This is a genomic window from Paraburkholderia sp. A3BS-1L (assembly GCF_051125215.1).
Classification (GTDB): domain Bacteria; phylum Pseudomonadota; class Gammaproteobacteria; order Burkholderiales; family Burkholderiaceae; genus Paraburkholderia.
In genome coordinates this window covers 1,837,813-2,292,658 of record NZ_CP120442.1, presented here as the reverse complement: position 1 = coordinate 2,292,658, position 454,846 = coordinate 1,837,813, and the positions used below count along the sequence as shown (strand labels likewise).

At 65.4% G+C, this 454,846-nt stretch carries 408 protein-coding genes, 12 tRNA genes and 6 pseudogenes (2 of these 426 running past the window's edge); 264 read left to right on the top strand and 162 right to left on the bottom strand.

Going from position 1 to position 454,846, the window contains the following annotated elements; genetic code table 11:
- From P5W99_RS10385 to P5W99_RS10370, 4 genes are all read right to left on the bottom strand, one after another.
- A protein-coding gene (locus P5W99_RS10385; protein ID WP_434660603.1) for a hypothetical protein crosses the window boundary here: on the bottom strand, positions 1-148 show its 5' end (the start). 1,436 nt of this gene lie to the left of the window's left edge; only the first 148 of its 1,584 coding nucleotides appear in the window; the start codon lies at positions 146-148; its stop codon lies beyond the left edge, outside the window.
- A gap of 25 nt (positions 149-173) precedes the next feature.
- Positions 174-803 carry a hypothetical protein gene (locus tag P5W99_RS10380; protein ID WP_434660600.1) on the bottom strand — a complete coding sequence of 210 codons (630 nt, stop codon included), beginning with the start codon at positions 801-803 and terminating at the stop codon, positions 174-176.
- On the bottom strand, positions 800-1,309 hold the full coding sequence (locus tag P5W99_RS10375) for a hypothetical protein (protein WP_421024413.1): 510 nt from the start codon (positions 1,307-1,309) through the stop codon (positions 800-802). Before P5W99_RS10375 ends, P5W99_RS10380 begins: the two co-directional genes overlap by 4 nt.
- A gap of 116 nt (positions 1,310-1,425) precedes the next feature.
- Positions 1,426-1,953: a hypothetical protein gene (locus tag P5W99_RS10370; RefSeq protein ID WP_434660598.1), complete on the bottom strand. Its 528-nt coding sequence runs from the start codon at positions 1,951-1,953 to the stop codon at positions 1,426-1,428.
- 577 nt (positions 1,954-2,530) lie between these two features.
- Here P5W99_RS10370 and P5W99_RS10365 point away from each other — a divergent pair.
- Both P5W99_RS10365 and P5W99_RS10360 read left to right on the top strand, forming a co-directional pair.
- A complete protein-coding gene (locus P5W99_RS10365; RefSeq protein WP_434660596.1) occupies positions 2,531-3,922 on the top strand; it encodes a sigma 54-interacting transcriptional regulator in 1,392 nt (463 codons plus the stop codon).
- A 610-nt stretch (positions 3,923-4,532) separates the two neighbouring features.
- Positions 4,533-5,504 (top strand): thymidylate synthase, encoded by a 972-nt coding sequence (locus P5W99_RS10360; RefSeq protein WP_434660594.1) that lies wholly within the window; start codon positions 4,533-4,535, stop codon positions 5,502-5,504.
- Positions 5,505-5,618: 114 nt separating this feature from the next.
- On the opposite strand, the gene P5W99_RS10355 is transcribed toward P5W99_RS10360, so the two are convergent.
- A complete protein-coding gene (locus P5W99_RS10355) occupies positions 5,619-8,414 on the bottom strand; it encodes a DUF6600 domain-containing protein (protein ID WP_434660591.1) in 2,796 nt (931 codons plus the stop codon).
- Between the two features lie 195 nt (positions 8,415-8,609).
- Entirely contained in the window at positions 8,610-9,323 is a 714-nt protein-coding gene (locus P5W99_RS10350; RefSeq protein ID WP_434660590.1) for an ArsR/SmtB family transcription factor, read from the bottom strand.
- Between the two features lie 241 nt (positions 9,324-9,564).
- Between P5W99_RS10350 and P5W99_RS10345 the strand changes: the two genes are divergently transcribed.
- The 3 genes from P5W99_RS10345 (at position 9,565) to P5W99_RS10335 (ending at position 11,521) form a co-directional block, all read left to right on the top strand.
- Positions 9,565-9,699 carry a hypothetical protein gene (locus tag P5W99_RS10345; protein WP_421024407.1) on the top strand — a complete coding sequence of 45 codons (135 nt, stop codon included), beginning with the start codon at positions 9,565-9,567 and terminating at the stop codon, positions 9,697-9,699.
- 130 nt (positions 9,700-9,829) lie between these two features.
- Positions 9,830-10,870, top strand: coding sequence for a GlxA family transcriptional regulator (locus P5W99_RS10340; protein WP_434660586.1), 1,041 nt, complete (start codon positions 9,830-9,832; stop codon positions 10,868-10,870).
- Positions 10,871-11,017: 147 nt separating this feature from the next.
- A complete protein-coding gene (locus P5W99_RS10335; RefSeq protein ID WP_421024405.1) occupies positions 11,018-11,521 on the top strand; it encodes an acyl-CoA thioesterase in 504 nt (167 codons plus the stop codon).
- A gap of 10 nt (positions 11,522-11,531) precedes the next feature.
- On the opposite strand, the gene fumC is transcribed toward P5W99_RS10335, so the two are convergent.
- The 5 genes from fumC to P5W99_RS10310 all read right to left on the bottom strand — a co-directional run bounded on the left by fumC (position 11,532) and on the right by P5W99_RS10310 (position 17,946).
- Positions 11,532-12,941, bottom strand: coding sequence for a class II fumarate hydratase (fumC, locus tag P5W99_RS10330; protein WP_434660584.1), 1,410 nt, complete (start codon positions 12,939-12,941; stop codon positions 11,532-11,534).
- Positions 12,942-13,030: 89 nt separating this feature from the next.
- Positions 13,031-14,668, bottom strand: coding sequence for a phospholipase D family protein (locus P5W99_RS10325; protein WP_434662542.1), 1,638 nt, complete (start codon positions 14,666-14,668; stop codon positions 13,031-13,033).
- Positions 14,669-14,996: 328 nt separating this feature from the next.
- On the bottom strand, positions 14,997-15,974 hold the full coding sequence (panS, locus tag P5W99_RS10320) for a ketopantoate/pantoate/pantothenate transporter PanS (protein WP_434660581.1): 978 nt from the start codon (positions 15,972-15,974) through the stop codon (positions 14,997-14,999).
- A gap of 167 nt (positions 15,975-16,141) precedes the next feature.
- Entirely contained in the window at positions 16,142-17,554 is a 1,413-nt protein-coding gene (locus tag P5W99_RS10315) for an MATE family efflux transporter (protein ID WP_434660579.1), read from the bottom strand.
- 170 nt (positions 17,555-17,724) lie between these two features.
- Positions 17,725-17,946: an RNA-binding S4 domain-containing protein gene (locus tag P5W99_RS10310; protein WP_028215955.1), complete on the bottom strand. Its 222-nt coding sequence runs from the start codon at positions 17,944-17,946 to the stop codon at positions 17,725-17,727.
- 176 nt (positions 17,947-18,122) lie between these two features.
- On the opposite strand from P5W99_RS10310, the gene P5W99_RS10305 reads away from it, so the two are divergent.
- Positions 18,123-20,363: an ATP-dependent helicase gene (locus tag P5W99_RS10305; protein ID WP_434660576.1), complete on the top strand. Its 2,241-nt coding sequence runs from the start codon at positions 18,123-18,125 to the stop codon at positions 20,361-20,363.
- A 15-nt stretch (positions 20,364-20,378) separates the two neighbouring features.
- On the opposite strand, the gene P5W99_RS10300 is transcribed toward P5W99_RS10305, so the two are convergent.
- From P5W99_RS10300 to fdxA, 8 genes are all read right to left on the bottom strand, one after another.
- Positions 20,379-21,131, bottom strand: a complete 753-nt coding sequence (locus P5W99_RS10300) for a DUF4088 family protein (RefSeq protein WP_421024401.1) — start codon at positions 21,129-21,131, stop codon at positions 20,379-20,381.
- 125 nt (positions 21,132-21,256) lie between these two features.
- Positions 21,257-21,580 carry an AzlD domain-containing protein gene (locus tag P5W99_RS10295; RefSeq protein WP_421024400.1) on the bottom strand — a complete coding sequence of 108 codons (324 nt, stop codon included), beginning with the start codon at positions 21,578-21,580 and terminating at the stop codon, positions 21,257-21,259.
- On the bottom strand, positions 21,577-22,269 hold the full coding sequence (locus tag P5W99_RS10290) for an AzlC family ABC transporter permease (protein ID WP_421025244.1): 693 nt from the start codon (positions 22,267-22,269) through the stop codon (positions 21,577-21,579). Before P5W99_RS10290 ends, P5W99_RS10295 begins: the two co-directional genes overlap by 4 nt.
- Before the next feature lie 190 nt (positions 22,270-22,459).
- Positions 22,460-23,362, bottom strand: a complete 903-nt coding sequence (locus P5W99_RS10285; RefSeq protein ID WP_434660572.1) for an AraC family transcriptional regulator — start codon at positions 23,360-23,362, stop codon at positions 22,460-22,462.
- A gap of 26 nt (positions 23,363-23,388) precedes the next feature.
- The gene (locus P5W99_RS10280; protein WP_434660570.1) at positions 23,389-23,880 is read right to left on the bottom strand and encodes a CreA family protein; all 492 of its coding nucleotides are present in this window, start codon (positions 23,878-23,880) and stop codon (positions 23,389-23,391) included.
- A gap of 188 nt (positions 23,881-24,068) precedes the next feature.
- Positions 24,069-24,144, bottom strand: a tRNA-Asn gene (locus tag P5W99_RS10275).
- 69 nt (positions 24,145-24,213) lie between these two features.
- Positions 24,214-24,289: transfer RNA gene (locus P5W99_RS10270), tRNA-Asn, on the bottom strand.
- Between the two features lie 134 nt (positions 24,290-24,423).
- Positions 24,424-24,747, bottom strand: coding sequence for a ferredoxin FdxA (gene fdxA, locus P5W99_RS10265; RefSeq protein ID WP_035522616.1), 324 nt, complete (start codon positions 24,745-24,747; stop codon positions 24,424-24,426).
- A 280-nt stretch (positions 24,748-25,027) separates the two neighbouring features.
- Here fdxA and pncB point away from each other — a divergent pair, with 280 nt between their 5' ends.
- The 5 genes from pncB (at position 25,028) to P5W99_RS10240 (ending at position 30,905) form a co-directional block, all read left to right on the top strand.
- Complete coding sequence (gene pncB, locus P5W99_RS10260) at positions 25,028-26,230, top strand: nicotinate phosphoribosyltransferase (RefSeq protein WP_421025243.1); 1,203 nt, start codon at positions 25,028-25,030, stop codon at positions 26,228-26,230.
- 81 nt (positions 26,231-26,311) lie between these two features.
- Positions 26,312-26,986, top strand: a complete 675-nt coding sequence (locus P5W99_RS10255; protein WP_434660568.1) for a LutC/YkgG family protein — start codon at positions 26,312-26,314, stop codon at positions 26,984-26,986.
- A complete protein-coding gene (locus tag P5W99_RS10250) occupies positions 26,983-28,350 on the top strand; it encodes a sodium:proton antiporter (protein ID WP_434660566.1) in 1,368 nt (455 codons plus the stop codon). The genes P5W99_RS10255 and P5W99_RS10250 overlap by 4 nt, the downstream gene beginning before the upstream one ends.
- Positions 28,351-28,413: 63 nt before the next feature.
- Positions 28,414-29,403, top strand: coding sequence for a 2-hydroxyacid dehydrogenase (locus P5W99_RS10245; RefSeq protein WP_434660564.1), 990 nt, complete (start codon positions 28,414-28,416; stop codon positions 29,401-29,403).
- On the top strand, positions 29,400-30,905 hold the full coding sequence (locus P5W99_RS10240; protein ID WP_434660562.1) for a DNA recombination protein RmuC: 1,506 nt from the start codon (positions 29,400-29,402) through the stop codon (positions 30,903-30,905). Before P5W99_RS10245 ends, P5W99_RS10240 begins: the two co-directional genes overlap by 4 nt.
- A 98-nt stretch (positions 30,906-31,003) precedes the next feature.
- On the opposite strand, the gene P5W99_RS10235 is transcribed toward P5W99_RS10240, so the two are convergent.
- The 6 genes from P5W99_RS10235 to P5W99_RS10210 form a co-directional block, all read right to left on the bottom strand.
- Positions 31,004-31,501: a GNAT family N-acetyltransferase gene (locus tag P5W99_RS10235; protein ID WP_421024393.1), complete on the bottom strand. Its 498-nt coding sequence runs from the start codon at positions 31,499-31,501 to the stop codon at positions 31,004-31,006.
- Complete coding sequence (locus P5W99_RS10230) at positions 31,501-31,776, bottom strand: hypothetical protein (protein ID WP_035522630.1); 276 nt, start codon at positions 31,774-31,776, stop codon at positions 31,501-31,503. The genes P5W99_RS10235 and P5W99_RS10230 overlap by 1 nt, the downstream gene beginning before the upstream one ends.
- Before the next feature lie 85 nt (positions 31,777-31,861).
- Positions 31,862-33,220: a molybdopterin molybdotransferase MoeA gene (gene moeA, locus P5W99_RS10225; RefSeq protein ID WP_434660559.1), complete on the bottom strand. Its 1,359-nt coding sequence runs from the start codon at positions 33,218-33,220 to the stop codon at positions 31,862-31,864.
- A 103-nt stretch (positions 33,221-33,323) separates the two neighbouring features.
- Positions 33,324-33,953: a molybdenum cofactor guanylyltransferase MobA gene (gene mobA / locus P5W99_RS10220; RefSeq protein ID WP_434660557.1), complete on the bottom strand. Its 630-nt coding sequence runs from the start codon at positions 33,951-33,953 to the stop codon at positions 33,324-33,326.
- 15 nt (positions 33,954-33,968) lie between these two features.
- Positions 33,969-35,081: a GTP 3',8-cyclase MoaA gene (gene moaA / locus P5W99_RS10215; RefSeq protein WP_434660555.1), complete on the bottom strand. Its 1,113-nt coding sequence runs from the start codon at positions 35,079-35,081 to the stop codon at positions 33,969-33,971.
- Positions 35,082-35,270: 189 nt separating this feature from the next.
- A complete protein-coding gene (locus tag P5W99_RS10210) occupies positions 35,271-38,504 on the bottom strand; it encodes an Rne/Rng family ribonuclease (protein ID WP_434660553.1) in 3,234 nt (1,077 codons plus the stop codon).
- Between the two features lie 930 nt (positions 38,505-39,434).
- On the opposite strand from P5W99_RS10210, the gene P5W99_RS10205 reads away from it, so the two are divergent.
- From P5W99_RS10205 to P5W99_RS10190, 4 genes are all read left to right on the top strand, one after another.
- Positions 39,435-40,472, top strand: coding sequence for an RluA family pseudouridine synthase (locus P5W99_RS10205; protein WP_434660551.1), 1,038 nt, complete (start codon positions 39,435-39,437; stop codon positions 40,470-40,472).
- Positions 40,473-40,552: 80 nt separating this feature from the next.
- A complete protein-coding gene (locus P5W99_RS10200) occupies positions 40,553-41,212 on the top strand; it encodes an HAD-IIIA family hydrolase (protein ID WP_421024387.1) in 660 nt (219 codons plus the stop codon).
- Positions 41,209-41,628 (top strand): Rieske (2Fe-2S) protein, encoded by a 420-nt coding sequence (locus tag P5W99_RS10195; RefSeq protein WP_421024386.1) that lies wholly within the window; start codon positions 41,209-41,211, stop codon positions 41,626-41,628. Before P5W99_RS10200 ends, P5W99_RS10195 begins: the two co-directional genes overlap by 4 nt.
- Positions 41,629-41,641: 13 nt before the next feature.
- Positions 41,642-42,616 carry a S49 family peptidase gene (locus tag P5W99_RS10190; RefSeq protein ID WP_434660548.1) on the top strand — a complete coding sequence of 325 codons (975 nt, stop codon included), beginning with the start codon at positions 41,642-41,644 and terminating at the stop codon, positions 42,614-42,616.
- A gap of 95 nt (positions 42,617-42,711) precedes the next feature.
- Here P5W99_RS10190 and P5W99_RS10185 read toward each other — a convergent pair whose 3' ends face one another.
- On the bottom strand, positions 42,712-43,434 hold the full coding sequence (locus P5W99_RS10185; RefSeq protein ID WP_421024384.1) for an SAM-dependent methyltransferase: 723 nt from the start codon (positions 43,432-43,434) through the stop codon (positions 42,712-42,714).
- Positions 43,431-44,090, bottom strand: a complete 660-nt coding sequence (locus tag P5W99_RS10180) for a Maf-like protein (protein WP_434662538.1) — start codon at positions 44,088-44,090, stop codon at positions 43,431-43,433. Before P5W99_RS10180 ends, P5W99_RS10185 begins: the two co-directional genes overlap by 4 nt.
- A 361-nt stretch (positions 44,091-44,451) precedes the next feature.
- Between P5W99_RS10180 and P5W99_RS10175 the strand changes: the two genes are divergently transcribed.
- From P5W99_RS10175 to nagZ, 22 genes are all read left to right on the top strand, one after another.
- Complete coding sequence (locus P5W99_RS10175) at positions 44,452-45,129, top strand: DUF177 domain-containing protein (protein ID WP_421024382.1); 678 nt, start codon at positions 44,452-44,454, stop codon at positions 45,127-45,129.
- 130 nt (positions 45,130-45,259) lie between these two features.
- Positions 45,260-45,439: a 50S ribosomal protein L32 gene (gene rpmF / locus P5W99_RS10170; protein WP_018441573.1), complete on the top strand. Its 180-nt coding sequence runs from the start codon at positions 45,260-45,262 to the stop codon at positions 45,437-45,439.
- Positions 45,440-45,583: 144 nt separating this feature from the next.
- Positions 45,584-46,741, top strand: a complete 1,158-nt coding sequence (gene plsX / locus P5W99_RS10165; RefSeq protein WP_421043432.1) for a phosphate acyltransferase PlsX — start codon at positions 45,584-45,586, stop codon at positions 46,739-46,741.
- Positions 46,741-47,730, top strand: coding sequence for a beta-ketoacyl-ACP synthase III (locus tag P5W99_RS10160; RefSeq protein WP_421024380.1), 990 nt, complete (start codon positions 46,741-46,743; stop codon positions 47,728-47,730). Before plsX ends, P5W99_RS10160 begins: the two co-directional genes overlap by 1 nt.
- A gap of 110 nt (positions 47,731-47,840) precedes the next feature.
- Positions 47,841-48,779, top strand: coding sequence for an ACP S-malonyltransferase (fabD, locus tag P5W99_RS10155; protein ID WP_434660542.1), 939 nt, complete (start codon positions 47,841-47,843; stop codon positions 48,777-48,779).
- 41 nt (positions 48,780-48,820) lie between these two features.
- On the top strand, positions 48,821-49,570 hold the full coding sequence (fabG, locus tag P5W99_RS10150) for a 3-oxoacyl-ACP reductase FabG (RefSeq protein ID WP_129562453.1): 750 nt from the start codon (positions 48,821-48,823) through the stop codon (positions 49,568-49,570).
- Between the two features lie 168 nt (positions 49,571-49,738).
- On the top strand, positions 49,739-49,978 hold the full coding sequence (gene acpP, locus P5W99_RS10145) for an acyl carrier protein (RefSeq protein WP_004197638.1): 240 nt from the start codon (positions 49,739-49,741) through the stop codon (positions 49,976-49,978).
- 198 nt (positions 49,979-50,176) lie between these two features.
- Positions 50,177-51,418, top strand: a complete 1,242-nt coding sequence (fabF, locus tag P5W99_RS10140) for a beta-ketoacyl-ACP synthase II (protein WP_421024378.1) — start codon at positions 50,177-50,179, stop codon at positions 51,416-51,418.
- Positions 51,419-51,449: 31 nt separating this feature from the next.
- Positions 51,450-51,953 (top strand): protein YgfX, encoded by a 504-nt coding sequence (locus P5W99_RS10135; RefSeq protein ID WP_434660472.1) that lies wholly within the window; start codon positions 51,450-51,452, stop codon positions 51,951-51,953.
- A 236-nt stretch (positions 51,954-52,189) separates the two neighbouring features.
- Positions 52,190-52,789, top strand: coding sequence for an RNA polymerase sigma factor RpoE (gene rpoE, locus P5W99_RS10130; RefSeq protein WP_035522669.1), 600 nt, complete (start codon positions 52,190-52,192; stop codon positions 52,787-52,789).
- Between the two features lie 87 nt (positions 52,790-52,876).
- On the top strand, positions 52,877-53,530 hold the full coding sequence (locus P5W99_RS10125; protein WP_434660469.1) for a sigma-E factor negative regulatory protein: 654 nt from the start codon (positions 52,877-52,879) through the stop codon (positions 53,528-53,530).
- Positions 53,531-53,536: 6 nt separating this feature from the next.
- Positions 53,537-54,607, top strand: coding sequence for a MucB/RseB C-terminal domain-containing protein (locus P5W99_RS10120; protein ID WP_421043436.1), 1,071 nt, complete (start codon positions 53,537-53,539; stop codon positions 54,605-54,607).
- A gap of 20 nt (positions 54,608-54,627) precedes the next feature.
- Positions 54,628-56,139: a DegQ family serine endoprotease gene (locus P5W99_RS10115; protein ID WP_434660466.1), complete on the top strand. Its 1,512-nt coding sequence runs from the start codon at positions 54,628-54,630 to the stop codon at positions 56,137-56,139.
- A gap of 3 nt (positions 56,140-56,142) precedes the next feature.
- Positions 56,143-56,469, top strand: coding sequence for a glutaredoxin family protein (locus P5W99_RS10110; RefSeq protein ID WP_434660465.1), 327 nt, complete (start codon positions 56,143-56,145; stop codon positions 56,467-56,469).
- Between the two features lie 129 nt (positions 56,470-56,598).
- Entirely contained in the window at positions 56,599-58,392 is a 1,794-nt protein-coding gene (gene lepA / locus P5W99_RS10105; protein ID WP_421024372.1) for a translation elongation factor 4, read from the top strand.
- Between the two features lie 33 nt (positions 58,393-58,425).
- Positions 58,426-59,319 (top strand): signal peptidase I, encoded by an 894-nt coding sequence (gene lepB / locus P5W99_RS10100; protein WP_421024371.1) that lies wholly within the window; start codon positions 58,426-58,428, stop codon positions 59,317-59,319.
- Positions 59,320-59,489: 170 nt separating this feature from the next.
- On the top strand, positions 59,490-60,710 hold the full coding sequence (gene rnc, locus P5W99_RS10095) for a ribonuclease III (RefSeq protein WP_434660461.1): 1,221 nt from the start codon (positions 59,490-59,492) through the stop codon (positions 60,708-60,710).
- An 81-nt stretch (positions 60,711-60,791) separates the two neighbouring features.
- Positions 60,792-61,697, top strand: coding sequence for a GTPase Era (gene era, locus P5W99_RS10090; RefSeq protein WP_035523058.1), 906 nt, complete (start codon positions 60,792-60,794; stop codon positions 61,695-61,697).
- A gap of 31 nt (positions 61,698-61,728) precedes the next feature.
- The gene (recO, locus tag P5W99_RS10085) at positions 61,729-62,715 is read left to right on the top strand and encodes a DNA repair protein RecO (protein WP_421024369.1); all 987 of its coding nucleotides are present in this window, start codon (positions 61,729-61,731) and stop codon (positions 62,713-62,715) included.
- Positions 62,712-63,479: a pyridoxine 5'-phosphate synthase gene (gene pdxJ / locus P5W99_RS10080; RefSeq protein ID WP_421024368.1), complete on the top strand. Its 768-nt coding sequence runs from the start codon at positions 62,712-62,714 to the stop codon at positions 63,477-63,479. The genes recO and pdxJ overlap by 4 nt, the downstream gene beginning before the upstream one ends.
- A 49-nt stretch (positions 63,480-63,528) precedes the next feature.
- Positions 63,529-63,948 (top strand): holo-ACP synthase, encoded by a 420-nt coding sequence (gene acpS, locus P5W99_RS10075; protein ID WP_421024367.1) that lies wholly within the window; start codon positions 63,529-63,531, stop codon positions 63,946-63,948.
- A 71-nt stretch (positions 63,949-64,019) separates the two neighbouring features.
- On the top strand, positions 64,020-65,060 hold the full coding sequence (gene nagZ / locus P5W99_RS10070) for a beta-N-acetylhexosaminidase (RefSeq protein ID WP_434660459.1): 1,041 nt from the start codon (positions 64,020-64,022) through the stop codon (positions 65,058-65,060).
- Positions 65,061-65,206: 146 nt separating this feature from the next.
- On the opposite strand, the gene P5W99_RS10065 is transcribed toward nagZ, so the two are convergent.
- The 4 genes from P5W99_RS10065 to earP form a co-directional block, all read right to left on the bottom strand.
- Positions 65,207-66,592 (bottom strand): sigma-54-dependent transcriptional regulator, encoded by a 1,386-nt coding sequence (locus P5W99_RS10065; RefSeq protein ID WP_421024365.1) that lies wholly within the window; start codon positions 66,590-66,592, stop codon positions 65,207-65,209.
- 227 nt (positions 66,593-66,819) lie between these two features.
- Positions 66,820-67,269 carry a hypothetical protein gene (locus tag P5W99_RS10060; RefSeq protein ID WP_434660457.1) on the bottom strand — a complete coding sequence of 150 codons (450 nt, stop codon included), beginning with the start codon at positions 67,267-67,269 and terminating at the stop codon, positions 66,820-66,822.
- Between the two features lie 76 nt (positions 67,270-67,345).
- Positions 67,346-67,903 (bottom strand): elongation factor P, encoded by a 558-nt coding sequence (gene efp, locus P5W99_RS10055; RefSeq protein ID WP_421024363.1) that lies wholly within the window; start codon positions 67,901-67,903, stop codon positions 67,346-67,348.
- 142 nt (positions 67,904-68,045) lie between these two features.
- Positions 68,046-69,350, bottom strand: a complete 1,305-nt coding sequence (gene earP, locus P5W99_RS10050) for an elongation factor P maturation arginine rhamnosyltransferase EarP (RefSeq protein ID WP_421024362.1) — start codon at positions 69,348-69,350, stop codon at positions 68,046-68,048.
- Here earP and P5W99_RS10045 point away from each other — a divergent pair.
- The 8 genes from P5W99_RS10045 to P5W99_RS10010 all read left to right on the top strand — a co-directional run bounded on the left by P5W99_RS10045 (position 69,289) and on the right by P5W99_RS10010 (position 74,165).
- The gene (locus P5W99_RS10045; protein WP_434662626.1) at positions 69,289-69,444 is read left to right on the top strand and encodes a hypothetical protein; all 156 of its coding nucleotides are present in this window, start codon (positions 69,289-69,291) and stop codon (positions 69,442-69,444) included. The genes earP and P5W99_RS10045 overlap by 62 nt on opposite strands.
- A gap of 89 nt (positions 69,445-69,533) precedes the next feature.
- Positions 69,534-71,801 carry an excinuclease ABC subunit UvrC gene (gene uvrC / locus P5W99_RS10040; RefSeq protein ID WP_434660454.1) on the top strand — a complete coding sequence of 756 codons (2,268 nt, stop codon included), beginning with the start codon at positions 69,534-69,536 and terminating at the stop codon, positions 71,799-71,801.
- A gap of 153 nt (positions 71,802-71,954) precedes the next feature.
- The gene (pgsA, locus tag P5W99_RS10035; protein ID WP_421043446.1) at positions 71,955-72,545 is read left to right on the top strand and encodes a CDP-diacylglycerol--glycerol-3-phosphate 3-phosphatidyltransferase; all 591 of its coding nucleotides are present in this window, start codon (positions 71,955-71,957) and stop codon (positions 72,543-72,545) included.
- A gap of 176 nt (positions 72,546-72,721) precedes the next feature.
- A tRNA-Gly gene (locus P5W99_RS10030) sits at positions 72,722-72,797 on the top strand.
- Positions 72,798-72,883: 86 nt separating this feature from the next.
- A tRNA-Gly gene (locus P5W99_RS10025) sits at positions 72,884-72,959 on the top strand.
- Positions 72,960-73,092: 133 nt separating this feature from the next.
- Positions 73,093-73,166, top strand: a tRNA-Cys gene (locus P5W99_RS10020).
- A 132-nt stretch (positions 73,167-73,298) separates the two neighbouring features.
- A complete protein-coding gene (locus P5W99_RS10015; protein ID WP_434660452.1) occupies positions 73,299-73,571 on the top strand; it encodes a DUF2164 domain-containing protein in 273 nt (90 codons plus the stop codon).
- Positions 73,572-73,664: 93 nt separating this feature from the next.
- Positions 73,665-74,165: a GNAT family N-acetyltransferase gene (locus tag P5W99_RS10010; RefSeq protein ID WP_421043448.1), complete on the top strand. Its 501-nt coding sequence runs from the start codon at positions 73,665-73,667 to the stop codon at positions 74,163-74,165.
- Positions 74,166-74,192: 27 nt separating this feature from the next.
- Here P5W99_RS10010 and P5W99_RS10005 read toward each other — a convergent pair whose 3' ends face one another.
- The 3 genes from P5W99_RS10005 to P5W99_RS09995 all read right to left on the bottom strand — a co-directional run bounded on the left by P5W99_RS10005 (position 74,193) and on the right by P5W99_RS09995 (position 76,276).
- Positions 74,193-75,062, bottom strand: a complete 870-nt coding sequence (locus P5W99_RS10005; protein WP_421024357.1) for a cytochrome c oxidase assembly protein — start codon at positions 75,060-75,062, stop codon at positions 74,193-74,195.
- A 45-nt stretch (positions 75,063-75,107) separates the two neighbouring features.
- Complete coding sequence (locus tag P5W99_RS10000; RefSeq protein WP_434662535.1) at positions 75,108-75,566, bottom strand: copper chaperone PCu(A)C; 459 nt, start codon at positions 75,564-75,566, stop codon at positions 75,108-75,110.
- 89 nt (positions 75,567-75,655) lie between these two features.
- Positions 75,656-76,276, bottom strand: coding sequence for an SCO family protein (locus P5W99_RS09995; RefSeq protein WP_434662533.1), 621 nt, complete (start codon positions 76,274-76,276; stop codon positions 75,656-75,658).
- Between the two features lie 455 nt (positions 76,277-76,731).
- Here P5W99_RS09995 and otsB point away from each other — a divergent pair, with 455 nt between their 5' ends.
- Together otsB and otsA are read left to right on the top strand one after the other, a co-directional pair.
- On the top strand, positions 76,732-77,481 hold the full coding sequence (otsB, locus tag P5W99_RS09990) for a trehalose-phosphatase (protein WP_421024356.1): 750 nt from the start codon (positions 76,732-76,734) through the stop codon (positions 77,479-77,481).
- A gap of 77 nt (positions 77,482-77,558) precedes the next feature.
- Positions 77,559-78,992 (top strand): alpha,alpha-trehalose-phosphate synthase (UDP-forming), encoded by a 1,434-nt coding sequence (otsA, locus tag P5W99_RS09985; protein WP_434660449.1) that lies wholly within the window; start codon positions 77,559-77,561, stop codon positions 78,990-78,992.
- Positions 78,993-79,119: 127 nt separating this feature from the next.
- Here otsA and P5W99_RS09980 read toward each other — a convergent pair whose 3' ends face one another.
- Entirely contained in the window at positions 79,120-80,967 is a 1,848-nt protein-coding gene (locus P5W99_RS09980) for an ABC transporter ATP-binding protein (RefSeq protein ID WP_421025240.1), read from the bottom strand.
- A gap of 743 nt (positions 80,968-81,710) precedes the next feature.
- On the opposite strand from P5W99_RS09980, the gene P5W99_RS09975 reads away from it, so the two are divergent.
- The 3 genes from P5W99_RS09975 (at position 81,711) to P5W99_RS09965 (ending at position 84,472) form a co-directional block, all read left to right on the top strand.
- Positions 81,711-82,775: a glycosyltransferase family 4 protein gene (locus P5W99_RS09975; protein ID WP_421024354.1), complete on the top strand. Its 1,065-nt coding sequence runs from the start codon at positions 81,711-81,713 to the stop codon at positions 82,773-82,775.
- A 291-nt stretch (positions 82,776-83,066) separates the two neighbouring features.
- A complete protein-coding gene (locus P5W99_RS09970; protein WP_421024353.1) occupies positions 83,067-83,903 on the top strand; it encodes a hypothetical protein in 837 nt (278 codons plus the stop codon).
- A 104-nt stretch (positions 83,904-84,007) separates the two neighbouring features.
- On the top strand, positions 84,008-84,472 hold the full coding sequence (locus P5W99_RS09965; RefSeq protein WP_421043453.1) for a DUF2214 family protein: 465 nt from the start codon (positions 84,008-84,010) through the stop codon (positions 84,470-84,472).
- A gap of 154 nt (positions 84,473-84,626) precedes the next feature.
- On the opposite strand, the gene P5W99_RS09960 is transcribed toward P5W99_RS09965, so the two are convergent.
- The 4 genes from P5W99_RS09960 to P5W99_RS09945 all read right to left on the bottom strand — a co-directional run bounded on the left by P5W99_RS09960 (position 84,627) and on the right by P5W99_RS09945 (position 86,854).
- A tRNA-Val gene (locus P5W99_RS09960) sits at positions 84,627-84,701 on the bottom strand.
- 49 nt (positions 84,702-84,750) lie between these two features.
- A complete protein-coding gene (gene dnaQ, locus P5W99_RS09955) occupies positions 84,751-85,497 on the bottom strand; it encodes a DNA polymerase III subunit epsilon (protein WP_421024351.1) in 747 nt (248 codons plus the stop codon).
- Positions 85,498-85,574: 77 nt separating this feature from the next.
- A complete protein-coding gene (gene rnhA, locus P5W99_RS09950) occupies positions 85,575-86,024 on the bottom strand; it encodes a ribonuclease HI (RefSeq protein ID WP_129562423.1) in 450 nt (149 codons plus the stop codon).
- On the bottom strand, positions 86,021-86,854 hold the full coding sequence (locus P5W99_RS09945) for a class I SAM-dependent methyltransferase (protein WP_421024350.1): 834 nt from the start codon (positions 86,852-86,854) through the stop codon (positions 86,021-86,023). Before P5W99_RS09945 ends, rnhA begins: the two co-directional genes overlap by 4 nt.
- 19 nt (positions 86,855-86,873) lie before the next feature.
- Here P5W99_RS09945 and gloB point away from each other — a divergent pair, with 19 nt between their 5' ends.
- The 6 genes from gloB (at position 86,874) to P5W99_RS09915 (ending at position 95,887) form a co-directional block, all read left to right on the top strand.
- Positions 86,874-87,719 carry a hydroxyacylglutathione hydrolase gene (gloB, locus tag P5W99_RS09940; RefSeq protein WP_434660445.1) on the top strand — a complete coding sequence of 282 codons (846 nt, stop codon included), beginning with the start codon at positions 86,874-86,876 and terminating at the stop codon, positions 87,717-87,719.
- Between the two features lie 154 nt (positions 87,720-87,873).
- Positions 87,874-89,517 carry a transglycosylase SLT domain-containing protein gene (locus P5W99_RS09935; RefSeq protein WP_421024348.1) on the top strand — a complete coding sequence of 548 codons (1,644 nt, stop codon included), beginning with the start codon at positions 87,874-87,876 and terminating at the stop codon, positions 89,515-89,517.
- A 598-nt stretch (positions 89,518-90,115) separates the two neighbouring features.
- Positions 90,116-91,252 (top strand): glutamine-hydrolyzing carbamoyl-phosphate synthase small subunit, encoded by a 1,137-nt coding sequence (carA, locus tag P5W99_RS09930; protein ID WP_434660443.1) that lies wholly within the window; start codon positions 90,116-90,118, stop codon positions 91,250-91,252.
- Between the two features lie 140 nt (positions 91,253-91,392).
- Positions 91,393-94,647, top strand: a complete 3,255-nt coding sequence (carB, locus tag P5W99_RS09925; RefSeq protein ID WP_421024346.1) for a carbamoyl-phosphate synthase large subunit — start codon at positions 91,393-91,395, stop codon at positions 94,645-94,647.
- Positions 94,648-94,867: 220 nt separating this feature from the next.
- Complete coding sequence (gene greA, locus P5W99_RS09920) at positions 94,868-95,344, top strand: transcription elongation factor GreA (RefSeq protein ID WP_421024345.1); 477 nt, start codon at positions 94,868-94,870, stop codon at positions 95,342-95,344.
- 69 nt (positions 95,345-95,413) lie between these two features.
- Positions 95,414-95,887: a DUF4149 domain-containing protein gene (locus P5W99_RS09915; RefSeq protein ID WP_434662530.1), complete on the top strand. Its 474-nt coding sequence runs from the start codon at positions 95,414-95,416 to the stop codon at positions 95,885-95,887.
- An 86-nt stretch (positions 95,888-95,973) separates the two neighbouring features.
- On the opposite strand, the gene yhbY is transcribed toward P5W99_RS09915, so the two are convergent.
- Positions 95,974-96,516, bottom strand: a complete 543-nt coding sequence (gene yhbY / locus P5W99_RS09910) for a ribosome assembly RNA-binding protein YhbY (RefSeq protein WP_421024344.1) — start codon at positions 96,514-96,516, stop codon at positions 95,974-95,976.
- Between the two features lie 261 nt (positions 96,517-96,777).
- Between yhbY and P5W99_RS09905 the strand changes: the two genes are divergently transcribed.
- From P5W99_RS09905 to phoR, 11 genes are all read left to right on the top strand, one after another.
- On the top strand, positions 96,778-97,440 hold the full coding sequence (locus P5W99_RS09905; RefSeq protein WP_421025238.1) for an RlmE family RNA methyltransferase: 663 nt from the start codon (positions 96,778-96,780) through the stop codon (positions 97,438-97,440).
- Between the two features lie 228 nt (positions 97,441-97,668).
- Positions 97,669-99,558 carry an ATP-dependent zinc metalloprotease FtsH gene (ftsH, locus tag P5W99_RS09900; protein ID WP_421024343.1) on the top strand — a complete coding sequence of 630 codons (1,890 nt, stop codon included), beginning with the start codon at positions 97,669-97,671 and terminating at the stop codon, positions 99,556-99,558.
- A 253-nt stretch (positions 99,559-99,811) separates the two neighbouring features.
- On the top strand, positions 99,812-100,633 hold the full coding sequence (folP, locus tag P5W99_RS09895; protein ID WP_434662527.1) for a dihydropteroate synthase: 822 nt from the start codon (positions 99,812-99,814) through the stop codon (positions 100,631-100,633).
- A gap of 62 nt (positions 100,634-100,695) precedes the next feature.
- Positions 100,696-102,048 (top strand): phosphoglucosamine mutase, encoded by a 1,353-nt coding sequence (gene glmM / locus P5W99_RS09890; RefSeq protein ID WP_421024342.1) that lies wholly within the window; start codon positions 100,696-100,698, stop codon positions 102,046-102,048.
- Between the two features lie 342 nt (positions 102,049-102,390).
- A complete protein-coding gene (pstS, locus tag P5W99_RS09885; protein ID WP_434660439.1) occupies positions 102,391-103,422 on the top strand; it encodes a phosphate ABC transporter substrate-binding protein PstS in 1,032 nt (343 codons plus the stop codon).
- A 267-nt stretch (positions 103,423-103,689) separates the two neighbouring features.
- Positions 103,690-104,676 (top strand): phosphate ABC transporter permease PstC, encoded by a 987-nt coding sequence (gene pstC, locus P5W99_RS09880; protein WP_421024340.1) that lies wholly within the window; start codon positions 103,690-103,692, stop codon positions 104,674-104,676.
- Positions 104,677-104,684: 8 nt separating this feature from the next.
- On the top strand, positions 104,685-105,569 hold the full coding sequence (gene pstA, locus P5W99_RS09875) for a phosphate ABC transporter permease PstA (RefSeq protein WP_434662525.1): 885 nt from the start codon (positions 104,685-104,687) through the stop codon (positions 105,567-105,569).
- Positions 105,570-105,584: 15 nt separating this feature from the next.
- Positions 105,585-106,421: a phosphate ABC transporter ATP-binding protein PstB gene (gene pstB / locus P5W99_RS09870; RefSeq protein WP_421024339.1), complete on the top strand. Its 837-nt coding sequence runs from the start codon at positions 105,585-105,587 to the stop codon at positions 106,419-106,421.
- Between the two features lie 26 nt (positions 106,422-106,447).
- Positions 106,448-107,152: a phosphate signaling complex protein PhoU gene (gene phoU / locus P5W99_RS09865; RefSeq protein ID WP_421024338.1), complete on the top strand. Its 705-nt coding sequence runs from the start codon at positions 106,448-106,450 to the stop codon at positions 107,150-107,152.
- Between the two features lie 72 nt (positions 107,153-107,224).
- Positions 107,225-107,926 (top strand): phosphate regulon transcriptional regulator PhoB, encoded by a 702-nt coding sequence (gene phoB / locus P5W99_RS09860; protein ID WP_035522777.1) that lies wholly within the window; start codon positions 107,225-107,227, stop codon positions 107,924-107,926.
- A gap of 162 nt (positions 107,927-108,088) precedes the next feature.
- The gene (phoR, locus tag P5W99_RS09855; protein ID WP_421024337.1) at positions 108,089-109,402 is read left to right on the top strand and encodes a phosphate regulon sensor histidine kinase PhoR; all 1,314 of its coding nucleotides are present in this window, start codon (positions 108,089-108,091) and stop codon (positions 109,400-109,402) included.
- Between the two features lie 114 nt (positions 109,403-109,516).
- On the opposite strand, the gene ppk1 is transcribed toward phoR, so the two are convergent.
- Positions 109,517-111,580, bottom strand: coding sequence for a polyphosphate kinase 1 (ppk1, locus tag P5W99_RS09850; RefSeq protein ID WP_421024336.1), 2,064 nt, complete (start codon positions 111,578-111,580; stop codon positions 109,517-109,519).
- A 228-nt stretch (positions 111,581-111,808) separates the two neighbouring features.
- Between ppk1 and ppx the strand changes: the two genes are divergently transcribed.
- Positions 111,809-113,398, top strand: coding sequence for an exopolyphosphatase (gene ppx, locus P5W99_RS09845; RefSeq protein ID WP_434660438.1), 1,590 nt, complete (start codon positions 111,809-111,811; stop codon positions 113,396-113,398).
- Positions 113,399-113,527: 129 nt separating this feature from the next.
- Here ppx and P5W99_RS09840 read toward each other — a convergent pair whose 3' ends face one another.
- The gene (locus P5W99_RS09840) at positions 113,528-114,346 is read right to left on the bottom strand and encodes a GNAT family N-acetyltransferase (RefSeq protein ID WP_421024334.1); all 819 of its coding nucleotides are present in this window, start codon (positions 114,344-114,346) and stop codon (positions 113,528-113,530) included.
- A 145-nt stretch (positions 114,347-114,491) separates the two neighbouring features.
- Positions 114,492-114,956 (bottom strand): phosphohistidine phosphatase SixA, encoded by a 465-nt coding sequence (gene sixA, locus P5W99_RS09835; protein ID WP_421024333.1) that lies wholly within the window; start codon positions 114,954-114,956, stop codon positions 114,492-114,494.
- A 155-nt stretch (positions 114,957-115,111) separates the two neighbouring features.
- On the opposite strand from sixA, the gene P5W99_RS09830 reads away from it, so the two are divergent.
- Positions 115,112-115,188: transfer RNA gene (locus P5W99_RS09830), tRNA-Pro, on the top strand.
- 69 nt (positions 115,189-115,257) lie between these two features.
- On the opposite strand, the gene P5W99_RS09825 is transcribed toward P5W99_RS09830, so the two are convergent.
- Positions 115,258-115,647: a response regulator transcription factor gene (locus tag P5W99_RS09825; RefSeq protein ID WP_421024332.1), complete on the bottom strand. Its 390-nt coding sequence runs from the start codon at positions 115,645-115,647 to the stop codon at positions 115,258-115,260.
- A gap of 578 nt (positions 115,648-116,225) precedes the next feature.
- Between P5W99_RS09825 and imuA the strand changes: the two genes are divergently transcribed.
- The 3 genes from imuA to P5W99_RS09810 are packed head-to-tail and all read left to right on the top strand — an operon-like array spanning position 116,226 to position 122,154.
- Positions 116,226-117,080, top strand: a complete 855-nt coding sequence (gene imuA, locus P5W99_RS09820; protein WP_421024331.1) for a translesion DNA synthesis-associated protein ImuA — start codon at positions 116,226-116,228, stop codon at positions 117,078-117,080.
- Positions 116,965-118,602 carry a Y-family DNA polymerase gene (locus P5W99_RS09815; protein ID WP_421024330.1) on the top strand — a complete coding sequence of 546 codons (1,638 nt, stop codon included), beginning with the start codon at positions 116,965-116,967 and terminating at the stop codon, positions 118,600-118,602. The genes imuA and P5W99_RS09815 overlap by 116 nt, the downstream gene beginning before the upstream one ends.
- 21 nt (positions 118,603-118,623) lie before the next feature.
- Positions 118,624-122,154: an error-prone DNA polymerase gene (locus tag P5W99_RS09810; RefSeq protein ID WP_421024329.1), complete on the top strand. Its 3,531-nt coding sequence runs from the start codon at positions 118,624-118,626 to the stop codon at positions 122,152-122,154.
- A gap of 43 nt (positions 122,155-122,197) precedes the next feature.
- On the opposite strand, the gene P5W99_RS09805 is transcribed toward P5W99_RS09810, so the two are convergent.
- Positions 122,198-123,142: a dTDP-4-dehydrorhamnose reductase family protein gene (locus tag P5W99_RS09805; protein ID WP_421024328.1), complete on the bottom strand. Its 945-nt coding sequence runs from the start codon at positions 123,140-123,142 to the stop codon at positions 122,198-122,200.
- 13 nt (positions 123,143-123,155) lie between these two features.
- Positions 123,156-123,362: a heavy-metal-associated domain-containing protein gene (locus P5W99_RS09800; RefSeq protein ID WP_421024327.1), complete on the bottom strand. Its 207-nt coding sequence runs from the start codon at positions 123,360-123,362 to the stop codon at positions 123,156-123,158.
- A 159-nt stretch (positions 123,363-123,521) separates the two neighbouring features.
- Between P5W99_RS09800 and cueR the strand changes: the two genes are divergently transcribed.
- The 3 genes from cueR (at position 123,522) to P5W99_RS09785 (ending at position 124,991) form a co-directional block, all read left to right on the top strand.
- Positions 123,522-123,938, top strand: coding sequence for a Cu(I)-responsive transcriptional regulator (gene cueR, locus P5W99_RS09795; protein WP_421024326.1), 417 nt, complete (start codon positions 123,522-123,524; stop codon positions 123,936-123,938).
- Positions 123,939-124,313: 375 nt separating this feature from the next.
- Positions 124,314-124,460, top strand: a complete 147-nt coding sequence (locus P5W99_RS09790) for a DUF3563 family protein (protein WP_129562385.1) — start codon at positions 124,314-124,316, stop codon at positions 124,458-124,460.
- A gap of 195 nt (positions 124,461-124,655) precedes the next feature.
- Positions 124,656-124,991: a hypothetical protein gene (locus P5W99_RS09785; protein ID WP_434660433.1), complete on the top strand. Its 336-nt coding sequence runs from the start codon at positions 124,656-124,658 to the stop codon at positions 124,989-124,991.
- Positions 124,992-125,021: 30 nt separating this feature from the next.
- On the opposite strand, the gene P5W99_RS09780 is transcribed toward P5W99_RS09785, so the two are convergent.
- The 3 genes from P5W99_RS09780 to P5W99_RS09770 all read right to left on the bottom strand — a co-directional run bounded on the left by P5W99_RS09780 (position 125,022) and on the right by P5W99_RS09770 (position 128,241).
- Entirely contained in the window at positions 125,022-126,059 is a 1,038-nt protein-coding gene (locus P5W99_RS09780) for an IS481 family transposase (RefSeq protein WP_421028684.1), read from the bottom strand.
- A gap of 196 nt (positions 126,060-126,255) precedes the next feature.
- Positions 126,256-127,101, bottom strand: a complete 846-nt coding sequence (locus tag P5W99_RS09775; RefSeq protein ID WP_434660431.1) for a 23S rRNA (adenine(2030)-N(6))-methyltransferase RlmJ — start codon at positions 127,099-127,101, stop codon at positions 126,256-126,258.
- Between the two features lie 168 nt (positions 127,102-127,269).
- Positions 127,270-128,241, bottom strand: a complete 972-nt coding sequence (locus P5W99_RS09770) for a potassium channel beta subunit family protein (RefSeq protein WP_434660429.1) — start codon at positions 128,239-128,241, stop codon at positions 127,270-127,272.
- Positions 128,242-128,478: 237 nt separating this feature from the next.
- Between P5W99_RS09770 and P5W99_RS09765 the strand changes: the two genes are divergently transcribed.
- Positions 128,479-129,282, top strand: coding sequence for a 3-hydroxybutyrate dehydrogenase (locus tag P5W99_RS09765; RefSeq protein WP_129562382.1), 804 nt, complete (start codon positions 128,479-128,481; stop codon positions 129,280-129,282).
- 15 nt (positions 129,283-129,297) lie between these two features.
- Complete coding sequence (locus P5W99_RS09760) at positions 129,298-130,653, top strand: DUF3734 domain-containing protein (RefSeq protein WP_421024323.1); 1,356 nt, start codon at positions 129,298-129,300, stop codon at positions 130,651-130,653.
- A gap of 95 nt (positions 130,654-130,748) precedes the next feature.
- Here P5W99_RS09760 and P5W99_RS09755 read toward each other — a convergent pair whose 3' ends face one another.
- Entirely contained in the window at positions 130,749-131,948 is a 1,200-nt protein-coding gene (locus P5W99_RS09755; protein ID WP_434660426.1) for an amino acid aminotransferase, read from the bottom strand.
- A 268-nt stretch (positions 131,949-132,216) separates the two neighbouring features.
- On the opposite strand from P5W99_RS09755, the gene uvrB reads away from it, so the two are divergent.
- The 6 genes from uvrB to P5W99_RS09725 all read left to right on the top strand — a co-directional run bounded on the left by uvrB (position 132,217) and on the right by P5W99_RS09725 (position 138,416).
- The gene (uvrB, locus tag P5W99_RS09750; RefSeq protein ID WP_421024321.1) at positions 132,217-134,298 is read left to right on the top strand and encodes an excinuclease ABC subunit UvrB; all 2,082 of its coding nucleotides are present in this window, start codon (positions 132,217-132,219) and stop codon (positions 134,296-134,298) included.
- A gap of 248 nt (positions 134,299-134,546) precedes the next feature.
- Complete coding sequence (locus P5W99_RS09745; protein WP_421024320.1) at positions 134,547-135,095, top strand: iron transporter; 549 nt, start codon at positions 134,547-134,549, stop codon at positions 135,093-135,095.
- A 60-nt stretch (positions 135,096-135,155) separates the two neighbouring features.
- The gene (locus tag P5W99_RS09740) at positions 135,156-135,509 is read left to right on the top strand and encodes a cupredoxin domain-containing protein (RefSeq protein ID WP_421024319.1); all 354 of its coding nucleotides are present in this window, start codon (positions 135,156-135,158) and stop codon (positions 135,507-135,509) included.
- 81 nt (positions 135,510-135,590) lie between these two features.
- A complete protein-coding gene (locus tag P5W99_RS09735) occupies positions 135,591-136,436 on the top strand; it encodes an FTR1 family iron permease (RefSeq protein WP_421024318.1) in 846 nt (281 codons plus the stop codon).
- A complete protein-coding gene (locus tag P5W99_RS09730; protein ID WP_421024317.1) occupies positions 136,433-137,863 on the top strand; it encodes a 4Fe-4S binding protein in 1,431 nt (476 codons plus the stop codon). Before P5W99_RS09735 ends, P5W99_RS09730 begins: the two co-directional genes overlap by 4 nt.
- 145 nt (positions 137,864-138,008) lie before the next feature.
- Entirely contained in the window at positions 138,009-138,416 is a 408-nt protein-coding gene (locus tag P5W99_RS09725) for a GlcG/HbpS family heme-binding protein (protein ID WP_421024316.1), read from the top strand.
- Between the two features lie 281 nt (positions 138,417-138,697).
- Here P5W99_RS09725 and hemP read toward each other — a convergent pair whose 3' ends face one another.
- From hemP to P5W99_RS09705, 4 genes are all read right to left on the bottom strand, one after another.
- Positions 138,698-138,952 (bottom strand): hemin uptake protein HemP, encoded by a 255-nt coding sequence (gene hemP, locus P5W99_RS09720; protein ID WP_421024315.1) that lies wholly within the window; start codon positions 138,950-138,952, stop codon positions 138,698-138,700.
- A gap of 228 nt (positions 138,953-139,180) precedes the next feature.
- Entirely contained in the window at positions 139,181-139,666 is a 486-nt protein-coding gene (locus P5W99_RS09715) for an SRPBCC family protein (RefSeq protein ID WP_035523086.1), read from the bottom strand.
- 38 nt (positions 139,667-139,704) lie between these two features.
- Positions 139,705-140,103, bottom strand: a complete 399-nt coding sequence (locus P5W99_RS09710) for an OsmC family protein (protein ID WP_421024314.1) — start codon at positions 140,101-140,103, stop codon at positions 139,705-139,707.
- 156 nt (positions 140,104-140,259) lie between these two features.
- Entirely contained in the window at positions 140,260-141,141 is an 882-nt protein-coding gene (locus tag P5W99_RS09705) for a pirin family protein (protein ID WP_421024313.1), read from the bottom strand.
- 122 nt (positions 141,142-141,263) lie between these two features.
- Between P5W99_RS09705 and P5W99_RS09700 the strand changes: the two genes are divergently transcribed.
- On the top strand, positions 141,264-142,283 hold the full coding sequence (locus P5W99_RS09700; protein WP_421024312.1) for a LysR family transcriptional regulator: 1,020 nt from the start codon (positions 141,264-141,266) through the stop codon (positions 142,281-142,283).
- Positions 142,284-142,764: 481 nt separating this feature from the next.
- Here P5W99_RS09700 and P5W99_RS09695 read toward each other — a convergent pair whose 3' ends face one another.
- The 9 genes from P5W99_RS09695 to P5W99_RS09655 all read right to left on the bottom strand — a co-directional run bounded on the left by P5W99_RS09695 (position 142,765) and on the right by P5W99_RS09655 (position 150,373).
- Positions 142,765-143,184 (bottom strand): ExbD/TolR family protein, encoded by a 420-nt coding sequence (locus P5W99_RS09695; RefSeq protein ID WP_421024311.1) that lies wholly within the window; start codon positions 143,182-143,184, stop codon positions 142,765-142,767.
- Positions 143,185-143,203: 19 nt separating this feature from the next.
- Positions 143,204-143,929: a MotA/TolQ/ExbB proton channel family protein gene (locus P5W99_RS09690; RefSeq protein WP_421024310.1), complete on the bottom strand. Its 726-nt coding sequence runs from the start codon at positions 143,927-143,929 to the stop codon at positions 143,204-143,206.
- A gap of 66 nt (positions 143,930-143,995) precedes the next feature.
- Positions 143,996-144,766 carry a TonB family protein gene (locus P5W99_RS09685; protein WP_434660421.1) on the bottom strand — a complete coding sequence of 257 codons (771 nt, stop codon included), beginning with the start codon at positions 144,764-144,766 and terminating at the stop codon, positions 143,996-143,998.
- 294 nt (positions 144,767-145,060) lie between these two features.
- On the bottom strand, positions 145,061-145,312 hold the full coding sequence (locus P5W99_RS09680; protein ID WP_421024308.1) for a (2Fe-2S)-binding protein: 252 nt from the start codon (positions 145,310-145,312) through the stop codon (positions 145,061-145,063).
- 231 nt (positions 145,313-145,543) lie between these two features.
- Positions 145,544-146,416 (bottom strand): glutamate racemase, encoded by an 873-nt coding sequence (gene murI, locus P5W99_RS09675; RefSeq protein WP_421024307.1) that lies wholly within the window; start codon positions 146,414-146,416, stop codon positions 145,544-145,546.
- A gap of 8 nt (positions 146,417-146,424) precedes the next feature.
- Positions 146,425-146,904, bottom strand: a complete 480-nt coding sequence (gene bfr / locus P5W99_RS09670; protein ID WP_434660419.1) for a bacterioferritin — start codon at positions 146,902-146,904, stop codon at positions 146,425-146,427.
- A 212-nt stretch (positions 146,905-147,116) separates the two neighbouring features.
- Complete coding sequence (locus P5W99_RS09665) at positions 147,117-148,640, bottom strand: fumarate hydratase (RefSeq protein WP_421024305.1); 1,524 nt, start codon at positions 148,638-148,640, stop codon at positions 147,117-147,119.
- Positions 148,641-148,714: 74 nt separating this feature from the next.
- Positions 148,715-149,332: a TIGR00645 family protein gene (locus tag P5W99_RS09660; RefSeq protein ID WP_421024304.1), complete on the bottom strand. Its 618-nt coding sequence runs from the start codon at positions 149,330-149,332 to the stop codon at positions 148,715-148,717.
- Between the two features lie 123 nt (positions 149,333-149,455).
- Positions 149,456-150,373 (bottom strand): DMT family transporter, encoded by a 918-nt coding sequence (locus P5W99_RS09655; protein WP_434660416.1) that lies wholly within the window; start codon positions 150,371-150,373, stop codon positions 149,456-149,458.
- 319 nt (positions 150,374-150,692) lie between these two features.
- On the opposite strand from P5W99_RS09655, the gene acs reads away from it, so the two are divergent.
- From acs to P5W99_RS09640, 3 genes are all read left to right on the top strand, one after another.
- Positions 150,693-152,675 carry an acetate--CoA ligase gene (acs, locus tag P5W99_RS09650; RefSeq protein ID WP_421026650.1) on the top strand — a complete coding sequence of 661 codons (1,983 nt, stop codon included), beginning with the start codon at positions 150,693-150,695 and terminating at the stop codon, positions 152,673-152,675.
- A 103-nt stretch (positions 152,676-152,778) separates the two neighbouring features.
- Positions 152,779-153,144 (top strand): DUF4212 domain-containing protein, encoded by a 366-nt coding sequence (locus tag P5W99_RS09645; RefSeq protein ID WP_434660414.1) that lies wholly within the window; start codon positions 152,779-152,781, stop codon positions 153,142-153,144.
- Positions 153,141-155,159, top strand: coding sequence for a sodium:solute symporter family protein (locus P5W99_RS09640; protein ID WP_434660413.1), 2,019 nt, complete (start codon positions 153,141-153,143; stop codon positions 155,157-155,159). The genes P5W99_RS09645 and P5W99_RS09640 overlap by 4 nt, the downstream gene beginning before the upstream one ends.
- A 98-nt stretch (positions 155,160-155,257) precedes the next feature.
- Here the strand turns inward: P5W99_RS09640 and P5W99_RS09635 are convergent.
- Both P5W99_RS09635 and P5W99_RS09630 read right to left on the bottom strand, forming a co-directional pair.
- Positions 155,258-155,348, bottom strand: a tRNA-Ser gene (locus P5W99_RS09635).
- Positions 155,349-155,424: 76 nt separating this feature from the next.
- The gene (locus P5W99_RS09630) at positions 155,425-155,841 is read right to left on the bottom strand and encodes an HIT family protein (protein ID WP_434660412.1); all 417 of its coding nucleotides are present in this window, start codon (positions 155,839-155,841) and stop codon (positions 155,425-155,427) included.
- Between the two features lie 266 nt (positions 155,842-156,107).
- On the opposite strand from P5W99_RS09630, the gene cfa reads away from it, so the two are divergent.
- Positions 156,108-157,346, top strand: a complete 1,239-nt coding sequence (gene cfa, locus P5W99_RS09625; RefSeq protein WP_434660411.1) for a cyclopropane fatty acyl phospholipid synthase — start codon at positions 156,108-156,110, stop codon at positions 157,344-157,346.
- Between the two features lie 11 nt (positions 157,347-157,357).
- On the opposite strand, the gene crcB is transcribed toward cfa, so the two are convergent.
- The 4 genes from crcB to P5W99_RS09605 form a co-directional block, all read right to left on the bottom strand.
- Positions 157,358-157,738 carry a fluoride efflux transporter CrcB gene (crcB, locus tag P5W99_RS09620; RefSeq protein ID WP_421043496.1) on the bottom strand — a complete coding sequence of 127 codons (381 nt, stop codon included), beginning with the start codon at positions 157,736-157,738 and terminating at the stop codon, positions 157,358-157,360.
- Between the two features lie 181 nt (positions 157,739-157,919).
- Positions 157,920-159,398 carry a phenylacetaldehyde dehydrogenase StyD gene (gene styD, locus P5W99_RS09615; RefSeq protein ID WP_434660409.1) on the bottom strand — a complete coding sequence of 493 codons (1,479 nt, stop codon included), beginning with the start codon at positions 159,396-159,398 and terminating at the stop codon, positions 157,920-157,922.
- A 33-nt stretch (positions 159,399-159,431) separates the two neighbouring features.
- The gene (locus P5W99_RS09610) at positions 159,432-160,496 is read right to left on the bottom strand and encodes a hypothetical protein (RefSeq protein WP_434660407.1); all 1,065 of its coding nucleotides are present in this window, start codon (positions 160,494-160,496) and stop codon (positions 159,432-159,434) included.
- Between the two features lie 31 nt (positions 160,497-160,527).
- A complete protein-coding gene (locus P5W99_RS09605) occupies positions 160,528-162,513 on the bottom strand; it encodes a primary-amine oxidase (protein ID WP_434660405.1) in 1,986 nt (661 codons plus the stop codon).
- A 238-nt stretch (positions 162,514-162,751) separates the two neighbouring features.
- Between P5W99_RS09605 and P5W99_RS09600 the strand changes: the two genes are divergently transcribed.
- The 8 genes and pseudogenes from P5W99_RS09600 to P5W99_RS09565 all read left to right on the top strand — a co-directional run.
- Positions 162,752-163,753: an AraC family transcriptional regulator gene (locus P5W99_RS09600; protein ID WP_434660403.1), complete on the top strand. Its 1,002-nt coding sequence runs from the start codon at positions 162,752-162,754 to the stop codon at positions 163,751-163,753.
- 385 nt (positions 163,754-164,138) lie between these two features.
- Complete coding sequence (locus P5W99_RS09595; RefSeq protein ID WP_434660401.1) at positions 164,139-165,608, top strand: APC family permease; 1,470 nt, start codon at positions 164,139-164,141, stop codon at positions 165,606-165,608.
- Between the two features lie 53 nt (positions 165,609-165,661).
- A complete protein-coding gene (locus P5W99_RS09590; protein ID WP_434660400.1) occupies positions 165,662-166,885 on the top strand; it encodes a porin in 1,224 nt (407 codons plus the stop codon).
- Between the two features lie 80 nt (positions 166,886-166,965).
- A complete protein-coding gene (locus P5W99_RS09585; RefSeq protein WP_421043503.1) occupies positions 166,966-167,709 on the top strand; it encodes a (Fe-S)-binding protein in 744 nt (247 codons plus the stop codon).
- On the top strand, positions 167,706-169,151 hold the full coding sequence (locus P5W99_RS09580; protein ID WP_434660397.1) for a lactate utilization protein B: 1,446 nt from the start codon (positions 167,706-167,708) through the stop codon (positions 169,149-169,151). Before P5W99_RS09585 ends, P5W99_RS09580 begins: the two co-directional genes overlap by 4 nt.
- Positions 169,138-169,737, top strand: a complete 600-nt coding sequence (locus tag P5W99_RS09575) for a LutC/YkgG family protein (RefSeq protein ID WP_434660396.1) — start codon at positions 169,138-169,140, stop codon at positions 169,735-169,737. The genes P5W99_RS09580 and P5W99_RS09575 overlap by 14 nt, the downstream gene beginning before the upstream one ends.
- 37 nt (positions 169,738-169,774) lie before the next feature.
- Positions 169,775-169,918 (top strand): hypothetical protein, encoded by a 144-nt coding sequence (locus P5W99_RS09570; protein ID WP_434660395.1) that lies wholly within the window; start codon positions 169,775-169,777, stop codon positions 169,916-169,918.
- A 38-nt stretch (positions 169,919-169,956) separates the two neighbouring features.
- A pseudogene (locus tag P5W99_RS09565) lies at positions 169,957-170,247 on the top strand (hypothetical protein); the annotation flags it as partial.
- Positions 170,248-170,497: 250 nt separating this feature from the next.
- Here P5W99_RS09565 and P5W99_RS09560 read toward each other — a convergent pair.
- Positions 170,498-172,039 carry an NYN domain-containing protein gene (locus P5W99_RS09560; protein WP_434660394.1) on the bottom strand — a complete coding sequence of 514 codons (1,542 nt, stop codon included), beginning with the start codon at positions 172,037-172,039 and terminating at the stop codon, positions 170,498-170,500.
- A gap of 352 nt (positions 172,040-172,391) precedes the next feature.
- Between P5W99_RS09560 and P5W99_RS09555 the strand changes: the two genes are divergently transcribed.
- The 5 genes from P5W99_RS09555 to P5W99_RS09535 all read left to right on the top strand — a co-directional run bounded on the left by P5W99_RS09555 (position 172,392) and on the right by P5W99_RS09535 (position 180,386).
- The gene (locus P5W99_RS09555) at positions 172,392-173,675 is read left to right on the top strand and encodes an alkaline phosphatase family protein (protein ID WP_434660392.1); all 1,284 of its coding nucleotides are present in this window, start codon (positions 172,392-172,394) and stop codon (positions 173,673-173,675) included.
- Between the two features lie 2 nt (positions 173,676-173,677).
- Positions 173,678-174,964 carry a cytochrome-c peroxidase gene (locus P5W99_RS09550; protein ID WP_434660390.1) on the top strand — a complete coding sequence of 429 codons (1,287 nt, stop codon included), beginning with the start codon at positions 173,678-173,680 and terminating at the stop codon, positions 174,962-174,964.
- Between the two features lie 129 nt (positions 174,965-175,093).
- Entirely contained in the window at positions 175,094-177,412 is a 2,319-nt protein-coding gene (locus tag P5W99_RS09545; protein ID WP_434660388.1) for a cytochrome P450/oxidoreductase, read from the top strand.
- Between the two features lie 208 nt (positions 177,413-177,620).
- A complete protein-coding gene (locus tag P5W99_RS09540) occupies positions 177,621-179,150 on the top strand; it encodes a class I adenylate-forming enzyme family protein (RefSeq protein WP_434662523.1) in 1,530 nt (509 codons plus the stop codon).
- A 78-nt stretch (positions 179,151-179,228) separates the two neighbouring features.
- Positions 179,229-180,386: an acyl-CoA dehydrogenase family protein gene (locus tag P5W99_RS09535; RefSeq protein WP_434660386.1), complete on the top strand. Its 1,158-nt coding sequence runs from the start codon at positions 179,229-179,231 to the stop codon at positions 180,384-180,386.
- A 44-nt stretch (positions 180,387-180,430) separates the two neighbouring features.
- Here P5W99_RS09535 and P5W99_RS09530 read toward each other — a convergent pair whose 3' ends face one another.
- Positions 180,431-181,333 carry a LysR substrate-binding domain-containing protein gene (locus P5W99_RS09530; RefSeq protein ID WP_434660384.1) on the bottom strand — a complete coding sequence of 301 codons (903 nt, stop codon included), beginning with the start codon at positions 181,331-181,333 and terminating at the stop codon, positions 180,431-180,433.
- 358 nt (positions 181,334-181,691) lie between these two features.
- On the opposite strand from P5W99_RS09530, the gene P5W99_RS09525 reads away from it, so the two are divergent.
- The 7 genes from P5W99_RS09525 to P5W99_RS09495 all read left to right on the top strand — a co-directional run bounded on the left by P5W99_RS09525 (position 181,692) and on the right by P5W99_RS09495 (position 189,067).
- Positions 181,692-182,597 carry an SDR family NAD(P)-dependent oxidoreductase gene (locus P5W99_RS09525; RefSeq protein WP_434662521.1) on the top strand — a complete coding sequence of 302 codons (906 nt, stop codon included), beginning with the start codon at positions 181,692-181,694 and terminating at the stop codon, positions 182,595-182,597.
- Between the two features lie 56 nt (positions 182,598-182,653).
- Positions 182,654-183,832, top strand: coding sequence for a phenylacetate--CoA ligase family protein (locus P5W99_RS09520; protein ID WP_434660383.1), 1,179 nt, complete (start codon positions 182,654-182,656; stop codon positions 183,830-183,832).
- On the top strand, positions 183,829-184,983 hold the full coding sequence (locus P5W99_RS09515; RefSeq protein ID WP_434660381.1) for a lipoate--protein ligase family protein: 1,155 nt from the start codon (positions 183,829-183,831) through the stop codon (positions 184,981-184,983). The genes P5W99_RS09520 and P5W99_RS09515 overlap by 4 nt, the downstream gene beginning before the upstream one ends.
- Positions 184,984-184,990: 7 nt before the next feature.
- Positions 184,991-185,860, top strand: a complete 870-nt coding sequence (locus P5W99_RS09510; protein ID WP_434660379.1) for a MaoC/PaaZ C-terminal domain-containing protein — start codon at positions 184,991-184,993, stop codon at positions 185,858-185,860.
- A gap of 65 nt (positions 185,861-185,925) precedes the next feature.
- Positions 185,926-186,714 carry a citryl-CoA lyase gene (locus P5W99_RS09505; protein ID WP_434660377.1) on the top strand — a complete coding sequence of 263 codons (789 nt, stop codon included), beginning with the start codon at positions 185,926-185,928 and terminating at the stop codon, positions 186,712-186,714.
- Positions 186,715-186,744: 30 nt separating this feature from the next.
- Complete coding sequence (locus tag P5W99_RS09500) at positions 186,745-187,605, top strand: FAS1-like dehydratase domain-containing protein (protein WP_434660376.1); 861 nt, start codon at positions 186,745-186,747, stop codon at positions 187,603-187,605.
- A 73-nt stretch (positions 187,606-187,678) separates the two neighbouring features.
- Positions 187,679-189,067 (top strand): MmgE/PrpD family protein, encoded by a 1,389-nt coding sequence (locus P5W99_RS09495; RefSeq protein ID WP_434660375.1) that lies wholly within the window; start codon positions 187,679-187,681, stop codon positions 189,065-189,067.
- Positions 189,068-189,158: 91 nt separating this feature from the next.
- Here the strand turns inward: P5W99_RS09495 and P5W99_RS09490 are convergent, their stop codons facing one another.
- Together P5W99_RS09490 and P5W99_RS09485 are read right to left on the bottom strand one after the other, a co-directional pair.
- On the bottom strand, positions 189,159-190,163 hold the full coding sequence (locus P5W99_RS09490) for a ferritin-like domain-containing protein (RefSeq protein WP_434660373.1): 1,005 nt from the start codon (positions 190,161-190,163) through the stop codon (positions 189,159-189,161).
- A gap of 82 nt (positions 190,164-190,245) precedes the next feature.
- Complete coding sequence (locus P5W99_RS09485) at positions 190,246-191,352, bottom strand: hypothetical protein (RefSeq protein ID WP_434660372.1); 1,107 nt, start codon at positions 191,350-191,352, stop codon at positions 190,246-190,248.
- A gap of 404 nt (positions 191,353-191,756) precedes the next feature.
- Here P5W99_RS09485 and wecB point away from each other — a divergent pair, with 404 nt between their 5' ends.
- The 5 genes from wecB to P5W99_RS09460 all read left to right on the top strand — a co-directional run bounded on the left by wecB (position 191,757) and on the right by P5W99_RS09460 (position 201,166).
- Entirely contained in the window at positions 191,757-192,908 is a 1,152-nt protein-coding gene (wecB, locus tag P5W99_RS09480) for a non-hydrolyzing UDP-N-acetylglucosamine 2-epimerase (RefSeq protein ID WP_434662518.1), read from the top strand.
- A 101-nt stretch (positions 192,909-193,009) separates the two neighbouring features.
- Positions 193,010-195,415, top strand: a complete 2,406-nt coding sequence (locus P5W99_RS09475; RefSeq protein WP_434660370.1) for a cellulose biosynthesis cyclic di-GMP-binding regulatory protein BcsB — start codon at positions 193,010-193,012, stop codon at positions 195,413-195,415.
- Positions 195,416-195,477: 62 nt separating this feature from the next.
- Entirely contained in the window at positions 195,478-197,616 is a 2,139-nt protein-coding gene (locus P5W99_RS09470; protein WP_434662515.1) for a glycosyl transferase family protein, read from the top strand.
- Positions 197,613-200,210 carry an NfrA family protein gene (locus P5W99_RS09465; protein WP_434660368.1) on the top strand — a complete coding sequence of 866 codons (2,598 nt, stop codon included), beginning with the start codon at positions 197,613-197,615 and terminating at the stop codon, positions 200,208-200,210. The genes P5W99_RS09470 and P5W99_RS09465 overlap by 4 nt, the downstream gene beginning before the upstream one ends.
- Positions 200,211-200,272: 62 nt before the next feature.
- Positions 200,273-201,166: a hypothetical protein gene (locus P5W99_RS09460; RefSeq protein ID WP_434660366.1), complete on the top strand. Its 894-nt coding sequence runs from the start codon at positions 200,273-200,275 to the stop codon at positions 201,164-201,166.
- 19 nt (positions 201,167-201,185) lie between these two features.
- Here the strand turns inward: P5W99_RS09460 and P5W99_RS09455 are convergent, their stop codons facing one another.
- The gene (locus P5W99_RS09455; protein WP_421024273.1) at positions 201,186-201,803 is read right to left on the bottom strand and encodes a LysE/ArgO family amino acid transporter; all 618 of its coding nucleotides are present in this window, start codon (positions 201,801-201,803) and stop codon (positions 201,186-201,188) included.
- A 157-nt stretch (positions 201,804-201,960) separates the two neighbouring features.
- On the opposite strand from P5W99_RS09455, the gene P5W99_RS09450 reads away from it, so the two are divergent.
- The gene (locus P5W99_RS09450) at positions 201,961-202,869 is read left to right on the top strand and encodes a LysR family transcriptional regulator ArgP (protein WP_421024272.1); all 909 of its coding nucleotides are present in this window, start codon (positions 201,961-201,963) and stop codon (positions 202,867-202,869) included.
- Positions 202,870-203,626: 757 nt separating this feature from the next.
- Positions 203,627-204,100, top strand: coding sequence for a DUF3331 domain-containing protein (locus P5W99_RS09445; protein WP_413188530.1), 474 nt, complete (start codon positions 203,627-203,629; stop codon positions 204,098-204,100).
- Positions 204,101-204,399: 299 nt separating this feature from the next.
- Here P5W99_RS09445 and P5W99_RS09440 read toward each other — a convergent pair whose 3' ends face one another.
- Both P5W99_RS09440 and P5W99_RS09435 read right to left on the bottom strand, forming a co-directional pair.
- Positions 204,400-205,677 carry an MFS transporter gene (locus P5W99_RS09440; protein WP_421024271.1) on the bottom strand — a complete coding sequence of 426 codons (1,278 nt, stop codon included), beginning with the start codon at positions 205,675-205,677 and terminating at the stop codon, positions 204,400-204,402.
- A complete protein-coding gene (locus P5W99_RS09435) occupies positions 205,674-206,654 on the bottom strand; it encodes a PRC-barrel domain containing protein (RefSeq protein ID WP_434660363.1) in 981 nt (326 codons plus the stop codon). Before P5W99_RS09435 ends, P5W99_RS09440 begins: the two co-directional genes overlap by 4 nt.
- A 519-nt stretch (positions 206,655-207,173) precedes the next feature.
- Between P5W99_RS09435 and P5W99_RS09430 the strand changes: the two genes are divergently transcribed.
- Entirely contained in the window at positions 207,174-208,550 is a 1,377-nt protein-coding gene (locus P5W99_RS09430; protein WP_421025232.1) for an NCS2 family permease, read from the top strand.
- A gap of 175 nt (positions 208,551-208,725) precedes the next feature.
- Here P5W99_RS09430 and P5W99_RS09425 read toward each other — a convergent pair whose 3' ends face one another.
- Positions 208,726-209,139: a hypothetical protein gene (locus P5W99_RS09425; protein WP_421024269.1), complete on the bottom strand. Its 414-nt coding sequence runs from the start codon at positions 209,137-209,139 to the stop codon at positions 208,726-208,728.
- Between the two features lie 123 nt (positions 209,140-209,262).
- Here P5W99_RS09425 and P5W99_RS09420 point away from each other — a divergent pair, with 123 nt between their 5' ends.
- Both P5W99_RS09420 and P5W99_RS09415 read left to right on the top strand, forming a co-directional pair.
- Entirely contained in the window at positions 209,263-209,760 is a 498-nt protein-coding gene (locus P5W99_RS09420; RefSeq protein ID WP_434660361.1) for an ArsR/SmtB family transcription factor, read from the top strand.
- On the top strand, positions 209,691-210,098 hold the full coding sequence (locus P5W99_RS09415) for an SRPBCC family protein (RefSeq protein ID WP_434662512.1): 408 nt from the start codon (positions 209,691-209,693) through the stop codon (positions 210,096-210,098). Before P5W99_RS09420 ends, P5W99_RS09415 begins: the two co-directional genes overlap by 70 nt.
- Positions 210,099-210,209: 111 nt before the next feature.
- On the opposite strand, the gene P5W99_RS09410 is transcribed toward P5W99_RS09415, so the two are convergent.
- Positions 210,210-210,392: a hypothetical protein gene (locus P5W99_RS09410; RefSeq protein ID WP_028221745.1), complete on the bottom strand. Its 183-nt coding sequence runs from the start codon at positions 210,390-210,392 to the stop codon at positions 210,210-210,212.
- Between the two features lie 170 nt (positions 210,393-210,562).
- On the opposite strand from P5W99_RS09410, the gene P5W99_RS09405 reads away from it, so the two are divergent.
- The 4 genes from P5W99_RS09405 (at position 210,563) to P5W99_RS09390 (ending at position 214,767) form a co-directional block, all read left to right on the top strand.
- Entirely contained in the window at positions 210,563-211,498 is a 936-nt protein-coding gene (locus tag P5W99_RS09405; protein ID WP_421024266.1) for a LysR substrate-binding domain-containing protein, read from the top strand.
- A 140-nt stretch (positions 211,499-211,638) separates the two neighbouring features.
- Positions 211,639-213,174 carry a histidine ammonia-lyase gene (gene hutH / locus P5W99_RS09400; RefSeq protein ID WP_421024265.1) on the top strand — a complete coding sequence of 512 codons (1,536 nt, stop codon included), beginning with the start codon at positions 211,639-211,641 and terminating at the stop codon, positions 213,172-213,174.
- Positions 213,175-213,265: 91 nt separating this feature from the next.
- The gene (gene hutC / locus P5W99_RS09395) at positions 213,266-213,961 is read left to right on the top strand and encodes a histidine utilization repressor (RefSeq protein ID WP_421024264.1); all 696 of its coding nucleotides are present in this window, start codon (positions 213,266-213,268) and stop codon (positions 213,959-213,961) included.
- Positions 213,962-214,110: 149 nt separating this feature from the next.
- The gene (locus P5W99_RS09390; protein ID WP_421024263.1) at positions 214,111-214,767 is read left to right on the top strand and encodes a hypothetical protein; all 657 of its coding nucleotides are present in this window, start codon (positions 214,111-214,113) and stop codon (positions 214,765-214,767) included.
- Between the two features lie 87 nt (positions 214,768-214,854).
- Here the strand turns inward: P5W99_RS09390 and P5W99_RS09385 are convergent, their stop codons facing one another.
- Positions 214,855-215,724 carry a LysR substrate-binding domain-containing protein gene (locus tag P5W99_RS09385; RefSeq protein WP_421024262.1) on the bottom strand — a complete coding sequence of 290 codons (870 nt, stop codon included), beginning with the start codon at positions 215,722-215,724 and terminating at the stop codon, positions 214,855-214,857.
- Positions 215,725-215,930: 206 nt separating this feature from the next.
- Between P5W99_RS09385 and P5W99_RS09380 the strand changes: the two genes are divergently transcribed.
- Positions 215,931-217,001, top strand: a complete 1,071-nt coding sequence (locus P5W99_RS09380) for a helix-turn-helix transcriptional regulator (RefSeq protein WP_421024261.1) — start codon at positions 215,931-215,933, stop codon at positions 216,999-217,001.
- On the top strand, positions 216,998-218,956 hold the full coding sequence (locus P5W99_RS09375) for a DUF3857 domain-containing transglutaminase family protein (protein WP_434660359.1): 1,959 nt from the start codon (positions 216,998-217,000) through the stop codon (positions 218,954-218,956). Before P5W99_RS09380 ends, P5W99_RS09375 begins: the two co-directional genes overlap by 4 nt.
- Here the strand turns inward: P5W99_RS09375 and P5W99_RS09370 are convergent.
- The 5 genes from P5W99_RS09370 to glgC form a co-directional block, all read right to left on the bottom strand.
- Complete coding sequence (locus tag P5W99_RS09370; RefSeq protein ID WP_434662509.1) at positions 218,953-220,086, bottom strand: branched-chain amino acid ABC transporter substrate-binding protein; 1,134 nt, start codon at positions 220,084-220,086, stop codon at positions 218,953-218,955. The two genes, P5W99_RS09375 and P5W99_RS09370, sit on opposite strands and share 4 nt — an antisense overlap.
- A 200-nt stretch (positions 220,087-220,286) precedes the next feature.
- Positions 220,287-220,748 carry a hypothetical protein gene (locus P5W99_RS09365; RefSeq protein WP_421043536.1) on the bottom strand — a complete coding sequence of 154 codons (462 nt, stop codon included), beginning with the start codon at positions 220,746-220,748 and terminating at the stop codon, positions 220,287-220,289.
- A 62-nt stretch (positions 220,749-220,810) separates the two neighbouring features.
- The gene (gene pdxY / locus P5W99_RS09360; RefSeq protein WP_434660357.1) at positions 220,811-221,686 is read right to left on the bottom strand and encodes a pyridoxal kinase PdxY; all 876 of its coding nucleotides are present in this window, start codon (positions 221,684-221,686) and stop codon (positions 220,811-220,813) included.
- 159 nt (positions 221,687-221,845) lie between these two features.
- Positions 221,846-223,306, bottom strand: coding sequence for a glycogen synthase GlgA (glgA, locus tag P5W99_RS09355; protein ID WP_434660356.1), 1,461 nt, complete (start codon positions 223,304-223,306; stop codon positions 221,846-221,848).
- 69 nt (positions 223,307-223,375) lie between these two features.
- Positions 223,376-224,647 carry a glucose-1-phosphate adenylyltransferase gene (gene glgC, locus P5W99_RS09350; RefSeq protein ID WP_421024256.1) on the bottom strand — a complete coding sequence of 424 codons (1,272 nt, stop codon included), beginning with the start codon at positions 224,645-224,647 and terminating at the stop codon, positions 223,376-223,378.
- Positions 224,648-224,923: 276 nt separating this feature from the next.
- Between glgC and P5W99_RS09345 the strand changes: the two genes are divergently transcribed.
- A complete protein-coding gene (locus tag P5W99_RS09345; protein WP_434660354.1) occupies positions 224,924-226,018 on the top strand; it encodes an alpha/beta fold hydrolase in 1,095 nt (364 codons plus the stop codon).
- 25 nt (positions 226,019-226,043) lie between these two features.
- Here the strand turns inward: P5W99_RS09345 and P5W99_RS09340 are convergent, their stop codons facing one another.
- Entirely contained in the window at positions 226,044-227,039 is a 996-nt protein-coding gene (locus P5W99_RS09340; protein ID WP_421024255.1) for an LLM class flavin-dependent oxidoreductase, read from the bottom strand.
- A gap of 756 nt (positions 227,040-227,795) precedes the next feature.
- Between P5W99_RS09340 and hpnI the strand changes: the two genes are divergently transcribed.
- The 19 genes and pseudogenes from hpnI to P5W99_RS09245 all read left to right on the top strand — a co-directional run bounded on the left by hpnI (position 227,796) and on the right by P5W99_RS09245 (position 248,735).
- Complete coding sequence (gene hpnI / locus P5W99_RS09335; protein WP_434660351.1) at positions 227,796-229,103, top strand: bacteriohopanetetrol glucosamine biosynthesis glycosyltransferase HpnI; 1,308 nt, start codon at positions 227,796-227,798, stop codon at positions 229,101-229,103.
- A gap of 229 nt (positions 229,104-229,332) precedes the next feature.
- Entirely contained in the window at positions 229,333-230,754 is a 1,422-nt protein-coding gene (gene hpnJ, locus P5W99_RS09330; RefSeq protein ID WP_434660350.1) for a hopanoid biosynthesis associated radical SAM protein HpnJ, read from the top strand.
- Positions 230,754-231,707, top strand: a complete 954-nt coding sequence (gene hpnK, locus P5W99_RS09325) for a hopanoid biosynthesis-associated protein HpnK (protein WP_434662507.1) — start codon at positions 230,754-230,756, stop codon at positions 231,705-231,707. Before hpnJ ends, hpnK begins: the two co-directional genes overlap by 1 nt.
- Positions 231,704-232,846 (top strand): lysylphosphatidylglycerol synthase domain-containing protein, encoded by a 1,143-nt coding sequence (locus tag P5W99_RS09320; protein ID WP_434660348.1) that lies wholly within the window; start codon positions 231,704-231,706, stop codon positions 232,844-232,846. Before hpnK ends, P5W99_RS09320 begins: the two co-directional genes overlap by 4 nt.
- Before the next feature lie 93 nt (positions 232,847-232,939).
- Positions 232,940-233,521: a hypothetical protein gene (locus tag P5W99_RS09315; RefSeq protein ID WP_434660346.1), complete on the top strand. Its 582-nt coding sequence runs from the start codon at positions 232,940-232,942 to the stop codon at positions 233,519-233,521.
- 153 nt (positions 233,522-233,674) lie between these two features.
- Positions 233,675-234,775 (top strand): patatin-like phospholipase family protein, encoded by a 1,101-nt coding sequence (locus tag P5W99_RS09310; RefSeq protein WP_434662504.1) that lies wholly within the window; start codon positions 233,675-233,677, stop codon positions 234,773-234,775.
- A 275-nt stretch (positions 234,776-235,050) separates the two neighbouring features.
- A complete protein-coding gene (locus P5W99_RS09305) occupies positions 235,051-235,740 on the top strand; it encodes an ABC transporter permease (RefSeq protein ID WP_421043546.1) in 690 nt (229 codons plus the stop codon).
- 18 nt (positions 235,741-235,758) lie between these two features.
- The gene (locus P5W99_RS09300; protein ID WP_421024251.1) at positions 235,759-236,472 is read left to right on the top strand and encodes an ABC transporter permease; all 714 of its coding nucleotides are present in this window, start codon (positions 235,759-235,761) and stop codon (positions 236,470-236,472) included.
- Between the two features lie 61 nt (positions 236,473-236,533).
- Positions 236,534-237,328, top strand: coding sequence for an ABC transporter ATP-binding protein (locus tag P5W99_RS09295; RefSeq protein WP_421043547.1), 795 nt, complete (start codon positions 236,534-236,536; stop codon positions 237,326-237,328).
- 75 nt (positions 237,329-237,403) lie between these two features.
- Entirely contained in the window at positions 237,404-238,387 is a 984-nt protein-coding gene (locus P5W99_RS09290; protein WP_421025225.1) for a GlxA family transcriptional regulator, read from the top strand.
- Between the two features lie 188 nt (positions 238,388-238,575).
- Positions 238,576-239,793 (top strand): aspartate aminotransferase family protein, encoded by a 1,218-nt coding sequence (locus P5W99_RS09285; RefSeq protein WP_421024249.1) that lies wholly within the window; start codon positions 238,576-238,578, stop codon positions 239,791-239,793.
- A gap of 35 nt (positions 239,794-239,828) precedes the next feature.
- On the top strand, positions 239,829-240,932 hold the full coding sequence (gene aruF / locus P5W99_RS09280) for an arginine/ornithine succinyltransferase subunit alpha (protein ID WP_434660343.1): 1,104 nt from the start codon (positions 239,829-239,831) through the stop codon (positions 240,930-240,932).
- Complete coding sequence (gene astA, locus P5W99_RS09275) at positions 240,929-241,978, top strand: arginine N-succinyltransferase (RefSeq protein ID WP_421024247.1); 1,050 nt, start codon at positions 240,929-240,931, stop codon at positions 241,976-241,978. Before aruF ends, astA begins: the two co-directional genes overlap by 4 nt.
- Positions 241,979-242,020: 42 nt before the next feature.
- Positions 242,021-243,484: a succinylglutamate-semialdehyde dehydrogenase gene (gene astD / locus P5W99_RS09270; RefSeq protein WP_434660342.1), complete on the top strand. Its 1,464-nt coding sequence runs from the start codon at positions 242,021-242,023 to the stop codon at positions 243,482-243,484.
- Positions 243,485-243,493: 9 nt separating this feature from the next.
- Positions 243,494-244,858 carry an N-succinylarginine dihydrolase gene (gene astB, locus P5W99_RS09265; RefSeq protein WP_434660340.1) on the top strand — a complete coding sequence of 455 codons (1,365 nt, stop codon included), beginning with the start codon at positions 243,494-243,496 and terminating at the stop codon, positions 244,856-244,858.
- A complete protein-coding gene (gene astE, locus P5W99_RS09260) occupies positions 244,842-245,933 on the top strand; it encodes a succinylglutamate desuccinylase (protein ID WP_434660339.1) in 1,092 nt (363 codons plus the stop codon). The genes astB and astE overlap by 17 nt, the downstream gene beginning before the upstream one ends.
- A 208-nt stretch (positions 245,934-246,141) precedes the next feature.
- Positions 246,142-246,936: an ABC transporter substrate-binding protein gene (locus P5W99_RS09255; RefSeq protein WP_421024243.1), complete on the top strand. Its 795-nt coding sequence runs from the start codon at positions 246,142-246,144 to the stop codon at positions 246,934-246,936.
- A gap of 88 nt (positions 246,937-247,024) precedes the next feature.
- Positions 247,025-247,156: pseudogene (locus P5W99_RS09250) on the top strand (helix-turn-helix domain-containing protein); the annotation flags it as partial.
- A gap of 217 nt (positions 247,157-247,373) precedes the next feature.
- Positions 247,374-248,735: an EAL and HDOD domain-containing protein gene (locus P5W99_RS09245; protein WP_421024242.1), complete on the top strand. Its 1,362-nt coding sequence runs from the start codon at positions 247,374-247,376 to the stop codon at positions 248,733-248,735.
- Between the two features lie 40 nt (positions 248,736-248,775).
- Here the strand turns inward: P5W99_RS09245 and P5W99_RS09240 are convergent, their stop codons facing one another.
- Both P5W99_RS09240 and P5W99_RS09235 read right to left on the bottom strand, forming a co-directional pair.
- Positions 248,776-250,218, bottom strand: coding sequence for an HDOD domain-containing protein (locus P5W99_RS09240; protein ID WP_421045007.1), 1,443 nt, complete (start codon positions 250,216-250,218; stop codon positions 248,776-248,778).
- Positions 250,219-250,266: 48 nt separating this feature from the next.
- Entirely contained in the window at positions 250,267-252,213 is a 1,947-nt protein-coding gene (locus P5W99_RS09235; RefSeq protein WP_434660336.1) for a putative bifunctional diguanylate cyclase/phosphodiesterase, read from the bottom strand.
- A gap of 348 nt (positions 252,214-252,561) precedes the next feature.
- Between P5W99_RS09235 and P5W99_RS09230 the strand changes: the two genes are divergently transcribed.
- The 3 genes from P5W99_RS09230 (at position 252,562) to bamE (ending at position 254,394) form a co-directional block, all read left to right on the top strand.
- A complete protein-coding gene (locus P5W99_RS09230; RefSeq protein ID WP_421024240.1) occupies positions 252,562-253,125 on the top strand; it encodes a peroxiredoxin in 564 nt (187 codons plus the stop codon).
- A 196-nt stretch (positions 253,126-253,321) separates the two neighbouring features.
- Complete coding sequence (locus tag P5W99_RS09225) at positions 253,322-253,789, top strand: hypothetical protein (RefSeq protein ID WP_434660334.1); 468 nt, start codon at positions 253,322-253,324, stop codon at positions 253,787-253,789.
- Between the two features lie 50 nt (positions 253,790-253,839).
- Positions 253,840-254,394 carry an outer membrane protein assembly factor BamE domain-containing protein gene (gene bamE, locus P5W99_RS09220; protein WP_434660333.1) on the top strand — a complete coding sequence of 185 codons (555 nt, stop codon included), beginning with the start codon at positions 253,840-253,842 and terminating at the stop codon, positions 254,392-254,394.
- Between the two features lie 66 nt (positions 254,395-254,460).
- Here bamE and P5W99_RS09215 read toward each other — a convergent pair whose 3' ends face one another.
- From P5W99_RS09215 to P5W99_RS09205, 3 genes are read right to left on the bottom strand one after another with little or no spacing between them, the layout of a single operon-like run.
- Positions 254,461-257,781: an efflux RND transporter permease subunit gene (locus tag P5W99_RS09215; protein ID WP_421024237.1), complete on the bottom strand. Its 3,321-nt coding sequence runs from the start codon at positions 257,779-257,781 to the stop codon at positions 254,461-254,463.
- Positions 257,782-257,785: 4 nt separating this feature from the next.
- Positions 257,786-260,926: an MdtB/MuxB family multidrug efflux RND transporter permease subunit gene (locus tag P5W99_RS09210; RefSeq protein ID WP_434660330.1), complete on the bottom strand. Its 3,141-nt coding sequence runs from the start codon at positions 260,924-260,926 to the stop codon at positions 257,786-257,788.
- Between the two features lie 5 nt (positions 260,927-260,931).
- Positions 260,932-262,320, bottom strand: coding sequence for an MdtA/MuxA family multidrug efflux RND transporter periplasmic adaptor subunit (locus P5W99_RS09205; RefSeq protein WP_434660328.1), 1,389 nt, complete (start codon positions 262,318-262,320; stop codon positions 260,932-260,934).
- A gap of 847 nt (positions 262,321-263,167) precedes the next feature.
- Here P5W99_RS09205 and napE point away from each other — a divergent pair.
- From napE to ccmI, 14 genes are all read left to right on the top strand, one after another.
- Entirely contained in the window at positions 263,168-263,323 is a 156-nt protein-coding gene (napE, locus tag P5W99_RS09200) for a periplasmic nitrate reductase, NapE protein (protein WP_035525870.1), read from the top strand.
- A gap of 44 nt (positions 263,324-263,367) precedes the next feature.
- Positions 263,368-263,664, top strand: coding sequence for a chaperone NapD (locus tag P5W99_RS09195; RefSeq protein WP_421024234.1), 297 nt, complete (start codon positions 263,368-263,370; stop codon positions 263,662-263,664).
- A 13-nt stretch (positions 263,665-263,677) separates the two neighbouring features.
- Positions 263,678-266,161, top strand: coding sequence for a periplasmic nitrate reductase subunit alpha (gene napA / locus P5W99_RS09190; RefSeq protein ID WP_434660326.1), 2,484 nt, complete (start codon positions 263,678-263,680; stop codon positions 266,159-266,161).
- A 12-nt stretch (positions 266,162-266,173) separates the two neighbouring features.
- Positions 266,174-266,656: a nitrate reductase cytochrome c-type subunit gene (locus P5W99_RS09185; protein WP_434660324.1), complete on the top strand. Its 483-nt coding sequence runs from the start codon at positions 266,174-266,176 to the stop codon at positions 266,654-266,656.
- A gap of 10 nt (positions 266,657-266,666) precedes the next feature.
- Positions 266,667-267,284: a NapC/NirT family cytochrome c gene (locus tag P5W99_RS09180; RefSeq protein ID WP_421024231.1), complete on the top strand. Its 618-nt coding sequence runs from the start codon at positions 266,667-266,669 to the stop codon at positions 267,282-267,284.
- An 80-nt stretch (positions 267,285-267,364) separates the two neighbouring features.
- The gene (gene ccmA / locus P5W99_RS09175) at positions 267,365-268,033 is read left to right on the top strand and encodes a cytochrome c biogenesis heme-transporting ATPase CcmA (protein ID WP_434660322.1); all 669 of its coding nucleotides are present in this window, start codon (positions 267,365-267,367) and stop codon (positions 268,031-268,033) included.
- Positions 268,021-268,689, top strand: coding sequence for a heme exporter protein CcmB (gene ccmB, locus P5W99_RS09170; protein WP_421043567.1), 669 nt, complete (start codon positions 268,021-268,023; stop codon positions 268,687-268,689). Before ccmA ends, ccmB begins: the two co-directional genes overlap by 13 nt.
- 5 nt (positions 268,690-268,694) lie before the next feature.
- Complete coding sequence (ccmC, locus tag P5W99_RS09165) at positions 268,695-269,438, top strand: heme ABC transporter permease CcmC (RefSeq protein WP_434660320.1); 744 nt, start codon at positions 268,695-268,697, stop codon at positions 269,436-269,438.
- A complete protein-coding gene (locus P5W99_RS09160; RefSeq protein WP_421024227.1) occupies positions 269,435-269,587 on the top strand; it encodes a hypothetical protein in 153 nt (50 codons plus the stop codon). The genes ccmC and P5W99_RS09160 overlap by 4 nt, the downstream gene beginning before the upstream one ends.
- A complete protein-coding gene (gene ccmE, locus P5W99_RS09155; RefSeq protein WP_421024226.1) occupies positions 269,584-270,105 on the top strand; it encodes a cytochrome c maturation protein CcmE in 522 nt (173 codons plus the stop codon). Before P5W99_RS09160 ends, ccmE begins: the two co-directional genes overlap by 4 nt.
- A complete protein-coding gene (locus P5W99_RS09150; protein ID WP_434660318.1) occupies positions 270,102-272,159 on the top strand; it encodes a heme lyase CcmF/NrfE family subunit in 2,058 nt (685 codons plus the stop codon). The genes ccmE and P5W99_RS09150 overlap by 4 nt, the downstream gene beginning before the upstream one ends.
- Entirely contained in the window at positions 272,156-272,692 is a 537-nt protein-coding gene (locus P5W99_RS09145; protein ID WP_421043572.1) for a DsbE family thiol:disulfide interchange protein, read from the top strand. The genes P5W99_RS09150 and P5W99_RS09145 overlap by 4 nt, the downstream gene beginning before the upstream one ends.
- Positions 272,689-273,171 carry a cytochrome c-type biogenesis protein gene (locus P5W99_RS09140; RefSeq protein WP_421024223.1) on the top strand — a complete coding sequence of 161 codons (483 nt, stop codon included), beginning with the start codon at positions 272,689-272,691 and terminating at the stop codon, positions 273,169-273,171. The genes P5W99_RS09145 and P5W99_RS09140 overlap by 4 nt, the downstream gene beginning before the upstream one ends.
- The gene (gene ccmI, locus P5W99_RS09135) at positions 273,168-274,040 is read left to right on the top strand and encodes a c-type cytochrome biogenesis protein CcmI (protein ID WP_421024222.1); all 873 of its coding nucleotides are present in this window, start codon (positions 273,168-273,170) and stop codon (positions 274,038-274,040) included. Before P5W99_RS09140 ends, ccmI begins: the two co-directional genes overlap by 4 nt.
- Before the next feature lie 54 nt (positions 274,041-274,094).
- On the opposite strand, the gene P5W99_RS09130 is transcribed toward ccmI, so the two are convergent.
- Together P5W99_RS09130 and P5W99_RS09125 are read right to left on the bottom strand one after the other, a co-directional pair.
- Positions 274,095-275,327 carry a glycosyltransferase gene (locus tag P5W99_RS09130; RefSeq protein WP_434660316.1) on the bottom strand — a complete coding sequence of 411 codons (1,233 nt, stop codon included), beginning with the start codon at positions 275,325-275,327 and terminating at the stop codon, positions 274,095-274,097.
- 76 nt (positions 275,328-275,403) lie between these two features.
- Positions 275,404-276,606, bottom strand: coding sequence for an ammonium transporter (locus tag P5W99_RS09125; protein ID WP_421043576.1), 1,203 nt, complete (start codon positions 276,604-276,606; stop codon positions 275,404-275,406).
- Positions 276,607-277,037: 431 nt separating this feature from the next.
- On the opposite strand from P5W99_RS09125, the gene P5W99_RS09120 reads away from it, so the two are divergent.
- Positions 277,038-278,831, top strand: coding sequence for a sensor histidine kinase (locus P5W99_RS09120; protein ID WP_434660313.1), 1,794 nt, complete (start codon positions 277,038-277,040; stop codon positions 278,829-278,831).
- A 19-nt stretch (positions 278,832-278,850) separates the two neighbouring features.
- Here P5W99_RS09120 and P5W99_RS09115 read toward each other — a convergent pair whose 3' ends face one another.
- Together P5W99_RS09115 and P5W99_RS09110 are read right to left on the bottom strand one after the other, a co-directional pair.
- The gene (locus P5W99_RS09115; RefSeq protein WP_421024218.1) at positions 278,851-279,174 is read right to left on the bottom strand and encodes a hypothetical protein; all 324 of its coding nucleotides are present in this window, start codon (positions 279,172-279,174) and stop codon (positions 278,851-278,853) included.
- Between the two features lie 196 nt (positions 279,175-279,370).
- Positions 279,371-279,952 (bottom strand): DJ-1/PfpI family protein, encoded by a 582-nt coding sequence (locus tag P5W99_RS09110; protein ID WP_434660311.1) that lies wholly within the window; start codon positions 279,950-279,952, stop codon positions 279,371-279,373.
- A 90-nt stretch (positions 279,953-280,042) separates the two neighbouring features.
- Here P5W99_RS09110 and P5W99_RS09105 point away from each other — a divergent pair, with 90 nt between their 5' ends.
- The 4 genes from P5W99_RS09105 to P5W99_RS09090 all read left to right on the top strand — a co-directional run bounded on the left by P5W99_RS09105 (position 280,043) and on the right by P5W99_RS09090 (position 282,421).
- A complete protein-coding gene (locus tag P5W99_RS09105; RefSeq protein WP_434660309.1) occupies positions 280,043-280,591 on the top strand; it encodes a GNAT family N-acetyltransferase in 549 nt (182 codons plus the stop codon).
- Positions 280,592-280,593: 2 nt separating this feature from the next.
- Positions 280,594-281,112, top strand: a complete 519-nt coding sequence (locus P5W99_RS09100; RefSeq protein ID WP_421024215.1) for a hypothetical protein — start codon at positions 280,594-280,596, stop codon at positions 281,110-281,112.
- Between the two features lie 87 nt (positions 281,113-281,199).
- On the top strand, positions 281,200-281,649 hold the full coding sequence (locus P5W99_RS09095) for an Rrf2 family transcriptional regulator (RefSeq protein ID WP_434660307.1): 450 nt from the start codon (positions 281,200-281,202) through the stop codon (positions 281,647-281,649).
- A 127-nt stretch (positions 281,650-281,776) separates the two neighbouring features.
- Positions 281,777-282,421, top strand: coding sequence for an NAD(P)-dependent oxidoreductase (locus P5W99_RS09090; RefSeq protein WP_434660305.1), 645 nt, complete (start codon positions 281,777-281,779; stop codon positions 282,419-282,421).
- A gap of 64 nt (positions 282,422-282,485) precedes the next feature.
- Here the strand turns inward: P5W99_RS09090 and P5W99_RS09085 are convergent, their stop codons facing one another.
- A complete protein-coding gene (locus P5W99_RS09085; RefSeq protein ID WP_421024212.1) occupies positions 282,486-283,169 on the bottom strand; it encodes a cysteine dioxygenase in 684 nt (227 codons plus the stop codon).
- A gap of 126 nt (positions 283,170-283,295) precedes the next feature.
- Here P5W99_RS09085 and P5W99_RS09080 point away from each other — a divergent pair, with 126 nt between their 5' ends.
- Together P5W99_RS09080 and P5W99_RS09075 are read left to right on the top strand one after the other, a co-directional pair.
- The gene (locus P5W99_RS09080) at positions 283,296-283,754 is read left to right on the top strand and encodes an Lrp/AsnC family transcriptional regulator (RefSeq protein WP_421024211.1); all 459 of its coding nucleotides are present in this window, start codon (positions 283,296-283,298) and stop codon (positions 283,752-283,754) included.
- A 113-nt stretch (positions 283,755-283,867) separates the two neighbouring features.
- Complete coding sequence (locus tag P5W99_RS09075) at positions 283,868-284,062, top strand: hypothetical protein (protein WP_421024210.1); 195 nt, start codon at positions 283,868-283,870, stop codon at positions 284,060-284,062.
- An 82-nt stretch (positions 284,063-284,144) separates the two neighbouring features.
- Here the strand turns inward: P5W99_RS09075 and P5W99_RS09070 are convergent, their stop codons facing one another.
- Positions 284,145-286,658 (bottom strand): FUSC family membrane protein, encoded by a 2,514-nt coding sequence (locus P5W99_RS09070; RefSeq protein ID WP_434660302.1) that lies wholly within the window; start codon positions 286,656-286,658, stop codon positions 284,145-284,147.
- 130 nt (positions 286,659-286,788) lie between these two features.
- Complete coding sequence (locus tag P5W99_RS09065; protein ID WP_421024208.1) at positions 286,789-287,442, bottom strand: VC0807 family protein; 654 nt, start codon at positions 287,440-287,442, stop codon at positions 286,789-286,791.
- A 282-nt stretch (positions 287,443-287,724) separates the two neighbouring features.
- Here P5W99_RS09065 and arfB point away from each other — a divergent pair, with 282 nt between their 5' ends.
- Entirely contained in the window at positions 287,725-288,129 is a 405-nt protein-coding gene (gene arfB / locus P5W99_RS09060; protein WP_421024207.1) for an alternative ribosome rescue aminoacyl-tRNA hydrolase ArfB, read from the top strand.
- A 36-nt stretch (positions 288,130-288,165) separates the two neighbouring features.
- On the opposite strand, the gene P5W99_RS09055 is transcribed toward arfB, so the two are convergent.
- The 4 genes from P5W99_RS09055 to P5W99_RS09040 all read right to left on the bottom strand — a co-directional run bounded on the left by P5W99_RS09055 (position 288,166) and on the right by P5W99_RS09040 (position 291,380).
- Positions 288,166-289,452 (bottom strand): EAL domain-containing protein, encoded by a 1,287-nt coding sequence (locus tag P5W99_RS09055; RefSeq protein ID WP_421024206.1) that lies wholly within the window; start codon positions 289,450-289,452, stop codon positions 288,166-288,168.
- Positions 289,453-289,700: 248 nt separating this feature from the next.
- The gene (locus P5W99_RS09050; RefSeq protein WP_035525906.1) at positions 289,701-289,961 is read right to left on the bottom strand and encodes a hypothetical protein; all 261 of its coding nucleotides are present in this window, start codon (positions 289,959-289,961) and stop codon (positions 289,701-289,703) included.
- Positions 289,962-290,259: 298 nt separating this feature from the next.
- Entirely contained in the window at positions 290,260-290,502 is a 243-nt protein-coding gene (locus P5W99_RS09045) for a hypothetical protein (RefSeq protein WP_421024205.1), read from the bottom strand.
- Positions 290,503-290,681: 179 nt separating this feature from the next.
- On the bottom strand, positions 290,682-291,380 hold the full coding sequence (locus tag P5W99_RS09040; RefSeq protein WP_434660299.1) for a YdcF family protein: 699 nt from the start codon (positions 291,378-291,380) through the stop codon (positions 290,682-290,684).
- A 256-nt stretch (positions 291,381-291,636) separates the two neighbouring features.
- Here P5W99_RS09040 and P5W99_RS09035 point away from each other — a divergent pair, with 256 nt between their 5' ends.
- Complete coding sequence (locus tag P5W99_RS09035) at positions 291,637-291,957, top strand: hypothetical protein (RefSeq protein ID WP_421024203.1); 321 nt, start codon at positions 291,637-291,639, stop codon at positions 291,955-291,957.
- 177 nt (positions 291,958-292,134) lie between these two features.
- Here the strand turns inward: P5W99_RS09035 and P5W99_RS09030 are convergent, their stop codons facing one another.
- Complete coding sequence (locus P5W99_RS09030; protein ID WP_421043587.1) at positions 292,135-292,452, bottom strand: hypothetical protein; 318 nt, start codon at positions 292,450-292,452, stop codon at positions 292,135-292,137.
- 344 nt (positions 292,453-292,796) lie between these two features.
- Positions 292,797-293,192: pseudogene (locus tag P5W99_RS09025) on the bottom strand (transposase); the annotation flags it as partial.
- A gap of 446 nt (positions 293,193-293,638) precedes the next feature.
- Here P5W99_RS09025 and P5W99_RS09020 point away from each other — a divergent pair.
- From P5W99_RS09020 to truB, 9 genes and pseudogenes are all read left to right on the top strand, one after another.
- The gene (locus P5W99_RS09020) at positions 293,639-294,547 is read left to right on the top strand and encodes a LysR family transcriptional regulator (RefSeq protein WP_421043588.1); all 909 of its coding nucleotides are present in this window, start codon (positions 293,639-293,641) and stop codon (positions 294,545-294,547) included.
- 219 nt (positions 294,548-294,766) lie between these two features.
- Positions 294,767-295,933 carry a pyridoxal phosphate-dependent aminotransferase gene (locus tag P5W99_RS09015; RefSeq protein ID WP_434662500.1) on the top strand — a complete coding sequence of 389 codons (1,167 nt, stop codon included), beginning with the start codon at positions 294,767-294,769 and terminating at the stop codon, positions 295,931-295,933.
- A gap of 361 nt (positions 295,934-296,294) precedes the next feature.
- Positions 296,295-296,865: pseudogene (gene scpB / locus P5W99_RS09010) on the top strand (SMC-Scp complex subunit ScpB); the annotation flags it as partial.
- 382 nt (positions 296,866-297,247) lie between these two features.
- Positions 297,248-299,098, top strand: coding sequence for a 23S rRNA pseudouridine(2605) synthase RluB (gene rluB / locus P5W99_RS09005; protein WP_434660296.1), 1,851 nt, complete (start codon positions 297,248-297,250; stop codon positions 299,096-299,098).
- A 394-nt stretch (positions 299,099-299,492) separates the two neighbouring features.
- Positions 299,493-299,951 (top strand): ribosome maturation factor RimP, encoded by a 459-nt coding sequence (gene rimP / locus P5W99_RS09000; protein WP_035525925.1) that lies wholly within the window; start codon positions 299,493-299,495, stop codon positions 299,949-299,951.
- Positions 299,948-301,423: a transcription termination factor NusA gene (gene nusA / locus P5W99_RS08995; RefSeq protein ID WP_421024199.1), complete on the top strand. Its 1,476-nt coding sequence runs from the start codon at positions 299,948-299,950 to the stop codon at positions 301,421-301,423. Before rimP ends, nusA begins: the two co-directional genes overlap by 4 nt.
- A gap of 153 nt (positions 301,424-301,576) precedes the next feature.
- A complete protein-coding gene (infB, locus tag P5W99_RS08990; RefSeq protein ID WP_421024198.1) occupies positions 301,577-304,534 on the top strand; it encodes a translation initiation factor IF-2 in 2,958 nt (985 codons plus the stop codon).
- A 72-nt stretch (positions 304,535-304,606) separates the two neighbouring features.
- A complete protein-coding gene (rbfA, locus tag P5W99_RS08985) occupies positions 304,607-304,972 on the top strand; it encodes a 30S ribosome-binding factor RbfA (RefSeq protein WP_035525933.1) in 366 nt (121 codons plus the stop codon).
- Between the two features lie 11 nt (positions 304,973-304,983).
- Positions 304,984-305,952, top strand: coding sequence for a tRNA pseudouridine(55) synthase TruB (gene truB / locus P5W99_RS08980; protein ID WP_434660293.1), 969 nt, complete (start codon positions 304,984-304,986; stop codon positions 305,950-305,952).
- Positions 305,953-306,091: 139 nt separating this feature from the next.
- On the opposite strand, the gene P5W99_RS08975 is transcribed toward truB, so the two are convergent.
- From P5W99_RS08975 to P5W99_RS08960, 4 genes are all read right to left on the bottom strand, one after another.
- Positions 306,092-307,657 (bottom strand): DHA2 family efflux MFS transporter permease subunit, encoded by a 1,566-nt coding sequence (locus P5W99_RS08975; protein WP_434660291.1) that lies wholly within the window; start codon positions 307,655-307,657, stop codon positions 306,092-306,094.
- A 46-nt stretch (positions 307,658-307,703) separates the two neighbouring features.
- Positions 307,704-308,951, bottom strand: coding sequence for an EmrA/EmrK family multidrug efflux transporter periplasmic adaptor subunit (locus P5W99_RS08970; RefSeq protein ID WP_421024195.1), 1,248 nt, complete (start codon positions 308,949-308,951; stop codon positions 307,704-307,706).
- Positions 308,952-308,998: 47 nt separating this feature from the next.
- On the bottom strand, positions 308,999-310,594 hold the full coding sequence (locus P5W99_RS08965; protein ID WP_421024194.1) for an efflux transporter outer membrane subunit: 1,596 nt from the start codon (positions 310,592-310,594) through the stop codon (positions 308,999-309,001).
- A 92-nt stretch (positions 310,595-310,686) separates the two neighbouring features.
- The gene (locus P5W99_RS08960; protein WP_434660288.1) at positions 310,687-311,193 is read right to left on the bottom strand and encodes a MarR family winged helix-turn-helix transcriptional regulator; all 507 of its coding nucleotides are present in this window, start codon (positions 311,191-311,193) and stop codon (positions 310,687-310,689) included.
- A gap of 328 nt (positions 311,194-311,521) precedes the next feature.
- Between P5W99_RS08960 and typA the strand changes: the two genes are divergently transcribed.
- The 6 genes from typA to P5W99_RS08930 all read left to right on the top strand — a co-directional run bounded on the left by typA (position 311,522) and on the right by P5W99_RS08930 (position 321,315).
- The gene (gene typA, locus P5W99_RS08955) at positions 311,522-313,348 is read left to right on the top strand and encodes a translational GTPase TypA (RefSeq protein WP_421024192.1); all 1,827 of its coding nucleotides are present in this window, start codon (positions 311,522-311,524) and stop codon (positions 313,346-313,348) included.
- Between the two features lie 335 nt (positions 313,349-313,683).
- Complete coding sequence (locus P5W99_RS08950) at positions 313,684-316,548, top strand: 2-oxoglutarate dehydrogenase E1 component (protein WP_421024191.1); 2,865 nt, start codon at positions 313,684-313,686, stop codon at positions 316,546-316,548.
- Positions 316,549-316,672: 124 nt separating this feature from the next.
- Positions 316,673-317,944: a 2-oxoglutarate dehydrogenase complex dihydrolipoyllysine-residue succinyltransferase gene (odhB, locus tag P5W99_RS08945; RefSeq protein ID WP_421024190.1), complete on the top strand. Its 1,272-nt coding sequence runs from the start codon at positions 316,673-316,675 to the stop codon at positions 317,942-317,944.
- 108 nt (positions 317,945-318,052) lie between these two features.
- Complete coding sequence (gene lpdA / locus P5W99_RS08940; protein WP_421024189.1) at positions 318,053-319,483, top strand: dihydrolipoyl dehydrogenase; 1,431 nt, start codon at positions 318,053-318,055, stop codon at positions 319,481-319,483.
- 124 nt (positions 319,484-319,607) lie between these two features.
- The gene (zapE, locus tag P5W99_RS08935) at positions 319,608-320,705 is read left to right on the top strand and encodes a cell division protein ZapE (protein WP_421024188.1); all 1,098 of its coding nucleotides are present in this window, start codon (positions 319,608-319,610) and stop codon (positions 320,703-320,705) included.
- A 148-nt stretch (positions 320,706-320,853) separates the two neighbouring features.
- On the top strand, positions 320,854-321,315 hold the full coding sequence (locus P5W99_RS08930; RefSeq protein ID WP_434660284.1) for a transposase: 462 nt from the start codon (positions 320,854-320,856) through the stop codon (positions 321,313-321,315).
- Between the two features lie 139 nt (positions 321,316-321,454).
- On the opposite strand, the gene P5W99_RS08925 is transcribed toward P5W99_RS08930, so the two are convergent.
- The 4 genes from P5W99_RS08925 to P5W99_RS08910 form a co-directional block, all read right to left on the bottom strand.
- Entirely contained in the window at positions 321,455-321,940 is a 486-nt protein-coding gene (locus P5W99_RS08925) for a DUF2147 domain-containing protein (RefSeq protein ID WP_421024185.1), read from the bottom strand.
- Positions 321,941-322,163: 223 nt separating this feature from the next.
- The gene (locus P5W99_RS08920; protein WP_434660282.1) at positions 322,164-323,879 is read right to left on the bottom strand and encodes a ShlB/FhaC/HecB family hemolysin secretion/activation protein; all 1,716 of its coding nucleotides are present in this window, start codon (positions 323,877-323,879) and stop codon (positions 322,164-322,166) included.
- Positions 323,880-324,113: 234 nt separating this feature from the next.
- Positions 324,114-325,628: a collagen-like triple helix repeat-containing protein gene (locus P5W99_RS08915; protein WP_434660280.1), complete on the bottom strand. Its 1,515-nt coding sequence runs from the start codon at positions 325,626-325,628 to the stop codon at positions 324,114-324,116.
- Positions 325,629-325,694: 66 nt separating this feature from the next.
- Entirely contained in the window at positions 325,695-327,311 is a 1,617-nt protein-coding gene (locus P5W99_RS08910) for a collagen-like triple helix repeat-containing protein (RefSeq protein ID WP_434662498.1), read from the bottom strand.
- Positions 327,312-327,987: 676 nt separating this feature from the next.
- Between P5W99_RS08910 and P5W99_RS08905 the strand changes: the two genes are divergently transcribed.
- From P5W99_RS08905 to P5W99_RS08840, 14 genes are all read left to right on the top strand, one after another.
- On the top strand, positions 327,988-328,170 hold the full coding sequence (locus tag P5W99_RS08905; protein WP_421024182.1) for a Flp family type IVb pilin: 183 nt from the start codon (positions 327,988-327,990) through the stop codon (positions 328,168-328,170).
- A 106-nt stretch (positions 328,171-328,276) separates the two neighbouring features.
- Positions 328,277-328,780, top strand: coding sequence for an A24 family peptidase (locus tag P5W99_RS08900; protein ID WP_421024181.1), 504 nt, complete (start codon positions 328,277-328,279; stop codon positions 328,778-328,780).
- The gene (locus P5W99_RS08895) at positions 328,777-329,280 is read left to right on the top strand and encodes a TadE/TadG family type IV pilus assembly protein (protein ID WP_421024180.1); all 504 of its coding nucleotides are present in this window, start codon (positions 328,777-328,779) and stop codon (positions 329,278-329,280) included. Before P5W99_RS08900 ends, P5W99_RS08895 begins: the two co-directional genes overlap by 4 nt.
- An 89-nt stretch (positions 329,281-329,369) precedes the next feature.
- A complete protein-coding gene (gene cpaB / locus P5W99_RS08890) occupies positions 329,370-330,311 on the top strand; it encodes a Flp pilus assembly protein CpaB (RefSeq protein ID WP_421024179.1) in 942 nt (313 codons plus the stop codon).
- A gap of 96 nt (positions 330,312-330,407) precedes the next feature.
- Positions 330,408-331,901 (top strand): type II and III secretion system protein family protein, encoded by a 1,494-nt coding sequence (locus P5W99_RS08885; RefSeq protein ID WP_421024178.1) that lies wholly within the window; start codon positions 330,408-330,410, stop codon positions 331,899-331,901.
- A 91-nt stretch (positions 331,902-331,992) separates the two neighbouring features.
- Positions 331,993-333,252 carry a fimbrial protein gene (locus tag P5W99_RS08880; protein WP_434660278.1) on the top strand — a complete coding sequence of 420 codons (1,260 nt, stop codon included), beginning with the start codon at positions 331,993-331,995 and terminating at the stop codon, positions 333,250-333,252.
- 3 nt (positions 333,253-333,255) lie between these two features.
- Entirely contained in the window at positions 333,256-334,596 is a 1,341-nt protein-coding gene (locus P5W99_RS08875; RefSeq protein WP_421024176.1) for a CpaF family protein, read from the top strand.
- The gene (locus P5W99_RS08870) at positions 334,589-335,635 is read left to right on the top strand and encodes a type II secretion system F family protein (protein ID WP_421024175.1); all 1,047 of its coding nucleotides are present in this window, start codon (positions 334,589-334,591) and stop codon (positions 335,633-335,635) included. Before P5W99_RS08875 ends, P5W99_RS08870 begins: the two co-directional genes overlap by 8 nt.
- On the top strand, positions 335,632-336,657 hold the full coding sequence (locus P5W99_RS08865; RefSeq protein ID WP_421024174.1) for a type II secretion system F family protein: 1,026 nt from the start codon (positions 335,632-335,634) through the stop codon (positions 336,655-336,657). Before P5W99_RS08870 ends, P5W99_RS08865 begins: the two co-directional genes overlap by 4 nt.
- A gap of 19 nt (positions 336,658-336,676) precedes the next feature.
- Complete coding sequence (locus P5W99_RS08860) at positions 336,677-337,609, top strand: tetratricopeptide repeat protein (RefSeq protein ID WP_421024173.1); 933 nt, start codon at positions 336,677-336,679, stop codon at positions 337,607-337,609.
- A gap of 34 nt (positions 337,610-337,643) precedes the next feature.
- Positions 337,644-338,075, top strand: a complete 432-nt coding sequence (locus P5W99_RS08855; RefSeq protein ID WP_421024172.1) for a DUF3613 domain-containing protein — start codon at positions 337,644-337,646, stop codon at positions 338,073-338,075.
- A 1-nt stretch (position 338,076) separates the two neighbouring features.
- The gene (locus P5W99_RS08850; protein ID WP_421024171.1) at positions 338,077-339,951 is read left to right on the top strand and encodes a TadG family pilus assembly protein; all 1,875 of its coding nucleotides are present in this window, start codon (positions 338,077-338,079) and stop codon (positions 339,949-339,951) included.
- Between the two features lie 12 nt (positions 339,952-339,963).
- Entirely contained in the window at positions 339,964-341,355 is a 1,392-nt protein-coding gene (locus P5W99_RS08845) for a sigma 54-interacting transcriptional regulator (protein WP_421024170.1), read from the top strand.
- 54 nt (positions 341,356-341,409) lie between these two features.
- Entirely contained in the window at positions 341,410-342,195 is a 786-nt protein-coding gene (locus P5W99_RS08840; RefSeq protein WP_421024169.1) for a DUF2968 domain-containing protein, read from the top strand.
- Positions 342,196-342,392: 197 nt separating this feature from the next.
- Here P5W99_RS08840 and P5W99_RS08835 read toward each other — a convergent pair whose 3' ends face one another.
- Together P5W99_RS08835 and hfq are read right to left on the bottom strand one after the other, a co-directional pair.
- Positions 342,393-342,572: a hypothetical protein gene (locus P5W99_RS08835; protein WP_421024168.1), complete on the bottom strand. Its 180-nt coding sequence runs from the start codon at positions 342,570-342,572 to the stop codon at positions 342,393-342,395.
- 139 nt (positions 342,573-342,711) lie between these two features.
- Positions 342,712-343,218, bottom strand: coding sequence for an RNA chaperone Hfq (gene hfq, locus P5W99_RS08830; RefSeq protein WP_434660274.1), 507 nt, complete (start codon positions 343,216-343,218; stop codon positions 342,712-342,714).
- A gap of 477 nt (positions 343,219-343,695) precedes the next feature.
- Between hfq and P5W99_RS08825 the strand changes: the two genes are divergently transcribed.
- The 5 genes from P5W99_RS08825 to P5W99_RS08805 all read left to right on the top strand — a co-directional run bounded on the left by P5W99_RS08825 (position 343,696) and on the right by P5W99_RS08805 (position 347,404).
- Complete coding sequence (locus P5W99_RS08825; RefSeq protein WP_421024166.1) at positions 343,696-343,845, top strand: hypothetical protein; 150 nt, start codon at positions 343,696-343,698, stop codon at positions 343,843-343,845.
- Between the two features lie 35 nt (positions 343,846-343,880).
- On the top strand, positions 343,881-344,432 hold the full coding sequence (locus tag P5W99_RS08820) for a sigma-70 family RNA polymerase sigma factor (RefSeq protein WP_421024165.1): 552 nt from the start codon (positions 343,881-343,883) through the stop codon (positions 344,430-344,432).
- A 116-nt stretch (positions 344,433-344,548) separates the two neighbouring features.
- Complete coding sequence (locus P5W99_RS08815; protein WP_434662496.1) at positions 344,549-345,364, top strand: anti-sigma factor family protein; 816 nt, start codon at positions 344,549-344,551, stop codon at positions 345,362-345,364.
- 10 nt (positions 345,365-345,374) lie between these two features.
- Positions 345,375-346,988: an FAD-binding protein gene (locus P5W99_RS08810; protein WP_434660272.1), complete on the top strand. Its 1,614-nt coding sequence runs from the start codon at positions 345,375-345,377 to the stop codon at positions 346,986-346,988.
- A 56-nt stretch (positions 346,989-347,044) separates the two neighbouring features.
- Positions 347,045-347,404 carry a hypothetical protein gene (locus tag P5W99_RS08805; RefSeq protein WP_421024163.1) on the top strand — a complete coding sequence of 120 codons (360 nt, stop codon included), beginning with the start codon at positions 347,045-347,047 and terminating at the stop codon, positions 347,402-347,404.
- On the opposite strand, the gene P5W99_RS08800 is transcribed toward P5W99_RS08805, so the two are convergent.
- From P5W99_RS08800 to P5W99_RS08790, 3 genes are all read right to left on the bottom strand, one after another.
- Complete coding sequence (locus tag P5W99_RS08800) at positions 347,401-349,179, bottom strand: AMP-binding protein (RefSeq protein WP_434660270.1); 1,779 nt, start codon at positions 349,177-349,179, stop codon at positions 347,401-347,403. The genes P5W99_RS08805 and P5W99_RS08800 overlap by 4 nt on opposite strands.
- A gap of 68 nt (positions 349,180-349,247) precedes the next feature.
- Positions 349,248-350,462: an MFS transporter gene (locus P5W99_RS08795; RefSeq protein ID WP_421024161.1), complete on the bottom strand. Its 1,215-nt coding sequence runs from the start codon at positions 350,460-350,462 to the stop codon at positions 349,248-349,250.
- 308 nt (positions 350,463-350,770) lie between these two features.
- Positions 350,771-352,153, bottom strand: a complete 1,383-nt coding sequence (locus P5W99_RS08790; protein WP_421024160.1) for a glycosyltransferase family 9 protein — start codon at positions 352,151-352,153, stop codon at positions 350,771-350,773.
- A gap of 286 nt (positions 352,154-352,439) precedes the next feature.
- Here P5W99_RS08790 and P5W99_RS08785 point away from each other — a divergent pair, with 286 nt between their 5' ends.
- A complete protein-coding gene (locus P5W99_RS08785; RefSeq protein WP_434660268.1) occupies positions 352,440-353,213 on the top strand; it encodes an SDR family oxidoreductase in 774 nt (257 codons plus the stop codon).
- Positions 353,214-353,342: 129 nt separating this feature from the next.
- On the top strand, positions 353,343-354,965 hold the full coding sequence (locus tag P5W99_RS08780) for a long-chain fatty acid--CoA ligase (protein ID WP_434660266.1): 1,623 nt from the start codon (positions 353,343-353,345) through the stop codon (positions 354,963-354,965).
- Between the two features lie 46 nt (positions 354,966-355,011).
- Here the strand turns inward: P5W99_RS08780 and P5W99_RS08775 are convergent, their stop codons facing one another.
- Positions 355,012-355,395, bottom strand: coding sequence for a hypothetical protein (locus P5W99_RS08775; protein ID WP_421024158.1), 384 nt, complete (start codon positions 355,393-355,395; stop codon positions 355,012-355,014).
- Between the two features lie 241 nt (positions 355,396-355,636).
- On the opposite strand from P5W99_RS08775, the gene P5W99_RS08770 reads away from it, so the two are divergent.
- The 8 genes from P5W99_RS08770 to oxlT all read left to right on the top strand — a co-directional run bounded on the left by P5W99_RS08770 (position 355,637) and on the right by oxlT (position 365,138).
- Positions 355,637-356,356: a GntR family transcriptional regulator gene (locus P5W99_RS08770; RefSeq protein WP_421024157.1), complete on the top strand. Its 720-nt coding sequence runs from the start codon at positions 355,637-355,639 to the stop codon at positions 356,354-356,356.
- 200 nt (positions 356,357-356,556) lie between these two features.
- Positions 356,557-358,302 carry an oxalyl-CoA decarboxylase gene (oxc, locus tag P5W99_RS08765; RefSeq protein WP_421024156.1) on the top strand — a complete coding sequence of 582 codons (1,746 nt, stop codon included), beginning with the start codon at positions 356,557-356,559 and terminating at the stop codon, positions 358,300-358,302.
- A 50-nt stretch (positions 358,303-358,352) separates the two neighbouring features.
- On the top strand, positions 358,353-359,603 hold the full coding sequence (gene frc / locus P5W99_RS08760) for a formyl-CoA transferase (protein ID WP_421024155.1): 1,251 nt from the start codon (positions 358,353-358,355) through the stop codon (positions 359,601-359,603).
- Positions 359,604-359,714: 111 nt separating this feature from the next.
- A complete protein-coding gene (locus P5W99_RS08755) occupies positions 359,715-360,155 on the top strand; it encodes a PAS domain-containing protein (protein ID WP_421024154.1) in 441 nt (146 codons plus the stop codon).
- A 72-nt stretch (positions 360,156-360,227) separates the two neighbouring features.
- On the top strand, positions 360,228-360,488 hold the full coding sequence (locus P5W99_RS08750; RefSeq protein ID WP_421024153.1) for a hypothetical protein: 261 nt from the start codon (positions 360,228-360,230) through the stop codon (positions 360,486-360,488).
- Positions 360,489-360,701: 213 nt separating this feature from the next.
- Complete coding sequence (locus P5W99_RS08745) at positions 360,702-362,291, top strand: Re/Si-specific NAD(P)(+) transhydrogenase subunit alpha (protein ID WP_434660263.1); 1,590 nt, start codon at positions 360,702-360,704, stop codon at positions 362,289-362,291.
- A 12-nt stretch (positions 362,292-362,303) separates the two neighbouring features.
- Entirely contained in the window at positions 362,304-363,698 is a 1,395-nt protein-coding gene (locus P5W99_RS08740; RefSeq protein WP_421024151.1) for an NAD(P)(+) transhydrogenase (Re/Si-specific) subunit beta, read from the top strand.
- A 114-nt stretch (positions 363,699-363,812) separates the two neighbouring features.
- The gene (gene oxlT / locus P5W99_RS08735; protein WP_434660261.1) at positions 363,813-365,138 is read left to right on the top strand and encodes an oxalate/formate MFS antiporter; all 1,326 of its coding nucleotides are present in this window, start codon (positions 363,813-363,815) and stop codon (positions 365,136-365,138) included.
- 8 nt (positions 365,139-365,146) lie between these two features.
- Here the strand turns inward: oxlT and P5W99_RS08730 are convergent, their stop codons facing one another.
- Positions 365,147-365,413 (bottom strand): hypothetical protein, encoded by a 267-nt coding sequence (locus P5W99_RS08730; RefSeq protein ID WP_434660260.1) that lies wholly within the window; start codon positions 365,411-365,413, stop codon positions 365,147-365,149.
- A gap of 286 nt (positions 365,414-365,699) precedes the next feature.
- On the opposite strand from P5W99_RS08730, the gene P5W99_RS08725 reads away from it, so the two are divergent.
- Both P5W99_RS08725 and P5W99_RS08720 read left to right on the top strand, forming a co-directional pair.
- On the top strand, positions 365,700-366,797 hold the full coding sequence (locus P5W99_RS08725) for a type IV toxin-antitoxin system AbiEi family antitoxin (protein WP_434660258.1): 1,098 nt from the start codon (positions 365,700-365,702) through the stop codon (positions 366,795-366,797).
- Positions 366,778-367,641 (top strand): nucleotidyl transferase AbiEii/AbiGii toxin family protein, encoded by an 864-nt coding sequence (locus P5W99_RS08720; protein ID WP_421024147.1) that lies wholly within the window; start codon positions 366,778-366,780, stop codon positions 367,639-367,641. The genes P5W99_RS08725 and P5W99_RS08720 overlap by 20 nt, the downstream gene beginning before the upstream one ends.
- A 113-nt stretch (positions 367,642-367,754) precedes the next feature.
- Here P5W99_RS08720 and P5W99_RS08715 read toward each other — a convergent pair.
- From P5W99_RS08715 to P5W99_RS08705, 3 genes are all read right to left on the bottom strand, one after another.
- Positions 367,755-367,841 (bottom strand) — tRNA-Leu (locus tag P5W99_RS08715).
- 58 nt (positions 367,842-367,899) lie between these two features.
- The gene (locus P5W99_RS08710; RefSeq protein ID WP_421024146.1) at positions 367,900-368,052 is read right to left on the bottom strand and encodes a hypothetical protein; all 153 of its coding nucleotides are present in this window, start codon (positions 368,050-368,052) and stop codon (positions 367,900-367,902) included.
- Positions 368,043-368,129, bottom strand: a tRNA-Leu gene (locus tag P5W99_RS08705). The genes P5W99_RS08710 and P5W99_RS08705 overlap by 10 nt, the downstream gene beginning before the upstream one ends.
- Before the next feature lie 235 nt (positions 368,130-368,364).
- On the opposite strand from P5W99_RS08705, the gene rnr reads away from it, so the two are divergent.
- From rnr to rpiA, 4 genes are all read left to right on the top strand, one after another.
- On the top strand, positions 368,365-370,941 hold the full coding sequence (gene rnr, locus P5W99_RS08700) for a ribonuclease R (RefSeq protein ID WP_434660256.1): 2,577 nt from the start codon (positions 368,365-368,367) through the stop codon (positions 370,939-370,941).
- Positions 370,942-371,213: 272 nt separating this feature from the next.
- Positions 371,214-371,957: a 23S rRNA (guanosine(2251)-2'-O)-methyltransferase RlmB gene (gene rlmB / locus P5W99_RS08695; RefSeq protein ID WP_421024144.1), complete on the top strand. Its 744-nt coding sequence runs from the start codon at positions 371,214-371,216 to the stop codon at positions 371,955-371,957.
- A 12-nt stretch (positions 371,958-371,969) separates the two neighbouring features.
- Positions 371,970-372,887: an N-acetylmuramoyl-L-alanine amidase gene (locus tag P5W99_RS08690; protein ID WP_434660254.1), complete on the top strand. Its 918-nt coding sequence runs from the start codon at positions 371,970-371,972 to the stop codon at positions 372,885-372,887.
- Between the two features lie 137 nt (positions 372,888-373,024).
- The gene (gene rpiA, locus P5W99_RS08685; RefSeq protein WP_421024142.1) at positions 373,025-373,720 is read left to right on the top strand and encodes a ribose-5-phosphate isomerase RpiA; all 696 of its coding nucleotides are present in this window, start codon (positions 373,025-373,027) and stop codon (positions 373,718-373,720) included.
- A 180-nt stretch (positions 373,721-373,900) separates the two neighbouring features.
- Here rpiA and P5W99_RS08680 read toward each other — a convergent pair whose 3' ends face one another.
- Positions 373,901-374,635 (bottom strand): Crp/Fnr family transcriptional regulator, encoded by a 735-nt coding sequence (locus P5W99_RS08680; RefSeq protein WP_421024141.1) that lies wholly within the window; start codon positions 374,633-374,635, stop codon positions 373,901-373,903.
- A gap of 734 nt (positions 374,636-375,369) precedes the next feature.
- Between P5W99_RS08680 and P5W99_RS08675 the strand changes: the two genes are divergently transcribed.
- The 3 genes from P5W99_RS08675 to P5W99_RS08665 all read left to right on the top strand — a co-directional run bounded on the left by P5W99_RS08675 (position 375,370) and on the right by P5W99_RS08665 (position 379,212).
- On the top strand, positions 375,370-376,983 hold the full coding sequence (locus tag P5W99_RS08675; RefSeq protein ID WP_434660251.1) for a mannose-1-phosphate guanylyltransferase/mannose-6-phosphate isomerase: 1,614 nt from the start codon (positions 375,370-375,372) through the stop codon (positions 376,981-376,983).
- Between the two features lie 285 nt (positions 376,984-377,268).
- Positions 377,269-377,988 carry a FadR/GntR family transcriptional regulator gene (locus P5W99_RS08670; RefSeq protein WP_421043637.1) on the top strand — a complete coding sequence of 240 codons (720 nt, stop codon included), beginning with the start codon at positions 377,269-377,271 and terminating at the stop codon, positions 377,986-377,988.
- Positions 377,989-378,198: 210 nt separating this feature from the next.
- Positions 378,199-379,212, top strand: a complete 1,014-nt coding sequence (locus tag P5W99_RS08665) for a Gfo/Idh/MocA family protein (RefSeq protein WP_421024138.1) — start codon at positions 378,199-378,201, stop codon at positions 379,210-379,212.
- 22 nt (positions 379,213-379,234) lie between these two features.
- Here the strand turns inward: P5W99_RS08665 and P5W99_RS08660 are convergent, their stop codons facing one another.
- The 9 genes from P5W99_RS08660 to P5W99_RS08620 all read right to left on the bottom strand — a co-directional run bounded on the left by P5W99_RS08660 (position 379,235) and on the right by P5W99_RS08620 (position 386,496).
- Positions 379,235-379,894 (bottom strand): amino acid ABC transporter permease, encoded by a 660-nt coding sequence (locus tag P5W99_RS08660; protein ID WP_421024137.1) that lies wholly within the window; start codon positions 379,892-379,894, stop codon positions 379,235-379,237.
- An 88-nt stretch (positions 379,895-379,982) separates the two neighbouring features.
- Positions 379,983-380,780: a cystine ABC transporter substrate-binding protein gene (locus P5W99_RS08655; protein ID WP_421024136.1), complete on the bottom strand. Its 798-nt coding sequence runs from the start codon at positions 380,778-380,780 to the stop codon at positions 379,983-379,985.
- A 125-nt stretch (positions 380,781-380,905) separates the two neighbouring features.
- Positions 380,906-381,940: a quinone-dependent dihydroorotate dehydrogenase gene (locus P5W99_RS08650; protein ID WP_421024135.1), complete on the bottom strand. Its 1,035-nt coding sequence runs from the start codon at positions 381,938-381,940 to the stop codon at positions 380,906-380,908.
- Positions 381,941-382,082: 142 nt separating this feature from the next.
- Positions 382,083-382,862: an arginyltransferase gene (locus tag P5W99_RS08645; RefSeq protein WP_421024134.1), complete on the bottom strand. Its 780-nt coding sequence runs from the start codon at positions 382,860-382,862 to the stop codon at positions 382,083-382,085.
- A 159-nt stretch (positions 382,863-383,021) separates the two neighbouring features.
- Entirely contained in the window at positions 383,022-383,786 is a 765-nt protein-coding gene (aat, locus tag P5W99_RS08640) for a leucyl/phenylalanyl-tRNA--protein transferase (protein ID WP_421024133.1), read from the bottom strand.
- Between the two features lie 14 nt (positions 383,787-383,800).
- Positions 383,801-384,346, bottom strand: a complete 546-nt coding sequence (locus P5W99_RS08635) for an NUDIX hydrolase (RefSeq protein WP_421024132.1) — start codon at positions 384,344-384,346, stop codon at positions 383,801-383,803.
- 238 nt (positions 384,347-384,584) lie between these two features.
- The gene (locus P5W99_RS08630; protein ID WP_434660247.1) at positions 384,585-385,772 is read right to left on the bottom strand and encodes a hypothetical protein; all 1,188 of its coding nucleotides are present in this window, start codon (positions 385,770-385,772) and stop codon (positions 384,585-384,587) included.
- Between the two features lie 252 nt (positions 385,773-386,024).
- Positions 386,025-386,306 (bottom strand): hypothetical protein, encoded by a 282-nt coding sequence (locus P5W99_RS08625; protein ID WP_421024130.1) that lies wholly within the window; start codon positions 386,304-386,306, stop codon positions 386,025-386,027.
- A 113-nt stretch (positions 386,307-386,419) separates the two neighbouring features.
- Positions 386,420-386,496: transfer RNA gene (locus tag P5W99_RS08620), tRNA-Met, on the bottom strand.
- Positions 386,497-386,715: 219 nt separating this feature from the next.
- Here P5W99_RS08620 and P5W99_RS08615 point away from each other — a divergent pair.
- Positions 386,716-387,213, top strand: a complete 498-nt coding sequence (locus P5W99_RS08615) for a heme-degrading domain-containing protein (protein WP_421024129.1) — start codon at positions 386,716-386,718, stop codon at positions 387,211-387,213.
- A 10-nt stretch (positions 387,214-387,223) separates the two neighbouring features.
- The gene (locus P5W99_RS08610; protein ID WP_421024128.1) at positions 387,224-387,556 is read left to right on the top strand and encodes a DMT family transporter; all 333 of its coding nucleotides are present in this window, start codon (positions 387,224-387,226) and stop codon (positions 387,554-387,556) included.
- Between the two features lie 28 nt (positions 387,557-387,584).
- Here P5W99_RS08610 and P5W99_RS08605 read toward each other — a convergent pair whose 3' ends face one another.
- The gene (locus tag P5W99_RS08605) at positions 387,585-387,797 is read right to left on the bottom strand and encodes a hypothetical protein (protein WP_421024127.1); all 213 of its coding nucleotides are present in this window, start codon (positions 387,795-387,797) and stop codon (positions 387,585-387,587) included.
- Between the two features lie 307 nt (positions 387,798-388,104).
- Here P5W99_RS08605 and P5W99_RS08600 point away from each other — a divergent pair, with 307 nt between their 5' ends.
- The 3 genes from P5W99_RS08600 (at position 388,105) to P5W99_RS08590 (ending at position 390,446) form a co-directional block, all read left to right on the top strand.
- Positions 388,105-388,389: a DUF1488 domain-containing protein gene (locus P5W99_RS08600; RefSeq protein WP_421025220.1), complete on the top strand. Its 285-nt coding sequence runs from the start codon at positions 388,105-388,107 to the stop codon at positions 388,387-388,389.
- Positions 388,390-388,457: 68 nt separating this feature from the next.
- A complete protein-coding gene (locus tag P5W99_RS08595; protein ID WP_434660244.1) occupies positions 388,458-389,189 on the top strand; it encodes a TetR/AcrR family transcriptional regulator in 732 nt (243 codons plus the stop codon).
- 99 nt (positions 389,190-389,288) lie between these two features.
- Positions 389,289-390,446, top strand: a complete 1,158-nt coding sequence (locus P5W99_RS08590) for an enoyl-CoA hydratase/isomerase family protein (RefSeq protein ID WP_421024125.1) — start codon at positions 389,289-389,291, stop codon at positions 390,444-390,446.
- Positions 390,447-390,506: 60 nt separating this feature from the next.
- On the opposite strand, the gene P5W99_RS08585 is transcribed toward P5W99_RS08590, so the two are convergent.
- A complete protein-coding gene (locus tag P5W99_RS08585; RefSeq protein ID WP_413185749.1) occupies positions 390,507-390,932 on the bottom strand; it encodes a hypothetical protein in 426 nt (141 codons plus the stop codon).
- A gap of 364 nt (positions 390,933-391,296) precedes the next feature.
- Between P5W99_RS08585 and ssuD the strand changes: the two genes are divergently transcribed.
- The 5 genes and pseudogenes from ssuD (at position 391,297) to P5W99_RS08560 (ending at position 394,751) form a co-directional block, all read left to right on the top strand.
- Positions 391,297-392,454, top strand: coding sequence for an FMNH2-dependent alkanesulfonate monooxygenase (gene ssuD / locus P5W99_RS08580; protein WP_421024124.1), 1,158 nt, complete (start codon positions 391,297-391,299; stop codon positions 392,452-392,454).
- A gap of 92 nt (positions 392,455-392,546) precedes the next feature.
- Positions 392,547-393,395 (top strand): aliphatic sulfonate ABC transporter permease SsuC, encoded by an 849-nt coding sequence (ssuC, locus tag P5W99_RS08575; RefSeq protein ID WP_434660242.1) that lies wholly within the window; start codon positions 392,547-392,549, stop codon positions 393,393-393,395.
- Entirely contained in the window at positions 393,392-394,351 is a 960-nt protein-coding gene (locus tag P5W99_RS08570; protein WP_421024122.1) for an ATP-binding cassette domain-containing protein, read from the top strand. Before ssuC ends, P5W99_RS08570 begins: the two co-directional genes overlap by 4 nt.
- A pseudogene (locus tag P5W99_RS08565) lies at positions 394,309-394,410 on the top strand (TOBE domain-containing protein); the annotation flags it as partial. The gene P5W99_RS08570 and the pseudogene P5W99_RS08565, both read left to right, overlap by 43 nt.
- Before the next feature lie 98 nt (positions 394,411-394,508).
- A complete protein-coding gene (locus P5W99_RS08560; protein ID WP_421024121.1) occupies positions 394,509-394,751 on the top strand; it encodes a DUF6566 family protein in 243 nt (80 codons plus the stop codon).
- A 45-nt stretch (positions 394,752-394,796) separates the two neighbouring features.
- Here P5W99_RS08560 and P5W99_RS08555 read toward each other — a convergent pair whose 3' ends face one another.
- The 3 genes from P5W99_RS08555 to dusA form a co-directional block, all read right to left on the bottom strand.
- Positions 394,797-395,168, bottom strand: a complete 372-nt coding sequence (locus tag P5W99_RS08555) for a DUF805 domain-containing protein (protein ID WP_421024120.1) — start codon at positions 395,166-395,168, stop codon at positions 394,797-394,799.
- A gap of 368 nt (positions 395,169-395,536) precedes the next feature.
- A tRNA-His gene (locus P5W99_RS08550) sits at positions 395,537-395,612 on the bottom strand.
- A gap of 94 nt (positions 395,613-395,706) precedes the next feature.
- Positions 395,707-396,732, bottom strand: a complete 1,026-nt coding sequence (dusA, locus tag P5W99_RS08545; protein WP_421079550.1) for a tRNA dihydrouridine(20/20a) synthase DusA — start codon at positions 396,730-396,732, stop codon at positions 395,707-395,709.
- Between the two features lie 450 nt (positions 396,733-397,182).
- Here dusA and P5W99_RS08540 point away from each other — a divergent pair, with 450 nt between their 5' ends.
- The 4 genes from P5W99_RS08540 to P5W99_RS08525 all read left to right on the top strand — a co-directional run bounded on the left by P5W99_RS08540 (position 397,183) and on the right by P5W99_RS08525 (position 400,447).
- Positions 397,183-397,458: a hypothetical protein gene (locus P5W99_RS08540; protein WP_421024118.1), complete on the top strand. Its 276-nt coding sequence runs from the start codon at positions 397,183-397,185 to the stop codon at positions 397,456-397,458.
- Between the two features lie 168 nt (positions 397,459-397,626).
- Positions 397,627-398,679 (top strand): NADP(H)-dependent aldo-keto reductase, encoded by a 1,053-nt coding sequence (locus P5W99_RS08535; protein WP_421024117.1) that lies wholly within the window; start codon positions 397,627-397,629, stop codon positions 398,677-398,679.
- 133 nt (positions 398,680-398,812) lie between these two features.
- A complete protein-coding gene (locus tag P5W99_RS08530; RefSeq protein WP_421024116.1) occupies positions 398,813-399,883 on the top strand; it encodes a permease in 1,071 nt (356 codons plus the stop codon).
- Between the two features lie 141 nt (positions 399,884-400,024).
- Positions 400,025-400,447 carry a hypothetical protein gene (locus P5W99_RS08525; RefSeq protein ID WP_035526100.1) on the top strand — a complete coding sequence of 141 codons (423 nt, stop codon included), beginning with the start codon at positions 400,025-400,027 and terminating at the stop codon, positions 400,445-400,447.
- Between the two features lie 21 nt (positions 400,448-400,468).
- Here P5W99_RS08525 and P5W99_RS08520 read toward each other — a convergent pair whose 3' ends face one another.
- Positions 400,469-401,305 (bottom strand): ABC transporter permease, encoded by an 837-nt coding sequence (locus P5W99_RS08520; protein ID WP_421024115.1) that lies wholly within the window; start codon positions 401,303-401,305, stop codon positions 400,469-400,471.
- 10 nt (positions 401,306-401,315) lie between these two features.
- A pseudogene (gene nodI, locus P5W99_RS08515) lies at positions 401,316-402,222 on the bottom strand (nodulation factor ABC transporter ATP-binding protein NodI).
- A 176-nt stretch (positions 402,223-402,398) separates the two neighbouring features.
- Between nodI and P5W99_RS08510 the strand changes: the two are divergent.
- Complete coding sequence (locus P5W99_RS08510) at positions 402,399-402,872, top strand: universal stress protein (RefSeq protein WP_035526110.1); 474 nt, start codon at positions 402,399-402,401, stop codon at positions 402,870-402,872.
- A 115-nt stretch (positions 402,873-402,987) separates the two neighbouring features.
- Here P5W99_RS08510 and P5W99_RS08505 read toward each other — a convergent pair whose 3' ends face one another.
- The 3 genes from P5W99_RS08505 to lexA all read right to left on the bottom strand — a co-directional run bounded on the left by P5W99_RS08505 (position 402,988) and on the right by lexA (position 404,870).
- Positions 402,988-403,704: a DUF2939 domain-containing protein gene (locus P5W99_RS08505; protein ID WP_421024113.1), complete on the bottom strand. Its 717-nt coding sequence runs from the start codon at positions 403,702-403,704 to the stop codon at positions 402,988-402,990.
- Positions 403,705-403,778: 74 nt separating this feature from the next.
- Positions 403,779-404,165, bottom strand: a complete 387-nt coding sequence (locus P5W99_RS08500; protein ID WP_421024112.1) for a hypothetical protein — start codon at positions 404,163-404,165, stop codon at positions 403,779-403,781.
- A gap of 54 nt (positions 404,166-404,219) precedes the next feature.
- A complete protein-coding gene (gene lexA / locus P5W99_RS08495) occupies positions 404,220-404,870 on the bottom strand; it encodes a transcriptional repressor LexA (protein ID WP_035526115.1) in 651 nt (216 codons plus the stop codon).
- 312 nt (positions 404,871-405,182) lie between these two features.
- Here lexA and P5W99_RS08490 point away from each other — a divergent pair, with 312 nt between their 5' ends.
- From P5W99_RS08490 to P5W99_RS08465, 6 genes are all read left to right on the top strand, one after another.
- Complete coding sequence (locus P5W99_RS08490; RefSeq protein ID WP_421079549.1) at positions 405,183-406,226, top strand: sulfate ABC transporter substrate-binding protein; 1,044 nt, start codon at positions 405,183-405,185, stop codon at positions 406,224-406,226.
- Positions 406,227-406,384: 158 nt separating this feature from the next.
- Entirely contained in the window at positions 406,385-407,293 is a 909-nt protein-coding gene (gene cysT / locus P5W99_RS08485; RefSeq protein ID WP_421024110.1) for a sulfate ABC transporter permease subunit CysT, read from the top strand.
- Positions 407,290-408,300: a sulfate ABC transporter permease subunit CysW gene (gene cysW, locus P5W99_RS08480; protein WP_421024109.1), complete on the top strand. Its 1,011-nt coding sequence runs from the start codon at positions 407,290-407,292 to the stop codon at positions 408,298-408,300. The genes cysT and cysW overlap by 4 nt, the downstream gene beginning before the upstream one ends.
- Before the next feature lie 2 nt (positions 408,301-408,302).
- Positions 408,303-409,358 carry a sulfate/molybdate ABC transporter ATP-binding protein gene (locus tag P5W99_RS08475; RefSeq protein WP_421024108.1) on the top strand — a complete coding sequence of 352 codons (1,056 nt, stop codon included), beginning with the start codon at positions 408,303-408,305 and terminating at the stop codon, positions 409,356-409,358.
- 95 nt (positions 409,359-409,453) lie between these two features.
- On the top strand, positions 409,454-410,380 hold the full coding sequence (locus P5W99_RS08470; RefSeq protein ID WP_421024107.1) for a CysB family HTH-type transcriptional regulator: 927 nt from the start codon (positions 409,454-409,456) through the stop codon (positions 410,378-410,380).
- Positions 410,381-410,471: 91 nt separating this feature from the next.
- Positions 410,472-411,503, top strand: a complete 1,032-nt coding sequence (locus P5W99_RS08465) for an asparaginase (protein WP_421024106.1) — start codon at positions 410,472-410,474, stop codon at positions 411,501-411,503.
- A gap of 83 nt (positions 411,504-411,586) precedes the next feature.
- Here P5W99_RS08465 and lysM read toward each other — a convergent pair whose 3' ends face one another.
- The 4 genes from lysM to gcl form a co-directional block, all read right to left on the bottom strand.
- Positions 411,587-412,087: a peptidoglycan-binding protein LysM gene (gene lysM, locus P5W99_RS08460; protein ID WP_035526137.1), complete on the bottom strand. Its 501-nt coding sequence runs from the start codon at positions 412,085-412,087 to the stop codon at positions 411,587-411,589.
- Positions 412,088-412,718: 631 nt separating this feature from the next.
- A complete protein-coding gene (locus tag P5W99_RS08455) occupies positions 412,719-413,612 on the bottom strand; it encodes a 2-hydroxy-3-oxopropionate reductase (RefSeq protein ID WP_421024105.1) in 894 nt (297 codons plus the stop codon).
- Positions 413,613-413,666: 54 nt separating this feature from the next.
- Positions 413,667-414,464: a hydroxypyruvate isomerase gene (hyi, locus tag P5W99_RS08450; RefSeq protein ID WP_421079546.1), complete on the bottom strand. Its 798-nt coding sequence runs from the start codon at positions 414,462-414,464 to the stop codon at positions 413,667-413,669.
- 106 nt (positions 414,465-414,570) lie between these two features.
- Entirely contained in the window at positions 414,571-416,355 is a 1,785-nt protein-coding gene (gcl, locus tag P5W99_RS08445; protein ID WP_421024103.1) for a glyoxylate carboligase, read from the bottom strand.
- A 200-nt stretch (positions 416,356-416,555) separates the two neighbouring features.
- Between gcl and P5W99_RS08440 the strand changes: the two genes are divergently transcribed.
- The 10 genes from P5W99_RS08440 to P5W99_RS08395 all read left to right on the top strand — a co-directional run bounded on the left by P5W99_RS08440 (position 416,556) and on the right by P5W99_RS08395 (position 424,461).
- Positions 416,556-417,467: a LysR family transcriptional regulator gene (locus P5W99_RS08440; protein ID WP_421024102.1), complete on the top strand. Its 912-nt coding sequence runs from the start codon at positions 416,556-416,558 to the stop codon at positions 417,465-417,467.
- 213 nt (positions 417,468-417,680) lie between these two features.
- Complete coding sequence (locus tag P5W99_RS08435) at positions 417,681-418,469, top strand: RNA polymerase sigma factor (RefSeq protein ID WP_421025219.1); 789 nt, start codon at positions 417,681-417,683, stop codon at positions 418,467-418,469.
- Complete coding sequence (locus P5W99_RS08430; RefSeq protein WP_421024101.1) at positions 418,459-419,385, top strand: anti-sigma factor family protein; 927 nt, start codon at positions 418,459-418,461, stop codon at positions 419,383-419,385. The genes P5W99_RS08435 and P5W99_RS08430 overlap by 11 nt, the downstream gene beginning before the upstream one ends.
- Before the next feature lie 171 nt (positions 419,386-419,556).
- Complete coding sequence (gene rpsF, locus P5W99_RS08425) at positions 419,557-419,928, top strand: 30S ribosomal protein S6 (protein WP_027818337.1); 372 nt, start codon at positions 419,557-419,559, stop codon at positions 419,926-419,928.
- Positions 419,929-419,987: 59 nt separating this feature from the next.
- Entirely contained in the window at positions 419,988-420,287 is a 300-nt protein-coding gene (gene priB / locus P5W99_RS08420; protein ID WP_028216786.1) for a primosomal replication protein N, read from the top strand.
- Positions 420,288-420,289: 2 nt separating this feature from the next.
- A complete protein-coding gene (gene rpsR / locus P5W99_RS08415) occupies positions 420,290-420,565 on the top strand; it encodes a 30S ribosomal protein S18 (RefSeq protein WP_035526157.1) in 276 nt (91 codons plus the stop codon).
- Positions 420,566-420,592: 27 nt separating this feature from the next.
- A complete protein-coding gene (gene rplI, locus P5W99_RS08410; protein WP_421024100.1) occupies positions 420,593-421,045 on the top strand; it encodes a 50S ribosomal protein L9 in 453 nt (150 codons plus the stop codon).
- Positions 421,046-421,248: 203 nt separating this feature from the next.
- The gene (locus tag P5W99_RS08405; protein WP_421024099.1) at positions 421,249-422,631 is read left to right on the top strand and encodes a replicative DNA helicase; all 1,383 of its coding nucleotides are present in this window, start codon (positions 421,249-421,251) and stop codon (positions 422,629-422,631) included.
- Positions 422,632-422,813: 182 nt separating this feature from the next.
- Complete coding sequence (locus tag P5W99_RS08400; protein ID WP_035526166.1) at positions 422,814-423,440, top strand: DUF47 domain-containing protein; 627 nt, start codon at positions 422,814-422,816, stop codon at positions 423,438-423,440.
- A gap of 10 nt (positions 423,441-423,450) precedes the next feature.
- Positions 423,451-424,461 (top strand): inorganic phosphate transporter, encoded by a 1,011-nt coding sequence (locus P5W99_RS08395; RefSeq protein ID WP_213295212.1) that lies wholly within the window; start codon positions 423,451-423,453, stop codon positions 424,459-424,461.
- A 90-nt stretch (positions 424,462-424,551) separates the two neighbouring features.
- Here P5W99_RS08395 and P5W99_RS08390 read toward each other — a convergent pair whose 3' ends face one another.
- The 13 genes from P5W99_RS08390 to P5W99_RS08330 form a co-directional block, all read right to left on the bottom strand.
- The gene (locus P5W99_RS08390) at positions 424,552-425,358 is read right to left on the bottom strand and encodes an SDR family NAD(P)-dependent oxidoreductase (protein WP_421024098.1); all 807 of its coding nucleotides are present in this window, start codon (positions 425,356-425,358) and stop codon (positions 424,552-424,554) included.
- A 169-nt stretch (positions 425,359-425,527) separates the two neighbouring features.
- Positions 425,528-426,688, bottom strand: a complete 1,161-nt coding sequence (locus P5W99_RS08385) for a C40 family peptidase (protein ID WP_434660233.1) — start codon at positions 426,686-426,688, stop codon at positions 425,528-425,530.
- Between the two features lie 255 nt (positions 426,689-426,943).
- Entirely contained in the window at positions 426,944-428,785 is a 1,842-nt protein-coding gene (locus P5W99_RS08380) for a PhoH family protein (protein ID WP_421024096.1), read from the bottom strand.
- A gap of 127 nt (positions 428,786-428,912) precedes the next feature.
- A complete protein-coding gene (locus tag P5W99_RS08375; RefSeq protein WP_421024095.1) occupies positions 428,913-429,110 on the bottom strand; it encodes a hypothetical protein in 198 nt (65 codons plus the stop codon).
- An 84-nt stretch (positions 429,111-429,194) separates the two neighbouring features.
- Positions 429,195-429,656, bottom strand: a complete 462-nt coding sequence (locus tag P5W99_RS08370; protein ID WP_421025218.1) for a peroxiredoxin — start codon at positions 429,654-429,656, stop codon at positions 429,195-429,197.
- A 118-nt stretch (positions 429,657-429,774) separates the two neighbouring features.
- Positions 429,775-430,671 carry a polysaccharide deacetylase family protein gene (locus P5W99_RS08365; protein WP_421024094.1) on the bottom strand — a complete coding sequence of 299 codons (897 nt, stop codon included), beginning with the start codon at positions 430,669-430,671 and terminating at the stop codon, positions 429,775-429,777.
- A gap of 16 nt (positions 430,672-430,687) precedes the next feature.
- Positions 430,688-431,734: a bifunctional UDP-4-keto-pentose/UDP-xylose synthase gene (locus P5W99_RS08360; RefSeq protein WP_213295231.1), complete on the bottom strand. Its 1,047-nt coding sequence runs from the start codon at positions 431,732-431,734 to the stop codon at positions 430,688-430,690.
- Positions 431,731-432,678, bottom strand: coding sequence for a formyltransferase (locus P5W99_RS08355; protein WP_421024093.1), 948 nt, complete (start codon positions 432,676-432,678; stop codon positions 431,731-431,733). Before P5W99_RS08355 ends, P5W99_RS08360 begins: the two co-directional genes overlap by 4 nt.
- Entirely contained in the window at positions 432,675-433,760 is a 1,086-nt protein-coding gene (locus P5W99_RS08350) for a glycosyltransferase (protein WP_421024092.1), read from the bottom strand. Before P5W99_RS08350 ends, P5W99_RS08355 begins: the two co-directional genes overlap by 4 nt.
- 141 nt (positions 433,761-433,901) lie before the next feature.
- Positions 433,902-435,077: a DegT/DnrJ/EryC1/StrS family aminotransferase gene (locus P5W99_RS08345; protein WP_434660229.1), complete on the bottom strand. Its 1,176-nt coding sequence runs from the start codon at positions 435,075-435,077 to the stop codon at positions 433,902-433,904.
- 112 nt (positions 435,078-435,189) lie between these two features.
- Positions 435,190-435,561 (bottom strand): SMR family transporter, encoded by a 372-nt coding sequence (locus P5W99_RS08340; RefSeq protein ID WP_421024090.1) that lies wholly within the window; start codon positions 435,559-435,561, stop codon positions 435,190-435,192.
- Positions 435,562-435,791: 230 nt separating this feature from the next.
- Complete coding sequence (locus P5W99_RS08335) at positions 435,792-437,483, bottom strand: glycosyltransferase family 39 protein (protein ID WP_434660227.1); 1,692 nt, start codon at positions 437,481-437,483, stop codon at positions 435,792-435,794.
- A 183-nt stretch (positions 437,484-437,666) separates the two neighbouring features.
- Positions 437,667-438,041, bottom strand: coding sequence for an Mth938-like domain-containing protein (locus P5W99_RS08330; RefSeq protein ID WP_421024088.1), 375 nt, complete (start codon positions 438,039-438,041; stop codon positions 437,667-437,669).
- Positions 438,042-438,503: 462 nt separating this feature from the next.
- Between P5W99_RS08330 and P5W99_RS08325 the strand changes: the two genes are divergently transcribed.
- The 6 genes from P5W99_RS08325 (at position 438,504) to P5W99_RS08300 (ending at position 444,907) form a co-directional block, all read left to right on the top strand.
- Positions 438,504-439,742: a pyridoxal phosphate-dependent aminotransferase gene (locus P5W99_RS08325; protein WP_421024087.1), complete on the top strand. Its 1,239-nt coding sequence runs from the start codon at positions 438,504-438,506 to the stop codon at positions 439,740-439,742.
- Between the two features lie 97 nt (positions 439,743-439,839).
- Entirely contained in the window at positions 439,840-441,171 is a 1,332-nt protein-coding gene (locus P5W99_RS08320) for a homoserine dehydrogenase (protein WP_421024086.1), read from the top strand.
- Positions 441,172-441,193: 22 nt separating this feature from the next.
- Positions 441,194-442,645, top strand: coding sequence for a threonine synthase (gene thrC, locus P5W99_RS08315; RefSeq protein WP_434660225.1), 1,452 nt, complete (start codon positions 441,194-441,196; stop codon positions 442,643-442,645).
- 228 nt (positions 442,646-442,873) lie between these two features.
- Entirely contained in the window at positions 442,874-444,118 is a 1,245-nt protein-coding gene (locus P5W99_RS08310) for a molybdopterin molybdotransferase MoeA (RefSeq protein ID WP_421024084.1), read from the top strand.
- A 15-nt stretch (positions 444,119-444,133) separates the two neighbouring features.
- Positions 444,134-444,391, top strand: coding sequence for a molybdopterin converting factor subunit 1 (gene moaD / locus P5W99_RS08305; protein WP_421024083.1), 258 nt, complete (start codon positions 444,134-444,136; stop codon positions 444,389-444,391).
- A gap of 36 nt (positions 444,392-444,427) precedes the next feature.
- Positions 444,428-444,907 carry a molybdenum cofactor biosynthesis protein MoaE gene (locus P5W99_RS08300; RefSeq protein WP_421024082.1) on the top strand — a complete coding sequence of 160 codons (480 nt, stop codon included), beginning with the start codon at positions 444,428-444,430 and terminating at the stop codon, positions 444,905-444,907.
- Between the two features lie 51 nt (positions 444,908-444,958).
- Here P5W99_RS08300 and P5W99_RS08295 read toward each other — a convergent pair whose 3' ends face one another.
- Positions 444,959-445,519: a group III truncated hemoglobin gene (locus P5W99_RS08295; RefSeq protein WP_434660223.1), complete on the bottom strand. Its 561-nt coding sequence runs from the start codon at positions 445,517-445,519 to the stop codon at positions 444,959-444,961.
- 161 nt (positions 445,520-445,680) lie between these two features.
- Between P5W99_RS08295 and P5W99_RS08290 the strand changes: the two genes are divergently transcribed.
- Complete coding sequence (locus tag P5W99_RS08290) at positions 445,681-446,181, top strand: Rrf2 family transcriptional regulator (protein ID WP_421024080.1); 501 nt, start codon at positions 445,681-445,683, stop codon at positions 446,179-446,181.
- 285 nt (positions 446,182-446,466) lie between these two features.
- Entirely contained in the window at positions 446,467-449,064 is a 2,598-nt protein-coding gene (clpB, locus tag P5W99_RS08285) for an ATP-dependent chaperone ClpB (RefSeq protein ID WP_421024079.1), read from the top strand.
- Between the two features lie 110 nt (positions 449,065-449,174).
- Here clpB and P5W99_RS08280 read toward each other — a convergent pair whose 3' ends face one another.
- The 3 genes from P5W99_RS08280 to P5W99_RS08270 form a co-directional block, all read right to left on the bottom strand.
- Positions 449,175-449,618, bottom strand: coding sequence for a YidB family protein (locus tag P5W99_RS08280; RefSeq protein ID WP_421024078.1), 444 nt, complete (start codon positions 449,616-449,618; stop codon positions 449,175-449,177).
- Between the two features lie 79 nt (positions 449,619-449,697).
- A complete protein-coding gene (locus P5W99_RS08275; RefSeq protein ID WP_421024077.1) occupies positions 449,698-450,294 on the bottom strand; it encodes a ComEA family DNA-binding protein in 597 nt (198 codons plus the stop codon).
- A 213-nt stretch (positions 450,295-450,507) separates the two neighbouring features.
- Positions 450,508-452,511: a sigma-54-dependent Fis family transcriptional regulator gene (locus P5W99_RS08270; protein ID WP_421024076.1), complete on the bottom strand. Its 2,004-nt coding sequence runs from the start codon at positions 452,509-452,511 to the stop codon at positions 450,508-450,510.
- A gap of 431 nt (positions 452,512-452,942) precedes the next feature.
- Here P5W99_RS08270 and P5W99_RS08265 point away from each other — a divergent pair, with 431 nt between their 5' ends.
- Positions 452,943-454,004: an ATP-NAD kinase family protein gene (locus P5W99_RS08265; protein ID WP_421024075.1), complete on the top strand. Its 1,062-nt coding sequence runs from the start codon at positions 452,943-452,945 to the stop codon at positions 454,002-454,004.
- Between the two features lie 120 nt (positions 454,005-454,124).
- Positions 454,125-454,846, top strand: partial view of a thiamine pyrophosphate-dependent dehydrogenase E1 component subunit alpha gene (locus P5W99_RS08260; RefSeq protein WP_421024074.1) — the 5' portion only. 256 nt of this gene lie beyond the right edge of the window; only the first 722 of its 978 coding nucleotides appear in the window; its start codon is at positions 454,125-454,127; its stop codon lies off the right edge, out of view.

The following is a 454,846-nucleotide window of genomic DNA, read 5'->3' as shown; positions in this document are numbered from 1 at the left end:
CGACGCATCCGAACAGTCCGACAAAGCCTTCGATGCCCACATATTCGGTCACGCCGGTGGCGTTGAATAGGAAAGCGGTCTTGGGGCCTGCGTAAGCGGAACTAGCCGCCGTCGCGAGGACTGCTGCTGCGATGAGGGTGCGCTTCATGTTTCGCTCCGATACTAGTGGTCAGTTAAAAAAGAGTGCCCGCCGGGGGACGGAGCACAAAACTGTTTGCCGTGACGTTACCGGCGCCGGCTGTCTGGTTCACCTGTACGAGGCCCGTTGCATTCCTGAAGGCCGCACCGTCGATGCGTACCTCACGAATGCCGCGTGTCTCGCCTGTCTGGTTGCCCATACCGCCGTTCGTCGCGCTGGCGGCGGACAGTTCGCCGTCCGATACCATCGCGACTCCGAGCACACCAGTGGCGATCTGCGCACTGTTGCGCTGGATGTTGCCCACGCCCGCCGACTGATTCACCATCATGGCGCCGGTCGTGTTGGAGAAAGCGCCCGAGCCGATCAGCGCGGTGGCGTTGCCGAGCCGCGCGCGCGTCGAGGCGCCTTGTTCATCGAGATTCACATTGGCGACCGAGCCGCCGCTGGTGATGGTCAACTGGTTGGCCTGGGCGTTGTCGAGCCCGGCCGCTTCGTTCACGGCGAGCGCGCCGGTGGTCGAGGTCGCCGCGTTCGGCGCGATCACGGCGGTCGCGCCTACGTTGACCTGGGCTTGCGCGGTCGTTGCGAGCGCCGCCAGTGAGGCGGCGAGCGCGACGGCTTCCAATGCTCGCGGAATGTTCCGGGCGGGTGTGTGGCGGCTCATTTCATGCTCCCGATCGCGCCCAGTGCGCTCGTGATCGGCGCGATGGCGCCGGTGACCGTGGAGGAGATCGTGCCGCCCAGCCCGCCGACGGCCTGGGCGCTGCCGCCCGCGCCGAGCGCCGAGTTCGAGCCTGCCGGGTTGCCCACGAGAACGCGGGTGATGGCCTGCACGCCCGCGGCTTCGCCGGCTAGCGCGCCGCTCGTGTTCACGCCGGAATTGCCATGCGCGTTGGTGAGGTCGGTATCGTTCACGAGCGTCGCCATGGTCGGGTCGAAGGTGTTCTTCGGGAAGGTGGTGGCACGCACCCGCACGGGGTCCTGGCTCTTCGGCACGGCGGCGAAGGCGCTGCGCGGGGTGATGTCGCGCTCGACGATGATGTCGCCGGGATTGGTCACCTGCTGTGCGCTGACGCCTGCCGCCAGCGCCGCAGCGAACGCGGCGCTCAGGACGGCGGCGAGCCGGGCGGAGTGCCGGCGCGCAGCTGGCGTCTTCAAGCGAACGATCATGACTGTCTCCGTCTCTGTTTCCGGCGCGGCGCGCATTGGGCGCCACCTTCGAACCACGTTGTGGCCGGCACGGGGCCGGTTCGGCGAAAAGCGCGTTGTCTGCCGCGTTCTTTCCGTTACTTCCGGATGTAGCTGGCGGTGTTTCCCTGTGCCACCTGGCCGGCGTCCACCGGAATCGGCAGCGGAGCGGGCGGGGCGATTTCGTCCCACAGCGTCACGCCATTGCCGCGCATGAGCTGCGGCGTGGCGGCGACCATCACCATGCCCACGGCGCCTCCGTGCTGGCGCGCGAGCGTCTGGTCGTCGATGGCGCCCACGCCCGCGAGCGCCGGATCGTCCCCAGCGGGGCCGGGATCGGCGGCGAGCGTGCGCGTGCTCATGTCGGCGCTCAAGTTCTTGCCGCTGGCGCCGTAATAGGAGTCAGGGGCCATGCTCATATCGAGCGTTGCGCTCACCATGGCCGCGTCTGTTGCAGGAACGACATTGGAGTTCGCCGCGACCACACTCGCCCTCGCCACATCCGCAGCGGTTTGTGCGCGCGCCGACGGCGCGAAGGCGAAGAGCACGGCGGGAATCAGCACGGCGGCCAGCATGCCGCACGGGCCGGCCACACTGCGCCTGATGTTTGAAGAAATGAGTCGCATGGCGTATCTCCTGGTGCGAGACATTTAGCGAAACGTGTGCCATGCCACGCAATCCGTTGATACGTCGCGGGTTGGAATATTTTCTACGGATTTTGAATAGTGGATTTTCGCAAAAACGTTTCAGTGCTGAAACGTCGGGCTGGTTTAAACGCCCAAAATTCGCTGGAACGTTTCAAAGAAAACGTTTGCGCGACTTTTTTTCTATGTGATCCGGGGTGCTCGGAAAACAGTGCGGGAGCAAGAGAATGGAAACATCCGCAATTGATTTTCCTCTTACAATTCAGCGGCCGCGTAATGGAAACCTTTCCATTGCGCCCTTATCAATTCGCGCCGCATATTTTCTATCCAACACCCCGGTGCATATAGTAAGCTTCAGAAAAACAAGTAATACAGATAACAAAGGCCCTGTAAGGGCCAAGTTGACCACACGCCGCAGTTCGGGGATTCACTGTCCGCAAAAGCCCCTATGCTCGCCCGCGTTTAATTGCGCCTGGCGAATGGTTTCTTTTGCGGCGTGTCTGTACATCAGGTGCGTGCCGTCATTTCGCAACGATGTGTTGGCAAGAGGATCTGAATAATGGAATCCGCAACGCGGCAATTGGTTTACGTGACGCGCAGTCCGAATGAAGCGCTGAACGAGCGGTTCCACGAGCGCGGCTGGCAGGTGGAGATCGTTGGCAACGCGCGGGACGCGCGGCGCGCGCTGCGCGCGGGTTCGCCCGCGGGCGGGTTGCTCGATCTATCCAGCGAATTCCATCTCCATGAGATCGGTGCCTTCGAGCCGTGCCTGACGTTGCCTAACGTCGGCTGGGTGGCCGCGACCACCACCGGTCAGTTGCAGGACGCCAATTTGCGCCGTCTCGTGCGCGATTACTGTTTCGATTACGTAACGGTGCCGTGGAGCGGCGAGCGCATCGTCGATTCCGTGGGCCATGCCTATGGCATGGTCACGCTTTGCGAGCGTGCCTCGAACGACCATTCGGGTGGCGCGGAAGGCGAAATGGTGGGCTCGTGCGAGGCCATGCTGGCGCTCTTCCGCTCGATCCGCAAGGTCGCGATGACCGACGCGCCGGTGTTCATTTCGGGCGAGTCGGGCACCGGCAAGGAACTCACCGCGGTTGCCATTCACGAACGTTCGTCCCGGCGCAATGCGCCGTTCGTGCCCATCAATTGCGGCGCCATTCCGCCGCATCTGCTGCAGTCGGAGCTATTCGGCTACGAGCGCGGCGCATTCACGGGTGCGAGCCAGCGCAAGACCGGGCGCGTGGAAGCGGCCAACGGCGGCACGCTTTTTCTCGATGAAATCGGCGACCTGCCGATGGAAAGCCAGGCGAGCCTGTTGCGCTTTCTTCAGGAAGGCAAGATCGAGCGGCTGGGCGGCCATCAGTCGATGCCGGTGGATGTGCGCATCATCTCCGCCACGCACGTGGACATGCGCGCGGCGATGGTCGACGGGCGCTTCCGCCAGGATTTGTATCATCGCCTGTGCGTGCTGCAGATCGACGAGCCGCCGCTGCGCGCGCGCGGCAAGGACATCGAACTGCTCGCGCGGCACATGCTCGAGCGCTTCAAGAAAGACGGCGGGCGGCGCCTGCGAGGCTTTTCTCCCGATGCGATTGCGGCGCTGCATAACTACAGCTGGCCGGGCAACGTGCGCGAGCTCATCAACCGCGTGCGGCGCGCGATCGTCATGTCGGAAGGGCGTGCGATCACGGCGCGTGACCTGGAACTCGGCGATTACGTCGAGGTGGTGCCGGTCTCGCTCGCGCAGGCGCGCGAGGCCGCCGAGCGCCAGGCCATCGAACTCGCGTTGCTGCGCCATCGCGGGCGTCTTGGCGACGCCGCGCAGGAACTGGGTATTTCGCGCGTGACGCTGTACCGGCTGTTGTGCGCGCACGGCATGCGGCATATGGAGAGCGATCCGCTCGCGCCGCATTCTGGCGGGCTGATTTCGGGGGGCGGGGCTTGAAGGTGACCGAAGGTGGTGATCTGCAGCAGGCCTCGCTGAGGGGACCATAAAGCGGCTGCGCAAAAAGCAGCCGGACAAGCGCTGACGAAGCAGGCGACCAAGAGCCGGATACGGCCATGAGGGTGCTGGACGGTTCAGAAGGGTGCAGGGGTGCAAGACGGGTCCGCGCGGGGGCGCGGGTTCGTGCGGCAGGCGGCTCGCGTGCGTGGGCCGCCTTGTCCGCGTGGCTTGCGCCAGCATGCGTTGATTCGTGCGGCCCGGGTTCGCCGATGACGAAATGGTGGATTATTTATGCATCATTTGCTAACGAATTTTCCACACCGCTGTCACGCTATTCTGCGTGTCGATTTTTCTCCGTTTGCTTTTGCCACAATAACGTTTTCTGTGCGGCGCATTAATTTTTTATTTCCCGCTTTGAAGAAATAATGCGAATTGCATAAACATGTTATGCCAATACGGCCGTGGTGTCGTTGCGCGCCTTCCTGCTCGTTCCCCGGTTGTTCTGCGCTGCTGAGCCATTGGGCCCGATCTGCCGTTTGCCCGCTTGCTATAGAATCTCGCTTTTGAATCCGCATCGGGTGCGCTCGCGCGCCCGCTCAGGGAAGCGCGCATGAAACAGTATCTCGAGCTCGTCCGCTCGATCCTCGACACCGGCACCTGGCAGGAAAACCGTACCGGCATCCGCACGATCAGCATGCCGGGCGCAATGCTGCGCTTCGACCTGCAACAGGGCTTCCCCGCTGTCACGACGAAAAAGCTGGCGTTCAAGTCCGCGGTGGGCGAGCTGATCGGCTTCTTGCGCGCCTCGCGCAGCGCGGCGGATTTCCGCGCGCTCGGCTGCAAGGTCTGGGACGCCAATGCGAACGAGAACGCGCAGTGGCTGGCCAATCCGTATCGCCGCGGCACCGACGATCTGGGCGACGTCTACGGGGTGCAGTGGCGCCAGTGGCCCGCCTACAAGGTGCTCGACGCCGACGCGAGCGCGCAGCTTGCCGACGCGCAGTCCCGCGGCTTTGCGCGCGTGAGCGAATTCAGCGAGGACGGCCGCCCAAAGGTGCTGCTCTACAAGGCGGTCGACCAACTGCGCCAGTGTCTCGACACGATCATGAACAATCCCGCCGATCGCCGGATTCTGTTTCATGGCTGGAACCCGGCGGTGCTCGACGAGATCGCGCTACCCGCGTGCCATCTGCTCTACCAATTCCTGCCGAACGTCGCGAAGCGCGAGATCTCGCTGTGCCTGTACATCCGCAGCAACGACGTCGGGCTTGGCACGCCGTTCAATCTGACCGAAGGCGCGGTGCTGCTACATCTCGTCGGCCGCCTGACCGGCTACACGCCGCGCTGGTTCACGTACTTCATCGGCGACGCGCACATCTACGAAAATCAGCTCGGCATGCTCAACGAGCAGTTGCACCGCGAGCCCTATGAGAGCCCACGCCTCGAGATCGCCGCACGCGTGCCCGAGTACGCAAAAACCGGCCTCTACGAGCCCGAGTGGCTCGAAAAAGTCGAGCCGTCGGACTTCTCGCTGGCCGGCTACCGGCACCACGATCCGCTTACCGCGCCAATGGCGGTGTAGCGTGCCGCTGTAGTGCCATCGCGCCGCACCATAAACAAAGCCCGCGAACGGTGACGTTCGCGGGCTTTTGCGTTGAATGGCGCGCGCTGTTCTGCGCGCGCCGGGGCGGTGGGTTTAGCCGCGATGGCGATCGTCGTGGCCGCCGCCGGCTTGCGGATGCGGCTGGGGCTGAGGCTGCGGACGGGGCTCGGGACGCGGCTGGGGCTGCGACTGCGGATGGAACTCGGCGCGCGGCTGCGGTTGCGGCTGCGGTTGCGGATGGAACTCGGCGCGCGGTTGCGGCTGCGGTTGCGGATGGAATTCCGGACGCGGCTGCGGCTGGGGTTGCGGATGGTATTCCGCGCGCGGCTGAGGTTGCGGATGCGGCGCTTCACGCGGCTGTTGCTGCGGTTGCGGATGGAATTCGGCCCGCGGTTGGGGTTGGGGCTGCGGGCGCGGTTGCTCGCGCGGTTGTGGCTGCTGTGGCGGATGAAAATCGGCGCGTTGCGCCGGTTGCGCCGGTTGCGCCTGGGGCTGCGGGCGGGCTTGCGCGCCCGGTTGCGGCCCGTGCGGCGCGTCGCCTGCGGAGGGTTGCGGTATGCGAGCAGGCGCGCCGTCACGCGGCTGCTGCATCGATGCGAAAGCTTGCTGGCGGCTCTCCTGACGCGGCGCTGCGCCGCCGCCGGGCTGTCCACGCTGGGCAATCGGCGCGTGCGGCTGCATCCACGACGGCTGATGCGTCTCGCCCGGCGCGCCTGCCATCGCACGGCCATTCATGTTGCCGGCAGCGCCCGGCGTGCCTGGTGCGTGCGGCTGGCCGCCGGGCAGGGCACCCTGCGGCTGCGCACTTTCCGGCCGTCCGGCGAACTGCGGCGGACGCGGCACGCCATGCGCTTCGCTCGGCTGCCCGGCCGGACCATGGCCGTTCGTCATTGCCGGCGCCATGCCAGGCTGGCCGGGTTGCTGCCCGCGCATGGGCATGGACGCGCTCGGGCCACGCGGGCCGCCTTGGGCGAAGGCGCTCGGACGCGGTGGCTGGCCTGGCGTTTGACCTGGCGTTTGGCCTGGCATTTGACCGCGCATTTGAGCCGGCATTTGACCGTGCATCTGATCGGACGCCAGCCCGGGCGTGCCGTTGGTCCGCCCGGGCTGGCCGATGGGTTGACCACCGAGTTGGCCGCCGGGCTGGCCGTTACCCCGGCCCGTTGCGCCGATCACCGGCGAGTGCGGCGGCACGACGCGCACGTTCTGCTGCGGCCATCCTCCGCGCGAAGCGGGCGAGAAGGATGAGAACGGGGCGTGCGCCGGCGCGGAAACGCGCACGACGGGCGCGCCCGCGCCCGGCACGGCGCCGCCGCCACGGGCGAAGCGCTGCGCGAGGTTGTCATGGAAAGCGGGCGGCGCAACCGGCGCGCGCGTCGCCACCACTTGCCGCTGATTGAGCGACGCTGGCGGGCGGTAATCGGCGCGGCGCATGTTCGGGCCGAAGCTGCCCTTGACCGGCGCGATGCCCGGCGTGCCCGACTGGATGCGCGCGTTCTGCCACTGGCGCGGGTCGACGCGCTGTGCAAAGCGCGAGGTCGGCTGGCCGTGCACGAAGGCCGTGGCGGGCACGGCGGTCACGGCGCCCGGTACGCGGTAGTTCACGAACGTATTGTTGTGCACATTGACGTTCGTGATATTCGTGATGTTCACGTCGTGTCGGTAGTTATTGACGATGACGGTCTGATTCACGCGGTCGTAGTAACGCGGGCTCCAGTCGCCCCAGTGCGGATGCCACGGTTCGCCCGGCCCGAGCGCGAACCACGCGACGCCCGCCGCCGCCGCGCCGCCAATGGCGAGGTTCACGCCCCAGTCGGGGCCGCCGCCCCCACCGCCCACGAAGGCGACGAGCGCGGGCGCGTAGACCGGCGGCTCGGTCTCGACAATCGGGCCCGGCACCCACGCCCACGAATCGTCGACATAGGCCCAGCGGCCGTAGTGATAAGGCGCGAAGCCCCATGGAGCGTCGTCCACCCACGTCCAGCCCCATGGCGCTTGCCAGACCCAGTGGCCGTCGTGATACGGCGCCCAGCCCGAGGGCACGTCGTTCGGCGTCCAGACTTCGCCGTACTGCGGGCTTTCGCGCCACGAACCGTTGGCGTCGAGGTCCTGATAGCCGGGGATATTGCGCGAAACGTAGCGCGCCGAGACCGAACGGTCCTCTGCGGCGTCGCGCGCGAGCGCCCACTGGTCAAAGGCGTCGGGCGGCGGCGCGGCCTCGCTCGCCACCTGCTGCAGGTCGGTGCCGGCAAAGCGGATCTGCTGGCCCGCCGACATCGGCATCTGGCCGTTCTGGCCGTACACCGTAACATTGCCGCTGCGCACCGTGACGGTCGTGGCGCTCCCATCGGGCGCGACATCTACGCGATAGTCACCGGGGCTGGTCACGCCGAGCGCGAGATTGGGCGTGTCGATTTCATACGCGCTACCGGGGGGCAATTGCCGCACGCGCGTCGAAAGCGTGCCTTGTGCGACCTTGAGCTGGGCGTTCGAGTCGTCGAGATTGAGTACGTCGACGCTCGTTTGCGGGCCCATGCGCACTGCCGTCGAGCCGATGTGCATCTGCGAGCGAGCATTGGCGTCGTTCCAGATCTGGTCGCCGGTCGTGAGCGGGCGATTCAATTGCGCATAGGACCAGTCGGTCGCGCCGGCCGGTTCGGTGGTCACGTCGCCCGCCATGTAGTCGAGGCGCGCGACGCGTCCGGGCGGGTCGCCTGCGGCGGGCGCGGCCTGCGCCCACGCACTGGCGCCGCTCAGGCTGAGTGCGAATGCGGCGAGCACGGCGCCGGCGATCAGCGTGCGGCAGAGCGGGCGGCCGTGGGTGCGATATGCAGCCGCGTGCGAATTCGGGTCTTCGTGCGTGGTGAGCGATGGGGTGCGCGTTGTCATGTTGGTTCTCCGGCCCCTGGAGCGAGTATCAGGAAGCTATGTGGGGAACTCTATCCGCCGCGCCTGTTTCCATGCGCGCTCAATTGTTAGGGCTTATGCACCAGATGTAACAGAACGTGTGCCTGTCCCCGGAAAGGGCGCTTTTGATGCGCGTTAAGTGGCGTTGTCGGATATTTGTCAGCTTGATGGATGCGCTCAGGTTCTCACGAAGGCGTCGAATTCGCGTTGGCCGAGTGGCGTGACGCGCAGCACGCGCGGGCGGCTGGCACGCTCGACCCAGCCATTCGCGGTAAAGCGTTCGAGCAGCGCCGCGCCGAGCGCGCCGCCCAGGTGCGGGCGCCGTTCGCTCCAGTCGAGGCAGGTGCAGGCGAAGCGCCGCCGGCGCGCGTGCAGCGCCTTCACGTCGACGCCCCAGTTCGAAAGCCGCGCGACGCCTTGCTCCGTCACTTCGAGATCGTCGTCGTTGCGCACGAGCCATCCGCCTTCGACGAGCCGGTCGAACACGCGCACCGCGACCTCGCCGGCCATGTGGTCATAGCAGGTGCGCGCGTGACGCATTTCCACGGGCACGGTGCGCGCAGGGCGCGTCACGGGCTGGGCCGGCGCGGCGGCGTGCGCGACGTTCATCAGCGCTTCGATGGCGGCGGCGACTTCCGCGCTGGCAATCCGATAGTAGCGATGCCGCCCGCGCACTTCGGGCTCGAGCAAGCCGCCTTCGGCAAGCCGGGCGAGATGCGCGCTTGCGGCGGACGGCGAGAGGCCCGCGATCATCGTGAGCTCGCCCGCCGGGCGTGCGCTACCGTCCATGAGCGCCCATAGCATGGCGGCGCGGCCGGGGTCGGCGAGCAGTGCCGCGACGCGCGCGAGACCGGGGAAGTGGCGGGTTTCATCGGCGGGGGGAAGAGGCATGATGGCTCCCGTACGGAACTGGCGGCTCGAACGGCGCAGTTTGCGCTGGCTGTTCGCTCATGTGCTTACTCATGGGCTTACTCTAGCGAAATCCGTGATTCGACGTTTCAGGCTGCCATGAAATATGGCGTGCAATTGAGGCGCGCGGGCGAGCGACTGAAGCGCGGTGTTGCCGGCTCGCCGGGGAGCGCCGGCTGCGGCGCGCTAGAATGGATTTCTTTCTGGAAGCAAACAGTCAGTCATGAAACGGATTCTTGCCCTTGTAGTGGTTGCACTGCTCTGTACGGCTTGCGCCGGCGGCACCGCGCCGTCGAGCAGCGCGAGCGGCATCACGATGTACGGCACGATCGATCAGGGCATCACCATTCACAACTAACCGGCCGGAAGAGGCGAGTTGGGCGCGGCCAGGCATGGCAGAAATTGACGCAAGATCGACATGTCTGCCAATCGCGCGCGTGCGATGATGGCCGTTTCGCGTCTTCATCGCCCTTTGTTTTTACATGCCTATGTCCGCGTCTTCTTGCGTGCGCCATGTGGTTTTCGCGGTTGCACCCGATCTCGTGCTGCTCGACGCCTGCGGGCCGATCGAGGCTTTCTGGCGGGCCGAACTGGCGATGCGCGCCGCTGCAGCGCCTGCTCGTGCCGCGCCTGCTGATTCCACGCATGCCGCCGATCCCTGCGCCTGGCGCGTCACGCTCGCCTCCATGGCGGGCGGCGTGCTGCCCACGTTCGCGGGCATGCCGGTCGTCACCGAGCGGCTCGACGCGCTCGACACCGCCACCATCGATACGCTGATCGTTCCGGGCGTCCCCATCGACGATTCGACCGTGCTGCAGCCCGCACTCGTCGCATGGATCGCCGCCGCCGCGCCGCATGCGCGGCGTGTCGCCTCGGTTTGCACCGGCGCGTTCTATCTTGCCGCCGCGGGCCTGCTCGATGGCCGCCGCGCCACTACGCACTGGCGCAACGCGGCGCAGCTTGCGCGCCGTTTCCCGCGTGTGAAGGTCGACCCCGAGCCGATCTTCGTGCGCGACGAGCGCGACGGCCGCGTGGTCTGGACCTCGGCGGGCGTGACGGCCGGCATCGATCTCGCGCTCGCGCTGATCGAGGAAGACTGCGGCCACGCGGTCGCCATGCATGCCGCGCGGCGGCTCGTGGTGTTCATGAAGCGCCCGGGCGGCCAGGCGCAGTTCAGCGAGGCGCTGGAGGCGCAAAGCGCGGCGGGCGGCGCGTTCGACGCGCTGCATGGCTGGATGGCCGCGAACCTGCACAGGGAGTTGAGCGTCGAGCGTCTCGCCGAAGCGGCGCGCATGAGCCCGCGCACTTTCGCGCGGCGCTATGTCGAGTCGGTGGGGCGCACGCCTGCGCGCACGGTTTCGGCCATGCGCGTGGAGGCCGCCGCGCACGCGCTCGCGCAGTCGCGACTTCCGGTCAAGCGCATTGCCGCGGACTGCGGCTTCGGCACCGAGCAGAACCTGCGGCGCGCGTTCGAGCGTCGCTATGGCGTGCTGCCGCTCGACTACCGGGCGCGGTTTTCGTCGGCCTGAGCGCCGGGCGCCGGCGGATGACGCACCGGCGGACGACCGGATGAAGGAATGACCGTATGACAGAATGACATGCGGCGCTCGTATAATCGGCGCAACCCTATAACGACGCCTTGTCAGCAAGGCGCAATCCTCACGAGCGGAGCCCCCATGAGTACGCCTTCCCAGCCGCTGGACCGTTCGGAAACGACGTTCCGCTTTCTTGCCGAGCCGACCTCGGTGAACTTCGGCGGCAAAGTCCACGGCGGCGCCCTGATGAAATGGATCGACGAAACCGCCTATGCATGCGCCGCCGTCTGGTCGGGCCGCTACTGCGTGACGGTGAGCGTCGGCAACATCCGCTTTCGCCGGCCGATTCTGGTCGGCAACATGGTCGAGTTGCGCGCGCGCGTGGTGGCCACGGGCCGCACCTCGATGCACATCCACATCACCGTGCACGCGGGCGACCCGAAGAGCGGCCAGCTGCGCCTCACGACCGATTGTCTGATCGTGTTCGTGGCCGTCGACGAAAACGGCAACCCGATTCCCGTGCCGACCTTCGTGCCGGAAACGGAGGAGCAAAAACGTCTCGCGAAATATGCGCTCGACGTGAAGGACGCGCTCGACGCGATCGTCGACCTGAAACCCGAGGAAGTGGCGAAAGGCCGGGTCTGATCGGCCGGGCTCATGGCTTCAGCGTGCCCACCATGTCGGCGGGCTTGACCCACGCGTCGAACTGCTCGCTGCTCACGTGGCCGAGCGCGAGCGCGGCAGCCTTGAGCGTCGTGCCTTCCTTGTGCGCCTTCTTGGCGATCTGCGCGGCCTTGTCGTAGCCGATGTGCGGATTGAGCGCCGTCACCAGCATCAGCGACTCGTTGAGCAGCGTGTCGATGCGCGCGCGGTTGGGCTCGATGCCCACCGCGCAATGATCGTTGAAGGAGAGCGCACCGTCCGCGAGTAGCCGGATCGACTGCAGCACGTTGTGCGCGATCATCGGGCGAAACACGTTCAGTTCGAAGTTGCCGCTCGCGCCGCCCACATTCACGGCCACGTCGTTGCCGAACACCTGGCAGCACAGCATCGTCAATGCTTCGGATTGCGTAGGATTCACCTTGCCCGGCATGATCGAGCTGCCCGGCTCGTTTTCGGGGATCGCGAGTTCGCCGAGTCCGCAGCGCGGGCCGCTCGCGAGCCAGCGGATGTCGTTGGCGATTTTCATGAGGCTCGCCGCCACGGTCTTGAGCGCACCGTGCGCGAACACGAGCGCGTCGGCGGCGGCCATCACCTCGAACTTGTTGGGCGCGGTCACAAACGGCATGCCCGTGAGCTTCGCGATGGTCTCGGCCACTTTCTGCGCGAATTGCGGATGCGCGTTCAAACCCGTGCCCACGGCGGTGCCGCCTTGCGCGAGCTCGTACAGATGGGGCAGCGTCGACTCCACGTGCCGGATGCCCTGGTCGAGTTGCGCGACGTAGCCCGAGAACTCCTGGCCGAGCGTGAGCGGCGTGGCGTCCTGCAAATGTGTGCGGCCGATCTTGACGATGTCGGCGAACTGTTTCGACTTCGCCTGTAGCGTGTCGCGCAGCGTCTTCAGCGCGGGCAGCAGATGCTTGACGATGCCGTACGCGGTGGCCACGTGCATCGCGGTGGGGAATACGTCGTTCGACGACTGGCCGCGATTGACGTCGTCGTTCGGATGCACCTTGCGCGCCTCGCCGCGCTCGCCGCCGAGAATCTCGCTCGCGCGGTTCGCAATCACCTCGTTGAGGTTCATGTTGGTTTGCGTGCCGGAGCCGGTTTGCCAGACCGCGAGCGGGAATTCGCCGGGGTGCTTGCCTTCGATGATCTCGTCGGCGGCCGCGATGATCGCGCGCGCCTTTGTCTCGTCGAGCATGCCGAGCGACAGATTCACTTCGGCGGCGGCGCGCTTGATCGTGGCGAGCGCGGTGATGAGTTCGGGCGACTGCTTCTCGCTCGAGATGCGGAAGTTCTGCAAGGAGCGCTGCGTCTGCGCGCCCCAGAGCTGCGCGGCGGGCACGGCGATCTCGCCGAACGTGTCGCGCTCCATTCTGACGTTCCCGGTACTCGCGGTCATGGTGACACTCCAAGGTGAATGTGGCGCGCGGGAAGCCAGAACGGGGTTCGCTGCAGGGGGCTCACTGCGGGGGGCTCACCACTGGGGACTCACAGCTGGCTGTCGACCGGCAACAGCAAGAATAGTCCGGTTAGCACATTTCTGTAGAAACCCGCACCGGGATCGAGGTTGTAGGTGCGGATCATGCCGTCCTCCTCGTCGGTCCACACGAGCGGCGACGAAATCGCGCTGCCGCGCAGCGCCGCGAGCTGGGCTGGCGTCGCGAGCGAGACGCGATAGCTCACTTTCGGGGAGGTCGCGAACTGGAAGAGCTGGGCCGCTTCGTGCGCGAGTGTGGGGTTTTCCACGGCGAGCGCGAGCTCCGTATTCAGGTTGGCCGAGCGCGGATCGAGATTGAGCGAGCCGATCACCAGCGTGCTCTCGTCGATCACATAGGCTTTCGCGTGCAGGCTCGCGCGCGAACGCGAGCCGATCATGGGCAGGCGCCGTGCCCGCTCGGTCTCGGGCTGCGTGGACTTGAACTCGTATAGCTCGGCGTTGGCTTTCAGCAGCGGCACACGATAGGGGCTGTAGCCGGCTTGCACGGCGATGGCGTCGGTGGCCGCGAGCGAATTGGTGAGGATCGCCACGCGCACGCCGCGCGCGGTGAGCGCGCGGATGGCTTGCACACCGGCGTCGTGCGGCACGAAATACGGCGAGATGATCAGCACGCTGCTGTGCGCCTGATTGACGCGATCGAGCAGGGAGCGCATCGCGTCGCCCATCTGGCCGCGCTCGGCGCCCGAGATTTTTTCCGGTGCGTCGGCCACGAATTCCCACTTCGCCCAGGTGAGCCCGAGCTCGTCGCGCGCGATCTGCTGCGCGAGCGGCGTGGCGTTGAGCGGCTTCGCGTTGTACGGGTCGGCGGTCTCGCGCCAGTGCGCGCGCAGCTCGTCGCGCGCCGCGTCGAGATCCTTCTGCTCGAACTTCTGATGATTGAGCACGCTCAAGGGGTACGACACGGTGCTGTTCCAGTAGTCGTCGAAGCTTGCCGAGACGCTCGCCGCCACGGGGCCGGCAGTGAGCATGTCCAGATCGCGGAACTGCAGCGTTTCGCTCGCGCTGAAGTACTCGTCGCCGAGATTGCGCCCGCCCACGATCGCGAGTTCGTTATCGACGATCGTCGCCTTGTTGTGCATGCGGCGCGTGAACTGGTCGACGTTCGTGAAGAAGTTGCGCGTGCGCCTGAACATGCTCTCGTTCGGGCTGCCGTACGGATTGAATACGCGGATCTGAATGTTCGGATGGCTGTTGAGCGCCGCCATCAGGCGGCCGATGTCGTGGAAGTTCAGGTCGTCGACGAGCATGCGCACGCGCACGCCATGATCGGCCGCGTACAACGCCGAGCCCAGCAGCAGCTTGCCGGTGGTGTCCTCGTTGGCGATGTAGTACTGCATGTCGAGCGTTTTCGTCGCCGCGTGCGCGAGCGCGATGCGCATCTGCAGCGAGTCGGTGCCGGTGGCGAGCAGGCGGAAGCCCGATTCGTCCGGATGGGACGCCACCGGCGCGGCAAGCGCTTCGCCCAGCGGCGTAGCGCGCGCCTCCGGCGCGGACAGCGCCGCCGAGGTAGTGCGCTGGAACGCCGTGGCGGGCGGGCGCGTCGCGCAGGCCGCGAGCAACGTAACGCTCAGGAGCGCAACCAGCCGGAACGAAGCGCGCGAGGAGAGCGAAGAGAACGGCGCGAGCACGCGGGGCCGGGCGCGGCGCGGCGGCGCCGCACGGGCTGCGGGCGGGGCAGCGGGCAGGGTATCGGCGGCCAAGCTCTGAACGGTATGCGCGGACAAGCGGATTCTCCTCTCCTGGCGACCGGCGTTGGCGCAATGCGCGTGGCTCCGGCGGCGTGCGAATTGGTTGGCGCTGCGGCGTTCCCAAGGGTTCGCTTACTTTGGTTCGCTTGCGTCGTGCACCTTTTGCCTTTTGCCTTTTGCCTTTTGCCTTTTGCCTTTTGCCGCCGATTTTATCGGGAAGCCATGTTGCATGGCGCGCACCAAGCGCGACGCGTGTGCGACACCGCGCTTAGCTGCGCCGGCTGGCCGATGCGCCGACGCTCGCGCTGCGCGCTTCGTCGGCATCGCGCTCGCTGCCGCGCGCCGGCTTGCCGGCCCAGTAGCCCGCGAGCAGCGACCCGGAGAGGTTGTGCCACACCGAGAACAGCGCGCCGGGCAGGGCGGCGAGCGGCGAGAAGTAGAGCTTGCCGAGCGTCGCGGCGAGGCCCGAGTTTTGCATGCCCACTTCGATCGCGAGCGTGCGGCACACCGATTCGTCGAAGCCGAGCAGACGTCCGCCCCAATAGCCGCCGAGCAGACCAATACCGTTGTGCAGCACCACGCCGAGCGCCACGAGCGGGCCCACCGTGGCGATGCTTGCGTGCGTGCCGCCCACCACGGCCGCGATGATCGCGAGGATCGAGACCATCGAGACGAGCGGCAGAACGGGCTCCACGCGCCGCACAAGGCTGCCCGCGAGACGGTTCACGACGAGGCCGACGGCAATCGGCAGCGCCACGATCTGCAGGATGCTCATGAGCATGCCGTGCACGTCCACGACGATCGAAGCGTCGACATAAAAGCGCGTGAGGAGCGGCGTCGCGAACACGCCCACGAGCGTCGAGAGCGCGCTGATCGTCACCGAAAGCGCGACGTCGCCGCGCGCGAGATAGATCATCACGTTCGAGGCCGTGCCGCTCGCGACGCTGCCCACCAGCACCATGCCCGCGGTGAGGTCGGGCGGCATGTGCAGCGCGTGGGCGATGACCCATGCGGCCAGCGGCATCACCAGGTAGTGCAGGACGATGCCGGCGAGCACGGGCGCGGGCCGCGTGAAGACGCGCTGGAAGTCGGCGAACGAGAGCGTCACGCCCATGGCGAGCATGATGATCGTCAGGAGCGTCGTGACGTGGGGCGTGACGGGCGCGACGACGCCCGGATTGAAGTAGGCGAAAAGCGAGACGAGGACGGCCCAGAGCGGGAACAGTCGGGTAATCGGGGCAAGCATGAGCGGGGTGTTTATCGGGCGCTATGGGGCGCTATGGGGCGTTATGGGCGGACCGGCGGGCGAACGGCGGGGTGCGCCGGGCCCGCTATTTTAACCATGCGTTTAACGAATCGCGCGGGGCTCTTCGGCGGCGCGCTGGCAACCCGCCCGAGCGGGCGCGTGCTGCCTCAGCCCGCGCGCGCCGCCGCCTCGATTTGCGACCGGCGGCTCATGCGATGAAAGCGCCATGTCATGAGCGCGGCCACGCTCGCGAGTCCGGCCGCGAGCCCCCACCAGAGCCCGAGCGCACCCATTCCGAAGTGGAACGCGAGCACATAGCCGACCGGAAAGCCGATGCCCCAGTAGCCGAGCGTAGCCGCCACCATCGGTATACGGGTGTCCTTCAGGCCGCGCAGGCAGCCGGAGCCCACGGTTTGCATGCCGTCGACGATCTGGAACAGCGCGGCCACGCCGAGCAGCGACGCCGCGAGCGCGACGGTCTGCGCGTTGGCCGGATCGTCGAGGTGCAGGTAGAGCCCGACGATCCAGTGCGGCGCGAGCACCATCACGAGCGCCGACATCGACATGAAGCCCACGCCCAGCGCCAGCGCGACGAAGCCCGCATGGCGCGCCGCGCGCGGCACGCCCGCGCCGATCCAGTAGCCCACCCGCACATTGGCCGCCTGGCCGATCGAGAGCGGCACCATGAACATCACCGAAGCCACGTTCAGCGCGATCTGGTGCGCGGCGAGCGGCGTTGCGCCGAGCAGGCCGGCCAGCAGGCCGGTGGCGAGAAAGAGCATCGATTCAACGGCGTAGGTGATCGCCACGGGCCAGCCGATGGCAAAAAGCTCGCCCATCAGCGGCGCAGTGGGCCGCCGCGCGACCACGAAGTGCTGATGCGAGGGCCGCAGATGCAGCAGCGCCATCAGCACGAGGGTGGTCAGCCAGACGGTGATCGCGGTAGCGACCGCGGAGCCCAGGAAGCCGAGGCGCGGCAGACCCCAAGCGCCGTGAATCAGCCCGTAGTTCAGGAAGCCGTTGAAAAACACGCTGATGATCGACACCCACAGCAGGCGCTTCGCCGCGCCGATGGCGGGCAGGAACGAGCGCATCAGCCCCACGCCGATCAGGCTGGCGGGCGCGCCCCAGCGCAGCACGGCCGCGTACTCGCCCACCTGGTGCGCGAGCACGGGCGGCTCGCCGAGCGCAACCAGCAGCGGCCCCGCGAACGACAGCAGCGCGAACGCCGGCACGGCCAGCAGCAAGGACAGCGCAAAGCCGGTCCAGTAGATGTGCGGCACCCGGTGCAGGTCGTCGGCGCCGCGCGCCTGCGCAACGCTCACGCTCACCGAGGTCAGCACGCCCTGCAGCACCGTCACCACCACGAAGAACAGGTTCGCGCCGAGCCCGCCCGCCGCGAGCGCGCCCGCGCCCAGCGACCCGAGCAGCACGGTATCGGTCACGCTCATGGCCATCTGCGAAAGCTGGGCGATGGCGAGCGGCGCGGCGAGGCGTGCGGTGTCGGCGGCGTGGCGTTTGAGCGAGGGCGGGGCGATGGCGCGGCTCGCCCGGTCGGCGGGGGCAATGGGTCGGGTCATGAAAAGCAAGCGCGGCGCGATAAATCGCGCCGCGCGTTCAGAAAGTGCGTTCGTATCGAGTTGGGAAGCTCAATGCGAGATTACGCTTCTTTCGGACAAAAAGCACCTGGATGGTGCATTCGCTTTCGAATCTATTTCATTTGGGCCATGCAGCCGCTGCGCTGTTTGCCTTACTCCGCTTCGCGCACGGCAATGCGCGTGTCGCCGAGCAGCACCGACTGGCCCGCGCGGATCTTGCACGTCTTGCGCAGCTCGACCTCGCCGTCCACCTTCACGGCGCCGGAGGCGACGATCTGCTTGGCCGAGCCGCCGCTGTCGGCGAGACCGGTGATCTTCAGGAGATTGTGGAGTTCGACGTAGTCGCCGGTGAGGGTGAAATCGAGATTGGGCATGGCGCAAAGGAAATCAGGGGCGTGCCGGGCAGGGCGCGCGAAGGGTGAGCATCATAAGCGATTGCAGCCGAGCGGGGGCGTGACGCCTTTGATTCAGCCGCGTTGCCGTCGCGCCCAAGTTGGACGCTGAATGGCGCCAGATCACGGCAAGATCGGCGCTTGCGGACGAGAGGTGTATGAATATACAGTATGCGTCGCCGTGTCGATGCCCGACCCGGCCCGCACACTGCTCATTTTCACCGGATACTGCCGCGCCTGCCTTGTCCACCGTCTCCACTGCCTCTCTCGCCGATTCCCCCTGCACGAGCGATATTGCGCCCGAGGCGGCGCCGTATCTCGCGAAGCTCAACGACGCCCAGCGCGCCGCCGTCGAGCACGGCGGGCCGCAGGCGTTCGCGCCGGGCGCGGCGCTCCCCGCGCCGCTGCTGGTGATCGCCGGCGCGGGTTCGGGCAAGACCAACACGCTGGCGCACCGCGTCGCGCATCTGGTCGCAAACGGCGCCGATCCGCACCGCATCCTGCTGCTGACCTTCTCGCGCCGCGCGGCGCAGGAGATGACGCGGCGCGTCTCGCGCATCGCGGCCGGGGTGTCGGGCGCGGCGGCGGCCCTGGCTCAGGGGCTCACCTGGGCAGGCACCTTCCACGGCATCGGCGCGCGCCTGCTGCGCGAATACGCCGAGCAGATCAGCCTCTCGCCCGCGTTCACGATCAACGACCGCGAGGACTCCGCCGATCTGATGAACCTCGTGCGCCACGAACTGGGGTTATCGGCGAAGGACAAGCGCTTTCCCGCGAAGTCGACGTGCCTCGCGATCTACTCGCGCGTTGTCAACACCGGCGATTCGCTCGCGAACGTGCTCGCACGCTCGTTCTCGTGGTGCCTCGAATGGGAGCCGCAACTGCGCGCGCTATTCGCGGCCTACGTGGATGCCAAGCAGAAGCAGAACGTGCTCGACTACGACGACTTGCTGCTCTGCTGGGCGCACATGGCGGCGGAGCCGGCCATCGCGGCCGATCTGGCGGGGCGCTTCGACCATATCCTCGTCGACGAGTATCAGGACACCAATCGCCTGCAGGCGTCGATCCTGCTCGCGCTCAAGCCCGACGGGCGAGGCCTCACCGTGGTCGGCGACGACGCTCAGGCGATCTATTCGTTTCGCGGCGCGACGGTGCGCAATATTCTCGATTTCCCCGCTCAGTTCGATCCGCCTGCGCGCCAGGTCACGCTCGAGCGCAACTACCGCTCGACCGAGCCGATTCTGGCCGCTTCGAACGCGGTGATGGACGCCGCCGCCGAGCGCTTCACCAAGAACCTGTGGACCGACCGCGCGTCGCAGCAGCGTCCGCGCCTGGTGACGGTCGCCGACGAGGCCACTCAGGCGCGCTACGTCGTCGAACAGATCCTGGAGGCGCGCGAGGGCGGCATGACGCTCAAGCAGCAGGCGGTCCTGTTTCGCGCCGCGCACCACAGCGCGACGCTCGAAATCGAACTCGCGCGCCGCAACATCCCGTTCGTGAAATTCGGCGGCCTGCGCTTCCTCGACGCCGCGCACGTGAAGGACGTGCTCGCCGTGCTGCGCTGGGCCGAGAATCCGCTCGACCGCGTGGCGGGCTTTCGCGTGACGCAACTGCTGCCGGGCGTCGGGCCCGCGACGGCGGCGCGTCTGCTCGATCAGGTCGCGGCCTGCACGGGCGCGTACCGCGCCGCGCAGGCGCTCGCCGCATTCGCGCCGCCGCCGCGTGCAGCCGAGGAGTGGCCCGCGTTCGCGGCGCTCGTCGATCAGCTCGGTATGCGCGCAACGCCCTGGCCCGCCGAGTTCGAGCGCGTGCGGCGCTGGTACGAGCCGCATCTGGAGCGCAATCACGAAGATGCCCAGGTGCGTCTCGCCGATTTGTTGCAGATGGAGAGCATCGCGAGCACCTACGTGTCGCGCGAGCGCTTCTTGACCGAGCTCACGCTCGACCCGCCCGACGCCACCAGCGCCGAGTCGGCCGATCCGCTTCTCGACGAGGACTACCTGATCCTCTCGACGATCCATTCGGCCAAAGGCCAGGAGTGGCGCAACGTGTTCGTGCTCAATGGCGTGGACGGCTGCATTCCGTCCGATCTCGGCGCGGGCAGCGACGAGGAACTGGAAGAGGAGCGGCGTCTGCTCTACGTGGCGATGACGCGCGCGAAAGAGGATCTGCACATCGTCGTGCCGCAGCGCTTTTATGTGCACAACCAGGCCGCGAGCGGCGACCGCCATGTGTGGGCGTCGCGCACGCGCTTCATCGCTGCAGGGATGCTGCCGCTCTTCGAGTCGCGCGCCTGGCCGCCCGCGCCAGTGGCAAGCGCGCCGAGCGCGGCGGGGCTGGCCGCCGCCGCGCGCGCGAAGGTCGAGATCGGCGCGAAGCTGCGCAAGATGTGGGAGTAGGGCGGGGTTGCGTTTTCAGCTGCGCGGCTGGTTCTTCGGCGGCGGCACGAAAAAGTTGCGCAGCCAGGCGGCCAGGCGCGTGAATACGTCGTCGGGTTCCTCGACGAAAATTTCAGGCTTCAAAAGACGCAGGTATTCCATGATCTGCTGCGCTTCCTGCTTCTGGAACGTGCCGTGCGCGATGGCCAGACGCAGCAGGCCGCGCAGCTCGCCCAGACGCTCGCGCGCGAGGCTCCCGCTTGCCTGCTCGCAGCCGATCTTCGCTTCGTAGACGCGCTGGCGCACCGACTCTGCGAGCCGCCACGCAGGCGTCTGCATGGCCTCTTCGAGTCTCTGGATATCCTGCACGCCGGACTGGATCTGTGCGGCGAGCGGGTCGATCAGCGCCTCCCCGGCGTCCGCCTCGCGGACGATCGCGGCGGCCCACTCGCGGCACTGCTTCGCGCGCTCGTCGGGCGTCCATTCGGGCCGCGACGCAAAGCCAAAGCCGAATTCGCCCGCCTGGCGCAGCAGGATCGACACGACCTCGGGAAACTCCTTGTCGAGCGTGCGCTTGGCCCATGCGTACTGCCCGCCCTGCAAGAGCCGCTGCACGGCCTGCTCGGTGAGCGGCGTCATGTTGTCGAGCAGCTTCGCGCGCAGGAAGTCCTCGAATGACGGCGTGAGGAACTGCGGGTCGAGCTTGAGCGAGACGCGCAGGAACGCATCGAAATCCTTGCGCAGCGACGCAAGCGTTTCATCCTTGATATTGAGGGTGATCTGCCCCATGGTGGTTGCCCCGTGTGTTCCTCGCGATACCTGTCTGTCGCGCCAATGCAGGCCTCGACGGTTTATCGGCGCAGCGGGGCGAAACTTGAGGCGGGGCAGACAGGGATGGACAGGGGCTGGCAGCCTCAGCGCAGCACCACGCCCTGCCAGAGGAAGAACACGCCCAGCCCCACGGCAATGGTGAGGAGCGGCCGTTTGGTGAGCGCGCTCACGGCAATGGCCGCGAGCGCGCCGACGAGCTGCGGATTGCGCCACGTGAGTTCGGCGTGCTGACCGTGGGGCGACACGGCCATCGGCACGATGATCGCGGTGAGCACCGTGACGGGCACGAAGCCGAGCGCGGTGCGCACGATCGGCGGGAACACGAGCCGATCGCCCAGCACGAAGACGGCGGTGCGCACCGCCACGGTAATGACGGCCATGCCGAGAATCAGGATGACGTAGTTCATGGGCGGCCTCCAGCGGTGTGTGCATCCGCGCTTGCCGCGTTCGTGCGCGGCTTGCGCGGCAGCGAGAGCGCGACGCCCACCGCCACGCCCGCGAACACGGCGCCGAGCAAGCCGAGCTTGTACGGCCAGCCTTGCCAGAAGAAGGCGAGCGTGCCTGCCGTGGCGGCGGCGGCCAGATAGCGCACGGCCACGAGCTGCGGCACGACGATGGCGATGAACGTGGCGACCATCGCGAAGTCGAGCCCGAGCGACTGCAGCCCCGGGAACGCCGCGCCGAACAGCAGGCCCGCCGCGGTCCACAACTGCCAGTTCAGGTACATCGACAGGCCCGAGCCAAGGAAATGCCACGGCGAGACATCGCCGGGCGCATGGCGGCGGAAATACGCCCAGGCGACGGCGAACACCTCGTCGGTGAGCAGGCCGCCTAGCACGAGGCGCCAGCGCATCGGCAGATGCGAGACATAGGGCGCGAGCGTGGCGCTGTAGAGCACGTGACGCAGGTTCACGATGAGCGTGGTGGCCCAGATCACGGCGAAGCTCGCGTGCGAGGCGATCAGCCCGAGCGCGATGAATTGCGCGGAGCCGGCGAACACGGCGAGCGACATTAGCTGGCCGTGCCAGAGCGACAGCGGGCCCGAGGTGACGAGCGTGCCGAAAATGACGCCGAAGGGCGCGGAGCCGATCATCATGGGGATCGTGTCGCGCGCGCCGGCGACGAATTCCTTGAAGCGATGGGGGTGACGGGTCAAGCGAGTCTCCAGATGGGGAGGCCAGCATAGCGGCAAGCGACGTGCGCGGCTTGTACGTTCTTGCGGCGCGCCCGCTTCAGGCCGCCCATGCCATTGCCGGTGCGCGGCCTCGTGCGCGACTGATTGGGGACTAATTCGCCTGCCAGCGGCCGGGCGGCACGCCGAACATGCGGCGGAAATGCCGCGTGAAATGGCTCTGGTCCGTGAAGCCGCTCGCGGCGGCGACCTCGGCAACCGAGGCGCCCGCGCGCAACGGCCCGAGCGCGCGCTGCAGCCGCAACTGGGTGCGCCACGCGTGCGGCGGCAGCCCCGTGGCCTGGGTGAACAGGCGCGTCGCGTGAAACGGAGAGAGACCGACCGCCTGTGCGAGATCGGCGACGCGCAGCGGTTCGGTGAGATCGGCGGCCAGCAGCGCCTTCATGATTTCGACGCGCGGCTCGTTCGCGGCGGACTCGAGCCGCGCCTCGCGCGTGCGCGCGTGGCGGGTCAGGAGCGTGGAAAGCGCGTCGAGCAGCGCGCCTTCCACGGCAAGAAGGTCGGGCTGCGGTGCGTCCGGTGCGCTTTGAGTGCCCGGTGCGGCCGGCACCAGCGCGAGTTCGGTACGGCGGCGGTCGGCATCCGCCTCCAGCAATTGGTGCGCGAAAGAGAGTCGGCGCGCGAGATCGGCGTCGCGGATCACCTCGGCGTCGAACCACGGCAGCGGCTGCGCGCGGCCCGCAATTTCCCCCGCGAGCGTGTGCAGATAGTCGACCGGCACATACATGACGCGATAACGCCAGCCTTCGTCCACAGCGCGCGAGCCCGTGTGGACCTCGCCCGGATTGATGACCGGCACGCTGCCCGCTTCCGCGACATGCTGCGCACCGCGGTAACGGTAGCACTCGGCGCCATCCTCGATCACGGGGATCGTGTAGGCCTCGTGCCAGTGCGGCGTGAAGGTGTGATCGTGATATTCGGCCGTGAGCAGGTCCGCGCCGGGCAAAAGCGGCGTGCGCCAATAACGGGCGGAATCGCGAAAACGGGAGTGCGTCATGGGAAGGGGCCGACCAGGCCCTAAGTTTAGCGCACGGGAATGGTCGTGCCCGCCGGCATCGGCACTGCGGTGACGCTGTTCTTCGCGCTGCCGCTCACCACGCGGTCGCTGTACGTCAGGTAGACGAGCGCGTTGCGCTTCGTGTCGACTACGCGGACCACGTGCAGCGTCTTGAAGATCAGCGACATGCGCTCGCTGAAGACATCGGCCTGCTGCTTGAGCGGGGCGGCGAAGCTGATCGGGCCGATCTGGCGGCAGGCGATTGACGCTTCGGTCGGGTCTTCGGCGATGCCGAGCGTGCCTTTCACGCCGCCGGTGCGCGCGCGGGAGACGTAGCACGTGACGCCGCTCACGGCGGGATCGTCGTAGGCCTCGACGACCACCTTGTCGGAGCCGGTCAAGCGGAAATTGGTGTTCACGCTGCCGATCTGCTCGGCCTGGGCGGCGCCCAGCGCGAGCGCGCCGGCGCAGAAGGCGAGCGCCGGACGCAGTCGGGCGGCAAAGCGAGTCGAGTTCATGCGGAGTTCCGAAAATGGCGAAGCGACGACATTATCGGACAGGGCGGGGAGGAGGGGGCGATGATCGTTGGCAACCCTCAGCGGCTACAGATGCTGGGGCAAATCCATCGCATTGCGAAGAGTACGCAAGAGGAGGCTGCAGAAAAGAAAAAAGCCGTTGCGCAGGACACGCAACGGCTTCGATATTTTGGCTCCCCGACCTGGGCTCGAACCAGGGACCTACGGATTAACAGTCCGGCGCTCTACCGACTGAGCTATCGGGGAACAGCAGTACAGCTACAACCTTTTACTTCATGAAAAAGCCCGTTCTGGTTAACGGGCTTTTGCGAATCTTGGCTCCCCGACCTGGGCTCGAACCAGGGACCTACGGATTAACAGTCCGGCGCTCTACCGACTGAGCTATCGGGGATCAACAAAAGCAGAGAACGAGATTCTATGGGGTCTGGCGTAGGCTGTCAATACCTTGTCGTCATCTTGTTATCCATTCCTGCAAAAAAGATGGCAGGACTCCAGGATGACGACACCCCAGGGGCAGAACGATGCTTAGCGCGCGAGCAGCGCGAGCTTGTCCTTAACGTCCTTGAATTCGTCGGCTTCGGGCAGCGGCGCCTTGGTCTTGGTGATGCTCGGCCAGCCCTTTGCCAGTTCGGCGTTCAGCTCAGTGAAGTGTTGCTGGTCGCCAGGCACGTCTTCTTCGGCGTAGATGGCATTCACCGGGCATTCGGCAACGCACACGGCGCAGTCGATGCACTCGTCCGGGTCGATCGCGAGGAAGTTGGGACCTTCGCGAAAGCAGTCCACCGGGCACACATCGACGCAGTCGGTATAGCGGCACTTGATGCAGCTTTCGGTCACAACGTGGGTCATTCAGGCAGCTCCTGCATGCTTGTATCGGGGGACGCGCGCGCGAAATCGGCGGCGCGCGAAAACCAATATTGTAACTGATGCCGATTTTTCTCAGCCAGACGTCCGTTGCAGTTCTTAGATCGTTTCGTGATTAGTTTATGCGTCATGCCGCGTAAGCGCGACTCATCTGCGCGTGCGGACCGATGCGACCTGTGGGGCTGCCGGCGGGGTGAGGGCGCATTCGGGTAACATGCAGGCATCTTCGGCGCATGCCGTTTGCGGCACAGCCGCCTCGCTCATCATGATCATTACTTCGCTGCTCGATACCGACCTGTACAAATTCACGATGATGCAGGTGGTGTTGCATCATTTCCCCGCGGCCCATGTGGAATATCGCTTTCGCTGCCGCACGCCCGACATCGATCTCGTCCCTTACGTCGACGAAATCCGCAGCGAGATTCAGAAGCTTTGCAGGCTGCGCTTTGCCGAGCCCGAACTCGAGTATCTGCGCAAGATGCGCTTCATCAAGGGCGACTTCATCGATTTTCTCGCGCTCTTCCATCTGAACGAGAAGTACATTTCGGTCACGCCCTCGCCCAGGGGCAACGGCGAAATCGACATCGAAATCAAGGGACCGTGGCTGCACACGATTCTCTTCGAGATTCCGGTGCTCGCCATCGTCAACGAGGTTTACTTCCGCAACACGCAGCAGCATCCGCAGTACGAGGAGGGCCGCGAGCGCCTGCGCCACAAGATCGAATTGCTCGGCGCGAAGCCCGAATTCGCCGACTGCAAGATCGCCGATTACGGCACGCGCCGCCGCTTCTCGAAGCGCTGGCACGAGGAGGTGATCCTCACGCTCAAGGCCGATCTCGGCGAGCAGTTCGCGGGCACGAGCAACGTCTACTACGCGATGAAGCACAACCTCACGCCGCTCGGCACCATGGCGCACGAGTATCTGCAGGCGTGCCAGGCGCTCGGCCCGCGCTTGCGCGACTCGCAGATCTACGGCTTCGAGATGTGGGCGAAGGAGTATCGCGGCGACCTCGGCATCGCGCTCTCGGACGTCTACGGCATGCAGGCTTTCCTGCGCGACTTCGACATGTACTTCTGCAAGCTCTTCGACGGCGCGCGCCACGACTCGGGCGACCCGTTCGAGTGGGGCGAGCGCCTGCTCAAGCATTACGAGGACAACCGCTGCGACACGCGCACGAAGACCATGATCTTCTCGGACGCGCTCGACATTCCCAAGGTGCTGCGGCTTTACGAGCGTTTTCGCGGGCGCTGCCGCCTCGCCTTCGGCGTGGGCACCAATCTCACCAACGACCTCGGCTATCAGCCGCTGCAGATCGTCATCAAGATGGTCCGCTGCAATGGTCAGCCAGTCGCCAAGCTCTCCGATTCGCCGGGCAAGAACATGTGCGACGACAAGGCTTATCTCGCCTATCTGCGTCAGGTGTTCGGCATCGAGCAGCCCACGGAAGAAGAGTGCGCGGGCCAATAAGCCCTGTGTTGCGGGTCAGAAGAAAAGCGACGCCCCGGTATAATCGGCGCGTCGCTTTTCTTCATCTGTTCGAGGTCGCGTATGGACTCCAAGGTCGACACCACGGCCGCCCGCCGCAGCATACTCGCGCGCATCCGCGCTGCGCAGGGCCGCGACGCGACGCCCGCCGCGCACGAGCGCGAAGCCGTCGCCGACTATCTCGCGCGTCATCCGCAAGGGCCGCGTCCGCCGCTTGAAGGCGATCTCGTCGCGCGTTTCGTCGGCGAGGCAAAAAAAATGGCGTCGAGCGTCGATGAAGTCGCGCAGCTTGCCGACGTGCCTGCCGCCGCCGCCCGCTATCTCGCCTCGCTCGGGCTTCCGACCGAGGCCGTTGCCTGGAAGGTGCTCGAATCGTTCGACTGGGCCGGCGCGGGATTGAGCGTGGAATTTCGCAAGCCGGAAGACCGCGATCTCGTCGGCCTGACCGGATGTTTTTGCGCGACCGCCGAAACGGGCACGCTCGTCCTGCTGTCCAGCCCGCAGACCTGGGCCTCGGGCGCGCTGCTGCCCGAGACGCACATTGCCATCGTGCCTGCGTCGCGCATCGTGGCCGGCCACGAGGACGCTTTCGCGCTCATGCGTGCCGAACGCGGCGAACTCCCGCGCGCGGTCAACTTCGTTTCGGGACCGTCGCGCACCGGCGACATCGAACAGACCATCGTCCTCGGCGCGCACGGGCCGTATCGCGTGCATGTCATCGTCGTGAAGGGCGCATGACGGTTGAGGCGGCCGTCGTCGACGGCGCAACGCTTTCCGCCGCGTGGGGTTTGCCGTTCGCATGCATGCTGCTGTCGATCGCGCTCTTTCCGATGTTCGCGGCCACGTTCTGGCATCGCCACTTCGGCAAGATCTCGGCGGCCTGGGCGCTCGCGTTCGTGCTGCCGTTCGCGGCGTCGCACGGTTTCGCGGCCACCTGGCCGCTCATGCTGCACGCGTTCTTCGACGAGTACGTGCCGTTCATCGTCCTGCTCGGCGCGCTCTATACGATATCGGGCGGCATCTGCGTGTACGGCAACCTGCGCGGTTCGCCGCGCACGAACACGGCGATACTCGCGCTCGGCACCGTGCTGGCGAGCCTGATGGGCACGACGGGCGCCGCGATGCTGCTGATCAGGCCGCTCCTGCGCGCGAACGACAACCGGCGCCACAATGTTCACGTCGTGGTGTTCTTCATCTTTCTCGCGGCCAATGCGGGCGGCTCGCTCACGCCGCTCGGCGATCCGCCGCTGTTCCTCGGCTTTCTCAACGGCGTGGGTTTCTTCTGGACTACGCAGCATCTTGCGCTGCCGATGCTGTTCGTGTGCGGCGTGTTGCTTGCTGCGTTTCATGCGCTCGATTCGTGGTACTTCCATCGTTCGGGCGAGGCGCGCGCGGCGTTTCTCGATCCGACGCCGGACACGCCGGAGCTTTACGTCGGCGGCAAGCTCAACTTCGTGCTGCTCGCGCTCGCGATCGCGCTCGTGCTGATGAGCGGCGTCTGGAAGCCCGGCATCGACATTGCGTTGCCGGGCGTACATCTCGAGTTGCAGAACCTCGTGCGCGACGTGGGGCTGGTGGTGCTGGCGTGCGTGTCGCTCCTGTTCGTGGCCCGCAAGGCGCGCGCGGACAACGACTTCGACTGGGCGCCCATCGTCGAGGTGGCGAAGCTGTTCGCGGGCATCTTCGTGACGATCGCGCCGGTGATCGCGATGCTGCGCGCGGGCGAGGCGGGCGTGTTCGCTGCGTTGATCCAGTTCGTGAACGACGCGCCCGGCCAGCCCAACGACGCGCTGTACTTCTGGGCCACGGGCCTGCTTTCGTCGTTCCTCGACAATGCACCCACCTATCTCGTGTTCTTCAATCTCGCGGGCGGCGACGCGCAGGCGCTCATGACGGGCGGGGCGAAAACGCTCGCGGCCATCTCGGCCGGCGCCGTCTGGATGGGTGCGATGACCTATATCGGCAACGCGCCGAATTTCATGGTGAAGGCCATCGCGCAGCAGCGCGGCGTGCGCATGCCGGGGTTCTTCGGCTATTTTGGCTGGTCCTGCGCGGTATTGCTGCCGGTGTTCGCCGTGGCGACCTGGCTTTTTTTCGTCTAACGAGCGCGTTCTGCCCGGCTCGATGAGTTGACCTTTATTTGATCTGTAGTGCGGAGAGCACCCATGCAAAAAATTCTCGTGGCGCGCCCGATTTTTCCGGACGTGATCGATCGTCTCAAGCAGTATTTCGACGTCGACTGGAACAACGGCGAGACGCTGTCCGCTGACGCCCTCAAGGCGCGGCTCGCCGACAAGGATGGCGCGCTCACCATGGGCGAGCCGATCGACGCGGCAGTGCTGGCTGCCGCGCCGCGCCTGCGCGTGGTCTCGAACATGGCGGTGGGCTACAACAACTTCGACATGCCGGCCTTCAACGCGGCGAACGTGCTGGGCACCAACACGCCCGACGTGCTCAACGAAACCACGGCCGATTTCGGCTGGGCGCTGATGATGGCAGCCGCGCGGCGCGTGAGCGAATCGGAGCACTTTCTGCGTGCGGGCAAGTGGCAGAAGTGGTCCTTCGACATGTTTCTCGGCGCGGACATTCACGGCTCGACGCTCGGCGTGGTCGGCATGGGCCGCATCGGCCAGGCGCTCGCGCGCCGCGCGCGCGGCTTCAACATGCGCGTGATTTATCACAACCGCTCGCACGTCGCGCCCGAGATCGAGACCGAACTCAACGCGGAATATCGCTCGAAGGAAGCGCTGCTCAAGGAAGCCGATCACGTGGTGCTCGTGCTGCCGTATGTGCCGGCAAATCACCACACGATCGGCGCGGCCGAACTCGCGCTGATGAAGCCCACGGCCACGCTCACGAATATCGCGCGCGGCGGCATCGTCGACGACGCGGCGCTCGCCGAGGCGCTGCGCACGCGCCAGATCGCCGCTGCGGGACTCGATGTGTTCGAGGGCGAGCCGAGCGTGCATCCGGCCTTGCTCACCGTCGACAACGTGGTGCTCACGCCGCACATCGCGAGCGCGAGCGAAGGCACGCGCCGCGCCATGGCCAACCTGGCCGCCGACAACCTGATCGCCGCGCTGGGCGTTGGTCCGCGCGCGGGTCAGCCGCCCAACCCGATCAACCCGGACGTGTTGGGGAAGGCGCGTTCATGAACGCGGAGCCGCTGATGGCGGTGGCGATGCTCGTGCTTGCGGTCGCGCTGGGGATCGCGGTGTTCGCGCTCTTGCGCGCGCGCGGCGGCACGCAGGACGACGCGCAAGCCACGCTCGACGCGCTCGACCAGTTGAGCGACCGCATCGCGGGCTCGACCGACACCCAGGCGCGCGCGGCCGAACGCATCGAGCGCGAGTTGCGCAATGAGATCGCGCGCACCGCGCAGGCCTCGCGCAGCGAATTCGGCGGCGGCTTCGCGCAGGTGCAGCAGGGACTTGCCGCGCATCTCACCAGCATCGCGACCGTGCAGAACGGCCAGCTCGAAAGCTTCGCGCAGCAGCTCGAAGCGGTGCGCCAGAGCCAGCATTTGCAGGCGCAACAGGCGCGCGACGAGCAAGGCCAGGCGCTGCGCCATTTCGGCAACGTGTTGGGTCAGCAGCTTGCGCAGCTGACCGAGGCGAACGATCGCCGCTTCGCCGAGGTGCGCGCGACGCTGGAGCAGCGCCTGAAGGACATCGAAGCCAACAACGCGGCCAAGCTCGAAGAGATGCGCCGCACCGTCGACGAGAAACTGCACGCGACGCTCGAGCAACGCCTGGGCGAATCGTTCAAGCTTGTCTCGGACCGGCTGGAGCAGGTGCATCGCGGGCTGGGCGAAATGCAGACGCTCGCGGCGGGCGTCGGCGACCTGAAGAAAGTGCTCACGAACGTGAAGACGCGCGGCACGTGGGGCGAAGTGCAGCTCGAAGCGCTGCTCGAGCAGATGCTCACGCCCGAGCAGTTCGCAAAAAACGTGGCGACGGTGCCGGGCAGCAGCGAGCGCGTGGAGTTCGCGATCCGGTTGCCGGGGCGCGGCGTGTCGGGCGATACCGCCGCTGGTGCGCCGGACAACGCGCCGGTCTGGCTGCCGGTCGATGCCAAGTTTCCGCGCGAGGACTATGAGCGGCTCATCGACGCGCAGGAGCGCGCCGACGCGGCCGGCATCGAGGAGGCCGGCCGCGCGCTGGAAGCGCGCGTGCGCGCCGAGGCTCGCACCATCGCCGAGAAATACGTCGCGCCGCCCCACACGACCGACTTCGCGCTGCTGTTCCTGCCCACCGAAGGGCTTTACGCCGAGATTCTGCGCCGCCCGGGCCTCACCGATGTGTTGCAGCGCGATTATCGCGTGAGCATCGCGGGCCCGACCACGTTGACGGCGCTGCTCAACAGCCTGCAGATGGGGTTTCGCACGCTCGCGATCGAGAAGCGTTCGAGCGAGGTCTGGCAGGTGCTGGGCGCGGTGAAGACGGAGTTCGGCAAGTTCGGCGAAGTGCTCGCGCGCACCAAGTCGCAGCTGGAGACGGTGACGCGCTCGATCGAAGCCGCCGAAGCGCGCACGCGCGTGATGAACCGCAAGCTGCGCGCAGTCGAGGCCTTGCCTGGCGAGGCCGCGTCGAATCTGCTCGGCGATGCGCTGCGCAACGGCGGTAGCGGCGAGAACGGAGAAAGCGGCGACGAGTGACGCCCGCATCGCGCGAGCCACGCAACGAAGCCTCCCAAAAAAAAACATCGGGCCGTCCGCAGCGATCTGCGGACGGCCCGATGTTCATGCTGCATGCCCTAGCTCGCGACCGGCTCGGCAGGCGCCGCGAGCTGGTCGAGCGCATCGCCCGTCACGCGCACCACGCGCCAGTCAGGCAAGATGGTTGCGCCCATCTTCTCGTAGAAGCGGATGGCCGGCGTGTTCCAGTCGAGCACGGTCCACTCGAAGCGGCCGCACTTGCGCTCCACGGCAATGGCGGCGAGCGCGCGTAGCAGCGCCGTGCCGAGACCCGTGCCACGCTGCGACGGCTGCACGTAAAGGTCTTCGAGATAGAGCCCGCGACGCCCGAGGAAGGTCGAGTAGTTGTGGAAGAACAGCGCATAGCCGACGATGCGGCCCGCGTCCTCGGCCACCAGCGCCTCAGCCGCCGGGTGCGCGCCGAACAGCGCATCGGCGAGTCCTTCGGGCGTGCCCGTGAAGAGGTGCGTGAGCTTTTCGAACTCGGCGAGCTCGTACATCAGCGCATGCATGGCGCTGACGTCGGCGGGCGCCGCTGCGCGGATCGTAGCGGTCATCACGCCTCCTCGGGCACGTCGGAGAGATGGATCTCGATGCCGCCGAAGCGCGCGGCAACCCAGTTGTACAGATGGCAGGCGATCCACAGCAGCACGAAGCCGACGATGGCATTGAGGATCAGCGCGCTGAACACGGTGCCGAGCTCGAAGGTGCCGTAGCGGAAGAACGCGACCACCGCGACGAGCAGCACGACCGGCACGCTGAAGGTCAGGTACACGAGGATGAGGGCCTTCGCAGTCTGCCCGGCGGCGATGAACGAAATCTGTTTTTTCATGTGAATCGGTCCGTAGGTCGAGGGGACGTCTCTGAGGGACGCCGAATCATGTTGAACGATGCAGTGACGGGTCATGGGCGCCGTGCTAGACGAGGCCGTCGAAGAGCATGATGTCGACGGTGTCGCCAGCATCGAGGTCGGCGCTCTCGTGGGCGAGCACGATGAAGCAGTTCGCCTCGCTCATCGTGCTGAGCGCGCCTGAGCTTTGCGAGCCCGTGGGCGCTACGCGCCACTGGCCCTGCGCATCGCGCTCGGCGACGCCGCGCTGGAATTCGGTGCGGCCCGGGCGCTTTTTGATGGGCGCGTCGCAGCGCGCCGGAATGAGCGGCATCGGCTGAGGCGTGGCGCCCGACATCGCGATCAGCGCGGGGCGCACGATCTGGTAGAACGCGACCATCGTGGCGACCGGATTGCCTGGCAACCCGAACAGGAGGGCCGCGCGCCCGGCGCCGGGACGGCCGCCCGACCAGATGCGGCCGAACGCGAGCGGGCGGCCCGGACGCATCGCGAGGCCCCAGAAGGACACATCGCCGAGCGTCTGCAACTGGGTGCGCGTGAAGTCGGCTTCGCCGACCGAGACGCCGCCCGAGGTCAGCACGACGTCGGCGCTTTCGGCGGCGGCCTTGAGCGTGGCTGCGAGCGATTCGGGGTCGTCGCGCACGCGCCCGAGATCGATCGGCTCGGCGTTCAGGCGCTGCAGCATCGCGCCGAGCGTGTAGCGGTTGCTGTCGTAGATGCAGCCGGCGTCGAGCGGTTCGCCGGGCGAGCGCAACTCGTCGCCGGTCGAGAAGAACGCCACGCGCAGACGCCGCTTCACGGCCACGTCGACAATGCCGAGCGAGGCCATCAAGCCGATGTCGCTCGCGCGCAGCACGCGGCCTGCGCGCAGCGCCGCGCTGCCGCGCGCGAGATCTTCGCCCTTGCGGCGGCGGTTTGCGCCGGGTGTCACGGCGTCGGCGCGGAAGGTGACGGCTTCGGAAACGGTGCTGGAAACTGGGCCGGCGGCGGCTTCCGCGCCCACGCCATGCTCCACGCGCTCCTGCGGCACGACGGTGTCGTAGCCGGCGGGCATCGGCGCGCCCGTCATGATGCGCACGCACGCACCCGGCGCGATGGCGCCCGTGTAGGGATGGCCGGCGAACGCCTTGCCCGCCACCTTCAGCGTGAGCGTCGCGCCCGCTGGCGCGGCTTGCGCGAGCAGCGACGCGCCGTCGAAGGCATAGCCGTCCATGGCCGAGTTGTCGTGAGCGGGCACGTCGATCGGCGAGATCACGTCTTTTGCGAGCACGCGTGCCAGCGCGTCGCGCAACGGCACGCGCTCGCTTTGCGCGAGCGGCGTGACCCACTGGAGCACGATGGCCTGGGCGGCACTGACGGGCAAGGCTTGTGGATCGAACTGGCCAAGGCTTCCTGCGCGGCCGGAAATACTGTTAAGCGTGGTCATGGAGTGGAGAAGCGTCGCATCCGCGCGGATGGGTGTGGCGATCGTCCAGGGGGGCGTGCATCAGGCCGGTGGCGGGCGGCGGCGGTCGAGCCGGACGCGCTCGTCAGGCACGGTCGAGCTCGGCAAGTTCCTGTAAGGAATTGACATTGTAAAACGCACGCTCGTCGGCAAAGACCACTTCGGCCGCCGTGTGGCGCGCGTACCACGCACGGACCTTGCGCTCGCCTGCATCCAGAAACGCGGCGAGATCGTCGGCGAGCGAGGTATGGACGAGCGCGAAGACGGGGTGCAGGCTGACTTCACCGGCGGCGTTCACCGTTGTTGCGGTGGCGATGAGCGTGTCTTGCGCGCGCACCGCTTCGGCTAGCCGGGCGCCGAGATCGGCTGGCAGCCATGGCGAATCGCACGGCGCGCTCAGCAGCCATTCGGTGCCGGCGGCGCGCAGGCCGGCAAGCAGTCCCGCGAGCGGGCCGGGGTAGTCGGGCAGCGTATCGGCGATGACCTGCGCGTGCCACGGCGCGCCGAGCTCGGCGTAGACATCGTGGTTGCGGTTCGCGCTGATGGCGAGTGCGCCTGCTTGCGGCGCGAGACGCGCCAGCACATGCGCGGCGAGCGGCTTGCCGTGCAGGCGCTGGAGGCCTTTGTCGACGCCGCCCATGCGCTGGCCGCGGCCGCCCGCGAGCACGAGGCCGGTAAGCGCAGCGGTGGGGATGGCGGGCGAAGCGGAGGGCATCGGCGTATCGCTGTATCAGCCGCCGATATAGGACATTTCGATACGGCGCTCTTCGCCCTCGGCCGGCGCGGCGTCGCTGCCACGCAATTGCGAATAGCGGTCGGCGCGCTGTTCCCAGATCTGGGCAATCGTGGCGGAAATGGCTTCGTCGCTTGCGTCGCCTCGCAGCAACGCGCGCAGGTCGTAGCCCATCGAGGCGAACAGGCACAGATACAGCTTGCCTTCGGTCGAGAGCCGCGCGCGCGTGCAATCGCCGCAGAATGCGCGCGTGACGCTGGAGATCACGCCGATTTCGCCGGCGCCGTCCGCGTAGCCCCAGCGCTGCGCCGTTTCGGCGGCGCTGTGCGGTTCGAGCGCGACGAGCGGAAAGTGCTCGGCGATGCGGGCGACCACGTCGGCGGACGGCAGCACCTCGGCCATGTTCCAGCCGTTCGAAGTGCCCACATCCATGTATTCGATGAAACGCAGGGTCACGCCCGAGCCGCGGAAGTGGCGCGCGAGCGGCACGATCTCGCTGTGGTTGGTGCCGCGCTTGACGACCATGTTGACCTTGATCGGGTCGAGACCGACCGACTGCGCGGCCGCGATGCCGTCGAGCACGTCGGCGACCGAGAAATCGGCGTCGTTCATGCGGCGAAAGAGCGCGTCGTCGAGTGCGTCGAGGCTCACCGTGACGCGCGTGAGGCCCGCGTCGCGCAATGCGCGCGACTTGCGTGCGAGCAGCGATCCATTCGTTGTGAGCGTGAGGTCGAGCGGCTCGCCGTCGGGCGTGCGCAGCTTCGCGAGGCGCTCGATCAGGAATTCGATATTCTTGCGCAGCAGCGGCTCGCCGCCGGTCAGGCGGATCTTGGTGACACCGTGTGCGACGAAAAGCCGCGCGATACGTTCGATTTCTTCGAGCGAAAGAAGCGACGAATGCGGCAGGAACGGGTAGTCCTTGTTGAAAACCGCACGCGGCATGCAGTAGACGCAGCGGAAGTTGCAACGGTCCGTGACCGAGATGCGCAAGTCGCGCAACGGCCGCGCGAAGGCGTCGAACAGCTCGCCAGACGGCGCGCGCACGGTCTGCGCTGCCGGGCTGGGCGGCAGCGAGCGGATGTCGGCAACAGGGATGATGCGTCTGGACATGATGGCTTCATTCTCTCGTTGGTTCGATTCTAGCCGAACCTCACCTTGCGCACCGACAAGGGTGAACGCTGATATATCAAAAAAAAAGCCCGCCGATAGCGGCGGGCTTCGTGTTGCGATGCGGCATTACCGCTGGGTCGGGAGCGGCCCTGAGGTCGACTTCCGGTCCGGCTGACTCGCGCGTGCCGGTTAGGGCTGGCGGGTCGTCTCCACCTGCTGCATCGGTGCGCTGTCGGCCGGCGGCAGGGGTTTGCGCTCGCGCGGCACGCGTGCGGGCTTCACCACCTGGGCGGCGGCGTCCTGCGCGGCACGCAGCTTGGCGGCGTCGGTGTTGACCCACTCGAGGCCTGCAGATTCCAGCATCGGACGCAGCGTGTCGGCCGCGGCCGCAACGCTCGCTGGCGTGTGACGCTGAGTCGCGGGCTCGGCGACCGGCGCTGCGGCTTCGGCTTGTGCCACAACAGCTTCGGCACGCGTCTCGACCGGCGCGGGTTGGGCGACGGCAGCCGGTTCGGCGATCGGCGCGGGCGGAGCTTCGACGCGATCCTCGCGGACCACCGGCGCTGCGGCTGCTGCGGGTTCTTCGGCCTGCACGGCCGGTGTTGCAGCAACAGCAGCCGGTTCCACAACGGCCTGAGCCGGCGTGGCGGCCGCGACCGGTTCGACGGCGGGCGCGACCGGTTCAGCGGGTGCGGCAACCGGCGCTTCGGGTGCAGCAGCAACTGCGGTTTCGGCCGGGGCGGCCGGAACGACTGCCGGTGCTTCAACAGCTGGTGCTTCGGTGGCTTGCGCCGAATGGGCGGCCTCAGCGGCAGCAGCTGCTGCGACCGGCAAGGCCGTCACGACCACCGCTTCGGTAACTGAAGTGTGAACGACAGTTTCGACGCGCTCAGCCTGCTCGACAGCCGGGAACGCAGCGGCCAATTCGTCGGTGCCCTCGTCGGCGCCGGTTGCGCCTTCGAGCCCTTGCGTGCCTTCCGCATCGCGCTCGCGGCGACCACCACGGCGGCCACGGCGGCGGCGGCGGCGCTCCTCACCTTGCGGTGCGCCGTCTTCGTCGGTGCCGGCGTGGGTTACGCCGTCGGTGAGGGCGGCTTGGGCTGCTTCGGCGACCTCGGCTTCGGTGTTAGCGGCGTCGAGTCGCGCCTCTTGTGCCTCGGCGGCTTCGGGCTGCTGCTGACGGCGGCGTTCGCCACGTTCGGCGCGGTCACCACGCTCGCCACGCTCGCCACGCTCCGTGCGTTCACCGCGTTCACGGCGCTCGCCACGTTCCTGACGTTCGCCGCGCGGGGCGGCTTCGGCTGCTTCGTTGCGGTCCTGGCCACGTTCGACGCGTTCGATGCGCTGCTCGCGTTCGGCGCGGGGCTCACGGCCCTCGCGTGCTTCACGCGGTTCGCGTTGCTCGCGCGGCTCGCGCTGTTCACGGGGGGCGCGGCCTTCACGTCCTTCGCGCGGTTCACGCGGTTCGCGCTCCTCACGACGGCCCGAGGGCTGGCCGGCGCGCGCGCCGCCTGCCGCTTCGCCACGGGCTGCTGCGTCGCGGCTACCGCCACGGCGGTTGCGGTTGCGGTCGCCGGAGCCTGCGCCAGCCTTCTCGCCACGCTCGGTGCGGGCTTCGCGCGCCGGACGGCTGGCCTTTTCCTGGTGCTCGACCGGTGCCGGCACGGGAGCCGGTGCCGGCGCGCCGCCGAAGAGACGCTTGATGAAGGCGAAGAAGCCGCCGCCGCTCGCGGGAGCGGCGGCAACCGGTGCGCCAACGGGCATCGGCTCGGCCACGGGCTTGGCCTGTGCCGTGGGGGCAGGGCGCTCGGGCGTGATGCCCTTCACCGCGGCTTCCTGCTTCGGCTTGGTTTCGGCCGTGCGCTTGCTGTAGCCGGTCTCCGACTCGAGCTCGCGCGCAGCTTCCTCGGCCATCTTCCACGAGGCGCGCGGGTCGTCGAGACGCGCATCGTCGTGACGCAGGCGCTCGAGCTTGTAGTGCGGCGTTTCGAGGTGCTTGTTCGGGATCAGCACGACGCCGACCTTGAAGCGCGACTCGATCTTGTTGATTTCCGCGCGCTTCTCGTTGAGCAGGAAGGCGGTCACTTCGACCGGCACCTGGCAATGAATTGCCGCGGTGTTTTCCTTCATCGCCTCTTCCTGGATGATGCGCAGGACCTGAAGCGCCGACGATTCCGTATCGCGGATATGACCCGTGCCGTTGCAGCGCGGGCAGGTGACGTGGCTGCCTTCCGAGAGGGCCGGGCGCAGGCGCTGGCGCGACAGCTCCATCAGGCCGAAGCGCGAGATCTTGCCCATCTGCACGCGGGCGCGGTCGTGGCGCAGCGCGTCTTTCAGGCGCTGCTCGACTTCGCGCTGGCTCTTGGCCGACTCCATGTCGATGAAGTCGATCACGATCAGGCCGCCCAGGTCGCGCAGACGCAGCTGGCGCGCCACTTCGTCGGCGGCTTCGAGATTGGTGCGCGCGGCGGTTTCCTCGATGTCGGCGCCCTTGGTGGCGCGCGCCGAGTTCACGTCGATGGCGACAAGCGCCTCGGTGTGGTCGATCACGATCGCGCCGCCCGAGGGCAGCGGCACCGTGCGCGAGTACGCGGTCTCGATCTGGTGCTCGATCTGGAAGCGCGAGAACAGCGGCACGTCGTCGTGATACCGCTTCACCTTGTTGACATTATCCGGCATCACGATATCCATGAAGGCGCGTGCCTGGTCATAGATCTCGGTGGTGTCGATGAGAATTTCGCCGATATCGGGCTGGAAGTAGTCGCGGATCGCGCGGATCACGAGGCTCGATTCCAGATAGATCAGCATCGGCTGGCCGGACTGGCCGGCTTGCGACGCGGCTTCGATGGCGCGCCACAGTTGCAGCAGGTAGTTCAGGTCCCACTGGAGCTCTTCGGCGGAGCGGCCGATGCCGGCCGTGCGCGCGATAATGCTCATGCCGTCCGGCAGTTGCAGCTGCGCCATGGTTTCGCGCAGTTCCTGACGGTCGTCGCCCTCGATGCGGCGCGACACGCCGCCGCCGCGCGGGTTGTTCGGCATGAGGACGAGGTAGCGGCCGGCGAGCGAGATGAAAGTGGTGAGGGCGGCGCCCTTGTTGCCGCGCTCCTCCTTCTCGACCTGGACGATCAGTTCCTGGCCTTCCTTGAGGGCGTCCTGGATGCGCGCGCCGCGCATGTCGACGCCGTCGCGGAAGTACTGGCGGGCGACTTCCTTGAACGGCAGGAAGCCATGGCGATCTTCGCCGTAGTTGACGAAACACGCTTCGAGCGACGGCTCGATGCGGGTGACGATGCCCTTGTAGATATTGCCTTTGCGCTGTTCGCGGCCGGCAGTTTCGATGTCGATGTCGATCAGCTTCTGTCCATCGACAATGGCGACGCGCAGTTCTTCCTGCTGCGTCGCGTTGAACAGCATTCGTTTCATTGAACGGCTCCAGTGCGGCTTCATGCACGGCCCTCGGTCCCTCGACGGCGCCCGGCGCTTCGCCGGGCTGCATGGGGGGAGAGGGTCGCGGCAAGCCGCGCCTTATTGTGTTTTCACAAGCACGCTGGAGCAGGAAGGATGGCGGGGAGAATTGCCTTGCGGGCAGCCGGTCCGGCGTTGCGTTGCCATGGACGGGCCGCGTGGGCACATGCGAAATACGTCTTCAAGAGCAGCCAGACGCGCGGGGGCACGGTTTTCCTGCGCTTCCGATCCGCCTGTCGCCGCTTGTTGCCCGCTCATAGCCGCTGATTGCCGGCTTGTGGCGGTGCTTGCGTGTGTTGGCGGCAAAAGGCGCCACGCACGATCGCGACAGGACATGGGCCGCAGCCGCGAACTGCGCGCGCTGCTGGCTGGATCTGCTTTGCGGCTTCGGGCATCGAGCCCAGGGCCGCGCACGGGAAGCTTTCAGAAACGCCCGTCTTCCCCCTCGGGGTGTCTCGCCACTTTTGACGTCGCCATATCCCGCACATTGCCGGGACGCATCAGGCGCTCGCCGTATTTTCGCCACCAGCGCGTCGGGCGGCAGTCGCTCGAAAACGTTGCGACCGCGCGGCATGACTCGCCGGATGAATTCTTTATACCAACCTTCCGTTACCGTCGGAGCCTGCCTCGACCGAACGTGCCTGTGGGCGCCGTCCCTGCCGCGCGGACTTCCGTGCGTGCAACTCGTTGCATCTCTAAAACGGGGTGAGCAACCGGCCCCGGGCGCAAGTAAAATATCGGTTTATCGCTTGCCGCCTGCGCATGCCGCGCGGTTCAAGATCCCGGAGAAGCGCCCTTGGGTATTCAGTAGACAACCTTGGGGCGAATCAGGAACTTTTTGGCCTTTTGGCCTGCCGTCGCGTCAGCGCTGGGCAAATTATATTCAGAATGAAAGGGTTAGGCAAAATATCCCAGAATCAGGTCGCGAGCGACCAGGTTTCGTTCGTCGAGATCGACGAAGACGCTGCTGGTCAGCGGATCGACAATTTCTTGCTGCGCGTGTGCAAAGGCGTGCCGAAGAGCCATATCTACAGGATTTTGCGCAGCGGGGAAGTGCGTGTGAATAAGGGGCGAATCGACGCGCAGTACCGGCTCGAGATGGGCGACGTTGTGCGCGTGCCGCCCATGCGCGTCGCCCAGCCGAGCGAGCAGGCAGGCGCGGTGCCCGTGCCGGCGGCGCACTTCAGCGTGTTGTACGAGGACGAGGCGCTGCTCGTGATCGACAAGCCCGCCGGCGTGGCTGTGCATGGCGGCAGCGGTGTGGCTTTCGGCGTGATCGAGCAGTTGCGCGAGGCGCGGCCGCACGGCAAATTCCTCGAACTCGTGCACCGGCTCGACCGCGAGACCTCCGGCGTGCTGATGCTCGCGAAGAAGCGCGCGGCGCTAGTCGGGCTGCACGAGCAGATGCGCGACAACAAAACGGACAAGCGCTATTACGCGTGTGTCCACGGCGAGTGGGCGAGCGACTGGGGGCGCCGGCGCGCCGTGAAGGAGCCGCTACACAAGTACCTGACCCCCGAAGGCGAGCGGCGTGTGCGCGTGCAGCCCGACGGCCAGCCGTCGCATACGGTCTTCAATCTCGTCGAGCGCTGGCCTGGCTACGCGCTCGTCGAGGCCGAGCTCAAGACTGGCCGCACTCACCAGATCCGCGTGCATCTCGCGCATCTGGGCTTGCCGATCGTCGGCGACGCCAAATACGGCGACTTCGCGCTCAACAAGGCGCTCGCGCGCACCGGCGCGAAGCCAGGCGTCAAGCGCATGTTCCTGCATGCGCACCGGTTGAAGCTCACGCACCCGATCACGGGCGCGCCGCTGCAATTCGAGGCGCCGCTGCCGCCCGAGCTGCGCAGCTTTGTCAGCGAGTTGCGCGCGCAGCGCGAAGCAGAGGGCGAGGGCGAGCGCCACGCCGCTGCGCGGCCCGAATAGGGGCGCCGAATGCGCATGACGCCGCGACGAACCGGGGAGCAAGCCGGATTCAAGAATTACAGTGTTTGGAGAAGGACCGCATGGCCCGAGAGCAATTTGACCTGATTGTGTTCGACTGGGACGGTACGCTGATGGACTCGACCGCCCACATCACGCGCAGCATCCAGGCCGCGTGCCGCGACCTGGGCCTGCCGGTGCCCGGCGACGAAGCCGCGAGCTACGTGATCGGCCTTGGCTTGCGCGAGGCATTGCAGATTGCCGCGCCCACGCTCGATCCCGCCGACTATCCGCGCCTCGTGGAGCGCTACCGCGTCCATTACCTGTTGAAAGATCAGCAAATCGAGCTGTTTGCGGGCGTGCGCGAGATGCTCACCGAGCTGCGCGACACGGGCTACCTGCTCGCGGTGGCGACCGGCAAGAGCCGGGTGGGGCTGAACCGCGCGCTGGCCGAGGCCAGCCTCACGAGCTTGTTCGACGGCACGCGCTGCGCCGACGAAACCTTCTCGAAGCCGCATCCGGCCATGCTCCAGGAGCTCACGCGCGAACTGGGGCAGGATCTGGGCCGAACGGTGATGATCGGCGACACGACGCACGACTTGCAGATGGCCGCTAACGCGGGCGCGGCGGGCGTGGGCGTGGCTTACGGCGCGCATTCGTCGGGCGCGCTGGCCGGGCTTGCGCCGCGGTTTATCGCGCCGGACGTGGCAGCGCTGGCCGGCTGGCTGCGGGAGCACGCATGAACGCGCAGCCCGGTGCGGGCGAAGCCCGCGAGACGGGCCACGCGCCCGTGCGCGTGTGCGCCGCCGAGGACCTCGTCGAGGGTGGCGCAGGCCAGCGCATGAGCGCGACCTATGCGGGCGGCGAGGCCGTCGTGTTCTTCGTGCGCTATGGCGGCGAAGTGTACGGCTACCTGAACCGCTGCGCCCACGTGCCGATGGAGCTCGACTGGGTCGAGGGGCAGTTCTTCGAGTCTTCGGGGCTCTATATCATGTGCGCGACGCATGGCGCGATCTACCAGCCCGACACCGGCAAATGCGTGGGCGGACCGTGCCGCGGCGCGCGGTTGCGCGCGGTGCGCGTCGAAGAACGCGACACACCCGAAGGCCGTGCGGTATTCTGGCTTCCGGACGACGATTTGAGTCCGACCCCATCCTGATTCGTTACCACGCATGTCCGATAACCTGAACCCTGATGACGCCAGCGGCGGCAAGCCCGGTTGGGAGCGCGAGGCGCTCGAACGCATCGCCATGGCCGCGATCACCGAGCAACGCTCGGCGCGCCGCTGGAAGATCTTTTTCCGCTTCGCGTTTCTTGCGGTGCTGGTGCTGGTCGCATGGAGCATCCTCGACCTTTCCGGCACGCGCGTGGACAGCGGCGGCCGCCACACGGCGCTCGTCACGCTCAGTGGCGAGATTTCGGCGGACACGTCCGCCAACGCCGACGACATCAATAGCGCACTCGATAGCGCGTTTGACGACGACGGCACCGCCGGCGTGATTCTGCATATCGACAGCCCCGGCGGCTCGCCGGTGCAGGCCGGCATCATCAACGACGAGATCCGCAGGCTGCGCGGGAAATATCCGGCCATTCCGCTCTACGTGGTGGTGGGGGACATGTGCGCTTCGGGCGGCTATTACGTTGCCGCCGCTGCGGACAAGATTTATGTGAACAAGGCCAGCATCGTCGGCTCGATTGGCGTGCTGATGGACGGCTTCGGCTTCACGGGCCTGATGGACAAGCTCGGCGTCCAGCGCCGGCTGCGCACGTCGGGGGAGAATAAGGGTTTTTACGATCCGTTCTCGCCGAATACGCCGAAGATGGACGCGCACGCGCAGGAGATGCTCGACCAGATTCACCAGCAGTTCATCGACGCCGTGAAGGCGGGCCGCGGCAAGCGCCTGAAGGATGAGCCGGACCTCTTCTCGGGCCTTTTCTGGACCGGCCAGAAGAGCATCGAGCTCGGTCTTGCTGACGGCTTCGGCGACAGCGACTATGTGGCGCGCGAAGTCATCAAGGCGCCGGACATCGTTGACTACACGGTCAAGCAGGGCATCACCGACCGCGTCGCGAAGCGCTTTGGCGCAAGCGTTGGTTCGGCGGCCGTGCATTCGCTGATTTCGGGCGGGAAGGTTTCAGTGCGCTGATTCTGCGCAAACGGGGCTCCGATCCCACGTGAAACGGCCGCTGTGCGATGCATGGCGGCCGTTTCATTTAGCGGTGGCGCCTGTGCGAACGGCGCTCAGTTTGCCAGCAGCAGGAAGATCGCGGGCCGCTTATGCAACTCGGGCGCCGGCTTCTTTTTCCACTCGGACACGGCGCGGCTCACGATCGTCTCCCCTGGCAGCGTGAGGTCGGCGGCCACGCACACGAGCGTGGAGGGTGCGCAGGTTGCGAGCAGCGCGTCGAGCAGCGCGCGGTTGCGATAGGGTGTCTCGATGAAGATCTGCGTTTGCTTCGCCTTGCGGGAGGTCTGCTCGAGTTCGCGCAGCTTTTTGGTGCGCTCGTTCGCGTCCACGGGCAGATAGCCATGGAACGCAAAGCTCTGGCCGTTCAGGCCCGACGCCATCAGCGCAAGCAGGATCGAGCTCGGCCCGACGAGCGGCACGACCTTGATGCCGCGCTCGTGCGCGCGTCGCACCAGCAGGGCGCCCGGATCGGCCACGGCGGGCACGCCCGCTTCGGACACCAGCCCCGTGTCGATGCCGGCCAGAAGCGGCGCGAGCAGCTTGTCGATCTCGCTTGCGGGCGTGTTGACGTTGAGCTCGCGAATTTCGATCTCCTGGATCGGCTGCGTGGTTCCGACGCGCTTCAGGAACGCGCGCGTGGTCTTGGCGTTCTCGCCGATGTAGCTGGACAGCGTGCCCGCGCGTTCGCGCACCGGCGTGGGCAGGACGGCGGCGAGCGCGGCGTCGTCGCCGTCACCGAGGGTGTTGGGGATCAGATAGAGCGTGCCCGTGGTCATTGGCGAGCGTCCTGCGGCGCAAGTAGCGGATTCAGCAATGGATAGCCGAAGGCGAGCAGCATGCGCGTGAGCGCGATGAGCGGCAGGCCGATCAGCGCGGTGGGATCGTCGGACTGGATTGCTTCCAGCAGCGCGATGCCAAGCCCTTCCGATTTCGCGCTGCCCGCGCAGTCGTAGGGCTGCTCGGCGCGCAGGTAGGCGTCGAGCGCGGCGTCGGGCAGGTCGCGAAAGCGCACCGTGGTCACGACATCGACGGTATCCGTTTGGCCAGTCGCGGTGTCGAGCAGACTGAGTGCACTATGGAACAACACTTCACGTCCGCGCATGGCGCGCAGTTGCTCGAGTGCACGCTCGTGAGTGCCCGGTTTGCCGATCTGGTGCCCGTCGAAGGTCGCCACCTGGTCGGAGCCAATCACGAGCGCACGCCCGGCGCCGGCCGGCAAGGCGGCGGCTACGGCGCGGGCCTTGGCCTCGGCCAGGCGCAGTGCCGTGGCGGCGGGCGTTTCGCCGGGTTGCGGCGTTTCGTCGATGGCCGGCACAGCGGTCTCGAAAGGGATGTGCAGGCGCTCGAGCAACTCGCGGCGGTAGCGTGAGCTGGAGGCGAGAATCAGCGTGGGTCGGCCCGGTTGCCGGGCGGGTGCAGCGGTATCCTGCATGATGGTCGGATCGTGAATAATGGTCGTGGAGCGGTGCAGGGCGAGTAAGGCATGCGGCAGTCGCATTCAACTGTCGCATTTGCCGGCGAATTTGCCAAAATACCCAAGCCGCGCAGAGGCTTGCGAGCGTGAGCTTAAGTGTTTGACTCGCAAAGATAAAGACGTTATGATTTTGGGCTTTTCATCGGTACGCTCACCTCGTGCGTCTGGCTAATGTGTGTCCGGCGGTGTGTCCGGCGGGCTGGCGCGCATTAAGAAAAGCGCGAGGGAAGCGGGCGGACAAGAATACGGATCGCGGATCGGCAGCAGTGTAGGGCTTTGCGCCGCCTGCGGGCCGCGCGTCTGGAGCAGGAGAGCGCACATGACCGAACATTCTGGCAAGCCTGCGGGCACCGCATCGGGTGCAGGTGCGGATAAAGGCACGCAGGGCGCGCTCAATCCGCGCGATTTCGACATTTTCGAATTTGCGCGTAGCGGGCGCAGTGCATCGGGTGCGGTGCGTCTCCCGCAACTGCCGCGCATGCTAAGCGAAGTCCCGGCCGATGCGCCTGGCCGCGATGCCGCGTTCACATGGCAGGCCGAGGGCTTCACGCAACAGGAATTGCAGGACAACGGCACCGAGGGGCCGCAGCCGTATCTGCGGCTCGCGATTCACGGTGCCGCATGGCTTACGTGTCAGCGTTGCCTCGCTCCCTACGAGCAGGCGTTCAACGCGGACCCGGTCTTCCGGATCGTCCAGACGGAAGATGAGGCGGACGAGTTTTCGCTCGACGACGATGAATTCGATGTGATTGTAGGCTCGCGCCATTTCGATCTCGTCGACTTGATCGAAGAGGAGTTGTTGCTCTCGCTGCCGCTCGTGCCGAAGCACGAAGTTTGTCCGGAAGTTCACGAAAGCCTCGCCTCGGGTGCCGACGGCGCGGATGGCGTGGATTCCGTCGACGACGTGCCGGAGCAGGAAATCGAGCCGGAAGAGCGCGTCAACCCGTTTGCGGCGCTCGAATCGCTCAAGAAGGACGGTCCCGGCAGCAAGCACTAAGGTTTTACCGGGTGGCTGCGGGTGGCGTGCAGTATCAATTCGTGGCCCAGTCCCGGAGTCCGGTCATCCCCCAGGGTGGCGGCGGCCGGATCGGGCTGTGTTAGAATTTGGAAAATTTTCAGGAGTTATCATGGCAGTTCAACAAAACAAGAAGTCGCCGTCGAAGCGCGGCATGCACCGCTCGCACGATTTCCTCACGGGCGCGCCGCTGGCTGTCGAGCCGAGCACTGGTGAAGTGCATCTGCGTCACCACATCAGCCCGAACGGCTACTATCGCGGCAAGAAAGTCGTCAAGACCAAGAACGACTAATCGTCCAGTGTGCGGCGCGACGGCCCGATTCTGGGCTTGCACGGCGCTGCACATGGCGATTCCGTTCGCTTGACAGTTTTTCGGCTCGGCAAAAAAGGCGGCATTCAACTGCCGCTTTTTTGTGCCTGAAATCCGTCGCACTCCATGACCGTTACGCTCACGATAGATTGCATGGGAGGCGACCACGGTCCGTCCGTGACAGTGCCTGCCGCAGTCAATTTCGTCCGCACGCATCCCGATGCGCGACTGCAACTGGTGGGCATCGAGACGGCGATCCGCGCCCAGCTCAAGAAGCTGAAAGCGCTGGACCTCTCCGCACTTTCCGTCGTTCCCGCCACCGAGGTCGTCGAAATGGACGATCCGGTCGAAGTCGCCTTGCGCAAAAAGAAAGACTCGTCGATGCGCGTCGCGCTCAACCGCGTCAAAGAGGGCGAGGCGCAGGCTTGCGTCTCCGCAGGCAACACCGGCGCGCTGATGGCCGTCTCGCGCTATGTGCTCAAGACGCTGCCTGGCATCGAACGGCCGGCCATCGCGTTCGCGCTGCCCAGCGAGCGCGGTTACACGACGATGCTCGACCTCGGCGCGAACGTCGACTGCGAACCGCAGCATCTGCTGCAATTCGCCGAGATGGGGCACGCGCTCGTCGCCGCGCTCGAGGGCAAGGAGCGCCCGACCATCGGGCTCCTGAACATCGGTGAAGAAGTCATCAAGGGCAACGACACGATCAAGCGCGCAGGCGAGTTGCTGCGCGCGAGCACGCTGAATTTCCGCGGCAACGTGGAAGGTAACGACATTTACAAGGGCACCGTCGACGTTGTCGTCTGTGACGGTTTCGTGGGGAATGTCGCGCTCAAGACGTCGGAAGGCCTCGCGCAGATGCTCAACGACATGATCAAGGAAGAGTTTGGTCGCTCGTGGCTCACAAAGCTCATGGCGCTGGCTGCGCTGCCGGTGCTCATGCGTTTCAAGAAACGCGTCGATCACCGCCAGTACAACGGCGCGGCGCTGCTCGGCCTGAAAAGCCTCGTATTCAAGAGCCATGGCTCCGCAGACGCTTATGCGTTTGAGTGGGCGATCAAACGCGGGTATGATGCCGTCAAAAATGGCGTGCTGGAGCGTCTCGCGCGCGCCATGGAAGAAAACGCCAGTTCACTCGAACAGGCTGCCGGTGCGTCCACGGGCGGCCAGAACAGCGCCGCCCCAAAGGCTCCCGAGGAGCCTTCCGCGAGTCCATCAGCGAGCTTACCCGCTCAGACGGCGGGCGAACTGCCGCCCGGCGCCGCATCATCCTCGAAGGCATAATGGCTCAATCGACTCTCTATTCCCGCGTGCTCGGCACGGGCAGTTTTCTTCCGCCTGAGCGCGTCACCAATCAGGATCTGGCCGAACGTCTCGCCGCCCAGGGCGTCGAGACGAGCGACGAGTGGATCGTCGCGCGCACCGGCATCCACGCGCGCCACTTTGCGGCGCCCGATGTCACGACCAGCGATCTCGCCCTGGCCGCTTCGCAGCGCGCGATCGAGGCCGCCGATGTCGACCCGCAATCGATCGACCTCATCATCGTCGCCACCTCAACGCCCGATTTCGTGTTTCCGAGCACCGCCTGCCTGCTGCAGAACAAACTCGGCATCCGCAATCACGGCGCGGCGTTCGACGTGCAGGCCGTGTGCTCGGGCTTTGCTTACGCGGTATCGGTCGCCGACAGCCTGATCCGCAGCGGCCAGCACAAGACGGCGCTCATCGTGGGCGCGGAAACGTTCTCGCGCATTCTCGACTTCAAAGACCGCACGACCTGCGTGCTGTTCGGCGACGGCGCAGGCGCGATCGTGCTGCAGGCGTCCAGCGAGCCGGGTGTGCTCTCGAGCGCGCTCCACGCCGACGGCAGCTATGCGCACATTCTCTGCACGCCGGGCAACGTGAACGGCGGCGTGGTTGCCGGCAACGCGTTCCTCCATATGGATGGACAGGCCGTGTTCAAGCTCGCCGTCAACGTGCTCGAGAAGGTCGCGATCGAGGCGCTCGAAAAAGCGCAACTCACAGCCGACCAGATCGACTGGCTGATCCCCCATCAGGCCAACATCCGCATCATGCAGGGCACTTGCCGCAAGCTCGGTCTGCCCGCCGAGCGCATGGTGGTCACCGTGGGTGAGCACGGCAATACCTCGGCGGCTTCGATTCCGCTTGCATTCGACGTCGCGGTGCGCGACGGCCGCATCAAGCGTGGCCAGAACGTGCTGATCGAAGGCGTCGGCGGCGGCTTTACCTGGGGCGCTTCGGTCATCCGCTTCTGACCAGTCCGAAGCGGGCGCTCCCGCTTGGCCGGGCCTGCGACACGTGCGGCCCCGCATGCGGTTCATCGGAGCGCATCGCCCATCTGTTTTGATCGAATTTTGGGGACGTTATGAAATTTGCGTTCGTTTTTCCAGGACAAGGCTCGCAGGCCGTTGGCATGCTCGACGCCTTCGGTGACAATGCCATCGTGCGCGAGACGCTCAAGGAAGCGTCCGATGCACTCGATCAGGATCTCGGCAAGCTGATCGCCGAAGGCCCTGCCGACGAACTCAATCTCACCACCAACACGCAGCCGGTTATGCTCACCGCCGCTTACGCCGTTTATCGCGCGTGGCAAGCGGCGGGTGGCCCGGCGCCGGCGATCGTCGCGGGCCATAGCCTGGGCGAATACACGGCGCTCGTGGCTGCGGGCGTGCTTGCGTTCCGCGACGCCGTGCCGCTCGTGCGCTTTCGCGCACAGGCGATGCAAAGCGCAGTGCCGGTGGGCGAGGGCGGCATGGCCGCCGTGCTCGGTCTCGACGACGACACCGTGCGCGCGGTTTGCACGGAAGCCGCAGCGGTAAGCGGCGGCGTGGTCGAGGCGGTCAACTTCAATGCGCCGGCGCAGGTCGTGATCGCCGGCCACAAGGGCGCGGTCGAAAAGGCCTGCGAAATCGCCAAGGCCAAGGGCGCCAAGCGTGCATTGCCGCTGCCGGTTTCGGCGCCGTTCCATTCGTCGCTGCTCAAGCCCGCTTCGGACCAGCTGCGCGAATATCTCGCGAACGTCACGCTCAATGCGCCGGCCATCCCGGTCGTGAACAACGTTGACGTGGCCTTCGAAACCGATCCCGCGAAGATTCGCGAGGCGCTCGTGCGCCAGGCCGCCGGTCCGGTGCGCTGGGTCGAGTGCGTCAAGGCGATCGCCGCCCAGGGTGCGACGCATGTGATCGAGTGCGGTCCCGGCAAGGTGCTGGCGGGCCTCACCAAGCGTATCGACGGCAATCTGGCCGGCGCCTCGGTGGCCGATCCGAAGTCGCTCGACGAAGCGCTCGCGCTCCTCAAGGCTTAAGCCGCCGCATCGAAAAGTATCAAACGCAACGGATTCGAACGATGGAAAAAACTCTCGACAATCAGGCCGCGATCGTGACCGGCGCTTCGCGCGGCATCGGCCGGGCCATTGCGCTGGGACTGGCGCGCCAGGGCGCGACGGTGATCGGCACCGCAACGAGCGAAGCCGGCGCGCAGGCCATTACCGCCGCTTTCGAAGCTGCGGGCGTGAAGGGCCGCGGCGTGGTGCTCAACGTCAACGACGCGGCGGCGGCCGAAGCGCTCATCGACGCGACGGTCAAGGAGTTCGGCGGCCTCGCGATTCTCGTCAACAATGCCGGCATCACGCAGGACAACCTGGCGATGCGCATGAAGGACGACGAGTGGGACGCGGTGCTCGACACCAACCTGAAGTCGGTGTTCCGCCTCTCGCGCGCCGTGCTGCGCCCGATGATGAAGGCGCGCGCCGGCCGCATCATCAACATTACGTCGGTGGTCGGCTCGTCGGGCAACCCGGGCCAGGCCAACTACGCGGCGGCCAAGGCCGGCGTCGCGGGCATGACGCGCGCGCTCGCGCGCGAGATCGGCAGCCGCGGCATCACGGTGAACTGCGTGGCGCCGGGCTTCATCGACACCGACATGACCAAGGATCTGCCTGCCGAGCAGCAGGCCGCGCTCCAGCAGCAGATCCCGCTGGGCCGTCTGGGCAGCCCGGAAGACATCGCACATGCGGTGGTCTTTCTCGCATCGCCGCAGGCGGGCTATATCACGGGCACTACATTGCACGTAAATGGCGGGATGTATATGTCTTAACCGGATTCGGGTACTATCCGCGCCTTGATGCGCTTCGGCGAATAACTCGCCTGAGCGCGTGCGCGAATAGCCGTTCCGGAACCGCGAGCGCCGCTTTTCAGCCAGGTCAAACCTGATAAAATGCGCGCACTCGCATTTATGAGCTCACTTTTTTCCCTTGGAGGGGTAATGGACAACATCGAACAGCGCGTCAAGAAGATCGTCGCCGAGCAACTGGGCGTCGCCGAAGCTGAAATCAAGAACGAAGCTTCGTTCGTGAACGATCTGGGTGCAGACTCGCTCGACACCGTGGAACTGGTGATGGCTCTCGAAGACGAATTCGGCATGGAAATCCCCGACGAGGAAGCCGAGAAGATCACGACGGTTCAGCAAGCGATCGACTACGCTCGCGCGAACGTCAAGGCCTAAGCGCCTGTTCCTTGCCCGGGCCGGCGCGCGCACGCGAGTTGCACGCTAGCGGTCCGCGAGGATGCTTGCCCGTGAAACCGCGAACGCCCGTCGCACCTGCTGCGGGGCATCGGCCGGTCAACTAGCCACAGGGCTCACAGGAGCATTTCCTGTGGCCTCTGTGGCTTTTGTTTTGTCATCTATGGAAAAGGGGTTACCGTGAGCCGTCGTCGAGTTGTTGTTACAGGCCTGGGGCTGATTTCGCCTGTTGGCAATAATGTTGCCGACGGGTGGGCCAATCTGGTCGCCGGGAAGTCCGGCATCGCCAACATCACGAAGTTCGACGCTACGAACTTCTCGACCCGTTTTGCCGGCGAAGTGAAAGGCTTCAACGTCGAAGATTACATGCCGGCGAAAGAAGCACGTCACATGGATACGTTTATCCATTACGGCATTGCTGCGGGCGTCCAGGCGATGCAGGACAGCGGCTTCGAGATCACCGAAGAGAATGCCGAGCGCGTAGGCGTGGTGGTGGGCTCGGGCATCGGTGGCCTGCCCATGATCGAAGTGACGCAAACGGAGCTGCTCAACCGCGGCCCGCGCCGTATTTCGCCGTTCTTCGTGCCGGCCTCGATCATCAACATGATCTCCGGCCATCTGTCGATCAGGTACGGCATCAAAGGCCCGAACCTTGCAATGGTCACGGCCTGCACGACCGGCCTGCATTGCATCGGCGAGGCCTCGCGTCTGATCGAGTACGGCGACGCCGACGTGATGATCGCGGGCGGTGCGGAATCGACCGTCTCGCCGCTCGGCATCGGCGGCTTCGCGGCGGCGCGCGCGCTCTCGCAGCGCAACGACGATCCGGCAACGGCGAGCCGCCCGTGGGACAAGGACCGCGACGGCTTCGTGCTGGGCGAAGGCGCCGGCGTGATGATCCTCGAAGAGTACGAGCACGCGAAGAAGCGCGGCGCGAAGATCTATGCAGAAGTCGGCGGCTACGGGATGAGCGGCGATGCGTATCACATGACCGCTCCGCTCGAAGACGGTGACGGCGCGCGCCGCTGCATGCAGTACGCGATGCGTAACGCAGGCGTGAACCCGAACGAAGTGAACTGGGTGAACGCGCACGGCACCTCGACTCCGCTCGGCGACATTGCGGAAACCACCGCGATCAAGCGCGCGTTCGGTGATCACGCGAAAGACATCGTCGTCAACTCGACCAAGTCGATGACCGGCCACCTGCTGGGCGGCGCGGGCGGCCTGGAGTCGGTGTTCTCGGTGCTGGCCGTGCACCACCAGGTGTCGCCGCCGACGATCAACATCTTCAACCAGGATCCGGCATGCGACCTGGACTACTGTGCGAACACCGCGCGGGACATGAAGATCGACGTCGCGCTGAAGAACTCGTTCGGCTTCGGCGGCACGAACGGCACGCTCGTTTTCAAGCGCTTCGCTTGAACTGCTGCCAAAAGCGGCATGTGAGCCCGATGTGATCGCCTCGCGCGACACGGCGGCCGCGCTGGTGCAGTTGCATGCGCCGGCCGGCCGCAACACCTCTTTCGATGCGCGGCGCACGCGTGCGCCGCGCATCGCCTTGCGCCCGTCCCGGGCACTGCAAGCGCTGCTGCTTGCCGGCGTGCTGATTGCAACTACCGCGTTTTTCACGACGCTCGCGCCCTGGCTTGGTGCGTGGCGCGCTTTGCCGCCGGCGTTCGCGCTGGGCGCGGCCGGGATGCTCGCTTTCCAGGCATGGCGCCGTGCGCAGCCAGCCTTCGTTGAAATCGGGGCCGATCGTTTCGCTGCATTTGCGCGCAGCGGGGCGCAGCTCGTCGATGGACGCCTGCTCGGCGCTTCGCAGCGGGGCGCAGCGCTCCTCGCGCTCGTGGTGGAAGAGGGCGGACGCCGCAAGACGCTGCTCCTGGCCGCCGACTCTCTCGATGCCGAGATCTTCCGCATCCTCGCAGTGAGTGCGCGCGGCGCATCCGGCCGTTAATGCCTTCAAGCGCCATCGCGCTTGCGCGGCGGTCGGCGTTTTGACGGTTTCGCGTACCCGCATTTTTCCGCATTGCCTGCATTGTTTTTGGCTGCGCCAGCGCAGCCGGTCTTGTGCTGCGTCTGCCAGAGCGCGGTAACGACTGTAACGGCTGTTACGCGTGTAACGTGGCGGCGTGGCGGTAACGCTACAATGGTGCCCCCGCGTCCACTTCAATGAGCTAACGGATTTTTCAGGTGAGCGAAAAAGAAATAGATCAGTTGCTGGTCGAGCGCGTGCAAAAAGGCGACAAGGCTGCGTTCGAACTGCTGGTCTCCAAGTACCACCGCAAGATCATCCGCCTGATCTCGCGCCTCGTGCGGGATCCCGCCGAGGTCGAAGACGTGGCACAGGACGCCTTTATCAAGGCGTATCGGGCACTGCCGCAGTTTCGTGGCGAATCGGCTTTCTATACGTGGTTGTACCGAATTGCTGTCAACACGGCGAAGAACTACCTTGCGACCCAGGGAAGACGCGCCCCCACATCCACCGAAGCAGATGCAGAAGAAGCGGAAACTTTCTCGGACGCCGATCAACTAAGGGATATCAACACGCCCGAGTCGATGTTGATGAGCAAGCAGATCGCCGAGACGGTCAACGCTGCCATGGCGGTTTTACCGGAAGAACTGCGCACCGCCATTACTCTTCGGGAAATTGAGGGTTTGAGCTACGAGGAAATCGCCGAGATGATGGGCTGCCCGATCGGCACCGTCAGATCGAGAATTTTTCGGGCTCGCGAAGCCATTGCGGCAAAATTGCGTCCGCTGCTGGACACACCGGAAGGCAAGCGCTGGTAGCACGCCAGCACTGCGCCGGGCACGGACGCAATACACTGGATGTGGGTGTGTGTCACTACGGGGCTCTGTAAGAAAATGGGGAGCATCATGGGGTCGGTTTCGATGCAATCGGTGTCAAGCTCGCGCGGCGAGCAACTGTCCGCCTTCGTCGACGGCGAAATGGCCGGCGATGGACAGCATTTGAACGCTATTCTTTCGGGGCTCGATCAAGAAGGCCGCAAGGTCTGGTCGAGCTATCACCTGATCGGCGACGTGCTGCGCTCCGACGACCTGGCGATGAGCCCGGCTGCGAGCCAGTCGTTCATGGCGGGCTTTGCCGCGCGTTTCGAGGCCGAGCCGCACGTACTCGCGCCGGCGGCTTTGCCGACGTCGGCACAATCCGCCGCGCATGCCGGTCGCGTCTCGCGCATTCTCGCGTTGCGCCGCCGCGTCGTGCCTTCGCTGGCCGTGGCCGCCGCGGCCGCCACGCTCACGTGGATCGTCATGCCGCAGATGCGCGGCGTCGGCATGGCCGGCGCGCCGCAGATCGCCTCGGTGCAATCCGCCGGCGACAATGTCCAGCGCGTGGCCATGAATACCGTGCCGGTGCAGACGGCCGCCGCCATGCAGGACGGCAACATCATCCGCGATGCGCGTCTGGACGAATATCTCGAAGCGCACCAGCAGTTCGCGCAGCAACCGGTCATGTCGGATTCCATGCCGTTCATCCGGTCTGCCGCCCTTACCACGCAAGGCCAATAAAGTCTGATGCAGATAGCGCGGTTCAATAAAACGACGATCTCGGGGCGGTTGCCGGCATTGCTGTGCTGTGCAGCCGTAATGTTCACCGCACTGTCTGCCGCCACGCACGCACACGCGCAAGGCGCGTCGGCTGCCTCCACGGCAGATCCGGCCGCGCGCCAGAGCGCCGTGCAGTGGCTCGACCGCATCCAGCAGGCTGCTCAGCAGCTGAACTACACGGGCACCTTCGTCTACCAGCGCGGCGCGTACGTGCAGTCCTCGCGCATCACGCACTACGCCACGAGGAGTGACGGCGAGTACGAGCAGCTCGAGAGCCTCGACGGCAAGCCGCGCAAAATGCTGCGCCACAACGACGATCTCTACACATTCGTGCCCGAGCGCAAGCTGTGTGTCGTCGAAAAACGCCAGAACAAGGAAGCCTTCCCGGCATTGCTTGCTACAAATGGTGAGCAGGTGCTCGCCGTCTATGAGCCGAAAATGCTCGGCAGCGACCGTGTGGCGGGCATCGACAGCAGCGTGATCGAGCTCAGTCCGAAGGACGCCTGGCGCTTTGCCTACAAGCTGTGGGTCGATGCGAAAACGGGCCTGCTGCTGCGCGCGCAGACGCTCGACCCGTCGAATGGCCAGGTGCTCCAGCAGCTTTCCTTTACGCAGGTGAGCATCGGTGTGCCGGTGGACAAGGCGCCGATCGCGTCCGGTATGCGCAATACCGCTGGCTGGACGGTCGTGCGTGCGCCGCTGCAAACGGTTGACATGCAGGCGCAAGGCTGGACCTTCGCGCAGACCGTGCCGGGCTTTCGCATGATTCGCGAAGTGCGTCGCCCGATGGCCGCCCGCGACGCCAACGAGCCCCCCATTCCCGTCGATCAGGCCGTGTTTTCCGATGGGCTTTCGGCCGTCTCCGTGTTTGTCGAACCGGTCGAGCACAACAGTCGCAAGGAAGGCTCGGGTAGCAGCGGCGCGACCCATGTGCTCGTGAAGCGCAGCGGGGACTACTGGATCACTTTGCTTGGCGAGGTGCCCCAGACCACGTTGCAGCAATTCGCGTCTGCCATAGAATACAAGGCTCCCAAGTAACTGCTACGGCCGATTTCGATATGACGATCCTCCCGCTGCGCAAATTCTTCGCGGCCGCGGTGGTGGCGGCGTGCCTGCCGTTCGCCTCGCTTACGGCATCGGCGGCGCCTGCCGCCAATCTGCCGGACTTCACCGATCTCGTGGACAAGGTGGGGCCTTCCGTCGTCAACATTCGCACCACCACGCGCGTGACGCTCTCGCAGCGCGGTCTGCCGCCGGGAATGGACAACGGCGACATGTCGGAATTTTTCCGGCGCTTCTTCGGCATTCCCGTGCCCCAGGGGCCGCAGGGCGGCCAGTCGCCGCGCGGCGGTCAAGGTGGTGGCCAGGGCGGCGGGCAGGACTCCGGACCGGATAGCGGCAACGATACCGAGCAGAGCAGCGGCGTGGGCTCGGGCTTCATCATGACGAACGACGGCTACGTGATGACCAACGCGCACGTCGTCGACGACGCGGACAGCATCTACGTCACGCTCACCGACAAGCGCGAGTTCAAGGCCAAGCTGATCGGCGTGGACGACCGCACCGACGTGGCGGTCGTGAAGATCCAGGCCAGCAATCTGCCGGCCATTACCATCGGCGATTCGAACAAGGTACGCGTGGGCGAGTGGGTGCTCGCGATCGGCTCGCCGTTCGGGCTCGAAAACACCGTGACGGCGGGCATCGTGAGCGCGAAAGGCCGCGATACGGGCGACTATCTGCCGTTCATTCAGACCGACGTGGCCGTGAATCCCGGCAACTCGGGCGGCCCGCTCATCAACATGCAGGGCGAGGTTATCGGCATCAACTCGCAGATCTATAGCCGCACCGGCGGCTTCATGGGTATTTCGTTCGCGATTCCGATCGATGAGGCGATGCGCGTGGCCGATCAGCTCAAGGCCACGGGCAAGGTCACGCGCGGCAGGATTGCGGTAGCGATCGGCGAGGTGACGAAGGACGTGGCCGATTCGCTTGGTCTGCCGAAGGCGCAGGGTGCGCTGGTGTCGAGCGTCGAGCCAGGCGGCCCGGCCGACAAGGCTGGTATCCAGCCGGGCGACATCATCCAGAAGTTCAACGGCCAGACCGTCGAGGCGGCTACCGACCTGCCGCGCATGGTCGGCGATACCAAGCCGGGCACGCGCTCGACCATCACGATCTGGCGCAAGGGCGCGACGCGCGATTTGCCGATCACCGTGGCCGAGTTGCAGCCGGACAAGAGCACGAAGGCTGATCAGCGCAAGACGCCGGAGCCGAAGCCGCGCGCGGCGAATGCGCTGGGTCTTTCCGTGACGGACCTGACCGCCGACCAGATGAGCCAGCTCAAGATCAAGGGCGGCGTGATGGTGGACTCGGTGGATGGTCCGGCCGCGCGTGCGGGCTTGCAGAAGGGCGACATCATCCTGCGCGTGGGTGACACGGATATCACGAGCGCGAAGCAGTTCCTGGAAGTCACGTCGCGGCTCGACTCGCAGAAGATGGTGGCAATCCTCGTGCGTCGCGGCGACAACACGCAGTTCGTGCCGCTGCGCCCGCGCAATCCGGGGCAGAAGTAAGCGATGAGCGCCCCTTTCCGGAACCAGACCGTGACGGGTTCTCGCACGGGGGCGCATCTCGTGCTTTATGGCCGTGCGTGGTGTCATCTATGCGAGGACATGCGTGCGGCACTGGAGCCGCTGGCGGCAGCGGCGGGGGCGCACATCGAGGTGATCGATGTCGATTCCGACCCCGCACTGCAGGCGCGTTACGACGAACTCGTGCCCGTGCTGGTCTGTGACGGCGTCGAACTGTGTCATTACCGGCTCGACGAGGCACGCGTGCGCGCCGCGTTGGGCGTGGGCGCCGCGGCGCCCGATGGCGCGTCACAGGGCGTCGCTGCGCCGTGACACATCGTGACTTACCGCACGGTTCGCCGGGCGGTCCCCTTTTCGGCTAAAATAGATCGTTTTTTCATCTGTTTACAAGGCGTGTCCAGCTTTCGTTGGGGCGCGCCTTTTTCGCTTGATCGGCACTGAATGGATCATATTCGTAACTTCTCGATCATTGCGCACATCGACCATGGCAAGTCGACGCTCGCCGATCGCATCATCCAGTTGTGCGGCGGCTTGTCCGACCGCGAAATGGAATCGCAGGTGCTCGACTCGATGGATCTCGAGCGCGAGCGCGGCATCACGATCAAGGCGCAGACCGCCGCCCTCTCGTACAAGGCGCGTGATGGCAAGGTCTACAACCTGAACCTGATCGACACTCCGGGGCACGTCGACTTCTCGTACGAAGTCAGTCGCTCGCTTTCGGCGTGCGAAGGCGCGCTGCTCGTCGTGGACGCAAGCCAGGGCGTGGAAGCGCAGACCGTGGCGAACTGCTACACGGCGATCGAGCTTGGCGTGGAAGTGGTGCCGGTGCTCAACAAGATCGACCTGCCCGCTGCCAACCCCGAAAACGCCATCGAAGAGATCGAGGACGTGATCGGCATCGACGCTACCGACGCCACGCGTTGCAGCGCGAAGACCGGCATCGGCGTGGATGATGTGCTCGAAGCGCTCATCGCCAAGGTGCCGCCGCCCAAGGGCGATCCCGAGGCGCCGCTGCAGGCGCTCATCATCGACTCGTGGTTCGACAACTACGTGGGCGTGGTGATGCTCGTGCGCATCGTCAACGGCACGCTGCGGCCGAAGGACAAGATCAAGCTCATGGCCACCGGCGCGCAGTACCCGGTCGAGCACGTGGGCGTGTTCTCGCCGAAGTCGCGCAACCTGGAATCGCTCTCGGCGGGGCAGGTGGGCTTCATCATTGCGGGCATCAAGGAGCTCGCCGCCACCAAGGTGGGCGACACAGTCACGCACGCGACCAAGCCGGCCGCCGAGCCGCTGCCGGGCTTCAAGGAAGTGAAGCCGCAGGTGTTCGCGGGCCTCTATCCGGTCGAGGCGAACCAGTACGACGCGCTGCGCGAATCGCTCGAAAAGCTCAAGCTCAACGACGCCTCGCTCCAGTACGAGCCCGAAGTCTCGCAGGCGCTGGGCTTCGGTTTCCGCTGCGGCTTCCTCGGCCTGTTGCACATGGAGATCGTGCAGGAGCGTCTCGAGCGCGAGTTCGACATGGACCTCATCACCACGGCGCCTACCGTGGTGTATGAGGTCGTGCAGGCCGACGGCACGCAGATCATGGTCGAGAACCCGGCGAAGATGCCGGAGCCTTCGAAGATCGCGGAAATCCGCGAGCCGATCGTGACCGTGAATCTGTACATGCCGCAGGACTACGTGGGTTCGGTCATCACGCTCTGTACGCAAAAGCGCGGCAACCAGATCAACATGCAGTACCACGGCCGTCAGGTGCAGCTCACCTACGAAATTCCGATGGCCGAAATTGTGCTCGACTTCTTCGATCGCCTGAAGTCGGTGTCGCGCGGCTATGCGTCGATGGACTACGAGTTCAAGGAGTACCGCAGCTCGGATGTCGTGAAGGTCGACATGCTCATCAACGGCGACAAGGTCGATGCATTGTCGATCATCGTGCACCGCTCGCAGTCGCAGTATCGCGGCCGCGAAGTGGCGGCGAAGATGCGCGAGATCATCCCGCGCCAGATGTACGACGTGGCGATTCAGGCCGCCATTGGCGCGCACATCATCGCGCGCGAGAACATCAAGGCGCTGCGCAAGAATGTGCTGGCCAAGTGCTACGGCGGCGACATCACGCGCAAGAAGAAGCTGCTCGAAAAGCAGAAGGAAGGCAAGAAGCGGATGAAGCAGGTTGGCTCTGTGGAAATTCCGCAGGAGGCGTTCCTCGCGATCCTCCGGGTCGAAGACAAATAAGCTGGGCAGACAAGCAGAACAACGGACCTTTCCATGAATTTTGCGCTGATTCTTTTTGTGCTCGTCGTTTTGACGGGTATCGCGTGGGTTGCAGACAAGCTGGTGTTCATGCCGCGCCGGCGCCTTGCCGCCGATGCGGCGATCGCCGAATTCGACCGGCAGCAGGCACGCATTGGCGAGCGCTTCGCCGACGAGAACGCGCCCGCGACGCGTCAGAACCTGCGCAACGAAAAGCTACGCCAGCCGTGGTGGCTCGAATACACGGCGAGCTTCTTTCCCGTAATTTTGATCGTGTTCTTCGTGCGCTCGTTCGTCGTCGAGCCGTTCAAGATTCCGTCGGGTTCGATGGTGCCCACGCTGCTTGTGGGCGACTTCATCCTCGTGAACAAATTCGATTACGGACTGCGTCTGCCGATCACCAACACGAAGATCACCCAGGGCCGCGCGCTCCAGCGCGGCGACGTGGTGGTGTTCCGCTATCCGAAGGACGAGTCGGTCGACTACATCAAGCGCGTGATCGGTCTGCCGGGCGACGTGGTTGCCTATCAGGACAAGCAGCTCACGATCAACGGCAAGCCGGTGCCTGAAACGCCGCAAGCCGATTACTTCGACGAAGAGCGCATCGGCTACGCGAAGCAGTTCACCGAAGACCTCGGCGGCCGCAAGAACAACATCCTCAATAATCCCGCTGTGCCGCCGTTCATCGTCGGTGCGGAAGATTATCCGTATCGCGACAATTGCCAGTACAACGCACGCGGCGTGATCTGCAAGGTGCCCCCGGGACATTACTTCATGATGGGCGATAACCGCGACAACAGCGCGGACAGCCGCTACTGGGGTTTCGTGCCCGACGCCAACATCGTTGGCCGCGCGTTCTTTATCTGGATGAACTTCAGCAGCTTGAAGCGCATCGGCTCGTTCGAGTAATGCGCGTTTGATGTGCGCTGCGTACGTGCAAAATGCACGCGACTTGCACCTGATTCGCAGCGCATCTTCGTGCGCTACTTGAAGAACCGCCGGTAACGTCGCTTCATCACGGTTTTTCGCCCGCCGGCCGGCGTTTTCGCCGGGGCCGGCGGGCGCGTTATACTCTCCCCATGCCCCTATCTCCGTTGGAAAGCCGTTTGCGCTACGAATTTCGCAATGCGGAATTATTGCGCCAGGCTTTGACCCACCGCAGTCACAGTGCCACGCATAACGAACGCCTCGAATTCCTCGGTGATTCGGTTCTGAATTGCGCGGTGGCGGCCCTATTGTTCCAACGTTTTAGCAAGCTGGACGAAGGCGACCTCTCGCGCGTGCGCGCGAATCTGGTCAAGCAACAATCGCTTTACGAAATTGCTCAGGCCCTCAATATTGCCGACGGCTTGCGTCTCGGCGAGGGCGAACTGCGCAGCGGCGGCTTCCGCCGGCCTTCGATTCTGGCCGATGCGCTTGAAGCCATCTTTGGCGCGATCTTTCTCGACGGCGGCTTCGACGCCGCCCAGACGGTCATCAAGCGTCTCTATATCCCGATCCTCGACCATATCGATCCGCGTACGCTCGGCAAGGATTCCAAGACGCTGCTGCAGGAGTATCTGCAGGGTCATAAGATCGCGCTGCCGACCTATACCGTGGTCGCCACGCATGGTGCGGCGCACAATCAGCAGTTCGAAGTCGAATGCACGGTGCCCAAGCTCGACGTGAAGGTGTCGGGTTCGGGCGCAAGCCGCCGCGCGGCGGAGCAGGCCGCCGCGAAGAAGGCGCTCGACGAGGTGATGGCCGCCGCGCCCGCGCTGGTCGCCAAGCCGCGCCGCTCGAAAGGCGCCCGCGCGCCCAAAGCCGAACTCGAGGTCGTGCCCGGCGTGACGGGCGTGCAGGGCGCGCTCGATCTGCGAACGCCTGAGCGTCGTGCGCGCGGCGAGCGTTCAGGCGCCGCCACCCACCATCCCGCCACGGCGGGCGAGGAGTCGGGCGAACGCACGGCTGCAAGCGCTGCGACGCCGGCCGCGCCGCTCGCGGTGATTCGCGCGGCGCACGTGCAGGAGCGCGGTGCGGAGAAGGGCGAACGCGCCTCCGTGGAGAAGTCGGCCGACAAGCCTGCCGATAAATTCGACGCTGTGCCGTCCGCTAGTTCGATTGCGCCACGCTCGGCGCGCAGCCGCGACGTACAGCCCAGCAACGGCACGACCGGCGCGGGAGACGATCCGTCACCGGGCGCGCCGTCCAGCACATCGAACGGTTCATCAACGGCAGGCTCGACTGGCGGGTCATCTGCGGGCTCCGCCGCCGAACTCGGCGCAGCGGTGCCCGTGCGGGCCGCCGATGCCGGCCACTGATTCAACCCGGGCGCGCGACGTTTGAACCGCGCGCGCCCTGTTCCCGCTCCGCTTTCTTTGCTTCATTACTCCGGTCCGATCATGAACGCACCCACTTCCACTCCTGCCGGTTTCCGCTGCGGCATGGTCGCGATCGTCGGCCGTCCGAATGTCGGCAAGTCCACGCTGATGAACGCGCTGGTCGGCCAGAAGATCAGCATCACGTCGCGCAAGGCGCAGACCACGCGCCATCGCATCACCGGCATCAATACGGTCGAAGACGCGCAGTACGTTTTCGTCGACACACCGGGTTTCCAGACGCGCCACAGCACCGCGCTCAACCGTTCGCTCAACCGCGCCGTCACCTCGACGCTCAGCTCCGTCGATGCGGTGCTATTCGTGATCGAAGCCGGCAAGTTCGGCCCCGACGACCAAAAGGTGCTCGACCTGATTCCGCCGAACGCGCCCACGATCCTGATCGCCAACAAGATCGACCGTGTGACCGACAAGGCCACGCTCTATCCGTTCATCGAGGGCGTGCAGAAGCTGCGCGAGTTCCGCGAGATCGTTCCGCTCTCGGCCAGGAATCCCGACGACATCAAGCGCCTGCTTGAAACGCTCAAGCCGTATCTGCCCGAAGGCGAGCCGATCTATGGCGAAGACGATCTCACCGATCGCAGCGAACGCTTTCTCGCCGCCGAGATCCTGCGCGAAAAAGTATTCCGCTGGACTGGCGACGAACTGCCGTACACAAGCACCGTGCTCATCGACAAGTTCGAGCAGGAAGGGCGCCTGCGCCGCATCTTTGCGACAATCCTCGTCGAGCGTGACACCCAGAAGGCCATGGTGATCGGCCAGAAGGGCAGCAAGCTCAAGCAGATCAGCACCGAGGCGCGTCTCGACATGGAGAAGCTGTTTGACGGTCCGGTCTATCTCGAGACCTTCGTGAAGGTAAAGAGCGGCTGGGCCGACAACGAGGCCGGCCTGCGCGCTTACGGTTACGAGTGACCCGCTGCGAGTGCGAGGCGCAGGTGCCAGGATGAATGACGGCGCAGCCCGAACCCTGAACGACGACTGGCCCGCACCCGAGGCGGGCATGAACGCCGACGACGCCGACTTCGCGTCGTCCGACGGCGATCGCGCGCGCGCGGTGCGCCCGCCCGCGCGTGGCGCGCGCAAGTCGTCGTCCGCGGCGCACGGCGAACTGGCCGAAGGCGCTGATGTCACGCTCGAGCGCGGCCCTTCATCGCGCACCTCGCGCAAGACCAGCGCACGTTCCACCTTGCCGCGCGCGCCGCGCAGCGCGACGCCCGATTACCGCGTCGCCGAGCAACCCGCATTCGTGCTGCACAGCTATCCCTGGCGCGAAACTAGCCTCATCATCGACGTGCTCACGCGCGATCACGGCCGCGTCGCGCTCGTTGCGAAGGGCGCCAAGCGTCCGCACTCGGCGCTGCGCGGCGTGCTGCAAACCTTCCAGCCGCTCACGCTTTCGTGGACCGGCAAGGGCGAAGTGCGCACGCTCACCGGCGCCGAATGGGTGGGCGGCATGCTGCCGCTGGCCGGCGACGCGCTGCTGTGCGGCTTCTACGTCAACGAGCTGCTCGTGAAGTTCTGCGCGCGCGAAGATCCTCATCCGCCGCTGTTTCGCCACTACGTCGTGACGATGACGCGCCTCGCGCACGACGAGCCGCCCGTGCAGGTCCTGCGCTCGTTCGAGCGCGTGCTGCTGCGCGAGACTGGCTATGCGCTCGCGCTCAACCGCACGGTGAACCGCAAGGCCGTGGTGGCCGAGGGGCGCTACGTGTTCGATCCCGAGCGCGGCGTGCGCGAGGCCTCCGACGAATGGCCGGCGCTATGGCCCGTGCTTTCCGGCCAGACGTTGCTCGATATGGAAGAGGACGATTACCATCGACCCCAGACCGTCGCGCAGAGTAAGGCGCTGATGCGTTTCCTGTTGCACACTTACCTTGGCGGCACGCCGCTTGCGACGCGCCAGATCCTGATCGACCTGCAGAATCTATGAGCTTCTTCCTTACTTCGCCTAATGTGATCGACCTCGGCGTCAATATCGATCACGTCGCCACGCTGCGCAACGCTCGCGGCACCGCTTACCCTGACCCGATCCGCGCGGCGCTGCTTGCCGAAGAAGCGGGCGCCGATGTCATCACGCTGCATCTGCGCGAGGATCGCCGGCATATCGTTGATGCCGATGTGCGCAAGCTGCGTCCACTGCTCAAGACGCGCATGAACCTCGAATGCGCGGTCACGGCCGAGATGCTCGACATCGCGTGCGAGATCAAGCCGCAAGATGTCTGCCTCGTGCCCGAGAAGCGCGCCGAATTGACCACTGAAGGCGGCCTCGACGTGGCAGGGCAATTCGATGCTGTGGCCGCTGCTTGCCGGCAACTGGCCGATGCGGGCATCCGCGTGTCGCTCTTCATCGACCCGGACGAGACGCAGATTCGCGCAGCGCACGAAACCGGCGCGCCTGTGATCGAGCTGCACACGGGCCGCTATGCCGAAGCGCACGCGGCCGCCGAGCAGCAGCGCGAGTTCGAGCGCGTGGTGCTGGGCGTGAATTGCGGCATCGGCCTCGGGCTGAAGGTGAACGCGGGTCACGGGCTGCACTACACGAACGTGCAGCAGATCGCCGCCATCGACGGCATTCACGAGCTCAATATCGGTCACGCGATCGTCGCGCAGGCGATCTTCGCGGGCTGGGAGAACGCGGTGCGCGAGATGAAGGCGATCATGGTTGCGGCACGTCTTGCCGCGACGCGTGCGTGACCACGATCTGATTGACCCGCTCATTGGCCCTCCCGGCGACGAGGAATGCATGGCGATTTACGGCATCGGTACCGACATCATCCAGGTGAGCCGCGTTGCGGCCGTCATGGAGCGCACCAACGGGCGCTTTGCGCAGCGCGTGCTCGGCCCCGACGAACTCGCGGTTTATGAAGCGCGCAAGGCGCGTTCGGAAAAGCGCGGGCTCGCCTATTTGTGCACGCGGTTTTCCGCGAAGGAAGCATTCTCGAAAGCCATCGGCCTCGGCATCCACATGCCGATGACCTGGCGCGCCGTGCAGACGCTCAACGCGCCCGGCGGCAAGCCGTACATGGTGGCCTCGGGCGAGCTCGCGCAATGGCTTCAGGCGCGCGGCATCACCACGCAGGTCTCGATTACCGACGAACAGGACTACGCGGTCTCATTCGTGGTCGCTGAAACGGGTCACCCCGCCGATCAGCCGATGCGCTGATTTTCAATCACGCCGCGCCCGGCAGACGCCGCGCGCGGTTATTTCATGCCCATTCAACGCCAGATCGATCGATGAAGAGAATTCCCGGACCGGTCATGCTCGACGTGGTCGGCACGACGCTCAACGACGACGACATCCGTCGTCTCGCGCATCCCTCAACCGGCGGTGTGATCCTGTTCGCGCGCCACTACGAAAACCGCGCGCAGCTCGTCGCGCTCACGGACGCCATCCGCGCGGTGCGCGAGGACCTGCTGATCGCCGTCGACCACGAGGGCGGCCGCGTGCAGCGTTTTCGCACCGATGGCTTCACGGTGCTGCCCGCGATGGGGCGCATCGGCGCGCTGTGGGACAAGGACGTGCTGCTCGCCACCAAGCTGGCCACGTCGGTCGGCTATATCCTGGCGAGCGAGCTGCGCGCCTGCGGCATCGACTTGAGCTTCACGCCCGTGCTCGATCTCGGCTACGGTCAGTCGAAGGTGGTGGGCGACCGCGCGTTCCATCGCGACCCGCGTGTCGTCACGCTGCTCGCCAAGAGCCTTAATCACGGTCTCGCGCTCGCGGGCATGGCGAACTGCGGCAAGCATTTTCCGGGTCACGGCTTCGCGACTGCGGACTCGCACGTCGCGGTGCCGGTGGATGACCGCCCGCTCGAGTCGATTCTCGGCGAGGACGCGCAGCCGTATGACTGGCTCGGCCTCTCGCTCGCGGCTGCCATGCCGGGTCACGTGATCTATCCGAAGGTCGACTCGAAGCCGGCTGGCTTCTCGCGCATCTGGGTGCAGGAGATTCTGCGCGAGCGCCTGCGCTTCACGGGTGCGATCTTCAGCGACGATCTCTCGATGGAGGCCGCGCGCCAGGGCGGCACGCTGACCGAGGGCGCTCGGGCGGCGATCGAGGCGGGCTGCGACATGGTGCTGATCTGCAACCAGCCGCACGAGGCGGAGAAGGTGCTCGACGCGCTGCGCACCGCCGAGCCTACGCGCGAAGCGCAGGCGTCGGCGAAACGCATCAGGCGGCTGCGTCCGCGCGGCAAGGCGCTGCGCTGGAACAAGCTCGTGGCCGATCCGGCCTATCTGTCCGCACAGGCGTTGTTGCGTACCGTGTTGCCTTGAGCGTCGCTCGCGCGGGCGGTCGCATGTCACGCGTTACGTAACACGGCGCGCGCGCACGGCTCCCAAAAACGAAACGGCGGCCCTTCGAATTCGAAGTGAATTCAAAGGGCCGCCGTTCTTTTCGTGCGTCAGAAACGTCGCGGGCGTCAGTTCAGCCGCATGCGCTGAAGCTTGTTGTAAAGCGTTTTCGGGCTGATGCCGAGGAGCGACGCTGCACGATGGCGCGTGCCGCCCACGGCGTCGAGCGTGGCGCGGATCAGCATTTCCTCGACGTCGGCGAGCGGCGTGCCGACCGTGACCTGCACGCGGCCGCCGTTGACTTCGCGCGGCGAGACGCCGCTGGTTTCCTCGGCTTGCAAGGTTTCGAGGATGTCGCCGGATGCATGCCACGCGCGCTCCACGCGCTCGTGTAACTCGCGCACATTGCCGGGCCAGTCGTAGGTAAGGCACTCGCGCAGGAAGGTGGGTGCGACAAGCCGGGTCGTGCCGGTAAGGCCGCGTGCGTGCGCTTCGAGATTGAGTTCGTCGATACGCGCTGCGGCGAGCAGCGCCGCGTCGTCTTCACGCTCGCGCAGCGGTGGCAATTGCACCGACGCCGCATCGAGACGCATCCACAGATCCTCGTGCAGCAGGCCCTGCCGGACTGCGTCGCGCGGCACCGCGCGCGTGGCGGCAATGAGGCGGAAATCGGTGCCCACTTCGCTGTTGCCGCCCACGCGCATGAAGGTCTGCGAATCGAGCGCGCGCAGCAGCACTTGCTGTTCGGCGCGCGGCAACGCGGTAAGTTCGTCGATGAAGAGCGTGCCGCCGCTCGCCTGATCGACGAGACCGGGCTCGCGCTGCTCCGCGCCGTTGAACGCACCGCGCTCGTGGCCGAAGAGCAGGCTCGCGAGCGGGCGCCCGGCGGCGGCTTCGGCCGCTCGCGCATGTGCGTCGCAGACGATGAACGGCCCCTTGCGGCGGCGGCTCAGTTGATGCAGCGTGCGCGCCGCCACTTCCTTGCCGGTACCGGCTTCGCCGTGCACGAGGATCGCCGATTCGGTGGGCGCGAGTTGTTCGAGCGCGTCGTAGACGTGCTGGATCGCGTTGCTGCGGCCCACCATCGGGCCGAAGCGGCCGAGTTCGCGCAGCATTGCACGCAGCGCGCGGACTTCCTCGGTTAGCTCGTATGGGCGCGGAATGCGTGCTAGCAGGCTACGCAGGCGCGGAATATTGACGGGCTTGAGCAGGTAGTCCCAGATGCCGTGGCGCAGCCCTTCGATCGCGCTTTCGACGGTCGCATTGCCGGTCATGACGATCACGGGCAACGCGCCGCCGGGCGGCTGGGCGGGCAGGTGAGGCAGCAGCTCGAGGCCGCCGCCGTCGGGTAGGTTCAGGTCGACGAGCACGACGTCGGGGATGAAGCGTGCCAAAGCCGCGCGCGCATCGGCGAGCGTGGCCGCGGTATCGACGGAAAAGCCGTCGGCGGCCAGGATGGCCGAGAGGCCGGACAGGCTGTTGGGATCGTCTTCGACAATCAGGGCGTGTGGCATGGTGGAAGCGGCTTACGGATGAGCGCGGGTGTGCCGGGCGGGCACGCTTGCGCGCATGCCCGGCTGGCGGCGAGCAGGCGCGACGTGGCGGCGTACTGCAGCGCGGCACGATACAGGTGATTTCACGGAGATCACCGAGATGTCTCGAAGTATGTTGTTCAGTTCCGGTCCTCCCAGATTGACGGCAGGCGCGCGGCGATGCGCGAGCCCGCTGCAACGTGCAACGCTCAAGCCGTACTACCCCCATGCTGCAAGCAAGCTGCCTCGTCGAGCGCCGCAGCGACCGTGCCGCGAGCCGCTTCATCCATCAATCGATCCGTGCCGATCCGTGGTGTGGTCCGTGCGCTTCGCTGTTCGAGCTTCATGAGCGCGTCGTCCACGAGCTTGCTCCGGATGTTCCAGGCCCTGCCTGGCCACGGCTTGCATGCAGCAATGTCGTTATTCATTGTGTGTTTTTCGCGGTCCAGAGAGAGGCGACGTTCGCGGGCTGCGCCATCGCGAGAGCATCTCAAAAAGAACCAGCAGAAACCGTGCCATGAGTGCTGTGCCTTACCGCTGCGAGATGCGCGTGATTTGCGTCCCTGAATAAACCGGTAAGGATTTCCCATGTAGTCACAAACATACACGTTCGTGAAAAAAAGAAAAAGCGCCCCACGGGGCGCTTTTATTTTTTGCATTCGCCATGCGTCGAGATGGCGTTGCGTGCGCTAGCCAAAACGTTGCGGATACACTCGCACGTCGCAGGCGAACGCGTCAGGCGCGGCTGCGGTACTCGTTCGTACGCGTGTCGATTTCGATCTTGTCGCCGATGTTGCAGAAGAGCGGCACTTGCAGTTCGAAACCAGTGTTCAGCTTGGCGTTCTTCAGGACCTTGCCCGACGACGTGTCGCCCTTGACGGCCGGTTCCGTATAGATGATTTCGCGCACGAGCACGGTCGGCAGTTCGACCGAGATGGCCTTCTCGTTGTAGAACACGACTTCGCAAGCCATGCCGTCTTCGAGGTAGTGCAGGGCGTCGCCCATCATCTCGCCTTCGACTTCGTACTGGTTGTAGTCGGCGTCCATGAACACGTACATCGGGTCGGCGAAATACGAGTACGTCACTTCCTTGCGATCGAGCACGACGACGTCGAATTTGTCGTCAGCCTTGTACACGGTTTCCATGCCCGCGCCGGTCAGCAGGTTCTTGAACTTCATCTTCACGACGGCGGCGTTGCGGCCCGATTTGTTGTACTCGGCCTTCTGCACGACCATGGCGTCGTTGCCAATCATCACGACGTTACCGACGCGGAGTTCCTGTGCGGTCTTCATAATAAAAAACAGTCCTGTCCAGATTAAATAGCTTCGAGTGTGCGCGACGGCAAACGTCGCAAGCGGTTCGAATGGTGTGTCCCCTTGATAACTGGGGGAACGAAAATCGAAGCGCTTGAGACGGGTGCCGTCGGGTAACCGCTTATTTTAACTGAGTTTTTGCGAATTCGGCTAGATTTCCGCCGAGATCGCCGGCTTGCGCCAGTTCGCTCGACCATGCCTGCGCCCGGGCCTTGAACTCGGGCAAATATTGCGCAAAATCGCGCCAGTCGGGTGAGGGCAGTGGAATCTGCGGGGGCGCGTCGACGGCGTTGGGCGTCCGGTCCGCGCCACCGACCGCATGGGCGTCGTTGCCGTTCCAGGCGTGCCAGAAGCGCGCGAGCGCGTTGCGCGGCGCTTCGTCGAGCGTGCGCGCATAGTGTTCGAGCGCCGCATCGAGCTTGGGCAGATGGGCGTCGTCCCCCTGCGGGTAGATCTGCCAGACGAACGGCCGGGCGGCCCATTGCGCACGCACGAACGAATCCTCGCCGCGCACGAAATTGAGGTCGCTGACCCATAGCAGCGCGTCGTAGCCGCGCTGCTCTGTGAAGGCGAGGCCATACGCGCGCAGCGACCCGCGCTCGGCGCGTGCGTGGGCGTCGAACGACGCGACGCCGAAAAAACGCGCAAGCGCGCCGGAGATGCGGCCCTGCGGCACGAGCAGTACGATCGACGTCGGACTATTGCACCATTGTTCGAGCAGTGCGTCGACGGCGGGGTTTTCGTAAGCGAAGAGCGAGATCACCGTGGCTTGCGGACCGGGCGGCGGGCCGCCGGTGGCGTTTTGCCACCACGCGGCGCGCGCGTCGTCCGAGCGTTCGAACGCAGCGCGCGCCGCATCCAGGTCGCGCTCCTTGAGCACGCCGCCGGTGCCGGGGCCGAGGCCCGGGAAAAAGAAGTGCTTGAGCAGCGGGTAGCGCGGATGCGGCGAGGGGCGCAGATGGAAATCGGCGACCCAGTCTTCGGCGCTCAGGTATTCGAGATTCAGCCACACGGGCGTGCGCTCGCGCTGCGCCATCGCGGCCATATAGACGCCCGGCAGTTCGCAGGCGAACGCTTCGATCACCACGTCGGCGATCTGGAGCGTCTCGCCGGCGTGCTCGGGCTCGTGCCAGTGTTCGATCACGACATCTTCGACGATCTGCGTCGCCCGCCCGGGATCGAGCGCGGGACACAGCTTCTGGAACGCATGCAGATCGTCGACGAAGATGCGCACTTCCCAGCCGTGCTCGTGCGCAAGCTGGCGCGCGAGGCGCCAGCACACGCCGATGTCGCCGAAATTGTCGATCACGGCGCAAAAGATGTCGCAGGCGATGCGCGCTGTGGCTGCTGATTCTGTAGCTGACTTGGCTGCATCTGCTGCCGCGTCGCGTTGGCTGCTTGCTGCGGGACGTTTGCTGTGTGGCATGACGGAGGTGGGGGCAGGTGCGGGGGCCGCAAGCACGGCCATCGAGGCCATACCGGCCACCGAAGCCGACGGGCTCGGCCCGCGCGCGGAATGATCTAAACTTGCGATTCTAAGACACCCGCATGATGGCGTCGCGCAGGCGGCGCGGCCTGCCGGCCGACGCCACCCCACGCCCCAGACTGGATGACCGCTTCCACCGATCCCGACGTTTTCGACCCGAAAGAGGTCCTGGCACAGCTCCCGCATTTGCCCGGCGTGTATCGCTATTACGACGTGCAGGGCGCGGTGCTCTACGTGGGCAAGGCGCGCGACCTGAAAAAGCGCGTGTCGAGCTACTTCACGAAGACGCAGCTTTCGCCGCGCATCGCCATGATGGTCACGCGCATTGCGCGCATCGAGACCACGGTGACGCGCTCGGAGGCCGAAGCGTTGCTGCTCGAGAACAACCTCATCAAGGCGCTGACGCCGCGCTACAACATCCTCTTTCGCGACGACAAGTCGTATCCGTTTCTCAAGCTCACGGGTCACAAGTTTCCGCGCATGGCGTACTACCGTGGCGCGGTCGATCGTAATAACCAGTACTTCGGGCCGTTTCCGAGTGCTTCGGCGGTGCGCGAGAGCATTCAGATCCTGCAGCGCGTGTTTCAGCTGCGCACCTGTGAAGACTCGGTCTTCAACAACCGCACGCGGCCGTGCCTGCTGCATCAGATCGCGCGTTGCACCGCGCCGTGCGTGGGCGCGATCAGCGCCGACGATTACGCGCGCGACGTGAGCAACGCTTCGCGCTTTCTGCTCGGCCGTCAGAACGAGGTGATGAAGGAGCTGGAGACCAAGATGCATGCGTTCGCAGCCGAGCTGAAGTTCGAGCAGGCGGCGGCGGTGCGCAATCAGATGAGCTCGCTCGCTACGGTGCTGCATCAACAAGTCATCGAAACCGGCGGCGAGAGCGACGTCGATATTCTTGCGGTGGTGGCGCTGGGCGGGCGGGTCTGCGTGAATCTCGCAATGGTGCGCGGCGGCCGGCATCTGGGTGACAAGGCGTATTTCCCGACCCATGTCGAACGTGCGCTGACCGACGAGGAAGGCGGCGTCGCCGAGGAGATCGACGGCGAGACCGTGCTGGCGGCATCGGCGCTGAAGTCGTTGCCGTCGCTCGCGCGCAAGGCCATGGTGTCCGCTGCGGGCGCGCATGCTGGCGAGGATGGCGAGGAAAGCCGTGAAGAAAGCCGCGACGTGCGCGAGCCTGCCTGCGAAGACGCCGAGGCCGATCCGCTCGCGTTCGCGGCGGATTTCGCGAACGAGGCGCAGGAAGGCGAGGCGGGCGCCGATTCCACGGCGTCCACTCGTGCAAGCGCGCGCCGCAAGCGCGAGACGGGCATCGAATCCGAAGTGCTCGACGCGTTCATCGCCCAGCATTACTTCGGCAACCGCGTGCCGTCGGTGCTCGTGGTGAGCCATCCGCCGGCGAACTGCGAACTCGTCGACGTACTCAGCGAGCAGGCCGGCCACAAGGTCACGCTGCTGCGCCAGCCGCAGGGGCAAAAGCGCGCCTGGCTCGCGATGGCCGAGCAGAACGCGCGGCTTGCGCTCGCACGCCTGCTTTCGGAGCAAGGATCGCAGCAGGCGCGCACGCGCACGCTCGCGCAGATGCTCGGGCTCGAACTCGACGACCTCGCGCATCTGCGCATCGAGTGCTTCGACATCAGCCATACGATGGGCGAGGCGACCCAGGCGTCGTGCGTCGTCTATCACCATCACAAGATGCAGTCGGGCGAGTACCGGCGCTACAACATCACCGGCATCACGGGCGGCGACGACTATGCGGCCATGCGCCAGGTGCTCACGCGGCGCTACGAAAAGATGGTTGCGCAATCGGCGCGCAACGAGGCCGATGCGGGTGATGAAGCGCAGGTCTCGTCAATGTCCGGCGCGACCGATGGTACTGAGGATGCCGATGTCAGCATGGCGCAGCCCGAAGGCGCGCAATCACCCGCGCCCGGCGGCACGCTGCCAAACATCGTGCTGATCGATGGCGGCAAAGGCCAGGTCGAGATCGCGCGCCAGGTGTTCGACGAGCTGGGGCTCGACCCCGCGATGCTGGTGGGCGTGGCCAAGGGCGAGGGGCGCAAGGTCGGTCTCGAGACCCTTGTATTCGCCGACGGCCGCGCGCCGCTCGAACTCGGCAAGGAGAGCGCGGCGCTGATGCTGGTCGCGCAGATCCGCGACGAGGCACACCGCTTCGCAATCACCGGCATGCGCGCGAAGCGCGGCAAGACGCGCCAGACCTCGCGGCTCGAAGAGCTCGAGGGGGTGGGCGCGAAACGCCGTCAACGCCTGCTCGCGCGCTTTGGCGGCCTGCGCGGCGTGATGGCCGCGAGCGTGGAGGATCTGGCGAGCGTGGAGGGCATCTCGCACGCGCTTGCCGAACAGATCTATCAGCAGCTTCATTGAGCCCGCGATTGAGCTCACGATTAACCTCGCGGTTGACTTCGCGGCCGCGTCACCCGCCGCGTTGCCTTACGTTTGCTTGTGGCAGGTCCGGTGACGCGGCACAATTGCATCTCCCATCATTGCAATCTCCCCCCTGACAGACTGCGCCACACGATGCCGTTCAATATTCCAATTCTTCTGACATGGCTGCGGATTGTGCTGATTCCGCTCGTGGTTGGCGTGTTTTATCTGCCGGAAACGATGCTGAGCCCGATGCACCAGAATATCGCGGCGATGGTGATCTTCGTGCTCGCGGCGCTCACCGACTGGTTCGACGGCTATCTCGCGCGGAAGTGGAATCAAACCTCGTCGTTCGGCGCGTTCCTCGACCCAGTGGCCGACAAGCTGATGGTGACGGCTGCACTGCTGGTGCTCGTGCGCCTGCAACGTCTTGACGCAGCCATTGCGCTCGTGATCGTGGGCCGCGAGATCGCCATTTCGGCGCTGCGCGAATGGATGGCGCAGATCGGCGCGTCAAAAAGCGTTGCTGTAAACCAGCTCGGCAAGTTCAAGACGGCCTGCCAGATGGTGGCGATCCCCATGCTGCTGTTCTATGCGCCGCTGACGGTCGGCGGCCACACGTTGTTCGACTCGCGCGTGTGGGGCACGTGGCTCGTCTACGTGGCAGCCGTGCTGACGATCTGGTCGATGCTCTATTACATGAAGCTCGCGTGGCCGCAGATACGCGAGCGGGGGAGCCTGTAAGCGGCGCAGCCTGGACTTCCCGCGAATCTTTTTTAAAAAGATCACCCGAGGGGGTTGACACGATTCAGCGGCTTATACATAATCTCACTTCTCCGCTGAACGACAAGCAGCAAACGAAGCAGATGCGGTGGAGATCGCTGAAGTTAAGCGGTAAATCGGCGGCAAAGCAGGAAAATGCGGGAGTAGCTCAGTTGGTAGAGCGCAACCTTGCCAAGGTTGAGGTCGCGAGTTCGAGACTCGTCTCCCGCTCCAGATTTTAGGGGCAGCGTTTTTACGGTAGTGTGGCAGTAACGTAAAGCGAGGCGCCGGAGCAGTAAAAAGTGTTCGGCAGTAAAAATGCGGGAGTAGCTCAGTTGGTAGAGCGCAACCTTGCCAAGGTTGAGGTCGCGAGTTCGAGACTCGTCTCCCGCTCCAGAATTCCGGGGAAGCAGCGCTTCCCCTTTTGTTTGGCAGGCCGTTTTTACGAGGCGGCTGCCGCACAGAATCTGGCCGATGGTTGTGCGCGCAAGCAGTGCAGTGTGCGCGGAACATCGAACAGTCCGCTTTTGGCGCGATAGCAAAGCGGTTATGCAGCGGCCTGCAAAGCCGTGTAGGCCGGTTCGACTCCGGCTCGCGCCTCCAGGTAAGACAAGAAAAGCCACCTTCGGGTGGCTTTTCTTTTTTCTACCGCGCATTCGATGCCTGGTAAAACGGATGATGTGCCGTCCCACGAGCTCGAGCACAATCGATGCATCGCTTCCTCCGGACTTTCCCATGCCCATCGAGCTTCCCGAAGACGCGCGCGCTGCCGCGATTGCGTCGATCCAGCGCTACTTCGACGCCAACATGGACGAGCCGATCGGCAATGTCGCTGCGGGCGGCCTGTTGGGCTTCTTTCTCGATGAGATCGCGCCTGCCGTCTACAACCGCGCGATCGCCGATGCGCAGGACCGCATGCAGGCGCGCATCGTCGAACTCGATATCGATCTCCACGAAGAACCGTTTCAGTACTGGCGCAAGTTCGACTCGCCGCGCCGGCGCAAGTGAGTCGCTGCGGAGCCGGCCGCCGTATGTGCAGTTTGTGCCGTGCGTGCGCCGCAAGGCATAATCGGCGTTTCAGCACGTCCTGACGGAAATCCCATGATTGCGCAGCCTCCCGCATTGCCGACGGCACAACTCGACTGGCAATGGACCGCATTCGATGCGCTTTCTTCGCGCGATGTCTACGAAATGCTCCGGCTGCGTTCGGCTGTGTTCGTGGTCGAGCAAAACTGCGTGTACGGCGATATCGATGGGCTCGACGGCGATGCCTGGCATCTGTTCGCCTGGGGCGAGCGGGGCGGGGCGCGCGAGTTGGCGGGCTATCTGCGGGTGCTGCTGCCCGACGCGCAGGATCCGGACATACGCATCGGCCGCGTGGTGACGTCGCCGAACTTTCGCGGCATCAAGCTCGGCAATGGCTTGCTCGAACGCGCGATCGCGCACATCGCGCGGCAATGGCCGGGCGTGCCGATGCGGCTGCACGCCCAGGCGCATTTGCAGAAGTTCTACGGTGCGTTCGGCTTCGAGCCGGTTTCGGAGATCCACGACGAAGACGGCATCCCGCACGTGTGGATGCGTTCAGAGCAGTGCTCCGAGTAGTATTCCGTATAGACGTTTTGCGCGCGCTCAGGTGTGCTGGGCGCTGTGCGAACGCCGTTCGGGTTCGCGCGCACCTCGCGTGCGCTTAAGCCGCCCGCGCGCCGAAAGCCGCATCCAGTGACGCAGCGCGATCAACGCGCCAACCACGCTCATCATCGATCCCGGGATCCACAGCAGCAGGCCGCCGATCTGCTGGTCGCGCATGGGCGAGAGCCATGTGAACGCGCGTCCGCAAATCGAATAGATCGGATAGAGCTCGTGCGGCGTAAAGAAAATGAACGCGCCGAGCACGATTTGCGGCGGAATGGCCGCGATCACGACCAGCACGCGCTTGCCGGGCGCGAGGCGCGCGGGCGGCGCGGGGCGCGGATCGAGCACGAGCCACCAGAACAGCAGGCCGTCGATCACCATGCTCCAGTTCATCACGCGGTAGAGCCGCCAGTCGAGCATGGCGACGAAGTGGATCGGCGAGAGCAGCCAGAAGTAGATGAGCCCGACGAACAGCGTCACCGCGACCACCGGATGCATGACGACGTCGAGCATCGCTCGCAGCGGCCGCGCGTTCAACGCGGGCCGCACGAAGCGTTGCCGCCACGCGAACGGGATGCCGGCGCGAAGCGCCGCGCCCGGATAAGCGAGCGCGATGAAGAACGGCCCGAGGTGATGGAGCACGAGATGCTGCGCGCGGTGCATGAAGAACTCATGCTCGAAGAAGTAGTCGAGCCGTGTATGCAGCGCGACATAGAGCGCGCCCAGGCCGAACCAGAACGAGATCCGGCGCGGCAGCGAGACCCTCGCATGACGCTGGCCGCGTATGAACAGCGCCGCCGCCAGGGTTACGGCGATAACCACCGTTGGCGACGGCTCCCACGGGTCGAGCCAGTAGAGCAGGTTCATCGCGGTTTTTTACGCTGATTCGTGGCGCGGGTCTTCATCGCCGTATTACTGCTGCGACGGCGGCTTCACCGCGAACGGCGTGTCGAGCGTCGCGCCGTCCGAGAACTGCAGCTTCACGTGCACGGTGTCGCCGGGTGCGATCCTGTGCTTCGCGTGCTCCAGCATCAGGTGATAGCCGCCTGGTGCGATCGCGAGCGTGCCGTGCGCGGGTACCGTGGCCTTGAGCACCATCACCATCTTCTGCGTCGAGCCGTTCGAAACGGTCTGATGCAGCATCACCATGCCGTAGTCGTCGCTCGTCACGTTCACGAGGTCGACCGGCTTGTCGCTGTCGTTCTTCAGCGTGACGTAACCCGCTGCCGGCAGATCGTTGGGCAGCCAGCGGACCCATGGGTTCTGCGCGGTGAGCGCGGCGTCGGCTGCATGCGCCGCAGGGGCGAACGCAGCGAACGTGCAGGCGAGGGCGCAGCCGAGCGCGGCGCTCCAGCGGGTCATGGGGTTCATGCGAGTCACGCTGCGGGACTTCATTTTCATCGTCATGGCAGTTCCTGTTGCGGGTGGTCCGAAAACCGGGTTGAGGGTCGCGCCGGCGCCTACGCCGCCGGGCCGATGACGCGGCGCACGTCGTGTGCGATGGCGTCGGGCGAGTCCTTGTCGGTGGCGAGCAGGCGCGCGCGGCCCTGCGCGTCGAACACGTAGACGGCCGAGCTGTGCGTGACTTCGTAGCTGCCGTCGGTGTCGCGCTGTTCCATCTGATATGCCACGCGATAGCGTTTTGCCAGCGACTCGATTTGCGCATCGGTGCCGGTGAGGCCGAGCGCATGCTGAGCATCGAACGCGTGCACATAGGCGTGCAGCGCTTGCGGCGTGTCGCGTCCAGGATCGACGCTGATGAAGAGTATCCGCACATGCTGTGCGTCGGGTCCGAGTTTCGCTATGACCTGCATCAGGCGTGCCATCGTTTCCGGGCAGACATCCGGACAATGCGTGTAGCCGAAGTACACCAGCGTGGTATTGCCGCGCAGATCGGCACTTGTGATGGGCTTGCCGCTGTCTTCGGTGAGCGCGAAGGTGAGATCGGGCAGATGGCCGCTTACGTCGGTGAGTTGCCACGGCTCGGCTGCGCGCGTGCAGGCGCCAAGGAGTACCGAGCCGGCGGTGAGCGTCAGCAGTACCGCGAGGCGTGTACGGCGCCAGCGGACAAGGTGGGCCAGGGCGCGGGAGGCGAAATGCGACGAATGTGAAGCGTCGAACTCGGGGAACAAAGGCTCTCTCGTTAACTCGATTTACAAGGACGTGGGCGTGACCAGCCCGCGCCGTGTCGCTGGACTGTAGCAAAATTGGGTGCTCGCTGCGGCGCGCGGCTCGGCGCGGTGGCATGGCAGGGTCAATTTGACGCACATACTGTGCCGGCCGAAGCCCATCTACATGGGCAGGCAACTTGCCGCAACAAGGCTCCGGCGTAAAAAGCGTCGGAACACATCGGCGTCGACAGCGCATTCGTCATCGAGTGTCAGGCTGGCGTGACAAGGCCGTCGCAACGGCCGCGCAGGCTTTCCTTTCTCGAAAATCAGGACGATGCGCGGTAAGATGCGCACACTTTCTTTCGGCGGGCGAACGCTCGCCGGATCACCGCCCGGCTCATGCGCCGAGGGACGAAACGAACGTAATGCAAGTACTTCCGGCTGAATTGCCGTTCGACAAGACGGCGTTTTTCTTCGATTTCGACGGCACGCTCGTCGACCTTGCGCCCACGCCCGATGGCGTGCTGGTGCGCCCCGACATGCTGGCGCTGCTCACCGTGCTGCGCCGTGCGACGCACGGCGCGGTGGCCGTCGTGTCCGGGCGCGGCGTCGAAAGCATCGATTCTTTCCTCGGCATGCCCGATTTGCCCGTCGCGGGCCTGCACGGCGCGGAGCGCCGCGACGCGAACGGCGATACGCAGCGCGTCGGCTTCAATGATCAACGTCTTCTGCACATGGAGCAGGTGCTCGCCGAAGTGGTGCGCACGCACGTGGGCATGCTGCTCGAGATCAAAGGCGCGGCGCTGGCGCTCCACTACCGCAATGCGCCCGAGCACGAGAACGTTGCGCGTGTGGCCACTGAAAAGCTCGCGGCCGAATTTGCCGATGCCTACGTGCTGCAACCCGGCAAGATGGTCTACGAGATCAAGCCGAAGGACGTCGACAAGGGCCGCGCACTGCGCGCTTTTCTCGACGAGCCGCCGTTCGCGGGCCGCACGCCGGTGTTCGCCGGCGACGATTTGACCGACGAGAAGGGCTTCGCCGTGGTCAATGCCGAGGGTGGCCTGTCGATCAAGGTCGGCGGCGGCGACACGATCGCGAAAACGCGCGTCGAGTCGGTCGAAGCGCTGCTCGCATGGCTTGACGCACTCGTCGCGACGGCCCGCGGCGTCTGATCGGTGCCTGCTTTGGCGCCTGCTTTGGCGCATAGGCGGCCGTACCTCATTTCTTTTCTGCACGGAACCTGCATCTCATGAGCCGATTGATCATCGTGTCGAACCGGGTCGCGCCGATTTCCGAAGGCGGCCCGGCTGCGGGCGGTCTTGCGGTCGGCGTCTATGACGCGCTCAAGGAAACCGGTGGCATGTGGTTCGGCTGGAGCGGCGAGGTGCTCTCGTCCGGCCAGCCACAGATCCAGCTCGAGGAGCGCGGCCCGGTGACTTTCGCGACCATCGGCCTGCTGCGCCGCGATTACGACCAGTACTACCGCGGCTTCTCGAACGCCACGCTCTGGCCGGCGTTCCACTATCGCGCCGATCTCGTGCAGTACGACCGCAACGAATACGCAGGCTATTGCCGCGTGAACGCATGGCTCGCGCAGCAGCTCGTGCCGCTTCTGCGCGAGGACGACGTCATCTGGGTCCACGACTATCACCTGATTCCGTTCGCGGGGGCGTTGCGCGCGGCGGGCGTGAAAAACCGCATCGGCTTCTTCCTGCATATTCCGTTTCCGACTTCGCAGGTGCTGCTGGCGGTGCCGCCGCACCGTGAGCTGGTTCAGGCGCTGTGCTCGTTCGACCTGCTCGGTTTCCAGACCAAGCCCGACTTGCGCGCATTCTGCGATTACATCGTGAACGAGGCGGGCGGCTCGATCGCGAAGCGCGCCGATGGCCTCACGCAGATCGAGGCGTTCGGCAAGACGCTGTGCGCGAACGATTATCCGATCGGCGTCTATCCCGACGAAGTCGCCGAGCTCGCAAAAGACGGCGAGCGTGGCAAGCCGGTGCGCACGCTCAAGGCCACCCTGCATGGCCGCAAGGTCATCATGAGCGTGGACCGGCTCGATTACTCGAAGGGTCTCGTCGAGCGCTTTCGCGCGTTCGAGCGGCTGCTCGAGCATGCTCCCGGGCAGCGCAACAAGGTGTCGTTCGTGCAGATCGCGCCGCCCACGCGCGCCGACCTGCACGCGTATCAGGACATCCGCCTGCGGCTCGAGGCCGAGTCGGGGCGCATCAACGGCCGCTTTGCCGAGCTCGACTGGACGCCGATCTGGTACATCCACCGCCAGTACGAACGCGCCGTGCTCGCGGCGCTCTTTCGCGCTTCGCACGTGGGCTACGTGACGCCGCTGCGCGATGGCATGAATCTCGTCGCGAAGGAATACGTTTCCGCGCAGGATCCCGAGAATCCGGGCGTGCTGGTGCTCTCGTGCTTCGCGGGCGCTGCACAGGAATTGGGCGGAGCGCTGATCGTGAATCCGCTCGACATCGACGGCATGGCCGATGCGCTAGGCAAGGCGCTCGCGATGCCGCTCGCCGAGCGCCTCGCACGCTATAACGACATGATGGTCCAATTGCGCGAGAACAATGTTTCGGTCTGGCGCGATCGCTTCATGCGCGATTTGACGGGCGTGGGCGCGCGCGCTGGCGTGTCGTTGCCGTCCGTGGAACCCGCGCAACAACCGTAGGGGCAAGGCACGCCCCGATGTGTCCCAAGCACACCGGGCGCCGCCGAAAACGAAAAAGCCGCTTCTTGCAGGAAGCGCCTTTTTCGTTTCGTGCGCACGGCGCGCACGAGGCGCCTGGCGGCTTACATCAGGCCACGTGTTTTTCGTCGGCCTTTTTGCTGCCCAGATGGAGCGTGGACTGCTTGCCATACTGCTTGGCGAGCAGGTCGCGGTACAGGCCCGGGCGATTGCGCAGTTCCTCGGGGCTGCCATCGTCGATCACCTTGCCCGAGCTCATCACGATGATGCGGTCGAAGTTGTGCAGCGTGGAGAGCCGGTGCGCAATGGCGATCACGGTGCGGCCCACCATCAGCCGGTCGAGCGCGTGCTGGATGGCTTCTTCCGAGGCGCTGTCGAGTGCCGAGGTGGCTTCGTCGAGCAGCAGGATCGGCGAATTCTTGAGAATCGCGCGCGCGATCGCGATGCGCTGGCGCTGGCCGCCCGAGAGCTTCACGCCGCGGTCGCCTACGATCGTGTCGTAGCCTTCGGGCATGGCCTCGATGAAATCGGCGCAACGCGCCTCGCGGGCCGCGGCGAGCACTTCCTCGCGGCTGGCGTCAGGGCGGCCATAGGCGATGTTCTCGTAGATCGAGCGGTGCAGCAGGGAAATGTCCTGCGGCACGAGCGCGATGGCGTGGCGCAGGCTGTCCTGCGTAACATGGGCGATGTCCTGGCCGTCGATCTTGATCGAGCCGCTCTGGGTGTCGTAGAAGTGCTGCAGCAGCGCGAGCACGGTGGTCTTGCCCGCGCCCGACTTGCCGATCAGGCCCACGCGCTGGCCTGCCTCGATTTGCAGGTCGAAGTGATCGAGGATCGGCTTGCGGTGCGGGTACGCGAAGGTGACGCCTTCGAAGTCCACGCGCCCGCCTTGGGCCACGAGTTCGGTGGCGTCGTCGCGGTCGGGCATGCCGTGCGGCTCGAGCAGCGTCTGCACGGCTTCGGCCAGACGCGCGACGTGCTGCGTGACGTCCACGAGCGCTACGGCCAGATCGCGCGTGCCGTGCAGGATCGTGAAGCCGAGCGAACTCACCAGCACAATGTCGCCCGACGTGGCCTTGCCCTGGTCCCAGAGCCACAGCGCCCAGCCGAGCAGGCCGGCCGAGAGCATCGCCGTGATGACGGCGTGCAGCAGGCGCAGCTTTTCCAGATAGAGCAGGCTCGAGCGGCGCGCGTCCAGTTCGGATTTCACCGTCGAGCCGAAGCGTTTTTGCTCGCGCAGCGTCATGCCGAAGGCGCGCACGAGCGCCATGTTGCCGATCACGTCGACGAGTTCGCCATCCACGGCGGCCGCCCTGGCGGCGAACGTGTGATGGCGCGCCGAGCCGCGCCCGGCAAGTTTGAAGAGAATGATCGAAAGGATCGCCGAGCACAGCAGCAGGCCCGCCGCCATCAACGGATTGACCGAAGTGATCATGACGATGGCGCCGGCCACGGCGATGCACGGCGGCAGCACGTTCCAGGCGGTGGTGTTCTCGGCCGTGTAGACGGCGTTCGAGGTGGCGGTGATGCGGCTTGCAAGCGTGCCGGGCTGCTTTTCCGCGTAGTAGGTGTTCGAGTGGCCGCTCAGGTACTGAAAGAGGTCGCGCCTCAAGTCGCCCGTGACGGTGACGAAGGTGTGCGCGGCGAACCAGCCGCCTACCCGCCAGAGCAGGTTGTCGGCGGCAATCAGGCCGACGAGGATCGCGAATGCCGTCCACAGCGGACCGGGATGGTGGCGGCCCGCGCCGAGCACGTCGATCAGATGCTTGATCGCATACTGCGAGGCGAGGGCGCAGCCCACGGCTGCGAACACGCTCGTGAGCACGACGGCATGGGCGAACGGATGGCGCTTGATATAGCGGAACAGGAACGCAAGTGGCCGCCGCGCATAGCTCGCGAGCTTTGCGTTGTGGGCGTTACGCTGGGCGATGGTCAGATGTTGTTCCAATTGATCGATGTTCGGTCTGGCGGAGCGTTGTCCGTGCAAGGTAGAAAAAGAGACAAGAAGGCGCGCAACGGCAAACCTGGCGGAATTTCCACATTGTAAACACCCCGGGCGCGAGCCGCACGGCTCGTGCCCGAGGGACGCGAATCTTATCGCGACTATGCCGCAGCGAGGACTCCTTGAGGACATGGTGTCGCGCCGGAGGCTCGGCGGGTTTTTATGGCACTTTTCGAGATACAATTACAGATTCCGTTGTGGCACGCCAAATGTGCTCACATGACGCGCCGTAGCGTAGGCGCGACCCGCCCCGAGCCTCACTATCCAGAAAATCAGGGCCAGATAAAACAGCAATTTAACCCCGATTTCGAAGCTGCGCTGCTCGAAAACGAATCCCAAATCTAGAACGGGCTTAAAAAACAAGGGGTTGCGGAGTGTTTCCGCTTTGTAACAACGTAAAGATTTTGAAATCTCGTAGTCGGCTATGGGTGCAAACCCGGATAATGCCGACTCGAACAGCGTAGGGAATTTGACAGCATGAATGTCAACGACCGCGAACCCTGCGCGTTTACCGCCTGAACCGCCGCTTGTGTCAACACGACACTTCACAACTGCGTCGGTCTGTGTGCCGGCCTGCCGGCGCGGTTAGCGGTACGGAACGCCTGGTGGGGCGAGCGGCAAGGAAGCCGCGGCTCGCGAGGTCGATTGTCAAAATTGCAGTACTTAGCCCGATTATTTCGAGGAAGGAGTTCACCACTATGCGAATCGCTCAAATTGCTCCGTTGCACGAGGCGGTTCCTCCCAAGCTCTACGGCGGCACGGAACGGGTGGTCTCCTACCTGACCGAAGCGCTGGTCGAGCAAGGGCACGACGTCACGCTCTTCGCGAGCGGCGATTCGGTTACCTCGGCAAAGCTCGAAGCATTCTGGCCGCAGGCCCTGCGCCTCGACCCGACGATTCGCGACGTGATGGCTCCGCACATGCTGCTGCTCGAAGAAGTGCGCCGCCGCGCGGACGAATTCGACGTGCTGCACTTCCACATCGACTATTACCCGTTCTCGCTGTTCCAGCGTCAGCCAGTGCCGTTCGTCACGACCATGCACGGTCGTCTCGACCTGCCCGAACTGCAGCCGATCTTCAACGCGTTCAGCGACGTGCCGGTGGTCTCGATCTCGGATAACCAGCGCCTCCCGCTGCAGCAAGCCGCGTGGCAGCAGACCGTCTACCACGGCCTGCCGGAAGACGTGCTCAAGCCGATTCCGAATGTCGAGCCCGGCTACCTCGCTTTCCTCGGCCGTGTCTCGCCGGAGAAGGGTCTCGACAAGGCGATTCGTATCGCCGGTCAGGCGGGCATGAAGCTAAAGGTCGCCGCCAAGATCGACAAGGCCGACCGCGCCTATTATGAAGAAGTCATCAAGCCGCTGATGGCGCTGCCGCACGTCGAGTACATCGGTGAAATCGGCGAGCACGAAAAGCGTGAGTTCCTCGGCAATGCGCATGCGCTGGTGTTCCCGATCGACTGGCCGGAGCCCTTCGGTCTCGTCATGATCGAAGCCATGGCCTGCGGTACGCCGGTCATCGCGTTCAAGCGCGGCTCGGTGCCGGAAGTGATCGAGAATGGTGTGTCGGGCTTCGTCGTCGAAGACGAAATCAGCGCAGTCGCGGCGGTCAAGCGTCTGTCGACGCTGTCGCGCGAGAAAGTGCGTGGCGCGTTCGAGGCACGCTTCTCGTCGAAGGTGATGGCACGCAACTACGTTGCCGTGTACGAAGATCTGCTGCGCCAAAAGCACCGCACGGTGCTGCGCGAAGTCAACGCCGGCTAACTGGCGTCTGCCGGATCTGCGCGTTTGCATGGCAGGCGCGCAGACAACCCCGGGCAAGCCGCCACTCCAACGCCCCGGTGCTGTGCACCGGGGCGTTGTCGCATTTTCACCGCACCCGCGTGCGGAACAATGCAAACGCATCTGCGAGCATGAGGGGTAGCGGCAATGTCCCTATAATGGCCGTTCCGCGAAATTCGCAATTCATTGACGACAGCCGCGCGTGATAACCGCGCAAGACGACGTTGCATGACGACCACAGCGCAACAAAAACGCGACCTCAGGAGAAGTGCCTTGGCGAGATCCCGACCGACGCGCGCCGCCGCCGTTCCCGGTGCCGGGAAGCTGTTCGCGCTGCGCGCAATCGGTGTCGTGATTCTTGCGCGCTGGCTCCACTCGATGGGAGACATGAACTTCCTGGTCGCGCTGCGGGGCATGGCTTCGTCGCCGGTCGCGTGCCTGAATCTCATCTTCCTGTTTCTGCTGATCGTGCTGCCCGGCGGGAAGGCCCGCGCCGAACGACCGTTTCATCCGCTGCCTCAATGGCTGCGCCAGGCGTTGCGCGTCTTCGGCGTGTTGGGCTGTTTGTTCGCGTTGTGGTCGATTGGCATGTTCGTGTGGGCCGACGGCTGGCGGCGCGCGGTGCAAGCGATCGAGGCCACCAACGGTTGGCTCGTCGTGGCGCCGGCGCTTTATGCGGCCGTGGTCTGGATCTGTCGCCCGCGCGCACTGTGGCGCACCAACGTGGCGGCGCGACGCTTCGCGATCGGGCGCTACGCCGTATCGGTCGACGCGGTCACCCGCACCACGGTTGTGTGGCTGGAGAGCCGCAAGGTCGGGCAGTACGATGCCCGGGAGCTGTCGGTGCGCTGGCCGGCGGATAGTCAGCCGGCAGCCGATGCGGCACACTTCGCACCGGTTGCTGAATCGGCCACCCCGAGTGCATTGACGACGCCGGTCTCATCGCCCGGGCGCCGGCCGAAGATCGAATTGCTGTGGGATTCGCCGGCAGCGGCGGGTCACAATCGCCAGACCGTTCTGCGCGTGAGGCTCGCTACGGAAGGCGACCGCGTCGCTGCGCGCGCACTCGACGCCGTTCTGAAACAGGTCCGGCCCGTCGTGGCAGCGTGAAGGCGCGCCGGGCGGACCGCCCGGCAGTGCCGCTTCAGGCAATCCCCGCGCGAAGGGTATCCGCGCAAGCTTGTCGATCCCGTCGTCGTTTCGAAGGAGTCGCGATGCTCATACGCTGGTTGCTTGCCGCCATTCACCTGCTGGCCTTCGGCCTCGCGCTGGCGTCGATTCTGCGGCGCACGCGCGGACTGCGCCGCTGCACCTCCACTGAGGCGCTTCCGCAGATCTTCAGCGCCGACAACGGTTGGGGTATCTCAGCGGTTTTGCTGATCGTGACCGGGGCAATGCGCGCGTTCGGTGGCTTCGAGAAGGGCGCCGACTATTACCTGCATGAGCCGCTCTTTCACGTGAAGATGGGCGCGCTCGTGCTGATCCTGTTGCTCGAGATTGCACCGATGATGGCGCTGCTGCGCTGGCGGCTCGCCGTGCGTCGCGGCGATGTGCCGGATCTCACGGGAGCGCAGAAGTACGCGCGCATCGGGGCATGGCAGACGGTGTTGCTTGTCGTGATGGTGATCGCCGCGACGGGGATGGCGCGCGGGGTTGGTATTGGCATGTTCGGCGAGTAGCGCGACTCGCCATGACCCGGTGGAAGAAGAGGCGAGCGGTTTATATCGGGATCCTGACCATTGCCGGATTTGTGCGGCTGAAATAAAAAAACCCCGTTGCATACGCAACGGGGTTTTGATCTTCGGTGCTTGTCTTTACCAACACCAGGAATTCTGGTGGGTAGTACTGGGATCGAACCAGTGACCCCTGCCGTGTGAAGGCAGTGCTCTACCGCTGAGCTAACCACCCGAAGAGATTGAAATTATGCCGGGTGTTTCTAATCTTGTAAAGCCCTTTTTTAAGTATTTTGCGTAGCACCTGCGTTCTCGTCGGCGGTGGCCGGTTGCGTGCGCCATACCGAGGTTCCCTTCATCGCCTTGTCGAGACCATCGAGCAGCGCTTCGTGCGCGGCGAGCTCCTCTTCGCTTGCAGCGATCACGGGCAGCGCGAGCATCTCGAACTTCACGCGCGGTGTCGCCACAACGCCGGGCGTTTCGGTCGTGCCGGCCATGTCGATGACGAGACTTTCCTGGCCACGCGTCATCGCCAGATAAACCTCGGCGAGCAGCTCCGAGTCGAGCAGCGCGCCGTGCAGCGTGCGGTGCGCGTTGCTGATGCCGAAGCGGTCGCACAACGCGTCGAGTGAATTGCGCTTGCCGGGGAAAATCTGCTTGGCCTGCACCAGCGTGTCGATCACCTCGCCGCAGTGTTCCCTGAACGCTGGCTTGCCGAGCAGCGCGAGCTCTGCGTCGAGAAAGCCGATATCGAACGGCGCGTTGTGGATGATGATGTCGGCGTCGCGCACGAAGTCGAGAATCTCGTTCGCGACCTCGGCGAACTTTGGCTTGTCCGAGAGGAATTCGGTCGTGAGGCCGTGCACGGCCAGTGCGCCCGGATCGCTGTCGCGTTCGGGGTTGACGTAGAAGTGGAGGTTATTGCCCGTCAGCCGGCGATTGACCAGCTCGACGCAGCCGATTTCGATGATGCGGTCGCCTGTGCGAGGGTTCAGGCCGGTGGTTTCGGTATCGAGAATGATCTGTCGCATGTCGTTTGAAGCGTGATGGCGTAGGAGGCGGAGGTGGCGCGTCTGGCGAAGCGCGCCGTACGTGGCGCGTGGGCCGCTCAGAGTTCTGCGAGCGTAGCGACGCCGCGGTTCGCGAGCGCATCGGCGCGCTCGTTTTCCGGATGCCCTGCGTGGCCCTTGACCCAACGCCACTCCACCTCATGTTGCGCGACGAGCGCGTCGAGGCGCTTCCACAGGTCGTCGTTCTTGACGGGTGTTTTCGCAGCCGTCATCCAGTTCTTCTTCTTCCAGCCGTGGATCCACTCGCTGATGCCTTTTTGCACATACTGCGAGTCGGTGTGCACGATCACCTTGCACGGACGCTTGAGGGCGTCGAGCGCGGCGATCACCGCCATTAGCTCCATCCGGTTGTTGGTCGTGCCGGGCTCGCCGCCGAACAGTTCTTTTTCCTGCGCGCCGAAGCGCAGCAGCGCGCCCCAGCCGCCGGGACCGGGGTTGCCCTTGCAGGCGCCGTCCGTGAAGATTTCGACGAAGTCGGGTGAGCTCATGAGTCCTTGTTGCGAGTAGGGGAGGGAGTGGTGGCCGCGGGCGCCAGGCTTGCAGCCAGCGCCGGCTTCTTGACCTTCACCTTGCCGACGAGGCGCATGCCGCGCACACGCTTGATGGCCGAAACCATGTAGATGGCGCCGAAGATCGGCCACCAGCGGTCGCCGGCGGCCTCCATGAAGGTGTAGCGCCCGAGCCATTTCTCGGTGGCGAGCGGCGGACGATAGCAGCCGAAGCGTCCGCGTTCAAGCTCGAAGCCGAGCAGCTTGATCCAGTCTTTCAGACGCGTGAAGGCGATCAGGTCTTCGCGCGCGGGCAGGAACGGATGCCCCGTGAGCTTCGCCGCCGACTGGCGCGCACCCCACAGCGAGAGCGAATTGAAGCCGACGATCAGCAACTGCCCTTCGGGCATCAGCACGCGCTCGGCTTCGCGCAGCAGGCGGTGCGGGTTGCTCGTGAATTCGAGCGTGTGCGGCATTACGATGAGATCGACGCTCTGAGCCTCGAACGGCAGATCGAGATGGTCGCACCAGACCGTGCTGCGCCCGTCCGGCGCATGGAGTGCGCCGGACGTCGCCAGGGCGGGCCGCGGCTCCGTGCCCGGCACGATATATGGCGCGCTCGCGGCGCTGGCTGCATCGAGCACGAGGCCCCGGCACGACATGCGGTTCTCGCGCAGGGCGTCGAGCTGCGGCAGGCCGAGCTGCAGCGCATGGTAGCCGAAGATGTTCGACACCACGCGGTCGAGCTGCTCTTGCTCCCAGCCCAGCACGTACTGGCCTGCGGGCGATTCGGTCCAGGCGGGCCAGTCTATAATTGTTCGGTCAGACATGTGAAAAGTTCGCCGCCCCATGAATAGTCCGCTTGAGCACGCATCCGTGCCAGCCGCCACGCTTGCCGCCAACTTCGAATACGTACCGGTTCCGGCTTTTGAAGATAATTACATCTGGGCCGTGTCGGACGGCCGTCATGCCGTTGTCGTCGATCCGGGCGACGCCGCGCCGGTTCGCGCGTATCTGGCGAAGCGAGGCTGGCAGCTTGCCGCTATTTTACTCACCCATCACCACAACGACCACGTCGGCGGGGTGGCCGACCTGCTTTCGGATGAGCGCGTGCCCGTGTACGGCCCGGCGGGCGAGGCGCTCGGCCCGCTCGACAGGTTCGTCACGCGCGTGAAGGGCGGCAACGCGGTGCATCTGGGCGCGCCGGCGCTCGACTTCAAGGTGATGGACGTGCCGGGGCATACGCGCGGCCATATCGCTTATTTCCAGGCTTCGGATCGGTCGGGCAAGCCGCATCTGTTTTGCGGAGACACGCTGTTCGCCTGTGGCTGCGGGCGCCTCTTCGAGGGCTCGCCCGCGCAGATGCTCGCTTCGCTCGATTCGTTTGCGGCGCTGCCGGGCAGCACGGAAGTGCATTGCGCACACGAGTACACGCTCTCGAATATCCGTTTCGCGCTCGCCTGCGATCCGGACAACACCGATTTGCGCGACTGGAGCCGCGCAGCGGCGGCGCTGCGCGAGCGCGGCGAGCCGACCTTGCCGACCACGATCGCACACGAGCGTGCCGTGAATCCATTCTTGCGCGCTGGCGATCCGGCCGTGCAGGCGACGCTTGCCGAGTCGCTGCACGAGGCGGTGCCGGACCGGCTGGCGGCCTTTACGCTGATGCGGGAATGGAAGAACCGGTTCCGCTGACCTGACCGCGCGCGAGGGCATCCTCATCCCAAAAGTATGGAACATCGTGCAAGCTGCGGATTTACTTGGGATTTCTCCAATTATTCCGATTGACGGAAACGTGTGCGTTCCGTACTATCGGCTGCAAATTCCCGCCATTAGCAAGTAGACGTTCATGCGATTTATCCTAAGCGCGCTGTTGGTTCTCATGCTCGCAGCCTGTGCGAGCGGGGGACCGACTGCGAATTCGCTTTCCCCAGCCGATCCCCAGGCGCGTGCCGACGCCATCCGCAAGACCTCCGCAGCGAAAGAAACGATCAATGTCGACAAGGGTTCGGTCGACCAGCTCACGAGTCCCGACGCCGACCTGTGGGCACGTATTCGCCGCGGCTTCCAGATGCCCGACCTGCAGAGCGACCTGGTCGACATGAACGCGCAGTGGTATGCGCAGCGCCCCGACTACGTCGCGCGCATGACCGAGCGTTCGCAGAAATATCTTTACCACATCGTCGAGGAGCTCGAGGCCCGGCACATGCCGACCGAGCTCGCGCTGCTGCCGTTCATCGAATCCGCGTATAACCCGCAGGCGCTTTCCGTCGCGAAGGCGGCGGGCATGTGGCAGTTCGTGCCCGGCACGGGCCGCACCTACAACCTGAAGCAGAACATGTGGCAGGACGAGCGCCGCGACGTGCTCGCTTCCACCAGTGCGGCGCTCGACTACCTCACGCGCCTGCACGACATGTTCGGCGACTGGTATCTCGCGCTCGCCGCCTACAACTGGGGCGAGGGCAACGTGCAGCGCGCCATCGCGCGCAACCAGGCGGCTGGCCTGCCGACCGACTACGCAAGCCTGCGCATGCCCAATGAGACGCGCAACTACGTGCCCAAGCTGCAGGCAGTCAAGAATATCGTGATGAACCCCCAGCAATACGGGCTTGTGCTGCAGTCCATTCCCAATCACCCGTATTTCGTCACGGTCACCACGTCGCACGACATCGACGTGGACGTCGCGGCCAAGCTTGCAAACATGACGCCCGACGAGTTCCGCTCGCTCAATCCGTCGTTCAAGAAGCCGGTCATTCTCGGATCAAGCGATCCGCAGATCCTCTTGCCGTTCGATAACGCCGGTGCGTTCGAGCGCAACCTGAAGTCGTATTCGGGCCAGCTTTCGTCCTGGACCACCTACACGACCGATTCGCGCGCCACGCCCGCGGCCATTGCGCAGAAGATCGGCGTGGACGCCGATACGCTCATGTCGGTCAACAAGATTCCGGCGGGCATGCGCCTGAAGGCCGGTTCGACGCTCGTGGTGCCGCGCACCGACGATGGCGACGACGAGGACATCAGTGCCGACGTGGCCGAAAGCGCTGTGCTGGCCATGGAGCCGGACGTGCCCGACACGCGCAAGATGCTGATTCGCGTGCGTCGCAAGCAGTCGATGGAAGCGGTGGCGGGACGCTATGGCGTCTCGGTCGGTCAGCTCAAGGCCTGGAACAAGACGCGCCGCGACGCAGTGAGCCCCGGGCAAGTGCTGGTGCTGCACGTGCCGGTCGGCAAGGCGATGCCGAGCGAGCCGGGGCCGGAGCGCCTGGCGACGAATGTTTCCGGCGGTGGCGTGCAGCGCATCGGGACCCGTGTTGCAGACACGGGTTCCAAGTCGCGCTACGATAAGAAACACGGTCGCGCGCGCACCGAGGTCGTCAAGGTTTCCGAGCCGGTCAAGGGGAAAGCCTCCAGCGCAGCGCCCAGCAAGGCGTCGAAGGGTACGGCAAGCCGCCCGAAGGCCGGGACCCACGCGCAGAAGCAAAAATCCAAATAGCGGCTGGCGAAGGATGCTCAGCCGTGCACTGCGGGGGCAGTGCACGGTGTTTCGCTCCGATCACTTTTGCCACTTGGTGCTCGCGCCGTCACCCTGCCGGGTGACGGCGTTTTCATTTGTGGGACAAAAAGGGGGCGACCGTAGGTTCGGCCGGTTGCAAATAAGCGGCGCTGTCCTTGCCGCGTGCTTCTCGACGCCTATAGTGGAAAGGGCGCTGTGCCAGCTTGCAGCGGCGCGCCGCCCGATGGGCGTCATCCCGAAATTTGAAAGAAAGGGCGTTTTCGCGCTATAATTTCAAGGTTTGAGCTTATCAACCCGCACCCTAGCGCCTACCTCCCCCATTCGTTCATCCGCCGCCCGCGCTTTCCGTTTCTACTGGCTGGCTGCCGCCCGATCGAGCGTCACAAACGCACCTTCGCGGCCCGGCGCCCGACACACGGTCAAACACGGACAAGTCGCGTAAGCAGACTGCGGAGCGAGCCGCGCGCGCGTCCTGATCCTCATGATCGGGGCGCCGACGCCGCAGCCGTTCCCGGGTCGCAAGACACGCAACGTCGGATAACAGGTCGGCACAGGGTGCTCCCCCAAGGAGTCTCCCGTGTTGCCGTCATTCTCTCCCGCTCTGCTCGCGCTCGCCGACGGCACGGTCTTTCGTGGTTACTCGATCGGCGCGCCGGGTCATACGATCGGTGAAGTCGTGTTCAACACGGCCATCACCGGTTATCAGGAAATCCTGACCGACCCGAGCTACGCTCGCCAGATCGTCACCCTTACGTATCCGCATATCGGCAACGTCGGCGTCAACGCCGAAGACGTCGAAGCTACGAAAGTCCATGCCGCCGGTCTGATCATTCGCGACCTGCCTGCGCTTGCCTCGAACTTCCGCATGGAGCGCACGCTCGGCGACTATCTGAAGGACGAGGGTGTGGTGGCGATCGCCGGCATCGACACGCGCAAGCTCACGCGCATCCTGCGTGAAAAGGGCGCGCAGAACGGCGCGATCCTCGCGGGTTCCGACGACGAAGCCAAGGCCATCGAACTCGCGCGCTCGTTCCCGGGCCTCGCGGGCATGGACCTCGCCAAGGTCGTCTCGACCGACAAGCCGTATGAGTGGACGACCACCGAATGGCGTCTGGGCGAAGGCTATCGCACGCAGTCCGCACCGAAATACAAGGTCGTGGCGTTCGACTTCGGCGTGAAGCAGAACATCCTGCGCATGCTGGCCGAGCGCGGCTGCCATGTCACGGTGCTGCCGGCGCAGGCCAGCGCGGCCGACGCGCTCGCGCTCAACCCGGACGGCGTGTTCCTCTCGAACGGCCCTGGCGATCCGGAGCCCTGCGACTACGCGATCGAGGCCACGCAGGAATTCATCGCGCGCGGCATCCCGACCTTCGGCATTTGCCTTGGCCACCAGATCATGGGTCTCGCGCTCGGCGCGAAGACCATCAAGATGAAGACGGGCCACCATGGTGCGAATCATCCGGTGAAGGATCTTGGCGACGGCCGCGTCGTCATCACGTCTCAGAACCACGGCTTTGCGGTGGATGCCGACTCGCTGTCGGCGAACACGCGCGTCACGCATGTCTCGCTCTTCGACGGCACGCTGCAAGGCTTCGAACTCACCGACAAGCCCGCGTTCTGCTTCCAGGGCCACCCTGAAGCATCGCCGGGGCCGCACGACATCGGCTATCTGTTCGATCGCTTCACCGCGCTGATGGACAAGGCGAAGGCGTAAGCGCTCATCGAGCGAGCCAGCAGGAATGAGCAGAGCAGGGGTGCGCAGCGAGCCGAAGTCAAAACGGCCCACGCGCGTACCCAGCGGCGAACAGCAAGCCGCAAGACGTAAAAGACACAGGAATATTTAGCGAGAGCGTTATGCCCAAGCGGACAGACATCAAGAGCATTCTCATCATCGGCGCGGGGCCGATCATCATCGGCCAGGCCTGCGAGTTCGACTACTCGGGCGCGCAGGCGTGCAAGGCGCTGCGTGAGGAAGGCTACAAGGTCATTCTCGTCAACAGCAATCCGGCGACGATCATGACGGACCCGAACACGGCCGACGTCACCTACATCGAGCCGATCACGTGGGAAGTGGTGGAGCGCATCATCGAGAAGGAGCGCCCCGACGCGATCCTGCCGACGATGGGCGGCCAGACCGCGCTGAACTGCGCGCTTGACTTGCACCACCACGGCGTGCTCAAGAAGTACAACGTCGAGCTGATCGGTGCATCGCCCGAAGCGATCGACAAGGCCGAAGACCGCCAGAAGTTCAAGGACGCGATGACGAAGATCGGCCTTGGCTCGGCGAAGTCGGGCGTGGCCCACTCGATGGAAGAGGCAATCAAGGTTCACGCCGAGATCGCCGCGTCCACCGGCACGAGCGGCTACCCAATCGTGATTCGCCCGTCCTTCACGCTCGGCGGCTCGGGCGGCGGCATCGCCTACAACCGCGAAGAGTTCGAAGAGATCTGCAAGCGCGGTCTCGACCTTTCGCCCACGCGCGAGCTGCTGATCGAAGAGTCGCTGCTCGGCTGGAAGGAATACGAGATGGAAGTGGTCCGCGACAAGGCGGATAACTGCATCATCGTCTGCTCGATCGAAAACCTCGACCCGATGGGCATCCACACCGGCGACTCGATCACGGTCGCGCCGGCGCAAACGCTCACCGACAAGGAATACCAGATCCTGCGCGACGCCTCGCTCGCGGTGCTGCGCGAGATCGGCGTGGACACGGGCGGCTCGAACGTGCAGTTCTCGATCAACCCGCGCGACGGCCGCATGATCGTGATCGAAATGAACCCGCGCGTGTCGCGTTCGTCGGCGCTGGCCTCGAAGGCCACGGGCTTCCCGATCGCCAAGGTTGCGGCGAAGCTGGCTGTCGGCTACACGCTCGACGAGCTGCGCAACGAAATCACGGGCGGCCAGACGCCGGCCTCGTTCGAGCCGACCATCGACTACGTCGTCACGAAGATTCCGCGTTTCGCGTTCGAGAAGTTCCGCGAAGCCGACCCGCGCCTGACCACCCAGATGAAGTCGGTGGGCGAAGTGATGGCGATCGGCCGCACGTTCCAGGAGTCGTTCCAGAAGGCGCTGCGCGGCCTCGAAGTGGGCGTGGACGGTCTCGACGAGAAGACCACCAGCCGCGACGAAGTCATCCGCGAGATCGGCGAAGCCGGCCCGGACCGCATCTGGTACGTGGGCGACGCATTCCGCGTGGGCATGACGCGTGAAGAGATCTTCGAAGAAACCGCGATCGACCCGTGGTTCCTCGCGCAGATCGAAGAAATCATCAGGAAGGAAGAGGCCGTCAAGGGCCGCACGCTCGCAAGCCTCTCGAAGGACGAGCTGCGCTTCCTCAAGCAAAGCGGCTTCTCGGATCGCCGTCTTGCGAAGCTGCTCGGCGCGACTGCCGCCGACGTGCGCAAGCGCCGTATCGAGCTGAACGTGCGTCCGGTCTACAAGCGCGTGGACACCTGCGCGGCCGAGTTCGCCACCAAGACCGCCTACATGTACTCGACCTATGAGGAAGAGTGCGAAGCCAACCCGACCACCAACAAGAAGATCATGGTGCTGGGCGGCGGCCCGAACCGGATCGGCCAGGGTATCGAGTTCGACTACTGCTGCGTGCATGCCGCGCTCGCGATGCGCGAAGACGGCTACGAAACGATCATGGTCAACTGCAACCCCGAGACCGTTTCGACCGACTACGACACATCTGACCGTCTGTACTTCGAGCCGCTCACCCTCGAAGACGTGCTCGAGGTCGTGGACCTGGAGAAGCCCGTTGGCGTGATCGTGCAGTACGGCGGCCAGACGCCGCTGAAGCTCGCGCTCGATCTCGAAGCGAACGGCGTGCCCATCGTCGGCACCTCGCCGGACATGATCGACGCGGCCGAAGACCGCGAGCGCTTCCAGAAGCTGCTGCAGGACCTGAACCTGCGCCAGCCGCCGAACCGCACCGCGCGCGCCGAAGACGAAGCGCTCAAGCTCGCCGACGAAATCGGTTACCCGCTCGTCGTGCGTCCGTCGTACGTGCTGGGCGGCCGCGCCATGGAAATCGTCCATGAGCCGCGCGACCTCGAGCGCTACATGCGCGAGGCCGTGAAGGTGTCGAACGACTCGCCGGTGCTGCTCGACCGCTTCCTGAACGACGCAATCGAATGCGACGTGGACTGCATCTCCGATGGCGACGCCGTGTTCATTGGCGGCGTGATGGAACACATCGAGCAGGCGGGCGTGCACTCGGGCGACTCGGCGTGCTCGCTGCCGCCGTACTCGCTGTCGCAGGAAACGGTCAACGAACTCAAGCGCCAGACGGCCGCGATGGCCAAGGCGCTCAACGTGGTCGGCCTGATGAACGTGCAGTTCGCGATCCAGCAAGTGCCGCAGGATGACGGTTCGAAGAAGGACATCATCTACGTGCTGGAAGTGAACCCGCGCGCTTCGCGGACCGTGCCGTACGTGTCGAAGGCCACAAGCCTGCCGCTCGCGAAGATCGCGGCGCGTGCGATGGTCGGCCAGAAGCTCGCTCAGCAGGGCGTGACGAAGGAAGTCGTGCCGCCGTACTTCAGCGTGAAGGAAGCGGTGTTCCCGTTCGTGAAGTTCCCGACCGTCGATCCGGTGCTCGGACCCGAAATGCGTTCGACCGGCGAAGTGATGGGCGTGGGCAAGACCTTCGGCGAGGCGCTTTTCAAGTCGCAGCTCGCGGCCGGCTCGCGCCTGCCGGAATCGGGCACGGTTTTCATCACCGTGATGGATGCGGACAAGCCCAAGGCCGTCGAAGTCGCGCGCATGCTGCATGAGCTCGGCTACCCGCTGGTCGCGACGCGCGGCACGGCTGCCGCGATCGAGGCGGCCGGCGTGCCGGTGAAGGTCGTGAACAAGGTGAAGGATGGCCGTCCGCACGTGGTCGACATGATCAAGAACGGCGAAATTTCGCTCGTTTTCACGACCGTCGACGAGACCCGAGCGGCGATTGCCGATTCGCGTTCGATCCGCATGAGCGCCCAGGCGAACAAGGTCACGTACTACACCACGATGTCGGGCGCACGCGCTGCGGTCGAGGGTTTGCGTTACCTGAAGAACCTGGAAGTCTATGATTTACAAGGCCTCCATGCTCGCCTAAACTAAGGCTTCGATTGTCTGTCGAATATTGAACACGGCAGACAACAGGCTGAATACAAGGCTGAATGTGCCGCGGTTAAGCGGCGTCCCAACAGGGTTTTTCAGGCTGCGCCAGTGCGCGCCGCCGCCCTCGCGGGATGCACTTGACCGCGGTGATTTTTTTTATGGCCGCAACGATTGTTGGTGCGGCATCAATACGGCCCCAAATGGCTGAACGAGTTGTTTTATGAGCACGATTCCCTTGACCCGGCGCGGCGCAGACCAGCTTCGCGAAGAACTGCAGCGCCTGAAATCCGTCGAGCGTCCGGCGGTCATCAATGCGATTGCCGAAGCGCGCGCGCAAGGCGATCTGTCGGAAAACGCGGAATACGACGCCGCGAAGGAAAAGCAGGGCTTTATCGAGGGCCGCATCGCGGAAATCGAATCGAAGCTGGCGGCAGCGCAGATCATCGACCCGACGTCGCTAGAAGCCGATGGCCGCGTGGTGTTCGGCTCGACCATCGACCTCGAAGACCTCGACTCGGGCAAAACGGTCACCTATCAAATCGTCGGCGACGACGAAGCCGATCTCGAGCACGGCCTGATCTCCGTGAGCTCGCCCATCGCGCGCGCACTGATCGGCAAGTCCGAAGGCGACGTTGCGGAAGTGCAGGCCCCCAGTGGCGTGCGCGAGTACGAAATCATCGACGTCCGCTATATCTGACGCAACAGGAACGTGAATACCTCGGTGAATACATCGACGAATTCGGCTAACAGCCCGGCTTCGCCGCTCGTGGCGCACCGTGTGTTCGCGCTGCTCGCCATGTTGTGGGTGGGCAGCCAGGTGACGATCGGCTATGCGGTTGCGCCCGTGCTGTTTACTTCGCTCGATCGCACCGTGGCGGGCTCGCTGGCCGCGCAGCTTTTTCGCATCGAGGGCATGGTGGGCGCCGTGAGCGGCGTGTTGCTGCTCGGGCTTGCGAACGTGCTGATCCGTCGGGGCGAGGCCGGCTATCGGCGGCTGCGCTGGCTGCTGATCGGCATGCTGCTGTGCGTGCTGATCGGTTATTACGCGCTGCAGCCGTTCATGAACGCCATGCGCATGAATGCGATGCAGGCGGGTGTCGACATCGCGCATTCGGCCTGGGCGAGCCGCTTTGGCATGCTCCACGGCGTTTCGAGCGCGTTCTATCTGGTCCAGAGTGTGCTGGGCGCGTGGCTCGTCTGGCTGCTGCCGTCCGCGCGCGGTGCGCAGGCGCGGCGCTGAGACCGTTCAATCGGGCACCGCTCGCGTGTTATTCAGCACGCTCCGGTAAGAAGGCAAAAAAGCGCGGCACATTAGCCGCGCTTCACTTACTTCGAGCCTTGATGGGCTCGCTTCGAGCTGGTCTGGCGCTTCTTGGCGCGCTTGACGTTGCCGCCCTGGGTGACGCGCTCATTGCCCTTGACGACGACCTTTTGCGACTTCGGTTTGCGCATCGGGTTGTCCGACGGCTTGACGACCTTCACAGTGCGAGGTGCGCCGTGCTTGCCCGCTTCGCGCGCACTCGGCACGTCGCCGGCTGGGCGCTTGACGGTGCCGCGCGCGCCGGCGCGGGCCGTGGTTGTTTTCGGCTTGTTTTGCTCGGGCTTGTAGATCACGAGCAGCTTGCCGATGTGCTGGATGGGCGCCGAGTTCAGGCGGTCGCAGATTTCTTCGTAGATTGCGATGCGCTCCTCGCGCTCGTCGCCGAACACGCGCACCTTAATGAGCTGGTGCGCGTCCAGATGGACCTCGATTTCCTTGAGGACGGCGTCGGTTAGTCCCTCGGCGCCGATGAGCACGACCGGTTTGAGCGCGTGAGCGGCGGAGCGCAGTTCGGAGCGCTGTTCGGCAGTAAGAGTGAGGGCGGGCATGGGATGTGGCAGACTCGACTAAAATGACGGCGCCCGCCAGTCAGCGTGAAACACCGGCAGGACAGGCCACAGAGGGGCCGCCCGGCGGCGAGCGCGTCGAAACAATGAAAAACCGTGGAGAACGGCGTAGCGCGGGCAGATGCCAGCGAGCGAGGCGGTGGGAACCACGCGCCTGCGAGCAGACGGGCCGCGACGACCGCACGAATTAAACGCGTATTATCCGCTAAAAGCGCGACATCACGCACCAAGAGTTCATCTTTAATGGCAAAAAACCGCTTCAACACGTCGTGGCTGCACGACCATATTAACGATCCGTACGTGAAGCTGGCGCAACGGGAGGGCTATCGCGCCCGCGCTGCGTACAAGCTCAAGGAAATCGACGAGCAGGACAAGCTGATCCGCCCTGGCATGGTGATCGTGGATCTCGGCGCGGCGCCGGGCAGCTGGAGCCAATATGTGCGCAACAAGCTGGTGCAAAGTTCGAAGCGCGACGACCAGCGCCAGGGCGGGATCGACGGCACGATCATTGCGCTCGACATCCTGCCGATGGAGCCGATCGCCGACGTGCAATTTCTGCAGGGCGACTTCCGCGAGGACGCGGTGCTCGCACAATTGGAAGAAGTGGTGGGTGGCCGGCCGGTGGACCTTGTAATTTCCGACATGGCGCCCAATCTGTCAGGGGTGGCGTCAGCCGATGCCGCGCGTATCGAACACGTCTGCGATCTCGCGCTCGAGTTTTCGCAGAATCATTTGAAATCTGATGGTGCCCTTTTAGTAAAATGCTTCCACGGTAGTGGTTACAGCCAGATCGTCGAGAAGTTCAAGCATCAGTTCAAGGTCGTGGCCGCGCGCAAACCGAAGGCTTCGCGCGATAAATCGTCCGAAACGTTTATATTGGGCAAACATCTGAAGCGACCCCGCTAATTTTTCGATCGGCAGGGTAGGCCAAAGATCGGCTCCCGTGCGCAACGCGTGTTGCAGGAACTGTGCAGATCGCCTCGAATCGGCTTCGAGACGCAGTCCCGACAAGGCGCTCAGGCTATTTCCGTCTTAGCGAAACGTTATGGCGAGCCCCTGCGTACTGGATTAGAATGCTTTGGTGGTGTCGCAAGGCAAATGTAGGCGCCCGTCTATGAGTGAAGGAGTGGTGCTTTGAACAACAACATGTTTTCGAAGGCAGCGGTGTGGCTGGTAATCGCACTGGTGCTGTTTACGGTGTTCAAGCAGTTCGACAAGCCCCGTGTCCAGGAAGGCGTTTCGTACTCGCAGTTCATGGACGATGCGAAGGCCGGCAAGGTCAAGAGCGTCGTGGTGCAGGGGCGGAACCTCACGGTCACTCCGGCCGACGGCCAGAAGTATCAGATCGTCTCCCCGGGAGACATCTGGATGGTCGGCGACCTGATGAAATACGGCGTGCAGGTGAGCGGCAAGGCTGACGAAGAGCCCAATGCGCTTGTTTCAGCGTTGTATTACCTTGGACCGACGATTCTGATCATCGTGTTCTGGTTCTACATGATGAGACAGATGCAGGGGGGCGGCAAAGGCGGGGCGTTTTCCTTTGGTAAATCGCGCGCCCGTCTGATCGACGAGAACAACAACGCGGTCAACTTCTCCGACGTCGCGGGCTGCGACGAAGCCAAGGAAGAAGTGTCCGAACTCGTCGACTTCCTGCGCGATCCGCAAAAATTCCAGAAGCTGGGCGGGCGCATCCCGCGTGGCGTGCTGCTGGTCGGCCCTCCGGGCACCGGTAAGACGCTGCTCGCGCGCGCCATCGCCGGCGAGGCGAAGGTGCCGTTCTTCAGCATCTCGGGCTCGGACTTCGTTGAAATGTTCGTCGGCGTGGGCGCGGCCCGCGTGCGCGACATGTTCGAACAGGCCAAGAAGCATGCGCCGTGTATCGTGTTCATCGACGAAATCGACGCGGTCGGCCGCCATCGCGGCGCCGGCATGGGCGGCGGCAACGACGAGCGCGAGCAGACGCTGAACCAGATGCTGGTCGAGATGGACGGCTTCGAGGCGAACTCGGGCGTTATCGTGATCGCGGCAACCAACCGTTCGGACGTGCTCGACAAGGCGCTGCTGCGTCCGGGCCGCTTCGACCGCCAGGTTTATGTCGGCCTGCCCGACATTCGCGGCCGCGAGCAAATCATGAAGGTGCACCTGCGCAAGGTGCCGATCGCCAACGACGTCGACGCAGCGGTCATCGCGCGCGGCACGCCGGGCTTCTCGGGCGCCGATCTCGCGAACCTCGTGAACGAGGCGGCATTGTTCGCTGCGCGCCGTGGCAAGCGCATCGTCGAGATGCAGGACTTCGAGGACGCCAAGGACAAGATCTTCATGGGTCCGGAGCGCAAGTCGGCGGTCATTCGCGAAGAGGCGAAGCGCGCAACGGCGTATCACGAGTCGGGTCACGCGGTGATTGCGAAGCTGCTGCCGAAGGCCGACCCGGTGCACAAGGTCACGATCATTCCGCGTGGCCGTGCCTTGGGTGTGACGTGGCAGTTGCCGGAGCACGACAACGAGACCTATTCGAAGGACTATCTGCTCGACCGCCTGGCGATCCTGTTCGGCGGCCGCGTGGCGGAAGAGCTGTTCATGAATCTGATCAGCACAGGTGCCTCCGACGACTTCAACAAGGCCACCCAGACGGCCCGCGCGATGGTCACGCGCTTCGGCATGACCGACGCGCTCGGACCGATGGTCTACGCCGACGACGACAACGACGGCGGCGCGTTCGGCAAGGGCTTCACGCGCGCGATCTCGGAAGCCACGCAGCAGAAGGTCGACGCGGAAATCCGCCGCGTGCTCGACGAGCAGTACGGCCTCGCGAAGCGCCTGCTCGATGAGAACCGCGACAAGGTGGAAGCCATGACCGCCGCGTTGATGGAGTGGGAAACGATCGACGCCGATCAGATCAACGACATCATGGCAGGCCGTCCGCCGCGCTCGCCGAAGAACACCCCGTCACCGGGTGATGCGCCTTCGTCGGGCGGCAGCACGGGCAGCGAGGTCAAGCCCGGCAACGCCACCGCCCCGGCCTGACCGGACACGGCGCCAAGTCGACTGAAGTTGCGGGCCGGTGTGATGCTCACATCGGCCCGTCTTGCATTTCTGGGTGGTTTGTTGCCGCTTTCAGCGGCCACATTAAGTTACATATCTGACGTTTATTGACGTGCCCAATCTGACCTCGCAGGGTAATCTGCCTAACGCGCTGCTTGATGCGCTCCCCAACGCGGCTGTGCCTGAACCGCTTGTCTGCGGCCGCTTCACACTGACTTTCGAGCGTCCGCTCGTCATGGGAATACTCAACGCCACGCCGGATTCGTTTTCGGACGGTGGCCGGTATCTTGCCTTCGACGATGCATTGCGACGCGCCGAACAAATGTTGTCGGACGGCGTGGACATGATCGACATCGGCGGCGAGTCGACGCGTCCGGGCGCGCCGCCCGTTGCGCTCGACGAAGAGCTCGAACGGGTGATTCCGCTGGTCGAGCGTCTGAAGGACGCGAACGTGCCGCTTTCGATCGACACATACAAGCCTGAAGTGATGCGCCATGCGCTGGCGGCGGGCGCGGATCTGATCAACGACGTCTGGGGCTTCCGCATGCCGGGCGCGATCGATGCGGTGCGGGGGAGCAGTTGCGGGCTGTGCGTGATGCATATGCTCGGCGAGCCGCGGACCATGCAACTCGGCGAGCCCGATTATGTAGATGTCGTGCGCGAGGTGCGCGAGTTTCTGCAGGGGCGCTGCACCAAACTCGAGGCGGCGGGCGTGGCCAAGGCGCGTATTAGCGTCGACCCGGGTTTTGGCTTCGGCAAATCGGTGGTCGAACACAATTACACCCTGCTCGCGTATCTGCGCGAGACGGCGCCCGTTGCGGCTGGCGGCGCGCCGTATCCGATTCTTGCGGGCATGTCGCGCAAGTCGATGCTCGGCGCGCTGGTGAACCGACCCGCACCGGAGCGCGTGGCGGCCAGCGTGGCGGCGGCGGTGTGCGCGGCCCAGCAGGGCGCGGCCATTATCCGCGTGCACGACGTCGCGCCGACGGTCGATGCGCTTAAGGTCTGGGGCGCCATGCGCGACGCCGCGCGTCATCAGGCCTGTTCACGCGAATAACGGGTTCCAGGAACATGGCGCACGAATGCGCCGCAAAACAATGCCAACGTGAGGTTCGAATCATGGGTCGTCGCTATTTTGGAACCGATGGGGTTCGCGGCAAGGTCGGCGAAGTGCCGATCACGCCTGATTTTGTGCTGCGTCTGGGTTACGCGGCGGGCAAGGTGCTGGCTGGCGTGGCGGGGGCGTCGCATTCGCGTCCGTCCGTGCTGATCGGCAAGGACACTCGCATTTCGGGCTACATGCTCGAGGCGTCGCTCGAGGCGGGGCTTTCGGCTGCCGGCATCGACGTGATGCTCGCGGGCCCAATGACGACGCCCGGCATCGCCTATCTCACGCGTGCGCTGCGTCTTTCGGCGGGTGTGGTGATCAGCGCTTCGCACAATCCGTACTACGACAACGGCATCAAGTTCTTTTCCGCCGATGGCAACAAGCTGCCCGACGAAGTCGAAGCGCAGATCGAGGCGCAACTCGAATTGCCGCTCGATTGCGCGCCGTCCGAGCAGCTCGGCCGCGCACGCCGCCTGGACGACGCGGGCGGCCGCTATATCGAGTTCTGCAAGAGCACTTTCCCGCAGGCGTTCAACCTGCGCGGGCTTAAGCTCGTGGTCGACTGCGCGAACGGCGCGGCCTACGACATCGCGCCTCATGTGTTTCATGAGCTGGGCGCGGATGTGATTCCCATCGGCGTCTCGCCGAATGGTTTCAACATCAACGACGGCGTGGGCGCCACCGCGCCCGACGCGCTCGTGCGCGCAGTGCGCGCGAATCATGCCGACCTCGGCATCGCGCTCGATGGCGACGCGGATCGGCTGCAGATCGTGGATGCGCAGGGCCGCCTCTACAACGGGGACGAGCTGCTCTATGTGCTCGTGAAAGACCGCATGGCAACCGATGGCAAGATTGATGGCGCCGTTGGCACCCTGATGACGAACCTCGCGGTCGAGCAGGCGCTCGAGCGCATCGGCGTGCCGTTCGTGCGCGCCAATGTGGGCGACCGCTATGTGCTGGAGCAGCTGCGCGAACGTGGCTGGCTGATCGGCGCGGAGGGGTCGGGGCATATTCTGTCGCTCGACCGCCACACGACTGGCGATGGCATCGTTTCGGCGCTGCTGGTGCTCGCTGCGATGAAGCGCAGCGGCCAGACCCTGGCAGAACTGCTCGACGGCGTGACGCTGTTTCCGCAGAAGCTCATCAACGTGCGCATCGCGCAAGGCGCCGACTGGAAAGGCAACGCCGAGATCCAGAAGGCGATCGCCGACGCGCAAACCCAGCTCAAGGGCAAAGGCCGCGTGCTGATCCGCGCTTCGGGCACGGAGCCTGTGCTGCGCGTGATGGTGGAAGCGCGCGACGAGGTCGATACGGTGCAGTACGCGGAATCGATCGCCGAAACGGTCAAGCGCACCATCGCCTGACGCAGCGAAGCCGGCGCGACCCGGCACTATCACCGCTTTCTGCATGCATTTCGGCTGACGCAAACGTTTCACTTTTGCGTCAGCCTGCTCTTGCCCATGCCTGAGGCATTTTTCGCATCCGACCCCCGGCTGCACGATCGATACCTCCTGCATGTCCGCCGCCCGCGAGCGCCCAGTCGATGGGGCGCGCACGCCTTTCCAGCCGGCGCATCCAGGGCGATGCGCCTGGCTTTCAACCGGTAATCGTCCTGTCACGGCTGCTTCATGAACCGTCACGTTACTGTCACAAAGAGCCCCTATGCTTCGCGGTGTCGTTTATCCGCTCACACACTTGGAGGCCACATGAAACTGATGCAAACCGCGCTCGCTGGCGTTGCTGGCGCGCTTTTCGCGATCGCAGCGCAAGCTGCTGACATCACCGGCGCGGGCAGCACCTTCGCAGCACCGATCTACACGAAGTGGGCGGACGCCTATCAGAAGTCGGGTGGCGGCAAGGTCAACTACCAGGGCATTGGCTCGTCGGGCGGCATCAAGCAGATTCAGGCAAAGACCGTTGACTTCGCGGGCTCGGATGCCCCGCTGAAGGACGATCAACTTGCCAAGGACGGCCTGCTCCAGTTCCCGACGGTGGTGGGCGGCGTCGTGCCGGCGATCAACGTGCCGGGCATCAAGGCAGGCGAAATCACGCTGTCGGGCCTGGTGCTCGGCGACATCTACCTCGGCAAGATCAAGAAGTGGAACGATCCGGCTATCGCTGCGCTGAACCCCAAGGTCAAGCTGCCTGATCTGGACATCGCCGTGGTTCGCCGCGCCGACGGTTCGGGCACCAGCTTCATCTGGACGAACTACCTTTCGAAGGTCAACCCCGAGTGGAAGACCAAGGTCGGCGAAGGCACGACCGTGAACTGGCCGACCGGCACGGGCGGCAAGGGCAACGACGGCGTCGCGGCCTTCGTGCAGCGTCTGCCGGGCGCGATCGGCTACGTCGAGTGGGCGTACGCCAAGCAAAATCACATGGTCTACACTGCCATGAAGAATGAATCGGGCGCGGTCGTTCAGCCGGCCACCGAAACGTTCAAGGCCGCAGCGGCCGGCGCGGACTGGAAGAAGTCGTTCTACCAGATCCTCACGAACGAGCCGGGCAAGGAAGCATGGCCGGTCGTCGGCGCGACCTTCGTGCTGCTGCACACGGCGCAGGACAAGCCGGAGCAGGGCAAGGAAACGCTCAAGTTCTTCCAGTGGGCTTTCAAGAACGGCACGCCGGCTGCCGACAGCCTCGACTACATCTCGCTGCCGCAGTCGGTCGTGAGCGAAATCGAGTCGCAGTTGAAGGAGAAGGTGAAGGACGCCAGCGGTAAGGCGATTGCCGAGTAAGGCGGACTGGCCTCGCTGAAATGGCAGGGCCAAAGCAAGGGCCGCCGCGCACGCCGCGCGCGGCCCATTCTGCTTGCTGGTCGGTGATGCATGCTGGCCGAAGTGGTCATCGCGGCCACGCGGTACGCCATACCGCACGTAATAAACGCAAAGCACGTAATACACCCGCTACGATGTGCCGTCCGATCTGTCACCGGGCGGCCGGCGGTTCCGGAACCGCATCAACGTCGCGAGCCTGATGCTCGCGGCCACTGGAAACAGCTCATCATGTCCGACGTCCCGCTCGTCTCGAACCCGCCTGGCAGCGCCGCGCAGCAGCAAGCGCCCAGCCCGGCAGGGGACATCATTTTCGGCGGCCTCGCACGCGGCGCCGCCATCGTCACGCTGTTGCTGCTCGGCGGCATCATCGTTTCTCTGATCGTCGCTTCGCTGCCGACGATCCACAAGTTCGGTCTTTCATTCCTCTGGACTGCCGAATGGGATCCCCCTAGCGACCAGTTCGGCGCGCTCGTGCCCATTTATGGCACGATCGCCACCTCGCTGATCGCGCTCATCATTGCCGTGCCCGTGAGCTTCGGCATCGCGCTCTTTCTCACCGAGCTCTCGCCCGCGTGGCTGCGCCGCCCGCTCGGCATCGCCATTGAATTGCTCGCCGCGATCCCGTCGATCGTCTACGGTATGTGGGGCCTGCTCGTGTTTGCGCCGATCTTCGCGCAGTACTTCGAGAAGCCGATCGGCAAGGTGCTCGGCGGCATGCCGATCATCGGCGCGCTGTTTCAGGGCGCGCCCATCGGTATCGGCATGCTGTGTGCGGGCGTGATTCTCGCGATCATGATCATCCCGTACATTGCCTCCGTGATGCGCGACGTGTTCGAAGTCACGCCCGTGCTGCTCAAGGAGTCGGCCTATGGCATCGGCTGCACGACCTGGGAAGTCATGTGGAAGATCGTGCTGCCGTTCACCAAGACCGGCGTGATCGGCGGCGTGATGCTCGGCCTTGGCCGCGCGCTCGGCGAGACCATGGCCGTCACGTTCGTGATCGGCAATACTAACCTGCTCGACAACGTGTCGCTGTTTTCTCCGGGCAACAGCATTACCTCGGCGCTCGCCAACGAGTTCGCCGAAGCGAGCCCCGGCCTGCATACCGCCGCGCTAATGGAGCTCGGCCTCATTCTGTTCGTGATCACGTTCATCGTGCTTGCGATCTCGAAGCTGCTGCTGCTGCGCCTCGAAAAGTCGGAGGGCGCACGATGAGCGAGCCGATGATGAAGATTCCCGGCGCGACCTACGGCCCTGAGCTGGAGCGCATGCGCTCGAGGCTGCAAAGCCGCCGCAAAGTGACCAACGCGATTGCCCTGACGCTTTCGCTCGCTGCGATGGCCTTCGGCATTATCTGGCTCGTGTGGATTCTCTACACGACGCTCTCGCTCGGCGTTGGCGGCCTTTCGGTGCAACTGTTCACGCAGTCGACGCCGCCGCCGAACACCGATGGCGGCGGTCTTGCCAACGCGATCGTCGGCAGCCTGATGCTGGTGGGCGTTGCGACGCTCGTGGGCACGCCGATCGGCATTCTCGCGGGCGTGTATCTCGCCGAGTACGGCCAGAAAAGCTGGCTCGCGAGCGTGACGCGCTTCATCAACGACATTTTGCTGTCGGCGCCGTCGATCGTCGTGGGCCTGTTCGTCTATGCGCTCGTGGTCGCGAAGATGGGCCATTTCAGCGGCTGGGCGGGGGCGATTTCGCTCGCACTCCTGCAGATTCCGATCGTGATTCGCACCACCGAAAACATGCTCAAGCTGGTGCCGAACAACCTGCGCGAAGCGGCTTTCGCGCTCGGCACGCCGAAGTGGAAGATGGTGCTCTCGATCACGCTCAAGGCGTCGATCGCCGGCATCGTGACGGGCGTGCTGCTCGCGATCGCGCGCATTGCCGGCGAGACCGCGCCGCTGCTTTTCACGGCGCTGTCCAATCAGTTCTTCAGCGCCGACATGAATCAGCCGATGGCGAACCTGCCGGTCACGATCTACAAGTTTGCGATGAGCCCGTTCGCGCAATGGCAGTCGCTTGCCTGGGCCGGCGTTTTCCTGATCACGCTGGGCGTGCTGGGTCTGAATATCCTCGCGCGCACCATCTTTTCGAAAAAGTAAGGGCGGAGTCATCCGATGAATATGGCAGAGAGTCACCTCAACACTACGGCGCCGTCCGGCTTCGACCCCGCCCAGGGCAACCGCGGCCTCATGTCGGCCAAGCCGAAGATCGAAGTCAAGGACCTGAACTTCTTCTACGGCAAGTATCACGCGCTCAAGAACATCAACCTGCAGATTCCCGAAGGCAAGGTGACCGCGTTCATCGGCCCGTCGGGCTGCGGCAAGTCCACGCTCTTGCGCACGTTCAACAAGATGTACGCGCTCTATCCGGAGCAGCGCGCCGAGGGCGAGATCCTGATGGACGGCGAGAACCTGCTCACCTACAACCGCGATATTTCGCTGCTGCGCGCGCGCGTGGGCATGGTGTTCCAGAAGCCGACGCCGTTCCCGATGTCGATTTACGACAACATCGCGTTCGGCGTGAAGATGTTCGAGAAGCTCTCGCGCCCCGAGATGGACGACCGCGTCGAGTGGGCGCTTACCAAGGCCGCGCTCTGGAACGAGGTGAAGGACAAGCTCGGTCAGAGCGGCTATGGTCTTTCGGGCGGCCAGCAGCAGCGTCTGTGCATCGCGCGCGGCATTGCGATCCGTCCCGAAGTGCTGCTCCTCGACGAGCCGTGCTCGGCGCTCGACCCGATTTCGACAGGCCGCATCGAAGAGTTGATCGCGGAACTGAAGAGCGATTACACGGTGGTGATCGTGACCCATAACATGCAGCAGGCCGCGCGCTGCTCGGACTACACTGCCTACATGTACCTCGGCGAGCTGATCGAATTCGGCGACACCGAGAAGATCTTCATCAAGCCGGTCCGCAAGGAAACGGAAGACTACATCACCGGCCGCTTCGGCTGATCCGGCGAGCCGGGAAGGAGAACAACATGTCCGACAAGCATCTGTCCAGCCAGTTCGATGCCGACCTGAACCTGATTTCATCGAAGGTCCTCGAAATGGGCGGCCTCGTGGAATCGCAGATCATCACCGCGATGCAGGCCCTGAACGAGTTCGACGGCGAAGCCGCCGCGCGCGTGATCGCCGCCGAAGACCGTCTCAACACGATGGAAGTCGAGATCGACGAGGAGTGCAGCAACATCATCGCGCGCCGTCAACCGGCCGCGCGCGACTTGCGCCTCGTGCTCGCGATTTCGAAGACCATCACGAACCTCGAGCGCGCCGGCGACGAGGCCGAGAAGATCGCCAAGCGCACTCGACGCCTGATGGAAGACGGCGCGTCGCGTACGGTCAACATTGCCGAGATCAAGGTCTCGGGCGAGATGGCCGTCTCGATCCTGCGCCGCGCGCTCGATGCGTTCGCGCGTCTGGACACGGTGGCCGCCGCGCAGATCGTGCGCGACGACAAGGCCATCGACGAGGAATTCCGCGCCTTCGTGCGCAAGCTCGTGAGCTACATGATGGAAGACCCGCGCACGATTTCCGTGGGCCTCGACTATCTGTTCATCGCCAAGGCGATCGAGCGCATTGGTGACCACGCGAAGAACATCGCCGAGTTCATCATCTACATCGTGAAGGGCACCGACGTGCGGCACAAGTCGCGCGACGCGCTCGAACGCGAAGCGCTCAGCTAAAAGCGCATTCTGGCGCGTACTCAAGCGCGCGGTTTCAACCGTTTCAACAGGTCCTAAGGTCAAGAGGTGCCGATGCCCAGCAGCATTCTCGTCATCGAAGATGAGCCCGCAATTTCCGAGCTGATTTCCGTGAATCTGCAGCACGCGGGTCATTGCCCGATCCGTGCTTACAACGCGGAGCAGGCGCAGAGCCTGATCAGCGACGTGCTGCCCGATCTCATCCTGCTCGACTGGATGCTGCCGGGCAAGTCGGGTGTGAATTTCGCGCGCGATCTGCGCAACAACGAGCGCACGAAGCATATTCCGATCATCATGCTGACCGCGCGCGGCGACGAGCAGGACAAGGTGCTCGGGCTCGAGATCGGCGCCGACGACTACGTGACGAAGCCGTTCTCGCCGAAGGAGTTGATGGCACGCATCAAGGCAGTTCTGCGCCGCCGCGCGCCGCAGCTCACCGAAGACGTGGTCGCGATCAACGGACTGAAGCTCGATCCGGCCACGCACCGCGTCGCCGCTCATGCGGAAGGCTCCGAGATCAAGCTTGATCTCGGCCCGACCGAATTCCGCCTGCTGCACTTCTTCATGACGCACCCCGAGCGTGTGCACAGCCGCACGCAATTGCTCGATCAGGTGTGGGGCGATCATGTGTTCGTGGAAGAGCGTACCGTGGACGTGCATATCAAGCGTTTGCGTGCGGCGCTCAAGCCGGCGGGGTGCGATGCTATGATCGAAACAGTGCGCGGCAGCGGCTACCGTCTCGCGAAAGGCGCCTGAAGTTTGCGCCTGGCCTGAAATTCACCTGTAGTTGACGGGGGATTCGCATCAAGCCTGCCTGAATCACGGCAGCCGTACGCTGGCGCGGCGTTTCACGCGGCGCCGGTGCTCCGAATCCGCAGCGCCCCGGTCCGGACCGTCATTCTCTTCGAACGCAGGAACATGAACATCATCTGGGCGCGCGCCCTTGTATCGATCCTGCTGCTTGCGCTCGTGTGCGTGGGCCTCGGTGCGCTCTTCGGCGTCAAAGTCGCGCTGGCGGTGGCCGTTGTCGTCCTGATCGGCCAGATGCTCTTCGGCACCTTCCACAAGCAGCGCCTTTGGCGCCTGCTCGACGCGCCCGTCTACGGCGAAGTGCCGAGCGCCCCCGGCGTCTGGGGCGAAATCTATTACCGCCTGCACAAGCTCGCCAAGCGCTGGCACGCCCAGGTGCGCCAGGTGGAACAGCAGCATTCGCGCTTCATTCAGGCGATCCAGGCATCGCCCAACGGCGTGGCCATGCTCGACGACCACGACCAGATCGAATGGTGCAACGCCATCTCCGAGGTGCATTTCGGCCTCGATGCGAAGCGCGATCTGCGCCAGCACATCACTCATCTCGTGCGCCAGCCCGACTTCGTGCGCTATCTCAATTCGCACGAGTACCAGGACATGCTGATCATGCGCGGCATGGGCGCGAAGCGCCAGAACGTGATTTCGGTGCAGGTGTTTCCGTACGGCGAGAATCGCAAGCTCGTGCTGTCGCAGGACATCACCGAGCTCGAACGCACCGATGCCATGCGGCGCGATTTCGTCGCCAACGTTTCGCATGAACTGAAAACGCCGCTCACCGTGCTGTCGGGCTTTCTGGAGACGATGCGCGAACTGCCGCTTTCGGAGGAAGAGCGCGAGCGCTATTTCGATCTGATGGAGCAGCAGGCCTCGCGCATGCGCCATATCGTGACCGACCTGCTGGTGCTGGCGAAGCTCGAAGGCGAGGGGCGCGAGCCCGGCGAGCAGATGATCGACATGCGCGCGGTGCTCGGCCACGTGCGCGAGGACGCGGAAAGCCTCTCGGGCGGACATCATCGGATCACGGCTGAATTCGACGACAGCTTGAGCCTGACTGGATCGGAGACCGAAATATTGAGCGCGCTCGGCAATCTCGCCACGAATGCGGTGCGCTACACGCCGGACGGAGGCTCGGTGCAGTTGTCGTGGCGGGCGGAAGGCGGGCAGGCGGTGTTCTCGGTCACCGATAGCGGCTATGGCATTCCCGCGAGCGACATTCCGCGCCTGACCGAGCGCTTCTATCGCGTGGACCGCAGCCGCTCGCGCGACACGGGCGGTACGGGACTGGGTCTCGCGATCGTCAAGCACGTGCTGCAGCGCCATGATGCAGCGCTCGAAGTGAAGAGCGAGGAAGGGCGGGGCAGCACCTTCACGGTGCGCTTCCCGACCGCGCGCACGGCGCGCCGGCAGCCGGCGCCAGTGTGAGGCGCGCACCCTGCGCGCCAGGCATCTGGCTCAGGCTTGCAGAATAAAAAATGCCGCTTCGTCGAAGCGGCATTTTTGCATCGTGGCTTGCGTGCCGTCACTGCAGCACAGGCGTCAAGAACAAAACTTCGCCAGCAGGCTCATTTGCGCATTGCGCACGGACTTGCCGGCGCGGCGGCGCCGGTAATGGCCATCGCTCTGCATGAGCCACGCGCACTGATTGTCGCCGAGGAACATCGACAGGCCTTCGGCGATCACGCGGCGCTTCATGCGCCGGTCGTGGATCGGGAACGCCACCTCGACGCGGCGGAACAGGTTGCGGTCCATCCAGTCGGCGCTCGACAGATAGACGTGCTCCGCGCCGCCCGCGTAGAAGTAGTAGATGCGGTGATGCTCGAGGAAGCGCCCGACAATCGAGCGCACCGTGATGTTTTCCGAAAGCCCCGGCACGCCCGGCTGCAGCGAGCACACGCCGCGAACGATCAGATCGATCTTCACGCCGGCCTGCGAGGCTTCATAGAGCTCGTCGATCACCGTGGGTTCGAGCAGCGCGTTCATCTTCGCGACAATGCGAGCCTTCTTGCCGGCGCGCGCGGCGTCGGCTTCGGCGCGGATCGACTCGACGAGGCGCGGATGCAGCGTGAACGGCGACTGCCACATCTCGTGCAGTTGCAGCTCGCCGCCGATGCCCGTGAGCTGCTGGAACACGTGGTGGACGTCCTCGCATATTTTCGGCTCGGAGGTCATGAGGCCGAAGTCGGTGTAGAGGCGCGCCGTGCGCGGATGGTAGTTGCCGGTGCCGAGGTGCACGTAGCGGCGCAGCGCCATGCGGCCATTCACGGCCACACGGCGCACGATCAGCATCATCTTGGCGTGGCACTTGTGGCCGACCACGCCGTAGACCACGTGCGCGCCCACGGCCTCGAGCTGCGCGGCCCAGTTGATGTTGGTTTCCTCGTCGAAGCGCGCGAGCAGCTCCACCACGACCGTCACCTCCTTGCCGTTGCGCGCGGCCTGCATGAGCGCATCCATGAGCGGCGAGTCGGTGCCGGTGCGGTAGATGGTCTGCTTGATCGCCATCACGTTCGGATCGTTGGCGGCCTGCAGCAGCAGCTCGAGCACCGGCTGGAAGCTCTCGTACGGGTGATGCAGCAGCACGTCGCCCTGATCGATCACGTCGAACAGATTGGTGTTCGCGGCGATGCGTTGCGGGATCGCGGGTACGTGCGGCACGAACTTCAGATCGGGACGATCGACCTTCTCGGGCAACTGCATCAGGCGCACGAGATTGACGGGGCCATCGACGTAATAGCAGTCCTTCTCATTCAATCCGCTTTCATCGAGCAGACGCTTCACGAGATGCACCGGCGTCTCCGCCGAGACCTCGAGCCGCACCGCGTTGCCCAGATGGCGCGCGGGCAACTCGCCCTGCAACGCCACGCGCAGGTTCGTGATTTCGTCCTCATCGACGAACAGCTCGCTGTTGCGCGTAATGCGGAACTGATTGCAGCTGCGCACGACGAGGCTCGGGAACAACTCGCCCACGAAGCGCTGCAAGAGCGAGCCGAGCAGCACGAAGCCGTGCTGGAAGCCCGAAAGCTCTTGCGGCATGCGCACGAGGCGCGGCAGCGCACGCGGCGCCTGCACGATGCCCATGACCGCCTGGCGGCCGAAGGCGTCCTTGCCTTCGAGCTCGACCACGAAATTCAGGCTTTTGTTGAGCACGCGCGGGAACGGGTGCGCGGGGTCGAGCCCGATCGGCGTGAGCACGGGCAGCAGTTCGTCGATGAAATACTTGCGGGCCCACGTGGTTTGCGCCTCGTTCCAGGCATCGGTGCCGTGGAAGTAGATGCCTTCTTCTTCGAGCGCCGGCAGCACGGTGTCGTGCAGCATGCGGTACTGACGATGCACGAGGCGCTGCGCGCGCTCCACCACGAGCTCATAGACGTGCTGCAGCGACATGCCGTCGGGCGTGAGCGCGCCCGGATTGTCGCGCATCTGCTCCTGAAGCCCGGCCATGCGGACTTCGAAGAATTCGTCGAGATTGCTGCTGGTGATGCAGATGAAGCGCAGGCGCTCCAGCAAGGGAACGGATGGGTCGGCGGCCTGTGCAAGGACACGCTCGTTGAATCCCAGAATGCCCAGTTCGCGATTGAGTAAGGGATAGCGGATGGACATTGGTATCGAAAGCGGAATTCCAGGGGATGATTCGAACGGACGCTCGGAAATTCTCACAGTTTCGTGACGTTATTATGAAATTTGGTGTGTCATAAATTCTACGCTCCATTTTCACGTATTCGACACGTCTCGCGGCAAAGATGCAGGGTGGGTCAGGGCGTCCCTCGCGGGGCGCTGCGGGCCGCAACCGGTGCGAGGGATGACATGGGGAAGTCGGGTACGCTTAAAATGGCATATTTGGACAGTGCGGCGGCCGCCCAGCGAGACCGGATGGCCGTGCTCTCACGCATGGAGCTCGCCCCCTCGATGGTCACCAATCCGCAACTGCTAGCCGCCGTCGATCTCGGCTCGAACAGCTTTCGTCTGATCGTCGGCCGGGTCGAGGAAACCGACGCCGGCAGCCAGATCTATCCCGTCGATGCCCTGCGCGAGCCGGTGCGTCTTGCCGCTGGCCTCTCGAAGGAAAAGATGCTCGACCGCGCCTCGCAGGTACGCGGCTGGGACGCACTCAAGCGTTTTGGCGAGCGTCTGCGCGACTTCCATCCGGACCACGTGCGCGCGGTGGCCACCAACACGCTGCGCGTGGCGAAAAACGCGCGCGAATTTCTCGCCGAGGCGGAAAAAGCGCTGGGCTTCCCGATCGAGGTAATCGCGGGCCGCGAAGAGGCGCGCCTCATCTACGCGGGCGCGGCCCATTCGGTGCCGGCGAGCGCGGGCAAGCGCTTCGTGGTGGACATCGGCGGCGGCTCGACCGAGTTCATCATCGGCGCGCACTACACGCCGATCCGCATGGAAAGCCTCTATATCGGCTGCGTGAGCCATAGCCGCCAGTTCTTCCCGGCCGGCAACGTCGACGAATACACCATGCGCCAGGCCGAACTGGCCGCCACGCGTGAGATCCAGATCATTTCCTCCGACTATCGCAAGACCGGCTGGGACCAGGCGATCGGCTCCTCGGGCACGGCGCGCGCGCTCGCCGAGCTTGTGGAAGCCAACGGCTTCAACGACCCGGGCATCACGCACGGCATCTCGCGCGGCGGCCTCGAGCGCCTCAAGCGTGCGCTCATCAAGGCCGAGAACGTCAACCGCCTGAAGCTCGTCGCGCTCAAGCCCGACCGCATTCCGGTGCTCGCGGGCGGCCTCTCGATCATGATCGCCGTGTTCGACGAACTGGGTATCGATTACGTCGACACCACCGACGGCGCGCTGCGCCTGGGCGTGCTGTACGACCTGCTCGGGCGCTCGCAGCACGAGGACATGCGCACCGTCACCGTGGAAGGCTTCATGCGCCGCTATGGCGTGGACCGCGCGCAGGCGGCTCGCATCGGCGAACTGGCGGTGAGCTTCTACGACCAGTTCGACGAGCCCGACGACGAGCGCCGCGAGGAAAACCGCATGTTCATAGGCTGGGCGGCGTCGCTGCATGAGATCGGGCTGTCGATTTCGCACAGCGCGTATCACAAGCACTCGGCCTATATCGCCAGCAACGCCGACATGCCCGGCTTCTCGCGCACCGACCAGGCGCGCCTCGCCGCGCTCGTGCTCGGCCACGTGGGCAAGCTCGGCAAGCTCTCACAAACGCGCGACGTGGAATGGCCGCTGCTGTTCTGCCTGCGCCTGGCGGGCCTCTTGAGCCGCCGTCGCGCCGATGTCGGCCTGCCGGAGATCAAGGTGATCCAGGAGGGCAACGGCTACGAAGTGCTGCTGCCGAACACGTGGGTGCAGAACAATCCGCTCACCGATTACAACCTCGTTCAGGAAGCGGCCGAGTGGGGCAAGCTCGGGATTCCGTATCGCGTGGTGTACTCGGACGACTGAGGCACGGCGATTCAGACGCTGATGCGCGACGGCGAGTCGCGCCACAAAGCACAACGCCCGGCCTGCGAGCCGGGCGTTGTGCTTTGTGGCGCTGCCTGGCGCTTGTCTGGGCTGGCCTGTTATGGACGCTCAGCGCGCGGCGGCGTCGCCGAGGAAATGGCGCGCGTAGCGCTCGTTGATATCCGAGAGACGGAACAGCGTGAGGAAGTCGGCGCAGTTGAAGTCTGGGTCCCATGCCGGCGCACCGCAGATCTTCGCGCCAAGGCGCAGATAGCCCTTGATGAGCGGCGGCGGCATGGCGGACGCGCCCGTGCGCAGTTCCTCGACGGGCAGCGGCGTGTGCGGGAACGCGCGGTACTCGGGCGCCGTGAGCGCGTTCGCTTCGAGCGAGGTGTAGAGATTGGCGGCGTAGTGGCCGCCGTCGGCCATCGCGACGCTCGCGCAGCCGAGCATCGTCTCATAGCCGTTGTGCGTCATGTAGGCGCCAAGGCCGCCCCACAACGACATGATGACCGAGCCGCTGCGGTAGTCCGGATGCACGCACGAGCGGCCCACCTCGACCATCTTGGGGCGCAGGTGTGCGAGGCGCGACAGATCGAATTCGCTCTCGGCGTAGAGACGCCCGATGCGCGCGGCCTGGTGCGGCGGCAGCACGCGGTAGGTGCCGACGACCTTGAGCGTGTCGAGATCGCGCACGAGCAGGTGATCGCACCAGCTGTCGAAGGCGTCGACGTCGAGGCCCGCCGGGCCCGCGAGGCGCGCGCCCATTTCCTCGGCGAACACGCGGTAGCGCAGGCGCTGCGCTTCGCGCAGCTCTTCGTCGCTGCGCGCCCAGGCCACCTGCAGGCGATGCTGCGCGGTAACCGTTTCCTCGGCGCGCGGCAGGCGCCGATTCGACTCGAAGAGGCTCGCAGCGAACGGCAGGGAAGGCGTCGGCAGATCTCGCATAGGGCGTCCTGGTCGGAAGTAAGAGAACTTTTCCGGCAATTTAGTAAGACGCGGTTACGTTTCCATGAAGACGCAATGACGATTCGATGACGCGCTGTAAGGCCACGCTGGGAAAGGCAGGGGATGACGCCCGTGCCGCACGGCGCTAGACGAGGTCGGGCGTGATGGCGGCGAACAGGACCGCTTCGCCGTCGCCGTTGCGCTCGCGGCTTTTGATCCAGAAGACGCCGGCTTTTTTCATCGCCCAACTGCGGCGGGTGTTTTCGTTCGACAAGAGGCGTGCGGCCACTTCGCCGAGCGTCGGCTGATGGCCGATCACGACGACCGTGGAGGCGATGCCTTCCGGCCAGCCGGCGGCCGCGAGCACGGCGTCGACGCTGGCGTTCGGTGCAATCTCGCGCACGACGCGGTACTGATCGGTGAGCGCTTCGGCGGTTTGTATCGTGCGCGCGGCGGGGCTCGCGAGGATCACCGCGTCATCGGGCAGGCGCGCGCGCAGCCAGCGCGCGACGTTCTGCGCCTGCTTGCGCCCGCGCGTGGTGAGCTGGCGGGCGAGATCGCTCGCGGCGATGTCTTCGGCTTCGGCATGGCGCCAGAGGATGAGGTTCATTTGGCGGTTCCCTTGGAAGAGGGGCGTGTGTAGAGGTCGTTTTCCACGCGGGTTTCCTGCATGGTGCACGCGGGGTGAGGCGGCGGCAAGGTATCTGCCTTGAGCGATGTGGGTTTGACGATCTCTGGAAGAGGGCGATATAATCAGCGATTCGTCGGAGCGTAGCGCAGCCTGGTAGCGCATCTGATTTGGGATCAGAGGGTCGTAGGTTCGAATCCTATCGCTCCGACCACGATATTCAAGGGCTTAGCATGCATGTGCTAAGCCCTTTTTCTTTTTGCGCGGGCGCGGCGCGGGTGTCTCAAGAACTGGTCAGCCCGTGAAGCATTGCGTACTGAATCAGCTCCGCGTTGGAAGTCAGGTGCAGTTTGCGCATCGCCGCCATTTTCTGAGTGCCGATTGTGGAAGTCGTGCGGCCGGAGCGGCGGGCAATTTCGGTGAGTGACATGCCGCGTGCGATTAACTGGACGATTTCGCGTTCCTTGCGCGAAAGCGCAAATTTGTGCTTGATCTCTGCGGGTGGGGCGGATACCGAAAGCCTGCGTGCGACCATATCGGAGACGGCGATTTTGCTGCCGGACTGCGCATACTGACAGACCTTGATGAGTTCGCTCAGCGACTCGTCTTTGGTGACAATGCCGGCGACGCGTGCGTGTATTAGTTCTCTGATTGTGCTGATGCTTGTTGTCATCGTGGAGTATCAACGGGATTTTCGTGATGATTAAAAATTAGCACTCCCTTAATGTTTGCATTTCGGGTTATTTGCGACTTGATCGCGTAAATCTGTGCATCTCTTTTTGTCTTCTGATCACATCGATTTCCTGAAAAAGCGAAATTTCTTCGTTAAATGAAAGCGGCCATGGAGACTCTGTCAAATATCGTGGAATCAATAAATAAGATTATTTCTACGCGGATTTATTTTTATGCCTGGTAAACATTGCTTGTGATTGTGTAATTACTTTTGGGGAGAAATTTTTCGAAAATATCGTCGCTTTCATGAGGCGATGCCGGGCGAGATGCAGGCGGCATCGAACGGAAGGGATTTAATCATGCGGGTTTTGCGAGGGGGTTCCGGCCAACGGTGCGCAACCTGCGCTGCTGCAAGACAGATCGAAGTTTGAGGGGAGGAACGCATCCGCTTCCCCAACCCCGTCAAATACTGTATAAATATACAGGTTCCAACGAGGCTTTCATGCCGTGCCGGCAATCCTGTGATGCCCCGTTTCGGATTGGGCAGGGCGTTCTATTCCCTTTTTCCAGAGCGCAATCATGGCAGCACTCCAGTTTGCGGCAACGCACCTGCCGCCCGGGCTGCAAAGCCGGGTCTGGCAGGGCAATCAGCTCGCGCACGTGGGCGAGCGCACGGTGGCGAGCGGTCATGCCGCGCTCGACGCCCAGTTGCCCGGTGCGGGTTGGCCTGCGGGCAGCCTGACCGAGCTGCTCGTCGAGCAGGGCGGCATCGGCGAGATGCGGCTCGTCGCGCCCGTGCTGCGCACGCTCACTGCTCGGGCGGGACGGTACGTGCTGCTCGTCGCGCCGCCGTGGCGGCCTTACGCGTGCGCACTCAAGGCGTGGGGAATCGCGCTCGAGCGTCTGATCTGGGTGCGCGCGAGCGAGAGCGAGGCGCCGTGGGCCGTCGAGCAGGCGCTCAAGCAGGATGGCATTGGCGCCGTGCTGCTCTGGCAGCCGAAGGCGCGCGCCGATGCCCTGAGGCGTTTGCAGGTCGCCGCGCAGGACTCGCAGTCGCTGGCGTTTCTGATGCGTCCGCCCGCTGCGCGCAGCCAGTCCTCGCCGGCGCCGCTGCGCATGGTCTGCACACCGGTGCCGCCGCCCGAGGATGCGCGCCTGAACCGCCGTGAACGGATGCAGCTCACCGCTGTGTCCGTCGATATTTTCAAGCGCCGCGGGCCGCCGCCCGCCCAGCCACTCGTCATCACTTTGCCGCTGCAGGAGTCGGTGCTGCCCCAGCCGGGCGCATGGCCGGCCGCGCCGTGGCCCGGGATCAATCATGTTGTGGATCGCCGTCACCTTGCCGTTGTTGCCGCTGGAGGCCGTGAGGCCGCCCGTGCCGCTCATGTCACTCACGTCGCCAGCACTGGAGTCACTGCGGGCCAGTCGACCTGACGAGGCTACGGGGCAGCGCTGCTGTGTGCTCGCCGATCACGCGCGCATCCTGATGGCCGATCTCGATGCGTTGCGCCTCGGCGTGCAGCCGGGAAGCACGCGCGCTCATGCGCTTGCGCTCGCGCCGGGGCTCGTGCTGCTCGAGCCCGATGCGGCGCGTGAGACGCGTGCGTTCGAGGCGCTCGCGCTTGCGCTGCTCGTCTACACGCCGAAGGTGTCGCTCGCGCAGTCGCATACGCTCCTGCTCGAAGTCGGGTCCGGATTGCGTCTTTTTGGTGGCGTGCGCGCGTTGCTGACCAAGGTGGCGGCCACGGTGGCCAGTTGCGGCCACGCCGCGCGCATCGCCTGCGCGCCCACCGCCTGGGGCGCGTGGGTGCTCGCACAGGCGCGCGCGAGCGCCGGGGCGCATGCGGCGCGGCGCTTTCGCGTGCTCAAGGAGGCCACGCTCGTGCGCGCGCTCGACGCGTTGCCGGTCGCGCTCGCGCCGTTCGCCGCGCAGCACGAGCAGGCGCTCACGCAGATCGGCTGCGCGACGCTCGGCGATTTGCGACGGCTGCCGCGCGATGGCGTCGTGCGGCGCTTTGGCGACGGCGTGCTCGCCTGGCTCGCGCAGGCGCGCGGCGAGGCGCCCGATCCGCGTGCCTGGTTCGCGGCGCCGCCCTCGTTTCATGCTTCGCTCGAATTGCAGGCGCGCGTGGAGAGCGCCGAGGCGCTGCTGTTTGCCGCGCGTCGTCTCGTGATGCAGCTGGCCGGCTGGCTGGCCGTCCAGCATGGCGCGTTGAGCGGCTTCGAGCTGCGTCTCGAGCACGAGCTGGCGTCGCGCCACGCGCCGCGCACGTCGAGCCTTGCGCTATCGTGGGCCGCGCCTTCGCGCGATGCCGAGCATCTGCTATGGCTGTTGCGCGAGAAGCTCAATCAGACCGCGCTGACCGCGCCCGTGATCGGCCTTGCGCTCGTCGCCGATCAGGTGAGCGCTTATGCACCGCCCACCGACACGCTGTTTCCCTCACCCGAGGCGTCGGACGCGTCGCTCTCGCAACTGTTCGAGCGCATTGGCGCGCGCATCGGCGAGCAGAACGTGCTGCAGTTGTTCGTCGAGGACGATCATCGGCCCGAGCTGGCGATGTCGGCGCGAACCTGGCGGACGAGCCGCGGTGCGCCTGCGCGCCGGACCGCGCGCAAGCCGCGCGATTCACGCAAGTCGGAGGCTCGCTCCGACGCGCAGCAAGAAGCCGTGCCCGTGCAGACGGCCTTCGATCTGCCCGAGGTGCCGCTGCCGTCGCAGCCACGCCCGGCATGGCTGCTCGAAAAGCCGCTCAAGCTCGCGATGCGCGGAGACCGGCCGGTTTATCGGCGCCCGCTCAAGACGCTCACGCGCACCGAGCGCATCGAGGCGGGCTGGTGGAACGGCGAGGGCGTCGGGCGCGACTACTACGTCGCCGCCGACGACCAGGGGCGCATGTTCTGGCTGTACCGCGAGCGCATTGGCGGGCAGTGGTATCTGCAAGGGCTTTTTGGCTAACGCCGTTTCATCTTCCGCATCATGTCGAACCGTGGAGCGGGCGCATCGTTGCCTGCACAACTTTCTTCGCAGGGGCCGGCGCTGCCCGATTATGCGGAGCTGCACTGCCTGAGCAACTTCACGTTCCTGCGCGGCGCGTCGCGCCCGGGCGAACTGGTCGAGCAGGCTATCCGTCACGGCTATCGCGCGCTTGCGATTACCGACGAGTGCTCGTTCGCCGGCATCGTGCGTGCGTATAGCGCGCTCAACGAATACGACGAAGCGCGCAAAAAGGCGCATGACAATGCCGCGGCGGCCGGTGCCGTGCCGGCGCCTGGCCCGTTCGTGCCGTCGCTGCATCTGCTGATCGGCAGCGAGCTGAATCTCGTCGATGAAAACGGCGCGCCGTTCTGCACGCTCGTTGCAATCGCGATGAATCGCGAGGGCTACGGCAACCTGTGCGAGCTGATCACGCTCGCGCGCTCGCGCGCGGAAAAAGGCCACTACCGCGTGCATCCGTCCGACTTCACCGATCCCGAGCCGGACTTCGCGCATCTGAAGCATCTGCGCGACTGCGTGTTGCTGCTCGTGCCGCAGCGAGCGGCCACGCTCGCGCAGACGCTGCGCGCCGCGCACTGGCTCGCGGGCTTCGCGGCCGAGCGCGCATGGCTCGCGCTCGAACTCTGGCAAACGGGGGGCGACGACACGCAGATCGAAGTGCTGCGCCACGTCTCGCAGGAAAGCGGCTTGCCGCTCGTGGCGGCGGGCGGTGTGCTGATGCACGCGCGCTCGCGCAAGCCATTGCAGGACACGCTGAGCGCGGTGCGCATCGGCAAGCCGCTCGCGTCGTGCGGCCGCGCGCTGGAACCGAATGCCGAACGTCATCTGCGCTCGCGCGTGCGGCTCGGCGCGCTGTATCCGCGCGATGCGCTCGATGCGACGCTCGAAGTCGCGCGCCGCTGCACGTTTTGCCTGAGCGAGCTGGCCTACGAGTATCCCGAGGAGCTCGTGCCTGCGGGCGAGACGCCCGCCTCATGGCTCGAAAAGCTCGTGATGAAAGGCGCCGCCGAACGCTGGTCCGACGGTCTGAACGAGAAGCGCAGCAAGCAGATCGGGGAAGAGCTCAAGCTGATTACCGAGCTGAAGTACGAAAAATACTTTCTCACGGTGCACGACATCGTCCGCTTTGCACGCTCGCAGAACATTCTGTGCCAGGGGCGCGGCTCGGCGGCGAACTCGGTGGTCTGCTACTGCCTCGGCATCACGGAGATCGATCCGGTGCGCATGAACATGCTCGTCGCGCGCTTTTTGTCCCGAGCTCGCAACGAGCCGCCCGACATCGACGTCGACTTCGAGCATCAGCGGCGCGAAGAGGTCATTCAGTACATCTATCGCAAGTACGGCACACGCCGCGCCGCGCTGGCCGCAACGCTCATCACGTACCGTTCGCGCAGCGCGCTGCGCGACGTGGGCAGGGCGCTCGGTCTCGACAACGCGCTCCTCGAAAAGCTCTCGGGCGCGCATCAGTGGTGGGACGGGCCCGATTCGATCGCGAGCCATCTGGAGGAAGCGGGCTTCTCGCCCGACTCGCACGTCACGCAGCAACTGATTCGTCTCACGCGCGAGCTGCGCGGCTTTCCGCGCCATCTCTCGCAGCACGTGGGCGGCTTCGTGATCGCGAAGGACAAGCTCTCGCGTCTCGTGCCCATCGAGAACGCGGCGATGAAGGACCGCTATGTGATCGAATGGGACAAGGACGATATCGATGCGCTGCGTCTGCTGAAGGTGGACGTGCTCGCGCTCGGCATGCTTTCGGCGATCCGGCGCTCGCTCGAATGCGTCGCGTTGCGGCGCGGGCTGCCGGAGTTTCGTGTGCAAGACATTCCGTCCGAGGATCGGGCGGTCTACGAGATGTGCTGTCACGCGGACACCGTCGGCGTGTTTCAGATCGAGTCGCGCGCGCAGCAGAGCATGCTGCCGCGTTTGCGGCCGCGCGAGTATTACGACCTCGTGATCCAGGTGGCGATCGTGCGGCCCGGGCCGATACAGGGCGACATGGTGCATCCGTATCTGAAGCGCAGGCATGGCGACGAAAAGGTCGAGTACGCGAAGGAGGATCTGCGCCCGGTGCTCGCGCGCACGCTGGGCGTGCCGATTTTCCAGGAGCAGGTAATGCATCTCGCGATGGTCGCCGCCGGCTACACCGGCGAGGAAGCCGACAAGCTGCGCCGCGCGATGGCCGCGTGGCGGCGCGACGGCGATCTGCGGCCGTATCAGGACGACCTCAAGCGCCGGATGAAGGCGAAGGGCTATACGGAGGAATTTGCCGAGCGCATCTGCAAGCAGATTGAGGGCTTCGGCGACTACGGTTTTCCGGAGAGCCACGCGGCGAGCTTTGCACTGCTCGTCTACACGAGTTCATGGCTCAAACGCTACGAGCCCGCCGCGTTTCTGGTCGGACTGCTGAATAGTCAGCCGCTTGGGTTCTATTCGCCGTCTCAGCTCGTGCAGGATGCGAAGCGTCACGGCGTGCAGGTGCGCGCGCCCGATATTGCGCTGAGCGACTGGGCGTCCGTGCTGGAGGTGCGCGACCAGCCGGGCGTGCGGCTTGGTGCCGATGGTGCATCCGCCCGCTGTGTCGAGGTGGCGCATTATCGCGCGTTGTTGAGTGCCGCCGCGCTCGTGCACAAGGACGCGATGGGCGCGGCAGGCGCAGGCGCGGGAAATGGAGGCGGGCGTGGCCGGGAGCATGACGGTGTGCACGGCCGTGATGGCAGGCGAAAACGGCGCCGCCCGTTCATGCACGGTCTCAGGCGCATCGTGCGCGCGGATCTTGCGCTGCCACCCCGGCATTACGGGCGCAGAGGCCCGGCGGTGCGCCTGGGCTTCAGCCTCATCAAGGGGTTTTCGGAGGATGCCGCGCAGCGCGTGATGGCCGCGCGTGCGCGTGCGCCGTTCGTCGACGTCGACGATCTCGCGCGCCGCGCCGCGCTCACGCGCCGGGAGCTCGAGGCGCTCGCGGCGGCCAATGCGCTTGCGAGCATTGCGGGGCATCGGCGCGAGGCGTGGTGGGCCGTGACCGCGCAGCACGCGGTGCCCGCGCTACTGCGCGATGCGCCCGTGGCCGAAGCGCGGCTCGCCTTGCCGCGCGCTTCGGAGGGTGCGGAGATCGTCGCCGATTACGCGAGCCTGCGCCTCACGCTCAACCGTCATCCGCTCGAACTGCTGCGGCCGGGGCTGGCTAAGCAGCGCTTTCGCAGCGCGGCGCAACTGGCGCAGTGCCGTCACGGCATGCTCGCGCGCGTGTGTGGCATCGTCACGGTGCGGCAGCGGCCCGGCACGGCGAACGGCACGATCTTCGTCTCGCTCGAGGACGAAACCGGCTCGGTCAACGTGATCGTGCACGCGACGCTCGTGGAGTCGCAGCGCAGGGAGCTGCTCGGGGCGTCGTTGCTGGCGGTGGCGGGCGTCGTGCAGCGCGAGGGCGAGGTCGTGCATCTGGTCGCGCACCGGCTGGAGGATCACAGCCGATTGCTCGGGCGGCTCGCCACCCAGAGCCGCGATTTTCATTGAAGGGGAAGAGCGCCGGGCATGACACGGGGTGCCCGCCCGGCGCTTACCGGGCTTGGCCAAGGTCGCGCGCCGGATTGCGCACCGGATTGCGCACGAAAGCGTCGAGCACCGCGCGAATGCCCGCGTCGAAGGGCGTGCGCCGGCCGATCCCCAGCGCTTCGAGCCGCCCCGAGTCGAGGTGGCAGTCGCGCGGACGCGGCGTCGCGTCCATGGCCGCTGTCTGCGCGACGAGCTGCGCCTCGATGCCCAGCGCGCGCGCGATGCGCTGCGCGATGTCGTATTTGGTCATCGGCTCGTCGCCGGACCATTGCGCGATGCCGCGCACCGCGCTGCCGTCCGCGCAGCGCGTGAGCAACTCGCGAATCACGAACGCGACGTCGGGCGTGAAGGTCGGATAGCGAGTGGCCCAGGCGTCCATCACGGCGGGCGCGGCGCCAGCCTGCGCAGAAGCGCGAATCGCCGGTACGAGGCTCGTGACCGCCGATTCCTGCCAGTCGACGATCGGGCCGTACAGCAGCGGCAAACGCAGCACGAGCGCGTCGTCGGCGGTGTCGAGCAGCGCGCGCTCGCCTTCGAGCTTGCTGCGGCCATAGGCGTTGAGCGGATTCGGCTCCGCATCGGGGCGATAGGGCGGGTGTGCCCCGTCGAACACGTAGTCGGTGGAGATCGACAGCACCCACGCGCCGCGCCGCCGCGCGGCCGACGCAATGCTGCGCACGGCATCGACATTGAGTGCGCGCGCTGCCGCCGGATCGTGCTCGCACACATCGGGGCGGCGCTCGGCGGCGGCAATCACGATGGCGTCGGGCGCCTCTTCGGCGACGAATGCGTCGACCGCGCGAGCGTCACGCACGTCGAGCGCCACTTGCCCCGCGCCCACGCGGCTGAATGCGGTGGACACGACCTGCCAGTCCGTCCCCGCTGCAAGCTCGCGCACGAGCGCGCGCCCGAGCAGCCCGGAAGCCCCTGCTACGGCAACCTTGAACATGGCGCGCCTCGCATCACGCGCCGGCCGTGCCCGTGACGGTGTAGCCCGCCTCGTCGATGGCGGCCTTGAGCACCTCGGCGCTTTGCTTCGACTCGACGCTCACACGGCCCGTGGCCAGATCGATCTCGACCTTCGCGGCGGCATCGTGTTCGTGGATCGCGCGCGTGACGGCGCCGACGCAGTGTTGGCAGCTCATGCCTTCGACGTTGAACTGGATCATGATGGTTTCCTTCTTAAAGAGAACGGATAGAGGAGCAAATAGGGCCATGGACGGATTTTGCCAGTGACGGACTTTGCTAGTGACAAGGCTGCGAGGATGCTACACCTTCCCATCGTGGGAAGGTGTAGCATCGAATCATCGAAAATTCAGGGGCGCAGCATGAACATCGGCGAAGCGGCGCGCGCATCGGGCGTCACGGCAAAAATGATCCGCTACTACGAGAGCGTTGGGCTGCTCGCGCCGAAGGGGCGCACTGAGTCTGGCTACCGCGTCTACGGCATGGAAGAGGTGCACGCCCTGCGCTTCATCCGCCAGGCGCGGCGTCTGGGTTTTCTCGTCGAAGATATCCGCCGCCTGCTCGCGCTCTGGCATGACCGCTCGCGCGCGAGCGCCGAGGTCAAGGCAATCGCGCTCGAACATGTGTCCGAACTCGACCAGCGTATTGCCGAACTCACGCAGATGCGCGATACGCTCAAGCATCTGGCGGCCCATTGCCACGGCGACGAGCGGCCGGACTGCCCGATCATCGAGCGGCTTGCCGCCGCGGAACCGGTGGCGCCCGACGCCACGGCTTGAACCTGCCGGCAAGTCGAACGGGGAGCGAATCGAGGCCCGAATCGAGGCCCGAATCGAGGCCCGAATCGAGGCCCGAATCGAGGCCCGAAGGTGCAACCTCGTTGGCAAATTGTCGCAACTTTCGAGATGCATTGCACAATTCGGGTGCATTTCGTCGCATGATGCGCGAGGGTTTGCCGGGGTTGTGGGGAAATTAGTCGATAAAACAGGATGTTGCACAAATTCCCCGGATGCACCATTCCAGAATGGAATGCACCGTATTCGATCAATTCACTAGCAAAGCCGGTTGCAATCGTTATAATGCGGGTTATCCCTTACGAGGGTAATCCCTGATGCAAATCCACCGGGGATACACCGATCCTTGGAGAACACATCATGTTTGCATACCTTCTTGAAAAGCTGAGCAACTGGTTTGAAACTGCAGAGCGCCGTCGCCGCGAAGCGTATCTCTCGACGTCCGCCGACCTCGTGCAACTCGAGCAGCGCATCCGTTTGATCGAAATGCACGGCTACACGCGCTAAGCAGTCAGCAGAATTCCGCACTGCCACAAGCCCCGCATCTGGCGGGGTTTTGTCATTTCTGGACCCGCTTCGGTATCCCCCGGTGCTCACGCGATGCAGACTGAACCTTGCCGCAGTGGCAAGGTAAAGTCTTTTTGCGAAGGGCCGATATAGCGTCTTGTATAGAACCAGCCGCGCATTGATCGGGGGATGTTCATGAAGTCAAATCGTTCTGGTCGCAGGTGGACGAGCCACGCGCTCATGGCGAGCGCCGTTCTGGCGACAGGGCTGATGAGTGCCGGCGCGCTCGCAGCCGGCAAGCCATTGATTCTGGATACGCAGCAAGGCATCAGCGATGGCCAGTCGGGCGTGGTGCTGCAGAACGCGCCGCTTTCGTCTCAGCCGATGGTGCAGACCCCGTCGTTGCCCACACTGAACGGGACGGGGGCGGACGGCTCGCAGGTGCCGATCATCGTCGCGCCCTATGTGGAGGTGCCGGGTGGCGGAGGACGGCCGCCTCGGCTTATGTGTATTAGCCGGGACTCGATCTGACAGGTAGTCGGGCCGATAGAGAGGAAGCGGTCAATGGGGAATGAGTTTCTCCTTGGCGAGTTCCAGCGAATCGAGAAAGGTGCGCATCGGCGTCTTGCCGTAACACCACCGTCCCTGATGTTCCCGTTCATTGTTGTACTGGTCGAGCCACGCATCAAGGTCCGTCTGCAAGGTAGCGATCGATTCGTAGATCTTCTTGCGGAAAGCGATGCGGTAGAACTCGTTGAGCATGGTTTTGTGCAGTCGCTCGACGATCCCGTTGGTTTGCGGCGACTTGGCCTTTGTTCGGGTATGGTCGATGTCTTCCACAGCCAGGTACAGCTCGTATTCGTGATGCTCGGGGTTGCCGCAGTATTCGGTACCGCGGTCTGTCAGCACGCGTAGCAGCGGGATGCCGAAGCCGTCGAAGAACGGGACCACGCGATCGTTGAGCAGGTCCGCCGCCGGCAAGGGCGTCTTGCGATCATAGAGCTTGGCGAATGCAACTTTCGAGTAGGTGTCGACGAAAGTCTGCTGGTAGACACGGCCTACGCCCTTGAGGTTGCCGACATAGAACGTATCCTGCGCGCCGCAGTAGCCTGGACACTCTGACTCGAATTCGCCGTGCACTTCCTTCTCGTGCTTGGCGCGTTCGAGCGCGACGAGCTGCGCCTCGGTCAACACCAAACCCTCCTGGGCGGATTTGGCTTCCAGGGCCTTCAGGCGCTTCGACATGGTCTCGAGATCGTGGCGCAACCAGATGCTACGGACGCCTTGGGGCGAAACGGACAGGGCATGTCGTTTGAGGACTTCGTTGGCGATACGGATCTGGCCGTAGGCTGGCAATTCGAGGGCCAGCTCGACAACGGCGGCCTCGATCTGCGGATCTACGCGGTTCTTGAGCAACGGCCGGTGATGGGAAATCTCCTGCAGCGCAGCCTCACCGCCTCGATCGTACAGTTCCTTAAATCGGTAGAAGCTGTCGCGCGAGTAACCCATCACGCGACACGCCTGGCTGACGTTGCCGAGCTGCCGGGCCAACTCAAGTATGCCGACCTTGGCACGAATTACCTTCTGCTCCTGAGTCATGGCGGACTCCTTGCTGTTCGCGGCGCGCATTGCGCTACGGGCTACGCCCTCCGCGCCAACGCGCGCCAGCATGAGAAACCAACCACTGTCAGATTTAGTCTAGTCCACTGCAGCTTATGCCAAGACCCGCGCCGCAATGATGCCGGCGCGCATCGGGCAGCGCCGCGCAGCCAGTGCCGTGCGGGGCGCGTGAATTTCAGTCGCCGCGCGATTCGATCTTGAATTGCGCATCCTCGTCCATGCCGAGCGCCTTGACCAGCCACGGCATGGTTTCCTTGAGCGTGGCCGCGAGCGTGTAGGGCGGATTCAGGATGAACATGCCGCTGCCGTACAGGCCGAAACCGTCTTCAGGCGGACGGCTGACCGACAGCGTGACGTGCAGCCAGTTCTTTTCCTGGATGCGCTTCAGTTGCTCGGGAAAGCGCTGCGACTCCGGCCGCGTGACCTGTGGATACCAGACCGCGTAAGTGCCGGTGGCAAAGCGTTGAAGCCCTTCCTCCACACACGCGATGGTGCGTGCGTAGTCGCGCTTGTCCTCGAACGACGGGTCGATCAGCACGAGCGCGCGGCGCGGCGGCGGGGGCAGCAGCGCCTTGATGCCGTCGAAGCCATCGCCCGCGTGGATCATCACGCGGCGGCCTGCATCGCGAAAGCGGTGGCGCAGCACGTCGATCTCCGTGCTGTGCAGCTCGAACAGGCGCATGCGGTCCTGTTCGCGCATCAGCCGCCAGGCGAGATAGGGTGAGCCGGGATAGAAGCGCAGTTCGCCGTCGGGATTGAGCGCCGCGACTTCATCGACATACTCGGCCAGCATCGCCGGCAGATCGGTGCGGCCCCAGAGCTTGCCGATACCGGTGTCGAACTCGGCGTTCTTCGTGGCGTAGCCTTCGCGCAGCGCATAGGCGCCCGCGCCCGCATGGGTGTCGATGTACCAGTACGCCTTGTCCTTCTTGCCGAGGTATTGCAGCAGTTGCACGACGACGGCGTGCTTGAGGACATCGGCATGATTGCCGGCGTGGAAGGCGTGACGGTAGCTCAGCATGATGGGGCGGACGCGAGGTCGGTGGGGATCGAAAAAATGCAGGCAAGTGCGCGCGCGGCCCGGTAATGCATGCGGGCGCGCCGACGAGGTCGCGTATTGTACAACCGCGGTACCACGCCGGCGCTTTGGCACGGCGTATCGTGCCGATCGCCATGCGCGCAGCGCGCCTCAATCGTAGCTGTCGCCGACTATCGCTTCGATCTTCTCCTTCACCTCGGGCGTGATCTTCTGCGCCACTTCACGCGCCAGCATGTTTTCGCCGATTTGCTCGACGCGGGACGCACCGGTAATCACCGTACTCACGTGCGGATTCTTGAGAATCCACGCGAGCGCAAGCTGACCCACCGTGCAGTCCAGCTCCTTCGCGAAGCCCGCGAGCCGGCCGACGATCTCGTTCTTGTCGGCGTCGGTGACTTCCTTGCGCAGCCAGTCGTAGCCCTGCAACAGGGCGCGGCTGCCGGCGGGTACGCCGCCCCGGTATTTGCCCGTGAGCATGCCTGAGGCGAGCGGGCTCCACGTGGTGAGGCCGAGGCCGATGTCTTCATAGAGCCGCCGGTATTCGCTTTCCACGCGGCGGCGGTGGAACAGGTTGTACTGCGGCTGCTCCATGACGGGCTTGTGAAGGTGATGCCGGTCCGCGATGTCCCACGCGGCGCGAATTTCGTCGGCGCTCCACTCCGAGGTGCCCCAATAGAGCGCCTTGCCGCGCGAGATCATGTCGCTCATGGCCCAGACGGTTTCCTCGATGGGCGTGTTCGGATCGGGGCGGTGGCAGAACACCAGGTCGACGTAATCGAGCTGCAGCCGCTTGAGCGAGCCGTCGATGGCGTTCATGAGGTACTTGCGGTTGAGCGTGTGATACTGGTTGGGCGCCTCGTTCAAGCCCCAGAAGAACTTGGTGGACATCACGTAGCTCACGCGCGGCCAGGCGAGTTCCTTGAGCGCCTGACCCATGATTTCCTCCGATTTGCCGCCCGCGTAGGCCTCGGCATTGTCGAAGAAGTTGACGCCCGCGTCGCGCGCTGCAGCAAGCGATTCGCGTGCGAGATTGCGATCGACCTGATTGCCGTAGGTGACCCACGAGCCGATGGACAGTTCGCTGACTTGCAGGCCCGAGCGGCCCAGTCGCCGATAGTTCATGAACGCCTCCTTGTAGAGCGGCCAACTTAGCATGATCCGTGCGGGTGTGCTGAGCACTCGCGGCGCGCCGACATTGTCGGGATCGACGTGCGCGGTGCGCGGCTTCATGCACAATAGCGCGGTTGGCTGCGGCGCAACATCCGGCCGAATGGCGTAGGCAAATCCTTAAGCCATTCGACAGGTTTGACGGCATGCGTGCGCTGGAGTCTCATCTCGTCTACTACCTGGAGGTGCTCGATGTCGTCTCTCACTCTGAATACGAAGCTCGATGGCAAGGTTGCGGTGGTTACTGGCGCGGCCAGCGGCATCGGCAAGCAGATTGCGCTCACGCTCGCGCAGGCGGGCGCGGCGGTCGCCATCGCCGACCTCAACCAGAGCGGCGCCGACGCCGTGGCCGAGGAGATCAAGGGCGCGGGCGGCAAGGCCATCGGCGTGGCCATGGACGTCACGAGCGAAGAGGCCGTGAACCAGGGCATCGACCGCGTGGCGGCCGAGCTTGGCCCGGTCGACATCCTCGTTTCGAACGCCGGCATCCAGATCGTGAACCCCATCGAAAACTACGCGTTCTCCGACTGGAAGAAGATGCAGGCCATTCATGTGGATGGCGCGTTCCTTACCACCAAGGCCGTGCTCAAGCACATGTACAAGGACGACCGCGGCGGCGTCGTGATTTATATGGGCTCGGTGCATTCGCACGAGGCTTCTCCGCTCAAGTCGGCGTATGTGGCGGCCAAGCATGCGCTGCTGGGTCTCGCGCGCGTGCTCGCGAAGGAAGGCGGCAAGCACAACGTGCGCTCGCATGTGGTGTGTCCGGGCTTCGTGCGCACGCCGCTGGTGGAAAAGCAGATTCCCGAGCAGGCGAAGGAGCTGGGCATTTCCGAGGAAGAAGTGGTCAAGCGCGTGATGCTGGGCGGCACCGTCGATGGCATCTTCACGACGGTCGAGGACGTGGCGCAAACGGTGTTGTTCCTCTCTGCGTTTCCGAGTGCGGCCTTCACCGGCCAGTCGTTCGTGGTGAGCCACGGCTGGTTCATGCAATAACGCGGAGAGCCGGCCATGGCGCAGCGCAAGAAAGGGCGGATCGAATCGGGCGCAGTTGGAGATGAGGGCGCGCGCAGCGGAACCGGGTTGCGCTCCGATGTGCAATCCGATGTGCGATCCGATAAGGAGCCGGGCTCGCGGGCGCGCGCAAAGCCTGCGCCGTCGTCAGCCGCGTGCCCGCAGCCATTTGCCTCGAAGTGCGCAAGCGCTTGCGCGCAGTGGGAGACCGTTGCGCTTACGCTGCAAGGCGGCGGCGCGCTGGGGGCCTATCAGGCGGGCGTATTCGAAGGTCTCGTCGAGGCCGGCATCACGCCCAACTGGATCGCGGGCATCTCGATCGGCGCGCTCAACACGGCGCTGATCGCGGGCAATGCGCCCGAGCATCGCGTGGCGCGCCTGCGCGAGTTCTGGGAGACGATCTGCCAGCCGGCCTACACGCCGCCGTTGCCGGCCTTCATCGAGCACGCTTTGTTCAACTCGGGCGAGGCCATCCGCAAGACCTTCACGGCCATGCAGGCGGCGAGCGCGGTGGTCGAAGGCCAGAAGGGCTTTTTCGTGCCGCGCGTTCCGCCGCCGCTGCCGCAGGCGTCCGGGCATCCGGAGAAGGCGAGCTATTACGATACGAAGCCGCTCAAGGCCACGCTCGAACGCCTGTGCGACTTCGATCGCATAAATTCACGCGAGACTCGCGTGTCGGTCGGGGCCGTGAACGTGGCGAGCGGCAACTTCGTCTACTTCGACAACACCACCACGAAGCTGCGGTCCGAGCACTTCATCGCCTCGGGGGCGTTGCCGCCGGGTTTCGCGGCGGTGGAGATCGACGGCGAGTATTACTGGGACGGCGGGCTGATGTCGAATACGCCGCTCTACGAGGTGATCCAGACTTCGCCCCGGCGCGACACGCTCGCGTTCCAGGTGGATCTCTGGAGCGCGCGCGGGCCGGTGCCCGACAGCATCGCCGACGTTCAGGGCCGCGTGAAGGACATTCAGTACTCGAGCCGCACGCGTCTCGTGACCGACATGCTCCAGCGTGCACAGCGTTACCGGCACGTGTTGCGCGAGGTGCTCAATCGCGTCGCGCCCGAGCATCGGGACGACGCGTGGGTCAAGCTGGCCGACGAGCTTTCGTGCTCGAAAAAGTACAACGTGATCCACCTGATCTACCGGCAGAAGGAGTACGAAGGCCACTTCAAGGACTTCCAGTTCGGCGTCTCGACGATGCGCGAGCACTGGGCGAGCGGTCTGGAGGACATTCGCGCGTCGCTCTCGCAGCCGGACTGGCTCGACAAGCCCGACAACGACTCCGGCTTTGTCACGCACGACATTCACCGCGACAGCCGCGGGCCCGGCAATGGGGAGCACGGCGGCTAGCAAACGGCGCGCGCCAGAAAACAAAAAGCGCCCGCTCTTTCGAACGGGCGCTTTTCTTTGTGCCTGGGCTGCGCCCGGGTTGTGCCTGTATTGCCTTACTTCAGCACTTGCACGATGGCGTTAGCCACGGCGTCGAGGTTGCGCGTGTTCAGCGCGGCCACGCAGATGCGGCCCGTGCTCACGGCGTAGATGCCGAATTCTTCGCGCAGGCGATCGACTTGCGCCGCGGTCAGGCCCGAGTACGAGAACATGCCGCGCTGCACGTTGATGAAGTTGAAGTCGCGGTCCACGCCCGCTGCCGCGAGGCGCTCGACAAGGCCCGTGCGCATCGCGCGAATGCGGTTGCGCATTTCGCCCAGCTCGGTTTCCCACATCGCGCGCAGTTCGGCCGAGCCGAGCACCGCTGCAACCACCGAGCCGCCGTGCGTCGGCGGGTTCGAATAGTTCGTGCGGATCACGCGCTTGAGTTGCGAGAGCACGCGCGCCGACTCTTCCTTGCTGTTGGTGATGATCGACAGCGCGCCCACGCGCTCGCCATACAGCGAGAACGACTTCGAGAACGACGACGAGACGAACACGTTGAGTTCCGAAGCGGCGAACAGGCGCACGACTTCGCCGTCTTCGGCGATGCCGTCACCGAAACCTTGATAAGCGATGTCGAGGAACGGCACGAGGTTGCGCGCCTTCACGGCCTCGATCACCTGCTTCCACTGGTCGATCGTGAGGTCCACGCCGGTCGGGTTGTGGCAGCACGCGTGCAGCACGACGACGGTGCCCGCGGCGTAGCTGTTGAGCGCGTTCAGCATGCCTTCGAAGTTCACGCCGTTGGTCTGCGCGTCGTAGTACGGGTAGGCGACCACTTCGAAACCGGCGCTTTCGAACAGCGCGCGGTGGTTTTCCCAGCTCGGGTCGCTGATCGCCACCGTGGCGTTCGGGTTCACGCGCTTCAGGAAGTCGGCGCCGATCTTCAGCGCGCCCGTGCCGCCCAGCGCCTGCGCCGTGACGACGCGGCCCGCTGCGATCAGCGGCGAGTCGTCGCCGAGCAGCAGCTTTTGCACGGCTGCGTCATAGGCGGCAATGCCTTCGATGGGCAGGTAGCCGCGCGGCAGACCGGCTTCGACGCGGGCCTTTTCCGCTTCGCGCACTGCGCGCAGCAGCGGAATCTTGCCTTCTTCGTTGGTGTACACGCCCACTCCGAGGTTCACCTTGGTCGCGCGCGTATCGGCGTTATAGGCTTCGTTCAGACCCAGGATCGGGTCGCGGGGGGCGAGTTCGACAGCGGAAAAGAGGGACATGATGGTTCGGCAAAAGTGAGTGAGAAGCTCGGTGGGCCGCGCGCTGCGGGTGTTGCGGGTTGCGTCGGGCAGCCGGCCACGCAACTCGCCATTGTAACGAATCCTCGGGCCGTTTTTTCGCCGACAGCGACATTGGCGGGGCCATTTTTTTCAATGCCGACCGACGCTTGCGCGCCGGATGGCTCGTCGCGGCCGCCCTGACGAGGCCATCGGCAAGAACGCGCAAGACGCTAGAATAGTTGTTTGCTCAGCGCCCAGGATGTCACCCATGTCCGACCACACCGTCGCCGACGCGCCCGCGCTCGACGAGTCGAAGTTCGTTCAGTACGAAGGCTCGCCGTTTCAGCTCTACCAGCCGTATCCGCCGGCCGGCGACCAGCCGACCGCCATCGAAACGCTCGTCGAAGGGGTGGGGGACGGTCTTTCGTTTCAGACCCTGCTTGGCGTGACCGGCTCGGGCAAGACCTTCACGATGGCCAACACCATCGCACGCCTCGGCCGCCCGGCCATCGTGTTTGCGCCCAACAAGACGCTCGCCGCGCAGCTTTACGCGGAGTTCCGGGAGTTCTTTCCGCGCAACGCGGTCGAGTACTTCGTCTCGTACTACGACTACTACCAGCCGGAAGCCTATGTGCCGCAGCGCGATCTCTTCATCGAGAAGGATTCGTCGATCAACGAGCACATCGAGCAGATGCGGCTCTCGGCCACCAAGAGCCTGATGGAGCGCCGCGACGTGGTGATCGTCGCGACCGTCTCGGCGATCTACGGTATCGGCAATCCGTCCGAGTACCACCAGATGATCCTCACGCTGCGCCAAGGCGATCGCATCGGCCAGCGCGACGTCATCGCGCGCCTGATCGCGATGCAGTACTCGCGCAACGAGCAGGATTTCCAGCGCGGCACCTTCCGCGTGCGCGGCGACACCATCGACATCTTCCCGGCCGAGCACGCCGAAATGGCCGTGCGTCTCGAACTCTTCGACGACGAAGTGGAGACGCTGCAGCTGTTCGACCCGCTCACGGGCCGCGTGCGCCAGAAGATTCCGCGCTTCACCGTTTATCCGTCGTCGCACTACGTGACGCCGCGCGAGACCGTGCTGCGCGCGGTCGAGACGATCAAGTCCGAGCTGCGCGAGCGGCTCGAGTTCTTCCACACGGAAGGCAAGCTCGTGGAGGCGCAGCGCCTCGAGCAGCGCACCCGCTTCGATCTGGAAATGCTCCAGGAACTGGGCTTCTGCAAGGGCATCGAGAACTACTCGCGGCATTTTTCGGGCGCGCTGCCCGGCGAGCCGCCGCCCACGCTCGTCGATTACCTGCCCACCGACGCGATGATGTTCCTCGACGAATCGCACGTGCTGATCGGCCAGCTCAACGGCATGTACAACGGCGACCGCGCGCGCAAGGAAAATCTCGTCGACTACGGTTTTCGCCTGCCTTCGGCACTCGATAACCGGCCGCTCAAGTTCAACGAGTTCGAGCGCAAGATGCGCCAGGTCGTGTTCGTCTCGGCCACGCCCGCCGACTACGAGAAAAAAGTCACGGGACAGATCGCCGAGCAGGTGGTGCGCCCGACGGGTCTCGTCGATCCGGTGATCGAAGTGCGCCCGGCCGCCACCCAGGTCGACGATGTGCTCGCCGAGATCAACGAGCGCGTGGCTGCAGGCGAGCGTGTGCTGGTGACCACGCTCACCAAGCGCATGGCCGAGCAGCTCACCGAGTTTCTCGCCGACCACGGCGTGAAGGTGCGCTATCTTCACAGCGACATCGATACGGTCGAGCGCGTGGAGATCATCCGCGACCTGCGTCTGGGCACCTTCGACGTGCTGGTGGGCATCAACCTGTTGCGCGAGGGCCTCGACATTCCCGAGGTCTCGCTCGTGGCGATTCTCGACGCCGACAAGGAAGGCTTCCTGCGCGCCGAGCGCTCGCTCATCCAGACGATCGGCCGCGCGGCGCGCAACGTGAACGGCAAGGCGATTCTCTATGGCGACCGCATCACCGACTCGATGCGCCGTGCCATCGACGAGACCGAGCGCCGCCGCGCCAAGCAGATCGCCTTCAACGAAGAGCACGGCATCGTGCCGCGCGGCGTGGTCAAGCGCATCAAGGACATCATCGACGGCGTCTACAACGTGGACGAGGCGCGCGCCGAGCTGCGCGAGGAGCAGGAGCGCGCGAAGTTCGAGGACATGAATGAAAAGCAGATCGCGAAGGAGATCAAGAAGCTCGAGAAGCAGATGATGGACTACGCGAAGAACCTCGAATTCGAGAAGGCCGCGCAGACGCGCGACCAGCTCGCGGTGCTGCGCCGGCGCGTATTCGGGGCCAATGTGGACGATCATCCGGCCTGAGCATCCCGAGCCGCGCCTTTGCTGCGGGCTGCCGTAAGCCCGCGTGCCGTAAGCCCGCGTTGAGGCAGCATTGAGGCAGCGTTGCGAAAACCCTGTTGCAGTGAAGTTTTCCGCGTGCGGCTCTTTGTTTCACATCAACTTCGGTGTTAAACTCGGCCATTATTGAGAATTGTTCGCATTATCGTTATTACGTACATGTGCGAAACGGTTCGATGGTCATGTCACTCATAAGAACACCAGGAGTTTCGATGCGGATCCATTCTCTCTTGCGCGGCACTGTCGCCATTGCGGCCGCGGGCGCGGCGTTCGCGGCCCAGGCGGCCGAATACCCGATCGGCAAGCAGCAAATCCAGGGCGGCATGGAAATCGGCGCGGTCTATCTGCAGCCGATCACGATGGAGCCGGAGGGCATGATGCGCAAGGCGTCGGAGTCCGATATCCACCTGGAGTCGGATATTCACGCGGTGAAGAACAATCCGACCGGCTTCGCCGAAGGCGACTGGATGCCGTATCTGCAGGTTCACTACGAGTTGACCAAGCCGGGTTCGAGCTACGTGCAAAAGGGCGACCTGATGCCGATGGTCGCGAACGACGGCCCGCATTATGGCGATAACGTCAAGCTCGCGGGCCCGGGCAAGTACCACCTGAAGCTGATCGTGGACGCGCCGATGCAGACGGGCCACATGGCGTTCGGCCGTCACGTCGACAAGGAAACCGGCGTGGGCCCGTGGTTCAAGCCCATCACGCTCGAATACGACTTCCCGTTCGCGGGCATCGGCAAGAAGGGCGGCTATTAATCGTTACGGGTCGCGATTAGTCGCGGCACATCGCTGGACTCGATGGAGCAGGTAACCCCGATGACTGGAATCCGGAATTTTGCGACGCTCGCGCTGTGCGCGTCTTTTGCCGCGCCGCTCGCGGGCGTGGCCAATCTGGCGCACGCCGAGGATATGCCGACGTTCAAGCTGGAAATGACCGACGGCAAGCTCAACCCCGCGCGCATCGAGGTGCCGGCGGGCAAGCGCATCAAGATCGAAGTGCGCAACACCGGCAAGGGCGCGGCGGAGTTCGAGAGCGTCCAGTTGCGCAAGGAGAAGGTGCTTGCGCCAGGCGCGGACTCGTTTGTCGTGATCGCGCCGCTGGATCCGGGCGAGTACAAATTCTTCGACGATTTTCATCAGCAGGCGCAGGGCGTGATTGTCGCCAAATGAGCGTCGTCAGGTGAGTGTTGCGTAGCAGGGAACGTGGCCGGCGCCGCAGTTCAAATGCGGCCGGCGGCAGGAGGTGTATCAATGGGTCAGGTCTTGTTCATCGTCTGGCGGGAGAGCGTCGAAGCGCTGCTCGTCGTCGGCATTCTTTATGCGTGGCTGAGAAACGGCGACGATGATGCGCGTCGCGGTTTGCCGTATTTGTGGGCCGGCGTGGGTCTCGGCGTGCTGGCGGCGGTCGCGCTGGGCGCGGCGCTCGTGGGCTTCACGGAGGTGCTCTCCGGCGACGCGCAGGACTACTTCCAGACCGGCATGGTGCTGGTCGCGTGTGTGCTGATCGTGCAGATGGTGCTGTGGATGAAGCAGCACGGGCGCACGCTCAAGCGCGAGATGGAGCAGTCGCTCGAGCAGACGACGCGCGACGCGAACTGGTGGGGCATCACGGTGCTCGTTGCGCTCGCTATCGCGCGCGAGGGCAGCGAGACGGTGATCTTCCTGTACGGCCTCGGCTTTGGCCAGTCGGGCCACGTGGACGCGGGCCAGTACATGGCCGTGCTGCTGGGCCTCGGCCTCGCGCTCCTCACGTTCTACCTGCTGCAACTGGGCGGCAAGGTGTTCTCGTGGCGCCACTTCTTCCGCGTCACCGAGATCATGCTGCTGTTCCTCGGCGCGGGCCTGTTCCAGACCGGCGTGGACAAGCTCATCGACAAGGAAGTCCTGCCGACGATCGTCGACCAGGTGTGGAATTCGTCGGCGATCCTCGACGATTCGGGCACCTTCGGCTCGCTCGTCGCGACGCTCACGGGCTACCGCGCCCACCCGGCGCTCATGAACCTGATCGCCTATGCGGTGTACTGGCTCGTGGTGTGGTTCCTCGCTCGCCGCGCGGACGGCCGTGCCGCCGCCGTGACCAAGAGGAAGGCAGCATGAGTTGTTCGTTGGGCCAAGGCCCGGCCCAGCGGACGCTGAGGCAGCGCTGGCTCGCTCAGGCGGGCCAATGGATGCAGCGGCACGGTGCGGTCATTCGCGCCGTGCAGTGGGTGGTTGTGGCGGTCTATGCGTTCCTGATTCTCGTGCCCGCCGTCATGCCGCTGCCCGGCGATACGGCGCATCTGTGGAACAACCTCACGCTCGCGGCGCAGTTCGTGTTCTGGGGCATCTGGTGGCCGTTCGTGCTGCTCTCGATGGTGCTGCTCGGGCGCGTGTGGTGCGGCGTGCTGTGCCCCGAGGGCGCGCTCAGCGAGTTCGCGAGCAAGTTCGGGCGCGGCAAGTCCATTCCGCACTGGATGCGCTGGGGCGGTTGGCCGTTCGTGGCGTTTGGCCTCACCACCATCTACGGCCAGATGGTGAGCGTCTATCAGTACCCCAAGGCGGTGTTGCTCGTGCTGGGCGGCTCCACGCTCGGCGCGATGGTGATCGGCTTTCTGTACGGGCGCGAAAAGCGCGTCTGGTGCAAATATCTCTGCCCCGTGAACGGGGTTTTTTCGCTTCTGGCGCGTCTCGCGCCGTTTCACTTCAAGGTCGATGAAGACGCGTGGCGCAACTCGTACACGCACGGCGAGCATGGCGGCAAACGCGTGATTCCCGTGAATTGCGCGCCGCTCGTGCCGTTGCGCAACATGAAGGGCGCCGCGGCGTGCCACATGTGCGGGCGCTGCAGCGGCCACCGCGATGCGATCGCGCTCACGTGGCGCTCGCCTTCGGAAGAAGTGGTGGCGCTCGGCGACAAGCAGGCGAGCGGCTGGGACACCGCACTTATTCTGTACGGACTCCTTGGCATTGCGATCGGCGCGTTTCACTGGACCGCCTCGCGGTGGTTCGTCGACCTCAAGCAGTCGATCGCGGGCTGGCTCATCGACCAGAACATCACCTGGCCGCTCGACACCAATGCGCCGTGGTTCCTGCTCACGCATTACCCCGAGCAAAACGATGTGTTTTCGTGGCTCGACGGCACCATGATCGTCGGCTATATCGTCGTGACGGGGCTCGTTTACGGCACGGTGCTGCTCGCGACTCTCGCGCTCTCGACCGTATTCGTCGGACGTTTCGATATGCGCCGGCTCCATCACTTTGCGCAGGCGCTCATTCCGCTCGCGGGCGCGGGCGTGTTCCTCGGCTTGTCGGCCACGACGCTCTCGTTGTTGCGCGCCGAGCACATGCAACTCGACTGGGCCTCGAGCGTGCGCATTGCAATCCTCGTAATCACCAATGCGTGGAGCGCGTGGCTCGCGTGGCGCGTCACGGGACGCTACAGCACGCGTCTGTGGCAACGTGCGCTGGCGCTGGCGGGCTTCTGCGCGGCGCTTGCCGTGGTCGACAGCGCGTGGTGGCTCATGTTCTGGGGCTGGGCGCATTGAGCCCCGGATGACCCGGGCCGCATAGCTTCGTCGATGGCGAATGACGGGTATACGAAGAAGGGCAGCGCCACGGCGCGAGTGTGCGTGTACTCTCAAAAGCCGGACTGGCGGTGCGCCACCCATTTTTGACTATTCGGAGACACGTATGCGAACCAGAGCAGTACTAACCGACGAAGACGTGATCAAAGTGGCCGATGCGGCTATTGCGCACGCTCGTGCGAACGAGTGGAAGGTGACGATTTCGATCGTCGACGACGGTGGGCATCTGCTGTATTTGCGTCGCCTCGACGGCGCGCCGCCGATCAGCAGCGACGTGGCGCCAGGCAAGGCGCGCACGGCCGCGCTGGGGCGCCGCGAAAGCCGCTTCTTCGAGGAGATGATCCGCGACGGCCGCACGGCGTTCCTGAGCGTGCCGCTCACGGCCATGCTCGAAGGCGGCTTGCCGATCATCGCGAACGGCGACGTGATTGGCGCGGTGGGCGTCTCGGGCGTGAAGGCCGACCAGGACGCGGCCATTGCACTGGCGGGCATCAAGGCGCTGAACCTCACGTAAGCATGGCGATCATCGCGCCATGACGCGTGTGACAGCAAAAGCAGAAAGCCGCGGCAATCGTCCGCGGCTTTCTGCTTTTTTGCTTCGTGCGACAACGCTTCGTGTGCCGCTACGGTTTGAGCATGGGAAAAAAACGGCCTGGCTGGCTGCGACGGCTGCTTGAAGGAGGGATGCACGAACGAAGGGGTCTAGTCTCGCGTGCAAGCCGTCGTTGCTGGCTAATGCCCAACGCCTCTCGGTGGAGGCGGTCCCCACAATACCCGGTACTGAAAACTAAAACATCACTTGGTCAGAATCAGCTTGCCGAGCCGCGTTGCCCGCAACTGGTAAGTCTCGCCGTTATGCACGATGCTCACGTGGCTGCGGCCCTGCAGCAGCGCGGCGCTGGCGAGCGGGCGATCGGCGCCCGTTTGCGGGGCGGCCGTGGCCGCCGAGTGGGTCTTTGCGATGGCCGGGCTGGCGCTCTTTTGCGTGCCGGTGAGGGCGGAGCCAGTGCGGCGCACGCTGAGTGTCGACGAGCGGTTGAATTCGGTCATGAGCGTGACGGGGTTGGATCTCGATTCGATGAGTTCATATTAAATGATAATCGTTCCCATTTGCAATATCGAGAAACTCATCGAAATCCTGTGTCGATAGCTTGGCTCACAAAAGACGACGCCCGGCATCTAGCCGGGCGCGTGGCGAGGAGTGTGCTGCAACTCAGTGCGGCAACTCAGTGCAGCCGCTCGGTACAGCCGCTCGGTACAGCCGCTCAGTGCAGCCGCTCAGTGCAGCGGCGCTTCCGGTTCGCCCAGCCCCTGCACGTACTGACGAATGAGCCGCACGGTGTCGATATCCGACTCGCGATACGCCGACTTCACGATCTCCGAGGTCTGGCGGTCGTCTTCCGTATCGGCGGTCGGCAGCGTCGTGCGGTACTCGAAGCGCAGGAACAACTGCAACTCGTCGGGCTGCTCGATCGTCATCGTGAGCGAGCCGCCCACGTAGTCCGCAGTCGGGAGGATGTCGTAACGCACGTTGTCGTTCGGCGTGAGCGTGACGCGGTCGCGCACCGTGGCCTGGCCGTAATGCAGCTCACGTTCGAGCGTATTGCCTTCGCGCGAAAGGATCGTGCAGTCGTCGAGACCGATCACGAAAAGCTGCGGCTGCTCGGCGCGTAGCACGAGACCTTCCCAAAGCTGCTCGCGCGTCATGGGCAGGACGAGCGGGTTGAGCGGGTCGTTGATCTGGATGAGGTGTTCGAAATTCAAGGCGCGGCCTTCTTGTGGCTGTTTCCGTCCGTCGCCGCTCATGCGGCGACAAGCCCCGAGCGGATCGTGATCGTATTCGTCAGGACCTTGTGGACCGGACATGCGTTGGCGATCTGCAGCAGACGCTCGCGCTGCTCGTTCGAGAGTGCGCCATCGAGCGCGATCTGGCGATCGATCGTGGTGCCTTCGCTGCCGGTTTGCATCGACAGCTTCACGCGCACGCCTTTGAGCGGCCACTCTTTTCTTTGCGCATACATCTTCAGCGTGATCGAAGTGCAGGCGCCGAGGCTCGACAGCAGCAGGGCAAAGGGCGAAGGACCGCTGTCGCCGCCGCCGGCCGATGCCGGTTCGTCGGCGAACCACGTGTGAGTGCCATCGTCGAACTGAACCTTGTAGTTGGTCGAGCCAATCTGTGCGGTGACTGCGGTTTCGGCCATGCGCTCCTCGCGGACGGAACGGTTGAAAGGGAACACGCCGCAGCCCGTCGGGCGCGGCATGGAAAGTCTTATTGTGACGGAAAGCGGCTCAAGTTGCGGAGGTGTCGACCATGCGCGCCGCGCAATTTCGAAACGCCCGGCGCGCTCCCTGTGCACTCAGTGCGCGATGTGCCCCATGCGCCCAGCCTGATAGTCGAGCACTGCCTCGCGGATCTCCTGCTCGGTGTTCATCACGAACGGGCCGTAGCGCACGACCGGTTCGTTAAGCGGCAGGCCGCCGATCAGCAGCACTTCGGCGGGCTCGGCCGCGTCGGCGGGCGTGGAAATCGCGACGGTGTCCCCATCGTCGGCGAACGCCACCATGTGCTGCGCGCCGATCGCCTCGCCATTCGCCCCGTATTGCGCCGTGCCGGAAAGACCGTAGGCGAACACGTTCCAGCCCGCGGGCACGGGCTGCTCGACGCGCGCGCCGGGCGCAAGCGTGAAGTGCAAATACAGGATGGGCGTGCGCGTCTCGATGGCCGCCGTGGCGCCCAGCGACTCGCCGGCAATCACCTTGACCGTGGCGCGGCCATCCGCCGAGCGGCCCTGCGGAATCCGCGCGTGCGGCATCTCCTGATAACGCGGCGCGATCATCTTGTCGCTGGCGGGCAGGTTCACCCACAACTGCAGCCCATGCATGCGGCCGCCCGTGCGGACGAATTCGGGGTCGGGCATTTCGCTGTGGACCACGCCCGCGCCCGCCGTCATCCATTGCACATCGCCGGGCGCGAGCGTGCCCGAATGGCCGGCCGAGTCCTTGTGGCCCGAGCGGCCCTCGAGCATATAGGTGACCGTCTCGAAGCCCCGGTGCGGATGATCGGGCGCGCCCTTCGCCGCACCCGGCGCATAGTCGACCGGGCCCATCTCGTCGAGCAGCAGGAACGGGTCGAAATCCATTAGCTGGCGGGTGGGGAAGGGCCGGTTGACGATGAAGCCACCGCCCTCGGTGGTGCGAACGGCGGGAAAGACGTGGGCGATCGAGCGGACGGCCGACATGGATATCACCTCGAAAAAATGGGAATTACGCGATATGCGAAACAAACCGCTATTATAGGTAGCCGATTTGGCCTGTTTGGCGGCCTGATCGCAATGGATTGTCCCATCGCTGGAACGACGACATGCAAATCGATTCGCACAACCTGAACGACCTGATGTACTTCTCGCAGGTGGTGGAGCACGGCGGATTCTCGGCGGCCGAACGCGTGCTCGGCATTTCGAAGTCGCGCCTGTCGCGGCGGGTGAGCGAACTGGAGGCGTCGCTCGGCGTGCGTCTGTTGCAGCGTTCCACGCGCAAGCTCGCGCTTACCGAGGCCGGCGAGCTGTTCTACCAGCATTGCCGCGCGATGCTCTCGGAGGCGCAGGCCGCGGTGAACGTCGTTCAGTCGCTGCGTTCATCGCCGCGCGGCACGGTGCGCGTGAGCGTGCCGGTCACGCTGTCGCAAACCATCTTTTCGCAAATCATTCCCGAGTTCATGCATCGCTACCCTGAAGTGCGGGTGGTGATGCGCGTGACGAACCGCGTGATCGACCTTTTCGAAGACTCGGTCGATATCGCCTTGCGCGTGCGCTCGGAGCCGCCGGAGAACGCCAATATTGTGGTGCGGCCGCTCTGGCGCACCGAGCAGATGCTGGTGGGCGCGCCCAGCCTGCTCGCGCAGAACGCGCCGCCGCTCGCGCCCGAGGACCTCGCGCGCTTCGAGACCCTCGACACGCCCACGAGCGATGGCCGCCACGTGTACCACCTGATCGCGCCGGACGGCACGCATCACGCGCACGAGCACGAGCCAAGGCTCATTACCGCCGACCTCACGATCATTCGCGAAGCCGTGCTGGCCGGCCTCGGCATCGCGGCGATGCCGGAAATGATGTATGGCGCCGCGCTGCGCACCGGCAAGCTCTCGCCGGTGATGCCGGGCTGGACGCTGCCGGTGCCGCAGCTTTATGCGGTATTTCTCTCGCGCCAGGGCATGGTTCCCGCCGTGCGCGCGTTCGTTGACTATCTGGTCGAAGTGCTCGATTCGGGGCAGGGCCTGCAGCAGGAATGCCCGCTCAGGAGCGACGTGGTCGCGCTGATGGAGCAGGGTAAGGGGAGCAGCGTGGCGCCAGCGAAGGCTGTGCGCAAGAGCGAAACGGTTTGAGATGTGCGCGGCGAGTCGCACGTGAAAGCACGAGCTTTGCGAACATGTACGCGCTTGCGCGTGCGCGAATTTCGAGCCGATGCGCATAGTGCGAAATGGGCTCTTTGTGGCTCGCTGGTGCCTTGCTTGTGCGCCGTTTGTGTTTAGGCATTTAAGCGCCGCCGGCAATCGTTACTTTCAATGGCCGAAGTATTGAACGTGGACGGCGAGAGGAATATATTGAAATCCCTCTCGCCAAGCACCGGTCTTGTGCGGGAATTGATGGCCGCTATCATAGCGAGCCTTCAGGGCTGAAAGCGCAGTCCGTGTCGATCACGGCAAGTCGCATGTGCCGATGTGAACCGAACGATTGTCGGGGATCGTCGCCACCGCCCGAATGCGCCGCGTGCGCACGAAAAAAGGCCCTCATCTGACGATGAGGGCCTTTTACTTTGGACTTCGAAGTCTCCGGTTGCTTCGATTCCGCGCGCTCATCGACCACTTAATGGCGGGCGGGATCGGTGACGAAGCCGAGTTTGGTCAGGCCGCCGCTCTGCGCGGCCGACATCACCTGCGCGACTTTTTCGTAAGCGACCTTGCGGTCCGCGTTCAGGTGCAGCTCGGGCTGCGGCTGCTGTTGCGCCGCTGCGGCGATCTTCGTCTTGAGCGCGTCGGCGTCGACGGCCGCGCCGTCCCACAGCACCGTGCCGTCCGCCTCGATCGCGAGGTTGATCTGCGCGGGCCTCGCGTCTTCCTTCTGGCTGCTCGCATGCGGAAGGTCGATCTTCACGGCGTGGCGGATCACGGGAATCGTCACCATGAAGACGATCAGGAGAACCAACATGACGTCGACGAGCGGCGTCATGTTGATCTCGTTCATCAGGCCGTCGTCATCGTCGCTGGCAAAGGGGCTCATCGCCATGTTGCTGGCCTCCGCTCGATTAGTGGTTGCGCGCGGCGACGCGCAGATTGCCACCCTTCGCCGTCGACGACAGGCGCGCGCCCGTCACGAAGAACGCATGCAGGCCGTGCGCGAAGCGGTTGAGCTTCGTGACGACCGACTTGTTGGCGCGCGTGAGCGCGTTGTAGCCGAGCACGGCGGGAATCGCGACGAACAGGCCGAATGCGGTCATGATCAGCGCTTCGCCCACCGGGCCCGCCACCGCGTCGATCGACGTCTGGCCCGTCGCGCCGATGGTCAGCAGCGCGTGATAGATGCCCCACACCGTGCCGAACAGGCCGACGAACGGCGCCGTGCTGCCGATCGAGGCGAGGATCGCAAGGCCCGATTGCATCTTCGCGATCGAGTCGTCCATGGTGTCCTTCAGGCAGCGCGTGATCCAGTCCGAGACGTCCATGCGATCGTGCAGATGCGGCTGCGTCTGATGATGATGCTCGGCGGCTTCCTGGCCCGAGAGCGCGAGCGCGAGGAACGGGTTGTCTTCGCGCGTGCCGCTACCGAGCTTTTTCACGCCTTCGGCGAGATCGTCCGAATGCCAGAACGAGGTCTCGGCGTTCTTCGTGAGGCGCTTCAGGCGCGCGACGTTCCAGCCCTTCACGACGATCACGCACCACGACAGCACCGACATGATCAGCAGCGCGAGCGCGATGCCGCGCGTCACGAAATCCCCTTGCGCCCAGACGTGGGCGATACCGTAGTTCTGCATGGTTTTTCCTCTATTTCAATTCGTCTAAACGGTGCAATTCGGATGACTGCGCAGATGACTGCGTCGTTAGTTTTGCAGGCTGAAATCGAATGGCTGCGTGTAGGCCGCGCGCACTGGCTGACCGTCTTCCATGTACGGCTTGCAGGTGCTGTTGCGCATCGCGGCTAGCGCGGCGTCGTCGAGGCGGCTGTAGCCGCTGCTCTTCTTTAGTTCGATGTTTTCGAGCTTGCCGGTCAGCCCCACCACGAAGTGCACGTGGGCCACGCCAGTTTCGCCGCGACGCTTCGAGAGCATCGGGTAGTCGGGCTCGACGATGTCGCAGTCGAGATGCGAGACGTTTTTGGGCGCGGCAAGTGCCATCGTCGGCTTGCCTTGCGCGGGGGCGGCGGCCTGCGTTGCGGGCGCCGGAGCGGGCGCGGCGGGTGCAGCGGGTGCAGCGGGCATGGGCGGCGCCGGTTCGGCGGGCACGCTCGTCTCGACCACGTGCTGCGAGGGCGCGTCGGCGACCGGCACCGGTGCGGGAGTCGGCTTGGGTTTGGGCTGGACCTTGGGTTGCTCGCGGCTCACGCGCTGAACCGGCGTGGGGCGCGGCGGCGTGGGCATCGACTGGATCGCGGCTGGCGCGGCGACGGGTTCGGGCCGGAGCAGTTCGGCCGTGATGGTCCGCGATTCGAGCGAAACAGGCGTGATGGCGTTGCGTTGGTACAGCGCGACGGCAATGAGTCCGGCGTGCAGCGCGACGACGATCGCGCACGCGGTCACGACGCGGCGTTGCGTGCCCGAAGGACGCAAAACGGGAAGCATTTGCGCGTTGGCGGAGGTTTGGGAAGCCTGCATGTTAGCGTGGCCATCCGAAAGGCGACGGCGCGCAGGCTGGGCAACGCTTCGCGACGGGCGGCTTTATTTGCGAAAGATCAACAGCGAAATGCATACAGTGGTCACGAATCCAATCAGCAATTCCATCCCGGCACACTCCTCTTCAAAAGGACACGGGGACTAGCTGGCTGGTCGTGAAACTGGCTTGCTGTCGGCGGTAAGGCGGGCAGTAAAGCGCTCTGGCGTGAACGCGTGCGAGCGGTACAGCGAAGGCGCGCGCCCCAGTGGTGAGGGACGAGGCGCGCGGCGCAGCAATCAGGCGGCCTTGCGCTCGTAGAACGTCAGGGGAGCGGCTTGCGGCATGGCTGTTGGGTGCGCATGGCTCACGCCGCAGTGCGTGGCGCAAGCGCCGCTTTGCGCCATCACTTCGCGCACGGATTCCTCGCACTTGCCGCAGCAGGTCGCGACGCCGAGTTCGAACTGCAACTCGTCGAAAGAGTCCATGCCTTCCGCGATGGAGGCGCGGATCGTTCGGTCGGAGACGGACTTGCACACGCAGACAATCATGATGGACCGCAATAAAGAGAGTTAATGCGAATTATTATCATTATGTTTGCCGGCTTTGGCAAGCATGCAGACAGATTTTTTGTAACAGAACCAGACCCTTAGTACGGGTTTTGCGTGCGATCAATATGGACAGGCGCCCGGAGGGTTGCCGGGAAATGGGGCTGGAAGGCAGAAGCCTGGAGTGAGGCGCGCGCGGGGAGCGGGGCCGGGCGCGGGCGGCCCGGAGGGTGTTCAGGCGGCGTTGACTTCGGGTTCGCGCGTGCGCGGCGAGGGGATGCTCACGCATTCGACCTGCGCCTCGATGCCGAGCAAGACCGCCGCAAGCGTGCGCAGATGCGCGCCGTCGCTGGTCGAGCAGAAGCGCGCCGGCGTGCCTGCGGCTGCGCTGGCGCCTGCGTCGTCGGCCGGATGCGCACGCAATCCATGCTGATCGAGCACACGCTCGAGCTGGCGCGCGATCGCCACGCTCGTATCCACGAGCGTCATGCGTTCGCCCACGATCGAGCGGATGGCCGCATCGAGAAAGGGGTAGTGCGTGCAGCCGAGCACGAGCGTGTCCGCGCCCGCGTCGAGCATCGGCTGCACATAGCCGCGCAGCAGCTCGACGAGCGCCGGCGAATTCACGTCGCAGCGTTCGACCGCCTCCACGAGTCCGTGGCCCGGCTGGCACAGCACGCGCAGATCGGCGGCGTGGCGCTCGACCAGCGCCTGAAAGCGCGCGCTGCGCAGCGTCACCGGGGTGGCGAGCACGCCTGCCACGCGCGATTTAGACAGCGCGGCCGCAGGCTTGATGCCGGGCTCCACGCCCACGAGCGGGACCGCGAGCCGCTCGCGCACGAGCGCGATCGACTGTGCGGTGGCGGTATTGCAGGCCACCACGAGCGCCTTGGCGCCCTGCGCGACGAGCCATTCGCAGATGGCGAGCGTGCGGTCGGCGATGAAGTCGTCGTCGCGCTTGCCATAGGGCGCATAGCGCGAGTCGGCCACGTAGATGAGGCGTTCGGCGGGCAATTGCGCGCGCACGGCGCGCAGCACCGAGAGGCCGCCAAGCCCGGAATCGAAGATGCCGATGGGCGCGGCGCAGGAAGAAGCCGGAGCGTTCAAGTGAGTGATCAGGATTGCGCGGAACCCATCGCCGATTGCTGATAGTTCTGGATGCCGACCTTGTCGATGAGATCGAGCTGGGTTTCGAGCCAGTCGATGTGTTCTTCAGTGTCGTTGAGGATCGTCACGAAAATCTCACGCGAGACGAAGTCGCGCACCGATTCGCAGTAGGCGATGGCTTCCTTGCAGGTGGTCTGAGAAATCTGCTCGAGCTTCAGATCGCATTCGAGGACTTCCTTGGTTTCCTCGCCGATCAGCAGCTTGTGCAGGTCTTGCAGATTGGGCAGGCCGTCGAGCATGAAAACGCGCTCGATGAGCAGGTCGGCGTGCTTCATTTCGCCGATCGACTCCTCGTACTCGTGCTTGCCGAGCTTTTCGAGGCCCCAGTGCTTGTACATGCGCGCATGCAGGAAATACTGATTGATGGCGGTCAGCTCGTTCTTGAGCTGCGCGTTCAGGTATTCGATGACTTTTTTATCGCCTTGCATGATGTTCCGTCCTTTTTGGGGCGTGCGGTTTTCAACCACGGGGTTTAGCCACGGGAGTCAAACGCGGGTTTCCAACAATAAACGCTCGATCCGCAAAAGCCAAGGCCGAATCCGCATGGAAATCGGGCGTGAATCAGACCGTTTCACGTCGATCAATAAAAAACCGGGGCGCCAGGCCCCGGTTTTTTTGCATCGGCTGAATCAGCCGTGCATCAAGCCGTCGCGACCGGAATCTTGCCGATCTTCGCTTGCCATTCGGCGGGGCCGGTCTTGTGGACCGAGGTTCCCGACGAGTCCACCGCGACCGTCACCGGCATGTCCTGCACGTCGAATTCGTAGATGGCTTCCATGCCGAGGTCTTCGAACGCGAGGACCTTCGAGCCGCGGATCGCCTTCGAAACGAGGTACGCCGCGCCGCCCACGGCCATCAGGTACGCGGCCTTGTGCTTCTTGATCGCCTCGATCGCCACGGGGCCGCGCTCGGCCTTGCCCACCATCGAGATGAGGCCCGTTTGCGAGAGCATCAGCTCGGTGAACTTGTCCATGCGGGTGGCGGTGGTGGGGCCTGCCGGGCCAACCACTTCGTCGCGCACCGGATCGACCGGGCCCACGTAGTAGATCACGCGGTTCTTGAAGTCCACCGGCAGCTTCTCGCCCTTGGCGAGCATGTCGGCGATGCGCTTGTGCGCCGCGTCGCGGCCCGTGAGCATCTTGCCCGAGAGCAGCAGCGTCTGGCCCGGCTTCCACGAAGCCACTTCTTCGGGCGTGAGCGTGTTCAGATCGACGCGCTTGCTGGTTTCCGTGTTCGGCTCCCAGTTGACCTTCGGCCAGGCGTCGAGCGAGGGCGCTTCGAGCTTCGCGGGACCCGAGCCGTCGAGCACGAAGTGCGCGTGACGCGTGGCGGCGCAGTTCGGGATCATCGCAACGGGCTTCGAAGCCGCGTGCGTGGGCGCTGCGTGAATCTTCACGTCGAGCACGGTGGCGAGACCGCCCAGACCCTGCGCGCCGATGCCGAGCGCGTTGACCTTCTCGTGCAGTTCGACGCGCAGCTCTTCGACCCAGTCCTTCGGGCCGCGCTTGATGATGTCCTGAATGTCGATGGACTCCATCAACGATTCCTTCGCCATCAGCATCGCTTTTTCAGCGGTGCCGCCGATGCCGATGCCGAGCATGCCCGGCGGGCACCAGCCCGCGCCCATCGTCGGCACGGTCTTGAGCACCCAGTCGACGATCGAGTCGGACGGGTTCAGCATCACGAACTTCGACTTGTTCTCCGAGCCGCCGCCCTTGGCCGCAACCTGCACGTCGACCTTGTCGCCCGGCACGATCTCGTAGTGGATCACGGCAGGCGTGTTGTCCTTCGTGTTCTTGCGGCCGCCTTCGGGCGGCGAAACGATCGAGGCGCGCAGCACGTTGTCCGGGTTGAGGTAACCGCGGCGCACGCCTTCGTTGATCATGTCGGTCACGCCCATCGTGGCGCCGTCCCAGCGCACATCCATGCCGACCTTCACGAAGATCGTGACGATGCCGGTGTCCTGGCAGATCGGGCGCTTACCTTCAGCGCACATGCGGCTGTTCGTGAGGATCTGCGCGATCGCGTCCTTCGCGGCCGGGCTCTGTTCGAGCTCGTACGCGCGGCCGAGCGCCTCGATGTAATCCTGCGGATGGTAGTAGCTGATGTATTGCAGCGAATCCGCAATGCTCTGGATCAGGTCTTCCTGTTTGATGACGGTCATGGCTGGCTTCTGTGGGGACAGTGGGGTTTCGAATCGTGTAAATCGTGCAAGCGTGGATGCGGCGCGCCGGGTGGCTATTCCGACGTTGCGGCCTCGCGCACCACGGTGCCTTGCGGCGCCGGATGGCGCGCGGCGAGGTCGTGATAGTGCTCGGGGTGCGTATGCGTGGTGATGCGGTCGATCCACGCCATCACGAGCGCGGAGAGCAGGAAGGCGATGTGAATCGCCACTTGCCAGATCACCGTGCGCTCGGACACCGCATCGGGATTGATGAAGGTTTTCAGCAGATGTATCGACGAAATGCTGATGAGCGCCATCGCGAGCTTCACCTTGAGCACGCCGGCGTTCACGTGGTCGAGCCATTCGGGCTCGTCGGGATGGCCTTCGAGGCCCATGCGCGAAACGAAGGTTTCGTAGCCGCCCACGATCACCATGATCAGCAGGTTCGAGATCATCACCACGTCGATCAGGCCGAGCACGGCGAGCATGATGCTGGTCTCGTCGAGCGACATGGCATGGCTCACGAGGTGCCAGACTTCCTTCACGAACAGCACGCAATAGACGGTTTGTCCGACGATCAGCCCGAGATAGAGCGGCACCTGGAGCCAGCGGCTCATGAAGATGATGCTGGGCAGCAGGCCCATGCGGCGGGGACGAGCGGCGGAAGGCGGCTGATGGCGTGCAGCGGACATGGATGTTTCTGGAGTGGCGAAAATCGGGCGCAAACCTGTGGCCGGGAGGGCCGGGCGGGCGTCATTGTAACGCGTCGGCGCGCCGCTTCGCCGCGATGCCGGCAGGTCGTCCTTACAGAATAATTACGACGCCACGGGCGGCGGCCGGCGGATCTTGAGGCTCGCGAGCGCGATGCCGCCGATCACGCAGGCCAGCGCGATGCCGTGCGCGGGCGTGGGCCGCTCGCCGAGAAAGGCGATGCCGTATAGCGCCGCGGCTACCGGCAGCACAGCGGAAAACACGCCCGCGACGCTGCCCGGCACGTGGCGGATGCCCATCATCCAGAGGCAGAACGAGAACACGCTGGCCGAGAGCCCATACCAGATCACGAGGGCCCAGACGCTCGCGGGCACGCTTGCATGAGCGCTCGACATGACGAACGACACCATGCCCGGCAGCCCGACCGGCAGCATCAGCAAGAAGCCGAACAGGTGGGTGTAGGCGCAGATTTCGAGCGGAGCGAGCGTTTGCGTGAGGCGGCGCGAAAGGATCACGTAGAACGATTCGCAGCACACCGCGCCCAGCACCATCAGGTTGCCCGCGAAGTTGTCATCGAACGATCCGGCGTTTTGCGCGCCGCTGCCCGCATGCGCGAGAGTGATGACGGCAATGCCCGCGATGGCGAGCGCAATCGAAGCGAACGCCCGTGCGTCGGGTCGCTCGCGCAGGAACAGCCACGAGAACAGCGCGACCACCGCAGGGATCGTGCTGGTGATGACACCGGCGGCAACCGCGCTCGTGCGATGCACGCCGCCGAGCATCAACAGCGTAAACCCGAATGTACCGAAGAGGGCCTGAAGGAACAGATTGAGCCATTCGCCGCGCTTCACGCGCCGCATGCGCGCGACGCGCAGCAGGGGCCAGAGCACCGCGAGCGCGATGACGAAGCGCAGCAGCGCGAACATCGGAACAGGCAGAAACGCAACGATTGTTTTGCCGATGCCGACATTGCTGCCCACCAGCAGCATCGCGGCGACGAGGAAAAAGGAATAGCGGTTCAAGCTGGAATCCGGGCACACAGATCAGTTAGCATTCTAAATGTCCGCTTAACTTTTACTGACTGTCATCGCGCGGCGGTGCGCGTAAGTAGCGGGTAAGTTGCCATGTTTAACCTTGCGTGCGTGAGTTCGCGCGCGGACTCATGCAACGCGAGGCGTGCCGGGAAGCCCGGCCGCGGGAATGAAAAATGCCGCATTCACGCCGGTGCATCAGAACATCGGAGCCATGGCGTGGCGGCGCAAGGAGACGGCGCGCGGCAGGTATCGAAGATCCTGCGCGCGTCCACGAGTTTGACGTTTCATCTTCACCAAGGGGTTGTCGATGTCTGCGATTGAATCGGTTCTTCAGGAACATCGCGTGTTTGCGCCGTCCGCGCAAACGGTGGCGGACGCTACGGTGTCCGGCATGGACGCATACAAGGCTTTGTGCGCCGAAGCCGAACGCGATTACGAGGGTTTCTGGGCGCGTCTCGCGCGCGAAACGCTGACGTGGCAAAAGCCCTTCACGAAGGTGCTCGACGAGTCGAAGGCGCCGTTCTACACCTGGTTCGAGGACGGCGAGCTCAACGCCTCGTACAACAGCCTCGACCGCCACGTGGAAGCGGGCAACGGCGAGCGCGTCGCGATCATCTTCGAAGCCGACGACGGCACCGTCACCAACGTGACCTACCAGGACCTGCTCTCGCGCGTCTCGCGCTTCGCCAACGCCTTGAAAAAACGCGGCGTGAAGCAGGGCGACCGCGTGGTCATCTACATGCCGATGTCGGTTGAAGGCGTGGTGGCGATGCAGGCCTGCGCACGCATCGGCGCGACGCACTCGGTGGTGTTCGGCGGCTTCTCGTCGAAGTCGCTCAACGAACGCATGGTGGACGTGGGCGCGGTCGCGCTCATCACCGCCGACGAGCAGATGCGCGGCGGCAAGGCGCTGCCGCTGAAGAACATCGCCGACGAAGCCATCGCCATGGGCGGCTGCGAAGCCGTGCAGAGCGTGATCGTCTACCAGCGCACGGGCGGCAAGGTCGGCTGGACCGAAGGCCGCGACCACTGGATGCACGAGCTTTCGGCTGCCGGGAGCGACACCTGCCCGCCGGTGCCGGTGAGCGCGGAGCACCCGCTCTTCATCCTCTACACCTCGGGCTCGACCGGCAAGCCCAAGGGCGTGCAGCACAGCACGGGCGGCTATCTGCTGTGGGCCGCGCAGACCATGAAGTGGACCTTCGACTCGAAGCCCGCGGACGTGTTCTGGTGCACGGCCGACATCGGCTGGGTCACGGGCCACAGCTATATCGCCTACGGGCCGCTCACGATCGGCGCGACGCAGGTCATGTTCGAGGGCATCCCCACGTACCCGAACGCGGGCCGCTTCTGGGAGATGATCCAGAAGCACAAGGTCACCGTGTTCTACACCGCGCCCACGGCCATCCGCTCGCTGATCAAGTCCGCGGAAGCCGATGCGAAGGTGCACCCGAAGAGCTATGACCTCACATCGCTGCGCATCCTCGGCACGGTGGGAGAGCCGATCAACCCCGAAGCATGGATGTGGTACTACGAGAACGTGGGCGGCAAGCGCTGCCCGATCGTCGACACGTGGTGGCAGACCGAAACCGGTGGCCACATGATCACGCCGCTGCCGGGCGCGACGCCGCTCGTGCCGGGCTCGTGCACGCTGCCGCTGCCGGGCATCATGGCGGCGATCGTCGACGAAACGGGCCAGGACGTGCCCAACGGGCAGGGCGGCATTCTCGTGGTGAAGCGCCCGTGGCCCGCGATGATCCGCAACGTGTGGGGGCAGCCTGAGCGCTACAGGTCGGGCTACTTCCCCGAGGAACTCGGCGGCAAGCTGTACCTCGCGGGCGACGGCAGCGTGCGCGACAAGGAAACCGGCTACTTCACGATCATGGGCCGCATCGACGACGTGCTGAACGTCTCGGGCCACCGCCTGGGCACGATGGAGATCGAGTCGGCGCTGGTGGCGAACCCGCTGGTGGCCGAAGCCGCCGTGGTGGGGCGCCCCGACGACACGACCGGCGAAGCCGTGGTGGCGTTCGTGGTGCTCAAGGCCGCGCGCCCGCACGGCGACGATGCGGTGAAGCTCGCCGCAGAACTGCGCGCGTGGGTGGGCAAGGAGATCGGGCCGATCGCGAAACCGAAGGACATCCGCTTCGGCGAGAACCTGCCGAAGACGCGCTCGGGCAAGATCATGCGGCGCCTCTTGCGCTCGCTCGCGAAGGGCGAGGCGATCACCCAGGACGTCTCCACGCTGGAAAACCCGGCGATTCTCGATCAGCTTGGCGAGGCGCTTTGAGCGTTGCTTGATTGACGGATCGCGTGCTAATGCACTCGATCCGATCCCGGCAAGGCCGGATGTCCCCGATTGCCGGCCACGCGCGTTTTTGCTACACAAGCGCATGGCCGCGCCAGATAATCCTCCAAAAAACAACCTCAACGCCTTGCCCGAGCCGCCGCCGGTGAGCGAGGCGATGGCGCTCGCGCATCGGCGCTACTGGCGCTTCAACCTCGTGCTGATCGTTGTGCTCATGAGCATCGGCTTTGCGGTGTCGTTCGTCGTGCCGCTGTTCGCGCGCGCGCTCGACAGCCTGCGCTTCGCGGGCTTCAGCCTGCCGTTTTATATCGGCGCGCAAGGGGCGATCCTCGTTTATATCGGGCTCGTGGCGCTCTACATCGTGCTGATGCAGCGCGCCGACCGCGAACTGCAGGCCGCGCGTGAAGCCGATGCGGCCATTCGCGAGGCCAGTCAGGCGCAGCAACGATGAGGCTCGCGCACCGGCTGATCCGCTCCTACGCGCTCTATATGCTCGGCTTTCTCGGCTTCATCTTCGTGATGTGGCGCATCGAGCTTGCCACCGGCCCCGGCATGTGGATCGGCTACGTGTTCCTGTTCGTGCCGATTGCGGTCTACGCCGTCATCGGGCTGCTCTCGCGCACCTCGGATCTCGTCGAGTACTACGTCGCGGGACGCCGCGTGCCATCGTTCTTCAACGGCATGGCGACGGCCGCGGACTGGCTCTCGGCAGCCTCGTTCATCGGCCTCGCGGGCTCGCTCTACGCGAGCGGCTACGACGGCCTCGCTTACCTGATGGGGTGGACGGGCGGCTACTGCCTCGTCGCATTCCTGCTCGCGCCCTACGTGCGCAAGCTCGCGCGCTATACCATCGCGGACTTCCTCGGCACGCGCTTCTCCAGCAACCTCGTGCGCGCGCTCGCCGTGCTGGCCACTATCATCTGCTCGTTCGTCTATCTCGTCGCGCAGATCCAGGGCGTGGGGCTGATCGCGGTGCGCTTCATCGGCGTCGACTTCGCCATTGGCATCTTTTGCGGGCTCGCCGGCATTCTCGTGTGCTCATTTCTGGGCGGCATGCGCGCGGTCACGTGGACCCAGGTGGCGCAATACATCATCCTGATCGCGGCGATGCTGATCCCGGTTTCGTTGATCGCGCATCGAAATGGCCTGGGCTGGCTGCCGCAATTCGATTACGGCAAGGTGATGCAGCGCGTGGAGACGCTCGAGCGCGAAGTGCGCGACACCAGCGCGGAGACCAACGTGCGCGACGAGTACGCGCATCGAGCCGCGCTCTGGCAATCGCGGCTCGATGCGCTGCCGCAGTCGTACACGGAAGAGAAGACGCGCCTCGTCGATGCGCTCGCGAACATGCGCCGCCACAATGGCCCGCTGCGCGAGATCGATTCGCTCGAGCGCGAAATCGAGCGTTTCCCGCGCGACCCCGAAGCCGCACGCGTGGCGTGGACGCAGCAGCGCGATGACCTGCTCGCGCGCGCCGCGCCCCCCGTGCCGATGCATGAACCGTTTCCCGCCGATAGCGACGAAGCGCGGCGCATTCACGAACGCAATTTTTTGTCGCTGCTGCTGTGCCTCTCGCTCGGCACGGCGAGCCTGCCTCACATTCTTACGCGCTACAACACGACGACATCGGTGGCGTCGGCGCGGCGCTCGGTGGGATGGACGCTGTTCTTCGTCGCGCTGTTCTATTTGACGGTGCCGGTGCTGGCGGTGCTCATCAAGTTCGAGATCCTTTCGCACCTCACGGGGCTGCATTTCGCCGATTTGCCGCATTGGGTGATGCAATGGCGGCGCATGGAGCCGACCATGATCGGCATTGCCGATATCAATGGCGACGGCATCGTGCATTGGAGCGATATTCAGATGCAGCCGGATATGGTGGTGCTGGCCGCGCCGGAGATTGCGGGGCTGCCGTATGTGATGTCGGGGCTCGTGGCCTCGGGCGCGCTCGCGGCGGCGCTTTCCACGGCGGATGGGCTGCTGCTCACGATCTCGAACGTGCTTTCGCACGATGTGTACTACCACATGGTGGACCCGCATGCGTCGAGCCAGCGGCGCGTGACCATGTCGAAGATTCTGCTGCTGGGCGTGGCCTTGTTTGCTTCGTGGGTGGCTTCGCTCAATGCGGGAAATATTCTATTTCTGGTGGGGGCGGCGTTTTCGCTGGCGGCGTCGAGCCTGTTTCCGGTGCTCGTGCTGGGCGTGTTCTGGAAGCGCACGACACGGCTGGGCGCGGTGGCGGGGATGGTGGCTGGGCTGGCGGTGTGCGTCTATTACATTGTCTCGACGTATCCGTTTTTTACGCAGATCACAGGGTTCGAGGGGGCGCGCTGGTTTGGGATCGAGCCGATTAGCTCGGGGGTGTTTGGGGTACCGGCGGGGTTTCTGGCGACCATCATCGTGAGTTTGGTTGATAAGAAGCCGGATGAGTATTCGGTCGCGCTGGTGGATTATATTCGGCATCCCTAACCCGCTTCATAGCCGCACGCTTCGATAGCGGATTCGTGAGTTGAAAAGCAAAAACCCCATAAGTCGTTGACTTTATGGGGTTTTTTGCCAAATCATTCTGGCGGAGAGAGGGGGATTCGAACCCCCGATAGGCTATTAACCTATACACGCTTTCCAGGCGTGCGACTTAAACCGCTCATCCATCTCTCCGGCGGGAGTCGGATTATAGCAGAGTCTGGGCGTTGCGGGGGAGGCTGTCTGCAAACTTCGCGCCACCCAGTCACCCTCACAGCGCAGCGCGAATCCGCTCCGCCGTCACTTCAAGCTGAGCCTTGTCCGCCATATCGCGCGCATGCAGTCGCAGTTCCTCCCCCCGGCGGCGCGGAATGAGGTGAAAGTGCACGTGCGGCACAGTCTGACCCGCCGCCGCGCCGTTGAACTGGGCGATCATCAGCCCGTCCGGCGCGAGCGACTTGCGCACGGCCGCGGCCACTTTCTGCACCATCGCCATCGAGGCGGCCACCGCTTCGGGCGAGAGCTCGTAAATCTCCTCGGCCGGTTCCTTCGGCAGCACCAGCACGTGGCCCTCGGATTGCGGCATCACATCCATGATCGCGAGCGCCGCGTCGCTCTCGCACAGCTTGATGGAGGGGATTTCGCCGCGCAGGAGTTTCGCGAAGATGTTGTCGTCGTCGTAAGCCATGGGTTCCTCGGTAGTGTCTCGGGCGCGGCGCTTGCGTGCCGCAGCGTCGATTATCGCCCACGCCAGGCCGTCCGTCGGAGTTACTGCAGATTTTTTGAAGTGGGTGCATCATTAGAGGTATCGCAGCGTGCGCGACGAAGAAAAATGTCTTGAAAGCACCCTCTTGCATGGGATCGGAGTCAGGAGCTCTGCATGGGATCGGAATCATTGCCAAAGCAATTCCGGTCGATAGCCAAAGCGCCAACTCCGGTTTACACGGAGAACGTATGGCAACGACTGATCTCGAAGCAGCTCAACCCGCTCAATCTAGCCAATCCACCCGGCCGGCCCAGCCTGTCCAGCCCGCGCAGCACGTCGTGCCGCCGCAGCCCGTCGGTGGAGTCACCGCGTCGGGGGCCTCCCGGTTCGCCGGAGAACTGCTTGCGCGTGCCGACATCAGGCTCAACGGCACGCGCCCGTGGGACATGCGTATCCACAATCCGCAGGTGCTGGAGCGCGTGGTCGCGCTCGGCAACCTCGGCTTGGGCGAGGCGTACATGGACGATCAGTGGGATTGCGATCGGCTCGACGAATTCTTCGCGCACGTGCTGCGTGCGCATCTGGACGAACAGATCGATCCCGCCCGGCTGGTTTTCCACGCGCTTAAGGCGCGCCTCATGAACCGCCAGACGGTGCGCCGCGCGTGGAAGGTGGGGCAGCAGCACTACGATATCGGCAACGCGTTTTATGAGGCCATGCTCGACAAGCGCATGACCTACACCTGCGGCTACTGGTCGGGCGGCGCGAGGACGCTGGACGAAGCGCAGGAAGCCAAGCTCGATTTGATTTGCAGAAAGCTCGGGCTCGAGCCGGGCATGCGTCTGCTCGACATCGGCTGCGGCTGGGGCAGCCTCATGAAGTTTGCCGCCGAACGTTACGGCGTGTCCTGCGTGGGTGTCACGATCTCGAAGGAGCAGGCCGCGCTGGGCGCCGAGCGCTGCGAAGGCCTGCCCGTGGAATTCCGTCTGCAGGACTATCGTCTGCTCGACGAAAAATTCGATCGCATCGCGAGCGTGGGCATGTTCGAGCACGTCGGGCCCAAGAATTACCGCACCTATATGGAAGTGGCGCATCGCTGCCTCGTCGACGACGGCATCTTCTTGCTGCACACGATCGGCAAGAACCGCCGCGACACCACGCCCGATCCGTGGGTCGACAAATACATTTTCCCCAACGGCGAACTGCCCACCATCGGCCAGATCGCGGATGCCTCGGGCGGGCTTTTCGTCGTCGAGGATCTGCACAATTTCGGCGCCGATTACGACCGCACGCTGATGGCGTGGCACGCGAACTTCGAGGCTGCGTGGCCGCGTTTCGCGCCCGAAATGGGGCACCGTTTTTACCGCATGTGGCGCTACTATCTGCTGTCGTGCGCGGGCGCGTTTCGCGCGCGTGACATTCAGCTCTGGCAGTACGTGTTTTCGAAACACGGCCTGCTGGGCGGGTATCGCCGGCCGCAAGCCTGATTCATGCCGCGCTAGCGCATCACCGCGGTGACCGTCGCGATGCCGAGTATCGTCATCAGCACGGACGCGCACACGTGAATCGCGATTTCGCCCGCGGCCCAGCCGAGGCGGCCATGTTGCAGATGCGCGACCACTTCGGCGGAGAAACTCGAGAACGTCGACAGCCCGCCCATGCAGCCGGTGATGACGAACAGGCGCCACTGCGGCGAGACATCAGGCAGGCGCGCGAACACGGCCAGCGCCACGCCGATGATGTAGCCCGCGAGGATGTTGGATGCGAGCGTGCCGAGCGGCAGCGTGGGGAAAGCAGCGTTCAGGCGCAGGCTGAGCACCCAGCGCAGCAGCGAGCCGAGCGCGCCGCCAAGGCCGACGGCGAGAATCGAGAGATACATGGTGTGGAGTCGTTGTAGGCGCAAGGGGCGTCGACACTGGATGGCCAGTTGGCCGGTCGTTGCCTGCTGCAGGACGCGATATTGTCGCGCTTTCGACTCCGGAGTTTAGCACCGCGATAGCGCCGCAAGGCGCGCCCGGTTCGGCTCGCCCGCACGGTGTTGCTGGTGCGGGCGTTGCACGTCAATACGCGATGCAGACCGACTTCGTCTCGGTGTAGGCATCGATGACGGCGCGGCCGTGCTCGCGGCCGATGCCCGAGGCCTTGAAGCCGCCGAAGGGCAGCGCCGGATCCACCGCGTTGTGCGTGTTGACCCAGACGGTGCCGGCCTGCACCGCATCCACCACGCGCAGCGCGCGATCGAGCTGGTTGGTCCACACGCTCGCGCCGAGTCCATATTCGGAGGCGTTGGCGGCAGCGATGGCTTCTTCCACGTCGTCGTAAGGCATTGCTACGAGCACCGGGCCGAACACTTCCTCGCGCACCACTGTGAGCGGCTGGTTGGCGGCGTTCGCAATCACGGTGGGCTCGATGAAGTAGCCTGCACGATTGCCGTTGCCGCCGCCTGCCACGATCTCTGCGCCTTCCGCGCGGCCTTGCGCGATCATGCCGGCCACCTTGTCGCGATGGCGCGAGGAGACGAGCGGCCCCATCTGGGTGGCGGCGTCGAAGCCCGAGCCGAGCACGGTGTTGCGCGCCACTTGCGCGACGCCTTCGACGATTTCCTCGAAGCGCGCGCGCGGCACATAGAGGCGCGAGCCGGCGGTGCAGACCTGGCCGTGGTTGAAGAAGATCGCGCCCGCAGCGCCGTCGACGGCGCGTTGCAGGTCGCAGTCGTCGAGCACGATCACCGGGCTCTTGCCGCCCAGCTCCAGCGAGACGCGCTTGAGATCGTTCGCGCACTGCTTGCCGATGATGCGGCCCACTTCGGTGGAGCCCGTAAAGGTGACTTTGTCCACGCCCGCATGACGCACGAGCGCCGCACCCGCTGTCTCGCCCCGGCCGGTGACGACGTTGAACACGCCCGCCGGAAAGCCTGCTTCGTGCGCGAGTTCGGCCAGGCGGATCGCCGTGAGCGGCGTTTCCTCGGCGGGCTTGAGCACGACGGTGCAGCCGCAGGCGAGCGCGGGCGCGATTTTCCACACGGCCATCAGCAGAGGGAAATTCCACGGAACGATGGCGGCGACCACGCCCGCCGGCACGCGCCGCGTGGAGGCGTTGTAGCGCACGCCGGGCGGGAAGGCGAGAGAAAGGTCGACGGTGCTGCCTTCGATCTTGGTGGCCCAGCCCGCCATATAGCGCAGCCATTGCACGCTGCCGCCCACTTCGAGCATCTTCGAGAAGCCGAGCAGTTTGCCCTGGTTGAGCGTTTCCAGCGCGGCGAGTTCGTCGCCGTTGCGTTCGACGAGGTCGGCGAGCTTCAGGAGCAGGCGCTCGCGTTCGGAGGGCGGCAGGCGGCGCCACGGGCCGGCCTCGAAGGCGCGGCGCGCGGCGGTGACGGCCGCGTCGATGTCGGCATCGGCGGCGTCCGGCACCTGGGCGATTTCAGCGCCTGTGGCCGGATTGAAAACGGCGAACGTGCGGCTGTCGCCGCTGGCGCAAAAGCGGCCGTCGACGAACATCTGCGTGCGGATCGTGTGCGTGAAGTCCTGGCGGTCCATGGGGTTTCCTCGATTGGGTCCTGTGCTTGGGTGTCAACGAATGTCGATTCCGCCGCCCGATGGAAGGGCGTGCGCTGCGGAACGGGATGAGTACTGCGTGGTCGAGTACTGCGTGTGCAAGTACAGCTGTGCGGAATCCGGCGCGTGAACGTGAGGCCTGCGCCTTTGGCGGCGCGCCGCGAGTGTGCATGCGCACACGAGGTTGAGTGTGGCGCCCGCGAGAAAGAGCGTGTGGAAGCCGGGGCCGAAACCCCAGGAAGTCGTGGCCAACGCAGCGCCCGCGAGCATGCCCGCGTGGTGCGCAAAGCCGGGGCAGCCGGCCTGTGACGCGTGGCCGATGCGCAGGAGCGTCGGTAGCGTGAGCGCGTCGAGTACGGTGAACGCTGGCGCGGCGAATGCGGCCCACGGTGCGAGCGTATCGAGTGTGAGCGCGGCAAGCAACGCGCCGCGCAGCGCGAAGAGCGCCAGCAATGCGTAAAGGTGGTCGATACTTTCCGCAAGCAGGCCCAGGCCCGCCGCAGCGCCAAGCGAAACGGCCAACTGCGCGAGCGAGAAAGGTCCGCTGCCGCACACGGCGAAGAGCTGGAAGCGCGCGAGCACGCCGCTGGAAAGCCCAGCCAGCAGTGCGGGCACGAGCAGGGCAGCACTGCCTTGCAGCGCCGCAGTGAACTCTCGTTGTACGAGTTGACACGCAGTCCTATGAATTTGCCGGCGAGGCATGACGGATTCCGTGCGACGCGTCGGCAAGCTCGACCATGCCGCCGCAAACATCACGGGACCCGCCAAAGCAAGCGCGACTGGCATGCCGATCGGCAAAAAGCCTGTGCGTCCCCGCACGGCCGCTGCCGCCAGCGTCGCCATGACGAGGATGAGCGAGGTGGCCACCGGCACGGTGGCCCGCGAGACGAAGCAACGCGTGAGTGCCGCAGGTAGCAACACCATGGCAAAGAGCGCCGCAGCGCCGCCCGCGAATGCGGCAGCATGCGGGCCAATTTGCATCGCACCCAGCATGACGCTCGCCGCGAGCGCCGAGGCGCCGCCCGTCACTGCGCACCAAATCCAGGCGGCGGCGAGGGCATCCCGAATCTTCGGCGTCACGGAGCGGCGCGCGCGCGGCATCATCGCGAACTTACTGCTTGCCGTGACAGCACGACGGCGCGGCGCCCGCATCGGGTGCGCCGTCCTGCACGCTATGCGGGTCGCGCCCGCCCGGCAGATCCATCGCCGGATTGCCGTGGAAGAAGTTGTTCGGCTTGAGCATGAAGCCGGCGTATTCCACGGGCATGACCGGGAAGTCCTCGGGCTTGCATACATGCGTGTGGCCGAAACTGTGCCACAGCACGATGTCTTCGTTTTCCACGTTGCGGTTCGCTTCGATATAGCGCGGCAGGCCGTCGCCGCCCGCATGCTGATTGGGGTAATCGCCGCTCGCGTAGCGTTGCGTCGTGTCGTATGGCGTGACCCAGACATGACGCGTGGCGAAGCCGCCGCGCTGGCGCACCTTCGAGTTCGGGTCGGCGAGCATCAGCGGAGAATCGTTGATGATGAGCTTGTACCCAGGATTCGCGCCCACGCGGTTTTTCACGTTTGGATTCACGACTTTCCAGAAGCGTCCGGTTTGGCCGTTGGCGTTGCGCGCGGCTTCCTGCTCGGTCTTGAGCACGCGCTTCGTGGTATCGAAGACGTTGCCGTAGGGGTTCTGCGCACCCATCGGACGCGGCACGAACTCGTGCTCGGTCACGGAATTCTTCTCGCCGTCCACCATCATGTGCAGACGCGCGTTGAAAAAATGCTGGTGCGTCGGGCCGCCGAGGTTCTCGGTGACCATGCCGCCCCACGGATACGTGTCGCCATCCGCGACAGCCGAGGTCTGAATGATGCCCGTGAGCTTGCATTCGAGCTGGATCGTGCCGTCTTGATAGAAGTACCAGTAGAAGCCGTAGTCGTAATTGCCCACCGTCGCAAAGAACGAAATCACGAGACGGCGCGAGCGGCGCATCTCGAACACGCCGGTGCGGAATTCGTAGTGTTTCCAGAGCGTGCCGTAATCCTCTTCGTGCAGGCATACCGCGTTTTTCATCGTGAAGCTGTTGCCGAAATCGTCGGCGGACGGAATGTCGAAGTAGCGGATCGTGCCAAGGCAGTCACAACCGAGCTCGAGCTGGTTCGCCAGTTTGCCGAGGCCATACTCGCCCGCATCGAAGGCGCTTTTCCAGTAGTGGTTCGTGGTGGGATCGGAGTAGGGCACGCACATTTCCGTCACGCTCGCGCGGTAGACAATGGGGCGCGGCACGCTCTTGCCGTCGTCCCAGGCAATCTGGTGCAGCACCAGGCCTTCGCGCGGCGTGAAGCCCACGCGGAACGTCCAGTTTTGCCAACTGACCTGCCAGCCGTCGATCGCAAAGCTGGGTCCTTCGGGTTGGCTGATCGAAAGCGGTTTGACGGTGTCGCGAGGCTTGCCGATGCTTGGCGTGTCGTAGTTGTGCTTCGCGCGCGGGATTGGAATGATGCGGCCGTCGTCCACGAGCTCGATCACTTTCTGCTCGAGCAGGTCCACCACGGCCACTACGCCTTCGATCGGGTGCGCGTAGCCGTTGTCGGTGACGTTTTCGCGGTAGTAGCTCACGCAGCGCACGAGACGGCGGCCACCTTCGTTCGGGCGATCGAAGGCGCCTGCCGAGAACGGATCGACCTGCACGCGCGCGAGATCGTCTTCTGTGAGGCCGCGCCTCTTGACGGCCTCGCGCCACGCGAGGTCTTCCTTCACGATGCGCTCGGCGTTCATGAAATCTTCGATCATCACGGGCGGCTGGCCGAACGGCGAGTGGTGCAGTGCGAGCGCCTTGCGCGATTCCACTTTCTTTTCGCGCAGATCGACCACCAGTTCCAGTGTCTGGTTGCGCGTCCGATCGATGGCGATCGTGAACGCACGGCGCGAATAGTAGCTGCCGGGCCGGTACGCGAGCACTTCGGCCTTGGGCGGCTCTTGCAACTCGGTGACGGGAAAGCGCGCGTGTTCGTCGAGCTGTTCGGCGGCCTTCACAATGTCACAGGCGAGCTGCATTTCGATAAGGCTCAGCGGATCGAGCGGATGCGAGTTCGAAGTCGTGTTCATAAGCATTTCGTAAGAATGGCGTTGGACCGTAACAGCGCGGGAAGCGCGGCGGGCAGGCCCTGTTTTTTGGGGGCGGAAGGCATTGCCGCAATGGCGATGTCGTGACGTCATCGTAGAAACGCCATATTTTTTTCGCGCTTGCAAACCGCGCCAAAGGGACGATAGAGTGCGCCAAAGACAGAGCGAACAAACCCGGGTGCGTACGCTTATGCGCATCATTGGGTGAACGGAGAGAGACATGAAATCAGGGCCTGTCAGCAACGGGTATCCGATGATTCGCGGCGCTGTGATGGGTCCGATCGTGCGCGCGCTCGATGCAGCAGGCGCCGACTGCGATGCATTGCTGGCCGAGTTCGGCCTGAGCCGCAGGCAACTTTCGGACCCTTATGAAATCCTGCCGCTCGGGCGTTATGTCGGTGCCTTCGAGCGTGCAGCGCAAGTGCTCGATGAACCGTGGCTCGGCCTGCGTCTTGGCAACGAATTGCAGCTCACCGAACTTGGACCCGCCGGGCTCGTGTTCATGTCGTCGCCCACGCTGGGCGCGGCCATCCGCAAGTTCACGGATGCACTCGGTTCATGGCAGAGCGGTACCCTCGTCGATCTGGTGCGCGATAACGCATGGCCCATGTGGAGCTATCGCATTGCGCAGGCCCAGATCTGGCCGCGCCGCCAGGACGCCGAATACAGCGTAAGCGCGATGTGCCACATGATTCGTCTCGTGCGCGGCGCGACGTGGGCGCCGGTCGAGATCCATTTCGAGCATGCCGCGCCCGCGGATCTCAAACCCTATATGCGTATTTTCCGCGTGCCGGTGCGTTTCCAGCAGCCAGCGAGTGGTGTGGTGATGCATCCGCACGATCTCGACGCGCCGCTCAAGAGCGCCGACATGCAACTGGCGCGCATGATGGAGCGCCACGCGACCGATCTTATTTCGCGCGATACGGTGCCGCACGATCTCGTCGATCAGGTACGAGATCTGGTCACGCGGCGGCTCGCACGCGAAAAACTCGTGGTTGCCGATATTGCGCGGGATCTCGGGCTGTCGAACCGTTCGCTGCAGCGCCATCTGAACGAGGCGGGCACTTCCGTGCGCGAGATCATTCGCGAGGAGCGCCAGCGCAGCGTGGCAGTGCTGCGCGAGCAGGAGGGCATGACCAACGCCGCCGTTGCGCGCGCGGTGGGCTATGCCGATGCCACAGTGCTATGGCGCGCGACGCGTAACTGGGGGCGGTCGGAGTAGGCCGGTTTGCATGGATAAAGACGCTTCGATTTGAAAATGTAATGTTGCTGATGGTTTTCGGAAAGAAATGTGTTTGAAGAAAGTCTGTGAAAATTGATTCGTCATCCATATCAATTGTTTCATCGGCAGCCAACCCCCGATCAGGGTGCGATTGAGCGGCAAACACGTTAGGTAAAAACCCCAGACGGGTTGGCGCAATTTATCGAATATTTGGCGCGGTCAGTCAGATCGCGGGAATTTTTAACCGCCTACCATGCGCTCGTATCGAATCTCGCAATAGACCACGCAATAGACCACGCGGGATTCGCTTTCACGAGCGCCAGGCGGACGCGGTTCTTCATCGTGTCGCGGGGCGCAATTCAAAATGACACCAGCAGAGGCAACGATGAACGAACCGCAAATACCCGTCGCGCCATCCGGGCTCGTGGGCAGCGCCATGGCAGACGATGCCGCCGCCGCGCCGCGCAGTCTGCTCGGCTTGTGGCAGATTGTGTTTCTCGTGATCTCCGCGGCTGCACCGCTCACCGGCATGCTTGGCGCGGTGCCGCCCGCCATCAGTCTCGGCAATGGCGCGGGCATTCCTGGCGCCTTTGTAATTGCGGGCGCGGTGCTGCTCGTTTTTAGCGTGGGCTTCGCTTCGATGAGCCGGCATATCGTGCGCGCCGGCGCGTTTTACGCCTACATTACGGCGGGCTTCGGCCGGCCGCTCGGCATGGCGGGTGCGCTCGTCGCGCTGCTTTCGTACACCTGCATCCAGATCGCGCTGTACGGGCTGTTCGGATTCTTCTGCACAGTCGTGCTTGGGCCGCTCCTGCATAGTGCGATGCCGTGGTACGCGTATTCGTTCGCATGCATCGCCGTCGTGCAGGTGACGGGCCTGCGCGGCATCGACCTGAACAGCCGCCTGCTCGGCGTGCTGATGTGCCTCGAAATGGGCATCCTGCTCGTGCTTTCGATCGCCATCGTGATTCACCATGGCGGCCCGAGTGGCCTCACGCTCGCGCCGTTCGCACCGAAGCAGGTGTTCAGCGGCCACATAGGCATTGCCGTGATGTTCGCGTTGGCGTCGTTTATCGGCTTCGAGGCCACGGCGATTTACGGCAAGGAGTGCCGCGATCCGAAGGTTACGGTGCCGCGCGCGACCTATGTGTCGGTCACGCTGATTCTCGTGTTCTTCGCGTTCGTTACGTGGGCCATCGTGTGCGCCTGGGGCCTGAAGGACGTGGTCGAGGCTGCGACGAAGCAGCCCGGAGACTTCTGGTTCATCCAGTCCACCAAGTACCTGGGCGGCGCCATGACCACCGCGATGAGCGTGCTTCTGCTCTCGAGCATCTTCGCGAGCCTGCTCTCGTTTCACAACACGATCGTGCGTTACATTCACGCGCTTTCGGTCGAGGGAATACTGCCCGCGAAGCTCGACCGCCTGCATGCGAAATACGGCTCGCCGTATCGCGCGAGCTATCTGCAAACGCTTACGGTGGCGTTGCCGATGGGACTCTATGTGATCGCAGGCGCGGATCCGTTCAATACCGTGTTCAGTTGTACGTCGGCGCTCGGCACCATCGGCATCGTGATGCTGCAAGCCGTGACGAGTTTCTCGGTGGTCGTATTTTTTCGCGTCACGAAAAAAGACACGCGGCTGTGGCACGCGTTCGTCGCACCGATACTGGGCGGGATGGGCCTGCTGTGGATCGGCTTCGTGCTGACCGGCAACCTCGACGCGCTTTCCGGCTCCGATAGTCCCATCGTGCGGGCGTTCCCGTGGATCGTGTTCGCGGTCGCGCTGTTCGGCATTGTGCTCGGCTTCGTGCTCAAGCGCATACGGCCCGACATCTACGCGCGCTTCGGCCAATAGCACCCGGCGCGCGCGGCGCGTTCACTCCCCTCTCAAACTCCAAAAACATCGATATGGAAAACCCACTCGTCAAGCGTACGGCGCTGACGCTGGCGTCGTGCGCTCTAGCCACCTTCATGCACGGCGCTTGCGCCCAGTCCTCTGTCACACTTTTCGGCACGGTGGACGCCGGCCTCGTCTATTCGACGAATCAGCAGACCACGCGTGCGGATGGCAGCACCGAAGGGCATTCGAACTGGCAATTGGGCGGCGGCAACCTCGTGCCGTCGCGCTGGGGGCTGACCGGCAGCGAAGACATCGGCGGCGGCAGCACGGTGAACTTCACGCTGGAAAACAGCGTCTTTACGCAGAACGGCGCGTTGCTGCAGGGCGGCACGCTCTTTAACCGCAACGCCTGGGCAGGCGTAGCGAACGCGAACTATGGCACGCTCACGCTGGGACGCCAGTACGATCCGTTCTCCGACAACATGGGTGTCTATGCATCGAGCAACAACTGGGCGACGCTTTACGGCTCGCACTTCGGCGATGTCGACAATCTCAACGAAGCGTTCAACTTCAACAATTCGATCAAGTACGTGAGCCCGAGCTTCGGCGGCCTGACCGTGGGCGGTCTGTTCAGCTTTGGCGGCGTGGCGGGCAACTTCTCGCAGAACCGCGGCTGGTCGCTCGCCGCAAACTACACGCGTGGACCGCTTTCGCTATCCGCAGGCTATCTGCAACTGCGCAATCCACTCCAGGCGGCGTTGGGTGGGGAGGTCGGATATATTGGCGATTTCAGTTGCGCGAATGCCGACGCTTCGTATTGCGTACTGCACAATGCGCAGAAGATCGATATCTACGGCGCAGGCGGTTCGTATGCGCTCGATACGGTGACGCTCGCACTGAGCTACACGCATACGCGGCTTTCTCAGAGCCAGTATTTCGCGAGCACGGCGCAGCCACAAGGCGCGGACATCGCGTTCGATATTGCCGAGCTCAACACGACGTGGCAAGTCTCGCCCGCGCTGCAATTCGGCTTTGCCTATATCTTCAACGACGCGCATCCTGATGAGGGTTCCTCCACGCGCATCCATCAGATCAACCTGGGCACGGTGTACAGCCTCTCGAAGCGCACGGCGCTCTATGCCGTGGTGATCGGCCAGAAGTCAACGGGTGCGGGACTCGGTATCGATGCCGCCGGCGGCGGCACGCGCAATCTGGCGCAGATTCCGAATCTGGTGAATTCGGACACCGACAAGCAATTGGCGGTCATTGCGGGCATTCGCCATAACTTTTGAGCAGGCGGGGCGGTTCGCGGGCAAGCGCAGGGCGATCGGCGCTAAAATGAGCCGATCCGCTTTCTCGCGCGAGCTCTCGCATGAAAGTCGCCCTTTTTGTCCCGTGCTTCATCGACGCGTTCTACCCCGAAGTGGGCATCGCCACGCTCGAATTGCTGGAGCGGCTGGGCTGCGAGGTCGACTATCCGCTTGAACAGACCTGTTGCGGCCAGCCCATGGCCAACAGCGGCGCGCAAGCCGAGGCGGCCGGCGCGGAGCGCGTGTTCGCGCGCGCTTTCGAAGGATATGACTTTATCGTCGGGCCTTCGGCCAGCTGCGTGAATCATGTGCGCGATCATCTCACCGCCATCGAGCAAACCGATCCGGTGCGGCGCGTGCGCACGAACACCTTCGAACTCGTGGAGTTCCTGCACGACGTGCTGCGCGTGCGCGAATTCCCGTGGGCCGAGTTCCCCTGGCGCGTGGGCCTGCACAACAGCTGCAGCGCGCTGCGCCATCTGCACGAGGCGTCTATTTCCGAGGTGGCGGGCAAGCCCTTTTCGAAGCCGCTCGCGTTGCTGCAGGGCGTGAAGGGCATCGAGTTCGTACAGCCCCAGCGGCCCGACGAATGCTGCGGCTTCGGCGGCACGTTTGCCGTGACCGAGGAAGCGGTGTCGGTACGCATGGGCCAGGACAAGGTCATCGACCACGTGAGCGCGGGCGCGCAATACATTGTCTCGGGCGACATGTCGTGTCTCATGCATCAGCAGGGCTGTGCGCAGCGCATGCAGTCCGATGTGCGCTTCATTCATATCGCCCAGGTGCTCAACGGAGCACGCGAATGAGCGCCCCGAACGATCGCCCGAAGCGGGTCGAGCACGCGAAGCTCGCCGGCGCATTTCTCGCGCGACCCGAACACGTGGATTTCCACGACAAGCGTCTCTGGGACTTGCGCACGAAGCGCGACGCGCAGGCACATGCCATTCCCGAATGGGAGGCGCTGCGCGAACTCGCGTCGGCCATCAAGGCGCACACGCTTTCGCATCTGGCCGACTATCTCGACCAGTTCTCGCGCACCGCCGAGGCGAACGGCGTGCAGGTGCACTGGGCCGATACCGCGGGCGAGCACAACGAGACGGTCTTTCGCATCCTGAGCGAGCGCGGCATGACCGCGCTCGTGAAGAGCAAGTCGATGCTCACGGACGAGTGCGAGATGCGCCCGTACCTCGAACAGCGTGGCATCGCCGTGATGGAAACCGATCTTGGCGAGCGCATCCAGCAACTCGACGGCCAGCCGCCGAGCCATATCGTCGTGCCCGCCGTACACAAGCTGCGCGATGACGTGGCCCAGGTGTTCGGCCGCACGATCGGCACCGATGCATCGAACAACGACATCCACTATCTTGCCGAGAGCCAGCGCATGAACACGCGCCCGTGGTTCGTGCGCGGGAAGACCGCGGGCATGACGGGCTGCAATTTCGCGGTGGCCGAAACCGGCACGGTGGTGGTCTGCACGAACGAGGGCAACGCCGATCTCTCGGCCAACGTGCCGCCGCTGCATATCGTTTCGATGGGCATCGAGAAGCTGATTCCGCGCATGTCCGATCTCGGTGTGTTTATCCGCATGCTTTCGCGCAGCGCGCTGGGCTCGCCGATCACCCAATACACCTCGCATTTCCGCGCGCCCCGCGAGGGTGCCGAGATGCACTTCATCCTCGTCGACAACGGCCGCAGCGCACGGCTCGCGATGCCCGACTTCTGGTACTCGCTCAAGTGCATCCGCTGCGGCGCGTGCATGAATACCTGTCCGGTTTATCGGCGCAGCGGCGGTCTCTCGTATGGCAGCACCTATGCCGGGCCGATTGGCGCGATCATCAACCCGACCTTCGACTTGAAGCGCTTTAGCGCGTTGCCGTTCGCGTCCACCCTCAACGGCAGTTGCACCAACGTGTGCCCCGTGAAGATCAACATTCACGAGCAGATCTACCAGTGGCGCACGGTGATCGCCGCGCAGCACGAGGTGCCGTTCGTGAAACAGGAAGTGCTCAAGATGGCGGGGCGGTTGCTGGGAAGTCCGACGATGTATCGCGCGGCCGTGTCGTCGCTCGACGGCGCGCTGCGGCTCTTGCCCAATTTTGTGCTCTACAACCCGCTCAATATCTGGGGCCGGCAACGCACGCTGCCGCAGGCTCCGTCCACGACCTTTCATGCCTGGTATCGCAAGCATCGCAAGGGCTCTAAAGGCAGCAAGGGAGACAACGACGGAGGCGACGATGGCGAGCCGTGAAGCGTTCCTCGCCCGCGTGCGCGCGGCGCAGCCCGAGGCCCAGGACTTGCCCGAGGTGCCGTTGTTCGACGCGCCGCCCGGGGAATTGCGCGCGCGCTTTGGCGCAGCGCTCGCGCTGATGGGTGGCAGCGAGGCACAGGCCGATTCGGGCGAGGCCGTGCTCGCGCTGATACGCGAGCGTTTCGGCGCGCAGGTGTCGATCGCGTCGGCGGCGCCCGAGGTGCAGGGCACGCGTGCGCTCGAACCGGCCACGCCGCCCGAGTCGCTCGAGAACGTGGAGGTGGGCGTCGTGCGCGCGCGCTTCGGCGTTGCCGAAACGGGCTCGGTGTGGCTCTCCGAGCGCGAATACGGGGTGAACGCGCTTGGCTATCTCGTGCAACATCTCTACGTGCTGCTCGATCCCGGCGCGCTCGTGGCCGGCCTTCAGGATGCCTACCGGCGCGACGATTTTCGCAGCGCGCGCTATGCGGTGCTGGTGACCGGGCCGTCCGCCACGGCCGATATCGAGGGCGTGCTGATTCGGGGCGCGCAAGGGGTGAGGTCGCTGACGCTGGTATGGCTCGCGGCGCACGGCGCTTGCGCGTGACTCATGGCTGGCTCGTGCCTGACTCAAGCGATCGGCAATGATCATCCACGTTCTATTGCTGAGCGGCTTCCTGCTGGCGAGTATCGCCGTGGTGCGGGCCGTGAGCCTGCACTTCGCGCTGTCCGAATCGGTGCTGCTTGCTGCCTGGAGTTTCGCGCTCGGCGGCCGTGCCATGCGCTAGACTCGCTCACCGGTTCGAGCATGGAAAAGGAGGTGCCGATGTTGCGCAAGACTCTCAACGCATCGCGGCTGCAGGAAGAAGTGAAGCGCCGGATCCACCGGCTCCAGGAAGTCGTCGACGATGGCGTGAAGATCGGCGTGCCGCGACCGCAGTCACAGACGCCCGACCGCACGGGCTGCAACTGGACGATGCGCAATTTAGGCAACGCGGCGGGGTTCGAGGCGAGCATCGCCGGCGTGCTCGCGCAGATGCAGGCGGAGTACAACCTTGCTGCGCAAGAGGGGGAGGAGAGCGAGGCCGCGCGCGCACCAGCAGGCGATCCGTTCGGCGGCACCCATGCGCCGGCGAAAGTCGATCCGTTCGCCGACCCATCGGGCAACCCCGGACCCGCGCCGGCAGCGAATCCGGTTACCGGGGCGCAGCCGGCGGGGGCTTCGAAGGCGAGCGCCGATCCGTTCGGCGGCCCTTCGTCGCCGAAGGACGGCGCCAGCGAGCCGCCACCGCGCAAGCGCCCGGCGAACCCGTTCGGCGGCGATTGACACTGCTTGCTACGCGGCCTTGCCGTTCAGGTCGCGGCGATCAGCTTTCTTCCGCCGTCTTGCGCGGGCGGCGGGCGCGCGCCGGGGATTTCTTCGGCGCTTTGGCTTTTTTGCCGGCCGGTTCGGCGTCGGCGCTCGCTTCGGGCGCGGGAGATTCCGTCACGTCGCGCGGCGGCTCGGCGTGGGCCTCTTGCGCAGCGGGTCCGGAAGTCTTCTTGCGGCCAGTGCTCTTGCGCGATGCGGTCTTGCGCGCGCGCCGCGGTGCCTCGGGCGCTTCGGATGCCGGGTGCTCCCCGGCGGCGGGTGCATCGGCCGCCGCGTGCGCGTGCTCGTGCGCGCCGTGCTGCGGCTGCCCGAAGCGCGGCATGTCGCCCGCGTGGTGCGCTTCGTCGCGAGCCGGTGCATGCACCTCGCGCGATTGCGCCGAGGCGGTCTCGGTGAAGAGGTCGCCGTTCGACATCGCCGCGCTGGCCTCGGACTCGCGCGTTTGCTCGAATTCGAACGAGACACGCGCTTCGGCCGTTTCCTGCGCTTCACGCGTTTCGCTGCTTTCGCTCGCCTCGCGTGCCTGCTCGTGGCCGTTCTCGCCGGCAGCCGCCGCGCCGCGCCCGCCGCGCCGGCCCTTGCGGCGCGAGCGCGTCGAATCTTCCGCGCGTTCTCCGCGCTCCGCACGCTCCGCGCGCGGCGCTGCCTCTTCCGCCGGGCTCGCGGGCGCGGCGCTCGCCGGCTGGCTCGTGCGCGTCACATAGGTGCCGGACTTCTCGTCGCGGCCCACTTCCAGCAGGCCGCGCGCCTGCGCTTCTTCGAGCAGGTTGCCGAACGCGCGGAAGCCGTAGCGCGCCTCGTTGAAGTCGGGGCGGCGCCGCTTGATGGCGCTCTTGAGCACCGATGCCCAGATCTTGCCGCTGTCGCCACGCTCATAGCCGAGCGCGTCGAGCGTCTCGACCACCAGCATGATGGCCTTGGACTTGCGCTCTTCGCCGCGTTCCTCGCCGCGCTCGTCCGCGCTTTCGGCAGCGTTGCGCCGCTCGTCGCCGGACTGGCGCTTCGCGTTCGCGCCGCTTTCGCCGCGCGCCTTGGCGCGCTCCTTTTGCTCGCGCGCGAGCTCGCGCACCAGGTCGTCGTAGAAGATGAACTCATCGCAGTTCGCGACGAGCAGGTCGGAGGTGGAATGCTTCACGCCCACGCCGATCACCTTCTTGGCGTTCTCGCGCAGCTTCGAGACGAGCGGCGAAAAGTCGGAGTCGCCGCTCACGATCACGAAGGTGTCCACGTGCGACTTCGTATAGCAGAGATCGAGCGCGTCCACGACGAGGCGGATATCGGCGGAATTCTTGCCCGACTGGCGCACGTGCGGAATTTCGATGAGCTCGAAGCTCGCCTCGTGCATCGACGCCTTGAAGCCCTTGTAGCGGTCCCAGTCGCAATAGGCCTTCTTCACGACGATGCTGCCTTTGAGCAGGAGCCGCTCGAGCACGGGCTTGATATCGAAACGGTCGATCTTCGCGTCGCGCACGCCGAGCGCGACGTTCTCGAAGTCGCAGAACACCGCCATGCTGACGTTTTCCTGAGGGGAGGCCATGTGATTCGTTCGTTCCATCTGCTGTTCGAACGCACATGATAGCCCCTTGCCGCGGCGCGGACCGAAAACACCGGCATCGCACAGGTGCGTGCCGCGTCTACGAGCATCACGGCGTGCGCAAGCTGTTCATTTCGTGCACGTGCTGGACAAGTCAGCTCGCGATGTGCGCGGCCATAGTTCATATGGACGATGCATGGTTTTTAGCAGGCGATCAGCATCGCTTTTCATGCGTTCGTCACAGAGTCTGCCTGACCTTGTGCGGCTCCGGAGGGCCCGCATGCACGGTGCGGAGCGCATGACCATAAAAACCGACCCGGCATCCCACAATAACTCGACAAAACAGAGGACTTCCATGGCTATACGTTTCAGCGGCAAGCTTTGGGCGTTTTACGCGTCCATCCTTGCCGCGCTTTGCACTGCGCTCTTCGTGAGCGCCTGCGGCTCCTCGCATCCCGCCGTGACCGGCCAGCAGCAGATTCGTCACGTGTTCATCATCACGCTCGAGAACGAGAACTACGCGAGCACCTTCGGCTCCAGCACGAAGGCGCCTTATCTGGCACAGACGCTGGCTTCGCAAGGAGCGCTCGTGCAGAACTACTACGGCACGGGCCATGTGAGCCTCGACAACTACATCTCCATGCTGAGCGGCCAGGCGCCGACACCGCAAACGGATAACGACTGCTCGACTTACGAGGACTACAACCTGACCGGGATGACTTCCGATGGCCAGGCGATCGGCACGGGCTGTGTGTTTCCGGCGAACATCAAGACGCTGCCCGACCAACTGAAGGCGGCCGGCTTCACGTGGAAGGGCTACGAAGAGGACATGGGCAATGACCCGTCGCGCGAAGCCGCCACTTGCGGCCACCCGGCGCTGAACGCCGTGGACCTCACGCAGCGCGCGCAGGCGCCGAGCGCGGCCGTGCCGCTGGGTGACCAGTACGCGACGCGCCACAATCCGTTCGTGTACTTTCACTCGATCATCGATTCGCCCGACTGCGGCACGAACGTCGTGAATCTGGAGAAGCTGCAGGCCGACCTCCAGTCGGTCGCGACCACGGCCAACTTCAACTTCATCACGCCGAACCTGTGCAACGACGGCCATGACTCGCCGTGCGTGAACGGCCAGCCCGGCGGCTTGACGAGTGCGAATGCGTTCCTCGAAAAGTGGGTGCCCATTATTACTTCGTCGGCGGCGTTCAAACAGGACGGACTCCTGATCATCAATTTCGACGAGAGCAGCTACGCGAGCCAGACGCTGGACACGAGCAAGAGCCCGGCCACGCTGACGCTCACCTACGCGGGCAGCACCTGTTGCAGCCAGGCGCCGGGGCCGAACCTCGCCGCGTTCCCGCAGTCGGAGGCATATGGCTCGGTGCCGGCCAGCGCGATTCCGGGGCTGCCGTCGTCGCTCGGCAACATTTCGCTGGTCATGACGAAGTCGAACTTCGGCGGCGACCAGACCGGCGCGGTGATGATCTCTAAGTTCATCAAGCCGGGCACGGTCTCGACAGTGGCGTACAACCATTATTCGATGCTCAAGAGCATCGAGGACATCTTCGGCCTCGCCCATCTCGGCTATGCGGGGCAGGCAGGGCTTGCGGGGTTCGGCAACGATATCTTCACGAACCTGTAAGCATGAAAGCCGGTTTTACGAGCGCGACCCCCGCCACCGTTGCTGCAGCGGTGGTGGCTACTGTTGCGCTGGGCCTGAGCCTGGGGGCGGTCCACGCACAGGTTCAGCGCATTCCGAGTCGGGCGGCTGCCACCTTGCCTGCCACCCCGCCGGCCACCGCGACGCCCGTGGACTTTAGCGACGCCCGCGCGCTCGGCAAGCTGCTGTTCCACGACCCGTCGCTTTCGGCCTCGGGGCGAATGTCGTGCGCGAGCTGCCACAGCCCCGCGCATGCGTATGGGCCGCCGAACGGCCTCGCCGCGCAGTTCGGCGGCGCCGGTCTGCGCACGCAAGGCACGCGCGCCGTGCCGACGCTGCGCTACGTGCTCGACCGCACGCCGCTCTGGACGCATGCGCAGGCGGCGAGCTTCAGCGAGCGCTTCGAGGACGACAACGCGCCGTCCGGCGGCTTCGGCTGGGATGGGCGTTTCAACCGTCTGAGCGACCAGGCCACGTTCCCGCTATTCAACCCCGGCGAGATGGCGAACCGCGACGCCGCTTCGGTCGTTGCGAAGCTCGCGCGCGCCCCGTACGCGGCGCGCTTCAAGCAGGTCTACGGCGAAACGGTGTTCGACTCCCCGCAAGTGGCGCTGCGCCAGGCCATGGCGGCCATCGAGCGTTACGAACTCGAAGAGCCCGATTTCCACCCGTACACGAGCAAGTTCGACTATTACCTCGACGGCAAGGCGCAACTCACCGCGAGCGAGCGGCGCGGCAAGCAGCTCTTCGACGACCCGCACGGCGGCAATTGCGCGTCGTGCCATATCGACCAGCCCGGCGCGAACGGCGCGCATCCGCTCTTCACCGATTTCCAGTTCGAGGCGCTCGGCGTGCCGCGCAACCCCGAACTGCGCGTCAATCGCGATCCCGCGTACCACGACGAGGGGCTATGCGGGCCGCTGCGCCACGATCTGTCCGCAGACCAGGCCCTTTGCGGTTTCTTCAAGACGCCCACGCTGCGCAACGTGGCCACGCGCCAGGTGTTCTTTCACAACGGGCGCTTCCATACGCTGCGCGACGCGCTGCGCTTCTACGTCGAGCGCGACACGAACCCGGAGAAGTGGTATCCGCGCGATCGCCAGGGTCAGGTCGTGAAGTTCGATGATTTGCCGCCTGCGTTGCGCCGCAACGTCGACACCACCGATGCGCCGCTGACTGGCAAACTGGGCGGCAAGCCAGTCTGGAACGCGCGCGACATCGACGATGTGATCGCCTTCCTGAAGACGCTCGACGACGGTTATCGGCCATGACCCCCAAAGTGTCTGGTTTCGCCGATCAGGCGCTTGGAGGTTAACCCCGATCTTTTGCATCGCGCGAGGCGTACTAGAGTTACGCAAATGGATACAAACCAGCGTAACCGCGATGCAGGAGGCGACACCATGGGCGAGGCCCCCCACGAGGCCGCGGGGCGCTGCCCCGTGAGCGCGAACGCGGCAGCGTTCGACCCGTTCAGCGATGGCTACCAGCAGGACCCGCCCGAGTACGTGCGCTGGGCGCGCGAGCAGGAGCCCGTGTTCTACAGCCCGCAACTAGGTTATTGGGTCGTCACGCGCTACGACGACATCAAGGCGATCTTCCGCGACAACCTCACGTTCTCGCCCTCGATCGCGCTCGAAAAGATCACACCCACAGGGCCCGAGGCCAACGCGGTGCTCGAGTCGTATGGCTACGCCATGAACCGCACGCTCGTGAACGAAGACGAGCCCGCGCACATGCCGCGCCGCCGCGTGCTGATGGAGCCGTTCACGCCCGAGCAGCTGAAGCGCCACGAACCGCTGGTGCGGCGCCTCGCGCGCGAGTACGTCGACCGTTTCATCGACACGGGCCGAGCCGATCTCGTCGACCAGATGCTCTGGGAGGTGCCGCTCACGGTGGCGCTGCATTTTCTCGGCGTGCCCGAGGAAGACATGGACATGCTGCGCCGCTACTCGATTGCGCACACGGTCAATACCTGGGGGCGTCCGCGCCCCGAAGAGCAGGTGGCGGTGGCGCACGCGGTAGGCAACTTCTGGCAGTTCGCGGGCAAGGTGCTGGCGAAGATGCGCCAGAACCCCGAGGGCCATGGATGGATGCAATACGGCATCCGCAAGCAGCAGGCGCATCCCGAGATCGTCACCGACTCGTATCTGCATTCGATGATGATGGCGGGCATCGTGGCCGCGCACGAGACTACGGCCAACGCCACGGCCAATGCGATGAAGCTGCTGTTGCAGCACCCGCGCGCGTGGCGCGAGCTCTGCGAAGACCCGAGCCTGATACCGAACGCCGTGGAGGAATGCCTGCGCCACAACGGCTCGATTGCGGCGTGGCGGCGGCTTGCGACGAAGGATGTGCGCATCGGAGGCGTCGACATTGCCGCGGGCTCGAAGCTGCTGATCGTGACCTCGTCGGCGAATCACGACGAGGGGCATTTTGCCGATGCTGATCTGTTCGACATTCGCCGCGACAACGCGAGCGATCACGTTACGTTCGGCTATGGCGCGCACCAGTGCATGGGAAAGAATCTCGCGCGCATGGAGATGCAGATCTTTCTCGACGAGTTCACGCGGCGGTTGCCGCATATGCGGCTCGCGGAGCAGAGGTTCACCTACGTGCCCAATACCTCGTTTCGGGGTCCGGAGCATTTGTGGGTGGAGTGGGACCCGGCGCAAAACCCCGAGCGCACCCGTTCCGCGTCATCTGGCGCGCGGGCGGCCGTACGGATTGGCGAGCCGTCGTCGCATGCGTTGAGCCGCCCCGTGGTGGTCGAGCGTATGGACACCGTGGCGGCTGGCATCGTGCGGCTGCGTCTGGCCGCGCCCGAGGGCGCGACGCTGCCGCGCTGGGCGCCCGGCGCGCATATCGACCTCGAATGCGGCGAGTATGGCAACGGTCGTGAGGGTGTGCTGTCGCGCCAGTATTCGCTGTGCGGCGACCCCGCTGATACGGGCGCGTTCGAAATCGCGGTGCTGCGCGAAACGCAAAGCCGGGGCGGTTCCGCATGGGTACACGACACGCTGCGCGAGGGCATGCGCGTGAGAATTCGCGGACCTCGCAATCATTTCCGGCTCGACGAAACGGTTGAGTCAGGGCATCGGGCCATTTTCATCGCGGGCGGCATCGGCATCACGCCAATCAGCGCGATGGCGCGCCGCGCGCGCGAGCTCGGCATCGACTACGAACTGCACTATAGCGGCCGCTCGCGCGGCAGCATGGCGTTCGTCGCGGAACTCATGCAGTTGCATGGCGAGTGGCTGCGCCTTTACGTCTCCGATGAAGGCACGCGCAACGATTTCGGCGCACTGCGCGTGGAGGGACGCACGCGCGTCTATGCGTGCGGTCCCGCGCGCATGCTCGATGCGCTGGCTGCCGCGAGCGCTGCGTGGCCGGAAGACACGTTGCGCATGGAGCACTTCGTCGCGCGCGCGGGCAAGCTCGACCCGGCGCACGAGCATGCGTTCGAAGTCGAACTCAAGGACTCGGGCGTCGTGCTGGAGGTGGCGGCGGACCAGACCGTGCTCGATGCGCTGCGCGCCGCGAATATCGACGTGCAGAGCGACTGCGAAGAGGGCCTGTGCGGCTCGTGCGAGGTGCGCGTGCTGTCGGGCGAGATCGATCACCGCGACGTGGTGCTCACGCGTGCCGAACGCGAGACCCAGACGCGCATGATGACCTGCTGCTCGCGCGCAAAAGGCAAACGGCTGATACTCGAGCTGTAGAGGTGGAGCGGCGGCGCACAAGCGCATCGGGGCCGGAACAGCCTCCGGCCATCGGGACTAATGCCGACTTCCGGCCAGACGAATGCCGGCTTCTTTGAAAACGAATTGTTGGCCGCGCGCGGCTCCACCACACTGAGCCCTGTCGAGAGGCGGCGCGCGCATACGCGCCGTGCGGGAAACGAACAAGCCAGGATCGGAGGCGAAGGTGGTGACAGGGGCGGCGCGGGCGGCGCGCAAAATCAGCGACATCGCGCGGCATTGGGCACAGGCCGCGCCCGAGGCCACGGCGATTCGTGAAGAGGGCCGTGAAACCAGCTTCGGCGAGCTTTGGCGCAATGTGGAGGCGGCCCAGCGTTTCTTGCGCGCGCAAGGCGTGAGCACCGGCGACCGCGTGATGATCGTGGCCGAGAACTGCCCGGCCGTCATCACGCTGCTGTTCGCGCTTTCGGAAATCGGCGCGTGGCCGGCCATCGTCAACGCGCGGCTCTCGGAGCGCGAGATCGAAACGATCCGCGCGCATTGCGGGCCGCGTCTGATGCTGTTTACACATGGGGCCTCGCCCGATGCGCTGCGCCACGGCGTGCGTCAGCGCGCGAAAGAGATCGCGCCGCAAGGGCTCGGCCCGCTGATGATGGCGGACCCCGAACCGCAAGCCGTGCGCGAGCCCGAATCGCTCGCCCGCGAGGTCGCGCTCCTCATCTATACCTCGGGCACGACAGGTCAGCCCAAGGGCGTGATGGCCACGCATCGCGGGCTGCTGCATTTCGCGCGCGTCTCTGCCATCTCGCGCAACATGACGCCCGCCGACTGCGCCTATGCGGTCATGCCGATGTCGCATATCTTCGGCCTCGCGACGCTGCTGCTCGCCACCTTCGAGGCGGGCGCGAGCCTCTATCTGGCCGCTCGCTTCTCGGCCGAGGAAGTGGTGAGGGCGCTGGGCGCGTCGGAAATCTCGATCCTGCAGGGCGTGCCCACGATGTTCACGCGCATCGTCGCGTGGGTGCGCGAGCACGGCGGGGCGGTTCGGGCGCCGCGTCTGCGCTACCTCTACACGGGCGGCGGCCCGCTCGATCCCACCTTGAAGCACCAGGTGGAAGCGCTCTTCGGCATGCCGCTCCACCATGGCTATGGCATGACCGAATACGCGGGCTCGCTCTTCATCACGCGCATGGACCGGCCGCGCAAGGACACCGCATCGGGCGAGATCGTCGAAGGCGCGGAACTGCGCATCATGGGCCCCGATGGCCAGAGCGTCGCGCGCGGCGAAGCGGGCGAGCTGTGGGTGCGCGGCCCTGGCGTCATGCACGGCTACTATCGCGATCCGGCGCTCACGGCCGAGACGATCGATGCCGATGGATGGCTCAGGACCGGCGATCTCGGGCGGCTCGAAGCGGATGGCGCGCTCTTTATCGTCGGCCGGTCGAAGGACCTCATCATCCGCTCGGGCTTCAACGTCTATCCGATCGAAGTGGAATCGGTCATCAACACGTACGACGCGGTGCGCCTGTCGGCCGTGGTGGGCCGCACCGACGCCGAAGGCAATGAGGAAGTGGTGGCCTTCGTGGAGCCGAAAGAGGGCGCGGCACTCGATGTCGACGCATTGCATCGCTATATCAGCGAGCGCCTCTCGCCGTACAAGCGGCCCGTTCAGATCGTGCCCATCGACATGATTCCCACCACCGCGAGCGGCAAGCTGCAAAAGCAGCCGCTGCGCGAACTCGCCGCGCGCCGCCGCTAGCGCGCCCTGTCAATTCGAAGCGGCATGCTCTGGGTGGAACCGCGCATGCCGGCATGAAACTGATAAGGAATACACATCATGATTCGCGACCAGGAAACGATGAACGTGCTGCTCGACAACGTCTCGCGCTTCGTGCGCGAGCGTCTCGTGCCGAACGAAGAGCGTGTGGCGGAAACCGACGAGATTCCCGCCGACATCGTGAACGACATGAAAGCGATGGGCCTTTTCGGCCTCACGATTCCCGAAGCCTACGGCGGCCTCGATCTCACGATGGAAGAAGAAGTGCTTGTGATGTTCGCGCTCGGCAAAACGTCACCCGCGTTTCGTTCGATCATCGGCACGACGGTGGGCATCGGCTCGCAGGGCATCGTGATCGACGGCACCGAGGAGCAAAAGGCCCGCTGGCTGCCGAAGCTCGCGACCGGCGAAGTCATCGCGAGCTTCGCACTCACAGAACCGGGCTCGGGCTCCGACGCGGCCTCGCTCAAGACGCGCGCCGAGCGCCACGGCGACCACTACGTCGTAAACGGCACCAAGCGCTTCATCACGAACGCGCCGCAGGCGGGCATGTTCACGCTGATGGCGCGCACCAATCCCGACGAGCCGCGTGCGGGCGGCATCACCGCGTTCATCGTCGATGCACGCACGCCCGGCATCAGCTTCGGCAAGCGCGATCGCAAGATGGGCCAGAAGGGGGCGCATACCTGCGACGTGATCTTCGATAACGTGAAAGTGCCGGCCGAAAACATCATCGGCGGCAAGGAGGGCGTGGGCTTCAAAACCGCGATGAAGGTGCTCGACAAGGGCCGCATTCATATTGCGGCGATTTGCGTGGCGGTGGCGCAGCGCATGCTCGACGACGCATTGCGCTACGCGACGGAGCGCGAGCAGTTCGGCCAGCCGATCGGCGAATTCCAGCTCGTGCAGGCCATGCTCGCCGATAGCCAGGCCGAACTCTACGCTGCGCGCTGCATGGTGCTGGATGCCGCGCGCCGCCGCGACGATGGCCGCAACGTGAGCACCGAAGCCGCGTGTGCGAAGCTCTTTGCCTCGGAGATGTGCGGGCGCGTAGCCGACCGCGCGGTGCAGATCTTCGGCGGCGCGGGCTATATGGCCGAATACGGCATCGAGCGTTTCTACCGTGACGTGCGCCTGTTCCGCATATACGAGGGCACGAGCCAGATTCAGCAGATCGTCATTGCACGCAACATGATGCGCGACGCGCAAGCGCTTTAAAGCGCCTCAAGGCCTGCTATCCGTATGCACAGGCCCTGACCGTCTCATTCGAGCCGGCCGATGCCGTCGGCCACCAGCAGATCGACGAGCTTGCGCGCGAACAGCGGCAGCGCCTCGCGATCGGCCACGCAGATCTGCAGCTTGCGCACGGCCCACTCGTCGGTGAGCGGCACGATCTTGAGCGCCATGGTTTTCGCGTGGCGGCGCGCGGTGCCCTCGGGCAGCACGCCAATGCCGATGTTCGCTTCGATCATGCGGCAGGCGGCTTCGAAGTTGCTGACCTGAATGCGCCAGCGGATGGTGCGCTGCAAATTCGAGGACGCGCGCTTGAGGAATGCGTAGATCGCGCTTTCGTCGGGCGGTCCTACGAAGTCGTGGCCCAGCGTGTCGGCAAAGTCGATTTCGCTCGCGTGTGCGAGCGGATGCGAGAGCGCGGTGGCAAGCACGAGGCGGTCGCGCCGGTACGGCATGACCTGCAAGCCCTCGGTGCGCACGTCGCCGGCCACGATGCCGATGTCGACACTGCCGTCCAGCACGGCGCGCACGATGTCGGGACTCAGCCGCTCGTGAATGTCCACATACACATCGGGATGGTTGATGAGATAGGTGCGCAGCACGGCGGGCAGGAATTCGCTCATGGCCGTGGTGTTCGCGAACACGCGCACGTGACCCTTGACGCCCTCCGAGTACTCCTGAAGATCGCCCCGCAATTGCTCGAGTTGCTTGAGCACGCGCCGCGCGTGCGCGAGCAGCGTCTCCCCGGGCGCGGTGAGCGTCACGCCCTGGCTCGTGCGCGAAAGCAGCTTCACGCCGACTTGCTCTTCGAGATTCTTGATGCGCGTGCTCGCAGCGGGCAGCGAGAGATGCGCGCGTTCCGCGCCGCGCGTGAGGCTGCTGGCCTCCGCCACGTGCGTGAAGAGCTTGAGGTCGACAAGATCGAAATGCATGGGTTCGCTCGGTGGTGCTCTAGTCTGCGCGAGAGCGCGCCGCTGATTCAACGTTCGTTTGAACGAGCCTGAACACGTTCGTTTGAACGATAGATGCAAATGGCCAAGGTCTCGCGGATTCTGCGCATTATTGCGCCGCAGCGCAATACGCGCCATTAGCGGAATTACGGGTTAATCGTGGACGAATCGGGCATTCGGCATATTCAAATTGTGTGTGCGCGTGCGTTGCGTCAAGCTGCAAACCGGACAAGCGGCGTGACGAACTGTGGTAAAGCGCGCCGGCATAACGGATTCACCCATTCGAACGGAGGCTCGCACCATGCGGGCAGCGGGAGCACGAACGATGACGACGCAACGGATGCTGGCAGGCAAGGTGGTGGTGGTGACGGGTTCGGGCGGTGGCATTGGCCGTGACATTGCGCTGGCCATGGCGCGTCAGGGCGCGAAGGTGGTGGTCAACGACGTGGGCGCCTCGCTTTCCGGCGAGGGTCACAACGACGGCCCCGCGCAGGCCGTGGTGAACGAGATCGCGGCGCTCGGCGGCGAGGCCACGGCCAACACGGACAGCGTGGCCGAAGCCGCAGGCGCAGCCCGCATCGTGAAGCACGCGCTCGACGTGTTTGGCCGCGTCGACTGCGTGGTGAACAACGCCGGCATTTTGCGCGACCGCTTTTTCCACAAGATGAGCGAGGAGGAATTCGATGCGGTCGTGAAGGTACATTTGTACGGCTCTTATCACGTGTCGCGCGCGGCCGCCGACCATTTCAAGGATCAGCGCAGCGGCGCTTTCGTGCACATGACCTCGACCTCGGGCCTGATCGGCAATCTCGCGCAGGCCAACTACAGCGCCGCGAAGCTCGGTATCGCGGGGCTTTCGAAGTCCATTGCGGTCGACTTGCAGAAGTTCGGGGTGCGATCGAACTGCATCGCGCCGTTCGCATGGAGCCGCATGATCGATTCGATCAAGATCGATTCGCAGGAGCAGCAAGCGCGCGTCGAAAAAATCAAGCAGATGACGCCTGCGAAGATCGCGCCGCTCGCGGTGTTTCTCGCGAGCGAGCAGGCCGCCGATGTCTCGGGGCAGATCTTCGCGGTGCGCAACAACGAGATTTTCCTGATGAGCCAGCCGCGTCCCGTGCGCTCGGTGCATCGCGGCGAAGGCTGGACGGCCGAGACGATCGCGGAGCACGCCATGCCCGCGCTGCGCGGCTCGTTTCATCCGCTCGATGTTTCCGCCGATGTATTTAGCTGGGATCCGGTCTGAACTTGCGCGCGGCGCGGGCGGCCGGCATGGCCGGCAGCCTCAATCACGGAGGAGACATGCACGATCCGATCGATCGGCTCAATGCGCAGCTCGAACGCCTGCACGCGCATCCGTTCCATGCGGGACGCTTGCCGCGCAGCATCGCGAGCGCGGCGGAATTCGCCGAACGCGTGCCGCTCATGTCGCGCGCCCAGATCGTGGCCGAAATGGGCAAGACGGGTTATGGAGCGTTCGCGCCTCACGTGCCGCCCGTGCGCATTCATCTCACGCCGATGGGCCCGGCGCTCGTGCCGATCCTGCACAGCGCCGCCGATCTGCGCGCGATGGAATCGGCGTGCGGCCAGCATCTGGACGCCTGCGGCATCGGCCCCGGCGACGTCTGCATGGTCACATTCGGCTATCACCTGTTCGTCGCGGGGATGTTTTATCAAAGCCAGATGGAGGCGCGCGGCGTCGCGTGCATCCCGCACGGTCCCGGCGAAACGGAGCGCGCGGCTCAGGTGGCGCGCCAGTGCGGCGTAACGGTGCTCGCGGGCAATCCCACGCATGCGCTCAAGCTGATCGAAGCGGGCTGTCCCGTGCCGCGCGTGTTCTTCGCGGGCGGCGAGCCGTTCAGCGGCAACGAGGCGCTTTATGCGTGCGTGCGGGCTGCCATGCCCGGCACGCTGCTCATCGACAGTTATTCGTTATCCGAATGTCTTCCGGTGGCGCGGACGTTTCCGGGCGGCACGGGCGTGCATGTCTTCGACGAACTGCTCCACGCCGAGGTGATCGACCCCGACACCGGCGCGCCATTGCCCGAAGGCGAGCGCGGCGAACTCGTGCTCACGCATTTGCAGAAAGAGTTGCAGCCGCTCGTGCGCTATCGCACCGGCGACCTCGCCGTGCTCGAACGCACGGCGAGCGTGCATGGCCGCACGGTGTCGCTGCCGCGCGTGGTGTTCGGGCGCGTCGATTCGATGGTGAAGGTCAAGGGCGTGAAGGTCTATCCGTCCGAGTTGAAGCGCGTGCTGCAGGGAGTCGCGGGCGCGACGGGCGCTTACCGGATCGTGGTGCGCTCGAAGGCGCTTGGCGGTGACCATCTCACGCTGCTCGTCGAAGGTACACCCGCCGACATGGAGGCCATCGCCGAGCGCTTCAGGCGCCAGACGCTGATTCACGCCGATGCCATCGAGGCAGTCGACACGCTCGAAGGCGCGGCGCTCGTGCAGGACGAACGGAGGCAGACAACATGAACGCAACAGCCGCACCCGCACCGTGGCGCTATGTCGTGGGCCAGCACAACTACGCGGATTTCTCGACCTCGGTTTCGCCCGCCGTCGAGCGCGCCGTGGCCGAGCGGCTCGCGCCGCCTACGGTGCTCCTGAGCATCTTCGACGGCGACAGCATCACCGTGGGGGTGAACGAAGACCCGAACCAGGTACTCGACCTGCCGTTCTGCCGCGCCAACAACGTGCTCGTGCGGCGGCGCGTGAACAGCGGCGGGGCGATCTATGCGGGCCGTGGCTCGGCATTTCTCGCGCTGTATCTGCCGGTCGATTTGCCCGGCGTGCCGGCCACGGCGGCGGCTGCGTTCCCGGCCATTCTCGGCCACGTGGCGCAAGCGTTGCGCGAGGGGTTCGGGCTCGCTGCGGCGTACCGGCCGCTCAATGACGTCGAGATCGATGGCCGCAAGCTGGTCGCCACGTCGATGAAGATCGAGGGCGGCGTGCTCACGTTCCGCATCCTGCTGAACGTGAAGGCCATCGACACGGCGATTGCCGCGCGCGCGATGCCGATGGCGCCGGAGAAGGTCAAGGACAAGAAGCACAAGGATCTCGGTTCGCGCTACACGTATCTGGAGCAGGAGTTGGGCCGCGCGGTGAGCGAGGCCGAATTGCGCGCCTGGGCTCAGGCCTGCGTGCGCAGCGCATTCGGCAACGTCGCGCTCGCGCCCGGCGAGTTGGGCGAAACGGAGCGGGCCTACGCGCAGCAATACGCGAGCGAACTCGTCGACGATGCCTGGTTCCATCAAAAGAGCGAAGCCACGCGCTATGGGCCCATCACGCAGGCCGGCGACCAGGTCGTGCGGGGCCGCGAGAAGGCGCCGGCCGGGCTCATCTGGCTGAGCCTGCTGGTGCGCCGCGGCGTGGTGCAGCGCGCGATCGTGAACGGCGACTGGCATCCCCGGCCGCTGCGCTCGGTGGACTGGCTCGAGGAAGGCTTCGCGGGGCTGGCTGCCACGCGCGAGGCGTGCGGCGCGCATATCGAAGCGTTCCTCGCGCGCGAGGACGTGGAGTTCGCGGGCGTCGAACCGGTGCATCTGCTCGCGGCGCTCGACAAGGCGCTAGATGAACTGGCCCGCGCGCGCAGCGGTGGCATGAGCGCTTCGTCTTTCATCGTTTAGCACAGCCATGACGATCGATTACCACACCTTGCGCAACTGGCCGTTCAAGGACATCGAACAGACCTACACCGCTCGCGATGCGATGTTCTATAGCCTCGCGGTGGGCTATGGCGCCAATTCCTTGGATCCCGATGATCTCGCGTTCGTCTACGGGAAGGAACTGCGCGTGCCGCCGACGTTCGCGGTGGTGCTCGGCTATCCGGGCTTCTGGGCGCGCGACCCGAGGAGCGGCATCGACTGGGTGCGCGTGCTGCACGGCGAGCAGGGCATCGAGATTCACAAGCCGCTGCCGCGCGAAGCGACGGTGATCGGCCGCTCGCGCATCGCGCGCGTGGTCGACAAGGGCGAGGGCAAGGGAGCGCTGCTCGAAATACAACGCAGCATTACCGACAAAGCGAGCGGCGAGCGCTATGCCACGCTCACGCAACTCACGTTTTGCCGTGGCGATGGCGGCTTCAGCGCGGGCGGCGGCCCGAGTGACGAGGCGCCCGCCGTGCCGCCCGCCGTGCCCGGGCGTGCGGCCGATCATGTCTGCACGTTGCCGACGCGGCCGGAGACGGCGCTGCTCTACCGCCTGTGCGGCGACGACAACGCGCTGCACGCGGACCCGCAAGTCGCGCACGCGGCCGGCTTCGCGCGGCCCATCCTGCATGGCCTCGCCACCTGGGCGGTGGCCGCGCACGCGGTGCTCAAGACGCTGTGCGCGAGCGACCCGGCACGGCTCGCGCGATTTCATGCGCGCTTCACCGCGCCGGTCTATCCGGGCGAGACCCTGCGCACGGAAATCTGGCGCGACGGCCAGGCCGTGAGCTTTCGCACGCGCGTGGTCGAGCGCGACGTGGTGGTGCTCGACCACGGCACCGCGAAGCTGCGCTGAACATGGCCCACTTCATCGCCACAACTCAACACGAATTCGAACACGAACAGAAAGGAACTGCAGTCATGGCCCGTCAACCGAAACCGCTGGTGCGCTCCGATATCGCATTCAGCACGCCCGATCGCATCGTCGTGCGCGGCAAAAGCCTGCCCGACGAAGTGCTCGGCCATATGAACCTCGGCGACTTCGCGTTCTTGCAACTGACCGGCAAGACCGCCACGCCGCAGCAATCCGCGATGTTCAACGCCATTGTCATCACGCTCGTCGAACACGGCATGACACCCAGCGCGATCGCCGCGCGCATGACCTATGCCGGCGCGCCCGAGTCGCTCCAGGCGGCCGTGGCGGCAGGACTGTGCGGGCTGGGCTCGGTATTCGTGGGCAGCATGGAGGGTGCATGTCGTATGCTCTCCGAAGCATTGCCGTACGGCACGCCATGCCACGACCTTGAAAGGCTCGCGGTGGACACCGTGGCCGCATGGCGTGCGCGCGGCACGCCCATTCCAGGCCTCGGACACCCGCTGCATAAGCCGATCGATCCGCGCACGCCGCGCCTGTTCGAGCTTGCCGCGCAAAACGGCCTGTCGGGCGAATACGTGAAGCTCATGCAGTTGATCGGCGCAGAGGCCGAGCGCGCCGCGGGCAAGTCGCTGCCGATCAACGCGACGGGCGCCATCGGCGCGATCTGCTGCGAGTTCGGCTTTCCGTGGCGCATCGTGCGCGGCTTTGGCGTGATGGCGCGCGCGATCGGACTGGTCGGCCACCTGCTCGAAGAAGGCGAGCGGCCCATGTCGTTCGAATTGTGGCAACGTGTGGAAGACGAGGCTTCGGCGCACCTGCGCGGCGAGGCTTGATTCGACCTATAGCCACATCGGAGGATTGCCGTGTCCCAATCAGAACAGGAAGTCTCGCCAACCGTGCCGCTCGAAGCGTGGCTCGACAAGACCGAAACGCTCACCGACGAGATCACCTCGTTCCCGCTGCGCGCGCTCGCGGCCACGCTCGACCGCGAAGCACCGGGCGACGCGGTGCCGCCGCTGTGGCACTGGCTCTATTTCCTGCCAGTCGCGCCGCTCGCGCAAGTGGGCGCGGACGGTCACCCGAAGCGCGGCGGTTTCCTTCCGCCCGTCGCGTTGCCGCGCCGCATGTGGGCGGGCGGCCGGCTCACGTTCCACGCGCCGCTGCGTGCAGGCGAGACGGCGCAGCGCACCTCGACGATTGCCAATATCGAAGACAAGACCGGGCGCAGCGGCCGGCTCGTGTTCGTGACAGTCCAGCATCGCTACGAATCGGCGGGCGCGCTGTGCATCGAGGAGGAGCACGACATCGTCTATCGCGACGCGCCGCAGCCCGGCGCGAGCGCGCCGAAACCCATCACTGCGCCTGCGGACAGCACCTGGTCGCGCACGCTCGCAGGCGACCCCGTGATGCTGTTCCGCTATTCGGCGCTCACCTTCAACGGCCATCGCATCCACTACGACTTTCCCTATGTCACGCAGGAGGAGGGCTATCCGGGGCTCATCGTTCACGGGCCGCTCATCGCCACGCTGCTGCTCGATCTCGTGCACCGCGAGCGGCCACACGCAACGGTCGCGAGCTTCGCGTTTCGCGCCGTGCGCCCCACCTTCGGCGGCAATGCGTTCACGCTGTGCGGCAAGCCCGCCGTGGACGGCCGCACCATAGAACTGTGGGCCAAGGACCACGAGGGCTATCTGACGATGCAGGCCACCGCGACGCTTGCCTGATTCGAACCGACCCGTGCCACCCGTGCCACCCGTGCCACCCGTGCATTTCGCCTATGCAGCCATGAATTCCACCATGACCGATCATCCCAGCCGCACGCTCGCGGCCTTTGCCGCCACGCTAGAGTTCGACGCCATTCCCGCGCCGGTGGTCGAGCGTACCGTCAATCTCTACGTGGACTGGCTCGGCTCCGCTCTCGGCGGCAAGGGCGCGCGCCCGGTCGAGACCATTGCGCGTTTCGCGCGCGCGGCGCGCGGCGCGCGGAGCCCCCAGGATCCGTGCGACGTCGTGATCGACCGCAGCCGCAGCACCCCGTACTTCGCGGCGATGACGAATGCCGCCGCCTCGCACTTCGTCGAGCAGGACGACGTTCACAACGGCTCCGTGTTTCATCCCGGGACCGTGGTGTTTCCGGTCACGCTCGCGCTCGCGCAGGCGCTGGGCGCGTCGGGGCGCGAGTTCATCGCGGCTTCGGTGGCAGGCTATGAAGTCGGCATTCGCGTCGGCGAGTTCATGGGTCGTTCGCATTACAAAGTATTCCATACGACCGGCACGGTGGGCACGATTGCGGCGGCTGCGGCGGCCGGGCGGCTTCTGAAACTCACGCCCGCGCAGATGCTCGACGCGTTCGGCTCGGCCGGCACCCAGGCGAGCGGCCTGTGGGAATTCCTGCGCGACGCCGCCGATTCCAAGCAACTGCACACGGCGATGGCCGCCGCCAACGGGCTGATGGCGGCCCAACTGGCCGCCGAGGGATTTCGCGGCGCGCAGCGCGTTCTCGAAGGCGCGCAGGGCATGGCAGCAGGCATGTCGAGCGATGCGGATCCGGCGAAGCTCGTCGACGCGCTCGGTGCGCGCTGGGCCATCGTGGAAACCTCGTTCAAGTATCACGCTGCCTGCCGCCACACGCATCCGGCCGCCGACGCGTTGCTCGCCGCGATGGCCGAGCACCGGCTCGCGCCGGACGACATCGCCGCCGTGACCGCGCACGTGCACCAGGGCGCCATTGACGTGCTGGGCTGCGTGACCACGCCCAGCACGGTCCACCAGGCGAAGTTCAACATTGGCACGGTGCTGGGCCTGTGCGCGTATCGCGGCTATGCAGGCGTGAACGAGTTCGAGCACGGCTACGCGCAAGCGGACATCGCGGCGTTCCGCGAGCGCGTGACGATGGTGCTCGACGAAGAAGTGGACCGCGCGTATCCGGCGCGCTGGATCGGCAAGGTGAGCGTGACCACGCGCGACGGCCGTACGTTGCGCGCGCGCGTGGACGAGCCCAAGGGCGATCCGGGCAACACGCTCTCGCGCGAAGAACTGGCGACGAAGTTCGTGCGCCTCGCGGCTTTTTCGCATGCGGCGAGCGAAGCGGAGGCGAACGCGCTGCTCGAGCAGGCGTGGCGTATAGCCGATGCCGGGAGCGTGGGCGCGCTCTTTGGCACAAGTACGGTTACGAGCGACGCGTAGAAGGCGAGCGCCTGAGCGCGAACAAAATAAACGCAAAAAACGCCGGATTTTCCGGCGTTTTTTGCATCGATATCATCATCGGGGCGGCGCGTCAGCTTTTCTGCGCGGTCGGCTTGCTGCGCACGAACCGCAGCGCGAAGCGCACGAGCTTCGGCATGGTGTCCGGGCGCAGCAGGCGCGTGTCGTAGCCCGAGAAGCGCCGGTCGTTTTCTTCGAGGCACAGGCGCATCAGGTCGGGCACGTTGATGTCCACGTCGGAGACCGACTGCGCGCCGTTCACCGTGAAGTTGTTGTCCTGCCGCTGCTCGTTGCCCTCGGCGTCCATGGTGCGCGCGAGGCCGATGCGCTCCCAGCCCAGAAACATCCACACGCGCGCCACTTTCAGTTCGAAGGCGATGCGCCGCCACCACGAAAGCCGCGCGCGGTGCCACGCCACCCAGTTCGCGAACAGCAGGATATGGCGGCATTCTTCCTGCATCACGGGCTCGAACGTGTCGATGAGCTCGGGCGGGAACAGCCCCGAGCGTTTCGCGACTTCGAACAGGCCGAACGCGAAGAAGCTGTCCACGCATTCGCTGTAGCCCGTCACGAGATAGGCCCACTCCGCATCCTTCGGAAATTCGTACGGCGGCTCGCTCGCGAGCGCGATGCCATAGGCCCGCACCATGCGCGAAAGCACTTCCTTGTGACGGTTTTCTTCCCACGCGTTGAGCGCGAGCGCGGCGCGCATCTCGGGGTCATCGACTGTCGCGGCATAGGCCGCCATGCGCAGGCGCGCCTTGCCCTCGGTCTGCACCGCGATGTCCCAGATCGGCAGCTCGACGATGCGCTTGAGCGCAGCGGGCTCGAGCGACGGCCATGCGAGCACCGAGGGCCGGTACGGGTTGAAGGTTTCGTGGAACATGCGGCAGGCCTCGCGCCGGTGCGCGTCGGAGCCGGGCGTAAGCGGGCCGGGCGCGGCGCTCGTCCAGTGGCGCGTGTTGTGTTCGGCGGCGTCGAGCGTCGCGCGGTCGGGCGGCTCGCTCGGCAGCTGCGGCGCGGTGAAGTCAGGGATCAATTGCGCCGTGTCGAAGGCGTCGAGTACCTGATCGTCCATCTTGAAGCGTCTCGTGTGGTGGGGTCGTGTTATTTAGTGGCTTGCCGCGTCGGCCAGGCGATCAGGCAAGCGATCAATTTTGTCACTGATGCGCGGAATCCGCCGCGGAATCCGCTTGCCCGGCACCAGCATCGCGGTCGTCGGCGTGGGTGACATGCGTGCCGCATTGATTGCAGAACGGGAAGAATGCGAAATTGCGCGCGCCGCAGGAACAGACCTCGAAGAGCCTCAGCCCGCAGTGAATGCAGAACGAGACCTGGTCGCCGCCCAGATGCCACGGCTTGTCGCAAGACGGGCAGAGCTTCTTTTGATACGCGCCTATGGCCTTTTCGTAGACCACGGTGCGGGCGCGCTCGCTCTGGCTTTGCTGCATTTCCGCGCGCTTGCGCTCGACGTAGCGCTGGAACGCGCGCAGCATGTAGAGCCCCGCGAATACCGTGAGCGCAATGCCCACGAGCACGCGCACATAGCCGCCGAAATCGGGCAGATACGGCACGAGTTCGACGAAGAACGCGCACAGCGCAAAGAGCCCGAAGCCATAAATGAACGGCCAGTAGCGGCTTTTGCGGCGCTTCACGAACAGCCAGACGGCCAGCAGCAGGATCGGCAGCGTGAGTGCGAGACGCCAGCCGAACACCGTGAGTTCGTAGCGCCGTTGCGCGGCGGCGTAGCGCGCGTCGGCGCCGGCCTGGGCCCGGGCGAGCTGCGCGCCCAATTGCTCGCCGCGCGCGTCGAGCGCGCGCTGCTGGTCGGCGAGCGCGTCGCGCCGGCGCTGCCAGTCGATCACGCTCGCCTGCAGCAGGTCGAGCTTGCGCGTGCGCGCGAGCAATTCGATGTCGTTGCGGTTGTCGCCCGTCGCCGTGCGCGTGGCGATCCAGTTGCGCAGGCCTTCCTGGGCGTCGCGATAGTCGGTGTTCGCACGGTCGTACGCAATGCGCAGGGTCTGCGCCTTGTCGTCGAGTGCGCTGCGCTGGCGCTCCAGATCGCGCGTTTGCGCTTCGAGCGGCGCGACGGCGGCGCGGTCGACGAATTGCTCGACGCGGGGCGGCCCGCCTTGCGGCGCGAACATGAGGTCGCGCATCACGAGGCTGCCGAGCATGTCGAGGAACAGCGCGAACACGATCGCGATGATCCACGAAGCAATCTGCAACAGGCGGGCGGGTCGCGAATAAGCCTGGCTGGTGTTCATGGGCGGTTCCTGGGAAGCGCAACGAAAGGCCAATGGGCGAGCGCCATTGTAAATGGCGCGGCACGCAGGCTGAGGGCGCGTTGCCACTATTGCAAATCACTCAACGAATCGGTGAATGCGTTTCAATTAATTGAATAATCGCCAGTGTGTCTTTTTTATCGGACAATTTATTGGCGTCGGTTCGCTTGGAGAAGGTAGAGTGTCGCGAATGGGCGATCAGACGAATGGCAGCGCCGGGGTTGCTGCATGGCAGGCTGCCGTCGATGGACGTCCGCACCAGGGGGCTTGTGCGAAACGGCTCATTGCACCCACCGTTTTGCCGCCGCATTTTGACCCGTCATAACCGGAAGCTTGCACACGTGCGCATCCTGTCGATATTCGGAACGCGGCCCGAAGCCATCAAGATGGCGCCGCTCGTGAAATGCCTCGAAGCCGAGCCCGGCGTGCAGTCCCTCGTTTGCGTGACGGGACAGCATCAGAGCATGCTGCAGCAGGTGCTCGATCTTTTCGACATCAAGCCTGATTACAACCTCGCGGCGATGACCGCCAACCAGTCGCTCAACGGGCTCACCTCGCGCCTGTTCGCGGGGCTCGACGAGGTGCTCGCCGAGGTCGCGCCCGATCGCGTGCTCGTGCATGGCGACACGGCCACCAGCATGGTGGCCGCAATCGCCGCGTTTCACCGGCGCATTCCGGTGGGGCATGTGGAGGCGGGGCTGCGCACCGGCAACATGCTCGAGCCTTGGCCCGAGGAGATGAACCGGCGCGTGGTGGACGTCGTCGCCGACCAGCTGTTCGCGCCCACGGCCAGCTCCCAGGCCAATCTCGAGGCGGAGGCGCTCACCGGGCGCATCGTCGTCACGGGCAATACGGTCATCGACGCGCTGCGGCTCATGTGCGCGCGCCTCGATAGCGACGGCGCCATGCGCGCGCGCATCGACGCGCAATTTCCCTTTCTCGAGCCCGAAGGCTCGGGCCGGCCGCTGCTGCTCGTTACGGGCCATCGCCGCGAAAGCTTCGGTGAGGGCTTCCAGCAGATCTGCGCGGCGCTCGCGGCGCTCGCGCAAACCGGCAAGATGCAGATCGTCTACCCCGTGCACTTGAATCCGAACGTGCGCGGCCCGGTGCTCGCGACGCTCGGCAACGCGCCCAACGTCCACCTGACCGATCCGCTCGACTATCCCGAGTTCGTGCGACTGATGCAGCGCGCGGCCATCGTGCTCACCGATTCGGGCGGCGTGCAGGAGGAGGCCCCCGCGCTCGGCAAGCCGGTGCTCGTGATGCGCGACGTGACCGAGCGGCCCGAAGCGCTGGCCGCCGGCACGGTCAAGCTGATCGGCACCGACCGCGATGCGATCTATAACGCGGTGCTCGAACTCGCCGTCGACGAGTCGGCGCGCAGCGCATACGCACGCCGCGTGAATCCCTATGGCGACGGCCACGCTTCGGAGCGGATCGTCGCTGCGCTCATGGGCAAGCCGTTCACGCCGTTCGCGAGCCATGGGCTGCCGGGCTATGCGCATCCGGTGCTGGCCGCGCGCCCGGACGCGCAGTGAGCGAAGGGGGCCGTCGCGGGGCGGCCGCGCACAAATAACAAGTAACAAGTACAAACAAGGCGAGCGCCTGAGCGCATGACGCCCACACCATGAGGCATGACGTGAAATCGAATTCGACCTTGCATCGGAGTCCAGGTGCGGCCGATCCCGCGGGCGTGACGGGCACGCGCCGCCCGCGCGGCAAGCGCATTGCAATGGCGGTTTATGCGCTGTATGCGGCGTCCGCTGCAATGAGCGCGCTGAGCTCCCACGCTCACGCCGCGCCCGCGGACCTCGCCGGCGCGTTCGCGCAGTTCGGCGCGGGGCGTGTGCAGTCGCGCACCGTGTCGCTCGCCGATCTCGGCATGCGCGAGCCGGTTGTGCTGCGCGCGCCCGACGCCGTGCAGGAGCTCTATCTGCCGGTGCCGGCCGACCTGCCTATCCAGAATGCGACGCTGCAACTCGACGCGAACTATATGCGCGGCAATGGCGGGCGCACGACCTTCCTGCTCTCGCTCGACGGCACGCCCGTGCAGTCGCGCAATCTGACCGAGTCGCAAGGCGACGGGTCGATCAGCCTCGGCGTGGATGGTGCGCCGCGCCCCTCGGGCTTCGTGCGCGTGGGGCTGCACTGGTCTTCCGTGCTCAGCGACGCGTATTGCACGGACCAGACTGCGATCGCGAATCTCTGGCGCGTCGCGCCCACGACGCGCTTGAGCTACCAGTTCGACGCCGCGTCGATTCACGACGTTCGCACGGCATGGAGCGCGCTGCCGTCCAAACCCGTGGTCTTGGTGAGCGGCGCAAAACTCGATGCCGCAGCCTACGACGTCGCGTGGCGGCTCGAAGCGCTGCTCATGCGCGGCGGCGCGAGCCCGGTCACGCAGATCATGCCCGCCGTGGGCGACACCGTGCATCTGGGCAGCGTGCAGATGAACGCGGCATTGCAGGCCGTGCCGGCGTTCGCGGCGCTCGCCTCGGGCGGCGACCACAAGATCGCGAACCCCGCCGAGCTCGGCGCGCTCATCGCGCTCGCGCCCGAGGGCGCCTTCGCGCCGAACGTCGTGATCGACGACGCCGCGCTGCGCGCGCATATCGGCGAGGCGCTCGATGCGTTGCGCGCGCAGGTGCAGAGCGTGTCGCCGGAGGCTGCGCAGGCGTTCGACGCATGGCGCAAGCGCGCGGGCGGGCCGTTGCTCGCGGCGTCGTCCGATCCGCTCGTCAAGGGCGAAGTCGCCCTCGCGCATCCGGGCGGCTTGCCGACGGTCGTGGTCGGCGACGACCTCGGCGTGAGCGCGCTTTCGCGCGTGTGGAGCGACGTTGGGGCATCGAACCGTCTGGTGGTGCACGAACTGGCCGCCGCGCCGAACCGCAGCGCGGGCGGCAGCACCGACCAGCTTGCGCTGTCGCTCGTGGGCGGTACGCCGCGCACCTTGAATGTGCTGACGAGCGCCGTCTGGGAAGCAAATTTCGATCTCGCGGCAGTGTCGGGCAACGGCGAGATTCCGCGCCGCGTGGAGCTCGATGTCGCGGCGGCGCCGGCGGCCGAGCGCAGCGGCGAGACCGTATCGGTGTTCTTCAATGGCGTGCTGATCGGCGCGAAGCTGCTTGACACCGACGGCCGCCAGCAACGCGTGAGCGCCGATATTCCGGCCTACGCGCTGGGCACCACCAATGCGCTGCGCGTGCAGTTCCAGCGCCCGCCCCAGGGCGAATGCCGCCCGCGCGAGCAGGGCTATCCCGTGGCGGTGCTGCCGGGCAGCCATCTGGTGCTCGGCCACGGGCCCGTTGCCGAGAACTTCACGGGCATGATCGTGCGCTTCTCGCAGCAGGCCACCGTGCTCGTGCCGCAGTCCTATCTCGCCGATCCGGTGGCGAGCCTGCCGCGCGTCGCGCGTCTGGCCAACGCCACGGGCGTCTCGCCCACGCGCGCGACGCTGCAAGCCGTGCCCGACGGCCAGGCCGCGCAGCCGGCGGGCCCGTTCCTCGCCGCCGATGTCACGCTCGACAAGCCGGACGGCCACGCGAGCTTCGATAACGGCCGTTTGGCGCTCAAGGGGCGCGGAGGCGCGACGCTGATGGACGTGTCGGGGCTCGCGAGGCTCGGCGTGATCGAGGTGGTGCGCTCGGGCAGCACGCCGGGCGTGCTCTATCGCAGCGTGGGTGCGCCGCCCGAGCTGCCCGCGAGCCTCCAGTACCTGCAGGGCGACGTCGCGATCGTCGCAGGCTCGGGCGTGCTCAAGCAGTTCGACACTCAGTACGCAGGCGGCGTGCCGCCTCTCGACGACCAGCGCGCGTGGCTCACGCGCCACTGGGCCGGCTGGGGCGTGCCCACGATTTCGATCGCGGTGCTGCTCGTATTGATTTTTGGCGCGGGCTACGCGCGCAGCCGGGCGCGGGCGCGTTCCGCTGCGGCTGCCGCGGCGGCGAAGGCCGAGGTCAAGGCGAAGGAGAGCGAAAGCGCCGGCCGGGACCGCAGCGGCAATAGCTCCGGCGACTCCGGCAACTCCGATAACAAGCAGGGCTGAGCGTGAGCTGGAACACGATCGACTGGTGGCTGAACTATCTGGCGGGCCGCTACTACCAGGGCATGGAGTATCTGGCGGCGGCCGTGGCGGTGATCATCCTGCTTTCGAGCATCGACGATCTGTTCATCGACGCGTGGTACTGGGTGCGCCGCATCTTCCGCCACTTCACCGTCGAGCGCCGCCATCAGCCGCTGCGCGCCGAGCAGCTCTACGAGCGCGAGCAGCAGTGGCTCGCCATCATGGTGCCGGCCTGGCGCGAGGAGGACGTGATCGCGGCAATGGTCGAGAACGCGGTGAAGGTGCTCGACTACCGCAACTATGTGATCTTCGCCGGCACCTACCAGAACGACGCGGCGACCATCGCCGAAGTCGAGCGCATGCGGCGGCGCTACAAGCAGTTGCACCGCGTGGAGGTGCCGCACGACGGCCCCACCTGCAAGGCCGACTGCCTGAACTGGATCGTGCAGGCGATCTTTCGCAAGGAAGAAGAAGCCGGCATCGAGTTCGCGGGCGTGATCCTGCACGACAGCGAGGACGTGCTGCATCCGCTGGAGCTGCGCTTCTTCAACTACCTGCTGCCGCGCAAGGACATGATCCAGTTGCCGGTCGCGTCGCTCGAGCGCGAATGGTACGAGCTCGTGGCGGGCACCTATATGGACGAGTTCGCGGAGTGGCACGCGAAGGACCTCGTGGTACGCGAGAGCCTCGCGGGCTCGGTGCCTTCTGCGGGTGTCGGCACCTGCTTTTCGCGGCGCGCGCTCGTGGGGCTCGCGAAGGAAACGCAGAACCAGCCTTTCAACACCGAGACGCTCACCGAAGACTACGACGTGGGCGAGCGCCTCGGCCGCATGGGCATGAATTCGATCTTCGCGCGTTTTCCGGTGCAGTTCGCCACGCGCCGCAAGACATGGTTCGGCCTCGGACCGATGCGTGAATTCACGCTCACCATGCCGCTATGCGTGCGTGAGTACTTTCCCGATACGTTTCGGACCGCTTATCGTCAGCGCGCGCGCTGGACGCTCGGCATCGGCTTGCAGGGCTGGGAGCAGGTGGGCTGGGTGGGCTCGCTCGCGAACCGCTATCTGCTCGCGCGCGACCGCAAGGGCACGGTCACGGCGTTCGTGGGCATCCTCGCTTACGCGCTGCTGATCCAGTTCCTGCTCTTCACCTACGCGGACCTGCTCGGGGTGCGCCCGGATCTGGTCGCCTCGCCGTTCTCCAGTTCGCCCTGGTTCACCGCGCTCTTGTGGGCCAACGGCATCGCCTTGATCCTGCGCACGGGGCAGCGCGTGTACTTCGTTTCGCGGCTCTATGGCTGGGAGCACGGGCTGCTCTCGATACCGCGCATGGTGATCGGCAACTTCGTGAACTTTATGGCGGTGTCGCGCGCGTGGAAGATGTACCTCGGCTATCTCATCACCGGCAAGCGGCTCGTGTGGGACAAGACGATGCACGATTTCCCGTCGTCCGATGGCTTCAAGGACCGGCGTCAGCGCCTTGGGGAGTTGCTGGTTTCATGGCACGCGATCGCGCCCGAGCAACTGGAAAAGGCGCTCGCGGCGGGGCAGGCGCAGGAGACGCCGCTGGGCCGCGTGCTGATGGCGCATGGCTGGCTCGACGAAGAGACGCTGGCCGAGGCGATCGCATTCCAGTCCGATTTGCAGCGCGCGCCGCTGGACGCCGCGCGGCTCGCGCGCCACGCGCAGGATCTGCCGCTCGAACTCGTGGTGCGCTACCGCGTGTTGCCGCAAGGCGACGATGGCGCGGGGCACGCGCTCGTGCTGTGCGCGAGCCCGCTCGGCGAAGAGGCGCTGGCGGCGTTGCAGGCGCAGTCCGCGTTGCCGATCGTGCAGCGCATTGCGCGCGAAAGCGAGATCGTCGAGGGCATGCGTTTGCTGCGCGGCGTGCCGGCACACGGTTACACGCAGCGCGACGGTCAGCGTGAAGCGCAACAAGACATGCCGGACCCGCAAGCGGGCGGGCGGCGCATGCTGCCCGTGCCGCTGCTCGGCGATCTGCTCATCGAGCAGGGCGCGGTGAAGCGGGCGGCGTTCGAAGCGGCGCTGCAGCGCTATCGTCCCGCCGATCATGGGCGCATCGGCGATTACATGGTCCAGCAGGGCGTCTTCACGCCGCAGGCGCTGGCAGCGGCGATTGCCGAGCAGGCGCGCAGGCGCGCAACAGTGGCGTCGGCATCATGAAGAAGAAGCGGAATCTGGAGCGATTGGCGATGCGGGAGCGTTGCACGGCATGGGCCGGGGCGGCATCGATGGCGGCTGCTCGCGTGAGCCTGGCGGGCTTCGTGAGCGTTGCGAGCGCCGGGAGTCTGGTGGGCGCGGCGCCCGCATGGGGCGAAACCGCGCCTTCGGCAAGCGTGCCGCTGCCGCTTGCGGGCGCGGCGTACCGGGTTGCGCAGCAGGGCTACGACGCCTACGCGAAGCACGATTATGCAGCGGCGCAGCGCTATGCCCGTGAGGCGATACGCCAGCGGCCCGACGTGGCGTCGCTGCATCTGCTGCTCGCGAATGCCGAGGCGGCGCAGGGCAATTGGCGCGGCGCGAGCAGCACGCTCGCGGATGCGATCGCGCAACTCGGGCCAGATGCGTCGCTGGTCGCGCGCAAGCGCCAGATCGATACGCAGGTGGCGGCGCTTGCCCCGGCGCAAGGTGCGCAAGCGCGTTCGCGGGGGGCGCGCGCGGCGGCCGCGCCGCCGGGCACGGGCTCGCCCGACAATCTCACGGGCCGCGCGTGGGAGCTCGCCGGCGATGCCTACCGCGCGTACGCCGCGAAAGACTACGAACGTGCGCTGCGCCAAGCCAACGAGGCCATCGCGCTGCGGCCCGACGTGCTGCGCCTGTGGCTGCTCGCGATCGATTCGGCCACGGCGGCGGGGCACGATGCGGCCGCGTTGCAGCTTGCTGAGGATGCGCAACGGCGCTTTGGCGACAATGCCCAACTGCGCGCCCAACTGCGCTCGCGCCGCCTGCAAGCGGGGGCGCGACTCGCGCCGAGCGAAGCGGCGGCGGCCCAGACGGCGCAGCAGGGCGGCGATCTGTCCGCAGCGGCAGCGCATGTGCGTGCCGCGATCGCCTATGCGCCGGACAGCATCGGCTACCGTTTGCAACTGTTCGATGTGCTCGCCGCGCAACGCGACATGGCCGGGCTCGACGCGGCCGCGAGCGATGCGTTGGCCGCCGGGGTCAAACCGGCGCTGATGCTTTACGTGGTGCGCGGCTATGCGCGCGCGGCGCAGGGGCAGAGCGCGCAGGCCGACGACGATTTCACACAGGCGCTGCGCATCGCCGATGCGTCGCCGCGCGATCGCCGCGTGGCGCGCGTGATCGTCGCCGATGTCTGGATCGCCGAGGGACAGCCGCAGCGTGCGCTCGATCTGCTCGCGCCGCTCGAGCCGGCTGGCGACGACACCGATGCGCTGATCACCGCGCGCCGCTACGCAGCGCGCACGGCGCTCGCGCAGACGCAAAAACCGGCGCAACCTCAGGAGGGCGAACGCGTGGCGACAGCGGCGCGCCCGGTGTTCGACTGCACCGTCGACGCGAGCGGCACGGCCTGCGATGTCTATGCCGCCGATGCGGGCTTCGCCGCGCACCGCGCCTATATTGTCGCGGCGCAGCGCGGCGACAAAGCCGCTGCGGTCCGCTACGCGCGCGCGGCGGTGGCGGCGGCGCCCAACGATCCCGAGCATCGCATCGAGCTGGTCGATGCGCTGGTGGCGGCCGGCGACACGGACGGCGCGAAGCGCGAGGCGCGCGCGGCGCTCGACGCAGGGCTGCTCGACGGCATGCCGCCGCTTGCGGCGGCTTATATCGCGCAGCGCGCGGGCGCGGACCGGCGTGCCTACGAATATTTCGCCCACGCCGACGAGGCGCACGCGTTGCCGCCGCAGGCCGCGGGCGATGTGGGCTACAGCGCTTACCGCGCGCATTTCGACGAGGCGGCTGCCCGCTATTTCGAACGCGCAATCGACTACGGCGTTTCGCCGCCCGACGGCGTCGCGCCCGCCACGCTGCCGCAGTTGCAGGACTTGCGCAACGCGCACGCGGACGTCACACGCGACTGGGGCTTCTTCACCTCGCTGAACTATCGCGGCGCGGGACTGCAGCCGGGCGTGACAACCGGATCGGTGCCCGGCGCGGACGACTGGCAGACCGGCATCGAAGGCTATTGGCGTCCGTTCGGCTCGCTCGGCGATCGCAACTTCGAGGTCTACGCGCGGGCCTATCAGGACTTCGGCGCGAAGGGCGCTGCGCCCAGCGGCATCTCGACGACGATCGGCGCGGTGGGCGCGCGCGCGAAGCCGTTCGAATCGATCGACGCCATCATCGCGTTCGAGCGCCTCATTCCCATCGGCTCGCATGCGCCTTCCGACTGGCTCCTGCGTCTGGCTTATTCCGGCGGCTTCGGCACCGAGCGCCGTCTCGACGTGCCCTCGTGGTGGACCTTGCAGGGCTACGGCGAGGTCGGCCATTACGTGAGCAACGGCTGGAACTACGGCACCGGCTATCTCGAGCTGGGGCGCACGTGGCGGCTCGACAGCATCAGCCCGAAGCTCACCGTGTTTCCTTATGGCGTGATCGGCATGGACTACGACTCGAGCATCAATCACAGCGTGCCGGTCGGCATGGGCGTGGGCTTTTCGACGCGCTACTGGTTCCGCGACAGCTTCTACAACGCGCCGCGCTCGTATGTGGATGTGTCGGTGCAATACCGCTGGCGCTTGAGCGGCGACGATCGCGCGGGCGGCGTGTTCTTCGGCACTGTGCTTTCGTGGTGAGGAGGGAGGCGACCATGCCGATTCGCTGCTTCTTTTCGCGCCGTTTTCGCGCTCGTTTTCAAGTGCGGGTTCAAGTCCGCTTTGTGCGCGCGGTGGCCGCATCGCTTTGCGCTTTCGCGGCGGCCGGCTGCACGCTGCAAGTGCCGGCCCACGCCGACTCGCTTGCTCAAGGCGTGGTCTGGCAACTCGGCAACGACCAGCTGGATCCGCACGGCAACTGGGACAAGCTCGGCATCAACGAATTGCTCGTGCAATGGATCGCCGTCGACGACGTCGCTTACATGGCTGGCGCGGGGCTGCCCGCGCCGCGCGTGCCGGACTGGGTGCGCATCGCCAACGAGCCGTGGGCGCGCGGCGTGATCGTGGGTCTCGCGGGCTACGCCGATGAGAAGAAGGCGCGCGCGAACGTCGAAGAACTCGTCGAACGCTCGATCAAGCTCGCGGCCGTGCGCCCGCCCGTGCATATCACCGGCTGGTACTTTCCGGTCGAAGTCGATCCGACCTGGACCGATGCGAAGCGTCTCGCCCCCTTGCTGGAACGCTTGCCGCATCCACTGTGGATCAGCGTCTACGACAACAGCAATATCGGTGGCGAAGCGCTGGCGAAGTGGCTCGACGACTGGCTGCCGCACGATGTGGGCGTGATGCTGCAAGACGGCTGCGGGGTGTATGCGCGCGGCCCGGCGGCGGCGCGCGAGTACGCGGATGCGCTCGCGGCGCGTTTGGGCAAGGACCGCGTGCGCATCATCGCGGAGGCGTTCAGGCCGAAGCAGGGCGGCGGTTTCCGCGCGGCCACGGCGGCGGAACTGGCGCCGCAACTGCAGAGGTATCACGGCTATCGCGTCTATATCTTCGACGGCCCGCATTATCTGTCGAACGAACTCGTCGATGGGCTGCTCGCCATTCAGCACCCCGCGCGCAGCGGCGCGCCCAAGGGTGCGGGCGCGGCGCCCTGAACGCTGCGCCCACGCGCAGTCAGCGCAACTGCGCGAACGCGATGAAGAGCACCATCGCGCCGATCGTGCCGTCGAGCACGCGCCACGCCCCGGCGCGCCGGAACAGCGGCGCCAGCACGCGCGCACCGTAACCGAGGCCGATGAACCACACCGCGCTCACGCACATTGCGCCGATCGCGAACGCGAGACGGCTGCCTTGCGGCTCGCGCGCGCCGGCCGTGCCGATCAGCAAGAACGTGTCGAGATAGACGTGCGGGTTGAGCCAGGTGAACGCGAGCGTCATCAGGATGATCGGCCACGCGCGCTGCGCGGGCGCTTCCTGCGCGCCGGCTGCCTCCAGCACGGCATGGGTGGGCTTCATCGCGCGCCGCAGCGCGCCGATGCCGAACCATACGAGCCACGCGAGCCCCACATAAAGCACGAGATGCACGAAGGTGGGATAGCGCTCGACCAGCGCGGAAGCGCCGCCCACGCCCGCGCCGATCAGGATGAAATCGGACAGCGTGCACAGCAGCACGATCTTGCCGACGTGCGAGCGCAGGATGCCCTGACGCAGCACGAAGGCATTCTGCGCGCCGATGGTGACGATGAGCGAGGCGCACAGCGCCGCGCCGTGCGAAAAAGCGAGCCAGTTCATGATGGTTGCGCGGCCGGTGGCCGAAATGGGGCGCAAGGCGCAAGGTGACGAAGCACGTTGCGGCAGGCGCATGGACAGAGGAAGCATTCGGCGTTAGTCTGCGGCCGTGGCTTGCCTAAGCAAAGCTCATTTTCTTAAACTGGATTAAGGAACGTTAATGCTCGACTATGCGTTGCTCGATGCGCTCGCGGCCGTGGTCAGGCACGGCTCGTTCGATCGCGCGGCCGGCGCGCTCAACGTCACGCCTTCGGCGGTCTCGCAGCGCGTGAAGCTGCTGGAGGAGCGCGTGGGTACCGTGCTCGTGAAGCGCGGCCAGCCCTGCGTGGCCACGGCAGCGGGCGCGCTGCTGTGCCGTCACACCGAGCGCGTGCAACTGCTCGAGGCGGAACTGGGCGGCGGCATGCCCACGGTGGCCGGAGCGCTCGACGCATCGCGCCCCACCTTGCGCGTCGCGGTCAATGACGACAGCGTGGGCACCTGGTTCATCGACGCCGTGGCGGGCTTTTGTGTCGAGCGCGGCATCCTGCTCGATCTCGTGATCGACGACCAGGACCATACCGCGCAGCGCATGCGCGACGGCAGCGTGCAGGGCGCCGTGACGACCCAGGCCGAGCCCGTGCAGGGCTGCCGCTCGACGCGGCTTGGGCGCATGCGTTACCTCGCGGTCTGCTCGCCAGCGTTTTTCGAGCGCTATTTTTCCGCCGGCGTGGGACGCGAGGCGCTGCGCCGCGCGCCATGCGTGGAGTTCAATCCAAAGGACCAGCTGCAAAAGCGTTTCGTGCGGCGCATCACGCGTGCGCAGGTGGACGCGCCGCTGCACTGGATTCCGCACGTGGCGGGTTTTCTGCGCTGCTGCGTGAGCGGACTAGGGTGGGGCATGTGCCCGGAACGCATGATCGCGCCGTATCTCGCGCGCGGCGAACTCGTCGAGCTTACGCCGGGACGCACGCTCGACGTCGAGCTCTACTGGCAAAGCTGGCGTTTGTCGATCGGCTGGCTCGACGATTTCGGGGCCATGCTCAGGCACCGCGCGGCCGAGTTCCTCGATCAGGGGCGTGGGGCCTGATCCGCCAGTGAGCGCGGGCCGATTCGTTGTGCGCCCAACCATCGGCCCGGAATTGACGCTCAAATGCCGCGCTCATTGGATGGAATTTGAATTGCCGAATTCGACCGGAATCGCGGTTGCCGCTGTTGCTATTACCCGTGCCTTTGCGATTCGCCGCATAAGGACATGACAAAATCGCTAAAGCACAATTCATTTTCGATTAATGCATCATGAAATAGAGGTGAGTCTCGAATTTCCGTTCTCCGGGGATCCGCATGCTGTGTGCGACAATTCTCCGCGCAGCGCGGTTGTCCTGCCTGATGGGAAACCTCAATATGCCCATGTCATGAAATGGACATGCGTTTCATTGATCGCGCTGCAACGAGTGGCGTGACGGGACGCCACGCGCCGCCGCGCGGCAATAGACAGGAAGCCTGTTGAGGCCGATCCAGCACAGGAACGCTGCATGCGCCCGCAATAGTCTTGTCAATGCTTCGTCGATCCATGCCACCGACACGTATCGGTTATTTTTTCCTGACGCAAATGTTAAAGATCAACAAATCGGCAAAAAAGTTGCGGAAGTAAATGTAAAGAAACGAGTATTGCTGTCTTACAATTGCCGCTGAATGCCGATGGCTGCATTTGCCTGTGTCGGGATTAATGTGTGAATATTCAGTTTTTTCTGTGGCTTGCGAGAATCGCACGCTATAATCCGGACGTGGCAGAGTGCTTATTCGACCGGCATATTTGAATCGTTTCCACGTGCACGAGGTGCATTATGACGAAATTAGATACCGGCAGCGCATGGCAACAAACCATTGATCTTCTGTCCGCCGCCTCGGAGCCTTTGGGCCCGGACGGCGAGCCTGAATGCGTCAGGAGTTGCAAACCGGTACCCATCACGCGCAGCGCATCGGAAGCGGCCAATCGGCGCCGCGCGACCGTGCGTTCGTGGGATGCACAAGGCATTACCTTGATCCGGCGTCATGATCCGGAAAGCATCACCGTCTGCTGGAGCGACGCCACGTATGGGCGTTACTCCGACCAGTTGTGGCGGGTTTGCACCGCGCGTCGCAGCGCGGTGTGCGCGTTGACCGGCGAGAAAATCCGTCGCGGCGACGCAGTGTTCCGCCCCAGCCCCAACCGCCGCCATCGCCCGGCCAATGCCGACGCCATGATTCTTGCCAGCAAGCTGGACGCCTTTCCCAGCGGTGTCGTGGCTGCGCGTCTCGACGAGGCGCTTGCGGCGTAAGCGCTGCGTGGCGCGCGCCTGACCGCCGCATTGCGGTTACATAGCGGTTACATAGCGGTCACATAGCGGTTGCATCGTAGTCGCGTCTCAGTCGGGCCGGCCGCGCCCAGGTTGCAGCGGCAAATCCGCCGCTTGGGTCTGCCTGGGTCTGCTTACGACAGCCCGCATCGAACGTTCGATGCGGGCTGCGGGCGTCTAATCGCCTTCTCCGGCAGCGCCCAGCTTTCCTCCATCCGATGTCTCTTGCTCCGCTGGCCCGTTCGCGGCACGGGCCAGCAGGCTGGGTCTTCACCACACCGTCATGCGGTCTTGTCGCCGACGGTTTCCTCCTCTGACGCGTCGCGCGTCTCCGGCATCACGAACCACACCATCAGTACCGCTGCCGCGCCCGCCGAGGCGAGGCCGAGAAAGCTCACGGTATTGCCCAGATGGTCGGCGACGAACCCCGCGAGCGCGGTGGAGAGCGTGGCGCCAATGCCCGCCGATAACCCGAAGAGCCCGATGCACAGGTTGTAGCGCCCCTTGTCGCCGGCCACGTCGGCGGCGATGAGCGGCAGCATCACGCCGAACACGGCGGCCGAGATGCCGTCGAGCATCTGCACCGGCACGAGGAAGTACGGGTTGCCGACCGCGGCGAACAGCAGCGCGCGCAGCGGCAGGGCGCTGAAGCCGAGAATCAGCACCGGGCGGCGGCCCCAGTGCTGCGCGGTACGGCCCACCCACGGCGACATCAGCGCGACGATCGCTTGCGGCACGATGATGCACGCCGCAATCACGAGCTGCACGTTGTCGCCCATTCCGGCCGTCACTTCGCCCGCCGCAAGGTTCAGCATCGCGGCGTTCGAGAGGTGGAACAGCACCACGCAGGCCGCGAAGGTCAGCATGCGCTTGTCACGCAGCAGATCGAGGATGGTTTCGCGCGGCTCGCCCGGGAGTGCTGCGGTCGCGGCTTTCGCGGGTTTGTCGTCAGGGCGGCTTTTCAGCGGCTTGGGCGCGTGGGCGTGCTTGTCGTACTCGATCATGGCGAGCGCGACGAGCGCGGGCAGCGCGAGCGCCGCCGTGAGCCAGAACACCGCGCGTGGCGAGATGTATTCGCCGCACAGCCCCATCAGGCCCGCCGCGACCGCGCTGCCGATCGAGGCCCAGCGCGCGTTGCGCCCGAGCCGGTCGCCCAGGTTCTGCCGGCCCACCAGCGCGAGCGCGAGCGCCGCCATGGCAGGCACCAGCATGCAGCTCGCAAAGCCGTGGAACACCTCGGCGGCCATCACGGGCACGACGGTCGGGCTCAACGCGAGCAGCACCGCCGAGAGAATGATGGCGATGATCGCCCAGGCGGCGGCGGCCTTCTTGTTGCGCAGGGCGTCCACGGCCGCGCCGCCCGGCACCTGGCTCACCATGGCGCTGATCGTGCCCACCGAGAGCGCCAGGCCGATTTCGCCCTGGGTCCATTTGTGCGAGGCGAGGTAAGAGGCGATGAACGGGCCGAACCCGGTCTGCACGTTCGCGACGAAAAAGTTGAGCCAGTCGAGCGCGCGCACGCTTCGCAGACTGGGGGTGGGATGCGTCGTGCCGGTCATTGGGCACCGCGCGCGGGAGCTGCAGGGGCGGCCGGCGCCGCTGCGGGACTGACGGCGCGAACCGGCAGATCGCTCGCATAGGCGGGCGAAGCGTCGATCTGCTGGTCGCTCATCTCGAGCAGGGCTTCGAGTGCGTTGTTCTTCGTGACGAAACGCAGGGCCGACCAGTCGGCGGCGATCGTGCGGCGCTTCTCCAGCGTGCCGCTCACGTCGAGCACGACCGCGAGCGGGTCGGCGCTGCCGCCGATCAGCACGTCCACCACGCGTCCCACCTTGGCGCCGTTGGCGCGCTCGACGTTGGCGTCGAGCATTGGCAGGCGCGTCGGGTTCGCCTCCGAGGTGCCGGGCTGCGGCGCGCCCGACTTGGGCCGGTCCGGCACCTGCAGCTGGGCGGGCGTGAGCGCGAGCGTGATGGCCGGCGTCTTCGCCGGCGTGTTGATGCGCACGGCGCTCCACGGGAAGTTGGCCTTGCGGTCGCCCACGCCCATGAAGCCTTGCAGGTTCACGACCAGTTCCTGCGGCTTGCCGCCGGGGCCGGCGACCATGTCCACGGCGCGGCCGACGACCTTGCCGTCGGGCTTGCGCACTTCGCTGTCGAGCAGCGTGCGGAAGGTGCCGCGCTCGAGGGTGCGGCTCTGCACGAGCGGGGCGGGCGGCGGGGCGGGGGGCGCGCTCGCGGGCGCGGGCGGCGGCGGCGTGGGCTTGGGCCGCCGCACGGGCGGGATGTGCGGTTTTCTGGGCGCGGGCTTTGCCTCGGCCGGCTGCGGAGCGCTTGCCGCTTCGGGCGCGGAGGCGGCTTCGGGTTCACTCGTGAGCCCCTCCGGCGCGCTCACGCCAATGGGCGCCTCGACGATGGGCGCGGGCGTCTGGTACGGGCTGAACAGGGTGCAGCCCGACAGTGCGGCTAAAGCAAACAGCGCAAGCAGGGCGAGGGCGTGCCGGGGGGACAGAACGGGACGTGCGAAACCGCCTCTCATCAACAGAAACTCCAGAGCGGCCGGCGCGTGGCGCGCGGCGAGGGGAAAACCGGGTCGGGATGCGTGAGAGTTTAACCCGCATGGGGTCCCATTCCGGCCGAAACTGCCGCTAATCTGCTGACAAAACCCGCGTCGCGGGGCCGTTCGGGCGCATTTCAGACGGGCGCGCGAGCGCATCGGAGTGTGGGCGGGGCCCTTGGCGGCCCGGGGTAAACACGAGGCCCGGCGGTGCTTCGCGCCCTGTGTACGGCGATATAAGCGTCGCGGCATGTCGTCAATGTGATTCGCGCGATGGGAGCATGGGACGGGTTCGCCTAATCTTCGAGCCTGTAAAAAGATGTCAAATAAATGAATGGGTATAGCGCGCTGCGAGGCGCGCCTGGCTGGCGTCGACACCACTAGTCAATCCAGACGAGACGAACCTGATGACGGATCCGCACCACATAACGCGGACCGTTTCAGCATGCTGATAAAGGAGGCCTCACCATGATGGAACCCCAGGCACAGCAGGTGGCCGAAATGGCTACCGCTGCGATCCGCAAGGGCGATACCGCCGACGCCGTTGGCTCGACCGGTTTCCTCGACCGTTACTTCGATATTTCCACGCGCGGCAGCTCGGTGCGCCAGGAAAGCGTCGCCGGCATCACCACGTTCCTTGCGATGGTGTATTCCGTGTTCGTCGTGCCGGGCATGCTCGGCAAGGCGGGCTTCGACACCAGCGCGGTGTTTGTCGCCGTATGTCTCACCACGGCGTTCGGCTCGCTGCTGATGGGCTTGTGGGCGCGTCTGCCGATCGCCATCGGCTGCGCGATCTCGCTCACCGCATTCACCGCGTTCGGCCTCGTGCTCGGCAAGGGCCTGAAGCCCGAAGTCGCGCTCGGCGCCGTGTTCCTGATGGGCCTCGTGTTCACCAGCATCTCGGTCACCGGCGTGCGCTCGTGGATCCTGCGCAACCTGCCGCACGGTATCGCGCACGGCACGGGCATCGGCATCGGCCTGTTCCTGCTGCTGATCGCCGCCAACGACGTGGGCCTCGTGATCAAGAACCCGGGCGCCGGCCTGCCGGTTTCGCTCGGTCCGGTCACCTCGCTGCCCGTGATCCTCTCGGTGGTCGGTCTCGCCGCGATCTTCGGCCTCGTGCGCCGCCGCGTGCCGGGCTCGATCCTGATCGTGATCGTCGCAATCTCGGCGCTCGGTCTTGCCATCGACCCGGCCGTGACGTTCCACGGCGTGTTCGCGTGGCCGTCGCTCTCGGCGCCGGGCCATGCCTCGCTGATCGGTGCCATGGACATCAAGGGCGCGCTCTCGCTCGCCGTGCTGCCGAGCGTGCTCGCACTCGTGATGACCGCCGTGTTCGACGCGACCGGCACGATCCGCGCCGTGGCGGGCCAGGCTGGCCAGCTCGACGCCAGCGGCCGCATCATCAACGGCGGCCGCGCACTCACGGCCGACTCGGTCAGCTCGATCTTCTCGGGCTTCTTCGGCGGCGCGCCGGCAGCGGCTTACATCGAATCGACGGTGGGCGTGGCAGCAGGCGCCAAGACTGGCATGGCCGCAGCCGTGGTGGGCGTGCTGTTCCTCGCGGTGATGTTCTTCGCGCCGCTCGCGGGCCTCGTGCCTTCCTACGCCACGGCGCCGGCGCTCATGTATGTGGGCCTGATGATGCTCTCGAGCGTCTCGCGCCTCGACATGGACGACATGGTGGATGCGATGTCGGGCCTCGTGTGCGCCGTGTTCATCGTGCTCACCGCCAACATCGTCACGGGCATCATGCTGGGCTTCGCGACGCTCGTGATCGGCCGCGTGGTGAGCGGCGAGTTCAAGAAGCTCAACGTCGGCACGGTGATCATCGCTGCTGTGCTCGTGGCGTTCTACCTGGGCGGCTGGGCTATCTGATGCGCGGCTAGCGCCCACATAGCCCGGTCTTCGGCAAGACGGACCCGAGGCGGCCCGTCCTGCCGGCTTCACGGCCCGCGTTCGCTTTGTGGCGGCGCGGGCCGTGCGGCATTCGGCGCGCGCAATTGTGCGCGCCCGGCGCGCCTTGGCGGCGTTCGCAAGCGCGGGCGCCTCCTCACTTCGGCAGCACGCTGTTGCCTCGTCGCTTGCCCGATTTGCCGGTCGATTTGCGCGCCGATTTGCGTGGCTTGGGCTCCACGCCCACGCGCGGGTCGCGCGCCAGCACGAGTTCGGTCAGGCGCTGCGCGGCGGTTTCGAATTCCGCATCGTCCTGCGTGACGTGCAGCCACTTGCCCAGCACCGGATGCGGCTGCAACGAAGGTATTTCGTCGATGAGCGCGGCGTGCCGATCGTGCGACGTGCAGACCAGCAGGCCGTTAAAGGGCTTTTCGCGGTCGGCGGCGATGAGGCAGAGCAGGCCATCCATATAGGCGGCGTCGGCGCCGAACATCTGCTTGTGCAGATAGCCGGGGTCACGCTCGAAGGCATCGAAGATCCAGAGCAGGGAATTGCGGATTTTGGACGGCATGGCGCAAAGGTCTCCGGATGGCTTGAGAAGGCGTGCCGGTGTAAAGATATCGAGGCACGACGCCGCGAAAACGCATTTTAAGGGCTGCGCGAATGCTGCCTTGACATCGGCGGCGCCCCTCCTATGCTTAACCGCATGGTTAAGCATGAAGACGACGCGTTGAACCGCATCTTCGCGGCACTGGCGGACCCCACGCGGCGCGCGCTGCTGGCGCGGCTCGCCCAGCAGGACGCGCTCTCGGTGAGCGCGCTCGCGCAGCCGTTCGCGATGTCGCTGCCCGCGGTGATGAAGCATCTGGATGTGCTCGCCGATGCGGGGCTCGTCCTGCGCGCGAAGACCGGGCGCACGGTGGCGTGCCGGCTCGCGGCGGGGCCGATGGAGGACGCGATGCAGTGGCTCGCGCACTACGAACGCTTCTGGAGCAGCGCACTCGATCGTCTCGCCGCTTTTGTGGAGGAGGAGGCATGTCCACCCAGCCCAGCCGTCCGGAGCACCGCGCGGAGCACGGCGCGGGAACAGCCAGCGCCGCCGCCCACGCCGGCCCCAGCCTCATTGTCAGGCGCCGCATCGACGCGAGCGTCGCGAAGGTCTACGCGGCATGGACGCAAGCCGCGCAACTGATGCGCTGGATGCATCCGCTCGACACGATCTGCCTGCATGCCGAGGCCGATGTGCGCGTGGGCGGACGTTTTCGCGTGATCATGCGCTCGCCCGGCGGCGAAGAATACGACGCGAGCGGCACGTATCTGGACGTCGTGCCCGAGGCGAAGCTCGTATTCACATGGGCATGGCGCAGCGAACCCGAGCGCGAATCGCGCGTGACGGTCGTGCTGCGCGCCGATGGCCCGACGACGGAGGTCATGCTGCGCCACGAACGCTTCCTCGACGAAGCCACGCGCGATGCGCATCGCGAAGGATGGTCGAGCGCGCTCGATCGTCTGGTGGAGCTGTTCGAATGACGGTATTCGGTTGAGCCGGTCACGGTCGGATCGACGTGAAGGCGCCCGCCAGGATGACGCGGCGCGCAACTGTTTCGGAGGACGAATAGATGGGATGGAGGCGCTAAAACGCTAGAGCGACATCTCGAAAGCGGGGCGCAGCAATACCTCGATGGCCATCACGATGAGGCCCATCGCGGCGGCCGCGAGGGTCAGCGTGCCATATTCGTCGTAGCGCGAGTCGTACAGACACGCAACCACGAAGAGGATGGCGAGCAGATTGGTCAGCCAGTAGAAGTTCAGCGCGAGAGGCATGGGGTTGCCGGAGTAAAAGACGCGACGGCGGATAGTGCGATTCGGGGCGATTCTATCGAACCGACCTTACGGATACGCAACAGCATGGTGGTCCTGGACACGCATTCAGGCGGCTTTTTAGGCCCGCTCAGCCGTGTTAGTCTCGGATCAATCTTGACTGCGGATCAATAATGAAAACATCGACCGACGAATTGCTCGTATTCGTCACGGTGATCGATGCGGGGTCGATCACCGCCGCCGCCGAAAAACTCGAGCAGACCGTCTCCGGCGTGAGCCGGGCGCTCACGCGGCTCGAAAAGCAGCTGGGCGTGGCGCTGCTCGTGCGCACCACGCGCCGCCTGCAATTGACCGAGGAGGGCGAGCTGTTTCTCGAACGCGCGCGCGCCATTCTCACGGCGATGGAGGACGCGGAAGAGGCCGTCTCGCGCCATCGCGAGCAGCCCTCGGGACGCTTGCGTGTGGATGCGGGCGCGCCTTTCATGCTCCATTGCATCGCGCCGCACATGGCCGCGTTTGCCCAACGCTATCCGCTGATCGAGCTCGAACTGACGAGCCATGAGCGCATCGCCGATCTGCACGAGCAGCGTGTCGATATTGCCATTCGCGTTGGCGCTTTCGAGGATGCCGCGCTGCACGCGCGCACGCTGGGCGCGAGCCGGCGTCATGTGGTGGCGAGCCCGGCCTATCTCGCGGCGCGCGGCACGCCGCGCACGCTCGCGCAATTGCGCGAGCACCGGCTGATCGGCTTCACGGCGCCCACGCAGGCGAACTGCTGGCCGCTTGGCGGGGCGTCGTCCGCGGCGCAGGCATCGCTGCTCGACGACATGCCAGCCACGCCCGGGGGCTTCGTGGCCCATCCGACGCTCGCGGCGTCGAGCGGCGAGACGATACGCCAGCTCGCGCTCGCTGGCGCGGGCGTCGCCTGCCTGTCCGATTTCATGACCGCCGGGGATCGCGCGGCCGGCCGCCTCGTGACCCTGCTCGACGACGTGCTCGTCGCCGAGCAACAGCCGATCCACGCTGTCTATGACCGCAGTGCGACGCTTGCCGCGCGCGTGCAGGGCTTCCTCGCATTTATCGGCGGCAGGCTGGAGGCGCTGGCCTGACGGGCACGCCTGCATCGCCGTGGCGATGCAGGCGCGAACTCATGGATTGTCCCAGGCCGGCGGGGGCTCGCGGAGGTTGTCTATACAGGCTCGCCAGGCTAGACTCCACGTCACTTGACTTGTATAGACAGGATTCGATCATGCTTCTTACGCCCGGCCATCTGACCCTCACGCAACTGCGCCAGATCGCGCGCGCAGCGGACAGCAGTAGCGTCCAGCTCCAGCTCGACCCCGCAAGCTTCGCGGCGATCGACGCGAGCGCGCGCACCGTTGCCGAGATCACGGCCAAGGGCGATCCCGCCTACGGCATCAACACGGGCTTCGGCCGCCTCGCCAGCACGCATATTCCGACCGATCAGCTCGAACTGCTGCAGCGCAATCTGGTGCTCTCGCACGCGGTGGGCGTGGGCGAGCCGATGTCGCTGCCGGTCGTGCGCCTCATGATTGCGCTGAAGCTGTCGAGCCTGGGTCGCGGTCACTCGGGCATCCGCCGCGAAGTGATGGAAACGCTCATCAAGCTGTTCAATGCGGACGTGCTGCCGGTGATCCCCGTGAAGGGCTCGGTGGGTGCTTCAGGCGACCTCGCGCCGCTTTCGCACATGTCGGCGGTGCTGCTGGGCGTGGGCGAAGTGTTCATCCGCGGCAAGCGCGCCAGCGCCGAAGCGGGTCTGGCCGCCGCCGGCCTCAAGCCGATAGCGCTGCAAGCGAAGGAAGGCCTCGCGCTGCTGAACGGCACGCAAGCCTCCACGGCGCTGGCGATCTACAACCTGTTCGCCATCGAAGACCTGTACCGCACCGCGCTGGTCTCGGGCGCGCTGTGCGTGGACGCGGCCGCCGGCTCGGTCAAGCCGTTCGACGCGCGCATTCACGAACTGCGTGGCCATCGCGGCCAGATCGAAGCGGCCTCGGCCTATCGCGCGCTGCTCGACGGCTCGGCGATCAATCTCTCGCACCGCGATTGCAGCAAGGTCCAGGACCCGTACTCGCTGCGCTGCCAGCCGCAGGTGATGGGCGCGTGCCTCGACCAGATGCGCCACGCCGCGCAAGTGCTGCTGATCGAAGCCAATGCGGTCTCGGACAACCCGCTGATCTTCCCGGACACCAAGGAAGTCATCTCGGGCGGCAACTTCCACGCGGAGCCGGTGGCGTTCGCAGCCGACAATCTCGCGCTGGCCGCCGCCGAAATCGGCGCGCTCGCCGAGCGCCGCATCGCGCTGCTGATCGACGCGACGCTCTCGGGCCTGCCGCCGTTCCTCGTGAAGGACGGCGGCGTGAACTCGGGCTTCATGATCGCGCACGTGACGGCGGCGGCATTGGCTTCGGAGAACAAGACGCTCGCGCATCCGGCCTCGGTGGATTCGCTGCCGACTTCGGCGAACCAGGAAGACCACGTGTCGATGGCGACCTTCGCCGCGCGCAAGCTCGCCGACATCGCCGGCAACACGGCCAACATTCTCGCGATCGAGCTGCTGGCCGCGGCCCAGGGCGTGGACCTGCGCGCGCCGCATGCGACCAGCCCGGCGCTGCAGAAGGTGATGGCTGCGGTGCGCAAGGAAGTGCCGCATTACGACCTGGACCGCTACTTCGCACCCGATATCGCGGCCATGGCGGAACTCGTGCAGAACGGCGCCATCGCCGCGCACAGCCCGTTCGCGTTCGAGTCCGAAGCGCACTGAGCGTCGTATTGAAGGCAACGGCGAAGATGCGGCCGGTGGCGCGAAGCGCGCATGACGCGCCGTCGAATCCATCGGCCCCTTCGACCAGGCAATGAACGCACCCGCATACCAGGGCATCAAGGACTTCATTCTTGCGCGCATCCACGCGGGCGAGTGGAGCGAGGGCGACCAGGTGCCCTCGGAGAACGAGCTCGCGCGCGAGTTCAAGGTCGCGCGCATGACGGTGAATCGCGCGCTGCGCGAGCTGACCGCAGAGCAGGTGCTCACGCGCGTGCAGGGTGCGGGCACCTTCGTTGCGCGTCCCAAGTACGAGTCCACGCTGGTGGCGATCCGCAGCATCTCCGACGAAATCCTCGCGCGCGGCCATGGCTATCGCGCCGAGGTGCTGGAGATCGGCGTGCTGCCCGCCGACGAGGCGCTCGCGATAGAGATGGGGCTGCGCACGAACGACCGGGTGTTCTACTCGCGCATGCTGCACTTCGAGAACGACGAGCCCGTGCAACTGGAGGAGCGCTGGGTCAATCCCGATGTCGCGCCCGATTACGTGGAGCAGGACTTCACGGCCACCACGCCTAACCACTACCTCATGCGCGTCGCGCCGCTCCAGGGCGTGGAGTACCGCATCGAGGCGCTTGCCCCGCAGGGCGACACGCGCGCGCGGCTCAAGATGAACGAGGTCGAGCCGTGTCTCGTCCTGCACCGGCGCACCCGCTCGAGCGGGCGCGTGGCTTCGGTGGCGAACCTGTGGCATCCGGGCAGCCGGTATCGCTTCACCGGACACTTCTAGACGGTGCCTCGGCGGCGTGCTTCCCGCCGTCCCCCCCTTTTTTATTCGCGTGCGTTGATGCCGCTTGCGGGTTGCGTCCTGCCTTGCGATGCGGCTAACCTTCAGGCATCGGCCAGGCTTGCACGGCCCACGAGGGAGGACCTCCGCAAATGGAAGATTCCAGCGCAACGCTCATGCCGACGTGGCGCGCGAACCTCGCGCTGCTCACGCGCGAAGTGGGCGCGGTCACGCGGCTCGCGAGGATGATGACGTTTTCGGCGAGCCACATGAAACTGATTGCTTCGGGGCAGCGCGATTTCAGCGCGGAGTTCGTGCGCGGCATCGAGGCCGTCACCGGCTTGCCCGAAGGCTGGATGGACGAGCGGCACGGCGCCGTCGAGGTGCCCCAGGAGGCGCGCGACGCGATCGCCGACGAAACGCCGCGCGCGCGCTTTCGCGGCACCGCGCATCCGGTGCGCAAGGCGCCCGTGCTGCGCACCGAGCCGATCTTCGGCCATGGCGCGGACGCCCGGCGCGCGCAGGGCACGGCTGCCCAGGACGCGCAACGGCGCCTCGCGGGCACGCGCAAGATTCGCGAGTTGGCCGCGCAGGACGTGCGCAAGCTCGAACGGCACCTGAGCATGCTGCCGGTGGAGCCGGAGGCGTTGCGCGCGCGCATCGAAGACGTGATTGCCCATGCCGAGCACGACGAGCGCTCGCGCGCCGATCTCGAAGGCCGGCTCGAACAGATCGAGAAGCACCGCGAGTTGCTTTTGCGCCACATCACGCGACTTCATGCGCTGCTTACGCGCTCGATCGACGACTGACGCCGGCGGCCGCAATCAGGGCCGCTACCGGGGCCGCGACGGGGGCCGCGACGGGGGCCGCGACGCCGCGCCAGGCGGCGCAACGCCTCAGACCCGCAGTTCAGCGAGAATCTGCTCGGCGAGAAAATCGCAGGTAGGCCGGTTCGAGCGGGCGCTGCGCGCGAGCACCACTTCGAGTTCGGGCAAGGCCGGCAGACCATGCTGCCGGCCCAGCGTGAGGAAGGTTTCGGGCACTGCGCAGCGCGCGAGCGGCGCGACCGCGAGGCCCGCCGCGACCATGCTGCACAGCCCCATCAGGCTCGGACTTTCATAGGACGTGCGATAGGCGATGTTTTCGCGTTCGAGCGCGGCAATCGCGTTCGAACGCGCGACGCTGCCCGCGCTGAAGAGCGCGATGGGCAGGGGGCGCTCGCGCCAGACCTCCCGGCCGATGGCCGCGCTCGCCTGAGCAGGCGGCCCGGCCCAGACCATCGGCTCGAAGCGGATGAATTCGCCGGCGAGTTCGCGCGTGCCCGTCACGCAGGCCAGATCGATCTTGTTGTCCTTCACGAGCGGCGCGAGCGCGCTGCTCGGCAGCCCGACCACCTGAATCTCCACTTTCGGCCAGTTCGCCGAGAACTTGCGCAGCACCTGCGGCAGCAGCGACGACGCATAGTCGTCGGGCATGCCGATCGACACTCGGCCCGTGACTTCGGGGTGTGCGAGCGAGGCCCACGCTTCGTCGCGCAGCGCGAGCATGCGCCGAGCGTAGGCGATCAGCGTGTGGCCGTCGGGCGTGGGCGTGACGTTGCGCGGCGCGCGAGTGAAGAGCGGCTTGCCGAGCGTGTCTTCCAGCGCGCGGATCTGCATGGAGAGTGCGGCCTGCGAACGGTGCACGAGCGCCGCGCCGCGCACGAAGCTGCCGGCGTCGGCCACGGCCACCACCATCGCAAGGACATCGAAATCGAGGGTCTTCATGGGTACGGGATGCGCGTCATGGGGCAACGCTGCATCAGTAAAACTGATTGAAACATTCAATATAACGCGTTTGCCTGAACGTTGCGACGCTCGCAGGCAGGGCTGGACGATCCGGGGCCGGCCGTCTTTTCGATGTGCTGCAACCGATGTGCAGCGACCGATGTGCTACAACGAAAGCCGAACTCCATCGTCCAGCTGAGGCCGACATGTCCGTTCTCGCCGCCCGTCTGCAACGCGCCCTCGCGCAACGCACGCGCGAGGGCGCGGCGCGCCCGCCGCTCGTGCGCAGGCTCGCGTCCGGGCCCGGCTGGCAGGCCGACGACGTCGTCTGCACGTTCGGCCCCGCCGACCGGCCCTATGAGGAGCGCCACGCGAGCGCGTGCCTCGCGATCGTCGCGGCCGGGTCGTTCGGCTACCGCTGCGGTGCGGGCAAGGCCGGCCGTGGGCGCGGCCCGGAACTGATGACGCCCGGCGCGATCATGCTGGGCGAGCCGGGCGCGTGCTTCGAATGCGGCCACCGCCATGGCGCGGGCGACCGCTGCATCTCGTTTCATTTCGATCCGGACTGGCTCGAAGAGCAGGCCGCCGCAGCGGGCCTCGTGCCTCGCGCGCGGCGCTGGAGCGCGCTGCGCGTGCCGCCGCTGCGCGCGCTCGCGCCACTGGTTGCGCGCGCCTGCGCGAACGTCGAGGTGCTGGAGCGCGGGGCCGCAGCGCCCGCCGCGTGGGATGAGCTGGCGATTGCGCTGGCGGTGGCGACCTTGCGCGTGAGCGCGGACAGCAAGGACATGCGCGGGCCGGACCCGGTGCAAGCCAGCGCGACGTCGACGACCGGAGCGGGGCCATCGGCGGCCGCGGCCGCACGCGTGGCCGCGACGCTGCGTCTGATTGAAGAGACGCCCGATTCGCCGCACACGCTCGCGAGCCTCGCGGCGGCGGCGGGCGTGAGCGAGTTCTACTTCCTGCGGACCTTTTCGGCGGTGGCGGGCGTGACGCCGCATCAATACCTGCTGCGCTCGCGTTTGCGCGCGGCCGCGCTGCGGCTGTGCGCCGGGGAGGGTGGCGAGAAGATCATCGACATTGCACTGGAGAGCGGCTTCAACGATCTGTCCAACTTCAACGCGGCGTTTCGCGCGGAGTTCGGCGCGAGCCCGCGAGCGTGGCGTGACGCGATGCGCGCCCGCGAACTCGCGGCGACGTCCTGGCCGCGCGCGGCGAGCGCGACGCCCGCACCCAACGCGACGGCCACGACGAACGCAGCGGCGCCGCGCGTGCCATGAGCGCCGCGCGCGCAAGGGCCGGTGCATTCGCGCTTGCATGGGCGCTGGCGTTCGCCTGGCCGCGCGCGCAGGCGCAGGTGCAGCCGCAGCCGCCTTCCGGAGCGCAGACACGAGCGCAGGCGCCCGAGGATTCCCTGGATCTCGCCGATTCGCCGCCCGCCACGCTCGAACGCGATGTCCACGAATTCGTCGTGCAGCGAGACGGCTCGATCGAGGAGCACGACGACTCGACGATGCGCGCCGACACCACGGCCGGCGTCGATGCCGTCGCGCAGCGCTACGTCTGGTTCAATAAGGATATCGAAACGATCACTGCGCTCTCGGCGTACACCATCGACCCCGACGGCACCCTGCGCGAAGTGGCGCCAGGCGCGATCCGCGACGTTCAGGAGCCGCGCTCGGCGGGCGCGCCGACCTTCCAGGACGGCGTGCTGCGCACCGTGATCTTTCCGGGCGTGCAGCCGGGTTCGCGCGTGCGCCTCGTCTGGACCAAGCGCCGCGCCAGGGCGCTGCGAGCCGGCATGTTCTCGTACTTCGCCGAGCCGCCGGGCGAGCCGGTCGAGCTTCAGCGCCTCGTCTTCGATCTGCCGGCGGACTTGCCGCTTCATGTCGATGCACGCGGTTATGAGGCGCTCGCGCCCGTGACCGAGAACGGCCGCACGCGCTACGCCTTCGAGTATCACCATGGCCCTTACGCGCCGCTGGAGCCGGGCGCCGTGGCCCGCGTGAACTGGGGCGCGCGCTTGATGGTGACGACCTTGCCCGACTACGCAGCCTTTGCCGCGCGCTACCGCGATGCAGCTGCCGATCCCACCGCGACCGATCCGTCCATCGCGGCCGTCGCGCGAACGCTCACGGCGGGGCTGGCGGATCCGCGCGAGAGGGCCGCGCGCATCTACGACTGGATGCGCCTGAATATCCGCTACGTGGCGCTTTTTCTGGGCGAGACCGCAGCGGCCCCGCACCGCGCGGTCGACATCCTGCGCGCGCGCTACGGCGACTGCAAGGACCACGTCGCGCTGTTCACCGCATTGCTCGCGGCGGTGGGCATTCGCGCCGAAGCGGCGCTGCTGAACCTCGGCCCCGTCTATGCGCTGCCTTCGGTGCCGGGCTACGGCGTGGAGGCGATCGATCATGTGATCGCGTGGCTGCCCGACCTGGGCGTGTTCGCCGATACCTCGTCGGGCGGCGTGGCGTTCGGCTATTTGCCGGCGGGCGTGCTGGATCGCCCGGCGCTGCTCGTCGACGACGGCGTGCTCGTGCGCACGCCCGCCACGCAGCCACGCGAGCGCACGGCGCGGCTCGAAATCGACGCGGGAGCCGATGGCGGCGCTGCGTACCGCTATCGCGTGGAGGACACGGGCGCGGGTGCGGAACTCGAGCGCAACACGCTGCGCCGCGCGACGCGTCGCCAGGCGCGGGAGATCGCTTTGCAGCGGCTGCGCCAGGCTGGCTTGACGGGCACCGCGCAGGTTTCGACGAGTGCGCTCGGCGCGACGCAGGGGCCGTTCGCCGTCACGGTCGCCGGCACGCTCGACCATGTCGTCTGGCGCGATGGCACGACGGCGCTGCCTGCCTTGAGCAGCTTACCGGGCGGCATCGCCTCGCAGCTCGACGCGTGGCTCGCGGTGCCGCAGCGCACGCAGCCGTGGGCCTGTGTGGGCGGCGATTTCGAGGAGCACGCGCAAATCGTGTTGCCCGCGTTCGCGCGCGTGACCGACTGGCCGCACGACATGTCGGCGAGTGCGGACGCGGATGGCGCCCGGCTCGACTACGCGTCGCACTACGTGTTCGATCCGGCGTCGCGCACGGTGCAGATTTCGCGCAGGCTTGCCGCGCATTTCGGGCGGCAGATGTGCTCGCCGGATCAGTTCGCGCAGATGCACGATGCGCTCGTGCGCATGCAGCGCGATACGCGTGCGCAGATCGTCGTGCGTGCTCGGGGCGAGCGTTAGCCGCCGCGCGTGGTCACCGGCACCCACGCACCTTGCTTCAATCGATAGAGCGTTGCAGCGCCGTTCTTGAGCGCGCCTTGATCGTCGAAGGCGATGTGGCCCGTGACGCCGTCGAAGGACAGGGTCTTGAGCGCGCCGCGCCAGACCTCGGGATTCGCCGATCTGGCGGCCGCCATCGCGTGAATGGCCGCCCACGCCGCGTCGTAGCCGAACGGCGCATAGGCGAGCACATCGACGCCGAAACGGCTCTTGAACCGTTGCGCGAAGTGCGGGCCGTCGGGCAGTTGCGCGAGCGGGCGGCCGTACTCCCACGCGAGCGTGCCTTCGCCCGCCACGCCCGCGAGGCGCACGAAGTCGGGAAGCGCCACGCCGCCGCCGCCCACGAACTGCGCGTTCATGCTGCGCGCCTTCATTTGCCTCACGAGCGCCGCGGCCTCGTGCGCGAGGCCGCCGAAATAGAGCAGGTCGGCGTTGGCGGCCTGGATGCGCGCGAGCTGCGGGCCGAAGTCGACGCTCTCGCCCGGTTTGCCCGATTCGCTCGTCGCGAAGTCGCGCGCGACCACGATGCCGCCGCGCGCTTTCACGGCGCGCTCGAACACGTCGGCTTCGCCCTGGCCGAATGCGCTGCGGTCGTCGAAGATGGCGATGCGCCGCGGCTTGATCTCGTCGACGGCCCATGCGCCCGCCATGCCGGCGGACCGCGCGTCGTTCGCGATCACCGCGAAGGTGTTCGCGAAGCCTTGCGAAGTCAGGGTGGGGTTGGTCGCGGTGGGCGCGATCATGGGGATGCCGGCGCTTTCATAGATGCGCGAGGCCGCGATGGCCGCGCCCGAGTTGAAGTGGCCGATCACCGCCGCCACGTTCTCATTGGCGAGCCGCGCGGCGGCCTGCACGCCGCCGCGCGGGTCGGCGCGATCGTCGATGCTGACGAGCTCGAAGTGCGCGGTTTGATCGCCGATCTTCACGCCTTGAGCGTTGGCGTCGTCGATGGCGAGCTGCGCGCCTTTTTGCAGGTCGCGGCCATAGTCGGCATAGTCGCCGCTCAATGGCGCGGCGAAGCCAATCCGTATGGTGAGCACGGTGGGCGGCCCGGCCGCAGGTGCGGCGCCGCCGGGCGCCGCGGCGAACATGCTCGAGAGCGCGCCGAGCGTGGCTGCGAGCAGTGCGGCGCGCCGCGACGCACGGGGCAGCGCACCGGATGGGCGAGGTGGCGTGTGGCGCGATCTCATCGTGGCTCCTGGCGCAGCGTTGTTGTTCTATGTGGTTCGGTCGTGCCGCGAGCGTGTCGTGCTTGTGCCGCGTGTCGTGCGCGTGTTGCGGTCTTGCGCGCTCAACGCTGCGCTTGCATTGCAAGCAGCGTTTCGCGCAGGCGCACGAGCGGCGCCATGGTGTCTTCGTTGGCCCAGCCTTCGAGATCGTCGAGCGCGCGGTTGCAGCCGTCGAGCACCACGTCCAGATCGACGGGCACGCCGTTGGCCAGCGCAAGGCGCACGATCGTCTCGAAGCGCTCGCAGTCGTCGTCGCCATAGGCAATGTCGAGATTGTCGGCGATGGTCTGTGCGATGTCGCTGCGCTGGCGGTCTTCTTCGTCGACGAAGTCGATGATGCCGCGCGCCACTTCGGGTGCGTGATAAAGCGCGATGTCGAGCCAGACGGCTGCGTCGAAATCGGCTTCATGGCTTTGCTCTTCGAAGTATTCGATGGCTTCCTGCTCGTGCGTTTCGCCGGCGTCGACGGCAAGGCACAATTGCTCGAAATACTCTTCCTGTTCGCTGCGGATGGGGTGGGACATCGATCGATCTCTTGACTAACGGAGGGCTTGCGGCTCGCATTATAGGCCGCGCGGCCCCGCCCTCAACCCATGTCGATGGCCCACGCGTCGAACCATTCGCGCGGGCGCGCGATCTGGTCCTGCGCCGCGACGATTTCCAGTTCGTAGCGCCCCGCGTCGTAGGTGGCCTTCACGACCGCGTTCACGGCGGCGAGCGTATGCTCGAACGCGGGCCGCAGCGCATCGCCGTTCATCAGGCGCGCGACGAAGATCGCACTCGTAATGTCGCCCACGCCCACGGGCTGGCGCGCGAAGTGATAGAGCGGGCGCTGGCCGAGCCACGCCTCGTGCTCGCTCACGACGAGCATGTTGAAGGTGTCAGCGGGGCTGTTGCGGTCGAGCAAATGCTTGACGAGCACGAGCTTCGGGCCGCGCTCCAACAGTTCGCGACAGGCGTCGACAGCCTCTTCGGCGGTCTCGATCTCGCGCCCGACGAGCCGTTGCAGTTCGCTGTGGTTCGGCATCAGCGCGTCGGCCACCTCGGGCATGTGCCGCACCAGAAACTCCTGAATGCCGGGCTCGATCTTGCAGCCGCTGCCGTCGCCGTTGACCGCGCCCATCACCGGGTCGCAGTAGTAGCGTGCGTGCGGGTTGGCGGCCTTCACGGCGCGCACGACGTCGATCACGGCCTGGGCCTGCTCGGGCGTGCCGAGGTAGCCCGAGAGCACCGCGTCGCAACGCGGCAGCACGCCGATCGCGCCGATGCCCTCGGCAAGATCCACCATCTGCCCGGCATCGATCGCGCTGCCGGTCCAGTGGCCGTATTGCGTGTGGTTCGAGAACTGCACGGTATTGAGCGGCCACACGTTCACGCCGAGCCGCAGCATCGGGAACACAGCGGCGCTGTTGCCCGCATGGCCGAACACGACGTGCGACTGGATGCTCAAAACGTTTTTCATGGGCAGTATCTGGGGGCGAGGTGCGAAAAATCGAGCGGTGCGGCAACGATAACCGAATTCGCCGCGCCCAGTCGATGACCGCGTATGTGCAGTGTTGCGCGCAGCCGTCTCGCGGGTTGCGATCTGGTGTGCGAAGTGTTGTGAGAATTGTGCGTCGCTTCAGGCCAACTCGCGATAGAGCGCCATATAGCGTTGCGCCGACGCGGCCCAGCCGAAGTCCTGATGCATGCCGCGCTCGCGCGTCGCGCGCCAGTCATGGCTGCGCGCATAGAGCGCGAAGGCGCGGCGGATCGCGGCGGCGAGCGCGTCGGGCTCGAAGCGCTCGAACACGAAGCCGGTGGCGAGGCCATCGGCGAGATTTTCCAGCGAGGCGTCGGCGACGGTGTCGGCGAGACCGCCCACGCGATGCACGAGCGGCAGCGCGCCGTAGGCGAGCGCGTAAAGCTGCGTGAGCCCGCACGGCTCGAAGCGCGAAGGCACCACCATGACGTCGGCGCCCGCGACGATCGAGTGCGCGAGTGTCTCGTCGAAGCCGAGCTCGACCGACACCGCGTCGGGATGCTGGCGCGCCGCGCGCGCGAAGCCCTGTTCGAGGCTCGCATCGCCGGAGCCGAGCACGGCGAGCTGCCCGCCGCGCGCGACGATCTCAGGCACCGCGCCGAGCAGCAGGTCGAGGCCTTTTTGCTCGGTGAGGCGGCTCACTACGGCGAACACGGGCGCGTCTTGCCGCTGTGCGAGCTTCAGCCGCGCTTGCAGCGCCGTCTTGCAGCGCGGCTTGCCGCTCATGTGCGCAGCCGAGTAATGCGCGGCGATGGCGTCGTCGTGGGCGGGATGCCAGATCGCGTAATCGACGCCGTTCAGGATGCCTACCAGATCGTGCGCGCGGCCCTTGAGCAGCGCTTCGAGCCCGCAGCCCTGAGCGACGGTCTGGATCTCGCGCGCGTAAGTCGGGCTCACCGTGGTGATCTTGTCGGCGAAATAGAGGCCTGCTTTCAGAAATGAAAGTTGACCGTAGAACTCCACGCCGTGCATGTCGAAGAAGTCGGCGGGCAGGCCCAGCATGTCGAACTGCTGCGCGGGAAAAATGCCTTGATAGGCGAGGTTGTGAATCGTGAAGACGGTGCGCGTGCCGGCACGCCGGCGTTCGCGCGCGGCGGCGCGCAGGTAAGCGGGGGCGAGCCCCGCGTGCCAGTCGTGCGCGTGCACGATGGCGGGTGTCCAGTCGGGATCGGCATGCTGGGCGAGCTGCGCGGCGGCCCAGCCGAGCAGCGCGAAGCGCTGGGCGTTGTCGCCGTAGGGCACCTGGGCGGCGTCGAGGTACGGGCTGCCCGGGCGGGCGTAGAGCGCGTCGGCGCGAATCATGTAGACGGGCAGGCCGTTGCCCGGCAGATGGCCGAGTTCGAGCGATGCTTCTGGAGCGCCGAAGGTGCGCGCGAGGCGCGCGACCGGGCGCAGGTCGGCAAGGCCCGCAGCGACGCTCGCGAAGCCCGGCAGCAGCACGCGCGCATCGGCGCCTTGCTCGATCAGCGCGACGGGCAGGGCGGCCGTGACATCGGCGAGACCGCCGGTTTTCAGCAGCGGGTAGAGTTCGCTGGCTACGTGCAGAACGCGGATCGTCATCGGAATGGGGCCCTTGCAGGCGAGTGACTGTCCAGGGTTGAGGGGGCGCGCGCCTCGCTCTTGTATTGATCAGCCGCCGCGCCTGAGCCTCGCCAGCGCTTCGTCCGTGACCAGCACGACGCCGTTCTCGGTCCGGTAGAAGCGCTCGCCGTCGAGCTTGGGGTCTTCTCCGATCACGGTGCCGTCGGCAATCGCGCAGCCGCGGTCCACCACCACCTTGCGCAGCCGGCAGCTCGCGCCGACCGTCACCTCGGGCAACAAGACTGCCTCGGCAATGTTGCAGAACGACTTCACGACCACATTCGACGAGATCACCGAACGCGAGATCTGCGAGCCCGAGATCACGCTGCCGCCGCACACGATCAGGTTGGTGCCGGAGCCTTGCAGTCCATTCAGGTCGCGCACGAACTTGGCGGGCGGCAATTGCTCTTGATAGGTCCAGATGGGCCAGTTGCGGTCGTAGAGATCGAGGGCGGGAATCGTCGAGGCCAGATCGAGATTGGCGGACCAGTAGGCGTCGATAGTGCCCACGTCGCGCCAGTAGGGCTCGGCGTTCGGATCGGAGGAGACGCACGAGAGGCTGAACGGATGCGCGATCGCATGACCATCGGTGACCACGCGCGGAATGATGTCCTTGCCGAAGTCGTGGTCGGTGGCCGTGCGCGCGATGTTCTCTTCGAGCAGCTTGAACAGATAGGCCGTCTCGAACACGTAGATGCCCATGCTTGCGAGCGCGATGTCGGGGTGGCCCGGCATCGCGGGCGGATCGTCGGGTTTCTCGACGAAGCCGGTGACGCGGCGCGCTTCGTCCACGGCCATCACGCCGAACGCGCGCGCGTCCAGGCGCGGCACCTCGATGCAGCCCACCGTGCAGTCGGCGCCGCTCGCGGCATGGTCGGCCACCATGCGCGTGTAATCCATCTTGTAGATGTGGTCGCCGGCCAGCACGATCACATGCTTGGGCGAGATCGAGCGGATGATGTCGAGATTCTGATAGACGGCGTCGGCCGTGCCGCGATACCAGTGTGCGCCTTCCACGCGCTGCTGCGCGGGCCACAGGTCGACGAACTCGTTGAACTCGCCGCGCAGGAAGCCCCAGCCGCGCTGCAGGTGGCGCAGCAGCGAATGCGCCTTGTACTGAGTGACCACGGCGATGCGGCGGATGCCCGAATTCAGGCAGTTGGAGAGGGCGAAATCGATGATGCGGTATTTGCCGCCGAAGTAGACCGCCGGCTTCACGCGCTTGTTGGTGAGCGGACCGAGACGGGTGCCGCGCCCGCCCGCGAGCACGATCGCGAGCGTGGTGCGCTGCAGATCGTTGAGGCTTGCCGGAGTTGCCATGATCGTCTCCTTGTTGTGCCCCGGGGTATGGCCTGATTCGTGCGTCTCGGCTCGTGCGCCGGATGCGTGTTGGGACTTCCCGTCGCCGGCGTCGTTTTTGTGACCGCGCATTGACTGTTCTAGCACTGAAAGCCGTCTTGCGCGAATTCCTTGCACAGGGCGGCAACGCATGGCGGCTAGAATCGGGGCATTTTGCGCCCGCCGTAATGGCCCGCGCCCGCCGGGCGCCGAGGCGACAACCCGCGTGAAGTCACGCCACTCTTGACGACATTGCCCATGCTTTCGATATCGAGGCTATACGCCATCGCCGCCTGTTGTGCCGCCGTTTCCGGTCTTGCTGCGTGCGCTGCCGGAAGCGGCCCGAATGCGTCTTCCGCCGCCGCATCCACGGTTGCCGTGCCGATCGGGGGTTCCGCCGATGGTCCCGTGTATGGCCCCGAGCTTCAGGGCTTCGACTATCCGCATCCGGTGCGCGAGTTCAGCTTCACGTCGCAAGGGCAGATGCTGCACATGGCCTATATGGACGTGCAGCCGTCCAGGCCCAACGGCCGCATCGTGGTCCTGCTGCACGGCAAGAACTTCTGCGCCGCCACATGGGGCGATACGATCACGCGGCTCACCGATGCCGGTTATCGCGTGATCGCGCCGGACCAGATCGGTTTCTGTAAATCGAGCAAGCCGGCGGCTTATCAATTCAGCTTCCAGCAGCTTGCGCGCAATACGCATGCGCTGCTCGAATCGCTGGGCGTGCGGCGCGCGACCGTCATCGGCCATTCGACCGGCGGCATGCTCGCGGTGCGCTACGGGTTGATGTATCCGCGCGAGACGGAGCAACTGGTGCTTGCGAACCCGATCGGGCTCGAGGACTGGAAAGCGAAAGGCGTGCCTTCGCTCTCGGTGGACGACTGGTATGCGCGCGAATTGAAAACGAGCGCCGACGGCATCCGCAACTATGAGCAGTCGACCTATTACGCGGGCCACTGGAGCGCGCGCTACGAGCCGTGGGTGCAGATGCTGGCCGGCATGTACCGGGGGCCGGGCAAGCAGCAGGTTGCGTGGGATTCGGCGCTGCTGTACGACATGATTTACACGCAGCCCGTGATCTACGAATTCGGCCAGTTAAAAGTGCCGACGCTGCTGCTGATTGGCGACAAGGACACGACCGCCATCGGCAAGGATGCCGCGCCGCCCGAAGTGCGTGCTCAGCTCGGGCACTACCCGGCGCTGGCGAGGGCGGCACAGAAGGCCATCCCGAACGCGAAGCTCGTGGAGTTCCCCGAACTCGGCCATGCGCCGCAGATGCAGGACCCCGAGGCGTTTCACGCCGCGCTGCTCAGCGGGCTGGCGGCGCTGCCGGGCCAGCCGCGATAGTCCTTCTCGCCTGGCCCGGCTGGGGTCAACGGGCCTCGGCCATCTCCGCGCGCACCTGCGCGGTGATCTCGAACGAGCGCAGACGTTTTGCGTGATCGTAGATCTGCGCGGTGACGATCAGCTCGTCCGCCTGGGTCTGCTCGATCACCGAGGCGAGTCCCGCACGTACGCTCGCGCGGTCGCCCACCACCGAGCACGCGAGCGAATGTGCGACGCTCGAAAGCTCGAATTCGTTTGCGGCGATTTGTGCCGCCGGTGGCGGAAGCTGCCCCGGCGTGCCGCGCCGCAGATTCACGAATTGCTGCTGTAGCGAGGTGAACAACAAGCGTGCTTCGTCGTCGGTCTCGGCGGCGAACACGTTCACGCCTACCATCGCGTGCGGTTTCGCGAGCGTCGCCGACGCTCGGAACTGCGAGCGATAGACGCGCAGCGCGGCGAGCAGCTGGTCGGGCGCGAAGTGCGAGGCGAACGCGAAGGGCAGGCCCATCGCCGCCGCGAGCTGCGCGCCGAACAGGCTCGAGCCGAGGATATAGAGCGGCACGTGCAGGCCCGCGCCCGGCACGGCGCGCACGCGCTGGCCTTCCACCGGATCGGCGAAGAGCCGCTGCAACTCGGCGACGTCGTCGGGGAAGGCCTCGGCGCTCGCGTGCAGGTCGCGGCGCAGCGCGCGCGCTGTGGTCTGGTCGGTGCCGGGCGCGCGCCCGAGCCCCAGGTCGATGCGCCCCGGATAGAGCGCCTCGAGCGTGCCGAACTGCTCGGCGATCAAGAGCGGCGCGTGATTGGGCAGCATGATGCCGCCCGACCCGACGCGAATCGTGCGCGTGCCGCCCGCAACATGGCCGATCACGACGGAGGTGGCGGCGCTGGCGATGCCGGTCATGTTGTGGTGCTCGGCGAGCCAGTAGCGGTGGTAGCCCCAGCGCTCGGCGTGCTGGGCGAGATCGAGTGTGTTGCGCAGCGCGACGCCGGCATTCGAGCCGGCAGGCACCGGCGAGAGGTCGAGGACGGAGAAGGGGATCATGGGCGAGTGGCGTTCCGATGTTCATGGAGCGTGCCGCAAGCCTGGCCCCGCGAACGCGCCGGGTGGGCGCTGGGGCGGCTGCAAGGCAGACGCAAGGTCGAGGCATTGTGCCAAAGCGCTCCGGATCCTGCTGACGGCCTCGGGGAATCCATGCGCCTCGCGTGGTTTCCGGTGGGGCTGCCCACGCCGGGCAGCGTAGATGGGACCGCGCAGGCTCGGCCTGCAAACGCCTGCAACCCCATTTCTCAATTGAACCAGAATAATTCTTATTTATATCGATATTCGGTTGAGCTCCACTAAAGCGCTATTCAATATCGTTAAGAATTTATTTCAATATGCTTACTGATTATTCTTGGGGCAATGTGGCGCTGGAAGCTCGTTGTGGACCACTTGAAATAATTGCCGTCTTTGCAAATATGAGAAGCATTTTTGCGAGAGCGCGGAAGCGGCGTGAGGACGTTGCTGCTACAATTTTTGCCTTTGAATCAGGGTGCGAGCAAGGGTGCAAAAAAGAGCGCCGCGCGCGCCTTTTTCTGGCAGTGCCCGGTCAATTCATCGGTTGATTGGCACGGCGTTTAAAAAATGTAGCCGTCTGTTACGCAGGTGGCGGCCCATATGTCGCGCGGATACGATGCGCGGGTCAATTTTCGTGATTTCCGGGGTAGGGCAAATGTTAGCAGGCGACACGCTCGAGTTGGCCGGCGCGCCGTGTGATTGCGCCGCGGTGCCGTGGCGCGGCGCGCGAGGCATCGAGGCATGACTGCAGTGCTGGGTTCTCTGTCCCCGGCGTGGTGGCTTGTGATCGCGCTGTGTTGCGCGGCCACTTTCTACGCGATTTGTGCCGTGCTCAGCATGCCGCGCCTTGGTTCCGCCGCACAAGTGCGCGTGGCGGCCCGGCGCGCCCGGGTCCGCACGCCGCTGCCGGTGAGCGTGCTCAAGCCGCTGTGTGGCGCAGAGCCCCGTCTCTATGAAAACCTCGTCACCTTTTGCGAGCAGCACCATCCGCGCTATCAATTGATTTTCGGGGTGTCCTCGTCGAAGGATCCCGCCATTGCGGTCGTGCGGCGGCTGCAGGCCGCGTATCCGGCCCACGACATCGCGCTCGTGATCGACTCGCGCGTGCACGGCAGCAACCTGAAGGTGAGCAATCTCATCAATATGGCGGCCCATGCGCGCCATGAGGTGCTGATCGTCGCCGACAGCGACATCGCGGTGGAGCCCGACTATCTCGAGATCGTCACCGCGCCGCTCGCCGACCCGCAAGTGGGCGTGGTCACCTGTCTTTACAGCGCGCGCAGTATCGGCGGCTTCTGGCCGCGCGTGGGCGCGCTGTTCATCAACGAGTGGTTCGCGCCTTCGGTGCGGGTCGCGCATTCCACGGGCTCGCGCGCGTTCGGCTTCGGTGCGACGCTTGCGCTGTCGCGTGGCACGCTCGAGCGCATCGGCGGTTTCGAGTCGCTCAAGGATTGCCTCGCCGACGACTATCAGCTCGCGCGCTTCGCACGCGATCACGGGCTCGACACGGTGCTCGCGCCGGTGCTGGTCGCCACTGACGTGATCGAGCCGACGTTCCGCACGCTGTGGCTGCGCGAGACGCGCTGGCTGCGCACGATTCGCTCGGTCAATCCGGCGGGGTTTGCGTCGCTCTTCATCACCTTTACCTCGCCGTGGCTCGTGCTGGGCGCGCTCGCATACTGGCAGCTCGCGGCCAGCGCCGCGATGGCATCCGGGGCCGGCGCAGTGGCGAGGGTCGCGTTGGCCGTGCTCGGCGCGAGCACGGTTAGCGGTATCATCGCGCGGTTGGCCTTGCATGTGCGCGGCAGTGCGAGCCTGCAGGCGTTCTGGCGCGATTTGCCGCTGGTGCCGCTGCGCGATGCGCTCTTGCTGCTGCAATGGCTGGCGGCCGTATTCGGCTCGCACGTGATCTGGCGCGGCGTGCGCGTGCCGGTCGCCAACCCCGACGTCGTGGCCGCGGCCGACATCGGTGCCATGCCGGGTGCGGGCGAAGCGCGCGTGAGCGCGGCGCCGCGCCGGGCGGCCGTCGAGGTGTCGGATGGCCGTTGAGGCCGTGGTTGGGCCCAGCGTTGTCAGGTCTGGCGAATCAGGCCTGGCGAAGCAAGCCTGGTGAAGCAGGCCCGAATAAATCAGGTCCAGCGTGCCGGACCGAAGCGCCCCGGGGCATGAGTCCCAGGCGCACCCCAAATTGTGGCGTGCCGCGCCGGCCTCGAGCCAGCGCGCGCGCTTGTCGTTCATTCATGCCCATTAACAAAAGGGTTGGCGGAGCACTCCTCTCATGAAAACGCTGTTTTTGCAGGCCCCGTCCTATGACGGCTTCGACGGTGGCGCAGGCTCGCGCTATCAGGCGAAGCGCGAGATCCGCTCGTTCTGGTATCCGACCTGGCTCGCCCAGCCCGCAGCCCTCGTGCCGGACAGCCGCGTGCTCGACGCGCCCGCCGACGGTATTGGCGTCGAACAAACGCTGAAGATCGCGATGGACTACGACCTCGTGATCATCCACACGAGCACGCCGTCGTTCCCGACCGACGCGCTGTTCGCCGAGGACCTGAAAAAGCGCAAGCCGTCGCTGCTGGTCGGCATGGTGGGCGCGAAGGTGATGGTCGACCCGCACAACTCGCTCACGGCCACCGAGGCGATCGATTTCGTCTGCCGCGAGGAATTCGACTTCACCTGCAAGGAAATCGCCGAAGGCAAGCCGTTCGCCGAGATCAAGGGCTTGAGCTGGCGCGCGAAGGACGGCTCGATCGAGCACAACGAAGCGCGTCCGATCCTCGAGAACATGGACGAGCTGCCCTTTGTGGCGCCCGTCTACAAGCGCGATCTGAAGATCGACAACTACTTCATCGGCTACCTGAACTACCCGTACGTCTCGATCTACACGGGTCGCGGCTGCAAGTCGCGCTGCACGTTCTGCCTGTGGCCGCAGACGGTGAGCGGCCACCGCTACCGCACGCGCTCGGTCGAGAACGTGCTCGCGGAAGCGAAGTGGATTCGCGACAACATGCCGGAAGTGAAGGAGCTCATGTTCGACGACGACACCTTCACCGATGACCTGCCGCGCGCCGAAGCCATCGCGATCGGCCTCGGCAAGCTCGGCATGACGTGGTCGTGCAACGCCAAGGCGAATGTGCCGTACAAGACGCTCAAGGTCATGAAGGAGAACGGCCTGCGCCTGCTGCTCGTGGGCTTCGAAAGCGGCGACGACCAGATCCTCGTGAACATCAAGAAGGGCGTGCGCACCGACTTCGCGCGCCGCTTCAGCGCCGATTGCAAGAAGCTCGGCGTCAAGATTCACGGCACCTTCATTCTCGGCCTGCCGGGCGAGACGCCGGAGACCATCAAGAAGACCATCGAGTACGCGAAGGAAATCAATCCGCACACGATCCAGGTCTCGCTCGCGGCGCCTTATCCGGGCACGACGCTCTACAAGCAGGCCGTCGAGAACGGCTGGATGGAAGAGAACAAGACCATCAATCTCGTGAGCAAGGAAGGCGTGCAGCTTGCGGCGATCGGCTATCCGCATCTGTCGCGCGACGAGATCTATCACCATCTCGAGCAGTTCTATCGCGAGTTCTATTTCCGCCCGTCGAAGATTTGGGAAATCGTGCGCGAAATGCTCACGAGCTGGGACATGATGAAGCGCCGCCTGCGTGAGGGCGTGGAGTTCTTCCGCTTCCTGCGCGCCCACGAGGCATGATGGATGCGTCGCCGCGCGCGGCTGGGGTTGCCGACGTCGCAGGCAATGATGGCCGCGCGCTGATCTTCACCGCCGACGACTTCGGCCTGCACGAGCGGGTCAACGCGGCGGTCGAGCGCGCGCACTGCGATGGCGTGCTCAATGCCGCGAGCCTGATGGTCGCCGCGCCCGCCGCCGCCGATGCGGTGGCGCGCGCGCGGCAATTGCCGAACCTGCGCGTGGGCCTGCACCTCGTGCTCGCCGACGGCGCGGCCATGCTGCCGCACGCGCAAATTCCCGCGCTCGTCGACGCGCAAGGCCGCTTCGGCGACAACATGGTGCTCGACGGCTTTCGCTTCTTTTTCCTGCCTCACGTGCGCGCGCAGCTCGCCCTGGAGATTCGCGCGCAATTCGAGGCGTTCGCGGCGACCGGGCTCGCGCTCGATCACGTGAACACGCACAAGCACTTCCATCTGCATCCCACGGTGCTCTCGCTGATCCTCTCGATCGGCCGCGAGTACGGCTTGCGCGCGATGCGCCTGCCGCTGGAGGCGGGCGCGCCGTTTGCGCTCAGGCCCTGGCTTGCACTCGTGCGCGCGCGTCTTGCGCGTGCGGGCGTGGCGCATAACGATTACGTCGTGGGCATGGCGAACACGGGCGCGATGGACGAGGCAGTGCTGCTCGACGCGCTCGTGCATCTGCCGGCGCAGGGCGTGGGCGAGATCTATTGCCATCCGGCCGAGGCGCCCGCTGCGGGCGAGGGGCCGATCACGCCGTCGATGAGCGCGTATCGGCACGCCGACGAGCTCGACGCGCTGATCTCGCCGCGCGTGGCCGAAGCGCTGAAGCGCGCGGGCGTGCGCCACGGCGGGTTCACCGACGTGTTTTTCGACCGGGGGGCGGCGAAGTCCGCTGCATCGGGCGGCGCACGCGCGCTGGCAAGTCACACCCAGGAGACACAGGCATCGTCATGAAGTGGCTTCAATGGCTGGGCCTGCCGGTCGGGATCGCGATCCTGATCGGGCTGGCCGTGCACGATGGCGCGCGCGACGTGGTGCGCGTGATCGGCGCGGCGGGGCCGGTGCTCCTATGGCTCGTGCCGTTCCATGCGCTGCCGCTGTTGCTCGATGCGCACGCGTGGCGCCTCCTGCTCGACAAGCGCGCGCCGCTTGGTTTCCTCTGGTGGGTCGCGACCGTGCGCGAGGCCGTCAACCGCCTCCTGCCCGTGGTGGGCGTGGGCGGGGAGATCGTCGGGGTGCGCCTCGCGCGCTGGAAGGTGCGCGACCGCGGCGATGGCGACAACGGTGACGATGGGCGCGACCTGAGCCGGATCACGGCCTCGGTGATCGTCGAGGTGTTCGTGACCATTGCCGTGCAATACGCGTTCTCGGCGCTCGGCGTCGTGCTGATCGTGGCGGCAACGGGCGACGGCGGGTCGCTGCGCACCATCGTCACGATCGCGCTCGCGTTGCTCCTCACGGCGCCGCTGCCCGTGCTCGCAGTGGTCCTGCTGCGCCGCGGCGGGGTGTTCCATGCGATCGAGCGCTGGGCCGCGCAGCTGCTCGGCGCGAACAATCCGCTCATGATGGGCATCGACGGCAAGCAGCTCGACGCCGAACTCGACCGGCTCATGTCGCGCACAGGCCTGATGTTCCGCGCGTTCTTCTGGCAGCTCGGCGGCTATATGCTCGGCGCGTTCGAGACATGGTGGGCGCTCAAGCTGCTCGGCCATCCGGTCACGGTGGGCGAGGCGCTCGCCATCGAGGCCATCACCCAGGCCGTGCGCCACGCGGCCTTCATGGTGCCGGCGGGCCTCGGCGTGCAGGAAGTCGCCGTGGTGCTGCTCGCGCAATTGTTCGGCGTGAGCCCGGACGTGGCGCTCTCGCTCGCGCTCGTCAAGCGCATGCGCGAGGTGGTGTTCGGCGTGCTTGCGCTGCTGTCCTGGCAGGCCGCCGAGATCGCGCGCACGCGCCGCTCGCTGCGCGAGCGCAAGCGTGCCGGCGCTGCCGCGAGCGAGGCGCTGCCTGCCGCGGCCGGCGCGCACGCACGGGCGTCCCGGGCGTTGCACGAGCCGCATTCGAACTCGACGGCGCGCCACGACCAGCCGCATTGACGGTACATTGTGGGTTGTAAGCGCACGCTGAGCCGGCGCCCTGGTCCGTCCTCAGATGCGCCGCAAGCGCTGCTTCCGTGATGCCCACACGACATGTCGCCCACCTTTTCATCCACACGCTCGCTCGCGGTGGCGTGCGCCGCCTTGGCGGCGCTCACGCTCACGGGCTGCGACGACCGCCAGATCGACACCATGCTCGACGCCCTCCGGCAGACGTTCAAGACCTTCTTCGATTCGGTGAAGCCCGACGTGCTGCTGCTCAAGGGCATGACGCCTGGCGTCTCGACGCTCGAGCAGGTGCGCGAGCAGATGGGCAAGCCCGAGACCGAGCGTGTGTTCGACGACGGCTCGCGGCGGCTCGAATATCCGCGCGGCCCGGCGGGGCTCAAGACCTATATGGTCGACATCGGCCCGGATGGACGGCTCGTGGCGATCACGCAGGCGCTCACTGCCGAGAATTTCGCGAAGGTGCGCGTCGGCGAGAGCCAGGACGAGGTGCGGCGCTTGCTCGGTAAACCAGGGCAGGTGGCCGCGTACCGGCTCAAGAAGGAGACGGTGTGGAGCTGGAAGTGGCTCGAAGGGGGCGTCACGCAGGAAGCGTATTTCAATGTGCACTTCGGGCCCGACGGACGGGTCTCGACGACCTCGCGCTCCGATGTGATTCGGGGGCGTTGAAGGGCGATGGAGACGAACGAAGACGGGCAGGCGCCGGAAAGTGGACTCAGCAAGCGGACATAGGACATTGAATCTACTCGACAAAGTGTTGAGGAAAGTGAAGCAGAAAGCGAAGCAGGTGAGGAAAACCGGAGGACGCGGGAGGCGCGCATGGTGATGCAACGTCGGCGTCCGCCGCGCGTGGGGCTCGTGCTGGGTGGCGGGGCGGCGCGCGGCTGGGCCCATATTGGCGCGATTCGCGCGCTAGAGGAGGCGGGCATCAAGCCCGACGTGGTGTGCGGCACCTCCATCGGCGCGCTCGTGGGCGCCGTCTACGCGAACGGCGATCTGGACTGGCTCGAAGAGTGGGTCGGCAAGCTCACCTGGCAGACGGTCGTGCGCCTGCTCGACTTGCGCTTTTCCGGCGGGCTGCTGGGCGGGCGCAAGGTGATCGACCTGTTCGCGAAACAGTTCAACGGGCGCACGATCGACGACCTGGCCATACCGTTCGCGGCGGTGGCCACCGAGCTCGATACGGGCCGCGAAGTCTGGCTGCGCGACGGCGGCGTGGTGGACGCGGTGCGCGCCTCCATCGCGATCCCCGGGCTTTTCACGCCGATCTGGCACGACGGCGTATGGCTCGTGGACGGCGGGCTCAGCAACCCGGTGCCGGTCTCGGCGGCGCGCGCGATGCGCGCCGACACGGTGATCGCCATCGACCTTAATCACGACATCCTCAATGGCCGTGACCTGGGCGGCGCAATCGACACCGTGCCGCGCGAAACGCCGGCGGAGGTGGCGGGCGCCGGGACTTCGCCGGCGAGCGGCGAGGAGCTGGAATTGCCGCTCGATGGACTGTCCGACGCGCCCTCCGACGCATCGTCCGATACGCAAGCCGGCTCGCTGCCCAATGCGCCGCCCGGCGCGCGCCGCAGGGAACCCCCGTTGCTGCTGCGCCGCAATGGCAGGCCGTTTCCGAACTGGCTGCAGCCTTCGGGACTGGGCGCGCTGGGCGGCCCGGACGTGCGCGTCGCGCCGCCGCCAAGTGCGCGCGCGCCGTCCTTGCTGAGCTCGATCGCGCAGAGTATCGACATCATGCAGGTGCGCATCACGCGCAGCCGTCTGGCGGGCGAGCCCGCCGACGTGCTGATCCAGCCGCGTCTGGGCGGCATGGGGATTTTCGACTTTCATCGCGCCGGTCCGGCGATCGAGGAAGGGCGCGCGGCCGTGCAGTACATGCTGCCCGCGATCAAGGCGCAGTTGGGGATCGAGTAGGGCGCCGCGGCTTCTATCGAAAAAGCGACTCGAAACTTGTGAAAACGCCCAGCGTGGACCGCTGGGTTTTTTTCGGCTTACAAAATCATCGCGCCCTTGACGGCGCGGCTCAAAACCCCGGCCAGACGTGCGAAGCGCTGCTATGCTGCAATGCAGCATAACGGGCGCGCGCGTTTGAGCAATCCATTTTGCACTGCGACCATCCGCGCACATCTTCAAAACGACGCCCGCGGCCAACACCCGGAGCGTCGATAACGACTTTCACGGAGACGCGCGTGATGCTCTACGGCTTTGGCCCGGTACTGCTCGCCGGCACGATCAAGACGATCGAACTTTCGCTGCTCTCGCTCGGCGTGGCCGTGCTGCTCGGTCTTGCGGGCGCGGCGGCGAAGCTTTCGTTCAACCGGCCGCTCGCGGCCTGCGCGACGGCCTACACCACGCTGATTCGCTCGGTGCCCGATCTCGTGCTGATGCTGCTGCTGTTCTACAGCATTCAGATCGGCGTGAACGAGGTCACCGACGCGCTCGGCATGGCGCAGATCGACATCGATCCATTCGTGGCCGGCGTGCTCACGCTCGGCTTCATCTACGGCGCGTACTTCACGGAGACCTTCCGCGGCGCGTTTCTCGCTGTGCCGCGCGGCCAGCTCGAAGCGGGCCACGCCTACGGCATGAGCGGGGTGCGCGTGTTCGTGCGCATCCTGTTTCCGCAGATGATGCGCTTTGCGCTGCCCGGCATCGGCAACAACTGGCAGGTGCTCGTGAAGGCGACCGCGCTGGTGTCGATCATCGGTCTGGCCGATGTCGTGAAGGCCGCTCAGGACGCGGGCCGCAGCACCTTCAACCTGTTTTTCTTCCTCGTGATCGCGGCGCTCATCTACCTGGCGATCACCACCATTTCGAACTTCGCGCTGATCTGGCTCGAACGCCGCTACTCGGCGGGCGTGCGCCACGCGCAACTGTAATCCGGGGAGAACCAGGCGATGAACGAAATCATTCAACAATTCGGCCGCGCATTCCTCTACTGGGACGGCGAGCACGTCTCGGGCCTCGCGATGACGGCGTGGCTGCTCGTGATCTCGGTGGCGTTCGGCTTTGTCTGCGCGGTGCCGCTCGCGGTCGCGCGCGTGTCGAGCCGGCGCTGGATCTCGCTGCCGGTGCGCTTCTACACCTATGTGTTTCGCGGCACGCCGCTCTATGTGCAACTGCTGCTGATCTACACGGGCGTGTACAGCCTCGCTTTCGTGCGCGCCGAGCCGCTCTTCGACGCGTTTTTCCGCAGCGGCCTGAATTGCGCGATCCTCGCGTTCGCGCTCAATACCTGCGCTTATACGACCGAGATTTTCGCGGGCGCGATTCGCGCGACTTCGCACGGCGAAGTGGAGGCGGCGCGCGCTTATGGCATGAGCCCGTTCACGATGTACTGGCGCGTCGTGCTGCCTTCGGCGCTGCGCCGCGCGCTGCCCCTGTACAGTAACGAAGTGATCCTGATGCTGCACGCAACGACGGTGGCGTTCACGGCGACAGTGCCCGACATCCTCAAGGTCGCGCGCGACGCCAACTCGGCGACTTACCGCTCGTTCGAGTCGTTCGGGCTCGCGGCGCTGATCTACTGTGCGGTATCGTTCGTGCTGGTGGCTGCGTTCCGCCGCGCGGAGAAGCGCTGGCTCGGCCATCTTGCCGTGCGTACGCGATAATTTTTGGGAGACCACCTTGGTTCAGACGATGCAAACGAATCCGCGCACGCCGCAAACCCAAATGAAAACCCCAGCGCAATCTTCATCGGATAGCAAGCTGATTGCCCGCGACATCCACAAGCGCTATGGCGACAACGAAGTGCTCAAGGGCGTCTCGCTCGACGCGAAGAAGGGCGACGTGATCAGCATCATCGGCGCGAGCGGCTCGGGCAAGAGCACGTTCCTGCGCTGCATTAATTTCCTCGAGAAGCCGAACGCCGGCGAGATCGTGGTGGACGGCGAAACCGTGCGCACGAAAGCGGGCCGCAACGGCGACCTCGACGTGGCCGATCACAAGCAGCTCCAGCGCATTCGCACCAAGCTCGCGATGGTGTTTCAGCACTTCAATCTCTGGTCGCACATGAACGTGATCGAGAACGTGATCGAGGCGCCCATGCACGTGCTCGGCGTGCCGCGCAAGGAAGCCGAGGAGCGCGCGCGTGCGTATCTGGAGAAGGTCGGCCTCGCGCCGCGCGTGGAAAAGCAATATCCCTCGCATCTCTCGGGCGGCCAGCAGCAGCGCGTGGCGATTGCGCGCGCGCTCGCGATGAACCCCGACGTGATGCTGTTCGACGAGCCTACGTCCGCGCTCGATCCCGAACTCGTGGGCGAAGTGCTCAAGGTGATGCAGAAGCTCGCCGAGGAAGGCCGCACGATGATCGTCGTGACGCACGAGATGGGTTTTGCGCGCAACGTCTCCAATCATGTGATGTTTCTGCACCAGGGCCGCACCGAGGAAGAGGGCGCGCCCGCCGACGTGCTCGGCAACCCGAGGAGCGAGCGCCTGCGCCAGTTCCTCTCGGGCAGCCTCAAGTAAGCGGAGCGCCAGGACGTGTCGCAAGCGGCGTCCCGCACGACCCAGGTCGCGATCGTCGCGTTGCCGCCGGTCTCGATGTCGAGCGTCGGCCCCATCGTCGATGCCCTGAACCTCGCCAACGAAATCGACGGCCGCGCGCTCTACCGCTGGCAGATGTGCTCGTGGAACGGCCGGCCCGTGCCGCTCGCCGGCGGCGCGCAATGGCCCGCCGACTGCGCGTTCGGCGACGCGGTGGCGTGCGACTGGCTCATCGTCGTGACCGAGCGCTTTCAGCAGTTCGCCGACTATCGCCTGTTTCTCGCGAGCCTCGCGCGCGTGGGGCAGCGCACGCCGATCGTGAGCGGCATCCACCACGGCATCTGGTGGCTCGCGATGGCGGGCCAGCTGCAGGGCTATCGCGTGGCGGTGAACTGGGAGACCTATCAGCAGTTCTCCGAACAGTTCGAGCGCACCATCGTCACGCAGCACATCTACGAAATCGACCGCGGCCGCGCGACCTGCTCGGGCGGCCAGGCGACGCTCGATTTCATGCTCGCAATGATCGGCCGCGAGCACGGCCCCGAACTCGTGGACCGCATCGCCGACGCGCTCGGCGCAAGCACGCTCAGGAGCGGCGACGAGCGCCAGCGCATTCCGTTCGTGACTGCGCCCGGCGAGCGCCATCCGCGCCTGAACGATGCGCTCATGCTGATGGAGGCGAATATCGAGGACCCGCTCACGACCGACGAGATCGCCGGCCACGTGGGCGTCTCGCGCCGTCAGCTGGAGCGCCTGTTCCGCCAGTACCTCAATGCGATGCCGTCGAAGTACTACCTGGGCCTGCGCCTCGCGAAAGCGCGCTCTCAGCTGCAGCGCACCAGCAAGTCGGTGGTGCAGATCAGCCTTGCATGCGGATTTTCATCGGCGGCGCATTTTTCCAATGCCTATCGCGAGCGCTTCGGCGTGACGCCGCGCGAGGATCGCCGCAACTGGATCGAGCGCCAGCACGGCGGCGCGGCCGGGGCAGCGGCGCTGGAGCCGCGCGCGGGCGCGCTCGTGGAGCCGCCGGAGCGCGACTGATTGCAACCGGTCGCGCCTGATTGCACCTGATCCCGCCCGGCGACGACGAAAAAACACGTCGCGGTTACGCAAGACGATTGCGGCATGGTTGCCTACACTGCTTCTGTTACCGAGGCAAAGGGCGTTGCGCTGCAACAGGCGCACGCCGCCCCAGCCTGAAACCCACATTGAGCCCAAGAGGATTCGCCATGAACGACCAGACCGTGAGCCGCAAGACCTTCGACGAAGTGATGGTGCCGTGCTTTTCGCCCGCGCCGTTCGTTCCCGACCGTGGCGAAGGCTCGCGCGTCTGGGACACCGAAGGCCGCGACTATGTCGACTTCGCGTGCGGCATCGCCGTGACCTCGCTCGGCCACGCCAACCCCGAACTGCTGCGCGTGCTGCACCAGCAGGGCGGCAAGCTCTGGCACATCGGCAACGGCTACACCAACGAGCCGGTGCTACGCCTCGCGCGCAAGCTCGAAGCCCTCACGTTCGCCGATCGCGCATTCTTCGCGAACTCGGGCGCCGAGGCCAACGAGGCCGCGCTCAAGCTCGCGCGCCGCGTGGCATTCGACCGTCACGGCGAGCAGAAGGCCGAGATCATCTCGTTCACGCAGTCGTTCCATGGCCGCACCTTCTTCACGGTCAGCGTGGGCGGCCAGCCCAAGTATTCGGAAGGCTTCGGCCCTGTGCCGCAGGGCATCGTGCATCTGCCTTACAACGATATCGAAGCCGCGAAGCGCGCGATCGGCGCGCAAACCTGCGCCGTGATCGTCGAGCCGGTGCAGGGCGAGGGCGGCGTGATTCCCGCCGATCCGGCCTTCCTGCAGGCGCTGCGCGAGGCCTGCGACGCGCACAACGCGCTGCTGATTTTCGACGAAGTGCAAACGGGCGTGGGCCGCACCGGCACTTTCTACGCGTACCAGGACACCGGCGTGACGCCGGACATCCTCACCACGGCGAAGGCGCTCGGCAACGGCTTTCCGATTGGCGCGATGCTCACGACCGAAGCCATTGCGGCGCACTTCAAGGTGGGCGTGCACGGCACGACCTATGGCGGCAACCCGCTCGGCGCGGCGATCGCGGACAAGGTGGTCGAGCTCGTGAGCGACCCGGCGCTGCTCGCCGGCGTGCGCGCGCGCGGCGAAGCGATTCGCGCGAAGCTCGCGCAACTGAACGAACGCTTCGACATGTTCAAGGAAGTGCGCGGCAAGGGTCTGCTGATCGGCGCGGAACTGACCGCGCGCTTCGCGGGCCGCGCGAAGGACTTCAACGCGGCGGCTGCAAACCGCGGCGTGATGATGTTGATCGCCGGCCCCGACGTGCTGCGCTTCGCGCCGTCGCTCATCATTCCCGAGGCGGACCTGAACGAGGGCTTCGCGCGCCTCGAGAAGGCCTTCGAAGATGTGATCGGCGCGCGCTGAGCGCTAGCCGCGCCTCATTGACCACAGGATCGACGATGCTATTCGTTCGCCCCGCAAGGCTCTCCGATCTCGATGCGATCGCCCACATGGCCCGCACCGCGCAGCCCGTGCTGCACTCGCTGCCGCACGACCGCGCGGCGCTGGAAGCGCGCATCGCGCTGTCCGAGGATTCGTTTCGCGCCCAGGTGGATTTCCCCGGCGAGGAGTTCTATCTCTTCGTGCTCGAGGATTCGGCCACGGGCCGGCTCGTCGGCACCTCCAGCATCGTGGCGGCGGCGGGTTATTCGGAGCCGTTCTACGCGTTTCGCAACGACGCGCTGATTCACGCCTCGCGCGAACTGCACGTGAACCGCAAGATTCACGCGCTCACCATGTCGCACGAACTCACGGGCAAGAGCCGGCTCGCGGGCTTCTACATCGAGCCCGCGCTGCGTGGCGATGCCGCCGCGCATCTGATGTCGCGCGCACGCATGATGTACATCGCGATGAACCGGCGCCGCTTCACGCCCGAGGTGTTCTCGCTGCTGCTCGGCGTGACCGACGACGCAGGCGTTTCGCCGTTCTGGGAGGCGGTGGGACGCAAGTTCTTCGGGCGCGATTTCAAGGACATCGAAATGGTTTCGGGCGGCCGCAGCCGCACCTTCATCGCCGAAGTGATGCCCGCTTATCCGCTTTACGTGCCGCTGTTGCCCGAGGCCGCGCAGCGCGTGCTGGGCGAGCCGGATCCGAGCGCCTTGCTCGCCTATGAGATCCATCTGGAAGAGGGCTTCGAGACGGACCGCTATGTCGACATCTTCGACGCGGGCCCGGTGATGACCGCGCAGGTGGACCGCACGTCGTCGGTCGAGGGCAATGAGACGCGCACGGTGCGCGAGAGCGCCGGCGCGGCACGGGGCGCGAAGTATCTGGTTGCGAGCCAGCATGGCGGCGAGTTCCGCTGCGCTTTGGCGACCTTGCCCGAGGCGGCGGAAGTTACGGGGCGCGCGGATCATGGTGCTCACGCGCCGGCGGCCGCGCCGCTCGACGCGGCCACGCGTGCGGCACTCAACGTGCAGGACGGCGAGGCGGTGCGTTGCGCACCGCTGTATCGCCGTAGCGAAGATGACTCGATGGAACAATCGACTGGAGAAGCGCAATGATCGTGGTACGCGTCGTGCAGACGGGCGATGTGGACGCGCTCGTCGCGCTTGCCCAGGAAACCGGCCCCGGCCTCACCACCTTCAAGCCCGACCGCGAAGCGCTCGCGGCGCGCATCGAACGCACGCGTCGCACGCTTGCGGGCGAGGCGGCGCAGAGCGAGGCGGGCTACTTCTTCGTGATGGAAGACACCGCGACCGGCGACGTGGCCGGCGTGTGCGGGATCGAAACTGCGGTGGGCCTGCAGCAGCCGTTCTACAACTATCGCGTGAGCACGGTCGTGCACGCGAGCCAGGACCTCGGCATCTGGACGCGCATGCGCGCGCTCAACATCTCGCACGACCTCACGGGCTATGCCGAGGTGTGCTCGCTGTTCCTCTCGCCGCGCTATCGCACGGGCGGCATGGGCGGCTTGCTCTCGCGCTCGCGCTTCATGTTCATCGCGCAGTTCCGCGAGCGTTTTCCGGAGCGTCTGTGCGCTGAGCTGCGCGGCCACTTCGACGCAGAAGGCACTTCGCCGTTCTGGCGCGCGGTCGGTTCGCACTTCTATCAGATCGATTTCAATGCCGCCGACTACCTGAGTTCGCACGGCCGCAAGGCGTTTCTTGCCGAGCTGATGCCGCGCTTTCCGGTGTACGTCGAGTTGCTGCCCGAGGATGCGCAGGCCTGCGTGGGCCTCACGCACGCGGACACGGTGCCGGCGCGGCGCATGCTCGAAGCCGAAGGGCTGCGTTACGAGAACCACGTCGATATCTTCGACGCGGGCCCGGTGCTCGAATGCCATACCGCCGACTTGCGCACGGTGCGCGAGAGCGTGGTGGTGCCGGTACGCATTGCAGGTACTGCGGGCGCTGCGCAGGAAGCCGAGGAAGGCGTGCGCTCGCTCGTGTCGAACACGTCGCTGACCGACTTTCGCGTGGGCTTTGCTCCGGGTGTCGTGCACGACGGCGCGTTCACGCTGAGCGCGCAGGAAGCCGCGGCGCTGAACGTCGCGCAAGGCGATCCAGTGCGCGTGCTGGGCGCGACGCACAAGCCGAAACAAGGTTGAGGGCGGGGCTTGCAGAAGCCACGCTGAAAGATAAGGATGACCATGAACGAGCTTTTCATCGATGGGCAGTGGTGCGCCGCTAGCGGCCCCGCATTCGTTTCGCGCAATCCGGGCACGGGCGAGACCGTGTGGAGCGGCAACGCCGCGAACGCCGAGGACGTGGACCGCGCCGTGAGCGCCGCGCGCCGCGCATTCGTCGAATGGTCGCAGACGCCGTTCGAGGCGCGCTGCGAGATCGTCAAGCGCTTCGCGGCGCTCGTCACCGAACGCAAGGAGCAGCTCGCGCAGGCCATCGGCCGCGAGACCGGCAAACCGCTGTGGGAAGCGCGCACCGAAGCCGCGTCGATGGCCGCCAAGGTCGCGATCTCGATCACGGCCTATGGCGAGCGCACCGGCGAAAAGCGCAGCGACATGGCCGACGGCGTGGCCGTGCTGCGCCATCGTCCGCACGGCGTCGTGGCCGTGTTCGGCCCGTATAACTTCCCCGGCCATCTGCCCAACGGGCATATCGTGCCGGCGCTGATCGCGGGCAACGCGGTCGTGTTCAAGCCTTCGGAGCTCGCGCCGGATGTTGCGCGCGCAACGGTCGAGATCTGGCATGAAGCGGGGCTGCCCGCGGGCGTGATCAATCTCGTGCAGGGCGAGCGCGACACCGGCATCGCGCTTGCGAACCATCGCCAGATCGACGGGCTGTTCTTCACGGGCAGCTCGGATACGGGCACGCTGCTGCATCGCCAGTTCGGCGGCCGCCCCGAGATCGTGCTCGCGCTGGAGATGGGCGGCAACAACCCGCTCGTCGTCGCGCCCGTGGAAGACATCGACGCCGCCGTGCATCACGCGATCCAGTCGGCGTTTCTCTCGGCGGGGCAGCGCTGCACCTGCGCGCGCCGCATCCTGGTGCCCACCGGCGCGTTCGGCGACCGCTTCATCGAGCGCTTCGTCGAGGTGTCCTCGCGCATCGCGGTGGGCGAATACAACGCCGAGCCGCAGCCGTTCATGGGCGCGGTGATCTCGGCGCGCGCGGCAGCCAGGCTGATCGACGCGCAGGCCCAGCTGCTCGAACGCGGCGCGAAGGCGCTCTTGCGCATGGAGCAGCGCGACCCGGCGCTCGGCTTCGTCACGCCCGGCATTCTCGACGTGACGAATGTGGCCGATCTGCCCGATGAAGAGCACTTCGGGCCGCTCGCGCAGATCATCCGCTACGCCGGTTTCGACGACGCCATCGCACAGGCCAACAACACGGCCTACGGCCTCTCGGCGGGCCTGCTCGCCGATGATGCCGCGCTCTGGCAGCGCTTCTCGCGCGAGATCCGCGCGGGCATCGTGAACTGGAACCGGCCCACCAATGGCGCGTCGAGCGGTGCGCCCTTCGGCGGCCCGGGCCGCTCGGGCAACCACCGGCCGAGCGCGTTCTACGCCGCCGACTACTGCGCCTGGCCGATGGCCTCGGTCGAGAGCGCACAGCTGACCATGCCCGCGAGCGTCTCGCCGGGCCTTCAATTCTGAGGATCGACGATGACTCAAATTTCAACGGCACTCGCGGGGACCCTTGAGGCCAACTTCGACGGGCTCGTCGGTCCCACGCACAACTACGCTGGCCTCTCGTTCGGCAACGTCGCTTCGCAGAACAACGAGAAGTCGGTCGCGAACCCGCGCGCCGCTGCGCAGCAGGGCTTGCGCAAGATGAAGCGCCTCGCCGATCTCGGCTTCGCGCAGGGCGTGCTGCCGCCGCAGGAGCGGCCCTCGATGCGCCTGTTGCGCGAGCTGGGCTTCACGGGCAAGGACGCCGACGCGATCGCGCGTGCCGCGAAGGACGCTCCCGAGCTGCTCGCCGCGGCCAGTTCGGCTTCCGCGATGTGGACCGCGAACGCGGCCACCGTGAGCCCTTCGGCGGACACGCCCGAGCGCCGCGTGCACTTCACGCCCGCGAACCTGTGCAGCAAGCTCCATCGCGCGATCGAGCACGAGTCCACGCGCCGCACGCTCGGCACCATCTTCGCGGATCCGTCGCACTTCGTGGTGCACGACGCGTTGCCGGGCACGCCCGCGCTCGGCGACGAAGGCGCGGCGAATCACACGCGCTTTTGCGCGCAGTACGGCGAGCGCGGCGTGGAGTTCTTTGTCTACGGCCGCAGCGAGTACCGGCGCGGGCCGGAGCCCAAGCGCTTCCCGGCGCGCCAGACCTTCGAGGCGAGCCGCGCGATCGCGCAGCGCCACGGCCTCACCGACGAGACCACGGTGTTCGCGCAGCAGCGCCCCGAGGTGATCGACGCCGGCGTCTTCCATAACGACGTGATTGCGGTGGGCAACCGCAGCACCCTGTTTTGCCACGAGCTTGCATTCGTCGACCAGAAGAACGTCTACGACGAACTGCGCAGGAAGCTCGGAGCGCATGGCGCGCCGTTCGACGTGATCGAAGTGCCCGATGCGCAAGTGAGCGTGGCCGATGCTGTTTCGTCGTATCTCTTCAACAGCCAGCTTTTGAGCCGCGCGGACGGCAAGCAGATTCTCGTCGTGCCGCAGGAATGCCGCGAGAATCCGCGCGTGGCGATCTATCTCGACGAGCTGGCCGCGAAGCGCGGTCCCATCGACGAGGTGCTCGTTTTCGACCTGCGCGAGAGCATGAAGAACGGCGGCGGCCCCGCGTGCCTGCGCCTGCGCGTGGTGCTGAGCGAGGCCGAGCGCGCAGCGGTCGCGCCAGGTGTATGGATGAACGATGCGCTGTTCGCGAGGCTCGACGCCTGGATCGGCAAGCACTATCGCGACCGCCTCGCGCCCCAGGATCTCACCGATCCGGCGCTGCTGGTGGAGTCGCGCACCGCGCTCGATGAGCTCACGCAGATTCTCGGCCTGGGGTCGCTCTATGACTTCCAGCGCTGAGCCGGTTCAGTCGCACGCGGCGAGCACGGCCACGCCCGCTTGCCTCGCCGATTTTCTCGCCACGACGCTGGCAGGCGAGCGGCCGGCCAGCGCCGCGCAAGCGGAAGGCACGTGCGCCTATGGCGCGGTGCGCTGGCAATGGCTCGACGAAGGCGTGCTGCAACTCGAGCCGGTGCATACCGGCGGCGCACGCGGCGAGCCGCTCAAGAGCGTGCTGCTCTCCGCTGGCGTGCACGGCGACGAGACCGCGCCCATCGAGCTGCTTTCGCGGATGGTCGCGGATCTGGCCGCGGGGCATCTCGCGCTCGCGTGCCGTCTGCTGATCGTGCTCGGCAACGTGGCCGCGATGCGCGCCGCCACGCGCTATGAAGACGACGACCTTAACCGGTTGTTCAGCGGGCGCCATGCGCGCGTGCCGCAAAGCCGCGAGGCGCCGCGCGCCGTCGCGCTCGAGACGGCGGCGCAGCGCTTCTTTGCCGAAGCGTCCGATGCCCCGGGCGCGCGCTGGCACCTCGACCTGCACACTGCGATCCGCGCCTCGGCATTCGAGCAGTTCGCGCTGCTGCCTTATACGGGCGACGCGCCCACGCGCGCGATGTTCGACTGGCTCGCCGATGCGAACATCGCCGCTGTCCTGATTCATACGGAGAAGGGCGCAACGTACTCGTCGTTTAGCGCCGATGCTTGCGGCGCCGTCGCATGCACGCTCGAACTCGGCAAGGTGCGGCCGTTCGGCCACAACGATCTCACGCGCTTCGCGCAAGCGGACGCAGCCGTGCGCCGGATCGTGTCGGGCGCGCAGGCGACCCGGGACGCGCCGATGCCGCGCGTGTTCACGGTGATCGGCCAGATCACGAAGCAAAGCGATGCGTTCGCACTGCACGTGGCTGCCGACGTGGCGAACTTCACGCCGTTCGCACGCGGCACGGTGCTCGCGGAAGACGGCGCGTATCGCTACGTCGTCGCACGCGACGAGGAGCGCATCGTGTTTCCGAATCCCACCGTGAAGCCCGGCTTGCGTGCGGGCCTGCTCGTGGTCGACACGACCGCCGAAACCCTCGCATCGCTCACATGAACTACGCGAAAACCCCGCCTGGCGGGGTTTTCCGGCCGGCGGCGCCGGCCACGGTACAATCGCGTCCTCGCGGTTGCTGCGGCGCGTCATAGACGAGGCGCCGGTTTGAACCGCTTTGTTGGCGCAGCGATCCTGCGCCGAAGCGCGCCGCATGACCTTTGAAGCAGCCCCTTGAAGCGCGCTGCAATCCGACTGGAAAGAGACACTGATGAACATGAACTGGAACAAGCTGGCCACTTTCACACTGTGCGCCGCCTTCACCGTGGCCGCGGGCGCGGCCCATGCCGCTGACCTCAAGGAAATCCGCTTCGGCGTCGAGGCGTCGTATGCGCCGTTCGAATCGAAGTCGCCGAGCGGCGAACTGCAGGGCTTCGACATCGACGTGGGCAATGCCGTTTGCGCAAAGCTCAAGGTCAAGTGCATGTGGGTGGAGAACTCGTTCGACGGCCTGATTCCGGCGCTGCAGGCGCGCAAGTTCAACGCCATCAACTCGGACATGACGATCACGGACCAGCGCCGCCAGGCGATCGATTTCACCGATCCGATCTATGCGATTCCCAACCAGATGATCGCGAAGAAGGGCAGCCCGTTGCTGCCCACGCCCGAGTCGCTCAAGGGCAAGCATGTGGGCGTGCTCCAGGGCACGATCCAGGAAACCTACGCGAAGGCCAAGTGGTCGCCCGCCGGCGTCGACGTCGTGCCGTATCAGACCCAGGACCAGATCTACGCCGACCTCGCCTCGGGCCGTCTGGATGCCGCTTTCCAGGACGCCGAAGCGGCGTCGAAGGGCTTCCTGAACAAGCCGCAAGGCGCGGGCTTCGCCTTCGCGGGACCGCAGGTCGTCGACGCGAAGCTGCTCGGCGAGGGCGTGGGCTACGGCGTGCGCAAGAATGACGCGGCGCTGAAGGCCGCGCTCAATGGCGCGCTCAAGGAGCTGAAGGCCGATGGGACGATCGACCGCATCGCCGCGAAGTATTTCGACGTGAAGGTCGTGCTCAAGTAAAACGCGGCTTACGAGCGAGTTTTTGTGGATGCCGGTGAGGCTTTGCCTTGCCGGCATTTTTTATTGATCGAAGCGTCGTCAAGGTGAGGTATTCGCGCTCCACTTGCACACGTCGGCTTCTACCGTGCGCAAGTGGGAACAAGGCCACACCCATCCCACCGGACCGGCGCTCAAACTGCTCAACATCATTGCCGACAAGGGCTTGCAGGCCATCATTTGATCGGTCGCCTGGCCATTCTTCATGAAGCGCGTTGATTTCATGAAGCTTCGCGCTTCGTATGCGCGGTGTATGGGCCAGGCTAAAATCGCATAAGAATGAAAACGCCGCCGCGGCCTTGCCGGCTGTGCGCGGACGGGGCGCAAGAACAAGCAAGAACACATCGCAAGAGACCATACGATCAGACGCCGCGTACAGCGCGGCGCTTCGCGGGGGACCCATGAGTTTCAGTGCCGCAGACCGGCCGCCCATGTCGGGCGTCGAGGATGGCCGTAGAACGACCGGCACGCCGGCGGAACCCACGACCCATTCCAGCCACGCTTATTTCGCACGCAAGCCCGTGCTCGATCGTGACGGCGTGCTCTGCGCGTTCGAATTGCTGCCGCGCGTGGTTGCGCGCGAAGGCGTCGCGCAAGAGCCGTCGCCCGATGGCAACGCAGCGCAAAACAAGGCGCTCATCGAAGCATTCTGCTCACCCACTTTGCGCGCGGCGCTGACCGGCCACCGGGCGTGGCTCGACGTCACGCGCGAGCTGCTGTTCGACGATGTCCTGCTGCGCCTGCCCGCCGATCGCGTGATGCTGGAATTGCCGCCCGGCATCGGCGCCGATCCCGAGCTGATCGCGCGGCTCGCCAAGCTGCACGGCAAGCGCTATCGCTTCGCGCTCGACCACGTTACGCAGGCCGACGAGTCGTTCGCGAAGCTGTTGCCCTATGCGGACGCGGTCAAGCTCGATCCGCGCGGCATCGCGCCCGCGCTGCTGCCGAAGTTCGCTAGCGTGCTCAAGGCGGCGGGCAAGATCCTCGTGGCGCTCGACATCGATACGCCCGCCGAACACGAGCGCGCTCACGCGCTGGGCTTCGACCGCTTCCAGGGCTATTACTTCGCGAAGCCGCAGGGTACCGGGGCGCGGCGGGTGAGCGCGCCTCGCCAGGCCTTGCTGGGTCTGCTGAAACTGCTGGCCTCGGAGCCCACCGTGATGCAGCTCGAAGCGGAACTTAAGCTCAATCCCGTGCTGGTGATGCATCTGATGCGGCTCGCGAATTCGGGCAGCTTCGGTCTCGGGCGCAAGGTGAGCACGCTGCGCGAGGCGATCAACGCGACGGGCACCAATCGCATCGCGCGCTGGACGCAACTGCTGCTGTACGCGGACGGCCGCAAGATCGCGCTGGAGGACGACCCGCTCCTGCAACTGGCCGCCACGCGTGCGCGCTTCATGGAACTCGCCGCCGCGCTGCTGCCCGAAGCCGGGCCCGCCGAGGAAGATGCGGCGTTTCTCGTCGGCGTGTTTTCGTTCGTCGATGCCGTGTTCGGCGGTCCGCTCGACCAGACGCTCGAAGTCCTCAGGCTCGCCAGGCCGATCCGCGCGGCCATTGCGCGCCGCGAAGGCGTGCTGGGCCGGCTGCTCGACGTGAGCGAGGCGCTGGAGCGCGCTGATTGGGCAGCTGTGGATGCCGTGTGCGCCACGCTTGCGCCGCTCGATGTGGGCGCGCTGGCGGCGCTTGCGCTCACGGCGGCGGCGTGGGCCGGCACGGCCGAGCACAACGCCGAGGCCGAGGGGCTGGAGCGGTTCGAGGATTGACGATCGAGATGCCGGCGAGCCCGCCCGCACCTGCCTGCGCCTATGTCTTCACGGGACTCGCCGAGAAAAACCGCGCGAGCTCGTGCGCGAGCTCGTTCAAGGCGCTCATTTCCTTTGGCAAGATTTTCCGCGGCTCCTGGCTCAGCAGCCAGTCGCCGTAGAGCAGCGCCACCGGCGGCTCGCCGGGGTGCGCCACCGGCAGCAGCACGAACGCGCGCGCGTCGTCGAGGCGCGCGCGGTACCACGCGGGCAGACGCGCGAGCATCTTGGGGTCGCGCGCATTCTCGATAAAGATGCCCACCGAGTTCGCAATCGCGAGATGGAACACGTCGGGCTGGAACGCCGCGCTGAACGCGAGCTTGTCGAGATGGCCCTCGACCTGCGGGCCGAAGCCGCGCTGCGCCTCGAACATGTTCGAGCCGTGCCGCACGAACACGATCGTGCGTGCGAAGCCGAGACCGGCCAGCACGGTCTCCGTGGCGAGCGTGAGCGCCGTCTGGAGCGGGCTGCCGGGCGGCAGCGCGCGCAGGTCTTCCACAGCCGCCGAGATGCGCGCCTCGGGGGGGAGCGACTCGCGCGCAATGGCGTCGGCGTTTGCGCGCAGTTCGACGATCTCGCGCATCACGCCATCGTCGGCTTCCTCGCGGGCCAGCGCGAGGCTCATCTGCACCAGCGTTTCGGGGTCGGTGTTGAGCGCGCGGCCATAGTGCTGCGCGAGCTCGGCAATGTGCTCCTCGCGCGCTTCGTCGGTGAGGCCCGCCGTGGTGAGCACGCGCGCCACCTCGGTCGAATAGTTCGTGATGGCGCGCAGCCATTGCACCTGGCGCGGCTCGTTGGCGGCAGGATCGTATTCCTCCATGCCTGAGCGGATGGCCTCGGGCAGGCGCCAGCGCGAGGCCGCGTCCTGGCCGATCTCGGCGAAGGTCACGCCGAGCACGTCGATGCAGGCATCGTCTTCGTCCGTGCCTCGCTCGCATTCGCGGCGGATCTGGTCCCACTCCGGCTCGAGATAGAACACCACCAGCAGCTTGCCCACCTGGCGCATCAGCGTGCAGACCACGGCTTCCTCGCCCGCGCGCAGGTCGCCGCGCTCGGTGAGCTTGCGCGCGACGCAGCCCGAGAGCATCGTGCGGTTCAGTTCGAGCTTGGCGTCGATGCGGCGTGGCGCGCTGTGATGGAAGTGATCGACGATCTTCAGGCCCACCACGAGATGGCCGACCGCGTCCATGCCGAGCACCATCAGCGCGCGCGTGACAGTCGTGATGTTGCCGCCGAAGGCCATGTACATGGCGGAGTTGGCAAGGCGCAGCACCTTCTGCGTGAGCGCGAAGTCGGAGAGCACGACCTTCACGAGCGCGGTGAAGTCGTAGTCGTCGTTGGTCATGGCGGCCACGGTCGAGCGCAGCGATTGCGACAGCATGGGGAAGTCGCCGCGCTCGTTCATACGAGCCCAGAGCCGGTCGAGCAGGACTGCCTTTACCATCTGAACCATGTCATTTTCGCTGATGCCCTGCGTGTACCGGTGCCATGCTCAATGCACGCTGTGAACGTGCAAGGTGCGCGACTCGAAACGCTGCGAGAGTTCCTCCGAAGGCAATGCCTTGCAGACGAGCCATCCCTGAATATGGTCGCAACCCATCTTCGTGAGCAGCTCGCGCTGCGCCTCGGTCTCGACGCCTTCGGCCACGAGTTCGAGTTCGAGCGTGCGCGCGAGGCCCACCACGGCATTGACGATCGCCTGATCGTTGCGTGAGGTTAGCAGGTTCACGACGAAGCTGCGGTCAATCTTCAGCTTCGAAAGCGGAAAGCGCTGCAAATACGCGAGACTCGAATAGCCGGTGCCGAAGTCGTCCACCGCAAAGCGGATGCCGAGCGCCGTGAGCTCCTCGAGCAGCGCGACGGCGTGCTGCGGATCATGCATCAGCACGCTTTCGGTGATCTCGAAGACAAGCCGGCGCGGATCGATGCCAGTGAGCCGGAGCGCTTCTTCGACGCCTTCCTTGAAGCGCGGATTGCGGAACTGCTGCGGCGACACATTGACCGCGATGTACTGCAAGGCAATGCCTTGCTCGTCCCATTGGGTCAGTTGCATGCAGGCCGCTTTCAAAACCCAGTTGCCGAGATAATTAATCAGGCCGACGGACTCTGCAAGCGGGATAAATGTCGATGGCGACACGTCGCCGTGCAAGGGATGCTGCCAGCGCATCAACGCCTCGACCCCGACCACGCCGTGCGTGGCGCTGCTCGTGATGGGCTGGAACGCGAGCGAAAACTCGCCGTTGCGCACGCCGTCGTGGAGATCCGATTCGAGCTTGAGGCGCAGCGTGTCGGTCGGGTCGTGGTCGGCCACGTGCAGCATCAGCGTGTTGCCGCCCGCGGCCTTGGCCTGTTGCAGCGCCTGGTCGGCGCGGCGGATGAGCGAGGGGCTGTCCGCCTGCATGTCGCCGTCGTTGCTCTCGCAGCAGTCCGCGTGCTGCTCGGGATAAAACGCGATGCCGATGCTCGCCGCCAGATGCACCGGCTGGTCGCGAAACGAATACGGTTGCAGGATCGACGTGAGCAGGCGGCGCGCGAGCGTTTCGGCGGCGCTGCGGATATCGGCGGGCGGCGTGATCAGAATCGCGAACTCGTCGCTGCCCGTGCGCGCGATGAACTCGCCTTGCTGGGTCAGGTGCGCGAGGCGGCGCGCGGTTTCGCGCAGCAGCTCGTCGCCGGCGTCGTAGCCGAGCGCGCGGTTCACGCGCTGATAGTCGTCGAGATCGAGCAGCAAAAGGGCGATCGGCGTGCCGCGGCGGTCGGCTTCGGCTAGCGCGCGTTCGAGCTCGGGCTCGAGCGCCGCCTGGTTCGGCAGGTCCGTGAGCGGATCGTGGTGGAGCGCGTGCGTGAGCCGGATCTGCGCGCGCTGCCAGTCCGAGACGTCGAAGCCGGCCACGGAGAAGCCGTCCACGCCCGCATAGGCGGCGCGCTGCACGCGCAGCTCGACGGCGAGCGGGTAGGTGAGCGCTTTCACGAGATCGATCGTGTCTTTTTCGACTGCGCCGCTCGCCAGTGCTCGGGCGAACAGCGCGTCGAGCCGCGCGAGATCGCCCGGCGCGACGAGGTCGTGCAGCGACGCGCCGAGCAGGAACTCGCGGTGATAACCGGCAAAGCGCAGGCTCGCGTCGGAGACGTAGAGAAAGCGCAGGTTGCGGTCCACGTGCACGAGGAAATCCACCGCGGCGGCGGTCTGCTCGAACGCGCGCGAGACCGCGTCGGACCCGGCGGCCTTGCCTGCTGCGGCGTGCGCGGGGTCCCGGCCGTCCGCGGCCGGCGCAGCGGCCGGGTGGCCGGGCGCACCATCCGCTCCATCCGCACAGGCGAGCAGGGCGCCGCAGCGGGCCCCGTCCTGCTCGCCTGTGCGCCCGGCGCGTGGCCGCAGGCGGTCCACGACCGCGCGCAGCCACCCCGGGAGGGGCGCGGTAATCCTGTTCGCTTCCATGTATGTATCGCTGGCAACCTGTGTACGTGTCTGCGGGGCGAGCCGGGCACGCCGCTTGACGTGCCCATCAGACCGAGATATCGACTGCCGCGGCGAAATCTTTAGCTATCGGGGGAAAATCGGCCGCGCAGCCATCTCGCGGTGCGAGGCAATGCACGCGCGCGCCGCACCCTGCGCGTGCCGGCGGAGTGTGTTCCAATAGGGCCGTCGCTGGACGCGGCGGGACCGCGCCGCAGTCCGTGCCGCAGTCGGCGCTGCTGACCATGGCCACGCCTCGCCGCCCGTGTTCCGGGCTGCCGCGCTGGCCCGAACCGGCGACGCATTCGAAGCCATACGAGGACATCCGACATGAAACCGAGGTATTTCGCGGCGGGGGCTGCGGCGCTCGTGTGCGCCGGATTCGCGTTCTTCACCCTGAGCGCGCAGGCGACGCTCAAGCCGGGCGACTCCGCGCCCGATTTCACGACGCAGGCGTCGCTGGGCGGCAAGACCTATACCTACTCGCTGGCCAGCGAACTCAAGAAAGGGCCGGTGGTGCTGTACTTCTATCCGGCGGCGTTCACCAAGGGCTGCACGATCGAGGCGCATGATTTTGCCGAGGCCGTCGACCAGTACAAGCAGTACGGCGCGACCGTGATTGGCGTTTCGCACGACAACATCGATACGCTCACGAAGTTCTCGGTGAGCGAGTGCCGCAGCAAGTTTCCGGTTGCCGCCGACGAGGATTCGAAGATCATCAAGTCTTACGACGCGTCGATGCCGATGCACGAGGCCATGGCCAACCGGGTTTCCTACGTGATCGCCCCGGACGGCAAGATCATCTACGAATACACGAGCCTCTCGCCCGACAAGCACGTGGAGAACACGTTGCGCGCCGTGAAGGAATGGGCCGCGCAGCATCCGCAACAATAATCGCCATGACGGCGGCGCGTAGCACGTCTCGTGCCGCGCGCTGCCGGCCGCGCGTTGCGCTTGCGATGCGGCAAACCCGTGCTATCGCTGCGGGGCCGCGCCTGCCGTGCGCTGGTATCGTGCAGCTTTTCGGTTTTCCGCATTGGTGTCCATCAGGCGCCCGCAGCCCTTGCGCGCCTGCGGATTCCGTCTTCGTATGCCCATTCTCGTTCTTCTTCTCGCATTTGCCGCGCTCGTTTATGGCGCCGTGTGGTCGTTTCAGACGCTGGCCGAGAGGCTGGGCGCGGACGTGGCGATTGGCGCGTCGGCCGTGGTCGTAGCGGCGTTCGCCACGCTGCTTGCGAACTGGTTGCAGCACCGCCGCGAAGTGGCGCCGAACCTGCGCGGCGAGGGCGACTGGACCCATCGCGTCGCGGGCGCGTGGGGCGAGGCGCGGCTCGCGGCCGGCAAGCGGCTGTGCGAAATCAAGCTCGGCGAGACGCGTGGCGCGTACATCTTCGCAGACCTCCAGGGCGCTCAGCCCGCGCGTGACGCGAGCGGCTGGCAGGTCGAGCTTCGCGTGGCCGACGCGGGCCGGCCGCTCTGGTCGCTGCCGATGTCGAGCGAGCGCGAGGCGAAGCGCTGGGCGCGGATTTTTACGCTGGCGATGGCGCAGAAACTTTGAAACGCAGCGCGGGGTCGAACGCTGCTTGCCTGAACTCATCGGAATTGCCTATGCCTCGCAGTTTTTTTCGCAGCTTTTGTGCAGCACTGACGCTCGCGGCCACAAGTGCCGCCTTCTTGACCGCCTGCGACCAGCAGAAAGTCGCCGATGCCGTAAACGCCGTCAAACCCGACTCGATGGCCTTCGGCGGCCTGAAAATCGGCGTTTCGACGGTCGAGGACGTGCGGCGTCAGGCGGGCAAGCCGGAGATGGTGTGGGAGGACGACGACGGCGCGCAGCGCCTCGAATATCCGCGCGGCCCGAACCGCCTGACCACGTGGATGCTCGACTTCGACGCCAACGGCAAGCTGGTCGCGATGACCCAGGCGCTCACGGCGGGCAATATCGCGCAGGTCGTTCCCGGCATGACGCAAGACGAGGTGCGCCGCCTGCTCGGCAAGCCCGCCACGATCGCGAAGTACGCGCTGAGCCACGAGGAAGTGTGGAGCTGGCATTGGGCCGAAGGCGGCGTGGCCGGGGACGGCATGTTCAACGCCCATTTTTCGCCCGATGGGCTCGTGGTCCGTACGTCGCGCTCGGATGCGCCCGGACATGAGCAGCACTGAAGAAGCTTGCTGGCGGCTGAGTCCCGGGAATCGGGCAGCCGCCCCGCCCATCCAGCCTCTACCTCCTCACTCCAGCACCCTCGGCGGCGGCTCCACGCGCCCGCGCTTCGCATCCCACCACACGCGCAGGCGATCCATGTACAGATACACCACCGGCGTCGTATAGAGCGTCAGCGCCTGGCTCAGGATCAGCCCGCCCACGATCGAGATGCCGAGCGGCGCGCGCAGCTCCGCGCCTTCGCCGCGCCCGAACGCGAGCGGCAGTGCGCCCAGCAGCGCCGCGCAGGTCGTCATCATGATCGGCCTGAAGCGCAGCAGGCAGGCCTGATAGATCGCGTCGCGCGAACTCAGGCCCTGGCGCGACGCGTCGATCGCGAAGTCCACCATCATGATCGCGTTCTTCTTCACGATGCCGATCAGCAAGATCACGCCGATCAGCGCAATGATGCTGAACTCGGTCTTGAACAGCAGCAGCGCGAGCAGCGCGCCCACGCCCGCCGAAGGCAGCGTCGAGAGAATCGTGAGCGGGTGGATATAGCTCTCGTAGAGGATGCCCAGCACGATATACACCGCCGCGAGCGCCGCCAGAATCAAGAGCGGCTGGTTGTTCAGCGACTGCTGGAACGCCTGCGCCGTGCCCTGGAAGCTGCCGTGGATGGTCTGCGGCATGCCGATCTCGGCCATCGTGTCGTAGATGACCCGGGTGGCGTCCGAGAGCGACTTGCCCGGCGGCAGGTTGAACGAGATCGTCGAGGCCACGAACTGGCTCTGGTGATTCACCGAGAGCGGCGTCGTGCCCGGTCCGAACGAGGCGATCGCCGAGAGCGGGATCATGGTTTCCTTCGTCGTGGAGACGGCCGCGCCCGAGGACGCGCTCGACTTGCCGCTCGCCGCGATCGAGTTGATCGCGAGATTGCGCGCCGAGTCGGCGGCAATGGCCGCGGCGCTCGCCGCCGAGCTTGTGCCTGATTTTGCGCCCGTGCCGCCCGTCGACGCTTTCGACGTGGCCGGCCCCGTGACCGTGCCCGCCGTTGCGTTGGTGCTCTGCGCGCCGCTCGCGCTGCCGCCTGAGGTGCTCACCCAGATCTGATTGAGCATGTCCGGGCTTTGCCAGTACTTCGGCGCGACTTCCATCACCACGTGGTACTGGTTGAGCGGGTTGTAGATGGTCGAGACCTGACGCTGGCCGAAGGCGTCGTAGAGCGTGTTGTCGATCTGCGCAGGCTTGATGTTCAGGCGCGCGGCGCTCGCGCGGTCGATCGTGACCATCGATTCGAGGCCGCCTTGCTGCTGGTCCGAATTCACGTCGGCGAGTTCGGGGCGCGCCTGCAGCGCTTCGGTGAGCTTCGGCGCCCACTTGTAGAGATCGGCGGTGTTGTCGGCGAGCAGCGTGAACTGATACTGCGCGTTCGACTGCCGCCCGCCCACGCGGATGTCCTGCACGCTCTGCAGGAAGGTGCGCGCGCCCGCCACGTGCGAGAGCGGTCCGCGCAGCTGCGCGATCACTTGATCCGCGGACAGCTTGCGCTCGCTCTTGGGCTTGAGCGAGACGAACATGAAGCCCGAGTTGGTCGCGCGCCCGCCCGTGAAGCCCACCACCTGATCGACAGCCGGATTCTCGCCGACGATCTTCATCATCTCCGCGAACTTCACCTTCATCGCCTGGAACGAGGTCGACTGGTCGGCCTGGATGCCGCCCACGAGGCGCCCCGTGTCCTGCTGCGGGAAGAAGCCCTTGGCGATGTTCACGTAGAGCACGACGTTCAGCGCGATGGTGGAGATGAGCGTCATGAGGATCAGGCGCGGATGCGCAAGCGCCCAGCCGAGCGTGTGCTCGTAGCCGCGGTGCAGGCGCGTGAAGCCGCGCTCCAGCCATTGCCCGAAGCGGCTTTGCTTCCTCTTTTCGTGCGGCTGCTCGAGCAGGCGCGAGCACATCATCGGCGTGAGCGTGAGCGACACCACGAGCGACACGCCGATCGCAAGCGAGAGCGTGAGAGCGAACTCGCGAAAGAGGCGCCCGACGATGCCGCCCATCAGCAGGATGGGCAGGAACACGGCCACCAGCGAGACGCTGATCGAAAGCACCGTGAAGCCCACCTCGCGCGCGCCGAGCAGCGCGGCCCGCCGGCGCGGCACGCCGTTCTCGAGGTGGCGCGAGATGTTCTCCAGCACGACGATGGCGTCGTCGACGACGAAGCCGGTCGCGATGGTGAGCGCCATCAGCGAGAGGTTGTCGAGCGAGAAGCCCATCAGGTACATGGCCGCGAAGGTGCCGATGATCGAGATGGGCACCGCCACGCTCGGAATCAGCGTCGCGCGCCAGTTGCGCAGGAACAGGAACACCACCATCACCACGAGCGCCACGGCGATCATGAGCGTGTGCTCGGTGTCCTTGAGCGAGGCGCGGATCGTGACCGAGCGGTCCGAGGCGGGGGTCACCTCGACATCGGCGGGCAGCGACGCCTTCAGTTGCGGCAGCATCGCGACCACGCGGTCCACCGTCTCGATGATGTTCGCGCCGGGCTGGCGGTAGAGGATCACGAGCACCGAGCGTTTGCCGTTGGCAAGGCCGAGGTTGCGCAGGTCCTCGACCGAATCGACCACTTCGCCCACGTCGGAGAGCTTCACGCCCGCGCCGTTGCGGTAGGCGATCACGAGGTCCTTGTATTGGCTCGCCTTGCTCGCCTGGTCGTTGGTGTAGAGCTGGTAGCGCTTGGGGCCGAACTCGATGTCGCCCTTCGGGCTGTTCGCATTGGCCGAGGCCAGCGCCGCGCGCACGTCTTCCAGGCCGATGCCGTAGTGAAACAGGGCGTGCGGCTCCAGTTCCACGCGCACGGCCGGGTTAGCCGAGCCGCTCACGTCGACTTCGCCCACGCCGTCCACCTGCGAGAGCGATTGCTGGAGCACCGTGGCCGCCGAGTCGTAGAGCTGGCCCGCGCTGAGCGTGGGCGAGGTGAGCGCGAGGATCAGGATGGGCGCGTCGGCGGGGTTGACCTTGTGGTAGGTCGGGTTCTGCCGCAGGCTCGACGGCAGGTCGGCGCGTGCGGCGTTGATGGCGGCCTGCACGTCGCGCGCGGCGCCGTCGATGTCGCGGTTCAGGCCGAATTGCAGCGTGATGCGTGTGCTGCCCACCGAGCTCTGCGAGGTCATCTCGGAGACGTCGGCGATCGAGCCCAGGTGCCGCTCCAGCGGGCTTGCCACGCTGGTGGCCACGGTTTCCGGGCTCGCGCCCGGCAGCGACGCCTGCACGGAGATGGTGGGGAAGTCCACCTGCGGCAAGGGCGCGACCGGCAGCTTCGCGAACGCGAAGAGCCCCGCGAGCGCGATGCCGAGCGCGAGCAGCGTGGTGGCGACGGGGCGGTTGATGAACGGGCGCGAGAGATTCATCGCGTCAGTGCTCCGGCGGGGACGAAGGCGCGGGCGGCGTGGGTGGCGTTGGGCGCGAGCCGCCGCCGAAGCGTTGGCGCATGCGCGTCGCAAGCCGGTCGAACGCCAGGTAGATCACGGGCGTGGTGAATAGCGTGAGCGCCTGGCTCACGATCAGCCCGCCCGCGATGGCGATGCCGAGCGGCCGGCGCAGCTCCGAGCCCGCGCCGGTGCCGAGCACCAGCGGCAGCGCGCCCAGCAATGCGGCCAGCGTGGTCATCATGATCGGCCGGAAGCGCAGCAGGCAGGCCTGATAGATCGCCTCGCGCGGCGGCTTGCCTTCGTTGCGCTCGGCGTCGAGCGCGAAGTCGATCATCATGATCGCGTTCTTCTTCACGATGCCGATCAACAGCACGATACCAATGATGCCGATGATGTCGAGGTCGTGCCCGGTCATGATCAGCGCGAGCAGCGCGCCGATGCCAGCGGACGGCAGCGTCGAGAGAATCGTGATCGGATGCACGAAGCTCTCGTAGAGTACGCCCAGCACGATGTACATCGTCACGATGGCCGCGAGGATCAGGAACAGCTCGTTGGCGAGCGAGGCCTGGAACGCGAGCGCCGCGCCCTGGAAGCGCGTCTGGAACGAGCCCGGCAAGCCGATTTCCTGCTCGGCCTGCTGGATCGCCTTGACCGCCGCGCCCAGCGACGCGCCCGGCGCGAGGTTGAACGAGATGGTGGTGGCCGGGAACTGCGAGAGGTGCGAAACCAGCAGCGGCGCGGGCCGCTCGTGAAACTTCGCGATGGCCGAGAGCGGCACCTGGCCCGCGGTCGAGGTCGAGGAGGGCAGGTAGATCGAGTTCAGCGAATCCGTGTAGTGCTGCATCACGGGATCGGCTTCGAGAATCACGCGGTACTGGTTCGACTGCGTGAAGATCGTCGAGATGATGCGCTGGCCGTAGGCGTCGTAGAGCGCGTTGTCGACGGTCGCGGGCGTGATGCCGTAGCGCGCCGCGCTGGCGCGGTCGATCTCGATGAACACCGACTGGCCCTGGTCCTGCAGGTCGGTCGCCACGTCCGCAAGCTCGGGCAGTTGCCCGAGCCGGTGCGCGAGCTTGGGCACCCAGGTGGTGAAGTCCTGGATGTTGGGCGTCGTGAGCATGAACTGGTACTGCGTCGGGCTCACCGTGGAGTCGATCGTGAGGTCCTGCACCGGCTGCATGTAAAGCGACGCGCCCGTGATGTGCGACACCGACTGCTGGAGGTCGCGAATGATCTGGCTCGCCGTTTCGCTGCGGTCGTCGCGCGGCTTCAGGTTGATGAGCATGCGCCCGCTATTGAGCGTGATGTTGGTGCCGTCCACGCCGATGAACGAGGTGAGGCTCTCCACGTTCTCGTTCTTGAGAATCTCCGCGGCGAGCGCTTGCTGGCGCTCGGCCATCGACGCGTACGAGACCGCCTGCGGGGCCTGGGTGATCGCCTGGATCACGCCGGTGTCCTGCACGGGGAAGAAGCCCTTGGGCACCACCACGTAGAGGATGCCGGTGAGCACGAGCGTGGCGAAGAACACGAGCATCGTGAGCCGCTGGCGCGCGAGCACCCATTCGAGCGCGACGCCGTAGCGCGCGATCACGTGTTCGAAGAACGCATGCATGCGTGCTTCGAAGCAGTGGCTCTCGGGCGGCGGCGTGTGGCGCAGCATCTTCGCGCACATCATCGGCACGAGCGTGAGCGAGACCACGGCCGAGATCACGATGGTCACCGCGAGCGTGATCGCGAATTCGTGAAACAGCCGGCCTACGACATCGCCCATGAAGAGCAGCGGAATCAGCACCGCGATCAGCGAAACCGTGAGCGAGATGATAGTGAAGCCGATCTGCTTCGAACCCTTGAGCGCGGCTTCGAGCGGCGTTTCGCCGTCCTCCACGTAGCGCGCGATGTTCTCGATCATGACGATGGCGTCGTCCACCACGAAACCGGTGGCGATCGTGAGCGCCATCAGCGAGAGGTTGTCGAGCGAGAAGCCACACAGGTACATGACCGCGAGTGTGCCGATCAGCGAGAGCGGCACCGAAAGGCTCGGAATGATGGTCGCGTAGATGTTGGCGAGGAACAGGTACATCACCAGCACTACCAGCACCACCGACATCAGCAGCTCGAACTGCACATCGCGCACCGAGGCGCGGATCGTGGTGGTGCGGTCGGTGACGATCTGCACGTCGAGCGAGGCGGGCAGCGCTTCCTGCAACTGCGGCAGGATCTTCTTGACGCTGTCCACCACCTGGATCACGTTGGCGCCCGGCTGGCGCTGCACGTTCAGGATGATCGCGGGCGTGCTGTCCACCCATGCGCCGAGCTTGGTGTTCTCGGCGCCCTGCACGATGTTCGCGACATCGGTGAGCATCACTGGGCGGCCGTTGCGGTAGGCGATCACGGCGTCTTTATAGGCTTCGGCGTCCGTCAACTGGTCGTTCGCGTCGATCGTGTACGCGCGCGTGGGACCATCGAAGCTGCCCTTGGGCGTGTTGACGTTCAGGTTCGAGATGCTCGTGCGCAGGTCATCGAGATTCAGGCCGTAGGCCGCGAGCGCGCGCGGATTCGCCTGGATGCGCACGGCCGGGCGCTGGCCGCCCGTGACGCTCACGAGGCCCACGCCCGCGACCTGCGAGATCTTTTGTGCGAGGCGCGTGTCGGCGAGGTCCTGGACCTGCGTGAGCGGCAGCGTCTTCGAGGTGATCGCGAGCGTGAGGATCGGCGCGTCGGCGGGATTGACCTTGGCGTAGATCGGCGGTGCGGGCAGGTCCGACGGCAGCAGGTTGCCCGCCGCGTTGATGGCCGCCTGCACTTCCTGCTCGGCGACGTCGAGCGGCAGATCGAGGCTGAACTGCAGGGTGATGACTGAGGAGCCCGCCGAGCTACGCGACGACATCTGGTTGAGCGACGGCATCTGGCCGAACTGGCGCTCGAGCGGCGCGGTGACCGAGGAGGTCATCACTTCCGGGCTCGCGCCCGGATAGAAGGTCTGCACCTGGATGGTCGGGTAATCGACCGTGGGCAGGGCGGAAAGCGGCAGGAAACGCAGCGCGACGAGGCCGACCAGCATGATCGCCGCCATGAGCAGCGCCGTGCCGACCGGACGCAGAATAAAGGCGCGGGATGGATTCATGCGGCTTACTGGCCCTCAGCGCCGGATGCCTGGCGGCGATGGCCGTGGTGGGCACCCGAAGCGCCCGACGCCGCACTGGCCCCCGATGCGCCGCCTTGTGGGCCTGAGGCCCCCGATGCACCCGAAGCGTGTTTGGCCCGCGCAGCGGGAATAGTGATCTTCGAGCCTTCGCGCAGGCGGTCCGAGCCGTCGGTCACGATGCGCTCGCCTACGGCGAGGCCCGAGGCGATGCTGGTGCGCTCGGCGTCCACCGGGCCGACCTTCACGAGCCGCACCGTCACGGTGTTGTCGGGCTTCACCACATAGACATATGCGCCCTGCGAGCCGTTGAGCACCGCGGAGGTGGGCACGATCACCGCGTCGTGGATCGTGTCGACGAGCAGCCGCGCATTGACGAACTGATTCGGGAACAGCGAGCCGTCGCCGTTGGCGAAGCTCGCGCGCAGCTTCACGGTGCCGGTCGTGGTGTCGATCTGGTTGTCGAGGGTTTGCAGGAAGCCGCTTTCGAGCAGCGTGGTGTTGCTGCGGTCGTAGGCCGACACCGACATCTTCGTGCCTGCGCGCAACTGTTTCAGGATGGACGGCAGATTGTCTTCCGAGGTCGTGAAGATCACGCTGATCGGCTGCAACTGCGTGAGCACGACGATGCCATTGGTGTCGCCGGGCGTCACGTAGTTGCCCGGATCGACCTGGCGCAGGCCCACGCGTCCGGAAACCGGCGCGGTGATGCGCGCATAGGCGAGGTCGAGCTTGTAGGTGTCGATGTTGGCCTGATCCGACTTGACTGTGCCCTCGTACTGCTTCACGAGCGAGCTTTGCGTGTCGACCTGCTGGCTCGCGATCGAGTCCTGGGCGAGCAGCGTCTGGTAGCGCTTGAGGTCGAGGCGCGCGGTGGCGAGCAGCGCCTGATCGCGCGCGAGCTGGCCTTGGGCATTGGCGAGCGAGATCTGATAGGGACGCGGGTCGATCTGCGCGAGCACGTCGCCTTTGTTCACCATCTGGCCTTCCTCGAAGTTCACGCTTTGCAGCGTGCCGGAAAGTTGCGTGCGCACCGTGACGGCGGCGAGCGGCGTGACCGTGCCAAGCGCCGTGATGACAATGGGCATGTCGCCGGATTTCGCGGTTGCCACGCTGACCGGCTGCGGTAGATTCGCCATCGCACCGGGACCGCCGTGGCGCATGCGAGCACCGCTTGCAGCAGTGGAGCTGGCCGCGCCGTTCGGGTTCTTGTTCCAGGGCTGCCAGCGCAGCAGCCCGATCGTGGCGACGGCCAGCACGATGGCAAGCGCGATCAGCTTGCCGCGGCGCTTGCGCGGCGCCGGTCCGCCCGATGCGGCAGGGGAGGACGGGGTATCTCGACGAGGGGAATCCGGGCGCTGTTCTTCTTTATCCATCGGTCAGGTCGGTAACAAAATCGGTGACGTGCTTGTCGGTTGAGCGGATTGGTCGGGCGCGCGCCCGTGGTCGTGCATGGATCGCGCGTGGGTCACGCATGGGGCACGCGTGGGTCACGTATGACGCGATGCTACGCGAGACGCGCGTAAGGTCGATGTCAGGTGCTTGTCGGGAAGCAAGCCGATGAGACGCCAGGCAGTTCTGCGCCCCCGGCGCCTTGTTGGCTGACCGATGCAGCCAAAAAGCATGATGCTACGTTGCTGGCTCCGTAACAGTCCAGCACCGTATCTTTCGGTGCATTACGCCGGTTACAGCTCCCCGCGGGCGTGGTGGGAAGCGATCGGCGAAGATCGGCAAATGGGTGCGTGAAAATTGGGGTTATATCAATCCAGCGAGAATTGGACGGAAATGTTTGATTGTTCACGTATTCTGGCGAGATTTTGCTTGACTTAGTCAGCATCTGGATAAAAAATCGACCGCACTTTCGACATGACCGCGAAGGTCCCGAAGCATGCCGAGAACCCTGCAAGTCTTGCGGGGTTTTTAAGTATCTCGGAGTATGCATTTTGCATAAATGCGGCGGCCCGGTCATCGTTCGATTACCGTCTCTCAGGTTCTAGCACGGCCCTCGGAATGGCTAGAACTTTTCAAAGCGTCACGTTCGCACGTGGCGCTTTTTTTTCGCCTGATGGGTTGCTCGCGCCCGCCGCTCGCATCGTTATCAAACAAATCAGGAAGCCAAAATTTATTCTTGACTATCTTGTAATTGTTTAACAAGAATATATCCACGGCTCGTACATCATTTTCTGAATAGTTCGCGCGAGCCACCCCAAGAGGTCATTTCGAATGAGCGATATCGACCCGGTGCGAAAATCAGAGGAGCTGCGCAGCTTCCTGTTCCTGACCGTCGTCATGGTCCCCGTGCTCACGGTAGCGCTCATCGCCGCATACGGATTCGCGGTGTGGTTTTACCAATTGCTGATCGGCGGTCCACCACACTGATTATTAGGTATCCATAACGAATATTATCTGAGGGCGGCACTGCCATGTCCGTCGAAACTCGAAGTGCAACCTGCGAAAAGGCCACCTCCCACGAGTTTCATGTAGCGGGGGTCGTGATATACGCCCAAAGCGATCGGTGCGAGAGCATCTCCCACACCCTCGGCATGCTGCCCGGCGCGCAGGTCCATGCCGCGACGCCGGACGGCCGCATGGTCGTCACGCTCGAGGGCGCGCACTCGCGGGCGATCGAAGAGCAGCTCAGCGCAATCAATGCTTTGCCGGGGGTCCATGCCTCCGCGCTCGTCTATCAGCATCACGAGAGCATCGAATCGCCGGAATAGGGGGAGTTTGTCGATGAAGCTGACCCGTCGCGAATTCATCAAGCAAACCGCGGCAACGGCCGCCGCCGCGGCTGCGGGCGTTACCTTGCCAGGCGGTGCGGTGCTGGCGGCGGACGACGACCTCAAGTGGTCCAAGGCGCCTTGCCGCTTTTGCGGCACCGGCTGCGGCGTGCAGGTCGGCGTGAAGAACGACAAGGTGGTCGCCACGCTGGCCGACCCGCAGGCGGAGGTCAACCGCGGCCTGAACTGCGTGAAGGGCTATTTCCTCTCGAAGATCATGTACGGGCAGGATCGGCTCACGACGCCGCTGCTGCGCATGAAAGACGGCAAGTACGACAAGAATGGCGAGTTCGCGCCGGTCTCCTGGGATCGGGCCTTCGACGAGATGGCCGCGCAATGGAAGCGCGTGCTCAAGGACAAGGGGCCGACGGCGGTGGGCATGTTCGGCTCCGGCCAGTGGACCGTCTGGGAAGGGTATGCAGCGGTCAAGCTGATGAAGGCCGGCTTTCGCAGCAACAACATCGACCCGAATGCGCGGCACTGCATGGCCTCAGCCGTCCAGGGGTTCATGCGCACGTTCGGGATGGACGAGCCGATGGGCTGCTACGACGATATCGAGCAGACCGACGCGTTCGTGCTGTGGGGATCGAACATGGCCGAGATGCACCCGGTGCTGTGGACCCGGGTGACGTCGCGCCGCCTCAGCGCGCCGAAGACCAAGGTGGTGGTGCTTTCGACCTTCGAGCACCGCTCATGCGAGCTCGCTGACGAAACGATCGTGTTCACGCCGCAGGGCGACCTCGCGGTGCTCAACTACATCGCGAACTACATCATCAAGAACGGCAAGGTCAATCGCGACTTCGTCGACAAATACACGGTGTTCAAGCAGGGCAATGCCGACATCGGCTACGGGCTGCGCCCCGACCACCCGCTGCAGAAGGCGGCGCAGAACGCCAAGGATCCGGGCGGGGCCAAGCCGATCACCTACGACGAGTTTGCAAAGTTCGTCTCGAAGTACGACGCCACATATGTGACCAAGATTTCGGGTGTGTCGAAAGCGAAGCTCGACCAGCTCGCGCAGCTTTACGCCGATCCCAACATCAAGGTCGTGTCGTTCTGGACCATGGGTTTCAACCAGCATACGCGCGGGGTGTGGGCCAACAACATGGTCTACAACCTGCACCTGCTGACCGGCAAGATCTCGACGCCCGGCAACAGTCCGTTTTCGCTCACGGGGCAGCCGTCCGCGTGCGGCACCGCGCGCGAGGTGGGCACGTTCTCGCATCGTCTGCCCGCCGACATGGTCGTGACCAACCCGAAGCATCGGGAAACGGCGGAGCGCATCTGGGCGTTGCCTGCGGGCACGATTCCCGAAAAGCCCGGGTATCACGCGGTGCTGCAGAACCGCATGTTGCGCGATGGCAAGCTCAACGTGTACTGGGTGCAAGTCAACAACAACATGCAAGCCGCCGCGAACCTGAACGAGGAGGGGCTGCCGGGCTATCGCAACCCCGCGAACTTCATCGTGGTCTCCGACGCGTATCCCACCGTCACAGCCGTGGCCGCGGACCTGATCCTGCCCACTGCGATGTGGGTCGAGAAGGAGGGGGCGTACGGCAATGCCGAGCGGCGCACGCAGTTCTGGCATCAACTGGTGGCGCCGCCGGGTGAAGCGCGCTCGGACTTGTGGCAACTCGTGGAGTTTTCGAAGCGCTTCAAGGTCGAGGAAGTCTGGCCCGCGGATCTGCTGGCGAAAAAGCCCGAATATAAGGGCAAGACGCTCTACGACATCCTTTACCGCAATGGGCAGGTCGACAAGTTCCCGCTCAAGGACGCCGATGCCGGCTACCGCAACGACGAGGTCAAAGCGTTCGGCTTTTATATCCAGAAGGGGCTGTTCGAGGAATATGCGAGCTTCGGCCGGGGCCACGGCCACGATCTCGCGCCGTTCGACGCCTATCACAAGGCGCGCGGTCTGCGCTGGCCGGTGGTCGACGGCAAGGAAACGCGCTGGCGCTACAAGGAAGGCACGGATCCCTATGTCAAGGCGGGAACCGGATGGCAGTTCTACGGCAATCCCGATGGCCGCGCCGTGATTTTCGCGCTGCCGTACGAACCGGCCGCCGAGTCGCCGGACAAGGAGTTTCCGTTCTGGCTGGTCACCGGGCGCGTGCTCGAGCACTGGCATTCGGGATCGATGACGCGGCGGGTGCCGGAGCTTTATCGCGCGTTTCCCAATGCAGTGTGCTTCATGCATCCGGACGACGCGAAGGCAATGGGCGTGCGCCGCGGCACCGAGGTCAAGGTGATGTCGAGACGGGGCTACATTCTCACGCGCATCGAAACGCGCGGGCGCGACCGGCCACCGCGCGGACTCGTGTTCGTTCCGTGGTTCGACTCGAGCCAGTTGATCAACAAGGTCACGCTCGACGCCACCGATCCGATCTCTTTGCAGACCGACTTCAAGAAGTGCGCGGTCAAGATCGTCAGGGTCTAAACGGAGCCCGCCATGCGAAACTGGATTGCGCTCATCATTGCCTCGGTCGTGGCGCTGGCGGCCTGGGCGCAGCAACCTGCCGTTCCCGGCAAGACGTTTTACGATACGCTGCGCGGCACGACGCCCCTGAATGAAGAGGCGACTCCGCCCATGATGTGGCCGACGGAAAACAAGGACGTCATTCGCGGGCGGGCCTACGCGCAGCAGCCGCCGACAATTCCGCACAAGATCGACGGCTATCAGCTCGACAGGAATGCGAACAAATGCCTGGCCTGTCATGCCGGCAGCCGCGCGGCCGAGAGCGGCGCGGTGCCGGTCGGCATTTCGCACTATACGGACCGTGACGGCGAGACACTCGGGCACCTCGCCCCGCGCCGCTATTTCTGCACGCAATGCCATGTTCCGCAGGCGGACGCCAAGCCGCTGGTCGAGAACACGTTTGCGGGGGTCGAGGACGTCAAGCTGCAGGGCGCACCGCAGAAAGCGAAGAAATAGGGGGGCCCACATGCGCGACTTGTTTCGACGCTACTGGAGGGCGATCACGCGGCCGAGTGCGTTTTTCAGCCTGGGTTTTCTGACGCTGGGCGGCTTCATTGCAGGTGTCGTTTTCTGGGGGGCTTTCAATACGGCGATGGAATGGACCAACACGGAAGCGTTTTGTGTCGGTTGCCATGAGATGCGCGACAACACCTATGCCGAGTTGAAAGCGACGATTCACTACAGCAACCGCACGGGCGTGCATGCGAAGTGCTCCGACTGCCACGTGCCGCACGACTGGACCGACAAGATCGCGCGCAAGATGCAGGCGTCCAAGGAAGTATGGGCGAAGATCTTCGGCGTGGTGAACACGCGCGAAAAGTTCGAGGCCAAGCGGCTCGAACTCGCCGAGCACGAATGGGCGCGTTTCAAGGCGAATAATTCGCTCGAATGCCGCAACTGCCACTCGTTCGAATACATGGATCTCACGCGCCAGAGCCCGCGCGCCCAGGAGGCGCACACGCGTTTCCTCGAAACGGGAGAAAAGACCTGCATCGACTGTCACAAGGGTATTGCGCACCATCTGCCGAACATGGCCGAGGCGGTGCAGGACGGCGCACTGGGAGACAGCGGGAAAAAACAGTGAGCCTTTCTCCTGACGGGTCCGGAGATGGGGGATCCCGGGGTGAATTCGAACGCCAATCCGAACGCCAACGAGTTCTTGTCATGTATTCCATTGAACAGCTTGCCGTCGAGCGCGGTGGCCGGACGATCGTAAGCGGCATCGACCTCAGCATCGAGCCGGGATGGGCGCTGCAGATCCACGGCGCGAACGGCAGCGGCAAGACGACCTTGCTCGGTGCGCTCGCGGGCCTGCTGCCGCTTGCGAGAGGGCGGGTTTGCTGGCGCGGCGACGATGTGCGCCGCGCGCCGCGTCAGTTCCGCAGCGAGCTTGCGTATGTCGGGCATGCCAACGGTGTCAGCGACGACCTCACCGTGCTGGAGAACATCCGCTTCGCGGCGTTGCTCGGCACGGCGGATGCGCCAGGCGGCAACGATGGCCGTGGCGGCGACGATTCCATCTCGCGCGAAGACGAAGTACTCGAGCAGGCCGGGCTGCACGCGCACAGGCATACGCGCCTGAGCCGCCTTTCGCAGGGCCAGCGTCGCCGCGTCGCGCTGGCGCGCCTGATGCTCGGCCGCAAACCGCTGTGGCTGCTCGACGAGCCCGGCGACGCACTCGATGCGTCCGCAACCGATTGGTTCACGACCTGCATCGATACGCATCTGCGCGCGGGCGGCATCGTCGCGCTGACGACGCACCGGCCGCTGCAAAGCGGCGCTGCCCGCACACGTCATCTCTATCTCGAACGGAGCGGCGGATGCTTGAAGTGATGCCCGGCATCATCCGCCGCGAGTTGATGCTGAGCTGGCGCAGACGCAGCGTCACGCTGGGCGCGTTGATGTTCTTCATCGTTGCCTCGAGCCTCTTTCCGCTCGCCATCGGCACCGAAGCGAAAACGCTGCAGCTGATCGCGCCCGGCGTGCTGTGGGTGACGGCGCTATTTGCGGCGATGTTGTCGGCCGGGCAATTGTTCGGCAGCGATTATGCGAGCGGCGCACTCGAGCAGATGCTGCTTTCACCGCTGCCGCTGCCTGCCATCGTGTTCGGCAAGATCGTCGCGCACTGGCTGACGAGCGGGCTGGCGCTCGTGCTGCTGGTGCCAGTCGTCGCGCTCCAGTATGCGCTGGACTGGCGCGCGACGCTTTACCTGATGGGCACCTTGCTGCTCGGCACGCCGCTCCTGAGCCTGATCGGCTCGATGGGGGCGGCGCTGACCCTCGGCGTGCGCGGCGGCGGCGTGGTGCTTGCCCTGCTGGTGTTGCCGCTCTACGTGCCCGTGCTGATCTTCGGCGTGAGCGCGGCGGATCTGGCCGGCGTGCCGGGGCGCATGCAAGCGAGCTTTTCGCTGCTCGGCGCCGCCTTGTGCGTGGGTGCGTGGCTTTGCCCATGGGCAAGCGCGGCGGCATTGCGCATTGCCATGGAGTGACGCAGATGAAGCGTGTGAACTGGTTTCGCTACGCCTCGCCATCCACCTTCGATGGTCTCGCAAGGCGGCTCGTGCCGGGGTTCGGCATAACGGCGGTGCTGCTGGTGTGCGCGGGGCTCGTGATCGGGCTCGCGATCGCCCCCGCCGATGCGCTTCAGGGCGATGTCTACCGCATCATGTTCGTGCATGTTCCCGCAGCGTGGATGTCGATGTTCATCTACCTCGTGATGGCCGCCTGGTGCGCGCTCGACCTGGTCCTGAACGCGCGGCTCCCGGCCATGATGGCGCAGGCGCTCGCGCCCACCGGCGCACTGTTCACGTTCATCGCGCTCGTATCGGGCGCGTTCTGGGGCAAGCCCGCGTGGGGCACGTGGTGGGTCTGGGACGCGCGGCTCACCTCCGAGCTGATCCTGCTTTTTCTCTACGCGGGCTTCATGACGCTGCACTCGGCCATCGACGGCACGCGCCGCGCCGACCGCGCGTGCGCGGTGCTCGCGTTGATCGGCGTGGTGAATATCCCGGTGATCTTTTTTTCGGTGCAGTGGTGGTACACCCTGCATCAGGGGCCGTCGCTCGGCTTTGGCAGCGGCGTGGCGATGAGCGCGTCGATGGTGTGCGGCCTGCTGGTGATGACCGCGGGCTTCTGGTGTTACGCGATCGCCGTCGTGCTCGCGCGCGTGCGCATCATCATGCGTGCGCGTGAGCGCGTGTCGTCGTGGCAGATGCATATCGAGGAGCGTCCGGCATGAATGCCCTGACCAGCGTGATGACGATGCTCGCGCATACGCCGTATCTCGCGGCGGTGCTCGTCGTGACCTTCGGCTTGCTGGGCGTCGAGGCGTGGATCGTGCGCAGCCAGGCGCGCTCGCACGGCGAGCGCGCCGCGGAGGGCCGGTGAAAGCACGATACCGTCGTTTCGGCTTGCTGGCCGCTGGCGTCGTCAGTGCCGGGCTTGCGTGCGCGCTCGTGCTCAATGCCCTGCGCAGCAACATGATGTTCTTCGTGACGCCAAGCCAGGTGGCCTCGCACGAAGCGCCGCTCGCGCACCGCTTCAGGCTCGGCGGGCTGGTCGAGCGTCATTCGCTCAGGCGCGATGCCGATGGGGTGACCGTGCACTTCGTCGTGAGCGATGCTGCGTCGTCGGTGCAGGTGGTGTATCGCGGCGCGCTTCCTGATCTCTTTCGCGAGGGGAGCGGCGTCGTTGCGCAGGGCCGGCTCGGCGACGACGGACGGTTCCACGCCGACGAAGTGCTCGCGAAGCACGACGAAAAGTACATGCCGCCCGAGGTGAGCCGCGCGCTGCGGCAGGCCGCCGATGGCGTACCGCACGGAGCGCAACCCGCCGCGCAAGCCGCGCCGCGTCCGACCGCAGTGCGGGTCGCGGCGGGCCTGTCCGATCCGGGCGTCCAGCGATGATTCCCGAGATCGGCCACTTCGCGCTGATACTCGCGCTGATGCTCGCGTTGATCACGGGCGTGCTGCCTGTGCTCGGCGCGCAGTTGGGCATGGCCGGCTGGATGCGCATTGCGTGGCCCGCCGTGCGCGCGCAGTTCGGGTTCGTCGCGCTCGCTTTCGGCACGCTCATGTGGTCGTTCTGGAGCAACGATTTTTCGGTTGTCTACGTGGTGGAGAACTCGAATTCGACGCTGCCCGCCCTGTATCGGCTGGCCGCGGTCTGGGGCGGGCACGAGGGCTCGCTGCTGCTCTGGGTTCTGCTGCTGACGCTCTGGATGGTCGCGGTGAGCTGTTTCAGCCGTCAACTGCCGATGGAGCAGGTGGCGCGCGTGCTCGGCGTCATGAGCTGGATCGCCGTGGGCTTTCTGTCGTTCCTGCTGCTCACCTCGAATCCGTTTGCGCGTCTGATGCCGCCCGCCATGGACGGCCGCGATCTCAACGCGCTGCTGCAGGATCCCGGCATGGTGATGCATCCGCCGATCCTGTATATGGGCTACGTCGGCTTTTCCGTGGCGTTCGCGTTCGCGATCGCGGCGTTGCTGGCTGGGCGGTTCGATTCGGCCTGGGCGCGCTGGTCGAGGCCATGGACCACAGCCGCATGGATGTTCCTCACGCTCGGCATTGCGCTCGGCAGCGGCTGGTCCTACTACGTGCTCGGCTGGGGCGGATGGTGGGCCTGGGACCCGGTCGAAAACGCGTCGTTCATGCCGTGGCTCGCCGGAACGGCCCTGATGCATTCGCTGGTGGTCACCGAAAAGCGCGGCAGCTTTCGCAGCTGGACCGCGTTGCTGGCGATCTGTGCGTTTTCGCTGAGTCTGCTCGGCACCTTCCTCGTGCGCTCGGGCGTGGTCACGTCCGTGCATGCGTTCGCCTCCGATCCCGCGCGCGGCATCTTCGTCCTGGCGTTGCTGGCGTTGACGACCGGTGGGGCGCTCATGCTGTTCGCGTGGCGCGCGCCGCAAATCGGGCTGGGCGCGGGTTTCGAGCCGGTCTCGCGCGAGGCGCTGCTGCTGTCGAACAATCTGCTCTTGATGGTGGCGGCGGGATCGGTATTGCTCGGCACGCTCTATCCGATGCTGCTCGACGCACTGGGCGCGGACAAGCTCTCGGTGGGCGCGCCGTATTTCGACAGCGTGTTCGTGCCGCTCATGACGCCCGCCATTTTCCTGATGGGCCTCGGTCCGCTCGCGCGCTGGAAGTCCGCGCGCGTGCCGGAGCTTGCCGTGCGGCTGCGCTGGGCGGCGCTCGTGAGCGTGCTCACCGCCATCATCTTGCCGTGGCTGCTGGGAAGCTGGCGCCCGCTCGTGAGTTTCGGCGTGCTGCTGGCCGCGTGGACCCTGACGAGCGTGGCCGTGAGCGTGCGCGAACGCCTGCGCGGCTTGCAAGGGCCGATGGCCGCCCGCTTGCGCAGCGTGCCGCGCGCGACATACGGCATGTGGCTCGCGCATGCGGGCGTGGGTGTCTTCATCGTCGGCGTCACGCTCGTCAAGGGCTACGAGGCCGAACGCGACGTGCTGCTGCGTAACGGAGAAAGCGTCTCGGTGAACGGCTACGACTTTCGCTTCGAGGGCGTGCAGACGGTTTCCGGTCCTAACTATCAGGCCACGCGCGCGACGCTCGTGGCCAGCCGTGGCGGCGAGCCGGTTGCGACGCTCTTTCCCGAGAAGCGGGTGTTCGCGGTGCAGAATACGCCGATCACCGAGGCAGCCATCGACCACGGCGTGCTGCGCGATCTCTACGTGGCGCTCGATCAGCCGGTCGGCGCGAATGCGTGGTCGATTCGCATCCAGATCAAGCCGTTCGTGCGCTGGATCTGGGGCGGCTGTCTGCTGATGGCTCTCGGCGGGCTCCTTGCCGCAACTGACCGGCGCTACCGCCTGGCTTCGCATCGCCGCACGCAGCGGGCGGGGTGGCCCGCCGGCATGGCGGTGCACGATGTGCAGGCGGTCGCGAAGCGCGCGGGAGTAACGGAAACAGTGGGAACCACGGGAACAACGGGCGAGGCCGGCCGATGAAGCGCTTCCTGATTCCGCTATGTGTGCTCGCGGCGTTGCTGGCGCTGCTGACTGCCGGGTTGCGGCACGATCCGCGCCGGCTGCCTTCGGCATTGATCGGCAAGCCCGCGCCGGAATTCGATTTGCCGAGGCTCCATGAACCCGCGCAGCGTCTGTCGACCCAGCACCTGCGCGGGCAGGTGTGGATCATGAACGTATGGGCGTCGTGGTGCGAATCGTGCCGCGACGAACATCCGCTGCTGGTCGATCTGGCGCGCCAGCACATTGCGCCGGTGCTGGGGCTGAATTACAAGGACGAACGGCAAAACGCGCTGCAGTGGCTCGCGGACGCGGGCGATCCCTATACCTCGTCGATTGTCGACCGCACCGGGCAAACCGCGATCGACTATGGCGTGTATGGCGTGCCGGAGACCTTCGTGGTCGACCGCGCCGGGGTCGTGCGCTACCGCGAGGCCGGCCCGCTCACGCGTGCGCGAATCGATGGCGAGATCTTGCCGCTGGTGCGCAAGCTGCAGAACGAGGGCACGCCATGAATCGTCTCGCGCGGGCCTGGGCGGCCCGGCTCGCCATTGGACTGATGCTGGCGCACACGTGCGCCAGCGCGGCAGCGGGAATCTCGGGCGAGACCGGCACCGACGCGCGCTTGCGGCGGCTCGACGAAAGTTTTCGCTGTGTCGTGTGCCAGAACCAGAGCCTCGCCGACTCGAATGCCGAACTCGCCGCCGACCTGCGCGCACAGATTCGCGACCAGGTTCGCAGCGGCGCAACCGACGAGCAGATCAAAGCCTGGATGGTGCGCCGCTATGGCGACTTTGTCCTGTACCGGCCGCCGCTGAAGCCCGTGACCTGGGCGCTCTGGCTGGGGCCGTTCATCGTGCTCGCGGCGGGTGCCTGGACGATGTGGCGCAGTATCGTGCGTCGGCGCGGCCTGAGCGCCGCAGCGCTCGACGCCGGCGAACGCGCGCGCGTCGCGTCCTTGCGCGGGCACGAGGAGGAGGGCGCGGCGTCATGATCCCTTTCTGGCTGATCCTCGCGGCGATGATGGCGGTCGCGCTCGCGTGCGTGCTCGTGCCGCTTTGGCGTGGCGCGGATTCGCGCGCGAACACGCAGGCGATGGCTGTCGCGATCTACCGCTCGGGAATGGCCGAGCTCAGGCACGAATGCGCGGCGGGCCTCGTTCCCGCGGAGCATCAGGCGCAGGCGAAGCGCGAGCTCGAGCGGCAGTTCGTCGATGACACCAGCGACCGGATTGCGCCATCGGCCGGTGAACGGCCGATGAGCAACCTGACGCGCGCTGCGGTGGCGGCGCTGCTCGTGGCGTTGTTGCCGGCGGGAGCGCTGGTGCTGTACATGCGGATCGGCAATCCGGTTGCGGCGGCGATCGAAAGCGTGAGCGGCAAGCAAGCCGATAGCCATATGGGCACGCAAGGTTCGCTCGAATATGTCGTGAGCCGGCTCGCAGTGCGGTTGCGCGAACAACCGGACGACGCCACGGGCTGGGCGATGCTTGCGCGCTCCTACGCGGTGCTGGAGCGGACGGCGGACGCCGTCGCCGCGTATCGCCGCGCGCTCGCCTTGACGCCCGCCGATCCTGGGCTGCTTGCGGACTACGCCGACGAACTGGCGACGCTGCGCGGCGGCGACCTGAACGCAGAGGCGATGCAGAGCATTCAGGCTGCGCTCGCACTGGACCCGGCCAACGCGAAAGCGCTCGCCCTCGCGGGCTCCGCCGCGCTCGACCGGCGCGACTATCGGCAAGCGCTCGCCTATTGGACGCGTTTGAAGGCCGTGGCGAGTCCGCAGATTGCCGCGCAGGCGCAGCACAATATCGACATGATCGAGGAACTGGCGGCGAAAGCGCATGGCGTGCGGGCGCCTTGACGGGGCGCTGTGCGGCCTTGCGAAACGGCGCACTGGCCTCTCGGGGTTTTCGAACTAGCGCGCAAGCAGCCGCTCCACTTCGCTTACCGCGACGTCCAGGCCATTCTCTTGCGCCATGCGGTTGCCGAGCGCGGCGGCTCGCGCCTTGACGTCGTCGCGCTGCGTGAACGCGATGGCCCGTTTCAACGCACGCGCGTGCAAGCGCCTTCCATCGACGGCGGCCGGCGCCACGCCGAGCGCGGCGAGCCGGTGCGCCCAGAAGGCCTGGTCGCCCGCGAACGGCACCACCACCGACGGCACGCCGGCCCGGCAAGCCGAATGCGTGGTGCCCGAGCCGCCGTGATGGACGACAGCGCTCGTGCGGGCGAACAGCCAGTCGTGCGGCGTCTCGCCGATCACGCAAAAATTCTCCGGCAAACGCGTGGCATCCACGCCGCTCCAGCCTAGATAGAACAGCACGCGGCGCCCTTCTGCGGCATCGATCAGAGTCGTCACGAAATGGTCTCGATCGAAGCCGGCCATGCTGCCAAAGCCGATGTAGAGCGGTGCTTCGCCCGCGTCCAGAAAGCGCGCGAGCGCGGCAGGCGGCGTCCAGTCGCCCGACGCGTGGGGCCATTGACCGCAAACCGTGGCGTTCGCAGGCCAGTCGCGCGGGCGCGGCAGCAGATTCGGCGAGACGCCGTAGAGCATCGCATGCTCGGTCCATACGCCGCCGCGCGGCGCGAGAGCGCAGACCTCGGCGCGCGCGGCGTTGGTCGCGCGCCGGAACGCGCGCCACAGCAGGGCGTTCACGAGCCGTTGGCTGGCATGGTTGAGCCAGCGCGGCACTTTGGAAGGCGGCAGGAACGGCGACGCGAAGTCCCTGGTCGGCGTGAGCGGAATGAGACTCGCGCCCAGCACCGGCACGCGCCGGTATTCGGCCACCGAGAGCCCGACGAACGCGGCCAGCCCCGAGACGATGATGGCGTCGCTGCCTGCCGAGGCGTCGGCGACTTCCCGCATCCACGCGCGCGTGCTGGCGTTCGCAATCGAGGCGAGCGCCTTTGCCGTGGCGTCGAAGCTCGTCCGGCCGCTTACCACCGAGCCCAGCGCCGCGCCCGGCATGAGCGCCGCGCGGATATCGCCCGATAGCGCCGAGGCCGGAACGCCGAGCGCTTCGGCCGAGCCAAGCGTCGCGCGGTCGGCGAGCAGGTGCGCTCGATGGCCGGCGTCCATGAGCGCCCGGCAAAGCGCGGCGAGCGGGCGGGTATCGCCTTCGGTTCCGTAGGTAACGACGGTGAGCTTCATGGATGAACTTCCGGAGCGGGATGCCAACCCGCAATGTAGCGTCATCTCATCGTCGCCGGGCCGGGCTGGGCTGGGCTTAGAACACCGTTTCGCGCTCCGGCGTCGCGCTGATCTTGTGGATCGACAGATCGGCGCCGTTATATTCACCCTCCTGATCGACGCGCAGACCCACGAGGGCGCGCAGCGCACCGTAGACCACCACGCCGCCGAGCGAGGCGATCACGATGCCGGCAAGCGTCCCGACGATCTGCGCGCCCAGCGAAATGCCGCCGATTCCGCCCAGCGCGCGCATGCCGAAGATGCCCGCCGCAATGCCGCCCCACGCGCCGCACAGGCCGTGCAGGGGCCACACGCCGAGCACGTCGTCGATGCGCCAGCGGTTCTGCACGCAGGTGAACATATAGACGAACAGCACGCCGGCCACTGCGCCCGTCACGAGCGCGCCGAGCGGATGCATCACGTCCGAACCCGCACACACGGCCACGAGGCCCGCGAGCGGCCCGTTATAGGTGAAACCCGGGTCGTTGCGGCCCGCGAGCCATGCGGCGAGCGTGCCGCCCACCATCGCCATCAGCGAGTTCACGGCCACGAGGCCGCTGATCTTGTCGATGGTCTGCGCGCTCATCACGTTGAAGCCGAACCAGCCCACAGCGAGCACCCACGCGCCGAGCGCGAGAAACGGGATGTTCGAGGGCGGATGCGCGGCGATGCGGCCGTCGCGCGAATAGCGGCCGTGGCGCGGTCCGAGCAGCAGCACGGCGGGCAGTGCGACCCAGCCGCCGAACGCATGCACCACCACCGAGCCGGCAAAATCATGGAACGGCACGCCGAACACATGGGTGATCGCATCCTCGAAGTGCAGGCGGTTGTTCCACACCATGCCTTCGAAGAACGGATAGATGAAGCCGACGATCACGAAGGTCGCGAACAGTTGCGGGTTGAACTTCGAGCGCTCGGCGATGCCCCCCGAAACGATGGCCGGTATGGCCGCCGCGAAGGTGAGCAAGAAGAAAAAGCGCACGAGTTGATAGCCGTTGTGCTCGGCGAGCACGTCGGCGTGCGAGAAGAACTGCACGCCGTAGGCGATGGTGTAGCCGATGAAGAAGTACGCGATCGTGGAGACCGAAAAATCGACGAGGATCTTCACGAGTGCGTTGACCTGGTTCTTCTTGCGCACGGTGCCGAGTTCGAGAAACGCGAAACCCGCATGCATGGCGAGCACCATGGCGGCGCCCAGCAGCAGAAACAGCGTGTCGGTGCCGGTCTTGAGATTGTCCATCGTGAAGTTCTGCCCTTGCCCTGAGTGGGCGCATAAATAGAGACAAAAACAGCAAGATGCGGGCCAGCTTCGCGCCAAACTGGTGAACGTCATGGGAAGGCAGGCCATTTGACGGTGCGCGCGTGCACCGGAGCGGTCTTGCGTGCGCCGTGGTCGCGCGCACGAAATGGGTGCGCACGTTGCGGGTGCGAGCCCGTATGGCATGGAGCGGCACAATTGCAGTGCCGGCGCGCCAAATTGGTGAGACGACGCGCCAATTCGGGGCGAATTATTCGATTTGCCTTTCTTTTAAAGAAAATCGTCGGCGATTCGAAAATATTCGGTGGGCCACACATCGCGCGCATGTCAGGCGCACATCGGCGGGCAAACGCCGACATAATAATGATCCAACCCAAACCTTTAGCCATCCCGACTTCCCGAACCGCCACCCCATGCGCCTCACCACCAAAGGGCTGTTGCTGATCGCGATCCCGGCTGTCTTCGAGTTGACGCTGCTGTCGGCCGTCGTGAAGGCCGAGGCCGATGCGGAAAGCGCCGAGCTTGCCGGGCAGCACAGCCAGGCCGTGCTCGCGCAGGCGGGCCGCGTGCTCGAGCCGGTGCTGGTCGAATCGGTGCAGTTGCGCGGGGCGGTGGCCGCGGGCGACGTGCGGTTCTCGACGCCGGTGGCGTTGTGGATGGACGTCGATCGCCGCATCGACCGGCTCGCGGAACTCGTCGCCGACAACCCCTCGCAGGTCGAGCGCGCCGCGCGGATCCGCCATGCGGTGCAAAACTATCGCCAGTGGTCGGACCGCATTCAGGATCTGCTGCATTCGGGGCGCCGCGCCGACCTGGTCGAGCGCTTTCGCACTTACACGGACTTTGATGCGCTCGACCGCGTGCGCACCCAGGTCACTGCGTTCCAGACCGAGGAGCGCCGCCTCGACGTGATGCGCCTCGCCGACGCCGAGCAGGCGCGCGCGCAGCAGCAGTCGCTCGTGATGACTGCGGTGATCGGCTCGATCATGCTGGTGGCGCTGGCCGTCTGGGTCTTCACGCGCGGCGTGCGCGGGCGGCTCGATGCGCTGTCCGACAACGCGAGCCGGCTCGCGGGCAATGAGCCGCTCGCGCCGCTGGCGACCGGCAACGACGAAATCGCCGAACTGGATCTCACGCTGCATCGGATCAGCCAGCAACTCGTGGAGGCCGAGCGGCTGCGGCTCGGCTTCCAGGCCGACCTTGCGCGCCGCGCCGAGCAACTCGCGCGCATCAACGAAGATCTGCGCCAGCAGACGCAGGAAAACGAGATGTTCATTCACAGCGTGTCGCACGACCTGCGCGCGCCGCTCGTAAACCTGCAGGGTTTTTCGCGCGAGCTCACTCACGCGTGTGAAGACTTGCGCGAGCGCGTGGCGCGCTCGTCGCTTGGCCCCGAGGCGCGGGCGCGCATCGAGCGGATCATCAACGAGGACATCGGCGAAGCGCTGCGCTATCTGCAGACGGCGGTGCTGCGGGCCTCGCATATCATCGACGCGCTCTTGCGGCTGGCACGCGTGGGGCGCGTGGAGTACCGGCGTCAACGCGTCAATGTGCAGGAACTGGTGCAGCGCGTCGTCGACGCGATGCATGCCTCGGTGCGTGCGCGCAACGCCCAGGTGAGCGTGCATGGATTGCCTCCGGTTTGGGGCGACCCGACCGCGCTCGAGCAGGTGTTCGCGAATCTGATCGGCAATGCGCTCAATTATCTCGATCCTGCCCGCGAGGGGCGCGTCGAGATCGGCACGGCGGACGCGCCGCCGGGGGTGGAGTCGCTGCAGATTTTCTATGTGCGCGACAACGGTCTGGGCATTCCCGATGTGGCGCGGCCGCGCCTTTTTCAGGCCTTCCAGCGCATGCACGGCAACGTCGCGCCCGGCGAGGGCATCGGGCTCGCGCTCGTGCGCCGTATGGTTGAGCGGCACGGCGGGCGCATCTGGGTGGAATCGGTCGAAGGCGAGGGCACGACGTTCTATCTTTCGCTGCCCGACGCGCTTGCGGTCGGGCCGCCGGCGCCGGGTGTCGCCGCGGCGCTCGTGGCCGCGCACGAGCGCATGCGCGGGCGGGACGGTGCGGGCGACGGTATGGGCGACGGCGCGGCGCCCGCGGGGGCCGTGCCAGGGCCGGTTTCCGCAAGCGACCCGGGCGTGCCGCGCAGCGTGGCCGTGGCCGGTGCACCGGCCGTGGATGGGCCGCTGGCGGATTTGTAGGTCATGAAGGGCGTGTGGGTCAGCAGGCGAAAATGCGCCGCGGCTTGAGGAGGCTACGGCCGCGAATCGACCAGAGGCAGCCCGCGCCAGCCAGTGCGAGCACGACGGCCAGCGCGGCGTGAGGGTTCAGGTGCGCGGCAGACAAGCTGCCTGGCGAGACCAGCGTGCGCTCGAGCATGAACAGCGCGCCCCATAGCGCGATGGCCGCCTGAATCAGCATGCGCGTGCCGCGCGCATGGCGCGCGCGTTCGGCCGCGGTTCTGCGCCGGCCCGTGCGCGTGCAAAAGAACGCGATTGCCATCAAGGCAATCGCGAGTAACACCACCCAATCCGTCAGATCCATCGCCGTACATTCCTGCAATCAAAGCGATATTGTCGGAAAGGCAGGGATCGGCTGGCATCGGAGTCGTCCGAATCTTCGCGCGATTACGTTAAGGATTGTCAGATATTCGCGTAATCGGTTGCGATTCGGGTCGTTAAAGCAGCTAACGCGGTCAAAGCGGCGCGCCGTCAGCGCACGGCGGCGCACGACTCGCCTGTCAGGGCTCGATGTGCGTACCGAGCAAGGCGAGAAATTGACGCAGCCATTCGGGATGGGCGGGCCAGGCCGGCGCGGTGACGAACGGTGCATCGGTCACGGCGCTGTCGATGGCGATATCGGCATATTCGCCGCCCGCGAGACGCACTTCGGGCGCGCAGGCCGGATAGGCCGAGATGCGCTTGCCGCGGATGACCTCGGCGGCGGCGAGCAGCTGCGCCGCATGGCAGATGGCGGCCACGGGTTTGTTGGCTTGCGCGAAGTGCTGCACGATCGCGATCACCTTCGGGTCCAGGCGCAGATACTCGGGTGCCCGGCCGCCCGCGATGACGAGCGCGTCGTAGCGCTGCGGATCGATTTCGTCGAAGCTGGCGTTCAGCGCGAAGTGATGGCCCGGCTTTTCGGTGTAGGTCTGGTCGCCCTCGAAGTCGTGAATCGCGGTCTTGATACGCTCGCCGGCCTGCTTGCCGGGGCACACGGCATCGACCTTGTGGCCGATGGCTTGCAGCGCCTGGAAGGGCACCATCGTTTCATAGTCTTCGGCAAAATCGCCCGTGAGAAAAAGGATCTTCTTGACTGCCATCGCCAGGCTCCATGAGGGTTGCGGTTGCTGTGGCCCGCTGCGGTGGGGGCATGGCGGAACGCAACGGGTGTCCACACAGTCTATTTCAGCATGCTTGACGATTTTGCGAAGGCCACCGCGGCCGATTCCGATCCCGATGCTCAACGCGACGCCATCGTCTGGCGTGCCTATGTGGCGCGCCACGACGTGGCGCCGCTCGCCGCGCTCTTTCGCGATGCCATCCTGACGCTGACCGCTTCGCACTACGACGCCGCCCAGCGCAAGGCCTGGGCGGCGGCGGCCGACGATCTCGACGCCTTCGATGCGCGTCTCGCGCGTGGTGTGACGCTCGTGGCCGAACACGCGGGCAAGCCGGCCGCATTCGGCCAACTCTTTCCCGCCGACCACGTGGAGATGCTCTATGTCGCGCCGGGCTGGACGCGGCGCGGTCTCGCATCGGGGCTCATCGCGCGCATGGAGGCGCTGGCGCGCGAGGCGCGGGCGAGCACGCTCGACACCGACGCCAGCGCGCTCGCGCGTCCGGTGTTCGAGCGCGCGGGTTTTTCGCTGGTCGCTCAGGAGGTCGTGCGGCGCGGCAGCGTATCATTGCCGCGTTTTCATCTTTGCAAGCCGCTGCGTGCGGTGCTTTTTTCAGGGTGACTATGTCTTCGAAGGTTTTGAAACGACTGGGCATCGTGCCCATGCTGCTGAGCGTGGCGCTCGCTGCTGGCTGCGACAAGCAGAATGCGACGGTGGCCGATCTGAGCAAGAAGTCGGCCGATGCCGCGCAGCAGGCCGCTCAGCTCGCGGCCAGCCAGGCCAGCGCGCAAGCGGCCCAGACGCTGGACAAGGCGGCTAGCTACGTGAACCAGCAGCTCGACGCCGCACAGCGCAAGCTTGGCGAGGCGGCTTCGCAAACGCAGGCGCAGACTCGCGATCAACTGCAGTCGCAGGGCGAGGGCGCGTCCGCATCGATTGCTTCGGGCGCGAGCGCCTCAGCTGACGCGATGGCCTCGCAGGCACGCGGGCAGTGGCAGGCGGCGGCGAGCGCGGCCCACGCGATGCTCGGCAACGCGGCTGCAGCCACCGGCACCGGTCTGTCGATGGCGGGGACCTCGCTGCAACGCTGGGCTTCAAGCAGCGCTGCGGCGACCGGCTCGGCGGCGTCGGGCACGAAATGATGATGGGTGTCCGCGGTTGACGGGCGAAATTAATGTAATTATGATGGTTACACTTTGTCTCGCCGCGTTTCCAGCGGCTGGTTTGTTGTGAATACGAGTAGCCGTTTCGCGTTTGCCGTTCATGTGCTCGCACTGCTGGCATTACAGGAGGGCGCGCCGCTGTCCTCCGAGATCATCGCGGGCAGCGTGAACACGAACCCCGCGCTGATCCGTCGTCTCTTGACGATGCTTGCCAATGCGGGGCTCACTGCATCGCAGCTCGGCGCGGGCGGCGGGGCGCTGCTGGCGCGCGAGCCGCACACGATCTCGCTGCTGGAGATTTACCGCGCGGTCGACGACGCCCAGCTTTTTGCCATGCATCGCGAAGAGCCCAATCCGGCCTGCATGGTGGGGCGGCACATCCAGCAGACGCTGCGCGGCATCATCGACGACGCGCAGCGCGCCATGGAGGCGTCGCTCGCCGCGCGCACGCTCGCCGATGTCGTCGAGGATATGGAGCGCAACGAGCGCAAGCTCGTGCGCGCACGTGGGAAGTGAAGCAGGCGGCGGCGTGAAAACCGCGCGCTAACGCGGGGTGCTTGTCCTGACGGGGCGTTGCCCCGTTTTTTGGATCTTTAACTGTAACTATTATAGTTACATATATGTTTGATAGAGGAGTTGGGAAATGAGCAAGTCACTGAAGATCGCGCTGTTTGGCGCAACGGGCATGGTCGGTTCGCGCATCGCCGCGGAAGCAGCACGGCGCGGCCATCAGGTGAGCGCGCTGGTGCGCCAGCCCGAGCGCGTTGCAGCGGGGCCGAACGTCCACGCCGCGAAAGCCGATTTGCTCGACGCCGCGAACGTGGCGGCGGCGGTGCGCGGCCACGACATGGTCGCGAGCGCCTACGCGCCGCCCATGAGCCAGCTCGATGACCTCCAGAACGCGAGCCGCGCGCTCGTCGAAGGCATGCGGGCCGCCGGTCTGGCGCGTCTCGTGGTGGTGGGCGGCGCGGGCTCGCTGGAAGTCGCGCCGGGTGTGCAACTGGTCGACACCGAAGGTTTCCCCGACGCGTACAAGCCGATCGCGCTGGCGCACCGCGTCGCGCTGAACTACTACCGCACGGTGAAGGATCTGGACTGGACCTTCTTCGCGCCTGCCGCGCTGATCGCGCCGGGCGAGCGCACCGGCACATTCCGCACGGGCGCCAGCACGTTGATTGCCAACGCGCATGGTGAAAGCCGGATCTCTGCCGAGGACTATGCCATCGCGTTCGTCGACGAACTGGAGCAGGGCCGCTTCATTCGCGAGATTGCCACCGTGGCGTATTGATTCATCGAAGAGGCCATCTCGGTCTGAAGGCGGGATTGGGGCCGCTTGCCGCGAGTGTGGACGGCTATACGGTGTGCGCCGGAACTGTGGCGTCTTGCGTGCAGGTTTCGGCGCGCACGAGTGGCACGATGTCGTTCACGTGCGTGGCGAGTTGTTCTCCCGATACACCGTAGACGTGCAGCGAGACGCATGCGCGGCCGCTGCCGTTCGAGAGCCGGTGAATGTTCGTCCGCCCGCATCCGCCGAAGCTGATGGCGCCCGCTGCGCGAGGGTTCGCGCGCACCACGTCCGCACCCTGACGCGCCTCGTCCCAGACGTAGAGCATTTCGGTCAAGGTGCCTTCGAGCACCGCGTAGCCGCACCACGTGTGATGCGCATGGATCGGGCTCGCCTGGCCCGGCTGCCAGACGAGAGTAGCGACCGCATAGCGCCCGAGCGGATCGGCGGTGATCAGATGGCGGCGATACTTCTCGGCGTTGCCTTCGCGCTGCGCTGCCGTAACGAGCGCAGGGTCGGCCAGCGCGCGCGCCAGCGCGGCGCGCACACCGCGCGCGAAGGCGCCGCTGCGCGATGGATCAGACTCTGCGGGCGTGCCGGGTTCGCGCGCATGACCCCAAGCGTCGAAAGCCGCATCGAGCGCCGCGCACAGGCGTGCCACGGCAGCCCCGTGTCCCGCCGCGTCTGCCGCGTTGGCCCTGCCGGAGACGCGCATGGCTTGGAGCAGGAGGGGTTCGGATGGGACGTTCATGGCGGGTCTCTTGTCGTCGTTCTGGATGTGAGAGTTATAGCCCCTGCCGTCTAGAAAGAGTTTTCATTCTTTTCCCTCTCTGCGGCGTAAGATAGAAGAAATTTCTATCCTGCGGGGAGGCGGGGAATGGATATCATCGATAGAAAGCTGGTAGAGCTATTGCAGCAGGATGCGACCACGCCGGTCGCGGAGCTGGCCCAGCGCGTGAATCTTTCGCAGACCCCATGCTGGAAGCGTGTGCAGCGGCTCAAGGAAACCGGCGTCATTCGCGCCCAGGTGGCGCTGTGCGACCCGAAGAAGCTGGGCGTGGGCACGACGGTGTTCGTCGCCGTGCGCACCAACCAGCACACCGAGCAGTGGGCGCAGGCCTTCACGCGCGCGGTGCAGGAGATTCCGGAGATCGTCGAGGCCTATCGCATGAGCGGCGAAACCGATTACCTGTTGCGCGTGGTGGTGTCCGATATCGACGATTACGACCGCGTCTACAAGCAGTTGATTCGCGCCGTAGCGCTGTTCGACGTGAGCTCCAGCTTTGCGATGGAGCAGATCAAGTACTCGACGGCGCTGCCGGTGCGCGGCGTCTGAGTGCCTTCCCTGGCGTTTTCCTGCGCTCGCCGTAATTTCGCCTGCAAGCCCGCTGCAAGGCGTGGCAGCGTAGAATGCGCGTTTCTTTTCATCACCCAGGCAGGGCACGATCCATGAATGAACCGCGCAAGAAGAATCCCACCTTTGGCGTTGGCGTGATGATAGTGGTGGTGGTGCTTATCGTGATCGGTACCGTGCTCTTCAATGCGCTGCGCAGTAAGCACGAGTACGAAGCGAGTGCCGGCGCGCAGGCGGCGAGTGCTGCCTCGAGCGCCGCTGCGCCGCCGGCGGCCAGTGCCGCGCAATGATGCGTTGCCCGGCGTGCTGATGTGACGATGAGCGCCGGTGGTACCCGATGCGGCAGCGACAACCCATGTCGCTGCCGTTTTTTTATTCTTCGGGAAGCCGGATCACGCTTGCGTCCTTGCGAAGAATCCAGGACGCCGCGAGCATCTGCTTGCAGTGGTGCGCAAGCAGCTTCACGTCCTGGGCGAATTCGCTCGCGGGGCCGAGCGAGCGTTCCGTGGCCACCACCATCGTGTCGAGTTCGCGCGTCATGCGCTTCGTGATTTCGGTTTGATCGTCGGGGATCGGCTTGCCAGCTTCGGCGGCCACCAGGTTCTCGTGCACGCAGTTGAGCGCGTGTTCGAGCGCATCGAGCGGGGTGCCCGGCCCGGCCTTCGCCGTGTCGCGCAACAGTGGCGCCGTGGCCGTGATCTGCGAGGCCAGCACGTGGCCGCGCACGAGCAGGTCGTTGAGTTCGGGGACGAACTTCTGCGCCGACTTCGGCTCGAGCATCATGCGCTGGAAGGCCTGGCCGAGATTGGCGAACGCGACGTGCACGTTCTTGCGCGCGAGCCGGTAGCGGAAGTCGCGCGCGAGCGCAGGGACGGCGGCGCCGGCCGGCGTCGAGGGCGGTGCAGTGCCTGCCGGCTCGCTTGCCTGAGCGGAGGCTTTTGCGCTGGCTGTCGCTGTGGCGTGCTGGTCGGGGGCGGGCGGTGACGGCGTTGCCGCTTCGAGCGCGACTTCGGCCGGCTCCACGTCTTGAGGCGTGTCCTGACCTGCTGGGGCCGCCACCGGCATGTCCGCTACCGGCGCACCGCTCGACACCGCCGCGAAGGCCGGCACGCGCGCAGCCGCTCCTGCAGCGGGCGCCGCGCCCGCAAACGCCGGCTGCGTGCCGCGCGTGCGTCCGCTCCACCACCAGCTCGCTTCCAGATAGTTGCGCGTCGCCGCGATCATGTCGTTCACGAGCTTGCCCATCAGCCGGTATTCCCAGTAGGGGAACAGATGGCTCGCGCCGATGGCGATCATGCAGCCCACCACGGTGTCGATCGCACGCTCGCCGATGATGCGCATGTTGCCCGGCGCCAGCAGATGGAACATCAGCAGCACATAGGCCGAGGTGAACACCACGCTCGCCGTGTAATTGAAGAGCAGCAGGCTGTAGCTCATCACCATCGCCGCGAACATCGAGACCAGCAGCACGAGCGGCTCTTTCACGAGCAGGATCAGCGCGATGCTGGCCACGCAGCCGATCAGCGTGCCGACGATACGCTGTGCGTTGCGCTGGCGCGTGAGCGAATAGCCGGGCTTGAGAATGATGATGCTCGTCATCACGATCCAGTAGGCGTTCGTGAGCGGCAACAGGCGGCCGAGCCAGTAGCCCACGGCCACGGCGATCGTCACGCGCAGCGCGTGGCGAAAGCTTGGCGAGGCCATCGTGAGATTCGAGAAGATCTGCAGGAAGGGCACGCGCCGGCTCGTCACGAAGCGCTCGAGCGCCGCGTCGATGCGCACTTCCGTCTCGGTCGGTGGCGTGTCGTTTGCGAGGTCGCGGCGCATCCGGTCGATCAGGCGCGTCGCGCTCCAGATGCGCCGGAACGAGGCCGAGATCGCAGCGTAGGCCTCGGGTTCCGTCGTGGGCAGATCGCGCTTCTTGAGCAGCTCGAGCTCATATTCGATCGCGCGCAACTCGGCCTTCACGTTGATGGTGGCGCGCGGCGCCTCGTTTTGCAGCGTGGCGAGGCCGATGTCCTCGAGATCGGCAGCGGCCTTGCGGATCAGATCGCGGTAGAACGCCAGCAGGTCGGAGCCGCCGAAGGTATTGCGCACGAGCGGGTAGTCGGTATGCGCGCCCACGAACAGCTCGTGCAGGTCGACCGTATTGATGAACAGGTTGAAATGCATCGCGCGGCGCGCGTCGATCTTGCCGCTCTTGAGCTTGGGCAGGTTGCGCAGGACGATGTCGCGCGCGGCGTCCTGGCGTTCGACCGCTGCGATCTGCTTGGCGACGAGGTTGCGGTAGCACTCGTCGAGATCGTTGTCGAGGTCGAAGAACTGCGCGCGCGCGAGCAGATAATCGGCGCATGCGAATACGCTTTCGGCGATCGCCTGCTGCTCGATGCGATCGAGCATCAGACGGCTTACGAGGGTCGACCAGCCCGTGTACCAGAGACCGCCCAGCAGAATCCACGACGCGTTGACGAGCGCCTGATGCGGCGTGAAATGCTCTTCGAGCGTCATCACCATCATGAACAACGTGGCGAAGCTGATCTGCGGCCAACGGTTGCCGTAGACGACGATCAGCGAGAGCACGAAGGTGAGCGGCACGACAGTGGCCCACAGCGCGATCGGGCTGAAGGTGGCGAGTCCGGTTGCATACGCGGCGAGAAAGCCGATCGCGCTGCACGCGAGCATCTCGTTGCGCTTGTATTTGAGCGGCCCCGGCATGTCGACCACGCAGGCGCCGAGCGCGCCGGTCGAGATCGTGAACCCCAGATCGCTCTTGTCGAACACGAACAGGCACAGGATGGCCGGAAGCGAGATGCCGACCGCGATGCGCAGGCCGCCGTAGAAGTACTGGCTGTAAAGGAATTTCCTGATTTCTACGGAGTAGCGCATCGACTGCCGGAGGGGTTCGGGTGCGGACGGTGTGCCGCGGGCTGTGGCGCTGAGTTTAAATGATTTCGGGCGCGATCTGCCCGTCTCTGTATTTCGCGCGGGCCGCCCGAGCGCTCTGCCCGAGTGTCAGTCAGTCCGCGCTCAGCGTGGAGGCGTCGCCGAGCAGCCCGCGCGTGCCGCGGATGCGGAGCATGCGCGTGCGATACCAGAAGGTCCACGCGAGCAGCGCGCCGAATATGCCATAGCCGATCATCGGCGTGACGATCAGGACGCGCTCGATCGGCCACGTAGCAGCGAGCCAAGTGCGCAGGGCGGCGTCGGCCGTGAGCCCTGCGCCCCAGACGACCGTGAGCAGGCGCATCGCGCCAGCAAAGCTGCGGTTCTCGTTCCACAACAGTTCGAGCCGCGCGGCGCCCTCGCGCGTTTCGCGCGCGACCGTGGCGCGCGCCAGATAGAACACCAGTGGGCGCTTTGCCAGCAGCGAGAACAGGAATGCGGCGCCGATCGCGCCCGAGGCGAAGCTTTCGCGCATCAGCAGCATGCGCGTGCTGCCGCCGAACGCCATGGCAACAAGCGAGAGCACGATGCCGAGCAGGATGACCGCCGAGAGCGCGTCGATGCGCCGAAAGCGCACGAGTTCGACGATGCTCCAGGCAAGCGGGGGAATGGCCGAGGCAACGAGTCCGCCGAATTCGCCCCAGTGCGGTTGGGTGAGCCGGTACGCGACCCACGGCAGCAGCAGGTTGACCGCCAGTTCGGCAATGAATGCTGGACGCAGCTTCATGCGAGGTGCGCTCCAGAAAAGGGTGAAAAAAGTATGAGCCGAGGGCCGGCTATCGGCAAACGGCCTTGCGATGGCCCATGATACGCGTCCCGTCATATCGCGTGCCCGAGCTTGTGCGGGTTCGCGCCCATAAGACGGCTTGGCTGTGCTCGGCTGTGGCCTTGCTGCATGTCGAGCGTCGCACGTCGTCGTGCCTCGCCGCGCGCCGCCTTATGCGACACTGCGAGTCGTGGTCCAACCCGGCCCAGGCCGGCCGCCGTGCTCCTGCATTTTCCGTCCATCATGATTGCCCGTTCGCCTGTTCCGTTGCACGAAGTCGAGCTTTCCGCCGTTCGCGCTCAGGGCGCGGGCGGGCAGAACGTCAACAAGGTGTCGAGTGCGATTCATCTGCGCTTCGATATTCGCGCATCGTCGCTGCCCGAAGTGCTCAAGATGCGCTTGCTCGCGCTCACCGACCGGCGCATCTCGCACGAGGGTGTGGTCGTCATCAAGTCCCAGGAACACCGCACGCAGGAGCAGAATCGCGCCGCTGCGCTCGCGCGTCTCGAGGCGCTAATTGATAGCGTGAGCGTGTCGAGAAAGGCGCGCGTGGCTACCCGGCCCACGCGTGCGTCGAAGCTGCGCCGTCTCGATAGCAAGACGCGCAAGGGAGAAGTGAAAGCGGGGCGGCGGCGCGTGCTCGAATGAAGCAACCGAAGTGGCCGATATGACCGCGCCGTGCGCTCAAGCCTGCGCAGGATCCGGCGGCGGCTCGCGCAGGGTCAGTGCCGGCGGAAAATCGGCGCACAACACGTGTGTTGCGCCCGCGTAGTCGAGTGCAATGGCGGCGGTGTAGCACAGTGCGCCGTCATGAAGCGAGTAGTGCGGGCCCATCACGGTCACGCGTCCGGGCGCGGCGAGTGCGCGCCGGAAGTATTCGCGGCGCGACCAGTTGCTGTTGGTGTCGGGATAGAGCGGGGCGAGCCTGGCGGGCGGCCCGACGCCCGGCGCGGCGATCGAGGGCGCATGCTGCTCGCCCCGATCGTTTGCAGCGAAGACGCGCAGCGCATCGGCGTGCTCGAAAATTGCCGTCGCGGCGGCTTCGAGTGCGCCGCCCGCAGTCAGCACGCGCGCCCCGCGCAGCATGACACGCGTGACTTCGCCAAGATCGACCTGTTCGTGCAGCCGGCTGTGGCGCCGATAGTCGGCGAAGCGCCACCACATCGTTTGCGCGAGCGCGGGCGCGGCGGCGCTGGCTTCGCTCACCACGGCATGCGGCTGGCCGAACCAGAAGCCCTGCACGAGATCGACATCCGCTTCCATCAACACCATCAATTCGTTTTCGGTTTCGACACCTTCGGCGAGCACCATCGCGCCCGCATGATGAAGGATCGAAACGAGACTGGCGATGAACGAAATATGGCTCTCGCCGTTGGCTGCGCGCTGCACGAGCGAACGGTCGAGTTTGACGATGTCGGGACGGTAGCGCCAGACGCGATCGAAGTTCGAAAACCCCGAGCCGAAGTCGTCGAGCGCGACAAGAAAATCGCGTCCGCCCGGCGGCGGACGGGCTTCCAGAAACGATGCCGGTTCGTCGCCGGCGCGCTGCTCGAGCACTTCGATCACCACGCGCTCGTGCGGGAACGCGAAGTGGCGGCATAGCCCGTCGATGGCGGCTTGCGTCGGCCAGTCGCCGGGCGTAGGGCGCGGCAGCGAGTTCAGAAAGAGCCAGCCCGTTGCGATGCCCTGCGCGGTGAAGTTGGCGAGATGAAGGCAACGTGCGAGTTCGTCGAGTTCGTGCGCGGCTCCGGGCGTCGCGCGCGCGAATAGCGCGGCGGGTCCGGTGCCGCCGGGCTCGGCGCCGACGACGCGTAACAACGCCTCGTAGCCGACCACGCGTTGATGCGTAATCGAGAGCACCGGCTGGAATGCGCTTTCGAGCAGCGTCGAGCGCCAGCGCGCCCGAAAGCGCCCGTCATGGGGTTCCAGGTGCCTGAGCAGCGTGGCGAGCGATGCCTGCGGGTTCGACATGGCGCTGGAGCGCGCCTCGCGGCGCATGATTGAATTCACTGACCGACGATGAAGCGCAATTCCAGGCAGAGCGGTGTCTGGGCGGCACGCTTTACCGCCAGTGTACGGAGTATCGGCAAATTATGCTTGCCAGGCTGCCGAGCCGTGTCATGGAACTGCGGGAAGGGCGGCCGCGGCTCGAGGGCGGGCTCGCTGCGCGGCTAGGGCGCCGCGCGGTCCTCGCTCAATGAGCACACTTTGATGAGCAATTAGTGAGCCGTGCCGGGCACATCGAGGATCAGGATGATGGTCCAGTCGGCGTCGCCCTCGTGGTGGTACTGGCGTTCGGCGACGATGAACGGCTGTTGCTTGCCCTGCGGGCCCAGGAACAGAACGTCGCCTTCCATCGGCAGGCATTCGATGGGGGGCAGCGCAAGGAAGGCGTCGCCATCTTTGCTGCGCGGCATCAGTTTTTCGATCTTGCGGGATGCCGCTTCAGTCCATTCGATGTCGAGCTGGATGTTACTCATGAATGTTTCTCCGCGCGAGTCGCGCACAAACAGGTGGGGGAATCCGGGGTGCGCGACTTTAGCATACCGCGCGAAGCGACTTGCGGGTGCATGGGCGCCTCGGTGTCAGGCACGGACAAGAAAAAAGCCGATGCCAGGGGACTGGCATCGGCTCGTTCGGCATGGCGCAGTGCAGTTGTCGCTATGCATTACGGCGCCGCAATGTTGAGCAGGCTCCCCGAGGCAGGCCGTGAAAGCGGCGGCGGGGGCATACGCGCTGTGCGCGCCCTGCACGGCCACGAGGGCTGATGTGCGACCTTTACTGTGCAGCCTTGGCCGGAGCCTTGTGGTGGCTGCTCCCTTTTTTGTGATGTTTTGCGGGCATCGGGGCCGGTGCCTCGGCGGCGGCTTGCTGCTTCGCCTGCAGATCTTGCGCACGCTGCTCGACGTCGGCGGCCTTGGCCGGATCAGTGCTCATGGTGACGCCATTTTCCGTTTGCGCATAGGCAGCGCCCGTGAGGGCGGAAAGCGAAATCAGGACTGCGAGGGACACTTTTTTCATCACTAACCTCCGAAGGAGCGGTTTATGGACCCAGCCTGTGCCTGCTCAAGCAGGATTGGCATGCCATTCTAACGATTGAATACTCGTTCCAGATGACATCGCATAAGGCGTGCGCGTGCCTGTTACATATCTTTACATATCCCGGTGGCTCTTGTCGCGTGTTAGCCATCAGGCGTGATCTAGAACCAGCCGAGCATCCTGTACACATGGAACTGCGCAATGCCGATCAATTCGTGCAACGCCGTTTCTGCGTCGCGCAAATTGGCTCGGCGCGGCCACATGCCGGTGCGCACGTGGCGCACGTCGGATACCGCCGGCACGGGACGCATTTCAAAGCGATGGAAGTCCAGCATCGCGCGCGACATGTGGTAAGCCGAGGTTACGACGAAGAGCGTATCCGCGCGCTGGGCGTGCACGATCGGCGCAACGTTGCGCGCGTTCTCCCAGGTCGTGAGGCTGCGGTTCTCCAGCACGAGGTCGCTTTTCGCGACACCTGCTCGCAATAGCAACGGGGCGTAGGTATCGGCTTCGCTGGCAGCGTGATGCTGCGGGTTGCCGCCGCTCACGATCACCTTGCACACGCCACCGGCCGCGAGGCAGCGTGCTTGCAGCGCCGCAGCCATCGCAATGCGCGCGTAGACGTCGTGTTTGGGCACGAGTGTGCCGTCGGCGCGCACGTTCGTGCCGCCGCCTAGCATCACGATCGTCGTGCGTGGACCGAACGCGGAAGCGGGCGTCGTTGCCGGATCATAGGGAGTGCGATAGTTCGGGGGCTGGGCAAGATCGACGAGCGGTTTGGCCAGCCACCCCGATCCGAGCAGCCAGAAAAGGATGACGGCAATGACCGCGATGGGCCGACGGGCGCCACGCCACAACATGAACAGCGCAAAAAATAGCGCAAATATTCCGAATAGAATCAATTTGAATGAGGTACCGTATTGTTTTCGGGATGATTCGTGTCGAGCGCAGCGGCGCCACACTTTTTCGGGGCCCCGAATAACCTGCAGTCCTTGCCACGGCGCTCGGAAACGGCAGGGCGCCTGGCCGCGCATCGTGCAGCCGTTGCAGCCCTCGCCGGCATTGCGCCGCAGCAGGCGGGATGGCCGCAGGACTGCATTTTAAGAAAGAAGTGAGATGACCACGTATTCCAACGAAGCAGTACTCGAAGCGTTGCGGCGGGTGCAGTATCGGCAGGTCCCGTGGGCGCGACGCCCGGAAGTCTTTCAATACCTGCGCAACCTGGGGTTCATGGACACCGTCAGGCAGCGCACCGTTGCCCCCGCTCCTGGCTTTCATGCGCCGGTCGATATTGCTGTACTGACCGAGCGCGGCCGCGCCGAATTCGCGCGCCTCTCCCGTGACGAACGCTCCCTGAACTGGATCGAGCAGCGCATGGCCGATTATGTGGCCGATGCGGTCGTGCAGTCTTCCGACGAAGCAGACCAGACCGACTGATAGCCGCCCCGCAAAAAAAAGCCCGTATCGAAAGATACGGGCTTACCGGAATTACTGCTGCCACGCTGTGCTTAATGGCAATGAGTAGACCGGCTTCGGGCGTGGTGGTTCCCTTCATCTTCACGACGACGCGAGGGCGCACGGCCGCATGATCTTGCGCCTTTATGCGGCGCGCGACTAAGGGTTGCGCGATGTGTCCGTCCGATCCGGGCGAGGTGCTGCGCTGCGGCGCGCGTTATCGGCGATGTCGCCACGCAGATTGCCGCGCGGAACGGCTTGTGCCGCGCCATTGGCGCGAGGCTTCTCGGCAAGTCCCCACGAATGCGTCCCGGCGCGCGCCACGGACACGTGCGGCGCGCCAGCGTGCGGTGGCTTGGCTGTAGCGTCAGGTGCCAGCAAGGACGCGAGCGAGGGCGAAAGTGACAGAAGCGCAAGGAGTGCCAAGGCGCAGAACGAAACCATGAAGCCCTGGTTCAGGAGAGTCATGGATTTCATGGAAACCTCCCGTCAATACGGGTAGTTGACGTTTGTAGACATGCCTCTAAGCTAATGTTCCCTGCGAAAGCACGCTGTAAATATTCGTAAATAGATGTTTCGCACACATCGATCCCAGCGTTGCACGACAAAGAGGTGCAATGGCGAATCAGGGATGAGTGCGTACTACGGTGGGAGCAACACGCGAAAGGCGAATGGGGGGGGGGCGCAGCACTCGCCGGCGTGGGATGTCACGAAAGGGGCCGCGGCGTGTGCCGCGGAGGTCAGGATGCCGGGCGGCGTGGCGCCCGGCGGGAGAAAGTGCTGAAAAAGTGCAGGTTTCGTACTTGTGGGGCAGAGGCTCAGGCCATCTTGACCGGCGCGCGCCACGACTCCGGATTGGTCCAGAATGCGCCGCGCAGGCGGTCGCGGCTCGGCGGTGCAGGCGGTTTCGTGGCCGTCGCGCCAATGCGTCCGCGCAGCGAGATTTCGCGGCCGCTCGTGCTCAGACGCTTCACGATTTCGGCAAGCGTGCCGTCGGCCTGCCATTCGTCGAAGCGGCGCCGGCAGGTGGGCGGCGAGGGGTAGCGGCCCGGCAGCTTGGACCAGCCTTCACCCGTCGAAAGCACCCAAAGCACTGCATTGACCACAGCACGCGCTTCGACGCGAGGCCGTCCGCGCCGCTCGCTCCGTGCGGGTTCCGCACAGAACAACACCTCGACCAGCGCCCACTCGTTGTCTCTCAAATCGTCGAACAGCATCATGTATCACCTCAGCGAAGCTATCTCCGGTGCGCTGCCCCGCGCTGCGCACTCTTCATGTACTTCCGGCCGGCTGGCGGAGTACCAGGCGGAATCGGTTGGACGGACCAATCTCGAAAAGCCGCGGACCGTCCTGCGAACCTGTACGTGCCTTAAAGCGAGAAGCGTGCCAGCGCACACGTTTTTGTCTCGAAGCCGCGTGGTATCAAGCCCGTGCGGGTGCTTGCCAGGGCCGTATGAGACTCGAAAACGCATCATCGGGAAATCGGGACAATCACCAATCTTGTGCAGACAGGCCCGTCCGGCGTGCGTTTGCGCCGGATTGTTGCATTGCGGCGAAATAGTTGCGGAAGACTGTGAGCGTTCGGGACTGGACATTGCCGCTATAACGTGTTGACCTTCCCCCATAAAATTGCATGAAATGGAAAAATTCATGAGGTAATGGGATGAATGTAACTTTGCGGCAATTGCGCGTGTTCATCGAGGTGGCGCGCTTGCAGAGCTTCAGCAGGGCGGGCGATGAAATCGGGCTCACGCAGTCCGCGGTCAGCCGCTGCGTGCGCGAACTCGAAGCGGAGATGGGCGTGAAGCTCGTCGATCGCACCACGCGCGAGGTTCAGCTCACCGACGTCGGCGCCAATCTGATCGCGAGCATTCCGCGTCTGATCGGCGATCTGGACGACGCGCTGCGCGAGATTCGTGAGATCGGCGAGCAGCGGCGTGGCCGTGTCGTCGTAGCGGCGAGCCCGACGGTCGCGTGCCGGCTGATGCCCGAAGTCGTCGCTGCGTGCGGGGAGCAGTTCCCCTATGTGACGCTCGGCCTGCGCGACGATGTGCAGAGCGACGTGCTGCGCAAGGTACGCTCGGGTGAAGTGGATTTCGGGGTGGTCATCGGGCCGTTTGCGGCGGAGGATCTCGAAACCGAGCTGCTGACTACCGACTCGTTCTGCGTGGTGGTGCGCGTCGACCATGCGCTCGCGCGCGAGAAGCAGGTGGCGTGGCGCTCGCTCAACGGCGAAGCGCTCGTGCTGCTGGACCACGCTTCGGGCAGCCGCCCGCTGATCGACGCGGTGCTCAGGGAGCAAGGCGTGAGCGCGCGCGTGGTGCAGGAGCTGGGGCATCCTTCGACGGCATTCGGTCTCGTGGAGGCCGGGGTAGGCGTGAGCGTGCTGCCGAAGTTCGCGCTGCCGGTGCCGGCGGGCTCGTCGCTGGTCGCGCGCTCGCTCGTGCCGCGCGCCGAACGCACCGTCGAGCTTGTGCGCCGGCGCGACCGCTCGCTCTCGCCCGCTGCCGAGGCCGTGTGGGCGCTGATTCGCGAGCGGGACGCGGGCCCCGAGGAGATGCGCGGCGCCTGATGGGTCGGAGCAGCGCTGTGCGGGCCGGGCAGCATCGTCTTCGCCAAGCGGTTGTGCGCGCTACACTGGCGAGCGCAAGCAAACGCGAATTCCCCGATCCACCGATCCCCTGCCTCCCTGGAAGCTTCGATGCGCGATCTCGATCTGTCTTCGTCTGCCATTTCCTTGCCCGATGCCACCGCCGCGCCGATTGCCGAAACCGGCGTCGGCGCTCAAGCCATGGCGCGAGAAGCGGTCAGGGCGCTGCGCTCGTCGCAGATCCGGGAGGTGGCGAACGCGGGCTTCGGTGTCGCCGATGTCATGCCGTTCTGGTTCGGCGAATCGGATCGTGTAACGCCGGCCTTCATCCGCGACGCCGCCGCGGGTGCGCTCGCGCGCGGAGAAACGTTCTACACGCACAATCTCGGCATCGCCCCGCTGCGCGAAGCGCTCGCGCGCTACGTGAGCGAGCTGCACGGCGCGACACCGATGGAAAACGTCGCGGTGACGAGCGCCGGCGTGAATGCGTTGATGCTCGCCGCGCAACTCGTGGTGGGTGCGGGCGACCGTGTGGTTGCGGTGACGCCGCTTTGGCCCAACCTCGTCGAGATTCCGAAGATTCTCGGCGCGAGCGTCGAGACGGTCGCGCTCGGCTATGGCGAGCGGGGCTGGAGGCTCGATCTCGAGGGGCTCCTGAAGGCGCTCACGCCCGGCACGAAGATGCTCATGATCAACTCGCCCAACAATCCGACCGGCTGGGTGATGTCGCGCGACGAGCAGCACGCCGTTCTTGCGCATTGCCGCCGTCACGGCATCTGGATCGTCGCCGATGAAGTCTATGAACGGCTCTATTACGGCGAGGCCGGCGAACGCACGGCGCCGTCGTTCCTCGATCTGGCGTCGCGCGACGAGCGATTGATTTGCGTCAATTCATTCTCGAAAGCCTGGCTCATGACGGGCTGGCGGCTGGGTTGGATGGTTGCGCCGCGCGAGCTCATGGACGACCTCGGCAAGCTGGTCGAGTACAACACGTCGTGCGCGCCGTCGTTCGTGCAGCAGGCGGGCGTGATCGCGCTCGAGCAGGGCGAGGCGTTTACGCGTTCGCTCGTCGCCGATCTGCGCGTGTCGCGCGACCACCTCGCGGCGGCGCTAGCCGGGTTGCCGGGCGTCGACGTGAAAGTCCCGCATGGCGCGATGTACCTGTTTTTCAGGCTAGAGGGTGCGCAAAAGAGCCTTGAATTGTGCAAGGCGCTGGTGCGCGAGGCAGGGCTCGGGCTCGCGCCCGGCAGTGCATTCGGCCCGCAAGGCGAGGGCTTTGTGCGCTGGTGCTACGCGTGCGATCCGGCCCGGCTCGATACTGGCGTAGAGCGCTTGTCGCAATTTCTTGCTAGCCGCCAGGCGCGCTGAACGGCGCGCCGCAACGATGGGGCGAGGCGCGCGCCATGCAAGGCGCATTGCCGGTTGCCGAAGCGGATTCAGGGCGGATTCAAGCAGACGAAAGCAACTCTGAAGCCGTCTTTACGCCCCCGGCGTTTTTGCGTAAGATGGCGTTCAGTCACGCGATTCCCTGCGGGAATTTCGCTGCTCCGTCCGGCTGGGTCTGGCACTTTGACTGTGCATATGTTGTATAACGGCCCCCCGGTGCGTGCTCCCATCAATATGACCGATCAGAATCGGGCGAGCGCGTCTCCAGTTCCATATCGTCTTTCGTCTGTCTGATCCGGTTCCATGAACCTGATTTACCTTACTTAGGGTCTGACCTGGCTGCATGAATACCCAAGAGGCGAAAATCGTCCTCGAGACTGCATTGATCTGCACGCAGGAGCCGCTGAAAATCGGCGATCTGCGCAAACTGTTTGCCGACGACATCTCGGCTGACACTGTCCGTAACCTGCTCGAAGACCTGCGCAGCGAATGGTCCGGGCGCGGCGTGGAACTGGTGGGCCTCGCATCCGGCTGGCGCTTTCAGAGCAAGCCGGCCATGCGCACCTATCTCGACCGCCTGCATCCCGAGAAGCCGCCGCGCTATTCGCGCGCCGTGCTCGAAACGCTCGCGATCATCGCGTACCGGCAACCGGTCACGCGCGGCGATATCGAAGAAATTCGCGGGGTGACGGTCAACACGCAGGTCGTCAAGCAGCTCGAGGACCGCAACTGGATCGAGGTGATCGGCCACCGGGACGTGCCGGGCCGCCCCGCGCTTTACGCCACGACGCGTCAGTTTCTGGACGACCTCGGGCTGAAGTCGCTGGAGGAACTGCCGCCGCTCGACGACCCATCGAGCCAGTTGGGCGAGCAATTGCTGGCTCAGCACGCGATCGAATTCCCGGACAGCGAAGCCGCGCAACTGGTTGCTGCGGGCGTGCCGGAAAGCGCTGAAGCGCCGGCGATGGTCGATGCGGATGCCGGACAGAAAGCGCTCGCGCCTGCGCTGGGCATGGCTGATGCGGGCGCGCAGGATGCCGTGCATGCGGACTGTTCCGGCGAGCAAGTCGGACACGGCGAATCCCGCGCGGACGCGCAGGAAACGGAGTCCGCCCGGCACATGGCCAGCGCGCCTGAAGAAGCACACCAGGGCCGCAGCGACGCGGCACAGGACGATCCCGTCTCGACGACGGACGACGAAGCCGCTCGACGCAGCGTCTGACGCAATAAACATTTTTGACGCGCCCTCCGCAAGTGATTGCGTGCGGGCGCGCAACCTGACATTTCGAGGTTGTTTTGACTGATATCCACGACATCGATTCGACCGACGCGCCCGAATCCGCGCGTCGCGCGTCTTCTGCGCGCGACGACGACACGCGCGCCGACCACGGCGAGGTTGCTCCGGCAGGCGAAGCCGGGGGCGAGGACCGTCCCCGCCGAGGTTTGCGCCGCGGTCCGCGCAGCTTGATCGCGCGCCGCCGCGCGGGCGCGAAGGCCAAGGTCGGCGAAGGCGCGGCAGTGTCGGCCGAGTCCGCGTCGGACGTTGCTGCGCCGGTCGTGACGGATGCGCCGCAAGACGGCGCCGTCGCTGCACAGGCGCGCAAGCCACGCAAGGATGCGGGCGCGAAGAAGGGTGGCCGCGAGGGCGGTCGTGAAGGGCAACGTGAAGGCCGCCGCGACGCCGCTGCCGCCGAGCAGGCAAAGCCCGCGCAAGCCGGCAAGCAGGGCGCGCGCGGTGCAGCCGAAGGCAAGGGCGGCAAGCAGGGCAAGGGCGGCAAGGGCCGCGCGGAGACGCCTGCCGCTGCGACCGGGGACGCGCAGGACGACCTGTTCCTCTATGTGACTTCGCCGGCCTTCGACGCCGATAACGGCGCGGGCAGCGGCGTGCGTGCGCCGATGCTGCGCCGTGGCCGCGTCCAGCCTAAGCGCGTGCTGAGCCCGGACGACGACGCGCCGAAGCTGCACAAGGTGCTGGCGGACGCGGGCATGGGCTCGCGCCGTGACATGGAAGAGTTGATTATTGCCGGGCGCGTATCGGTGAACGGCGAGCCCGCGCACATCGGCCAGCGCATTCTGCCCACCGACCAGGTCCGCATCAACGGCAAGCCGATCAAGCGCAAGCTGCCGAACAAGCCGCCGCGCGTGCTGCTCTATCACAAGCCCACCGGCGAAATCGTGAGCCACGCCGATCCGGAAGGCCGTCCGTCGGTGTTCGATCGCCTGCCGTCGATGAAAACGGCGAAGTGGCTGGCCGTGGGCCGTCTCGACTTCAACACCGAAGGTCTGTTGATGCTCACGACCTCGGGCGATCTCGCAAACCGTTTCATGCACCCGCGCTACAGCGTGGAGCGCGAGTACGCGGTGCGTGTGGTGGGCGAACTCACCGAAGGCAATCGTCAGAAGCTGCTCAAGGGCATCGAACTCGACGACGGCCCGGCAAACTTCCTGCGCATCCGAGACGGTGGCGGGGAGGGCACGAATCACTGGTATCACGTCGCGCTGGCCGAAGGCCGTAACCGCGAGGTGCGCCGCATGTTCGAGGCGGTCGGTCTGATGGTGAGCCGCCTGATCCGCACGCGTCACGGCCCGATCGCGCTGCCCAAGGGCCTCAAGCGCGGCCGCTGGGAAGAGCTCGAGGACAACCAGGTGCGCAGCCTGATGGCGGCGGTCGGCCTGAAGGCGCCGACCGAGGAGAAGGGCGGCCGCGGCAAGGAGCCGGAGCGTCGTCAGCCTGATCCGATGCAAACCTCGATGGGCTTCATCAACCGCGAGCCGGTGTTGAGTTCGCACGGCGCGATGGGCCAACCGCGCCAGTCGCGTCAGGGGCAAGGCCAGGGCCGGCGCGGCGCGGCGCAGGGGGGATTCGGCAGTGCGCTGGGCAACTTCGGCGGCGGTTTTGGCGGAGCAGGAGGAAATCGCGGCGGGAATCGCGGCAATGGCCGCCCCGGCACGCGCGACGTCGACGGTAACCGTGCACCCAGCGCGGCGGGCAAGCGCGCGGGCGCCAATGCGAACAGCAATGGCGGCAGCGGCGGCAATCGCCGTGGGCCCGGCGGCAACGCCAATACGAACGGCAACCGCGCGGCCAGCGGCAATCGCACGGGCGGCCAGCGCGGTGCGCCGCGCAACCGCACGCGCGGGCATTGACGCGGGCGTCGGAACGGGAGTGAGACCCTCGCGTCATGTACAGGTCGCGGGGGGCTCCACGGGTGTGTCCAAGTTTGCGTTAAAGCCATAAAAGGGCTACAATCTCGGAGTCGCTGGGCGTGCGGCTTTTATTTGCGCCCCAGGTGCGACCACCTGGCTAAGTGAGAAGATGGGCGTTTCGCCCATTTTTTTTTGGTCCGCCCGAATTGGATGCTTTAAAAGTTATCCGGATGCTCTAAAAGCATCGTCGGCGCAGGATCCGGCCTTGGGCGGTCGTCATCGTGGGGCAGTGTGCAAGTAGGTGCAAGAGCGCGCGCTCATCTGGCGCGCGGCCCGCGAATCCCGAATCACTGGAAGTTGCCGGCTCGCTGCGCGAACATCTGGAGCAGGCATAGTGCAACTGACGGAACTGATTGAAACCACGGTCACCGGGCTCGGCTACGAGCTGGTCGACCTCGAGCGCACCGGGCGCGGCATGCTGACCATCTACATCGATCAGCCCGCGGGTATCGCGATCGAGGACTGCGAGAAGGTCACGCGTCAGCTGCAGCACGTTCTGACGGTCGAGAACATCGACTACGAGCGCCTCGAAGTCTCGTCGCCCGGCCTCGACCGTCCGCTGAAGAAACTGGCGGACTTCGAACGCTTCGCGGGCTGCGAAGCGGTTATCACGTTGAAAAAGCCATTGGACGGACGGAAAACGTACCGCGGCATCGTGCATGCCCCGGAAGGCGAGACCGTTGGTCTGGAATTCGAAGGGAAGGCGGGTCCCGCGATGCTCGATTTCACGCTCGCGGACATCGACAAGGCACGCCTTATCCCCAAAGTTGACTTTAGGAGCCGCAAACAATGAGTCGCGAAGTGTTGATGCTGGTGGATGCGCTGGCACGCGAGAAGAATGTCGACAAGGACGTGGTGTTCGCCGCCCTTGAAGCGGCGCTTGCGTCGGCCTCCAAGAAACTCTTCGACGAGGATGCGGATATCCGCGTGCATATCGACCGCGAAAGCGGCGAGCACGAAACGTATCGCCGCTGGCGTGTCGTGCCGGACGAGGCGGGCCTGCAGGAGCCGGACCAGGAAATCCTGCTGTTCGAAGCCCGCGAGCAGAACCCCGAAGCGCAGATCGACGAGTTCATCGAGCAGTCCGTGCCTTCGGTCGAGTTCGGCCGCATCGGCGCGCAGGCGGCCAAGCAGGTCATCCTGCAGAAGGTGCGTGACGCCGAGCGCGAACAGATCCTGAACGACTTCCTCGAGCGCGGCGAAAGCATCATGACCGGCACGGTCAAGCGCATGGACAAGGGCAATTTCATCGTCGAGTCGGGCCGTGTCGAAGCGCTGCTGCGCCGCGACCAACTGATTCCGAAGGAAAACCTGCGCGTGGGCGACCGCGTGCGCGCCTGGATCGGCAAGATCGACCGTACCGCGCGCGGCCCGCAGATCGAACTCTCGCGCACCGCACCCGAGTTCCTGATGAAGCTGTTCGAGATGGAAGTGCCGGAAATCGAGCAGGGCCTTCTCGAGATCAAGGCCGCGGCGCGCGACCCTGGCGTGCGCGCCAAGATCGGCGTGGTGGCCTATGACAAGCGCATCGATCCGATCGGCACCTGCGTCGGCATTCGCGGTTCGCGCGTGCAGGCCGTGCGCAACGAGCTCGGTGGCGAAAACGTCGACATCGTGCTATGGTCGGAGGATCCCGCCCAGTTCGTAATCGGCGCGCTCGCGCCGGCAGCCGTGCAGTCGATCGTCGTCGACGAGGAAAAACACTCGATGGACGTCGTGGTCGACGAGAGCGAACTCGCGGTCGCGATCGGCCGCAGCGGCCAGAACGTGCGTCTTGCCAGCGAGCTGACCGGCTGGCAAATCAACATCATGACGCCGGACGAATCCGCGCAGAAGCAGAATCAGGAGCGCACGGTGCTGCGCGACCTGTTCATGGCGCGTCTCGATGTGGACGAGGAAGTCGCCGACATCCTGATCGACGAGGGTTTCACGAGCCTCGAAGAGATCGCCTATGTGCCGCTCAACGAAATGCTGGAAATCGAGGCGTTCGACGAGGACACCGTGCACGAGTTGCGCAACCGCGCGCGCGATGCGCTGCTTACGCAGGCCATCGCGAACGAGGAGAAGGTGGAAAGCGCCGCGCTGGACTTGAAGAGTCTTGACGGCATGGACCCGGACCTGCTCGCGAAGCTCGCGCAGCATGAGGTTCACACCCGCGACGAGCTCGCTGAGCTGGCCGTGGACGAGCTGGTCGAAATGACGGGAATGGAAGAGGACGCCGCCAAGGCGTTGATCATGAAGGCACGTGAGCACTGGTTCCAGTAAGCCTGGCAACAGGCATGGAACCCGGGCGCGACGAGCAGGAAGCGACCATGACCCACTGAACTGATCGCGGCGGGGCCTTGCAAGGCTTGGCACCCAAGGCCGCATGAAACGATGTCAACCGCAAGGAATCGGTCCTTGCATTAAGAGGAATGAATGGCGAGTAACAACGTAGCCCAATTTGCCGCGGAACTGAAAATGCCTGCAGGCGTGCTGCTGGAGCAGCTGCAGGCGGCGGGCGTGCAGAAAGCGAACGAGAGCGATGTCTTGTCGGAGACCGACAAGGCGCGTCTGCTCGACCACTTGCGCAAGTCGCACGGCTCGACCGACGCGGACAAGCGCAAGATCACGCTGACGAAACGGCATACGTCGGAAATCAAGCAGTCCGATGCGACGGGTAAGGCTCGCACCATTCAGGTCGAGGTGCGCAAGAAGCGCACTTTCGTCCGCCGCGACGAATCCGCCGGTGAGGTGGAGGCATCGAATCATGCCGCCGACGCAGCCGCTGCCGCCGAAGAGGCGGAGCTGCAGCGCCGCGAAGAGGAAGCACGCCGCGAGGCCGAGCTGCTCGAGCGTCAGGCTCAGGAGCTCAAGGAGCGCCAGGAGCTTCTCGCACGCGAAGAGGCCGAGCGCCGCGCACGCGAAGAGGCTGCCGAGGCGGAGCGCCGCCGCGCAGAGGAAGAAGCCGCGTCGAAGAAGGCGGCCGCCGATGCCGTCGCGCGCGAGCTGGCCGCGCAGGCCGTGGCTGCGCAACGCACCGCAGAAAGCGAAGCGACCAAGGAAGTGAAGCAGCAACAAGATCAGCAAGACGAGCAGCGCGCCGCAGCCGAGCGCGCAGCGCAGCGCGAAGCGGCCCAGAAGGCCGAGGCCGCCGCACGCGAGGCCGCCGAAAAGGCGCAGAAGGAACAGGACGAGATCGCGCGCCGCCGCGCGGCTGCAGAAGCCGAAGCGCGCGCGATCCGCGAAATGATGAACACGCCGCGCAAGGCGCAGGTGAAGGCGGTCGAGCCGCCCAAGCCCGCCGAGCCGCCCAAGCCCGCCGAGGCCAAGGGTACGCTACACAAGCCGGCGCGTCCGGAAGGCCAGGCACGCCCGGCCGCGGGTGCATCGGCTGGCGCGAAGAAGCCCGCCGCTGCGGCGGCGCCCTCGGCGAACGCGCCGGGCGCCGGCGCGGGCGACCGCAACAAGAAGCCGGGCGCAGGCAAGGGCGGCTGGCAGGACGACGCCGCCAAGCGTCGCGGGATCAAGACGCGCGGCGATTCGTCGGGCGGCGTGGACCGCGGCTGGCGCGGCGGCCCGAAGGGCCGTGGCCGTCACCAGGACAACGCGTCGACGTTCCAGGCGCCGACCGAGCCGATCGTGCGTGAAGTGCACGTGCCGGAAACCATCACGGTTGCCGACCTCGCGCACAAGATGTCCGTGAAGGCATCGGAAGTCATCAAGGTGATGATGAAGATGGGCCAGATGGTCACCATCAACCAGATGCTCGACCAGGAAACGGCGATGATCATCGTCGAGGAACTCGGCCACCGTGCGGTCGCCGCGAAGCTCGACGATCCGGAAGCGCTGCTGGTCGAAGGCCAGGAGGCCACCGACGTCGAGCAACTGCCGCGTCCGCCGGTCGTCACCGTCATGGGTCACGTCGACCATGGCAAGACCTCGCTGCTCGACTACATCCGCCGCGCCAAGGTTGCAGCGGGCGAAGCGGGCGGCATTACGCAGCACATCGGCGCTTACCACGTGGAAACGCCGCGCGGCGTGATCACGTTCCTCGACACGCCGGGTCACGAGGCCTTCACGGCCATGCGTGCACGCGGTGCGAAGGCAACCGACATCGTCATTCTGGTGGTCGCAGCCGACGACGGCGTGATGCCGCAAACGAAGGAAGCGATTTCGCACGCGAAGGCTGCGGGTGTGCCGCTCGTGGTGGCGATCAACAAGATCGACAAGCCCGATGCGAACCCCGAGCGCGTGAAGCAGGAACTCGTGGCCGAAGGCGTCGTGCCGGAAGAGTACGGCGGCGACTCGCCGTTCGTGCCGGTGTCGGCCAAGACCGGCACGGGCATCGACGAGCTGCTCGAAAACGTGCTGCTGCAAGCCGAAGTGCTGGAACTCACGGCGCCGGTCGTGGCGCCCGCCAAGGGTCTCGTGATCGAAGCGAAGCTCGACAAGGGCAAGGGCCCGGTGGCGACCGTGCTCGTGCAGTCGGGTACGCTCAATCGCGGCGACGTGGTGCTCGCAGGCACGGCTTACGGCCGCGTGCGCGCCATGCTCGACGAAACCGGCAAGCCCACGAAGGAAGCGGGTCCGTCGATTCCGGTCGAAATCCAGGGTCTCTCGGAAGTTCCGGGCGCCGGCGAAGAAGTCATCGTGCTGCCCGACGAGCGCAAGGCGCGCGAAATCGCGCTGTTCCGTCAAGGCAAGTTCCGCGACGTCAAGCTCGCGAAGCAGCAGGCCGCGAAGCTCGAGAACATGCTCGAGCAGATGGGCGAAGGCGAAGTGCAGAACCTGCCGCTCATCGTCAAGGCCGACGTGCAGGGCTCGCAGGAAGCGCTGGTTCACGCGCTCCTCAAGCTCTCGACGAGCGAAGTGCGGGTGCAGATCGTGCACGCCGCCGTGGGTGGTATCAGCGAAAGCGACGTCAACCTCGCGACGGCTTCGAAGGCGGTCATCATCGGCTTCAATACGCGTGCTGACGCACTGGCGCGCAAGCTGGCCGAGACCAACGGCGTGGACATCCGCTACTACAACATCATCTATGACGCTGTGGATGAGGTGAAGGCAGCCATGTCGGGCATGCTGGCGCCGGAGAAGCGCGAAGTCATCACCGGCATGGTCGAAGTGCGTCAGGTCTTCAAGGTGCCGAAGGTCGGCGCGGTGGCGGGCTGTATGGTCACGGACGGTATCGTCAAGCGTTCGTCGTCGGTGCGCGTGCTGCGCAACAACGTGGTCATCCACACCGGCGAACTCGACTCGCTCAAGCGCTTCAAGGACGACGTCAAGGAAGTCAAGCAAGGCTTCGAGTGCGGTATGTCGATCAAGAACTTCAACGACATCGTCGAAGGCGACCAGTTCGAAGTGTTCGAGATCACCGAAGTCGCGCGTACGCTGTAATCCAGCGGCGCTAGCCGATAACGGGCGGGGCAGGCGCTGGCCAGCCCCGCCCGTTTTGTTTTTGGAATCATCATGCCGAAAAAACGTACCTCCCCGAATCGCAACGTGCAGATTGCCGACCAGATCCAGCGCGACCTCTCCGAGCTGATGCGCGAAGTGAAGGATCCGCGCGTGGGGCTCGTGACGATCCAGAGCGTGGAGCTCACGCCTGACTATGCTCACGCGAAGGTCTACTTCACGACGCTCACGGGCGATCCGAAGACCACCCAGGAAGCGCTCAATCACGCTGCGGGCCATCTGCATAACCAACTGTTCAAGCGACTGCATATCCACACGGTGCCGACGCTGCATTTCCATTACGACCAGTCGATCGAAAAGGGTGTCGAGATGTCGCGTCTCATCGACGAGGCGAACGCAACGCGCGCGAAGGACGACTGACGCTGCCACGCATGACTGCATCATCCAGGAATTCTCAAGGCGAGCCTCGTCCCAAGGTGCCGCGCCGACTGCTCGATGGCGTGCTTCTGCTGGACAAGCCGATCGGCCTGTCCAGCAACGACGCGCTGATCCGCGCCAAGCGTCTGTTTCGCGTGAAGAAGGCGGGCCATACCGGCACGCTCGATCCGCTCGCTTCGGGCTTGCTGCCGTTGTGTTTTGGCGAAGCGACCAAGTTTTCGCAGGACCTGCTCGACGCCGACAAGACCTACGAGGCCACCATGCGCCTCGGCGTGCGCACGGCGACGGGCGATGCCGAAGGCGAGGCCGTCGAGACGCGCGAGGTGCGTTGCGACGAGGCCGCCGTGCGCGAAGCGATGGCGAAGTTCGCCGGCGACATCGTGCAGGTGCCGCCGATGTACTCGGCGCTCAAGCGTGACGGCAAGCCGCTCTACGAGTACGCGCGTGCCGGCCAGACGGTCGAGCGCGAAGGGCGCCACGTGACGATCCACTCGCTGGAGATGATCGCGTGCGCGCTGCCGGCGGTTCCCAAGGTCACGTTTCGCGTGACGTGCAGCAAGGGCACATATGTGCGCACGCTTGCCGAGGACATCGGCGAGGCGCTCGGCTGCGGCGCGCATCTCGTGATGCTGCGGCGTACTGGCGTGGGTGCACTCACGCTCGAACATGCGGTGACGCTGGATGCGCTCACGGCCGCCGATGAACCCGGGCGCGACGCGTGGCTGCAACCCGTGGACGCGCTGCTTTCCACGTTTCCGGCCGTGACGCTGAGCGCCGAGGCGTCGCGCCGCTTCGCGCATGGCCAGCGCTTGCCGCTCAACGAACTCGTGCTCGACCGCGCGGCGTGCGAAGCGGCCGAGCGCGTGCGCGTGTATGGGGAAGCAGGGGGCTTGCTAGGCGTGGCGAAGGCGGCTAATGGCGTGCTCGCGCCGGAGCGGCTGGTGGTCAGCGGGGCCGCTTGAGTCGAGTCGCGCTGCGCTCGATGCAAAGTGGCGCTGCGGAAATGAAGAAACATGAAGAAGCGGCACGCCGGTGTTGAACCGGACGTGCCGTTTTTGCTGCTGGAGCGCGCGTGCCGGAGTCACCGCACGCGCTACGCGCTCAATGCGCCGCCGAGGCCGCCGCGCCCGCATCGCCGCCGCCGGTGCGCTCGGGACGCGTGATCCAGATCAGCGCGATCAGCACGATGAAGATCGCCGACGAAATCCAGAAAAGGTCGTTCACGCCGAGCTGTGCGGCCTGCTGCGAGACCATGCGGTCGAACAACCCGTGTGCTTGCGCGGGATCGATCCCGGCCGCGTTCTGCATCTGCTGCATCGACTGATTGAAGACCGGGTTGGCCAGCGTGGCCTGCTCGGTGAGGCGCGCGTGGTGGAACGTCGTGCGATGGTCCCACGCGGTCTCGAAGATCGAGGTGCCGATGCCGCCGCACATGATCCGCACGAAGTTCGACAGACCCGACGCCGCCGGAATGCGGTTGCCGGGCAGACCCGAGAGCGTGATCGAGACGAGCGGAATGAAGAGGCCTGCCATGCCGATGCCCTGGATCAAGGTGGGCACCGTGAGCGCCCAGGTGTCCACGCCGGTCGTGTATTGAGAGCGCATCCAGAAGCACAGCGCGAACACCACGAACGCCGCTGTCGCGATATAGCGCGGGTCGGTGCGCGGCAGGAGGCGGCCGGTGATCGGCGAGAGCATGATCGCGAAGAAGCCCACGGGCGCCATGATGATGCCCGCATCGGTTGCGGTGTAGCCCAGCGTGGTTTGCAGCCACAGCGGCAGCAGCACGAGATTGCCGAAATAAAGACCGTAGCCCACCGAAAGCGCAATCGTTGCGCCCGTGAAGTTGCGCCTTGCGAAGAGCGAAAGATCGACCACGGGGTGATCGGCGGTCAGCTCCCAGATCACGAAGAACGCGAAGGCGATCACCGCCGTGAGCGCGAGCGCGACGATCGTGGTGGACGCGAACCAGTCGAGATCCTTGCCCTTGTCGAGCATGATCTGCAGCGAGCCGACCCAGACGACCAGGAGTCCCAGGCCCACGCCGTCGATGGGCGCCTTCTTGATGATCGAATCGCGGTTGCGGAAGATCGCCCACGTGGCGATGGCAGCCATGATGCCCACCGGGATGTTGACGTAGAAGATCCACGGCCACGAGATGTTGTCCGAGATCCAGCCGCCGAGAATCGGGCCGGCCACCGGCGCGATCAGCGTGGTCATCGACCACATCGAGAGCGCGATGGGCGCTTTCGCACGCGGATAGCTCGCGAGCAGCAGCGTTTGCGAGAGCGGGATCATCGGGCCGGCCACGGCGCCTTGCAGCACGCGCGAGGCTAGCAGGAAGGGCAGGTTGGGCGAGAGGCCGCACATCCACGACGAAATCACGAACAGGATGATCGACGCCATGAACAGGCGCACCTGGCCAATGCGGTCGGTGAGCCATCCGGTGAGCGGCACGGAGATCGCGTTGGCGACCGCGAACGAGGTGATGACCCACGTGCCCTGATCCGAGGCGACCCCCAGGTCGCCGGAGATCGTCGGGATCGACACGTTCGCGATCGAGGTGTCCAGCACGTTCATGAACACCGCGAGCGACACCGCGATGGTGCCGATCACGAGTTGCGCGCCCTGCAACGGCGGATGGACTACGGGTTGTTGTGCTGCCATTGAGTGCTTATTCGTTGATGTCGTTGCGGTCGTTGCTGTATCGCGCTTACATCACCCTGGCCGCGGGCTTCGCGGCGCCGTTGCCCGCCGACGAGAGCTGCGCCTTGCCGGCGTTTTGCCCCGCACTCTGGCCTGCGTTTTCCGCGATGATGCGGGCGATTTCGGCATCGGCTTCGTCGCCGTACTTCTCGAACACGCTGGTCTGATAAACCGTGTTCTGCGCGTTGCCGAGCTGGCTGCCCGTGTCGTCCTTGATGTTGACGTCGACCTGCATCGACAGGCCGATGCGCAGCGGGTGCTTCTTGAGCTCTTGCGGATCGAGCGCGACGCGCACCGGCAGGCGCTGAACCACCTTGATCCAGTTGCCCGTGGCGTTCTGCGCGGGCAGCAGCGAGAAGGCCGAGCCCGTGCCCGCCGAGAAGCCCACCACCTTGCCGTGATAGACCACCGACGAACCGTACACGTCCGCCGTCATCTCGACCGGCTGGCCGATGCGCATGTGCTTGAGCTGCACTTCCTTGAAGTTGGCGTCCACCCACACGGCGTTCAGCGGCACCACCGACATGAGCGGCGTGCCCGGCGAGACGCGCTGGCCCACCTGCACCGAGCGCTTCGCCACGTAGCCCGTCACTGGTGCGGGCAGCGTGTTGCGCGCGTTCGCCAGATAGGCGTCGCGCACCTTGGCGGCAGCGGCCATCACGTTCGGGTGGTTGGCGATGGTGGTGTTCGCGGTGAGCGCGCGGTTCGCGGCGAGCTGCTGCTGCGCAGCCTCGAGCGCGGCCTGGGCGCTCTTCACGGTGTCGCGTGCGTGCGAGATTTCTTCCTGCGAGACGGCACCCGTCTGCGCGACCTGCATGCGGCGGCGCAGATCGTCCTGGGCGCGCGAAAGGTCGGCCTGACGCACGGCGACTTGCGCCTGGTATTGGCTGTCGTCGGCGAAGAGGCCGCGCACCTGGCGCACCGTCTGGCCGAGATTCGCCTCGGCCTGTTGCAGCGCGATGCGCGAATCGGCGGGATCGAGCTGCACGAGCGGGTCGCCGCTCTTCACCGTTTGCGTGTCGTCTGCGTTCACGGCGATCACCGTGCCCGTCACCTGCGGCGTGATCTGCACGACGTTGCCGTTCACGTAGGCGTCGTCGGTGCTCTCGGAGAAGCGCGCGACGAGGAAGTAATAGAGGCCGTAGGCAATGGCTGCAATCACGATCACGAGCACAAGCAGCGTCATCATGCGCTTGCGCTTGCCGTTGTTCGCGTTCGGCTGCGGATTGGCCGCCGGTTGCTGGGGGGTGCTCATGGAAGGATCTCCGGGTTCTGGCGTGCTGTTCGTTCAGTTATGGGTGTTCAGTTCGAGGCGGGCGCGCTTGCCGAGGCCGCGGTGTTCTGCGCCGGCACGGACGTGCGGCTCCACGGGCCGCCGTTCACGTCGCTTTGACCACGTTGACTTTTGGCGTCGCTGCCGATCTCGACCGGCGGCACGAGGTCCGCGTCGTGCGCGTCGAAGCCCCCGCCGAGCGCCGTGATGAGCGCCATCTGCTGGTCGCGGCGCTGCATCTTGAGGTTCGAGACGGTTTGTTCCGCTGCGAGGCGGTTCTGGTCGGCGTTGAGCACCTGGAGCTGCTCCGATAGCCCGGCCTTGTAGCGGATCACGGCGAGCTCGTATGCCTTGGACGAGGCGTCGAGCGCGTGCTGCGCGTCGACGAGCTGCTGGTCCGCCGAGCGGATCGACGAAACCTGCGTGGCCACCTGCTGGAGCGCGTTGATGAGCGTCTGGTTGTAGTTCGCCACATCGAGGTCGAAGTCGGCGTAGCGGCTCTTCAACTGTGCGCGCAGCGCGCCCGCGTCGAAGATCGGCAGATGCACGGCCGGGCCGAAGTTCATCGTGCGGCTCGAGAAGGTCAGGAAACGGCCCCAGCCGAACGCGTCGAGGCCGATCGCGGCGCTCAGGTTCACGTCCGGATAGAACTCGGCCTTGGCTTCCTTCACGTCGTGCATGGCGGCTTCGACTTGCCAGCGCGCGGCGACGATGTCCGGGCGGCGCGCCAGCAGATCGGCGGGCAGGTTGCCGGGCAGGGTCATGTCGGCGACCGGGTTGAGCACCGGCTGCGCGATCTGCAGGCCACGGTCCGGGCCCTTGCCGAGCAGCGCGCCCAACTGGTAGCGCACGCTCTGGATCTGGCCGTCGATTTGCGTGAGGTTTGCCTGGCTCGTCGCGATGTTGCCGTTCGCGGTCTGGCGCTCGACGTTGGTGTCGAGGCCCGCCGCCACGCGGCCGTTCGTGATCGTGCCGATGGTCTTGCGGTTGTCGATCTCGCGCGCCGCGATGTCGCGCAGCGCGTAGAGTTGCGCGAGCTGGTTGTAGGTGCGGGCGACCGACGCAGCGAGCGTGATGCGCGCCTGCTGCATGTCGGCCTGGGCGGCGCGCTGGGCGGACACCGCCTGAGCGAGCCGCTGGCGGTTCTTGCCCCACAGATCCAGATCCCACGACGCGCTCGCGAGCGCGTTGTTCTCGTTGTACCAGGTGCCGCCGTAGGGCGGCGGGAAGATCGTGTTCTCCGTGAAGATCTGGCGGGTCCACGAATAACTCGCGTTGGCCTTCGGATAGAGCCCAGCCGTCGACGTCTCGATATACGACGATGCCTTGGCGATGCGGGCCTGCGCCTGTGCGATGGTTGGGCTGCCCTCGAGTGCCTCGGCGATGAGCTTGGGCAACTGCGGGTCGCCGAACTGCTGCGCCCAGTCGAGCGTCGGCCACTGGCCGCCTGCGGCCGGGATGCTCTGCGAGGTCTCGAACTGTTGCGGTTGCGCGATGGTCTTGTCGCTCTTGACGCCGAAGTAGTTCGCGCAGCCCGCCAGCGCGAGCGTCGCCACCGCGGCGGCGATCGCCCCCCGGCAGGAGAGCGCTGACGCAAACTGGGGAAACTGGACACCGGGTTTCATTGCTCGTCTCATGGAGTGAGTCGAAAAAAGTGAGGTAAAGCTGGACATTGCAGCTATTTTTTCGTGCTGCGGCCGCGAATTTACTTGCCCTGTCATGAATTGGGCGGTGAGTTCTGTCCCGTGTTCTGCGTAGCTTCGCAGCTATTGGCAAGAACCCGCCGCAACATGCTCTTGAGGAAACCGATTTCCTCGGGTGTAAAACCTTGCGAGAGCCTGTTCGTCACGCTCGTGAAGATGGCCGGCATGCGCGCCGCGATGGCTTCGCCCTCGGGCGTGAGTGCGAGGCGCACGGCGCGGCGGTCTTCGGAGCTGCGCACGCGCTTGAGGAGGCCGCGCTTTTCGAGCCGGTCGACGAGTCGGGTCACCGCGCTCGCGTCGATGCCGTACTCGCGCGCGAGCTCAGCCGCCAGCACGCACTTGCCGCTCGCCACCATGAACAGCACGCTGGCTTGCTGGCTCGTCACGCCGAGTTCGGCGACGGTGCGCTGGGTGATCAGGTTCGACATCGTCGATTTCACCCGCGAAAGGAGGTAGCCAACGCTTTCGCCGAAGTCGTAATCGCGCACTTCGGGCTGCGGCGTGGGAGTCGGATCCGTCATGTTTCTGCTGCGGCTGCAATGATTGACCAAGCATGGATTATAGGAGCCGTTAGTTGACGCGGCAAGGGTTTATTGTGGCAGGGCAGAGAAACTTTTGCCGGGCAAGGTCTTAATCGGGCGCGATGCGCCCCGGCCGTGCCTTCCAGGGCCTCCTGAGTATGAGCACGATCAATTCATCTGCACGTGCTATAATTTCAGGTTCCCAAAAGTGCGTCATTCACAACGTCTGTTCGCAATGCCCGATCCGAGTGTCGGAGCGCGCGCAGAACCGTTGCGCGAGCCCGCTGTCGAGTTCTTGCGCCGCACCCAACTGAGTACCCAGGTTCCTATGTCCCGCGCCCTTCGCAACATCGCCATCATTGCCCACGTCGACCACGGCAAGACCACGCTCGTCGACCAACTGCTGCGCCAGTCCGGCACTTTCCGTGACAACCAGCAGGTCGCCGAACGTGTCATGGACTCGAACGACATCGAAAAAGAGCGCGGGATCACGATTCTCGCGAAGAACTGCGCGGTCGAGTACGAAGGCACCCACATCAACATCGTCGACACCCCGGGCCACGCCGACTTCGGCGGCGAGGTCGAACGCGTGCTCTCGATGGTCGACTCGGTGCTGCTGCTCGTCGACGCCGTCGAAGGCCCGATGCCGCAAACGCGCTTCGTCACGAAGAAGGCGCTCGCGCTCGGCCTGAAGCCCATCGTCGTCGTCAACAAGATCGACCGCCCGGGCGCGCGTATCGACTGGGTGATCAACCAGACCTTCGATCTGTTCGACAAGCTCGGCGCGACCGAAGAGCAGCTCGACTTCCCGGTGGTCTATGCATCGGGCCTGAACGGCTACGCGTCGCTTTCCGCCGATGCGCGCGAAGGCGACATGCGCCCGCTGTTCGAAGCGATTCTCGAACACGTGCCGGTGCGCGACGCCGATCCGGATGGTCCGCTCCAGCTCCAGATCACCTCGCTCGATTATTCGACCTACGTGGGCCGTATCGGCGTGGGCCGCATCAAGCGCGGCCGCATCAAGCCGGGTCAGCCGGTGGCGCTGCGCTTCGGCCCGGAAGGCGAGGTGATGAACCGCAAGATCAATCAGGTGCTGTCGTTCAGCGGCCTCGAGCGCGTGCAGGTCGAGTCGGCTGAAGCTGGCGACATCGTGCTGATCAACGGCATCGAAGACATCGGCATCGGCGCCACGATCTGCGCGGTCGACAACCCCGAAGCGCTGCCGATGATCACGGTGGACGAGCCCACGCTGACGATGAACTTCCTCGTGAACTCGTCGCCGCTCGCGGGCCGCGAAGGCAAGTTCGTGACGAGCCGCCAGATCCGCGACCGTCTCACGAAGGAGCTGAACCACAACGTCGCGCTGCGCGTGAAGGACACCGGCGACGAAACCACCTTCGAAGTGTCGGGCCGTGGCGAACTGCACCTCACGATCCTGATCGAGAACATGCGCCGTGAGGGCTACGAGCTGGCCGTGTCGCGTCCGCGCGTGGTGCTGCATGAAGTCGACGGCGTGAAGATGGAGCCGTACGAACTGCTGACCGTCGACGTCGAAGACACCCACCAGGGCGGCGTGATGGAAGAGCTGGGCCGCCGCAAGGGCGAAATGCTCGACATGGCTTCGGACAGCCGCGGCCGCACGCGTCTCGAGTACAAGATTCCGGCCCGTGGCCTGATCGGCTTCCAGGGCGAGTTCATGACGCTCACGCGCGGCACGGGCTTGATGAGCCACGTGTTCGACGAATACGGTCCGATTCGCGAAGGCTCGCTCGGCGAGCGCCGCAACGGCGTGCTGATCTCGCAGGACGATGGCGCTGCCGTCGCCTACGCGCTGTGGAAGCTGCAAGACCGCGGCCGCATGTTCGTGAAGCCGGGCGACGCGCTCTATGAAGGCATGATCATCGGCATTCACAGCCGCGACAACGACCTCGTCGTGAACCCGATCAAGGGCAAGCAGCTCACCAACGTGCGCGCCTCGGGCACCGACGAAGCCGTGCGCCTCGTGCCGCCGATCCAGATGTCGCTCGAATACGCAGTCGAATTCATCGACGACGACGAACTCGTGGAAGTCACGCCGCAGTCGATTCGTCTGCGCAAGCGTCATCTGAAAGAGCACGAGCGTCGCCGCGCGAGCCGCGAGGCCGCTGCCGAATAAGCGCAGCTATTGAATTTTGCGCACTGCAATGCAAGCTGGAAGCCAGAAAAGCCGCCTCTTTGTGGGCGGCTTTTTTGCGTCTCGCAACAATTGTGTTGCAGTGCGTAAAGAGTGTGTTGCGAATGCCGCAAAGGCCCGTCTACAAAGGGTTTGCGTGCGCGTTCGTGCCACATTGCAATCTATGGCGGGTATCACTTCTGTGATATCCTCCGCGGATGCATGATTTAGGTCCTTCCAAGCAGACTTGATTCGCAATCCGCTAAACGGTCAGGCCGTGGCGCGGAAGGTTGAGTAACCCGCTATTTCTCGAGAAACTCGAAGAAAGGTGAGCGTAAATGTCGGAAACGATGAAGCAATTCCAGCTGAACTCCTATCTGTTCGGCGGCAATGCTCCGTATGTCGAAGAGCTATACGAAGCATATCTTGATAACCCTGCGTCCGTTCCGGACACCTGGCGCGAGTACTTCGACGCACTGCAAAACGTGCCGTCGTCGAGCGGCACCACGGACAACGACATCGCCCATGGGCCGATCGTCGAGTCGTTTGCCCAGCGCGCCAAGGCCAACGCGTTCATTCCGCGCGGAGGCGGCGAAGACCTCGCCACGGCACGCAAGCAGGTGTACGTCCAGTCCCTCATCGGTGCTTATCGATTCCTTGGCTCGCAATGGGCCAACCTCGATCCGCTGAAGCGCCGCGAGCGTCCGAATATTCCCGAGCTCGAGCCCGCGTTCTACGACTTCACCGAAGCCGACATGGACGAGACGTTCAGCGCCACGAACCTGTACTTCGGGTTCGAGCGTGCGTCGCTGCGCGAGATCGTCAAGGCGCTGCGCGACACGTATTGCGGCACGATCGGCGCCGAGTACATGTACATCAGCGATCCTGAGCAAAAGCGCTGGTGGAAGGAGCGTCTCGAGTCGATCCGCTCGACGCCCAACTTCTCGAACGAGAAGAAAAAGCACATCCTGCAGCGCCTGACGGCGGCCGAAGGCCTCGAGCGCTTCCTGCACACCAAGTACGTCGGCCAGAAGCGCTTCTCGCTCGAAGGCGGCGAGTCCTTCATCGCCGCGATGGACGAAGTCGTCCGTCACGCAGGCGCCAAGGGCGTCCAGGAAATCGTGATCGGCATGGCCCACCGCGGCCGCTTGAACGTGCTCGTGAACACGCTCGGCAAGATGCCGTCGGACCTGTTCGCCGAATTCGAAGGCAAGCACGTCGACGATCTGCCGGCTGGCGACGTGAAGTACCACAAGGGCTTCTCGTCGGACATCGCGACCGAAGGCGGTCCGGTGCACCTGTCGCTCGCGTTCAACCCGTCGCACCTCGAAATCGTCAACCCGGTGGTCGAAGGTTCGGCCAAGGCCCGTATGGACCGCCGCGGCGACGAAAACGGCCTGCAAGTGCTGCCGGTGCAGATCCACGGCGACGCCGCCTTCGCGGGCCAGGGCGTCGTGATGGAAACGCTGAACCTCGCGCAAACGCGCGGTTACGGCACGCACGGCACGCTGCACATCGTCATCAACAACCAGATCGGCTTCACGACTTCGGACCCGCGCGACGCGCGTTCGACGCTCTACTGTACCGACGTGGTCAAGATGATCGAAGCGCCGGTGCTGCACGTGAACGGCGACGATCCGGAAGCGGTCGTGCTGGCGATCCAGCTCGCGGTCGAGTTCCGCATGCAGTTCCACAAGGATGTCGTGGTCGACATCATCTGCTTCCGCAAGCTCGGCCACAACGAGCAGGACACCCCGGCGGTCACGCAGCCGCTCATGTACAAGACGATCGCGAAGCACCCGGGCACCCGTGCGCTGTACGCCGAGAAGCTCGTGCAGCAGGGCGTGATCTCGGCTGAAGATGGCGACAACTACGTCAAGGCCTACCGTGCCGCGATGGACGAAGGCCACCACACGGTCGACCCGGTGCTCTCGAACTACAAGAGCAAGTATGCGGTGGACTGGGTGCCGTTCCTGAACCGCAAGTGGACCGACGCTGCCGATACGGCAGTGCCGCTCGCGGAACTCAAGCGTCTGGCCGAGCGCATCACCACGATCCCCGAGAACTTCAAGGTTCACCCGCTGGTCGAGCGCGTCATCAACGACCGCCGCGCGATGGGCAAGGGCGAAGCGAAGCTCGACTGGGGCATGGGCGAGCACCTCGCATTCGCGTCGCTGGTTGCTTCGGGCTACGCCGTGCGCCTCACGGGCCAGGACTCGGGCCGCGGCACGTTCACGCACCGTCACGCCGTTCTGCACGACCAGAACCGCGAACGCTGGAATGACGGCACGTACATCCCGCTGCAGAACATCGGCGAGAACCAGGCAAGCTTCACGGTGATCGACTCGGTGCTCTCCGAAGAAGCGGTGCTTGGCTTCGAGTACGGCTATTCGACGGCTGAGCCGAACACGCTCGTCGCGTGGGAAGGCCAGTTCGGCGACTTCGTGAACGGCGCGCAAGTCGTGATCGACCAGTTCATCTCGTCGGGCGAAGTGAAGTGGGGCCGCGTTTCGGGTCTTACGATGCTGCTGCCGCACGGCTACGAAGGTCAGGGTCCGGAGCACTCGTCGGCGCGTATCGAGCGCTTCCTGCAACTGTGCGCCGAGCACAACATGCAGGTCGTCCAGCCGACCACGCCCGCGCAGATCTTCCACGTGCTGCGCCGCCAGATGATCCGCCTGTTCCGCAAGCCGCTCATCATCTTCACGCCGAAGTCGCTGCTGCGTCACAAGGAAGCCGTGTCGGACCTGTCCGAACTCGCGAAGGGCACGTTCCAGCCGGTCATCGGCGAAGTGGACGACACCATCGACGCGAAGAAGGTCAAGCGCATCGTCGCTTGCTCGGGTCGCGTGTACTACGACCTCGTCGCGCATCGCCGCGAATCGAAGTCGAACGACGTCGCGATCATCCGTATCGAACAGCTCTATCCGTTCGCGCACAAGCAGTTCGAAGCCGAGCTGAAGAAGTACGACAACGCGACGGAAGTGGTGTGGGTGCAGGACGAGCCGCAGAATCAGGGCCCGTGGTTCTACATCGAGCACCACCTGAAGGAAGGCATGAAGGAAGGCATGAAGCTCGCGTACAGCGGTCGTCCTGCCTCTGCCTCGCCGGCCGTCGGCTACTACGCGAAGCACTACGAGCAGCAAAAGACGCTGATCGAAGGTGCGTTCGGCCGCCTGAAGGGCGCGCAGGTCGCGAAGTAAGCACACATAGAGCGAATCGAACCGGGAAAGCGCGTTTCATTCATCACGCGCTTTCCCGCGCTCAAGTGCGCGACCCGGTTCGTCATACGGGGAAAATCCCCGATACAGTATTCAGGAAAATCACATGGCTATCGTAGAAGTCAAGGTCCCGCAGTTTTCGGAGTCGGTGTCGGAAGGCACGATGCTGCAGTGGAAGAAGAAGCCGGGCGAAGCTGTTGCCCAGGACGAAGTCGTCATCGAAATCGAAACCGATAAGGTCGTGCTCGAAGTGCCCGCGCCGGCTGCCGGCGTGCTGAGCGAAATCATCGTGGGCGATGGCTCGACCGTTACGAGCGAACAGCTGATCGCGAAGATCGACACGGAAGCCAAGGCGGGCGCCGCTGCGGCCCCGGCCGCTGCCGCAGCACCGGCTGCCGCAGCTCCCGCAGCCGCACCGGTTGCCGCCGCTGCCGCATCGACGGCCAGCAGCACCGTGGCCTCGCCCGCAGCGTCGAAGCTGATGGCCGAGCAGGGCCTCTCGGGCGGCGACGTCGCAGGCACCGGCCGTGACGGCCGCATCACGAAGCAGGACGTGCTTGGCGCAGGTGCGCCGAAGGCCGCTCCGGCAGCCGCACCGGCAGCTGCGAAGGCCGTTGCCGCGAAGCCCGTGCTGCCGCAAGTCAATGCGCCGGCATCGGCTGCCAACTGGCTCAACAACCGTCCGGAACAGCGCGTGCCGATGTCGCGTCTGCGTGCGCGTATCGCCGAGCGTCTGCTCGAGTCGCAGCAGACCAACGCCATTCTCACGACGTTCAACGAAGTGAACATGGCGCCGGTCATGGACCTGCGCAACAAGTACAAGGACAAGTTCGAGAAGGAACACGGCGTGAAGCTCGGCTTCATGTCGTTCTTCGTGAAGGCAGCAGTCCACGCGCTGAAGAAGTTCCCGCTCGTGAACGCGTCGATCGACGGCAACGACATCGTCTACCACGGCTACTTCGACATCGGCATCGCGGTCGGCTCGCCGCGCGGTCTGGTGGTGCCCATCCTGCGCAACGCAGACCAGATGAGCCTCGCCGACATCGAGAAGAAGATCGCCGAATTCGGTCAGAAGGCCAAGGACGGCAAGCTCTCGATCGAGGAAATGACGGGCGGCACGTTCTCGATCTCGAACGGCGGCGTGTTCGGCTCGATGCTCTCGACGCCGATCATCAACCCGCCGCAGTCGGCGATTCTCGGCGTGCACGCAACGAAGGAACGCGCTGTGGTCGAGAACGGCCAGATCGTGATCCGTCCGATGAACTACCTCGCGATGTCGTACGACCACCGCATCATCGACGGCCGCGAAGCCGTGCTGTCGCTGGTCGCGATGAAGGACGCGCTGGAAGATCCGGCTCGCCTGCTGCTCGACCTGTAAAACGCGGGCTTCATCAAGAAGAAGCATCAAGTCTCACACTGAGCGCCGTGCGTGCGGATTCCGGAAGCCGGGGTCCGCGCGCCGCGCTCACGTATCGAAAGGATGACCATGTCCAAAGAATTTGACGTCGTCGTGATCGGCGCCGGCCCCGGCGGCTATATCGCGGCGATTCGCGCTGCGCAGCTCGGCAAGTCGGTTGCGTGCATCGAAAAGTGGAAGAACCCGGCCGGCGCGCTGAAGCTCGGCGGCACCTGCCTGAATGTGGGCTGCATTCCGTCGAAGGCGCTGCTCGCGTCGTCGGAAGAGTTTGAAAATGCCCAGCATCATCTCGCCGACCATGGCATCAGCGTGGCCGACGTGAAGATCGACGTCGCGAAAATGCTCGAGCGCAAGGACGGCATCGTCGAGAAGATGACCAAGGGCATCGAGTTCCTGTTCCGCAAGAACAAGATCACGTGGCTCAAGGGTCATGGCAAGTTCACGGGCAAGAATGACGCTGGCGTGCAGATCGAAGTGAGCGGCGAAGGTGAAACCGAAGTCGTCACGGCGAAGAACGTCATCATCGCGACGGGCTCGAAGGCGCGCCATCTGCCGGGCATGCCCGTCGACAACAAGATCATCGCCGACAACGAAGGCGCGCTCACGTTCGACTCCGTGCCGAAGAAGCTGGCCGTGATCGGCGCAGGCGTGATTGGCCTGGAACTCGGCTCGGTGTGGCGCCGTCTCGGCGCCGATGTCACGATCCTCGAAGCGCTGCCGGAATTCCTCGGCGCCGCCGATCAGTCGCTCTCGAAGGAAGCCGCGAAGCTCTTCAAGAAGCAGGGTCTCGACATTCACGTCGGCGTGAAGGTCGGCGAAGTGAAGGCCACCGACAAGAGCGTCACGATCAACTACACGGACAAGGACGGCAACGCACAAGTGCTCGAAGCCGACCGCCTGATCGTGTCGGTTGGCCGCGTGCCGAACACCGACAACCTCGGCCTCGAAGCGATCGGCCTGAAGGCCAACGAGCGCGGCTTCATCGACGTCGACAACCACTGCGCAACGTCGGTGCCGAACGTCTACGCGATCGGCGACGTGGTGCGCGGCCCGATGCTCGCGCACAAGGCCGAAGACGAAGGCGTGCTGGTGGCCGAGATCATCGACGGCCAGAAGCCGCACATCGACTATAACTGCATTCCGTGGGTGATCTACACCGAGCCGGAAATCGCGTGGGTCGGCAAGACGGAGCAGCAGCTCAAAGCCGAAGGCCGCGACATCAAGACGGGCCAGTTCCCGTTTATGGCGAACGGCCGCGCGCTCGGCATCAACAAGGCCGACGGCTTTGTGAAGATGATCGCCGACGCGAAGACCGACGAGTTGCTCGGCGTGCACATCATCTCGGCGAACGCATCGGACCTGATCGCGGAAGCCGTGGTGGCGATGGAGTTCAAGGCTGCCGCCGAAGACATCGGCCGCATCTGCCATCCGCACCCGTCGCTGTCCGAAGTCATGCGCGAAGCGGCGCTCGCCACCGACAAGCGCGCGCTCAACATGTAAGCGCCGAGGGCAGGGTGGCAAGTCTCCTTCGAAGAGACAGGACTCTGCCTCGCAGCACCATGCATTAGTACAGAGGCGGGTGAGCTCAGGCTCTCCCGCCTCTTTTTGTTTGCGGTCCAGAAAAATGAACGTCACCGAATACTACGAAAACGAACTGCAGAAGCGGGGCTATAAACCGGATACGGCCCAGCGTACCGCCATCGACCGGCTGCAGCGGTGCTACGACGAGTGGGTCGCCTACAAGGGCCGCCGCTCGAACGCGTTCTGGAAGCTCATCAATCACCCGGATCTGCCGCGCGGCGTTTATATGTGGGGAGGCGTGGGCCGCGGCAAGAGCTTCCTGATGGACAGTTTCTATGCGGTCGTGCCGCTGCAACGCAAGACGCGCCTGCACTTTCACGAGTTCATGCGCGAAGTGCACCGCGAACTCGAAGAGCTCAAGGGCCAGGCCGATCCGCTCGATGAACTCGCGCGCCGCATCGCGAAGCGCTATCGCCTGATTTGCTTCGACGAATTTCACGTCTCCGACATCGCCGATGCGATGATTCTTTATCGCCTTTTGGATGGTCTGTTCAAGAATGGCGTGCAGTTCGTGATGACGTCCAACTACGATCCCGATCTGCTCTATCCCGACGGCCTGCATCGCGACCGCATGCTGCCGGCCATCGAGCTCATCAAGGAAAAGTTGGATGTCCTGAACGTCGACGCCGGCATCGACTATCGTCAGCGCACGCTCGCGCAGGTCGAGGTCTATCACACGCCGCTTGGCGCGGCTGCGGACAAGGCGTTGCGCCATTCGTTCGCGGAGCTGGCCGCCGTGCCGGACGAAAGCCCGCTGCTGCGCATCGAGAAGCGCGAGCTCAAGGCATTGCGCAAGGCCGATGGCGTCGTGTGGTTCGATTTCGCCACGCTGTGCGGCGGGCCGCGCTCGCAGAACGACTATCTGGAACTCGCGAGCCGCTTCCACGCCGTGATCCTCTCCGATGTGCCGCAGATGACGCCGCGCATGCAGTCGGAAGCGCGCCGCTTCACCTGGCTCATCGACGTGTTCTACGACCACAAGGTGAAACTGCTGATGTCGGCCGCGGTGCCGCCCGAGGAGCTCTATGTGGAGGGACCGATGGCCAACGAGTTCACGCGCACGGTTTCGCGCATCGTCGAGATGCAATCGAAGGAGTATCTGGAAACGCCGCGCCGCATCGTCGATACGACGCTCACGTAAGCAGCGGGCTTATGGCCCCGGAAAAACCATTACTACGTCGAAAAAACGGGCGAGGATCCGCATTTTCAAGATTCGGACTCGTCTGATAGGGGCCGCCGGGTCAAGTCGATATCTTTAGTCAGGACAGGTTCTGACAAAGGAGTAGACCATGACCCCCCATCGCGATATTACCGAGGAAGAATGGCAGCGCGTGATGCCGCTGCTGCCAGAACTGCGCCCGCGCTCGGAAATGCGCGGCCGTCCGCTTGCCAACACCCGTTCGGTGCTCAACGGCGTCTTGTGGGTCATGTATAGCGGCGCTACGTGGTCGGCCATGCCGCGCCGCTACCCGTCTTATCAAACCTGCCATCGCCGCTTCAAAGCCTGGCATGACGAAGGAGCTCTCAAGCGCGTGATGGCCGAGCTTTTCGGCGAAGAGGGCATCGCGTTGTGCGACACAATCGAATCGCGCATGCGCAAGCATCTGAGCCGCGCCGAAAAGGCTGCCGCGCGCGTTCAGGAAGGCTTGCCCGGACTGCCATCCACCACGCGCCATTCGCCGTTCAGCCCCGCCACGTCCGCTGTGCCGCAGCCGTTCAGTTATCGGTCGGTGTATCGGCATACGGCTTGATTGCGCTTCATCGCGCTTCATCGCGTTTGACCGCGCTTGACCAAATAGGGGCGCGTTGTACGCGCGTTAATACTCACGAAGGCCGCCTAGTCACAAGGCAGCCTTCGCGTTTTTTGAGCGCTCGCGCGAGCTTTTTGGATTACTGCTGGCGTACCCAGGTCTGCGATCGTCCCAGCAGCGAAATGCCCAGATAACCGCGCACCACCAGCTTCTGGCCGCCGTCTTCGGTGTGGATCTTGCAGCGGTACACCTTGCCGTTCTCGGGGTCGAGAATGTGCCCACCATCCCATTCGCTGCCGGCCTGCTTCATGCCATCGATGATCGTCATGCCCAGAATCAACTGGTCCTTGCGCGAGTCCGTGCATGACGTGCAGCGGCGGTCCGGCTGATCGTTCGCGCCCAGTCCCTTGATGATCTTGCCGGTGAGGCCGCCGCTGCCATCTTCGCTGATCTGCACGAGCGCTTTGGGCTGCCCGCTGTGATCGTCGATCGTTTGCCAGACACCGACGGGCGAATTCGATTGCGCGTGAGCGGCGATCACGCCGCCAAGCAGCGCCCCGGCCAGCACGATATGACGCGCCGCACGGGCGGCGAACGCGTTGCCGCGGTCGTTGAACGGGAACATGTCTTCCTCCACTGATGTTTATCGGTATGTGTGCGTCAAACCGCTGCGAGCCCGGTTGCGTGGCAGCGAACTGCGGCAAAGGCGCGCGGCGGTCAGCGCAGGATACGCGAAAGCGCTTCGCGCGTTTGCGAGGAGAAACTCTAGTCGACGTGCATGGCGCGTGGAGCACGCACCGTGCCTGGCGGGCTGTCGTCGTGAATCGGCCCGGTTTGCGGCTTTTGCCTCAATTGAGCTGATACGAGAACGTCGCATTCACGCGCGGGCTGCGCGACGCGCTTTCAACGGGCGCATCGGCCAGCGCCTTCGCCACCGAGAGATCGAGGCTGTAGTACTTGCCGTCCGTGATCCGGAACCCCGCCGAAGCCGATGAAAGCCGCGAAGGCGAGGGCGTGCCCGCATGCAGGTACACGCGCGCCATGTCGAACGAAACATACGGCGTGATCGACTGCAGCCATACCTTGCCCAGCCTGAATGGATGATTGAGCTCGAGCACGAAGGCCCAGCCCGAATCACCCGATGCCTCGCCGGGCTGATAGCCCGCCGCGAAGCGCTGCGCGCCGAACGAGATCTGCTCGGAAGTCGGCAGCGTGTTCGGGCTGTATTGCCCGGTTGCGGCGACGGACGTGCCAAAGCCCATCGGCCAGTCGTTGCTCTGCGAATACGAGGCATCGGTGCGCACGAAATTCAGCGACACCGGATTATGCAGCGAGAGACCGGGAATATTCGTTTGGGCCGACTTCGACGTGCCGAGAATGTCGAAGGCCTTCGCCACCACGAGGCTCGCCTTGCGCACCTGGCCCGGCTTCACCTCGGTGTAATCGGCTTGCAGCTGCAGCACGCGCACCTGTGAACTCAGGTCGTATTGCAGTCCGTTGAGGGTGTTGCGGTAGCGGTCCTCGTCGTGTGCTGCGTAGGCGCTCGCGGTGCCGATGAGGCTGCGTGTATTGCCCAGCAGCAGCGGATACGAGAGCGAGCCCGTGAGCTTGTCGCTGATGACGGTGCGCTCCACGTAAGCCGGCAGGCCCGGGTTGTCGACCGGGTTGCCGCGATAGTGCGAGGCGTCGAGCTTCGCGGCGAGGCCGTCGCTCGCGATCGGCACGGCCGCGTGTGCGGCGAGGTACGTGACGTTGTCGCGTCCTTTGGGCAACAGTGCGGAGAAGCTCAACTGCTCGCCAAACGGCGTGAGGCCGTTTTCGGTGAGCGTGAGGAGGCCCTGCACGCCGGGGTGATTGAAGTCGATGCCGGTGCTCACGTCCCAGGGCTTTTGCGTGGCGTCGAGTTCGAGCGTGGTGGCGCCGTCGGTGGTCGTGGGCGGTGGCACGTTCGCCTTCACCTTGAGGCCCGGCAGCATGCCGAGCACGTTGATGTGGCGCTGGAACGTGGCGGTGCGCAGCGGCCGGTCTTCGGCGATGTGCGCAGCGATCGCGCGCATCCTGCCCTCGAGCGCGCCGGGCTTGCCTGTGATCTTCACGTCTTTCACGTAGCCTTCCACGACCGTGATGCGCACCACGCCGCCCGCGAAGTCCTGCGCGGGCACGAATGCGAACGAGAGCGCATAGCCCCGGTCCTGATAGAGCTTCGTCACGCCATTGGCGGTTTCGATGAGCTGGCCGATCGTGATGTCGTGATTCGCGAGCGGCGCGAAGCGGCGGGCGACCTCGTCGAACGGAATCGATTTCACGCCCTCGACCTTGAAGGTGGTGGGCGTGATGTGCGTGGCGAGCAGTTGCTCGAGCGCGGGCGCTTGCTGCTGCACCTGCACCGTCACGCTGGGCGCCTTCTTTGGCGCGTTGATTTGGGGCAGGGCATCCAGGGGATTGCCGCCCTGCAAACCACCCGCCGACACCGGCCGGTTCTGCTGTGCGAGCGCGACTCCCGTCAAGCCCGCGCTCGCGATGATCCCCGCCGTGGCGAGCACGGCCCATGGTGCGCCTTTCATTGAACTACCCTCGACTTGTCGGACAGTGCGCGCCGGTTGCCTGAATGCCCCGGCGCGCCCGTCTCTTTGTGCCGCCTTTTCGGCGGTCTTTATATGACTCCCTGATCGCCTGCGTTTTATTGCTTCGTAATCCATACTACATGCTGCTGTGTTGCCGGACGTTGTGTGACGCGGCATTCCTCTCCAAACGCCGCGTCATGCATTGCCCGTCTTGCATGGCGATGGCTGTGCGCGCTACGGCAGCTTGTGCAGTACGCCACTCAGCAGTCCCCCTGATGCGCCTGCCATGCCAGAACTGCTCGAAGAACCCGTTGCGCCGGCCGTCGTGCCGAGGGCGCCCGTGACCGTGCCGACGAGCGCCGTAACCGGCGTGAGCAGCGTGGCTGTCCCCCCGCCGTTGCCGCTGCCCGCGAGTGCTGCGAGCGGACCCGCCGCCGCAGCAGCGCCCGAGCTGCCGCTGCCTGTGGCGCCGCCCACTGCGTTGGTGGCCGAGGTGGCCGCGGAAGTCACGCCCGAAAGCAGCCCTCCCGCGACGGGCAGGCTGCCGAGGCCGCTGGTGAGCGCGCCCACGCCACCCGCGCCACCCGTAGCGCTGGAAGCCGCGCCCGTCACTGCCGAGAGCGGCGTGCCGCCGAGGCCGAGGCTCGCGGCGGTCGCGTTGAGCACGCCGAGCGGGCCCGCTGCCGCCGCGCCGGTCGGCGGCCCGTTCGCGACGAGTGCGGTGCTCCCGCCCACGACGCTGGTGATGAGGCCAGGGATCGGCGCGGCGCCGTTCGGGCCGTTCGGATTGACGAGGCCGCCCGCGTTTGTGACCGTATTGCCGAGGGCGCCGACCAGCGTGCCGACATCCGCGCCGACCGGTCCGAGCGCGCCGTTTGCCTGTTGTGAGCCTGCGGTCGTCGAGGCGACTTTCGTGCCGGCCGTCTGCAGCGTGCCACCGACTTGTGCGAGCAAGCCCGAAACCGGCGCGCCCAGGCCCGTCGACGTGCCCACTTGCTGAGTGACGAGTCCCGCCGTGGTGACGATCGGCGTGATGGCCGTGCCGACGGGCTGCGTGGCCTGTTGCACCGGAGCTGACGAGAGCACGTTGCCGAGCGTCGTGCCCGTGGCGTTCACGGCGTTGGCTGTCGTGTCGAGAGCGCTGGCAAGCGGCGTCGTGACCGGGGCGAGCGGCGCGAGTTGTCCGCTGCCGAGGCCGTTGACCGCGGTGGCCGCGCCCTCGACGACGCCACTGGTTGCGCTCACCACGTTGCCGAGCCCGGCCGCGGTCGTGCCGACCGGATTGGGCGTCGAGCCGGTTTCGCCGATGCCGTTCGAGACAGCGTTGGCAAGTGCGCCGGCGACCGTGCCGGTGCTCGACACGGCATCGCCGAGACCCTGGCTGACCTGCGGGCTCGTGCCCGGCACCGTGGTTGAACCGACGGCGTTGCCGAGGTCGTTGGCGCTTTTGGCCACCGTGTTGACCACGCCACTCGTGCCGGTCGATGCGGTGGTGGTCCCGCCACCGCTGTTGCTGCCCGAGCCGCCGCCGGTGCCGGCAGTCGAGCTGCCTCCGGCGCCACTGGTGCCGCCGGTGCCGCTCGGGCCCGTTGTGCCGGTCGGAGCCGCAGAAGCGGAAGGCGGCGTGTAGCTGCTGCCGCCGCAGGCGGCGACGCTGCACGCCACGGCAGCGGCGAGCGCGGTGAGGCGCAGGCTGTGCACGAGCGCAACAGCGCGGTGGTGGGGGCTCACGGTGAAGCTGCTGAACATGACGCTGTCTCCTGGACTGGATCTGAAGCTGAAAGAGGCGCTGGAACGCGGAATAGACGAAGCGGATTACTTCTTGGCTCCGAGCAGGCCGCCGACGATCGACGTGAGGCCGGCGAGCGGGCTCCCCGCACTGCCGCTGGAATTGCCGCCCGTCAGCGAGGAGAGCGAGAGCGCGGGAGCCGCGCTGGTGGTGCTGACGGCCGGCGTGCTGGATGTTCCCGAGGTGGCGGCCGGCCTGGGGCCCGCGCCGAGCGCAGCGCCTGCAACGACGGCGCCGCCCGCACCGCCAGCGCCGCTCACGGTGTGGGTGAGCGCGCCAGTGACGGTGTTGAGAGTGCCGGCGACGAGGCCCGTGACCGGTGCGAGCGGGCTGGCGCTGCCGCCCGTGGCGGAGGCGAGCGTGCTGGTGGCGGTGGTGAGCGCACCCGTGACCGGTGCGAGCGGATTGCTGCCGCCCGTGCCTGCGCCAACACCAATGCCAATGCCCGCACCGATGCCTGCCGTGCCACCGCCAGTCGCGCCACCGGTCACGCTGCTCAGGATGGTCGTGACGGGGGCGAGCGGAGTGCCGCCCAGCGGATTGGTGCCGCTGCTCGCTGTGCCGCCCGTCAGCAGGTTGCCAGCCGTGGCGACGGTCTTGCCCGTGTCGGCGACGAGGTTGCCCATGCCCGCCGTGACGGGATTCGTACCGCCGCTTTGAGCGACTAGCGCACCGCCTTTCTGGATGCTGCCGCCGAGCGTCTGCAACAGGCCTGCTACCGGCGTGCCTACGCCCGTGGTGCTGCCGACGGTCTGCGTGGTGGAGGCGAGCACGGAGGTGATCGGCGTGATGGTCGAGCTCAGTTGCTGCGTGACCTGTTGCACCGGGCCTTGCGTCAATGTGCCGGTGAGCTGGTTGCCGACGCTCGTGACCGTGGTGCCGACGGTGCTGACCGTGGCGCCCACCGGCGTCGTGACGGCGGCGAGCGGTGCGAGCGGGCCGCTGCCGAGGCTCGTGACGAGCTGGCCCGTGCTGGTGACGGCCTGGCCCGCGTCGCTCACGACGCCGCCCGTGCTCGACAGCGTGGTGCCTACCGGATTGCTGCTCGCGCCGAGCTGGCCCAGCCCCTGGGACACGCCGTTGCCGAGCGTGGAGACCGCGCCGCCCACGTTCTGGACGAAACCTCCCACGGCCTGGGTGGTTTGCGGGTTGACGCCTGGCAGCGTCTGCGCGGCGATCGTGCCGCCGATGCCCGAAACGGTCGAGCCTGTGTCATCCACGATGTTCCCTGCGGCGTGCGCAACGGCCCCCACGGCATTGGCCGCGACGGGCGTGCCGCCGCTGCTGCCATTGGAGCCGGTGGTCGTGCCGCCCGCGCCGTTTCCTGTGCCGCCTCCCGTGCCGGAGCCATTACCCGTGCCTGAACCGCTGTCGCCGGTGGTGGTGCCGTTGCCGACGCTGCCCGAGCCGCTGCCATTCTCGGCGGAGGTGGTGGAGCCCGCGCCGGAGCCGCTGCCGTTTCCGCTGCCGCCGCCTACGCCGCCACTCGCACCGCCGTCTGTCTGCAGTGCGCCGCCGCTGCCGCCCCCGGTACCGCTGCTGAGAGAGCCCGAGCCGCCGCAGGCGGTCAACGAGAGCAGCGTGGCGATGGTTGCAGCGATAGCCGTCAAGCGCGCTGCATTCGCGATGCGCTGATTGTTCATGATGTTGCCCTCGGTTCGTATGGTGTTTTTGTTGGTGTTGTGTGGCTGGTCCATCGGACCTGCGCTCCTTACACCGCAACAGGCATGCCAATGTGCACGCGCACACACAACGAGGTCTGGAGGGTTTCGTCTAATCAAGACGTATCAAGCACTTGTGAATGCTTTTGTCGAACGAATGACGGAGGCCGAAATGAAGCGTTACGTGATGCCGCGTGTTACGTCACGTAACGCGGAGAGCGCAGTGTTACGGGCGTTGCCGTAACGGGGCAGAAAAGTCACATCGTCGAAATAAGATCGATGACATGGCGGCTGTATGCCGACTGGGAGAAGCGCGCAAACGTTAAATCTGGTTAGATTATCCAGTCCTGAATAGTGGCATCATGGTTTGCCCGGAGTAAACCGCGAATCGCGGATGCCGATAATGCAATTACGACTTCGCGTTTGCGTAACGAGCGATTGCGTTACGCAGAGCGTTACGTTATAAAAACCGCACAGACAAAAAATACAAATAAAGCCTTACGTAGCATGGTTGAGGGGCGTGCTGCGATATGCCTGAAACGTTGGCGGACTGGCATGGGCAGTTCGAGGACCGGATGCATTGGCACAGCTCAGCAGCATTGCACTGCGAGCACCGATGCAGATCAGCGTGAGAACGCAAAGAAGAGAGAGGGCCGAAATGAACAAGCTGATAACGAAATTCGCGAAGTCGGAAGAAGGGGTTACCGCGCTTGAGTATGGGCTTATTGCGGGGGTTGTTGCGCTGGCCGTCCTTGTCAGCGCCACCAATTTGGGAACCGATCTCGGGTTACTTTTCACGGCCATCGCGAACAAGGTAACGGGTATAACCGCCGGGATATAAGTGATTGAGCGTTTAAGCTAACGCTCACCATCGCTCACTAACTAAAAGCTCCAGCGCACACTTGCTTTCGAGTGCGCGCTGGATGGTTGCGCGCGCACCTTTCTCGATGATTCCATTCTATTTATCCAGCCTTGTGTTCGGCGCATGGGCTGTGGCCGTTGCTGTGTGCGACTGCCGCTCGCGCCGCGTGCCGAACACACTCGTGGGCGCAGGGTTCGCCGCCGCTTTGGCGGCAGCGCTGCTGCACGCGGGACCAGCGCATCTCGGCATCGGTCAGGCGCTGGCCGCCGCCGCTGTTGGCCTTGCCGCGCTCATGCCGTTCTTCGTGTTCGGCATGATGGGCGCGGCTGACGCCAAGGTCTTCGCGGTGCTCGGCGCGTGGTGCGGCATGCAACCACTCGTGGGCCTGTGGATTGTCGCGAGTCTGGCCGCATTCGTGCACGCGCTCGCCATGCTCATCACGCTGCGCGCCCGCGCACCGGTCACAGCGGCGCGTCCCGCGCGGCTCGTTGCCATGGGGGCGCGGCGCGGTACGCCATATGCCGCGTGCCTGAGCGTGCCCGCGCTGGTCTGGCTCGTGCTCCAGTTGATGCCCGGGTGGTCGGCATGATTGCGCGCACAACGAACACGCGCGACATTGCCTCGAAAGCAGGTCGTGGCAAGCGGGCGCAACGCGGTGTCGCCGCGATCGAGTTTGCGGTCACATTTCCGCTTTTCTTCGCGATTCTCTATGCGATCGTCATGTACAGCATGATCTTTCTTGTGCAGCAGAGCCTGACCGCGGCTGCCGCGGAAGGCGCGCGCGCGGCGCTCATTTATCAGAACGGCGCCAATTCCGCTTCGGCGCTTGCTAGCCGCGCGCAGGCTGCCTGCACGCGGGCGCTGGCGGTCATGAACTGGCTCACGCATGCGCCTCAATGCACGCAGTCGGTCAACACCGCGCCGGCCGGGTGCACGGAGAACACGGCAATGGATTGCGTTCAAATTACGCTCACCTACGCGTGGGGCGCCAACCCGCTGGTGCCGCCGTTGCCGCTGATGGGGCTGCTCGCGCCGTCATCGCTCGTGGGCCAGGCTACCGTGCAAATCGATCCGGAGAATCTCCTGTGAAGCCCTTTGCGCATGCCTTCGATCCTATTGCCGAGTCGGACTGGGTGGCCATACGACACCCCATTCGCACGCATTGTGGATGACCGCTCATGGCCAATCTGACCAAAGTCACTGCAGGACTCCTGATTGCGGGCGCGCTCGTGCTCGGGCTGCTCGCATGGATGCTCGCGCGTCGTCCGCCGCCGCCATCCATCGCGCCGCCGCCGGCGTCCACGCGCTCGCTCACGCCGGTCGTGGTGGCCACACGCGCATTGCCAGCAGGCCAGCCAATTCCCGCCGATGCGCTGCGCGTCCAGCCGCTGCCGATTCATCCGCAGGGCGCGGTGAGCGATAGCGCTCTGGTTGCGGGCCGCGTGCCGCTCGCCGATATCGCCGCCGATGCGCCCGTGCTCGACCAGCAGCTTTCGTCCAGTATCGCGACGAGCCTGGCGCCGGGCGAGCGCGCTGTGGCCGTGCGCATCGATGAGACCAATGCGGTCGGCAATGTCCTGCACGCGGGCAATTATGTCGACGTGTTCTTTACGCTGCGCCGCGACGGCAGTGGCATGAACGGCGGCGAAGTCGGCCGCACCCAGGCGCGTCTTCTGATTTCGAAGGCGCGCGTGCTGGTGTTCGGTGCGCAGCCCGCAGCGTCGGGCAGCGCAGCGGGCCAGCGCACCACCAACTTCGGCACGCAGACCGGGACGCCACGCACGGCGGTGCTCGCGGTGCCGGTGACCGAAGTCGATCAGCTCGCGCTGGCCCAAAGCCAGGGACAACTGATTCTCGCGCTACGCAACCCAACGGACGACGATCAAGTCGATCCCGCCGCGTTCGGCCCGCAACCGGGCGTGCTCAAGGTGGCCACGCACACGGCGCCCGATGGTTCCACGCGGGCGGCGGCGGGTGTCGCGCTCGACCAGCTCGCGGGCGGCGGCGCGCCGCGCGAAACGCCGCCGATCGCGCAGGCCGCGCCGCGCCGCGCCAGTGCGTCCGCGCACGGTGGGCTCGAAGTGATACGGGGCGGGCGCGCGGAAACGGTCGCTTGGTAAAGGATGCAAAGGGAAGGGCTGTACGGGAGCGCGGTGCTCGAACTGCCTTCGACAAAGTGCGCAGATCTGGCCGTATACAAAAGAAGCAGGAACACGATGACGATAACGAGGACTTTCGCCGTGGTTGCGGCCGCCGCCTGCGCGGGCGGCCTCGCATTCGCTGCCATCCCCGCATGGGCGTCGCCGCCCGCGCAGGCGCAGGACGTCGCGGACGGCGTGCCATCCAGCGTCGATATCGCGGTGGGCGAGCAGCGCACGCTGCCTGTCACGGGTGCGCTCACGCGCATCGCCGTGGGCGACCCATCGGTGGCCGACGTGCTCGTGATCCGCGGCGACCGGCGCGGCGGCGTGCTGCTCGTCGGCAAGGGCGCGGGCACGACCAACGTGATGCTGTGGCAGGGCAGCGGCGCGCCGCGCACGCTCACGGTCAACGTGACGACGGGCGCAGCGCGCGCGCTGCTCGATACCGGCACGCCTGACCTGAAGGTGCTGGGCGACACGGCGCTCATTGCCGGCCGCGCCGCGTCGATGGAGCAGCATCAGCGCGCGGTGGCTGCCGCGCAGGCGTCGGTTCGGGCGAGCGGGAAGGGCGGCAAGGACGCAGACAGCGGAGCGGACGACAGCGGGGGCAGGGGCGCAAAGCGCGGCAAGGGCGCGAACGTGTTCGACACGTCGAGCATCGCGACGCGCTCGGTCGTGCAGGTGGACGTGCGCGTGGTCGAGTTCAGCCGTAGCGTGCTCAAGCAGATCGGCTTCAATTTCGTTCACCAGAACAATGGCTTTGCGTTCGGCTCGTTCACGCCGACCTCGTTTTCCTCGGGGAGCATCAATACGCCGGGGGGATCGGCGGGGGTGGGCTCGGCGTCGAATTCGTCGAGCCTGGCGAGCACCGCGCTGCAGGCCGCCGTGCCGATCGCGTCCGCGTTCAATCTGGTGTTCGCCTCCGCGACGCACGGGCTGTTCGCCGATCTGAGCCTGATGGAGACGAACAACCTCGCGCGCGTGCTCGCCGAGCCCACGCTCGTCGCGCTTTCGGGCCAGAGCGCGAGCTTTCTCGCAGGCGGCGAGATTCCGGTGCCGGTGCCGCAGGCGCTCGGCGCCACGGCGATCGAATACAAGCCCTACGGTATCGGGCTTTCGCTCACGCCCACGGTGCTTTCGCCGCAACGCATCGCGCTCAAGGTCGCGCCCGAGGCGAGCCAGCTCGACTTCGCGAACGCGGTGACGATCAGCGGCGTGTCGGTGCCCGCGATCTCCACGCGCCGCACCGAAACGACCGTGGAGCTCGGCGACGGCGAGAGCTTCGTGATCGGCGGGCTGATCGATCGCGAAACGGCGTCGAACGTGAACAAGGTGCCCGTGCTGGGCGACCTGCCCATCATCGGCACGTTCTTCAAGCAACTGAACTATCAGCAAAACGACAAGGAACTGGTGATCATCGTGACGCCGCATCTGGTGTCGCCGCTCGCCAGGGACGCGAAGCTGCCCGGCACGCCCGGTGAGTTGTCCGAGCAGCGCAATGCGCCGGTGTGGCGCTCGCTGCTGGGCGGCGCGGCATCGCGCGATCCAGTGCCGGGATTTTCGCCGTGATGCGGCGGCAGTCGCTGCGCGAGCAGCAAGGCTTTGCATGGGACCGGAGTAAGGCGTTAAAGCGCGAACTCCGGCCGACAGGAGAGCATTCATGAACGCGAGATCGCACGTGCCGGTTGAACGCACCATGACGGAGTCGTTCGTCTTCGCCACGGCCAATGACGCGAACGCGCGTTGGGTCGCGCAGATGCTCGGCCCGGTGGGCAAAGTGGAGACGGTGGCGCTCGACCCGGCGCTGGTCACGCAGCAGATGTCGCAGAACATGCCTTCGCTGCTGCTGATCGATTTTTCGCGCAGCGGCGCGAATTCCGGACAACCCCAGAGTGGCGCCGCGAGCGCGGCGGCGGCGGCCGCTCATGCCGCGTTTCCGGGGCTGCAGATCATTGCGGTGGGCACGCTCGCCGAGCCTGAAAGCGCGATCTCGGCACTGCGCGCGGGCGTGCGCGATTTCATCGACGCGGGGGCGGCTAGTGAGGATGCCTTACGTATCGTGCGCCAGGTGCTGGACAACCGCGTGGAGCCGGTGAGCCGGCACGGCCGCCTCACGGTGCTGCTGGGCGCGCGCGCCGGTATGGGGGTCACGACGCTTGCGGCGGGTCTCTCCGTGCTGCTCGCGCGCAAGGGCGCCGCGCTGAGCCGGCACGCCGCGCTGCTCGACCTCGGACTGCCGGCCGGCGACGGAGCGCTGCTGCTCAACGCCGGCAATGGTTTCAGTTTCGTCGATGCGGTGCGCAACCTGCGCCGCTTCGATCAGACCTTCGTGCACACGGCGCTCGCGCGTCACGAGAGCGGTCTTGCGCTCACCACGCTGCCCGCTGATCTCGGCGCGCTGCGCGAAATCTCGTATCAGTCGGCGGTCGCGCTGCTCACGCGGCTGCGCGCGTTCTTCGATCACCAGATCGTCGATCTCGGCGGCTTCTCGAACATGGAGTTCGTGCTGGAGGTGGCGCGCGCAGCGGATCAGGCCTGGCTCGTGTGCGACCAGAGCGTCGCGTCGATTGTCGCGGCGTCGCGCGAGCTCGAAGTGCTGCGCGAGGGCGGCGTGGACAACGCCAATCTGCGCCTCGTGATCAACCAGTACGAAGCGGATATCGACCTGTGCGCGGCGCAGATTGCCGAGCGCCTGAACATCGAGCTCGCGGGCGTGCTGCCGGCGCGACGCGTGGCGCTGTGCCAGGCGGCGAACCGTGGGCAGCTGCTGGTCGACAGCGCGCCGCGCGACCCCTGGGTGCGCGCGCTCGACGCGCTCGCCGCGCCGCTCGATGGCCTGCGCACGCCGGTTCCGAAGAAGTTCGACGCATTGCGCCGCCCGCTGCGCGGCCTTTTCCAACACTCATCGAAGCGTTCGTAGACCATGGCGGATAACATCCAGTTTGCCGATGACGCGCCCTTGTTCGCGCACAGCCAACAGTTCCAGGACATCAAGAACGCGGCGCACGAGCACCTGCTCACCCGCATCGAGGAGCTAGGCGCCGAGTTCGGCCGCTGGTCGCGTCAGGCGATCAACCAGTTCGTCGATCTGGAAATGGACAGCTTCGTGCGGCTGCGGCACATCCCGATCAACGAGAGCGAAGTGCGTGCGATCGCCGGGGCGCTCACCAAGGAGCTCGCAGGGTTCGGGCCGATCGAGGACCTGCTCGCGGACCCGGCCGTCGAGGACATTCTCATCAACGGCTTCAGCGACGTTTACGTATCGCGGCACGGCATCCTCTCGAAGATTCCGGTGCGCTTCTCCGACAACGCGCATCTGCTGCGCATCGTGCGGCGCATCCTCGCACCCATCGGCCGGCGTCTGGACGAATCGAATCCGATGGTCGACGCGCGCCTGCCCGATGGCGGGCGCATCAACGTCGTGATCGAGCCGCTCTCGCTCGCGGGGCCCATCGTCTCGATTCGCAAGTTCCGCAAGGATCCGCTGCGCCCCGACGATCTGCTCGGCAACGGTACGTTCGGCGTGGAGATCGGCGCGCTGTTCGAAGCGGCGGTGCAGGCGCGCTGCAATATTCTCGTGTCGGGCGGCACGAGCTCGGGCAAGACATCGCTCCTGAACGCGCTGGCGTTTCATATTCCGGAGGTCGAGCGCGTGGTGACGATCGAAGACACCGCCGAGCTTTCGCTCAATCACCCACACGTGGTGCGGCTCGAAAGCCGCCCCGGTGGCTTCGACGGCACGGGCGTGGTGACCATTCGCGACCTGCTGCGCAATACGCTGCGCATGCGCCCGGACCGCATCATCGTGGGCGAAGTGCGTGGCGGCGAGGTGCTCGAAATGCTCCAGGCGATGAACACGGGCCACGACGGATCGATGGCGACGGTGCACGCGTCGTCGCCGCGCGAGTGTCTGTACCGGCTCGAAATGCTGGCGGGCTTTGCGGGCTTTCAGGGCACCGAAAGCAGCCTGCGCCGGCAGATCGCCAACGCCGTCGACTTCATCGTGCAGATCGGGCGCCTCTCCAGCGGACGCCGCCGGATTCTTTCGGTTACCGAAGTAACGGGGCTCGCGGACAATATCATCGCGACCCAGGAACTGTACCGCTACGAGCCGGTCATGAACGCGGACGGCGAGGAGGTCGACCGCTGGGATTCGCTCGGCATCCATCCGCACTCGCCCAAGCTCGCGCGGTTTCGCCAGGCGCTTGCGGCTTCGTCGAATTTCGGCTTTGGCGGCGGGCGCGACGGGGGTTTCAATGTCTAGCGCGATCGCGCTCATTGCGGCGCTTGCGCTGCTGCTTGCCGCTGCCGGGCTGATGCTCTGGCAGCGCGCGCAGCAGCGCACCTCGCGTGAGCATGTGACGCGCTTTGTCGATAGCCGGATGAGCGCCGCAACCCAGGCGACCCCGGTCGGGGCGATGCCGGGCACGCCCGCCGCATCCAGACCCGCTGCGGCCAGATCCGATGAAGTGCGCGCCGCCTATGTAGGCGGGAACGCCGCCAGGCGCGGCGGGGCGCTGCCCTTGGCGGCGCTGCAGTCGCACGACTGGAGAGGCCGCGCGAGGCTCGCGCTGCAGGGCATGCTGAGCCGTGCCGGCATCGTCGACATGCGCAAGCCGCTGGCATTCGTCGGCCTGATCGCGCTTGCACTGACGCTGTTGGCGCTGGCGGTCGGCGGCGTGCCGGCGGCGCTCGCCGTGGTCGTGCTGGTGGTGGCGCTGGTGGCCTTCGCGCTCTCGGTGCGCATGCAGCGGCGGCGCGCGCGGCTCGTCGCGCAATTGCCTTCGTTTCTCGATGGCATTGTGCGGCTGATCGTGCTCGGCAACAGCGTGCCGGCCGCGTTTCAGGCCGCGCTGCTCACCACCGAAGCACCGCTGCGCGAGTGCCTCGATCACGTTTCGCGCATGCTGCGCGCCGGCGTCGAAATCGATCGGGCGCTCAATCACGTCGCACAGGTCTATGGCGCGCGCGAACTCGAACTCGTGGGCGCGGTGCTGCGCCTTTCGGTGCGCTACGGCGGCCGGGTCGACGTGATGCTCGAACGCATGGCAATGTTCATGCGCGATCTCGAACAGGCGCAGCGCGAACTCGTTGCGATGTCGGCGGAAACGCGTCTCTCCGCATGGGTGCTCGCGCTGTTGCCGCTCGGTATCGCGGGCTTTCTCATTTTGACCAACCCGCGGTATTTCGCGTCGATGTGGAACGATCATTCGGGGCGTCTGCTGGCGTACGGGGCCATGGGCCTGCAGATGCTGGGCGCTTGGCTGCTGTACCGGCTCACGCGGCTCAAGGGGGCGCTGTGAGCGCGCACGGTCTCGGTGTGCTTGCGCTGCTGCTTGGCGCGCTCGGTTTCGCCTTGCTTGGCGCGCTCGCGTGTGCGCGGCTTCTGGCTGCGCGCAAGAGCGGGCGCGTGCTCGATCAAGCGATGATGAACCGCGCGGCGCAGACGGGCCAGCAAGGCGCGGCCGCCCTCGATGCACGCACCGCGGCGTCACGCGGCGCACAGGGGGGCACCACGACCAGCGACGCCTCCATCGGCGTGTCGAAACGCTCCGGACTACCAGGCATGATCGACGCGCTCGGCGCGATGGGCGCGGGCTGGCTCGATACCTCGCTGGGCAAGCTGATCGTCGCCGATGAAGACCGCGGCCTGCTCGATCAATGCGGCTACGTCGACGCGCGCGCAAGGGGCCTGTATTGCACCGTTCGCCTCGTATGCGCATTCGCGATGGCGGCACTGGCTGCGTGGTGCAGCATCGCGCACGGCGTGCGGCCCGTGGCCTGGGCGGGTGGCGGTCTGTTATTCGGTTTTTTCCTGCCGAAGCTCGTGGTGCGTCGCCGCGCGCACGCACGGCTCGACGCCGTGGCCGACGAGTTGCCGATGCTCGTCGATCTGCTGCGCCTGCTGCAGGGCGTCGGGCTCTCGCTCGATCAGAGCCTGCAAGTGATGATCAACGAATTCCGCGTCGTGCTGCCCGTGCTCTCCGGCGAAGTGGAGATCGCACAGCGCCAGTTCGTGGCGGGCCGCACGCGCGAGCAGTCGCTGCAGCGCATGGCGTCGATTTACGAAAACGAGGACCTGCGTGCCGTGATCCGGCTGCTCGTGCAGGTGGACAAGCACGGCGGCGCCGTGCAGGAGCCGCTCAAGCAATTCGGCGACAGGCTGCGCGAGGTGCGCCGCGCGACGTTGCGCGAGCGCATCGGCAAGCTCACCGTGAGGATGACCGGCGTGATGGTGGTGACCCTGCTGCCCGCGCTGCTCATCGTCACGGCGGGGCCTGGCGTAATCGCTGTCCTGCATTCGCTGGCATTGGCCCGTCATTGAGGGGCGGCGCGATCGACCCATGAACACGACTGGAACCATCATGAAGCATTTCATCGTCGACACGGTTGCGCGCCGTGCGCTGGCGGCCATGGCTGGCATGGGGCTCGCGGCGCTGGCCGCGTGCGGGACGCCGCAGGGCTATGGAGTGGGCCCGCAGGCGCAGGCTGAAATGCAGATGCGCGCCAGCACCCACGACCCGGTGCCGGATACGCCGGGCATGTACCTTGGCCTGATTTCCCGGATGCAGGCCGAAGGGCTTTATTACGCATCGCTCGCGCATATCGATGCGTTCGAGCGCCAGTACGGCGCCACCCCCGATTCGATCGTGCTGCGCGCCGACGCGCTGCGCGTGACGGGGCAAGCGGGCGCGAGCGCGGCGGCTTACACGCAGTTGCTCGATACGCCGCTCGCGGCGCGCGGCCATCGCGGGCTTGGTTTGCTTGCGGGCGTAGCGGGCGACTTTCGCAAGGCTGCGCTGGAGCTTGAAGCGGCGTCGCGGCTCGACCCGACCAACGCGACTACGCTCTCCGACCTCGGTTATGCGTTGCTGCGCGATGGCGACGTGGCCGGCGCGCGCGTGCCGCTGCTCGAGGCGCTGGAGCTCGATTCGCACAACGCGAAGATCGTCGCGAACGTGGCGCTGCTATTCGAGGCCGGCGGCAACGACGCCGATGCGCATGCGCTCATGGCACGTCAGGGCTTGCCCGAGCAGACCCGGGCGGCGATAGCACGCGATGCGCAGAAGGTGCGCGAAGTGGAGCGCGCGCGCCAGGGAGCGCAGCAGCGCGAATCGAAGGATCAGCCCGCGCCGCGCATGGCGCAGCGGGCCGCCGCGCCCCCATCGCGCTCGTTCGCGAGCGCCCAGGGCGTCCAGAGCGCCCAAAGCGCGCAGAGCGGCTGGCCCGGCGGCGACGCGCAGCCGCGCCTGGTCGAGCGCTTCGCCCCGCAGTAAGGACTCACGCGAGACCAGGAATATGAGGACTACGATGAAAACCAATCAGCTCATCGACGCGGGCGTTGCCGCGAGCCTGGCCGCTTCGGCGGTTTTTCGGGCGTGCCACCATCGCGCTGCGGTGGCCGTGCTCGTCGCGAGCATGACGATTGCCTTGGTGCTCGCCGCGCCGGCGGCGCATGCCGAGGGCATGGACGCGCAGACGGATGCGCAAACCACCGGCGAGCCGGTTCCGAACAGCGAAATCGGCCACTCGACGAGAGCCTGGCTCGATCTTCAGCGCAGCAACGCCCAGGCGGCGCCCGCGCTGCCGATGCTCGGCGAGGAGGCGGGCTACGCCTGGCGCCGCTACATGAAATCGTTCGATACGGACATCCCGACCAGCTTCGGCTCGACGGTCCAGACCGGCAACGGACAAGGCGGCGGAGTCGGCGGCGCAACCATGGGCGGGGGAGGCGCGTACTGAGATGGTGGCGCGCTCACGCCAGCCGGCTCGTGCCGGCTTTCCCGGCGCTTGCCGCGCGCATGCGCGGCGTCAGCGCGGCTCGCTCGCGGTGATGGCGGTTATCGGGCTCGTGGTGGCCGTGGCGGCGCTGGGCGTGCTCGACGTGGCGAATCTCTATCTTGCGAAGCGCGCGTTGCAGAACGTCGCCGATTTCGCGGCATTGGCCGCGGCGCAACAGATGGACGACCGCTGCGCGCAGCCGCTCGTGACGGCGACCGCCAACGCGGCGAGCAATGGTTTCGTAGTGAACGGCACGACGCGCACGCTGGCCGTCGCCTGCGGGCGCTGGGACTCGAATGGGAATGGCGGGATGACCTTCGTGAGCAACGGCACGCCGCCGCTCAACGGCGTGCAGGTGAGCGTGACGAATACCGTGCCGTATTTCTTCCTCGGGCCGGCGCGCCAGATCACGGCGAACGCCACGGCCAAGGCGTCGGTGATCGGCTCGTTCCAGGTCGGCACGTCACTCGCCCAGGTGAATCTGCTCAACGGCATGCTCGGCGCGCTGCTCGGCGGCACCCAGGTCCAGCTCGACGCGGCCTCGTGGACTGGCCTTGCGAATGCCAATGTGAAGGTCGCCGATCTCGCCGCTGTCGCCACGTCAGCCGGAACATACGATGGCTTGCTCGCCGCGCAAACCTCGGTAGGCGGCCTGGCCAACATCCTGCTCGCGGCCGTCGGCCGCGACGGGGCGCTCACGGCTAATGTCGCGGCGGCGCAAAACGCCCTGAGGGCGGTGGCCGCGCTCGTTCCGCAGGGGACGCTCAACTCCATCCAGCTGGTGTCGCTGTCCGGCTCGCCGGCCTTGCTGCAACTCGGCGTGGCCAACGCCGAATATGCGGCCGACGCGAGCGTCAACGTCCTGCAAATGCTGATCGCCGGCGCTGAGATTGCCGCCGCCGGCAATGCGCCGGTCACGTTCAGCCTGGATACGACCGGATTGAGCGGCGTTCTGCCCGTGAGCGTCGCGCTCACGCTGCAGGTGATTTCGCCGCCTTCGATCGCCGTGGGCGAGCCCGGCTACATCGAGGGAACCAGCACGTGGCGCACCCAGGCCCAGACCGCGCAGATCCTGCTGGGCGCGAACGCCGTGATTTCGACGACGAACACCACGACCTCGTATCTCGGCATCGGCTACGTCCTCGATGTGAGCGTGCAACTGCCGCTCTACGTGGTCGCCGCGCAAGGGCAGGCGTGGCTGCAATCGGCGCAGTGCGCGGCCAGCAAGGCGGCAAGCACGCAGACGATCGGCGTGCAGACCGGGCTCGCCAATATTTGTATCGGCACGCCGCTCGCCAGCGGTGTGCAAGCGAAGGACGTGAGCGGCTTTAGTTGCGCCGGCACGAACGCCCGCTGGAATGTTGCGAGCGTGTCGTTGTTGGGCACGACCATCGCCACCGTGAGCGCGCCTTCGGTGGGCGTGCCCGTCGTCAATCCGTCCAGTGCGGTCCTGATGTTCGACGGCGACGGCAATTCGATCACCGGCAATTCCGTCAATTCGAACGCGATCGGCGCGGTGCTCGACAACTCGCTTCAGTCGACCGTGACGACACTGGGCCAGCTGACCGAAAGCAGCAACGGCTTGCAACTGACGCTGCTGCAAGGGGCGCTCAACTCGCTGCTCGGGCCCATCATCGGAGGCGTCGTCGGCGGACTGGTCGACGGTCTCGCCATGCCGGTGGTGAAGGGCATACTTGGCACCACCCTCGGCCCCGTGCTCCAGGGGCTCGACGACATCATCCTCGGCCCTTTGCTGCAATTGCTCGGCGTTCAGCTCGGCGTCGCGACCGTGACCGACTATCCGCTCACCTGCGGTGTTGCAACACTCGTTCAATAAGACAACCCACCGATGCGAACCACCACCCCCATCGAGGAACTCGACCTCTACGTCTGGGAAGGCAAAGCCGATATTGTCGAGCGCGTCGCGCGCTGCATGGCGAGCCTCGACGTCGAGGTGATCCGCGCCGACGACACGGCGGTCTCGCCGCAACGCATCGCCGTGCGCGCATCGATCGCCATCGTCAGCGTGAGCGTGATCGACACCGGCGCGCTGGTGCTGCGTGACTGGCAGGCCACGCACGGCATGCCGGTGATCTGGGTCGGCGCGGCGCCGCGCGACAACGACCCGGCCATGTATCCCGCCGAGTACTCGCACATTCTGCCGCTCGACTTCACCTGCGCCGAACTGCGCGGGCTCGTGTCGAAGCTCGCGGTCCAGCTGCGCGCGCATTCGGCCCAGACGGCGGGCGCGGACATGCTCGTGGCCGAGTCCGAGAGCATGCGCGCGCTGATGAAGGAGGTGGATACCTTCGCCGACTGCGACACGAGCGTGCTCGTGCACGGCGAAACCGGCACCGGCAAGGAGCGCATCGCCGAGCTGCTGCACCGCAAACACAACCGTTACGGCGCGGGGCCATTCGTGGCCGTCAACTGCGGTGCGATCCCCGATGGCCTGTTCGAGTCACTGTTCTTCGGGCATGCGAAGGGCTCGTTCACGGGCGCGGCGCTCGCGCACAAAGGCTACTTCGAGCAGGCCGACGGCGGCACGCTGTTTCTCGACGAAATCGGCGATCTGCCGCTCTATCAGCAGGTGAAGCTGCTGCGCGTGCTGGAGGATGGCACGGTCACGCGCATCGGCTCGGCCACGCCGCTGAAGGTGGACTTTCGCCTTGTCGCGGCGACCAACCGGCAACTGCCGCAACTGGTGAAAGACGGCAAGTTCCGCGCCGATCTCTATTACCGCCTTGCCGTGATCGAGCTGTTCGTGCCGTCGCTGGAAGAGCGCGGCGCGGTGGACAAGATCGCGCTCTTCAAGGCGTTCGTGGCGTCGGTGGTGGGCAGCGAGCGGCTCGCGGCGCTGCCGGAGCTGCCGTACTGGCTGGCCGACTCCGTGGCGGCGATGCGCTTTCCGGGCAACGTGCGCGAGCTGCGCAACCTGGCCGAACGGGTCGGCGTGACGGTGCGGCAGATGGGCGACTGGGACGCGCCGCGCCTGCGCCGGCTCCTTGCGGGATCGGGCAGCGTTCAGCCGGCGCCGGGGGAGTCGGCGATGGCGCCCGTCGTCGATCGCAGCAAATGGGACATGGCCGAGCGCAGCCGGCTGCTGACGGCACTCGATGCGAACGGCTGGCGCCGCAAGGACACAGCCCAATACCTGGGTATCAGCCGCAAAGTGTTGTGGGAAAAGATCCGCAAATACCAAATTTTCGACGAAGAACCCGCAACCGGCGAAACTGAGTAATAATTGTGCGATTTTGTAAAATCATACAAAAGCACTGTACAAAACAGGGACTTCATGAGCGACAAGTGGAGAGTTCGACAGCTTGCGTTGGCCGCGCTGATGCTGCTCGGGGGACTGGAATCAGGCTGCGCGCAGCCGGTGCAGCAGGGGACGGCGCAATCGGCCCAATCGGCCCAATCGGCGCAATCGGCTGGGCAGTCGACGGTCAACGTGGCCGCGAACATGGCGGCACAGGATCCGGCAACCGCAGCGGTGCAGCCTCAGGCGGCGCCGGGCGCGCAGCCATTGCCGGGGACGCCGGTCGCGCTGACGCAGGAGGAGGCGCAGCAGAACGCGGCAGGCAATGTGGCCGAGCTGCAGCAGATGATCCGCGGCTCCGATCTCAATGAATTGCGCACGACCTACAACGGCACCTATGGTGCGAGTCTCCTGTTCTACGGCAAGGAGATGACCTATTACGTGACGTTGTTCCAGAACAAGACGTTCTGGCGCGTCATCAAGACCAGCGACGAGACGCGCGCCGAGGCGATCTATCGCGATTTCGTGCAGAAGACGCTGCAGTTGTCGGATGTCGAGATCCGCCGCACGCGCCTCGAGGCGCAAAAGGCGTACACGGCCCGCATGATCGCGCTGACGCAGGATCACGCCAATCGCCTGCAGGCCGATCTCGCGATTGCGCGCCAGCAGCAGGCCATTGTCGCGGATCAGCAGAAGCAGGCGCGCACTCAGGCCAATACGCTTCAGGTCGAGAAGGCGGCTGCGCAGGATCAGCTGCGTGCAGCGCAACGCCAGGTGCGGGAACTGCAGCGCGAGGTCGAGGGCGGCTTGCCGGTCCGGTGATCAGATTGCTGGCAGGGCGGATGGGAGACGAAGGCGGGCGTCCGTGACGCGCCGCCTTCGTTGCCTTCGGGGGCGATGTTTCGCGAAAACCTGACGAATTCCTGGTGAAGGGTCGTGGGCGGTGCAAGGGGCCCATACGGACCCGCCCCGATCATGGCGACCCGTTCGGATCGCCCGACGGGCGCCGATGGGCGGCCTCAGTGCTTGCCGTGACGATGATGCTTGGCATGGCCTTTGCCGGTGTCGTCGGCGGGCTCGGGCCTGGAGGGGGGCGGATCGACGGCGATAGGGTCGCTTGCCGGGAAAGTCTCTTCGAGCGCTTCGTCGAGCGCATCTTCCTGCGAGGGCTGAGGAGACTTCGGTTTGGATGAACTCATGGCGTTCTCCGGGCGAAGAGAGTCGTCTTCAGGATAACGCAAAGAGAAAGACCACGAGCGCATGGCCGGATCTTGTGCGCTTGCGCTTCGCGCGATCGGCGGTGGCAGAAAATGCGCGCGCGACCCGCGCGCGCATGGCTCAGCCGTTGTTCGAGCCTTCGCCGCCGTTGCCGCCGTTGCCGCCGTTGTTCACGGCACCGTAGAGCCGGCGGCGGCGTGTGACGACCACCGGGCCATCCTGGGCGGGGCGCTCGGGCGAACCGGGTGAATTGGACGGGCCGGACGAGCCAGACGCCGACCAGGATTCGCGCGGTTCGCGCTCCCGGGGCTCACGCGATTCGCGCGAACCATGGCCGCCGTGGCCGCCATAGTTGCCATGCGGGCCACGGCTCGTATGCTCGCCGTGCGAAGGGCGCGGCGTGCGCGGACCCGGGCGCGTGCCGGTGTCGAGCTGGATGGTGGAGATGGCGCGTTTGTAGATGCCTTGCAGGCCGACAGGCGTGCGCAGCATCACCAGGTACTGATCGAACGACTCGATGCATCCGGTCAGGCGAATGCCGTTGACCAGATAGATTTCAACGCGCTTGCGCTCTTTGCGCGCGGCGTTCATGAAGTCGTTTTGCGGGTGCGATTCTGCGGAAGGCATGGACGAATTTTGACCAGGCGGCTCAATGCCGCAATTCATTTAGAAACGTTTGCTCGCCGGAATTCTACCTTGTGCCGGCAAAGCGCGCGTGCGTTGACATACTTTATTGCAGAACTATACCGGCTAGCGGCCACAATGGCGGAATTGGCGGGCTGGCACCTTGCATGTCCGCAAAGATCCACAAAAGCGGGTCTCGAACCATCGGACGCGCTGCCGGCGCATACGTTCATAGCGTAGTGCAAAGCGTGCGCGAACGTGTCACCGATTTCGCTGTCTTGCGCACGCACGCGTCCGACCGTTCCCGCGCCTTATTGAATGGCGATTTTCCGGGCTTCCGGGCGTGCGTTCCGTGCGGCGACGCACGCGCGCGGCAGGCGCGCGATTGCAAACTGGGAATAACGCGCTGGCCTGCCGCGTTTACCTCTTGTCGACGTCGGCGGTTCAGCGCACGACGTCCACTCTGCACAGGAGATGACCATGAAGCGGTTTCGCAGTGTACTTGCCTGTCTTCTCTGTCTGACGATGGCCGCGGTCTCGGGTTCGGTGACTGCGTGCAGCGACATGAATTCGGGCGGCAGCAGCTCGTCGAGCAGCGCGGGCGGTTCGTCGGGCGGCGGCGGTTACTGACTCGCGGCTAGCCACGCCACCGGGTCCCGCGCGCCATGCTGCGCCGTCCGTCCGCGGAGTTCGAAGCGCAAGTAATCGCGCAACTCGCACCCATGCGCCGTTATGCGCGTGCGCTCACCGGCGACGCCGCCTGGGCCGACGATCTCGTGCAGGACGCCGCGGAGCGGGCGCTCTCGCGCGCCGCGTCGTTCCGGCCGGATAGCAACCTGCGTGCCTGGCTGCTGACGATTCTGCGTCACATCTACATCGACCAGTTGCGCGGGCGGCGCGAGATTGCGGTGGACGATGAAAGCGCGCCGTGGCGCACGCTGGAAGCACCGCACGGAGAAGTCGACGGCCTCGTGCTGCGGGATCTACAGCGCGCGCTCTATCAGCTTCCCGCCGCGCAGCGCGAGGTGCTGTTGCTGGTATGCGTGGAGGAGTTGAGCTATCAGGAGGCGTCGACGGTGCTCGGCGTGCCGGCGGGCACCGTGATGTCGCGGCTTTCGCGTGCGCGCGAGCATCTGCGCGCATTGCTCGACAGGGGACCGGTACAGGATTCGGCGCGGCACGTCGCGCCGCTCAGGGTGGTGGGGACCACGCGATGAACGACGACGAACTCGAACGCGAGCGCGCGAACACAGCACCGGCGGGTTCGTCCGATGGCGGGACGCCGCCTGGCCCGATCCCGCCCCCGGTCCAACCGATTGATTTGGACTCCGATATGGACCTTGCCGTGCTGGGTGCCTGGCTCGACGATGAACTGCCCGCCGACGCGCGCGCAGCCGTGCGGGCGCAACTGGCGGCGGACGAGCACGCCGCGCAGCGCGTCGCGGCCTGGCGCGCGCAGAAGGCCGCGCTGCAAGCGTTGTGCCGTGCCGGCGACGAAGCCGCTGTGCCGGCTTACCTGGTGCTCAGGCGACGTGATCCGTGGTGGCGGCGCGCGGGCCTCGCGGCGGTCTGGGCTGTCGCGGGCGCGGGCTTCGCGCTGGCAGCAGGCGCGCTGATGCCACAGTGGTTTCCAGGCGGCCCGTGGGGCGCGGGAGGGGCGGCAGGCGTGGCGGGCGTGGGCCAGGCCCCCCCATCATTGGCGCGCGACGCGCAAGGTTTCGCACGCAGCGCCGACGTGGCCTATGCCGTGTATTCGCCCGAAGTGCGACATCCCGTGGAAGTGGGCGCGGCGGACGAAACGCACCTCGTCGCGTGGCTTTCGAAGCGGCTAGGCAAACCGCTGGCCATTCCGCCGCTCGGCGAATACGGGTACGCACTCGTGGGCGGCCGTCTCTTGCCGGGCGCGGCCGGCCCGGCAGCGCAGTTCATGTATCAGAACCACGCTGGTACGCGGCTCACGCTCTACGTGAGCGCATCGGGCCGCGATCGCGATGCCGTGCATCTGCTGAGCGACGGCAGCCGTCGTACCTTCTACTGGAGCACCGACGGCACGGGCTATGCGTTGTCCGGCCCGGCCACCGAGGCTCGCTTGCGCACGATCGCCTATGAGGTGTGCGGCGCGCTCGGCGGCACGCCGGCGCAATGGTGACAGGCGCACGATGGCGTCGCACGGATCCGAACCGGCCCGCGTATTGCCGCCGGGCATGAGCGCGGCGCGCTTTGTGCGCGCGCTCGCCGCGTTCGAGGCCATCGTGGGCGCGCCCAACGTCTGCCGTGGGGGCGCGGCGCTCGCGCCGTATTTCGATCCGTTCGCGCCCGTCGAGGATGGGAGCGAACTCGCGTCGCCCTTTGCGCCCTCGGCGGCGCTCCTGCCGGCCAACATCGACGAGATCCGCGCGATCCTGCGCGTGGCCAATGCGGCGCACGTGCCGCTCTGGACCGTCTCCACGGGCCGCAACTTCGCGTATGGCGGCGCGGCCCCGCGTCTCGCGGGATCGGTCGTGCTGGACTTGCAGCGCCTGAACCGCGTGCTCGATGTGGACGAGCGGCTCGCATGGGCGCTCGTCGAGCCCGGCGTGAGCTACTTCGATCTCCATGCGCATTTGCGCGAGCACGGCCTGAAGCTGTGGGTCGATCCGCCGGCGGCGGGCTGGGGCAGCGTGATCGGCAATACGCTCGAGCGCGGCTTCGGCTACACCGCATACGGCGATCACGCAGCGGCGCAGTGCGGCATGGAGATCGTGCTCGCCAATGGCGACATCGTGCGAACCGGCATGGGCGCGATCGGTACAAGCACGGCGTGGCAGCTCTACAAGCCCGGCTACGGGCCGTCGTTCGACGCGCTTTTCATGCAATCGAACTACGGCATTGTTACGAAGATGGGGCTCTGGCTGATGCCGGCGCCGCCCGCTTATGTGATCGGTGAAATCCAGTTTGCGCGCGAGGACGATCTGGGCGCGATCGTCGATACGCTGCGGGCGTTGCAACTGGATGGCACGATTGCGCAGCACGCCGTGATCGAAGGCGCGATCCGCCGCGCGGCCAGCATTGCGCCGCGCTCGCGCTGGTACGAGGGCGACGGACCTGTGCCCGAGGCGGCCGTTGCGGCCATGCAGCGCGACCTCGATATCGGGCGCTGGAATCTGCATTACGCGCTCTACGGCGAGGCCGATGTAATCGAGCTTCAGCGCCGCAAGGTCGAGCGCGCGTTCGCACCCGTGCCGCACGCGCGCGCGTTCGCGAAACGTTATGCGGGCAGCGACGAGCCGCAGGGCGGCGGCGAGCGCAACATGGCCGGCATTCCGTCGATGAGCGCGTTTCGCATGCTCGACTGGCTGGGCGGCGAAGGCGCGCATGTGGACTTTTCGCCCCTTTGTCCCGCCGATGGCCACGACGCGCTGCGCCAGTACGCGCTCGTCAAAGCACGCGCGGCGGAATATGGCTTTGATTACTACGGCGGCTTCACCGCGGCGGGGCGCTGTCTGCATCATGTGTTCGCGGCGATCTTCGTGCGCGAGCGGCGCAACGATGCCGTGCGTGCGGGCGATCTGCTGCGCGCGCTGATGAGCGATGCACGCGCGGCGGGCTATGGCGTGTATCGTTCGCATCTGCTCTACATGGATTACGCGGCGGCGCAGTACGACTTCAACGACGGCGCGCTGCTGCGGCTCGCGCAGACGGTGAAGGATGCCCTCGATCCGCAGGGCGTGCTGGCGCCGGGCAAGCAGGGCGTGTGGCCGGCGGCGTGGCGCGCGATGCGCGGCTATACGTGAGATGGCGTGAGATGGCTTGAGACTGTGTGAGGCTGGCATGGAACGGAGGCGACGCGATGAACCGGCGGACCTTTCTTCATGCAACGAGTGGCGCGTTTGCAGCGGCCTGCGCGGCGACCCCTGTGTGGCGGCCTGGCGCGCCGCCGATGCGCGTGGCGGTCTACGACCCGGCGCTGGAACAGGGCAGGGCGCTCGCGCGCAAAGCCGCGCGGCTCGGCGTGCCCGTGTTCGCAACCGGAGCACAAGGCGCGGACGACATCGGCACGCTGTGGCACGCGCAGCTTGCGCGCCGCCTCGAACCCCGCGCTGAAGCGCCCGCCGTCGTCCTCTGTGCACTACGTGGCTCCGACCGCTTCGTGCTGGAGCGTCTCGCTGCGGCGCGCGGCTGCATCGTGCTCGGTGTGCTCCGGAGTTAGCCCGCGCCCGCCTTGCCGACTTTGGCGATCTCTTCATCGCGCAGCTCGCGCCGCAGAATCTTGCCGATATTGCTTTGCGGCAGCGCCTCGCGAAACTCCACGAGACGCGGCACCTTGTAGCCCGTGAGCTGCTGGCGGCAGAACTGGATCAGCGCGTCCTCGGTGAGCGCGGGGTCGCGGCGCACGACGAATACCTTCACGCGCTCGCCCTGCACGGGGTCCGGCACGCCGATGGCCGCGACTTCGCGCACACCCGGATGCAGCGCGATCACTTCCTCGATTTCGTTCGGGTATACGTTGAAACCCGAGACGAGGATCATGTCCTTCTTGCGGTCGATGAGGTAAATATAGCCGCGCGCATCCATGATGCCGATGTCGCCCGTCGCGAACCATCCGTCATTGACGAAGCTGCGCGCGGTTTCGTCGGGACGCATCCAGTAGCCCTTCATGACCTGCGGGCCTTTTACGCACACCTCGCCCGGCTCGCCGAGGTTCGCCCACGTGCCGTCGTCGCGGCGAAAGCGCACCTGCGTGGAAGGCGCGGGCAGTCCGACCGATCCTTCGAAATCCTGAAGATTGGCGGGATTCATCGCCACGATGGGCGAGCACTCCGTGAGCCCGTAGCCATCGACGATCGGCTTGCCGGTGACTGCCTTGAAACGCTCGGCGATGGCACGCTGCGTGGCCATGCCGCCCCCCATCGCAAGCTTGAGACCCGAAAAATCGCGCTGGCGGAATGTCTCGTTCTCGAGGAACGCGTTGTAGAGCGTGTTGACCGCGCTGATGCAGCTGAACCTCTCATGACGCAGAACCTTCATCACGCGCGTCACGTCGCGCGGATTCGCGATCAGGATGTTGCGCCCGCCGATCGCCATGAAGCACAGCGCGTTCACGGCGAGCGAATAGATGTGATAGAGCGGCAGCGGCGTGAGAATGGCTTCGCGCTCGTTCACGAGTTGCCCGGCGATCCACGCCTTGGCCTGCAGCACATTCGCGATGACCGTGCCATGCGTGAGCATCGCGCCCTTGGCCACGCCCGTGGTGCCGCCCGTGTATTGCAGGAAGGCGAGGTCGTCGCGCTGCAGCGCCACCGGTGCGCGCGGCGCGCGGGCGCCCTCACTGAGCGTGTCGAGCAAGCGCACGGTGCGCACGCTGGACGGCAGCCGGTACACGGGCACGAGCTTCTTCACGTGGCGCAGCATGAAGTTGATGAAGCGGCCCTTGAGGTTGAAGCCTTCGCCCAGCAGGTCGCCCAGTTGCGTGAGCACGACGCGCTCGATGCGCGTGCCGGGCAGCGCGTTTTCCAGCGTCTTCGCAAAGCTTTCGAACACGACGATGGTTTGCGCGCCGCTGTCTTTCAACTGGTGCGCGAGCTCGCGCGCCGTGTAGAGCGGATTGACGTTTACGACGACGGCGCCGGCCTTGAACGCACCAAATAGCGCGACCGGATACTGGAACGTGTTGGGCAGCATGATGGCGACGCGCTCGCCGGACTGCACACCCACGCCCTGCAGCCACGAGCCGAACGCGGTGGCCTTGCGGGCGAGTGCACCATAAGTCATCGGCGAGCCGGCGCTTGTGTAGGCCACGTTGTCGCGAAAGCGCGCGGTGCAGTCGTCGAAGAAGTGGGCGAGCGAGGTGTACTGCGTCACGTCGACTTCGTGCGGCACGCCCGGCGGATACGAGGCGTACCAGACGCCGTCGGTGTCCGGCGGCGCAGGGGCCGCCGGGTCCGGGTGGGGGTGAGCCAGCGGCGGCGGTGGCGTCTCGCTCATTGTCGTTCTCCGGGCGTGGCGTGGTCTCTCGCCATCTTGCACCATCTCGCGCCGGGCCGCGCGCCGCATCAACTGGTCATCTGTTTGGCGGTCTGCGTCATGTCGATGCCGCGCCGCTCTCGGCTGAACGGGATCAGCACGGCGATCACGACGGCCACCGTGCCCGCGACGATCGCCATCGCCATCCCGTAGTTCTGGCCGTGCGTAACGGCGAGCGAGGCTTGCAGCGTGGCATTCACAGAGGCGAGCAGGTTGCCGAGCTGGTAGACGAGGCCCGGGAAGGTCGCGCGCACTTCATCGGGCGAGATCTCGTTGAGATGCACCGGGATTACGCCCCATGCGCCCTGCACGGAAATTTGCATGAGGAACGCGCCGAGCGCGAGCAGCACGGGGCCCGACGAGAACGCCCACAGCGGCAGCACCGGCAGCGCGATCAGCGCCGAGATGAAAATGGCCTTGCGGCGGCCGATTTTTTCCGAAAGCGAGCCGAAGAAAACGCCTCCCACAATCGCGCCGATATTCAGCGTGATGGTGATGAGCGAAACCGTATGCGGATCGAAGTGATGCTGCTCGCGCAGGAAGGTTGGATAGAGATCCTGAGTGCCGTGCGAGAAGAAGTTGAATGCTGTCATCAGCACGATCGCGTAGAGCGAGAGGCCGAGGTTGTGCTTGAGCGTGGACAGCAGGCTCGGGCGTGCGCGCTTTTCCATCTCTTTCCAGGCCGGCGATTCGGGCACGTGGGCGCGCACGTAGAGCACGAGCAGCGCGGGCAGCACGCCAACGAAGAACATGCCGCGCCAGCCGATGTGCTGGTAGAGCACGCCGAACACGATCGAGGCAAGCAGATAGCCGCTCGGGTAACCGGCCTGCAGGAGGCCCGAGACGACGCCGCGCGCCTTTGGCGGAATAGTCTCCATGGTGAGCGCGGAGCCCACGCCCCATTCGCCGCCCATCGCCACGCCAAAGAGCGCGCGCAGCACGATGAACGTCGTGAGGTTGGGCGAGAAGCCGGTGAGCATTTCGAGCAGCGAATAGCACGCGATATTGACCATCAGCGTGGGACGGCGGCCGAATTTGTCGGCAAGCCGGCCGAAGATCAGCGCGCCTAACGGGCGCATGGCCAGCGTGAGCGTAATGGCAAAGGCAACGGCGGGGATTTCAGTGTTGAATTCGGTGGCGATATCTTTCAGAACAAAAACCATCAGAAAGAAATCGAATGCGTCGAGCGTCCAGCCCAAATACGCTGCGATCGTGACGTTCTTCTGCTCTCGCGTCCAGCTCATGGCGTTATTCTCCTTGTGTGGCCGCGCTTGTCCTGTCTCCCGGCAATGCGCGCATGGCTCGCTCAGCCCCGCGTGGCGAACTGCATACGAGTGTACGCTGCGCATTAAACATTTGCAGGAATGTCCGGCGCAACCTGGACAAATCCCTGGAGAATTGCTTTATCGGGACCTGTCAGATGAAAGGTTATTGTTTTTATAGTAATTAAAATGTAATTAATTTGAATTGAAAATTGAATGCCCTGCGAATAACGTGCGCGCGGTTTGATGCAGTCATTGGCGATCCTGACTGAATCGGCGAGCGGGGCGGCTCAGCTTCGCATCAGCCATTCTGCGGTGCGGAAGACGACGTCGTCCCAGTCGCCGGGCGTGGTCTGGCGCAGCACGTGCGCCTCGCGCATCCAGGGAGAACGCGTGCCGGTTGCGCCCCAGCGCCACTCGCCGGCCGGATTGACGAGTACTGCAGTGGGCTTGCCGATCATCGTGGCGAGATTGGCGACGCCCGAGTCAACGCTGATTACGGCGTCCAGTTGTTCGATGCAGGCCGCAGTGTCGCCAAACGACATGATGCCCGGCGCGTAATGGGCGATGTTTCCGCGTGGCGAGCCGCCCGTCATCTCGGCCACAGGGTGATGCAGGCTGATGAACCGAACGCGGCTGTCGAGCGCCGCGTTGGTCGTGAGGCGCTCGAGCGCCGCGAGCGGCAAGGAGCGCAGGGCAGCCCAACTGCGCTCCTTGCTGCGCATGTCGCGGTTGTGGCGTTGCGCGCAATCCCAGAACACGCCAACCAGCGCCTTGCCTGGGTGCTGGGCGCGCAACGTGTACGCCCAGCTTGCTGCCTGGTCGCGCGCGCGTTGCGGTGCGCGTATCCAGGCGGCGAACCAGGGATCGGGGCGCGGCTGCAGGTGGGCTGCGAGCATCGGCAGATGCAGCAGCGTGGCTTGCATCGTGGGTGCGAAAGCCTCGACGGCGGGCAGCGTTGATTCGTCCAATGGCGAGATCGGGGCCATCGGTCTGCGCGCGACGACCACGCGGCAGCCGGCCAGCGATGCCTCGACGACGCTGTGGATCGGCGCGTCGCAGGTCACCATGATCTCCGCGCCGGCCGCGCGCCAATGCGCGATGCTGCCGAGCATCATGAACTGGTCGCCGTAGCCCATCTGGTGCGTGACCAGCACGCGTTCGCCGCGCAGGTCGCATTGCCCGTCCCACATCGGCACTGCGCTGTATCGGTAGTTTCCGCTGTCACTTCGGTTGCGCCAGATCCAGTGCGAAAAGCCGCGCGCGTCTGCCGTGCTGAGCAGCGCCTCGGCGAGCCACTTGCGTGCCCGCAGTTTGTCGGGGTCGTGGTCATCGGCCGGAGCGTTCACCACTTGTTCCAGCAGCGCAATGGCGCGCGTGGTGTCGCCGCTCAGGTAAAGGTCGCGGCCGAGCCGTGCCTGATAGAACAGCGGCGACCAATCGAGCGTCGCGAAGTCGATCCAGGCCTGTGCGGCTTGTGCGTGCTGGCCCAGCAGGCGCAGCGCGCGGGCGCGCGCGTGCACGAAGCTGCGGTTGTGCGGATCGAGCGCCAGGCCCTTTTCGGCCCACGGCAGCATTTGCTCGTCGCGCCTCACACCGACGAGCGCTTCGCAAATCTGCAGCAGTGGCGCGGGTTCGGACGGGCAGCGGGCGTGCGCGACGAATGCTTGCAAGAGTCGCTGTTCCGGATCGAGGGTCATTGCTGGGGAGGGGCATGAGGGGCTATTTGTCGGGGAAATCCTAGTGAAGGGGGCGGCCGACAGATATCGGAGGCTTCTTAAAAGCGCGCCGCTGCACCCCGTCTGCGGATGCTGCTGCATGGGTGCGGGTCTTCGAGCATAATGAACGATCGTGCTTTTCCTGATTCCGGTGATGGGGCAGCGTCACTAGAATCGGTTTGATTCCCCGTGTATTCCGTAATGCGGATCCGGGCCAATAGACATCAAGGAGACTTTAAGCATGCAGGTCAGGGAATTGTTCGAACTGGGTGGGCAGACGGCACTTATTACGGGCGGTTCGCGCGGGCTCGGGCTGCAGATGGCCGAGGCACTCGGCGAAATGGGCTGTCGCGTCGTCATCACCGCGCGCAAGGCCGACGAACTCGCAGCGGCGCAGCAGCATTTGCAGGCGCGCGGCATTGAAGTCACGACGGTCGTGAGCGACCTGCAGCGTGCCGAGGCCGTCAAGCCGCTAGTCGACGAAACGCTGGCGGCATGCGGCCGGATCGATATTCTCGTGAACAATGCGGGCGCGACGTGGGGGGCGCCGGCGGAAGACTATCCCGACGAGGCGTGGCACAAGGTCATGAACCTCAACGTCAACGCGCCGTTTTTCCTCGCGCGCGAAGTGGGCAAGCGCAGCATGATTCCCGCGCAGTGCGGCAAGATCATCAATATTGCGTCGATCGCTGGCCTGAAAGGCTCGCTTGGCGCGATGCAGACCATCGCGTACAACACCTCGAAGGCTGCGGCCATCAACTTCACGCGCGCGCTGGCCGCCGAGTGGGGCAAGTACAACATCAACGTGAACGCGATCTGCCCGGGCTTCTTCCCGTCGAAGATGACGGCGGGTCTGCTCGACAAAGCCGGGCAGGCAGTGATCGATCGCACGCCGCTGCATCGCCTCGGCGACGAAAGCGATCTGAAGGGCGCGGTGGTGTTTCTGGCGAGCGCTGCGTCGCGGCATGTCACCGGCCAGCATCTGGCGATCGATGGCGGCGCGAGCATCGTTTGACGCCGCGCGCATCGCACTATGTGCCCGAATTTCACGAATCCCACGAGCCGACTACCCGCCATGCCCCAATCCACCTCCGCCGCGCCGCGCCCGAGCTCACCGTACTGGCCTGCGCATCTTCCGCCACACATGAGCATTCCCACCACGAACCTCTTCTACAACGCGGAGGTCTCGGCGGCGCGTTATCCGGACAAGCCTTTCATCGTCTTCTATGACACGCCCGTTACCTTCGCGCAGTTCAAGGACGAGGCCGAGCGCGTGGCGGGCTATCTGCAGACCGAGTGCGGCGTGAAGGCGGGCGACCGCGTGCTGCTCTATATGCAGAACAGTCCGCAATGGGTGATCGCCTATTACGGCATCTTGCGCGCGAACGCCGTGGTCATACCCGTCAACCCGATGAACCTCACCGACGAGCTCGCTCACTACGTGGAAGATAGCGGCGCGACCACCGCGTTCGTCGCGCAGGATCTGTATCCGCGCATCGCGTCGCTGGTGGGCGCGGGCGAAGGGCAGGGCCTGCGGCATCTGCTGGTCGCGTCGTACAGCGATTATTTGAAAAACGAACCGTTCTCGCCCCCGCCCGAATTCGTGAGCGCGCCGCGCCACGTGGAGGGCCCGGGCGTTGCGCACTGGGCCGACGTGCTGGCGGCGGGCTGCACACCCGGCGCGCTCACGGCAGGGCCGGACGACCTGTGCGTGATGCCGTACACGTCGGGAACCACGGGCAAGCCCAAAGGCTGCATGCATACGCATCGCAGCGTGATGTCGACGGCCGTGGGTGGTTGCGTCTGGTTCGGCAATACTCAGGATTCCGTACAGCTTTCCGTGCTGCCGCTGTTTCATGTGACCGGCATGCAGGGCGGCATGAACAGCCCGCTCTACAACGGTTCGACGATCGTAATCCTGCCGCGCTGGGACCGCGACGCCGCGGCTCGCGCGATCGAGCATTACCGCATCACGACCTGGCAGTCGATCTCGACGATGGTTGTGGATTTCCTTTCGAATCCGCGCATCGGCGAATACGATCTGTCGAGTCTCGCCGCAATGCGCGGCGGCGGCGCGGCCATGCCCGACGCGGTGGTCAAGAAGCTGCGCGACCTCACGGGTCTCGAATTCGTGGAGGGCTACGGCATGTCGGAGACGATGGCCGCCACCCACATCAATCCTGCGCAACACCCCAAGGCGCAGTGTCTCGGCATTCCGGTCTTCGACGTCGATGCGCGCATCGTCGATCCGATCACGCTCGAAGAGGTGCCCGAAGGAGAGGCGGGCGAGCTCATCATGAGCGCACCGCAAGTGATGCTGGGCTACTGGGGCAACCCGCAGGCAACGCGCGAGGCCTTCATCGAGCGCGACGGCAAGCGTTTTTTGCGCACCGGCGACCTCGTGCGGCGCGACGCCGATGGCTATTACTTCATGACCGACCGCCTCAAGCGCATGATCAACGCGTCCGGCTACAAGGTGTGGCCGGCCGAGGTCGAGGCGCTCATGTACCGGCATCCGGCCATCAAGGAGGTTTGCATCATCGGCGCTCAGGACCCCAAGCGCGGCGAGACGGTGAAGGCCGTTGTCGTGCTCGATCCGAGGCAGGTGGGCAGCGTGAGCGAAGCCGATATCGCCGCGTGGGCGCACGAGAATATGGCTGCGTACAAGGCGCCGCGCGTCGTGCAGTTCGTCGATGCGTTGCCGAAGTCGGGCAGCGGCAAAATTCTCTGGCGCCAGTTGCAGGAAGAGGAGGCTGCCGCGCGCTGAAGTGCATTAAAGCGGCGCACCGAACCTCCTGCCTTCCTCGCGAGCCTCAAGCGCCTGCCAATGCCGGCAGGTGCAACTCGCTCCAGTCCCATTCTCCGTGCGCGGCTTCGGCGGCCGCGCCCTTTGTTCCCGTGTGCTGCGCGGTGTGACCCGGCGACCATTCGCCAGGCGCCTGCGCATTCTTGCGCCCGAGAATCGCCTCGCACAGAAAGTCGATGCTGTACGCCTTCAGCAAATGCGCGTGATGCGTTTCGATATAGGCTGCAAGGCGCGCCGCTTCGCCCTGGATCTCCGCAAGCGAGTAGAGCGTGGTGGGATCCCAGCGAAAGCGCAGTCCGAGTTCGGCAAAAGCGGAATTGAATGCGCTCAACTGGTTGTGCAAGTGCTGATCGTGTTCCGTGGCTTTGCGGCCGGCTGAAGAGTGGCTCATGGCTGGTCTCCGTGTGAGTTCAGATGACGTGAGCCAATCGTAGAAGCGTTGAAGAATAAACGATAGTTAAAGTTTTTTTCGATTTGTATAAATAATTGAATATGGATACGCGTTGCGAGCCGCTGATCATCGACCTACGCGTAAACCCGCTTGGTGAGGCGCTTGCTTCTGATATATTGTATGGCACATATGGAATTTGCTTTTAACGACGGCTAAACACAACGTTGGAGACAAACCACCGATGTCTGCCGAAATCCAGGACGTAGCGGGGGGAGCCCCGCTGAGCTTGACGCTCGAACCCATCCACGCCACGGTTTCCCTGCGCGATCAGGCCTATGCGAAGCTGAAGCAGGCGATCGCAGAGACCGACATCTACCGCTCGCGAGACGAAATCCGCCTCGACGAGAAAGAGTTGACCGAAAAGCTCGGCGTGAGCCGCACGCCGGTGCGCGAGGCCATGACGCTGCTGGAACAGGAAGGATTCCTGCGTACTGTGCCGCGGCGCGGCGTCTATATTCTGCGCAAGACCCGCAAGGAGATCGTCGAAATGATCTATATGTGGGCCGCGCTGGAAAGCATTGCGGCGCGGCTCGCCACGCAGCGCGCTTCCGACGAGGACATCGCGCGTTTGCGCCATATGTTCGCGGATTTCGGCGAGGACAAACCCGCCGAGCACATCGAGGAATACTCGGAAGCGAACATCACGTTTCATCAAGCGCTGGTGGAACTGTCCAAGTCGCCGATTATCGTCGAGACCATCAAGAACATCTTCATGCATGTGCGAGCGATCCGGCGCATGACGATCGCGCAAAGCGATCGCGCGTCACGATCGATCGTGGACCACATGCGGATCATCGAGGCCCTTGAGGCGCGCGACACCGAAAGAGTGGAGCGGCTCGTGCGCCAGCATTCGATCGATCTTGCGTTATTTGTCGAAGCGAACTGCGACTTTCTCGACTGAGCGGCTCGCGCGCACACGTTGCGTGCCGCTGTTGTGCATTTTAAGTGTTGCCGTTGGTCATGAAATTTGGACTCCGTAATAAATAGTGGCGCTTGGCGCTGCTGCACCAACCGGGGATCTCAAAAAAACGCTTGACTAATATTGTGTGTGGAATATTGTATATCACGAGTAACCCAACGCCCCGCCAACGAGGAGACGTCATGGCAGAAGCAGGAATGAACGACGCGCAGAACAGCCCTGCGCAGGAAGCGCAACCGACGACCGACGGGTTTCACCTCGTCATCGATGCGCTGAAGCTCAACGACATCGACACGATTTACGGTCTCGTCGGTATTCCGATCACGGACCTCGCGCGTCTTGCTCAAGCTGAAGGCATGCGTTTCATCGGCTTCCGGCACGAGCAGAACGCGGGCAATGCCGCGGCGATCGCGGGTTACATGACGAAGAAGCCGGGCATCTGCCTCACGGTTTCGGCGCCGGGCTTCCTCAACGGCCTGACCGCGCTCGCCAACGCCACCACCAACTGCTTCCCGATGATCCTCATCAGCGGCTCGAGCGAGCGCGAGATCGTCGACCTGCAGCAGGGCGACTACGAGGAAATGGACCAGCTCAACGCCGCCAAGCCGTATGCCAAGGCCGCTTACCGCGTGCTGCATGCCGAGGACATCGGCGTCGGCATCGCCCGGGCGATCCGCGCAGCGGTCTCGGGCCGCCCCGGCGGCGTTTATCTCGACCTGCCGGCCAAGCTGCTTGCGCAGACCATCGACGCCGTGAAGGGCCAGCAGTCGCTCATCAAGGTCGTGGATGCCGCGCCGCGCCAGCTGCCCGCTCCCGACGCGGTCCAGCGCGCACTCGAAGTCCTCAAGACGGCCAAGCGCCCGCTCATCCTGCTCGGCAAGGGCGCGGCCTATGCTCAGGCCGACGCGCAGATTCGCGAGCTGGTCGAGAAGAGTGGCATTCCCTATCTGCCGATGTCGATGGCCAAGGGCCTGCTGCCCGACACGCACGAGCAGTCCGCGTCCGCCGCGCGCTCGTTCGTGCTCGCCGAATCGGATGCCGTCGTGCTGATCGGCGCGCGTCTGAACTGGCTGCTCTCGCACGGCAAGGGCAAGACCTGGGGGGCGCCGTCGCCCAAGCGTTTCGTGCAGATCGACATCGCGCCCACCGAGATTGACAGCAACGTGGCGATCGAAGCGCCCGTGATCGGCGATATCGGTTCGTGTGTCGAGGCGCTCGTCGCCGGCATGGGCTCGAACTTCCCGCAGCCGAGCGCCGAATGGCTCGGCGCCGTGGCGGAGCGCAAGACCAGGAACCTCGCGAAGATGGCCGCGACGCTCGAGAAGAACCCCACGCCGATGAATTTCCACAGCGCGCTGCGCGCGATTCGCGATGTGCTCAAGACACGTCCTGACATCAACGTGGTGAACGAAGGCGCGAACACGCTCGACTATGCGCGTGCGGTGATCGACATGTACCAGCCGCGCAAGCGTTTCGACTCGGGCACGTGGGGGATCATGGGCATCGGCATGGGCTTCGCGATCGGCGCGGCGGTCACGAGCGGCACGCAAGTCGTGGCCATCGAAGGCGACAGCGCGTTCGGCTTCAGCGGCATGGAGCTGGAAACCATCTGCCGCTACAACCTGCCGGTTTGCACGATCGTCTTCAACAACAACGGCGTGTATCGCGGCACCGACGTGAACCCGACCGGCGGCGCCGACGTCGCGCCCACCGTGTTCGTCAAGGGCGCGCGCTACGACAAGATGATCGAGGCGTTCGGCGGCATCGGCCACCAGGCCACGACTCCGGAGGAACTGACTGCGGCGCTGCTCGAAGCGATCGCGTCGGGCAAGCCCACGCTGATCAACGCAGTGATCGACGAATCGGCCGGCACGGAAAGCGGCCGTCTCACGAATCTCAATCCGCAAAGCGCGGCCATGAAGAAATAAGCTGAGTCTCCCAGGACACATCACAGGACACATTCATCAGGAGCCAAGACATGAGCAAACCCCTCGACGGCATCAAGATCATCGACTTCACGCACGTACAGGCGGGCCCCGCATGCACGCAAATGCTCGCGTGGTTCGGCGCGGACGTGATCAAGGTGGAGCGCCCGGGCGCTGGTGACGTGACGCGCTCGCAGCTGCGCGACATTCCCGAAGCGGACGCGCTGTACTTCACGATGCTCAACAGCAACAAGCGCTCGCTCACGCTCGACACCAAGAAGCCGGAAGGCAAGGAAGTGCTCGAGAAGCTAATTCGCGAGTCGGACGTGATGGTGGAAAACTTCGGCCCGGGCGCGCTCGATCGCATGGGCTTCACGTGGGAGCGCATCAAGGAGCTCAACCCGAAGATGATCGTCGCTTCGGTGAAGGGCTTCAGTGAAGGCCACCACTACGACGACCTCAAGGTCTACGAGAACGTCGCGCAGTGCGCGGGCGGCGCGGCTTCGACCACGGGCTTCTGGGACGGCCCGCCTACGGTCAGCGCAGCGGCGCTCGGCGACAGCAACACGGGCATGCATCTGGCCATCGGCATTCTCACGGCGCTGATCGGCCGTGAAAAGACCGGCAAGGGCCAGAAGGTGGCCGTCTCGATGCAGGACAGCGTGATCAACCTGTGCCGCGTGAAGCTGCGCGACCAGCAGCGTCTGGATCGCGTGGGCTATCTGGAGGAGTATCCGCAGTATCCGCACGGCACTTTCAGCGATGTGGTGCCCCGTGGCGGCAACGCGGGCGGCGGCGGCCAGCCGGGCTGGGTGCTCAAGTGCAAGGGCTGGGAAACCGATCCGAACGCGTATATCTACTTCACGGTGCAAGGCCATGCATGGGAGCCGATCTGCCGCGCGATCGGCAAGCCCGAGTGGATCAGCGATCCGAACTACATGACGGCCCAGGCGCGCCAGCCGCATATCTTCGACATCTTCGCGACGATCGAGGAGTGGCTCGCCGACAAGACCAAGTTCGAGGCCGTCGATATTCTGCGCAAGTTCGATATCCCGTGCGCACCGGTGCTCAGCATGAAGGAAATCGCCAATGACCCGTCGCTGCGCGAGAGCGGTACTATCGTCGAAGTCCCGCACAAAGAGCGCGGCACGTATCTCACCGTGGGCAGCCCGATCAAGTTCTCGGACCTGAAGCCGGAAATCACGGGTTCGCCGCTGCTCGGCGAGCATACGGATGAGGTGCTCGCGGGTCTTGGGTACACGCCGCAGCAGATCGCGGCGCTGCACGAGACGCGCGCGGTCTAAGTACGGGACGCTCCGCAGGCCAGCGGAGCGCGGCGCGCGCATGAGGGTCGTGCGCGCCGCGCTCCGGCGATTCAACCCTTTCCCCACTTAGCTCCTATCAGGTCAAGCACCATGTCAACCGCCATCGATTTCGCCCAGCTTGCCGACGCTATCGGCGACGCCATCGTCATCTCGGACGCCGCCGGCGACATCACGTACTGGAATCCCGCCGCTACGCGCATGTTCGGCTATACGCGCGAGGAGGCGCTTGGCAAGACGCTCGATCTGATCATTCCCGAGCGGCTGCGCGGCCGTCACTGGGACGGTTATCACAAGACGATGGCGTCGGGGCAGACTCGCTACGGCAACGACGTGCTGCGCGTGCCCGCCGTCGACAAGGACGGTCGCGCGCTGTCGATCGCGTTTACCGTCGCGTTGCTGCACGGCCAGCAAGGCGAGATCACGGGCATCGTCGCCGTGATTCGCGACGAGACCGCGCGCTTCCAGGAAGAGCGCAATCTGCGCAAGCGCATTACCGAGCTCGAAGCCCAAGCCCAGGCCCAGGCGCAGTAGTTCTGAGCCAGTTAGCCAGCCTGCGGGCTGGCCGTATATCGCCCGACCTCAAGGTTCGCACGGAGCGCTTCGATGCATACGGAAATACTCGGTCATTACGAGGTCGAACTCTCGGCCCGTCAATTCATACACAACGGTGGCTGGGCGGCGTTCGCCGCTATCCACGATCCGCACGGCGGGCGCGGCGAACAAACGGGGTGCGCCCCCGTGCTCCCCGAGCAGCGAGTCGCCGACGAGACCGTTTTCGCCAGTGAGGCCGCCGCCATAGCAGGCGCCCGCCAGGCGGCGCTCGCAATGCTCGGCTATCTCGAGACAGTCAACCCGCCGCGCTAGCGGTCCCGGCTACACGTGAAGACGCGTAACAACGCATAGGGACGCACAGCGAGGCGGCGCGCCGCGCAGGCAGCGGCGCGCGCCAAGAATTCCAACATCCAGCAGGAGACGTTTCATGATGACATGGCCACGCCCTGGGCGCGCCAGGGGACTTTGCGCGCCGCCGCATCGCCGCGCCGGTATTTGCGCTTCATTCGTGCGCGGAGGTTCGCCATGGCAATGACCATTGCGGTGCCCCGCGAAATATTCGAAAACGAACGCCGCGTGGCGGCCACGCCGGAAAGCGTCGCACAACTGATCAAGCTTGGCTACGAGATCGAGATCGAGGCGGGCGCGGGCGAGCTCGCTTCGTATAGCGACGAAGCGTATCGCGCGGCCGGTGCATGCGTTGTCGACGATCCGCTCGAACTGTGGTCCAACGCCGACATCGTGTTCAAGGTGCGCCCGCCGTCGCTCGAGGAGGCGCAGCGCCTGAAGACCGGCGCGACGCTCATCAGTTTCATCTGGCCCGCGCAGAGCGGGGCGCTGCTCGAGGTGCTCGCCACGCGCGGCGCGACGGTGCTCGCGATGGACTGCGTGCCGCGCATCTCGCGCGCGCAAAAGCTCGACGCGCTGAGCTCGATGGCGAACATGGCCGGTTATCGCGCCGTGATCGAGGCCGCGCAGCATTTCGGGCGCATTTTCACCGGGCAGATCACGGCGGCGGGCAAGATGCCGCCCGCCAAGGTGCTCGTGATCGGCGCGGGTGTGGCCGGTCTCGCGGCCATCGGCGCAGCGCGCGGGCTTGGGGCCGTCGTGCGCGCATTCGATACGCGGCCCGAGGTCGGGCAGCAGATCGAGAGCATGGGCGCCGAGTTCCTGAGCGTCGACGTGGAGGAGGAAGGCGGCGGCGGTGGCGGCTACGCGAAGGTGATGAGCGCGAAGTTCATCGAAGCCGAGATGGCGCTGTTCAAGGCCCAGGCGAGCGAGGTGGACATCATCGTCACGACCGCGCTGATCCCGGGCAAGCCCGCTCCGCGCCTGATCGACGAAGAGATGGTCGCGTGCATGCGCGCGGGCAGCGTGATCGTCGATATGGCTGCGGAGCAGGGCGGCAATTGCGCGCTCACGCGCGCGGGCGAAGTGGTGCATGCGCATGGCGTGACGTTGATCGGCTATACCGATCTGCCGAGCCGCATGGCGAATCAGTCGAGCCAGCTCTATGCGACGAACCTGCGCCATCTGATGACCGATCTCACGCCTCTTAAGGATGGCGAACTAAAGCTCGACATGGACGATGTCGTGCAGCGGGGCACCACGGTCATGGAGCAGGGCAAGCTCTGCTGGCCCGCGCCGCCGGTGCCGACGGCGGCTGTCGCGCCGGCCGCGCAAGCCGCGTCGGCCGCGAGCGGGGCGAAGCCCGTGCAGCAGGCGCACGGTGCGGCTAGATCGGCTGCCGCCGAAACGCGTAGCCGCAGTGCATGGCCGCTGGTCATGCTGGTGCTGGCGGCCGTGGCGTTGCTCGCGCTCGGCGCGGTGGCGCCGAGCGCGTTCGTGGCGCATTTCACGGTGTTCGTGCTGGCCGTTTTCGTGGGCTATCAGGTGGTCTGGAATGTGACGCCGGCGCTGCACACGCCGCTCATGAGTGTGACCAACGCCATCAGCGGGATCATCGTGATCGGCGCGCTGCTGCATCCCAACGGCGCGGATACGGCGATGGTCGTGAAAGTGCTCGCGGGCGTCGCGCTGCTGGTTGCGACGATCAACATTGCAGGCGGGTTCCTCGTGACCCAGCGCATGCTGAAAATGTTTCAACGGACCTGAGGAGGCGACGTCATGCTTAGTGGAATCGGCAATATGGCGTGGCTCGGTTCGGCCACGCTCTTCATTCTCAGCCTGCGCGGGCTGAGTCATCCGGCTAGCGCCCGGCGAGGCAATCTTTTCGGCATCTGCGGGATGGCGATCGCGGTCATTGCGACGCTACTCGTCACGGGCGGGGCGGGGCTCGAAGTAGCGCTCGGCGCGGCGCTGGTGGGCGGCGGCATCGGCGCCGTGCTGGCTAGACGCGTGGAAATGACGCAAATGCCGCAACTCGTGGCCGTGCTGCACAGCTTCGTCGGCCTTGCGGCGACGCTCATCGCGGTCGCGAGCTTTCTCTCGCCGGCCGCCGCCGCGAGCGCCGTCGAGCGAGGAATTCACGACACCGAGATCTATATCGGCGCGTTCATCGGCACCGTAACGTTCAGCGGTTCGATCGTGGCGTTTCTCAAGCTGCAGGGCACGGTGGGCGGCAAGCCGCTCGTGCTGCCTGGCCGGCATCTGATGAACGCCGTGGCGCTCGCGGTTTGCATCGGGCTTGCGCTTGTCTTCGTGGCCGCACCGGATGGCCCGAATGCACTCCCCGCGCTCATCGCGATGTGCGCGATTGCGGCGGTGCTGGGCGTGCATCTCGTGATGGCGATCGGCGGCGCGGACATGCCCGTAGTGGTGTCCATGCTCAACAGCTATTCGGGCTGGGCGGCCGCGGCAACCGGCTTCATGCTCGATAACGACCTGCTGGTGACGACCGGCGCGCTGGTGGGTTCGAGCGGCGCGATCCTCAGCTACATCATGTGCCGCGCGATGAACCGCAGCTTCGTCTCGGTGATTCTCGGCGGTTTTGGCGCCGTGGCCAGCACGTCGAGCGCCGCGCCGCAGGGCGAAGTGGTGGCGACTTCCGTGGACGAAGTGGGCGCGCTGCTGCGCGATGCCGCCGAGGTCGTGATCGTGCCCGGTTATGGCATGGCCGTCGCCCAGGCGCAAAGCACGATCAGCGAAATCACGCGCAGGCTGCGTGCGCAGGGCGTACGGGTGCGTTTTGGCATCCATCCAGTTGCCGGGCGCTTGCCGGGCCATATGAACGTGCTGCTCGCCGAGGCGAAGGTGCCCTACGACATCGTGCTCGAAATGGACGAAATCAACGAGGACTTCACGAATACCGACGTCGTGCTCGTGATCGGCGCGAACGATATCGTCAATCCGGGCGCGCAGGAGGATGCGGGCAGCCCGATCGCGGGGATGCCGGTGCTCGAGGTGTGGAAGGCGCGCACCGTGGTGGTTTCCAAGCGCAGCATGGCGACGGGCTACGCGGGCGTCGACAATCCGCTCTTTTATAAGGAGAACACCCGAATGCTGTTCGGCGACGCAAAGGGTAGTGTCGATGCATTGCTCAGGCAGCTAGAAACGGCCTGATGCAGGAGTAGCGCGCGGCGCGGCGAGACCCGGGTAAACCCGGGAAAGACCGCGCTTCGCGCGAGACCGCCGGATCCGGCGGCTCATCAATGCAATGTACGGAGAGAGACAAACGTGGCACAAACCGATCGCATCGACGCCCCTTATACGGCGCGGCGGCACAACCGCTGGGTGCAACTCGCGGCCGGTGTAGCCTGCATGGGGCTAGTCGCCAATCTGCAGTATGCGTGGACATTGTTCGTAGTGCCGATGGATTCGAAGCACCACTGGGGGCAGGCCGCCATTCAGCTCGCGTTCTCGCTGTTCATCGTGACGGAGACGTGGCTCGTTCCCGTGGAGGGCTGGCTCGTGGACCGCTTCGGCCCGCGCCCGGTCGTGATGGGCGGCGCGTGCTGCGTGGCGCTCGGCTGGATGCTCGACGCGTGGGCGCCGGCGCTGCCGGTGCTCTACGTGGCGGCGGTGATTTCGGGCATCGGTGCGGGATGCGTGTACGGCACGTGCGTGGGCACGGCGCTCAAATGGTTTCCGGACCGGCGCGGGCTCGCTGCGGGCACGACGGCGGCGGGTTTTGGCGCGGGCGCGGCGCTCACCGTCATTCCGATCGCGCGCATGATCCAGCATTCGGGCTACGAGACGGCCTTCGGTTTTTTCGGTTTGCTGCAGGGCGTGTGCATCATGGCGCTCGCGCTCGTGATGGTGCGCCCGAAGCCGCCCGCGCATGCGGCCGGCGTGCAGCGGGTGGTGGCCACGAAGACCGACTACACGACGCGGCAGATGATCCGCGCGCCGCTGTTCTGGGTGATGTACGCGATGTTCATGTGCGTGGCCACGGGCGGCATCATCGCGACCGCGCAGATCGGGCCGATCGCCAAGTCGTACGGTTTCTCCTCGATGCCGGTGGCGTTCATGAGCATGACGCTGCCGCTGCTGACAATGACACTGTCGATCAACAATCTCTGCAACGGCTTCACGCGGCCGCTGTGCGGGCTCATTTCGGACCGGATCGGGCGTGAGAACACGATGTTCATCACTTTCATCGGCGAAGGGCTCGCGTTGCTCGGCCTGCGCTACTTCGGCCACGACCCGTATCTCTTCATCCTGTTTTCGGGGCTCGTGTTCCTGTTTTACGGCGACATCTTCTCGAACTTCCCGGCAACCTGCGCGGACACCTTCGGCGCGCGCTACGCGGCGGGCAACGCCGGCACGCTCTATACGGCCAAGGGGACTGCCGCGCTGATGGTGCCGGTGGCCACGCTGCTCGCGGTGCACGGCGGCTGGAACATGGTGTTCGAATTCGCGGCGTGTATCGCGATGATGGCGGGGGTGTGCGCGAAGGTGGTGTTGCAACCGATGCGGCGGCGCTGGATCTTCCAGTCGGCCAAGCCTGCGGGGCATGTCGAAACGGCGTTCGTCCGCAATCCGCTGGGTACGGGCGAGTAGTTAAATCGTTATCGGGGCGGGCGGCGCGCGCTATCCGGATGAGGGGCTTCGCACCGCTGCGCGCCGCCGCCCGGGTGCGTGCGCAGCCTGCGCATGAGCGCCGCCGCTGGCAGCGCACGTACGCGTGCGCGGCGCACCCGGCGGGCATCGGTGTGTGCCTGCATGCGGGGCAGCTCGGGCGCCTCGTCGGTGTCGTCCGTCGTGGATAACGCCGCGTAGCGTCCTTCGGTCTGGCCGCGCTCGATCCACTCGGCTGGCAATCGGGTCGCGATCAAACACGTCGCTGCGGCGCGAAGCCCACGGCGGCGATCGCGGCGATAACGACGATTTCCATTCCTTCTCCCTGTCGCGGGCGTGATCTCGTGCCGACGATGCGCCTCAGGCATCCCCGGGTTTCTGGTCAATGTATACCATTAAACATAACGAGATGTTTTCAGGGTGACGCGCGTTCGTTCAATCATGGATGTTGTTCATGAAGTATGAACGGAAGAAAAAATTGAACATCTCGTGGTTTCTGTTCATAATGCTGGCGTGTTCATTGTTTTTGAACAAGCGAGATTTATGAACGACGGCAACCAGCATGGTCTCCCGAATTTTGATCGTCCAACCGAGGCGCTGCTCAGGCGGCTCGTCAACGGGGCCACCGGGCGTCTGGGTATTCCGCTGCGGGTAATCGACTTCGGCCCGACAGCCCGCAGCGCTGCGCCGGCCAGAGAGGCGAAGGTTACGCTGGAGGTGAACGGCGCTCCGCGACCCTACATGCTCGCTGCTCGCACCCGGATACGAACGCGGGAGGAGGTGAGGACCGTCGTGGCCCAAAGTGCCACTGCCGATCTTCCGATCCTTCTGGCCACGTCCTGGCTGACGCCTGCATTAGCGGACGAGTGCGTCGAACAAGGCCTGCAGTTCATCGACCTCGTCGGTAATCTTTATGTGCGTGGTCCCGGCCAGTACATTCTCGTCACAGGCCGGCCGGCGAATCCGGACATCAGGCGTTACGTCTCGAGATCAGGAAAACCTGCGATCTCCGCGAGTGCTTCCGCGCTCAAGATGATTTTTGTGTTGCTTTCCGCTCCGGAACTCATCAACCGTCCATACCGGGAAATCGCGTCGTCGGCAGGGGTGGCGCTTGGCACGGTCGGCGGCGTGTTCGATGACCTGCGTGAACGCGGCTTGCTGGCCGGCACGGAGGACCGGCGATTGCTCGATCCTGACGCGCTGAGGGAAGAGTGGACGATCAATTATCCGCTGCGCCTGCTGCCGAAGCTCAGCGTACAACGGTTTGCGGTCGATGATCCTTCGTGGTGGCAGCGCGCGGAACTTCCTGCCGGGCAAGCCTGGTGGAGTGGAGAAGTCGCTGCCGCAAAACTGACCGGGCAGCTTCGGCCGGCCTCGCAGACACTATATGTCGAACCCGCAGCGAGACCGGCTGTCATGATGGCGCTGGCGAAGCAGCACCGCCTGCGTGCCGATCCCGCGGGCAGCCTGGAAATTGTCGATGCCTTCTGGCATCTCGACGACGCACGGACGGCGCAGCTGACGGCGCCGCTTTTGCTCGTGTACGCGGATCTCCTGCGCACGAGAGAGCCCCGTAATGCGGAGGCAGCGGCGTTGATTCGCGATCAATGGAGCGGGGCGAATGACGGTCGTATATCTTAAGGCGCCACTCCCGGCGGGAAAGCAGGCAGTGTTGTCGGCCATGGATCGCGTGGCGCGGCTGTCGAACCTGCAGTACTTCGTTGTCGGTGCGACTGCCAGGGATATTCTGATGTACCACCTGCATGGATTCCCGCTCAACCGCGCCAGTCCCGACATCGATTTCGCAATGGCCATCGAGAGTTGGCCTGCATTCGAAGCGTTGCGAACCGCGCTGCTTGGGGAGCCGGCGTTCCGCCCGGACGGGAAGATTGTGCATCGGCTTCATTATTCGCCTCCGGTTGGCGAAGGCTTTCCGGTGGATCTGGTCCCGTTCGGCGGTGTCGAGATCTCTCCGTCGCAAGTGGCGTGGCCGCCGGACATGGCAATTGTGATGAACGTGGCGGGCTACGCCGAAGCGCTGGATAGCGCGGTGACCGTGCGCATTGCGGACCGATGCGAGATTCGCGTTGCGTCGATACCGGGTCTCGTGATGACGAAGCTGATCGCGTGGCTGGACCGTGGGCAGTCCAATCCGAAAGACGCGGTGGATTTCCGGTATCTGCTCGAAAACTATGCGACTGCCGGCAACGCCGACAGGCTTTATGGGGAGGAGTTGCCGCTACTGGCGGCTTGCGATTATGCGTTCGAGCGCGCTGGTCCGAGATTGCTCGGAATGGATATCGCGTCCATCGCGTCGGCCCGAAGCAGGCAACAGATCGCCCGCATTCTGGCCGCCCCCGAACTGCACGATAGGCTCGTCGTGCATATGCTGCGTGGCGGCGCTCACTCCGGAGATCCGGTAGCGGCGATCGAGAGCCGGCTCGTTGAATTCAGGATCGGGCTGCTGGATTGGCCGGGGCCGTGATTGCATTGCTGTACTGATCGCCGATAGCGGGCGCGTTTCAGTTTCAGTCGCGCAAAAACAAAAAAGCCCGCAATTTGCGGGCTTTTTCGATGAAGCCGTGACTCGAAGAAGCGTGGTGCCCAGGAGAGGACTCGAACCTCCACAGTGTTGCCACCGCCAGGACCTGAACCTGGTGCGTCTACCAATTCCGCCACCTGGGCACGTCTTCAAGCTAGACAGCGATTATAGCGTGTTCGTGGACCCTGTCAATCAATGTTTTCAAAAAATCTTCACATCGCGAAAGATCTGCATCTGCGCGCGGGAAGCCGCGAAACATTCGGCGCAGCATGCTGCGGCTCTCACCGCCAGCGGAGCCGCACGGAAACGAAAAAAGCCGGCATAAAGCCGGCTTTTTTGAATCTTGGTGCCCAAGAGAGGACTCGAACCTCCACAGTGTTGCCACCGCCAGGACCTGAACCTGGTGCGTCTACCAATTCCGCCACCTGGGCAAGGTGTCGCTTACTACTTGCTGCTACGCTTGTCGTGCAGCAGAGAACGAGATTTTAGCGTGTCTGCAGGACCTGTCAAGGCCCTTTTGAGGAAATTCGAGAAAAAAGTGCCGCGTCGGCGCTGGCCGTGAGTCCGGCGCGCGAGGCGCGTGCAGCGGGCGTCCGCAAGCTTCCACGCTGAATTGCCGGGCGCGGCTCGGGTGTTAGAATGCCTCGCAGCAAGACCGGGCGCGGCATGATTTCCCGTGTCCGCGCACTATCCGATGTCCACGCCACGAGAACAACCATCGATAAGCCCTTGAGCAAATATCCCTATCCGATTCCCAGCCGCGAGGAGATTCTCGGCGTGCTGCGGACCAGCGAATCGCCCTGTACCGCGAACGATATCGCCGAGGCTCTCGCCATCAAGCGCCAGGAGCGTGAAGGGTTTTTCAGGCGGCTCGCCGCGATGGAGCGCGACGGGCAGATCCGGCTCGATTCGCGCGGCCATTATCAGCTTGCGCATCCTTCCAACTTCGTTGCGGGCCGTGTTCAGGGCCATCGTGACGGCTACGGCTTCCTCGTGCGCGACGACGGCCAGGACGACCTGTTCCTGCCGCAAGGCGAGATGCAGAAGGTCATGCACAACGACCGCGTGCTCGCGCGCATCGTCGGCTATGACCGCCGCGGGCGTCCGGAAGGGCATATCGTCGAGGTCACGGACCGCGCGAACCGCAGCGTGATCGGGCGGCTGCTCAATGAAAACGGCGCGCTCATCGTCGCGCCCGAAGACAAGCGCATCGGCCACGACATTCTCGTCACGCAAAATGCGAAGAAGGCCAAGGTCGGGCAAGTGGTGGTCGTCGAACTCACCGACTTCCCGAGCCGCCACTCGCAGCCGCTCGGCCGCGTGCTGGAAGTGCTCGGCGACATCGACGATCCCGGCATGGAGATCGAGATCGCCGTGCGCAAGTACGGCGTGCCGCACGAGTTCAGCAAGCCCGCGCTCGATGAGGCCGCGAAGCTGCCCGATGCCGTGCGTCCCGCCGATATCCGCTATCGCATCGATTTGCGCGACGTGCCGCTCGTCACCATCGACGGCGAAGATGCGCGCGACTTCGACGACGCCGTTTACTGCGAACCGATGAAGGTCGGGCGCGGCGACGGCTTCCGCTTGCTCGTGGCCATCGCCGACGTCTCGCACTATGTGCAGCCGGGCGGCGGGCTCGATGTGGACGCCATCGAGCGCAGCACCTCGGTGTACTTCCCGCGCCGCGTGATTCCGATGTTGCCGGAGAAGCTCTCGAATGGCCTTTGCTCGCTCAATCCGCATGTGGACCGCTGCGTGCTCGTGTGCGATATGGTCATCACCGCTCGCGGGGAGATCAAGGCGTATCAGTTCTACCCGGGTGTGATGCATTCGGCGGCGCGCCTCACGTATACCGAGGTCGCCGCGGTGCTCAAGAACACCAAGGGGCCGGAGGCGACGCGGCGCGCCGCGCTGATGCCGCATCTGCAGAACCTCTACGGCGTTTACAAGGCGCTTTTCGCGGCGCGCCAGAAGCGCGGCGCGATCGACTTCGACACGACCGAGACCTATATCGTCTGCAACGCGCAGGGCAAGATCGAGCAGATCGTGCCGCGCCAGCGCAACGACGCGCACAAGCTGATCGAAGAGTGCATGCTTGCGGCCAACGTTTGCGCGGCGGACTTCATGAAGCGCAACAAGCATCCGGGCCTGTACCGGGTGCACGCGGGGCCGAGCGCGGAAAAGCTCGAGAACCTGCGCACCTTCCTGCGCGGCATGGGTCTTTCGCTGGGCGGCGGCGACACGCCTCACGCGAGCGACTATGCGGCGCTGATGGCGCACATCCGCGACCGGCCCGATGCGCAGATGCTGCAAACGATGCTGCTGCGCTCGATGCAGCAGGCCGTCTACAGCCCGGACAACATCGGCCACTTTGGCCTCGCTTACGAGGCCTACGCGCACTTCACGAGCCCGATCCGCCGCTATCCCGACCTGCTCACGCACCGCTCGATCTACGCGATCCTGCAGGGCAAGAAGTATCAGCCGGCGGCGCCCGAAGGCGTCGAGCTCAACACGGCCCTTTCGCCGCGCGCCCGCGCGATGCAGGCCGAGGACGAGGCGAAGCGCGGCAAGCGTGCACGCGGCGCGAATACGGCAATCTGGGAAGAGCTCGGCTTGCACTGCTCGGCCAACGAGCGCCGTGCCGATGAAGCCTCGCGCGACGTCGAGGCGTGGCTCAAGTGCTACTTCATGCGCGACAAGCTCGGCGAGGAATATGGCGGCATGGTGAGCGGCGTGACGTCGTTCGGCATTTTCGTGCAGCTCGATTCGCTGTTCATCGAAGGTCTCGTGCATGTGACGGAACTGGGCTCGGACTATTTCCAGTACGACGACATCAAGAACGAGCTGCGCGGCGAGCGCACCGGCATCCGCTACCGTCTTTCGGACCGCGTGCGCGTGCAGGTGAGCCGCGTCGATCTCGATGCGCGCAAGATCGATTTCCGCCTCGTGCGCGATACGCCGGTCAAGCCCGCTCTGAATCGCGGCGGGCAAGGCCAGCAGGAACGTGGCGGGCCGCAGGAGGGCGGTCCGCGCGTGCGTTCGCTGCCGCAGGGCATGGGCGGTCAAGGCGGCCAGGGTGGCCAGGGTGGCCAGAGCGGCGACGTCCGGCGCAAGAAGGCCGCGCCGGCGCAGAGCGCGGCCGTGAAGGAAGCGCGCGCGGCGCGCAGCGCGGCGAAGACCGCGAAGAAGCGCGCGGCGTCGAAGTCGGCGGCGAAGAAGCCGGTATCGCGCAAGAAGCGCTAAAGCCGGGCTGCGCGCGAGGGCGTGCAGCATCGGCAGCAACCATGCGCCGCGCCGCGAATGCCGCGCGGCGCGCGCACGTTTAACAGTCACGCCGGGCCTTGCACCGAGGCGGCCATCTAGACGGCCATCGACGCAGGCAGGGCGTACCCGGACCGCGCGTCGGCCGGCAGAATCACAGTCGTTCGCGGCACGAGGCTCGCAACGCGAGACTCAAGGCACGAGGCCGCAGGTCCTGTGCGCCGCGAACCGTTCATCAGGGGTTGTATCCAGTCATGTCACGTCTCAAGGTTCTTTACGGGTTTCATGCGGTGACCGCACGCTTGCGGCACGACGCGTCCACGGTCGAGGATGTCTATTACGACACGACGCGGCGTGACCGCCGCATGCAGGATTTCCTGCACGCCGCAAAGGAAGCGGGCGTGCGCATCATCGCCGCGGACGAGACGCGCCTGTGGGGGCTCGCTCGCACGGAGCGCCATCAGGGCGTGGTCGCGCGCGTGCACGATCTGCCGCTCGCGCAGAACCTGGCCGAGCTGCTCGACGGCATCCAGGGCTCGCCGCTGCTGCTCGTGCTCGACGGCGTGACCGATCCGCACAACCTCGGCGCATGTCTGCGCGTGGCCGATGCAGCCGGCGCGCACGCCGTGATCGCGCCGCGCGACCGCGCCGTGGGCCTGAACGCCACCGCTGCGAAGGTTGCGAGCGGCGCGGCCGATACGATTCCGTATATCACCGTCACGAACCTTGCGCGCGCGCTGCGCGAGCTGAAGGACGCCGGCGTATGGGTGGTCGGCACAGCGGGCGACGCGAGCGCGAGCCTGTACCAGACGAAGCTCGACGGCCCTGTCGCGCTTGTGATGGGTGCCGAAGGCGAGGGCATGCGCCGCCTCACGCGCGAAACCTGCGACGAGGTCATGCACATTCCGATGGCGGGCACGGTCGAGAGCCTGAACGTTTCCGTCGCTTCGGGCGTGTGCCTGTTCGAGGCGGTGCGTCAACGTTCGGTCGCGCGCTGACGCGTGCCGCGCATGCGCGTCCTGCGCAAGTCGAGACTCGGCGTGGCGGCGTTCGCGGCGCTTGCGCTCGCCGCGTGCGCGCCCGCCACGATGGTCGATCGCGGCGGCTACGTCGCCGACACGCAATATCACGCGCGCAGCGCGGACTCGCGCATCCGCTTCCTCGTGGAGCACTATACGCAGGGCGATGAACCCACCGCGCTTGAAGAGCTGACGCGCGAGAACGTGAGTGCCCATTACCTCGTTCCCGTGCATCCGCCGCTGCGCGACGGCAAGCCCGTCGTGCTGCAACTCGTGCCCGAAGCACAGCGCGCCTGGCATGCGGGCGCGAGCGAGTGGCAGGGCACGACCGAGCTCAACGCGGCTTCGATCGGCATCGAAAACGTCAATTCGGGGCCGCTCACAGACTCGCAAGCCACGTCGCAAGCCACGCCGGAAGGGTCGCCGCCACGCGAGTGGGCGCCCTGGCCACCCGAGCAGGTCGCGGCGATCATCGCGCTCTCGAAGGACATCGTCGCGCGTTACGGCATTGCACCCACGCGCGTGGTGGGCCATAGCGATATCGCTCCTCAGCGCAAGATCGATCCGGGCCCGCTGTTCCCGTGGAAGCCGCTTTACGAGGCGGGCGTGGGCGCATGGCCCGACGATGCGACCGTGAAGGCCGAGCTCGCGGGCCGCGCCCCCGACGCGCCGGCCGACGTGCTCGGCCTGCAGACAAAGCTTGCGCGCTATGGCTACGAGGTCGCAACCGACGGCGTGCTCGACGCGCGCACGCGGCGCGTGTTCGCGGCCTTCCAGATGCACTTCCGGCCACGCGACTACTCGGGCACGCCCGACGCGGAAACCGATGCGATCGCGCAGGCGCTGCTAGACAAATACGTCGACCGGACGGTACCGGCGCCGGCCGGCGTGAGCGAAACGGCGCCTTGAATGCGCGGCGCGACATGCGTGCGGCGCGCGAGACGTCGTGCATCGGCGCGCAGCGTGCGTGGTCGCCCCAGCGGCGGCACGCAACTCCGGTAAACTATGCGTTTTCCGCGTTTTCCTTCCTCGGGCAGTTCCCCATCATGACTCAAGACGAACTCAAGAAACTGGTCGGCCAGGCCGCCGCAGACTATGTCAACGCGCATGTGCCGGAAGGCGCCGTGATTGGCGTCGGCACCGGCTCGACCGCGAACTGTTTCATCGACGCGCTGGCTGCCAGCAAAGGCCGCTATCGCGGGGCCGTATCGAGCTCGGTCGCGACCACGGCGCGCCTCGAAGCGCACGGCTTCAAGATCTTCGACCTGAACGAGATCGAATCGCTGCCCGTCTATGTGGACGGTGCCGACGAGATCGACGCATCGGGCGCGATGATCAAGGGCGGCGGCGGGGCGCTTACGCGCGAGAAGATTGTCGCGTCGGTGTCGGAGGTGTTCGTGTGTATCGCCGACGCAAGCAAGCGCGTGGACGTGCTCGGCCAGTTCCCGCTGCCCATCGAGGTCGTGCCGATGGCGCGCACGGCTGTCGGGCGCCGCGTGACGGCGCTCGGCGGCGTGCCCGTGCTGCGCGTGCAGACGGACGGCACGCCCTATATCACCGACAACGGCAACGAGATTCTCGACGTGAAGGGCCTGCGCATCGGCGACCCGCGCGCGCTCGAGGCGCAGGTCAACGCATGGCCCGGTGTCGTGACCGTGGGCCTGTTCGCGGCACGCGGCGCCGACCTGTGCCTGCTCGGCGGCGAGTCGGGCGTCGAGCGCATCGACTATCGCAAGGGCTGATCGCCCGAGCGAGCGGCGGCGCGAACACCGCTATGCGGTGCGCGCGCCGTCATGCTCCTGTGCTGCGGGTCCGATAATCGTTCAGGGCTCCTGATGATGTGGCGAGGCGGGCAGGCTGTGCGACCCGAGCCGTCATGACGAGAAAGCGGAGCTGTCTCGTCATGACGTCCAGGGATCGGCTCATTCCACGGTTTCCGCTTGATGAAGGCGCGGCAGCAAGCGGTCGAACTCGCGGCGCACGAGGCCGTAGCACTCGCAGGCGCGGGCTTCGAGGCCCTTGCGGTCGAGCACGCGGATGCGGCCGCGGCTGTGGTGGATCAGGCCTTCGTTGTGCAGCTTGCCGGCCGCTTCGGTGATGCCCTCGCGGCGCACGCCAAGCATGTCGGCGATGAGCTGCTGCGTGACCGTCAAGTCGTTCGACGCTACGCGGTCCACTTCGATCAGGAGCCAGCGGCACAGCTGCCTGCTGAGCGAATGATGGCGGTTGCAGGCCGCGGTTTGCGCCACTTGCGTGAGCAGGGCGTGCATGTAGAGCAGCATGAGGCGGCGCAGGAAGTCCGAGCGCGCGAACTGCTGCCGGAGGCTTTGCGCGCTCATGCGATACGCGAAGCCCGTGCATTGCACCTGCACGCGATTGGGCATGGTTTCGCCGCCCGTGAGCACGGGCACGCCGGTCATGCCTTCGCGGCCCACCGCCGCGATCTCCACGGAGCTGCCGTCTTCCATCGTCGAGAGCATGGAGATGATTGCCGTGGTCGGAAAGTAGACGTGGTGAATGCGCTGGCCGGAGTCGCAGAGCAGTTGTTCGGTGCGCAGATGGACAAGTTCGAGATGCGGTGCGAGTGCTTGCCACTCGTGCGACGGCAGTGCTCCGAGCAAATGGTTGCCGTGCAGATCCGATTGAAGGGTCAACATGATTTGGTCCTCGTGCGAAGCGGCTTTCACCGCCCCTTGTCTTTTCATTCCGGTCGTCGAACCGCTTTTTGTATGCCGCTTCCCGTAGCGGCTATTGGCTCGTAGTGCCGGCCCCATAGTCCCGAGTGCGTGCGCTATATCGGCTGTATGCGTCACGCTGTGTGGCGCATCCCACTAAGCAGGGGATGTGCCAGAGCGGCGCAAACCTCGTATGTGTGCGGCTTTGCGGGCACAACGATGTGAGCGCACCCAGGTAACTCGCCGTTTTTGTTTCAAATCTGTACGACGCTTAGGGCGGCTCCGGCCGCCGCAGGCGCTATTTGTAACTAGATGTAACTTTGCAAGTAATTGAATTTATTGGATTATTCGGCGCACCAGGGGGCGTGTTCAAAAATGACTCCATGCTGAAACACGCGCGATCGAGGGCTGCGCCCGACCGCTCGCAACGCACGCGGAACCGTTCGAATTTGATTCAGTTGTGTTGCGCCGGAGGCGATCCGCGCGGAAATGTTCGCTCCTGAAACATGGATGCCCAGCCGCTCTCGCACAGCACATGCGTGCACAAATGTCTCGTTGCTCGACTGCACGCCAGTCGCGCGGTCAGTGTGGGTATGCGTACAGAATCGCCTGCAGCGCTTTGCTCCAATGGAGTCCAAATACCCAGGGGCGCACGCGAAGCAGTACGCGATGCCGCACCTGCCCTGGACTGGATATCCGAATGGGGAGCTTCCTGCATGAACCAGGTCGTTACGCAGGCCGGCTTGATTGCCGCGGCCAATGAACCCGAAGTCGCACTCGTCGTTCAGCCCGTTGTGCTGGCCGGCGGTTCGGGAACGCGGTTATGGCCGCTTTCGCGCGAACATTGCCCCAAGCAGCTGATCGACCTGCTCGATGGCGAGTCGCTGCTCGAGGCCACCGTGCGCCGCCTCGATGGTGTGTATGCGCGTGGCGGCGCGTCGGTGCGCAAAGCCGCGCCGCTTGTCGTGAGCAGCGAGGATCTGCGCCATATGACCGCCGACCGGCTCGGCCGCAGCGGCACGCCGGCACGCGTCGTGTTCGAGCCGGTCGCGCGCAACACCGCGCCGGCACTCACCGTGGCTGCGCTCGCCGCATGCGCGGAGCAGGCAGCGGCGGAAACCGTATCGGACGCCGCGTCGGCAAAAGCATCGGAAAAACCGCCGCAAAACGATAGCGACCCGATCCTGGTCGCCATGCCCGCGGATCACCTGATTGCCGATCGGGCCGCGTTTGCCGCGGCGCTGGAAGACGCCGTGACCTACGCAGCGCGTGGTGCGATCGTCACGCTCGGGGTGCCGCCGCAACGCGTCGAGACGGGCTATGGCTACATCGGCGCTGGCGCGACGCTTGGCGCGAGCGGTGCGCGCTCCATCGAGCGCTTCGTCGAGAAACCCGATGCCGAGGTTGCCGCGCGGTACGTCGCGTCGGGCGATTACTGGTGGAACAGCGGCATTTTCGTGGTGCGCGCCTCGGTGTGGCTCGCGGCCATCGCGCGCTGCCGGCCCGCCATCGCGGCGCAGTGCGCGCAGGCCTTCGAGCGCGCGAGCGTCGACGCGGACGGCGCGGTTCATCTGGATGCGGCGGCGCTGGACGCGTGCCCCTCCGATTCGATCGACTATGCGGTGATGGAGTCCGTGGGTGCCGACGCGCTGCTCGCCGGCGTGGTCGTGCCGCTCGTGGCGGGCTGGTCCGACGTTGGCGCGTGGGATGCGGTCTGGCAGGTTTCCGACAAGGACGCGAGCGGCAATGTCGCGCGCGGGCGCGTGCTGTTCGAAGACTCGACCGAGAGCTTCGCGCATTCCGATGGCCGGCTCGTGGCCTGCGTGGGCGTGCACGGCGTGGTGGTGGTGGAGACCGCCGATGCCGTGCTCGTCGCGGCCAAGGACCGCGTGCAGAGCGTGAAGGCGATCGTCGGCAAGCTCAAGGCGCAACACGGCGAGGAGGCGCAGCATCATCGCCGCGTCGAGCGGCCGTGGGGCTGTTATGACTCGGTCGACCGCGGGGAGCGCTTCCAGGTCAAGCGCATCGTCGTGAAGCCGGGCGGGCGGCTCTCGTTGCAGATGCATCATCACCGCGCCGAGCATTGGGTCGTCGTGCGCGGCACGGCCCGTGTGACGCGCGGCGACGAAGTGTTCCTGATCTCCGAGAACGAGTCCACCTATATTCCGCTCGGCGTGAAGCACCGGCTCGAAAACCCGGGCAAGACGCCGCTCGAGATCATCGAGGTGCAGTCGGGCGGCTATCTCGGCGAAGACGACATCGTGCGCTTCGACGATCAGTACGGGCGTGCGGGAGAGCACGAAGACGCGCTCGCGTGGCAAAGAAAGTAGCTGGGTAAATCCATACAAACTGCTTACGAATCAACGGCAGGAAACTGCAAATCACAAGAATCGGGAAATCAAAGGGCCTGACGGGATCACCCGGGACACACTCGGGAGAGCCTGGAAAAGCGGGTACGGACAGGGCGTTTGCCGCGCCATCTTTGCGTCAGGAGATATCCTGGCTGGCGGTTCATGCAATTCGCATGGCAACTTACGACTAAGTTCGACGAAGCACGAGGGCCCACGCAGCAACCGTCAAACAGGCGCGCTTACGCGGCATCGGGGGGAAGGGTCATGGAACTGGGGAACAAGGAACGCTCACTCGTGAGCAAGGTCATGGATGGCCTTATTTCGGGCATCGTCGAAGAACGTTACGGCGCGATCCTGCCGCCGCAGGATGTACTGTCCAAAGAGTTTGACGTGAGCCGCACGGTCATGCGCGAAGCGCTGTCCATGCTGCTCGCACGCCACATGCTCGACGTGCGGCCCAAGATCGGCACGCGCATTCGTCCCATGCGCGACTGGCGCATGATCGACGAAGACGTGGTGAGCTGGCGTTTTCGCGCGAAGCCGGACAAGAACTTTCTGCGCGACGTGATCGAGTTCCGCGCGCTGATCGAGCCCGCCGCGTGCGCGCTGGCAGCCGAGCGCGCGAGCGCAGCGGATCTCGCAGGCATTCGCGAAGCCTACGAGGCGCTGCGCCAGACGAGTCCCGGCGAAGCCGGTTGCGAAGCTGCCGACACGCTTCTGCACACGCGCATTCTCGCTGCGAGCGGCAATCAGTTCTATCAGCAGATGGCGGCGATCATTCGCGGCGCGCTCACGCTCGTGGGGCCCATCCTGAGCCAGCGCGAGGACGGCTGGACCAACGTGGTCAACGCGCACGGCAGCGTGGTCGACGCGATCGAGCGACGCGCGCCCGAAGACGCGCGCAAGGCCGCGGCGGCCATGATCGAGCTGACTGCCGACGAGCTTCACAGCTCGCTTTCGCCGGAGGCTGTCGAGCCGCGCTGATGCGCTCGTTCGTTGCCTGGTTGGTTAGCCGGGTGATTAACTGAGCAATTAAACGAGCAATTAACTGAGCGGTTAACTGAGCGGTTAACTGAGCGGTTGCCTGCGCGCGCGCAAGCCCGTATCGTGCGTATCTTTGCTTTGCTGCGGCCGGTGTACGGCGTGCGGCAGGCAGATCACGCAATCGACGCAATCGGCGATACGAGGCAAGGCATGGGCGATTCAGGCAAGCGCAGCGAAATCCGTAATGGTGTCACGTCGGCCACGATAACCTGGGGCATCGTGGGCGCGGGGCGCATTGCGCGGCGTTTCACGCAGGGCGTGGCGCATGTGCAAGGCGCGCGCGTGGGCGCGGTGTGGTCGCGCCGCGTGGCGCCGGCCGAGGCGCTCGCGCAGGAGTGCGGCGCCACTGCGTGCGCGAGTTTTGAGGCGCTGCTCGCGAGCAGCGTCGACGCCGTCTACATTGCCACGCTGCAGGACAGCCACGCGCACTATGCGGTCGCGGCGCTGGACGCGGGCCTGCACGTGCTCTGCGAAAAGCCCGCGACCGTGAACGCCGCGCAACTCGAGCGCGTGCTCGATGCCGCGCGGCGCGCGCAACGTCTCTTCATGGAGGCGATGAAGCCGCCGTTCTACCCGCTCTATCGCGCCTTGCGCGCGCATCTGCAAGCCGATCCCATCGGCCCCGTGGGCCTCGTGCGCGCGGGCTGCTCGGTTGCCAACGTTCCTGCCGGCCATCCGTCGTTCTCGTTCGAGCACGCGGGCGGCGCGCTGCTCGACATCGGCGTGTACGAGATGTTTCTCGCGGTCGACTGGCTAGGCGCGCCGCGCGAGGTGCAGACCTTCGGGCGCCTGGGCGTCACGGGCGTGGATACGTTTGCAAGCCTCAATTGCCAGCATGAAAACGGTATCGCGCAACTCTTTTGCGGGCTCGATCTGCATGGTTTTGGCGATGCGTTGCTGGCGGGACCGAACGGCCACGTGACGATTCATGCGAACTGGTGGAACCCGGTGCGCGCGACGATCCGCTATGTCGACGGCCGCACGGTCGAACTCGACGAGCCCTTCGAAGGCGGTGGCCTGAACTACGAAACCGCGCACTTTTGCGAGTTGCTGCGCGCCGGCGCGCTGGAGAGCCCGGTTATGCCGCACGAGACCTCGCGGCGCATGATCGCGATGGCCGATGCCGCTCGCGCGGCGCTCGGCTTGCGTTTCGACTGCGAGTGACGCTAGTGCCGCTCAATGCCGCTCAATGCCGCGCGGGCAACGCGAGGCGTTTTTCGTACCAGTGCTGGATCCACTCGAGCACCTGGCAGAGCACCCAGTAGACGGCGGCGGCCGCGAGATAGAGCGGCAGCGGCTGATACGTCGAAGCAATGATCTCCTGGGCGCTGCGCAGCAGTTCGGTCACGGTGATGACCGACACGAGCGAAGTGTCCTTGATGAGGCTGATCAGGCTGTTCGAGAGGCTCGGCACCGCAATGCGCAGCGCCTGCGGCGCGATCACGTAGCGCAGCGTCTGACGCCGCGAGAGGCCCAAGCTATAGGCGGCGAGCCACTGGCCGCTGTGGATGCCGAGAATCGCGCCGCGCATGCTCTCGGAGAGATAGGCCGCGACGTTCGCGGAGAGCGCGATTACGCCGGCAGGCGTGGGGTCGAGCGAGATGCCGATGCTCGGCAATCCGTAGTAAATCACGAAGATCTGCACGAGCAGCGGGGTGCCGCGCATGAGGCTCACGTATACGCGCGCAATGAACACGAGCGCACGATTCGAGCTGATACCCATGAGCGCGAGCACCGCGCCGCCGATGAGCCCGAAGATCATCGACAGGACTGCGAACTTGACCGTCAGCACCGCGCCCTGCGCGAGCACGGGCAGCGACTGGATGATGAGCGAGTAGATGGGCATGGGAGGACGCGGATGAGAAGCGCTCGCCGGGCGAGCCGTAAAAACATGGGGCGGCACCCTGCGATGCCGCCCCGCGCGACTGACGCCGTTACTTCGTGATCGGCCTGGTCACGTCGATGCCGAACCACTTGTCCGAGATCTTCGTGAAGGTGCCGTCGGCTTCGAGTTGGGCCATGGCGTCGTCGATGGCTTTGGCGAACTTCGGATTACCCTTCCTGAACGGAATGGCCGACGGGTTGCCGGCGCCGACCATCGCGCCCGTGCGCAGCGGCAGCTGCGAGTTCTTCAGCAGGTAGGCGAGCATCAGGCGGTCGTTGAGCGCCGCGTCCAGACGTCCGGCTGCGAGGTCGCGCAGGTATTCCGGCGCACCAGGATAGGTCTTCACGTCGATGCCCGGCACCGACTTCGCCATGTCCATGTAGTTGGTGCCCAGACCGACGCCGAGCTTCTTGCCTTTCAGTTCTTCGAGCGATGTAAACTGGCGCGTATCGTCCTTGCGCTGAATGAGCTGCGCGGCCGAGTACGTGTAGGCCGGCGAGAAGTCGAGCACGGCCTTGCGCTGGTCGGTGACGCCCACCTGGTTGACGATCACGTCGAATTTGCCGGCCTGCAGACCCGCGATGATGCCGCTCCATTCGGTCGTGACGAATTCGGGCTTCAGGCCCAACTTCGCGGCCACGGCCTTGGCGATGTCGACGTCGTAACCCACCAGTTCGCCGTTAGGCGCCTTCGAGTTGAACGGCGGGAACGTGCCTTCGAGACCGATGCGCAGCGTGCCGCGCGCCTTCGCCTGGTCGAGCAGGTCTTCGGCGTGGGCGCTCGCTGCAACGAACGATGCGCCGGCGAGTGCGAGCGCAAGGAGCTTTTTCAGCAAGGCGACTTTCATTGTTTTCCTCTTGTTTTGCTGCGGTTTTGTAGCGAGCCCGAGGATTCCCCGGGCCGGCCGTCTTCTGGAGCGGAGTGCATGGCCCGATGCGCGCCATGCGCCGCACATGGCCTGAAACTATAGCCTCACGCGCGGCCCGAGGCCAGCGCACGCGCGCATTCGGCAACGAGCGCCGGGCCGCGGTAGATGAAACCCGTGTAGACCTGCACGAGCGATGCCCCTGCAGCGATCTTCGCGCGCGCGTCTTCGCCCGAGAAAATGCCGCCTACGCCGATGATCGGCACCTGCTCGCCGAGTTCGGCGCGCAGTTTGCGGATCACCTCGTTCGAAGCCTCGAACACCGGGCGGCCCGAGAGACCGCCGGTTTCGTTGGCATTGGGCAGGCCCTCGACCGCCGCGCGCGAAAGCGTCGTATTGGTCGCGATCACGCCTTCGATCTGGTGGCGCAGGAGTGTGTCGGCGATCTCCTTGATCTGCTCATCGTCGAGATCCGGCGCGATCTTCAGCGCGAGCGGCACGAGCTTGCCGTGCATGTCGGCGAGACGCTGCTGCTTGTCCTTGAGCGCGGCGAGCAGCGCGTCGAGCTCGCCGCCGCCCTGCAATTGGCGCAGATTCTTCGTGTTCGGCGACGAGATGTTGATCGTCACGTAGCTCGCGAACGGATAGACGCGCTCGAGACAGAACAGGTAGTCGTCGGCTGCGCGCTCAATCGGCGTGTCGGCGTTCTTGCCAATGTTCAGGCCGAGGATGCCGCGATAGCGCGCGGCCTGCACGTTCTTCACGAACTGCTCGACGCCCTGGTTATTGAATCCCATCCGGTTGATGATGCCGCCGGCCTCGGGCAGGCGGAAAATGCGCGGACGCGGGTTGCCCGGCTGCGGACGCGGCGTGACCGTGCCCACTTCGATAAAGCCGAAGCCCAGCGCGGCGAATCCGTCGATGGCGGCGCCTTCCTTGTCGAGGCCCGCGGCGAGACCCACCGGATTGCGGAACGTGAGGCCCATGACGGTGCGCGGCGAGTCGGGCACGCGCGGCGCGAAGAGGCCTGCCATGCCCGTACGGCCCGCAGCGCCGATCATGCGCAGGGAGAGATGGTGGGCGTCTTCGGCGTCCATGCGGAAGAGCCGGTCGCGGACGAGCGGATAAAGGGTGCTGAACACGGGGAAAAGGCGCAGGCGCAGAAAAATGAGAACCCGCTATTTTAGCGATAAAGTTCACCACGCAGTTCACCCCCGCCATTTACCGCAAACGGCGGCGGGCTGCGCGCATGCACGGGAAGATCAACTTGGCGCCGCTCGCGTGCTAGCCTGCAGCAGCTTCGCTCGTGGAGCCGAGCGCGCACCAGACGCCGTCGAAGAGGCCTTCGAGCGGCTGAAAGCGGGCTTTATAGGCCATTTTCGGGCTCTCGCGAATCCAGTACCCGAGATAGACGTAGGGCAGTTGCAGACTGCGCGCCTGCTCGATTTGCCAGAGGATGTTGTAGGTGCCGTAGCTCGTGTGCGGGCTGTCGGGCTCAAAGAAGGTGTAGACCGAGGACAGCCCGTCGCCGAGGATGTCGATCATGCTCACCATGCGCAGCGTGCCGGGCTCGTCGGGGCGCTGCGGATCGGGCTCGCGAAATTCCACGAGGCGCGAGTTGATCCGGCTTTGCAGCAAAAACTGCTCGTACTGGTCGCGGCTGTCGCGGTCCATGCCGCCGCCCGCGTGCCGCGCCGACTGGTAGCGCATGTAGAGCGCGTAATGGGCCTCGTCGTAATGGAGCGGCGCGACCGTCGCCACGAGTTCGCCATGATGCTTCCAGGTGCGGCGCTGGGTGCGGTTCGGCGTGAAGCGCTCGACCGGCACGCGCACCGGCACGCAGGCGCGGCAGCCATCGCAATAGGGCCGGTAGGTGAAGACGCCCGAGCGGCGGAAGCCCGCCTTCACGAGATCGGTGTAGACGTCGGAATTGATGAGATGGCTGGGCGTCGCCACTTGCGAGCGCGCGATGCGCCCCTCCAGATAGCTGCAGGGGTAGGGTGCCGTTGCATAGAATTGCAGCGCGGAAAGCGGTGAAAGCGGCAGCTCGTTCGGATGCGTCACGTTGGCAGCTCTCGTTGCGGTTCGGATCGTCGCGCAGCGCCACGCGCAGCGGATGCGACGTTTTCTCCTTGCATACTAACATCGACGCCAGACGCGCATCCATCGAATTGCGCGCCGCCGGGCATGGGCGACGGGCGTGGGGCTGCCCTGACGCGTGTCCTAGAGCGCGGATACGGCGCTGTTGTCGGCGTGGCCCTGGCCGATCCAATCGGCGAGCACGCTTTTATCGAAACGCCAGCCGAACGCGCCCGCGCCTACCGTCGCGCGCACATGCGCGATGAACGCCTTGCGCCCGATTTCGCGCCCCCCCAGCGAAGCCAGATGCGCGGTGTTCTGCTGGCAGTCGATCAGCCCGACGCCGTTGCGGCGCAGATGCGCGACGAGCGCGGCGAGCGCGATCTTCGAGGCGTCGGTGACGGAGGCGAACATCGATTCGCCGAAAAACATCTTGCCGAGCGAGACGCCATAGAGGCCGCCCACGCGCTGGCCGTCGAGCCACGCTTCGATACTGTGCGCGTCACCGATGCGATGCAGGCTCGAATAGGCGTCGATCACGTCGGAGGTGATCCAGGTGCCGCGCTGGCCACGGCGCGGCGCGTTCGCGCAGGCGCGCATCACGGCGGCGAAATCGTTGTCGACGCGGATTTCCCACGCGGGGTCGCGCAGCACGCGCTTGAGCGTTTTCTTGAACGAGGGCGAGACCTTGAACTCGTCGGGGCGCAGGATCATGCGCGGATCGGGGCTCCACCAGAGCACGGGCTGGCCGTCCGAGTACCACGGAAAAATGCCGTGCCGATAGGCGTCGACGAGGCGCGCGGGCAGCAGGTCGGCGCTTGCGGCAAGCAGGCCCGGCGCGCCGCTCGACGCGCCAAGGGCGCGCTCGACAGGCGGGAACGGGTCGTCGGGCGAAAGCCAGGGCACCATCGCCGTAAAGCAGGTCAGCCGTCGCGCAGGGAGCGCAGGACGTCGCCTGTGTGCAGGCCGTAGCTACCCGATTGGCGGTCGGAAAAGAAGCAGCGCAGGGTCTGGCCGACGGTGGGGAACGCGATGTCGTCCCACGGGATTTCGTGCTCTTCGAAGAGGCGCACTTCGAGGCTCTCTTCGCCGGCTTCGATATCGAGGTCGAGCAGGCGCGCAAGATAGAACAGATGCACCTGATGCACGCGCGGCACATTCAGCAACGAGAACAGGTTCTGCACCTCGACGCGTGCGCCGGCTTCCTCGAGCGTCTCGCGCGCAGCGGCTTCGGAGGTCGTCTCGCCCATCTCCATGAAGCCGGCGGGCAGCGTCCAGTAGCCGTAGCGCGGCTCGATCGCGCGGCGGCACAGCAGCACCTTGTCTTCCCAGACGGGAACGGTGCCGACCACGTTGCGCGGATTCTGGTAGTGGATGGCGCCGCAGTGCGAGCAGACGTAGCGTTCGCGATTGTCGCCGGGCGGAACGAGCAGGCTGACCGCCTGACCACAAGTCGAGCAGAATTTCATGGGCACGATAGGGGGATGGGTGATGCGAGTGTATCACCGCAAGGCGGGGCGACGGGAGCGGGCGCGGATTCCCGGTATTGGAGGAGGGGGCGGGCTGCTGCTCGCTTGTGTGGCGATCGGAAGCGGTTCGATTTCAGCGGGGATCGCGCCGAACACCGCGCCAGGCTTTGGCCCTGGTGCGTGCCAGCAATGCATCCCTCACTTCACTCACGACCTCAACCCAATTTCGTAATTTGCGTTACCGAAACAATTGCATGGTCGGATACCAGGGGCTGTCCGTTCTATGGGTGAGCCATCGCCAATCGCCGTAAGCCGGTATGAGCGTCCACACTGGAGTGCCGCCCGCGCCCGCGAGGTGAGCGACCGATGTATCAACCGAAATAAGCAAATCCAGTTTGTTGAGTATTGATAGCGTATCCGTAAAATCGTGAATTTCCGGGCCAAGCGTGTGCAAATCGAAATGCTTCTCGAGCGCACAATTTTCTCGCTCGCTTTTTCCTTTCTGTAAGGAAAACCACGTCACGTTCGGTAGTGTGAAGAGGGGGATAAATGTATTCAGGCTGATCGACCGGAAACGATCGAGCGAGTGCGCAGGACCTCCTTCCCACACAACGCCGATTTTCATATTCCCTCTGGAAGCTCCATTGGTGGTAAGCGCGTTGATCCTATGATTCCAGTAGTCGTCTTTTTCCGATGATGACGATATGTATCGGGTTGCGTAGGGAAGCATCGAAAGCTCAAGGTTCATGAATTCTGGAACCCTGGTTATATGGCACCAGTATTGATAGGAGCACGGTGGAATTCGAGTATAGGTAGCGCGAATGCTGGCCATGGATTTTGCCAATGGCACTATAGGCTCACACACTAGCGCGTCCACTGTTGCGCCTTCTTCGTTCAACCATTTCGCAAATCTTAAAAATTGAATCTCGTCGCCGCGTCCTTGTTCGCCGACGAGCAAAAATGTGCTTCCAGAGACCGGTTGGCCCGACCACCTGGGAAAGGGGAGCTGAACCATGCTCTCTTCAATTCCGGGCATTTGGTAATACCATTTTTTGCGTTTCCAGCCTTCTTCAAATTCACCGAGGCGTAATAGCGTGTCAGCATAATGACTTTGAAAATAGGGATTCTTGCTGTGAACGCTCACTGCAATCTCGATATGCTGGCGACTTTTCGCGACATCTCCTGTTATGCTGCATGCTCTTGCGGCGTCGTAACGCGATACGGGATGTGCTGGTGAAATTGCAAGCCCTTGCATTGCCACACTCAGAGTTTGCTCGAATCGATCACTTTCGTATAAGGCATAAGCGAGTTCTCTAAGCGCATCGGGATCGTTTGCGATATTGGTTAATAGGTTTAGTAGAGTTTCATCAAATGTGTTTGCCAGCCCGGCGAAATATTTGATTCTCGCCCAATCATTTTTGAACATGATTTAATCTCTCTGGAGCCGATCTTTGGAGGCCAGTAGATTTTTGCCTTACAAATTTGATGCAATTCGGCGGTACCGCAATATCTTATCTAAGATATGGTGATATTTTTCGCCTGTTGCGAATCGGATCTATCCTAATTCGTGCCGAATTGGCGGGCAGGAAGGACAGGTGAAACCGGAAGGTGCCAGAAAAACAAAACCCGGCGCGAGCCGGGTTTTTCGTGTTGGGTGCGTGACCGGAAGGGCGTCCGATTAGCATTCGCCCTTCTTGGCGTGACCGGGCGGGCAGTGCCAGCCCTTGTTGTTGTGGTGGTGCTTGTCCCAGTCGTCGCGGTCCCAGTAACGGCGGCCATCCCAATAGCGGTCGCCATACCAGCCAGGCGTGACGACGATGGCGGCGGGCGGCGGCGCGACCACGACAGGGACAGGGGTCCCCACGTTGATGCCTACGTTGACATCGGTCGCGTATGCTGCGCTGGCCAGACCGACAGAGGCGGCGGCAAGTGCCAGGCGGACGAATGTTTGCTTCTTCATTGATCGGTCCCCAAATATCGCCCCGCGTTCGGGATGGATTTCGCTGGACAACAAAAAACCCGCCGAAGCGGGTTTGATGGCATGACGGTTTTTGTGAAAGTCTCAATGGACTTTGGTTGCGGGGGCAGGATTTGAACCTGCGACCTTCGGGTTATGAGCCCGACGAGCTGCCAGACTGCTCCACCCCGCGTCCGTCAGAGAAAGAAAGTATAGGGTAAATGCCGCTGCGACGCAACAACAATTACCAACATTCTTCTGGGAGATAGCAGAATCATTGCGGACCGGGCGGGCGAGGCTGCGCCCGGTCCGTTCGCATAAGGGGCCAGGCTAGAATCGTGTGCCCGGTTGTCGCAGCAGAAATCGCGAGCCGCCCGACCTTTTCGCCCCTTACTCTGCCTCATAACTTCTCATGGACATCGCCCTCGATCTGCAATCGATAGCCGCGCAGGAACACGCGCTGGTGTTTCCCCGTTTCGACACCGATCGCGCCTGGCAACTCGGCACTTTGCTGCGCGAACTTGCGGTCGCGCGTTCGCACGCGGTCGTCATCGACGTGCGCACCTTTGGCCTGCCGCTGTTCTTCTGCGCGCTTGCCGGCGCGACGCCCGAGAACGTCGAGTGGGCGCGCCGCAAGTCGCGCGTGGTCGAGCATTTCCGGCGTAGTTCGTATGCGATCGGCTTGCGCGTGCAGCAGTCGGGCTCCTCGCTCGCGGAGAAAAACGGCCTGCCCGTAGCTGATTACGCCACGCATGGCGGCGCGTTTCCGTTGGCCGTTGCGGGCGCCGGCGTGATCGGCTCGGTGACGGTTTCGGGGCTGCCGCAGCGTGCCGATCACGAACTCGTGGTCGAGGCGCTGTGCGCGCATCTCGACGCCGACTACAGCAAGCTCGCGCTTGCGAAGGCCTGACGCGATGCGCATGTCTCCCTGGCTCATTCTCACCATCGCCATCGTCGCGGAAGTCATTGCCACGTCCGCGCTGCGCGCTTCGGAGGGTTTTTCGCGGCTCGTGCCATCGGCGGTGGTGGTCGCCGGTTATGGCGTCGCGTTCTACTGTCTCTCGCTCACGCTCAAGAATTTGCCCGTGGGCGTGGTCTATGCCGTTTGGTCCGGCGTGGGCATCGTGCTCATCACGCTCGTCGCGATGGTGCTCTACAAGCAGGTGCCCGATCTGCCCGCGGTGCTCGGTCTCGGACTCATCGTGGCCGGTGTGGTCGTGCTGAATCTGTTTTCAAAAATGCAGGCTCACTGAGGTCGCGCCGAGGCCATACCGAGACCATTCAGTATTCAGGCGGCACGATGCGGATGCCGCTGGTCGCGATGGTCTCGCGGCTACGTTCGCCTTCGGGCGTGGCCGCGTCTTCCCACAGGCTGATCGCGTGCGAGACCTCGATGCCGTGTTCCTGTGCGTAAGTGAACCAGCGGCTCGCGGCCTGCTGCTCGGATATTTCACGGTTTTCTTCGAAGTATTGGCCGTTCAGGTGCGATTCCATAGTTTTCCTGCGTCGGCCGGCGTTAGTGCTTTGGCACTGACTCCGGGCCCGTGCTTCCGGTTGAACCGGGCTGGCGCTGCGCTTCACACAAAGCCGCGCTTGCAATAGTGAAAGGTTTGCATGGCGCGCATTTCTCGCGCGCCGATCATGTTCAGTGTTGCAGCTTCCATACCCATTCGTCTATCGGTTGCACGGTGGCCGATGTCACGTATCGGTCCTGTCGGGGCGTGCAGCGAGTAACATGGGACGCGATCCCGCCGTCCGTCGGTGCGGGTTTTCTTCTGCAGATTTTCCAACGGGGCTGGACATGGATATCCGTTTCCCTTCCGAGGCGCCGTCCTGGCACGATGCAAATCTCACCGTGGGGTTTCCCGCGCTGGTGGACGGTGCGCGCGTGCCCTGCGCGATCTCCGTCGAGGCGCTCGAGGATCATTTCGGTGCGCTGTCCGCGGGGCGCGACGCGTGGATGCAGGCGTTCGATGCCGGCCGAGCGCGCATCGAGGCCGTGGCGCGCGCGCATCTTGAACTCAGCAACGGCACGCCGGTATTGCTAAAAAGCGGCCATTTTCCGCCGGGCACTTTGCTTTCCTGATGAGACTGGGCGAGCCGGTGCCGCACATCCCGGCGCACCGGCTCGATAATCGCGCTCAGGCTGTTCCCATGGACATCGTTGAACCCAAAGACCCCGATGCCACCGCGTTTCGCATGGCACTGCGCGCGCGCATACTGGATGCCGCACGCCGAATCGTGACGCGCGACGGGCTGCATGCACTTTCGATGCGCAAGCTTGCCGAGGCGATCGGCTATTCGCCGGCTTCGCTTTACCTCCATTTCGACAGCCGCGATGAGATTGCCCGCGCGCTGGGACGCGAGAGCTTTGCGCAGTTGCTTGCGCATCTTGAACCGTGCGCGCAGATCGGCGACCCGTGGGAGCGGCTTCATGCGCTGGCGCATGCCTATGTCGCCTTCGGGCGCGCGCATCAGGAGGCTTACCGGCTCATGTTCATGGAGCCGCGGGAGGGCGGCCGTTCCGGGACGCACGTGACGGGCCGTGCGGCAACGCGGCCGGCGCGCGACCCTCCGGCGATTGCCGAATCCGGCGATGCGCTGCCTTGCGAGGACGCTGCGCGCGTGGCGGATCTGTTCGCCGATGCGCTCGAAGCGCTTGTGACCGCGGGGCATTTGCGCAGCGGCGCGCAAGGCGAGCCTGCGCTGCTTGCACGCGCGTTATGGGCGATGCTCCATGGCGTGGTGGTGTTTTCGCTGATCGGGCCGGGGTTCGCACATGAGGCGGCGTTGGCGCCGATCGTCGACGCCGGGCTCGGCGGCTGGCTTGGCAGTCCGCCACCGCCCGCTAGTGCAGTGGAGAAAACGCGAAACGGCCCATCGTGATAGCCTCGCTGGGCGCGGTTAGCTGGGGGCGCGAGCATGGCGCGCGCTGCCGCGGAGCGCAGGTTTTCTTCGTGCTTTCATCCTGATCGATCGATTGTCATGTCACAGGAAGTCACCGCAAACGCCTTTGCCGCCGATGCAGCGCAGTACGTGCTCACGCAGGTTGCGAACCGCATCGGCTTGATCGAGCTCGATCGCCCGCGGGCGCTCAACGTGCTGACCACGGCGATGATTCGCTCGATGCAGGCCGCGCTCGATGCCTGGCGCGACGACCCCGAAGTGCTCGCCGTGATCGTGCACACGCGTCATCCGCGCGCGTTCTGCGCGGGCGGCGACATCCGCTTTCTCCATGAGTCGTACCGCGCTGGCGATCACGCTGCAGTCGATACGTTTTTTATCGAGGAATATCGGCTGAATCATGCAATCTTCAGTTATCCGAAACCTTATATCGCGTTGCTGAATGGCGTCGTGATGGGCGGCGGCATGGGGATTACGCAGGGCGCGCATCGCACCGGCGGACTGCGCGTGGCAGGCACCACGACACGCATGGCGATGCCCGAGACACGCATAGGGTTCTTTCCCGATGTCGGCATGGGCTGGTTCCTCGCGCGCACGCCGGGTGCGCTCGGGCGCTATCTCGCAGTGACCGGGGAGACGATCGACGCCGATAGCGCGCTCTATGCCGGTCTCGCCGATGTGTTCATCGACGAGGCGGCGTGGCCCGCGCTGCTCGATGCACTGCTGACTGAGTCGTTCGCAACGGGCGAAGCGGTCGTCCAACGGATTCGTGCCGTTGCCGCATCGAGCGAGGAGGTGCGGCGCAATGCAGCGTGTTCGGCGCTGGCCGTTGCGCGCGCATGGATCGATCAGCATTTTTCGCGGCCTTCGGTGGCGTCGATTCTTGCGTCGCTGGAGAGCGTGCAGCACGACGCGAAGGATGTGCAAAGCGATTGGGCCGAGCAGATCGTGGGGGTGTTGCGGGAGCGCTCGCCGTTGTCGATGGCGGTGTCGCTCGAAGCGGTGTCGCTGGCGGAGGGCTCGATGGCCGACGTACTGCGCCGCGATCTCGATCTCACGCGATCGAGCTTTGCCCAGGGCGACGCGATGGAGGGCATCCGCGCGCGCATCATCGACAAGGACAATGATCCGCACTGGCGTTTCGCGCGTATCGAGGATGTGCCGCCCGCCGACGTGCAGGCGATGTTCAAGAGCCCCTGGGATGCCGCCGGGCATCCGCTGCGGGCGTTGCCGGATTAGACTCGCCGGCGGGCGCTGCGCGTGGCGCGCCTGCTACTTTCTCCGCGCATGAGCGCCGCTTCAGTCTTCGCTGGTTTCGCTCATGAAGGCGCGCATGAACACGAGTGCGCCCCAACCCCAGACCGCATTCGACGCGAAGCCCATGGCGACGCGAGGCAGCATGTTGCCGCTCGGCCAGATGCCGCGCAGCGGATCGACCACGAACAGCATGGCGGCTGTGAGCACGATGCCGCCGAACACGAACGCCTGCACCCACGGAGCGGGGCGCGACGGCGAGATGCGCAGCAGCCACGTCATCGGGATGGCCCACAGCGCGCTCCAGATCGCGTTGACGAGGAACTCAGGCAGGCCGATGGGAGCGAACGGCTCGGTGGAGAAACCGGCGGCATCGATGACTTGCGCCGCGTGAAGCAGCGCGAGTGTTGCTTCGCGAAAGAACAGCGAGGCCAGAAAGCCGGATACGAACGGCAAAATCAGTTTTTGCATGAGGGTGCGCGAGGATTGCGTGGCGCGGACCGCGCATGCCCGAAATGAAAAGGCGTAAAAGCGCGGCCGGCCGGATTATTGTCGATGTGTGCGCCATTATATCGGCGCGCCGCGCCTGTGATTGCACCTGTGTATGTTAAAGCGTCGCGTAAAGCACGAAAGTGGAAAACCTAAGCTCAAAAAAATCGTTCAAAACGCTTAGGGCGATCCCTAGACTGGGTCTCCATGAAGACGGCGCCGCCGTTGTGGCCCCGCCGATTTAATCGACCCCGCCGGTTTGAGCGGTGTTCCGGTCCTTGCCATCGCATGGGGCCGCGCCTCGAACTTTTCCGTCTCACGGGTCGAACAAAAGCAGGAGCAATGCATGAATGTTTTCTGGTTCATCCCGACCCATGGCGACAGCCGTTATCTGGGTACGGCCGAAGGCGCGCGCGCCGCTGATCTCGCCTATTTCCAGCAAGTGGCCGTCGCGGCCGATACGCTCGGCTATGAAGGCGTTCTGCTGCCGACGGGCCGTTCATGCGAAGACGCTTGGGTCGTGGCATCGAGCCTGATCGCCGCGACGCGGCGCCTGAAGTTTCTCGTTGCGATTCGCCCGGGCCTTTCGTCGCCGGCGCTTTCCGCACGCATGGCCGCGACTTTCGATCGCCTTTCGAATGGACGCTTGCTCATCAACGTAGTGACGGGAGGCGACGCCGCCGAACTCGAAGGCGACGGGGTGTTCGTCGATCACGACACGCGCTACGAAATCACCGACGAATTCCTGCATATCTGGCGCAAGCTGCTTGCCGCTTCGCACACCAGCGAGGCGATCGACTTCGAAGGCAAGCATCTGAGTTCGAAGGGCGGCAGGGCGCTTTATCCGCCGGTGCAGCATCCACATCCGCCGCTGTGGTTCGGCGGCTCGTCGCCGGCTGCTCACGATATGGCGGGCGCGCACATCGATACCTATCTGACGTGGGGCGAACCACCCGAGGCCGTCGCGAAGAAAATCGCCGATATCCGCGCACGGGCCGAGCGGCACGGCCGCAAGATCAGCTTCGGCATTCGCATGCACGTGATCGTGCGCGAGACCGAAGAGCAAGCATGGGCAGCGGCGGAGCGCCTCATCAGCCGTCTCGACGACGACACCATCGCGCGTGCGCAGGCGGCGTTCAACAAGATGGATTCGGAAGGCCAGCGCCGCATGGCCGCGCTGCACGGCGGCAAGCGCGGTACGCGCAAGGAACTGGAGGTGCATCCGAACCTGTGGGCGGGCGTGGGCCTTGTGCGTGGCGGCGCGGGCACGGCGCTGGTCGGCAATCCGGAGCAGGTTGCCGAACGCATGAAGGAATACGCGCAGCTGGGTATCGAGACCTTCATTCTTTCGGGCTACCCTCATCTTGAGGAATCCTACCGCTTCGCAGAGCTCGTGTTTCCGCTGTTGCCGGGACGCCGCACGAAGACGTCTGGTGGTCCGGCCTCGGGTCCGTTCGGCGAGGTGGTCGGTAATCAGTATTTGCCGAAGGTGAGCCAGAGCTGATCCACGATCGACTGGCTTATCGGTTTCCAGATGGAGGCGAACGCGAATTCAATATCGCCAGAACCGCGCAATATGATCAGGATGACATAACGATGAACCAAACCGCTGTAACCGCCGCCGGCGCGGCCATTGATCCACGTGGGGTGCGGCCATTCGCCTTGGTTGGGCGCAAGGCGTTCGCACGCGTCGCGCCCTGGCTCGTGCCGCTCGCGATTCTGGCCGCGTGGGAGCTGGCCGCACGCAGCGGTGTGCTTTCCACTCGCGTGCTGCCCGAACCGCTCGCGGTCGTGAAGGCCGCGTGCTCGCTCGTCGAATCGGGCGAGATGCTGCAGGACGTGCGCGTGAGCACCGGGCGCGCGATTTCGGGTTTCGCGATCGGCGGCGGCATCGGCCTCGTGCTCGGTCTTGCCACCGGGCTCTTCAAGTCCGCCGAGACCGCGCTCGACTCGACCATCCAGATGATCCGCAATATTCCCGCGCTCGCGATGATTCCGCTCGTGATCCTCTGGTTCGGCATCGAGGAGCAGGCGAAGGTGTTTCTCGTCGCGCTCGGCGTGTTTTTCCCGGTGTATGTGAATACTTTTCACGGCATCCGCTCGGTCGACGCGAACCTCATCGAAATGGCGCGCAGCTATGGTCTCAGGGGCTTTGCGCTCTGTCGCGAAGTCATTCTGCCCGGCGCACTGCCGTCGATTCTCGTGGGCGCGCGCTTCGCGCTCGGATTGATGTGGGTGACGCTGATTGTCGCGGAAACGATTTCCGCGCAGTCTGGCATCGGCTACATGACGATGAACGCGCGCGAATTTCTTCAGACCGATGTGGTGGTGGTCGGCGTTCTGCTCTACGCCGCGCTCGGCAAGCTCGCCGACTGGCTCGCCAAATGGCTCGAACGTGCTGCGCTGCGCTGGCACCCCGCTTATCAACAAGGGAGCGATGCATGAACGCAAGCACGTTGGCGGTTCATTTCGGCGGCGTCGCGGGCCGTGATCTCGAAGCTGAGATCGAGTTGCCGCGCACCCAGGAGCGCGAAGCGCACGAGGCGGACGCGCGGCATGGCGCGCAGCGCACTCAAGCCGGCGAACAGGATCGACGCGCGCCGGTAACGACAGAAACGGCGACTGCGCGCAGTGACGCGCGCACGCACCACCCGGCCGTCGAATTGCGCCGCGTGGGCAAGCGCTATGGCGAGCGCGTCGTGCTCGATGGCTTCGACCTCTCGATCGAACGCGGCAGCTTCGTGGCGATCGTGGGACGAAGCGGCTGCGGGAAATCTACGCTGCTGCGCCTCGTTGCCGGGCTCGAAGCACCCGATGCCGGCGAGCTTACGCGGCGCGACGAGCGTGGCGCGTCGCTCGAGACGCGCATGATGTTTCAGGACGCACGGCTGCTGCCGTGGAAAACCGTCCTCCAGAACGTGATGCTCGGGCTTGGGCGCGGTGCGCGCGACGACGCTCGCGCCGTGCTCGATGAAGTCGGGCTGCTTGCACGCGCCGACGAATGGCCCGCACGGCTCTCGGGCGGTCAGCGTCAGCGCGTGGCGCTTGCGCGGGCGCTGGTGCACCGGCCGCACTTGTTGCTGCTCGACGAGCCGTTCGGCGCACTCGATGCGCTCACGCGCATCGAAATGCATGCGCTGATCGAGCGCCTCTGGCGCGAGCATCGCTTTACTGCGCTGTTGGTCACCCACGACGTGCATGAGGCCGTCGCGCTGGGCGACCGCATTCTGCTGGTGGAGCAGGGCTGCATCGCACTCGACCAGCGCGTGCCGCTCGAACGTCCTCGCGCCCGCGCGGACGCGCGCTTTGCCGGGATCGAAGCGCGCGTGCTCCAGCGCGTGCTGGGCAGCGAGACGCCACGTCGGTCATCACGACGCGCTCGATCGACGAACTCGAACTGAAGGTCCGCTCGGAAGTCGTTGCGCTCGTGAAGTCGACGGAGGTGTCGATCGTGCGGTTGTCAATCGCTGGCGGGCGGCTTCGGGGCTTGCGCGCAGAGTTGTGCGCCCGGCGTGGAAGTGGGAGGATGGATCACCTGGCCACGACGGAGAGACGATCATGGAGCCGAAAGGCATCGACATGGGTGACTATGAGGAGCGCTACAAGGACTACGACATCGAAGTGGCGGTTGAGCAGGTGCTCACGGGCGTGAAGGCGCACTTTCGCGTGCTCAAGGACGGCGCTCTGGTAACGGACTGGCAACTGGTCCATATCGACCGCCTGTGGTCGACCGAGCATGCGGCGGCCGAGGCGGGCTTCGAGGCGGCGCGTGCGTGGATCGACGGCAACGCGGTGCAATGAGGTTTATCGCGTTGCCGGTAGGGCGCCGCCTGGTAAGGTGCGTGCTCAGAAGGCACTCGCCTCGCTTTTGCGTGGGTCCGGATAAAAGCGTGTTCCATTGAATTTATCAGGGCCGACAAATAGCAGCAGCACGATGCCGATCTGGCCCAGCGGCATGGCGGCCATCAACCACCACCACCAGCCGCTCATGCCAATATCGTGGAGCCGGCGCACCATTGCGGCAATGGGAACCCAGAGTGCCACGCACGCAATCACCATGCCGAGAATCGTGGCCGCAAGCGTACTGCCGAGCCCGTCTTCGGGCATGAAAACGTCGAGTGCATAAACGAATATCAGGAAGAGCAGCATCGTGATGGCGTACTCGCGGCGCGTGGCGCGGCCAGAAAGCGTGAAGCGTCGTTCGAGCCATTTTTCCATGGTGTCGATATGTCCGTCGTCGGGTGCGTGCTATTGGGATCGTCTTGCTGTGGGAAGCGATTTTACGCACGGGTGGCGATGGGATGTCATCGATTTCATCGATTTCATCGAGTTTATTGATTTGGCATCCTGCATATTATTCGCTATGAATAGATTTGCTGAAACTATTCATTCTGCATACAGTGAAGGCTTGCTTGGGGCATTGAGGCGTCGAGTCGCCAGGCAGTCGCTAATATGATCGAGTCCATAAGGAGTCCATGGAATTGATCATTTTCTGAGTTAATGGCGGGGAGGAGCGGGACGGGTATTCGAAAACCAGAAAGCAAAAAGCCCAGTTCAAAGGAACTGGGCTTTTTGTTTGAATTCTCTGGGGTGGCTGATGGGACTCGAACCCACGACGACAGGAATCACAATCCTGGACTCTACCAACTGAGCTACAGCCACCACTGTTACTGCTTCCTTGTTGGCGCTGCTTTGTGAGCGGCGTCAATCAAGAAGCAAGATTATATACATAGCCGATCGGACTTGCCTAGTCCCTTTATTCAAATATTTCGGAGGAAAGTGCAGGCGACGCTTCCATGGGGCTGCGCAGGTGCGCGCGCGCTTCCTCGAAGATCGCGAGATCGCCCTTGGCGAGCTTGCGGTTGTCCGACAGCACGCGTCGCCATCCGCGCGCGCCGGCTTCGCCGCGGTACAGCCCCAGTGCGTGGCGCGTGATCGCGGCCAGGTGCGTGCCGCGCGCCATTTCGCTCGCGCAGTACTGCATCAGCTTCGCTTCGATGTCATCGCGTGTGGGCGCGGGTTTGCTGGCGCCATAGAAGCGCGCATCGACACCGGCCAGCACGTAGGGGTTGTGGTAAGCCTCACGGCCGAGCATCACGCCGTCGACGTGCTCGAGGTGCAAAGCCACCTCGTCGAGCGTCTTGATGCCGCCGTTAATGATGATCTCGAGCTGCGGAAAATCGCGCTTGAGCTGCCACGCGTACTCGTACTTGAGCGGCGGAATCTCGCGATTTTCCTTCGGGCTCAAGCCTTTAAGAATGGCGTTGCGCGCATGGACGATGAAAACCGTGCATCCCGCCTCCGCGATGGTGCCGACAAAATCGCGCACAAACGCGTAGTCCTCGACCGCATCCACGCCGATGCGGTGCTTCACCGTCACCGGCACCGAGACTGCGTCGCGCATTGCCTTCACGCAGTCGGCCACGAGCTGCGGCTCGTTCATCAGGCATGCGCCGAATGCGCCGCGCTGGACGCGCTCTGACGGACAGCCGCAGTTCAGGTTGATTTCGTCGTAGCCCCATTGCTCGCCAAGCCTGGCCGAGCGGGCGAGGTCGTCCGGCTCGCTGCCGCCCAGTTGCAGCGCGACGGGCGCTTCGTCGGGCGTGAACGCCAGATGGCGCGGAACGTCGCCATGGAGCAGGGCGCCTGTCGTCACCATCTCCGTATACAGCCACGTGTGCCGTGAAATGAAGCGGTGCAGCGAGCGGCAGTGGCGGTCGGTCCAATCCATCATCGGTGCGACGGACACGCGGCGGGGACTGGCGATACGGTGGGTGGACATGGCGAATCGGTGCGCAGGGAGCGCGGCAAGCGTGGATCAACCTTTTATTTTATCGCATCCTGCCCAGTGAGTTCTGGGGCGTTTCCGGCAATTTCGCACTGCGGCAAGGCGGCATGCGTGGGCCGAGCTTTTTGCGCGAGCGCTCGCAGGAGCGCGTACCGCACGCCCGGCCGCGCGAAAGACCCTTTGAACGTTATGTAATCAGTGCTCTGTGTTGTGCATCGCGCCAGAAATTTTTTGCGCTTTTTTAGGACCAGTTCCTCGCTCAGGCCCGCCAGGACTGGCAGAGGCGATTGTTTGCGGCGTTGGAATAGTAAATTCGATATATCGTGATTATTTTTTGATAGTAGGTGGATACACTGAGTTTCACTGACGCAGCTCATGGGGCATCGACCTCCCAGGCGCGGCGCCATCCCCGAACTGCAATCGAAACTGATACTGGAGTCCACCATGAAGACCAAACTGATCGCCGCGCTGCTGGTCGCAGCTTCCGCCTCCATCGCCGCTCCGGCGTTCGCCAGCGGTTATGGCCCCGCGCCGTCTTATCGTCCGGACGTTGGCGCGCCGGCGTCGCAACAAGGGCAGAGCGCCCAGACGGTAGCGGCCGAGCGTGCCCAGCAGCAAGGCGTCGACGCGTCGTACGGCGGTGTCGCGAGCGTGGCGACGCAGTCGGGCAGCCGCCACGATCAAACGCCGCGTTCGCAGCAAGTGTTTTTCGGCCACTAAGTTTCTCGCGGTCCGAAGCGCCGCCCCTGAATCGGGCGGCCTGGGCGCCGGGTGTCCTCAGGACCCCGGCGCTTTGCTTTGTGCGCGCGGATTTCCCGGCTCCTGAAAAAAATCGGCCGGCGTGATAGTTTCGCGGTTCTTCTCAATTAGATGATGGAAAATGCTTCGATGGAATACCGCACTCTCGGCGATACGGACGTCAAGGTGAGCCTGATCGGCCTCGGCACGATGACGTGGGGCGAGCAGAACACCGAGCGCGAAGCGCACGAGCAGATCGATTACGCACTCGATCACGGCGTCACGCTCATCGATGCAGCGGAAATGTACCCGGTGCCGCCGCGCCCCGAAACGCAAGGGCAGACCGAGCGTTTCATCGGCACGTGGCTCGCCCGGCATCGCGCGGCGCGCGATCGCATCGCGCTCGCGACCAAGATAACGGGCCCGGCACGCCAGCCGCACAATCCGCGTCATATCCGCGGCGACGGCAATCAGTTCGACCGCAAGAATCTGACCGAAGCGCTCGATGGCAGCCTCGCGCGCCTGCAGACCGATTACGTCGATCTCTATCAATTGCACTGGCCCGACCGCAGCACGATGACGTTCGGCCGCAACGCGTATCCATGGATCGACGATGCATACACGGTGCCGATCGAGGAGACGCTTGCCGTGCTCGCGGATTTCGTGAGGGCGGGCAAGGTGCGCCATATCGGCGTGTCGAATGAAACGCCCTGGGGCGTTGCGCAATTCCTGCGCGCCGCCGAAAAGCTGGGGCTGCCGCGCATCGTCAGCATCCAGAATCCGTATAGCCTGCTCAATCGCACGTTCGAAAGCGGGTTGTCCGAATTCTCGCATCACGAAGGCATCGGCCTGCTGGCCTATTCGCCGCTGGCGTTCGGCTGGCTCTCGGGCAAATACGAGGGCGGCGCGCGGCCCGAGGGCGCGCGCATCACGCTGTTCGAGCGTTTTCAGCGCTACAGCAAGCCGCAGGCGGTGGCGGCCACGTCGCGCTATGTGGCGCTCGCGAAGGAGCTTGGGCTGTCGCCCTCGCAGCTCGCGCTCGCGTTCGTCAACAGCCGGCCGTTCGTGACCAGCAATCTGATTGGCGCGACTTCGATGGCGCAGCTGAAGGAAAATATCGGCAGCGTCGATATCAGGCTTTCGTCCGAAGCGCTCGCGCAGATCGACGCGCTGCATGAGGTACAGCCCAATCCCGCACCTTGAATTTGGCTTGATCAAGCATTGCGCGTGCTGGCATCATGCGGCGCGCGCTGCCCGGTTCTGCCGGTCGGCGCCTTGCTTGACCCGCTCGCCCCGGATCATCCGACCCCGAGCCCCTTAGCGGAGTATGACTACAATGACCAGCGCACGCGAAGCACAACCCCCACAATCGCCGCCCTCGTGGGGCTGGCCCCTTTTCATTCTGCTGGCCGTTGCCGGCCTGTTCTATGTGAAGTGGTTTCCGTATTACCACCGCGCTTTCACGGCCGAGGCCACGCATTCGATCGGCAAGTCCATCTTGATGGGCGGCGCGGCGAGCGCTCCTGAGCCGTCGTTCGCGGCCGCGCTCGACTATGCCTTGGCCTACGGCAAGGCGATCTGGCAGGCAATGGTGCTGGGCCTGCTGCTCGGCTCGGGTGTGCAGGCGCTGTTGCCGGCGCAATGGATTGCGCGCGTCCTGGGGCGCCATGGTTTCGGCAGCGTCGCGGCGGGCGGTCTGCTCGCGGTGCCCGGCATGATGTGCACGTGCTGCGCCGCGCCTGTCGTGGCGGGGCTGCGCGCGCGCAATGCGTCGCCGGGCGGGGCGATCGCGTTCTGGCTCGGCAACTCGGTGCTCAACCCCGCGACGCTCGTGTTCATGGGCTTCGTGCTGGGCTGGCAGTGGAGTGCGCTGCGCCTCGTGCTGGGCGTGCTGATGGTGTTCGGCCTCGGCTGGCTCGCGAACCGGCTGGTGACGCGCGAGGAGGCGCTCGCCGCCGACGTGCGGCTCGCGATGTTCGCGCAGGAGCAGGCCGAGAGCGGCAATGTGCTCATCCGCTGGCTGCGCCTTTTCGTGCGCATGGCGGTGCGGCTCGTGCCGGAATACATTGTGCTCGTGCTGTTGCTGGGCGCGGCGCGTGCGTGGCTCTTTCCGCACATCGGGCCCGAGGTGGCGAGCAGCCTCGGCTGGATCGTCGTTTTTGCGCTGGCCGGCATGCTGTTCGTGATCCCTACCGCCGGCGAGGTGCCTATCATTCAGGCGATGCTGGCGCTCGGCATGGGCGTGGGGCCGGCGGGCGCGCTGCTGATGACGTTGCCGCCCGTGAGTCTGCCGTCGTTCGCGATGCTGGCCGGCTCGTTCCGGGTGCGTACGCTGGCGCTGGTGGGCTCGGTGGTCGTGCTGTTCGGCGTGGTGGCAGGGCTGGCGACAGTCGCGCTGGGCTTTTAGCGCGCTTCATTAAGGCCTGTTCGCACGTATTGGTGCGCAACGGCGTGAACAGGCCCTAAGATAAGAGACACGCATCAACTTCGGATTGCCGGCCAGCCGGCTGGAGTCCGCACAGAACAGGGCTCGCGCCCGGGAACCGCCATGGCAAAGCAAAAAACGAATCCGAAACTCGAACAGGCCCTGACGCGGGGCGACCTCGCCATCCGGCAGGCCAACTCCGCTCGTGCAACGGCGGTTTTGCGCGCGCTCGGCAAGATGATCGTCGAGGCGTCGGCGACCATCGGCGTTGAGGCGCACACGTCGATCCCCGATGGCGACCGCATTTACGATCCCGCCGACGGCCTCTGGCCGCAGCAGTTGCTGATTTCGCTCGATGGTCCCGTCGAGGACTCGGATCCGGAAGAGATCCGAACGATTCGCCTGCTTGCCCAGTCGCAGTCCACGCAGTTCCGCGTCGAGTGGCATCGCGCCGACGGCAAGATCGGCCGTCAGGAAGGCGGCCCGTTCGCGACCGTCGCCTTCATTTCGGATGTCGACATCCCCTGGGGCGACGACGAAGACTGAGCTTGCTCCGAACCGCGCGCGTTAGCGCATCATGCGCCGCCGGAACAGGATCGAGGCGACGCCGAAGGGCACCACCACGTAGAGCACGAGCACGGCGAGATGCAGTCCCGCATGCTCGATCGGGCGCCCGAGCATGGCCGGGCGAATCAACTCGACGGCGTGCGCGAGCGGCAGCATCAGCGTGACGTGCTGCGCGACGGCGGGCAATTGCGTGAGCGGAAAGAACACGCCGGAAAGCAGCAGCATCGGCGTGAGCACGAGCGTTTGATAGAACATGAAGAAGTCGTAGGACGGCGCGAGCGCCGTGACGATCATCGCGCAGCTCGCGAATGCGAGGCCCGCGAGCGCGATCACGGGCAGCGCGAGCAGCATCGATGGAAAGCTCGCGTAGCCGAGCAGGCCCGCCACGATCATGATGGCCGCGCCCGACAGCACCGACTTGCTGGCGGCCCAGACAACCTCGCCGAGCACCACGTCGCCGAGCGAGAGAGGCGTGTGCATGATCGCTTCCCATGTGCGCTGCACGTGCATGCGCGAGAAACCCGAGTACATGGACTCGAAGCTCGCCGACATCATCACCGAAGACGACACCGTGCCTGCCGCGAGAAACGCGATGTACGAGACGCCGTCGACGTGGCCGACCATCAGCCCGAGCCCGAAGCCGAGGCCGAACAGATAGATCATCGGATCGGCGAGATTGCCGAACATCGAGGCGATTGCCAGCTTGCGCCAGACGAGATAGTTGCGCCGCCATACGGCGATCCAGTGCGTCGCGTTCGACGGCAGCGCCGCGCGCGGCTCGCGCATGGGCGACTGGGTGGGACGCGTGGGCGGCGGGGTTTGCGTGCGTGTCTGCATGATGGCGATGTTAATCCTGCATCTCGCGGCCCGTGAGCCGCAGGAACACATCTTCAAGATTCGCGGGCCGATGCAGGTAGCGCAAATCCGAGCGATGGCGCAAAAGCGCATGCACGGGCGCGGCTTCGTCGACATAGCAGAAGAGCGTTTCGCCGCTGATTTCCGTGCGCTTGGCGAGCGGCGCGAGCTCGTCGCGCAACGCCACCGGATCGGGCCCGTAGACCTCGATCACGTCGCAGCCGATTTCCGATTCGATCAGCGCCTTCGGTGGGCCCTCGGCGATCTTGCGGCCCTCCTCGATGACGCAGACGCGATTGCAAAGCCGTTCGGCCTCCTCCATGAAATGCGTCGTGAGGAGAATCGTTTTGCCGCGCGCGAGCAGCGAGCGCAGCCGCTCCCAGATCAGGTGGCGGGCCTGCGGATCGAGACCCGTGGTGGGCTCGTCCATCACCAGCACGTCGGGGTCGTTGACGAGCGCGCGCGCCAGCGTGAGACGGCGGCGCATGCCGCCGGAAAGCTCGCCCACGCGCGCATCGGCCTTGCTTTCGAGGCGTGCGAATTCGAGCAGCGGCGCGACGAGCGCGCGTTTCGCTTGCCGAGAGTCCGAAGTAGCGGCCGAACACGAGCAAATTCTCGCGCACTGTGAAGTCGGGATCGAGATTGTCGAATTGCGGCACGACGCCCACGCGCGCGCGCGCATGACGTGCCCGCGCGGGCACCGGTTCGCCGCACAGGCTGATGCGTCCGGCATCGGGCGAAACGATGCCGAGCAGCATGCGCAACGTGGTGGTCTTGCCTGCGCCGTTGGGGCCGAGGAGCCCGAAGCATTCGCCGGGGAGGACGTCGAACGACAGGCCGTTCACGACGGTCCTGTCTCCGTAGTGCTTGATCACCTGCTCGAATTCGATGGCGGGCATGGTTGGGCGGCTGTTGCATGTTGCAAGGCGGCCTATTATAGGGCGTTCATCTCCCCATGCCGTTGCACCATCGATGTGCACGCAAACCTGGCGTTTTCCAGCCCTTGCGTGTCGAATTGCGGCGCACCATCATGTAATAGTGACCTGCGTTTCCAGACGGGTAGGGAGAATCGATCATGGCGAGCTACAAGAAAATTCTGCTTTGTTACGACGGCTCGCGCGAAGGCCGCAAGGCGCTGCGTTGCGGCGCGGATCTGGCGCTGGACCTGCATGCGGAGACCCATCTGCTTTCGGTGGTCGACATGCGCTCGACGATCGCGCAAAGTGCGGGCTTGCTCACCGACGTGGCATGTGGGCGCTTCGAAGAAACGGCGCGCGAGATTCTGCAGGAAGGCGTGGACTGGCTGACCGAACGCGGCGTGCGCGCGCAGGGCCACTTCGCGTTCGGCCATCCGATCGACGAGATTGCGAATCTCGCCAATGAGCTGCACGTCGATCTCGTAGTGGTGGGGCATCGCTGCCGCACCGGACTTTCGCGCTGGTGGATGGGTGCGGGCAATACGCCGCTGCTCGACCGCGTGACGTGCAGCATTCTCGTGGCCTGCTCTTCGGCTGCCGAGGAAAAACAGCAACAGCAGGCGGCGGCCTAGCCGCTATCAATCGCTTCCGCGATTGCAGCGCTCAGTCAATCAGCGAAAAGCGGCGGAGCCACTACCACGAAGATGGCTCGCCGCAATTCTTGCGGTTCATCTCGGTACGGCTTGCTCAGTTCGACGCGCTCGCGTCGTTGCCGGTATTCGGCTCGTTCAATTCCACGGCGGCGAGCTTCCACGAAAACAGCCCATGACGCTGCAGGATGGCGGCATAGCGATCGCCGCCATAGCCGCTGTTTGCGCCGCGCTGCCACGTGACAACGAACGTGTTCAGACTGCGATAGCCCGCCGAGGTTTGCGCGCGCGGCTGAGCTTGCTGCGGCTGCGGCGATTGCGCCTGAGCCGGCGGATTGCCGGGCGCGGGCTGCGTCGCTTGGCCTGCCTGTGACGATGGTGGCGGCGACGGCGCTTCAGCCGGCGGCACAGGCGCGGGCCGTTCTCCCGGCTTGCCGGTCGGCGGCATGCCGCTGAGCAATGCGGCCACGCCCTCTGGCGTGGCATACGCGTCCACCAGTGGGCCGATCAGCGCATTGCCGATCATCGCGCCGAACAGCATGAGTGGATTGCTGGCGTGGGCGGCCTCCATGCGTTGTTGCAGCATCTCGCCAACCTGCTGCTTCAAGCTCGCGCGCAGCGCCGGGTAGTCGACGTACTCGCTCAGTGCGGCTGCGTCGCGTGCGTCGGCGGCTGCCTTGAGGTTATTCAGCGCGATATATGGCGATGCATAGCCATAGCCCACTGCCGCCACGATTGCAACCGCCGCGACGGCGATTGCGACGGGCTTCTTCCAGCTGGATGATTTGCGCGGATACGTTTGGGTATCGGTCATTGGTTAGTGCAACCCTGCAGTGTTCAATCAGGGTGTTGACCGCGCGCAATCAAAAACGATCCCACTTTTATTGCTTACTTTGCCAGCGCGACCGGCGCATCGGCCTGCTGCTCCGCGATACAGCGGTCGATGGCGCGGCACACCGCCTCCATCGTGCCCACCATGATGAGCCGCGACTGGCCGTGATAGACGCGCACCGGTGCGCGGCGGTCGGGCTGCTCCGCATTCAGCGTGCTGTTGAGCGAAACGCGTGCGAAGGCCGGCTGCGCGGAAGGCAGCGGGCGCGCTTCGTCTTCTTGCTCGATGTCGTCGAAGAGCGAGCCATTGATCTGGTAGCCGCATTGACGGCCAAGGGCCGCCGCCGAAGCACGCGCCTCGCGCATGGCGCACGAGGCAATCCCGCGCAGATGGCGCAGACGGCCGAATTGACGGAAGGGCAACAGGCGGGCAAGGCGTTCCATGACTCTCTCCGGAAAATGCGCAGAAGATGCGCAGAAAATGCGCAGGCGGAATTATCAGAATTCGGTGGGACGGATCAGACCAACGGCAATGCCTTCGAGCGCGAAATCCGCGCTGCCGGCCGCGACGAAAATATTCTCGTAGTCAGGGTTCTCCGCGATCAGCTCGATGCCGTTGCGCTGCCGCTTCAGGCGCTTCACGGTGACGTCGTCGCCAAGACGCGCCACGATGATCTGGCCATCCTTCGCTTCGCTCTTTTTTTGCACGGCGAGCAGGTCGCCGTCGAGGATGCCCGCGTCGCGCATGGACAGCCCGCGCACCTTGAGCAGGTAGTCGGGCCGGCTCGAAAAGAGCGCGGGGTCGCAGGTGTAGTTCTGCGAAATGTGCTCTTGCGCGAGGATCGGACTACCCGCCGCGACGCGGCCCACGAGCGGCAGCGAGAGCTGCATGAGGCCCGCGTGCGGCAGCGTGAATTGATGCGGCAGATCGCCCGGACCGGGCACGAGGCGGATGCCGCGCGAAGCGCCCGCAGCCAGCTCGATCACGCCCTTGCGCGCCAGCGCGCGCAGATGTTCCTCCGCCGAGTTCGCCGAACTGAAGCCCAGTTCGGCGGCGATTTCCGCGCGCGTGGGCGGAAAGCCGGTGCGCTCGATCGCGCGGCGGATCAGATCGAAAACCTGCTGCTGTCGTGCGGTGAGTTTGGTCATGGCGCTACTGTATGTTTGAACAGGTGACTGTATTTTTATACAGTACTCGCCGCTTTTCAAGTGTTACTTGAACTTTGTCATCCGCACGGCGTCGCGACGGCGCTTTCCCTTCCCCGACGGACGCAACCACCGGCAAAACAGGCGCAAGCGCCCAATTCCTCCGTCCTTACCACTTTTACGTATTAAAAAATGAGAAAACATCATTTTTAATAATGTAAGCCGATCGCTAGACTGGCCTCCATCGATTGCTGCATGGCACGCGAGAACGCACGAAAGTGCACGAATGCGCACGACGACACGGAGAAAAAGTGGATGAAACAAGGCATTACGGGGCACGCATGGTTCAGGACGCTGGCGGCGAAACTGCTGATCGGCGTGGCGCCGCTCGTCGGCATGGCGGCCTTCGCGCCGGCGGCGCATGCGGACACGGCGCTGCTCAACGTCTCCTACGATCCCACGCGCGAGCTGTATCAGGACATCAACGAAGCCTTTATCAAGGAGTGGAAGGCGAAAGGCGGCGAGACGCTCACCATCAAGCAGTCGCACGGCGGTTCCGGCGCTCAGGCGCGCTCGGTGCTAGACGGACTGCAGGCCGACGTTGTGACGCTCGCGCTCGCCTGGGACATCGACGCACTCGCCAATAAAGGGCTGATCGCGAAGGACTGGCAAATGCGTCTGCCCGACAACGCCTCGCCATACACCTCGACCGTCGTGTTTCTCGTGCGCAAGGGCAATCCGAAGCGCATCAAGGACTGGGACGACCTCGTGAAGCCCGGCGTCTCGATCGTCACGCCCAATCCGAAGACCTCGGGCGGCGCGCGCTGGAATTACCTCGCGGCGTGGGCCTATGCGGCGCACCAGCCGGGCGGCAACGACCAGAAGGCGAAGGCCTTCGTCACGAAGCTCTACAAGAACGCAGGCGTGCTCGACTCGGGCGCGCGCGGCGCGACCACGAGCTTCGTGCAGCGCGATATCGGCGACGTGCTGATCGCCTGGGAAAACGAAGCATTCCTTTCGGTTAAGGAGTTCGGGCCGGACAAGTTCGAGATCGTGGTGCCGTCGGCCAGCATTCTCGCGGAGCCGCCGGTTGCGGTGGTCGACAAGGTCGTGGACAAGCACGGCACGCGCAAGGTGGCGCAGGCGTATCTCGAGTTCCTCTATGGCGAGAAGGGGCAGGAGATTGCCGCGAAGAACTTCTATCGTCCGCGCTCGGACAAGGTGCCGGCGGCGATCACGGCGAAGTTCCCGAAGCTCAAGCTTTACACGGTCGACGAGGCGTTCGGCGGCTGGGCCAAGGCGCAGAAGACGCATTTCGCCGATGGCGGCGTGTTCGATTCGATTTATCAGCCGCAATAAGCCGGCCGTAAGCCGGCCGTAGTAAGCCGACGGCAATACGCAGTAGCAAGCAACGCCAAAAACAAGGCGCGCCCGACGAGGCGCGTCTTTAGCCGCGGCGCCCCGCATGTATCGTATGACGAGAGGTGCTCCGCGCAACCCATGTGAAGAGATAGAGCATGACGACGTTTCGATTACAGAAGCCAGGCGCGCTGCCGGGATTCGGCGTGACGCTCGGCATCACGGTGGCGTATCTGAGCCTCGTGGTGCTCATTCCGCTTGCGGCCACGTTCCTCAAGACCGCGACGCTCGATTGGGCGCAGCTCGTGCGCGCGGTGGCGTCGCCGCGCGTGCTCGCGTCGTACCGCCTCACATTTTTCTCCGCGCTTGGCGGAGCGCTCATCAATGCGGTGTTCGGGTTCTTGCTCGCCTGGGTGCTGGTGCGCTACACGTTCCCGTTCAAGCGCGTGATCGATGCGCTCGTCGATCTGCCGTTCGCACTGCCGACTTCCGTGGCGGGGATCTCGCTTGCCGCCGTGTATGCGGGCAACGGCTGGATCGGCCAGTTCCTGCAGCCGCTCGGCCTCAAGATCGCGTTTACGCCGCTTGGCGTGCTCGTGGCGCTCACGTTCATTGGCCTGCCGTTTGTCGTGCGCACCGTGCAGCCCGTGCTCGAGGAGTTCGAGCGCGAGCAGGAAGAGGCCGCCGCCTGCCTGGGCGCGTCGCGCTGGCTCACGTTTCGCCGCGTGGTGTTGCCGGCGGCATTGCCTGCGCTGCTTACGGGTTTTGCGCTCGCATTCGCGCGCGCGCTGGGCGAGTACGGTTCGGTCATCTTCATCGCGGGCAATGTGCCGATGAAGTCGGAAATCACGTCGCTGCTCATCATCACGAAGCTCGAGCAATACGACTATGCGGGCGCTACGGCGCTGGCTGTGGTGATGCTGTGCGTGTCGTTCGTCATGCTGCTGCTCATCAACACGTTGCAATGGTATTTGCAGCGGCGCACGAGCCGCCGGGCATCGCGCGGCGTGTCGCGCTCGCGTGTGCCGAACCCGATGCACGCGGGTGTTGGAGGAGAGGCGCAATGAGTGCAGCAAGTACGCGGGTCCGCGATGCAGGACGTCCCAATTCCGTAACGGAAGCGCCCTGGGTGCGCTGGCTCCTCACCGGCATTGCGCTGGCGTTTCTCGCGCTGTTTCTGGCCGTGCCGCTCGTGGCCGTGTTCTGGCAGGCGTTGAGCAAGGGCATCGGCTTCTATTTCGTATCGCTCGCCGACCCCGATGCGCTCGCCGCGATCAAGCTCACGCTGATCACCGCCGCGATCGCCGTGCCGCTCAATCTGGCGTTCGGCCTCGCGGCATCGTGGACGATCGCCAAGTTCGAGTTCCGCGGCAAGGCGTTGCTCACCACGCTGATCGACCTGCCGTTTTCGGTTTCACCCGTGATTTCAGGGCTCATTTACGTGCTGCTGTTCGGCGCGCAGGGCTGGCTCGGCCCCTGGCTTGCGGACCACAATGTGCAGATCATCTTCGCGGTGCCGGGCATCGTGCTCGCGACCATCTTCGTGACGTTCCCGTTCGTCGCGCGCGAACTGATTCCGCTGATGCAGGCTCAGGGCACCGACGAGGAAGAGGCCGCGCACGTGCTGGGCGCGTCGGGCTGGCAGATGTTCCGGCGCGTGACGTTGCCGAACATCCGTTGGGGTCTGCTGTACGGCGTGATTCTCTGCAATGCGCGCGCGATGGGCGAATTCGGCGCGGTTTCGGTGGTGTCGGGACACATTCGCGGCCAGACCGACACGATGCCCTTGCACGTGGAGATCCTCTACAACGAATACAACTTCGCGGCCGCGTTCGCCGTGGCTTCGCTGCTTGCGTTGCTCGCGCTCGTTACGCTGGGTCTCAAGCTGCTGGCGGAGCGCCACATGTCTGCGGAGCTGCGCGATACCGGCGACGTGCCGGCGCTCGCGGGACCGCCGGCCACGCGCAGTGCGGCCGCGCCTCAAGGCGCAGTGATTGGCCAACGACGTACACAACAACACCCACAACAACACACCCGCGCGTTGCGCCGGACGCTTGAACAGGGAAAGGGCTAAAGATGGGCATCATCGTTCGTAATCTGCACAAGCGTTTCGGCGATTTCACCGCGCTCGACCATGTTTCGCTCGATTTTCCGGCGGGCGAGCTGGTCGCCTTGCTCGGGCCTTCCGGATGCGGCAAGACCACGCTGCTGCGTGTGATCGCCGGGCTCGAATATGCCGATGAAGGCCAGGTCGTGCTCCAGGGGCAGGACGTGGAGATGGTTGGCGCACGCGAGCGCCAGGTGGGCTTCGTGTTCCAGCATTACGCGCTGTTCCGCCATATGACCGTGTTCGAGAATGTGGCGTTCGGGCTGCGCGTGAAGCCGCGCAACGAGCGTCCCTCCGAAGCGCAGATCCGCAAGAAAGTGCATGAGCTGCTCAAGCTCGTGCAACTCGACTGGCTCGCGCAGCGCTATCCGTCCGAGCTTTCCGGCGGCCAGCGCCAGCGCATCGCGCTGGCCCGCGCGCTCGCCGTGGAGCCGAAAGTCCTGCTGCTCGACGAGCCGTTCGGCGCGCTCGACGCGAAAGTGCGCAAGGAGTTGCGCAGCTGGCTGCGGCGCCTGCACGACGACCTGCACATCTCGACGATCTTCGTCACGCACGACCAGGAGGAAGCGCTCGAAGTGGCCGACCGCATCGTCGTGATGAATCATGGGCATGTGGAGCAGGTCGGCAGCCCCCAGGACGTGTACGATCATCCGCAGTCGGCGTTCGTCTACGAGTTCCTCGGCGCGGCGAACCGCTTGCATGGGCGAGTCGGCGTGCAAGGCTTCGTGGCCGACGGCGCGGCGCAGCCGATCGCGGTGCAGGCCGGCTTCGAAGGTCCGGCGCTCGCCTACGTGAGGCCGCACGATATCGTGCTGCATCGCGATGCCGACGCACATCGCGACGGCCTCGTCGTGGACGTGCGCCGTGTGGTGACGCTCGGCGGCGCGGTGCGCGTGGAACTCGAAAGCCGTGCGGGCGGCGTGCTCGAGGCGCAGCTCGATCGCGAAACCTGGCGCGCGCTGAGTCTCGCGCCCGGCGACGGCGTGACAGCGGTGCCGCGCGGGCTGCGCGTGTTTCCCGCCTGATGGCCGGCGCATAACGAATAATTGACCGATTGATCGCCGAATTAGTCGACACATTAATCGACGAAAGCGCGGTTGGCGGTTCAGGAGAGAAGAACATGAATTTTCAGCAGTTGCGTTTCGTGCGTGAAGCCGTCCGGCAGAACATGAACCTGACCGAAGTGGCGAACGTGCTCTATACGTCGCAGTCGGGCGTCTCGAAGCAGATCAAGGATCTGGAGGACGAACTCGGCGTCGATATCTTCATTCGCCGCGGCAAGCGCCTCACGGGCCTCACCGAGCCGGGCAAGGCCGTGCACCAGCTGATCGAGCGCATGCTGCTCGACGCCGAGAACCTGCGCCGCGCGGCGCGCCAGTTTGCCGATCAGGACAGCGGCCATCTCGTCGTGGCCACGACGCACACGCAGGCGCGCTACGCGCTGCCCAAGGTTGTGCACCAGTTCCGCGAAGTGTTTCCGAAGGTGCATCTCGCGATGCGCCAGGGCAATCCGCAGCAGATTGCGCAGATGATCATCAACGGCGAGGCCGATATCGGCATCTCGACCGAGGCGCTCGACCGCTTCCCCGATATCGTGACGTTTCCTTGCTATTCGTGGCATCACGTGGTGGTCGTGCCGAAGACGCATCCGCTCGTGGGCCGCGAGAACCTCACGCTCGAGGAGATCGCCGAGTTCCCGATCATCACCTACGACCAGGACTTCACGGGCCGCTCCCATATCGATCAGGCGTTCGCGAAGGCCGGCACCATGCCGGACGTGGTGCTGACCGCCATCGATGCGGACGTGATCAAGACCTACGTCGAACTGGGCATGGGCGTGGGCGTGGTGGCCGCGATGGCTTACGACCCCAAGCGGGATAGCGAACTCGTGGCGCTCGCCACGCAGCATCTGTTCGAGGCCAGCACGACGCGCGTGGGCCTGCGCAAGGGCGCCTTCCTGCGCCAGTACGCCTACAAGCTGATTGAAATGTTCGCGCCGCAGCTCAACGAACAGCAGATCGCGAGCCAGTTGCGCGAGGCGGTTTGAAACAGGGGCATCATCCGGATCGTCTGGCCCGGTCGTTCTCCGGTCTTCTGTCTATTTCTGGGCCGGCGGCGATTCGCTTAGAATCGCGGCCATGAATACGCCCACTTCTCCCCAATACGCGCCCGGCGCTCCGTCGCTGCCGCGCGTCGCCGTGCTGGCCACTGGCGGCACCATCGCGGGCTCCGCGCCCGACGCGGCCAATACCGCCGGCTACCAGGCCGGTGTGATCGGCGTGGCGCAGCTGCTGGCGGCCGTCCCGGGTCTCGACGCGCTCGCGCGGATCCAGGCCGAGCAGATCGCGAGCGTCGACAGTAAAGACATGTCGTTCGCCCTCTGGAGCGCGCTCGCGCAACGCGTGAACGGGTTGCTCGCAGACGACGACATCGATGCCGTCGTCATCACGCATGGCACCGATACGCTCGAAGAAACCGCTTATTTCCTGCATCTCACGATGAAGAGCCGCAAGCCCGTGATCCTCACGGCGGCCATGCGGCCCGCCTCGGCGCTCTCCGCCGACGGTCCGCTGAACCTGCTCAATGCCGTGGCGCTCGCGGCGAGCGGCCAGGCGACCGGGCAGGGCGTGCTGGTGGCATTCAATAACCGCATCCATTGCGCGCGCGACGTCATCAAGATCAGCACCTATGCGGTGGATGCGTTCCAGTCGCCCGAGATCGGCGCGCTGGGCTGGGTGCAGGACGGGCGCGTGGAATTCCAGCGGCGCGCGCTGCGTGCCCATACCGTGGATGCGCCCTTCAATGCAGATGGGCAATGGCCGCAGGTGGAGATCGTCACGAGCTACGCGGGCGCCACGCGCATCGCCGTTGACGCTCTCGTGAGCGCAGGCGTGCGCGGCATCGTCGTGGCCGGCACCGGCAACGGCTCGATTCACACCACGCTGCAGCAGGCGCTTGCCGAGGCGGCGGCGCGCGGGGTTGCCGTGGTGCGCGCGTCGCGCGTGGGGTCGGGACACGTGATGCACAACGGTGCGGCGAAGGACGATGCGCTCGGCTTCGTCTCGGCGGGCACGCTGAACCCGTACAAGGCGCGCGTGCTGCTGATGCTCGCGCTTGCGGCGGGCACGAGCGGGAAGGCCGCGTTGCAAAGCGTGTTCGATACGTACTGAGCGATAAGCGCTAAACGACAGGAACCATGCAAACGGGCCTTGCGGATTGCTCCGCAAGGCCCGTCTTTTTTCAGCCGAGCGCCTTATTGCAGCGGCGGAATCACGAGCACCTGGCCGGGGTAAATCTTGTCCGGGCTCTTGAGCATGGGCGTGTTCGCCTGGAAGATGACGTCGTTTTTCGCGCCGCTGCCGTAGTACTTCTCGGCGATCTTCCAGAGGTTGTCGCCCGAGACCACGGTGTGGTGCTGCGCTTCGGGCGCCGGATTCGTCACGCTCATCTGGTCGTCGACCTTGTCCACGTTCTGGACATTGCCGGCGGCCACCAGAATCTTTTCCTTGGTTGCCTGGTCAACGGCATTGCCCGTGACGGTGACCGTGTGCGAAACGCCGTCATAGGTCACGCCGAGGTTGTCGGCGTCGAGACCCTGCGAGCGGATGTAGGCGGCGATCGCATCGCCGGCCTTCTGGTTCAGATCGGCGAGATTCGCAGCCGGCGCAGCTGCGGTTTCTGCGGCCTGGGCCGGAGCGGCGGCTGCGCCGAACAGCTTTTCGCCGGCTTCCTTGATGAAGTTGATGATGCCCATCGATCACACTCCTCACGTGCTGGGATTGATTGGGTAGCCACGCAGCGGGTAGCGGGTCCACCTTGCGCCGTCTGCGTGACAGACGGATGAAAGCACGATTCTAGAAACGCAGGTGCGAGGACGTCCAGCGTTCGAGCGTTAAAGAGTGTGAAGCGCGCGGCAGGCGTTGCGCGAGAGCAGGGCGGGGAGTGCGTGGAGCAAAGGGAGCGCTGGTGCGCCGAACGCGTGACGGCTGATGAAGTGTGTCGCAATCCGACAGGCGGACACCCGGTGATGACGTCTGACCGACCAAGGCTTCCCCGCCGTCACCGAGTGCCGCTTTCGGACCCCACTGGCCGCCCTCAGCCCAGAGCGGCCTCGATTTGCTTCGCGATGGTTGCCGCCACCACGAAGCGCCCCACCTGTGGCCGTCGCGTTCCGTGCGCGCCAGCCTGAATCTGGATGTTGCCAACTGCCTGGTTACTGCCTGGTAGTTGTCTGGCCGTTGCTGCCTGGCCATTGCCAGGCGACTGCCCAATCTCAGCGAGGCATTGCGCGCGGGTGCTGTGTGCATTGGCGTGCAATGCCTCATCTGCGGAACAACTCGATCAAGCCGCTTTCGAGTCGCGCGAGCGACTCGAGCGGTTTTGCTTTACGCCTTCTTGCCTTCGGTGATTTCGAAGTTGGCCATGATCTCGAGCGCGCGGACCATTGCCGAGTGGTCCCATGCCTTGCCGCCGTTTGCTGCACACACGCTGAAGAGTTGCTGTGCGCTGGCGGTATGCGGCAGGGCGATGCCCAGCTTGCGTGCGCCGTCGATGGCGAGGTTCAGGTCCTTCTGGTGCAGTTCGATGCGGAAGCCCGGATCGAACGTGCGCTTGGTCATGCGCTCGCCGTGCACTTCGAGAATGCGCGATGCAGCGAAACCGCCCATCAGGGCCTTGCGAACGCGCTCCGGATCGGCGCCCGAGCGTGCGGCGAACAGCAGGGCTTCCGCCACGGCCTCGATGTTCAGCGCGACGATGATCTGGTTCGCGACCTTGGTCGTCTGGCCTGCGCCGTTCTCGCCGATCAGCGAGATGTTCTTGCCCATCAGCGCGAATAGCGGCTTGGCCAGTTCGAACGACTTCTCCGGGCCGCCCACCATGATCGTGAGCGTCGCTTCGCGCGCGCCGACTTCGCCGCCCGAAACCGGTGCGTCGAGGTAGTCGCAGCCGAGCGCGTTGATCTGCTTGGCGAACTCCTGCGTTTCGATCGGCGAGATCGAGCTCATGTCGATCACGAGCTTGCCGGCCGAGAGGCCCTTGGCGACGCCGTCATCGGCGAACAGCACCTTCTGGACGTCGGGGGTGTCCGGCACCATCAGAATGATGACGTCCGAAGCCTGCGCGACAGCGGTCGAGTCGGCCACCACGGTGGCCTGCTTGCTGAGGTCTTCAGGTACCGGGAACTTGCCGTTCACGACGAGTTCGTGGCCGCCCTTCAGAAGGTTGCGGGCCATGTGCGAGCCCATGATGCCGAGGCCGATAAAACCAATCTTTGCCATCTGTATGTCTCCGTTGAGTCGAATGCGGTTCGATGTGGGGTCGACGCGACCTGGTCAGGCGAGTTCAGCCGCGCGTTGCTGCGCGCTGCGCAGCCAGCCGAGGCCTTCGACGGTCGTCGTGCGCGGCTTGTACTCGCAGCCGATGTAGCCTTCGTAGCCGAGCGAGTCGAGCAGATCGAACAGGAAGGGGTAATTGATCTCGCCCGTGCCCGGCTCGTTGCGGCCAGGGTTGTCGGCGAGCTGGATATGGGCGATCTTCGCGAAGTGTTTCTTGATCGTCGCGGCGAGCTCGCCTTCCATGCGCTGCATGTGATAGATGTCGTACTGCAGGAACAGATTGTCCGAGCCGGTCTTTGCGATCACGTCGAGCGCTTCGGCCGAACGGTTCAGCGCGAAGCCCGGGATGTCGTACGAATTGCACGGCTCGACGAGCAGGCGGATGCCTTCGCGCTTGAGCTCGCCCGCGGCGTAGCTCAGGTTTTCAACGATGGTTGCAAGCGCGGTGTCGCGATCGATGCCTGCCGTGGGGATGCCCACGAGGCAGTTCAGTTGCGGCACGTTCAGCGCACGGGCGTACTCGATCGCACGGCCGACGCCTTCCTTGAACTCGCCCTTGCGATCGGGCAGGCAGGCAATGCCGCGCTCGCCGCCTTCCCAGTTGCCGGCGGGCAGGTTGTGCAGCACGAGCTTGAGCTTGTGCGCGGCGAGGCGCTCGGCCAGTTCCTCGGCCTTGAACGGATACGGGAACAGGAATTCGACAGCATCGAAGCCCGCCTCGGCTGCCGCGGCAAAGCGGTCGAGGAACGGCACTTCGTTGAATAGCATGGTGAGATTCGCGGCGAATTTTGGCATGGTGCTGGGTCTCGCTGGTCGGTCAGTAAAAAAGGAATCAGGCAGGCGGCGCGCCGATACTCGACGCGCGGCCTGCTGGGGTGATGCTCGGCTCAATGCGCTCGACTTAGTCGAGTGCACTCAGGGGCGTGATAGCCGTCGGTGCGTGCTCCGGCTTCTCGGCGAGCTCTTCGAACTCGTTGATCGCGTCGATCTCGGCGCCCATCGAAATGTTCGTCACACGCTCGAGAATCACTTCGACCACCACCGGCACGCTGAATTCGGCGGCCATGGCCTGCGCCTGCTTGAGCGCCGGCTCGATTTCTTCCGGCTTGAACACGCGCAGCGCCTTGCAGCCGAGGCCTTCGACCACGGTCTTGTGATCGACGCCGTAGCCGTTCATTTCAGGCGCATTGATGTTTTCGAAGCCGAGCTGGACGCAGTAGTCCATGTCGAACGCGCGCTGTGCCTGGCGGATCAGGCCGAGGTACGAGTTGTTCACGAGCACGTGGACGTACGGCAGCTTGAACTGTGCGCCGGCTGCCAGTTCTTCGATCATGAACTGGAAGTCGTAGTCGCCCGAGAGCGCCACGATGGGGCGCGACGGGTCGGCTGCGCGCACACCGAGCGCTGCCGGAATCGTCCAGCCGAGCGGGCCTGCCTGGCCGCAGTTGATCCAGTTGCGCGCCTTGTAGACGTGCAGGAACTGGGCGCCTGCGATCTGCGAGAGACCGATCGTGCTCACGTAGCACGTGTCGCGGCCGAACACCTTGTTCATCTCTTCGTACACGCGCTGCGGCTTGATCGGCGTGTTTTCGAAGTGCGTCTTGCGCTGCAGCGTGCGCTTGCGTTCCTGGCAGTCGGCGACCCACGCGCTGCGGTCCTTGAGCTTGCCAGCAGCCTTCCACTCTTGCGCGACCTGGACGAACAGTTCGAGCGCAGCCTTGGCGTCCGAAACGATGCCGAGATCCGGGCCGAACACGCGGCCGATCTGCGTCGGTTCGATGTCGACGTGCACGAACTTGCGGCCCTTCGTGTAGACCTCGACGCTGCCCGTGTGGCGGTTCGCCCAACGGTTGCCGATGCCGAGCACGAAGTCCGATGCGAGCATCGTCGCGTTGCCGTAGCGATGCGACGTCTGCAGACCGACCATGCCGGCCATCAGCGGATGGTCGTCGGCGATCGCGCCCCACGACATCAGCGTCGGGATCACGGGCACGCCCACGATTTCCGCAAACTGCACGAGCAGGTCTTCGGCTGCCGCGTTGAGCACGCCGCCGCCCGAGACGATCAGCGGCTTTTCGCTGGCGTTGAGGAGTTCGATCGCAGCTTCGATCTGCTTGCGCGTGGCTTGCGGCTTGTAGACCGGCAGCGGCTCGTAGGTGTCGATGTCGAATTCGATTTCGGCGAGCTGCACGTCGATCGGCAGGTCGACCAGCACCGGACCCGGACGGCCCGAGCGCATCAGGTGGAATGCCTGCTGGAACACGCGCGGCACGAGTGCCGGCTCACGCACGGTGACGGCCCACTTCGTGACGGGCTTGGCGATCGACTCGATGTCGACAGCCTGGAAGTCTTCCTTGTACAGGCGTGCGCGCGGTGCCTGACCAGTGATCGCGAGAATAGGAATCGAGTCGGCGGAAGCGGAGTACAGGCCCGTAATCATGTCGGTGCCCGCGGGGCCCGAGGTGCCGATACAAACGCCGATGTTGCCGGCGTTGGCGCGCGTGTAGCCTTCGGCCATGTGCGAAGCGCCTTCGACGTGGCGGGCGAGCACATGGGTGATGCCGCCGGCTTTTTTCATCGCCGAGTAGAAGGGGTTGATTGCAGCGCCGGGCACGCCAAAGGCGGTGTCGATGCCTTCTTTTTCGAGCACCAGAACGGCTGCGTCGACGGCTCTCATCTTGGCCATGAAAAGTCTCCTGAATGTTGCTAATGCTTTGAGGGGCTGCGCCATGGGGATGGCGGGCATTGGATACGACGGTTGAGGCTCACTTTAGGCGCGCTAGAAAGGTTTGATAAGATCAGCCCAGGTCGTTTATTCCGAAACAAAAAGTATGGAATCGCCGTGGGCGGCGCTTGCGGGGCGCGGCATGGGACAGGAGAGCAGGCATGGACCGCTTCAAGCAGATTGAAACCTTTGTGCGCGTGGCCGACGCGGGCAGCCTTGCGGCGGCCGCGCTGACCGAGGGCGTCTCGCCGGTGATACTCGGGCGGCGCATCGACGCGCTCGAAAAACGCCTCGGCGTGAAACTCATGTACCGCTCGACGCGGCGGCTCGTGGTCAGCGAGGAGGGCGGCGCGTTCCTCGAGCGTTGCCGCGGCCTGCTGCTGGAGTGGGAGCAGGCCGAAAACGAGCTGTCCGCCGGGCGGCGCGTGGTCAACGGGCATCTGATCGTCTCCGCGCCGGCAGCCTTCGGGCGCAAGCACGTGGCGCCGCTCGCGCCCGCATTTCTCGCCGACAAACCCGAGCTCCAGGTCTCGTTCAACCTGACCGATCGCGTGGTCGATCTGGTGCGCGAGGGTTACGACCTGTCGATTCGCATCGGCGGGTCGGTGGACCCGAATTTCGTCGCGGTGAAGCTCGCCACCAACCGGCGCGTGGTGTGCGGCACGCCAGAATACTTCCGCAAGCACGGCAAGCCGAAGACGCTCGAAGACCTGCCGAATCACAACTGTCTCGCCTTCAATCTGCAGGGCGGCCAGAACCGCGGCTGGTATTTCAGCCGCAACGGCAAGCTCGCAACCGTGCGCGTGGGCGGCACGCTCGACTGCAACGACGGCGAGCTGCTGCACCGTTGGGTCACCGAGGGGCTTGGGCTCGGCTGGCGCTCGACGTGGGAGATCGATGCGCAGCTCGCGCGCGGCGAACTGGAGACGGTGCTCGACGAGTACGCGCTGCCCGACTACGACATCCTCGCCGTGTACCCGCAGCAACGTTACGTTCCGGCGCGGGTGCGCTATTTCATCGATTACCTGAAAGAGGTCTACGCGCGGCCAGGGTACTGGAGCGGCGTGGCCTGATCGGAGACCCCTGATTTCAGGCCCGCGCATGGCCCATTTATTTTTCGTTTTCGCACGCATTTCTCGGGAATAAACTGGCCGCTGTGCGGGTAATGCATGAGCGAGACCGGCGCCGGCGTGCGCGTTGTGCGCGGCGTCGAGCGTTGAGGTCGCGCCGCGAGCCATCAGGCACGAGGGGACCAAGTGGGCGAATCCGCGAACGGGGCGCACGAGATGCACGAAGTGCACGAGGGGTCCGGTGATGCGCAGCGCAGCCGCCGTTTTCAGGCGCTGGCGCTGCCGCATCTGGATGCCGCGTACAACCTTGCCCGCTGGCTTTCGCGCAATCCCGGCGACGCCGAGGACATCGTGCAGGAAGCTTTTTTGCGCGCGTTCCGCTTCTTCGACGCGTTTCGCGGCGACCAGGCGCGGCCCTGGCTGCTCGCGATCGTGCGGCGCGTCTGGTACGACGAGTGGCGGCGGCGCGCGGGCGCGGAGGAAGTTGCGCCGTTCGACGCGTTGCGCGACGATCAGCCGCCTGACGGCTGGGACACGGGCAGCGCCGACCCGGAGGCGTCGGCAATTCGCGCCGAGGACGCGCGGCGCGTGCAGGAGGCGCTGCAGCGCCTGCCGGTGGAGTACCGCGAGGTGCTGGTGCTGCGCGAGCTGGAGGAATTGGGCTATCGCGAGATTGCGGCGGTCATCGACGTGCCGGTGGGCACGGTGATGTCGCGGCTCGCGCGGGGCCGCAAGCGCCTCGCCGCGCTGCTGGCGGCGCAGGCATGTAGCGGCGGTGCGGCGGCCGGGCCGGCAAAGGCGGTCGAAAGGACAGCCGGCGATGCGGGCAATATGGCCGACAACGCGGCCAGCAAGGCAGATTTCGGGGCAAGCAAAGCGTGGAGACCATCCGGCCGGGGGGCCGACGGCCGGTTCCGGGAGGAGCCGGCCGTCGACGGCGGAGCGCGCGAGCCTCAGGGGCCGTGTGCGCCACGTCCTGCCACGGAGGCGCCCGATGAACTGTGACGAAGCGCGCCCGCTCGTCGAGGCAAGCGTCGACCGTGAACTTTCCGCCGCCGACGAATGGCGCGTGCGCGAGCATCTGGCTGGCTGCGCGCAATGCCGTGGCGCGGCTGCGAATGTCGAAGCCATTTCCCGTCTGACGCGTGCGGCGCCCTGCTATCGGGCGCCGGAGGGCCTCGCCGCGCGCATCGTGGCGGCGTTGCCGCCCGTGCAAAGCCCGTCGATGACCGCTGACCGCGTGCACCGCGAGGCGCCCGCGCGAACCGGCGCATGGCGCCGCTGGCTGCCCGGCCTGCGAGGGCGTGCGCCAGGCGAGGGCGGTGCGGGCGGTGCGGGCGGGCGGTCCCGGGGCGCTGGCGGCACAAGTACGGCCGGCCTGCCCGCTGCGGGGCTCGCAGGATTCGCATGCGTGGTGCTGGTGCTGTGTGCCTTGAGCGTGGCGACGGTTCTGCATCTGCGCAAATCCGCCGCTGATGGGGCTTTTGTCGAGGAGCTCGTGGCCAGCCACGTGCGCGCGCAGATCTCGGGGCGCGATCTCGACGTGGTGTCCACGGACCGCCATACGGTGAAGCCGTGGTTCAACGGCCGCATCGACTATGCGCCTCCCGTGGAGGACTTCTCAGCGCAGGGCTTCCCGCTCGTGGGCGGCCGTCTCGATTATGTAGGGCGCGAGCGAGTCGCGGTGCTGGTTTACCGCTACCGCAAGCATGTGATCGATGTCTATGTCTTCCCGCCCGGCGTGGCGGGGCCGATGACGGAAACTGCCGCGCCTCGCACGAGCGAAGGCTATTCACTTGCCCGTTGGCAGGCCGCCGGCATGACCTGGTGGGCCGTCACCGATGCGGGCCCGGATGCGCTCGCCGGCCTGCGCGCGGCGCTCGATGCGCGGCTCGCGGACAGCCGCAGCGGCAGTGGCTGAGACGCCGGCGGGCGTACGCCAGCGCGCAAGTCCTTGAAAACATGTCTGAAACGCTGCGTGAAACCATAATTTCGGTTGCGCGAGCGGGGCAGATCGCGCTACAATCTTCGGCTTCTCACTTGCCGCACCGGTTCCGACGCCCGGGTGGCTTAAATCCATAAGGAGTGATACATGCGTCATTATGAAATCGTCTTCATCGTGCACCCCGATCAAAGCGAGCAAGTGCCCGCGATGATCGAGCGTTACAAGAGCACGATCACGTCGCACGGTGGCCAGATCCACCGCATCGAAGACTGGGGCCGTCGTCAACTGGCCTACATGATCGAGAAACTCGCGAAGGCTCACTACGTCTGCATGAACATCGAATGCGACCAGACCACGCTCGACGAACTGGAACACGCATTCAAGTTCAACGACGCTGTTCTGCGTCACCTCATCGTCAAGATGAAGAAGGCCGAAACCGGCCCGTCGCCGATGATGAAGGAAGTGCAGCGCGAAGAAGCCAAGAAGGCGGCTGCCCAGCCGACCGAAGCGCAGGCTTAATAACACAAGCCACCAGGATCAACGCTCATTTGCCTGACTCATTTGCTTAAATTCGCCCCGTGAACAGGCTGCAGCTTACGGCTAGCGTCGTAGAACGCGAACCGGTGCGGTACACCCCCGCCGGCGTTCCGATCGCAAGCGTCACGTTGCAGCATCGCACGGAGGTCGTCGAAGCCGGCATTGCCCGTTTCGTCGAGCTCACGATGCCCGCGGTGGCGGCAGGCAAGGCCTGCGGTCTCGTCGAAAGCTGCGAGATGGGCGTGGAAGCGCTCTTCACCGGATTTTTGGCAAAAAAGCACCGCAACGCGCGAACCCTGGTGTTTCACATCACCGAAATGCAAGGTACAGGAAAGGACTAATCATGGCCCGCCCTACTGGTAAGAAATTCGACAAGCGTCGTCAGCAACAAAACCCGCTCTTCAAGCGCAAGAAGTTCTGCCGCTTCACGGCTGCAGGCGTCGAGCAGATCGACTACAAGGACCTCGATACGCTGAAGGACTTTATCGGCGAAAACGGCAAGATCACGCCGGCTCGTCTGACGGGTACGAAGGCCCACTATCAGCGTCAGCTGGACACGGCTATCAAGCGCGCGCGTTTCCTCGCGCTGATGCCGTACACCGACCAGCACAAGGCCTAATAAGACGACGCGATAAGGAGCAATAGAATGCAGATCATTCTTCTGGAAAAAGTCGTCAACCTGGGTAACCTCGGCGACATCGTCAAGGTGAAGGACGGTTACGCACGTAACTTCCTGATCCCCAACAAGAAGGCACGCCGTGCCACGAAGGACGCAATCGCCGAATTCGAAGTTCGCCGCGCCGAACTCGAAAAGGCCGCGGCTGAAAAGCTGGCAGCCGCGCAAGCCGAAGGCGAAAAGCTCAACGGCCTGACCGTTCAGATCGGCCAGAAGGCTGGCGTGGACGGCCGTCTGTTCGGCTCGGTCACGAATGCGGACATCGCCGTTGCGCTCGGCAAGGTTGGCTTCGCAGTGGAAAAGATGCAAGTGCGTCTGCCGGAAGGCCCGCTGAAGATGGTGGGCGACCACCCGGTGCAAGTTGCGCTGCACACCGACGTCCTCGTCGACGTCATGGTGTCGGTGCTGGGCGAGCACGTCTAAGCATTGAGGCAGCCTGGGGGGCGACCCGCCAGGCCGCTTGAGCGCCGTAGCTCACCGCTGTTTCAAGGAAGGCAGGAGCCCCCGCGGCTTCTGCCTTTTTTGTTGTGTGCACGGCCGCTGCCGCTGAAGCGCTGGCACTGTGCCGTCGAATTGCTGCCGTTTCGCTTGTTCCAGGTAGCCGGCTTGTCCGATAATTGCCCTCCATGAATGCTCCGAAAGATCCCCAACTCGAATCGCTGAAAGTCCCGCCGCATTCGATCGAGGCCGAACAGTCGGTGCTCGGCGGCCTGCTGCTGGATAACGGCGCCTGGGACCGGATTGCCGACTTCCTCTCGCAAAGCGACTTCTACCGCTACGATCACCGCCTCATCTTCGAGCATATCGGCCGCCTGATCTCGGGCGCGCGCCCGGCAGACGTCGTGACCGTGTACGAGGCGCTCGGCACCTCGGGCAAGGCCGAGGAGGTGGGCGGGCTCGCGTACCTGAACGCACTTGCGCAGAACACGCCGAGCGCCGCGAACATTCGCCGCTATGCCGAAATCGTGCGCGACCGCGCGGTGCTGCGCCGCCTGGTGTCGGTCGCCGACGAAATTTCCGCCGATGCTTTCAACCCCCAGGGCAAGGAAGTGCGGCAGCTCCTCGACGAAGCCGAGGCGAAGGTGTTCTCGATCGCCGAGGACGGCGCGCGCGGCACCCAGGGCTTCCTCGAGATCGGGCCGCTGCTTACGCAGGTGGTCGAGCGCATCGACACGCTCTACCACACGGCCAATCCGACCGACGTGACGGGCACGCCCACCGGCTTCATCGACCTCGACCGCATGACCTCGGGCATGCACGGAGGCGAACTGATCATCGTGGCGGGGCGTCCGTCAATGGGCAAGACTGCGTTTTCCATGAACGTCGGCGAATACGTGGCCGTGGAGTACGGTCTGCCGGTCGCGGTGTTCTCGATGGAAATGCCGGGCACGCAGCTCATCATGCGCATGCTCGGTTCGGTCGGGAGGCTGGATCAGCACCGCATGCGCACGGGCCGCCTCACCGACGAGGATTGGCCCAAGCTCACGCACGCCGTGCAGAAAATGAGCGAGGCGCAGATCTTCATCGACGAAACCGGCGGGCTGAATCCGATGGAGCTGCGCTCGCGCGCGCGGCGTCTGTCACGCCAGTGCGGCAAGCTCGGGCTCATCATCATCGATTACCTGCAGCTGATGAGCGGTTCCTCGTCGGGCGAGAACCGTGCGACCGAAATTTCGGAGATTTCGCGCTCGCTCAAGAGTCTCGCCAAGGAGCTCGACGTCCCGGTGATCGCGCTTTCGCAGCTCAACCGCGGTCTCGAACAGCGTCCCAACAAGCGTCCGGTCATGTCCGACCTGCGCGAATCGGGCGCCATCGAACAGGATGCGGACGTCATTCTGTTTATCTACCGCGATGAAGTCTACAATCCCGACAGCCCTGATAAAGGCACGGCGGAGATCATCATCGGCAAGCAACGTAATGGTCCGATCGGGCCAGTTCGACTCACGTTCCACGGCCAATACACGAAATTTGACAATTTTGCCGGTGCGCAGAACTTCTATGGCGAGTAAGGCGTAGTAGCGGGGAAGTCGCTGAAAAACGGGGTGTGAGCTTGCGCCAAAGTGGCGCAAGCCGGGTTCTGACATCCCCAGATGCATGCGGCGTCCAGCCCGTGACGATACAATGTCGCCGTTTTATGACGGCTATCTTGCCGTTTTGTGACGGCGATCCGAGACCAATTACCGGGATTCCAATGTTCGGTCGATTCATGCCCACTGAGGGCAAGTTCTTCGAAATCTTCAACGCGCACGCAAAGTGCATCGTATCCGCAGCCCGTGAGCTCGAGCTCCTGATCGACAATCTGGCTGATGCGGAAGTTCATAAACAGAACGTGCAGACCGCCGAAAAGGCCGCCGACAAGCTCACGCACGAAGCCATCGACCTGTTGCACAAGACCTTCATCACGCCGTTGGACCGCGACGAGATCCACAAGCTGATCACGACGATGGACGACTGCCTCGACCTCATGGAGGACGTTGCCACAGCCATCTCGCTGTACGACGTGCAGTCGGTGACTTCCGAGGCCAGCCAGCTCGCGCATGTGGTCACGGCCACGGCCGAGCGCGTGCAGGCGGCAGTGGCGCTGCTCTCCGACATGAAGCAGGCGCGCGAAATCCTGAAGGCGTGCGAGGACATCGACCGCCTCGAATCGGATGCGGACCGCCTGCTGCGCGCGGCCATGTCCAAGCTCTTCCGCGAGGAAGACAACGTCAAGACGCTGATCAAGCTGAAGGCGATCTACGAGATCCTCGAAGCGATCACGGATAAGTGCGAGGATGTCGCGAACATCATCGAAGGCATCGTGCTAGAGAACGCCTGAGCGGACCACGATGCATTCCATACAACTCGCCCTCTGGGTGGTCGTCGGACTGGTGGCCATCTCCCTCGTCTTCGACTTCATGAACGGCTTTCACGACGCGGCGAATTCCATCGCCACCGTCGTGTCGACGGGCGTGCTCAAGCCGCAGCAGGCCGTGGCGTTCGCCGCCATGTTCAACGTGATTGCCTATTTCGTTTTCCACCTGAAGGTGGCGCAGACGGTGGGCAAGGGCACCATCGACCCCGATATCGTCGACCACTACGTGGTGTTCGGCGCGCTCGTGGGGGCGATCGGCTGGAACGTGCTCACGTGGTACTACGGCATTCCGTCGAGCTCCTCGCACGCGCTGATCGGCGGCCTCGTGGGGGCCGCGCTCGCCAAGTCGGGCTGGCACTCGCTGAACTTCGACGGCCTCATGAAGACCGTGGCCTTCATCTTCATCTCGCCGCTGCTCGGCTTCGTGCTGGGTTCGTTCTTCATGCTGACGGTGTCATGGCTGTATTTCCGCACGCCGCCCAGCAAGGTGGACCGGCGTTTCCGGCGCCTGCAGCTGATCTCCGCGGGCCTCTATAGCCTCGGCCACGGCGGCAACGACGCGCAAAAGACCATCGGCATCATCTGGATGCTGCTGATCGCGACGGGCTACGCCTCGGCAACGGCCGCCGCACCGCCCATCTGGGTGATCGGCGGCTGTTATCTGTCGATGGGCATCGGCACGCTGTTCGGCGGCTGGCGGATCGTGCGCACCATGGGTCAAAAGATCACCAAGCTCAAGCCCGTGGGCGGCTTCTGCGCGGAGTCGGGCGGAGCGCTTACGCTCTTCACGGCGTCGGCGCTCGGCATTCCCGTGTCCACGACGCATACGATTACTGGCGCGATTGTTGGCGTGGGCGCGACCCAGAAGCTCAGCGCCGTGCGCTGGGGTGTAGCGGGCAACATCGTCTGGGCCTGGATTCTGACGATTCCTGCTTCTGCGACGCTCGCCGCAGCGGGCTGGTGGATCGGCCACCGGTTCCTGTAATCAGTCAGGACTGGTTGGGCAGCACGGCGCCTTCGGGCGCCGTTTTTTGTTTGGGCGTGGGCCGGTAAGGCACGGGCGGCCGTCGGCGGATCAGATGATCGGCGTCGTGCAGCCGTCCATCGGCACGATCGCACCGGTCACGTAGCTGGCCCGGCGGCTCGCCAGAAAGAGGGCGACGTCGGCGATTTCCTCCGGCTTTGCGTAGCGTCCGAGCGGCACCCTGGCCTCGCCACGCGCGAGTGCGTCTTCGGCGCTGATGCCCTCGCGCCCCGCTTCCAGTTGCACGGCCTCTTGCAGGCGCTCAGTGAGCGTTGCGCCCGGGTTGATCGCATTGATGCGGATGCCATAGCGCGCGTGATAGTGCGCCAGCCCCACGGTGGCGAGCATGAGCGCCGCATTCGCCGCGCCGCCCGCGATATGGATGTCGCTGGCGTACTTGCCGCCCATCCCGATGATGTTGACGATCGCGCCCGGCTCCCTGGCCGTGTCGGCCTTGATGCGAGCCACCATGCGGCGCAGCACCTCCTGCTGGGGGTAGATGTACGGGAAGTACTTGGCTTCCATGGTCGCCTTGAATGCGTCGGCGTCGAGCGATTCCGGATCGTAACGGCGCGCGGCGCCCGCGCTGTTGATGAGGATGTCGATGGGCCCCACGGCCGTCGCGACTTCCTCGACGACGTCGGCGGCGCTGTGGGGCTCGTGCAGGTCGGCGCGCGTGAGGTGGATGTGGAGCCCTTCGCTGGCCAGTTGCTCGCGCGCGCGCGCCAGGTTGGCGGGATCGCGCGAAACGATTGCGACTTTCGCGCCTTCCTTGGCGAATGCGCGAGCGCAAGCGAGGCCGATTCCCTTGCTGCCGCCCGTGACGAGAACCACTTTGCTGCCGAGTCCGAGTTCCATCGCTACCTCGCTGCGCGAAAGTAAAAAAACGGTCCCAAAACGATAGCAGACGCGCAGCGCGCGCGAAACCGCCAAGTCTTTCGATTGGCCTTTCGGCCAGGAGCTGGTGAGTCTGCGGACGCCGCACCGCGGAAAACGCGGTCCGGGCGCCTGGCTCTGGACGCGCGCTTCAGAACGAGCCGGTGGCGAAGCGAGCGATCGGATCGTCGCTCGATTGCGTGGGTGCGGCGACGTTGCCGCTTGCCGTCGACGCGCGCATGATCTGCGCGGGCGCGCCCGAAGACGATGTGGGCTCGATCGACGTCGAACCCGCCTGTGCGGCTTGGCGTGCCGCTGCGTTCATGCCGGGAGGCGGCGGCTCGAAGGCATCGGCGGCGGCGTTGATGGCATCGCGCGGTGCGGCTGCGGGTGCAACGGAGGCAGTCGGCGCGGCGGCAGGCGCAACCGCGCCGGCCTGGCGGGCCTGCACCTGGGCGGCGCTGATCGCCGCAGGCGGCGGCTCGAATGCGTCGGCTGGCGCGGCGGAGCCTGTTGTGGAGACCGGCGCGGCGGCGCCGGCATAGGCGGGCTGAGGCGTCGACGTCAAGCGGCTCTGATCCGCCGCCGTGGCCATGCGCGGCGCCGGCGGCGCGGCGGCGGGTGCCATGGCGGTCGCAGTGGCGTTGGCTCGCGTGGCTGAAAGCGCCGCTGGAGCCGCAGACGCGGGAACTGCAGCCGAGACAGCCGCTGCCTGCGTGGCAGGCGCGGGCGTGGAGGCTTCCCAAGTCGGTGTATCGAACGGCGTGGTCGGAGCGCGCTTCGCCGGCGCCATGCGGCGAATGCCGTCGAAATGTTTGGCCCAATACGGATTGGTCAGATAGTCGAGCCGCACGGTGCCGCCCGTGGACGGCGCATTGACGAAGCGCAGCTTGCCGACATAAATGCCCACGTGAGAGTGCGGCCGGCCGGTCGTGTTGAAGAACACGAGGTCGCCAGCCGCGATTTCATCGGGATCGATGACCTCGCCGCGCTGGCTGATGTCGGCGGTGGTGCGCGGCAGATCCACCTGGGCCGAGCGCGCGAACACATACTTCACCAGACCGCTGCAATCGAAGCCGCTATCGGGCGTATTGCCACCCCAGCGGTACGGAATGCCCACGAGGCTCATCGCCTGGATGGAGATTTCCTCGCGTCCGACGCTGTGATCGACGAAATTGGGGAAGCCAGGTGGCCTGGTGCGCCAGGCATTTGCACTCGAACCCGAACTGTCACTGCGCGAGGTCTTCTGCGGCGTGCTGGAACACGCCGCAAGAAAGGCCACGATCAGTAAGGGGAGCCAGAGTTGCCGCATGAAAAGGCATTCGGCAAACGCTGGGCATTTGCCATTGGGGAAAACCGTAATGAGCGGATGGTAGCCCGTCAAACATGGCTTCGGCAAGAAATCTTCACAACTTACTTGAAGTTCGTGCTTGACCCGTTGCCAGTCTGGTACGCCGCAATACGTTCCAGCGAATAAAAAAAAGGACCGTATCCGGGTCGCCGGAAACGGTCCTTCGGGATGCGGCCAGCGCTTCGCAAAGCGCTGGGAACGGGCTACCGCGTGGCTTTAGAGGATGTCCGACGCGTAGTCCGCGAGACGCGAGCGCTCGCCGCGCGCGAGCGTCACGTGGCCGCTATGCGCCCAGCCCTTGAAGCGGTCGACTACATAGGTGAGGCCGGAGCTGCCTTCGGTCAGGTACGGCGTATCGATCTGCGCGATGTTGCCCAGACACACGATCTTCGTGCCCGGACCGGCGCGCGTGACGAGCGTCTTCATCTGCTTGGGCGTCAGGTTCTGCGCCTCGTCGATGATCAGATACTTGTCCACGAACGTGCGGCCGCGCATGAAGTTCATGCTCTTGACCTTCAGGCGCGAGCGGATCAGCTCCTGGGTGGCGGCGCGCCCCCATTCGCCGGCGGCGTCGTCGGTCTTCTGGAGCACTTCGAGGTTGTCGTCGAAGGCGCCCATCCACGGCTGCATTTTTTCCTCTTCGGTGCCGGGCAGGAAGCCGATGTCTTCGCCTACCGGCACCGTCGCGCGCGTCACGATGATTTCGTTGTAGCGCTTGTCGTCGAGCACCTGGGCGAGACCCGCCGCGAGCGCCACGAGCGTCTTGCCGGTGCCGGCCTGGCCGAGCAGCGTGACGAAGTCGATCTCCGGGTTCATCAGCAGGTTCAGCGCGAAGTTCTGCTCGCGGTTGCGCGCCGTGATGCCCCACACGTTGTTCTTGTGGTGGCCGTAGTCGCGCAACGTTTGCAGCAGCGCCGTCTTGCCGTTGAGCTCGCGCACGATCGCGTGGAACGCGGGTTCGCCGTTCTGCGGCTCCAGATAGACGAATTCGTTCACGAGCATCGAAAGGCATTCGGGACCCGTCACGCGGTAGTACGTGGTGCCGGTCTTGGTCTCCTGCCACGACTCCATGCCCTTCGCGTGTTTGGTCCAGAAGTCCTGCGTCAGCGCGCGGATGCCCGAGTAGAGCAGGTCCTTGTCTTCGAGGACCTGGTCGTTGAAGTAGTCTTCGGCGGGCAGGCCGAGCGCGTGCGCCTTGATGCGCATGTTGATGTCTTTCGACACCAGCACGACGAGGTGGTCCGGCCGGTCGCGCTGCAGCGCGCGCACCACGCCGAGGATCTGATTGTCGGCCTTGCCTTCGGGCAGGCCGTCGACCGGATCGATGTGCGTGAGCGTGGTCTGGAAGTACAGACGCCCGAGCGCCTCGCGGCTGCCGAGTCGGTCGAGCGAGATGCCTTCCGAGATCGGGCCCGCGTTGGCGACGAGTTGATCGAGCGTGCGGCTCACCTGACGCGCGTTGCGCGCCACTTCCGACATGCCCTTCTTGTGGTTGTCGAGCTCTTCCAGCGTCATCATCGGCAGGAAGACGTCGTGCTCCTCGAAGCGGAACAGGCAGGTCGGATCGTGCATCAGCACGTTCGTGTCGAGCACGAAGAGCTTTTGCACCTCCATCGTCTCTTCGGGGTGCAAGCGCTTCTTTGTGCCGGTGCGCGGGGCGCTTGCGGCGGTGCCGCTAGCCGTTTTGCCCGCGGGCGATTTGCCGCCGCGCGCCGCGGGTGCCGCAGGCGCTTCGGCATGCGGCTCGGCATGTGCCTGCACCGGCTGCAGCAGCGCCGCGGTTGGCTGTTTGCGTTTTCGCGCCGGTGCCGGCGCGACCGGTTCGAGCGCTGCGAGTTCGGCGCTGGCTGTGTGCATGGGCACGGTGCGCAGCGTGGTCGCCGCGTTGGCGGCGGGGGTCATCGGCTCGGCGACGCTGTCTGCGCCATAGTCGGCGACATCGGCGGCGTCGTTTTCGCTCGCCGCTTTGCGCGTGCTTCGGGTCGTGCGCGCACGCGCCTTGTATTCATCGGGCGGCAGCAGGTTGCCGAGCTTGCTGGGGGGGGTAGGCAAAGGCATGGTGTCCCTCGAAAAATTCGGGTCGAGTGGTCGCGGTGTTGACCGTACGGTGCGCGTACGGTGCGCTTTCTGGCGGGGCGTGCGGGTGCCGGGTAAGGTGCCCGCCGTGACCGCGCCGGGTGCGCGCTCAGGTCTGAAAATGCCGGTTCGCCTGTTTTTCGATCGGCTCCTTGACGTTGACGCGCGCCGGGTCGCTAATCCGGTGCGACGTGGAGGGAGTGACAGCTAACGAAGAAGCAAACAAAAAAGCCGCTGCCCCGGGTGACGAGGCAAGCGGCTTGACTGCTTTAATGGCGCGTTGCCCCGGATGCGCTGGAGCGGTCATCCTGTGACCGCTCCCAAGACCGCGTGGCAAATGCGACAAAAAATAGGGTGGACAGGCACTCATTGAAGCCCAATATATCGCGCCTCACAGCGCTTGTACAGCCTCCAGGACCTCCTCGACATGGCCCGGCACCTTGAGCCCGCGCCACTCCTGGCGCAGTACGCCGCTGGCGTCGATGAGGAACGTGGAGCGCTCGATTCCTCTCACTTCTTTGCCATACATTTTCTTCATTTTGATGACGTTGAAGAGCGAGCAGAGCGCTTCGTCGCCATCCGATACCAATGTAAACGGCAATTCGAGCTTGGTCTTGAAGTTCTCGTGCGAGCGCACGCTGTCGCGCGAGACGCCCACGATCGTGGCGCCCGCCTTCTTGAACTTCGGGTAGAGGTCGCGGAACTCCATGCCTTCGCGCGTGCAGCCGGGCGTATTGTCCTTAGGGTAGAAGTACAGCACGACCTTCTTGCCCTTGAGGCTCGAGAGCGTGAAGTCGCCGCCGGTGGCGGGTGCGGTGAAATTGGGAACGGGTTGGTCGACTGCGATGGTCACGTCAGGCACGTGGCTCTCCTGTTGTTATGGGCTCGCATGGGCGGGGGCGATTCCCGCGAATCGACGGCGCGGCGCAGTCTCGTGCACGCTGCGCCGCGGCATCGCCATGCAGCGGATTTCAGTCGGGCTGGACGATCAACTGGCCCGAGCGGCCGGTGATCTCGCCCCAGGTGACAGGGTACGATGGCAGCGAATCCGGGTCCAGCGCCGCATGGTAGTCGCCCATCGTGGCAAACGTATGGCCCTGCGCGCGCCAGCCGGCAAGCAGTTGCTCGAAGACCGGCGCGAGCTTCTGGCCTTCGAGCTCGGCATGCAGCGTGAACACCTGGTCGTGCGGATTGCGCTCGGTACGCTTGAGCAGCCACGCCGCGACGTTGTCGATGTCCACGCCGTCCACGCCCAGCACTTCGTCGAGCGTGGGCAGCGTGGTAGGCATCTGCACGTGGTTGAGCGTGCGCCCGCGCACCACGGGTCGATAGGGCGAATGCCCGCGTCCGTCCGAGGCGTACTTCATGCCCCACGCGTCGATCTGCTCGAACGCGGCCTCGTTCATCTGCCAGCCCGCGGCGCCGTGCGTGACGGGAGCGGTGCCGAAGATCCGCGTGAAGCGCTCGTGGCTCTTGTTCATCTCGCGCGCAGTCCAGGCGGGCTCGCGGCTGCGCACGTTGTCCTGCCAGTAGACGTGATCCCACGTGTGAATGCCGCATTCGAAGCCGGCTTCGTGGATCGCGCGCATCTCGGCCGCCGCGCGCACACCGATGTCGGGGCCGGGCAGCAGCACGCCGTACATCAGCTGCTTCACGCCGTAGTGCTCGACCACGGACGTGCGCGAGACCTTCTTGAGAAAGCCCGGCCGGAACACGCGGCGCAGCGCCCAGCCCGTATGGTCCGGGCCGAGGCTGAAGAGAAACGTTGCGCGGGCCTTGTAGCGATCGAAGATGCGGGCGAGATTCGGCACGCCTTCGCGCGTGCCGCGCAGCGTGTCGACGTCGATTTTCAGGACGATGCGGGCCAAAGAGCGGGTCCCTTGCTTATTGCTGCTCGACGAGCGCGCGTGCTTCGGCCACGTGGCCGCGGTACGCTTCGAAGATCTTGCGCAGCGCTTCGTCGAAGGTCGACTTCGGCGCCCAGCCGAGCTCCTGCATCGTGTTCTCGATCTTCGGCACGCGGTTCTGCACGTCCTGGTAACCCGCGCCGTAGTACGCGCCCGACGACGTTTCGACAAGCTGGACCTTCTTCGCGGAGTCGGCGTACTCGGGGAACTCGGCAGCGAGCGCAAGCATCTTGTGCGCGAGCTCGCGCACCGAGAAGTTGTTGGTCGGGTTGCCGATGTTGTAGATCTTGCCCGTGGCGACGCCGTTCTTGTTCTCGATGATCTTCATGAGCGCTTCGATGCCGTCGTCGATGTCGGTGAACGCGCGCTTTTGCGCGCCGCCATCGACGAGGCTGATGTTCTCGCCGCGCACGATATGGCCGAGGAATTGCGTGACGACGCGGGACGAACCTTCCTTCGGCGTGTAGATCGAGTCGAGGCCCGGGCCGATCCAGTTGAACGGACGGAACAGCGTGAAGTTCAGGCCTTCCATGCCATAGCCCCAGATCACGCGGTCCATGAGCTGCTTGGAGCAGGCGTAGATCCAGCGCGGCTTGTTGATCGGGCCGTAGGTGAGGGCGGATGCGTCCGGGTCGAACTGCTCGTCGGAGCACATGCCATAGACCTCGGAGGTCGAGGGGAAGACCAGGTGCTTGCGGTACTTCACCGCCGAACGCACGATCGGCAGGTTCGCCTCGAAGTCGAGTTCGAACACGCGCAGCGGTTGCTGCACGTAGGTCGCGGGCGTGGCGATGGCGACGAGCGGCAGGATCACGTCGCACTTCTTGACGTGGTATTCGACCCACTCCTTGTTGATCGTGATGTCGCCTTCGAAGAAGTGCATCCGCTCATGCTTGACGAGATCGCCGAGGCGGTCCGTCTGCATGTCCATCCCGAACACTTCCCAGTTCGTGGTTTCGAGGATGCGCTTGGAGAGGTGATGGCCGATAAAGCCGTTCACACCCAGGATCAGGACTTTTTTCATGGACGGGGGACAGATGAAGTGAGTTCGGAGAATGCGGCGGGGGTAACGATGGTCTCTTGACCATGATGCTGGCGCCGCAGCTCGTGGATCGCGATGGCGCGGCCGTCGCCGCAGACGGCGAAAAGCGCATTATCGCTTACGTAGATACCCGGGGGCAATTGGCCCGATATGCCGGGCGTCGCTACGCCGGGGCGCACGAGGCGCGCGCGGGCGATCACGAAGCGCTCCTTGCCGATGTCGACGAACGCGCCGGGATAGGGCGGCGCGACTGCGCGGATCAGGTTGTAGACGTCCTGGGCGCGCTGCGTGAAATCGATGCGGCCGTCTTCGGGCTTGCGCCCTCCATAGTAGCTGCCATGCGAGAGATCGTTCGGCAGATGCGGCGCCTCGCCCGCGATCAGCGCGGGCAGCACGCGCCAGAGCGTCTGCTCGGCGGCCACCGTCACCTTGTCGAATACCATCGCGGCGGTGTCATCGGGCAAGATCGGCACAGGGGTCTGCGCGATGATTGCGCCCGCATCGGGCTTGGCGGCCATCTCGTGCAGCGTCGCGCCGGTCTCAGTTTCGCCCTTGAGCACGGCCCAGTTCGTGGGCACGCGGCCGCGATACTTCGGCAGCAGCGAGCCGTGCATGTTGTAGGCGCCGCGCGCGGCGATCGCGAGCAGGTCCACCGGCAGCATGTGCCGGTAGTAGAACGAGAAGATGAAGTCGGGCCGCGCGGCGGCAACGGCTGCGCGCAGCGCGGGGCTTTTCGGATCGGCGGGCGTGATGGCGTCGATGCCATGCTCCTCGGCCACCGACTTCACGCTGCCGAACCAGATGTTTTCGGTCGGGCTGTCCTCGTGGGTGACGACGAGCGCAACGTCCACGCCGCGCGCAAGCAGCACCTGCAGGCAGCGCACGCCCACATTGTGATACGCGAAAACGACGGCGCGCGGCTTCATGACTGGGCTCCTTGCTGTCCACCCTGGCTACCCTGGTTCGCGGCGCTGGCGGCATTGAGCGACGCCTGCACGCCCTGCACGATGTCCTGGCGAGGCGCGCCCACCACTTCGCGGCCATTGCGCTCTTCGAGGATCGTCTGCACGAGATAGCGCGGCCGCGCGCGCACTTGCTGATAAATGCGGCCGATGTATTCGCCGAGCAAGCCGAGCGCGAAAATGATCACGCCGAGCAGGAAGAACGTGATGGCGAACAGCGTGAACACGCCTTGCACTTCCGCGCCGATGATGAAGCGGCGAATCAGCAGCAGGATGAAGAGGCCCGCGGAGCCGAGCGAGAGAATCACGCCGATGAACGAGAGCCACTGCAGCGGCACGACCGAGAAGCCGGTCACGAGGTCGAAGTTCAGGCGGATCAGGCTATAGAGCGAATACTTCGATTCGCCCGCGAAGCGCTCTTCGTGCGCGACGTCGACTTCCACGGGGTTCTGCGCGAACGTGTAGGCGAGCGCCGGAATGAAGGTATTGATCTCGCCGCAGCGGTTGATCGTGTCGATGATGTGGCGGCTGTACGCGCGCAGCATGCAGCCCTGGTCGGTCATCTTGATGCGCGTGATGCGCTCGCGCAGACGGTTCATCATGTGCGATGCCTTGCGGCGCCACAGGCTGTCCTGGCGCTGCATGCGGATGGTGCCCACATAATCGTAGCCTTCGCGCATCTTCTCGACGAGCTTGCCGATTTCCTCGGGCGGGTTTTGCAGGTCGGCGTCGAGCGTGATGACGATTTCGCCGCGCGCCTGTTCGAAGCCCGCGAGAATCGCCATGTGCTGACCGTAGTTGCCGTTGAGCAGGATCGCGCGCGTGGTGTCGGGCCGGGCGCGGAACTGCTCGGCGAGCATCGCGGCCGAGCGGTCGCGGCTGCCGTCGTTGATGAAGATGATTTCGTACGAGGTGCCGAGCGCGTCGAGCGCCGGGTACAGGCGCGCGAACAGCGCGGCGAGTCCTGCTTCCTCGTTGTAGACCGGAATGATGACCGAGACTTCCGGCGACTCCGGGGTCAAGGTGCGTTGTTCCGTTTGGGTCATGAGTGCGTCTTTTCCGTTCTGATGATGCATGTAATTGGCGTCGAAATTGCCGCTCTCAGGCGGATTCAAGCCGATTCAAGCGGGTGCGTCCCCCCTGGGCTGCCGCACCCGCGTGCCTGAATCCCGGTGTGAAGCGCCGGATCAGGCGGCGGCGCCGACTGCGTACTGCGTGCAGATGTCGTCGACGGCGCGGCACACCCGCGCCACGTCGGCGACGCTCATCTGCGTGAATAGCGGCAGCGTGACCGTGGTCGCGCCGAACCGCTCGGCGTGCGGGAACATGCCCGCACGGAAACCGCGCTCGCGATAGAGCGTGAAGAGGTGGATGGCCGGGTAGTGCACGCCCGAGCCGATGCCGCGCTCCTTGAGCTGCTCCATGAATTCCGCCCGGCTGATCGTGAGCTTCTCCAGCGGCAGCGTGATCTGGAACATGTGCCAGTTGCTGTTGGTGAAATCGGCCACCGGCAGGCCCACGCCGAGCTTCACCGCGGCGCTGCCCTCGAAGCCCGTGAAGTACGCATGCGCGAGCTTGCGGCGCTGCTCGGTGAAACGCTCGATGTGCTTGAGCTGGCCGAGGCCTACGCGCGCGGCCACGTCGGTGAGATTGTACTTGCCGCCGAGCACGTCGCAGTCCATGCCGTCGAAGCCCGTGCGTGTGATGCCCTGCAGGCGGTACTTGCGGGCGAGTTCGGCTTCGTCCTCGTTGTTGAGCACGAGCGCGCCGCCTTCGATCGACGTGAGGTTCTTGTTGGCGTGGAAGCTGAACGAGACGATGTCGCCGATCGCGCCGATGCGCTTGCCGTTCCACGTCGAACCGAACGCCTGCGCAGCGTCTTCGATCACGCGCAGCTTGTGCTGGCGGGCGATGGCGTAGAGGCGGTCCATGTCGACGGGCAGGCCCGCGAGATAGACGGGGATGATCGCCTTCGTGCGCGGTGTGATGGCGGCTTCGAGCTTGTCGAGGTCGATGTTGCGCGTGACGGGGTCGATGTCGGCGAACACCGGGGTCGCGCCCACTTCGTAGACCACGTTGCTGGTGGCGACCCACGAGGCAGGCGTGGTGATGACTTCGTCGCCAGGGCCCACGCCTGCGATGCGCAGGCCGATTTCGAGCGTCGCGGTGCCGGAGTTGAAGGTGCGCACCGGACGGCCGCCGCAGAACTCGGAGAGCGCGGCCTCGAACGCCTGATTCTGCGGACCGGTCGTGATCCAGCCCGAGCGCAGCACGTCGGCGACGCCCGCGATGGTTTCTTCGTCGATTTCGGGCTTGACGAACGGCAGGAACGGAACGGAGGACTGCGCGGATGACTGGGTCATGAGGGCTTTGCTCGTGAGAACGTCAGAAAAAATCGGAATTCGGCTGCGGTGCAAGGATGCCAGAGACACACAGGCGCGCCTCGATGCGTGCCCGGGCGTGCTTCGGTGCGCCCTAACTGCGGGCGAGCACGAACACGCCGATCAGAATGATGCCGATGCCGACAAGGCGCTGCACGCTCAGCACCTCGCCGAACAGATACCATGCGGCGAACGCGTTGACCACGTAGCCGAGCGAGAGCATCGGATAGGCGATCGAGACGTCCACGCGCGAGAGTCCCACGATCCACACGACCACGCTGAACACGTAGCAGGTGAGTCCGCCGATGATCGGCAGTTGCGTCGCCAGCTTCCAGCCAATGGGCACGATGTTCGCACGGGTGAATTCGAAGTGTCCAACGGCATTGACACCGGCTTTCAGCAACAGTTGCGCACAGGCATTCAGGCCGACACCGGCGAGAATGCAGATGAGGGAAATCGGATTCATCGTGTTGGATGGTTAATAAGGGCTGGATATAGGCGCGAAGTGAATTAGTGGCGGAATTGCCGTGGCGCGCGGCTGGCGGGCCCGCTACGGTTGCTCCGGCCGCACAATGGCGGTGTGCTGGCGCCCGGCCAGTTGTCGCTGGCCGCCATCCACGCTCCACGCTCCACGCAGCGGCGGCGCCCAGCATTATCGCCCATGCGCGCGGCATGACCGCCGCAAGCCGGGCGTCGTCAGGGTTGCGGCTTCTCGACGATCACGCGGCGCGAGTCGCGCGCGATCACCTGCATCGGGAAGCCCTGGGCGGTCAGCTCGTTATAGCGATCCGTTGGCATCAGCGCGAGCGCATAGCGCTCGTCCTTCCAGCGCTGCTCCCATTCCGCGATGGTCGGCACCCATTTTTGCGGCTCCTCGGAGATGCCGAAGGCCAGTTCGTCGGTCACCTGCACCATCGTCATCGGGTGGCGCACGTAGAAGGGCATCGTGTGGTCGAGCACGCCCACCGAGTAGAACGGCGTGTCGGGCGGCAGTTTCGCGATGGCCGCTCGCACCGCGGGCGCGAGCGGCGCGCCCGAGCTGAGCGTGCCGAACACGTCATGCCCCGTGCCTGCGATGGTCGCGAGCAGCAGCCACGCGGCGCCGAGCGCCACGGCCGGCGCGCTGGCGCCCGTCTCGGGCGTGCGTTTCGCACGGTTCAGGCGCAGCCCGATCATGGTGGCGATGAAGGCGACCGCGGCGGCCGCGAACACCCAGACCTGGAACTCGCGATAAAGGGCGTTGGGATTGCGCGAGTCGCCAATGCGCGTGAGCACGAAGGAACCCGCCATGAGCGCGACGGCGAGCAGCGCGTAGCCCGCCAGATGGCGGTGCCACTGCTTGCGCGTCATGAGCGGCAGATACAGGCCGATGACAAGCGCAAGCGGCGGCGCGATCGGCAGCGTGTACGACAGCAGCTTCGAGTGCGAGGCGCTGAAGAACAGGAAAATGAACACGCTCCAGACCAGCATCAGCGTGACGGGGGCGAAGCCGTTGGGCTGGCTCGGCGCGCGCAGCGCATGGCGCACGCTCTGGACGCTCACCGAGAGCCACGGCAGGAAGCCCACCAGCAGTACCGGCACGAAATAATATAACGGGCCGGGACGGTTCTGCGCCGGTGTGAGGTAGCGCTGGAACTGCTGGACGATGAAAAAGAAGTTGAAGAACTCGGGATTGCGCTGCTGCACGAGGATGAACCACGGCGAGACGATCGCGAAGAACACGATCAGGCCGCTCACGAGGTAGAGGCGCTTCCAGAGCGCCCAGTCGCGCGCGATCACCGTGTAGAGCACCAGCACGGCGCCCGGCAGGATCAGGCCGATCAGGCCCTTCGAGAGTACCGCGAGCGCCATCGCCCCCCAGCAGACCCACATCCACAGGCGCGCCGTGCGCGCAGGCAGGTTCGGGCGCTGGGCCAGCAGCAGCGCGCAGAGCGTGAGCTCCATCCAGAAGGACAGGGCCATGTCGAGCGTGTCGAAGTGGCCCATCAGGTTCCAGTATGGCGCGCAGGCGAGCACCAGCGCGGCGAAGAAGCCCGTGGCGGCGTTGAAGACACGCGCGCCGGTGAAGCCGATCAGCAGCACGCCCGCGAAGCCCGTGAGGGCCGTGTAGAGGCGCGCCTGCCATTCGCCGATGCCGAACCACGCGAACGTGAGCGCGTTCATCCAGGTTTGTAGCGGCGGCTTCTCGAAATACTTGTAGTCGTTGTAGCGCGGGGTGATCCAGTCGCCGCTGGCGAGCATTTCGCGCGCCATTTCGGCGTAGCGGCCTTCGTCGCTCGGCACCAGATGGCGCCAGCCAAGCGGCACAAACCAGATGACGGCGAGAGCGACGATCAGGAGCAGGATCGCGCTGCGATTGAGCGGCAGCCGCGAGGGCGTATCGTTCATGGGTTCCAGCCTGTTCTTGTTGATGTTGCGGTCGGTCAGGCGGCGCGGCGCCCGTGATTTCATGGCGGGCGCGCAGCGCCCGCGCGGCGCGCAAGTGTACTACGGCGCGCCGGGCTTACCTGAAGGCGGGCTTAAGGCGATGCCGCGCACTAACCCGCGGCCCGGCTTTCGATCAGGATTGAATCAGGATTCGATCAGGAGCGCGGCGGCCACGCGCCGGCCTTCGGCCATCAGGATGTTGTAGGTGCGGCAGGCAGCCTTGAAATCCATCGCCTCCACCCCGATGCGCTTCGTGCCAAGCGCCGCGGTCAGGCGCGGATGGGGAAAGCGCAGTCGATCGCCGCTGCCGAATACCACGACCTCGGGGTCGAGCGGCAGTAGCATCTCGAAAAGTTCGGGGCTCAAGGCGTCGAACGCGCTGACCGGCCAGGGCATGACAGGCGTCTCGGGCATCACGATGACGCTGCCGGTATGGCGTTCGAGGTTGATTTCGACGTAATCGGCGCCGTAACCGGTGACGGTGTTCAGGGCGCCGCTAGAGTCCTGGTGTAGTTTCAAAACTTCGGTTCCGGAAGGTCTCGGTTCGGGAGGCGCGCGGCTTGGTGCGCATTGCGGAAGTCGGCCAAAATCCGCTAAATTATAGCTTTTTAGCGGCTGCGACGACGGGCCTTGCTCATAAGGGCCCGATGGCGTGCTCTGAGGCGCGCCGAAGGCGCAACCAGTGCCGGCCCCGGCAGCGAGCCTTCCGCGTGCGCATGGCGTGTGCGTTCAGTGTGCCTGTCGTGCGCTTGCGCCATCCGCCTCAGCCCATCGGCCCGGGTCATCATCCATCGAAGGGCGAACGCAGTCACAAGCTGCAGGCTGGCTGCCAGACCGTACAATCCATGAATTCGTGCATTGCGTGCTTCCTGGTGCGGCACGCAATGCATGTCGTCTATGCCGATCAACCCCGTCGCAGCCCGATCCAGATTTTCAGACTGCCTCCGGAAACAACACACGCTTTTGGACCAACCGCCCGCCGTGAAACCGATCCTCAAATCCAACAAGCTGCAGAACGTTTGCTACGACATCCGGGGGCCGGTGCTCGAGCATGCCAAGCGCCTCGAAGAAGAAGGCCACCGCATCATCAAGCTGAATATCGGCAATCTCGCGCCGTTCGGCTTCGATGCGCCCGACGAGGTCATCCAGGACATGATCCTGAACCTGCCGGGCTCCTCGGGGTATTCGGACTCGAAGGGCGTGTTCGCCGCGCGCAAGGCGATCATGCATTATGCGCAGCAAAAAGGCGTGAAGGGCGTCGAGCTCGATGACATCTACATTGGCAACGGCGCGTCCGAGCTGATCGTGATGGCGATGCAGGCGCTCCTGAACGACGAAGACGAAGTGCTGCTCCCGGCGCCCGACTATCCGCTCTGGACGGCGGCGGTGAGCCTGTCGGGCGGCACGCCCGTGCATTACATCTGTGACGAGTCGAATGCCTGGATGCCGGATCTGGACGACATCCGCGCGAAGATCACGCCGAACACGCGGGCGATCGTGGTCATCAACCCGAACAACCCCACGGGCGCGCTGTACTCGGACGAACTGCTGCAGGGCATCGTGGCGATTGCGCGCGAGCACGGCCTGATCATTTTCGCCGACGAGGTCTACGACAAGATCATCTACGACGGCAAGACCCACACGGCACTCGGCTCGCTGTCCGAAGACGTCATCACGGTTACGCTGAACAGCCTGTCGAAGAGCTATCGCGCGTGCGGCTACCGCGCGGGCTGGATGTTCCTGTCGGGCATGACGGCCGAGAACCGCCGCCGCTCGAAAGACTACACCGAGGGCCTGGGCATTCTGGCCTCGATGCGCCTGTGCGCGAACGTGCCCGGCCAGTATGCGATCCAGACGGCGCTGGGCGGCTACCAGAGCATCAACGAGTTGATCCAGCCGGGCGGGCGCCTGTATCGCCAGCGCGAACTCGCCTACAACATGCTCACCGCCATTCCGGGCGTGACCTGCGTGAAGCCCGAAGCGGCGCTCTACATGTTCCCGCGCCTCGACCCGAAGCTTTATCCGATCGAGGACGACCAGCAGTTCATTCTCGACCTGCTGCTCGCGGAGCGCGTTTTGCTGGTGCAGGGCACGGGCTTCAACTGGAAGCAGCCAGACCACTTCCGTGTGGTGTTCCTGCCGAACGTCGACGACCTGACCGATTCGATCAACCGCATCGCGCGCTTCCTCGACAACTACCGCCAGAGGCACGGCACCTGAGCCGCGTCCGGCATACACGCCATGCGCGCCGCGCGGCTGACTGTCCGGCGCGACGCAACCGCTTTTCCTTTTAAACACTTAGACGAACACACGCTGCATGGAACCGATCAAAGTAGGTCTCTTGGGCTTCGGCACGGTAGGCAGCGGCACCTTCACGGTACTGCGCCGCAACCAGGAAGAAATTAAACGCCGCGCGGGCCGCGGCATCGAGGTTGCGCGCATCGCCGTGCGCAACCCGGCCAAGGCCACGGCGGCGCTCGGCGACGAAGCCGGCACGGTCGAGCTGACGAGCGATTTCAACGCGGTCGTCGATGACCCGTCGATCTCGATCGTCGCCGAAATGATCGGCGGCACGGGCGTCGCGAAGGATCTCGTGCTGCGCGCCATTGCCAACGGCAAGCACGTGGTCACCGCGAACAAGGCGCTGCTGGCGGTTCACGGCACCGAGATCTTCGAAGCGGCGCGCGCCAAGGGCGTGATGGTCGCGTTCGAGGCGGCGGTCGCGGGCGGCATCCCCATCATCAAGGCGCTGCGCGAAGGTCTCACGGCCAACCGCATCGAGTACATCGCGGGCATCATCAACGGCACCACGAACTACATCCTTTCGGAAATGCGCGAGCGCGGCCTCGACTTCGCGACCGCACTGAAGGGCGCGCAGGAGCTGGGCTACGCCGAAGCCGATCCGACCTTCGACATCGAAGGCGTGGACGCCGCGCACAAGGCCACGATCATGAGCGCGATCGCGTTCGGCGTGCCCGTGCAGTTCGACAAGGCCTACGTGGAAGGCATCAGCAAGCTCGACGCCATCGACATCAAGTACGCGGAAGAACTGGGTTACCGCATCAAGCTGCTGGGCATCGCGCGCCGCACGGAGAAGGGCATCGAGCTGCGCACCCACCCCACGCTGATCCCGGCCAAGCGCCTGCTCGCGAACGTGGAAGGCGCGATGAACGCGGTTGTCGTGCACGGCGACGCCGTGGGCACGACGCTCTACTACGGCAAGGGCGCGGGCTCGGAGCCGACGGCTTCGGCCGTGGTCGCCGATCTGGTGGACGTCACGCGCCTGCACACGGCCGACCCCGAACACCGTGTGCCGCATCTGGCGTTCCAGCCGGACAGCCTTTCGAACACGCCGATCCTGCCGATCGACGAAGTCACGAGCGGCTACTACCTGCGCCTGCGCGTGGCCGACCAGACCGGCGTGATGGCCGACATCACGCGCATCCTCGCAGACAGCGGCATTTCGATCGACGCGCTGCTGCAAAAGGAATCGGAGCAGATCGACGCGCAGGGCAAGGCGGAAACCGACATCATCCTGATCACGCACGAGACGGTCGAGAAGCGCGTCAACGCGGTGATCGCGCAGGTAGAGAAGCTGGCGACCGTGAAGTCGTCGGTGACGAAGCTGCGCATGGAAGGACTGAACTGAAGCGCTGAATAAGGCAAAGGCAATGAATTACGTATCGACGCGCGGCGCGGGTGCCGGCGAACATCACTCGTTTTCCGACATCCTGCTGGGCGGCCTCGCACGCGACGGCGGCCTGTATCTGCCGGCCGAGTATCCGCGCATCGGCAAGGAAGAACTCGCGCGCTGGCGCGGCCTCTCGTACGCGGACCTCGCGTTCGAGATCCTCTCGAAGTTCAGCGACGACATTCCCGCCGAGGACCTGCGCGACCTGACGCGCCGCACCTATACCGCCGCCACGTACTGCAACGTGCGCCATGGCGAGGACGCGAGCAAAATCACGCCGCTCACCACGCTTGGCGAGGAAAACGGCGCAAAGCTTTCGCTGCTCGAACTCTCGAACGGCCCGACGCTCGCGTTCAAGGACATGGCGATGCAGCTGCTCGGCAACCTGTTCGAGTACGCGCTCGCGAAGGCGGGGCAGCAGTTGAACATTCTCGGCGCGACTTCCGGCGACACCGGCAGCGCCGCCGAATACGCGATGCGCGGCAAGAAGGGCGTGCGCGTGTTCATGCTCTCGCCGCACAAGAAGATGAGCGCATTCCAGACCGCGCAGATGTTCAGCCTGCAGGATCCGAACATCTTCAATCTCGCGGTGGAAGGCGTGTTCGACGACTGCCAGGACATCGTCAAGGCGGTTTCGAACGATCACGCGTACAAGGCGCAGCAGAAGATCGGCACGGTCAACTCCATCAACTGGGCGCGCGTCGTGGCCCAGGTCGTCTACTACTTCGCGGGGTACTTCGCGGCCACGAAGAGCAACGACGAGCGCGTCTCGTTCACGGTGCCTTCGGGCAACTTCGGCAACGTCTGCGCGGGCCATATCGCGCGCATGATGGGCCTGCCGATCGAGAAGCTCGTGGTGGCCACGAACGAGAACGACGTGCTCGACGAGTTCTTCCGCACGGGCGTCTACCGCGTGCGAGCCTCGGCCGAGACGTATCACACGACCAGCCCGAGCATGGACATCTCGAAGGCGTCGAACTTCGAGCGCTTCGTCTACGACCTGCTCGGCCGCGATCCGGCGCGCGTGACGCAGCTGTTCCGCGACGTGGAGGAAAAGGGCGGTTTCGATCTCGCGGCCAGCGGCGACTTTGTGCGCGTGCAGCAATTCGGCTTCGTGTCGGGGCGCAGCAGCCACGAGGACCGCATCGCCACGATCCGCGACGTGTACGCGCGCTATCAGACGATGATCGACACGCATACCGCGGACGGCGTGAAGGTCGCGCGCGAGCGCCTGCAGCCGGGCGTGCCGATGATCGTGCTCGAAACCGCGCAGCCGGTGAAGTTCGGCGAGACGATTCGCGAGGCGCTCGATCGCGAGGCGGAGCGTCCGGCGGCGTTCGAAGGGCTGGAGGCGCTGCCGCAGCGCTTCGAAGTCATGCCGGCCGATGCCCAGCGCGTGAAGGACTACATCGCCGCTCACACGGGGCTTTGATGGCCCGCTGAGGGGCCTGCGAACCCTGGTCGCGCCCGCGGCCAGGGTGCTGCAAATCCGTGGCATAAAGCGCAGCGGCGCAACGCCGCGTCCTCGCCGCTACAATACCGACAGACCACTTCTGTCGAAGGCGCCGCACGCGGCGTCCAGTCAAGCCCACTATCCCCGCCAATGTCCACGCCTCAACCGCCATCCTCCGCTGCAGCCGCGCCTGCGCCGCGCGCGCCGATGCTTTCGACCGCCGACGCGCTCGCCACCTTGCTGGCCGCCGCCCGGCCCCTGACCGATGCCGCACACGGCGGCGCCACCGAGACGCTTTCGACCTTCGACGCGCTCAACCGCGTGCTGGCGGTCGAGGTCGTCTCGCCGCTCGATGTGCCGCCAATGCATACGAGCGCGATGGACGGCTACGCGGTACGCGTGGCCGATCTCGCGCAGGGCAGCCGCCGTCTGCCGGTCTCGCAGCGCATTCCCGCCGGACACGCGCCGCAGCCGCTCGCGGCGGGCACGGCGGCACGGATTTTCACGGGCGCGACGGTCCCTCCGGGCGCCGATGCCGTGGTGATGCAGGAACAGACCGAGACGGCCGACGGCGAAGTGACGATCCTGCATGCGCCGAAGGCTGGCGAGTGGATTACCGCTCAGGGCGCCGATATCAAGAAGGGCTCGGTAATCCTGCCCGCGGGCACGCGACTCACGCCGGCGGCGCTCGGGCTGGCGGCGTCAGTGGGGTGTGCGACGCTCACGGTCACGCGCCGCGTGAAAGTAGCGGTGTTCTTCACCGGCGACGAGTTGACCATGCCGGGCGAGCCGCTCAGGCCGGGCGCGATCTACAACTCGAACCGCTTCACCCTGACCGGCTTGTTGCGCAACCTGGGCTGCGAAGTCACCGACTACGGTATCGTGCCGGACCGGCTCGACGTCACTCGCGCGACGCTGCGCGAGGCCGCCGCGAAGCACGACCTGATCCTGACCTCGGGCGGCGTGTCCGTGGGCGAGGAAGACCACGTGAGGCCAGCGGTGGAGGCCGAGGGGCACATCAACATGTGGCAGATTGCGATGAAGCCGGGCAAGCCGCTGGCGTTCGGCGCGGTGCGCCGGCCTCGGGGCGGGGCGCAGGCTGCCGCTGATGAGGCGTTCTTCATCGGGCTGCCGGGCAATCCGGTGTCGAGCTTCGTCACCTTCCTGCTGTTCGTGCGGCCGTTCCTGCTGCGCCTTTCCGGCGCGACCCACGTGAGCCCGCGCGCGCTCTCGCTGCGCGCCGATTTCACGCAGGCCAAGGCCGATCGCCGCAACGAATTCCTGCGCGCGCGCGTGAATCCGGCGGGCGGCCTCGACTTGTTCGCGAACCAGAGCTCGGCGGTGCTGACCTCGACCGTATGGGGCGACGGCTTGATCGACAATCCGCCGAATCATGCGATCAGCGCGGGCGAGACCGTGCGTTTCATTCCTTTCACCGAACTGCTGTATTGAGTTGAGCGTTATCCGATGAAGATCCAGTTGAAATTTTTTGCGAGCGTGCGCGAGGCGCTGGGTGTGGCCGACGAGGCCGTCACGCTGCCCGAGGGCATCGTCACGGTGGGCGACGTGCGCGGCTGGCTGCGCGCGCGCGGCGGCGTCTGGGCGGAAACGCTGGCGGAGGGGCGTGCGCTGCGCATGGCCTGCAACCATGTGATGACCGATCCGGCCACGCGCATCACCGATGGCTGTGAAGTGGCGTTTTTCCCGCCTGTCACGGGCGGTTGATTCATCAAAACGACCAGGACGACGAGGAGAGCAGCCATGCCAGTACGTGTCCAGACCGCGGATTTCGACCTGACGACCGAAGTTGCGCAACTGCGTGCGAGCAACCCGGCGATTGGCGCGGTGGCGTGCTTCGTCGGGACCGTGCGCGACATCAATGACGGCAGCACGGTCGCGGGCATGGAGCTCGAGCATTATCCGGGCATGACCGAGAAGGCGCTGGAGGGCATCGTCGCCGAAGCGCAGCGGCGCTGGCCCGGCATCGAAGTGCTGATCATCCATCGGGTGGGCAAGCTCGCGCCGCTCGACCAGATCGTGCTGGTGGCGACGACCTCGAAGCATCGCGGCGATGCGTTCGCTTCGTGCGAGTTCGTGATGGATTACCTGAAATCCGAGGCGCCTTTCTGGAAGAAAGAAGAGACCGGGGAGGGCGCGCGCTGGGTCGATGCACGCGAGAGTGACGATCAGGCGCTCGCGCGCTGGGGCGTGACGTCGACGAATGCGGCGAAGGAAGCCTGAGCGCGCCGCCGATCGCGGGATAGCTACCTGCGGACACACATGACTGGCGGTTCAGTGGGAGCGAGCGGTTTCGTCTTCGTCCATCGAACGGCCCACGAATTTGGCCGGAAACGGCTCACCAGTCGGGCGAGTGGGCAGATCGTGGCCATGCTCCGCCGGACGGCGGCGCGGTGCGATCGAATCGAGCAGGGCCTGCTGTTCGGGCGGAATTACGTAATCCCAGCCGAAGCGGCTCAGTTGCAGACTTTGCGCGATGCGCAGCGCGGGCTCCATGAACTGCACGGCCGCCGCGGGTTCGTAACGCGCCTGAACCGTGTCGAGAAACAGATAAAGCCAGTGGCTGAAATGCTTGGGCTCGACGCCCGGCACGGGGTCGTGCGCCTGCTGCACATTGCCGCGGTAAGTCTTCGTGCCGAGCACGAGGCTTGACCAGAAACGGCACATTTTCGGCAGATGCTCGTCCCAGCGGCCAGCGAGCACGCCCTCGAAAACAGAGCCGAGCAGGGCGTCCGCGCGCACGCGCTCGTAGAACGCGTAGACGAGTTCGCGGATGTTGTCTTCGGTGGGGGCGGTGTGCCGCAGGGGCGCGGCGCCGGTGTCGGAGTGCGTCATGTCGAAAGCCGGGGGCGGGGCGCGGAGCCGCCACGCAACGAATGATTTTGCGAAGTGCTGATCGAAGCGCTCATAATACCCAGGCGATCAAAAAAGTGCATGCGACTAGCATGTTATCGTATGGTTTTCCGCGCTCGCGCGCCCACTTACAGCCTGGCACCATGAGACTGACCGACTACACCGATTATTCGCTGCGCGTGATGCTTTATCTCGCGCTGCGTCGCGACGGGCTTTCGACCATCCAGGAGATCTCGGATGCCTACGGCATTTCGAAGAATCATCTGATGAAGGTGGTGCAGCGTCTTGGCGAGCTGGGCTGGGTCGATACCATCCGTGGCCGTAACGGCGGCCTGCGGCTCGGGCCGAATTCGCTCGAATTGAGCGTCGGTGCGGTGGTGCGGCAGACCGAGAGCGATTTTGCACTGGTCGGATGCTTCCCGGACGAGCACGGTGAGCGCCGAAGCTGCGTCATTGAGCCGCAATGCCGGCTCAAGCACGCGCTCGCGGCGGCGCGCGACGCGTTCCTTGCCGAACTGGACCGGCATACCATCGGCGAACTGGCGCAGCCCGCTGGGGAACTGACTGGCTTGCTGGGCCTCGCCCCCGTTATCCTGATGCCACGCGCGCGCACCCCGCGCCATGCGCCGCCGGGCGAGCACTGAGGCTCATCAGGGCTCCGCTGAGGCCCACTGAGGCACATTGAGGCACATTGAGACTCGAAACGCTGTGACTGCGACGCTCGCGCACGCCGTGTCCCTCGCTTAGCGTCTATCCTCACAGAGGCGCCTCGGCCTACCGCGCCGGCCGGCCGTTTCGCCGCAAGCCGGCGCGGCCGCTCGCTCAGGCCGGACAAAAAAATCGGAAAAAATTACGCGGCGCGTGCTTGAAACCCGCACAACACCCCTCAGATTTGGTGACAGTTAAAAAAACTGGAGGTCTCGTTTCAAATGAGAGTCGATAAACTCACCACCAAGTTCCAGGAAGCGCTTTCCGACGCACAAAGCCTCGCCGTCGGCCACGACAATCAATACATCGAACCGGTCCACTTGCTGGCTGCGCTCGTTGCGCAACAGGACGGCTCGGCGCGCTCGCTTATGTCGCGTGCGGGCGTGCAGGTTCAGGCACTGCAGAACGCGCTCAATGACGCCATCAACCGCTTGCCGCAGGTGCAGGGCACCGACGGCAATGTGCAGGTCGGCCGCGAGCTCACGGGTCTGCTGAATCAGGCCGACAAGGAAGCGCAGAAGCTCAACGACACCTATATCGCGAGCGAAATGTTCTTGCTGGCGGTCGCCGAGGACAAGGGCGACGCGGGCCAGATCGCGCGCAAGAACGGCCTCACGCGCAAGGCGCTCGAGGCGGCGATCGTCGCGGTGCGCGGCGGCGCGCAGGTCCATAGCCAGGACGCCGAGAGCCAGCGCGAAGCGCTCAAGAAGTACACCGTCGACCTGACCGAGCGTGCACGCGCGGGCAAGCTCGATCCCGTGATCGGCCGCGACGACGAAATCCGCCGCTCGATCCAGATCCTGCAACGCCGCACCAAGAACAACCCGGTGCTGATCGGCGAGCCGGGCGTGGGCAAGACGGCCATCGTCGAAGGCCTCGCGCAGCGCATCGTCAACGGCGAAGTGCCTGAGACGCTCAAGGGCAAGCGCGTGCTCTCGCTCGACATGGCGGCGCTGCTCGCGGGCGCGAAGTATCGCGGCGAGTTCGAAGAACGCCTGAAGGCCGTGCTCAACGACATCGCGAAGGACGAAGGCCAGACCATCGTTTTCATCGACGAGATTCATACGATGGTGGGCGCCGGCAAGGCCGAAGGCGCGATGGATGCGGGCAACATGCTCAAGCCGGCGCTTTCGCGCGGCGAGCTGCACTGCATCGGCGCGACCACGCTCGACGAATATCGCAAGTACATCGAAAAGGATGCCGCGCTCGAGCGCCGCTTCCAGAAGGTGCTCGTCGATGAACCGTCAGTCGAGGCGACCATCGCGATCCTGCGCGGTCTGCAGGAGAAGTACGAGCTGCACCACGGCGTGGAAATCACCGACCCGGCGATCGTCGCGGCGGCGGAGCTCTCGCATCGCTACATCACCGATCGTTTTTTGCCGGACAAGGCCATCGACCTGATCGACGAAGCCGCTTCGAAGATCAAGATGGAAATCGATTCGAAGCCCGAAGAGATGGACAAGCTCGACCGTCGTCTCATTCAGCTGAAGATCGAGCGCGAAGCCGTCAAGAAGGAAAAGGATGAAGCGTCGCAAAAGCGTCTGCAGCTGATCGAGGAAGAGATCGACCGCCTGAGCCTCGAATATAAGGACCTCGAAGAGATTTGGACTGCCGAGAAAGCGGCGGTGCAGGGCAGTGCGCAGATCAAGGAAGAGATCGACCGCGTGCGTGCTGAGATCACGAAGTTCCAGCGCGAGGGCAAGCTCGAGAAGGTTGCCGAATTGCAGTACGGCAAGCTTCCGCAACTCGAGGCGCAACTGAAGCAGGTCACGCAGGCCGAGGCGGACGAGCAGAACAATCCGGCGCGCCGGCGGTTGCTGCGCACTCAGGTGGGTGCCGAGGAAATCGCCGAGGTCGTATCGCGTTCGACGGGCATTCCGGTCTCGCGCATGATGCAGGGCGAGCGCGAAAAGCTGCTGCTGATCGAAGACAAGCTGCATGAGCGCGTAGTGGGTCAGGACGAGGCGATCAACGCCGTGGCCGATGCGATCCGCCGCTCGCGTGCCGGTCTTGCGGACCCGAACAAGCCTTATGGCTCGTTCCTGTTCCTCGGACCGACGGGCGTGGGCAAGACCGAAGTGTGCAAGGCGCTCGCTGGCTTTCTGTTCGATTCGGAGGATCATCTGATCCGCATCGACATGAGCGAGTTCATGGAGAAGCACAGCGTCGCGCGTTTGATCGGTGCGCCGCCGGGATACGTGGGCTACGAGGAGGGCGGCTATCTGACCGAGGCCGTGCGCCGCAAGCCGTATAGCGTGATCCTGCTCGATGAAGTCGAGAAGGCGCATCCGGATGTGTTCAACGTGCTGCTGCAGGTGCTCGACGATGGGCGCATGACCGATGGCCAGGGACGTACCGTCGACTTCAAGAACACGGTGATCGTGATGACGTCGAACCTCGGCTCGCACCTCATCCAGTCGATGACGGGCGAGCCGCAGGAAGCGGTGAGGGAAGCTGTCTGGAATGAAGTGAAGCAGCAGTTCCGGCCTGAGTTCCTGAACCGGATCGACGAAGTCGTGGTGTTCCATGCGCTCGACCGCTCGAATATCGAGTCGATCGCGAAGATCCAGTTGCAGCGCCTGCAGGAGCGTCTGGGGAAACTCGATATGGAACTGGTGGTGTCGGACGAGGCGCTCGCCAAGATCGCCGAGGTCGGTTACGACCCGCTGTTCGGCGCACGCCCGCTCAAGCGCGCGATCCAGCAGGAGATCGAAAATCCGGTCGCCAAGCTGATTCTCGCGGGCAAGTTCGGGCCGAAGGATGTGATTCCGGTCAATGTCGAGGACGGCAAGTTCGTGTTCGAACGCGTCGTGCACTAAGACGCGATTCACTCTGCGCGAAGCGCGTGCCGGAAAGCACGCGCAGCCGTAAACAAAAAGGGCAACGGAATTTTTTCCGTTGCCCTTTTTTCCGTGTGGTGCGCGACAGCTTATGCCTGCTTGCTCCCGCCGCCAAGCAGCGAAGCGAGGCCACCCAGGGTGCCCAGCACGCTCTCGGCATTGATCTGGCCGCCGACCGGCACTTCACCGTTTGGCGTGCCGGCGTTGATCACGTGCGGCAGCACTTGCGCGAGCAGGCCGCTGACCTGGTCGGGCTGCATGCCGACCTTTTGCGCGAGGCCCGAAACTACATCGGAACCCAGTGCGTTGTGGAGTTGATCCGGCGAAACCGCCTGGTTTTCGCCGTTGCTGACCCACGACTGCACGACATCGCCGAGACCGCCTTGCTGGAACTTCTGGATCAGGCCGTTCAGTCCGCCCGGCTGGTTGTTGATGAATTCCATCGCGACGGCGAGGAGTTGGGCTTGACCACCGCCGCCTTGTTGCTGCGACGAGGAACCGAGCAGGGAACCGAGTGTATCTAGCAGGCTCATGACAATCTCTCTGAATGATGGCCGCGGCGGGGGACGCGGCCGGAAAACCGAAACCCGGAATCCAGATCCGGTACGCGAATCATGCACCCGAAGCAGCCGCGTCGGAAGCGGCCTTGCTCTTCTTCGACTTCCTGGGCTTCTTCGCCGAGGTGTCCGAGGCAGTGCCCGGCGCCGCAGCGGCGGATCCCGCTTCAGGCGCGCTTGCTCCAGCGGCTGCCTTGTCTTTCTTGCTCTTGTGCTTCGACTTGCTTGCGCCCGCATCCGACGCGGCTTGCGGCGCGGTCGTGGCAGCGGGCGTCTGCGAGGTCGTCATCGGATTGGGCGTGGTGCCGGCGGCAGCAGTTGCAGCGGGAGCGGCGCTCTTGCTGCTCTTGGACGTCGTGGCGCTCTTGCCGGCCGGCGGCGCCGACGAGCCGTTGATCGTGAGGCCCGCGGCTTCGAGGTTCTGCACCGACTTCGGACCGATGCCCTTGACGCGGTTCACGAGATCGTCGGCGTCCTTGAAGGGACCGTTCTTGGTGCGCTCGTCGATGATCGCCTTGGAGTGGGCAGGACCAATGCCCTTGACGGATTCGAGCGTGGCTTGATCAGCGGTGTTGACTTCGACGGCCGCCGCCAGTGCGGCAGACAGCGACAGACCCAGTGCGAGGAACAGCATCATTAACTTCTTGAGCATGGCAATCACTCCATTGAGGGCATTTCGGTTAGCCGGGAACGGACGACGCATCGAGCATGTAGTGCTGCGCTACAAGGATAAGGCAGTTGGCGTATCCGTGGACGGGACGCGCTCGATTTATACCCACGGTTTCGTGGCAATACAATCGCGCCGCACAATATTTAATACTTCTGTGCAATTCGACGGCGACCGGGATGGCGCTTGCCGCGTGCTTCAGGCGCGATGCGGCCCGACGATGCCGAGCTTCGCAATGCGCCGATAGAGCGTTGCGCGCGAGATGCCTAGCGCCGCCGCGGCGGCATTCGGACGCCAGCGATGTGCGGTGAGCGCTGCGATGATGCGCGAGCGTTCGTCGTCGCTGCTGTTTTCCGCGCTGTTTGCCGGGCCGTTTGCCAGGATGCTCGCCTTGTTGCTGGCGGGGTCGACGGTCGCGGCCAGTTGCGCCGCGAGGTCTCCGCTCAGGTGTCGTGCCTCGACGCGCACCGTATCGCATACCGCGCATGCGTAGCGCATGGCGTTGCGCAACTGGCGCAGGTTGCCGGGCCAGGCGAACGCCGCAAGCCGCGTTGCGAGATTGGCGTCGAGCGCGAGCGGGCGGCCGGCCGCCTGCGCCTCTTCTGCGAACACCGATTCGATGAGTGCCGCGATATCTCGACGCTCGCGCAGCGGCGGCAACACGAGTACCGCGCCGCAGAGCCGGTAGTACAGGTCTTCGCGAAACATGCCTGAAGCGGCCATTTGCGCGAGATCGCGGTGGGTCGCGCAGATGACTTCGAGGTCGACGTGCGTGGGCGTTTCGCCCCCGAGCGGCAGCACCTCGCCTTCTGCGAGCACGCGCAAGAGGCGCGTCTGCAGCGCGAGCGGCATGTCGCCGATTTCGTCGAGAAAGAGCGTGCCGCCATCGGCCATGGCGATCTTGCCGCGCGCGCCGTGACGCCGCGCGCCAGTGAACGCGCCCGGCGCGTAGCCAAAGAGTTCGCTCTCGATCAGCGATTCCGGCAGCGCGCCGCAGTTCACGGCGACGAAAGGCCGATTGCGGCGCGGCCCCGCGTCGTGGATCGCCCGCGCGAACACTTCCTTGCCCGCGCCCGTTTCGCCAAGCAGCAGAACCGGCAAACGCTTGCCCGCCACGCGTTGTGCGATACGCGCGTTTTCGGCGACGCGCGTATCCGCGCTGCGCAGGAATGGGCCCAGCGCGCCGTGGTCGCGCGCGTCTTCGGCACGCGCGTTGCGCAGCGGCGTGGCACCGTGCACGGCCGGCGATGATGCGCGCGCGGCGCCCGGGAACCCGGTGCGCCCGAGCGGCGCGCGAATGCGCGCGTAGAGCATGGCGCCGTTTGCACGCAGGCGCAGCGCCGCAATGGCTTCGATACGGCCAATATCGCGCAGCTGCACGTGGGACGAATCGAAGATCTCATCGATATGGCGCGGCCCGTCGAGCCCCGGAATGCATTCACGCGCGCGGCGGTTCGCGGCGGCTACGTTGCCGTTCTCGTCGAAGGCGATCAGCAGCTCGGGCTGAGCCTCGACGTAGTTGCGGTTCTGGTGTCCGAAAAGAATCCAGCATGCGGCGGTGCGATGCAGGAAATAGCCGTCTTCGATGAGCGTCGCGCTCTGGCGCACCAGTTGGTTGACGATGCGCTGGCTGTCGCGGTTGTCGGGCGACTGCACGGCAGAGGCGTCGAGCACGCCGATCAGCTCGCCGCCCGGCGCGAAGATTGGCGCGGCGCTGCACGTGAGCGTCGTGAATGCGGCGCGGAAGTGGTCGGTTTTGTGCACCGTGATAGGCGCGAGATCGGTGAGCACACTCGCGATGCCGCACGTGCCTTCCTCGCTCTCCGACCAGCACGAGCCGATGTAGAGCCCCGCATGCTTGAAGTGGTTGCGGCGCTCGCGGTCGATGCGGTAGTCGATGGTGACGCCGTGCGCGTCGGTGAGCATGACGCAATAGTCGGCGTCGCGCACGGTCTCGTGCAGACGCGTGAGGCATTGGCCGGAGGCGCGCAGGAAGGCTTCTTCACGATCGCGGATTTCGCGCAGCTCGGCTGCGCTCAGCACGCGCGGACCGATCACCGAGCCCGGATCGAGCTGATAACGCTCGAACGAGCGCTGCCAGGACGAGACGAGGCGCGGCGAGTCGTTCGGCGCGGGCAGCCGGCCTTCGACGGCGCCGCGCACGCGTTCGGCGTGGCGGGTGGGCGCGAGTGCGTAGGGCATGGGCGATTCCAGGCGATTCCTGATGCAGGGCGTCGGCGCTCGGAGAGGTCGGCGGGAGTCTCTTTTTGTAGCACATCTGCGGCGTGCGATCACACCGCAGCGCAGCATGCGAGACGACCGAGACAATTGTCTCAGGGGACGGCGACACGATCGTGAGACAAGGCTCGAGGCTTGCTGTGCGGGGCTGGGCGAGTCTTGCCACGGGCGCCGGAGGCCGCCTTTGTCTCGCGGAGCGCGCACGCCCCGTCGCGACTGAGACGCCGTGCGGGCCGTGAACGATCGTGCTGATGGGGCTTCAGCGCGACCGCAAAGCCAATAAATACGGCATTCGGCAGGACATCGGCGCTTATTCGAACGCGTTGGCACAGCGCTTGCAGAGCATCACGCCAATAGAGGCGCCTGCATGCGCCTCCACATAGGAGACAACGCTCGTGACGATGCCGGTGACCGTAGGCGTGATCGCGAACCCCGCTTCGGGACGCGACATCCGCCGTCTAACCACGCACGCCTCGGTCTTTCCGACTGCGGAAAAGGCCAACATGGTCGTGCGTCTGCTCGCGGGGCTTGGCGCGCTGGGCGTCGAGCGCGTGCTCACGCTGCGTGACCGCACCGGCGTGGCCGCGCTCGTGCTGCGCGCGCTCGAAACCCATGCGGCCGTGGCTCGGCATGAACGCTGGCCCGCTGTGGAGTTCGTCGATTTGCCGATCAGCGAGAGCGTGGCCGACACGCATACGGGCGTCGTGCATATGGTTCGCGAGCGGGTCGCACTGATCGCCGTGCTAGGCGGCGACGGCACGCATCGCGCGGTTGCCGCGCATTGTGGCGATACGCCGTTGCTCGCGCTATCGACCGGCACCAACAACGCTTTTCCCGAGTTGCGCGAAGCCACGGTTGCGGGTCTCGCGGGCGCGCTCGTCGCCACCGGCGCCGTGCCGGCCGAAACTGCGCTTGCACGCAACAAGCGCCTCGTCGCGCGGTGCGTCGAAGGACCGAATCGCGGGCGCGAGGAGATCGCGCTGGTCGACATCTGCGTATCGCGTCAGCCATTTATCGGCGCGCGTGCGATTTCAGATAGTTCGGATATCGAATCGTTATTCCTCGCCTTTGCGCCGCCCGACGGCATCGGGCTCGCGTCGATCGGCGGTGCATGGGCGCCGGTCGGGCGCGACGCCGCGCACGGCCTGCATATGACCTTTGCACGGGCTTCCACGCAAGGCGGCGAGGGCGAAGGCGTGCCGCTCCTCGCGCCCATCGCGCCGGGGCGCATCGAGCGACTGGCGATGCGCACCTGCCAACGGCTCGAAGTGGGCATGGCGCTGCCGCTCGACGCGAATCACGGCACGCTCGCCTTCGACGGCGAGCGCGAGATCGAACCGGCGCGCGGCGACCGCTACGAAATCGCGCTCGACTGGGATGGGCCGTTGACCGTGGACGTTGCACGCACCCTGCGTTACGCGGCCTCGCATCAGTTGTTGCGCGTGGCGCCGGGATAGCGCGTGCTTTATTGGATTTCCCCGAACTTTCATCAATCAAGGAGTCATTCCGCCACCCAGTTCGTTTCGGAAACAGCAGGCATCACCACCGTGGTCATCACAATTCGACAGGAGACAACCATGTCTGTCACGTTGAACAAGGAGCAGTTGCTCGCGGCGTATCGCTCGATGCGCACGATCCGGGAGTTCGAGGAGCGCTTGCACGTCGAATTCGCGACGGGCGAGATCCCGGGCTTCGTGCATTTGTATGCGGGCGAGGAGGCGTCCGCCGTCGGCACCATGAGCCATCTGAACGACAACGATTACGTCGCCACCACGCACCGTGGCCACGGCCATTGCATCGCGAAGGGCGTGGACGTGCGCGAGATGATGGCTGAGATCTATGGCCGCGCCACGGGTTCGTGCCGCGGCAAGGGTGGCTCGATGCACATCGCCGACCTCTCGAAGGGCATGCTGGGCGCGAACGGCATCGTTGGCGCCGGCGGCCCGCTCACATGCGGGGCGGCGCTCGCCGCGAAGCAAAAGAAAACCGGCGGCGTGGGCGTGTGCTTTTTCGGCGATGGCGCTTCGAACCAGGGCGTGATCTTCGAGTCGATGAATCTCGCTTCGGTGTGGCGTCTGCCCGTGATTTTCGTCGCCGAGAACAATGGCTATGCGGAAGCGACCTCGTCCACGTGGTCGGTCGCGGCGGACAACATCGCGGACCGCGCCAACGGCTTCGGCATGCCGGGCGTGATCGTCGATGGCTTCGACTTCTTTGCGGTGCACGAGGCGCTGGGCGAAGCGGTAGCGCGGGCGCGCAACGGTGGCGGCCCGACGCTCATCGAAATGAAACTCTCGCG

Bases quoted from the DNA above. Each gene is read 5' to 3' on its own strand.
- P5W99_RS10380 (WP_434660600.1), bottom strand. From the start codon at position 803: ATGAGCCGCCACACACCCGCCCGGAACATTCCGCGAGCATTGGAAGCC.
- P5W99_RS10375 (WP_421024413.1), bottom strand. From the start codon at position 1,309: ATGATCGTTCGCTTGAAGACGCCAGCTGCGCGCCGGCACTCCGCCCGG.
- P5W99_RS10370 (WP_434660598.1), bottom strand. From the start codon at position 1,953: ATGCGACTCATTTCTTCAAACATCAGGCGCAGTGTGGCCGGCCCGTGC.
- P5W99_RS10365 (WP_434660596.1), top strand. From the start codon at position 2,531: ATGGAATCCGCAACGCGGCAATTGGTTTACGTGACGCGCAGTCCGAAT.
- P5W99_RS10360 (WP_434660594.1), top strand. From the start codon at position 4,533: ATGAAACAGTATCTCGAGCTCGTCCGCTCGATCCTCGACACCGGCACC.
- P5W99_RS10355 (WP_434660591.1), bottom strand. From the start codon at position 8,414: ATGACAACGCGCACCCCATCGCTCACCACGCACGAAGACCCGAATTCG.
- P5W99_RS10350 (WP_434660590.1), bottom strand. From the start codon at position 9,323: ATGCCTCTTCCCCCCGCCGATGAAACCCGCCACTTCCCCGGTCTCGCG.
- P5W99_RS10345 (WP_421024407.1), top strand. From the start codon at position 9,565: ATGAAACGGATTCTTGCCCTTGTAGTGGTTGCACTGCTCTGTACGGCT.
- P5W99_RS10340 (WP_434660586.1), top strand. From the start codon at position 9,830: ATGTCCGCGTCTTCTTGCGTGCGCCATGTGGTTTTCGCGGTTGCACCC.
- P5W99_RS10335 (WP_421024405.1), top strand. From the start codon at position 11,018: ATGAGTACGCCTTCCCAGCCGCTGGACCGTTCGGAAACGACGTTCCGC.
- fumC (WP_434660584.1), bottom strand. From the start codon at position 12,941: ATGACCGCGAGTACCGGGAACGTCAGAATGGAGCGCGACACGTTCGGC.
- panS (WP_434660581.1), bottom strand. From the start codon at position 15,974: ATGCTTGCCCCGATTACCCGACTGTTCCCGCTCTGGGCCGTCCTCGTC.
- P5W99_RS10315 (WP_434660579.1), bottom strand. From the start codon at position 17,554: ATGACCCGACCCATTGCCCCCGCCGACCGGGCGAGCCGCGCCATCGCC.
- P5W99_RS10310 (WP_028215955.1), bottom strand. From the start codon at position 17,946: ATGCCCAATCTCGATTTCACCCTCACCGGCGACTACGTCGAACTCCAC.
- P5W99_RS10305 (WP_434660576.1), top strand. From the start codon at position 18,123: ATGAATATACAGTATGCGTCGCCGTGTCGATGCCCGACCCGGCCCGCA.
- P5W99_RS10300 (WP_421024401.1), bottom strand. From the start codon at position 21,131: ATGGGGCAGATCACCCTCAATATCAAGGATGAAACGCTTGCGTCGCTG.
- P5W99_RS10295 (WP_421024400.1), bottom strand. From the start codon at position 21,580: ATGAACTACGTCATCCTGATTCTCGGCATGGCCGTCATTACCGTGGCG.
- P5W99_RS10290 (WP_421025244.1), bottom strand. From the start codon at position 22,269: ATGATGATCGGCTCCGCGCCCTTCGGCGTCATTTTCGGCACGCTCGTC.
- P5W99_RS10285 (WP_434660572.1), bottom strand. From the start codon at position 23,362: ATGACGCACTCCCGTTTTCGCGATTCCGCCCGTTATTGGCGCACGCCG.
- P5W99_RS10280 (WP_434660570.1), bottom strand. From the start codon at position 23,880: ATGAACTCGACTCGCTTTGCCGCCCGACTGCGTCCGGCGCTCGCCTTC.
- fdxA (WP_035522616.1), bottom strand. From the start codon at position 24,747: ATGACCCACGTTGTGACCGAAAGCTGCATCAAGTGCCGCTATACCGAC.
- pncB (WP_421025243.1), top strand. From the start codon at position 25,028: ATGATCATTACTTCGCTGCTCGATACCGACCTGTACAAATTCACGATG.
- P5W99_RS10255 (WP_434660568.1), top strand. From the start codon at position 26,312: ATGGACTCCAAGGTCGACACCACGGCCGCCCGCCGCAGCATACTCGCG.
- P5W99_RS10250 (WP_434660566.1), top strand. From the start codon at position 26,983: ATGACGGTTGAGGCGGCCGTCGTCGACGGCGCAACGCTTTCCGCCGCG.
- P5W99_RS10245 (WP_434660564.1), top strand. From the start codon at position 28,414: ATGCAAAAAATTCTCGTGGCGCGCCCGATTTTTCCGGACGTGATCGAT.
- P5W99_RS10240 (WP_434660562.1), top strand. From the start codon at position 29,400: ATGAACGCGGAGCCGCTGATGGCGGTGGCGATGCTCGTGCTTGCGGTC.
- P5W99_RS10235 (WP_421024393.1), bottom strand. From the start codon at position 31,501: ATGACCGCTACGATCCGCGCAGCGGCGCCCGCCGACGTCAGCGCCATG.
- P5W99_RS10230 (WP_035522630.1), bottom strand. From the start codon at position 31,776: ATGAAAAAACAGATTTCGTTCATCGCCGCCGGGCAGACTGCGAAGGCC.
- moeA (WP_434660559.1), bottom strand. From the start codon at position 33,220: ATGACCACGCTTAACAGTATTTCCGGCCGCGCAGGAAGCCTTGGCCAG.
- mobA (WP_434660557.1), bottom strand. From the start codon at position 33,953: ATGCCCTCCGCTTCGCCCGCCATCCCCACCGCTGCGCTTACCGGCCTC.
- moaA (WP_434660555.1), bottom strand. From the start codon at position 35,081: ATGTCCAGACGCATCATCCCTGTTGCCGACATCCGCTCGCTGCCGCCC.
- P5W99_RS10210 (WP_434660553.1), bottom strand. From the start codon at position 38,504: ATGAAACGAATGCTGTTCAACGCGACGCAGCAGGAAGAACTGCGCGTC.
- P5W99_RS10205 (WP_434660551.1), top strand. From the start codon at position 39,435: ATGAAAGGGTTAGGCAAAATATCCCAGAATCAGGTCGCGAGCGACCAG.
- P5W99_RS10200 (WP_421024387.1), top strand. From the start codon at position 40,553: ATGGCCCGAGAGCAATTTGACCTGATTGTGTTCGACTGGGACGGTACG.
- P5W99_RS10195 (WP_421024386.1), top strand. From the start codon at position 41,209: ATGAACGCGCAGCCCGGTGCGGGCGAAGCCCGCGAGACGGGCCACGCG.
- P5W99_RS10190 (WP_434660548.1), top strand. From the start codon at position 41,642: ATGTCCGATAACCTGAACCCTGATGACGCCAGCGGCGGCAAGCCCGGT.
- P5W99_RS10185 (WP_421024384.1), bottom strand. From the start codon at position 43,434: ATGACCACGGGCACGCTCTATCTGATCCCCAACACCCTCGGTGACGGC.
- P5W99_RS10180 (WP_434662538.1), bottom strand. From the start codon at position 44,090: ATGCAGGATACCGCTGCACCCGCCCGGCAACCGGGCCGACCCACGCTG.
- P5W99_RS10175 (WP_421024382.1), top strand. From the start codon at position 44,452: ATGACCGAACATTCTGGCAAGCCTGCGGGCACCGCATCGGGTGCAGGT.
- rpmF (WP_018441573.1), top strand. From the start codon at position 45,260: ATGGCAGTTCAACAAAACAAGAAGTCGCCGTCGAAGCGCGGCATGCAC.
- plsX (WP_421043432.1), top strand. From the start codon at position 45,584: ATGACCGTTACGCTCACGATAGATTGCATGGGAGGCGACCACGGTCCG.
- P5W99_RS10160 (WP_421024380.1), top strand. From the start codon at position 46,741: ATGGCTCAATCGACTCTCTATTCCCGCGTGCTCGGCACGGGCAGTTTT.
- fabD (WP_434660542.1), top strand. From the start codon at position 47,841: ATGAAATTTGCGTTCGTTTTTCCAGGACAAGGCTCGCAGGCCGTTGGC.
- fabG (WP_129562453.1), top strand. From the start codon at position 48,821: ATGGAAAAAACTCTCGACAATCAGGCCGCGATCGTGACCGGCGCTTCG.
- acpP (WP_004197638.1), top strand. From the start codon at position 49,739: ATGGACAACATCGAACAGCGCGTCAAGAAGATCGTCGCCGAGCAACTG.
- P5W99_RS10125 (WP_434660469.1), top strand. From the start codon at position 52,877: ATGGGGTCGGTTTCGATGCAATCGGTGTCAAGCTCGCGCGGCGAGCAA.
- P5W99_RS10120 (WP_421043436.1), top strand. From the start codon at position 53,537: ATGCAGATAGCGCGGTTCAATAAAACGACGATCTCGGGGCGGTTGCCG.
- P5W99_RS10115 (WP_434660466.1), top strand. From the start codon at position 54,628: ATGACGATCCTCCCGCTGCGCAAATTCTTCGCGGCCGCGGTGGTGGCG.
- P5W99_RS10110 (WP_434660465.1), top strand. From the start codon at position 56,143: ATGAGCGCCCCTTTCCGGAACCAGACCGTGACGGGTTCTCGCACGGGG.
- lepA (WP_421024372.1), top strand. From the start codon at position 56,599: ATGGATCATATTCGTAACTTCTCGATCATTGCGCACATCGACCATGGC.
- lepB (WP_421024371.1), top strand. From the start codon at position 58,426: ATGAATTTTGCGCTGATTCTTTTTGTGCTCGTCGTTTTGACGGGTATC.
- rnc (WP_434660461.1), top strand. From the start codon at position 59,490: ATGCCCCTATCTCCGTTGGAAAGCCGTTTGCGCTACGAATTTCGCAAT.
- era (WP_035523058.1), top strand. From the start codon at position 60,792: ATGAACGCACCCACTTCCACTCCTGCCGGTTTCCGCTGCGGCATGGTC.
- recO (WP_421024369.1), top strand. From the start codon at position 61,729: ATGAATGACGGCGCAGCCCGAACCCTGAACGACGACTGGCCCGCACCC.
- pdxJ (WP_421024368.1), top strand. From the start codon at position 62,712: ATGAGCTTCTTCCTTACTTCGCCTAATGTGATCGACCTCGGCGTCAAT.
- acpS (WP_421024367.1), top strand. From the start codon at position 63,529: ATGGCGATTTACGGCATCGGTACCGACATCATCCAGGTGAGCCGCGTT.
- nagZ (WP_434660459.1), top strand. From the start codon at position 64,020: ATGAAGAGAATTCCCGGACCGGTCATGCTCGACGTGGTCGGCACGACG.
- P5W99_RS10065 (WP_421024365.1), bottom strand. From the start codon at position 66,592: ATGCCACACGCCCTGATTGTCGAAGACGATCCCAACAGCCTGTCCGGC.
- P5W99_RS10060 (WP_434660457.1), bottom strand. From the start codon at position 67,269: ATGCAAAAAATAAAAGCGCCCCGTGGGGCGCTTTTTCTTTTTTTCACG.
- efp (WP_421024363.1), bottom strand. From the start codon at position 67,903: ATGAAGACCGCACAGGAACTCCGCGTCGGTAACGTCGTGATGATTGGC.
- earP (WP_421024362.1), bottom strand. From the start codon at position 69,350: ATGCCACACAGCAAACGTCCCGCAGCAAGCAGCCAACGCGACGCGGCA.
- uvrC (WP_434660454.1), top strand. From the start codon at position 69,534: ATGACCGCTTCCACCGATCCCGACGTTTTCGACCCGAAAGAGGTCCTG.
- pgsA (WP_421043446.1), top strand. From the start codon at position 71,955: ATGCCGTTCAATATTCCAATTCTTCTGACATGGCTGCGGATTGTGCTG.
- P5W99_RS10015 (WP_434660452.1), top strand. From the start codon at position 73,299: ATGCCCATCGAGCTTCCCGAAGACGCGCGCGCTGCCGCGATTGCGTCG.
- P5W99_RS10010 (WP_421043448.1), top strand. From the start codon at position 73,665: ATGATTGCGCAGCCTCCCGCATTGCCGACGGCACAACTCGACTGGCAA.
- P5W99_RS10005 (WP_421024357.1), bottom strand. From the start codon at position 75,062: ATGAACCTGCTCTACTGGCTCGACCCGTGGGAGCCGTCGCCAACGGTG.
- P5W99_RS10000 (WP_434662535.1), bottom strand. From the start codon at position 75,566: ATGAACCCCATGACCCGCTGGAGCGCCGCGCTCGGCTGCGCCCTCGCC.
- otsB (WP_421024356.1), top strand. From the start codon at position 76,732: ATGCAAGTACTTCCGGCTGAATTGCCGTTCGACAAGACGGCGTTTTTC.
- otsA (WP_434660449.1), top strand. From the start codon at position 77,559: ATGAGCCGATTGATCATCGTGTCGAACCGGGTCGCGCCGATTTCCGAA.
- P5W99_RS09975 (WP_421024354.1), top strand. From the start codon at position 81,711: ATGCGAATCGCTCAAATTGCTCCGTTGCACGAGGCGGTTCCTCCCAAG.
- P5W99_RS09965 (WP_421043453.1), top strand. From the start codon at position 84,008: ATGCTCATACGCTGGTTGCTTGCCGCCATTCACCTGCTGGCCTTCGGC.
- dnaQ (WP_421024351.1), bottom strand. From the start codon at position 85,497: ATGCGACAGATCATTCTCGATACCGAAACCACCGGCCTGAACCCTCGC.
- rnhA (WP_129562423.1), bottom strand. From the start codon at position 86,024: ATGAGCTCACCCGACTTCGTCGAAATCTTCACGGACGGCGCCTGCAAG.
- P5W99_RS09945 (WP_421024350.1), bottom strand. From the start codon at position 86,854: ATGTCTGACCGAACAATTATAGACTGGCCCGCCTGGACCGAATCGCCC.
- gloB (WP_434660445.1), top strand. From the start codon at position 86,874: ATGAATAGTCCGCTTGAGCACGCATCCGTGCCAGCCGCCACGCTTGCC.
- P5W99_RS09935 (WP_421024348.1), top strand. From the start codon at position 87,874: ATGCGATTTATCCTAAGCGCGCTGTTGGTTCTCATGCTCGCAGCCTGT.
- carB (WP_421024346.1), top strand. From the start codon at position 91,393: ATGCCCAAGCGGACAGACATCAAGAGCATTCTCATCATCGGCGCGGGG.
- greA (WP_421024345.1), top strand. From the start codon at position 94,868: ATGAGCACGATTCCCTTGACCCGGCGCGGCGCAGACCAGCTTCGCGAA.
- yhbY (WP_421024344.1), bottom strand. From the start codon at position 96,516: ATGCCCGCCCTCACTCTTACTGCCGAACAGCGCTCCGAACTGCGCTCC.
- P5W99_RS09905 (WP_421025238.1), top strand. From the start codon at position 96,778: ATGGCAAAAAACCGCTTCAACACGTCGTGGCTGCACGACCATATTAAC.
- folP (WP_434662527.1), top strand. From the start codon at position 99,812: ATGGGAATACTCAACGCCACGCCGGATTCGTTTTCGGACGGTGGCCGG.
- glmM (WP_421024342.1), top strand. From the start codon at position 100,696: ATGGGTCGTCGCTATTTTGGAACCGATGGGGTTCGCGGCAAGGTCGGC.
- pstS (WP_434660439.1), top strand. From the start codon at position 102,391: ATGAAACTGATGCAAACCGCGCTCGCTGGCGTTGCTGGCGCGCTTTTC.
- pstC (WP_421024340.1), top strand. From the start codon at position 103,690: ATGTCCGACGTCCCGCTCGTCTCGAACCCGCCTGGCAGCGCCGCGCAG.
- pstA (WP_434662525.1), top strand. From the start codon at position 104,685: ATGATGAAGATTCCCGGCGCGACCTACGGCCCTGAGCTGGAGCGCATG.
- pstB (WP_421024339.1), top strand. From the start codon at position 105,585: ATGAATATGGCAGAGAGTCACCTCAACACTACGGCGCCGTCCGGCTTC.
- phoU (WP_421024338.1), top strand. From the start codon at position 106,448: ATGTCCGACAAGCATCTGTCCAGCCAGTTCGATGCCGACCTGAACCTG.
- phoB (WP_035522777.1), top strand. From the start codon at position 107,225: ATGCCCAGCAGCATTCTCGTCATCGAAGATGAGCCCGCAATTTCCGAG.
- phoR (WP_421024337.1), top strand. From the start codon at position 108,089: ATGAACATCATCTGGGCGCGCGCCCTTGTATCGATCCTGCTGCTTGCG.
- ppk1 (WP_421024336.1), bottom strand. From the start codon at position 111,580: ATGTCCATCCGCTATCCCTTACTCAATCGCGAACTGGGCATTCTGGGA.
- ppx (WP_434660438.1), top strand. From the start codon at position 111,809: ATGGCATATTTGGACAGTGCGGCGGCCGCCCAGCGAGACCGGATGGCC.
- P5W99_RS09840 (WP_421024334.1), bottom strand. From the start codon at position 114,346: ATGCGAGATCTGCCGACGCCTTCCCTGCCGTTCGCTGCGAGCCTCTTC.
- sixA (WP_421024333.1), bottom strand. From the start codon at position 114,956: ATGAACCTCATCCTCTGGCGCCATGCCGAAGCCGAAGACATCGCCGCG.
- P5W99_RS09825 (WP_421024332.1), bottom strand. From the start codon at position 115,647: ATGACAACAAGCATCAGCACAATCAGAGAACTAATACACGCACGCGTC.
- imuA (WP_421024331.1), top strand. From the start codon at position 116,226: ATGGCAGCACTCCAGTTTGCGGCAACGCACCTGCCGCCCGGGCTGCAA.
- P5W99_RS09815 (WP_421024330.1), top strand. From the start codon at position 116,965: ATGTTGTGGATCGCCGTCACCTTGCCGTTGTTGCCGCTGGAGGCCGTG.
- P5W99_RS09810 (WP_421024329.1), top strand. From the start codon at position 118,624: ATGTCGAACCGTGGAGCGGGCGCATCGTTGCCTGCACAACTTTCTTCG.
- P5W99_RS09805 (WP_421024328.1), bottom strand. From the start codon at position 123,142: ATGTTCAAGGTTGCCGTAGCAGGGGCTTCCGGGCTGCTCGGGCGCGCG.
- P5W99_RS09800 (WP_421024327.1), bottom strand. From the start codon at position 123,362: ATGATCCAGTTCAACGTCGAAGGCATGAGCTGCCAACACTGCGTCGGC.
- cueR (WP_421024326.1), top strand. From the start codon at position 123,522: ATGAACATCGGCGAAGCGGCGCGCGCATCGGGCGTCACGGCAAAAATG.
- P5W99_RS09790 (WP_129562385.1), top strand. From the start codon at position 124,314: ATGTTTGCATACCTTCTTGAAAAGCTGAGCAACTGGTTTGAAACTGCA.
- P5W99_RS09785 (WP_434660433.1), top strand. From the start codon at position 124,656: ATGAAGTCAAATCGTTCTGGTCGCAGGTGGACGAGCCACGCGCTCATG.
- P5W99_RS09780 (WP_421028684.1), bottom strand. From the start codon at position 126,059: ATGACTCAGGAGCAGAAGGTAATTCGTGCCAAGGTCGGCATACTTGAG.
- P5W99_RS09775 (WP_434660431.1), bottom strand. From the start codon at position 127,101: ATGCTGAGCTACCGTCACGCCTTCCACGCCGGCAATCATGCCGATGTC.
- P5W99_RS09770 (WP_434660429.1), bottom strand. From the start codon at position 128,241: ATGAACTATCGGCGACTGGGCCGCTCGGGCCTGCAAGTCAGCGAACTG.
- P5W99_RS09765 (WP_129562382.1), top strand. From the start codon at position 128,479: ATGTCGTCTCTCACTCTGAATACGAAGCTCGATGGCAAGGTTGCGGTG.
- P5W99_RS09760 (WP_421024323.1), top strand. From the start codon at position 129,298: ATGGCGCAGCGCAAGAAAGGGCGGATCGAATCGGGCGCAGTTGGAGAT.
- P5W99_RS09755 (WP_434660426.1), bottom strand. From the start codon at position 131,948: ATGTCCCTCTTTTCCGCTGTCGAACTCGCCCCCCGCGACCCGATCCTG.
- uvrB (WP_421024321.1), top strand. From the start codon at position 132,217: ATGTCCGACCACACCGTCGCCGACGCGCCCGCGCTCGACGAGTCGAAG.
- P5W99_RS09745 (WP_421024320.1), top strand. From the start codon at position 134,547: ATGCGGATCCATTCTCTCTTGCGCGGCACTGTCGCCATTGCGGCCGCG.
- P5W99_RS09740 (WP_421024319.1), top strand. From the start codon at position 135,156: ATGACTGGAATCCGGAATTTTGCGACGCTCGCGCTGTGCGCGTCTTTT.
- P5W99_RS09735 (WP_421024318.1), top strand. From the start codon at position 135,591: ATGGGTCAGGTCTTGTTCATCGTCTGGCGGGAGAGCGTCGAAGCGCTG.
- P5W99_RS09730 (WP_421024317.1), top strand. From the start codon at position 136,433: ATGAGTTGTTCGTTGGGCCAAGGCCCGGCCCAGCGGACGCTGAGGCAG.
- P5W99_RS09725 (WP_421024316.1), top strand. From the start codon at position 138,009: ATGCGAACCAGAGCAGTACTAACCGACGAAGACGTGATCAAAGTGGCC.
- hemP (WP_421024315.1), bottom strand. From the start codon at position 138,952: ATGACCGAATTCAACCGCTCGTCGACACTCAGCGTGCGCCGCACTGGC.
- P5W99_RS09710 (WP_421024314.1), bottom strand. From the start codon at position 140,103: ATGGCCGAAACCGCAGTCACCGCACAGATTGGCTCGACCAACTACAAG.
- P5W99_RS09705 (WP_421024313.1), bottom strand. From the start codon at position 141,141: ATGTCGGCCGTCCGCTCGATCGCCCACGTCTTTCCCGCCGTTCGCACC.
- P5W99_RS09700 (WP_421024312.1), top strand. From the start codon at position 141,264: ATGCAAATCGATTCGCACAACCTGAACGACCTGATGTACTTCTCGCAG.
- P5W99_RS09695 (WP_421024311.1), bottom strand. From the start codon at position 143,184: ATGGCGATGAGCCCCTTTGCCAGCGACGATGACGACGGCCTGATGAAC.
- P5W99_RS09690 (WP_421024310.1), bottom strand. From the start codon at position 143,929: ATGCAGAACTACGGTATCGCCCACGTCTGGGCGCAAGGGGATTTCGTG.
- P5W99_RS09685 (WP_434660421.1), bottom strand. From the start codon at position 144,766: ATGCAGGCTTCCCAAACCTCCGCCAACGCGCAAATGCTTCCCGTTTTG.
- P5W99_RS09680 (WP_421024308.1), bottom strand. From the start codon at position 145,312: ATGATTGTCTGCGTGTGCAAGTCCGTCTCCGACCGAACGATCCGCGCC.
- bfr (WP_434660419.1), bottom strand. From the start codon at position 146,904: ATGCAAGGCGATAAAAAAGTCATCGAATACCTGAACGCGCAGCTCAAG.
- P5W99_RS09665 (WP_421024305.1), bottom strand. From the start codon at position 148,640: ATGACCGTCATCAAACAGGAAGACCTGATCCAGAGCATTGCGGATTCG.
- P5W99_RS09660 (WP_421024304.1), bottom strand. From the start codon at position 149,332: ATGTCCGCTGCACGCCATCAGCCGCCTTCCGCCGCTCGTCCCCGCCGC.
- acs (WP_421026650.1), top strand. From the start codon at position 150,693: ATGTCTGCGATTGAATCGGTTCTTCAGGAACATCGCGTGTTTGCGCCG.
- P5W99_RS09645 (WP_434660414.1), top strand. From the start codon at position 152,779: ATGGCCGCGCCAGATAATCCTCCAAAAAACAACCTCAACGCCTTGCCC.
- P5W99_RS09640 (WP_434660413.1), top strand. From the start codon at position 153,141: ATGAGGCTCGCGCACCGGCTGATCCGCTCCTACGCGCTCTATATGCTC.
- P5W99_RS09630 (WP_434660412.1), bottom strand. From the start codon at position 155,841: ATGGCTTACGACGACGACAACATCTTCGCGAAACTCCTGCGCGGCGAA.
- cfa (WP_434660411.1), top strand. From the start codon at position 156,108: ATGGCAACGACTGATCTCGAAGCAGCTCAACCCGCTCAATCTAGCCAA.
- crcB (WP_421043496.1), bottom strand. From the start codon at position 157,738: ATGTATCTCTCGATTCTCGCCGTCGGCCTTGGCGGCGCGCTCGGCTCG.
- styD (WP_434660409.1), bottom strand. From the start codon at position 159,398: ATGGACCGCCAGGACTTCACGCACACGATCCGCACGCAGATGTTCGTC.
- P5W99_RS09605 (WP_434660405.1), bottom strand. From the start codon at position 162,513: ATGAACACGACTTCGAACTCGCATCCGCTCGATCCGCTGAGCCTTATC.
- P5W99_RS09600 (WP_434660403.1), top strand. From the start codon at position 162,752: ATGAAATCAGGGCCTGTCAGCAACGGGTATCCGATGATTCGCGGCGCT.
- P5W99_RS09595 (WP_434660401.1), top strand. From the start codon at position 164,139: ATGAACGAACCGCAAATACCCGTCGCGCCATCCGGGCTCGTGGGCAGC.
- P5W99_RS09590 (WP_434660400.1), top strand. From the start codon at position 165,662: ATGGAAAACCCACTCGTCAAGCGTACGGCGCTGACGCTGGCGTCGTGC.
- P5W99_RS09585 (WP_421043503.1), top strand. From the start codon at position 166,966: ATGAAAGTCGCCCTTTTTGTCCCGTGCTTCATCGACGCGTTCTACCCC.
- P5W99_RS09580 (WP_434660397.1), top strand. From the start codon at position 167,706: ATGAGCGCCCCGAACGATCGCCCGAAGCGGGTCGAGCACGCGAAGCTC.
- P5W99_RS09575 (WP_434660396.1), top strand. From the start codon at position 169,138: ATGGCGAGCCGTGAAGCGTTCCTCGCCCGCGTGCGCGCGGCGCAGCCC.
- P5W99_RS09570 (WP_434660395.1), top strand. From the start codon at position 169,775: ATGATCATCCACGTTCTATTGCTGAGCGGCTTCCTGCTGGCGAGTATC.
- P5W99_RS09560 (WP_434660394.1), bottom strand. From the start codon at position 172,039: ATGGCCTCCCCTCAGGAAAACGTCAGCATGGCGGTGTTCTGCGACTTC.
- P5W99_RS09555 (WP_434660392.1), top strand. From the start codon at position 172,392: ATGGCTATACGTTTCAGCGGCAAGCTTTGGGCGTTTTACGCGTCCATC.
- P5W99_RS09550 (WP_434660390.1), top strand. From the start codon at position 173,678: ATGAAAGCCGGTTTTACGAGCGCGACCCCCGCCACCGTTGCTGCAGCG.
- P5W99_RS09545 (WP_434660388.1), top strand. From the start codon at position 175,094: ATGGGCGAGGCCCCCCACGAGGCCGCGGGGCGCTGCCCCGTGAGCGCG.
- P5W99_RS09535 (WP_434660386.1), top strand. From the start codon at position 179,229: ATGATTCGCGACCAGGAAACGATGAACGTGCTGCTCGACAACGTCTCG.
- P5W99_RS09530 (WP_434660384.1), bottom strand. From the start codon at position 181,333: ATGCATTTCGATCTTGTCGACCTCAAGCTCTTCACGCACGTGGCGGAG.
- P5W99_RS09525 (WP_434662521.1), top strand. From the start codon at position 181,692: ATGCTGGCAGGCAAGGTGGTGGTGGTGACGGGTTCGGGCGGTGGCATT.
- P5W99_RS09520 (WP_434660383.1), top strand. From the start codon at position 182,654: ATGCACGATCCGATCGATCGGCTCAATGCGCAGCTCGAACGCCTGCAC.
- P5W99_RS09515 (WP_434660381.1), top strand. From the start codon at position 183,829: ATGAACGCAACAGCCGCACCCGCACCGTGGCGCTATGTCGTGGGCCAG.
- P5W99_RS09510 (WP_434660379.1), top strand. From the start codon at position 184,991: ATGACGATCGATTACCACACCTTGCGCAACTGGCCGTTCAAGGACATC.
- P5W99_RS09505 (WP_434660377.1), top strand. From the start codon at position 185,926: ATGGCCCGTCAACCGAAACCGCTGGTGCGCTCCGATATCGCATTCAGC.
- P5W99_RS09495 (WP_434660375.1), top strand. From the start codon at position 187,679: ATGACCGATCATCCCAGCCGCACGCTCGCGGCCTTTGCCGCCACGCTA.
- P5W99_RS09490 (WP_434660373.1), bottom strand. From the start codon at position 190,163: ATGGACGATCAGGTACTCGACGCCTTCGACACGGCGCAATTGATCCCT.
- P5W99_RS09485 (WP_434660372.1), bottom strand. From the start codon at position 191,352: ATGAACACCAGCCAGGCTTATTCGCGACCCGCCCGCCTGTTGCAGATT.
- wecB (WP_434662518.1), top strand. From the start codon at position 191,757: ATGGCGCCGCTCGTGAAATGCCTCGAAGCCGAGCCCGGCGTGCAGTCC.
- P5W99_RS09470 (WP_434662515.1), top strand. From the start codon at position 195,478: ATGGAGTATCTGGCGGCGGCCGTGGCGGTGATCATCCTGCTTTCGAGC.
- P5W99_RS09465 (WP_434660368.1), top strand. From the start codon at position 197,613: ATGAAGAAGAAGCGGAATCTGGAGCGATTGGCGATGCGGGAGCGTTGC.
- P5W99_RS09455 (WP_421024273.1), bottom strand. From the start codon at position 201,803: ATGAACTGGCTCGCTTTTTCGCACGGCGCGGCGCTGTGCGCCTCGCTC.
- P5W99_RS09450 (WP_421024272.1), top strand. From the start codon at position 201,961: ATGCTCGACTATGCGTTGCTCGATGCGCTCGCGGCCGTGGTCAGGCAC.
- P5W99_RS09445 (WP_413188530.1), top strand. From the start codon at position 203,627: ATGACGAAATTAGATACCGGCAGCGCATGGCAACAAACCATTGATCTT.
- P5W99_RS09440 (WP_421024271.1), bottom strand. From the start codon at position 205,677: ATGACCGGCACGACGCATCCCACCCCCAGTCTGCGAAGCGTGCGCGCG.
- P5W99_RS09435 (WP_434660363.1), bottom strand. From the start codon at position 206,654: ATGAGAGGCGGTTTCGCACGTCCCGTTCTGTCCCCCCGGCACGCCCTC.
- P5W99_RS09430 (WP_421025232.1), top strand. From the start codon at position 207,174: ATGGCTACCGCTGCGATCCGCAAGGGCGATACCGCCGACGCCGTTGGC.
- P5W99_RS09425 (WP_421024269.1), bottom strand. From the start codon at position 209,139: ATGCCGTCCAAAATCCGCAATTCCCTGCTCTGGATCTTCGATGCCTTC.
- P5W99_RS09420 (WP_434660361.1), top strand. From the start codon at position 209,263: ATGCTTAACCGCATGGTTAAGCATGAAGACGACGCGTTGAACCGCATC.
- P5W99_RS09410 (WP_028221745.1), bottom strand. From the start codon at position 210,392: ATGCCTCTCGCGCTGAACTTCTACTGGCTGACCAATCTGCTCGCCATC.
- P5W99_RS09405 (WP_421024266.1), top strand. From the start codon at position 210,563: ATGAAAACATCGACCGACGAATTGCTCGTATTCGTCACGGTGATCGAT.
- hutH (WP_421024265.1), top strand. From the start codon at position 211,639: ATGCTTCTTACGCCCGGCCATCTGACCCTCACGCAACTGCGCCAGATC.
- hutC (WP_421024264.1), top strand. From the start codon at position 213,266: ATGAACGCACCCGCATACCAGGGCATCAAGGACTTCATTCTTGCGCGC.
- P5W99_RS09390 (WP_421024263.1), top strand. From the start codon at position 214,111: ATGGAAGATTCCAGCGCAACGCTCATGCCGACGTGGCGCGCGAACCTC.
- P5W99_RS09385 (WP_421024262.1), bottom strand. From the start codon at position 215,724: ATGAAGACCCTCGATTTCGATGTCCTTGCGATGGTGGTGGCCGTGGCC.
- P5W99_RS09380 (WP_421024261.1), top strand. From the start codon at position 215,931: ATGTCCGTTCTCGCCGCCCGTCTGCAACGCGCCCTCGCGCAACGCACG.
- P5W99_RS09375 (WP_434660359.1), top strand. From the start codon at position 216,998: ATGAGCGCCGCGCGCGCAAGGGCCGGTGCATTCGCGCTTGCATGGGCG.
- P5W99_RS09370 (WP_434662509.1), bottom strand. From the start codon at position 220,086: ATGTTCGCCGCGGCGCCCGGCGGCGCCGCACCTGCGGCCGGGCCGCCC.
- P5W99_RS09365 (WP_421043536.1), bottom strand. From the start codon at position 220,748: ATGTCCCACCCCATCCGCAGCGAACAGGAAGAGTATTTCGAGCAATTG.
- pdxY (WP_434660357.1), bottom strand. From the start codon at position 221,686: ATGAAAAACGTTTTGAGCATCCAGTCGCACGTCGTGTTCGGCCATGCG.
- glgA (WP_434660356.1), bottom strand. From the start codon at position 223,306: ATGACGATCCGCGTTCTGCACGTAGCCAGCGAACTCTACCCGCTGCTG.
- glgC (WP_421024256.1), bottom strand. From the start codon at position 224,647: ATGGCAACTCCGGCAAGCCTCAACGATCTGCAGCGCACCACGCTCGCG.
- P5W99_RS09345 (WP_434660354.1), top strand. From the start codon at position 224,924: ATGCTTTCGATATCGAGGCTATACGCCATCGCCGCCTGTTGTGCCGCC.
- P5W99_RS09340 (WP_421024255.1), bottom strand. From the start codon at position 227,039: ATGATCCCCTTCTCCGTCCTCGACCTCTCGCCGGTGCCTGCCGGCTCG.
- hpnI (WP_434660351.1), top strand. From the start codon at position 227,796: ATGACTGCAGTGCTGGGTTCTCTGTCCCCGGCGTGGTGGCTTGTGATC.
- hpnJ (WP_434660350.1), top strand. From the start codon at position 229,333: ATGAAAACGCTGTTTTTGCAGGCCCCGTCCTATGACGGCTTCGACGGT.
- hpnK (WP_434662507.1), top strand. From the start codon at position 230,754: ATGGATGCGTCGCCGCGCGCGGCTGGGGTTGCCGACGTCGCAGGCAAT.
- P5W99_RS09320 (WP_434660348.1), top strand. From the start codon at position 231,704: ATGAAGTGGCTTCAATGGCTGGGCCTGCCGGTCGGGATCGCGATCCTG.
- P5W99_RS09315 (WP_434660346.1), top strand. From the start codon at position 232,940: ATGTCGCCCACCTTTTCATCCACACGCTCGCTCGCGGTGGCGTGCGCC.
- P5W99_RS09300 (WP_421024251.1), top strand. From the start codon at position 235,759: ATGAACGAAATCATTCAACAATTCGGCCGCGCATTCCTCTACTGGGAC.
- P5W99_RS09295 (WP_421043547.1), top strand. From the start codon at position 236,534: ATGAAAACCCCAGCGCAATCTTCATCGGATAGCAAGCTGATTGCCCGC.
- P5W99_RS09290 (WP_421025225.1), top strand. From the start codon at position 237,404: ATGTCGAGCGTCGGCCCCATCGTCGATGCCCTGAACCTCGCCAACGAA.
- P5W99_RS09285 (WP_421024249.1), top strand. From the start codon at position 238,576: ATGAACGACCAGACCGTGAGCCGCAAGACCTTCGACGAAGTGATGGTG.
- aruF (WP_434660343.1), top strand. From the start codon at position 239,829: ATGCTATTCGTTCGCCCCGCAAGGCTCTCCGATCTCGATGCGATCGCC.
- astA (WP_421024247.1), top strand. From the start codon at position 240,929: ATGATCGTGGTACGCGTCGTGCAGACGGGCGATGTGGACGCGCTCGTC.
- astD (WP_434660342.1), top strand. From the start codon at position 242,021: ATGAACGAGCTTTTCATCGATGGGCAGTGGTGCGCCGCTAGCGGCCCC.
- astB (WP_434660340.1), top strand. From the start codon at position 243,494: ATGACTCAAATTTCAACGGCACTCGCGGGGACCCTTGAGGCCAACTTC.
- astE (WP_434660339.1), top strand. From the start codon at position 244,842: ATGACTTCCAGCGCTGAGCCGGTTCAGTCGCACGCGGCGAGCACGGCC.
- P5W99_RS09255 (WP_421024243.1), top strand. From the start codon at position 246,142: ATGAACATGAACTGGAACAAGCTGGCCACTTTCACACTGTGCGCCGCC.
- P5W99_RS09245 (WP_421024242.1), top strand. From the start codon at position 247,374: ATGAGTTTCAGTGCCGCAGACCGGCCGCCCATGTCGGGCGTCGAGGAT.
- P5W99_RS09240 (WP_421045007.1), bottom strand. From the start codon at position 250,218: ATGGTAAAGGCAGTCCTGCTCGACCGGCTCTGGGCTCGTATGAACGAG.
- P5W99_RS09235 (WP_434660336.1), bottom strand. From the start codon at position 252,213: ATGGAAGCGAACAGGATTACCGCGCCCCTCCCGGGGTGGCTGCGCGCG.
- P5W99_RS09230 (WP_421024240.1), top strand. From the start codon at position 252,562: ATGAAACCGAGGTATTTCGCGGCGGGGGCTGCGGCGCTCGTGTGCGCC.
- P5W99_RS09225 (WP_434660334.1), top strand. From the start codon at position 253,322: ATGCCCATTCTCGTTCTTCTTCTCGCATTTGCCGCGCTCGTTTATGGC.
- bamE (WP_434660333.1), top strand. From the start codon at position 253,840: ATGCCTCGCAGTTTTTTTCGCAGCTTTTGTGCAGCACTGACGCTCGCG.
- P5W99_RS09215 (WP_421024237.1), bottom strand. From the start codon at position 257,781: ATGAATCTCTCGCGCCCGTTCATCAACCGCCCCGTCGCCACCACGCTG.
- P5W99_RS09210 (WP_434660330.1), bottom strand. From the start codon at position 260,926: ATGAATCCATCCCGCGCCTTTATTCTGCGTCCGGTCGGCACGGCGCTG.
- P5W99_RS09205 (WP_434660328.1), bottom strand. From the start codon at position 262,320: ATGGATAAAGAAGAACAGCGCCCGGATTCCCCTCGTCGAGATACCCCG.
- napE (WP_035525870.1), top strand. From the start codon at position 263,168: ATGAGCGATATCGACCCGGTGCGAAAATCAGAGGAGCTGCGCAGCTTC.
- P5W99_RS09195 (WP_421024234.1), top strand. From the start codon at position 263,368: ATGTCCGTCGAAACTCGAAGTGCAACCTGCGAAAAGGCCACCTCCCAC.
- napA (WP_434660326.1), top strand. From the start codon at position 263,678: ATGAAGCTGACCCGTCGCGAATTCATCAAGCAAACCGCGGCAACGGCC.
- P5W99_RS09185 (WP_434660324.1), top strand. From the start codon at position 266,174: ATGCGAAACTGGATTGCGCTCATCATTGCCTCGGTCGTGGCGCTGGCG.
- P5W99_RS09180 (WP_421024231.1), top strand. From the start codon at position 266,667: ATGCGCGACTTGTTTCGACGCTACTGGAGGGCGATCACGCGGCCGAGT.
- ccmA (WP_434660322.1), top strand. From the start codon at position 267,365: ATGTATTCCATTGAACAGCTTGCCGTCGAGCGCGGTGGCCGGACGATC.
- ccmB (WP_421043567.1), top strand. From the start codon at position 268,021: ATGCTTGAAGTGATGCCCGGCATCATCCGCCGCGAGTTGATGCTGAGC.
- ccmC (WP_434660320.1), top strand. From the start codon at position 268,695: ATGAAGCGTGTGAACTGGTTTCGCTACGCCTCGCCATCCACCTTCGAT.
- P5W99_RS09160 (WP_421024227.1), top strand. From the start codon at position 269,435: ATGAATGCCCTGACCAGCGTGATGACGATGCTCGCGCATACGCCGTAT.
- P5W99_RS09150 (WP_434660318.1), top strand. From the start codon at position 270,102: ATGATTCCCGAGATCGGCCACTTCGCGCTGATACTCGCGCTGATGCTC.
- P5W99_RS09145 (WP_421043572.1), top strand. From the start codon at position 272,156: ATGAAGCGCTTCCTGATTCCGCTATGTGTGCTCGCGGCGTTGCTGGCG.
- P5W99_RS09140 (WP_421024223.1), top strand. From the start codon at position 272,689: ATGAATCGTCTCGCGCGGGCCTGGGCGGCCCGGCTCGCCATTGGACTG.
- ccmI (WP_421024222.1), top strand. From the start codon at position 273,168: ATGATCCCTTTCTGGCTGATCCTCGCGGCGATGATGGCGGTCGCGCTC.
- P5W99_RS09130 (WP_434660316.1), bottom strand. From the start codon at position 275,327: ATGAAGCTCACCGTCGTTACCTACGGAACCGAAGGCGATACCCGCCCG.
- P5W99_RS09125 (WP_421043576.1), bottom strand. From the start codon at position 276,606: ATGGACAATCTCAAGACCGGCACCGACACGCTGTTTCTGCTGCTGGGC.
- P5W99_RS09120 (WP_434660313.1), top strand. From the start codon at position 277,038: ATGCGCCTCACCACCAAAGGGCTGTTGCTGATCGCGATCCCGGCTGTC.
- P5W99_RS09115 (WP_421024218.1), bottom strand. From the start codon at position 279,174: ATGGATCTGACGGATTGGGTGGTGTTACTCGCGATTGCCTTGATGGCA.
- P5W99_RS09110 (WP_434660311.1), bottom strand. From the start codon at position 279,952: ATGGCAGTCAAGAAGATCCTTTTTCTCACGGGCGATTTTGCCGAAGAC.
- P5W99_RS09105 (WP_434660309.1), top strand. From the start codon at position 280,043: ATGCTTGACGATTTTGCGAAGGCCACCGCGGCCGATTCCGATCCCGAT.
- P5W99_RS09100 (WP_421024215.1), top strand. From the start codon at position 280,594: ATGTCTTCGAAGGTTTTGAAACGACTGGGCATCGTGCCCATGCTGCTG.
- P5W99_RS09090 (WP_434660305.1), top strand. From the start codon at position 281,777: ATGAGCAAGTCACTGAAGATCGCGCTGTTTGGCGCAACGGGCATGGTC.
- P5W99_RS09085 (WP_421024212.1), bottom strand. From the start codon at position 283,169: ATGAACGTCCCATCCGAACCCCTCCTGCTCCAAGCCATGCGCGTCTCC.
- P5W99_RS09080 (WP_421024211.1), top strand. From the start codon at position 283,296: ATGGATATCATCGATAGAAAGCTGGTAGAGCTATTGCAGCAGGATGCG.
- P5W99_RS09075 (WP_421024210.1), top strand. From the start codon at position 283,868: ATGAATGAACCGCGCAAGAAGAATCCCACCTTTGGCGTTGGCGTGATG.
- P5W99_RS09070 (WP_434660302.1), bottom strand. From the start codon at position 286,658: ATGCGCTACTCCGTAGAAATCAGGAAATTCCTTTACAGCCAGTACTTC.
- P5W99_RS09065 (WP_421024208.1), bottom strand. From the start codon at position 287,442: ATGAAGCTGCGTCCAGCATTCATTGCCGAACTGGCGGTCAACCTGCTG.
- arfB (WP_421024207.1), top strand. From the start codon at position 287,725: ATGATTGCCCGTTCGCCTGTTCCGTTGCACGAAGTCGAGCTTTCCGCC.
- P5W99_RS09055 (WP_421024206.1), bottom strand. From the start codon at position 289,452: ATGTCGAACCCGCAGGCATCGCTCGCCACGCTGCTCAGGCACCTGGAA.
- P5W99_RS09050 (WP_035525906.1), bottom strand. From the start codon at position 289,961: ATGAGTAACATCCAGCTCGACATCGAATGGACTGAAGCGGCATCCCGC.
- P5W99_RS09045 (WP_421024205.1), bottom strand. From the start codon at position 290,502: ATGAAAAAAGTGTCCCTCGCAGTCCTGATTTCGCTTTCCGCCCTCACG.
- P5W99_RS09040 (WP_434660299.1), bottom strand. From the start codon at position 291,380: ATGTTGTGGCGTGGCGCCCGTCGGCCCATCGCGGTCATTGCCGTCATC.
- P5W99_RS09035 (WP_421024203.1), top strand. From the start codon at position 291,637: ATGACCACGTATTCCAACGAAGCAGTACTCGAAGCGTTGCGGCGGGTG.
- P5W99_RS09030 (WP_421043587.1), bottom strand. From the start codon at position 292,452: ATGAAATCCATGACTCTCCTGAACCAGGGCTTCATGGTTTCGTTCTGC.
- P5W99_RS09020 (WP_421043588.1), top strand. From the start codon at position 293,639: ATGAATGTAACTTTGCGGCAATTGCGCGTGTTCATCGAGGTGGCGCGC.
- P5W99_RS09015 (WP_434662500.1), top strand. From the start codon at position 294,767: ATGGCGCGAGAAGCGGTCAGGGCGCTGCGCTCGTCGCAGATCCGGGAG.
- nusA (WP_421024199.1), top strand. From the start codon at position 299,948: ATGAGTCGCGAAGTGTTGATGCTGGTGGATGCGCTGGCACGCGAGAAG.
- infB (WP_421024198.1), top strand. From the start codon at position 301,577: ATGGCGAGTAACAACGTAGCCCAATTTGCCGCGGAACTGAAAATGCCT.
- rbfA (WP_035525933.1), top strand. From the start codon at position 304,607: ATGCCGAAAAAACGTACCTCCCCGAATCGCAACGTGCAGATTGCCGAC.
- truB (WP_434660293.1), top strand. From the start codon at position 304,984: ATGACTGCATCATCCAGGAATTCTCAAGGCGAGCCTCGTCCCAAGGTG.
- P5W99_RS08975 (WP_434660291.1), bottom strand. From the start codon at position 307,657: ATGGCAGCACAACAACCCGTAGTCCATCCGCCGTTGCAGGGCGCGCAA.
- P5W99_RS08970 (WP_421024195.1), bottom strand. From the start codon at position 308,951: ATGAGCACCCCCCAGCAACCGGCGGCCAATCCGCAGCCGAACGCGAAC.
- P5W99_RS08965 (WP_421024194.1), bottom strand. From the start codon at position 310,594: ATGAAACCCGGTGTCCAGTTTCCCCAGTTTGCGTCAGCGCTCTCCTGC.
- P5W99_RS08960 (WP_434660288.1), bottom strand. From the start codon at position 311,193: ATGACGGATCCGACTCCCACGCCGCAGCCCGAAGTGCGCGATTACGAC.
- typA (WP_421024192.1), top strand. From the start codon at position 311,522: ATGTCCCGCGCCCTTCGCAACATCGCCATCATTGCCCACGTCGACCAC.
- P5W99_RS08950 (WP_421024191.1), top strand. From the start codon at position 313,684: ATGTCGGAAACGATGAAGCAATTCCAGCTGAACTCCTATCTGTTCGGC.
- odhB (WP_421024190.1), top strand. From the start codon at position 316,673: ATGGCTATCGTAGAAGTCAAGGTCCCGCAGTTTTCGGAGTCGGTGTCG.
- lpdA (WP_421024189.1), top strand. From the start codon at position 318,053: ATGTCCAAAGAATTTGACGTCGTCGTGATCGGCGCCGGCCCCGGCGGC.
- zapE (WP_421024188.1), top strand. From the start codon at position 319,608: ATGAACGTCACCGAATACTACGAAAACGAACTGCAGAAGCGGGGCTAT.
- P5W99_RS08930 (WP_434660284.1), top strand. From the start codon at position 320,854: ATGACCCCCCATCGCGATATTACCGAGGAAGAATGGCAGCGCGTGATG.
- P5W99_RS08925 (WP_421024185.1), bottom strand. From the start codon at position 321,940: ATGTTCCCGTTCAACGACCGCGGCAACGCGTTCGCCGCCCGTGCGGCG.
- P5W99_RS08920 (WP_434660282.1), bottom strand. From the start codon at position 323,879: ATGAAAGGCGCACCATGGGCCGTGCTCGCCACGGCGGGGATCATCGCG.
- P5W99_RS08915 (WP_434660280.1), bottom strand. From the start codon at position 325,628: ATGTTCAGCAGCTTCACCGTGAGCCCCCACCACCGCGCTGTTGCGCTC.
- P5W99_RS08910 (WP_434662498.1), bottom strand. From the start codon at position 327,311: ATGAACAATCAGCGCATCGCGAATGCAGCGCGCTTGACGGCTATCGCT.
- P5W99_RS08905 (WP_421024182.1), top strand. From the start codon at position 327,988: ATGAACAAGCTGATAACGAAATTCGCGAAGTCGGAAGAAGGGGTTACC.
- P5W99_RS08900 (WP_421024181.1), top strand. From the start codon at position 328,277: ATGATTCCATTCTATTTATCCAGCCTTGTGTTCGGCGCATGGGCTGTG.
- P5W99_RS08895 (WP_421024180.1), top strand. From the start codon at position 328,777: ATGATTGCGCGCACAACGAACACGCGCGACATTGCCTCGAAAGCAGGT.
- cpaB (WP_421024179.1), top strand. From the start codon at position 329,370: ATGGCCAATCTGACCAAAGTCACTGCAGGACTCCTGATTGCGGGCGCG.
- P5W99_RS08885 (WP_421024178.1), top strand. From the start codon at position 330,408: ATGACGATAACGAGGACTTTCGCCGTGGTTGCGGCCGCCGCCTGCGCG.
- P5W99_RS08880 (WP_434660278.1), top strand. From the start codon at position 331,993: ATGAACGCGAGATCGCACGTGCCGGTTGAACGCACCATGACGGAGTCG.
- P5W99_RS08875 (WP_421024176.1), top strand. From the start codon at position 333,256: ATGGCGGATAACATCCAGTTTGCCGATGACGCGCCCTTGTTCGCGCAC.
- P5W99_RS08870 (WP_421024175.1), top strand. From the start codon at position 334,589: ATGTCTAGCGCGATCGCGCTCATTGCGGCGCTTGCGCTGCTGCTTGCC.
- P5W99_RS08860 (WP_421024173.1), top strand. From the start codon at position 336,677: ATGAACACGACTGGAACCATCATGAAGCATTTCATCGTCGACACGGTT.
- P5W99_RS08855 (WP_421024172.1), top strand. From the start codon at position 337,644: ATGAAAACCAATCAGCTCATCGACGCGGGCGTTGCCGCGAGCCTGGCC.
- P5W99_RS08850 (WP_421024171.1), top strand. From the start codon at position 338,077: ATGGTGGCGCGCTCACGCCAGCCGGCTCGTGCCGGCTTTCCCGGCGCT.
- P5W99_RS08845 (WP_421024170.1), top strand. From the start codon at position 339,964: ATGCGAACCACCACCCCCATCGAGGAACTCGACCTCTACGTCTGGGAA.
- P5W99_RS08840 (WP_421024169.1), top strand. From the start codon at position 341,410: ATGAGCGACAAGTGGAGAGTTCGACAGCTTGCGTTGGCCGCGCTGATG.
- P5W99_RS08835 (WP_421024168.1), bottom strand. From the start codon at position 342,572: ATGAGTTCATCCAAACCGAAGTCTCCTCAGCCCTCGCAGGAAGATGCG.
- hfq (WP_434660274.1), bottom strand. From the start codon at position 343,218: ATGCCTTCCGCAGAATCGCACCCGCAAAACGACTTCATGAACGCCGCG.
- P5W99_RS08825 (WP_421024166.1), top strand. From the start codon at position 343,696: ATGAAGCGGTTTCGCAGTGTACTTGCCTGTCTTCTCTGTCTGACGATG.
- P5W99_RS08820 (WP_421024165.1), top strand. From the start codon at position 343,881: ATGCTGCGCCGTCCGTCCGCGGAGTTCGAAGCGCAAGTAATCGCGCAA.
- P5W99_RS08815 (WP_434662496.1), top strand. From the start codon at position 344,549: ATGGACCTTGCCGTGCTGGGTGCCTGGCTCGACGATGAACTGCCCGCC.
- P5W99_RS08810 (WP_434660272.1), top strand. From the start codon at position 345,375: ATGGCGTCGCACGGATCCGAACCGGCCCGCGTATTGCCGCCGGGCATG.
- P5W99_RS08805 (WP_421024163.1), top strand. From the start codon at position 347,045: ATGAACCGGCGGACCTTTCTTCATGCAACGAGTGGCGCGTTTGCAGCG.
- P5W99_RS08800 (WP_434660270.1), bottom strand. From the start codon at position 349,179: ATGAGCGAGACGCCACCGCCGCCGCTGGCTCACCCCCACCCGGACCCG.
- P5W99_RS08795 (WP_421024161.1), bottom strand. From the start codon at position 350,462: ATGAGCTGGACGCGAGAGCAGAAGAACGTCACGATCGCAGCGTATTTG.
- P5W99_RS08785 (WP_434660268.1), top strand. From the start codon at position 352,440: ATGCAGGTCAGGGAATTGTTCGAACTGGGTGGGCAGACGGCACTTATT.
- P5W99_RS08780 (WP_434660266.1), top strand. From the start codon at position 353,343: ATGAGCATTCCCACCACGAACCTCTTCTACAACGCGGAGGTCTCGGCG.
- P5W99_RS08775 (WP_421024158.1), bottom strand. From the start codon at position 355,395: ATGAGCCACTCTTCAGCCGGCCGCAAAGCCACGGAACACGATCAGCAC.
- P5W99_RS08770 (WP_421024157.1), top strand. From the start codon at position 355,637: ATGTCTGCCGAAATCCAGGACGTAGCGGGGGGAGCCCCGCTGAGCTTG.
- oxc (WP_421024156.1), top strand. From the start codon at position 356,557: ATGGCAGAAGCAGGAATGAACGACGCGCAGAACAGCCCTGCGCAGGAA.
- frc (WP_421024155.1), top strand. From the start codon at position 358,353: ATGAGCAAACCCCTCGACGGCATCAAGATCATCGACTTCACGCACGTA.
- P5W99_RS08755 (WP_421024154.1), top strand. From the start codon at position 359,715: ATGTCAACCGCCATCGATTTCGCCCAGCTTGCCGACGCTATCGGCGAC.
- P5W99_RS08750 (WP_421024153.1), top strand. From the start codon at position 360,228: ATGCATACGGAAATACTCGGTCATTACGAGGTCGAACTCTCGGCCCGT.
- P5W99_RS08745 (WP_434660263.1), top strand. From the start codon at position 360,702: ATGGCAATGACCATTGCGGTGCCCCGCGAAATATTCGAAAACGAACGC.
- P5W99_RS08740 (WP_421024151.1), top strand. From the start codon at position 362,304: ATGCTTAGTGGAATCGGCAATATGGCGTGGCTCGGTTCGGCCACGCTC.
- P5W99_RS08725 (WP_434660258.1), top strand. From the start codon at position 365,700: ATGAACGACGGCAACCAGCATGGTCTCCCGAATTTTGATCGTCCAACC.
- P5W99_RS08720 (WP_421024147.1), top strand. From the start codon at position 366,778: ATGACGGTCGTATATCTTAAGGCGCCACTCCCGGCGGGAAAGCAGGCA.
- rnr (WP_434660256.1), top strand. From the start codon at position 368,365: ATGATTTCCCGTGTCCGCGCACTATCCGATGTCCACGCCACGAGAACA.
- rlmB (WP_421024144.1), top strand. From the start codon at position 371,214: ATGTCACGTCTCAAGGTTCTTTACGGGTTTCATGCGGTGACCGCACGC.
- P5W99_RS08690 (WP_434660254.1), top strand. From the start codon at position 371,970: ATGCGCGTCCTGCGCAAGTCGAGACTCGGCGTGGCGGCGTTCGCGGCG.
- rpiA (WP_421024142.1), top strand. From the start codon at position 373,025: ATGACTCAAGACGAACTCAAGAAACTGGTCGGCCAGGCCGCCGCAGAC.
- P5W99_RS08680 (WP_421024141.1), bottom strand. From the start codon at position 374,635: ATGTTGACCCTTCAATCGGATCTGCACGGCAACCATTTGCTCGGAGCA.
- P5W99_RS08675 (WP_434660251.1), top strand. From the start codon at position 375,370: ATGAACCAGGTCGTTACGCAGGCCGGCTTGATTGCCGCGGCCAATGAA.
- P5W99_RS08670 (WP_421043637.1), top strand. From the start codon at position 377,269: ATGGAACTGGGGAACAAGGAACGCTCACTCGTGAGCAAGGTCATGGAT.
- P5W99_RS08665 (WP_421024138.1), top strand. From the start codon at position 378,199: ATGGGCGATTCAGGCAAGCGCAGCGAAATCCGTAATGGTGTCACGTCG.
- P5W99_RS08660 (WP_421024137.1), bottom strand. From the start codon at position 379,894: ATGCCCATCTACTCGCTCATCATCCAGTCGCTGCCCGTGCTCGCGCAG.
- P5W99_RS08655 (WP_421024136.1), bottom strand. From the start codon at position 380,780: ATGAAAGTCGCCTTGCTGAAAAAGCTCCTTGCGCTCGCACTCGCCGGC.
- aat (WP_421024133.1), bottom strand. From the start codon at position 383,786: ATGGTGCCCTGGCTTTCGCCCGACGACCCGTTCCCGCCTGTCGAGCGC.
- P5W99_RS08635 (WP_421024132.1), bottom strand. From the start codon at position 384,346: ATGAAATTCTGCTCGACTTGTGGTCAGGCGGTCAGCCTGCTCGTTCCG.
- P5W99_RS08630 (WP_434660247.1), bottom strand. From the start codon at position 385,772: ATGTTCAAAAATGATTGGGCGAGAATCAAATATTTCGCCGGGCTGGCA.
- P5W99_RS08625 (WP_421024130.1), bottom strand. From the start codon at position 386,306: ATGAAGAAGCAAACATTCGTCCGCCTGGCACTTGCCGCCGCCTCTGTC.
- P5W99_RS08615 (WP_421024129.1), top strand. From the start codon at position 386,716: ATGGACATCGCCCTCGATCTGCAATCGATAGCCGCGCAGGAACACGCG.
- P5W99_RS08610 (WP_421024128.1), top strand. From the start codon at position 387,224: ATGTCTCCCTGGCTCATTCTCACCATCGCCATCGTCGCGGAAGTCATT.
- P5W99_RS08605 (WP_421024127.1), bottom strand. From the start codon at position 387,797: ATGGAATCGCACCTGAACGGCCAATACTTCGAAGAAAACCGTGAAATA.
- P5W99_RS08600 (WP_421025220.1), top strand. From the start codon at position 388,105: ATGGATATCCGTTTCCCTTCCGAGGCGCCGTCCTGGCACGATGCAAAT.
- P5W99_RS08595 (WP_434660244.1), top strand. From the start codon at position 388,458: ATGGACATCGTTGAACCCAAAGACCCCGATGCCACCGCGTTTCGCATG.
- P5W99_RS08590 (WP_421024125.1), top strand. From the start codon at position 389,289: ATGTCACAGGAAGTCACCGCAAACGCCTTTGCCGCCGATGCAGCGCAG.
- P5W99_RS08585 (WP_413185749.1), bottom strand. From the start codon at position 390,932: ATGCAAAAACTGATTTTGCCGTTCGTATCCGGCTTTCTGGCCTCGCTG.
- ssuD (WP_421024124.1), top strand. From the start codon at position 391,297: ATGAATGTTTTCTGGTTCATCCCGACCCATGGCGACAGCCGTTATCTG.
- ssuC (WP_434660242.1), top strand. From the start codon at position 392,547: ATGAACCAAACCGCTGTAACCGCCGCCGGCGCGGCCATTGATCCACGT.
- P5W99_RS08570 (WP_421024122.1), top strand. From the start codon at position 393,392: ATGAACGCAAGCACGTTGGCGGTTCATTTCGGCGGCGTCGCGGGCCGT.
- P5W99_RS08560 (WP_421024121.1), top strand. From the start codon at position 394,509: ATGGAGCCGAAAGGCATCGACATGGGTGACTATGAGGAGCGCTACAAG.
- P5W99_RS08555 (WP_421024120.1), bottom strand. From the start codon at position 395,168: ATGGAAAAATGGCTCGAACGACGCTTCACGCTTTCTGGCCGCGCCACG.
- dusA (WP_421079550.1), bottom strand. From the start codon at position 396,732: ATGTCCACCCACCGTATCGCCAGTCCCCGCCGCGTGTCCGTCGCACCG.
- P5W99_RS08540 (WP_421024118.1), top strand. From the start codon at position 397,183: ATGAAGACCAAACTGATCGCCGCGCTGCTGGTCGCAGCTTCCGCCTCC.
- P5W99_RS08535 (WP_421024117.1), top strand. From the start codon at position 397,627: ATGGAATACCGCACTCTCGGCGATACGGACGTCAAGGTGAGCCTGATC.
- P5W99_RS08530 (WP_421024116.1), top strand. From the start codon at position 398,813: ATGACCAGCGCACGCGAAGCACAACCCCCACAATCGCCGCCCTCGTGG.
- P5W99_RS08525 (WP_035526100.1), top strand. From the start codon at position 400,025: ATGGCAAAGCAAAAAACGAATCCGAAACTCGAACAGGCCCTGACGCGG.
- P5W99_RS08520 (WP_421024115.1), bottom strand. From the start codon at position 401,305: ATGCAGACACGCACGCAAACCCCGCCGCCCACGCGTCCCACCCAGTCG.
- P5W99_RS08510 (WP_035526110.1), top strand. From the start codon at position 402,399: ATGGCGAGCTACAAGAAAATTCTGCTTTGTTACGACGGCTCGCGCGAA.
- P5W99_RS08505 (WP_421024113.1), bottom strand. From the start codon at position 403,704: ATGACCGATACCCAAACGTATCCGCGCAAATCATCCAGCTGGAAGAAG.
- P5W99_RS08500 (WP_421024112.1), bottom strand. From the start codon at position 404,165: ATGGAACGCCTTGCCCGCCTGTTGCCCTTCCGTCAATTCGGCCGTCTG.
- lexA (WP_035526115.1), bottom strand. From the start codon at position 404,870: ATGACCAAACTCACCGCACGACAGCAGCAGGTTTTCGATCTGATCCGC.
- P5W99_RS08490 (WP_421079549.1), top strand. From the start codon at position 405,183: ATGAAACAAGGCATTACGGGGCACGCATGGTTCAGGACGCTGGCGGCG.
- cysT (WP_421024110.1), top strand. From the start codon at position 406,385: ATGACGACGTTTCGATTACAGAAGCCAGGCGCGCTGCCGGGATTCGGC.
- cysW (WP_421024109.1), top strand. From the start codon at position 407,290: ATGAGTGCAGCAAGTACGCGGGTCCGCGATGCAGGACGTCCCAATTCC.
- P5W99_RS08475 (WP_421024108.1), top strand. From the start codon at position 408,303: ATGGGCATCATCGTTCGTAATCTGCACAAGCGTTTCGGCGATTTCACC.
- P5W99_RS08470 (WP_421024107.1), top strand. From the start codon at position 409,454: ATGAATTTTCAGCAGTTGCGTTTCGTGCGTGAAGCCGTCCGGCAGAAC.
- P5W99_RS08465 (WP_421024106.1), top strand. From the start codon at position 410,472: ATGAATACGCCCACTTCTCCCCAATACGCGCCCGGCGCTCCGTCGCTG.
- lysM (WP_035526137.1), bottom strand. From the start codon at position 412,087: ATGGGCATCATCAACTTCATCAAGGAAGCCGGCGAAAAGCTGTTCGGC.
- P5W99_RS08455 (WP_421024105.1), bottom strand. From the start codon at position 413,612: ATGGCAAAGATTGGTTTTATCGGCCTCGGCATCATGGGCTCGCACATG.
- hyi (WP_421079546.1), bottom strand. From the start codon at position 414,464: ATGCCAAAATTCGCCGCGAATCTCACCATGCTATTCAACGAAGTGCCG.
- gcl (WP_421024103.1), bottom strand. From the start codon at position 416,355: ATGGCCAAGATGAGAGCCGTCGACGCAGCCGTTCTGGTGCTCGAAAAA.
- P5W99_RS08440 (WP_421024102.1), top strand. From the start codon at position 416,556: ATGGACCGCTTCAAGCAGATTGAAACCTTTGTGCGCGTGGCCGACGCG.
- P5W99_RS08435 (WP_421025219.1), top strand. From the start codon at position 417,681: ATGCACGAAGTGCACGAGGGGTCCGGTGATGCGCAGCGCAGCCGCCGT.
- P5W99_RS08430 (WP_421024101.1), top strand. From the start codon at position 418,459: ATGAACTGTGACGAAGCGCGCCCGCTCGTCGAGGCAAGCGTCGACCGT.
- rpsF (WP_027818337.1), top strand. From the start codon at position 419,557: ATGCGTCATTATGAAATCGTCTTCATCGTGCACCCCGATCAAAGCGAG.
- rpsR (WP_035526157.1), top strand. From the start codon at position 420,290: ATGGCCCGCCCTACTGGTAAGAAATTCGACAAGCGTCGTCAGCAACAA.
- rplI (WP_421024100.1), top strand. From the start codon at position 420,593: ATGCAGATCATTCTTCTGGAAAAAGTCGTCAACCTGGGTAACCTCGGC.
- P5W99_RS08405 (WP_421024099.1), top strand. From the start codon at position 421,249: ATGAATGCTCCGAAAGATCCCCAACTCGAATCGCTGAAAGTCCCGCCG.
- P5W99_RS08400 (WP_035526166.1), top strand. From the start codon at position 422,814: ATGTTCGGTCGATTCATGCCCACTGAGGGCAAGTTCTTCGAAATCTTC.
- P5W99_RS08395 (WP_213295212.1), top strand. From the start codon at position 423,451: ATGCATTCCATACAACTCGCCCTCTGGGTGGTCGTCGGACTGGTGGCC.
- P5W99_RS08390 (WP_421024098.1), bottom strand. From the start codon at position 425,358: ATGGAACTCGGACTCGGCAGCAAAGTGGTTCTCGTCACGGGCGGCAGC.
- P5W99_RS08385 (WP_434660233.1), bottom strand. From the start codon at position 426,688: ATGCGGCAACTCTGGCTCCCCTTACTGATCGTGGCCTTTCTTGCGGCG.
- P5W99_RS08380 (WP_421024096.1), bottom strand. From the start codon at position 428,785: ATGCCTTTGCCTACCCCCCCCAGCAAGCTCGGCAACCTGCTGCCGCCC.
- P5W99_RS08375 (WP_421024095.1), bottom strand. From the start codon at position 429,110: ATGACCGCTCCAGCGCATCCGGGGCAACGCGCCATTAAAGCAGTCAAG.
- P5W99_RS08360 (WP_213295231.1), bottom strand. From the start codon at position 431,734: ATGAAAAAAGTCCTGATCCTGGGTGTGAACGGCTTTATCGGCCATCAC.
- P5W99_RS08355 (WP_421024093.1), bottom strand. From the start codon at position 432,678: ATGAAGCCGCGCGCCGTCGTTTTCGCGTATCACAATGTGGGCGTGCGC.
- P5W99_RS08350 (WP_421024092.1), bottom strand. From the start codon at position 433,760: ATGACCCAAACGGAACAACGCACCTTGACCCCGGAGTCGCCGGAAGTC.
- P5W99_RS08345 (WP_434660229.1), bottom strand. From the start codon at position 435,077: ATGACCCAGTCATCCGCGCAGTCCTCCGTTCCGTTCCTGCCGTTCGTC.
- P5W99_RS08340 (WP_421024090.1), bottom strand. From the start codon at position 435,561: ATGAATCCGATTTCCCTCATCTGCATTCTCGCCGGTGTCGGCCTGAAT.
- P5W99_RS08335 (WP_434660227.1), bottom strand. From the start codon at position 437,483: ATGAACGATACGCCCTCGCGGCTGCCGCTCAATCGCAGCGCGATCCTG.
- P5W99_RS08320 (WP_421024086.1), top strand. From the start codon at position 439,840: ATGGAACCGATCAAAGTAGGTCTCTTGGGCTTCGGCACGGTAGGCAGC.
- thrC (WP_434660225.1), top strand. From the start codon at position 441,194: ATGAATTACGTATCGACGCGCGGCGCGGGTGCCGGCGAACATCACTCG.
- P5W99_RS08310 (WP_421024084.1), top strand. From the start codon at position 442,874: ATGCTTTCGACCGCCGACGCGCTCGCCACCTTGCTGGCCGCCGCCCGG.
- moaD (WP_421024083.1), top strand. From the start codon at position 444,134: ATGAAGATCCAGTTGAAATTTTTTGCGAGCGTGCGCGAGGCGCTGGGT.
- P5W99_RS08300 (WP_421024082.1), top strand. From the start codon at position 444,428: ATGCCAGTACGTGTCCAGACCGCGGATTTCGACCTGACGACCGAAGTT.
- P5W99_RS08295 (WP_434660223.1), bottom strand. From the start codon at position 445,519: ATGACGCACTCCGACACCGGCGCCGCGCCCCTGCGGCACACCGCCCCC.
- P5W99_RS08290 (WP_421024080.1), top strand. From the start codon at position 445,681: ATGAGACTGACCGACTACACCGATTATTCGCTGCGCGTGATGCTTTAT.
- clpB (WP_421024079.1), top strand. From the start codon at position 446,467: ATGAGAGTCGATAAACTCACCACCAAGTTCCAGGAAGCGCTTTCCGAC.
- P5W99_RS08280 (WP_421024078.1), bottom strand. From the start codon at position 449,618: ATGAGCCTGCTAGATACACTCGGTTCCCTGCTCGGTTCCTCGTCGCAG.
- P5W99_RS08275 (WP_421024077.1), bottom strand. From the start codon at position 450,294: ATGCTCAAGAAGTTAATGATGCTGTTCCTCGCACTGGGTCTGTCGCTG.
- P5W99_RS08270 (WP_421024076.1), bottom strand. From the start codon at position 452,511: ATGCCCTACGCACTCGCGCCCACCCGCCACGCCGAACGCGTGCGCGGC.